This window comes from Pigmentiphaga aceris, from assembly GCF_008119665.1.
Taxonomy (GTDB): domain Bacteria; phylum Pseudomonadota; class Gammaproteobacteria; order Burkholderiales; family Burkholderiaceae_B; genus Pigmentiphaga; species Pigmentiphaga aceris.
The window spans coordinates 4717842-5179214 of record NZ_CP043046.1; the positions used below are offsets into that span (position 1 = coordinate 4717842).

Genomic DNA, 461373 nt, shown 5'->3' on the forward strand with positions numbered 1-461373 from the left:
CGGCGTGATCTGCCGCGTGATCTGTCATCGACTGGCTCATGAGCGTTGCGCCATGCGGGGATCGAGCACGTCACGCAACACGTCGCCCAGAATGTTCACGCTCAGCAGCGTCAGGCCCAGCACGATGCCCGGGTAGCCGATCAGGCCGGGCTTGAGCTGAAAGTACATGCGCCCCTCGGCCATCATGTTGCCCCATGAGGGAATGGCGGGCGGCAAGCCGGCACCCAGAAAACTCAGCGTAGACTCGATCAGAATGGCGGCAGCAAAGATATGCGTGCCCTGCACGATCAGCGGTGCAATGGTGTTGGGCACCATGTGACGAAACAACAATCTCGGGGTGCGGGTGCCCAACGAAATAGCGGCTTCCACGTAAGACTCGCTGCGTACCGACAGGATCACGCCGCGCACCAGCCGCACCACACGCGGCACTTCGGGCACGGTGATCGCCACCAGCACGGTGAACAGCGTGCCGCCGCTCAAGGCCACCAGGGCGATGGCCAGCAAGATGCTGGGAATCGACATGATGCCGTCCATGATCCGCATGATGATGCCGTCGGCCGACCGGAAATATCCGGCGATGACGCCGATCACCATGCCCAGCGCCAGGCTGGCCAGGCATGCGCCCAGGCCCACCAACAAGGACACCCGGGCACCGTACAAGACCCGTGACCAGGTATCGCGCCCGAAGGCATCAGTGCCCAGCCAGTGCTCGGCCGACATGCTGCGCAGCCGCGAGGCCGGATCGATGGCGGTGGGATCGGTGGTGCCCAGCCACGGGGCGAAGATTGCCATCAGGACCACCACGCACAACACGACAAAGGCGATGGCAACCGGAACACTAGCCAAGGCCTGCTTCAGCGTTGCCGCCAATGCGCTCAGGCGGCTCGCCTCGGCAGGACTGCCCGGCCCGGCGTCGGTCGGCGCGTGTGGATCGATGGCGGACACGAAATTCTCAGTAGCGAATGCGCGGATCGAAAACGGAATACAGCACGTCGACCGTCAGGTTGATGAAAATGTAGATCAGGGAGAACAGCAGAATCAGGCCCTGAATCACCGGATAGTCACGCGCCAGCACCGCCTCGACCACCAGCCGACCCAGACCAGGCAGATTGAAGACGGTTTCCGTGACGACCACCCCGCTGATCAGCGAGGCCACCCCGATGCCGATCACGGTCAGGATGGGCACGGCCGCATTGCGTAGTGCATGCTTCATCAAGACCACGCCTTCATGCGCACCCTTGGCGCGTGCGGTGCGAATGAAATCTTCGTTCATCACCTCGATGACGCTGCTGCGCGTGATCCGGGCGATCAGGGCCACGTACACCGCGCTCAGCGCCATGATCGGCAGCCACAGCCGCTGGGCAAACGGCCAGAACCCGGCGCTCAAGGGTCGATAGCCCTGCACCGGGAACCAGCCCAGCTGAATCGCCAGCAGGTAGATCAGCAGATAGGCAATGACAAACGTCGGTACCGAGAAGCCGAAGACCGAGAACACCATGATGCTGCGATCAAGCAACCTGCCCTGCTTCCAGGCAGCGATGACACCCAGCGGGATGGCGATGATCACCGTCAGCACCATGGTGCCGATACCCAGCGCAAGCGACGGGCCGACCCGGTCTGCAATCATGTCCAGCACGGGCGTGCCGGACAGCAAGGACGTGCCCAGGTCACCGCGCAGCAGCTGACCGACCCAGTGCGTGAACTGCTGATGAATCGGCAGATCCAGGCCCATGCTGGTTCGAATCAGCGCAAGCTTTTCGTTGGTGGCATCGTCGCCTGCGATGATGGCCGCCGGGTCACCCGGCGTCAGGCGCAGGATCGCAAACACCACCACCGCAACCATGGCCATGACCGGCAGCGTGGCGAGCAAACGCCGCGCAATGTAGGCCAACATGCCTTATTGGCCCTTCTTGATGTTCCAGAACACGGTCACCGGGGAATCCAGCACCCCGGTCAGCTTGGTGCTATAGGCAGCAGGAATGACGAACTGGCCAAGCGGGCCGACCACGCCTTCATCGATCGCCAGCTTCTGGATCTTGGCCGTGATTTCCTTGCGCTCGGACACCTCGGTAGCCTTGGTGAATTGCAGGCGCAGTGCCTCGATTTCCGGCACGTCAGGCCACCCGGCCCAGGACTTCTTGCCCGCCGACGCAATGGTCGAGTTGCCCACCGGGTCGCCGCTGGTGGCCAGGTTGCTGTAGGTGGAGAAGATGCTCCAGCCGCCTTCCGATACCGGTTTCTGGCTGGAACGAAGCGTCACCACGGTCTGCCAATCCATGGCCTTCAGGTCCACCTTGAATCCGGCCTTGCGCAACGCGTCTGCGATGACCACGGGCTGGGCGGCGGAAATGGCAATGTCGGTCGGATGCAGGATGACGACCGGCGTGCCGTCGTAACCCGACTCCTTCAACAAGGCCTTGGCTTTTTCGATGTTGCCCGGAACCACGATGTCTGCACCGTAGTTGTTGGCGTAGGGGTTGCCGCAGCCGAAGACTGCCGCGCAGGTCTTGTAATACTTGGCGTCGCCAACCAGCGCTTGCAGTACCCGTTCCTGGCTGACCGCGTACAGGGCTGCCTGCCGTACCTTCTTGTTGTCGAATGGCGCTTGCAGATGGTTGAAGCGGTAGTAGGTCCAGCTGCCCAGACGATCCAGCGTATCGACCTTGACCTTGTTGTTGGCCTGAACCAGCGGCAACAGGTCGAACGGCACCTGCTCCATGTAATCCACTTCACCATTGGTCAAGGCATTCACGGCCGTCATCTGGTCCGGCATGCTGACCCACTGCACCTTGTCGACGTTCACCACCTTGCCACCGGCCGTCCAGCTGGAAGGTTCGCTACGCGGCACGTAGTCGCGGTTCTTCTCATAGACCACATTCAGGCCGGGCTTGAACTCAGAGGCCACGAACTTGAACGGCCCAGAGCCGATGAACTCTTTGACCGACTCCGATGACGGCGTTTCGGCAATGCGCTTGGGCATCATGAATGCGGGGCTGGAACTGAGTTTCGACAGCCCTTCCATCAGCAGGCCGGTGGGTTCGGTCAGCACCACCTGGAACGACTTGGCGTCGATGGCCTTGATCTCGGACACCATCGGCATCAACAACTGGCCTGCGGCATCGTTCTTTGCCCAGCGCTTAATGGACGCAACGCAGTCTTCGGCTTCCACCGGCGCGCCGTCGTGCCATTTCAGGCCGTCGCGCAAGGTGAAGACGTAGGTTTTCTTGTCGGCCGACACATCCCATTTACCCACCATCTGCGGCTGGATCTTGTAATTGGCATCCGTGCCGAACAAGGTGTCATAAATCATGTAGCCATGATTTCGGGTAATAAAGGCGGTGCTCAGGATCGGGTCCAGCACCCGCAACCCCGATTGCATCACGGCGGTGATCGTCTGTGCCCCGGCCCCCGCCCCCCATGCAAGCGCCCCGATGGCAAACGCAGCACGTAGCGACGTTACGGAAATTGCACGAAGAGTTTTTGACGTGGACGACATCACGGGGACTTCCTGGTAAGAAGTAGGTGAACGGGAGGGCGATATCCGGGTTCTGGTAGCACTCGGACAGGCAGGGGCCGGCCCCTGGGGGCCAGGACGCAGCTGCCGATTATGCCCACCGCCGACTCATCCGGCCACACCTGAATCACGGGCGAAAAAAAACCCATGCACGAAAGGCATGGGTTTTTCAGATCCAGTCCCGGACAAGACATGTCCGGGGCGCGATGCTGCTGGATTTACTTCTCGTCAGGACCTTTCAATTGCGGCAAACCCGCACCGCTGCCCATCGACAACAAACCGCTCTTGAAATAAACGATGAGTTTTTCGCGGGTATCGACGATGTCGAGGTTGCGCATGGTCAGCTGACCGATACGGTCGGCCGGCGAGAAGGTCGATTCGCCCTTCTCCATGGTCAGGCGCTCGGGCTTGTAGGTCAGGTTTTCCGACACGGTATTCAGAATCGAATAGTCGTTGCCGCGACGCAGTTCCAGGGTGACTTCACCGGTGATGGCACGTGCCACCCAGCGCTGGGCGGTTTCGCGCAGCATCAGGGCTTGCGGGTCGAACCAGCGGCCTTGATACAGCAGACGACCCAGCAGGCGACCGTTGTCACGGTACTGCATGATGGTGTCTTCGTTGTGGATACCGGTAACCAGACGCTCGTAAGCGATGAACAGCAGCGCCAGGCCCGGGGCCTCGTAGATGCCGCGGCTCTTGGCTTCGATGATGCGGTTTTCGATCTGGTCGCTCATGCCCAGACCATGACGGCCGCCAATGCGATTGGCTTCCAGCATCAATTCGACCAGGTCGGGGTATTCCACGCCGTTCAGTGCAACCGGCACGCCTTGTTCGAAGCGAACCGTGACTTCTTCACGCTTGACCTCGACCTCGTCGCGCCAGAACGCCACACCCATGATGGGCTGCACGATCTTGATGCCGCTGTTCAGGAACTCCAGGTCTTTGGCTTCATGGGTGGCACCCAGCATGTTCGAATCGGTCGAATATGCCTTTTCCGAGCTCATCTTGTAGGCGAAACCGGCGGCGCTCATGTAAGCCGACATTTCGGCGCGACCGCCAAGCTCGTCGATGAACAGCTGGTCAAGCCAGGGCTTATAGATCTTCAGTTCGGGGTTGGCCAACAGACCGTAGCGGTAGAAGCGCTCGATGTCGTTGCCCTTGTAGGTGCTGCCATCGCCCCAGATATTGACGTCGTCTTCCTTCATCGCTGCGACCAGCATGGTGCCGGTGACGGCACGGCCCAGCGGCGTGGTGTTGAAGTACGTCAGACCACCGGTCGAGATATGGAAGGCACCGGCCTGCAACGCGGCGATACCTTCGGCCGCGAGTTGCTGGCGGCAGTCGACCAGGCGTGCGTTTTCTGCGCCATAGGCCATGGCCTTGCGCGGAATTTCTTCGTAATCGGGCTCATCCGGCTGGCCGAGGTTGGCCGTGTACGCGTAAGGCACCGCTCCCTTCTCGCGCATCCAGTGGAGTGCGGCACTGGTATCCAGGCCGCCGGAAAAGGCTATGCCGACTTTTTGGCCGGCGGGAAGGTGCTGAAGGATCGTTGCCATTTTTCGTCATCACATCGGGGACCGGGAATGCTACTCCACACGCGCGCCTCACGCCAACGGCATGGGGGCGGATTGCGCCGGATTTGGTCCGATTCGGCCATGAATTGGTCCCGAATGCCGATTCATGTCGCGCTTGACCAACCTTTGCGGGCAGTTTTGCGACGCTTGGCCTACGCCGCAACCGCGGTTCGGGCCGTGGAAACGACGTGAGGAATCACATCGCCTGGCTCAACCAGCAGGCTGTCGGTGCTCAGACTTTCCATTCCCAAGCTCTCAGTCCTCAAGTTCTCAGTCCTCAAGCTTTCAGTCCTATACGCCACCGCCTCGCCCAGCACCACCACCGCCGGGCTGGCCAGCCCCTCGCGTGCAATTGTGGCCGCCATGTCACGCAGACAGGTAACCGTGCTTCGCTGATCGGGGCAACTTACGCGCTGCACCACGGCTACCGGCAGATCGGCAGAAAAACCGGCTTGCACCAGCTCATCGCTCAGCCGGGCAGGGTCACCCATGCCCATGTAACAGACCACCGTCAGACCGCTGGTCGCCAGCGCGCGCCAGTCCGGGCGGCTGCCGTCCATGGTGTGGGCAGTCACCAGGGCCACACCGCGCGCCACGCCGCGATGGGTCAAGGGCAGGCCAAGCGCCGGGCCGACGGCAAGACCCGCCGTCAGACCGCCTACCGCTTCGACCGCAATGCCACGCTCGGCAAGCCAGGCCATTTCCTCGCCACCCCGCCCGAAAACGAACGGGTCACCACCTTTTACCCGGGCCACGGTGTGACCCTGCCGTGCGTAGCGTGTCATCAGTCGCAGGATGAAATCCTGTGGGGTGGACCGGCAACCGCCGCGCTTGCCCACATGTACGAAACGCGTGCCTGGAGTGGCAAGTTCAAGAATGCCGGGGCCGACCAAGTCGTCGACCAACCAGATGTCACAGGAGCGCAGCACTCGCTCAGCCTTCCGGGTAAGCAGTTCCGGGTCGCCCGGGCCAGCCCCGATGAGCCAGACCTTGCCGGCTTGACAGGACACGGCAGCGGAAAGGGGTGAGTTCATGATCAGAGCTCCACGCGTAAAACAAAACAGATAGATGGGTGAGTCGTTGAATCAGGACAGCGCCCGATGACACGGGATAGCTGTCCGCCCTGCCGTTCTTGCGACGACTTGGGGCGTGCTGCAGAAAACGGTTACGGCATGGTGGGGCTGTCCACGGTGTCGGGGCTGACCACCTTCACGCCAATGTCGAAACTGGTGGCGTATTGCTCGGCGTTGCGCGCATCCCAACGGCCGCCATCGAACAGGTTGGCGGCACGGTCCGGTGAGTCCGGCACGCAGGCACCGGCCATGGCAGCGGCTTGCAGGTACAGATCGGTACGGTGCACCTCGCGCACCACGTCGCGATATGCCAGCGGCCGGCGCAGCAAACCCCAGCGCGTGAACTGCGTCAGGAACCACATGCCATCGGATTCGTAGGGATAGGTCACCCGCCCTTCGTTGAAGAAGCGCAACGGGTGGGTTTCCTGCCAGGTGTGACCCAGGCCGTCCTGACCGCGCCCCAGCAAGGTGGCTTCGAGCACGCCGGCCGGCTGACCGATGATGTCAGGTTGCGCCAGTCGGCGAGCCACTGCGGCTTGCTGGCCAGCTTCGTCCAGATAACGCGCAGTGTCGATCAAGGCCGCGATCAGTGCGCGGGCGGTGTTCGGGTAACGGTTGGCCCAATCTGCCGAGCAGGCCAGCACTTTCTCGGGGTGATCCGGCCACATGGATTGCGTGGTGGTAGCACTGAACCCCACACCCGCCTCGATAGCCAGCGATTGCCATGGTTCACCCACGCAGAATCCGTGCACCAGACCGTCTTGCAAGGCACCGACCGTGCGCGGCGGCGGCACCACCACACGATCCACATCGCGCGTGGGGTCGATACCGTGGGCGGCCAGCCAATACGCCAGCCACATGGCATGGGTGCCGGTGGCGAAGGTGTGCGCAAGCGTCAGGCTTTCGCCCCCACGTACCGCACGCGCCAGGCCCCAGCCGTCACGCACGCCACGTTCTGACAAGCTGCGAGCCAGTGTGATGCCCTGGCCGTTGTGATTCAAGCCCATCAGGATCGAGGTGGGCGTGGCTTCGCCGCCAATGCCCAGGTGCGTGCCGTAAACCATGGAATACAAGGCGTGGGACGCGTCGAGCGAACCGCTTGCCAGGCCATCGCGCACCATGGCCCACGAGGCCTGCTTCTGCGGCTCGATGCGGATGCCGTATTTGCGGTCGAAGCCCAGTTCGTGTGCCATGGCTACGATGGCGCAGTCGAGCAAAGGGATAAAGCCTACGCGGACGACTTCTTTTTCGGGGCGATCGGTGCCGGTCAGGAAACCGCCGGTAGATGCGAATGCCGCTGTGTCCATCGATAGCGACGGAGCAGCAACAGGGGGGACCGCGGGGGTGAAAGCGGGAGCAACATCAGCAACACCCGATGGGGCAACCGTCGGCACAACAAGCGCATCGACCACGGGCGCTGCCACGACCGTCGGCGCAACAGACTCAGATGCCACCGCTGGCGTCGATACCGCCCCGACGGCCACCGCAACCGGCTTCGCTTCGCGGACAGCACCGGCCGGATTGCTGTGACGGCGGTGCAGGAAATCGACCACCGCCGCCCGGCAGGCCAGGTAGGTCGGATCATTGGCCAGATCGACACGGTCACGCGGGCGCGGCAGGTCTACCTGCTGAATCTGGCCGATGGTGGCGGCAGGCCCATTGCTCAACATCACGATGCGATCGGACAGCAGCACCGCTTCGTCGACATCGTGGGTCACCATGATGGTGGTGCTGCGCGTCTGTGCCACGATCTTCAGCAGCTCATCCTGCAAGTGGGCACGAGTCAGGGCATCCAGCGCACCGAAAGGCTCGTCCATCAATAGCACTTTGGGCTCGATGGCCAGCGCCCGGGCAATACCGACGCGCTGTTTCATGCCGCCGGATATCTCACGCGGCAGCTTGTTCGCGGCATGTGACAGGCCGACCAGGTCCAACGCGGCCTGCACGCGCTCGTCCAGCCTTGCGCGGCTTTCCGTCTTGCCGAACACGCGCTCTACGGCCAGGTGCACGTTCTGCGCGCAGCTCAGCCAGGGGAGCAGGGAATGGTTCTGGAATACGACGGCGCGATCCGGCCCCGGACCAGCGATTTCGCGGCCATCGCAGATCAGCACGCCCGTCGTCGGGCGGGTCAGTCCAGCCACCAGATTGAGCAGCGTGGATTTGCCGCAACCGGAGTGGCCGATCAGGGTAATGAACTCCCCTTTTTCAACGGTCAGGTCAATGTCGCGCAACGCGACGAAGGGGCCTTTGCGGGTCTGGAAAGTCTGTCCGACGCTTTCGATCTGTACGAATCTTTTCATGGCTTCATTCCTCGGCGTAGGTGAATTTCTTGGCCAGTTGCATCAGGGCCAGTTCAAGCATCAATCCCACGATGCCGATCAGGAAAATTGCGATGATGATGTGTTCGATCTTGGCGTTGTTCCACTCGTCCCACAGCCAGAAACCGATACCCGTGCCGCCGGTCAACATTTCAGCTGCGACGATCACCAGCCATGCGGTGCCGATGGACAGGCGCACGCCGGTCAGCACGTGCGGCAGCACGGCGGGCAGCAAGACTTTGGTCAACACCTTCCACTCGGACAGATCCAGCACCCGCGCCACGTTCATGTAGTCCTGCGGCACGCGTTGCACGCCTGCGGCGGTGTTGATGATCATGGGCCAGATCGAGCAGATGAAGATCGCCCAGATCGCAGCCGGGTTGGCCGCCTTGAACAACAGCAGCCCGATCGGCAGCCAGGCCAGCGGCGATACCGGCCGCAGCAGGCTGATGATCGGTGACACCATGGTGTTGATCGGCTTGAAGCGGCCAATCACAAAACCAGCCGGGATACCGATCAGCGCGGCCAGGCCAAAGCCCAGCGCGACGCGTTGCAAGGACGCCAGCAGATTCCAGCCAATGCCCTTGTCGTTCGGGCCGTTGTCATAGAAAGGGTTGGCGAACAATTCCCGTGCCGCCGCCCAGGTCACACCGGGCGTCGGAATCGACGGAATGAGGTTGGCAATGACCTGCCAGACCACCACGAACAGCACAAAACCAATCAATGCACCGCCGGCCGCACGCAGCAGCGGTTCGCTGCGTTCACGCCAGCGCGCGTTGCGCTCGCTGAACCCGGCTGAGGAAGGAACTGCTGCCACGGGAATCTCCAAGAAGGAATCGAATCAGTACAAAAAAATCGGTGCAGACAAATCAGGACAGAAAAATCAGGACAAACTCAGACCTTGATCTTGAATCCGTCGGCATAGGCCTTCGGATTGCTGCCGTCCCACACCGTGCCGTCGATCAGTTTCGAGGTACGCGATTCGCTTTGCGGCAAGGCCGTCTTGGCCGCGGCCGCAGCTTCCTTGTAGAGCTCGATGCGGTTGATCTGCTTGGCCACCGCCAGATAATCGGGGTGATCTTTCAGCAGACCCCAGCGCTTGTGCTGGGTCAGGAACCACATGCCGTCTGACAGATACGGGAAGTTGGCCGAGCCATCACCGTGGAAACGCATGGGGTGCGCGTCATCCCAGGTCTTGCCCAGGCCATCGGAATAACGGCCAAGCATGCGATCGAGAATCGAATCGGTGGCGGTGTTCACGTAGGACTTGGCCGCCACCGTTTCTGCGGTCTGGCGGCGGTTCGACACCGATGCGTCGATCCATTTGCCGGCTTCCAGAATCGCGGCGGTCACGGCACGTGCGGTGTTCGGGTTCTTGGCGACGAAATCGCTCGTGGTGCCCAGCACTTTCTCCGGGTGATCGGTCCAGATGTCCTGGGTCGTGACGCCGGTAAACCCGATCTTGTCGGCAATAGCGCGTGCGCCCCACGGCTCGCCCACGCAGTAGCCGTCCATGTTGCCGACCTTCATGTTCGCCACCATCTGCGGGGGCGGCACGGTGATGACCTTCACGTCTTGCATCGGGTTGATGCCGTAGGTGGCCAGCCAGTAGTACAGCCACATGGCGTGGGTGCCGGTCGGGAAGGTCTGCGCGAAAGTGAATTCGCGCTTGTCGGACTTGATCAGTTTGGCCAGGCCCGCGCCATCGCGCACGCCGGCTTCCAGCAGCTTGTTCGAGAGCGTGATGGCCTGGCCGTTCTGGTTCAGGTTCATCAGCACGGCCATGTCTTTCTTCGGGCCGCCAATGCCAAGCTGTACACCGTAGATCAGGCCATAGAGCACATGGGCCAGATCAAGCTCACCATTGATCAGCTTGTCGCGCACGCCCGGCCACGATGCTTCTTTGGTCGGCACGATGGTCACGCCGTATTTCTTATCGATGCCAAGCACCGAGGCCATCACCACCGACGCACAGTCGGTCAGCGGAATGAAGCCGATTTTCACTTCCTTCTTTTCTGGCGCATCTGAACCTGCGGCCCATGCGCCTGCGCGCACCAAGGGGTCGACTAGGTTGAACAATGCAGCACCTGCCAGCACCTTGGCTGAACCAGTCAGCAGGTTGCGACGTGCGGGGTCGGAAGCCTGCTGGGCAGCAACGGGCTCTACGACAGACGGGGACAGCAGGGGCGCGACATCCACAGGCTTCATTGCATTGGCTCCAGTCAAAAAAAAACGCTCCGCCAAGCCCGGGGGATCACCCCGGGATTGTGCGGAACGTCGTTGTTCCTGGCCGCGTTGTGCGGCGAATGACAGCCGCCGTTGGCCGTCATTCACCTCAATGCAAATCCCATGCCATTTTTTCTGCTGGCTACTCGCCGCGAAAAATTCCTTTTGAAATCAACGGGGTGGCGATCACGCATCCAGCGAGCTGACTCACACCGACCTTTCTGAACCCCCATCAGACGACGAGCTTCGACGCGACCGACTGGTGCATCGCACCATGAGCGTGCGCGGGCATGGCACACGAGCGGTGCCAAGCTCGCCACAACCGGAGATGCGCGAAAGAAACATGCGGCGATCAGGCTCCCCTTCACGCCGTGTCTGCGAATACCATACGGGCTTGGAGGGGCTAGAAACCCGGCGGATCGCCTGCGTCCAAATACTGAAATACTGCGGTGCGGCGCAATCCTCGAACGGCGGTCGTCTGGGAGAAAACGAATGCTTAAAGTCATGTTGATCAACGACGGTGAAGGACGTGTGGTGTCCTTGCGCCGTGTGCTCGCCGAAGCGGGTGTGCAAATCGTCGCGGAAGTCGAGCCGTCCAAGGGGCTGGCCGACGTGATCCGTCAGGTCGCGCCCGACCTGGTGTTGATCGATACTGATGCCCCAGGCCGGGACACGCTTGAAGACGTCTGTGTGGCCAGCGAGCACAGCGCTCGCCCGGTAGTGATGTTCACCGGCGAGAGCACGCGTGAGACGATTCGCGCAGCCCTGAATGCCGGTGTGGCCGCCTATGTCGTGGGCGAAGTGCCGGCGTCGCGCATTCAATCCTTGCTGGAAGTGGCGATGGAACGCTTTGCGGTCGAACGTGAACGCCGCGAGGAATTGTCGGAAACCCGCCGCCGTCTGGCCGACCGCCAGTGGATCGACCGCGCCAAGGGCATTCTGGCGAAAATGCGCAACATCTCGGAAGACGAGGCCTACAAGATGCTGCGCGAACGCGCCATGCAAAGCCAGCGTCGCCTGGGGGATGTCGCCAAGGAAATGGTCGAGCTGACCGACTGGATGAAGCCGTAAGCAAGTTTTTCGCGAGTGCCCTGGCAGCGTGAATGCGCGGCATATCGTGCGAGCATGTCGATATGGACATTCCCACTCAGACCCTTCCCGCTTTTTCCGGCTGGTTGTATGCAGGCGATGACGTCCCCGCTGCCTGTCTGCACTTGCAGGACGAACTTGGCCTCGATGTGAACATGCTGTTGTGGTGCCTGTATGCAGGCGTGCGCGGCACGGCGCTTACGTCGGAAATGATTGCCACTGCAGATGCCGCCTGTGCGCCGTGGCGCGCTCACGTGGTGCATCCGCTGCGAGAAGTGCGGCGCTGGTTGAAAACTGCTGGCCCGCAGGCCCAGGCGCTTCGCAAGCAGATTTTGGCGCAGGAAATCGACAGTGAATGGCATCAGCAAGGCTTGATCGAAGCGGCGGTAAGCCTGGATCGCCAACCGGCCAGTTCCTGGATCGGTGCCTCCAACCTGGCGGCCTACATGCGCTGGGCGCAGGTGACGCCGACGGTCGAAGCCACCCAGGCCGTGCGCACTTTGCTGGCGTCAGCCTATCCGGCGGTGTCGGTCAGCGCTTGATCGGACGGCTGCCCGGGCTGCGCATGCGCCGGAAGATCAGGGCCGAGAACGCCGTCACCACACCCAGCAGCACAAACGCCCCGCTGAAGCCGTGTGCGGTTGAACCAAGATTGCTGCCAAGCACGTTGACCAGGCTTGCGCCAATGGTCACGCCCAAGCCGGTGGCCAACATCTGCGCCATCGAGAACAGGCTGTTGCCACTGCCCGCGTCGGCCGGGTCCAGGCCCCGCAAGGTGGCGCTGTTCATCACCGCGAACTGCATGGAATTCGATGCGCCGAATATGGTGATGGTTGCGATCTGCAGCCACAGCGGCACACCTGGCTCGATCAGGCCGAACGCCGCAATCGACAAACCGACCACTACGGTGTTGACGCTCAGGAAGCTGTGGTACCCGAAGCGTTTGATCAGCCCGCTGATCATGCGACGACCGATCATGCCGCCTGCGGCAGCCGGCACCAGCATCAAACCGGAGTTCAGCGGCGTGAAGCCCAGCTGAAGCTGCAGCAGCAAGGGCAGCATGAAGGGCACGGCGTTTGAACCGATACGACAGACCAGGTTGCCGATCAGGCCGACGCCGAAATTCCGGTCCCGGAACAGGCCCAGACGGAACAAGGGGTTGTCTCGCCTGCGGGCGTGCAGAACATAGGCCAATGCAGCCGCCAGGCTGACCGCCGACAGCCCCATGGCCCAATCGTCGTGATGCTCACCGGCCGGCACATCCAGCGCCAGCGAGAACGCCACCATGCAGGCACCGACCAACAGGAATCCAACAGCATCGAAAGACGGCGCGGCCTGATCCAGCTTGCCCTCGGGCATGAAGCGTCGCACCGCCCACAAACCACCTAGCGCGATGGGCACGTTGATCAGGAAGATCCACGGCCACGATGCGGATTGGGCAAGCAATCCACCCAGGGGCGGGCCAAGCAACGGCCCTATTTGCCCGGCAATCGTGACGGTTGCCAGCGCGGCAATGTATTGCTCGGGCGCCACGCTGCGCAACAAGGCCAGCCGCCCGATAGGCAAGAGCATTGCGCCCCCGATGCCTTGCAGCACCCGTGCAGCCACCAGCTGCGGCAAGGTCTGCGCGGCAGCACAACACAGCGAGCCGAGCGCAAACAACAAGATCGCCGCGAAGTAGATCTGACGCGTGCCGAAGCGGTCTGCCAGCCAGCCAGACGCCGGGATCAGCATCGCCATGGTCAGGGTGTAGGCCACCACTACCGGCTGCATCTGCAAGGGGCTTTCGCCCAATGCAGCCGCAATCGCCGGCAGCGCCGTGTTGACGATGGTGGTGTCCAGCCCCTGCATGAAGAAGCCGGCACCGATCAGAAACAGGAAGGCGGTAGACGGCATCCCCTGGGCGGGGGTGCCGTTGGGTGGCGCAGCACTCATTGCGTGGTCGCGCTTACGCGGTGCCGCCGACCGTCAAGCCTTCCATGCGCAGCGTGGGCTGACCAACGCCCACCGGCACGCTTTGACCATCCTTGCCGCAAGTACCCACACCGGAATCCAGGCGCAGGTCGTTGCCGATCATCGTGATGCGTGACATCGATTCCGGGCCGCTGCCGATCAGCGTGGCACCCTTGACCGGGTAGGTGATCTTGCCGTCTTCGATCATGTAGGCCTCGGACGCCGAGAACACGTACTTGCCGTTGGTGATGTCGACCTGACCACCGCCGAAGTTCACCGCGTACAGACCACGCTTGACCGACTTGATGATTTCTTCCGGGTCCTTGTCGCCTGCACGCATGTAGGTGTTGGTCATGCGCGGCATGGGCAGATGCGCGTAGGACTCGCGTCGGCCGTTGCCGGTCACGCTGGTCTTCATCAGGCGCGCATTCAGCGAGTCCTGCATGTAGCCCTTCAACACGCCGTCTTCGATCAGCGTGGTGCACTGGGTAGCGTTGCCCTCGTCGTCCACATTGAGCGAACCACGACGATTCGGGATCGTGCCGTCATCGACAATGGTCACGCCCTTGGACGCCACCTGTTCACCCACACGGTCCGAGAACACGCTGGAGCCCTTGCGGTTGAAGTCGCCTTCCAGACCGTGGCCCACGGCTTCGTGCAGCAAGATGCCGGGCCAGCCGGAACCCAGCACCACGGTCATTTCACCGGCCGGCGCAGGACGCGCTTCCAGGTTGACCAGGGCTTCGTGCACGGCGTTTTCGACGTAAGCCTTCAGGATCTCGTCGGTAAAGTACTCAAAACCGGTGCGCCCGCCGCCACCTGCATGGCCCATTTCGCGGCGGCCGTTGTGTTCGGCGATCACTGTCAGGGACAGGCGCACCAGCGGTCGCACGTCGGCCGCCATGCGGCCGTCGCTGCCCACCACCATGATGACGTCGTATTCGGCACCAATGCCGGCCATGACCTGCGCCACGCGCGGGTCTTTGGCGCGCGCCATGCGTTCGATGCGCTCAAGCAGCGCCACCTTTTGCGGTGCTTCCAGGGATGCAACCGGGTCCAGGTCACGGTAGAGCGAACGGGCACCCGACTGGGCGAAGTTGCTGGCGACCTTGATCTTGCCTGCACCGCGCTTGGCAATGCTGCGCACCGCACGCGCCGACGACAGCAATGCGTCACGCGACAGCATGTCGGAATACGCAAATGCCGTCTTCTCGCCGCTGAGCGCACGCACGCCCACGCCTTGCTCGATAGAGAAGCTGCCGGTTTTGACGATGCCTTCTTCCAGGCTCCAGCCTTCGCTGCGGGTGTACTGGAAGTACAGGTCGGCGTAGTCCACCTTGTGGGTGAAGATTTCGCCCAGCGCACGGTTCAGGTCGGTCTCGGTCAAGCCCCAGGGATCGAGCAACAAGGACTTCGCAGTGGCCAGAGCCTGGATATTGGGTTCTACAACTAACATATGTGTGTCTCGGCTATCAGGTCAGGACGCGGTGGCGCAGCGCGGGCAAAGCGCCGCGCACGTCGAGAAGTCGGTCGGGATCGACGATGCCGCCGACCACGCCAGGTCCCTCGGGCAGGACGTCAAGCACCTCGCCCCAGGGATCGATGAACAGGGAATGGCCCCAGGTGCTGCGCCCGTTCGGGTGCTTGCCGCCCTGAGCAGCCGCCAGTACGTAACACTGGTTTTCAATGGCGCGGGCCCGCAACAGGGTCTCCCAATGCGCCTTGCCAGTGGTGTAGGTGAAGGCGGATGGCACCAAAATCAAGCTGACTTCGCCCAAACCGCGATACAGCTCGGGGAAACGCAGGTCGTAGCAGATCGACAGACCGACCCGGCCAGCGGGAGTATCGAAGCCGACCGTCTGCTTGCCGGCGCGGATGCTGCGCCCTTCGTCGTAGGACTCGGTGCCGCGCTGGTAATTGAACAGGTGAATCTTGTCGTAGCGGGCCACCCGGGCCCCGTCCGGCCCATAGACCAGCGAGGTATTGAATACCCGCCCCGGCGACAAGGTGGCAATCGGCAGCGTGCCGCCCGCCAGCCAGATGCCGTGACGGCGCGCGGTGTCGGACAGGAATTGCTGAATCGGGCCTTCGCCCACGTATTCGGCAATCGTCAGCTTGTCACTGTCGGCATGGCCCATCAGGCAGAAATATTCCGGCAGCGACACCAGCTTGGCCCCCTGGGCGGCCGCACGGGCAATCAGCTCGGCAGCGGCGGCCAGATTCTCGTCGACGCTGGGCGTCGATACCATCTGAACGGCGGCTACCTGGAACGACAAAGGAGAAACAGTCGGTGCATTCATGGGCTTATTGTCGCGCAGATCAGGGTTGGGGTATTGGCCTCATGGCACCACGGGGGCCGGGCCTGGCTCTTTTTTCACACGGTCGACCTGCGGATCGCTCCAGCCACCCTTGACCGCGTATTCAAACGTGAAGGCCTTGTTCAAGGGGTCGCGCAACACCCATTGCGCCAGGAACGTACCCAGGCCGATGGCCGGATTGACGGCCAGCGCGTAAAGAATGGATGCGGTTCCCGCGTTGACCTCGGGCACCACCACCACACGCAAATCCTGGGTTTCGCGGTCCAGATCCACGCGCCCGCCCATCACCACGGTAGCCGCCACGCCCCGCATCTTGAAGTCTTCTGTGCGCAAGATGCCCTTTTCGATCGTGGCACCGGCAATGATGCTGTCGTAGGCAAAGCCATCGCTGAAGACATCGCGGAAATCCAGCGTGATGCGACGCGGCAGCGCCTGCAAGGACATCACCCCCAGCAGCTTGGCAATACCCGGCTCGGCCTTGAGGAATTGCCCTTTTTCCAGCGCCAGCGACAGCTTGCCGTCCAGGCTCGGGATATCCAGCGAATACGGCCGCCCTGCCCAAGACACCCGACCGTTCAGCGTCCCGCTGCCGCCTTGCATGGTGCCCTTGAGCTTCAGCCGGTCCAGGAATTTGCCTGCGTCATGCAAGGACAAGGCGGCGTCGAGTTCCATGCGACGACGACCCGACCCTTGCACAGTCGGATCGACCCGCCAGATGCCCGTCCCGGCCAGATCGGCGTCCGGGTTGCTCAGACGCAGCTTGCTCATGTGCCATTCACGGCCCTGCGCGTGGCTGGATGCCGTGACCTCCAGCGCGCCCAGATCGCGTCCATACAACACGAATTGCGCGGCACGCAGATCAACATCGGGCATGTCAGCGACGGAATCCTGGTCGAATACCGATTCGGACGCCACCGACGGATCGTCTTCGACCACGAATCTAGCCAAGCGCGCCGTCACACGGTCAGCGCTGCCGCCCTGGCCAACCTGCCATGTGATGTCCCCGGCCATCTTGTCGGCCTCGATCTGCGCCTGCCAGACAAACGGCTTGGCAGCATCACAGGCCACCTTCAGGTCGACTTGTTTCAGACGTCGGCTGCTGTAATGCAATTCGGGCGTCTGCATCGATAAGGAAACACGGTCGAACGCCACGCCCTCGCCGCTTCCCAGGCACTGGCCTGGCGCGCTGCCGCTGCCGCTGCCAGGTTTTGCGGGCAGATCGTTGGCCAGGGCGCTGGCAGATGGCGGGGTGAACTCACCCAGCAGCCCCTGCCAGATCGGCTGATCCACCTTGGCCAGCGCAACCTGCATGGCCAACCCACGTGCCGGCAAGGTCAGTGCAGCACTGCTGGCGGGGCCATCGTGCAGCGACAAGGCTGCGCGCTGAACCTGCATGGACTTGCCCTTGGGCCGCCGCTCGGCCAGACCGTAAAAAACCTGGCCCAGCTTGATACCCAGTTGCTCGCGAGCAGCCGCGTCGGTGCCGCGCCGCTGCCAATCCACCCGCAAGGGCAATGGTGCGGTGGCCGCCTTGCCCAAGGGCGCGGGCAAATCGATGGCCATGCCGTTCAGGGTCGAATCGACCGCCACATCCACATCACCGGTCTGCGTGAACGACACGGTGCCCTGATAACGGCTGTCGCCATTCAGGCGACGCAAGATGGGCAAGCTGCCCCAGCGGGAAATCCCCGTGCTGTTCACGGTGCCATCAATGCGCAACAAGCTGCGGCCGCCAGTTGCGGTGTCGCCCGTGATCACAACCGGTCCACCCAGGAAGGTGGCATCCACACGAGGCATGGCAATGCCGTCGTTGTTGAAAGTCATTCGCCCAGTCACCCGTTCCAGGGTCGGCAAGGGTGAAAACAGGAAGACATCGTTTCCGCTGAATTCCACGCCGCCATCAACCTGCGTGGCGTCCAGGTCAGACAGTGGCAGTGTCAGTGCGAGCGGCAGGCGCACGTCACCGCTGATGCGTGACTCATCGAGAAAACCGCCAATCATCTGACGCAACGGCGACTGCGCCACGAAGCGCAGCAGGGCCGCCGCCGGTGCCGCTGGCGTGGCCTCGAGCTTCAGCTTGGCGTGATCGTCCATGTTGTCGATGCTGGCTATGGTGCGGCCAAGCTGCACGCCGCCAGTTACCCCGTCGACACGCGCGCTGCCGCGTTCGGCCACCAAACGCATGCCGCTGCGCTCGAACACCAGGTTGCCATTGATCCCGTCGATTCGCGGCCAGGGCGATGTGCCGCCGCCTGACGGGGCTGCGTAATCAAGCGTGACCTCGCTGATCCTGCCCGCCACCTTGAACTCGCCCGTATCGGGCTTGCGGAAAGGGAAATCCCGCAGATCGCCGCGCACCCTGAACTGGGTTTCCTGCAGACGGCCCACCACCAGCGAGCGGCGCAGCCAATTACGCACGTCGGCATTGACTTCCAAGGGTATGAAGCGATGCACATCACGGGCATCGCCGTATTCCAGCACGCCCGTCAGATCAAGCAGTCCGCTCGGACTCTTGCCACCTTCCTGCCAGGCACCTGCCCCGCGCGCGGCCAGGCGGGCATGTACAAGATGCACCTTGTCGAATTCCACCCGCAGCGGAGCGTTGGCCGGCCAAAGCACCTTCACGCTGCCCTTCAGGGATTCCAACGGCACGATGGGGTCGGCAAACACACCCGGGAAATTCAGGACGGGCTGGCGCGCATCGATCTGCAGATCGAGCCGGCGCGCCGCCAGCGAAAAGCTGCCCGACAGGCGCTCCACGCCGGGGCGTTGCGGCTCGGCGGCCAGCTTGCCCGTAGGCACCGGCGCGCCGGCCAATGCCAGATTGTCGATCCGGCCTGACCCCGACACGCCGTCAGGCGTTGGCGTCCAGCCTGCCCAATTGAGGGCAAAGGCGTCGATCCCGCCTTTGGGATCAAGCTGTGCCAGCTGGGTTTGCCATGCCGGCTCCAACGGGAAACGACGCGCCAAGGCAGACACCGTGCCCAGATCGATACGCGCAATGCGCACCTCGCCAGAGGCGGGCGTGGCTTCCTGCGCCTTGATGCGCTTGAGGCTGAGTTCACCGGGCGCAAGCGCCAGGCCGTCACGCAGACGCACTGACAGGTTCTGCAGCGAATAGCGTTCGTCGTAATCGCTGCGAGATGCCTGCAAGCGAGCACTTGCTTGCTGCACATCCAGGCGCGGCAAATCCTTGCGCAGGCCGACATCCAGGTTTTCCACGCCCAGATCGGCCGTCAGATCGGTGATCCGGCCACGTTCCATGCCAAGCCAGGCCGTCAGCCCGGCACGTCCGGCCTTCACGTCTGCAGGCACACTGATCCACGGCCGCCAGGCAGCCAGGTCCACCTGCGAAACGGCCAGATAGGCTTCACCGCGCCATTCACGCACATTGGCCGCGCTGCGGGTAAACCATGCATGGGTGAAATCAGCACGCAGATCCAGCGGCGACGCAAGATTGGCTGGCGGTGTGGCACGTACGGCCAGACGGTGATGATGGCCCTGGTTGCGCAGCACCGCGTGCAGTCCATCGATGGCCAAGGGCGGCGCGCCGCGTTGGGCGTCGGTCCAGCGCAGGCTGGCCTGACGGATCACGATTTCGTCTTGCGCCACCAGCCAGCGCACCAGCGCCGGCTCGCTTCCATCGCTTGGCTGGCCATCATCGAGTGGCAAGCCTGCAATCCAGAACGCACCTTGTGCATCGCGTTCAATATCGAGCGTGGGCCCGGTCAGGACCAACTGGCGCAGTCGAGGGGACAGGGTAAACACGCTGCGCCAGGACACGGTGGCCGATACATCCTGCAGGCGCAGCGCAACCTGACCGTCAGGCCCCTGAATGCGCAGGTCCGTCAGCGCCAGTTCGGGATTCAAGCCACGCCAGTCGGCTGCAACGCTGCCGATGCTGACCGGAGCCTTCACCGCGCGCGACACCATGCGTTCGATTGCCGGACGATAGTCGTCGATGCCCGGCAATACCAGGTAGCGCACGGCCAGAATGCCAAGCGCACACACCAGGTAGAGAGACAGCAAAGCGAGGCCAAGCCAGCGCATGAGGCGGCGAAGTGTGGAATCGATACGCACGAGGAATCAAAAGCGTCGACACCGGGAAGGCGACAACAAAATCAGAATAAGAAGCAGCAAAACCGGCGCACCTGGGCAGCGACCGCTACAAAGATGCCAGTCTACCCAGATATGATGGCCCAATCCCGATTTACGCTGGCATTCGGTCTCTGGACGCGAACCCCAGCGACAATCGGTAACGCGGCTTTCATCGCGTTTGCCTTGCCGGGCGCTTTTATTACCGTAATGGCCGATTGGTCTGATCTGCCATGACGGAGCAACGCCTTGTCCGTGCCGACTGGCACATGTGCTGTTTTTCACTCGCGAGTCCTGTCGATGTCCGAGTCTTCCCTACTCGCCCCTGCGCTGGCCTGGTCTGGCCACCTTCGCCGTCGGCTTCAGAATTCACCCGGTTTTGCCGACTGGCTGGCCACGGCGGCACCGCAGCCACTTGACGAGGTACGTCTGGCCCAATGGTTGTGCGAACTGCGTGCAGAACGTATTGCAGTGGCCAGTGACGAGCCGGGGCGAGCCATGCCCAGCGCCGATTGCCGGTCGGTATTGCGCCGCCTGCGCGACCGGGTGTTCTGCGTGGCAATGGTGCGCGACTTGGCAGGCCTGGCCCCCTTAGAGGAAATCGTCGGTGCCATGACCCAGCTGGCAGAGATCGCAGTGGCGGAGTCGTATCGCAGCATCGCAGCCGAACTGACCGAGGTGCACGGCGTTCCGCGCGAAGCGGTCAGTGGCGCTCCCCAGGAAATGCTGATCGTCGGCATGGGCAAGCTCGGCGGCCAGGAACTGAATGTGTCGTCGGACATCGATCTGGTGATGCTGTATGGCGATGAAGGCGACACCGACGGACCACGCCCCATCTCTAACCACGAGTTCTATGGCCGGCTGACCCGCCGCATGATGCCGGTGATCTCCGAAATCGACGCCGACGGCCATGTTTTCCGCACCGACCTGCGTCTGCGCCCGGATGGCGATTCCGGCCCGCTGGCGTGGAGCCTGGACGCATTCGAGAACTACCTGGTCAGTCAGGGCCGGGAATGGGAGCGTTATGCCTGGCTGAAAGGGCGGCAGCTGCCGGCGCGCGCCTTTGCAGGCAGCACACCTGACGCGCAAGAAGCACAACTGGAAGGCCTGCGTCGCCCCTTTGTCTACCGGAAATACTTCGACTTCGATGCACTGGCCGCGCTGCGCTCGCTGCGCGAACGAATTCGCCAGGACTGGAATCGCCGTGCCAGCGCCCGCAGCGGCATCGAATCCGAGGACAACGTCAAACTTGGTGAAGGCGGCATCCGCGAGATCGAGTTCGTGGTGCAGTTGTCGCAACTGGTGCGCGGGGGCCGGCTGCAAGCCTTGCAGACGCGTGGTCTGTTGAGTGCACTGCACGCGGAACGCGATGCCGGCCTGATCTCGCCGGCCGATGCGGAAAGGCTGGAAAAGGCCTACCGCTTCCTGCGCCGGGTCGAGCACACCTTGCAATACCGGGAAGACCAGCAGACGCACCTGATGCCGTCCGACCCGGAACAGCGCGCAGCGTTGGCCCAGGTGCTGGGTTTTGCCGACACAGCGGCATTCGAAGCCGTGCTGGCGGAACACCGTAGCTTCGTCGAAGCAACCTTCCGCAACGTGTTCCGCATGACGGGCATGGAAACGCCTGCCGACGATGCCGCGCCCGACACCGTGGCCGAAGACCCCGATGCCGCGCTGGCCGATCGGATTGCCAATCGCTTCGGCAATGATGCGCCCGCCTTGCAGTCCCGGCTTGAGGCCATGGCACGCAGCTCGCGCATTCGCAGCCTGCCGGAAACCAGCCAGCGCAGGCTCAGCGCCCTGCTGCCCGCCGCTGTGGATGCGGCCGCTGCTACCCAGGCACCGGCTGCCGCCCTGGCGCGCCTGTTCGATCTGATCGAGACCATTGCCCAGCGCAGCGCCTATCTGGCCTTGCTGGCCGAATACCCGGAGACCCTGGCGCGCGTGGCCCGCATCGTGGCCGCAAGCGATTGGGCGGCGCAGTACCTGATGCGCCACCCGCTGTTGCTTGACGAACTGCTGGACTGGCGGACCTTGCTGGCCGCACCGGACTTCACTGTGTTTGCCAACGAGTTGGCGGCGGAACTGGATGCCAGCGTGATTGCCGGCAACCCGCCCACACCCGATGTCGAAAGCCAGATGAACGTAATGCGTGACGCGCAACGTCAACTGAGCTTCCACTTGCTGGCGCAAGACCTGGAAGGCAGGCTTAGCGTCGAGCACCTGGGCGACCACCTGTCGATGTTGGCCGATGTGCTGCTGAACGAAACCCTGCGCCGGGTGTGGCCGCACATCAAGGGAGCCGATCCAAGCGTTCCGCCTCGGATAGCCGCCATTGCCTACGGCAAGCTCGGCGGCAAGGAGCTGGGTTATGCCTCGGACCTGGACCTGGTCTTTGTCTACGACGACCCGCGTGACGATGCGCTGGAAATCTACTCGCGCCTGGTGCGCCGCGTCATGTCATGGATGGGATCGATGACTTCGTCGGGTCGTCTGTATGAAGTCGACCTGCGCCTGCGCCCGGATGGGGATGCCGGCTTGCCGGTGATTTCCACCGAGGCGCTGGAGCGTTATCAGCGCGAAAAAGCCTGGCCCTGGGAACATCAGGCCATTACTCGTGCGCGCTTTGCGGCGGGTAATGCCGAGGTGGGCGCACGCTTCGAGCAGATCCGCTGCGATGTGCTGTTGATGCCGCGCGACGCACAAGCCTTGGCCACCGAGGTGCGTGCCATGCGTGAAAAAATCCACGCCGGCCATCCGAATACCAGTGGCCAGTTCGACCTGAAGCACGATGCGGGCGGCATGGTCGATGTCGAATTCGTGACGCAATACCTGGTGCTGCTGCACGCCCGCGAACATCCGTCATTGCTGAAAAATCTGGGCAACATCGGCCTGCTGCGTCTAGCTGAACAGGCGGGGTTGATCCCGACCGGCATGGCCGAAGCGGCAGGTGATGCTTACCGCAGCCTGCGACGCGAACAACATGCACTGCGGCTGCAGGGCATCGACAAAGCCAGACTGCCCGCCGACAGACTTGTCGCCGAGCGCAATACTGTTATTGCTTTATGGGAGGCCGTGTTGGGTGCACGCGGGCGTAGTCACGCATGAGTGAGTCAGCATTGATCAAAACGGCGACAGAGCTCGCCATGATGCGCGTGGCCGGCAAGCTTGCGGCCGAGGTATTGGGCATGATCGCACCCTATGTGCAGCCCGGCGTCACGACCGAAGAACTGGACCGACGCTGCCACGAGTACATTGTCGAGGTGCAGAAAGCGACGCCTGCGAACATCGGGTATCGCGGGTTTCCCAAGACCATCTGTATTTCGGTCAACGATGTCATCTGTCATGGCATTCCATCGGCGCGGGTGCTGGCCGATGGCGACATCGTCAATATCGACGTGGCGGTCATCCACAACGGTTGGTACGGCGACACCAGCCGCATGTACCTGGTTGGCCAGCCGGCACCGATTGCGCGCCGCCTGGTACGTACCGCCTACGAGGCCATGTGCGCCGGTATTCTGGAAGTGCGCCCGGGTGCCACGCTTGGCGATATCGGCAACGCGATTGAAAGCGTGGCGCAACGAGATGGCTTCAGCGTGGTGCAGGAGTATTTCGGCCACGGCATCGGCAAGCGATATCACGAAAGCCCGAAGGTATTGAACTACGGCGAGCGTGGCGAGGGGATGGTGCTGGAACCCGGCATGGTGTTCACGGTCGAGCCGATGATCAACGCCGGCAAGCGGCACACCCGGCAGTTGGCTGATGGCTGGACCGTGGTCACGCGCGACCGGTCGTTGTCAGCGCAGTGGGAACACATGGTGGCAGTGACCGACACGGGCTTTGAAGTGCTGACGCCGTGGCCGGACCGATCGGTGGACTATGCGCCGATCGTGTAATCAGCAAGAGGGGGCACCCGCTGCCCCGCCCTAGCCCACGAGCCAGCGTGTGCCCCACAAGACCATCATGCCGACCACCATGGTCAGTGTGATGCTGCGGCTGATCAGAAACACCGGAATCGCCGACAGACCTGCCAGCAGGCGCAGGTCCAGTTGCGGCCCGTCAACCGTCCACGGTGCCATCTCGGGCACCACGATTGCCGCCAGCGCCGCCACCGGCGCGTACTTGAGCGCGCGTCGCACGGACGGCGACAAGGGGATGTGATCCCCGAACAGCAGGTAGCCGCAACGCGTGATGAAGGTATTCAAGGCCATTGCGGCAATCACCAGCACCGCGTACCAGAAATCAAGCTGCGCGCTCATGGACGGCCCTCTTGCTGCTTCAGACGTTCGATGCGCACATCGGCCCAATACCCCGCCACGATGCCGGCGATGACGGCCAGCAGCAGCCCCACCCGCAAGGGCAGCGGCTGCGTCAGCCAGGATACGAAAGACGCCACCACCACCGCCAGCAAAGCCGGGCGGGCGGCACACATGGGCACCAGCATGGCGATCAGGGCCAGCACGGCAGCAAACTCCACCGACCAGCTTGACGGAATGGCACTGCCCAACAAAACGCCAACAACCGTGGACGTCTGCCACATCAGCCAACAGATGACCCCGCTACCCACGAAATACCACGTCTGCGAGCGCAAGGCCGGGCCGTTGAGGTGATTGTGATCGGCCATGAATTTGATGAAGCTTGCGTCAGTATTGACGAAGCCCAGGAAGATGCGCCGACCCGGCGAATAATGGCGGAAGAACGGATGCAGCACGGCACCGAAGATCACGAAGCGCAGATTGACGATGAAGACCGCGCCAAATATCAGCCAGATGGGTGCGCCTGCGGCAATCAATGGCAAGGCAGTCAACTGCGCCGACCCCGCGAACACCAGCATCGACATGGCCAGCGACAGCCACAACCCCAGCCCGACCTTGGCCATCGCAACCCCAGCCACCACGCCCCAGGCACCCAGGGACACCAGCATGGGCGCAATGCCACGCACGCCTTGCCAGAACGCGGTGCGCCTGACTTCGTTGGGTGACATCCCACAGGCCGCCACCGGGGCCACGGCAGATGTCGCAGACAAGTCCGGTGATGCGCTTGCGCACCTGTCCTCGGCCGACCGCACCGCTCCCTCCCCACTTGTCCCGCTCACGAGCCTAGTCTCCCTCGCCACGTCTGTTGTTCACCATACCGCCGTTGCGAGTGGCACCGCGCAGTTGGGTGCAGGATTGTACCGAGGCACGGCACCCGCCTTGTCGTATCCGCACAAACCCGAGCACGCGTCGGGCTGATCCAAGCCATCAAAACTTGTTATTGGACACGTCATTAAGCGCTCGGTAAGGTGACTTCACAACACCTACAAGTACGTCCAGGAGATCACCCATGCTGCCCACCCTGCGCCACGCAGCGCTTGCCGCTGCACGTCGACATACTGTGCTTGCCGCTGCACTCGCCTCGCTTTGCGCGCCGGCCTTCGCCGGCACCGTCACGGTCATCACCTCCTTCCCCAAGGAACTGACCCAGGCCTACAAGACGGCTTTCGAGAAGAAGCACCCCGACATCAAGCTGGAAATTCTCAACAAGAACACCGTCGCCGGCATCGCCTACGTGCGCGAAACCGCCATCGGCCAACGCCCTGAAGTGTTCTGGGCCAGCGCACCCGATGCGTTTGAGGTGCTGGGCCGCGACAAGCTGCTGGCAGCCGCCCCCGAGGTCGACAATCCGGCGATTCCGGCAAAGATCGGCAACTATCCGATCAACGATCCCAAGGGCTTCTACAAGGGTCAGGCGCTGGCGGGCTACGGCATCATGTACAACACCCGCTACCTGAAAGCCAACAAACTGACCGCGCCCAAGGAGTGGAAAGACCTGCTCGGGCACGAGTGGTTCGGCCACATCGGCACCACCTCGCCCTCGCGCTCGGGCACCATGCACCTGACGGTCGAAACCATTCTGCAAGGCGAAGGCTGGGATGCCGGCTGGAACACCTTGCTGCGCATGTCGGCCAACGCGGCATCTGTCACTGAGCGCTCGTTCGGCGTGCCTGACGGCGTCAACAACGGCCAGTTCGGGGCCGGGCCGGTGATCGACTTCTTCGGACTGGCAGGTCGTTATTCCGGCTTCCCGGTGGACTTCGTCTACCCCACCGTAACCTCGATTGTCCCGGCCAATATTGCCGTGATCGATGGCAGCAAGAACCCCAGCGAAGGAAAGAAATTCGTCGCCTTCACGCTCAGCGACGAAGGCCAGCAACTGCTGCTCGACCCGAAGATCTCGCGTCTGCCGGTGCTGCCTTACGCCAAGCTCGCGGGCAAGGTGCCACAGGGCTACCCCGACCCGGAAGCGATCGCCAAACGCAGCAAGGTTCAGTTCGACCCGAATCTGTCGGAAGCACGTTATTACGTGGTGCAGTCGATGTTCGACCAGACCATCACCTTCCGCCTGAAGGAACTGCAAGGCGCAGCACGCGCCATCTTCGAGGCCGAAAAGAAGCTGGCCGGCAAGGCATCGCCGCAAGCCGCCGAGCTGTTGAAAGAAGCCCGTGGCCTGGCATTCACGCCCTTGGTTGGCAGTGATCTGGCCAAAGACCCGCGCTTCCTGGAACTGTTTGCCAAATCCAAGAAGGACGCTGCGGTGAACAAGGAAATCACCGGACTGGAAGGCAGCTGGAACACCAAGGCCAAGGCCAACTACGAGCGTGCGGTCACCCTCGCGCAGCAGGCGGCAGCCTTGGCACGCTGAACCTCAGCGACCGTTAGGCAGTTGCACGTTCGGGCGTTGAGTCCGAGCGGGGCAACTGCCGCGGCGATGGCCTCTGATTTACCGGTCTACCCGCGCGGCATCTGACAGAGATACCCGACGGTCCCCAACTGATGCCTGGTTCCTGACTTTTTGTCCGGCACCCGGCGTCAGTCTCTGATCGCCCTGCGTTTGCCGACAAGCCAGATTCCTCGCCACCTTTTTTCTTTTGCAGCGAGCGCGCCGCATGATGTCCCGTTTCCCTCTGGGCCCCAGTTTGGCAGCACTGCTGGTGCTGGCCTTCCTCGGTCTCTTCCTGATATTCCCGGTCGGCACCGTATTCCACAGTGCCTTCGTCAATAGCGACGGCAGCTTCACGCTGGGCCACTTCTCGGCCTTCTTCGACCAGCCACTGATGAAGGAATCCTTCATCAACAGCTTGTACGTCGCGGTCATGTCATCGGTGTTTGCGGCGATCATCGCGGTGCCGCTGGCCTACTTCACGGTGCGCTTCGAGTTTCGCGGTGCGCTGCTGATCCAGACGCTGGGCGTGCTGCCGCTGATCATGCCGCCCTTCGTAGGCGCGGTTGCCCTGCAGCTGATCTTTGGTCGCTCAGGCAGCGTGAATCTGCTGCTCGACGAATGGTTCGGCGTGTCGATCCCGATCATGGATGGCCTGAACGGCGTGATCTTTGTCGAGTCGCTGCACTACTTCCCGTTCATCCTGATGAACCTGACGGTGGCGCTGCGCAACATCGACGGAGCCATGGAAGAAGCCGCGATGAATCTCGGCACACGTGGCTGGCGTTTGTTTTCGCGTGTGATCTTCCCCCTGGCACTGCCCGGCTTCGTGGCCGGTACCTCGCTGGTGTTCGTGAAGGTCTTCGACGATCTGGGTACACCGCTGGTGCTGGGCACCACCAACATGTTGGCACCCCAGGCCTATCTGCGCATCACGCAGGTGGGGCTGGAAGACCCGATGGGCTATGTGATCAGCGTGATCATGATCGCGTTCTCGATTCTGGCGCTGTACATGTCGGCGCGCATGTTGAAGAACCGGGATTACTCGACCACACAAAAAGGTGGCACCGCCATTCAGCGCCGACGCCTGCGGCCTGTCGAGAGCATGCTTGCCTATGGCTGGATAGTGCTGGTGCTGCTGCTGACCCTGTCACCGCACATTGGTGTGCTGCTGCTGTCGTTTGCCAAGGTGTGGAGTTTTGCACCGCTGCCCGACGCCTACACGCTGGCCCACTACGAGACCGTGTTCGCAGATTCCAGCAACATGATCGGCAACACCTTGCTGTACTGCGGCCTGGCAGCAGGTATTGACGTGGTGCTGGGCACCGCCATCGCCTACCTGATCCTGCGCACCCGCCTGCCGGCCCGCCAATGGCTGGACTGGGCAGCATCGGCTGCACTGGCGATCCCGGGCATCGTGCTGGCCATCGGTTTCCTGCGCACCTTCAAGGGCGTGGAGATTCCGTTCACAGACACGCTGGTCACCTCGTCGTGGATCATCATCGTGATTGCCTATGCGGTGCGCCGCCTGCCCTATGCCCTGCGGGCCTGCATGGCTGCCTTGCAGCAGTTGAACGTATCGCTGGAAGAAGCCGCTGAAAGCCTGGGCGCAGGAAAGCTCAGCACCATCCGGCGCATCGTCATCCCGCTGATGGCGGGCGGCATTCTGGCGGGCTTTGTCACCAGCTTCATTACCGCAGCGGTGGAACTGTCGGCCACCATCATGCTGGTGTCGCGCGAAAGCCAGGCACCCATGAGCTACGGCATCTATCTATATATGCAAAGCGTGGCTGGGCGTGGCCCGGGCGCGGCACTCGGCGTGCTTGCCGTGATCGCTGTTGCCGCCGGCACCTATGCCTCTCATTTGCTGGTCGAACGTACTGCGGCGCGGCTGCGCGCCACCCGCGCACAGGAACATGAATCGTGAAGCAACCCAACATCAAGAAAGTCGGCGTCGAGTGCCGCAACATCCGTCTGTCTTACGGCAACACCGAGGTGTTGAAGGACATCAATATCTCGATTGCGCCGGGTGAGTTCTTTGCGTTGCTGGGCCCGTCGGGGTCCGGCAAATCCACCCTGCTGCGACTGATCGCAGGCTTCAACCAGCACCAGCATGGCCAATTGCTGGTCGATGGCCGCGACATCAGCGGCGTGCCGCCCTGGGATCGCAACATCGGCATGGTGTTCCAGAACTACGCGCTGTGGCCCCACATGACGGTCTGGGACAACGTGGCCTTCGGTCTGGTCGAACGCAAGGTGCCCAAGGCCGAGCTGCGCGAACGTGTACAGGCGGCACTTGAGCTGGTCGGTCTGGCCGACTATGCCAAGCGTCGTCCGAACCACCTGTCGGGGGGGCAGCAACAACGCGTGGCACTGGCGCGCACCATCGTGATCGAGCCGCAGGTATTGCTGCTGGATGAGCCGCTGTCCAATCTGGACAAGAAGCTGCGGGTGCAGATGCGGCGTGAACTGCTGGCGCTGCAACGCAGACTGGGCATCACCACCATCTTCGTCACCCATGACCAGGAAGAAGCCATGACCACCGCCGACCGCATGGCGGTGTTGAATCACGGCGTGGTGCAGCAGCTCGGCAGCCCGGCCAACCTGTTCGATTTCCCCAGCAACCGTTTTGTGGCGGACTTCGTGGGCACCATGAACGTGCTGGAAGGCAATGTCCGCGAACGCAACGGCGGCGACATCGTGCTGGGGGTGGACGGCGTGGGCGATCTGCGCCTGCCGGTCGATAACGAGACCTTGCCCACCGGCAGATGCGCTGCCAGTTTCCGGCCCCATACCGTGGTGGTCGAAGCGGCAGGTGCAGTCGGGGATGCGCGTTACACCTGGCTGCCGGGCGAAATACTGGCCAGCGAATTCCTGGGCGAATTCACGCGTTATCAGATCCGCATCGGCACGCAGCAACTGACCGCCGATCAGACACACTACGCGGGATTGTCGAAATTCCCGCCCGGTGCATCGGTGGCGGTGGGTATCGATCCCTCGCAGGTGAGGCTGCTGGCGGCATGAGCGGCACACGCGCGCGGTCCACCCCGTGGCCGCGCCCGGCCGGCAGGGCTTTCGCAGCCTGCTCGTCCGTGGGACAGTGCTGCTGATGGAGCTTTATCAGATTCGCGCTTTTGTGATGGTTGCCCGCCTGGGCAACCTGACGCGCGCTGCCGAAGCGCTGTCGGTCACTCAGCCCGCCGTCACGGCCCAGATCAAATCACTGGAACAGTTGCTGGGCGTGGCCTTGTTCGAACGTCAGGGCGGGCGGCTGGTGCTGGCCAAGGCCGGCGAAATCCTGCTGCCCAGCGCCGATGCCTTGTTGGCGGCCGGTGCAGAACTGCGCGCCCAGGCCCTGAAGCTGCAGGGCGAGATCTGCGGTCACCTGGACTTCGGCATTCCCAGCGAGCACCCCGATTTCCTTCGGGTGGGCGAATTGGTGGCTGCGATGGCACGCACGCTACCTCGTGTCGATCTGCACACCCGCACCCTGCCCGCTGTCGCACTGGCCGAACAAGTGCGTACCGGGCAATTGGCGGCCGCGCTGACGATCAGCGCCAATCCGCCCCTGGACGTGCAGTGGATCGACCTGCGCAGCGTGCGTTTCCGGGTTGCCATCCCCAATGCGCTGGCTGCGTCGGCGGCCGGTGCCGGTTGGCGCGAGCTGGCCACCCTGCCCTGGATCGACACCACCGACAGTGCACACCCCCATGTCTTGCTGCGCGATTTGTTCGAACGCCACGGTCTGAGCCCGCAGGTAATCGTTCGCAGCGACGACGTGGCGGCGCTCGATGCGCTGGTCCGGGCAGGCGTCGGTTGCGCCTTGCTGCGTGAAGAAGTGGCGCTGCGCGGTGCGGAACGGGGCGATTTCCTGGTCTGGGGCCACGCCCGGACGGATGCCCGGCTGGGTCTGATTACCGCGTCGGAACGGGCTGGCGACCCGATGGTGGTGGGTCTGAGTTCCGTATTACGCACAGTCTGGGGACTGGCCTAGGCGCGAACCGGCAATGGATTGCTACAATCATGGGCTAATCGGCGTAGATCCCAAGGAGTCCTGCCATGAGCAGCGCTGTCGAACAAGGCCCGGTCGTTGAAGTAGACGGCCACGATCTGCCAGTCTCGTGCCCGGGGCCGCAAACCCCGTTGTGGAGCCTTCACCCCAAGGTTTTCCTCGACATGAGCACCGGCCAGGCAAAGTGCCCGTACTGTGGAACCGACTACCGGCTCAAACCCGGTAGCAAAGTCCACGCGCATTGATCGGGCGGCCCGGCCGCTCGTTTCGATGGACAGGGGGACCTGGTCACCCTGTCTGGTTCTCACCACCCCGGCTTGCCGGGGTTTTGGTTTTATATCGACGTGCACCATAACGACTACATCCTGACCCTGTCCTGCCCGGACACCACCGGCATCGTGTTCAACGTGTCCGGCTTCCTGTTCGAGCGCGGCTGCAACATCCTCGACTCGCAGCAATTCGGCGACGACGATACGGGCCTGTTTTTCCTGCGCATTCACTTCGACCTGCCGGCAGGCACGTCCGAAGCCGACATCAGCGCCCAATTCACGCCGCTGGCCGAGAAGTTCTCGATGCAATGGCAGATCCGCGATGCCCGCAAAAAGGCGCGCGTCCTGCTGATGGTCAGCAGCCACGGTCACTGCCTGAACGACCTGCTGTTCCGCGCCAAGTCAGGCCAGTTGCCGATCGAAATCCCGGCGGTGGTGTCCAACCACCCTGACTTCGCGCTGCTGACGGCGTCCTACGGCATTCCGTTCTATCACCTGCCGGTCACCGCAGGCGACAAGGCCCAACAGGAACGCCAGGTGTTGCAGATCGTCGAACGCGAACGCGTCGACCTGGTGGTGCTCGCCCGCTACATGCAGATTCTGTCGGGCGACATGTGCAAGGCCTTGTCGGGCCGCGCGATCAACATCCACCACAGCTTCCTGCCCAGCTTCAAGGGCGCGCGTCCGTACTACCAGGCGCACGAACGTGGCGTGAAACTGATCGGTGCCACGGCGCACTACGTGACCGCCGACCTGGACGAAGGTCCGATCATCGAACAGGACATCGCGCGGGTCGACCACGCCATGTCGCCCGAGATGATCACGCAGGTTGGTCGCGACGTGGAATCGCAAGTGCTTGCCCGTGCAGTTCGCTGGCACGTCGAGCACCGCATTCTGTTGAACTCCCACAAAACCATTGTCTTCCGCTGATCCCATGCCCAAGCCCGCTCCCAGCGCCAACTACGCCACGCCCGATGAGGCGGAACACGCCTTCTACGAGGCTTTGGAACATGCCGACCTGGCGCTGCTGATGAGCGTGTGGGCGGAAGATGAAGAAATCGCGTGCATCCACCCGGGCGGCAGCCGCCTGGTGGGTCACGACGCCGTCAAGCAGGCCTGGGCCGAGATTCTCGGCAACGGCCCGGTGTCGATCCGCCCCACCCGCCGCCATGCGCTGCAAAGCCTGATGGGCGCGGTACACACCCTGGTCGAACAAGTGGTGGTGGAAACACGCGAAGGAACCCAAGTGGTGAACTGCTACACCACCAACGTGTTCCACAAGGGCGCGACTGGCTGGCACATGGTGTTGCATCACGCATCACAGGCACCCGACGACATCGATGCCGACGAGCACGACGTCCCGGACATGCTGCATTGATGCCGGGTCATGCTCGCCCGTTTAGATCTTAGCGACTGCCCTACCCCGGTCTGGTTGCCCGAAGGGCACAGCCAGACCGTCTTCGCCGCGCTGTACGCCCGTCGCCCGCAGCTGGGCTTCCTGCGCGAGCGGCTCGATACGCCCGACGGCGATTTCATCGACCTCGACTGGACCGGTCCCGGCCTGACGCCCAACAGCGCGTCAGTAGTGACCGGTGCACCGCTGCCGGTGATCCGTCCACGCACCGAACCTGGCCAGCGCGCACTGGTGCTGTTCCATGGCCTGGAAGGCAGCAGCGCCAGCCACTACGTGCTGTCGGTATCCCAATACTTCCGTGCCCGTGGCTGGACAGTGGTGGTGCCGCATTTTCGTGGCTGCTCGGGCGAGCCGAACCGGCTGCCCCGCGCCTACCATTCCGGCGACAGCCAGGAAATCTCGTTTGTGCTCGACACGCTGCGCGCCCGCCTGCCGCAGGCAACCTGGCACGCAGCCGGTGTTTCGCTTGGCGGCAACGCCTTGCTCAAGCACCTGGGCGAAGCCGGCAGCGCAGCCAACTGGCTGCATGCTGCGGCCGCCATCTCGGCCCCGCTGGACCTGAACGCAGGCGGCATGGCCCTGGGCAAAGGCATCAACCACGCGATCTACACCCGGATGTTCCTGCGCTCGCTGAAGTCCAAGGTATTGGCCAAGGCCAAGGACTACCCCGGCTACTTCGATGTGGCGCGCATTGCCCATGCGCACGACCTGTACGAATTCGACGATGCCTACACCGCGCCCGTCCACGGCTTCAAAGACGTGCGCGACTACTGGACACGCGCATCGTCCAAGCCCTTCCTGCGCAGCGTGACTGTGCCCACCTTGGTACTGAACGCGCGCAACGACCCGTTCCTGCCCCCCGACCACCTGCCGCTTCGCCACGAAGCCTCGGCCCAGGTTTTGCTGCATCAGCCGAACAATGGTGGACACGCCGGGTTCAGCAGCGGGCGTTTCCCCTCGCAACTTGGCTGGCTGCCGCAACGCCTGGCGCGCTTTTTCGACGCAGGCGTCTAGTCAGCACGAGCCCCACAGGAGCAAACCCCATGGATGAAGACGTTCTCGCCGCCATGAAGCGCTGGCCCGATGTGCCCTCGGTCTGCGGCTGGCTATCGCTGGACCCACGCGGCAACTGGCGCCTGCACCCCCAAGGCGATGCCGCCGCCGGCGGCCTGGGTGAACCCATCACCAACCCCCGCATCCTCGACTTCTTCGCACGCAACTACGCGTTCGAAGAAGACGGCCGCTGGTACGTACAAAACGGCCCCCAACGCGTCTACGTCCGCATCGACGTCGCCCCGTTGGTGCTACGCACCGGCGACGACTCCATCACGCTGTTCGCACACACAGGTCAACCGGTAGGTCGCGTGGATAGCTGGTGGCTCGACGACACCGGCCGACTCCTGGCCAGCACAGACCTGGGCCCCGGCGTGGTGATCGACCGAGACTTGAGCAAAGTACTGGATGGCCTGCAAGACGAAAAAGGCGAAGCCGCCGCCAGGCCACTGGCCGATGGCGAGACACCCGCGCAACTCAAGTACGAACCGCTGCCACAAAGCCTGGCTCCCTTCCACGAAGTATCGTCAGAAGAACTACCCGCACGCCTGGGATTCGTTGCCGTTCCCTGATCCACCTTTTCCCGCAAGGGAGAATGGCGTGGAGCGCACACAGCCGCTGGCCGAACCGGCTAACGGTTGATCGGCTAACGGCTAACGGCTAATCGGCAGCATCGTTTACTCGGTTGGATCGATGCTTCGGGCACCATCGAAACATAGCCATCCCGAAACGCGGACCCGCCCGCGCGTTGATGAGTGGCCGCTCGAATCCACCAGCGCCCCATCCATTCTCCGCAAGCCGTTTACGTGCGGCCACCCGCTTCGGTGTCACCCCACCACCAAGCAGACACGCAACCTCATTGAGTGTCGCTGCCGTAAAAGGCAGCTAAAGAACCCACCGAATCGAGAGCCGGAAAAACCGCTTCGTGGCGACCTGGCCAGCCCATCCCCAAGGCCAGCCGCACCGCGATCAAGAATGGTGGCCAGCGAACGCCGAGAACCATATACAGCCCCTGGCAGCCAGAAGAATACAGACGCCCAAAGGCGGGATTTGCTTTTAACCAAGCCGCTCTGAAGGCGTGGGTGGTGGGGCCGTGGCGGCTGCCCTTCTGGACAAGGTGGAGGGCGGAGACCCGACGCCAAAGTCAAGCGGGGCAGACGCTGCGGCCCCACCACCCACGACTGGCAAAAGAACACCAAAAACCACCCGCAAGCAAAAACCCGCCAGCAACATCACATAAGAAACTAAGGCATATCAAGCCACCCGGAACATGCGAACGGTGTCATCGACCTCATCCGCCACGCTACGCAACCGCACCACATTCGCAGCCGTAGACGCCGACGCCTCCTGATTCTGCCCCGTCATCCGCGCCACCGCATCCACATGACGCGCAATCGCCTCGTTATCCGCCGTGTGCGCCCGCAACGCCAACCCAATCTCCCCGATCACCACCGCAGTGCGCTCCGCCCCATGCCGCATCTGCTCCATGAAACTGCCCGCCTGCTCAGTGTGCATCCGGCCAGCACGCACCTCATTCGACACACGCTCCATCTGCGACACCGCATCCGCAGTCTCCTTCGCAATGCGCTCCACCGTATCGCCAATACGCTGACTGGAACTCGCCGTCTGCTCCGCCAGACTGCGCACCTGATCCGCCACCACCGCAAAGCCCCGCCCACCCTCACCCGCCCGCGCAGCCTCGATCGCCGCATTCAAAGCCAGCAAATTGGTACGTGACGCAATATCCGAGATCAGACGCGCAATCTCGCGGATCGACACCCCGTGACGATTCAGCGTGGCGATGTGCTCGGCAGCCTGCTCAACGTGGCCAACCACCACATCCATCTGCACACCCGTCTGCAAAATGATCTGGTTGCCATCGACCGCCAGCGCGCTGGCCGACTCCGACATCCGCACCGCCTCTGATGCAGCCGTGCTGACCTCTTCCATACGCACGGCCATCTGCTGAACCGATGCCGCCATTGATGTCGCGGACTCGCTTTGCTGCACGGAACTGTGGGCCACGTTGTCAGCCGCAACCGACACGTCGTCCGTCGTGGCCTTCATATCGTCTGCAAGCCGATGCACCGCCGCCAAGGAATCGCGCATACGTGCCAGCAGCGAGTTCAGCGCAGTCGCCATCGAACTGATCTCATCACGACCACGTACCGGCGCAACCACCGTGAAATCCAGACGCGACGCGATGTCGGTGACCACGTGCTGCAAGGTGGCAATCGGTCGCACGATCGACCGGGACACCAGCCATCCGCCCAACACCAACGCCAGCGTGGCACAGATGCCGATGGCCGCCATGATCTTCATGATCAGCGCCGAATGTTCGCTGACATCGCCGCCTGCGGTACGCGCAGCGTCAACGTTGAACTTGGTCAACGCCTGCGTCGCCGCGCGCAGGGTTTCGTAGAAACTGTCCTGCGCCGAGTAGTACAAGTGATATCGCGCAAACAGGAAACGCTGGTCGCCCTCGGACTTCACATCCACCAGCTTGGTGATGGTTTCCGTCAGGGGTTCGTCCTGCTTGCGCCATGCCTCAAGCGCCTCGTCCACACTTGCCAGCAGCTTGGCGCCGGTTTCGCCGACCGGCACACTCTTCAAGGCGGTGCGCGCTTCATCAAGGTCTTTCCAATGCTGCGCTTTGGCAGCCAGGATGCGCGACCATTCGTTCTGCGATTCGATGGAGAAATCCTGCTCCCACTGCAAGACTTCAAGGGTACGGCGGGATATCTGTACTTGCGATTCCTGCATCACGGACACGGCCACCAAGGCAGGCAAACGGCGTTGCCCCAGACTGCTGGCCGTATCGGTCAGACGCTGCAGGCCAATCATTGCGCTGCCGGCTACCAGCAGCATTCCCATGACGCCTGCGGCACAAAGAACAAACAATTTCGAACGAATATTCATGAGCGAGTTTCGATCCCAAGCAAACACGCACGCTGCGCGACATGGCGTCGGTTTGTTCATCTTGGTTTGTTCAGATCAAAACCGACGCGGGGCGAAGTTTGGCTGGGCTCCATGACACGATCATGGCTGCTATGCGCCCCCTGACAGCTTTGACAGCACGGACAGCGCCCTGGTCCTATACTTTCCATCTACTCAGGACATGACATGCGATTCGAACATCTGATCCAGCTGAACGACCCCTTGGTGCCCTTGCTCGACGTGCTCAGCCGTGAGCAGGTCTGGCGTGGGCTGGTCTTGCGCGCACACGACCCCGTGTTTTTTGTGATGGGCTTGGAAAGCTGCACCATTCACAGTCACCTGGTGGACGGCCCGGTCGAGACCATTACCCGCACCCTTGATTTCGGCCCCTTCCAGGTCAATGACAGCGTCACCCTGACCCACGAGCAGGAAGTCGATGTGCAGGTGCCCGCCACCGACAAGTGGCCGCGCAGCCGCGCCATCGTGCGCATCGAAGAACCGGAACCCCAGGCACTGTTCCTGCGTTTCATCTACGAATGGGATGACCAGACCGAACAAGAAACCGCGCTTGACGAACAGACGCGGGAAATTCGTCAGCAAGCCTATGTGGCGTCTGATCTGGATACGGTGCAACGGATTCGGGAACTGTCGAACTCCAGTGGCAAGCTGCACTGAGATGGTTCGTTGATTGGCGCTTACGACTTGATGAATAGTCGCAGCGCCATCAATCGGTGAAAGCTGACAACAGCAAATAGAAAGGGCGGCCTCGGCCGCCCTTCTCATTTCGATGGAACAAGGTTCTGCGCGAGTTGCCGCGCAGGCACCTATGCCCCGACCTTACTTTTCCACAAACGCCCGTTCGATCACGTAGTGACCGGGCTGGCCCACGCCCGGCGACACCACAAAACCACGCTCGTCGAGCAGCGCAGCGGTGTCAGCCAACATGCTCGGGCTGCCACACAACATGGCGCGGTCGGTCTCCGGGTTCAGCGGGGGCAGGCCCACGTCGCTGCACAGCTTGCCGCTGACGATCAGGTCGGTCAGGCGGCCTTGATTGCGGAAGGGTTCACGCGTGACGGTGGGGTAATAGATCAGCTTGCCGCGCACGATGTCGCCGAAGTACTCATTGTTCGGCAGCTCGTTTTCGATGTAGTCGGCATAGGCCAGTTCATTGACCTGACGCACGCCATGCACCAGCACGACCTTCTCGAATTTCTCGTAGATGTCCGGGTCTTTGATGATGCTCATGAACGGAGCCAGGCCGGTGCCGGTGCCGAACAGGTACAGGTTCTTGCCGGGCAACAAGTCGTCGGCAATCAAGGTGCCCACGGGCTTGCGGCTGACCAGGATCGGATCGCCTTCCTTAAGATGTTGCAGACGCGAGGTCAGCGGGCCGTCCTGAACCTTGATGCTCAGGAACTCAAGATGTTCCTCGTAGTTCGAGCTGGCGATGCTGTACGCGCGCATCAGGGGCTTGCCGTTGACTTCCAGGCCGATCATCACGAAGTGCCCGTTGTGGAAACGCAGCGCCGGATCGCGGGTGGTCTTGAAGCTGAACAGCGTGTCGTTCCAGTGATGCACGTGCAGGACGCGCTCGGTGTTGAAGGCAGCCATAGGTGTCGAAGGAGTCCCCGAAATCGGGAGGCGGTAATGAGAAGAGCTTGCATTTTACCGCGTCACCGCCATCGAGTCCGAAGAAACCCTGCACACCAGTGGTTTTAAGCTTATGCCACCTGGGAGTGGTCGTCGTTTGCTGTTGCAAGCGTGTGCAATCCGAACTCGGCGCGTATGGCCTGGCTGTGTTCGCCGACGCGTGGCGCACCCCGGGTGCTCAGCGCCCGTTCGCCATCGATGCGCAAGGGACTGCGGGTGGTGCGCACCGGCGTGCCATCGCCGCGCGCCACTGTCTGCAACATGCCCAACATGGAAAACGCTTTTTCCTTCAGCAGCCGTGGCCAGTCCAGCACCTCGGCGCACCACACGTCTGCCGGACGCAAGCGTGCCAGCCAATAGGCGCTGTTCTGTGTGGCCAGTTCCAACGCGACCAGACGCTTGATCTCGTCACGACGGGTGAAGGCATCTTCGGCGGTGAACGTCTTCAAAATTGGCAACGGCAATACATCAGCCAGCTTGGGCAAGGGCATCATGGCCAGTGCCATGTACCCGTCTGCGGTCGGATAAATACCGTAAGGCGCTGCCAAATACGCATTGGCATTTCGAAATTCCGCACGCGCAGGCAGGCGCTCGCCATCATTCAGGTGGGTCGTCAGCAATTCGAATTGCAGGTCCACCAATACTTCCAGCAAGCTGGTCTGCACCAATGCCCCACGCCCCGTGATCCCACGCCGCACCAGCGCCGCCAGAATGCCCTCGGTCAACACATGGCCAGCCAGCATGTCACCGATCGACAGGCCAAGCGGCACCGGGCCGTCGCCGTCATGACCATTCAGCCAAGTCACCCCTGACAGCGACTGCGCCAGCAGATCTTGCCCAGGCATGTCCGACCACGGCCCGGTTTCCCCGTAACCCGAGATGCCTGCGTAGATCAGCCGAGGGTTGAGGGCGCGTGCATCCTCATAACTCAAACCCAATCGTTCGATCACACCAGGGCGGAAGTTCTGAATCAGTACATCGGCACGCGCTACCAGCTGTTTGAGGGCCTCCAAATCTGCGGGCTGCTTCAAGTCCAGCGCCAGGCTTTCCTTGTTGCGATTGATCGCGTGAAACAGGGTTGAGTCGCCACCCACATCGGTGTCGGTCAGATACAGCGTGCGGCAGATATCACCCGTGCCCGGTCGCTCGATCTTGATCACGCGCGCGCCCAGGTCGGCCAGACGCAAGGCTGACGAAGGGCCGGACAGGAACTGGGCAAGGTCGATGACCAGCAAACCGTCCAGCGGTGCGCCGTCGCCGGCCGAAGATAAGGAAGTATTCATGCAGGCATGACTCATTTGAACAAGATCGATTTAAAAAGCGTGTGGGCGGAACCGGTCAGTCCAGCCCCACACGACATTCTCGCAAGCAACTCAGGCAGACAGGCTCGCACGGAACAGGCGATTGATGTCGGCGATCAGCGTGGCGGCAGACTCGCCTTGTTGCAAGCCGGCCACCAGGCGTTCTGACGCCGCGTGCTGGAACGGCATGTAGCCGTCATGGCGCGGCCGTACCCATGCGCCTTCCAGCGTAGCGCGGGTTGCGCGATAGAAGTTGCCAGCCGCCGCATTGACCGCATCGTCTTCCCACGCTGCCGCATGGCCAGGCTGGCCCCCCGCATGCGCAAACGGCCCACGCTGCGCCTCGGCATCGGCCACCCAGCGGGCAAACGCCACGGCAGCATCGACATGCTTGCTGAAGGCCGACACGGCAATGCCCGTTCCACCCAACGCAGACCCGACCAGGCCGCGCCCATTCAGCATGGGCATGTCGGCAAATGCCAAACGCACCGGCCGGAAATTCTGCCACGCATAGTTCACGTAACCATAGATCAGGGGCACGCAGTCAATGCGGGAGTCAGGCTGCGCCATCTGTTCGAACACCGCGATCGGGTCTTGCGTATAGCAGATCGGATCGATGTCTTGCATCAGTTCACGCAGCAAGGCAATCGCCTGCGCACCAACGTCCGCATCGAACAGATCGGGCCCTTCGACCTTCCCCGGTTCACCCAGCTGAGCGGCGAGCGTGTACAGGCACATCAATGAATGCGGCGCACGCATCGGCAGCGCTACCCGCCCCTCGCGTGCCAGCGCACGCACGGTATCCCAGTCCGGCGCAGCCTGATCCAGACGATCCGGCCGCCAGGCCTGGACTTGCGTGGCGGCGTCGATCGGCAAGGCCCACTGCTTACCGCGCCAGTGGTAGCTCGGGAAAGACGCGCCGACGCTGCCCTGCGCGATGAAATCAAGCGCCCCCTCGAACGGCAGCAGACACGCCTCGCGCGTGACCTGTCCCACGTGTGGATGGTCGATCACGATCAAGTCGTAGCTGCGTGCCAAGTCCTCGACCGGAAAGGACTCGAAATCCTGCAAGGACCGACGGTCCCAGGTGATGTCGACGCCGTGTCGTGCCTGCCAGACGGCCGTGCAGGCCTGCAAGGGTTCGTACCCCCGGGGATGGTCCCAGGTCATGCCGCGAAGAACGATGGGTGTGCTCATAAATGCCGATGTTCGTGCACCGCCCGGGATGGGCGCTGCATTACCTCACTGGTAGTTATCCTAGGTGAATCATAAATTCATATATGAAATCATGATTCCCATACGAGCCATTGACTAGTCGGGTTTACCGCAAATAGCCCAGCAAGCCGCTCATTTATGAAAAGTGATTTTTTATATGAATCAACATAGTACTCAAGCATCACTGCCGCTTGCCGGGCTGCTGGTACTGGATTTCAGCCAGTTCCTGGCGGGGCCGTCGGCAGCACTGCGGCTGGCCGACCTGGGTGCGGAAGTCATCAAGATCGAACGGCCAGATGGCGGCGATCTGTGCCGCTCGCTGGTGGTAGCCGACCAACGGGTCGATCAGGACAGCGCCCTGTTTCACACCATCAATCGCGGCAAGAAGAGCTTTGCGGCCGACCTGAAACAGCCAGACGACCTGGCCCGCGTGAAGGCATTGGTTACGCAAGCCGACGTGATGATTCACAACTTCCGTCCTGGCGTCATGGACCGCATCGGCCTGGATGCCCAGACAGTCATGGCGCTCAATCCGCGCATCGTCTACGCGGCAGTCACGGGTTATGGCGAACACGGCCCCTGGCGCGACAAGCCGGGCCAGGACCTGCTGGTGCAGTCCTTGTCGGGTCTGGCCTGGTTAACCGGGAACGCAGGTGAACATGGCGGCGGCGCACCTGTGCCCACTGGTGTGTCGGTGATCGACGTGATTACCGGAGCGCACTTGGTGCAGGGCATTCTGGCGGCGCTGTTGCGACGCGGAGTAAGTGGCCAAGGTGGGCAGGTCGATGTCAGCCTGCTGGAATCGGCAATGGATCTGCAGTTCGAACCCTTCACCGCCTTCCTGAACAGCGACCGCACACAACCCGCCCGCAGCGTGGAAAACCACGCCAACGTGCACACCGCTGCGCCATACGGCATCTACCAGACCCGGGATGGCTTCATCGCCATCGCCATGACACCGATGGACCGCCTGGCAGAACTGATTGCCAGCCCGGCGCTTGCGGCGCAGGCTGGCGACGCCGGCACCTGGTTCAGCAACCGCGATGCACTCAAGCAGACCTTGCAAGCGCACTTGGTGCAGCAAGACAGCGCGCATTGGCTGGCCGCATTGGAGCCGGCCGGCGTCTGGTGCGCCGACGTGCTGACTTGGCCGCAACTAACGGAACATCCAGCCTTCACCGCGCTTGACATGACCCAGACCATACACAGCCCCGACGGCCAGGCGATGCAGACCACGCGCTGCCCGATTCGCCTGGATAGCCAACGCCTGACCAATTCGCGTGGCGCACCACGTCTGGGTGCAGACACCGAGACCATCGCCCAGACCTTCGGCCTTCCTCAGCTTCGGACCACCACATCATGATCCATGAACAGTTCTTCGAGGACTACGAACGCGGTGCACGCCGCACGTCCACCGGTCGCACCATCACCGAAGCCGACATCGTGATGCACGCCGGTCAGACCGGCGACTTCTTCCCGCACCACATGGACGCCGCCTGGTGCGCCACGCAGGATTTCGGCCAGCGCATTGCACACGGCACGCTGATCTTCAGCGTGGGCATCGGATTGACCGCCACCCAGATCAACCCACGTGCGATGTCCTACGGCTACGACCGCCTGCGCTTCATCAAGCCGGTGTTCATTGGCGACACGATCTATTCAACGGTGGAAATCACCGATCAGCGCGACCACCCGCGCAGAACCAGTCACGGCGTCGTGGTGGAAACCGTCACGGTCAGCAATCAACACGGCGACGCCGTACTGGTGTGCGAACACCTGCACCTGGTGGAGCGACGTACACCCCGCAGCGAATGAATTTTTCCGGCACCTTTTTACGGCACCGTTAGCCAACGGTGCCGGTTGACCTATAACGTGAAGCGGCATTGGCCGACGCGCTTCGCGACCCCTGGCGTTCGGCCGTCCCAGAGAAAATAATGACTACAACAAGCATTCACGGAGACTTACCGCCCGCCGCCCAGCGCGCGGTAAAAAAAGCCACGGCAAGACTTTTGCCGTTCCTGGCACTGATGTTGATCCTGGCCTTCCTGGACCGGGCCAACATCGGTTTCGCCAAGACGGTCTACCAGGCCGACACCGGCATCAGCGACGCCGCCTATGCATTCGGTGCCGGCATCTTCTTCATTGGCTACGCACTGTTCGAAGTCCCCAGCAATCTGGTCCTGCATCGGGTTGGCGCGCGCCTGTGGTTAAGTCGCATCATGATCTCGTGGGGTCTGGTGTCGGCCGCGATGATGTTCGCGCACACCCCCACCAGCCTGTACATCCTGCGTTTCCTGCTGGGTGTCTGCGAAGCCGGTTTCTACCCCGGCGTGCTGCTGTATCTGACCTACTGGTTCCCAGCCAAACAACGTGCCCGCGCCACCGGCCTGTTCTATCTGGGCGTGCCGCTGTCGCTGGTATTCGGCAGCCCCTTGTCCGGCTGGCTGCTGACTCACCACGGCATGTTCGGCCTGACCAACTGGCAATGGATGTTTGTGATCGAAGGACTGGCAGCCTCGGTGGTTGGCGTGATCGCGCTCTTCTATCTGATCGACAAACCGCGCGACGCAAAGTGGTTGGACGAAGAAGAACGGCAGGCGCTGACCGCTGTGCTGGAAGAGGAAGATCGCAGCAAACTGCGTGAAGTCAAACACTCGGCGCTTGGCGTGCTGAAAGATCCGCGTGTGCTGGCTTTCATCGGCATCTATTTCTTCCTGCAGATCGGCACCGCCCCGCTGACCTTCTACCTGCCCTCGCGACTGGCCGCATCGCTTGGCGGCAATGTTGACCTGGGCATCGGTCTGTTGCTGGCCATCCCGTGGGTGTGCTCGGCCATTGCCACCCGCGTCTTCACCGTCTACGCCGACAACCATGACAATCACCGCACCGTTGCGATGTGGATGGTCACCGCAGGCAGCCTGGCCCTTGCATCGATTGCCTGGTGGAGCAACCCGTGGATGATCGTGTTGGCAGCCTGCATTGCCGTGCCCGGCCTGACCGCGTCGCAACCTGTGTTCTGGAGCCTGCCGACGCGCTACCTGGGCGGCACCGGTGCCGCCAGCGGCATTGCCTTCATCGTGTCGATCGGCAACCTGGGCGCCTTCATCTCGCCGCAGGCCAAGGCCTATGCAGAATCCGTCACGCAAAGCGCCAACACGGGCTTCCTGGTGGTCGCCCTGATGTGCTTTGCTGCCGTGTTGCTGTTGCTCTGGCTACGTCCATCCAGCCCGTCTGCGTCCATTACAATCGGCGCTGCCCACAGGACCTGACCAAGAGCCCGCCATTGTCGACGACACGCCGCAGCGCCAGCGAAACCGATACCTCTTCTGACGTCGAGCGGCGTGCCAAATACGCCGTCCCCGCCGTGGACAAAGCGCTCGATGTTCTGGAGCTTTTGTCCGAGCAAGCCGTCCCCATGACCCAGGCGCAACTGGCCCGCGCCCTGGGTCGGGAACCCACGGAAATTTTCCGCTTGCTGGGAGTATTGGAAGCGCGCGGCTACTTGCGCCGTGAAAGCAACGGCGGTTACGCGCTGACGCTGAAACTATTCGAACTCAGCCGCACCCATTCCCCCCACGAACAACTGCTGCGCGCTGCTACCGCGCCCATGCGCGACATGGTGGACCGGGTGCGTGAATCCTGTCATTTGAGCGTGCTGCATCGGGATCAGGTGCTGGTGCTGGTTCAGGTGGACAGCCCGAAGCCGATTCGGCTGTCGGTCGAGGCTGGGTCGCTGCATTCGCCGGTGGATACCATTTCTGGTCAGTTGTTGTTGGCGTATTTGTCGGAGGCTGAGCGCGAAGATATGTTGTCGCGCCGGGCTGAATACCTGCGCATGACGGCTGCTGAGCGCAGTGCGTTTCTGGCCAAGCTGGACAAGGTGCGTGAGGACGGCTGGGCCTACGCGGAAGACTTACGTTATATCGGCGGTCGCGACCTGGGTGTTCCGGTCGGGTCGCCCAAGTCTCGCACGCGTGCGGCGTTGACGATTGCCACGCTGAAAAGCAAAGATGCGCCTGAAGATTTGTTCGAGCTGTTGCCGGCGCTGAAGCAGTGTGCAGATGAAGTGGCGCGGGTGGCGGGGTTGAATTAATTCTGATTGGTGGTAGATGTCTTTAGACCTCTGTAGTTCTATGTACGAGGCGGGTGGGCAACTAGCTGGTGTGGACGTTCGCAGAGTTTGAACGTTTCTGAGTAGTCAGGCGCGGGTATCGGGGGCGCGTCGCCTGCCCCGCTGGACCTACGCGTCGGGTCTCCCGCCCTCCACGTCGTCCAGAAGGGCAGCCGCCACGCCCCCGACACCCGCGCCTTCAAGGTCGTTTGGTTAAAAGCAGATCCCGCCTTTGGGTGATCCGATTTTTCTGGCTGTTCGGGTGCTGTACACGGCTCCCCCGTATTGGCGTCCGCAACGCTTAAGTTCCAAGCCGGCTGTAGCTGGGGACTTGGCTGGCCAGGTCGCCACGAAGCGACTCAGCGGCTCACGTTTCGGGCAGTTCTTTAGAAGCCTTTAAGGGCTGCGCCACTCAACGAAGTTGAGCGTCTGCTTGGTGGTGGGGTGACTTGGAAGCGGGTGGCCGCGCACCAGGTAATGCGACGAAAAGGCGGGGCGCTGAAAGTTGGCGCTTTGAAGGCCGTGCATTGAACGTTCGGGGCGATGACGAACTGCGCACCAGCCCTCCCTGCACAGTGGAGCGCGTCAGGCTACTGATGCCCTGGTGATGCTGCTATCGCCGCATGGCGGGCGCTTCGACCACGGCAGCAAAAGCGTCTGCACGAAATCAGCCGCCAGCGCCACGATCTTCGCTGCCGCTCTCCGCATGCCGTGGTGCGGCGGCCACCCGCTTCGGTGTCACCCCACCACCAAGCAGACGCGCAAATTTCCTTGCGTGGCGCTGCCGTAAAAGGCAACTGAAAGACGGGCGGAAACGCGAGCCGCTGACTCGCTTCGTGGCGACCTGGGCAGCCAGTCCCGAAGGCCAGCCGCGTAGTGGCTAAGAACGGTGGCCATCGAATACCGGGAACCGCATCCAGCACCAAGCAGCCAGAAGATTGCTGGCCATCCACAGGCGGGATTCGCTTTTAACCAAAGCCGTTTTGAAGGCGTGGGTGGTGGGGCCGGGTTGGCTGCCCTTCTGGACAAGGTGGAGGGCGGAGACCCGACGCCAAGGTCAAGCGGGGCAGACGAGCCGGCCCCACCACCCGCGACTGGCAAAAGACCACCACACCATCACAAAACAAAAACCCCCATCAACCACCGCCCTCTGACGCAGCGCAATATATGCAGCGTTATTGGCAGCCAAAGCCCACCATCGACTCAAGCGATTCAGCACTATCTCGACGGTTGATGGATACTGTGGCGTGATTCGAGACGAGCAGCGTTCGAAGCTGCCAACCAACAAGGATGGAAAATGAGCCAGACACCTTTGACCGGAAAGCTGAAACGACTCAATCGACGCCAACGCAAAAAGCTGCTGGTCGGCGAATTCCAGGAACTTGTTTTCGACGTCCAACTAAGCTTCAACCCACCACTGGATGAATCCGCATACGCCGACCTGCTCGACGGATTCATCGCCCTGACCGAATCACGCCACCTCGTCATCGGCGGCTTCGGTGGCAGCCTGCCACTGCTCGAAACCGACGGACTCGTATCCAAATGGGGACCAGGCTCCGCATCCGAAGCCGACCGACAAGCAGTCCAGGAATGGCTGGAAAAGCGGCCCGAAGTCAGCCAGGTACAACTTGGCGAACTGGTAGACGGCTGGTACGGCACCGACCAGGCCCGCTAAACCACCCAACCATGCACTGCACAACCAGCGCACGTGCCAACAGCTAGTCGCAAGTTGTAAACACGCCAGCCCCGCCTGTGGCCTTTTCGATATGATCCCGCGCTGATACTCGACCGGGACAATGCAAGCACATGGGACTGGCGTTTCAATCTCTCTCTTACTGGCAAGTCATGCTGTGGGGACTCGCCTTCTTCGGCGGTATCTACCTGGTGTTCGGCAGTCTTACGTGGCTGTTGACCACCAAACTGCTGCCAGCGCTCGGCATCGGTCACCCACTCGACCCACGCCCCCTGGCCCCTGGCCAACTCAAACGCGAACTTCAACAGTCTGCGCTGTCGATTCTGCTGTTCGGCACAGGCATGATTTTCCCGTGGGGACTGCTGCAACTGGGCTGGGCACAACTTACCCCCAACGCCAGCGGCATCCGCATTGCGCTGGAAATTTTTGCACTGGTCATCTGGAACGACATCCACTTCTGGATCAATCACCGACTGCTGCACACCAAGCTGCTGCGCAAGTTTCATCTGCCGCATCACCGGTCAGTCGTGACCACGCCGTTCTCCACTTACAGCTTTCATCCGATTGAAGCCGCGATGCTCGGCAACGTGATTCTGCTGCCGATGGTCGTGCACGATTTCAGCTTCTGGTCTCTGGCATCGGTGCCGATCTTCAGCCTGTTCTTCAATTGCATCGGTCACGCCAACTACGACTTTTTCCCGCGCGTGTCCTATGCGCACTGGTTTGCCGCCAGCCGACGCCATCACTTGCACCACGCCTGTTATCAAGGCAATTTCGGCTTCCAGTTCACGTTCATGGATCGCCTGTTCCGCACGCGTCTGGATGGCGACGCCGCCCACGATCAGATCGACGCATTTCAGCGGCGCAAAGCGCGCGGTGCGTCTGCGCCTTGATCGATCCCTTGCCTACCCCGTTGAGCAGCAAGCAGTCGCCTGGTCACCTGCCACGCCTTCGCCATTGGCGTGACTGGCAAAGCGTGGCCTATCTGGCGGCCTACCCAGCGCTGGTGGTCTGGATGTGGACGCACGGATTTTCCATCGTGCTGTATGGCCTGCTGCTGTTCCTGACGCTGGGCATTGGCGTGATCCACCACAACCATACACACCGCCGCATGTGGCACGGACGATGGGCCAATCGCATCACGGATTTCTGGATCACGCTGTTGCAGGGACATCCCACCTGCGTGTTCTATCCGTCGCACGTGAGCAATCATCATCGCTACAAACACGGGCCGCAGGATGTGGCGCGCACCTATCGGTTTGGTGGCGATACCAATCATCTGCTGGGTTATGTGCTGCACCCGCTGCAGGCGATTGTTGCGCTGTATCCGCTTATTTTCAGCTGGCTGGGCAGCTTGCGACGACACTGGCCAGGGGTCTGGCGCTATTGCATGGCGCAGTACGCCACGTGGATCACATTGTGGGCAGGCGTGTTGATCGCCGACCCGGTGAAGGGCCTGCTCTACTTCATCATTCCGCAGTTGCACGGACTGCATTGGTTGCTGGTCACCAACTATCTGCAACATGCGCACGCCGATGGGTCAGCGCACGGCCGATCCTCAAGTCCGCCAGGCCGGCTTAACTACGCACGCAATTTTGAAGGGCTGGTGAATCCGCTGTTGTTCAACATCGGCCTGCATACGGCTCATCATGAACACTCACGTGCACACTGGGCAACGCTGACCCAGCTGCATCGCACGCACTATCGTCATCGTGTAGACCCGATGTTGAACGAACCGGGTCTGCTGTCCTACATGGCACGTGTGTTTGTGCTGGGTACTTTCTGCCAGCGTTATCGCAGTCGATCATTGATGCCCGTACCAGTTCCCGCATCAACAAACACACCCCCGCCGACCACCCGCCCGACTGTTTTCTAGAAGCGAATTTTCATGCCAATCGCCTTTGACCGTGTGTACCTTCAGAGCGCCAGTTATTTCCTGCCGGGTGAACCCGTGGACAACGTGCGCATGGACGAATTCATTGCGCCGCTGAACCGCATTTCCTCGCGCATCAAGTCGCGCATCCTGGCCGAGAACGGCATCAAGCAGCGCTACTACGCCATCGACACCCAGGGCGATACGGTACTGACCAATGCGGCCATGGCATCCCAGGCGATTCGCGATTGCATGCAGCGCGCGCAGGTGGATATCGCCAGCGTGTCGTACCTGTCCAGCGGGTCCTCGGGTGGCGACACGCTGATGCCCGGCTTCGCCAACATGATTCAAGGCGAACTGGCTGCTCCACCGATGGAAACCTCGTCCATCCACGGAGTCTGCGCAGCCGGTGTGTCGGCCATTCAGGCTGCAGCACAGGGTATCGAGCTGGGTTCCCATCGACTGAGCCTGGCGGTGGCCGCAGAGATGCCTTCGCGGCTGTTCAAGCGATCGCGCTTCGCCGCGCGCGGTTACGACGCAGACTTCGACGCCCACTTCCTGCGCTGGATGTTGTCGGACGGTGCCGGTGCCGTGCTGCTGGGCGATGGCTCACATCAGGCGGCAAGCATTGCACCCGGCGTTCGCATCAAACTTAAGTTCATTCATCACCGCAGCTTCTCGGGCGACTACCCGGTGTGCATGCAGCTTGGCCTGACGGCAGATCGCCAGAAGGCGCATCTGGATTACCCGTCGTGGACCGATGCCGAAGCAGACGGGGCATTGTCCTTGCGTCAGGACATCCGCTTGCTGCCACACCTGTTCGACATCAGCATTCACGAATACGCCAAGCTGGTGCGCGACAAGTGGATCGACCCCACACGCGTGAATCACTTCCTGTGCCACTACTCATCCGAGAAATTCATCCCGGTGGTGGAAAACCTGATGGACCAGGCGGGCCTGTCGATTCCGCGCGAACGCTGGTTCAGCAACCTGGCATGGCGCGGCAACACCGGCGCAGCATCGATCATGATCATGCTGGCCGAATTCCTGCAAACCAAGACCGTGAAACCGGGCGAGCAGATCTTTTGCTACATCCCAGAATCGGGCCGCTTCACGACTGCCTACATGCTGTTTGAAGTCGAGGCCGATGACCAGCCGATGACCAACGGTACGAGCAGCCCGTCTGCCTATCGACCGACCGGCGGAACATCCATCACATCACCTGCCGGTGAAACCGGCCTGTCGCTCGACGCCGATGCCATCGCGCCACCGCACGATCCCGCCAAAGCCCCGGAAGGCATGGGCGAACTGCTGACCGAACTGGCGTCCATCTGGCACGACTACCGCTCACGTGTATGGCGCACGCCCTTGGTTCGCACGCTGCGCGAACGCCGCTTCACCCAGGACGATTACGTGACCTGGATGGCCAACTGGATTCCCCAGGTGCGAGAGGGCTCGAAGTGGATGCGTGAAGGCGCGGCATCCTTGTCCGAAGCCTATGCACCGCTGGCTGCCCTCATCAGCGAGCACGCAGGCGAAGAACAGAACGACTTCAAGATTCTGTTCAGCGACTATCAGAAGGCAGGCGGTACTGAAGACATCGACACGCTGCACCGCAACCCAGGCGGCGAAGCGCTGAACAGCTACCTGCACTCCCTGGCTGCCACCCGTGACCCGATTGGCCTGCTGGGCGCGATCTACGTGATCGAAGGCACCGGGCAACGCATCGTGCCAGCCCTGCTGCCGCTGTTGAAGGCCAGCGTACCGCTGCCCCCGGACGCATTCCGCTTCCTGGAATATCACGGCCATAATGACGAGCATCACCTGGAAGAATGGCTGGTGGCGGTCCGGCTGGCTCTGGATTGCGATCCCGATGGTTCAGCTGAACGCCGTATCGTAGACACCGCACGGCGGACTGCCGCGCTGTACCTGATGCAATTCCACTACGTCAAAGAGCATTGATCGCCATGCGCCCAACGCCAGATTTTCTTGAACGCGGTCACGACCCAGCCGACCCCAGCCCCTGGCTGGCGTCGTACCTGGATCGCAGCACGCCCTTGCCAGATGAAGTGAAGTCAGCCTGGCTCAAGGATTCAAGTTCGCGTTCTCGCCAGTACCTGCTACCGCTGTTCCGGCCGCTGGCGCGCGCATTCATCATCTTGATTCAGATCTTCAAAATGGTGCTGCCCAAGCGCTGGTCGCACTCGCGTCTGCTGCATCGCATCCTGGCGTGGGGCCTGAAACGCTTCGTGTCGCCAGAAGCGAACTGGCTGATCATGCGGCACTTCCATCTGGGTTCGCAGATCCTTGCCTTCATCGGCACGAACTCGCCCGCGCCGATCACCACCACGCCACTGAAGCCCTACAAAGTCGAGGACTATCGCGACGACCTGTTCGTCAAACACGACATCAACCTGTTCAACTTCGTGATCCGCTTGAACCAGGCTTTGCGTGACCAGAACCTGGATATGCACCCGCCTGAACGGCTTGATTTCTCGATGATCCACGAGCCAGACCTGCCCTTGGAAAGCATGCCCCAGGGCAAGTTGAATTTCCTGGACCTGCAAAGCGCCATCGAGCTTTTCACGCCCTTGTATCAGCTGCTGCTGACCGACAACGATTTCTGGCGGGCCGCCAATTCCCTGCAGTTGGACGAGACGATCGGCATCTATGCAGCGCAGCTGCTGTCGGCCCCGCATCACCTGATTCTGGTCAACAACAACCACCCGCTGGTGCCCTTGTCTACGCTGCGCGCCGGGCATCGGCTGGTGCTGCATGGGCTGTCATCAGAGATGCTGCACGCTTTGCTGACGCAGATGCGCGATGCGCAGCAAGGGGCACCGGAACCTGCGCCCCTGAGTTGAGCAGAACGACTGAGATCGCACGCGCCACGCAAGCGTCAGGTTGCCTTTCACGACAGAGACCTGACCTCACATCCCCATCATGGACGCGTGCCGACCTCTTCCACCCCAGCCGTCCACGACTTCACTTGATCGCTGAGCGTAAGCCCCAGGCCAGGACGCGTGGGCACCATCATTCGGCCGTCCTTGGTCTCCAGGCGTTCATTGAAGAGCGGCTCCAACCACTCGAAATGTTCCACCCAAGGCTCGCGTGAATGCGTTGCCGCCAAATGCACATGCAGTTCCATCGCAAAGTGCGGCGCGATCATCAGCCCGGCATGTTCCGCCAAGGTCGCCACCTTCAGATAAGGCGTCACGCCACCCACGCGCGGCCCATCGGGCATCAGGTAATCCGCCCCGCCCTGTCGGATGAAATCCCAGTGTTCGGCAACGCTGGTAAGCATCTCGCCGGTGGCAATCGGTGTGTCGAATTGCCGGGCCAGCGCCGCATGGCCCTCCGCGTCATAGCAGTCCAGCGGCTCTTCGATCCACACCAGGTTGAACGCTTCCATCACGCGGCACATGCGCTGCGCCGTCGGACGATTCCATTGCTGGTTGGCATCCACCATCAAGGGGAAGCTGTCACCCAAGTGCTTGCGCACCGTCGAGACACGCTCGATATCGATGCGCGAGTCCGGCTGGCCGACCTTCAATTTGATGCCACCAATACCCTTGCTGCGCGATACATCGGTGTTCTTCAGCAGTTGATCCAGCGGCGTATGCAGGAACCCGCCCGAGGTGTTGTAGCACTGCACGGAATCGCGCTGCGCGCCCAGCAGCTTGGCCAATGACAGCCCTGCCCGTTTTGCTTTCATGTCCCATAAGGCGACATCAAAGGCCCCGATTGCCTGCGTTGCCAACCCGCTTCGACCAACTGACGCGCCAGCCCACACCAGCTTGTCCCACAGCCGGGCAATGTCATTCGGATTCTCACCGATCAGGCTGGGTGCGATCTCCTTGGCATGCGCAAACTGACCCGGACCACCCGCCCGTTTTGAATAACTGAAACCCAGACCGGAATGACCATCCCGAGTCTCGATCTCGGCAAAGAGCATCGCAATCTCGGTCATGGGCTTTTGCCGCCCGGTCAGCACCTTGGCATCGCTGATCGGCGTGGCCAAGGGAAGGTAGACGGACGAAATGCGGATCCAGGCAATCCGATCATCGTTCGGGTTCGGAGACGACACGTCTGGAGCGTTCATGTTGAGCAATGCCTTGTACTGATAAAGGGCGCGTGTTGATAAATGCACGCGCTGATAAATGCGTGATGAGTGAAGCCAGGCCTCAGTCCACCGTGATGCCACCCACCTCGATGACTTTCTTCCAACGAGCTAATTCTTCGCTCTGGAACTTAGACGCGGCTTCTGGAGAATTACCCACCAGCTCGAAGCCTTGATCCACCAGCTGGGTCTTCAACTTCGGGTCGTCCAGCGCGGCAACAATCGATGCATGCAGCTTCGTCTTCACCGCAGCCGGCAGCCCTTTTGGTGCGGCGTAGGCCTGCCAGGAATAGACGTTCATATCCTTGATGCCAAGCTCATCAAGCGTGGGGACGTCAGGCAACAGGGGCGAACGTTTTTCGCTGGTGATCGCCAGTGGTTTCAGGTTGCCGCTCTTGATCTGCTGCACCGTGACATTAATGTTCTGGAACGACGCGTCAAGGTGGCCCGCCATCACATCGGTGATCACCAGCGCGCCGCCCTTGTACGGGGTGTGAATGCCGTTGGTTCCGGTCTTCTGCCAGAACAAGGCAGTCGTCAGATGATCGGAAGTACCGGCACCGGATGTGCCGAAGCTGACTGCCAACGGATTCTTTTTCAGGTGCGCGATCAAGTCGTGCACCGACGTGACCGGCAGCTTGGGATTGACGACAAGCACGTTCGGCGCACGCACGGCGATGGACAGCATGTCGAGATCCTTCGACGGGTCATACGCCAACTTCTTCTGCAAATGCGGGTTCACCGAGTACACGCCAATCGACGCCGCCAGGATCGTGTAGCCATCGGGCGCAGCGCTCTTCACAAACGTCGCGCCAATCGCGCCGGTGGCCCCCGGTTTGTTTTCGACGACAAGCTGCTGTCCCAACTTTTCGCTCATCTTCGGGCTGAGCGCCCGCGCAATCATGTCGCTTGAGCCGCCCGGCGCGAACGGCACGACAACGGTGATCGGTCTGACCGGGTAGGTCTCTTGGGCGAGCGCAGCCGCGCTCATACCGAACAAAAGGGTGGCGACAAATATTCTGGTTTTCATCATGTCTCCTTGTTCTTCGATTCCAGCGATCAGCCGGCAGGCCAATGCGAATTCTGGTGGCTGAAAGTCTACAAACGAGGCCAATGATTGCGCAATCATTTTTAATCTACAGGTATTCATTGATTTCCCGATATCGGGTCAATACGGATATGACATCGCTACCATTCGAGCTTTATGTGGCTGCCGCATCCGCTTTTTGGGCTCATGGTCGCCAGCTATACTCAAGATCAACGATCACGCCCCGACCATGAACACCCGCCGAGCAAAATCGACTGACGCCGCGCCAGCGCCACTCACCACCGTCCGAGCCACTGCGCGCATGGAAAGCGCAACGCTCAAAGATGTCGCACGCGTGGCAGGCGTATCGCCGATCACCGTGTCCCGCGCACTGAATCGACCTGAAATCGTTCATCCAGAAACGGTCGAGCTGGTGCAGAAAGCCGTCAAGCTCACGGGCTACATCCCCAACCAGCTGGCGGGTGCCTTGACCGGCGGGCGAACCCGTCTGGTCGCGGCGATCATTCCCCACATCTCGAATTCAATCTTCGTCGAGACCATCCAGGCGATGTCGGATCGGTTATGGCAAGACGGCTATCAGTTGCTGCTGGGCTTGTCCGGCTACCCGGCGTCACGCGAAGACGAGCTCATCACCGCCATCCTGAGCCGTCGTCCCGATGGCATTGTCCTGACCGGCATCGGTCATTCTCAGGAAACGCGTCGCAAAATTCTGTCGACGGGCATTCCGGTGGTCGAAATCTGGGACTTGACCCCCACCCCGCTGGACACGGTCATCGGTTTTTCTCACGTGAAAATCGGTGAAGCGATTGCCTTGAATCTGCTGAAGAAGGGGTATCGCAACTATGGGTTGCTGTGTGCGGATGACGAGCGTTCGCTGATACGTCTGCAAAGCGTTGCCGACACGCTGGCGGCGCAGGGGGTGTCGGAGATTCACCGGGAAGTTGGCAAGGCTCCGTCGACTTTCCAACTTGGGAGAGTGGGTCTGTCGAATCTGCTGGCATCTGGCGCAACGTTGGATGCGCTGGTGTGTGGGTCAGACGCGATTGCGCAAGGTGCGCTTGCCGAGGCGCAGTCGCGTGGTCTGACCATTCCCAAAGACTTGGCTGTCTTCGGCTTCGGTGATTTCGATTTTGCCGCGCATACGTTCCCGTCGCTTTCGACGGTTCGCATCGATAAGAAGGCGATTGGTACGCGAACGGCGGAGGCGTTCATTTCGCGGGCGGCGGGTGATGATTCTGCAGAGAAAGTGATCGATGTGGGATTTGAGTTGATTGAGCGGGAATCGATCTGAACGCTGCTGTTGAGACAGTCGCAGTACCGATGTGGACCTTGCTGTTGGGCCAGTCGTCTTGGCGATTCGAACTTCGTTGATCGGCCCGGCGCCGTGTAGCGATTTGAGCAATTCTGAGTAGCCAGTCGTGGGTGCCGGGGGCGCGTCGCCTGCCCCGCTGGACCTACGCGTCGGGTCTCCCGCCCTCCACGTCGTCCAGAAGGGCAGCCGCCACGCCCCCGACACCCACGCCTTCAGACCTGCTCGGGCTAAAAGCCAATCCCGCCTTTGGTAGGCAGCATTCTTCTGGCTGCCAAGTGCTGCAACCGGCTCTCGGCATTTTTCGGCCACCATCCTTAATCACCACGCGGTTGGCCTCGGGGACTGGCCGGCCAGGTCGCCACGAAGCGGTTTCTCCGGCTCACGATTCGGTGGGTTCTTCGGCGGCCTTTTACGGCAGTGCCACGCAAGAAAATTTGCGCTTCTGCTTAATGGTGGGGTGACACCGAAGCGGGTGGCCGCCGCATTACGGCATGCGGAGAGCGGTAGCGACGATCGTGGTGCCGGCGGCTGATTTGGAGCCGACGCTTGTGCTGCCTGTTGATCGAAACGCCCGCCATTCGGCGATAGCAGCACTACCAGGGCATGGGTAGCCTGACGCACTTAACTGTGTACGGAGGGCTGGCGGTCGGACACGCCTTGCACACAAAATTTCTGACTGCCCCACAGGTCCACGATCACAGTGCTGGTGACTGATTTGATACATGCGCTCAACAGACGTGTCAGGGCTTTCGGAAACGCCTAGCAGTATCAACGTTTAGCACCGCTAAAACCGTTTCTCACCACTCCGAATGTTCGTCATCGCCCCGAACGTTCGATGCACGGCCTTCAAAGCGCCAACCATCAGCGCCCCGCCTTTTCGTCGCATTACCTGATGCGCGGCCACCCGCTTCCAAGTCACCCCACGACCAAGCAGACGCTCGACATCTTTGAGTGGCGCTGCCCTTAAAGGCCCCTGAAGAACGACCTGAAACGTGAGCCGCTGAGTCGCTTCGTAGCGACCTGGCCAGCCAGTCCCTAGGGCCAGCCGCATGGTGCTCAAGAATGGTGGCCACCGAATGCCGAGCACCGCATCCAGCACCAAGCAGCAAGAAAATTGCAGATCGCCCAAAGGCGGGATCTGCTTTTAGCCAAACGACCTTGAAGGCGTGGGTGTCGGGGGCGCGGCGGCTGCCCTTCTGGACGACGTGGAGGGCGGGAGACCCGACGCGTAGGTCCAGCGGGGCAGACGATGCGCCCCCGACACCCGCGACTGGCTACAAAGCGACGAAAGCGATGTTCGAATTCACACCCGCGACCGCCCCACAGGCCACGTCTGCACTACCCCTTACCGAACCGGCAACGGACTATGAATCTTCACTTCCTTCAACGCAAAACTGCTCTGAATATTCGCCACCCCCGGAATCCGCGACAAATGATCAATCGTCAGCTTCTCCAGCGACGCCACGTCCGGCACCACCACCCGCAGTAAATAGTCCGCCTCACCGCTCATCAGGTAGCAATCCAAAACCTCCTCCCGTAACCCAATCGCGTGCTCAAAGCTTGCCAGAATTTCACGCGACTGCTTCTCCAACCGCACCCGGATGAACACATTCACATTGAGCCCCAGCGACGCCGGATTCACCAACGCCGTATAACGCGAAATCACCCCATCGCGCTCCAGCGCCTTCACCCGCGCCAGACACGGAGACGGAGACAGATTCACCAGCTCAGCCAGCTCCAGATTAGTCAGCTTCGCATTGCGCTGAAGATGAGAAAGAATGCGAGCGTCAATGCTGTCCAGCTTGCGGGTAGCCATGCGAAAAGTTCCTGTGATCGGCACCTAGGGCAATCCCGCCCTGAAAACGGGCACAAGACGCCATATTTTGGTGCACAGCAATTTATCGGCATATTTTATTGCCGAACAATATCAAAGCAGATTTTTATGCCGATAATTGACCACGGGTAAACCCTATTCGAAATTGTCTGCGGCACCCTCCTCGGTAGCATTCATGCTTCAGCGCCAGTGCATCAGCCACGCGCACCGATGAGCATCCGCACGTGAACGACATCAGCATGACCGGCAGCAAAGCGACTACCCGCGCAGCCACCAAAACCACCCCTGCCACCAAGCCCCTGAGCCTGGGCTTCATCGCACTGTGCGCAATGGCCATCTTCATCTGGGGTGGCAACTGGCCCGTCATGAAACTGGGTGCAGAAATCATTCCGCCGATCTGGTTTGCGGCAAGCCGTTTCGCCACAGCATGTGTGCTGAGCTTCGGCATGGCAGCCATGCTGGGCAAGCTGCGCGTGCCTGACCGCCGCGAATGGCCGGTGGTGATCGGCGTGGGCCTGCTGCAAATGGGCTTGTTCACAGCACTGGTGACGGCTGCCCTGCATTTCGTGATGCCGGGCCGCGCCTCGCTGATTGCCTATGCAACCGCCATCTGGGTGGTGCCCGGTGCGGCGCTGATTCTGAAGCAACGCATGACCACACGTCAGTGGGTGTCGACGGTCTGCGGTTATGCAGGCATTGCGATCGTGGTGCTGCCCGCCGTCTTGCACGCCGACCTGACTGCCTTGATCGGCTTCGGTCTGCTGGCCTGCGCGTCGCTGAGCTGGGCGATCAACATCATCCAGATCAAGATGACCCGTGGCGTATCTCTGGACCTGAGCTTGTTGCCCTGGCAAACGCTGGTGGCTGCCGTCCCCCTGCTGATTCTGGCCAGCGTGATTGACGGTGCGCCGCGCTTCCTGGCCAATCCGCAGACCTGGCCGATCATTGCCTACACCGGCCCGCTGGCAACGGCGCTTACCTTCCTGGTGGTCTTGCAGATGACCCAGCGCCTGGCCCCGGTGACCGTGTCGATCTGCATGCTGGGCGTACCGATTGTGGGCATCACTTTGTCGTCAATCTTCTTCCATGAATCCTTGTCACTGGACCTGGTCGCGGGCTTGTCGCTGATGTGTCTGGGCATGCTGGTGCCAGTGCTGCGCTGGCGCAAACGCAAGACCTTGCCGGTGGCGGTTGCAGCGTAAGGGCAGCGACACACCACGCGGGGTGGAATGGCCCGAGGCACACAGGTACCAACCAGATGCCAATCAGATGCCACCCGCCCGTGACCGATCCAAACAAAAAAAGCGCCTGGCATGATGCGATGCCAGGCGCTTTTTCCATGGGGCAGTCGTATAGTTTCTGCCGTTCCATCGATGCGCGATGGTCGGCAATCCCCCATCGACTCGCGCAACTTATCCCAGGAGATATCTTGAAGCTGTTTCTGAAATCCGGTGCGTGTTCGCTGTCCCCCCATATCGTGCTTGAAGAATCGGGGCTGCCCTACGAAACCGAAGCAGTCGATCTGAAAACCAAGGTCACGGCCAACGGCGCCAATTTCCTGGAAATCAATCCCAAGGGCTACGTGCCTGCCTTGTTGCTGGACGGCGGCCAGGTGCTGACCGAAGGCCCGGCCATCGTGCAATACATCGCCGACCAGGCTGCGGGCAAGCAGCTCGCACCGGCCAACGGCACCGTCGAGCGTTATCAAGTGCAGAGCTGGCTGACCTTCATCGGCACCGAACTGCACAAATCTTTCAGCGCCTTCTTCAACCCGGCTTCCGGCGACGATTGGAAGGGCATTGCCAAGGCCACGCTGGACCGCCGCCTGGCTTATGTGAATCAGCAGCTCGCGGGCAAGTCCTATCTGATGGGCGAAGCATTCAGCGTGGCTGACGCTTACCTGTTCACCGTCTTGCGCTGGTCGCCGGTGGCAAAGCTGGACTTGAACCAGTGGCCCGAAATCGTGGCCTTCCAGGCACGCGTGGCAGCACGTCCTGCCGTTCAGAAAGTGTTGGCGGCTGAAGGCCTGGCCTGATCGTCGACCGGCTTGGCAGGCTTCGCGCAAGCCTGCCAAGGCTGCGTGTCCGACCACCCATGCAGGGTGAGAACAAGATCAATCGACCTGCATGGATAATGGCGCGGACACGCCAGGAGCTTTCTTGAATTCGTTCCCGCCGGCACCATCCGCGAACCAGCGTTTTCCGTGGAAGATCATCGTGCGCGCCCTGCTCGGCTCGCTGCTTGCGATTGCGTTGGGCTACATGGTGTACACCTTCGCCTACGCATACCCGTATTGCACGGGCCCACACCTGAGCAACTGCGGCCTGGGCCCCGGGCTGGCGTTGTTTGCCTCGATGGTGTTTGCCGGCGCAGCCTTGGTGCTCAGCCTGCTGCTGGTGTACTTATGGCCCAAATCGCCGATGCCGCTTGCGTTGCAGCGAACATGCAAACTGCTTGCAGGTGTCAGCGCAATCTGTCTGATCAGCCATATCGTGCGGCTGAATCTTTGACCGCCTGCCATGGCTATTATTGACCTTGTTTGCGATGACTGATTTACATGACTGATTTACATGCCTGAAGATCGCGCCACACAGGGTGGTATCCGCCGATTCTTCGCCGCCAATACCTGGGTCGCCTACGGTGCCGCCTATCTGGTCGGCCTGTTCTACACCGCGGCAGGCGCAAGCAACCTGTTCACGGCGCTGTTCTACGGTTATGTCGATGGCAAGCTGGGCCCGCTCACCTTCGACAGCGATCCCGCCGATTTTGTGATCAAGGTAGCGATCAGCGGCTTGACCACCTTGGTGCTGGGCACGGTAGTTATCTTCGCCACGGTGGGCTGGCTGCATGTCTGGCGACAGAAGTGGCGCAGCCGCCAGCGCCCCGACGTTTGACCCGCGAGCACGATGTAAACCTTCAAAAACACGTGCATCCGCCCAGGATCCGCAGCTCCGATTGCTCGAAATAGCGCGTATGCTAGCTCCAGCCATGTGGCGTGCAACCGCAGTGCTTCGGAGAATTTCGATGGCCAAAGGTCAAGTACGTAGCAATCGCGAAGCAAAGAAGCCCAAGCAGGACAAGAAACCGGCCGCACCGGCTTCGCCGTTCAGCACCAGTTCCAGCCGGCCCACACCGGCTGATGCGAAAAAGAAATAGCCGACCGCAGCTTGGCCTGTCGGTATCCAGGCTGAGAGATCAACGATAAGCAGTCAATAGAACGTGGTTGAAGCAGAGCTGATGTTCACTCGTCAGGTCTTATCTTCTCTCGGCGTGGGTAACGCCTGCGCGCCGATCATCCAAGATTTTCCTCGCCTTTCTTCCACGCTTTTGCTTTTCCGAGCAAGCAGCGCGATGAAAGTCATTCCTTCAATGGATGGGTTAACTCGTGTCCGGCGTGGCGATTTTCTGCGGAACTCCTACTCACCTTCACACTCTACCGTCAAGGAGCACCACTACATTGGGCACGCAAAATGCTTGAGTACTGATCAGTAAGTAGCGGATATGCAACAGAGGAGATAATCATGGGAACTGCAATTGCCACCGAACTGGAAACCCGGGACGACATCGTTCATCACATCGACGCATGGCTTGAACAAACCGGCGCAGATCAACGTTGTTCGGGTGTGGTGTATGTGAAGCGCAGTGACGGCACGGGTTACTTCAAGGCTGCCTTGAGCCCTGTCACAGAGACCGAGCATCGCCAGGCCTGACGACTGGGATGCCCGATGTTTGACATGTTCGATATAAACATGTCCGACATAAAGACGCACTTGATGTGGCGTTGCGCCACGTGCGATTTGGCCAGGCAGAACTGCCCCGCCATGCAGGCCTAATCCCGGATGGGGTTTACACCTCCAGGGATCAAGCCTCCAGATTTGCAGTATCTACGGCATTACGACGCTGATACCTTGGTCAGTTTGATGGCGACCGGATCGGCGGTGAGGTAACCCACCGATGCGCCGAAGCGATCCTTGTAGTTTGCACGGATCAGCGGATCGAGCGTGGCCTTCACCTTGTCATGCAGCGGGCTTGCCCAGTCACCGGCGTGCTGGAAGTTGCTCATGATGTAGGTCCAGCCATTGATTTCGTCAACGGCGTGCAAGCCGGTAGATTCTGCACCTGCCGGTGTGGACAGAATGCGCGACAGGCTCTTGGTATCGACGTTATAGGCCCACAGGAAGTTATTCACGTGGTTGCCGCTGTCTTCCCCGATGAACAGCGTGCGCATTTTTTCCGAGAACTTCAGATTATCCGGGCTGGCAATCTTGTCGGCGTTGGCGGTATTGCCCAGCGCGTCGGCGGAGATGTCCTCGCCCATCAGCAGTGCCTTGGTCAAGACCGGCACCCATTCGCTGTTGATCGCAGCGCCAGCCGTGTCGCGTTGGCCGCCGTTCAGCGAGTGCGCCAGAATGCCACCCGCTTTCAATTGCTTTTCCACGGTGACGTTGGCGTCTGCACGCCAGGCCTTGCCGTTGCGAACCATCGAATCCTGAATGTTGGCCAGCGCCGAGTACGCCACCTTGTCCTTGGCGTTGACGGTCGTTCCTTCCATCTTGGTGAAGGCCATGCTGCCGCCAACCAGGTTGGCGTAGCGATGGGTTTCCAGGAAGGCGGCAGCCTTTTCCATGCCCGGTTTGATCTTGACCCAGTTGGCTTTGCCATCGGTGTAGACAAGCTTGTAGCTGTCATCGATCGGCGTGACCGGGGTCAGGGGCGTGGCGTCGGCATTGGCCGAAGTCTGCACCGCGAACACCACGTCCATGATGTCGGTGGGCTTCAGGGTGTTGGCCATTGCCTCGATTTCGGCGCTGGTGGCGCTGCCCAGCTTGATCCAGTTCAGCCCTGCACCATCGGCAGCCGGATCCAGCGAGAAGAAAGCCCCCACCTTGGCCACGTACAAGGAACCGGAAGACAGATCGTTTTCGCGGTCGGCGACGAACATGAACAGGCCGCCGTTGGTGTAGTCGTCACCCATCAGTGCGGTGCGGCGATCCGGCATGACCTGGATCAGCTCATGTGAAATACGGCCCATGCAGTAGTGCTTTTTCACCGTGCCGGTACCGTCCGGGTTGACCGTAACTTCGGGCAGGTGACCGTAGTGATAAGCACGTGCGGTGGTCTCGTTGCCAAACACGTTCTTGCTGTATGCCTTGAACATGCTGTCGGTCGAGGCCTTGAAGGCATCGGGTTCGTACTCTTCGCTGGACAGGTGGGTGCCCCAGGGCGACAGGCTGGCACCACAGGTGATCCACAGGCCGTGTGCCGAGGACATGTCCACGTTGTGATACTTCACCAGGGTGAGCTTGCCGGTGGTCTTGTCCTGGTCCAGCGTCAGCACGGCAATGGGCGACGGCAACTGGCCGTAGGTGGAATTGCCCGCCTGGTCACGCGTGGTGTATTCGAACTGCACCACGGCAAACACGGTGTTGCCCTTCACGCCGGTCACGGTGGCGTTGGCCACGGTCAACAGCGAGGAACCATCCGGCGAATCCGAGAAGAACTGGCGTTCCTTGCCCGAGACCGAGCGGTCGATGATCGGCTGATTGTTGATGTCGACGTAACCGCCGCTCAGAATCGTGCCGCCCTTGCCGTCCGGCACCATGTCGCCGGTCATGAAGAAGGTCTGGTGCGCCAGCTTGTAGCTTTGCTTGCTGTTGTCGCTGAAGGAAATCGTCAGCGTCGAGCCGACCGAAATCGTGGCCATTTCAGCGGGGTTGGCCAGGCTGGGCGCAGCCATGTTGCTAAACGATGCCGACACGAAGTTGGCGGGCACCACCGGCGGCGTGGGGGCGACGACCTCGTCGTTGCCCCCACCACAGGCGCTCAGCAAAGCGGCGGCAGCCGATGCGCTGCCAAGCGGCAGCAACGGAGCGCCGGCGAAGAACTGAAGCATCTGGCGACGGGTGGAATTCGGGGCGTGTGACATGAGCATCTCAGCGAGAGGGGAGAAAGTGCAACGCGGACGTGTGAACCGATTCACACGCCCGCGTTGCGGACCTCCGGGATGCTAGTCATGCCCTATGACACACCATTGACCAATTCCTGACACCAAGCTGTCACGCATCAGATTTCGCGCCGGCCAAGCAATCGATCAAGCGCCTACATCCAACACCTGAGGTTCCACCACATCTGCGTCCGGGTGGGCACGCTGTTGCGCAGGCTGCTGCGAGCGATGGATGTTGAGCGCCGCGTTGATGATGCCGATGTGGCTGAACGCCTGCGGGAAGTTGCCCAGCATGCGCTTGGCGTGCGGCTCGTATTGCTCGGCCAGCAGGCCGACATCGTTGCACAGCCCCAGCAAGCGTTCGAACAAGGCGCGCGCGTCGGCTTGCCGCCCCATCAGGCCGTAGGCATCGGCCAGCCAGAACGAGCACACCAGGAAGGTGCCCTCGCCGGGCGGCAGGCCATCCACGCCGTGCTGGGTTTCATACCGCAGCAGCAGACCATCGCGCATCAGGCGCTTTTCCATCATGTCGATGGTGCGCACCACGCGTGGATCGTCGGGCGGCAGGAAGCCGGTCAACGGAATCTGCAGCAGAGCGGCGTCCATCAGCGTCGACCCGTAAGACTGCACGAAGCAACCCATCTCTTCGTTGTAGCCCTGCGCGCATACCTCGGCATGAATCTCGTCGGCAATGCGGCGATAACGTGCAATCTTCTCGCGGCTGCCTTTATTGGTTTCCGTCAGGATGGCAGCACGGTCGAAGGCCACCCAGGCCATGACCTTGGAATGTGTGAAGTGCAAGGCCTGCCCACGGATCTCCCAGATGCCTTCATCGGGCTTGCGCCAGGCTTGCTCCAGGAAAGGCATGATGACTTCGGCGATGGCTGCGCTGCGTCGATGCGTGGGCAGACCACCGCGTCGCGCCTGTGCCATCGCGTCTGCCACTTCGCCGTAGATATCCAGCTGGAACTGGGTAGCAGCGGCATTACCGATGCGTACCGGTTTCGAGTTCTCGTAGCCCTTCAACCAGGGCAACTCGTACTCAGGCAGCCGTCGTTCACCGGCCAGGCCATACATGATCTGCATCTGTTCCGGGTTGCCTGCCACCGAGCGGGCAAGCCAGTTGCGCCATGCCTGGGCTTCTTCGAAGTACCCCAGGTTCATGAAGGCCAACAGTGTCATGGTGGCATCGCGCAGCCAGCAGTACCGGTAGTCCCAGTTGCGCTCGCCGCCCACGTGCTCGGGCAACGACGTCGTGGCGGCCGCCACGATGCCGCCGGTGGGCTGGTAGGTCAGCGCCTTCAAGGTGATCAACGAGCGTTTGACGGCAGGCGTCCATTCACCCACGTCAGGGCAACGATCCGAGAATTCCAGCCAGAAATACTCGGTCGTGGTCAGTGCGCCATACGGATCGATCGGTTCGGCAATCGGCTTGCTGGATGACTGGTGTGTCAGCGAAAACGCCAGGCGTTCGCCGGTCGTCACACTGAAACGGCTGGTGGTGTGATGGTCACGACCCTTGATCGGCGTGGGTGCGCGCAGCACCAGCATGTCGGGGCCGGCCACCGCTGTCAGGGTGTGTGGATCGACCCGTTCGACCCAGGGCACACTGCGGCCATAGTCGAAGCGAACCACCAGGTCCATGTCGAAGACCACCCCGCCGTCAACGCCTTCGACAATACGCACGATGCAGCTGCGGTCGCCCTGCGGCATGAAGTCGATCAGCTTGGCCGTGCCGGTCTCGGTGGTGAATGTGGTCTCCAGCACCATCGTGCCGTCGCGATAGGCGCGGCTGGACGACAGCACTTTGCCATGCGGCGAAATCTTCCAGCGGCCATTGTCGACTTCACCCAGCAGCGATGCAAAACACGCGGGCGAATCGAAACGCGGGAAACACAGCCAGTCGATCGAACCTTCGTTCGACACCAGTGCCGCCGTGCGGCAATTGCCCAAGAGGGCATAGTTCTCAATCGGTTGGGTCAATTTTTCCTCCTGCAACGGCCTCATCGAGGAACCAGATCAGTTGTCCATCCGACCACACCAAGCCTGCCGGGACCGATGGATCGCCCGCACGTGCGCGTGCAAGCGGCTCCTGTTTTGACGCACCTTCCACCATGAACACCACGGACGCAGCGCTGGCCAGCACCGGCAGTGTCAGCGTGATGCGCGGCTCCGGTTTTTCACCGATCACCGCCACCACCCAGTCATCGCGCTCGGACAGCGCAAGCGACCCGGGGAAGAGTGACGCCGTGTGCCCGTCTCCGCCCATGCCCAGCAGGTTCACGTTGAACAAGGGGGCTGTCGGATTGATGCGTTCACCCTGATAGAAATCGCGCAAGGTGCGGGCGTAATCACGTGCCGCTTCTTCCGGGCTGCCGTGGGTGGGCACCGGGTGCACATTGCCGGGCGGAATCGGCACGTGGTCGATCATCGCCCGCCTGGCCATCAGGTAATTGCTGTCGGGATGGTCATGCGGCACGAAACGCTCATCGCCCCAGAACAGGTGCACGCGCGACCAGTCGATACGTGCTGCGCGGGCCGGTTCGGCCAGCCGTTCGAACAAGGGCCGGGGCGTGCTGCCGCCCGACAAGGCGATGGAAAACGGGCCGGTGCTGCGCGCAATCTCATCGACCAGCCATTCGGCGACATGGGTTGCCAAAGTCTCGCGATCGGGCAGCACGGACGTGACAGCGGCGGAAGCAGCACTCATGGTCGATTCTCCTTATGCGAATTTGCGCCAGACGCGCCCGTCGCGTGCCAGCAGTTCATCGGCGGTACGCGGACCGTCTGCGCCCGCGGCGTACAAGTCGACAGATGCCGCATCGTCCTGCCAGGCATCCAGGAATGGCTGCACGGCACGCCACCCGTTTTCCACGTTGTCAGCCCGCTGGAACAGGGTCTGATCGCCTGTCAGACAGTCGTAGATCAGCGTCTCGTACCCGGTCGACGGCTGCATCGGGAAGAAGTCGGCGTAGGCAAAACCCATCTCCACGTTCTCGATTTCCAGCGTCGGTCCCGGACGCTTGGCCTGGAAGTCCAGCCACATGCCCTCATTGGGCTGAATCTGGATGATCAGATAGTTGGGCGTGAGTTTGGATATTTTGGTTCCGCGAAACTGCGAGAACGGAGCCGGCTTGAAGCAGATGGCGATCTCGGTATCGCGCGCACGCAGGCGCTTGCCGGTACGCAGATAGAACGGCACGCCTGACCACCGCCAGTTGTCGACCATGATCTTCAGGGCAACATAGGTTTCGGTATTGCTGTCGGGGGCCACGCGCGATTCCGCGCGATATGCCGGCACCTGAGCCTCGCCCACCCGCCCTGCCGCGTACTGGCCACGCACCGAGTTGGACAAGGCTTCGCGTCGTGTCTGCGGACGAATTGCGCCGATCACCTTGGCTTTCTCTGATCGCACCGCGTCGGCACCAAAGGCCGCAGGCGGTTCCATGGCGACCATGGCCAGCAACTGGAACAGGTGATTCGGCACCATGTCGCGCAGCGCACCGATCTGCTCGTAGAAACCGCCGCGCTGCTCCACACCCACCGTTTCAGCGGCAGTGATCTGCACGTGATCGATGTAGTGGTTGTTCCAGATCGCCTCGAAAATGCCATTGGCAAATCGGCTGACCAGGATGTTCTGCACCGTCTCTTTGCCGAGGTAGTGATCCATGCGGTAGATCTGCGACTCGCTCATCACACGCAGCAGTCGCGCGTTGAGTTCCTGCGCCGATGCCAGATCGGACCCGAAGGGCTTTTCGATCACCACGCGACGATAGGTGTCCTTGCTTTCCTTCAACAGACCTGACTTGCCCAGGCGGTCTGCCACCTCACCAAAGAAGCGCGGTGACGTCGCCAGATAGAACACCGCATTGCGTGTGCCATTGCGCGCCAGGCGTTCGCCCAGGGCGGTGTAGGTGGCATCGTCAACGAAGTCGCCCTGCACATACGAAATGTTCTTCGACACCTTGCTCCACAAGGCTTCATCCAGCGGCTGACCGCCTGTCGCCTCATTGTGCTGCGGCAAGGTACGGATGAAATCCGCCAGCCGCGTGGCAAAGCCCTCGTCGGTGTTCGGGTTGTGGTCGACGCCGACGATATGCAGACCTTCATCGATCAGGCCATCGCGGTGCAGGTGATACAGCGCAGGCAGCAGCAGGCGCTTGACCAGATCACCATTGGCACCGAACAGGAACAAGGTGGCCGGCGGAGCCTTGGCCGGTTTGGCGGCCTTCTTGCCACGTGGCGTGCGTCCAGCAGGAACAGAAGAACTCATTGGCGATCCTTTGCGCAGGCAGACCCGTCTGCTGCGTCGTGATTCGAGGGGCTATCGATTCGAGGGACTATCGTCGGTGCTGCGCGTAGCGGCCGGGCCGTTCCACAAGGCCGCGCCACCTGCCAGACCAGCATCATTGGAACCGATCCGCACGTTTTTCGGCAGCGTAAGCGTCACACGTTTGGCGTTGCCGCCGCCCAGATAGATGTGATCGGCATTGAGCAAGACTTTCACACAATGCAGCGCGCGTTCAAGGTGTTGGTTCCACTGCGCGACGCCGATGCGCTTCAGCGCTTCGGCACCCAGGCACTCTTCGTAGGTCGCATCGCCGTAAAACGGGTGGTGGCCAAGTTCCATGTGCGGCATCAGTTCCCCGTCCAGGAAAAGTGCGCTGCCCAGGCCGGTGCCCAGCGTCAGTACGAACTCCAGGCCCTGCCCGCTGATCAGCGCAAAACCTTGCATGTCGGCGTCGTTGACCAGGCGCACAGGGTGCCCGAAGCGCGCTGCGATCTTGTCGGCAAGCGGGTAATCGAGCCACTCAGCTCCGCCAATGTTCACGGCAGTCTGCACGCGCGCATTGCGGATCACGCCAGGAAAGCCGACCGCAATGCGGTCATAGGCTGGCAGTGACTTCGCCAGCGCAGCCAGCTCGTCAAGCATCTGCTCAGGCTGGCAAGGCCGCGGCGTGGGCGTGCGCATGCGTTCGCTGATGAGCTGACCGTGATCGTCGATGACCGCCACTTTCAGCGCCGTACCGCCGATGTCGATTGCCAGAATGCCTGGTTTCACGTTTGCCTCCAGCCAATGAGTCGAAAGGCAATGGTACGGGTTTGCCTGCCGTCCGTCAGCGCAGCACCTGCCAGCTCGACCGTAAATGTCAGTAAGCGCTACCAAGCCTTGCCCGGACGGTGGAAATGTTGCCTCTCGTTATCTCGGTAGCGAAGCGATCACGTAAAGTACCCTCGCTTCCGCGTACCTGTGGTTCCCCCCTGTGGTTCCTGGTACCTGCGCCACCCATGCCAACGGCATGGTCACTGCGTTCAAAGGACTCATATGAACAATTTTGCTTCCCCGACCGTCGTCGAGGAAAAGCTTGGCGAACTCGACTGCCTGCGCGTTCGCACCCCTTTCAGCGAGGCGCTGATTGCCCGCCAGGGTGGCCACCTGATGCGCTTCCAGCATCACGGGCAACAGCCGCTGGTCTGGCTCAGCGACACCACCGCACTCGAACACGGCCAGGCCATCCGGGGCGGTGTGCCGGTCTGCTGGCCCTGGTTCGGCGATCTGACGCGCAGCCCTGAATCGGTACGCAATACCTACGTAGGCACGGAGCCGCCGTTCCACGGCATGGTGCGCACCCTTGACTGGCAGATGCAAGACCCGGTGATTGAAAACAATGAAGTGCAGCTGACGTTTCAGCTGCTGCTTCCGCAAGGTCTGCCGAACTGGCCACATCCGTCGGAACTGCGTCTGCGGCTGACCATTGGCCAGCATCTGGACATGAACCTGCAGACGCGCAACCTGGGCACCACGCAGCTTGCGCTGACCCAGGCGCTGCACACCTACTTCGCGGTGAGCGACAGCCGTGAGGTCAGCCTGCGCGGCTTTGATGGCTGCACCTATCTGGACGCCATGGATAACTGGCGTGAGAAGCACCAGGATGGGGACATCCGCTTCACGGAAGAGACCGACCGCATCTATCTGGGTGTCGGCCCGACGCTGAGCATTGACGATCCGGGCTGGGAACGCCGCATCCACCTGCATACGCGCCAGTCGCGCTCGGCGATTGTGTGGAACCCATGGATAAACAAAGCTCAACGCATGCCGAACTTCCCCGACGATGCCTGGCAACGCATGCTGTGCATCGAAACCGCCCGCATGGGCGAGGCAGACGTGCTGCTGATCCCCCCTGGCGCAGCACACGACATGGGCGTGGAAATTCGGGTGGAAAACAACTGAGCAAGGCGTAATGGCTATCAATGTCTCGCCCCAGACACAACGGACATTTGACGAGCGGGGGGCATAGGGTGAGGATGTACCGGACGAGTACTACTTGTCATGAAGAAGCAACCTATGTCCGCTACGCATGTACTGGTAAGTCTGTTCGGTGAGATTGCCCTGCTGCTGTGGGGCGTACAAACCGTGCGCCAAGGGGTGCTTGGTTCTTTCGGCTCAGACCTGCGCGAGCGCCTGGCGCGCGGGCTGAATCACCCATTACAGGCGATCGCAGCTGGTCTGGGCGTGACGGCCGTGCTGCAGTCGAGCACGGCCACCGCGTTCATGGTGACCTCGCTCGCCGCCGATGGCGTGATTGCCTTGGCACCCGCGCTGGCGGTCATGCTTGGGGCCAATATCGGCACGGCATTGGTGGTGCAGCTCTTGTCGTTCGACGTTAGCTGGCTGTTTGCCTTGCTGATCGGTGCGGGGTTCGTCACCACCCGCCGCAGCCGCAGCGCACGTGGGCGAGATATCGGACGCATTCTGGTCGGCATCGGCCTGACCTTGCTGTCGCTGCGCCTGCTTGACCAGACAGTCCAGCCCATTTCGGCAGAGCCGGTGATGCGCGACCTGCTGCTGGCCATCACGGCCGACCCGCTGTTGAACATCATGCTGGCCGCCTTGTTCACCTGGCTTGCGCATTCCAGCATCGTCACCACGCTGCTGGTGTCGGCCCTGGCCGGAGTCGGCGCGATCAGCATGCCTGCTGCGCTGGCCATGGTGCTGGGTGCCAATCTGGGCAGTGCGCTCAATCCCATCCTGCAAGGCGACCGCAGCAACCTGGCAACACTGCGGCTGCCGCTTGGCAATGTCATGACGCGCCTGGTCGGGCTGGTCGTGGCCATGCCCTTGATTCCGCTGACGGTAGGTCTGGCCAATGACGCGGGCCTGTCGGCAACCACTGCGGTGGTGGCCTACCACCTGGCTTTCAACACCATCGTGGCCTTGGCCTTCCTGCCGCTGCTGCCGCGCATGGCGGCATGGCTGACCCGACGCCTGCCCGCAGCGGAACAGCCCACCGAGGCTGGCTGCCCCCGCTACCTCGATGAATCCAGCATGCACAGTCCGGCAGTTGCGCTGGCCAATGCATCACGCGAAGCCCTGCGCATGGCCGATGTGGTCGACACCATGCTGCGCGGCACCTTCGAAGTCTTGCGGACCGACGACCGCGACAAGGTCAACATGATCACCGCCATGGACGATCAGCTCGATCGCCTGCACGCGGCCGTGACCTACTACGCATCGGCCGTGGGTGCGGCCCAGGAACTGGATCAGGTCGATACCCGACGCGTGTCGGAAATCCTGGTGTTCGCAGTCAACCTGGAACACATCGGCGACGTGATCGAAAAAAGCCTGATGGCACTCGCCAGCAAGCGCATCGATCTGCGCATCAAATTCCCGGCTGCGGTCTTGAGCGAAATCGACGAGATTCAGCAACTGCTGACCCGTGATCTGCAACTGGCCATCACTACTTTCATCTCGGCCGACGAGCGCTCGGCGCGTGACCTGATTCACGACAAAGACAGAATGCGTGCACTGGAACGTTCAGCTGCCGCACGTCAGTTCGACCTGATCCGAAAGGGCGACCGTCTGAGCGTGCAAGCCGGTGCCTTGGTGCTGGATGTGTTCCGCGATCTGAAGCGTATCGAGTCGCACCTGGCTGCCACTACCTACGCGGTGCTGGAAGCCGTGGGGGGATTGCAGGAAAGCCGGCTGATGAAATGACACCGGCAGGATCTGCATCCTGCCGGTTGGGTCATCATCGATCAGGTCAATCCTGAACCGACTGACGGGCGTGACTTGGTTCCAGCATCAGGGCCGCTTCAGGCCGGCGCAAACTCCACGTTGCCACCCACGGCGATGACCAGCGCCGTCGTATCACTGGTACTCCAATTGGCAGTGTTGAGCACCGCAGCCTTGAACGCGGTCATGTCAGCCGCGTCGCGCGAACCGGTGTACAACGCATTGTCCATCGCAAAGGTCTGAATGGTGATGCCAGCAGGCGTATCGCCCGCCGCCGCACCACCGGCATTGATGGCACCCAGATAGGTGCTTGCACTGATCGCACCGGCATTGCCTGCGCTCAGGCCGGCAATGCTGCCCTGGAACGCATAGATCGTTTCACCCGAAGCACTCAGGCCACCACCCTTGCCGACAGCACTTCCGTGCGAAACGATCGGATTGTTCGCTCCCGACTGGTCCGGCTGGATCGTGATCAGCGTTCCGGCTGCATAGGCTTGATTGGCCGTCCATATATAAGCACTTTCACCGCTGGCGGGCATGCCGTTCAGCGTCGAATAGTCCCGATCCGTGAAACCGATCTGCGTCCCCGCTTCGATGGCCTTGGTCACCGTGAACACAAAGGCGTCAGGCGAATCGGTGCCCATCGCCAGGAAGATCACCTCGCCGGCAGCCAACTTCGTTGGTCCCTTCACGTCCACCGAGGTGAACCCGACATTGAGTTGGTTGGCCGTGACGGCCGCGGGCGTGCCCGTTGTCCAGTTCGCACTGTTATGGATTGCGCTGAGCAACTGCGAAGGCGTGCCGGTGAGGGTGCCGGTGTAATGGGCATTGGAGCCGATGATGTTGACGCCGTTGGTACCCAGGGTCACGCCAGCCGGAATCGCAGAGATATCGAAATCAGGGCCAGTACCGCCATTGCTCAATCCACCACTCGTCGGGCCAATGCCAATTGCGGCCAAGTACGTGCCAGGCGAGGCGACCGTGCCAGTGATGGCAAATACCTGTTCGCCCGAACCACCCAGGCCACCGCCGCCTCCTGTCAGGGTTCCCGTGCTGGCGGTGCCCGACCCACTCGGTTGGATGGTGACGATGGTACCGGCGGTGAGCGCAGAGTTTGCCGTCCACAGCAGATCCGATTCGCCGCTCTTGAACGCGGTACCGTCCCACCCCTTGTCGGTGAACCGGATCGACGTGCCGGTGTCGATGTCCTTCAGCAATACGAACGCGTAGGCGTCGGTGCCAGCGGTGTTGATGCCAACGAAAGCAATATCGCCTGCGGCCAGGGATGTCCCCACCAGCGGTGCCGTCGTGAAATCGATCGCCTGCGCCGGGGTCAGGCCGGCGAACGCATTGTTCGATGCATCCAGCACCGTGTTGCTGGCGATCTCCAGCGAATACGCGGTGTTGGCGGCCGAGACAAACGTCGACACATCCACCGTTACCTTGTTGTACTCGTAGGTAATGCGGGAATCGTTGGCGGCGATGGTCGCAAGCGTGGTGCTGCCGGACTTCAATACGTAGCTGCCCGTGCCGGCATGCACCGGCTCGTTGAATACCAGTTCGATCTTGGACCCGGTGGCAATCGTCAACGCATTGTCCGCCGGCGTACTGCGCACCAGCAGCGGGCCGGTGGTGTCGGCCGCTGCCGCGCCACCCAGCTGGATCCAGTTGCCCATGAACTTCTGCTGGGCGTTCGCGAGGTCCTTGGACACTTGCGTTTCGCCCGGCCAGATCGTGTCGCCGTTGTCCTGCAGCAGCTGGATCCAGCTGCCTGCCGCCAGACTGTCCGGCACGGTCACGATGGACTCGAAGGACCCACCGGTGGCGGACAGGATCGCGTCCAGGTTCACCGCGTTCTGCACCAGGTTGGTCGCCTGACCACCCGACACCGAGCCATCCCAGGTGTACAGGCGGAAGTCGTCGGCGACGTCGGCGCTGGCCGTGCCCGAGGGGCCGGCGATGATCACGTACTGGCCGGCTGCGTTTTTCTCGATGCTGCGGATGCCGCGGCCGCCCAGATCCAGTTCGATAGCAGCGCCGAAAGCAGGCGCGACGGCGTTGCTGCCGGCCAGCACAGCGTCGATGTTGCTGATCTGCACGATCAGCGCTTTCTGCGTCGCGCTGCCGGTCACCGGTGCGCGGAAGCCGATCCACAGGCTGCTGTCGTCGGGCGAGACAGTCAGGCCTTCTATGCCCAGGCCACCGGTACGTTCCGGGCTACCCGTCGTCGCGCCGACGGTGATACCGAAGTAATTCGCGCCCTTGCCGTGCACGTTGTTGCTGTCCCAGGTCTTCAGCGCGGTTTCGAGCGAGGTGTACTTGCCGTCGAAGGTCAGCGCGGTGTCCGCACCGGCATCGGTCAGCGTGGCCGACGTGATCCATTCGCGGCTATCTGCTTCGTTGCCGCTCTTGCTGTTGCCATGCGAGCCGATGAAGTACAGCTTGTTGCCGATGCGCGTCGAGCCTTCCAGGTCGGCTTCGCCGCCGAGGTTCAGGAAGCTGTCGTACGAGATTTCCTTCACCGCCGCGCCGCCGTCGCGCGAGTACACGCGCAGCACGCTGGCTTCGTCGTCGCCGACCAGCATGAAGTTGTTTGCCAGTGCGATCGCCGTCGAGGCGTCCGAGCTACCACCCGTGGTGCCTGCGTTGGGCGTGAAGAACGTAGATGCCGGTGGGACGGGCGCAGGCGTGGGAGCAGGGGCAGGTGCAACTACACCGCCAGCATCCACTACCTGCTTGGCTCCCGTCACGCTGTCGGCGTTTGACGTGACCTGATCGATCACCGTTTTGGCCAATGCAACGTTGCTGCCCGACGTGGATGCAGCGAAGTACTTGCCGGCTTCAGCTTTGTTGGCGAGTGTCTTCTGGTCGTCGTTCGTCGCCGTACCAGAAGTCAGCGCGTCCAATATCTGCTGGGTGACGGCAGCACGTGCTGCCGCATCGCCACCTGCAGCGTCCAGTGCCGATGCCCAGAAGGCCATGCCGGCAGCATCAGGCGCGCGGCCCAGCACAGACTGATAGAAGGTCTGCAGGAACGCCTGCGACGTAGCAGCAGACCCATACAAGGCCGTGCCTTCGGCGCTGCCCAGCATGCTGGCAATGATGTTGCTCATCGGCACGCCGTTATTGAGCTGCGCAGTCCACCAGGCCAGGCCCGCGGTGTCGGGTGCACGATCCAGCAAGGCTGCATACAGTTCGGCTACCTGGGTGGCGGTGCCTTGGTCGGCCTGCGTGCGTGCCGCCTGCAGCGATGCCGGGGTGGCATTGACAGCATCCAGGACACGGCCGGCAAGGCTCATGTTGTTGCCCGCCACGCTCTGTGCGAAATACACACCGGCATCGGCCTTGTTTGCCAAGGTGTCGCGGTCGGCCAGGGCCTGCGCGTACTCGGCATCCGTCATGGTTGCCGGCTTGGTGGTTGGGGCCGGCGTGGCCAGGGTTTGTATTAGCGCAGACGCCAAGGACGCACGCGCGGCACCGATATCACCGCCTTGCGACAGTGTTTGCGTGGCGGCAGCCAATTCTGCAGCAGTGGGTGCACGCCCCAGTGCCGAGGTGTAGAGACTGCTGATGAACGCTGCGTTGCCGCCTGGCACGGTTGCCACGCCCTCGGGGCTGGCGAGCAAAGACGCGGCGATATCGGCCATGGACATAGAGTCGGCAGCTCTGCTCCAGAATTGCAGACCGGAACTGTCTGGCGCGCGGCCGAACAGGGTAACGTAAAGGCTGGAAATCTTGGCTTGTGCCGAGCTTAGATCGAGAATGGCCACGCTGCGCTCCTGATAGCAGAGCGCAGAAGCATGCGTTGTTGTGATGACAGGGAAATAACAAGCGGCTGAATGCCGGCCTGCTTGCCTCTGGGTGTTGGAAATACGTGACAGCCGCCTTGCGAGTCATGGACAAGGCTGCATTGCCCCGCTGCGCTAACATCGGCACCCATCTTCCCTTTTCCGGACTTTTCCATGACCGACCGCAAACTGGTGTTCGCCGGTGCGATAAACATGTTCATCGCCGTCGGTGCCGGCGCTTTCGGTTCACATGGTTTGAAGCAGATGCTGACCCCGGAGATGCTGACGATCTGGCACACCGGTGTGACCTACCAGATGGCACACGCACTGGGATTGCTGCTGATCGGCCTGTTGCTGCGCAACGGCTACGCACCCATGCTGAAGATCGCCGGGTGGTTGATGCTGGCAGGCATCGTGTTGTTCAGCGGCAGTCTGTATGTGCTGGCATTCACCGGCGTCAAGGTGCTGGGTGCCGTCACACCGATCGGCGGACTGGGCTTTCTGGCCGCCTGGGCGATGCTTGCGATTGCCGCCTTGAAGCGTTGATTGCACTGCATCTGACGTGGCCGGGGGCCACGTCAGATGCGGTGTTCAGAACACACTGATCAGCGCAATGCTGATCAGTTCGCCACCAGCACTGCGAACGGCAAACCAAAGACGGCATCGGCCACACGCACCCGACCATCCAGCGGTGCAATGCTGCCGGAAGCCGTAACCGACTCGAAGCGTCGGCCTTCCAAGGCATCGGGAAGGATGACGCAGGTATCTGCCCAATCCAGCGTGGACGCAACACCCGAACTATCCAGGCGATCTGCCATGTACAGCGGCACCACCACCAACATGCTTGCCTGCGCATCGACCCGTGCAAATGCCAATGCATGGTGCTTGGCCGCCCCGATGATCTCCAGCGGCACATAGTCACCCGACGCAAACAACGCAGGCAGGCGACGACGCAGACCCAGGATGCGGCTGATCGTGTGATGCTTGACCCGACCGCTTGGCCAGTCCGCCCACAATTCGTCCACCTCGGCCGGCATCGATTCCGCAGCGCGTCGCGCCGTGAAATCCACCGGGCGACGATTGTCCGGGTCCATCAGGCTCAAGTCCCACCAGTCGGTACCCTGGTAGATGTCGGGCACGCCAGGCACGGTCAGCTTCAATACGGTCTGCACCAGGCTGTTGACTGCCCCGGCTGTCGCAATCGACTCCACATAAGTCAGGATGTCCGCCAAGGCATCCGCGCCCTGTACCGGATCGAACAGGCGAGTCAGGAAGCGCGCGCCAGCAGCTTCGTAGTCGCTGTCCGGGTCGAACCAGGTTGAACGTTGCTTGGCTTCGCGCAGGGCTTTCTGCTGCCATGCGATCAGGCGTTCCGCAAACGCTTGCAAGGCGGGGCCGTCGTCCAGCCTGAGCGACAAGGGCCAGCTGGCCACGATGGTCTGATACAGCAGATAAGCGTCCGGGGCATCAAGCGCCACCTCCCCGTGCTTGGCAGCCGCTGCTGCGTCACGTGCCAACCAACGTTCAATCGTTTGCGCCCACTGCGCAGGTTGATTGCTTAATACAGCCAGCCTTGCCCGGGCATCTTCGCCACGTTTGTGATCATGCGTTGCGGTGGCAAGCATGGCGTTTGGCGTGGTGGCCAGCCGCTCGGCATTGCACTGGTGGAAATCCGCCACCGACAAAGAGAACTGTCCCGGGTCGGCACCAACTTCATTACGCGACAGCAGCCGGCCATAACGGAAGAAGGCCGTATCTTCGACCGACTTGGCGGCAAGCGGCGAAGTCAGTTGCTGGAATCGACGCGCTACATACAAGCGTTGCTCACATTCCGGCGGCGGGAAGTCTTGCGGGGCGTCGCCACCCAACCAGCCATCCAATACCTTCAACAACTCGATATCGGTGCCACGCAGATTCGCGCGAGCGGCGTCGGCCGCACGATCGAACACCGCCTGATCGGTCTCGGACCGGCCATCCAGATCGACGTAGGTGCGATACACCGGAACGTGCAACAGCAGCTCACTCAGCACACGGCGAATCGCCACCAGACTCCAGTCACGCGATTCCGGGTGCATGCGTGCAATCGATTGCAGCACACGCGCTACGGCCTCGACCTCGCCTGCAAAGTGCTGGGCGATCAACAGCCTGCGCGCATTGATCACATGCTCATCAAAACGCAGCGTGCTGCCGCTGACTCGCTGCCACAACGCGGTCAGCCGAGCCTCGCCACTGGGGTCGTGCAGCAAGGCACCCACCTGGTCCATGAACTCGTAACCGGTGGTGCCGTCAACACCCCAACGCGGGTCCAGCGTTTCGTCGGCAGCCAGGATCTTTTCCACCAGGATCACTGGTGCATCCTGGGCCAGTCGGCCGGGCCGCTGCGATTGCAGGGCTTCCAGTCGCGCACGCAGCTTGCGTGAATAGGCCAAGGGGTCCGACAGACCATCGATGTGGTCGATGCGCACACCATCGATCCAGCCCTCGGCATACAGACGGAACACCAGTTCGTGTACTGCCTCGAACACCTCTTCCTGCTCGACGCGCAGACCCGCCAGATCGGTGATCTCGAAGAAGCGCCGCCAGTTGATTGTCTCGGGGGCAGTGCGCCACCAGGCCAATCGGTAATGCTGTTTGTCGAGCAGGCTGTCCAGGTGTTGCCGACCGGCAACCTGCAAGGGATCGTGCGCGGCCAACGCATCATTGATCGCCTGCTTGCCGGCGGGCGTCTGGGCAGCAAGCTTCAGGACTTCACGCGCCTGCTCGCGCTGGGCGGCGGTCACGTCCTCGCCGGCCAGATCATCGAAGAAGGCGGCCATGGCCAAGGTCGCTTCGTCCAGCAGGGGGACACCGGCACGCAGGATCGTCCCGAAGCTGCCTGGCGTAAGCGGATACCGGGTCTCATGATAGGCAAGATAGAACTGGCCGGTGTCGGCATCGAAGCGCAGATGCAGCGTGCCGCTGTCCAACACCTTGCCAAGCTGTTCACCCAGGAAAGGAGCAAGCACCTTGCCGTGCAACCAGGGATCGTCTGCTTGCCAATCAACGTCGAAATAGCTGGCATAAGGACTGTGCGGCCCCCACTCCAGCATGCTTTGCCACCAGGCTGTTTCCGGGCCGCTGGCCATGTGATTCGGCACGATGTCCAGAATCAGCCCCATGCCTGCTTCGCGCAGGCTGGTGACCAGGCGATGCAATGCCGGCTCGCCGCCCAGCTCGGGGCTGATCAGGCTGTAGTCGATGGTGTCATAGCCGTGCGTCGACCCCTTTCGCGCGCGGGTCAAGGGCGATGCGTAGAAGTGGCTGACGCCCAGCCGCGCGTAGTAGTCGACCAGCGGGACGGCGGCATCGATCGGAAAATCGGCGTGAAACTGGAACCGCGCCGTTGCGCGCAACAAACTCATAGTGAAGTCCGATGATGCAGGATAGGGGCCAGGCGCTGTACCACCTGCGGATCGGCAAACAATTGCTCGACCGGGGTATTCAGACGCTGACGCCAGTTGGGATGAGTATCAATAGTGGCCGGCAGATTGGGTTGTTCAATCACCCCCAGCAGGTCTTCGACAGGCAGGATGAGCAAGGGTGCAGGTGTCTTTGCCAGCAGATCGAACGCAGCCGCAATCGGCGCGTCGTCGGGCAAAGCACTGCCAGCGTATTCATGCGCAAGTGCCCGCCACAAGGCCTGCTTGTCCTGTTCACGCTCGGCACGTTGGGTGGACTCGTCAATATCGCCCAGCATGTCGAGCTTCACCCGCCAATCGATGTCGCGACCTGCCCACCAGCCGGTGATGGTCGGCAGGTCATGCGTGGTGGTCATCGCAACGTTGTTTGCGGTCCAGTGTTCCGGTGCACGGAAGCTGCCATCTGCGCCGCGCTCGAACCACAGCACACTCATGCCCAGCATGCCGGCGCGCGCGATGCGTTCGTCAAACCCTTCCGGGACCGTGCCAAGGTTTTCGCCGATCACCACAGCGTCATGCCGCCAGGCTTCGAGCGAGATCAGGTTCATCATGTCATCGAACGGGAAGGCCAGGTAAACCCCCTCGGTCGGTGACGCACCTTCCGGCACCAGCCACAGACGCTGCAGTCCCAGCGCATGATCGATGCGCACGCCGCCCGCGTGTACCAGCGTGGCACGCAGCATTTCAATGAAAGCCGCAAAGCCGTTCTGACGCATGGCACGCGGCGAAAACGCCGTCAGTCCCCAGCCCTGCCCTGCCCGGTTGAACAGGTCAGGCGGTGCCCCCGGCGACAGGCGATCCAGAATATCGGCCTGACGGCTCCAGGCATGACTGCCCGACGGATCGGTACCCACCGCCAAATCGGCAATCAGCCCGATCGACATGCCGGCTGCGCGCGCTTCACGTTGCGCGTTGGCCAATCCACGATCAGCCAGCCACTGCAGGAACAGCTGAAAGCGCACTTCGTCGGCATGCTGACGGGCCAGGCGCGCCACCGATTCCGAGCGTGGATCACGCAAGGGAAGCGGCCAGCTGTGCCATCCCTCGCCTTCCACCCCGCCCCCCTCGGGCAGCGACTGCAACACCTCAAAGCGAGCATGGCGCTCCAGGGCCTCACCACCGCGTTCGCGGAAGCGTTGGAAGTCCTGTACGTCACCAACCGCTGCGTTTGCCGGGAAACGATCGAACAGATATCGCAAGATCGCGCGCCGAAGCTTGGCCACGCCAACCCAGTCGATCAAAGGCAAGGATTCCAGATGCGCAAGATCGTCTTCCAGCCCAAGCTCGGCAACAGCTTGCGCGTACTTCTCTTCACCGAACACCGCCGCCGGATCGATGAAGAGCACATTGATGAACAAGCGGCTGGACGGCGCGTAGGGGCTGAAACGTTTGGGGTGCGCACCGAATGCCGCATGTACCGGGCTGATGGCCAAACCGCAGGCCCCCTGCGCACCGGCAACACGTGCCAGCTGCGCCAAGGCAGAGAAGTCGCCAATCCCAGCGCCGTCAGCGCGTCGCAGGCTGTACAACTGGGCAGCCAGTGCCCAGTTACGGCCTTTGCCAGAGGCAGGATCAGCAGCAGGAATCGAGGGACTGCGCACAGGCGTAATCGCCAGCGTGACATCCTTGTTGTCGATCTCCAGGCGGTGATAGCCCGGCTGCGACAGCGCGGGCAGACGCGTACGCTCGTCGTCAACGCGCTCGGCTTCTCCGGTCAGTTCCGTGCCGTCTTCAAGCTCGATCCGGTAGCCGATACGGGGCGTCGACAAGGCCAAGGGCAGCTCGACAGGCATGCCGACCTTGCCAGTCACCAAAGGCGGCAGGGTCTTTTTTTCATGCGCCAGTTTTTCCAGGCTTTCGGCAGCCTGCTCTGGCGTATCGCCAGGCAAGCCCAGGGCCGACAAGACGGTGCGCAAGGTATCGTCCGACACCGTCTGCTGCCGGCCCGATGCGTCGGTCCAGTTCACCGACAGGCCGGCGGCTTCGGCCAGCGTTTTCAGCGTGTCATTGCTTTCAGCGAAATCAGTCATGGGCATCTCCGCCAGCATCGATGGACGACTTGGCGTTTGCCTGTCCGAGCGCTGCGCCTTCTGTGCCGGCAGACATCAACCAGACCACTGCGCTGCCGGCAGGCACACTGCCCCCCTGTACGGCAGACGCTGCACCGGGCAGGCTCTCGTGCAACAGCTTGGCATCCAAGGCAGGCAGATCAGCCGTTACCGCATGATCCTCGCCCAGGTTCAAATAAATGCGCAGGTGACTGCCATCGCCCAATTTCCACTGCGCCATGACGGATGACTCACCCAGCACCAGACTACGTTCGGCGCGTGCACCGGGAAGACGCGGCACGATCTCCTGCGCACGCAGCGCAAGCAGTTCGCGGGTGAGCGCAAGCCACGCCTGATTGTCGGCAGACTTCTCTGCTGCAAACGGGTTGGAATGCGTGAACGTCGATGCAGCGTTTGGATCAGGAATTTTCTCGCGCCGCACCGGGTCGGAAAACGCGGCGAAGTGGGCAAACTCACTGCGACGGCCTTCGCGCACGGCATCGGCCAGCTCGTCGTGGTGATCGGTGAAGAACAGGAACGGCGTGGTCGCGCCAAATTCTTCGCCCATGAACAGCATGGGAATCTGCGGCCCCAGCAACAGCAAGGTATACGCAGCACGCAGCGCATCAGGCGGCGCAAGCGTCGTCAGCCGCTCGCCCAAGGCACGGTTGCCGGTCTGGTCATGATTCTGCAAGAACAGCACAAATGCAGTGGGCGGCAAATAGCCGCTGGGCTCACCACGCGGTGCGCCTTTCTTGTGTACGGAAGGCTCGCCCTGGTAGACAAACCCTTCTTTCAGGAAACGCGCCAGCCGCTCGGCAGGACGATCGATATAGTCTTCGTAATAGCCTTCGGTCTCGCCCGTCAGCATGCGATGCAGGATGTTGTGCCCGTCATCGTTCCACTGGGCAGTGAAGTCCGCAGCCAAGTGGCGAGCACCGTTGGTTTCGTTTTCCAGCACCAGGTGGATATGTCGCGACGGACCGACGGATTCACGCAGAAAGGCGGCCATCTCATCGAGCCATTGCGGGTCGGCAATCGCGTGCACGGCGTCGAAGCGCAGGCCGTCGAAACGGAAGTCCTGCAACCAGTACAAGGCGTTTTCTGCGAAGAACGCGCGTACCTCGGGCCGACGAAAATCGATGGAGGGTCCCCACGGGGTCTTCACGTCTTCACGGAAGAAATCCTTGGCGTAGGCCGACAGATAATTCCCATCGGGGCCGAAGTGGTTGTAGACCACATCCAGGAACACCATCAGGCCCAGACCATGCGCAGTATCGATCAGTGCGCGCAGTTCGTCGGGCGTACCGTAGGCGGCATCCGGGGCATACGGCAAGACGCCGTCGTAACCCCAGTTTCGTTTGCCCGGAAAATCTGCCACCGGCATCAGCTCAATCGCAGTGATGCCCAACGCAGCCAATTCCGGCAACCTTGCAGCAGCTGCTGCAAAGCCGCCCATCACCCCCACGTGCAATTCATACAGCACCGTTTCGTGCCAGGGACGACCACGCCAGTCAGCGTGCTGCCATGCATAGGCGGTGGGATCGACCACCACACTGGGGTCGTGCACATCGCCAGCCTGCGCACGTGACGCCGGGTCTGGCACCAGCAGTTCCGGTGACACACGGTACCGGTAACGCGCACCCGCACCGCACGCCATCACTGCTTCGAACCAGCCCTGCCCCACTGCCTGCATGACAACGGGTGCCATGCCCTCGACTTCTACCGAGGCAGTGGTCAAGGACGGTGCCCAGAAACGAAATCTTGTCTGATCGTGCGCAAGCAAGCTGGCACCGAATTCGGCACCCGCTGCCACAGTAGACACCGCTGACATGCTTACTCCGTCGGCGGCGAATCAGCCGGCTGGTTGTCGGGTTGATCGTTGGTCTGGTCGTTCGGTTGGTCGTGTGCCTGGTCGTGCTTTTGTTCCGCGTTGGCGTCCTTCGATTCATCCGGCGCGTCCTCGAAAGGCGCATCCAAGGGCAAGCCACTCAGCAAGACCACCGAGCGCCCCTGCACCGAAACGGGTCCATCCACCGACACGTAGATATCGGCATCAGGCTCCGCCGTATCGACCACCAACTTCCATTGCAGTTGCGGATCGGGCATCTTGAAATCAACCGCGTCCGCGCCACCATTGATCAACAACATGGTGACGTCCAGACCACCGCGCTCGTCGCGGGTGGTGCGGCGCAGGGCCAAGGTGCGGTTCTCGGGGTCGTGCCAGGCACCATCGTGATTCCACTCGCCATTGGCATTGAACCAACCCACGGCGATCAAGCCGTCATAGACTTCCTGATCGCCGATCACGAAGGTGGCACTGCGCAGGCTGGGGTGATTGCGCCGTACCTGCACCAGCTTGGCCACGAAGCTGGTCAGCTCGCGGCCTTCCGGCGAACGGGCAGTGTCCCAATCCAGGTGGGAGATTTCGTTGTCCTGGCAGTAGGCGTTGTTGTTGCCGCCTTGCGTATTGCCGAATTCATCACCGGCCAGCAGCATTGGCGTGCCGTGCGAGAACAGCATGGTTGCCAGCAAAGCACGTTTGACGCGGCCACGCGTCTCATTGATGCCTGCGTCGTCCGTCGGGCCTTCAGCCCCCCAGTTGTTGCTGAGGTTCTCGCTATGGCCGTCGCGGCCCTCTTCGCCGTTGGCTTCGTTGTGCTTTTCGTTGTAGCTGACCAAGTCATGCAGCGTGAAGCCGTCGTGCGAGGTCAGGAAATTCAGACTTGCCCACGGGCGGCGATGGCGGTGATTGAACAAGTCACCGCTGCCAAGCAGACGCGCCCCCAGATCAGGCAACTGACCCGGCTCGCCGCGCCAGAAGCGACGCACGCCGTCACGGAACTTGTCGTTCCACTCGGCAAACCCTGGCGGGTGATTACCCACCTGGTAACCGCCAGGGCCCACGTCCCAAGGCTCGGAAATCAGCTTCAGGCGTGACAGCAGCGGGTCTTGGCGCACGGCATCGAAGAAGCCCGAACCGGGGTCGAAGCCATTGGGCTCACGACCCAGGGTCACGCCCAGATCGAAGCGGAAGCCGTCTACCTGGTAGGCAGTCGCCCAATAGCGCAGCGAATCCATCACCATCTGAATGACACGTGGGTGCGACATGTTCACGGTGTTGCCGCAACCGGTTTCATCGATGTAGTAGCGCTTATCGTCCGGCATCAAGCGGTAGTAGCTGGCGTTGTCCAGGCCACGCCATGACAGCGTCGGGCCAAGATGATTGCCTTCGCAGGTGTGGTTGTAGACCACATCCAGAATGACCTCGATACCGGCCGCGTGCAGGCGGCGGATGGCCACGCGCATTTCGTCCAGACCACCGCTCGACATATAGGCGGGTTCCGGTGCGAAGTACGACAGCGTGCTGTAGCCCCAGTAGTTGCGCAGTCCGCGTTCGATCAGGAACTGGTCCTGCGAGAACGCATGTACCGGCAGCAGCTCAATGGCAGTCACGCCCAGCTTCTGAATATGTTCGATGAAGTAAGGGTCGGCCAGGCCAGCGAAGGTGCCACGCTGGTTGCCACGAATGTCGGAACGCCCCGCCGATACGCCACGCACGTGGGCTTCGTAGATCACCGTTTCAGCCCAGGGCGTTTCCGGTGAACGGCTGCTGCCCCAGTTGAAAACATCGTCCGCCACCACGGACTTGGGCATTGCCGGTGCGCTGTCGCGACGGTCAAAACTCAGGTCGCCGCGACCGTGGCCCATGCGATAACCGAACAAGGCATCGGTCCAGCGAATCTGGCCAAGCATCTTCTTGCCGTAGGGATCGAGCAGCAGCTTGTTCGGATTGAAGCGATGACCATTGCGCGGATCGTACGGACCATGCGCACGGAAGCCGTAGACCAGCCCGGCGTGTGCATCGGGCAGATAACCGTGCCAGACCTCGTCCGTGCATTCGGGCAATTGCAGCCGCTTCAATTCCTTGCGACCGGTGGGGTCGAAAATACACAGATCCATGCGGGTGGCGTTGGCCGAGAACACCGCAAAATTGACACCCAGGCCGTCGGACGTAGCGCCGAGCGGATAGGGGCGGCCTGCCAGCAGGCGGTCGGGATAGGAGGCTGACATGGGTGTTTATCCTTCGGGCTGCAAGAGCAAGGTAGCAAGGGGGGGAAGGGTCAGTGACAGCGAGAAAGGATGACCGTGGGCAGGAATTTCTTCCGCCTGACGTGCCCCGGCATTACCGACATCGCTGCCTCCGTATGAAGCGGAATCGGTATTGAGCACCTCGCGCCAGCGGCCGCCGTGCGGCACGCCGATGCGATAGTTTTCGCGCACGACAGGGGTGAAGCTGCTGACCGCCAGCACGTCACCCGAAGCGTCGCGGCGCAGGAATGCAAACACGCTGTTGTTGGCGTCATCGCCAATCAACCATGCAAAGCCTTCGTGTACGTCGTCGCGCGTGTGCAGCGCGGGAATCTGTCGATACGTGCGGTTCAAGTCGCGCACCAGGCGTTGCACGCCTGCGTGCAAGGGGTCTTCCAAGCTGCCCCAGGCAATTTCGGCATCGTGATTCCACTCTGCCACCTGGGCCAGCTCACCGCCCATGAACATCAGCTTGCGGCCCGGGTGCGCCCACATGAAGCCGTAGTAAGCACGCAGGTTGGCAAACTTCTGCCAGCGATCGCCGGGCATCTTGCCGATCAGCGATCCCTTGCCATGCACCACTTCGTCGTGCGACAGGGGCAACACGAAGTGTTCGGTATGCGCGTAGACCATGCCGAAGGTCATGCTGTGATGATGGTGGCGGCGATAGATCGGATTCAGTTCGACATAGTGCAAGGTGTCGTGCATCCAGCCCATGTTCCACTTGTAGTGGAAGCCCAGGCCACCCTGCTCTACTGGTGCCGTGACGCCTGGCCAGGCCGTCGATTCTTCGGCAATGGTGACTGCGCCCGGCACACGCTCGCGCACCGTGGTGTTCAGTTCACGCAGGAAGGCGATGGTCTCGTAGTTCTCGCGGCCACCATGAATGTTCGGAATCCATTCGCCTGCCTTGCGGCTGTAATCGCGATACAGCATCGAGGCCACGGCATCCACGCGCAGCCCGTCGATGTGATAACGCTCCAACCAGGTGAGCGCACTGGCGATCATGAAATTACGTACCTCGTTGCGACCGAGGTTGTAGATCATGGTGTTCCAGTCTGGATGGAAACCTTCGCGCGGGTCTTGGTATTCGTACAGCGCGGTGCCGTCGAATTGCACCAGGCCGTGTGCGTCGTTCGGGAAGTGGGCAGGTACCCAATCCAGAATCACACCGATGTCTGCCTGATGGCATTGATCGACAAAGCGCGCAAACGCTTCCGGCGATCCGAAACGCGAGCTGGGCGCAAACATGCCCAGCGGTTGATACCCCCATGACCCCCCGAAGGGGTGTTCCATCACAGGCATCAATTCGATGTGCGTATAGCCCATCTCGACCGCGTAGGGAATCAGCCTGTCGGTCAGGGTGTCCCAGGTGCAGTCACCGGGCTTGGTGTCGCGCAGCCACGACCCTGCTTGCACCTCGTAGATGGACATCGGCGCGTCGTATTGCTGGCGCGGCCCACGGCCCGCCATCCAGGCCGCGTCGTTCCACACGAAGTCTTCCGCAGCGGACACCACCGAGGCAGTTGCGGGCGACACCTCGGCCTGATGCGCCACCGGGTCAGCCTTGGTACGCACCTGGCCGTCCGATCCCAGAATTTCAAACTTGTAGGCAGACCCTGCACGCACGCCTGGAATGAACAATTCCCAGACGCCCGCGCCGAAGTGCACCCGCATCGGGTGACGGCGGCCGTCCCAGCTGTTGAAATCGCCCACTACCGATACGCGACGGGCATTGGGTGCCCATACGGCGAAGCGCACGCCGGCCACGCCATCGACGTCGACCAGGTGCGCGCCAAGCATGCGATCCAGTTCAGGGTGGCGTCCCTCGGACAAGGCTTGCAAGCCGTCGGCAGGCAACTGCACGCCAAAGGCGTAGGGGTCATGCGTGTCTTGAATGCCGCCAGGCCATTGGATACGCAGGCGGTAGGCCGTGGCTTGGCCAGCGTTCAAGTCAGTGTTCAGCAGCGCGGCAAACATGCCGTCACGTACGGACGGAAGCTCGATGTCGCTGCCGTTGTGAGTGATCAGGGTGACGGATTCGGCACCCGGCAGGAAGGCACGTGCCTCCGTGCCACCCGGCGTGCGATGCACGCCGAGTACGGCAAAAGGATCGTGGTGTTGGGCGCGCGCAAGCAGGTCGATGTCGCGAGCCAGCGCGTCGGCCAGCACGTAATCCGTCTCAGACGTCGCGGTCATCGTTGTTTCTCAGTGGCATGGTGTTCGGGGTGTAGCAATCGGGAGGCCAGCTCATGCAGACCTCGCACGGGGATACCGATCCAGGTGGGTCGATTGGCTGCTTCGTAGACGATTTCATAGGCTGCCTTCTCAACCAAGGCAAGATCCAGCGCGGCACCTTCGGTCTGCGTGTTCAACCACGGATGCTCGGCGCTGCGTGCGCTTGCAAAATACGCATCCAGGAAGGCACGGGACGCGCTGTCACGGAAGCGGCCCAGCAGATCGAGACGACGCTGGCGCACGGTCTGCGCCGCAGGGACCGCCGATGCGCTGGCCGGGTCAGCCTGCACCTTGGCCGGGTCCTCGGGCTTGTCCAGCGATGCCACGGCGTAATCGAAGGAACGCAGCAAACCGGCCACATCGCGCATCGGGCTGCTCTTTTTGCGGCGTGCCTCGACTGGCCTGGCAGGCTCGCCCTCGAAGTCGATCAAGTAGGCGTCGCTCTGTGCGACCAGCACCTGACCAAGATGGAAGTCGCCGTGGATACGGATCTGCTTGTCACCCACGCCGAAGTCGGCAAGGCGACCAATCACGTCGAACAAGTCTTCGCGCTTGGTGATCAGGTCTTCAGCCAATTGACGCACGGCCGGGTCCGCCCATTCGCGGGGCTGGGCCAATGCATCCAAGGCCTTCACCAGCATGTCGCGCACTTCTTCGGCACGTGTCTTCACGGCCGATGCATCCAGCGTCTGCGGTGCAAATGCCTCGTCGTCCGACGGCGCAGCCAGCACGGCGTGCAGCTCGGCAACTCGGGTACCGATTGCGGCAGCCAATGCGCCGTACCCAGCAAGTTCTTCTTCGTAGCTATCAACGGTTTCACCCGTCAAGGCCGCGTTGTCCAAGGTGCCGTTCAGATAATTCAGGGTCCATTCCCAGGCATTGCCCTGGTTGGGAATATTGGCTTGCAAAATGGCCAGCGTGTAGGGCGTTCCGCCTTCACCGATGCGCACCAGCTCACCCACCAGCGCACCAATGTTGCGGTAGCCGCGTGCGGTCAGATAACGCGTCATCTCGGCTTCCGGGTGGATGCCCGGCACGATGCGGCGCACCACCTTCAGCATGAGCTTCGCGTCGACGATCAGCGAGCTGTTGGACTGCTCGGCCGACAACCAATTGATAACCGGTTGCTCAGAGAAAACGATGTCGTCCAGGCCGGGTTCGGTGCGGAACACCAGTTCAGCGGTCGTCCCCAGTTTCAACACACTGCGCTTGCGCCAATGCTCGATCATGGCCAGCGCAAAGGCAGGTGTGGCGAACGCGTCGGTCATCTTGCCGACCTGCGGACCACGACGCACACCGGCCAGCGCAAGCTGCTGTTCAAGCGGGGACATGTTGTCGTCCCACACCAGCTTGACCGGCAGTGCATAACGCTCGGGTTGCCCTTCGACAACCGCTTCGATCTCGGCGAAATACAGGTCGCCGCGATTGCCCGCAAGCGGTGCGGCGTGCACCACGCGGGCGGAATCCAGATGCCGATCCTTCGACGCAAACCAGCGACGACGCGCCAGGTAAGCAGGCAAGACTTCCAGTTCGAGCGACTTGCGCGAACCTTCCATCAATTGATAGCCCTCGCGGTCACGCAGCACCAGGGTCGCGAACTCGGGCATCTGTTCCGAGGTCTGGGTATGCCAGGACGGCGGTGCGGCCTCCGAACTCAGCTCGAACCAATAGAAGCCGTAAGGCGGCAAGGTCAGCAGGTAGGTCAGTTCGCCAATCGGCGGGAACGGCGTTCCACCCAGCAGCTCAACGGGTACCCGACCTTGGTAGGTGGACAAGTCCAGTTCGACTGCCTGTGGGGCATTCGACAGATTGACCACACACAGGATCGTGTCGCCTTCGTACTCGCGCACATACGCCAGAATCTTGCGGTTGCCTGGGTACAGGAAGTTCAGCGAACCCCGACCGAAAGCCTGATGCTGGCGACGCTTGGCCAGCATGCGGCGCATCCAGTTCAACAGCGAATGCGGGTCGCGGTGCTGCGCTTCCACGTTCACCGCCTGGAAGCCGTATTGCGGGCTTTGCAGCGCGGGCAGCACCAGGTTTTCCGGGTCGGCACGCGAGAAACCGCCATTGCGGTCAGGCGACCATTGCATCGGTGTGCGCACGCCATCGCGGTCACCCAGGTGAATGTTGTCACCCATGCCGATTTCATCGCCGTAATAGATCACCGGCGTACCAGGCATCGACAGCAACAGGCTGTTCATCAATTCGATGCGGCGGCGATCACGTTCCAGCAGCGGTGCCAAGCGGCGACGAATGCCCAGGTTGATCCGCGCACGTCGGTCGGCAGCGTAGAAATTCCACAGGTAATCACGCTCCGCGCTGGTCACCATCTCAAGCGTCAGCTCGTCATGGTTGCGCAGGAAAATTGCCCATTGGCAGTCGCCCGGAATGTCGGGCGTCTGCCGCATGATGTCGGTAATCGGGAAACGGTCTTCACGCGCGATGGCCATATACATACGCGGCATCAGCGGGAAGTGGAAGGACATATGGCATTCGTCGCCCTGCCCGAAATACTCCTGTGCGTCTTCGGGCCACTGATTGGCTTCTGCCAGCAGCAGCCGGTTCTTGTAGGACGCATCCAGATTCGCGCGAATCTGCTTCAGGATGTTGTGCGTCTCGGGCAGGTTCTCGTTGTTGGTGCCCTCGCGCTCGATCAGGTAAGGCACGGCGTCCAGACGCAGGCCATCGACCCCGAGGTCGAGCCAGAAACGCATGACCCCAAGCACTTCTTTCAGCACCTGCGGATTGTCGAAGTTCAGGTCGGGCTGATGCGAATAGAAGCGATGCCAGAAGTAGGCATTGGCGACCGGGTCCCAGGTCCAGTTGGACTTTTCGGTATCCAGGAAAATAACCCGTGTGCCCGAATAGGCCTGGTCATTGTCGGACCACACATAGAAGTCGCGCTCGGGCGATCCGGGCGGCGCATTGCGCGCGCGCTGGAACCACGGATGCTGATCAGAGGTGTGGTTGATCACCAGTTCGGTCACCACGCGAATGCCACGCGTGTGCGCTTCCGCAATCAGGCGACGCAGGTCTGCAATAGTGCCGTAATCGTCGTGCACACCACGGTACTCGGCAATGTCGTACCCATCATCACGACGCGGCGACGGATAGAACGGCAGCAGCCAGATGGTGTCGACACCCAGTTCCGCGATGTAGTCCAACTTGGAAATCAGGCCGGGGAAGTCACCGATGCCATCATTGTTGGAATCGAAGAATGACTTCAGGTGCAACTGATAAATGACGGCGTCTTTGTACCAGGTCGGATCGTCCTGGTTCGACGTATTGACTTGCGGAGCGCTGTTTTCCATGGGTGTCTGTTCTTCCGCTTGTATGCGGCGGTGCGCCGCTTTATATATCGCTTGGTATGCCTTTCATCGGTCGGTGCATGGGCTCATGTTTGAGCCCATGCAGAAGCCTGCTCAAGGTCCTACCGAAATGCGCCAGATTGCATACGGCTGGCTCGGGTCCAGGTAAATGCCCCGATGCCATTCAGTCCAGGTTTCGCGCTGGCCGGTCAACAGGTTTTCCACCTGCAAGGCAGCATCGTTGGGCAGCCCGAAGTCGCCACGTGCCAGCTCGACGCGCGTCCACTGCGGCGCATGCGGATTCATGTTCACAGCCACCAGCACCACGTTGTCGCGCTCGGGCGTGGACTTGGAATAGACGAGCATCTGGTCGTTGTCACCGTTGTGGAAACGCAGTCCCAAGTGGGTATGCAAGGCCGGGTTCGCACGTCTAATGAGGTTCAGGCGGGTGATGTCGGCAACGATGTTGCCCGGGCGCTGGTAGTCCCACACCCGGATCTCGTACTTCTCCGAATCCAGGTACTCCTCTTTGCCCGGCACGGGTGCCGCATCGCACAGCTCGAAGCCGTTGTATACCCCCCATAGACCGGACAAGGTAGCCGCCAACGCGGCACGAATCTGGAACCCGGCACGTCCTGATCGTTGCAGGAAGCGTGGGTTGATATCGGGTGTGTTGACGAAGAAATGCGGGCGGAAGAAATCGGCCACAGGTGCCTGATTCAGCTCTTCCAGGTACTCACGCATTTCGCCTGCAAATTCGCGCCAGGTGAAGTAGGTGTACGACTGCGAGAACCCCACCTTGGCCAGGCGATACATCATCTTGGGTTTGGTGAACGCTTCCGACAGGAAGAGCGTATCGGGATACTGCGCCTGCACCTCGGCGATCATCCATTCCCAGAATGCCAGGGGTTTGGTGTGCGGGTTGTCGACACGGAACGTACGAACACCCTCGCGCGCCCAGTGCAGCACCACATCACGCAAGGCTTGCCACAGACCACCTGCCGGGCCTTGCGAGGCATCTGCTGCCTGATGGCTGCCGGGCGGATAGAACTCGACGTTGACGATGTCTTCGTATTTCTTCGGCGGGTTCTCTGCGTACTTGATCGTGCCATCGGCCCGCCATGCAAACCACTCCGGGTGATCGCGCAGCCACGGGTGGTCGGGAGAACACTGAATGGCGAAATCGAGTGCGATTTCCAGACCATGCTCACGGGCTGCTTTCAACAAGCGCCGGAAGTCCTGCACGGTGCCCAGTTCCGGATGCAGCGCATCGTGGCCACCTGCCTCCGAGCCAATGGCATACGGGCTGCCCGGATCGTCCGGCCCGGCAGTCAGGCTGTTGTTGCGCCCCTTGCGATGCTGTCGGCCGATCGGGTGGATGGGCGGAAAGTACAGCACATCAAAGCCCATGTCGCGCACCATCGGCAGACGGGCAATCACGTCGTCGAAGGTACCGTGGCGATTGACGTCGCCGCTTTGCGAACGAGGGAACAATTCATACCAGCTGGAGAAACCGGCGGCTTCACGTTCCACCAGCAAAGGCAGTGCAGGTGCGTGCACCAGCTGGAATTCGCGCAATTCCAAAGGCAGCATGGCGTCGGCCAGCGCATCGGAAAGCAGAATCTCCAGTTCGGCCGGATCAAGCGGCGCGATCGGCTTCTTGCGGCCCGTCTTGCCTGCTGCCGGCGGTGTCGGGGCGTGAGTGGCCTTCGGGTCGATATTCAAAGAATCCGCCAGCGCAGCCAGTTCGCTGTGTTCGCGATCACCCACGGCAGCCAGCGTCTCGGCAATCAGCACCTTGCCTTCACGCGCTTCCACCGACACGTCGATGCCAGCCTTGACCTTCTTGGCCATTTCGTCGCGCCAGGTGGCGAAGCGATCACGCCAGGCGACTACCGTGAATTCGTGACGCCCCAGACGTTCGGGCGAGAAGCTGCCGGCCCAGCGGTCATTGTTGACCAGGCTCATGCGTACTTCCGTCCATTCGACCGTATCGACGGGCCGCCACCACAGCGCCACACCGATCTTCTCGTGGCCATCGGTGAAGACATCGGCCTCGACCCGAACCGGGCGCGCAACCGTGCGTTTGACCGGATACGCGCCGTTATCCACCGAAGGCGATACGGCTTCGATCACCATGCGTGGACGTGCCAGCGCAGTTGCCAGGCGCTTGCGCTGCGCGGCCGGTGCCAGCTGTCTTGCCGCCAGACGTACCGCAGGCAGATTGCGTGCCGACACGTGCACCACTTCTGCGCCTTGCAGCGTAGTGGGCGCATTGGTGACGTCAATGTGGCTGTAGTCATCGGGCAAGCGCGACTGCACGGTCTGCCAGGACAAGGGCACAGCTTGTCTGTCGTTCGGATTGAAGACGGTCAAGGTGGCAGTACGTGCTGGCGAACGCGCGTCTTCCTGCGCAGGCCGCACTGGCGCGCGCAACAAGGCACCGACGGCAGCATCCGGTCCGGTCAGCTGACGCGGCGGTGCAAGCGGCACGTCCACACCCGCCAGACTCTGGTTTGCCGCAATGATCTCAGACGCCAGCTCGTCGGCGGAATCTGCATCGCCTTCGAAGCCGGCGGGCACCAATATGCCATCGCCGATTGCCACAGCCGTCCACAACACACGGCACGCATCTTCACGCGTAGCGGGCTGGCCCGGCCGCACTCGCAGCGGGTCTTCCACTGGCGCGATTACTGCACCCACGGCAGACAATCTGGCATGTTCTTCCAGCATCCAGGGCGCGCGAAAATCCCACCACGGCAAGGACGCGTAGACCGCATCAAAGCCGGCCGTTTTCAAGCCGTGCACGCCCTCGGCACTGATACCAGGCGTCCAGGCAGTTGCCTTGATCGAAGGATGGCGGGCACGAACAGGGTCAAGAATCGACGCCCATGCCTGCGCAGGCAGGCGCTGGGCACCAAGGAAACGCCATCCGGCAATGCCTGCATCGCCCCAGGCAGTCAGGCGCGCCGACCATGTCTCGGCAAATCCGCTCGGAAGCTGTCCACCCTCAAGCAGCAGTTCGGCCACATGTCGCGCACCAAAACCCTGACGCGGGTCAAGCGCATCACGATCGGGGTCGAGCACACGGCGATACCAATGCAAATGCTCATGATGCGCATCGCTATCTGCACCAACCTGATCGAGCACCACGTCGAACCAGATGGACAAGCCACGCGCTGCCGCTGCCGCCACGAGTAAAGGAATGGCGGCATCAAGCGATGCGTCACCCAATGCGGTGCTGGCGCGTTGCCAATTCTCGGGAAGGGAGTTGTCGCCCGTATGGGCAGCCAATGTGCCGAACAGGACGGTATCGAAGCCAAGTGCTTTGGCCCGATCAAGCGTCGACAACCAGGAGGCATGCGGCGCAAGGCCTTGCTCCTGATTGTTCCAAGCTTCAAGCGTGCGGGGATCTACGTAATAAATACGCGGGCGGAACGCCTCTCTATCAGTCATGGAAAACCTTTTTGGATCGGCGTTCAGCCAGGAAATGAATACGCTCAAAGGGCTGCCGCGGTAATGCCTCCGATATCGCGGGTGACGCCCTTGCGAGCGGTCGAATCCTTGCGCGCCACAGCCTTGGGCTTGCCCGGTGCAACGGTACGGTTGACGACAGTTTTGGGCAGCGTTACTTCGGCGTCGGGCGTTGCCACGCCAAGGGCAGGCGTCGGAACCGCAACTTGTTTGACTGCTTCGGCCACGGCCACCAGGGGTTGAGTTTCAAATGCCGAGGCCGGCAACAGACTGCGATAGATATCGATGTATTGGCCAGCCGGCAGGTCCCAGCTGTAGTCGGCGGTCATGCCATTGCGCTGGATGGCGCGCCACAGTTCGGGGCGCTTGAACATGTCCATGGCACGCTGGATGGCGTTGAACATGGCGTCCACGCTGTCGCCGTCGAACAGCACACCCGAGGCCTCGGACATTGCGTCGGCACCGGCTTGCGTGCCCGGGTCCAGAATGGTGTCGGCCATGCCACCTACGCGCGAGGCAACCGGCACCGTGCCATAACGCATGGAGTAAATCGGGGTCAGGCCAAAGGGCTCGAAGCGGCTGCCGTGCAGCAGCATGTCGGCACCGGCGTGCAGCAGGTGACCGCTGCGTTCGTCGTAGCCGATGCTGACCGCGCAACGGCCGGGATAACGCTGTGCCATCTCGGTCAGCGATGCTTCGATCTGGCGATCACCGCAGCCCAGCACCACCACTTGCAGGCGAGGATTGGCATCGAGCGCCAACGGGATTGCAGCGGCTGCGACATCGGCCATCTTCTGAGTCGTCAGACGGCTGCCCATCGCCAGTACAGGTGCCCAGGGATCGGCGATCAGGCCGTAGGTCTCTTGCAGTTCACGCTTGCATGTAGTTTTGCCGCGCATGTCGGCGTGGCTGAAATGATCGGGCAGGAAGTTGTCCAGCGCCGGGTCCCAGATGTCGATGTCCACACCATTGGGCACTGCCGAGAAATCGCTGCCGCGAGATTTCAGCAGGCCTTCCAGGCCGCAGCCGAATTCCGGCGTCAGTACTTCGCGCGCGTAGGTATGGCTGACCGTCGTCACACGGTCGGCGTAACGGATGCCCGCCTTCAGGAAGTTGATCTTGCCCCAGAATTCCACGCCGTCCGAGCTGCAGCAATCTTGCGGCAGGCCGATTGCGTCGGCCAGCTCCATCGGGAACAGACCTTGGAACGCCAGGTTGTGAATGGTCACGACGCTCTTGACCTGGTCTGCACCTTCGGCGCGCATCAGCAGCGGCACCAGGCCTGCGTGCCAATCCTGGGCATGCACGATATGCGGAACGTCGACGCTGGTTTTGCCAGCGGCGATGCGTGCGGCTGCGTGCGCCAATGCGGCGAAACGAATCGCGTTGTCGTCGTACTCGCGGCCTTCTTCATCCAGGTAGAGACTACCGTCGCGGTGATACAGCGAGTCGTTACGCAACAGCAGAACAGGCAAATCGCAGGCAGTGGTCGTCGCGGACACCAGGGTAGCTTCGCCACCCGGCAGGTCTGAAAAATGCTCAACGGTCTGCGCGCCCGTCACACCGCGCAGGGCGCTGCGGTAGGCGGGCAGCAACACCGTCACATCGACGTTGGCTTCACGAAGCGCGAGTGCCATGCCGCTTACTGCGTCGGCGAGGCCCCCGGTCTTGGCTAGGGGAAGGGCTTCGGAAGCGACAATCAGAACCTTGGTCCGCAAGATTTTTCTCCAGTCCGGGGACGCAAGCGCGTCGACCTGTGCGTCGTAATTGGTTGAGTCACCACGCCTCCTCTTTTGCCAGAAGATGTGCCGCTGCGAAAGCAGAAGTCAGAATTCACCGCATCGGTAAGTTCTGCATCTCGATTCCGGCATCAGTCGATGGGTGTCGCCGACACGGAGCGGAGTGGTGTATTTCAGATATGTCTGCTCTAGCCATTACCGTGCCTGAGAACAGGGCTTGGCTGACACAAATGCTATGGATGAGCTGTAAAGCGAAGCGTGGCGAGACTTTGGAGAAAGTGAATCAAGCAGTAACGCGTGCGCATACGCGCCAATCTGGTGCCTGGACGCGTGCGGCATGTCGCTTGCTCGTGCAAGGTTTACCGCGTTGCAGCACAGTCGGGTGCAGCGCTGCCGAGGAGTTCGCATGGATCTGGTTATTGCACGTCCAGAGGGTCTGTACTGCCCACCAGGAAATTTCTACATTGATCCGTGGCGTCCGGTCGACCGTGCATTGATTACTCATGCACATGGCGATCATGCCCGTTATGGACATGCTCACTATCTGGCTGCTGCACCGGGCGCGGGCATTCTGCGTGCACGTTTGGGCGACATCAATCTGCAAACGCTTGCTTACGGCGAATCCCTGGAACATCACGGCGTACGCGTCAGTTTTCACCCGGCAGGCCATGTTTTGGGATCGGCCCAGATTCGCCTGGAATACAGAGGGGAAGTCTGGGTAGCGTCCGGCGACTACAAACTGGAACCAGATGGCACGTGTGCGCCATTCGAGCCCGTGCGTTGTGACACGTTCATTACCGAATCCACCTTTGGCCTGCCGATATATCGCTGGCGTCCGCAGCGGGAGATATTCGCGGACATCAATGCCTGGTGGATGACCAACGCAGAGGCCGGCCGGGCGAGCGTGGTGTATTGCTACTCGTTCGGCAAAGCGCAACGCATTTTGAGCGGCCTCGATCCAAGCATCGGCCCGATTCTGACGCACGGTGCGGTCGAGCCCTTGAATGAGGCTTATCGTGAAATGGGCGTCGCCCTGCCCGCGACCACCGCCGGCACCAACGCCACACGTGAAGAAATTCCACGGTCACTGGTATTGGCACCGCCCTCTACGCGAGGATCGACCTGGATGCGCCGGTTCGGAGATCATGCCGATGCATTTGCCAGCGGCTGGATGCAGTTGCGCGGCGCGAGACGCCGACGCGGCGTGGATCGAGGCTTCATCCTGTCAGACCATGCCGACTGGCCAGATTTGCAGACGGCCATCGACGCCACCGGCGCTTCCCGTGTTTTTGTCACGCACGGGCAGATTGGCGTCATGGTGCGTTGGCTGCGCGAACAAGGCCTGGACGCTCAGGGGTTCCAGACCGAGTACGGCGACGACGAGATAGACCAGGTTGCCCCAAGCACTGCGGAGGCAACTGCATGAAGGCATTTTCCGCCCTATTCGCCCAGCTGGATGGCACAACCTCCAGCAATGCGAAGCTGGAAGCGATGCGCGTCTACTTCAGCCAGGCCCCTGCTGCGGACGCGGCGTGGGCGGTTTACCTGTTGGCAGGCGGCAAGCCACGCCAGTTGGTCCCCACTCGCCTGCTGCGCGAAATCGCCGCGCAGGCGGCCGGCATCCCGACATGGTTGTTCGAAGAAAGCTACGACTCGGTTGGCGACTTGGCTGAAACCATTTCAGTGCTGTTGCCAGATGCCGATGGCGATACAGACGAAGGACTGGCCGTCTGGATCGAACAAAAGCTGTTGCCTTTGCGGGGTCAGCCGCCAGAGCTGTTGCCATCGATGCTGGAAGTGCTGTGGCGTCAGCTGGACCTGCGTGGGCGCTTTCTGTGCTTCAAGATCATTACCGGTAGTTTACGAGTGGGGGTGTCTCGGTTATTGGTGACCCGCGCACTTGCCAGCGTGGCAGACCTGGACCCCAAGCAGGTTGCCCAGCGCATGATCGGCTACACCGACTTGAAGGCCACCCCCGATGCGGCGGCGTTCGCCGCACTGATTGCCCCGGAAAGCGAAGCCGCCAATGACCCCGCCCGCAGCGGCCATCCGTACCCGTTTTTCCTGGCACACCCGCTGCAAGTGGCGACCGACACCTTGCAAGGACTGTTGGGCCCCCCTGCGGACTGGGTGGTCGAATGGAAGTGGGACGGCATTCGCGCCCAGCTGGTGCGACGCGGAGACGATGCCTGGGTCTGGTCGCGAGGTGAAGAGCTGGTCACCGAACGCTTCCCCGAACTGGCCGACATGGGGCGAACCTTGCCGACAGGCACGGTGCTTGACGGTGAAATCCTGGTGATGCGTGATGGTCAGATCCAGCCCTTCTCACAATTGCAACGACGCCTGGGCCGCAAGGTCTTGAGCAATCGCATTCTGCAAGAGTTCCCGGTTGTACTGCGCGCCTACGACTTGCTTGAATGGCAGGGAGAAGATTGGCGCACCCGTCCACTTGCAGAACGGCGGGAACAACTGGAACACGTGGTCGCCGATGCTGCCCACCCGGCGCTTGCGCTGTCGCCGACCTTGCAGGCCGAGACCTGGGAAGGGCTGGATGAACAACGTGCGCAATCGCGGGCGCTTGGGGTGGAAGGCATGATGCTGAAGGCCCGGCAGGCTCCATATGGCGTGGGCCGGACCAAAGACGTCGGTACCTGGTGGAAGTGGAAGGTAGACCCTTTCACGGTGGATGCCGTGCTGATCTACGCCCAGCCAGGCCACGGGCGACGCGCAAGCCTTTATACCGATTACACCTTTGCGTTGTGGGATGCCCCGCCGGGCAGCCCTGAACGCAAGCTGGTGCCATTCGCCAAGGCGTATTCGGGCCTGACCGATGCCGAGATCAAAAAGGTGGATTCGCATCTGCGAAAAACTGTGGTCGAGAAATTCGGGCCGGTGATCAGCGTCAAACCGCTGCTGGTGTTCGAACTGGGTTTCGAAGGCATTGATCGCAGCACCCGACACAAAAGCGGCATTGCAGTTCGTTTTCCGCGCATGCTGCGCTGGCGTCAGGACAAGCCCGTGGATGAAGCAGACACCTTGGAATCGCTGGCGGCGCTGCTGCCGGAAGCAGTTGCGGGATAATGCAGTGTTCCGGGGCGCAGCGCCGCCCCGGCATCTTGTGCAGCACTGGCGCGCGACTGCGCGTTGCCCAGCTGCACATCTTCCACTGCGACGCCGCCCTTCTTGCATGAATCGCCAATATTCTCCCCACCACGCTACCTGGCTGAACCGCCCTCCTCCCATCGCCACACCAATGCAGGCGCGTTGGCTGACGGCACCCGGTGCGCTGACTGCACGACTGCGCAAGCTGGGCCCGGTCACGGTTCGCGTTGCGCTGGAGGCCAGCGAAGGGGCCACGCCCGATGAAGCAGAAGCGCTGGGTGTGCATGCGCATGCGCCTGTGTGGGTACGTGAAGTGGTATTGCTGGTCAGCGGTCACCCCTGCGTAGCTGCCCGCAGCGTCACCCCCCTGGCGGACTCGCATTCCGTCTGGCAGGCCATTCGCCGGTTGCGCAGCCGGCCGCTGGCTGACCTGCTGTATCACGACCGCACGATTCAACGCTCATCGTTTGCAAGCGCTATTTTGCAGCGAGCGATTCCGCTGCATGACGTGGCACAACTTGCATGGTCAGCATCGCCGGCAGTCAATAACTGCAGACCACGTTTTCTTGCTCGTCGTTCGGTATTCGTCCGGGCTGGCCGGCCACTGCTGGTGGCCGAAGCCTTCATGCCCGATTTCTGGCTTCGGGAAGCGCCCACCACGGCGCGCCCCCTGCCCGCACTACCGCAAGCCGCCTGACTTACTGGAGCTCGTCTATGTCCGTTACGCCCGCCGCACTTCGATCCGTCGCAACCACACCCACTACCCGCAAAGACACTACCGGCACGTCATTGAGCGCCGGCAGTCGGATGGTGAACCTTGCACTGCAAGGCGGCGGGTCTCATGGTGCGTTCACCTGGGGCGTGCTGGACCGCATTCTGGAAGATGGCCGACTGGGCTTCGAAGCCATCTCGGGGACCAGTGCCGGATCGATGAACGCCGTGGTCATGGCCTACGGCATGCAGCAAGGCGGCAGAGACGGCGCACGCCAGGCCCTGGACGGCTTCTGGCGCGACGTGGCGGGTCACTCGGGCATGTTCGGGTCGACCCAACCCACGGCCATGGGCAATCTGTTCTGGGGCTGGGCCCCGGGTGCCGCCCCCATCTTTGACTGGATGAAGATGATGACGGGTGCGTTCTCGCCCTATCAGCTCAACCCCTTCGGCTTTAACCCGCTGCGCGAGATTCTGAATCGTCATGTGGATTTCGAGGCTTTGCAACAGGCACCCACCCGCCTTTATCTGACGGCCACCAATGTGCGTACCGGCAAGCCCAAGGTGTTTCGCGGCACGGATGTGACCGCCGATGCGGTCATGGCGTCTGCCTGCCTGCCCACCTTGTTCAAAGCGGTGCAGATCGGCGGCGAGTTCTACTGGGATGGCGGCTACGCGGGCAACCCCAGCCTGTACCCCTTCTTCTACGACAGCAGTTGCCACGATGTGCTGGTGTTGCACATCAATCCCTTGGAGCGGGATCAGTTGCCGATCCTGTCGGGCGAGATCGAAAATCGCCTGAACGAGATCACGTTCAACTCGGCCCTGCTGTCCGAGATGCGGGCAATTGCATTTGTTCAGAAACTGCTTGATGAAGGCTGGATCAAAGACGAATTCCGCGATCAGTTGAAGTACATCCGTCTGCATTCGCTGCAAGCCGACGACTGGTTATCGGATTTGTCGGTCGCTTCGAAGACAATCAGTGACTGGGGATTCCTGACCATGTTGCGCGATCGCGGACGCAGCGCCGGCAGTGCCTGGCTGAAGGAAAACCTGAGCAGCGTGGGCAAGCGCACCTCGACCGATATTCGCGGCCGTTATCTCAAGCATTGAGCGCACCAGCGTTTGAATCCCTGGCGGCGTGCGGTTAGCGAGCTGTAAGCAAACAGGAATAACATCGATCGCGATACGCCCACTGCGTTGAACTTCAAGCCTGTTCAAACGGAGACGTCCCGGTATGTTATTTACCCGCACCCTCTCGCATCAGATTGAAAACTGGGCAGCTGATAATCGGAAGCGACATACGTTGCCGCTACGTATCAAGCTCTGGGACGGCAGTACCCACGACCTGGGGAATTTCGACAGCCCTGCTGTGACGCTCACGGTTCGTGAACCCGCTGCCCTGCCTTACCTGATGGCCGCCAATCTGGACAGTTTGAGCGACGCCTACGTCAAACAGAAGATCGACCTGGATGGCAGTCTGGACGACATCATTTCCGTGGGTTATGCACTTGCTGGCAGCACCACCGAACAAAGCGCCCTGGCGCGTGTGGTGCGCCATTTCAAACATGGCAAAGACGAAGATCGGGCTGCCATTCAATATCACTATGACGTGTCGAATGCGTTCTACCAATTATGGTTGGATTCACGCATGGTGTATTCATGCGCCTACTTCGAGCATGGCGATGAAGACCTGGACACCGCACAACTGAAGAAGATCGACCACATCCTGCGAAAAATCCAATTGCAGCCCGGGCAACGCCTGCTGGATATTGGTTGCGGGTGGGGAGCGCTGGTAATTCGGGCAGCGCAGACATTCGGTGCTCGTTGTGTGGGCGTGACCTTGTCCAGACAGCAATTCGAATTGGCCACGGAACGGGTAGCGGCGGCAGGACTGTCCGACCAGATCGAGATCCGCTTGCAGGACTATCGCGACGTCACCGGCACCTTCGACCGGATCACTAGCGTAGGCATGTTCGAACACGTGGGTCGCAAGAACCTGCCGGATTACTTTTCTCGTATCAATCAGCTGCTGGCCGACGATGGCTTGGCACTGAATCACGGCATTACATCGACCGACCCGGACAGCGGAGACACGGCATTGGGTGCCAGCGAATTCATCGACCGTTATGTGTTTCCGCATGGCGAGCTGCCACACATTGCGCTGGTGCTGGACAGCATGCAGCGTGGCGGCCTGGAAGCGCTGGATGTGGAAAGCCTGCGCCGTCACTATGCGCGCACGCTGCAGTTGTGGGCATCGCGCTATGAAGCGCACTCCGCGCAGATTCGCGCCTTGGTCGATGAGCAGACTTACAGGATCTGGCGGCTGTATCTGGCTGGGTGCGCCTTCGCGTTCGAGCGCGACGACATCTCGCTGTTTCAGGTGGTGTGTCGAAAAGCGGGACGTTCCGCGCAGACCCTGGCTTGGTCGCGGCGTTATATGTATGCGTGACCAGGGCCTGAGGCGTGAAGCGCCTTAGCCGCGTGACAACCAGTCGCGCGCCGCACTGCCCGCCCAGCGTCCGCTGGCCATGCAGGCGGTCAGCAGATAACCACCGGTAGGCGCTTCCCAATCCAGCATTTCGCCTGCGCAGAACACGCCAGGGCAGGCAGTCAGGGCGGCACCATTGGTCATCGCGTCGAAGCGCACGCCGCCTGCACTGCTGATCGCTTCATCGATGGGTCTGGCGGCCAACAGGCGCAGCGGCAGTCGCTTGATCAGGCCAGCGGTGAACACCGGATCGAGCAACTGCGCGGCGGTTGCCACCTCGCGAAGCAAGCCGGCTTTGACACCATCAATGCCCGCACGGCTGCGCAGATGATTGGCCATCGACCGGGTACCGCGCGGCCAGGACAGGTCTTCCACCAAGCGTTCAAGTGAACGTCCGGGAGCCAAGTCCAGATGGATCGTGACGTGGCCGTCTTGCGCGATGGCATCACGCAGCTTGGCAGACAAGGCATAGATCACCGAGCCTTCGATTCCGTGCTCGCTGATGGTGGCCTCGCCCAGTTGACGAGCCGAGCCGTCGGCGAGTTCGACCACTACGGATTGCAGCGGCGCACCCGCATGACGTTCACGGAAATGCGGTGTCCAGGCAATGTCGAAACCGCAGTTGCTGGGGGCCAGCTGGGCCACATCAACGCCGCGCTCGCGCAACCAGGGTACCCAGGCACCATCGGAACCCAGGCGCGCCCAACTGCCGCCGCCAAGTGCGAGCACCACGGCATCGGCTTGCACCAATTTTTCGCCCTCGGCCGTCGCAAAACGCAAGCTTTGCGCTGTCCAGCCCAGCCAGCGATGGCGCATGTGAAAACGCACACCCTGCCCCCGCAGTCGCGCCAGCCAGGCGCGCAGCAAAGGCGCAGCCTTCATGTCGCGTGGGAAAACGCGGTCAGAACTACCAACGAAGGTTTCGATGCCCAGCCCTTGCGCCCAAGCCCGCAGATCGTCTGGCCCGAATGCATCCAGCATGGGGGCCAAGGCGGCCACTTGCGCACCATAACGCGCATCGAAGCCTGGACGAGGCTCGGCGTGCGTCAGATTCATGCCGCCTTTACCGGCCAACAGGAATTTTCTGCCCACAGAAGGCATGGCGTCGAACAGGTCTACGCTGAGTCCGGCATCGGCCAGCGTTTCGGCTGCCATCAGGCCGGCAGGACCACCACCGATCACGGCGACACGAACGCTTGCGGGGGAACTCATTGAAACTCCGGAATAACAGGTGGTGGCAACACGCCACGCCGGCCGTGATTGTCGCCGAATTCGGCGTGCGGCTTTGTGCATGCCAAGTCCGACCCATAAACAAAAAAGGCGGATATCGCTTTTGCGACATCCGCCCTTGGCGCATCTTTTCAGATGCTGGTCTTGCTGTGCGGCAAGTCGGCTGATGCCGACTCGCGCGCATCATGCTTGCTGACGTACCTACTTACTTGCTGGCGTACAGGTAGATCTCGACACGACGGTTTTCGGCGCGGCCGGCAACCGTGTTGTTGTCGGCGATCGGATCATTCTGGCCACGGCCTTCGGTCGTGATGCGATTGGATGCAACACCCAGACGCGAGATGTTGTTGGCCACGGCACCGGCACGATTCAGCGACAGGGTCTGGTTCGATGCGGCTTGACCAGTGCTGTCAGTGTGGCCGACGACCTTGGCGCGCAGTTCCGGGTTGGCGGCCAGATTGCGGGCCACGCTTTCCATGACCGGGCGCAGTTCGGGCTTGACGACATAGCTGCCCGTGTCGAACGACACCGTGCTGGGGATGTTGACCTTCAGCGAACCGTCGGACTGCTCGGCAACGCCGACGCCCAGGTCACGTGCGCCAGAGTTTTCGACGTCACCGCGGATGCGGCTCCAGTTGTAGCCGACGACGCCGCCAGCGACGGCACCAAGGCCGGCACCGACTGCAGCGCCACGACCGCCACCGAACAAAGCGCCCAGGCCGGCACCGGCAACGGCACCTGCGCCCGTACCGGCAGCAGTGTTGGTCTGTTGCGGCGTTGCGCAACCGGCAATGAGCGCGCCCGTGGCGAGAACGATGGCGAGCTTGGAAAGGGTGCGTGCTTGCATGGATGACTCCTGATTATGGGTGGCTCACGGTAGAGCAGTGTCACCGTTGAGCCATCGTAACCGTCGCCTCCGTCACGGGAGGCAACACTTTGTATGGGAACCCTTCAGCAGTATCCGTGCCTTAGGCACCCTGCCGTCGAGTCAGCGCGGCCTACGCCGCCTGACCCAACCCAACCATAATTACTTGCTTTGCAGCGCTTGCGTCAACAGGCTGTCGACCAATTCGTTCAAGCTTACGCCACGTTCGACCGCGGTTTCGCGCAGGGTATTGGCCAGCGTCTGCGGCAGTTTCACTGCGAACGGCACCAGACCCAGCGCCTGATCGCGCTTGCGCTGTTCACGGCGGTCTTGCTCGGACAGCAGCTGTGCACCCGCGCCGAAACGTGCAGGCGTGCTGGCCTGCTTCAGCTGGCCCGTGAGCTTCAGGGCCTTGTTCTTTTCCAGATCGGTTTTTTTCATGACGGGGGCGCGTCAGACATTCGCGCTAAACATTGACAGGCCGCTACTGTAACGCGTGGCGGCTTGCCGCATTGATGCTTATCGCAGGGTCAGTGACAAGGCGGTCGTCATCAAGGCCAAGCCCACGCTGGGCACCGCCGCCCGCAGCCCAAGCCGGGGGACATAGGCCAACAGCAATGCCAGGGTCAGCGCGGCCAGGGTCAAGCCGCCCAGCCAGTACAGACTGCCGAACGCCCAGCCGGCACCGGCAACATTCATGGCCAAGGACAGTACCAGCGCAAGGCTGCCCACCATCTGCATGGTGCGTCGCAAACTTGGCGACGGTGATTCTCCACGTCCGAAGGCGTCTGCGTAGTGACGGTCCATGGCCAATGCCAAGGCGGCGAACCCGGCATAGGCGAAAAAGATGCCGGCAACCGAGGCGCAAGATGAGTTCATGTTGCCTCCTGCGTCACAGACGCAATGGTAGGTTGAGGGGCAGCTTTGGGCGCGGTCTTTGATGCGGCTGTTGCTGCGGCCGCGGCCGCGGGACTGCCAGCCGGCTTGCGCACCACTGGCTTGTTGCCGCGACGATGCAGCACCCAGGCAATACTGGCCAGCCCGACGCCCAAGACCAGAACGGTCATATCGAAGCCTACCAAGGCCCAGCGTCCGGCCAGCGCGTTGGCAAACAGATTCGACGGCGAGGTCAGTGCGTTCAGCACCGGCAACGCCATCCACATGACGGCGGCCAGCGCCATCTGCCAGACCCACATGAGACGGGTCGGCCAGATCAGGCCGGCAAGCAGCGACACGCCCCAGCCGATGAAGAACATCATGATCTCGTTGGCGATGCGGTCAGGCATGGGCACCGGCAACAGGCGGTTGCCCCAGAAATACGCGGCAATCGCGATCGGAATACCGGCAATCGACCCGATGTTCAGACCATCCACCAGGCGCACGCCCCAGCCGACACGCCCGCCGGCAGCCAGTTTCTTGGCGTACTTCTGCCGCTCTTTGACCGCCCACAAGACCACGCCCGAGGCGACCATCACGCAACCGGCAAGCGCCGACAGGAAGAACAAGGCGCGCAGCAGGGGCTGTGCAAACGTGGCGGCGTGCAGGCCGTACATCACACCGCGTGTCTGGACCGCAGGCCGCGCGTCATCCCGCGTTTCCGACAGCAATGCACCACTTGCCGACGAGAAGGTCATGGTGTCGGATGAGGTCACCGAGATGCGGCCGCCATTGTCACGGGTCAGCATCAAGGTGCCGTTCGGGTCACCGGGCAAGGTAATGGTGATACGGCCAGGCGCGTCACCGTCCCACCGTCCGGCCGACTGCGCCAGCATGGGTGCCAGATCAGCGAACGGAACACCGCTGCCGGTGCGCGTGGTATTCGCTGGCTGGCGCGACGGGAAGACCTCGGCAAAGAAAGCGTTGGTGTCGCCCTTGTACACAGCCTGCGTACCCCAGGGCATGTACAGGAACATCAGCGTGATCAGACCGGTATAGGTGATCATCAGGTGATACGGCAGCGCCAGCACCGCCGACGCGTTGTGCGCATCGAGCCAGGACCGCTGACCCTTCTTCGGGCGGAACGTAAAGAAGTCCTTGAAGATCCGCTTGTGGGTGATGATGCCGCTGATGATCGCCACCAGCATGAACATAGCGCAAAAGCCCACGATCCAGCGTCCCCACAACACGGGGATGTGATGCAGATCGAAGTGGAAGCGGTACAGGAAATCGCCGCCCCGGGTTTCACGCGCAGGTGCCGTCAATGCGCCGGTGGCAGGGTCAAGCGTGGCCGTCTGGCGGCGTCTGCGGGGATTCGGGGTTTCGCCTGCGGGCGTCGGATCGGTCCAGCTCAGGCGCAAGCTTGCGTTGCGCGGGTCGGGCAAGGTCATGTCCCAGCGGACGGCTTGCGGGGCACGCTTGGACAAGTAGTCCAGTCCTTGCTGCACGGCGATGGTGGGGGGAACTGCCTGCGTAGACAGGCTGTGCAGCTCGGGCTTCATCCACAGCGAGATTTCCTCGCGGTAGTACGCCGCCGTACCCGTGGCAAACACGGCAAACAAAATCCAGCCAACAAGCAAACCCGACCAGGTGTGCAACCACGCCATCGACTGGCGGAATCCTTCTTTCACGCAACGCCCCTGACCTGCTGTTCGCCTTGGCACATGCAGCTGGCCTTGGACGAATGATTTTGAGAATGGTTCGCATTGTATGCGTTTCCATCCTCGGTGCGGCGTGACGTGAACGGGTTGTTGCGCAGCGGGCACCACCATCAGGCACCCGCATGGACCTGGCGCGCGATCAGGCCGTGAAGGGCGACGAGGCAGTCATCGACGGGCGTTGTGAAAAGCGCTCGAACCATGCAGCGGTCTTCGGGTTGCCGTCGCGCCAGGGGCGGTCAGCGAAACGGAAGTCCAGGTAATGCAGGGCGCAGCCGATGGTGATGGTGCCAATGTCGATGCGGTCGCCAAACTCACCGGCAATGGTCTCGATGGCCGCCAGGCTGACATCGATCTTGGTCAGTTGGCCAGTCATCCACGCGTCCCACCGCAATTCCTCAGGGCGCATGAAGCCTTCGTAACGCGCAAGCAGTGCCGCATCCAGCAAGCCATCGCCAATGGCCTGCTCGCGCAGCGCGTTCCAGCGCGCCGGGCCAGCCGCCGGGAAGATGCGCTGCTTGCCATCGATGCTGTCGATGTACTCGCAGATCACACGCGAATCGAACAAGGCCAGGCCGTCGTCGGTCACCAGGGTCGGGACCTTGCCGGTCGGGTTGTGGACAACGATAGTCTGGTCGGCCTTGATCGGGCTGGCCGCGCTGGGCAGCTTTTCAATGCGATCGGCCAAGCCGAGTTCACTCGCCACCACCATCACTTTGCGAACATATGGCGAGGCGGGCGAAAAGAACAGCTTCATGACAACTCCTGGGGGCGATGGAAGCAGAAAAGCCTAGATTCTTTATTGCATGTAAACAATCTGCGGCTATCCCTTGACCTTGAAAACGTCGGTATATATCTCTTGCAAAACAGTCGCGACATAAAAAAACCGCGACAAAGTTTGCTGTCGCGGTTTTATGTATACATACCGTGCAAGCAGGTGATGCAACATCACTTGCTTGCACAGGTCGATCAGGGAGCCGGGTTCGGCTGACGGACGTGAATCTCGTCGATGCGTGCCAGCGTCTCGTTGCTGAGTTCGACATCGACCGAGGCGATGTTCTCTTTCAGTTGTTCCATCGTCGTCGCACCGATCAGCGTGCTGGTGGTGAACGGACGCTGGTTCACGAAGGCCAAGGCCAGTTGCGTCGGCGTCAGGCCCAATTGACGGGCCAGCTGGGCGTAATCACGTGCAGCCCATTGCGACTGCTCGTTGCTGTAACGAGCAAAGCGCGTGTAGCGGGCCAGGCGCGATCCTTCGGGTCGTGCACCGTTCAGGTACTTGCCCGACAACACCCCGAAGGCCAGCGGCGAATAGGCCAGCAGGCCAACGCTGTCGCGATGGCTGAACTCGGACATGCCGATCTCGAAGGTCCGGTTCAACAGGCTGTAGGGGTTCTGCACGCTGACGATGCGCGGCAAGCCAAGGGTATCGGCCGCCTTCAGGTATTGCGCCAGCCCCCACGGGGTTTCGTTGGACACACCAACGTGGCGCACCTTGCCCGCCTTGACGAAGTCAGCCAGCACCGACAGCGTTTCCTCGATCGGCACCACCGATGAATCCTCCACCCAGGGATAGGACAAGCGACCGAAGATATTCACGGTGCGGTCCGGCCAGTGCATCTGGTACAGGTCAACGTAATCGGTCTTCAGGCGCGCGAGGCTTGCGTCCAGCGCAGCGGTCAGGTTCTTGCGATCGAGCCAGGTGTCGCCGTCGCGGATGTGGCGCGGCTGATGCGGCATGCGCGCCGGGCCGGCGGCCTTGGTGGCCAGCACGATGTCCTGGCGGCGGCCGGTCTTGGCCAGCCAGGTACCGATGTATTCCTCGGTACGACCTTGGGTGGATGCCTGCGGGGGCACCGGGTACATCTCGGCGGTGTCGATCAGGTTGACGCCTTGAGACAGCGCGTAGTCGATCTGTTCGTGGGCTTCCTGCTCGGAATTCTGTTCACCCCAGGTCATCGTGCCCAGGCCAATCAGGCTTACGTCGATATCGGTACGGCCAAGCTTGCGGGTTTTCATCGGGAATCGCACTCCGGTTAAAGAATATCGCGCAGCGCCACGGCGATGCGCAGCCCTGCATGGTAAGCCCGCACGCTGCACTTGTGTCGCAGCACGGCATTCACAGAAGGGGTATCACCGGGCATGCGGCTTGCGACTTCATGCCTACCGTGGAAACCAGTGCGCCGATTTGGCCGGAAAGGGTCCACCCACCAGGAGCAGATATTCATGAGCGACAACGTCTACAAAATCATCGAACTGACGGGCGAATCCACCCAATCCGTCGAACATGCCGTGACGACCGCTGTGGAACGTGCAGCACGTACGCTTGACCACATTCGCTGGTTCGAAGTGATCGAGACACGCGGCAGCGTTCAGGATGGCAAGGTTGCGTCGTGGCAAGTCACGCTGAAGCTTGGCGTGCACTTGGATGATCGCAAGGGCTGAACCCCCAGGGCTTAACGCTCAGCTTGCTGTGTCGGGTTGATGACCCAGGCAGCGAGTGTGGAAAAGGCGGACTGACGGTCCGCCTCAGACTGCTGACAAAGCCTCCCGTAAAACGGAGGCTTTGTTCATAATTGGGTGATGTTAAGAGCACCGATCCCCCACCAGCACGAGCTGGAGATGGTGACGCTGGAGTCGTTGGTTCCGGCCGATCACCTGTTGCGCAAGATCGCGGCAGCGGTCGATTTTGAGTTCATCCGAGAGAAGGTTGCGCACCTGTACAGCATGAACAACGGCCGTCCGGCGCTGGATCCGGTGGTGATGTTCAAGCTGCTGTTCATTGGCTACCTGTTTGGGGTGCGCAGTGAACGGCAGTTGATGCGCGAGGTGCAGGTGAACGTGGCGTATCGGTGGTTCATCGGTTTCCGGCTGACCGACAAGGTGCCCGATGCATCGACGTTCTCGCAGAACCGCAGGCGACGCTATACGGACACCTCGGTGTACCAGGAGATTTTTGACGAGATCGTGCGTCAGGCGATCGGGCGGGGGATGGTGGATGGCCGGGTGCTGTACACGGACAGCACTCACTTGAAGGCCAACGCCAGCAAGAAGAAATTCGACGTGGTGACGGTCGCACAAACACCCTCGGCATACTTGGCTGAGCTGGATGCGGCGGTCGATGCGGATCGGGCGCTACATGGCAAGCGGCCGCTCAAGCGTGACAGCGGCGACGATGATGCGGGCGGCAGCGCTGCCCAGACCAAGGACGTCAAGATCAGTCGTACAGATCCGGACAGCGGGTTCATGGTGCGTGACGACAAGCCGGTGGGGTTCTTCTACCTGGACCATCGCACGGTCGATGCGAAGTTCGCGATCATCACCGACACACACGTGACGTCAGGCTCGGTGCACGACAGCCAACCTTACTTGGCGAGGCTGGATCGGCAGCGCGAGCGCTTCGGCTTCGGTGTGCGCAAGGTAGGCCTGGACGCGGGGTACTACACGCCGATGATCTGCCACGGGCTGCATGCGCGCGATATCCAAGGAGTAATGGGCTACCGCACGCCGAACCACAAGCCTGGGCTGTTCTACAAACGACAGTACACGTTCAACCGCTACCGCAACGAATATGTCTGCCCGGCTGGGCAGCGGCTGCCGTACAGCACCACCAATCGGGCGGGCTACCGCGAATACAAGTCAGACCCGACGCAATGCCAGCAGTGCGAGGTACGCAGCCAGTGCACCAACAGCCAGAGCGCGATCAAGGTGGTCGTGCGCCACGTGTGGGAACGCGACAAGGAACTGGTTGACGCACGCCGCCACACGGACTGGGGTAAGAAGATATACGCCCGTCGCAAGGAAACTGTGGAGCGCAGCTTCGCCGATGCCAAGCAACTGCATGGGCACCGCTACGCGCGCATGCGCGGGCTGCGCAAGGTCGCCGAGCAATGCTTGCTGGCGGCGGCGGCGCAGAACATCAAGAAGATCGCCCTGGTGCTTGCGCGCCTTTTATTGCGCCTGCAGTGGTCGATATCGGCCCCTGTTGCGCCCTGGTGGCGCGCCCTGACCGCCCGTGCCGACGGATGGCTCGATAGCTGGCTGTCTGCACAACCCGCCGCGCTCGCTGCTTGATCCCCAAAAAACAAAACCCCACGTCCGAAAACGGGGGGTTGGTCAGCAGTCTGAGGCGGACTGACGGTCCGCCTTTTTGCATTTTCATACGCATGTTGAACATGGCTGGCATCACTTTGACCGAATTGTCTGCCCCAGCAATATCCACATGAAAACTGCGTCTTAGTACTTGAATTCATGAGCATTTTCTCTTGATGCCACACGGCACGTGCACACCATTCCCTTACTCACCCCGGGGGCTGCGGCCAGTTCAACACCTCACTCGTGCTACGTTTCCTGCTTTTGGACCTGGACCCGCCGTGAGCGACACCTCGCACCCGAAGACCACCTCAGCCCCCAGCTGGCAACTGGACCGCATCGTCGATGAACTGCGCAGTGCCCGCGCCCGTTGGCGTGGTGAGAATGGCCGCAATCGCGACTTCGATGCCCGCGACCTGCCTGCGCGTGAAGCGGTGCGTGATGTCATGGAAGCGCTCTGTGGGGTCTTGTTCCCGATGCGTCTGGGTCCGGTGGACCTGCGGGCGGAAAGCGAAGATTTCTATATCGGCCACACGCTCGACCTGACGCTCAATACCTTGCTTGCACAAGCCCGGCTGGAATTGGGACATACGGCGCGCCGTGAAGGTGCCGATGACCATGAGATCGAAGCGCGCGCGGTAGCGATCATTCAGGAGTTCGCCCTGGCCTTGCCAGGTCTGCGCGCACTGCTGGATACCGACGTGCTGGCGGCCTATCGTGGCGACCCGGCCGCGCACAGTGTGGACGAGGTGCTGCTGTGCTATCCGGGCGTGCTGGCCATCATCCACCACCGCATGGCACACCAGTTGTACGGCACCGGCCTGCCGCTGCTGGCGCGCATCATTGCGGAACTGGCGCATTCGGTGACTGGCATCGACATCCACCCCGGCGCGACCATCGGCAACAGCTTCTTCATCGACCACGGTACGGGCGTGGTGATCGGCGAGACGGCCATCATTGGTGACAACGTGCGCATCTACCAGGCAGTTACGCTGGGTGCCAAACGCTTCCCCACCGATGCTACCGGCGGTCTGCAAAAAGGACATCCGCGCCATCCGATTCTGGAAGACGATGTGGTCATCTATGCAGGCGCAACGATTCTGGGTCGTGTGACCATTGGCAAGGGCTCGACCATTGGCGGCAATGTGTGGCTGACACGCAGTGTGCCGCCACACAGCAACGTGACGCAGGCCAATCTGCTGAACGAAGTCGGTGGCAAAGATGGGCTGTAAGCGCTAAGCGCGTGTGTCCAGCCAAGTGCTGGGCACGCAGCCTGCGGGACGGTGCACACTTATCTTGTGCACGAGTTTTTTGATGATGCAGGCAAACGAGGCGGTCGCCAGCCAATCCGAACAAGCGCTTGAACAACTTGTGGAAGCCATCGACCAGTTGGGCAGACGCCAACAGCGGGTGTCGTTAGGCGACATGCAGCAAGAAATCGGCGAGCGCAGTTTTGGGCCGTTTCTGTTCCTGCCTGCGATCGTGGAACTGAGCCCCGCAGGCGGCATCCCCGGCGTGCCCACCTTGCTTGGCATCATCGTGTCGATTTTTGCCGTGCAGATGCTGCTGGGCCGCAGAAGCTTCTGGATGCCAGCGTTTCTGTCGCGACGCACGCTCGATGGCGACAAGCTGCATGCCGCATTGAGAAAGGTGAAACCCGTGGTCCGCTACATGGATCGTGTGGTGCGCCCCCGATGGCAGTGGCTGACCCGCAAGCCTTTCATTCAACTGGTTGCGCTGAGCAGCATTGCGGCGGCAGCGTCTGTGCCTCCGTTGGAAGTGCTGCCCTTTGCCAGCAGCCTGCCCTTTTCCGCGATTGCCTTGCTGGGGCTGGGCGTGATCACCCGTGATGGCGTACTGACCGTGGCTGGCATGGTAGCCGCAGTGAGCGCCCTGGTGCTGGTTGCGTGGGTGTTGCTGGGATGATGTTGCTGGGATGATATTGCTGGTCCGCCCCCCCCCTTCGCTCACGCCTTCTTCTTGATCCGTGGCGTGGCAGCGTCCAGCGACTGCAGCCGCACCACCATGTCGCTGATGAAACGCTCGATGACCTCTGGCAGCAACCTGCCCGCCATTACCTGCACCTGCAGGCTGCGCGATTGCATCTCCAGATTGTCGATGGGTTTGGCAACCAGGCCGTCGTGCCGCAAGCGCGCAGCCACCGACACATAACCCGCCAGCAAAATGGCATCGCTGTCACGCACAAACGCGTACAAGGCCCCGCCGTGGCTGCTGGTGTAGACCGGCTCGATCAGTACGCCTGCCATGTTGCAGGCCATGTCGAGGAGCATGCGTGTGGTGGTCGCCTGCGATGTCACGGCCAGCGGATGCACCCGCAAGTCATCAAGCGTGATCTGCTTGCGGCGCGCCAGCGGGTGGCTGGCCGACATCACGGCAAATAGCGGCGAGCGCTGAGCATGGCGCACCACCACGCCCTTGCCCGGTTGCAGGTTGAATGCAATGGCCAGATCGACATCACCATTGGTGACCAGGCGACCGATCTCGGCACTGACACCAACCATCACGTGAAAACGCGTGGCGGGATGGCGCTTGCGAAACGCGGCAATTGCCGAGGGCAATACGTCTTCCGCCAAGCCCTGCGAACAGGCGATACGGATTTCGTTGCCAAGTGAGCTGTGCAGGCTGGCAATCGAATTCAGCACCGCGTCAGATTCCAGCGCCATGCGACGTGCATGGGCCAGCAGCAAGCGGCCGGCATCAGTCAGCACCATGCCGCGTGGTGCCCGCTCGAACAGCGGGGTTCCCACCTGCTCTTCCAGCTTGGCGATCTGGCGACTGATCGCCGAAATCGCCACATGCAAGGTGGCAGATGCCGCGCTCAGGCTGCCTGAGCGGGCAACCTCCATGAAGTAGCGCAATGCGCCTTCGTTCATTGATGCACTTCCTTTTTCGCAGCTTGACTGGCCTTATCAACAGTCCGTCGCTGCATTGACTATTGCGTTGCCGAATCAGCAAAGCTTCTGACATTTATTCTAATTGTCGAGAAATATAGCGAACTCTAGAATCTTGGGTTATTTCGCGTCTGCAGCCTTGCACCGTTCGGTCTTGGTTCATTCGCATCGCACCGCCCCTTCTGGAGACAGCATGTCCGCTTCACCCAGCGCAACGCTCCGCCCGTTCGCGCTCGCCTATTCCGATATCAGCACTGAACGCGTCGGCAACACCGACACTGAAGGGGTATGGCATTTCGACTCGGGCAAGCCCGGCCGCAAGGTACTGCTTACCGCATTGATCCACGGCAACGAAATCTGTGGTGCCTGGGCGCTCAAACATTTGCTGGCGGCCGGCATTCGCCCACGCACCGGTTCGCTGACGCTGGCCTTCTGCAACCTGGCCGCTTTTGACCGCTTCGACGCCAACGACAACCTGTCTTCGCGCTTTGTCGAAGAAGACATGAACCGTGTGTGGAGCGAAGACAAACTGGCCAGTGGCAGCACCATCGAACGCCGCCGCGCCGCGCAACTGGTGCCGTGGGTCAAGCAAGCCGACTGGCTGCTGGACTTCCACTCGATGAGCGCCTCTGACGACCCGCTGCAATTGAGCGGCCTGCAACAGCGCAACATCGACCTGGCGCTGGAGCTGGGCAACCCGACCTACACGATTTCGGACGCCGGCCACGCAGCAGGCGTGCGCATGCGCGACTACGGCCGCTTCGGCGAAGCCGGTGACAACGGCACCCGCTCGCTGCTGATCGAGTGCGGTTTCCACGGCGCGATCGAAGCCGAAAGCGTTGCCCTCGACAACATGGCGCGCTTCCTGGTGGCCTCGGGCATCGTCGAACGTGACGACTTGCCAGCCAACTGGTTCGCCCCCAGCGCGGCACGCCCACAGGCGCTGCTGGTCACCGAAGCAGTCACCGCGACCAGCACCGACTTCCGCTTCTCGCAAGAATGGCAAGGCATGGAAGAACTGCCCGAAGCCGGTACTGTGATTGCGTATTCCAACGGCGAACCGGTGGTCACGCCCTACGATCGTTGCGTCTTGATCATGCCCTCGGGCCAGGCAGCGCAGCCCGGTCTGACCATGGTTCGTCTGGCGCGTCCGCTGAACTGATCGGACATTGACCAGCCTACGAGGCTGGTCAATCCAACATCCTCAACCACCTAACAGCAGGCATCCAGCAATTGCCAGATGCTTCACCCAATTTTCGGCGCTCACCTGACCGCGCCACCAAAGGACTACTCATGTTTAGCGACACCAGCGCTGCTGCGCTCGCCGCCGGCATCAAACGCTGGATCGAATGCGAATCGCCGTCCAACGATATCGCCACCCTGAACACCATGGCTGCCATGATGGCCAGCGACGCCAAGGCAGCCGGTCTGCAGGCAAGCAGCCACCACATCGGCAATGAAACCGGACCGATGCTGCACATCAGCAATCGTGCCGACGGCGACACCCGCGAAGGCGTGCTGATCCTTGCCCACCACGACACCGTGCACCCGGTCGGCACCCTGCTGAAGAACCCCGCGCGCATCGAAGACGATCGCCTGTACGGCCCGGGCAGCTACGACATGAAGGGCGGCATCTACCTGGCAATGGCCGCCATGGCGGCATTGGCCAAGCCCGGCTCGACACCGTTGCCGATCGACCTGGTCATCGTGCCTGACGAAGAAACCGGCAGCCACGCCTCGCGCGAGCACATCGAGTCCTACGCCAGGCGCGCCGTCTACACGCTGGTCTGCGAACCCGCCCGCGCCAACACCGGCGCGTGTGTGCTGGCACGCAAGGGCACCGGCATGCTGCGTCTGGCCGTCAAGGGACGCCCTTCGCACGCAGGCGTGCAACACGACAAGGGCCGTAGCGCGATCCGCGAAATGGCGCACCAGATTCTGGCGCTGGAAGCCATGACCGACTACGAGCGCGGCGTGACGGTCAGCGTCGGCACCATCAAGGGCGGCACCGTGACCAACACCGTGCCGGAACACTGCTCGATCGTCGTGGACTTCCGGGTACCTACCCCGGAACTCGGCGATGAAATCGTCAGCCGCATGCGCGCCCTGAAGCCGGTCGGCCCGGATGTCGAACTGATCATCGACGCAGAATTGAACCGCCCGCCGATGGTTGCCAGCGACGCGTCCAAGGCACTGCTGGCGCGCGCGCAGAACGTGGCGCAAGCGGCGGGCTTCAAGCTGGAAGCGGCACCGATGACCGGCGGCGGCAGCGATGCCAACTTCACCGCGGCGCTGGGCATCCCTACGCTGGACGGCTTGGGCCCGGACGGTGACGGCGCACACACGCTGAAGGAGTTCATCCAGATTTCCACGCTGCCCAAGCGCCTGGCGTTCTGGACTCAGCTGCTGCGCGAATTGAACTGATTGGCTTTATAGGCACTTGCGGGCGTCGTGATTTATGCGACGCCCGCTTGCTCAACGCTTGACAAGCATTGACCTTATGCACGAACTTGGCGCACAATCGTCGATTGACATCGCATCTCAACGCGATTTGCTTGGAAATTCAAGAAGAGCAAAAAGCAGAGCAACTTTTGGTTGCTGCATTTTTGCTCAAGACGGATCTCACACCGTCTGCTTCGGCAACGAATTTCCAGCATGCAAGCCCGGCAGCGCGCCCGACAATAAAACTCAAAGCGCCCGAGGCATGTCGTCAACACAACCGGCATTTATCTGGTTTCAGGCTTCCAAGTATCGAGGATCAAACACCCGGGGTTGAACCCAGGCAGATTTGAACCTGTTACGGCGCAACGCGCCGCGGTCATGACCGAATCCCACCGCTAGTTCAGCGCACCGCTTGCGGTCCGCCCAAATGCCTTCCTCAGCCGTGTGTCTGTTCGCAATCAGGTCTGTACCTGTGCACTGGCTCGGCACATTCGCGACGTCCGTCCATCACGCGTTATCGCACTCGTACGGCACGCTCGCGCAATACCGGAAGTACTGCAATGAAAAATCTCTACCCGAACGATCTCGTTCAACGCCCGACGGGCATCAACCTTGACCACGACAGCATCCATGTGGGTGACGTGGTTTATCTTCAACCCAAAGACGGCGGCCCTGCCATTCGCAGCACCGTCATTTTCGACACGCCGCTGTTTGGCTGCACGACCTACACGAGCGACGCCTTGGTCCGTCCAGCACGTGGTGAACGCGCTGCGCAGCCCGTACGTTTCCGCTTCCGCATGCAGGATGTTCACAAAGTTCAACCGGCACGCGGTTGAGGTTTCAACCTGAAGTTTCAACATAGAGCTTCTAGCTTGCTGTCTGCGCCGTTCACCGGACGCTGACACCTGAACGCCCGCACGACGCAACAGCTTGCGTCATACGGGCGTTTTGCGTTGTGACGCCGGCTTGCGCGCCTTGAGCTTCTTCACCAACCGCAGCGTTTCACGGTCGTAGGCCATGTCGGTCCAGCGCAGCACCGCATCGGGTGTCAGCCATGCATCCAGCCTTTCCGGCTGATGGCGGGCAAGATGGAACAAGGCCGCGCGTACGTAGAAAGGCTTGGTATTGGCGTAGTCATCAACACTGCCCAAGGCCTTGTCGGGCAACCAGCCTTTGTCGATGACTGTCTGCAGCACCGGGTCGTCTTCAGGATGATCGATCAACAGATACAACAAAGCCGACCCACCGGCCAGCGAGTAGTGCTCCAGCCCAGCCAGAAACCAATCCACCTTGGGTCGATTGTTCGAGTACAGATGCAGACCATAGGCCCGCATCGCGGCGACCAGCCCGGCGCGGTAGCGGGCATGTTGGTGACCGAAGGCCGCAAGCAGCGCATGGTCTTCCAAGGCCAGGCGGTCCTTGAACACCAGTGCCATGATCTGCGGCAGATCCGGCAGCGCAAAGTGCACCGCTGCAGCTTGTCGCATGACTTCGTCATCGAAGGTCGCCAGCATGGCGAACACTTTGTCGGCCCTGTCCGTAGGCAAGCTGGCTACCTGCGCGAGCAACGTCTCCCGGTATCCTGCCTTGACCAGGCACCATGCCAGGCTGATGGCATCGCCATGACCGTCCGCACCGGCGAACCCGGGAATAGCCAACGCCCAGCGATTGGCCGATGTGCCTTGGTTCCAGGTGTATGGCACCGGCGGTGGCGCATGTTCGGCGATCAGTGAGACGGCCTGCGCCATATCCAGGTTGCCTGGTGCGCGGGCAAGCGCGTGCACAAAAGCATGGATATGCGGCGCACCATCAAGCTTGGCATCGCGCGTGACATTACGTGGAAACAGCTTTGCAAGCGGAATCGCATTCGCGTCGAATTTCGCCCGCGCTACCTGCCAGTCTGACGCAGCGAAAGCATCGCGGTCCGCCATTTCCAGCCCGCCATCTGAAGCACGATTGAACAGACGACGAAACCGCACCACCTCGCCACCGGGCTGAATCATCACCCGAGAAACTGCACAGCGTTTTGGCTTCTTGCCCGTCCAGGTGCCATCTTTCACCACGCACAGTGGGTTGCAGTCAGCGTCGTCATCCAACATGGGACCAGGAAGTTCCTCTTCCACGAAGCGCTGGTATGCCGGCGTCTGCGCCAAGTCGCCCAGCCACTCGTTCTGACGCATGTCCTGGGTCCAGACCATGCGTTGCGCCGAGGCCAGCCGAAAACGCCATGGCAGGTGGTAACCGCGACGAACCAGTATGCGTGCGCTTTCCAGCGCGCGTTCGTATTGACCCAGCACGGCCAGCACGCAGATGGCGTTGAATTCAAAGTGGCTGGTATCGATGGCGGGGTTGCTCAGGTACCAGTCCAGTTCCTGATCGATCAGGGGCATGGCGCGCTTGGGCACTTCAGCCAACAACGCGCTTTCCACCAGGCCCGCATGGCAGGTCTGAACATCCATCAAGCGATGATCTGGCTGACCGAGTGCCAATGCCTGTTCGTACCGAGTCAGCAGCCAAGGCCAGTCGATGTGGAAGGGACTGCCAGACGTATTTACATGGGTATGGCGACCATCGCCGTGACGCTTATCAACAAAGCCCGCAACCGCCATGAATGCAGGGTGTGCAATCAGCGCTGCGACTTGCGGGTCTGCATATGAACCATCATCGACCTGCCCACGCATTTCACGACGACAACTGTTCAACAGATCAATTGCGCGGCCTTGACTCTGCATCGCCAAAGCCGCATCGATCAAGGGTGCAAACAGAAAACGAAATGGCCCGAGCACGCGCCAGTTTCCTTCTCCGCGACGGTGTGCCGGTGCCAGTGCATCGCTCAAGCCGTCCAGCAGCGGTGCGACCAATTCAGGATAGCCAGCGCGCAGCTGCGCGGCAGTGGTCAGCAGCGCAGCAAGACCAATGACTGCGTGCGGTTTCTCTGGTGATTCAAGCACGTCCAGATCGATGCCTCGCTTGCCCAACGCAAGCAATGCGGCATCAATATCTGCCGCATCAAGACACTGTTGAAGGTTCGCTGCGAGCGTGGTGATGCGGGACAAGCGACCTCCTGGCTGGCGGGCATCGTGAACCGGTCTATCGACTATTTGGCGGAAGACTTCTTCTGCTGCCCGCCGCCATCGGCGCGCGTATTGTCTGCGGGCGGTTCATCCGATATCTGCAGCGCGCCGCCTGACGAGAGCGTGCTTGCAATCTGCTGGGCAGATGCCCGGGTAAAGCCCGTGACACCCGGCGACAGCTGCAGTGAGCCTCCGGTCAGGGGGCTGTGCAAGGTGGCCGAGGTCAGCAACACACCATCGACGTACAAGTGCATCATCTGGCCGACACGATTGCGTGTGAATGCTGCCAGCGCTCGCTGGCCTTCCGGGTCGAGCGTAACGTTGACGACCTCGGGTTGATTGTCTTCAGGCTTGGGCACCACCGCACTCTGCACCCGCAAGCTCACTGTCTCCGCATGGGCGGACACCGCACATACGGCCAAGGCCACACCAGCTGCCAGCTTTGAAATCTGCGTGATCTGCATGACACTCCTTGTTTTCATATCCATCAACCGCCGACGACCCGCACGAAGGTAAACACGGGTTGCCACGTCCAGCCGGCGGACTGAACGATGTGCGCCAATCGTTCGCTGTTCGGACCACTTGGCATGGTGCGCCACCATGACTTGAGCAAGCGGCTGCCCGATGCGGTACGGCCGCCGGTCCGTGTTCCACCCGACACCGCGCGCACCACATGCTGCGTCGCGTCCAGCCGCATTTTCAGCCGTTCCACAACGCCTTGCGCGGCGTACTCGAAGATCAATTCGCCACCGGCTTCTGCATGCGTCGTCACATCAGCAAAATCGAGCGCAAGCAGACGCTCGCGCAATGCGGATTCCGTGACAGGTGCTTGAGTGGACCGCGCAGGTTTGCGTGCAACCCAGGCCAGTAATCGGCTGAAGACAAGGATCAGCACCAGCGCGTACGTAAGGATGCCCGCGACGACCCAGGCCAGATGCTGGTCGAAAACGCGATACAGACCTGCGCCTTCCTTATTCGCTGCCATGAACGGGATGGCGGCAACCGCCGCGTCAAGCCTGGCTTCATCTGGGGCGGTTGCCCACACGACATAATCATTCACAGCCACGATCAGGCCGTGCTCGCTCTTCGTGCGATAGCGAGACAGATTGCCAGTGCTGCTGGAAGACACCGTGGGAATACGTGCCAGTTGTCTGTCGACCGCATCACCCGCAGTCCGTGCATCGGAAAACCTGTCGACCTTCGCGCGCGCGCCACCCGGAAGTTCCTGCCAAGTCTGCCAACTCGGCGGTGGATCGGCAGTCAGGTGGTACGGCGGCGGAGACATTGTGGTTGCAAGCAGCATCACGCCTGCAGGCAAGAAAATCGCAGCGAACAAGGCCATGAACGCGAACAGCATCTTGGCGTCGATCTGGGAATGTCGCATGGTTCGTCAAGACCATCTGCGCCATCAATACCGCCAACTCGACCCATATGCATGTCAAGCCTGATGCGCGATGATTCCTTCCTTCTGCCAGTGGAGAGTCCGCAATCTACTATGACCAACTCGTCGCAGAACATGGCTGAAAAAAACTGTAGCACTCAGCTACACCCTGCCTGACGTACGATCGGAGCGACACCAAACACCCCGTGGAACCCATGCATCGACGCGCCAGACCTGGATTGCTGATCGCAGCAAGTGTGTTGCTGGGCTTGACGCTCAGTAACGTAGCATCGGCCTCATCTGATTCAACGACGCTTGCTGATTTTGTGGCCAGACAGGGGTGTGCCATCGGCCCGAACACCAGACAACAAGCCATTGCAGCGGGTCACGACGCGAACGCGGTCGATGCCCTGATCGCCGCTGCACGCGACAACCAGCAAACGGTGAAGTCCGGGGATTGGCTGGTCTTGGCACCAGCGAGCTGCCAGATCAAACCGCCGGTAGTGACAAGTGCCATCAAACTTTCCGATCCCGAGGTACGGGTATCCGTGTCATCACCTACCGTGCCTCAGGCAGAAGGTGAGCTGGGTTGCTTCCTGGATACGTCCCGGCTGCATGCAGAACTTCGGCGCACACGAGGGTGGAGCGAAGACCGATTGATGCAGGAGTACTTGCGCCTCTTGGGATCGTCGCTGGTGTCGGGTGACCTGGCGTTTTATTCAAGCAATCCGTTGCACACGCCCACCGCGTTCCAGCTTACGCGCGGTGAGTGCGCACCAGTGCCACATATGGCCGACATCGAACGCAGCCACGCGAACCTGATCAAGTGGTTCGACCCGTTGATTCGTACCAATGCGCCGAACGTGGCCTGCACCAGAGGTGCCACGCTGATTACACCGGAGCTTCATGACATTGCACGCAAGCTGTCAGAGGGCAGCATCAGCAATGCGTGGGTTGGCATGGAGATCAAATTGATTGCGCTGGGCGCGGGCTGGTACGAGGGCGTGACTGCTACCAATCCTGGTACGCCACGCCCACCGCTGTGTCATGTCGACCCAGCCAAAGCCAATCTGCAAGACAAACCCTACAAGCCGCGCTGAACCCCGACGGGCGCGCGAAGCGCTGTCCCGTTGCGTTCTCGAAAGCAAATGCGACAAGCACGAAACCTGAGCGATTGAGCCCCTATCATCGCCCGCTGACGATCCGGTCCAGGAGACCTCACATGGCCTTTTTACCCTTCCCCTTGTCAACCCGCACCTTTGCCGCGCTGGCCGTTCTCACGGTCCCGGCGATGGCAGCGGCCCCTGTCGGCGGCGGTGGCAACAGCACGGCTCCCGTGACCACCAACCGGATCGAATCGCTGACCTTGTCATCAGGCGGCGTGGCGGAAATCCATCGCCGCGCACAGGTCGACGGCAAAGGCATCGTCCGCATCGATGTGCCTTTGGCCCAGGTCGATGACATTCTGAAGAGCCTGGTGATTCGCGACGCCGGTGGTCAGGTTGGCGGGCTGATATTGGATGGGCTGTCTCCGGTTGAAGAGACTTTCGGCCGACTGCCTTTCAGGCCTGAAGACATGGGGTCGCTGCCCGCGCTGGCGGCTGCGCTGCAAGGCGTGAAAATCCGCGTGTCCTCGGGTGGGCGAACCATTGAAGGCATGAGCCTGGGCGTCAGCAACCAGGCAGTCACCGAAGGCCCGATCACCCGCAATGAACAATGGGTGTCGGTGATGACCGACACGGGCCAGGCGCAGACGCTGCGCATGGGTGCCGACGCCACGCTGGACATTCTTGATGCGGCCATGCGCGACAAGTTGCAGCAGGCAGCCGAGGTCAGCGGACGCGGGCGAACCGACACCGTTCGCTCGATTGCCATCGAACTCAGCGGCAAGGGCGAACGCGCGGTGGATATCGATTATGTGGTGGCCGCGCCGGTGTGGAAAACCGCTTACCGCCTGATGACCACCGACCAGAACACGGCACGCCTGCAAGCCTGGGCCGTGCTGGAAAATGCCAGCGGCGAGGACTGGAACGGGGTGACGGTAACGCTGTCATCTGGTGCGCCCGTGATGTTCTCGCAGGCCTTGTTGGAACGTCACTGGAACACACGTCAACAGCTTGCCGTGTCGGCATCGACAGCCACACCGGGCCGTCTGGACAACACTGCGCAAACAGATGCCGTGCGAGCCGAAATGGCAGAGTCGGCACCGGCCAAACGCGCCAGCTCGGCGCGTGCTTTCGCGGCACCGCCCCCACCGCCGGCACCTGCACCGATGATGGCAAGCGCGCCGATTTCGGCACCGGCTGGGGACACCATCAGCCAGGAAGGCCAGACCAGCGCCAGCTATCGACTGCCCACGCCCGTGACCTTGCAGGCAGGTCGCACACTGTCGATACCGTTCATCGATGCCGAATTGCCGTCTGAACGCCTGTCGGTCTTCCAGCCCGAACGCCGCTCGGTGCATCCGATTGCTGCCGTGCTGATGAAGAACAATACAAAAAGCAGCCTACCCCCGGGCATCTTGACCGTCTACCACGCACAAGACGGCCATGTGGGTGATGCCCAGATGCCCGCACTGCCCGCAGGCGAAGAGCGCATGGCAAGCTTCGCGGAAGATCGCAAGGTCACGGTGACGACTGAGTCCAAACCGCAGGAACAGATCACCCAGGTGGTGCTGGCCGATGGCGTGCTGCGCGCCACCCGCCTGACCCGCCTTGCCACGACTTACGCCATCAAGGGTGCCGCCGATGCGCCGCGCACGGTGCTGGTCGAACACCAGCGCCGCAATGGCTGGACCTTCACGTCAGACGCATTGACCGGTGCCACGCCCAGTCATCATCGCTTGCGCACAACGGTGGCAGCGGGCGGCACCGCCAAGATCGAAGCGGTTGCCGAGCGCAGTGATGTTCAGCAGATGACCCTGCTAGATGCCGATGCCAACGCCCTCTTCCGTTGGTCTGGCAACGCGGCCGACCCGAAGACGGCAGCGCAATTGAAAGAGCTGGCCGAACGTCGGGCGCGTCTGACGCAGGCCGATGCGGAACTTGAAGCCCTTGGCACCGAACAAGAGGAAGCGGTGGCCAACCAGGGTCGTATCCGCGAAAACCTGTCTGCGGTCCCGGCCGACAGCAGCCTGGGTCAGCGTTACACCAAGGCATTGGGAGAGGAAGAGGATCGTATTGCCGAGATCGGCAAGCGTCGCCAGCAGGCATTGAGCAAGGTGCAGACGCTCAGGAAGGAATTGACTGCGGCGCTGACCAAGACTTGAGTCACACAAAGATTGTTATCCGGTCAGGTGGTCACCCACCTGCTGGGGTGACCACCTGACCCGTACGTAGAGCCAGAACTTAAAGCCAGAACGTCAAACCAGAACAGGCCAGCGCCCCACCAGCGCTGGCCTGTTTTCATTTCAGTTGGCGCCAGTCTCCCTGATCGCCCCTCCAGTTCACCGAGTGTCCCAGCGTGCGCAGCACGGTGGCGCGCAGGCTGCGCACCATGCCTTCCCATTCCTTGATGACGATGCCGTCGTTGGCGGGCTCGGGGCCCATGAACATGCCGTCCACGCCGCCGTTTGCCACGCAGGCTTCGGTCGCACGTGTCTCAAGTTCCGGCTCGTGGAACACCACCGGATTTTCCAGCAATGCAGACAAAGCCGCGACGATGCCGGTTGCGCCCCAGTTCGACACGTTAGACACCACCAGCCAGTCTGCAGCGGTGGCAGCACCCACGCCACCACGACCGGGAATACCGCAGTCCACGGCCTTCGGCGAGAACCTTGGCAGGTCTTCGGCAATCACGCCCATGCCCAGTTCATTGCCACCGTCACCAATGCCAAGCGTGAGTGTGCCGCGCGCTTTGGCCTGGCGGAACAGGTAATCCAGGTCGGCCACCATGCCGTCCAGCGGCCGACCGCCCAGACCGTGATACAGGCCGTTGACGTTGCAGCCCGGACGTTCAATGCTCAACAGCAGGCACGGGCGGGTCACATCCAGCAGCGCATCACAAATGGGGCGGCTGCCTCTGTCATCCTTGGGCACCGTCTTGATATAGACCGGTCGCAGGTAGTCGATGAAATCGGCCGCGCCCGAGGCAGGCAAGGGGCGCGGTGCCAGCCCTGCGCCACGGCAGGTGGCCATCATCATGGCTTCCCAGTCTTCGTCGACGACGATCACCGAGATCACGCCCAGTCCCAGGAACAAGGCACGCGCCAGCAACGCGGCACCCACCGGGCCGTCGGTCTCTGGCACACCGCCACCTTCGGGGAAGCCGGTGGCGATCAGCACCGGGGTGCCGGGATTGGCACGCGTGGTCTCGACCAGGCGTTCGGCTGCGCCCATGCAGCACGGTCCGGGCTGGCGCGTCTGCAAGGCGTCGTAGAGCTTGCCGATAAGCCCCACGCCCGTGTAGTCGAGCTTCATGAAGTCTTCGATATTGCGAGATACATTGAGGTATCGGGTGCTGTTTTTTTCAAGCATGGATGTGACCGATGTGTTGGATTGAACGAATTGGGTTGAAAGAGCTGAATGGAATGAGAGCGAAAACGCTCAGCCGCCCAGCACCTTGGCAAAGAAGTCGCCGTCCACATTGCCGCCGCTGAGAATCACCACCACGGTCTTGTCCTTGACGTCCAGCTTGCCTGCCAGCACAGCGGCCAATCCGACCGCCCCACCCGGCTCGACCGCCAGCTTCAAGTGCTTGAATGCGACGCGCATTGCGTCCCGAACTTCATCATCGGTAACGCTCAGGCTTCCTGCCAGCAAACGCTGATTGACGGGGAACGTGAGCTTGCCGGGCGTGACCACTTGCAAGGCATCGCAGATCGACTTGGCGTCGGGCGAATTGCGTTCCGGTTTGCCGCTGGCCAGCGAGCGCGCCAGTTCGTCGAACTCGGCAGGCTCCACGGCATAGACCGCCGTGGCAGGTGACTTCGCCCGCACCGCCGACGCCACCCCGCCCACCAAGCCACCGCCGCTGCATGCCGCCAGCACCACATCGGCGACGACATCCACGTCAGCCAGTGCTTCCACAATTTCCAAGCCCACGGTGGCTTGGCCAGTCATGATGTACAGGTCGTCGTAAGGCGGCACGGTGACTGCCCCGGACTGTCGTGAAATCTCGGCACCGATGGCTTCGCGGTCGTCCTTGTGGCGGTCGTACAAGATGACGGTGGCACCGTTGTCGCGGGCACCTTCCACCTTGGTTTTCGGGGCGTCGGCCGGCATGATGATCGTGGCTTTCACCCCCAGCAGCTTCGCCACGGCGGAAGTCGCCAGCGCGTGATTGCCCGACGAAAACGCCACGACGCCGGCCTGTTTCTGCTCCGGGCTCAGCTGCATCAAGCGATTGCATGCGCCACGGAATTTGAAGGACCCGGCAACCTGCAGGACTTCCGCCTTGAACAGAATGCGCCCGCCCGTCAGTTCATTGATGACCGCACTTTCCAGCAAGGGGGTAACGACGGCGTGTTCACGGATGCGCGCAGCAGCCGCTTCGATCTGGGTGATCGACGGTGCGCCGACCTCGGAGAAGAAAGCCGGTGCAAGCGGTGTATGGGTGTTTGACATGAGTGACTCCGTATATGACAGGGCGCAAAGACCCGGCACGCGCAGCCGGACTGCGCGTGCGTGAAAAGAAGAAAGACCTGAAAGGGGGGTGTTCAGCGCACGGCTAACTGCCCGCTGGCGCGAGGTAGGCGACCGCGTCGATCTCTACCTTCACCCCGTTGAGGCTGGCACCCACCGTGGTGCGTACCGGGCTGAGTGTTCCCATCTCTTGCGCGTAGGCCACGTTGAAGCGCGGCCAGTCGGCGATATCCGCCAGGAAGACCTGCATCTTCACCACGTGTGCCAAGGTGGCGTCGTGTGCGGCCAAAGCGGCGCGCAGCTTGTCGAACACAGCAGCCGTCTGTGCCTCGATGGTGGTGCCGATGACCTGGCGCTGCGCGTCGCGCGGCACCTGCCCGGCAGTGAAGACAAAATCACCGGCGCGGGTGCTGGCGGCATACGGCACGCTGACGGGCGGGGTGTCTTGCTTGACGTCTTGCGTGGTGTCTTCTTTCGAAGTTTGAATGGACATGGGAACACCTTTCACATCTCCACGCTGGGCAACCACAGCGCGATGGCGGGGAACACCATCAACACGATGATGGCGAGCATGTAGACGAACATGAATGGCAGCACGCCGGCGAACACATCGGTGATGGGCCCGGGCTGTCGCCGCATACCTTGCAGCACGTACAGCACCGTGCCATCAGGCGGACTGATCATCGCGATCTCGACCAGCATGGTGATCACCACACCGAACCAGATCGGGTCATAACCCAAGGCAGTGACCACCGGGAACAGCAGCGGGATGGTCGTAATCACCATCGACATGCCTTCCATGAAGGTACCCAGCGCCAGGTAGAAGCCAATGATCACCAGCATGATCACCCAGCCCGGGAACGGAAGGCCGGTGAGAAACTTCGCCAGCATCTGCGGAATGCCCAGCGACGACAGGATGTAGTTCAGGAAGTACGCGCCGAACAGGATCAACGCAATCATCGAGGTCGTGCGTGCCGTGGCCCGCATCGATTCGGCCAGCATCTTCCACTTCAGCTTGCCGTCCACCAGGGCCAGCACCAAGCTGCCTGCTACCCCAAGCGCTGCCGATTCGGTTGGCGTGGCCCACCCTGCGTAGATGGTGCCGAGCACCAGCGTGATCAGCAGCACCGTCGGCACCAGGTCCGACAGGCTAGCAATGCGGTGCTTCCAGGTAATGGCCTTGGCCACCGCGTCGCCATGCAGTTTCAGTCGGTAGCTGTAGTACAGAATGACAGCAGTGAACAGCAGCACCACCAGAATGCTGGGGCCGACTGCGGCCAGATACAGCGCACCAACCGAGGTCTCGGTAATCAGGCCGTAGACGATGAAGGTGATGCCGGGCGGAATCAGATTGCCCAGGGCACCGCCTGCCGCCAGCGACCCCAGCACCAGCTTGGGCGGATAGTGGCTTTTCTCGAAGTACGGCAACGCAACCGAACCCATGGTGGCGGCAGTGGCAACACTGGACCCGGCTACCGCCGAGAACACGCCGCAGGAAATGATGTTGGTGTGCAGCAGGCCACCCGGCAGACGGCCCATCCAGATATTGAGCGCCCGGTACAGCCGCTCGGACAGACCGGCGCGCAACATCACCTCGCCCATCAGCAGGAAGAGTGGCACCGACACCAGCACAAAGTTGGTGGACGGACTCCAGATCATCTCGCCGATGAAGTTCCAGAAAGGACGATCCGACAGGCCGAAGCCAGCCAGCAGCGACAGCACGGCAAGCGCTGCCCCGACATAGATGCCACCGGCGAAGAAGCCGACGAAGGCCACCAGCACGGTGGCCAAGGCCCACCAGGGCACGCCAGCCGACGCAACGGATGCCGCCTGACCCTGCATGCCGAACAGCGATGCGCCGCCGATGAGCAAGCCGATGGCGACGATGAAAACGATGGCGATCATCGGGAGGCTCCTGCTTGATTGGCGACCACGGGTTTTTGCATGCCTTGCTGCGCTTCGGCCACGGCTTCCAGCGTCTCGGCGGCTTCGTCGATGTAGGTGCGAGCCATCAGCATACGGTCCATGCCGTCGGCATCACCGGTAGCCAACTGCCGCAGCGCACGTGCGGCCAAGGCCACCACGACAAGCAGCAGCAACACCAGCCCCGCTGCCCACAAGCCTTGCGGAATCGCCAGTGGCGTGTGCAAGGCCGACAAGTCGGTGGAACCGAAGTCCCACGAATCCTTGGTCAGCGAGAACGCCCCCCAGGCGAAGAAACCCGAGGCCAGCATCAATGCCATCAAGGACGCCAGGTGCAGCCACACACGCAGCTTCAAGGGCATTTTCTGCACCAGTACATCGATGCGAACATGACCGCGTTCGAACAGCGTGCCTGCCAGTCCCCAGCTCATGCCGATGGCCATGAGGTAACCCGTGATCTCGGTGGTGGCCTCGGTCGAGAAGCCCAGCAGGCGACGCGCGCCGATGTCGAAGCAGATCAGGAAGGTGATAGCCAGGTAGCACCAACCAGCGATGGTCATCGCGCGGGCACTTATCCATTCAAGTACGCGAAACATCACTTGGCCGCGTACTTGATGCCGGTGATCGGTGCGACCACCTCGTTGTAGACCGTTGCGCAACGCACGCCGCAACGCTTGATCCAGCCGGGCAGTACGTCGCTTGCAACCACCTTGTGCACTGCAGCGGCCACGTCGGCAGCGGGTTTGCTCTCGGTCATCGGTCGTTTGACCAGGGCGTGCAGCTTGCAATCAGCGGCGCGGCCGACGTTGCAGGCGATGCCGTCTTCCGTCGCTTCGGCACCCAGCTTCCACTGCGCGTCCTGAATCTCGGCAAAAGTCTTTTCAAGCAGACCGCGTGTGGAAGCATCGAGCTTGTTCCACCAGGCCAGATTCACGTAGTAACCCGCCACCGACCATGAAAGCGATTGGGTGTAGAGGCTGGTCGTTACCTCGGGCCACTTCACGCTGTTGCCCGAGCCCGAACCCGTCAGACCGCAATCCACGGTGCCGCGTTCCAGCGCGGTGTAGACCTCGCCGAACGCCAATGACACGGGCTGTGCGCCAATCGCTTTGAAGAAGTCGCTGGCCGACGGGCCGAAGACGCGCACCTTCATGCCTTTCAAGTCAGCCAGGGTGGATACCGGTTTGCGGCAGAACAGCATCTGACCCGAGTACGGGTAGGTGGCCACCATCTTGATGCCAAGGCGTTCCAGTTCTTTGTTGGCAACGGGCATCAGCGCATCGGCTACCTTGCGGGCCTGCGCGATATCCAGGTTCATGCCGGTCAGATCAAACGCATCAAGCATCGGCAAGTCGCCAGACACCGTGGTAAGGGCGGCAGCCGCAATATCCACTTGGCCAGACCGCACCAGACGCAGCACTTCAGGCCCGTTCACATTGCGCTCCGGCCAAGACGACAACACCACATCGACACGTCCGCTGGTCGCTTTGTTTACCCCGTCACGCAGCAAGGGTTGGTCGACCTTGGTGTATTGCGGAACATTAGGGGAAACCTGTGTAATGGCCTGGATCTGCAGCTTCGGGCCGCTTGCCGCAGCCTGGGCGTGTGCGCTGTGGGCCAACAACGACGAGGTCAGCGCGAACGCGCTGACAAGCAATGTAGTGACGTGATTCATGGTGTCTCCAGAGTTTTTTTGTCCGACTTGGCATGCTCGTCAACGCACGTCAGCCAGTTAAGCCACTCTAGAAATAATGAAATAACTCGTCTATCGAAGATTAGTCAGTCAAGCTGTTCAAGATAATTGAACAGCCTGCGCACCAAGGAATGGCTGCCATGCCCCGCCATCGGCCCTGCCGCACCAATTTGGAGTCACCCGGATGAACACACGTTTTGTGGAAACCTTTGTCATCCTGGCCAGGGTGGGCAATGTGCGCCGTGTCGCAGAACAGCTGCACGCCACGCCCGGCACCATTTCCATGCGCGTGAATGCGCTTGAAAAAGAGCTGGGTGTCACCCTGTTCGACTGGGACCACAAAAAGCTGCAGCTGACTGCCGAAGGCGCACGCCTGCTTCGTGACGCTGAAGCGCTGGTCGAAGCCACGCGCGCACTGGAGCGCACTGCACAATCCAGCACCGCAGCCGTCGGGCGCATCCGCATCGGGCTGATCGAAACGGCCGTGCACACGTGCCTGCCCGATCTGATGAAGTCGGTCGCCCAGCATCTGCCCGAGGTACAGCTGGAATTGAAGGTCGATCTGACCAGTCACCTGGCCGAGCAACTGATGCAACGCAAGCTTGACCTGATCCTGCGGGTGGGCGGCGAAAACCAGAACCCTTATGTTGTCAGCGAAGACCTGATGGAGCTTCCCATGCACTGGATCGCGCGCCGTGGTCTGGTGAGGGCCCGCGATCCATTGCAGGCGTTGCAGAAACAATTGTTGATGCTGATGAGCGGCACCCTTCCCTTCGAGGCATCGGCCGCGCTGGTGCAGCAGTTGGCCGCGCAACAAGGCATGGTGTCGAGCGACCTGCGCATCACGGGTTCGCCGTCGCTGGCGGCCATGGTGTCGATGGTGCGTGAAGGGGTGGGCGTGGCGATCATGCCGGGCATTGTGGTGAAAGATGGCCTGGAGCGCGGGGAACTGGTGCAACTGGCGCTGCCCATTCCCGAGCCGTTCAGGATATCGGTCTGCTATCCGAGAAACGTGGTGCCGTCGGTGAGCAAGGTGGTTGAGGAAGTGAGGAAGGCCACCCGTATCTACTGCCGTCGCCTGGGCGAACAATGGGTGCGATCGACGGGGTGAACACGGAGGCGATGCCTGCGGTGGATTGGCTTCGCCCGACATCGCAAGTAAAGTGCATGAATACCGCCTGTGTAGAAACACCTTCAATACGAACCGTTCACCCTTACAGACCGTCTTATGGAAAACCAGACCCAGCAATCAGACAGCGTGCAGCGCGTTGCACAACTGCTCAAGGACATGAATCACGACCGCGACATCGTGATGCTCCCCAGCACGGGCCGAACCTCTGCCGAAGCCGCCGACAGCCTGGGCTGCCAGGTTGCCGAGATTGCGAAGTCCATTGTGTTCCGGCGCTTGTCCGACGATGCAGCGGTGATGGTGATCGCCAGCGGTGCCAACCGCATCGACGAACAGAAGGTGTCTGCCATCGTGGGCGACATTGGCAAGGCGAATGCAAAGTTCGTGCGTGACCGCATCGGTTATGCCATTGGCGGTGTGTGCCCGATCGGACACGCCACCAAGTCGGTGATCTTGCTGGATCAGGACTTGTTTGCGTTCGAGACGGTGTGGGCAGCAGCAGGCCATCCGCATGCGGTGTTTCCCATGACGCCTGCACAGCTGAAAACGATGACGGATGCGCCCGTGGTGGACATTGCGGCAAGCTGGACAGCACCCTGAACCAGCCCCTTGAACATCCCCCGCGCGCAATAAAAAACGCCAATGAGAAATTCGTTGGCGTTTTTCATTTCCGCTACCTGCTTGAAGCTCACACCTTGAAGCTCACACCTTGAAGCGCGCCACCTGCAATTCCAGCGAATTGGCCAGCTCCTTGATCGAGCTGGCATTGCGCGACACCTGATCGACGGCATCGCTGTTGGTCTGCGCCATCTGGGCAATCGTTTCCACGCTGCGTGCCACATCCTGGCTGGCTGCCGACTGTTGCTGCAAAGCCGCCGAGATCTGATCGACCGCCGACACGATGCGATTCGAGCCTTCACCGATCAGCTCGATCACGTCGCCTGCGGACTGGGCAAGCGTCAGGCCGCTGTTGGCTTGCTCCAGGCCGACTGCCATCTGCTGCACAACACGCTGTGTGCTGCCCTGCACCTTGCCGATCATCTGTCCGATCTCGTGAGTAGCAGACGCCGTGCGTTGCGCAAGCTGGCGCACTTCGTCAGCCACCACCGCAAAGCCCGGGCCGTGTTCGCCGGCGCGCGCCGCTTCAATCGCGGCGTTCAATGCCAGCAGGTTGGTCTGGTCGGCAATCGACTTGATCACGTTCACGATGGTGCTGATCTCGCCGATGGAACGGCCCAGCTCATTGGCGTCGGCGGCCGAACTCTGTACCGTGCTGGCGATTTCTTCCACGCTGACCAAGGTGCGTTTGAGCACATTTCCACCCTCGACCGACTGCTTGCCGGAATCGGTGGAAATGCCGTGGGCTTCCGTCGCGTTGCTTGCCACGTGAGAAATGCTGACCGTCAATTCTTCCACTGCTGCCGCCATGGACCCGGCGGACTGCGATTGGTCACGGGCTGCCACCGCCAACTGGCTGGACGCTGCAGCAACCGAGCTTGAGGTTTCCAGCAACTGTTGGGCACCGCTTTTGATGCCCAGAATCATCTGGTGAAGCTGCGTCTGCATGTCGCTCAGTGCCGTCAGCAATGACCCGATTTCATCTTGCTTGCCGGCGTCGATGGTGCCGTCCAGACGCCCGGCAGCGATTGCACTGGCGACCTGAATTGCCTGCGTCAAACGCCGCTTGATCGATGCCGACAGCGCGATGGCAACGGTAATGCCGATGAGTGCCGCAAGCGCACCCCCGATCAACAGGGTTTTCAAGGCCGTCGACTGCTGGTCGATGAACGCCTGTTGGCGATCAGCCAGCAACTTGTCCTCGTCGGCCTGCGCCTCGTTCAGAATCTGGCGCATCCGGTCCATCTTGGCCTTGCCACGCGCTTCTGCCACGCGGGCGGTCATCACCCCTTCTGAAGGATTGGTACGACGCAGCGCAATCATGCCGTCGACATCGGCCGTAATCCAGTCGGTGTAGAACTTTCTGAGTTCCTCCAGCCGCTGTTGTTGACGGGGATTGTCGGAGGTGAGCCGTTTGAGTTCAGCCAGATTCTGGTCGAAACTCTGCTTGCCACTGACGGTAGGATCCAGAAAATCGTCTCTGCCCGCCAACAGGAAGCCGCGCATGCCGGTTTCAATGTTGATCAGGCTCAGCTTGGCGTCCTGCATCAGATCCATCACCTTGTAGGTATGGATATTCCACTTCGAGCTTTCTTCAGTCGCGCTGAAACTTCTCCAGGTCACAGCGACCAGCAAGGCAATAATTAAAATGACTATTCCGAAACCCGCAGAGAGTTTCTGGGTAATGGTGATCCGTCCGAGCATGATGAATCTCTTGGGCTAAATGGGTTGAGGTGAGCTCTGAACGGCTGGCTGGTGAGGTTACAAATGCCTCATTCGCCGAGATGATATGAGGAATTACTAATTGGTAATTCCCAACACCGAAAAGTAAAAACAAGTAGATACATTAATTACCCGGGTAGCGATTCCTGGGTAAATACCAGCGAATCGGTGTCGCACATTGACGTCAGTGATGCTGATCGGAAAAGCGATCGATGACTTGTATTGATGCGTTTATTCATGACGCCACACCAACAAAAAAGCCGCTGACGAGCAGATCGTCAGCGGCTTTTTCATGTCTTGCGAATACCGAGGGCTATTTTCTTCAGCGCTTCATCCTGCCAGTCAATGTGCAGCGCTTGCACCAGGCCAGAACCGCACTGCCAGGGCACCCAACGAAGAAGCCGTCGCCAGGGCCACCACGGCAACCCAGCCCCAGTGCGCCAGGAACATGCTGCCCAATGCAGCGCCGATTGCCATGCCGGTGAACACCCCCACGAACAGCACGGCATTCAAGCGGCTGCGTGCCTCCGGTTCGATGCCGTAGACAATCGTCTGATGCGCCACCGTTGACGCCTGCACGCCCAGATCGAAGCCAAGCGCGCTGAGCACGATCAACACCAGCTGGGCATTCGGCGACAACATCGGCAGGAAGGCCATGGCCGCAAACGAGACGGCTGCCAAGCCTGCTGCCAGACGCGTCACCAGTTCAGGGCCTTTGCTGTCTGCAATGCGACCTGCCAGGGGTGCTGCCAGCGCACCGGCTGCACCGGCCAGACCGAAGGCACCGGCAGCGGCGCTGCCCAGATGGAATTCGCTATGCAGCATCACGGCAAGCGTGGACCAGAATGCGCTGAAACCGACCGACAACAGACCTTGTGCCAGTGCTGCGCGGCGCAGTGCAGCGTGCTTGCGAAACAGCGATCCCAGCGAACCCATCAACGCGCCGTACGACAGCTTGGTCGTGGGTTTGAAGCTGGGCAGACCGCGCCATGCCGCCACACCAATCAAGGCAATGCTGGCCGAGGCAATGAAGAACATGGCGCGCCAGCCCAGGTGTTCCGCCACAAACCCGCTGATGACCCGCGACAACAAGATACCCAGCAGCAGACCGGTCATGACCGTCCCCACGACCTTGCCGCGATGCGCGACCGGTGCCAGCGTGGCCGCAGCCGGGATGATGTCTTGCGCCAGCGTAGCTGACAGGCCGATCACGAGGCTTGCCACCAGCAGCAGACCGATGCCCGATGACGCTGCGCCGGCTGCCAGCGCCAGTGTCAATACAGCTGCCTTGGCCAGAATGATGCGACGACGATCAAAGCGGTCACCCAAGGGAGCCAGCAGCAAAATGCCAAATGCGTAGCCTAGCTGGGTGAGCATCGGCACTGCGCCAATCGCCTGGTTGGACGCGCCAATCTCGGCACCCAACACGCCCAGCATCGGTTGTGCGTAGTACAGCGAGGCAACGGCCAGCCCGGCACCTGACGCAAGCAACAGGATCAAAGAAGCCGACAAGCCGCTCTCGGCAGGCGTGTTTGCAGGTGCGGCGGCAGCATCTTTTCTCAGGCCAAGCGGCGTGTTGCTGTCATGTGTATGTTGAATGGCGGTCACGGTGTTTTCCCTGAGTGTTCAGCGTATGACCGGAGTCTGATCCCTCAATCACCCACTGGGTAGACCGACAATACGCACAACTGTTATACGCTTGGCGTATGACCGAAGCTGCCAACCTGTCTCAGTCAGGCTTCACGCCTGCATCCACCGACCGCATTGAACTGATGCAGACCTTCGTACGCATCGTGGAAGCGGGCAGCCTGTCGGCGGCGGCGGCGCAAATGGGCACCTCGCAGCCCACCGTCAGCCGTCGCCTGCAACTGCTTGAGCGCTCTTTGGGCGTGCGTTTGCTGCAACGTTCCACCCACGCCATGAAGCTCAGTGAAGAAGGTGAGCGCTGTTTTGAGCGCGCCAAGGACTTGCTGGCCGACTGGGCGGCTTTCGATGCGGAGCTGCGCGGGGTTTCTGAAGCACCGCAAGGTGCCATGCGCATCGTGGTGCCGCACGCGTTTGGTCAGCAACAGCTGGTTGGGCCGCTGGCCACGTACATGGCGCGATATCCGAAAGTGAAAGTCGAATGGCTGCTGCACGACAAGGCACCCGACTTCATCGCAGACGGCGTGGACTGCGCGATCCACGTCGGACAGGTCGAAGACCCGTCAGTCGTCGCGATCAAGCTGGCCGAAGTTCCCCGCATCGTGGTGGCTGCGCCCTCGCTGCTGGCTGGCATGGATGCACCGCGCCATGCCAGTGATCTGGAAAAACTCCCCTGGCTGGCCCTGCAATTGTTCTACCGGCGAGAGGTCAGCCTGACCCACGCCAGCACCGGCGAAACCTGCCGCTTTGCGTTGCAGCCCCGCATGAGCACCGACAGCCTGTACGCGCTGCGTAGCGCCGCGCTGCTGGGCATCGGTGCGTGTGTGGCATCGGCATGGCTGCTGACCGAGGATTTGGCGCAAGGCAAGCTGGTGCAGCTGCTGCCCGAATGGCAGGCCTCTCCCCTGCCGGTGTACTTGGTCTATCCCTACGCGCGTTTTTATCCGGCCAAACTGCGCAGGTTCATCGACACGATGCGAGAAGCCATGCCTGGCGCAGTTGGCGGTGCGTAGCAGTTGGCGTGCGGGTAAATGAATTTGAATGGAACACGTGTCAGTTGCGCACAGGCGGTGCGCTGCTGATATGCACCACCACCATCCCGACAAGAATCAGACCCACGCCAAAGATGCGCCCAAGATTGACGGGTTTTGCGACCAAGCCCATCAAGCCGAAGTGGTCGATCAACAAAGATGCCAGCACTTGCCCGGCCACCACGCAGACGATGAAACTTCCTGCGCCCATGCTGGGGGTGAGGATCAAGGCGGCCGTCACATAGATGACGCCCGCCACGCCGCCCACCCACAACCACCACGGCCCCTGCAACGCACTGCCGACATTGGGCGCTGGTGCCCGCATCAGCACCAGCATTGGCAACACGATGACCACACTGACGGTGAGCGAGGTCAAGGTTGCCCATAGGGGATGCCCGAACGCCCGCCCCAGGGCCGCATTGCTGGCGGCTTGAAATGGCACGACGGCACCCGCCAACAAGGCGACCGTCAAGGGAAGCAGACCAGACAGGGATACGGGCCAGGACATGGGGCAAGCTCCGAAAGCAGCGTGGATATGACGTCGAGGTGAAGACCTCGAACAAGAAAATCGCATCGTCCACCATTCATTCAAAGAATGGAAATTCTTGGTTCATATATTTATTATTCGCCATATGGATGAACTACGCCGCCTTGATCTGAATCTGCTGCTGACGCTGCATACCCTGCTGACGGAAAAGCACGTGACGCGCGCTGCATTGCAGCTGCACAAAAGCCAGCCCGCCGTCAGCCACGCACTGGCACAACTGCGCGAGAGATTCGACGACCCGCTGCTTGTGCGGCGTGGTGGCGGCCTGAGCCTGACGCCACGTGCACAAGCCCTGATGCAGCCGCTGGCCGAAGCGCTTGGGCATTTGAATGCGCTCTTGCGCACGCCAGTCTTTGAGCCGTCGCAGGTGCAGCGCCGTTTTCGCCTGGCATTGTCGGACTACGCTGCGCGCCTGGTATTGCCGCCCTTGATCAGACGTCTTCGCACGCATGCGCCTGGCCTCGATCTATCAGTCAGCCAGGCCAGCCGCGACGCCATGCTTGCCCAGCTTGCCGATGGTGAAATCGACTTGGCCCTGGGCGTATTTCCCACGCTTGCACAGAACATTCAGGCAGAACTTCTTTTCGAAGAGAGCTTCGTCTGTATCGCCGACAAAAACGCCTTGCCTGCTCGCGGCGGCCTCTCCCTGGATACCTGGCTGGCCCGCCCCCACGTATTGGTTTCCATGCGGCCCGACGACGGCAACGAAATCGATCAGGCCCTGGATGCGTTGGGCTTGCACCGACGTATTGCCTTGGCCTTGCCGCATTGGAGCGCGGCGCTTGAGGTGGTGGCAGGCACCGACCTGATTCTGACGATTGCGCGCCGCAGTTTGCCGAATGCGCGCCACTTGCCGGGCCTGCGTCAGTTTGCAGCGCCCTTGACGCTACCCCGCTTTGCTTTCCAGCAGGCTTGGCATGTCAGGCGCGATGGTGATGCAGCCCACGCCTGGCTCAGACGCGAAATATGGCAGTGCAGTCAGGCAACCCACCCGGGCAAGCCTTGAATACGTGCACATGCTTGCGATTCGTACAAAGGGTGCCCGAAAACGGCCTGAACTTTCATAAACCACTGAAAATAAATTCACACCTGATAAATATTATTTTCCCGATTAATAAACATCTGTATTTTTATATTTCACGGATATTCAAAACGACTCCCTGAACACCCTCAAAGCCCTTCAAGGACGAGGTTTTCAATAAAAAAGACACTTCCGACTATTTCCTTCTAGGCTTCGCGTTTTGTCTTAAAATAAGCGCCTATTTTTTCAGCAACCGGCCCATGCCCCACCCTCTCCCACAGCCAACGAGTTCCGACGATGCAAGCTGGCTGTCGGGCGGTGGCGAAATGGCCGCCTTGATCAGAACGATCGACTGGTCGCAGACGCCGCTTGGCCCGCTGCACAGCTGGCCGCAAAGCCTGCGTACCTCTGTCAGCCTGTGCCTGTCGTCGACCTTCCCGATTCTGGTGGCCTGGGGCCCCGAATACATCCAGATCTACAACGAGGCTTATCGCCCGATCTGCGGTGGCAAGCACCCGGCATCGATGGGTGAACCCTTCAAGGTGTGTTGGGCCACGGCGCTGCCGGTGGTCGGCGATAAATTTGATCGCGCCCAGCAAGGCGAAGGCACGTACATCAAGGACCAGCGCATGTTCCTTGATCGCGACGGGTACCTGGAAGAAGCCTTCATGACCTTCTCGTTCTCGCCCATTCGTGACGAGTCCGGCGAGGTCGGTGGCATCTTCCACCCCATCACGGAAACCACCGCGATGGTGCTGAACGCACGTCGCACCCAAAGCCTGCGCGACTTGGGTGCCAGCATCGACGGGGCACGCACTGTTGAAGATATCGGCCGCCAACTGTCCGTGCCGAACGAGGAACGTGCACTCGACGTGCCCTTTCTGCTGTTCTACCAATTCGATGCCGAGCACGGCTCGCTGCACTTGCGCGGCAGCAATGGCATCGATGCGGGCAGTTCGCTGGCACCGGTCACCACCGCGCTCGACGACACATGCTGGCCCTTTGCCAGCGCGGCCGCCAATCGTGACATGCAGCGCGTGGATCAGTTGGCAAACCGCTTCAATGGCATTGCCTGCGGCCCCTACGAGGAACTGCCCGAATCCGCGCTGGTCCTGCCGCTGGCATTACCTGGCCAGCAACAACCCTTCGGATTCGCGGTGGCGGGCGTCAGTGCTCGCCGGGCGCTTGATACCGAATATTTGAATTTCTATGCATTGCTGAATGCGGCGCTCAACACCGCCATCGGCAACGTGACTGCGTATGAACAGGAACAGCAGCGCGCCGAAGAGCTGGCCCGAATCGACCGCGCCAAGACCGCGTTCTTCTCGAACGTGTCACACGAATTCCGCACGCCACTGACCTTGATCCTGGGACCGCTTGACGATGCCCTGGCATCCGACGGCCTGGCCCCCGCGCAACGCCGTCACATCGAAACCACACACCGCAATGCGCTGCGCCTGCTGAAGCTGGTGAATTCGCTGTTGGACTTCTCCCGCATCGAAGCGGGCCGTGTGCAAGCCACCTACGTGGCGGTAGACCTGGCGACCCTGACCACCAACATTGCCAGCGTGTTCGAATCGGCAATGGAAAAAGGAGGTCTGCGCTATACGCTCGACATGCAGCCGCTGACCCAGCCCGCCTACGTGGACCGGGACATGTGGGAAAAGATTGTGCTGAACCTGGTGTCAAATGCGTTCAAGTTCACCTTGCAAGGCGGCGTGACCGTCAGCCTGCGGGAATACCAAGGCATGGCGCGCCTGTCGGTGCAAGACACAGGAAGCGGCATTCCAGAACAGGAGCTGCCACGCGTCTTCGAGCGCTTCCATCGCATCGAAGGGGCATCCGGCCGCAGCATGGAAGGCAGCGGCATTGGTCTGGCCTTGATCCAGGAACTGGTGCGCCTGCATGGCGGTGCGATATCTGCACAAAGCACGTTGGGTGAAGGCACGGAATTCATCGTGGATATCCCGCTCGGTCACGTTCATTTGCCGACCGACCAGATTGCCCCCGCCGACGAAGAATCACCCCGCATGAGCGCCGCCTTTGTCGAAGAAGCAATGCGCTGGCTGCCCGACACCAACACCGGCGAGATCGCGCCAATACCGCAGGAAACCAGCTCACCGCTGCAACCCGAAGCTGCCCGTCCGCGCATCTTGATCGCCGATGACAACAGCGACATGCGCGCGTATCTGAAATCGCTGCTGGACCCGTATGCCGACGTGACGATATGCAGCGACGGAGAAGCCGCCTTTGCGCAGTTGCAAGCCGATCCGCCAGACCTGCTGCTGAGCGACGTGATGATGCCCAAGCTCGATGGCTTCGGGCTGATTGCCCGCATTCGTGCCGACCAGGCCCTGCATCAGTTGCCGATCATGCTCTTGTCGGCGCGGGCTGGCGAAGAAGCCAAAGTCGAAGGACTGCAGGCGGGTGCCGACGACTATCTGGTCAAGCCCTTTTCCACCAACGAACTGCTGGCACGGGTGCGCCGGCAAGTGGTGCTGGCAAGACAACGGCAACAACAACAGCGCGACGCAAAAAGTCGTAATGACTACGTGCGTTCATTGCTGGATGCCTCGCCCGCCATCGTCTGGACAACCGACGCCACCGGACATTGCACCTACCTGAGCAAGCGCTGGTACGACGTGACAGGCGGCACGCCAGAACGTGACCTGGGAATGGGCTGGCTGCAAAGCCTGCACCCGGAAGACCTGCAACGCGCGACAGAGGTTTTCCTGGCGGCGAACGCGTCACGATCCTCGTTCTCGATGGATTACCGGCTGCGTGGCAGCAGCGGGGAGTACCGCTGGTGTGTAGACGCGGGCATGCCACTTTCCAACGAAGCGGGCGAACACGCAGGGTTTGTCGGCACGGTGGTCGACATTCACGACCGCATCCTGCTCCAGGAAGACCAGCAACGCCTGGCCCAGGAACTGACGGAAAAGAACCGCCTGCAAAGCGAATTCCTGTTCACGCTGGCCCACGAACTGCGCAACCCGCTGGCCCCCATCCGGCTTGGTTTGGATGCGATGGATGCAACGCCCGACGCTACTACCGGACGCGACATCCAGAAGGTCATGCGCCGCCAGGTCGACCACGTGGTGCACCTGGTCGACGACCTGCTGGACCTGGCCCGGCTGACGCAAGGCAAGCTCACGCTGCAACATGCAGACGTGCCCTTGGCAGACGTGATGAACGAAGCCATCGACATGAGCATGCCGCTGATCAACGCAGCCCAGCATCAACTGACCGTGCATCTGCCAGACCCACCGATCGTGCTGCATATCGACCGCCATCGCATTGCTCAGGTGCTGTCCAATCTGCTGAACAACGCGGCGAAATACACCCCCACCAACGGACGCATCACGCTGGAGGCGTATCGCCAGCAAGACGGCCTGGCGATCACGGTAACGGATACAGGCATCGGCATCGACGCCGACCTGCTTCCCCAGGTTTTCGACCTGTACACCCAGGCCCCCGCAGGCGAAGGCATGGCGCAAGGCGGGCTGGGCGTGGGCTTGAATCTGGTGCAACGATTGGTGCAACTGCACGAAGGCCGGGTGTCAGCCGAAAGCAGCGGTGCCGGACAAGGCAGCTGCTTCACCGTGTGGCTGCCGCTGTCACAACACGAAGACGCTATTGCTGCGTCACTTCCGCTGGAAGACGATATTCAGGCCGTACACGCCAGCACGCCCACACGCGCGCTGAAAATCCTGGTGGTGGACGACAACATCGATGCGGCGGAAATCCTCGCCACGCTGCTGGAATATAGCGGCCACGAAGTGACCACGGTGCACAACGTGGCAAGCGCACTGGCCAGTGCCACTGCAGACCCACCACAAGTGATCTTCCTGGATATCGGCCTGCCCGACATGAGTGGTTATGAAGCAGCACCCATGCTTCGCAATCTGCAGGGCATGGCAGACAGCACGCTGATCGCACTGACGGGATGGGGGTCTGAATCGGACAAGGCCCGCGCGGTCGTGGCGGGTTTTGATCACCACATGACCAAGCCGGTTGAATTCACGGCAGTCGAGGCATTGTTGGACGGGATTGCTGCGCAGCTGCGGTGACTGAACCTCACGTGAAGATTGCAGGCCGCAAATGAAAAAGGACTCAGGCTTTCACCTGAGTCCTTCAAATTTTGGTGGGCCCCCCGAGAGTCGAACTCGGCACCAACGGATTATGAGTCCGCTGCTCTAACCAGGCATGAGCTAGAGGCCCGCGCCACCGGCATGCGGTGAAGACCGCAGTGCACTGCTGGACAGCCGGCGATTATCGCACAAGCGGGGGCGGCAATGACGGCCGGTGTGGTGCGAACTGGCCATCAGGCGAGTCCATCGCAACCGCCATGACTGCCGCACCGTCTTCGCGTGGCAACCCTGCCCCCCTATTACCCACCACCAATAAAAAACGGCGCGCCCCCTTTCAGGAACGCGCCGCTTTTGTTCGCTGGGTCAGGCTACGCGCCCGACCCGGCTACTTGTCTGGATCACTGACCTTCCAGGAAACTCTTCAGCTTGTCAGCCCGGCTGGGGTGACGCAGCTTGCGCAGTGCTTTAGCTTCTATTTGTCGAATGCGCTCGCGGGTGACGTCGAACTGCTTGCCGACTTCTTCCAGCGTCTGGTCGGTGCTCATTTCGATACCGAAGCGCATGCGCAGCACCTTGGCTTCGCGCGGGGTGAGCGAGTCCAGGACTTCCTTGACCACGTCGCGCATCGAACCGTGCAGGGCAGCGTCCGACGGTGCGAGCGTGGTGGTATCTTCGATGAAGTCGCCCAGATGCGAATCGTCGTCGTCGCCGATGGGAGTTTCCATCGAGATCGGCTCTTTCGCGATCTTCAAGATCTTGCGGATCTTGTCTTCGGGCATGTCCATCTTCTGCGCCAGGGTTGCGGGATCGGGCTCTGCACCGGTTTCCTGCAGGATCTGACGGCTGATCCGGTTCATCTTGTTGATCGTTTCGATCATGTGCACCGGAATACGGATGGTGCGGGCCTGATCGGCGATCGAACGGGTGATGGCCTGACGGATCCACCACGTGGCGTAGGTCGAGAACTTGTAGCCGCGGCGGTATTCGAACTTGTCCACGGCCTTCATCAAGCCGATGTTGCCTTCCTGGATCAGATCCAGGAATTGCAGACCACGGTTGGTGTACTTCTTGGCGATCGAGATCACCAGACGCAGATTGGCCTCGGTCATTTCGCGCTTGGCCTTGCGGGCTTTCGCCTCGCCGGTGGCCATTTGCTTGTTGACTTCCTTCAGGTCCTTCAGCGGCAGCACGACGCGCGATTGCAGATCGATCAGCTTTTGCTGCAGTTCCTGGATGGCCGGCACTTGGCGCGACAGCGTTTCCGAGTAATCGTGGCCGCCGTTGACTTCGCCCAGCACCCACTCAAGGTTGGTCTCGTTGCCCGGGAACACCTTGATGAAGTGCAGACGCGGCATGCCGGCGCGATCCACGCTGGTGTGCAGCACGGCGCGCTCAAGCTTGCGGACTTCTTCGACTTGCGCACGCAGGGTGTCAGCCAGCTTCTCGACCATCTTGGCCGTGAAGCGGATGCCCATCATTTCTTCCAGCACGGCTTCTTGTGCTTGCGTGTACTCGGCCGACTTGTAGCCGTCGTTTTCGTACGCGCCGCGCATTTTTTCGAACCACTTGCTGACCGAGGCGAACTTCTCCAGCGACTTCACGCGGAGTTCCTCGACCTGCTTGCTGCTCATGCCGCCGGCCGGTGCTTCGTCGCCGTCGTCGTCTTCGTCGTCGTCCGAGTCGCTGCTGGCGCTGGCACCCGCACCTGCGTAGTCTTCGCCACCCGAATCGAGCAGGCCGTCGACCACTTCGTCGATCTGGGCTTCACCCGAGCGCACGCGCTCGGCGTGGGCCAGGATTTCGTTGATGGTGGTGGGACAAGCCGAGATGGCCATGACCATGTGCTTCAGGCCGTCTTCGATCCGCTTGGCGATTTCGATTTCGCCTTCGCGGGTCAGCAGTTCCACGGTTCCCATTTCACGCATGTACATGCGGACCGGGTCGGTGGTGCGACCGAAGTCGGAATCCACGGTGGACAGTGCGGCTTCGGCCTCTTCCTCGGCGTCGTCATCCGACGATGCGACCGGGGTGTTGCCGCTCATCAGCAGCGTTTCAGCGTCGGGGGCCTGGTCGTAGACCGAGATACCCATGTCGTTGAAGGTGCTGATGATGCCGTCGATGGCTTCAGCGTCGACCAGATCGTCAGGCAGGTGGTCGTTGATTTCGCCGTAGGTCAGGTAGCCACGGTCCTTGCCCAGCTTGATCAGGATCTTCAGGCTGTTGCGACGGGCTTCGTATTCTTCTGCCGAAATCGGGCCGCGTGCGATCAAGTCCTTGGCGTCGGCCTTGCCGCGCTTGCCGCGGGCCTTCGGGATCTTGATTTCGGGCATCGGCTCGTTGTCACCATCACCCGAATCGTCGAACTCGCCACGCGCGCTTTCCTGCGCTGCCTTGGCTTCCTTGGACGGGCGGCCCGGACGGCGACCGACCGGCTTGGCGGCGATCAGCGCGTCGAGCTTTTTCTCGGCGGTCTTCTTTTCAGCGGCGGTCAGGGCCTTGGCCGGTGCAACGGCTGCGGTCTTGGTGGCGCTGGCCTTGGTGACCGTCTTGGGTGCCGGCTTGGCAGCCACAACGACCTTGGGCTTGACGATGGGCTTGATCGGCTCTTCGTCGCCACCGGGTTCGGGCGCGTCAATCGAACGGCGTGCCAGGATGGTCTTGGTCTGCGCCCGTGCGCCAACACTCTTGACCGTCACCTGGACGGTCTTGGGTGCGCCGGGAACCGCCGCTCCTTCAATGGAAGGATCGACCGATGCTTTATCCTCGACCACGCTGGCAGTCTTGGATTTGTTCACAGTCAGCGTTTTGCCAGTCGTCTTCACCATGGTCAATCAACCACTCCTAATATCCGTTCGCCTATGTGCGCGCCGCACCTGCTGCATGCGCGTCTCTGGGCATTCCGCGTACATGCCGCGCCGTTCCTGCCTACTTGCACTGCGTAGACCGCACTGCGTAGGCATCACTCGCGATATGTAACAGCGAGTCACGCATACGTGCCAGTCGTATTTAGCCTTACCAGCCTATGCGCCCTGCTGGCCCATATTTCATGGGCCTTTGCCTTGGACCGTTTTCACACCCCTTATACTAGGGCTGTGCCGGACATCTCATGACAAGCATTCATGCGATCGACCATGCATACGTAGGAGCCGAGGCTGCGGTTGCACCGCCAGGAGAGAATGCTTTGCATTTCTCGTATGCCTTGCCGGCCCGTCGTCGATAACCGTCGGGATGCTTGCCTTGAAACGTGCTTTCCAAGGGCTTGTCCTGCTGATTCTGTAGTGCTGATCGGTCTTGCTAATTCCGGTCTTGCTAATTCCGGTCTTGCTAATTCCGGTCTTGCTAATTCCGGTCTTGCTGAATTCCGGTCTTGCTGAATTCCGGTCTTGCTGAATTCCGGTCTTGCTGAATTCCGGTCTTGCTGAATTCCGGTCTTGCCGAATTCTGTAAAGCAATGCCAAATACACGCGGAGCTTTGTAGCTGACAGCGTGCACGGGGTCTTATCGCGTCTTTCCCATCGGGCTTCTGGTCTATCAGTCGTCGCGGCTCAGTTCTTGCTGCCCTCTGACCGACTCACAACCATCTTTTTCCAAATACCGTCTTTTCTCGTACAAATTTTCTCGCCCTGCGCACCAATCGCGCGACCGAGAAAACTTTTCATTGTACCACTTTGTCAAGCGGCGACTCCAGCTAATTGACCAAGTGTGCTCAATTACCAGGCAGTGGCATACGCAAGCGGGTCACACGTTCGTTCAACTCGAAGTAACGTGCCTTGTCGTCTACGCCACTCAAGCCGCGCGCGATCAGCATTTCCTTCTGCGCCTCGATCCAGCCCAATTCGATGACACGCAGTGCATCGCGCAGTTCTCCTTGGGGATCAGGCAGCTCTTCTCCAAACATGGTGGCAACCATCTCATTCTCAAGGTCTTGACCCAAAGCCGTGCCACGTGCCGCTTCGATCAGGCCCGCCGCATGCGAGGCACCGGTCTCACGCATGAGTGCCAACAATTCGCGCACTTGGTCAAAACCGTCTGCTTCCTGCAACACCGTTTCGGCAGCCTCGTCGATCTCTTCGATCAATGCCGGATGGCCAAGCAACAGGTGCAGCAAACGAACCGGCAAAGAGGCCACCACGCGACGACCGCGCGGCTCGGACGCCTGGCGTGCAACATTTGCACGTCCCTGCTCACCGCCTGAGCGGCCGGCAGGCTCCCAGGAGTCATCGTCCGGGATCATGAAATCGTGGTCGTCCGGCCCGTAATCCGACGGGGGGCCGCCCTGGTAGCCGTCTTGCTGCCCGCCTTGCTGTGCGCTTGCCCTGCCCTCCTGACGACCGCCCGCCCCACGTGCAGCCGGGGCTGTACTGCCATTTCCCCAGGCCGCTGCCGCCTGCTGCACCAAGGGCCCACTGGGCACGTCTTGCAATTGCAGCAACTGACCCAGCTCTTCCGGCGTCAGCCTTGTCAGCGTCGCCAGTTCCCGCTGGATCTGCAGGCGGATTGCACCGGCCGGCATGGCTTGCAGCAACGGCTTTGCATCGTGCACACAACGCGCGCGCCCCTCTGCTTCGTCCATGCGATGACGCTCAGCCAACTCGCCAAGCATGAATTGAGACAAGGCCGTGGCGTCGCGCAATGCAGCCCGGAAACCTTCCAGGCCGAATTCCCGAATAAACGAGTCTGGATCGTGGTCATCCGGCAGGAACAGGAAGCGCAAGGACACATCATCGCGCAACAAGGGCAGGCAGGCTTCCAGCGCCCGCCAAGCGGCCTTGCGACCAGCCTTGTCACCGTCGAAAGCAAACACCACGTTGTCGCTGGCGCGCAGCAATTTCTGGATGTGTACGGGCGTGGTCGCCGTGCCCAGCGTGGCTACCGCGTGCTCGACGCCCATCTGGGCGAGCGCGACCACGTCCATGTAGCCTTCGACCACCACCACCTGTCCGGCCGAGCGGATAGCCTGCTTGGCCTCCCACAAACCGTAGAGCTCAGTACCCTTCGAGAAAATCGGCGTCTCGGGGGAATTCAGGTACTTGGGTTCGCCCTTGCCGACAATTCGCCCACCGAAACCGATCAAGTGACCACGACCATTGCGGATCGGGAACATGATCCGTTCGCGAAAGCGGTCATATCGACGGCCGTCTTCCGACAGGATCACCAGGCCAGCTTCGACCAGCAATGGGTCGTCGTAGGTGGGAAACACCTGCGACAGCCCTTGCCTGTCGCCACTGGCCCAGCCCATGCCGAAACGCGCCGCCACTTCGCCAGACAGACCGCGCCCTTTCAAATAGGACACGGCAGCCGTTGCGGTACGCAGTTGCTGGCGATACAGCGTGTTGGCCGTTTCCAGCGCCTGGCTGTGCCGTGAAATTTCAGCTTCGCGCTTGGCGCGTGCTTCACGTTGCTTGGGGCTACGGTCTTCTTCGGGCACGCGCATGCCGGCAGAATCTGCCAGCGAGCGCACCGCTTCGGGGAAGCTTTGGCCTGCATGGTCCATCAGGAACCGGATGGCGGTTCCGTGCGCGCCGCAACCGAAGCAGTGATAGAACTGCTTGGTCGGGCTGACCGTGAACGACGGGGATTTCTCGTTGTGGAAGGGGCACAGGCCAAGCAGATTGGCCCCGCCCTTGCGCAACTGCACGTAGCGGCCCACCACGTCGACCACGTCGACGCGAGCCAGCAAGTCCTGGATGAAACTGTCCGGAATCACGCGTGCAAAAACCGTCCAGACATGCCGCTGACGCCGCGAACTTCGATGCAGCAAGTGCCTGAGCACGTCGCGCGCACGGCGTTTACCAGCATGGCAGGCAAACGCACACTGAAGATCGGGCCAGCGGTCACGTCAAGCATCACGCCAGGCGGGCCTTGACCAGACGCGACACCTCGGTCATGTCGGCACGACCGGCCAGCTTGGCCTTGGCAATCGCCATGATCTTGCCCATGGCCGGTGCGCCAGAAACGCCCGACGCAGCAACTTCGTCAGCAGCGGCAGCAAGGATTGCCTCGATTTCTTCGGCGCTGGCTGCTTGTGGCAGGAATTCCTGCAGCACGACGATTTCAGCGCGTTCCTGGTCAGCGGTCTCAGTACGACCAGCCTGGTCATAGGCGGTGATCGATTCGCGACGCTGCTTGATCTGCTTCTCAACGATGGCGGTGATCTCGGCATCGGTGAGTTCACGGCGGTCGTCGACTTCGCGCTGCTTGACGGCGGCCGACAACAGACGCAGGGTGCCCAGGCGCTCGACAGCCTTGGCCCGCATGGCGTTCTTGATTTCGTCGGACAAGCGGGTTTTCAAGGTGCTCATGATGATTCCGCGGACGTGCCGCTGATGAAAGGCGCGTCAGATGGCGAATTCAACGCAGGAATTCGACAAAACACTGAGACGCCAGGAAAAGAAAAATACCAAAAACGAGAAAAGACCAAAAGCCGCCAGGCGATGCCGTGGCGGCTTTGGATTGCACTCAAAGGCAAATTGCGCGGCGTATGCCTGCGCAATCGCTTTAGTACATGCGCTTCGGCAGTTGTTGGCTGCGGATACGCTTGTAATGACGCTTCACGGCGGCAGCTTGCTTGCGCTTGCGCTCTGCGGTGGGCTTTTCATAGAACTCGCGCGAGCGCAATTCGGTCAAGAGGCCGGTCTTTTCAATGGTGCGCTTGAAACGACGCAGGGCGACTTCGAAGGGCTCGTTTTCTTTGACGCGAATCGTGGGCATGAATGCTTGGACCTGGGGGTATGAAGTGGTTTTGGATCGCTAGGTAAAAAAGCTCGCGGCCGACTCGAATCGATCAAGTAGAACCTGTCTGGGAGGTGCGTCTGGATGGTTGTCCAGAACACCACTCCGAGGACTCTGCCCAAAGACACAGTCAACAGCCGCCAAAGTAAGGCTTCTTCGTCACGACCAACCCAGCTTTACGCACTTATGCACTTGTTTTGTGTGCACCTGCGAAAAGTCCTAGATTTTACGTGGCCCCTTTAGCTTTTTTAGAGCGGAATCCAAAGAGTATAGCGTAGCGGCCAAACGCAAGCAAAGACCCGTTCGTCTCGAATGCTACACTTCGCGGCTACTTAAGCAGAATCCCCATGATCGTTCTTGGCTTCGAAAGCTCCTGTGATGAAACCGGCGTCGCGCTTGTCAGCGACACCGACGGACTGCTGTCCCACACCTTGTATTCCCAGGTTGCCATGCACCAGGAATACGGCGGTGTAGTGCCGGAACTGGCTTCGCGCGATCATGTTCGTCGCATTCTGCCACTGACCAACCAGGCATTGGCCGACGCCGGCCTGACCTTGGCCAATGTCGATGCCGTGGCGTATACCGCCGGCCCCGGCCTGGCGGGTGCGCTGCTGGTGGGAGCAAGCGTGGCCCAGTCCATCGCCTGGGCCAAGGGCTTGCCCGCCATCCCCATTCACCACCTGGAAGGCCACCTGCTTTCGCCCCTGTTGGCAGACCCGCGACCGGAATTTCCGTTCGTGGCACTGCTGGTATCAGGCGGCCATACCCAATTGATGCGGGTCGATGGCGTCGGACGCTACACCTTGCTGGGCGAAACCTTGGACGACGCCGCAGGCGAAGCCTTCGACAAGACAGCAAAGCTGCTTGGCCTGGGTTACCCGGGCGGACCGGCGCTGTCCAAACTGGCCGAGCAAGGCGATGCAAGTCGTTTTGATCTGCCGCGCCCCAAACTGCATAGCCCCGATCTGGATTTCAGCTTCAGTGGACTGAAGACAGCCGTGATGGTGCGCGCCAAGGGCTTGGGTCTGGTGAAAGTGGGCGAAGACGATCAGATGGACCCGCAAACCCGCGCCGACCTGGCTGCAGCAACCGAGGCAGCGATTGTCGATGTGCTGGTGGGCAAGGCAACCCTTGCACTGAAACAAACCGGCTTGAAGAACCTGGTGATTGCAGGCGGTGTGGGTGCCAACCGGCTGTTGCGCGAACGACTGGCAGTGCAACTGCGCAGATTTGGGGGTCGCGCCTACTTTCCGCCACTGGCGCTGTGCACCGACAACGGTGCCATGATCGCGTTCGCGGCTGCCATGCGTGTGAAGGCAGGCCTGGCTGAACTGAACACCGAGCGTCGCGCCTTCACGGTGCATCCGCGCTGGGATCTGGAAGACGTCTGCCAGGCAGACTGAATGCCATCAGGCCCCGCCGCAAGTGCGGGGCGGCATCTTCCGATACGCAAACAGCCTGCTACTTGCACTTCCCCTTCCGACAATACTTTCTTTGACGCGCCGCGCGTCAGCGCATCGCTTGATGCCCTGACCTCGCGTTGACGATCAGCGCTTCTTCGATCCGATCCGCGATTCCTTGCCAGCCATCAGCTTGGCGATATTGCTGCGATGACGATAGATCAGCAGCAGGCACATCACGACCAGCGCCACACCGATGCGGGCATCAGCCTGCCAGAGCACCCCGTGGCCAAACATGTAATACACGGGGGCCAGCACGGCCGCAGACAGGGCCGCCAGCGAGGAATAACGGAAGATCACCGCAACTGCCAACCAGCTGAGCAAGGTCGCCAGTCCCAGCAAAGGCTCGACGGCGAGCAAGATACCGGCTGCGGTCGCCACACCTTTGCCGCCCTGGAAGCGGGTGTACAGCGGATACAGGTGACCCAGAAACACGGCCAGCACGACGGCAGCCACGCCGGCTTCGGTCACGCCGTAGGTCAATCCGACCGTCTGTGCCAGCCACACGGCCAGCCAGCCCTTGAACCCGTCGCCCAGCAGCGTCAGTGCAGCCGCCAGCTTGTTGCCGGTCCGCAGCACGTTGGTCGCACCCGGATTGCCCGAGCCATAGGTGCGCGGGTCTTGCAAGCGCATGGCCTTGCTGACCACCACGGCAAAAGAGATGGAGCCCAGCAGATAAGCCAGTACCGCAGCAAACAGATTGATCATCAAAGCATTCCTGGCAAACACGTGCCAATCGGGAGAATGCGTCGGATTTTACCGGCAAGCTACGGGTGGCGCGGCAGATTCGGCGGCTTATTCACATATCGAAATTCTCACGGGAATTCCCACACCGGACACAGCCGCCGCCCATCCACCGCCAACGCGGCAAAACCCTTAACTGCTAAAGCCCTTAGCTGCTGATACGCGCCTGCCCCCAGCTTGCATAGACCGAAGGCTGCACTGAACGGTGCGGCAGCAAGGATGCAAAACGTTCGATGGCGATCAGCAGACGTTCGTCGATTTCAGCCGTCACGCTGAGCACATTGTGTTCGTCGCGATGAATGTCTTTTTCGGTCGCGTAGACCGCACCCAAGATGTGATGCGCCTTGAGCGCCGTCAGCACGGGCTGCAGCGCATAGTCCACGGCCAGCATGTGCGCGGCACTGCCGCCGGTGGCCAGTGGCAGCACCACGTGCCGGGCCAGCGCGCGCTCGGGCAAGACATCGAGCAAGGCTTTCAGGCCACCGCTGTAGGCGGCCTTGTAGACGGGCGTGGCCACCAGCAGACCATCGGCGTTGGCAACGGCCTTCTGGAACGCGCGGATAGCGGGGTCGTCGAAACGGCCGAACAGCAGCGCTTCGGCGTCAAAATCGGTCAGGGAAAAAGCTTGGACCTGAATGCCACGCGCTTCGAGCAGCGCGGCCGAGCGATTCAACAAGCCTTGGGAACGGGAAGTCGGGCTGGGACTGCCGGACAAACTTACTACGTGAGCCATCTGCATCCTCGACACGCCGGCACGGACTGCGCCGGTCTGGACGGAAACGCGGCAACAGCACCCATGCAAACCCGCTCACACGTGGCAGTGCAGCCAAGCCCTGGCCGCAGTCTCCAAAGGGAATTAGACCGCAGCCGCCCGCCAGAACTTAAGGCTTTATCGGCATGAACTTATCGACATGAACTTATGCGGACGCAGGGTCGATGGGGCTGTCGTGCACTCAGCGGCCATGTCTGCTGCATCACGCACTTGCCGCATCACATATCGATGCAGCAGGCCCACACCTTCGGTATCCAGCGATCAATCTTCAAGCGCAACCGTGACCGGCACCGCCTTCAACAAGGTGCGCAATATCGCCGGGTCGATGCCGATCAGGAATCCGCGTCGCCCCCCATTGAGCAGAATGCGCGGCAGGGCCAGGATGCCCGCTTCGACGTAGACCGGCATGGCCTTGCGCGTGGCAAACGGCGACGTGCCACCGACCTGATAACCGGAGTGCCGTTGGGCTACCTCGGGCTGGCACGGTGCGACTTTTTTCACGCCGATCTGGCGCGCCAGATTCTTGGTCGAAACCTCACGATCGCCGTGCATCAGGATGATCAGCGGCTTGGCAGATTCATCTTCCATCACCAGGGTCTTGATCACGTGATGAAGGTCTTCGCCCAACTGGCGCGACGATTCTGCCGCGCCACCATGATCGACGTAATCGTAAGGATGCTCGGTGAACGCGACCTTCTGCTTGCGCAGGAACTGGGTCGCAGGCGTTTCGGAAATATGGCGGGCTTTGCTCATCGGTCTGAACGTATGTGCACAAAAGGTCGGAAGGTAATGCGGCCGCAACGCTCAGCCGCGCGGATGGTGCTCGGCATGCAAGGTCTTCAAGCGTTCGCGGGCAACATGGGTGTAGATCTGGGTAGTGGATATGTCGGCGTGGCCAAGCAGCAGCTGCACCACCCGCAAGTCCGCACCGTGATTCAGCAGATGGGTGGCAAAGGCATGCCTGAGCACGTGAGGTGACAGCGGCGCATTCACCCCTGCGCGCACGGCATACTTTTTCACGATCAGCCAGAACCCCTGGCGTGTCATGCCCTCGCCACGCGCGGTGACAAAAAGCGTATCGCAATGACGACGCCCCAGGATGGCAGGGCGGGCCTGGCTCAGATATCGCGTGAGCCAATGCGCAGCCTGCCCCCCCAGCGGAACCAGTCGATCCTTGGCCCCCTTGCCGAGCGTCACGCGCACCACGCCCTCGTTCAAGCTCAGGTCACCGACACCCAGGTCGACCAGCTCCGAGACGCGCAGGCCGGTGGCATACAAGGTTTCGAGCATGGCGCGATCGCGCAGCCCGACCGGCAGGTTGACGTCGGGCGCTTCGAGCAGGGTTTCGACCTGCTTTTCGGACAGGGTCTTGGGCAGACGCTGGGCCTGCTTGGCCGGCAGCGCATTCATGCACGGGTCGGCTTGAATCAGCTGGTTGCGATGCATCCAGCGATAGAAGCGCCGCAGCGTCGCCAGCCGGCGATTGGCGGTGCTGGCCTTGCTGTCGACGTGGGTCGCGCTCATCCAGCCAGACACGTGCGTGTCAACGACGGCCGTCAAGGCAAGGCCACCGTTTTCCTGCAGCCAGTCATCAAAAGCCTGCAGGTCGCGGCGGTAGGCGGCCAGCGTGTTGGCGGCCAGGCCATCTTCAAGCCAGATAGCGTCGATGAAACGGTCGATGTCGGGATTCGGCGGACGTGCGACGGCCTGTGTGACGGTCTGTCTATTCATAGACTGTCTATCGATGGTACTCATCCCGATGTCGTCGCCCCTGCTGTGTGATCCAAGGCGCTCATCTTAGAGCCTGCGCCTGACGATTGCCGAGCCAGCAGGTGCGTGGACAGTCAAGTCCACCCCGGCAATGCGGGAAAACACCCTGTCGCGCGTCCAGCTCGGATATAGTGCCGCTCTCCCCCGCGCCTGCGCGCTCAGCGGCCGCCCCCACGGCCTGGCAGCATGAACACCGCCCTTCTTGTACTACCCGACTTTCTGTTGATTGCCCTCGGCTGGCTGATGCGTCGCCGCCTGGGATTTTCCGGGGAGTTTTTTGCCGGCTCGGAACGCGCCGTCTATTACCTGCTGTTTCCGGCGCTGCTGTTTCGCTCTACGGTCAACGCGCAGTTCGAACTGGTCAGCGCGGCGGGCCTGATCTGGGCGGGGCTGGCGCTGCTGGGTGCGGGTGCGCTCATGTCCTGGCTGGCATTGCCCCTGTTCAAGCCCAAACCGCTAAGCTTCGCCTCGTGTGTGCAATGTGGCTTCCGCTTCAATTCCTATGTCGCCCTGGCGCTGGCCGGGCGGCTGTTCGGTGATGCAGGCGTATCGACGATTGCGCTCTTGATCGCGTTCTGTGTGCCTGCTGCCAATATGCTGGCGGTCTATGCGCTGGCGAAGCATTCTGGCGCGAGCCTGTGGCGGCAGTTGCTGCGCAACCCGCTGCTGGTTGCCACCGTGGTGGGTCTGGTCTGCAACTTCGCGGGCATCCGCCCCCCTGATGTTGCTGATGCGGTGCTGGGTCGTCTGGGCAATGCGGCGATTGCCTTCGGGCTGATCTGCGTGGGCGGCAGCCTGGTGTGGCGTGGTGCAGGTGAAGCGCGTGGCATGACGACGTACCTGGTGGCGGTCAAGCTGATCCTGACCCCGCTGGTTGCCATTCCGATTGGTTATGCCTTTGGTCTGCCGCTACTCGAACACCGCATTCTGGTGCTGTTCGCCGCGCTGCCAACGGCATCCAGCGCCTATGTGCTGGCTACCCGGATGGGCGGCAACGGACCAATGGTGGCCATGCTGATTTCAGTAGGCACTGTGCTGTCGGCCGTGACCATTCCGTTGTGGATGCTGTGGGCGGGCTGAGCGGCTGATTGTGCGGCTAGCAGTACGACTGAATAAAAGCCGACTGGATGATGTGCCACGCGAACGGGTAAACAGCGGGCTACACAGCAGGCTGAACCTTGGTCTCATGCTGAGCCAGTGCCCACGCAACATGCTCACGCACCAGTTCGCTGTCATGCCCGGCACGACTCAGCAAAGCCTTGCGTACCTCGGCCGACGACTTGGCATTGCCCAGCCCCACCGCCAGATTGCGCAACCAGCGCTCGTGGCCGATGCGCCGAATCGCGCTGCCTGCGGTGCGCGTTTCGAATTCAGTCTGCGTCCATGCAAACAGATCGACCATGCGTGATGCGTCCAGCTGCTGACGCGGCGCGAAGTCGGGCTCGTCACCGGCCTGCGCAAACTTGTTCCAGGGACAGGCGGTCTGGCAGTCATCGCAGCCATAGATGCGGGTGCCGATCAGCGGGCGCAGCGGCTCGGGAATACTGCCCGCCAACTCAATCGTCAGATAAGACACGCACCGCCTGGCGTCCAGCACATACGGCGCAACGATTGCCTGTGTCGGACAGGCAACGATGCAACGCCGGCAGCCACCACAGTGCGGCTCTGCTGGCGGGTCGGGCGGCAAGACCAGGTCCGTCAGGATCTCACCAAGGAAAAACCAGCTGCCCTCGCGCGACAGCAGCAAGGTGTGTTTGCCTCGCCATCCCAAGCCTGCCTTGCGCGCCAGCTCCACTTCCATGATCGGGGCCGAGTCGGTGAACACGCGGTAGCCGAACGGACCAATGCTGGCGACCACACGGTCGGCCAGCTTTTGCAGGCGTTGGCGCAAGACCTTGTGGTAATCGCGGCCCAGCGCGTAGTTGGCCACCACCGCGCGCTCGCCGCTTGCCAAGCCTTCCTGCTGGTGACGCGTGATCTCGGGGCCGCTGGCAGGTGCGTACTGCATGCGCACCATGATGGCGGATCGGGCGTGCGGCACCATCTGCGACGGGTCTTGCCGCAAGGCCATGTTGCGTTCCAGGTATTCCATGTCGCCGTGCATGCCCTGCGCCAGCCACTGCTTCATGCGTTCGCCCGCGTCGTGCAGGTCCAGATCGGCAAAACCGACGGCACCGAACCCCAGTTCCTCACCCCAGCGCCGAATGTCGGCAACCAACTGCGTCGTCTGGGCAGGCGAGAGACTTGGCGTGGGGACGCAGGATTCAACAGACGAAGACGCGTAAGCATCCGCGCCGCTGCGTGAAGCAGCGGCCGACACCGGGATCGGAAGGGAAACGACTTGAACAGACATGGCGCTGGCAAAAAACATCTACGCCAGAACGGCGGGACAGGCATCAACGATAACGCAGCCCGGTTGTTGTCGCGTTTGACCCACCAAGGTGGCAAGCGCGCAAAGATGTCATGAAGCGGCCCGATCCTGACGTTCGTCTGACATAGACACGCTTACAATCGCGCCCGGCTCGCGTTTTCCTTCCGTTGCACTGGCCCGGCAACACCGCACCAAGACGACCCACAGGCACCCATGTCCAGCATGTCCACACCCACCGACAACAAGATCCCGCGCACCGTCTGGATACTGGGTTTTGTCAGTCTGCTGATGGACGTGTCGTCCGAGATGATCCAGACCCTGCTGCCGCTTTACCTGGTGTCAGGGCTGGGCATGTCCGCGCTGGTGGTGGGTCTGATCGAAGGCGTCTCGGTTGCGGTGGCGATGACCACCAAGATGATGGCTGGGGTGCTGTCGGACCGGATCGGCAACCGCAAACACCTGGTCGTGCTGGGCTACGGCCTGGGTGCCTTGTCCAAGCCCTTCTTCCCGCTGGCCGATTCGGCCATGACGATCATGGGGGCAAAATTTCTGGACCGGGTGGGTAAAGGCATCCGGGGCGCGCCGCGCGATGCGCTGATCGCAGACGTCACACCGCCACATATGCGCGGTCGCAGCTTCGGGCTGCGCAAATCGCTGGATACCGTAGGTGGCTTTGTCGGCCCACTGGTCGCCATCGGCTTGATGCTGGCCACCCACAATCACTTTCAGACCGTGTTCTGGGTGGCAACCATTCCCGCTTTCCTGGCGGTTGCACTGTTGGTCGTTGGTATCAAGGAGCCAGAAACGCCACCCGCCGCGCGCAGCAAAAAGGCCGGGTTGCGCTGGCGTGACGCCTTGCAGCTGGACGCTGCGGTGTGGGTTGCAATCGCCATCTCTGTACTTGTCAGCCTGGCGCGTTTCAGCGAAGCCTTCCTGTTGCTGCGGGCTGAACAATCCGGCTTCACGCTCGCCTGGGTGCCGCTGGTGCTGGTGTTCATGCACCTGATCTATGGCGGCCTGGCCTACCCCGTAGGCATTCTTGCAGACCGCTTTGGCAGATTGGGCCTGCTGGTGATCAGCCTGGTCTTGCTCGTCGCCGCCAATATCGTGATGGCACAAGCCACTGATGTTGTCACCCTGTTGATCGGCGTGGCCTTGTGGGGCGGACACATGGGCTTCTCACAGGGGATTCTGGCCACCCTGATTGCCGACACCGCCCCCGCCACCTCGCGCGGCACGGCCTTCGGCGTACTGAGCCTGGCAACCGGTGTCTCGGTGCTGCTTGGCAATCTGCTTGCCGGTGCACTGTGGGAATGGCAGGGTCCGGCCAGCACTTTCTACGCAAGTGCAGTCCTGAGCGTGCTCGCAATGGGTGTGTTGATGGGCCTGATGTACTGGCGAAAGCGTCGCAGCTTGGCGTGAATACAACGTCCAGGCCTGGATAAGTCCTGGTCTGGACGCAATTCCGTAACCAAGCGCAAGCCGTTTATCCGTCAGCGTCCGGCTCGCTTTCTACAATAGGGTCTTCCCTTTCTTCCGGCGTAACCAGCCATTGCGCCCGTGAAATGAGCACTTACTCTCTCGAACTCGCTGACGAAACCTCAACTGAAGCATTGGCGCAAGCCTTTGCACCGCTGGTTCAAGCCGGCGGACGCATTCACCTGCATGGCGAGCTTGGCGCAGGCAAAACCAGCTTCGTTCGTGCGTTATTGCGGGCTTGCGGGGTTACCGGGCGCATCAAGAGCCCGACCTTCACCCTGGTTGAACCTTATAAAGTTTCGAACTTATACTGCTATCACTTTGATTTTTATCGCTTTACCGATCCTCGCGAGTGGTTGGACGCCGGATTCCGGGATGCGCTGCGCGACGATGCCCTGGTGCTGATCGAATGGGCAGAGCGAGCGGCAGGGGTGCTTCCTCCCCCAGACCTGGATCTCACCCTTGCCTACGCCGGGTCGGGGCGTCTCGCCACACTGCAGGCAAGTACGGCTAAAGGGCACGCATGGCTACACGCAATTTCCCCACCGTCGACCCCGTCGCTGGATCCCACGGCGAAGCCCTGAGCACCGGCGCAACCCAGCGCCATACCGCAGCAAACCCGACGCGACGGCGCATGCTCACTGCCAGTGCCGCCAGCCTGCTCGTTCCCCTGATTCCCAGCAAGGCCTCGGCCGCGACCATCATGGCCGTGCGCATGTGGCCGGCTGCCGAGTACACCCGGGTCACCCTGGAACTCGACGCCCAGTTGAAGGCTGAACATTTCCTGCTGACCGACCCGCATCGCCTGGTGGTCGATATCGAGGGACTGGAGATCAGCCCTACCCTGCGCGAACTGGTGTCCAAGGTGCAGGCTGACGATCCCTTTGTGGCGTCTTTGCGAATTGCGCAGAACCGCCCCCACGTTGTTCGCCTGGTGATGGACCTGAAGCAAGGCGCACGCCCCCAGGTATTCACACTGAAGCCGGTTGGTGAGTACCAACATCGGCTGGTGCTCGATCTGTATCCGCTGGTCGAGCAAGACCCCCTGCTGGCCTTGCTGAACGACCGTCAGTCCGACCCGATGTCGCAAGTGCTGGACAACATTGCACGTGGCCCGTCAGTGGCCGCGCCGCCGCCAGTCCCGCCCGCCATCGCTGATGCCGCCCCGCCGCCAGCCGTGCCGACGCCGCGCGCAGCGGTGCCGGGCCGTCCAGTGATGCCGCCGCGCCCCGATGTCACACGCATGATCACCATTGCGCTCGATCCGGGCCACGGTGGCGAAGACCCGGGTGCCAGCGGTGCCGCCGGCACGCACGAAAAGAACGTAGTGCTGAGCATTGCGCGCCGCCTGAAAGCGCGGATCGACGCCCAGCCCAACATGCGCGCCATGCTGACGCGGGACGACGATTACTTCGTGCCGCTGAATGTGCGCGTGCAGAAAGCACGCCGGGTGCAGGCGGATCTGTTCGTGTCGGTACATGCCGATGCGTGGGTCAAGCCCTCGGCCAATGGGTCGTCGGTGTTCGCACTGTCTGAAGGCGGTGCAACCAGTACGGCAGCGCGCTGGCTGGCAGCCAAGGAAAACGCTGCCGATTTGATCGGTGGGGTCAACCTGGGTTCACAGGACCAGCAGATCGCCAAGGTTTTGCTGGACCTGTCGACCACGGCACAGATCAACGATTCGCTGAAGCTTGGCCGGGCGGTGCTGGAAGAAATCGGTGGCATCAACCGTCTGCACAAGCCCCAGGTTGAGCAAGCGGGCTTTGCGGTGCTGAAAGCACCAGATATTCCGTCGATCCTGGTTGAAACCGCGTTCATCAGCAACCCTGACGAAGAGCGTCGCTTGAACGATGCGGCCTATCAGAACCGCATGGCCGACGCGATCATGCAGGGTATCTCCCGGTATTTCGCACGCAACCCGCCGTTATCGCGCAACCGTCTGACTTGATCTTGCCCAGCCGCGGGCTGGGCAGATTCAGTTAACCCGGTGCAGTGACGTCACGCTGATGCACAGCGGTCAGCCGCCGCATGACCATTTCGATCGGGCCTTGCTTCAGCTTGAGACTCCAGGCCCAGGCGGCAAGCGTCGCCAGTGTCAAAAAAGCGCAAGCGGCAAGCATGGCATCGGTCAAGCTGCGACTGCCATCCAGTGCGCCAGTTGCCTCCATGATCCCCATTCCGATAACGATGTGAGCCAGATAAAGGCTCAGGGTCATGCGCCCGGCAGGCAGCAGAAAGTGCCACCTGCCGCTGGGCCAAGCGCTTGCCACGCGCAAGCAGAGGCCAATGGTGAAACTGGCTGACCCCATGCCCATGAGCAGGTAAAACGGCCCTGGTGGCAAAGGTGCGGTGCCCAGCAGCCAAGCCAGCCCACTGGGCTGATACCAGCGTGCCAACATGCTTGCCAGCGCTGCCATCAACAGCCCGACAACAAGCAATATCCATTGCGTACCGGCACGCTGCAAAGGCAGACGCGCCAACAACATGCCGAACAGAAACAGCGCAAGCCACGGCAACACAGGGTGAAAGCCATTGAACAACAGGTTGCGCATGAAGCCAGTTGGTGTCCAAAGGTCGGTATACAGCAGTGCCGTCCAGTTCCAGCCTTGGTTGTAATCGAGATATAGCAGCGCCAACCATGACGTCAATGCCACGGCAGACATGGCGGCGAGCAATACGGCCAGCCTGGCATGCAGCAGCGGCACTGCCAGCAGAAAGTACACAGCGTAGTAGTGGATGATGTCTGCGCTGAATATCAGCAGATTGAGCATTCCCACACCAAGCAAGAACAAGGCACGGCGTAGCATCCATATACGTGCCAATACAGGCACTTGTGCGCGTGTTGCCAGCGACACCCCCAAGCCAGCCAAGACTACAAACGTGGCGGATGCCTTGCCTTCGAGAAACCCGAACAGGCCTTCCAACCAGAGTGGGCCTTTGGTAGCGGGCTGCATTGCCAGTCGGAAGTTGACCAACACCATACCCGCCAAGGCCAGGTAACGGGCCAGATCCAGGCCGTCGAGCCTTGCTGTAGAGCTTGTCATGCGCCGAGCATCCCGCGCAAAAGCCCAGGATGGATGATTTCCATGGTCTGGTCGTTGGCAATGGCAGCGGTAGTGACAACAGTACTGGCAGCAGTACTGGCCGGTGTCATCAACGTCTGCCGCAAGGCATCGCTTTCAACAATATCGAGCAGCGCCTGGCTTACCAGCTGAGCTGGCGCAGCCGGCTTGAAGTTACCTTGTTGAGTGCCGCGCTCCACGGCATTCACCAGCGTGTCGACCAATTGCTGGCGATTGTGCGCAAATGCCGGCACAAGCTCGGGATTGCGTGCGATTTCGGCTAGACATTCGGCGCTCAGTACCGCCCAGTCATGCTGGCGGCAGAGCCTCCAATAAGCCGTGAGAAACAGCTGCACGTCACTCATCGATGGGGCAAAGACGCGTTCAAGCGAATGCAGCAATGGGGCCAGTTCGGCCTGCTCTTGATTCGCAACCTCGGCAATCAGTGCCTGCTTGCTGGGAAAGTAGTTGTACAGATTGCCCAGGCTGACCGAGGCAGCCAGCGCAATGTCACGCATGCTCGTCGCGTGAAAGCCTTTGTCTATGAAGCAGACGATGGCAGCCTGAATAATGAGCGCACGACGATCAAGAGAACCACGATCGGTCTGGCGATTGCTTTGATTCAGCTTGCTTTGACTCATGTCGACACCACAATGAACGAACGTTCGTTCATTGTGGTGGTTAAAAACCATGTTGGTCAAGCTGCAATGACGAAATAAAAAACGCCGCCTTGGCTATGCCAAAGGCGGCGTTTTCGTTCAACCTGCCTGTAATGCGCACGCAATTACAGACAAAAAGCGAATATGACCTACAAAGTGACAACATCCTTGCGTCGGAAGCGACGCAGGCCTTTCCAGACTCCCACGACCACCAGCGGCAGCACTGCACTGGCAATGCCCAGCAGCACGATCGTGTTCAGATGCTCGCGGACAAAGGGAAGATTGCCGAAGAAGTAGCCACCCAGCACCAGCGACATCACCCAGGTGACCGCGCCAACGATGTTGAACATCTGGAAGCGCGCAAAGGGCATGGCTGCGACACCGGCAACAAAGGGTGCAAAAGTACGAACCAGCGGAATGAATCGCGCCAGGATCACCGTCTTCCCGCCGTGCTTTTCATAGAACGCATGGGTACGCGCCAAGGCGTTGCGGTCCAGGAAGCGCAAGTTCATTGAGTACACGCGCACGCCAATAGACCGGCCAATCACGTAATTGAGCGTATTTCCGAGGATCGCGGCGGCAATCAGCAGCACGATCAGCACACCCGGATGCATGTGGCCGCTGGCAGAAAACGCGCCTGCAATGAACAGGAGCGAGTCACCTGGCAGAAATGGCAGCACGACAAGGCCGGTTTCACCGAAGATGATGAGAAACAGCACCACGTAGACCCACGTACCGTATTCTGCGATCCAGACGCCAAGCGTCTTGTCGATGTGGATCAGCATGTCGAGCAATTCAAGCATGAGTCGTCGTCTGTAACGAAATAAGTCGGAGGTGGGTGTCCCACTATAGCCCAGGGACCGCCACCCTATAATTACGACATGTCCGACCGCCGCTCGATCGCCCCCCTTCCAGACCTGCTTGTCAGCCAGATCGCCGCAGGCGAGGTGATCGAACGCCCGGCATCGGTGCTGAAAGAGCTGATAGAAAACGCGATCGACGCCGGAGCGCGTGCCATTGACGTTCGGCTCGACGGTGGGGGAATTCGTCGTATTGCCGTCACAGATGACGGCAGCGGCATTCCCGCCGACGAACTTCCGTTGGCTGTTGCCCGTCATGCTACTAGTAAAGTGCGTTCCTTACAGGAACTTGAATCGGTCGCATCAATGGGTTTTCGCGGCGAAGCGCTTGCTTCTGTCGCATCGGTCGCCCGATTGACCCTGATTTCGCGCACGCCAGACGCCCAGCATGCATGGCAGTGGCAGGCGGGCGAAGTCAGCCCAGCCGCAGGCCCGGTTGGTACGACTGTCGATGTGCGTGAACTGTTCGACACCGTGCCGGCGCGGCGCAAATTCCTGAAGTCCGATGCCACCGAGTTCGGGCACTGCGTGACCGCATTCGAGCGCATTGCGCTGGCCAACCCGCAGGTGGCGTTCAGGCTGTATCACCACGATCGCCTGCATCAGCAACGTTTGCCCACTGACCCGGTCAACCGTGTGTACGACGTGTTGGGCAGTGATTTCGCGCAGGCCGGCCTGCCTTTGCGCCATGCCGCAGGCCCGATCCAGCTGCACGGTGTGGTGTCGCGACCGACCGCGTCACGTGCGCGTGCCGACCGCCAATACCTGTATGTAAATGGTCGCTTCGTGCGAGATCGCACGGTGGGCCACGCCTTGCGTGCGGCGTATGCCGATGTGCTGCATGGTGATCGCCAGCCTGCGTATGTGTTGTTCCTGGACATCGACCCGGCAGCGGTCGATGTGAACGTGCACCCGGCAAAACACGAAGTGCGCTTCCGTGACAGCGGTGCAGTGCACCGGTTTGTGTCGCAGACGATTCTGCAGGTTCTGGCTCATGGGGCCGGGATCGACGGCACGGCCGACGCCGCGCAAGACGCTGCCCCGGTACCGGTGTCGCCTTCCACCTTCCAGCCCGCCACCCAGATGCCCTTCCGGCTGCATGAAGCCGCGCGGCTGTCGGATTACGCCAATGCGCTGATGCCCGGAGTCGGACAGGTGCCGGCCGACCTGGACAACGCAGTATCGCCACGCGCGTATTCAGCCGGTGATACGTCGCGGGCTCCGTATGGCGGGCAGCCGGCTGCAGGCATAAGCGCTGACGGTCCTGCCTGGACCCGCATCCCCCCGCCCGCGTCACCCGCGGGCGGCCCGGTGATGGCCGCCACCTGGTCGCGTTTTGCCGCGCGCCCGGCTGCTACCACCATGCCCACCGATGTCGAACATCCGCTGGGGCAGGCCATTGCCCAGGTGCACGGCATCTATGTGCTGGCGCAGAACGCGCATGGACTGGTGCTGGTGGACATGCATGCGGCCCACGAACGAATCATCTATGAACAGCTGAAGCAGGCGCTGGACGGCCGCGACATTGCGCGCCAGACCCTGCTGGTACCCGTGGTATTTCGCACCACCGAATCCGACGTCGCCGCCATCGAGGAACATCAGGAAGCGCTCGACGCGCTGGGCTTTGAGCTGCGACCGGCAGGTCCGGCATCAATCACGGTGCGCGCCATCCCGGCAGCCCTGGCCCAGGCGGATATCGAAACCCTGGCGCGAGACGTCGTGCGCGATATTGCCGAGGTTGGCGCATCCAGGCTGCTGACCGAACAACGCAACGAGCGGCTGGCCACCATTGCGTGTCATGGTTCGGTGCGCGCCAATCGCCGCCTGAACATCGATGAAATGAACGGTCTGCTGCGCCAGATGGAAGTGACCGAGCGCGCCGACCAGTGCAACCACGGACGACCGACCTGGGTGCAACTCAGCGTCGCCGACCTCGACAAGCTTTTTCTGCGCGGCCAATGAGCACTCTTGAATCTCCCCCGGTGGTCTGCCTGATGGGGCCGACCGCCTCGGGCAAAAGCGCCGCCTGTCTTGCCATCGCCGCCCGTTGGCCGATCGAAATCATCAACGTCGATTCCGCGACGATCTACCGGGGCATGGACATCGGCACCGCCAAGCCCAGCCCGGCCGAACAGGCGCAGGTGCCGCAGCATCTGCTGGATATTCTCGATCCGGCCGACAGTTACTCTGCGGGCCAATTCCGCGTGGACACCCTGGCGCTGATCGATGAGATCCGGGCGCGCGGGCGCATTCCGCTGCTGGCGGGCGGCACCATGATGTACTTCAAGACGCTGCGCGATGGCCTGGATGACCTGCCCCAAGGCGACCCAGCGGTGCGAGCCGCCATCGACGCCCGCGCAGCCGAGCATGGCTGGCCGTCGGTGCACGCGGAACTTGCGCTGGTCGACCCGCCCACCGCCGCACGTCTGTCGCCCAACGACAGTCAGCGCATACAGCGCGCGCTGGAGATCTACACGATTGCCGGCCAGCCCATGTCTGCGCTGATCGGGGTGAAGGCCAAGCCGACCGAACACCGCTACGTGAATCTTTGCCTGGAACCGTCTGAACGCAGTGGGCTGCACAAGCGCATTGCGCAGCGCTTCGATGCCATGTTGGCAGCGGGGCTGATCGACGAAGTGCGTGCCTTGTACCGCCGTGGCGATCTGCATGAAGACATGGCGTCGATCCGCTGTGTGGGATACCGCCAGGCCTGGGCATATATCGAAGGTCGGATCGATCTGAAGACCATGCGGGAACAAGGCCTGGCTGCCACGCGCCAGCTTGGCAAACGTCAGGTGACATGGCTGCGTGCGCTGGACGAACGCGTGACCATCGACTGTCTGGCCAGTGATGCGCAAGCGCAGATCGTGGATGCATTTGCTCGCGCGCAGCAGATTTGACGCCATCCGCCCGGATATCCGGGGCGCGCAGTTTCACTTCTTCTTTGCCTATCTTTCATGAACATCTCTGTCCTGCAGGCCGACTACCTCGATCCGATCCACGCCCGTGCCATCGAGTTCCTGCTGGGTGCTTACGCCCAGGACCCGATGGGCGGCGGTGAAGCCTTGCCTGCGGCCGTGCTGGGCAGGCTGGTGGGTGAACTGTCCAAGCGCCCGCACGCGTTCAGCGTATTGGCCTTTGTCGATGACCAGCCTGCGGGACTGGTGAATTGCTTTGAAGGTTTTTCGACTTTTGCGTGTCGTCCGCTGGTGAATGTGCACGATGTCGTGGTGTTGGACAGCTACCGGGGCCTTGGCCTGAGCCAGCGCCTGCTGGACTGCGTGGAAACCATGGCGGTCGCACGCGGTTGCTGCAAGCTGACCTTGGAAGTGCTGGAAGGCAACCGGACCGCACAGAACGCGTATGAAAAATTCGGCTTTGCGCCCTACAGCCTGGACCCGGCAGCTGGTCGCGCATTGTTCTGGCACAAGAAGCTTTGAGGCGAGCATCAGTGCACGAACCCGCCCTTGATGAAGCGGATGGGTTCGGCATCCATGCTGGCAATCAGTCTGCCCAGGCCATCGCCTGCGGTGGCCTGCCCAACCGGTTTTCCGGTATCGACGCGACACAGTAGATCAGCATCCGACCACCCTTGTTTGCCCGGCTCGCCCCGCGCGCGCAGCCAGCCATCCCGGTCGCTCAGTAGCTGTGTGCCGCCGAATGCATCGGCATCCACGCCCGACAAGGTCGCCAGCGCATCCCACGCGGCAGTGGACCGCGCGATGCAGTCGGGAATGCCGGGACCGGCGGGTAACGCGGTCTGGTCCTGATCGCGCATCAACCAGACGGTGTTCAGTCGTGGGTCTTCGAGCAAGGCGGCGGGCGCTTGGACAAGCCTGCCAGCGCCACCGTGGCTTGCTTCTTTGCCGTCCACCGCCACCACACGCACTCGCTGATGCTGCCATGCAGATACCTGTTCCTCGGGTTGCCGTCCACAGCGCAATACAAAGTTAGGCAGACGCACCGGGTTGCTCCAGCGCCCGCTGATTCGCAGGTTCTCACCCGCGCCCTGCGCCTTCATAAAGTCGATCACCGCCCATGCATCGGTATCGGACAACACCTGCCTGAAACCCGGCATGCTTGGCAAGCCATGACGATCCTGCACACCATGCAACACCCGCCAGAACACATCGCCGTCAGCCCGCCGCCACAACAAGGGCCCGGCCAGATTCGGGGGTGATACTGGTTGCGCATCAGCAAGCGGACCATCCCCCAACCCACGCGCGCCGTGACAGGCAATGCAGTGTTGCGCAAACAGGCTGCGACCGCGCTGAATGCTGTCTGCATCGAAGCCGGTTGGTGACTGATGAAAGCTGGTGGGGTTGGCCTGCACCCAGACGATGTGCGCGGGTGGCCACGGGGCAGCAAGCAGTGCCAGGACCGCCGTGGCCAAAAAAAAAAATGCCGCGCTGAATCGACGCCGCCACAGCAACCAGGCAGCGGCCGCGCCCACCCCCAGCGCCACCAAGGCGATCACCAGGGAAGTCGCCAGCAGCCGTGCCTGCGCGCGGTCGATCAGCAAGATATCGCCGGACAGCCGATACGCCCACGGCCACGCAGCCTGACCGTGGCTGGTGGCTACCAAATCAAGCTTGTCCAAGGTGTGCAACACGCCGGCCTGCGCCTGCTGCATGCCACGCAACAGGATGTCGACCCATGCAACGTCGGGAACAGCAGCCACGCGTCAGCTCAGCACATCGACAGTCAGAAACTTGGCAAATTTGGCGGGATCGGTGGTCTTCTTCAGCACACCAACGCCCTTCAAATCGCGTGCATAGAACTCGATTTCATCGCGCAATGCGGTGCCCACGGGGTGATGCCGATAGGTCAGGTCAGCCAAGATGGCGCGCAGGTCTTCCACCGGCACCTTGGGCACATAGTTGGCCGCAATACGCGCGGCTTCATTGGGATTGTCGGCAGTGAATTCCGAGGCCTGGATCAGCGCGCGCACCACACTCGCCACTTCGGTCTTGCGATCGCGAACCAGGTCTGCGCGAGCAGTGATGATGCAGCACAGCCGGTTCGCATAGTCGCCCGTCTGGATATTGGCAATTTCCTTGAACACGCCCGGGTTGCGTTTTTCGATCAGGAACAGGTTGGGATTGCTGTCGGAAATAACCTGGATCTCGCCCTTTTTGACGGCCAGATCAAGCACATCGCCGGGATAGGCGCGCCATTCGACATCTTTGTCCGGGTCCACACCGCGACGGGCCAGGTAGGTCGAGAAAAACTGGCGACCGGGGCCGGACACACTGCTGACGCCAATGGTCTTGCCCCGCACCGCTTCGATGGTCTCGATGCCGGACTCCTTGGTGGCCAACACCCGCAGGCAGCCGCCGTGGGCACTGCCGACAATACGCACATCGAAGCCAGATTCCAGCGGTTTCAGCCAGGCATGGGTCAGACCCACCGCCATGTCGGCCTTGCCGGTGGCCAGTGATTCCAGCACCTGATCCACCGACCCGGCAAAGCTGATCACATCGACATCCACCTGGTTCTGCTCGAACAGGCCGCGGTCGCGGGCAATCACTACCGGGGCCAGGCACAGCCCGGTGCCACTCCAGGAGAACACGACTTTCTTGCCGGTCGGTGCTCCCCAGGACACCCGCGTGCCCAGCAAGCCGGCGCTAGCCGCCAGGCCCAACGCACCCGCGCCTCGCAGCACGCTGCGACGAGCGATGCGTGACGGACCTGCGACAGAGATTTTTGGATCGAATATGGGCATGGCGGCTTCCGGAAAAGGAGATCGGACGATGAAGCCGTGGGTGCGAAAAAATATGCGAGAAGCTCGTGTAGAAACACGCACGACAACAACGCAAAACAACGCACACACGGCATGCCTGCGGGCTGCACTGCGCATCGCAGAAGCCCCAAGCCATCGACCTTACCGAAGCCTTGTCGCAAACCAAACCGACGAAATTTGCTTTTCTTATGGTGCTTTTCTTATGGCGTTTTTCTTATGCAGAGATGCTTATGCCGCACGCAGAGAACAGACGAAAAAAAGCCATGCAAGGTTCTGCATGGCTTGATTCGCAGCCGGCCCGAAGGCCGCTGCATTTGATCAACCGTGTGTGATCAACCGCGTTTGACTACATACGTGTGATCAAACACGTTCGATCAACTATCCGAAACGCTTAGACCACCACGGTCTGCGGCGTGCCCGGAGCCTGTTCGATGATCTCGCCCAGGCGGCTGACGGTTTCGCCCGATGCGCGCAGCGTGGCGATCACGGCGTCGGCCTCCGAAGCTGCAACCACCACCACCATGCCAATGCCGCAGTTGAAGACGCGGTGCATTTCTTCGTCGGCCACGCCACCTTCCTTCTGCATCCAGGTGAACAGCTGCGGCATGGTCCATGCATCGCGGTGCAGGCGTGCCGCCAGGCCCGGACGCAGAATGCGCGGCACGTTGTCCAGCAGGCCACCACCGGTGATGTGGGCCATGCCCTTGATGCCGTGTTGCTTGATGGCAGCCAGCATGGGCTTCACGTAGATGCGGGTCGGTGCCATCACCACGTCGCGCAACGGCTGGCCGTGGAAGTCGTCATCGGGCTTGGCACCCGTGCGTTCCAGAATCTTGCGCACCAGCGAGTAACCGTTGGAATGTGCGCCGCTGGAGGCCAGGCCCAGGACCACGTCACCGGGAATGATCTTGCTGCCGTCGATGATTTCCGACTTTTCGACTGCGCCCACCGCGAAGCCGGCCAGGTCGTATTCGCCGTCCGGGTACATGCCCGGCATTTCAGCGGTTTCACCGCCGATCAGTGCGCAACCGGCTTGCTCGCAACCGGTGGCGATGCCGCCGACCACGGTGGCAGCGGTGTCGACCGACAGACGGCCGCAGGCGAAGTAGTCCAGGAAGAACAGCGGCTCGGCACCCTGCACCAGGATGTCGTTGACGCTCATGGCGACCAGGTCGATACCGACCGTGTCGTGTTTGTCCCAGGTGAAGGCCAGGCGCAGCTTGGTGCCCACGCCGTCGGTGCCGGACACCAGGACCGGCTCACGGAACTTCTTGGACACTTCGAACAGCGCACCGAAGCCGCCGATGCCGCCCAGCACGCCTTCGCGCATGGTGCGTTTGGCAAGCGGCTTGATCCGCTCGACCAGTGCGTCGCCGGCGTCGATATCGACACCTGCGTCACGGTAAGTAAGGGGAGCGGAGCCAGGCTGATGTGCGGACATGGAAGGAACCAAAAGGGTAAAGCGAAACAGGAAGCCCCTGCGCGTGGTGCGACCACGTACTGGCTGGCGTGCCAGCCGACCTGCTTGCCACAGACTTGTCGGGGTGTGCCCGACAGGACGTATCAGCAGTACGTGGTATTAAAAACACGGCAAACGCGGGGTGAAAGCTATAATTTTATGATGATTGTTCCTTCGATGCCGCAAATTCGGATAAAGGCCCGGCTGACTGCCCATGTCCCGGGGCAGCGCACGCACGCGCATAGCCCGATGCACCGCCTGTCAGGCCCTGCTGACTCGGCCCTCGGCTCCGCCCAGGCGGAGCAGTGCAGGTGCGGATGTCCATGAAGCAGCTCCTGCTCGACGTCGTTCCCGGCCCGGCCCCTACGCTGGGCAATTTCGTCGTCGGCACCAATGACGAAGCATTTGCCGCTTTACAACACCTTGAGCGTGGCCGCGCCATCTACCTGTGGGGACCAGCCGGCTGTGGCCGCACCCATCTGCTGAAAGCGGCGACCGCCACGCCCGGCACGCTGTACCTGCATCCCGGCACCTCGCTCAATCATTTCGAAACCGCCATCAGCGGCATCGCCTCGCGGGTTGCGGTAGACGACCTGCACCGCATGGACGCCGACCGCCAGGCCGCCGTTTTCGCGCTGTACAACCAGTGGCGCGAATCCGCTGCCACCGAACACGCCATCTCGCTTGTGGTGGCCGGTGACCGCCCGCCCGCCAGCATGGCCTTGCGCGAAGACTTGCGTACCCGCCTGGGTTGGGACTTGGTATTCCGGCTGGAACTGTTGTCAGATGACGACAAATTGGCAGCGCTCGATACCCACGCCAGCAATCGCGGCCTGCAATTGGTGCCCGACATGCTGCTGTGGATGCTGAATCACTACGACCGCGACATGGGCCGACTGATCCTGCTGATCGACGCGCTCGACCGTTACTCGCTCGCCACCAAGCGCCCGATCACCACCGCGCTGCTGCGCACCGTGGTGGCACAACTTCCTCCCCCTCCGTCCTCCGGGTCGGCGAATCACACATGAGCGCTTTCCCGTTCGACGCACGGCGCATCGCGCTGTTCGACCTCGACCATACGCTGCTGCCCTTGGACAGCGACTACCAGTGGGCCGAGTTCCTGGCCGACACCGGCCGCGCCGGTGACCGCGAAGCGGCGCTGGCCCGCAATGTCGAACTGATGCATCGCTACAACGCTGGCAACCTGACCGCCGACGAATCGGCCGCCTTCATGCTGGGACTGCTGGCACGCAGCGCCCCGGCCGATCTGGCTGTGTGGCACGAAGACTACATGCGCGACGTGATCCGGCCGGCAATCCGCCCGGAAGCGCGGCAACTGGTGGACCGCCACCTGGCCGATGGTGATCTGGTTGCCATCGTCACCGCCACCAACACCTTCGTGACCGCCCCGATCGCACGCGCGTTCGGCGTGCAATACCTGCTTGGCACCGATGCCGAGTACCTCAATGGCCGCTACACCGGCCGCATCCACGGTACGCCGTGTTTCCGCGAAGGCAAGGTGACCCGCGTCACCGCCTGGCTTGCCAGCCAGGGCCGCAGTCTTGCGGACTACGAGCAGTCCTGGTTCTACAGCGATTCGATGAACGACGTTCCCCTGCTCGAAGCCGTGACCCACCCGGTTGCCACCAATCCTTCTCCTGCGCTGCGCGCCCTGTCTCAGGCTCGCGGCTGGGCGGTCACGGACCTGTTCGAATGATCAAAAAGCTCATCTCCCGGATTTTCAAGCCGCTTGGCGCACGCCCTGTTCTCAGCGTGAAGAAGCGCCAGCCGCTGCGCGTGCCGGTCAGCGAACACGGCATCGACCGTCGTCGTGTGTCACGCCACGCCATCAAGGTGTGCGACGTGTTGCAGGAAAACGGCTATGAAGCCTATATCGTGGGCGGTGCCGTTCGCGACCTGATCGCCAACGCCGAACCCAAAGACTTCGACGTGGCCACCAACGCCACGCCCGAACAGATCCAGCCGCTGTTCCGCCGTGCCCGCATCATCGGCCGCCGTTTCCAGCTGGTGCATGTGGTGTTCGGTCAGGAAGTCATCGAGACGTCCACCTTCCGCGCGGCCAGTTCCGACGACCAGACCAAGGACGAACACGGCCGCATTCTGCGTGACAACGTATTCGGCAACCTGCAGGAAGACGCTGCACGCCGCGACTTCACACTGAACGCGCTGTATTACGACCCGGCCACAGAGACCGTGATCGACTATCACGATGGCGTGGCCGACTTGAAGCAGCGCCTGGTGCGCATCATCGGCGACCCGGTGCAGCGCTACCGCGAAGACCCGGTACGCATGCTGCGCGCCGTGCGTTTCGCCGCCAAGCTCGACTTCAAGATCGACGCTGCCACTGGCGCGCCCATCAAGAGTCTGGCGAATCTGATCGAGAACGTGCCGGCCTCGCGCCTGTTCGACGAGATGCTGAAGCTGCTGACCTGCGGCCACGCCATGGACTGTGTGCGCCAGCTGCGCGCCCAAGGCCTGCATCACGGCCTGCTGCCCATGCTGGACGTGGTGCTGGAACAGCCCGACGGCGAACGCTTCGTGGAACTCGCGCTGGAACGCACTGACGCCCGCGTGCGCGTCGGCAAGACCATCAGCCCCAGCTTCCTGTTCGCCGCGCTGCTGTGGCAGCAGGTGCATACGCGCTGGGAGCAATACCAGAAGAAGGGCGAACATTCGCTGCCCGCGCTGGGCCTGGCGGTGGATTCGGTGCTGGACGACCAGACCGAGAAGCTCGCCATTCAGCGCCGCTTCGTGTCCGACATGCGTGAGATCTGGTTCATGCAGCCGCGTTTCGACCGCCGCGTGGGCAAGGCTGCCTGGCGCATGATCGAACAACCCCGTTTCCGCGCCGCCTGCGACTTCATGCAACTGCGTGCCGCCGCCGGTCAGGTCGACAGCGTGCTTGCACAGTGGTGGATGGACCTGGCGGACGCCAACGACACCGAACGCGCAGAAATGCTGGAAGACGTGGCACGTCAACCGCGTCCCGCAGCACCTGCCACCGGACCGGACGGTGCCCCCCGCAAGCGCCGCCGCAGCAACGCACGCCGTCGCGCACCGGCCAGCGACAACGTCACGCCGGACGCATGAACATCACGGCAGGCGAACCTGCGGGTTCACCTGCCGTGACCGTGCCTCCCACATCCAGACTACCGACATGACTGAGACCACCACCGCCCATCACGCTGCTCGCACTGCATGGGTGGGACTGGGTGCCAACCTTGGCGATGCAAGCGCCACGCTGCGGCAAGCATTGTCTGAATTGGCAGCAGCACCCGGCATTGCCGATGTCGTGCCCTCGCCCTTCTACCGCAGCGCGCCCGTCGATGCGCAAGGCCCGGTGTTCGTCAATGCCGTGACCAGGCTGCGCACCACGCTTGAACCGATTGCATTGCTCGATGTACTGCAATACATCGAGCAAAAACATGGGCGCGACCGTCCGTATCGCAATGCACCGCGCACGCTCGACCTGGACCTGCTGCTGGTCGAAGGCGTCAGCATGGACAGCCCGCGCCTGAGCTTGCCGCATCCGCGCCTGCATCAGCGTGCATTCGTGCTGCGCCCCTTGCAGGATCTGGACCCCGATCTGGTCTTGGAACAAGGCAGCTTCGAACACCTGCTTGCAGCCTGCGCCGACCAGGCGATCGAACGCAGTTAAGGTCCTTTCGGCCTACGCCGCAGACACGGCACCCAGCGGGATCGTCATCCCCACCTTCACGCGGTCCATGGCGATCGAGCTGCGAAACTTCCGAACATTGTTGTTCTGGAAAAACAGGCGCTTGGTCAGCGCCTCGTAGGCCGCCATCGACGGCACGATCACCACCAGCATGAAGTCCGCTTGCCCTGTGATGTAGTAGCACTGCTGCACTTCGGGTGTGGCGGCAAACTCGCGTTTGGCGGCGTCGATCAGGTCGGCGGTTTCGCTGATTATTTCCACTTCCACCAACACCGTGATCGACTGGCCAAGCAGGTTTGGGTCTACCAGCGCCACATTGGCACGGATCACCCCGCTTTCTTCCATGCGCTTGATGCGGCGCTGCACCGCGGGGGCAGACAGGTTAACGGCTTCGCCGATGGCACGCTGCCATGTGGTGTTGTCACGCTGAAGGATGTCGAGAATCGCCAGGTCAAAACGGTCCAGCGTGGGGTCTGAAGAAAACTTGCTCAACACGGCTCCTTGACGAAACAACGCTGCGTGCGAGCATCGCAAACGCAGTCAATTCCTCATGATGGACGCACTATATTTTCGTGTCGATACCACGAGGTCTGCCATGTTCGTTTCCAACACCCATCCGTCCTACCTTCAACCGCTGGATCGCATCGATGCAGCCACCTTGGGTGCCGACGCACATGCAAAGGTTGCGCGGTTCCTGGCGCAGCGCGATGCCAATGCCGTCACGCCTTTGCACGCCCTGCCCGCGCTGGCGAGCGAGCTGGGTGTAGGAAGCATCCACATCAAGGACGAAGGCTTCCGGCTTGGCCTGGGCAGCTTCAAGGCCTTGGGCGGGGCTTACGCCGTCATGTGTCTGGTACTGGAAGAAGCCAGCAAGCGCTTGCAGCGCACGCTGGACGTGGCCGACCTGCAATCTCCCGAGGTGCGTGCGATTGCGGCCACCATGACCGTCACCTGCGCCACCGATGGCAACCACGGCAGATCGGTTGCACAGGGCGCGCAGTTGGTGGGTGCACGCGCTGCCATTCTGGTTCACGCCGGCGTAAGCGAAGGACGCGTGGCCGCGATTGCGCGTTTCGGGGCCGACATGATCTGTGTCCCTGGCAATTACGACGATTCGGTGCGAGAGGCCGCCCGGCTGGCGTCCGAGCGTGGGTGGATCGTGGTGTCGGACACCTCGTGGCCGGGTTACGAGCGCATTCCCGGCCTGGTGATGCAGGGCTACACCGCGATGGTGGGTGAAGCCTTGCAGCAACTGCCTGCGGCCCCCACGCATGTGTTCGTGCAGGCGGGCGTGGGCGGTGTCGCGGCAGCCGTGGCAGGCCACCTGGCGTTGGTCATGGGCGAGCGCCGGCCGCGTTTTGTGGTGGTTGAACCGGCACGGGCAGCATGCGTCCATGCCACGGCCCAGGCCGGACACCTGGTGCGGGTTGCGCATGGTGAACCAACGGTGATGGCAATGCTGGAATGTTATGAACCCTCGCCGATTGCGTGGCGTGTACTGTCGCGCGTGGCCGAGGGTTTCATGACGGTGGACGAAGCAGACGCCATTGCCGTCATGAACCGATTGGCCCGCCCTGCCGGCGATGACCCAACCATCGTCGCCGGAGAAAGCGGCGGTGTGGGACTGGCGGGTTTGATCCGCGCCGTGGCCTCGCCCGATGCAAAGGAACAGCTTGGTTTGGACGCGACATCTCGCGTGCTGGTCATCAACACCGAAGGCGCGACCGACCCTGCACGCTACACAGAGCTGGTTGGTTTGCGGCCCGATCAGGTTCTGGCGGCCGCCTGAGCGGCAAACTTTCAAGCCAACCACCCACACCGTTACGGACTGATTTGTGAAAGACACTTTTGCCACGCGCGATGCGGTAATTGCACGCGCGACTGATATTTTCGACACCGGCGGCTTGCTTGCAACGCTCAGGCGTCGTGTTGCCATTCGCTCGGAAAGCCAGGAGCCAGCACAGGCCGCGCAGTCACTGGCCTATCTGCAAGACGAGATTGCACCCGCGCTTGCCCGGCTAGGCTTCACCACCCGGTTGCTTGCCAACCCGGTTGCTGCCCACGCCCCCTTGTTGTTCGCTGAACGGCATGAAGACCCTACGCTGCCTACCGTGCTGACCTATGCGCATGGTGACGTGGTGCGTGGCTACGAAGGCCAGTGGGCCGACGGCCGATCACCCTGGGAGGTGACGGTTGATGGCGATCGTTGGTACGGACGTGGTACCGCCGACAACAAGGGCCAGCACACCATCAATCTGGCCGCCCTGGAAGCCGTGATTGCGGCGCGCGGCGGCAAGCTTGGCTTCAACCTGAAGATCATTGTGGAAACCGGCGAAGAGATCGATTCACCGGGATTAAAGGCGGTGTGCGAAGCGGCGAAAGACACCTTTGCCGCAGACCTGTTTCTGGCATCGGACGGGCCGCGTGTATCCGCTGATCGGCCCACCGTGTTTCTGGGCTCGCGGGGTGAATTGAATCTGGAACTGCGGGTGGATCTTCGCTCGGGCGCGCACCACTCGGGCAACTGGGGCGGCGTATTGGCCAACCCGGTGGTCATCCTGTCTCACGCGATTGCCAGCCTGCTGGACGCACGTGGCCGCATTGCTGTGGAAGGGCTGCGACCGCCAGCGATTCCTGACGCCGTGCGCCTTGCGCTGGCAGATATCGAACTCGGCCAGGACGCCTCGTCACCGGCCATCGACCCTGACTGGGGTGAGCCGGGGTTAAGCCCTGCCGAGCGTGTGGTGGCCTGGAACGCCTTTGAAGTATTGGCGATCAAGGCGGCTGACGTGGATGCCCCCATCGGCGCGATTCCCCCGGTGGCCAGAGCAATCTGCCAGTGGCGCTTTGTGGTCGGCAGCGACTGGACCCGGGTCAGGCAGAACCTGGAGGCGCATCTGTCGCAGCATGGCTTTTCCGATGTTCAGGTGATCGTGCACGAGGCAGTGGAAGCCACTCGTCTGGACCCGGAAAATCCTTGGGTGGAATGGGCGTTGAGGTCGATTCAACGCACGACCGGGAAGAAACCTGCCCTGCTGCCGAACCTGGGCGGAACGCTGCCCAACGCGATTTTTGCCAATGTGCTGAAGCTGCCGACGGTGTGGGTGCCGCACGCCTACCCTGCGTGCTCTCAGCACGCCCCCAACGAACACCTGCTTGCCTCGGGGGCGCGGGAATCCTTGGCGCTGATGGCAGAGCTGTGGTGGGATCTGGGAGACATCCACACCACTTCTGATCAAGGTGCGGCAGGCACCACACGCAACAACCGTGCGCCGCGGCCTGCAGTCAGCAGCCACAAGGCACCATCGGGTGCCTGACGCATGTCGCGGATGCGCGCGTCCAGGTCGGCAAACAACACTTCCTGACTGACCGCGCCGTCCGCACCGATGCGCACTCGCTGCACCCGCTTGCCTGCCAGCATGGGCACCAGGAAATCACCCCGCCATGCCGGGAACATGGTGCCGGTGTAGTGCATCAGGCCGGCAGGTGCAATCGATGGCGTCCAGTTCACCACGGGCGGCTCCATGCCGGGCAACCCCGTGAATGGCGACACGCGTGCCCAGGTGTAGTCCACGCCCTGCGTGACCAGGGGCCAGCCGTAGTTGGCCCCTGACTTCAGGCGATTGAGTTCGTCACCGCCGCGCGCGCCATGCTCGGATATCCACGCCACCCCATCGACCACCGTGATGCCCTGCGCATTGCGATGCCCCAGGGTGTAGATCTCGGGCGTAGTGCCGGCCTTGCCAACGAATGGATTGTCGGGTGGAGCCTTGCCGTCACGGGTCAGGCGCAAGGTCTTGCCCAGATGGTTGGCGGGATTCTGTGCCTGTTCACGCTGGATGAAGGCGTCGCCTATCGTCAGCAACAAGGTTTCGTCGGACAGGAAGGCCAGGCGTCCGCCCGCGTTCGACCGAGTGCGTTTGAGCGGCAAGGCTTCGAACAGGGTACGCACGTCCTCAACCCGATTGCCGGTCAATCGTGCGCGGATCACACGGATGTTGTTGGCGGCGTCGGTGCCGTAGGCGTGGCTCAGATAGATGAAGCCGTTTTCGTTGAAGCGTGGATCGACCGCGATATCCATCGGACCGTCGTGCTTGTCCAGATAAAGCCCGCTGGGCAACCCGGCTACCGGGGTGGGTTGCAGGGCACCATCGACCACCAGACGCAGCCGCCCCGGGCTTTCGCTGACCAGTGCCCGCCCGTCAGGCAGGAAGGCAATCGACCAGGGGCGATCCAGTCCTTCGGCAATGGTTTCGACGCGGTAGCTTGTCGATGGCGCGGCAGTGGCAGCAGTCGCAGACATGCTCCCCGCCACACATAGCAGACTGCACAAGAGCGTCAGCATTTTCATGATGCCACTCCGTTGCCGAGGCGGCGCGTGGCGAACGCAAAGACTGCCCCGCCCACCGCCATGGCCAATGCCATCGACAACATGCCAAGGCTGCCTCGCGTGGCGGCAATCAGGGTGGGCATGGGTGCCAGTGCGTCGACAGCGGCAATGGCGGCATAAAACCCAAGGCCGCCCGCCAGGCTGCACCACAGATACCGGTGACCGTGACGGCGTGCAATCCAGGTGGCAACCGGCAGCGCGAGCAGCAAGATGCACAACGCGATGGGTGCCATGGTGCGCGAAAATCCCAGCAAGTCCTGGCCGGTGGTGCGCAGGCGCAAGGCTACCGGCACGTCCACGCCCATTGCGGTGATCTGTGCCAGATTGAACTGCGTCTGCACGACAGTGGCCAGCACCGTGGCGACGGCCGCAGCGGCCAGGAAGGCACCCACGATGGGCGGGCGGAACACGGATTTCAAGGGCATCGGGCAAGGGTCTCCGGCGTGGGGATGCGGGGCTTCAGGAGTCGGGCTTGGACTTTCGGCTTAATGCGTTGGACTTCAGGGGTCGGGGTCGGCTTCAAACACACCAGTGTGGGCGAGGTGCCCTACGATAGACAAATCGCCTTACTGCGAGTTTCCCATGCACCGTCGCGAACTACTTCGCCTGGCCGCTGCGGCAGCCACTGCCACCTCGCTGCCGCGCTGGAGCTGGTCGGCCACACTGACGCAGCGCGCGCTGTTTCCATTGGGTGTCGCAAGCGGCTCACCTGCACCAGACGGCGTGGTGCTGTGGACCCGATTGCTGGATGGCCCCGTGCCCGGCACGGTGCCCGCCGATACGCCACGTGTCTCGTTGCCCGACTCAGTAACCGTGCGCTGGGAAGTTGCTGAAGACGAAAATTTCCGCCGCATCGTTCGCCAAGGCGAAGCCAACGCGTTGGCCGCACTGGGACACGCCGTGCACGTCGACGTCACGGGATTGAAGCCGGACAGCTGGTACTGCTATCGCTTCATGCATGGCGACGCCGTCACCCCGACGGCGCGTACGCGCACGGCCCCTGCCCCCGATGCCATGCCGGAGAAAATCCGCTTTGCATTTGCGTCCTGTCAGCGCTGGGAACATGGGCACTATGCAGCGTATCGCCACATGCAGCATGAAGACCTGGACCTGGTCTTGTTTCTGGGCGACTACATCTACGAATACGCCATGCCCAAGACGCAGCCCGGCCAAGCCCTGGCACGCACGCATAGCTTGGCCGCCGCGAAAACGCTTGACGACTACCGCGATCGATACGCGCTATACCGTACCGACGAACACTTGCAGGCTGCGCACTGTGCCTGTCCGTGGATCGTCACCTGGGACGACCACGAGGTGCAAGACGACTACGCGGGCTTGAGCGGCGTGGGCGACGCGCAAGCATTTCTGGCTCGCCGCAATGCGGCCTACCAAGCCTTCTATGAAAACATGCCGCTGCGGGCATCGGTGCTGCGTCATGGCTTGCAGGGCTTAGGTACCCCTGATGCCGTGCAGGTACATGCGCGCCATGACTGGGGCAGATTGCTGCGTTTTCATGTGCTGGACACCCGGCAATACCGCAATCCGCAGGCTTGCCGCACGCCAGGAGAAAAGCCCCAAGGCGCGGTGTCGCCAGCGCAGTGCCCGGCATTGATCGACCCCGCACGGTCAATGCTGGGCACCGAGCAGGAAGACTGGTTGATGCAAGGCTTGGCGCAGGACGCAGGCACCGACACACGCTGGAGCGTACTGGCGCAACAGACTATTTTTTCCCAGCGCAATTACCGACTGGCACCGGAAGAAAGTTATAGCGGCGACACCTGGGACGGCTACCCCGCCAGCCGCCAGCGCCTGCTCAACGCGATCAGCAGCACCCGCCCGCGCAACACAGTCTTCGTGGGCGGGGACATTCACCAGAACTATGTGTGCCGTGTGCTGGCCGACTTCGCTGCGCCACAGTCCCCGGTGATTGCCAGCGAGTTCTGCGGCACGTCTATCTCGTCACGCAGCAATGCGACCCAGCACCGCACGCAGAAAATCATCGATGACAATCCGCATGTATTGTTCGCCAGACCTGACAAGCGCGGTTATGCGATCGTCGACGTGACACCTAAACAATGGACCACCACGCTTCGTGTCGTGGACGACGTGATGCGTGCCGATAGCGGCGTGTCGACGCTGGCGCGTTTTGTCGTGAACGATGGTGTGCCCGGCCCACGCGCGGTGTGACGTCAGGTCAGTTCAGCTCAGGTCAGCGCGTCGGCGAAAAGCGGACGCCACAATGCCAGCTTCTGCTCAAAATTCAGACTTGCCGCAGCCGGTGAGGACGATGGCAGCTTGAACACTTGGTAGCCGTGTTCGGCCAGGTGCTGTCCATGTTTCCACGACAGCGCACCGTTAAAACCGATGCGTGCCAGTCGCGGGGAAGTGTCCCGGAGATAGGCCGCCAACGGATTGACCTGCGCATCCATAATGGCCGCATCCAGGCTGCCTTCACGGCGGCATTCGGCCACGACATCCCACAGCCCGACACCATGCGCGGCAGCGGCACGCAGGCGTTCTGCATAGGGCAGCGTGGCCAGTTGCGCGTCGTCCAGACATGCACCCAGCAAGCGCCAGAACTGGTTGCGCGGGTGGGCGTAATACTGCGCCTGCACCAGCGAGGCCACGCCAGGGAAACTGCCAAGCAGCAGGATGCGCGTGCTGGCGTCGAGAAGGGGAGGAAGTCCTTGAAGCATGAGGACAATGTTAACGGTGCGCAGCGCGGTATCGGCATGACGGTGCAGACAGCACTGCCCCGAGCGAAACCCGTTCGATCAAACCTGTTCATACCCCCACGTTCAACGCACCGCACCAGCCCGCATCATTGCCGCGGCCCGTTCGCCAATCATGATCGTCGGCGAATTGGTATTGCCCGAGGTAATGGTTGGCATCACCGATGCATCTGCAATGCGCAAGCCTTGCAAGCCATGCACGCGCAACTGCGAATCGACCACGGCCCCGTCGTCAGCATTGCGTCCCATCGAACATGTGCCCGCCGGATGGAAGATGGTGGTGGCAATACGCCCGGCTGCAATCGCCAGTTCGTCGTCTGTGCGCACATCCGGTCCGGGCAACCATTCCTGCGGTTTGTAGGGACGCAGTGCAGGTGCGTCCACGATGCGCCGAACCAGCTTCAGTGAGTCGACCGCCACTTGCCGGTCCTCGGCCGTCGCCAAGTAGTTCGGCGCGATCTCGGGTGCAGCATCTGCATCCGCGCTTTGGATGTGCACACTGCCACGCGAGCTCGGACGCAGGTTACACACGCTGGCGGTGAACGCATCGAAGGTATGCAGCGGTTCGCCGAACGCGCCCAGCGACAGCGGCTGCACGTGGAATTCCACATTGGCGCGCGCCTGGCCCGGATCGGATCGCGCGAACATGCCCAGTTGCGACGGTGCCATGCTCATCGGCCCGCTGCGTTTAAGCAGGTATTCCAGCGCCACACCCGCCTTGCCGCGCCAGGTAGACACCAGGCGATTCAAGGTCAGCGCCCCTTCGATCTTGACGACGGCGCGCAGCTGCAAATGGTCTTGCAGGTTTTCACCGACGCCAGGCAAGGCGTGATGCGGCGTGATGCCCGCTTCGCGCAGGCGCGCGGGTTCACCGATGCCTGACAGTTCCAGCAGCTTGGGCGTGTTGACGGCCCCTGCGGACAGCACGACTTCACGCGTGGCGCGCAGGTCGCGGCTGACACCGCCGTGACGCACCCGCACGCCCACGCAGCGTTTGCCTTCGAACAGCAACGTCTCGGCATGTGCGCCTGTCAGCACCTGCAAATTTCGTCGCTTGCGTGCAGGACGCAGAAATGCCTTGGCGGTATTCCAGCGCCAGCCGCTTTTCTGGTTGACCTCGAAATACGCACTGCCAAAGTTGTCACCACGATTGAAGTCTTCCGTGAACGGAATGCCCTCTTGTGCTGCTGCCTGCCTGAACACATCCAGGATGTCCCAGCGCAGGCGCTGTGCTTCTACCCGCCATTCACCACCCGTCCCGTGGTGCAGGTCACCGCCACGGTAATGATCTTCACTTTGCTTGAAGACAGGCAGCACATGGTCCCAGGACCAGTCTGCATCGCCTGTTATCGCCGCCCAGCCGTCATAGTCTTCGCGCTGTCCGCGCATGTAGATCATGCCGTTGATCGACGAGCACCCGCCCAGCACACGACCGCGTGGATAACCAATCGACCGTCCATCCAGGCCCGGCTCGGCGCGTGTTCGATAACGCCAGTCGGTACGCGGGTTGCCGATGCAATACAGGTAGCCCACCGGAATGTGAATCCAGTGATAGTTGTCTTTGCCACCGGCTTCCAGCAGAAGCACGCGCACCGACGGATCTTGCGACAGGCGATTGGCCACCACACACCCTGCCGAGCCTGCGCCGATGACGATGTAGTCGTAGCTGTCCATGTTCCCTGCCCCCGATGCGAAGGCCCACACTCTCGCGCCACGGACAAGCGCCGTCCAATGAGTTGTAGAAAACCGCAATATAAAAACGGCTAATAATGTGAGTTACTGCGGTTCGCGCCGTGATCGAGCCGTATCGGTCGCGCGTCTTCTTCGGGTTATCTCCATGGACATCAAGCACCTGCGCACCTTTGTCGAGGTGGCCCGCCAACGCAACCTGACGCGTGCCGCCGAGACCTTGCACCTGACCCAGCCTGCGATCAGTCTGCAGCTCAAGCATCTGCAGGCCAGCACCGGCCTGGCCCTGTTCACACGCACGGTGCGCGGCCTGGTGCTCACCGCAGATGGGCGTGCCATGCTGACAGCAGCCGAACGAGTATTGGGTGCCTTCGATGACTTCGACGCGCTGGGCGATTCCTTGCAGAACACTGTGCGCGGCAGCCTGCGCATCGGCACCGTGCTGAACCCGGAATTCCTGCGGCTGGGCACCTGCTTGCGACAGTTGCTGGAACGGTACCCGCACTTGCAGACCTCGCTGCGCCACGGCATGTCGGGGTGGGTAGCAGCACAGGTGCAGCGCGGCGAACTGGACATGGGTTTCTTCCTGGGACCGTTGCCCGCAACGACGACAGGCAGGCGCAAGGTGGGGGGCGGCAGTGCCGATCTGGACAGTGCTGAAGCTGGCAGCGTGAAAGGCACCGATCTGCTGCACACAGACCCGGCACAAGGCAGTACCCCTTCCCGCAAGCAGGCATTGCATCTGCAAGCGCTCGCCCCGTTTACCTACTACGTGATTGCTCCGCAGGATTGGAGTGCGCGCATCGAAGGTCAAGGCTGGGCGCAGATCGCCGCCCTGCCCTGGATCGGCACGCCACCCGACTCGGCCCACCACCGGCTGTTGTCAAAGAAATTTGCAGCACTTGGCGTGACTCCACGCGTGGTGGCCGAGGTCGATCAGGAAGCCTCGATGCTCGACTTGGTGCGTGCCGGCGTGGGCTTGTCACTGGCACGCGATTCCATCGCTTTGCGCGAGTCTCAGACCGCTGGCCTGCAGATCGTCAAGGGCTTGTCGATCCGCACGGAACTGGCGTTGATCTGCCTGGAAAGCCGTCGGACCGATCCGGTGATTCAAGCGGCGTTTTCGGTGATTGGGCAGGCGTTTCGCTAGCGTTGAAAGCCGGCGAAAAGCCAGACACGAAAAAGGTCTCTGGACGAAAAACGGCCCGCTGAAAACGGGCCGATTTCATTCGGCGAAGGTCGATTGAATGCACTGCTTCCATCAATGCATGTCAATCAGTCCACATCAACTCAGTGCGCAAACGCCAGGAACGTCTCGTCCAGCAGATCGATGTATCGCTGCTTCGTCGCCGCGTCCGCAAAACTGCCTTCGAAGGCGTTGCGTGACAACTGGTATGCAGCATCTGAATCCAACCCAGTGGCCGCAAAGGTCTGCAGGAAGTTGTCGTTCATGTAGCCGCCAAAATACGCCGGGTCGTCCGAGTTGATCGTGACGGCCAAGCCTGCGGCCAGCAAGGCCCCGATATTGTGGTCCGCCAAGTTGGGGAACACACAGAGCTTCTGGTTCGACAAAGGGCATACCGTCAACGGAATGCGCTCGCGCGCCAGGCGGTCCATCAAGGCGGGGTCGTGAATGGCCTGCACGCCGTGATCGATGCGCTCGGCGTGCAAGACATCCAGCGCAGCATGAATGTAGGCAGGCGGTCCTTCTTCACCCGCGTGCGCCACGACATGCAAACCCAGTTCGCGGCATTGTGCGAAGACCCGTGCGAATTTCTCGGGCGGATGCCCCAGTTCGCTGGAATCCAGACCCACACCGATGATGCGGTCCAGATACGGCTTGGCTGCTTCCAGCGTGGCGAAGGCGTCTTCTTCGCTCAGGTGCCGCAGGAAGCACAGGATCAGCGATGCATCGATGCCGAAGTCCTTCTTGGCATCGACACAGGCGCGATGCAGGCCGTCGATCACCACCTGCATGGCGACGCCACGTGCGGTGTGGGTCTGCGGGTCGAAGAATATCTCGGCACACACGACCTTGTCGGCAGCCGCGCGGCGGAAGTACGCCTGCGCCATGTCGTAGAAATCCTGCTCGCGCAGCAGCACACTCGCGCCTGCGTAGTAGATGTCCAGGAAGCTCTGCAGATTGGTGAACGCGTAGGCGCGTCGCAGGCTGTCCACGTCCGGGTACGGCAGTGCCACCCCATTGCGCGCAGCCAGCGCAAAGATCAACTCAGGCTCAAGCGAACCCTCGATATGGATGTGCAGCTCGGCCTTGGGCATGCTGCGCAGCAATTCGGGAAGTCGCTCGGCGGCGATACGGGGAACGACGGGTCGGGAGTCGGCAGGTCGGGGGTCAGTCATGGCAATCCTCGGAAGCGCGACAGGTGAGGGTCGGGTGTGCGGTTCAGATACGCAGTTCAAATGTGAAGTCTGAAAGCGAGCAGCCTGAGCATGCCGTGCAGACATGCAGCGACAAGATGCAATGGCAACATGAAATTCAGCGAACCACTTCAAGCAGAGCGTCGAACGGCAGCATGAGCTGCCGTTCGACAACGCCACTCAGAAGTGCAGCACCTTCTTTTTAGCACTGGTCATGAAGATATTGCCGCTGAGCGCGCGCGCCCAGGCTTGCGCTGGCAAGTCGTAGCGTGCGGTCACGGCATCGGCACGCGCCTCGAACGCGACCGAATCGATTTCCAGCGGCGGGCCGGTGAACCCCAGCACCACGCGGTTTCCTTCGTCGAGTTCGGGCAAGACCATCACCCGGCCACGGAAGGCTTCCTGCATACGCAGGAAATTGCGCTTGAAACTTTCGTGCTCACCGAACAGGTTCACGGTGATCATGCCGGCTTCGTCATCGCCACCCACCACACGCCGACACGCCTGGTAGAACGCCAGCGAATCACGCACCGGGCCACGTGCCTCGGCGTCGTACAAGTCCACCATCAGCACCCGGCAACTGCCTTCGTTCTCGGGGCGCTCGACCCACAGGCCAGCGTCCTCGTGTTCGATGGAGAAGCGCGGGCCTTCAGGCGGCAGCTTGAAGTACGCGCGACACGCCGCAGTGACGCGCGGGTTCCACTCGACGGCCCGCACCTGGCTGCGCGTATAACGCAGGCAGTAACGCGCAAGTGCACCGGCACCCAGTCCGAGCGTACCGATGGCCAGCGGCGTGCGCGGCGGGTCCAGGAACAGGAGCCACGCCATCATCTGCTGCGTGTAGTCAAAGATCAGCTTTGGCGGATCATTGATCTGCATGCCGCCCTGCACCCACGGGGTACCGAAGTGCAGGTAACGAACGCCGTCCAGTTCCGAGAACGTCGGCTCGTCGGCCTCAGACGGCCCGGAGGCCACCTGAGTCGATTTGCTAGTGCGGCGGGTCAAGCCGATGCCTGCGGCGCGATGCCGGCCAGCAGCAGGTTGTTCACACGGCGCACGAAGGCGGTCGGGTCTTCCAGCGACGCGCCTTCAGCCAGCAGGGCCTGGTCAAGAATGACCTCTGCCCAGTCGGCGAACACCGCGTCGCCCACGTCCTGCACCCGTGCCACCAAGGCGTGCTGCGGGTTGATTTCCAGAATCGGACGCGATGCCGGCGCTTCCTGACCAGCGGCCTTCAGCATGCGCAGCAGGTGCGGGCTGAGTTCGTTGTCATCGACCACCACGCAAGCAGGCGAATCCACCAGGCGGAAGGTGACACGAACGTCCTTCACGCGCTCGCCCAGCGCCGTCTTCAGGCGTTCGACCAGCGGCTTGAAGTTCTCGGACACTTCTTCCTGCTGCTTCTTTTCTTCTTCGTCGGCCAGTGCGCCCAGGTCCAGGCCACCCTTGGCGATCGAGACCAGCGTGCGGCCATCGAAATCGCGCAGGAAGGACAGCATCCATTCGTCGACACGGTCGGTCAACAGCAGCACTTCGATGCCCTTCTGGCGGAAGATCTCCAGGTGCGGGCTGTGGCTGGCAGCGGTGTAGCCGTCGGCCGTCACGTAGTAAATCTTGTCCTGGCCTTCCTTCATGCGGCTGACATAGTCAGCAATCGACACGCTTTGGGTTTCGTTGCCGGTGTGGGTAGACGCAAAGCGCAACAGCTTGGACACACGCTCCAGGTTGGCGGCGTCTTCGCCCGTGCCTTCCTTCAGCACCTGGCCGAAGGCTTCCCAGAACACCGCGTAATCTTCCGGCTTGTTCTCGGCCAAGTCTTCCAGCATCGACAGCACGCGCTTGGTCGAGCCTTCGCGAATGGCTTTGACATCACGGCTTTCCTGCAGCAGTTCACGCGACACGTTCAGCGGCAAGTCGGCCGAATCGATCACGCCGCGCACGAAGCGCAGGTAGCCCGGCAGCAGTTGTTCAGCGTCTTCCATGATGAAGACACGCTTCACGTACAGCTTCACGCCGTGCTTGGCGTTGCGATCCCACATATCGAAGGGAGCGCGCTTGGGCACGTACAGCAGCTGGGTGTACTCGCTGCGACCTTCCACACGGTTGTGGGTCCAGGCAAGCGGCTCGTCGAAATCGTGCGCGACGTGCTTGTAGAACTCCTTGTACTGCTCTTCCGTGACTTCCGACTTCGAGCGTGCCCACAAGGCGCTGGCCTGGTTGACGGTCTCGTCTTCGTCGGTCGTGACCTGCTTGCTCTGCTCGGCGTCCCATTCCTCTTTTTTCATCAGGATGGGCAGCGAAATGTGGTCAGAATAACGACGCAGGATTTCGCGGATGCGGCGGCTGGTCAGGTATTCGTCTTCCTCGGCGCGCAGATGCAGCACCACGTCGGTACCGCGCGTGGCCTTTTCAGCGGCTGCGATGGTGAACTCACCTTCGCCAGCCGATTCCCACAGAATGGCTTCCGACGGCGCGGTGCCAGCACGACGGCTGAGCACCGACACGCGGTCGGCCACGATGAAGGAGGAATAGAAGCCAACGCCGAACTGACCGATCAGTTGGGCATCTTTCTGCTTGTCGCCAGTCAGCTGGCTGAAGAATTCCTTGGTTCCCGAACGGGCGATGGTACCGAGGTTGGCAATTGCCTCCTCGCGCGTCATGCCGATGCCGTTATCGGAAATCGTCAGCGTGCGCGCCGCTTCGTCGATCGAAATACGGATCGCCAGGTCGCTGCTGCCTTCGAACAGCTCGGGCCGGTCGATGGCCTCGAAACGCAGCTTGTCGCTGGCGTCTGAAGCATTGGACACCAGCTCGCGCAGGAAGATTTCCTTGTTGCTGTACAAGGAATGGATCATCAGGTGAAGCAGTTGCTTCACTTCGGTCTGAAAACCAAGGGTCTCGGAAGTCGGGGTCGATTGCGTCATGGATTTTCCCTACAGGGAGCATGATTGGAACCCGGCGCAGTTTGGGCCGCTTCGGCTGATTTCAAGCCCTGTTCTGGGACTTTGCCAGATCGCCAGCAACGACATTCTCGGAAGTCAGTATTAGCATGAATAAAAAACCAACCACCGTTGTGCCGTCAGTTGGCTCCGATTTGACTGAAACCTGGCAGCGAATGGCCGACGATCCGTCTCCAGAAAACGCAGGCAGCACGAGCATGCTTCAGGCAGGCGCCAAGCGCCGCGATAAAGCTGGAGACAAACAACGCGCGCTGCGTGACTTCCTGCACGCCCTGCCCGCCAGCACCCTGGCCGACAAACTGCTGGACTTGGCCGATAGAGATCGCGACATCGATCGCGACTTGCACCAGTGGCAAACGCTCCACACCGCCCGCGACACCCCCAAGGCATTGAAATCTGTCATCACCACCTTGATGGCATCCAAGCGCGGGTTCATCGACAGACGGGAAACCAGGGAGTACGTACGTAGTGCACAGGCCGTCTTACCGCTTCTGCAACAGGCCAGGGAATTGAGCCCGGAGGAAGGCGCAACGCTGAGCTTGCATGCGCTGCGTCGAATCTGGCGTGTACTTGAACAGGCGGATGATTCCCACGGCGGCATGGGTGGTCTGTGCATGGCAATCGGCGAACAATGGCTGTTGGCGATACAGGCCATCAGTACTCAACCAGCAGGCTTCGGAGACAAGCTGGTTCAGATTCAACTGGACGATCCCATCGGCATGCTGGATGTCAGCGACGTGTTGGCAAGCATGGGACCGGCGGCCTGCGAACGTTATCGACTCGCCTTGGCGGAACGCCGACACCAAGCCAAACATGCCGTGGCCGCCGCCAAGGCCGAGTGGGCAGCAGCACAGCGTGGTCACATAGCAGAGCACTTTGTCGTGGAGCACGGCGCTGGCGAAAGCGAAATGACGTTATGGCGACTGGAGCGACTGTACCTGTCTCACCTGGAGACAATCGGCGACATCGACGGAGCTTTGACCGTGCTGCGCGAAGACATGTCCAATGCCGAGGCACACAATCGCGTTCTGGATTTTCTTCAAAAGCACGGACGTCAGGGAGAAATGCTGGTGCTGGCGGAACAAGGCACCAGCGCATTTCCTGGCGATCACCGACTGCAGTCTCATCTGATGCGCTGCTATGAACGCGATGGCCGCACCAGCGAAGCGCTGGCTTTGCGACGAAAGCAATTTGAATCTGCGCCTGACCTGTACCGCTACGAAAGTGTGCTGAAAGCGGGGGAGGCAGACGGCCAAGATTTGGTGAGCTTGCGACAGGCGCTGCATGATTTTCTTGCTGCCGCAGAAACTACACCCCGCAAGCAACGCTTGAACCGGGAAGGCTCGGCCGCGCGGGATGTTTCCATACGCGTGAATATTTTGCGCTCGGAAGCACGCTGGCTTGACGCCTTGGCGCTGACGCAGGCACCTGCTTTCTGCGAGAACCTTGTCCGACTGGAACTAGCCAGAGAACTGCCGCCAGACTTCCACGTCCAGGCACTGGAACTCATGATCTCGGTTTTTCATAGTCTGATGCAGCCGGCTGCTGGCCAATATCGCCACGAACTTGCCTTGGTCGACGAGATTCTGAAACGGATGACGGCCGATCAGGGCGCGGCATGGCTGGCTGAGATACGCATCGAGTACAAAGTGAAACGCAACTTCATACGGGATCTGCCGGCGTCTGGAAACTGACTGCTTAGGTATCGGCAGAGAACACGATCGCTCAAGCAAGCAGCGATCAACCGCGCTGCCAACAACCTGCCTCGCTCAAACCCCGGCCGCGCCGCCCGCCCAGCCCGGCGGGGCCAGTTGCATGATCTCGCGCGCCACGTTTGATAGCGGCACTACGCGCTCGACGCCGCCGCGACGGATGGCTTCTTTCGGCATGCCGAACACCACGCAGCTGTCTTCGTCCTGCGCCAGCGTGCGGGCACCGGCGGTGCGCATCTCCAGCAGGCCGGCGGCACCGTCGTCGCCCATGCCCGTCATGATGATGCCAAGCGCATTCTGGCCGGCCGAGCGCGCTACCGACCGGAACAACACGTCGACCGAGGGCCGGTGGCGGTTGACCAGCGGGCCGTCGACCACCGACACCACGTACTGGGCACCGCTGCGGCGCAGGGTCATGTGTTTACCGCCGGGGGCAATCAGCGCCCTGCCCGGCAGTACGCGATCGTTGTCCACGGCTTCGCGCACCTCGATCTCGCACAATCCGTCCAGCCGGGAGGCAAAGGCGGCGGTGAAGCGCTCGGGCATGTGCTGCACGATCACCAAACCCGGCGATACGCGTGGCAGAGAGGTCAGCACCAATTCCAGGGCCTGCGTGCCGCCTGTAGAGGTGCCCAGCGCAACCACACGTTCAGTAGTGCGGATGGTTGCCGGGCCGCTGGCTGCCGGCAGGATGGCGTCAGCAGTGAGTTTGGGTGTCGGGGTCAGCGGCAGTTCACGGCGCACGGTCTTGCTGACCCGGGCACGTGCGGCAGAACGCACCGTAGAGATCATTTCCTGGGCGGATTCGCTCAGGAATTGCTTGAGCCCCAGCTTGGGCTTGGTGACGATGGCCACCGCACCTGCGGCTAGCGCATCGAGCGTGGTCTTGGCACCGCGCTCGGTCAGGGTCGAGCAGATGACGACCGGCGTCGGCCGTTCGTTCATGACTTTCTTCAGGAACGTAATGCCGTCCATTTTCGGCATTTCGACGTCCAGCACGATCACGTCCGGCCAGCGCAGTTTCATGCGTTCGATGGCCAGCAGCGGATCGGCCACGGCAGCGATGACTTCAAAGCCGGGTGCCTCCTTGAACATCGCCACCAGCACCTGACGCACCACTGCCGAGTCGTCGACGATCAGGACGGAAATCGGCGTCATTGACGCTTCCTGGCCTCGGGTGCCGCGTCGCCCGTGGGCGTGACCTGCCGCACCCAGACGTCACCGTCTTTGATGTCGAACAGCACCTGCCGGTGCCCGGCACCGAACAGGTGCTCGGCGCGCACCTGAATGCCACGCGCCGCCAGCATGTTGCGCGCTGCCTCGCCGTTGTTGCGACCGATGTGGAATTCGCGCGAGGTCGGCAGCCCGCAGAACATGTCCGCACCACCGAACACCTTGGCCACGCACTGCCGTGGGTCTACGCCCTGGGCGACCAAGCCGGACCACATCAATTCCAGCGCGTCGTCACCATAACGGCCATCGAGCGTGGCCGACGCGCGTGCACGCCGGGCCAGCAGGAAGTGCGACATGGCCCCGATCTGCCGGGCAGGATGCCACAAGGTAATGGACACGCACGAACCCAGCAGCGTGCGAACACGAAAATCTGCACCGCCGACGAAAAACTCGCCCGGTTGCAGGAACACATCGATGGCCGACCCCGGCTTGAGCAGCGGGGTGACATTGGAAGGAAATTTTTGCATCAACGTAGATGTCAGGGCTCGCCGTCGACCCCTGTTGATGACAGTTCGGTCACAGCGACTTTCGTATATTGGGAATTACGGCTTGCGGTAGGTTGCAGGCGCGATCTGGCGTACCGCGGTGCTGATCTCGTGCAGGCTTTCGGAATGACCGATGCAGAAATAACCACCAGGGCGAAGCAGCGACAATACTCGCTCAACTACCTTGCGTTTGGTTGCCTGATCGAAGTAGATCATGACATTACGCAAAAAGATCACATCGAAGCTGCCAAGTTCGGGCAGTGTGGTATTTAAGTTCGCATGACGGAAGCTGATGCGGTCGCGCAGTTCACGTGATACGAGCACGGTTCCCTCTTGTTCCCCGATGCCTTTCAGGCAGAAACGGCGCAGATAATCGGCCGGTACATGCATGGTCCGCTGGCGCACGAAGTGCCCGGTCTTGGCCTGTGCCACCACCCGGGTGCTGATATCCGTGCCCACCACTTCCCAGGGGCGGTTGCCCCGGCTGTCGGCCAGCACCATGGCCATGCTGTAGGCCTCTTCCCCGGTCGAGCTGGCGGCGCTCCACACGCGGAACGGTCGACCGCCACGTGCAAGGTCATCCGCTTCAGCGGCAACCTTGCGCAGCAGGTCGAAATGCTTGGGTTCGCGGAAAAAGTAGGTTTCGTTGGTCGTCAGCAGATCGATGGCGGTCTGGACCTCGGTCTTGTCCTTGCCATCGCGCAGCAGCGCGAAGTAGGCACCGTAATTGTCCAGATTGCGCGCGCTCAGTCGGCGCGCAAGGCGGCCGGTGACCAGCGCTTTCTTGGCCGGTGACAAGTTGATGCCAGCGGCTTCGTAGATGAAGCGCTGGAAGTCCTGGAATTCACGATCGGTGATCATCATCATGTCAGGGCCGGGTCGACGGCACACCAGCAAGCGTCGCCGTGTCGTCGGGTTGGCCTGCGGTAGAGAAGTTATAGGGAAGAGACGACGGTGCCCGACGCTCTTGGCGCAAGCTGCACAAGCGTTCGCGATGTGCATGCAACCAGGTTGGCAGGTCTTCGGCGGGCATGGGTCGCGCGATCAGATAACCCTGGCCCACGCAACAGTCGAAGGACTGCAGCAGCAACCAGTCTTCGATGGTTTCGATGCCTTCGGCCACCGTGGTCAAACCCAACTGGCGCGCCATGTCCAAGGCCGACTGCAACAGCACCCGCGAGCGTTTGCGCTGATGTGCACCGTGCACAAAAGAGCGATCGATCTTCAGTTCGGTGAACGGGATGCGTGCCAGCTGCAGCATCGACGAAAAACCCGTGCCGTAATCATCGATCGACAGGCCGAAACCTTTCAGCCGCAAGCGCGCCAGCACGCCCAGCGACACACTCAGATGCGAGGCCACCGAGCTTTCGGTGATCTCGAACACGATCTGCGCGGGGGCCACGCCGTATCGCTGAACCATCTCGACAATCACCGGCACCAGGTCGGCGTCATCAAGCAAAGATGGCGACAGATTGATCGACACTGACCAGCGCAGGCCACGTGCGTTCCAACCGGCCAAGCGAGCCAGCACCTGCGGAATCACGCTCAACGTCAACGGGCGGATCAGGCCGTTGGCCTCGGCCATTGGAATGAACTGATTCGGCGGGATCATGCCGTATTGCGGGTGTGTCCAGCGAGCCAGCGCTTCCAGCCCCCGGATGATGCCGGTGCGGATATCCACTTTGGGCTGATAGTGGACGATGATGTCGCCGCTATCGATGGCCCGCCCCAGATCGACCGGGCTTACCGTGGGCAGGGCGGGCTCGGCACGAGGCACCACGGGGTAGGTCAGCGCCTCGCCGTACTCGCGCAGGGCGCGTTCCAGCCCGCCGATCTGCAAAGGCTTGCGCAGCGCACCCAGCACGTGGAAATCCATGCTGCGGGTCATGGTGGCAATCGAATCGATCAGGGCTTGCTCACGCCCCGACACGATGATCACCGGCAGACTGAACCCTTGTACGTGCAGGTTATGGACCAGTTCAACGCCGTCCATGTCCGGCATTTCCAGGTCCAGAATCATCACGCTTGGGGTCAGCACCAGCATGGACAACAGCTCAAGCGCTTCGATGCCGTTGCCCGCTTCGTAGACCAGGTCGATCCCGGCGCGTCGGCACAGCGCGGCGGTGTGGCTGCGCTGCAGGGCCGAATCGTCGACGATCAGCACCGAATCAGGCTTGGGCGCGACACGATTCAGCATCTTGTCTGCCCCTTCCGACATGCCCGCACGCGTCGGCCCGATACGGGCCTGGACGCGGTGGTGAAACGGTGGGTGGACGCGATGATTGACATGCCAGTAGTAAGAAGTAGGATTTGAGTCCGTCAGAACCGGGTGAAGCGACTTTCGTCGACAGAATGATCCAGACTGACAGACGTGAGCTGCGGCTTGCGGGACTCACGCGTATCGCGTTGATCCCGTTTTACCGCCGTGCTGCGGCGCGAGATTATCGCAGCCGATTGTCCCGAAATCGTGAAGAACGACATGCTTTCTTGCAGACGTTCGGCCTGACCGCTCATCTCTTCGGCCGTGGCTGCCAGTTCTTCCGAGCTGGAGGCGTTCTGTTGGGTGGTCTGGCTCAGTTGCGTGACGGCAGAATTGATCTGGCCCACGCCCGACGATTGCTCTTCCGACGCGGCAGAAATTTCCTGCACCAAGTCAGACGTCTTGCGGATGCTGGGCACCATTTCGTCCAGCAGCTTGCCGGCGCGTTCGGCCAGGTCCACGCTGGATGAAGCCACTTCACCGATTTCCTGCGCCGCCACCTGGCTACGTTCAGCCAGCTTGCGTACTTCGGCTGCCACCACCGCAAAGCCCTTGCCGTGTTCGCCTGCGCGGGCTGCTTCAATTGCTGCATTCAATGCCAGCAGATTGGTCTGGTAAGCGATGTCATCAATGATCGAGATCTTCTTGGCGATCTGCTTCATGGCAGCCACCGTGGCCTTCACCGCTTCACCGCCTTCAGCGGCTTCGCTCGACGCCTTCGACGCCATGCCATCCGTAACCCTGGCGTTCTCAGTATTCTGCGCAATCGATGACGTCATCTGTTCCAGCGACACACTGGTTTCTTCCACACCGGCGGCTTGTTCGCTGGCGGCCTGCGACAGCGATTGGGCGGTTGCACTGACCTGCTCGGAAGCACCTGCCAGAGCATGCGCACCAGCGTTGACCTCTGCCACGACCGACGACAGCTTCTCGGCGGTGCTGTTGACGTAGCCCTTCATTTCATCGAAGGAGCCTTGATAGGCCTTGTCGATCCGTTTGGTCAGATCGCCTTCCGACATGGCCGCCATGACGCGCACCACATCGTTCAGGCTGTTGCCGATGGTAATGACCAGCTGGTTCAGTCCCTCGCCCATTTCTTTCTGGAAGCCTTGCATGCCGGCCAGATCGACACGCGAACTGAATTCACCCTGGTTGGCGGCCAGCACCAGGCTGCGCTGGCCAACGATCAGGCGGTCGAGCTTTTCGGCCGTGCTGTTCACATAGCCTTTCATCTCGTCGAACGCGCCTTCATAGGTCTTGTCGATGCGCTTGTCCAGATCGCCGGCTGACATGGCACCCATGACCCGCACCACGTCGTTCAGGCTTGCGCCAACGGTCGTGACCAGCTGATTCAGCCCCTCACCCATTTCCTTCTGGAAGCCCTGCAGGCCCGCCAACTCGACACGTGAGTCGAAATTGCCACGATTGGCTGCAGACACCAGCGCGCGTTGGCCGCTGATCACCTGATTCAGACGCGACACCATTTCCTTGACTGCCGCCAGCATGCTGGTGGTATCGCCCTGGGCGGTGATGACTTCGGTGCTCAGGTCGCCGTTGGCCACGCGACGCAGTTGTTCAGCGGCGTAATCAGGCTCGCCACCCAACTGACGCAAGATGCTGCGCGTGACCAGGAACGCGGCGGCAATCGCCACCAATGCGGCGGCGATACCCATGCCGATCATCAAGCTTCGCGCGAACTGATAACTGCTTTCTGCTTCAGCGACACTCTCGCGATTCTGTGTGGCTTCGTGTTCCACCAGTGCATCGATCTGACCGCGCAACACCACGCCCTGGGGGGTGTACTCCTCACGCAATACCACTGTGCCTTGATCGTTCAGGTTCTTCAACGCGAGATCAGAGACGCGATCAAGCACAGTGAAGAGCTTGCGACTGCCGTCACGGACTTGCGCCAGCATGTCGCGTTCAACAGCGCTCGTGGTCGGATCGGCCGCGAAGATGGCGCTCATGTCCTCGATCGATTTTTCGAAATTGCGGCGCAACACCAATCCCGCTTCGACTTCTCGCTGAATCACCAGTGGGTCGGTATTCAGCAGCTGGGATCGAACATTTCCCCCGAAGGCGTAATACGTCGACTTCATGTTCTGGCTATGCTGGATCAACACGTTGTTGACCCCGGTGATATAGCGCAAGCCGCTTTGCAAGTCCTGCATGCGCAGCACAGCCAACACAATGACAGCAGCAAAAATCAACAAGACGATGCCAAAGGCTGTCGCCAGACGCGTGCCGACTTTCATGTTCGTGAACATACTGGGGGTCCCACTTTTTTTTAAGCACCGCAACGGCGGAAAAACATTAACTATCTAAGATTGGTCATTGCTGACCATGGTTCGGAAAACGGGAAGAAGCGACGACGTGCTCGCCAGACTTGCGTCGCTGCGAATAGGTCACAGACAGCATTCAAAAACGTGCGAAGTTCGCCTCGTCAACATGCGAGTCACCCACCAATGACATCTCACGGCGGCGTGCAACCGGGGTGGGTGCCGCACGCAACGGTGCGCGACGGGAGGCTGCCACGACAGGCGCAGCCGGTGATGCAACCGTGAAGAACGACATGGTCTGCTGCAGGCGCTCGGCTTGGCCGCTCATCTCTTCGGCAGTGGCTGCCAGCTCTTCCGAGCTGGATGCGTTTTGCTGGGTGGTCTGGCTCAGTTGCGTGACAGCGGAATTGATCTGCACCACGCCCGAAGACTGCTCTTCCGAAGCAGCAGAAATCTCCTGCACCAGGTCGGAAGTTTTACGGATGCTGGGCACGATTTCATCGAGCAGCTTGCCCGCGCGTTCAGCCAGATCCACGCTGGAAGACGCCACTTCACCGATTTCCTGTGCAGCGATCTGGCTGCGTTCGGCCAGCTTGCGCACTTCCGCTGCCACCACCGCAAAGCCCTTGCCGTGTTCGCCGGCGCGGGCTGCTTCAATCGCCGCGTTCAAGGCCAGCAGATTGGTCTGATAAGCGATGTCATCGATGATGGTGATCTTCTTGGCGATCTGCTTCATCGCCGACACGGTTGCCTTGACAGCCTCACCGCCTTCAGTCGCCTCGTTGGAAGCCTTGGACGCCATGCCATCGGTCACGCGGGCGTTCTCGGTGTTCTGGGCAATCGATGAGGTCATCTGTTCCAGCGATGCGCTGGTCTCTTCCACGCCAGCCGCTTGTTCGCTGGCGGCTTGCGACATGGATTGTGCGGTTGCACTGACTTCATCGGATGCACCGGCCAATGCCTGCGCACCGGCGTTGACCTCTGCCACGACCGACGACAGCTTTTCAGCAGTGCTGTTGATGTAGCCCTTCATTTCGTCAAAGGAGCCTTCATAACGCTTGTCGATCCGCTGGGTCAGGTCACCCTCGGACATGGCTGCCATGACGCGCCCCACGTCGGTCAGGCTGTCACTCACCGTGGTGGTCAGCTGGTTCAGGCCCTGCCCCATGTCTTTCTGGAAGCCTTGAAGCCCGTTCAGATCAACTTGTTTGGTGAAGTCACCCTGGTTTGCAGCTTCGACAACAACACGCTGACCATCGATCACCTGTTTCAGTCGGGCAACCATGTTCTTGACTGCCACCAGCATGCTGCTGGTGTCGTTGGGCTTGATCTGGATGTCGACATTCAAGTCGCCGTTGGCCACGCGATCAAGCACCGCCGCCGCGTAGTCAGGCTCACCACCCAGTTGACGCAGCATGCTGCGCGTCACCATCAGACCGGCCACAATCGCAATCAAGAATGCCGCCACACCCGTGCCGATCAGCAAGGCGCGGGCGAAATGGAAGCTCTCCGTCGCTTCGGCTACGGCCAGCTTGTTGTCGTTTTCTTCGTACTTCAGAAACTCTTCAAGCTTGTCTTGCAAGGCGGTGTTGGGTTGATTGAATTCGTCGCGCAGAATGTCGATCGCCTGCGCTTGCTGGCCCGCTTTCTGTGCGGCAGCAACGCGTGCACCAGCTGCGCTGAGCTTGGTCGCCTCGGCGCGCATCTGCTCAACCATTCGACGCTCGGTGTCAGTAGAAGTCGGATCGTCCGACAGGATCTTGGCGAGCGCGTCGATCGACGTGTCGACAACGCCCTTGCGTTGATTCAGTCGGGCCTGTGCGGCGTCCAACTCAGCACTGTCTGCCGACAGCAGCAGACGCCGCGTACTCGCCGAGATGCCCGTCGTTGCCGAAATGGCCCGCTGTGCGTGCGAAACCATCACATTGTTGACTTCATTGATGTAGGTGATCCGGTCTTGCTGTGCCTGCAGACGCAGCACAGACACCACCACGATGACGAGTAGCAAGACCAGCACGGTTGCAAACGCAATCGCCAGACGGGTCCCTACTTTCATGCCTTTGAACATATGTATTCCAATCGCCATCACCGCGTAACGCGGTCTACCAAAACATTAAGAAAAAAGTGCCGGCCGTGACCGGCACTTGTCAAACCGCTTGAACGGATTTAGAAACGGGCAAACAAGGATTCATCGACAGCGTCATCGATCTGGGCCGTCTGACGACGGGCCACCACGACCGGCTTGACGGCACGGAGGTTGCGGGAGGATTCGCCACGCAAGGCCGGCTTGCGCAACTCGGCCACGGTATTGAGTCGGAAGAAGGCCATGGTTTCCTGTAGACGTTCGGCCTGACCGCTCATCTCTTCGGCCGTGGCTGCCAGTTCTTCCGAGCTGGAGGCGTTCTGCTGCGTGGTCTGGCTTAGTTGCGTGACGGCGGAATTGATCTGGCCCACGCCCGACGATTGCTCTTCCGACGCGGCAGAAATTTCCTGCACCAGGTCAGACGTTTTACGGATGCTAGGCACCATTTCGTCCAGCAGCTTGCCAGCGCGTTCAGCCAGGTCCACGCTGGACGACGCCACTTCACCGATTTCCTGCGCGGCCACCTGGCTGCGCTCGGCCAGCTTGCGTACTTCCGCTGCCACCACCGCAAAGCCCTTGCCGTGTTCGCCTGCGCGCGCTGCTTCAATTGCTGCATTCAGCGCCAACAAGTTGGTCTGATAAGCGATGTCATCAATGATCGAGATCTTCTTCGCGATCTGCTTCATGGCCGCCACCGTGGCCTTCACGGCTTCACCGCCTTCGGCCGCTTCGCTCGACGCCTTGGACGCCATGCCATCGGTAACCTTGGCGTTCTCGGTATTCTGCGCAATCGATGCCGTCATCTGCTCCAGCGATGCGCTGGTTTCTTCCACACCGGCGGCTTGTTCGCTGGCGGCTTGCGACAAGGATTGCGCCGTTGCGCTGACTTCTTCCGATGCGCCGGACAGTGCTTGCGCACCGGCGTTGACCTCGGTGACGACCTGCGAAAGCTTGGCCACGGTATCGTTCACGTAGGTCTTCATCTCGCCGAACGAGCCTTCGTACGACTGGGTGATGTTCTTGGTCAGATCGCCATCGGCCATGGCACCCATGACACGCACCACATCATTGATGCTGTTGCCGGTGGTGGACACCAGGCTGTTCAGCCCCTCGCCCATTTCCTTCTGGAAACCTTGCAGGCCATTCAGGTCGACACGGTCCTGGAAGTTGCCGGCGTTTGCGGCTGCCACCACGCGACGCTGTCCATCGATCACCTGACCAAGCTTGGCCACAGTGTTGTTGACGTAGTCGCGCATTTCACCAAACGAACCCTGGTAAGGCTTGTCGATGGTCTGCGTCAGGTCACCACGCGCCATTGCGCCCACCGAGCGCACCACATCGTTGATGCTTTCGCCGGCAGAAGTCACCATCTGCCGTGTCGTGTACAGCAGGCTGCTGGTATCGCCAGGACGCACCGCCACATCGACCGTGAAGTCGCCCACCGCCACGCGCCGCATCACGTCTGCCGCGTAGGACGGCTCGCCGCCCAGCACCTTGGCAAAGTTGCGCGTGATCAGGAAACCCAGTGCGCATGCGATCAATACCGCACAGATCGCCAGACCGATCAGCCAGGCACGGGTCTGGTCGTACAGCACGTCGCCAGACTGCCGGGCGTTTTCGATCAGCTCTTCCTGGAAGCGCACCATCGCCGCAGCGGCAGCGCGCTGGGCAAGCTGGCTGGGCAGGAAGTCCGAGTTCATGTACTCGATGGCCTGAACCTTGTCCGTGCGCGAGATTTCAAGCAGCCGCTGATAACGCGAGCCCGTCGCGGCGCGGGTGTCTTCCATCTGCTTGAACAACTCCCTGCCGCGAGGAAGCGTCAGCAAGGCAGAAAGCTGTTTCATCAGCTCGCCATTGCGTGCACGGTTTTCCATCAGCCGTGCCCAGATTTCATTGGCGTCGGTCTGGTTTGTAGCAAGCAGGAACTGGCCGACGAAGCGCCCGTTGTCGATCGTGCCCTTGTCGATGTTGTTGGCGAGCACCAACCTGGGATAGATCACATTGGCGATGGCAACCGTCGTTTCGTTGACCGCAGCCAGACGAAACACGGCAAGCACGGCAACGACCAGCAGCAGCAGGATGACCACGCCGAAACTGGACGCAAGCCGGGTTGAGACCTTCATGTTCGCGAACATAACTTCCTTGTTAACCGATGCACTGGCAATCGGTCTTAATCAGTGACGTGGTCGACCCGGACAACGGGAGGGAAAAATCAGAAACGTGCAAACTCGGATTCATCGATATCGTTGCTGGCGTATGCTGGCTGACGACGCTCGATGGATGGTGCAAGGGGTTTTGCCAGACTGTTCGAACGGTTACTTGCCTTGCCGCTGGCCCTGCGGGAGATCATTGGAGCCCCTGCCAACTTGAAGAACGCCATGGTCTCTTGCAGACGTTCGGCCTGACCGCTCATCTCTTCGGCCGTGGCCGCCAGTTCTTCCGAGCTGGACGCGTTTTGCTGCGTGGTCTGGCTCAGTTGCGTGACGGCGGAATTGATCTGCGCAACGCCTGACGACTGCTCTTCCGAGGCAGCAGAAATTTCCTGCACCAGGTCAGACGTCTTGCGGATGCTGGGCACCATTTCGTCCAGCAGCTTGCCGGCGCGTTCGGCCAGGTCCACGCTGGAAGATGCCACTTCACCGATTTCCTGCGCAGCTACCTGGCTGCGCTCAGCCAGCTTGCGCACTTCCGCTGCCACCACCGCAAAGCCCTTGCCGTGTTCGCCGGCGCGGGCTGCTTCGATGGCAGCATTCAGTGCCAGCAAGTTGGTCTGATAAGCGATGTCATCGATGATCGAAATTTTCTTTGCGATCTGCTTCATCGCAGCCACCGTGGCCTTCACGGCTTCGCCGCCTTCGGCTGCTTCGCTAGACGCCTTGGATGCCATGCCGTCAGTGACTTTCGCGTTTTCGGTGTTCTGCGCAATCGACGCCGTCATCTGTTCCAGCGATGCACTGGTTTCTTCCACACCGGCAGCTTGTTCACTTGCTGCGTGGGAAAGCGATTGCGCGGTTGCGCTGACTTCTTCCGACGCGCCCGCCAACGAGTGCGCACCGGCGTTGACTTCAGCCACAACCGTGGACAGCTTCTCTGCCGTGCTGTTCACGTAGCCCTTCATTTCATCGAAGGAGCCTTGATAGGCCTTGTCGATCCGTTTGGTCAGATCGCCTTCCGACATGGCGGCCATGACGCGCACCACATCGTTCAGGCTTGCGCCCACGGTGGTGACCAACTGATTCAGGCCCTCGCCCATTTCTTTCTGGAAGCCTTGCATGCCGGTCAGTTCGACACGCGAACTGAAGTCACCCTGGTTGGCAGCCAGCACCAGACTGCGCTGGCCAACGATCAGGCGGTCGAGCTTTTCGGCCGTGCTGTTCACATAGCCCTTCATCTCATCGAACGCACCTTCGTAGGTCTTCTCGATACGCTTGTCCAGATCACCCGCCGACATGGCACCCATCACCCGCACCACGTCACTCAGGCTTGCGCCGACCGTGGTGGCCAATTGGTTCAAGCCCTCGCCCATTTCCTTCTGGAAGCCTTGCAGGCCATTCAGATCGACCCGGTCCTGGAAGTTGCCGGCGTTTGCTGCTGCCACCACGCGACGCTGTCCGTCGATGACCTGATTCAGCTTGGACACGGTGTTGTTGACGTAGTCGCGCATCTCACCAAAAGAACCCTGGTAAGGCTTGTCGATGGTCTGCGTCAGGTCACCGCGCGCCATTGCTCCTACCGAGCGCACCACATCGTTGATGCTTTCGCCGGCCGAGGTCACCATCTGTCGTGTCGTGTACAGCAAACTGCTGGTATCACCAGGACGCACCGCGACATCGACCGTGAAGTCGCCCACTGCCACACGTTTCATCACGTCTGCGGCGTAAGCTGGCTCACCGCCCAGCACGCGCGAGAAGTAACGCACCAACAAGAAAGCGAGTGCGATGGCGATGAGAATGGCTGCGGCCGACAAACTGGCAATCAAGTTACGCGTCGAGGTATAGACCTGGTGAATATTGTCTCGACCTGCATCCATCTGTGCAGCCTGGAAGTTGGTGAAATCGCGCAAGGCGGCGATATACGCCAGATTGGCGGGAACAACCTCGGCATACAGATAATCACGCGCCTGCGTCTTGTCAACGGCATTGGCTGTGTACACCTTGTCGTAGGCAACACCCAGGGCCTCTCGCCGAAGGTGGATGACCTTCAGCAGCTCTCGGCCCCGATCTTTGTTCACCATGGTTTCGAGAACGTTCAGGCGCTCGATATTGCGCGCGCGGTTTTCGTTCAAGATTTTCCAGACGGCATCGGCCTCGACCTTGTCACGCGCCAGAACCAAGTTGCGAATACTGCGGCTGTCCTCAGCCAATGACTCGGCGATTTCGTTGCCCAGCTTCACGCGTGGATAGACCTCACCCGTGATGATGCTCGCCGCCTCGTTGACATCGGAGAGCCGGACCATGCTGAGGCCTCCGATGAGCAGCAGCAATATGACCACCACGCCAAAGCTCAATGCCTGTCGGGTTGCCACTTTCATATTCGCAAACATGATTTCCTTTTTTGCCAGCCTGCGCTGGTCACTCTTATATTTTTACGAACTGAACTACTGACGAAACTACGAACGATCGCAAGTTAAAAGCGGGCGAACTGCGATTCGTCCACATCATCAGCCGCATAGCCGACCTGACGACGCGGTGCTGCTGTTGAGATCACAGGTTGCTTGGCAACACGCGCAGGACGCGGCACCTCACGCACAGCCGTTCTGCGCGGCTCGGTGGCACCGGCCAGCTTGAAGAAGGACATGGTTTCCTGCAGGCGTTCGGCCTGACCGCTCATCTCTTCGGCCGTGGCCGCCAGCTCTTCCGAGCTGGATGCGTTCTGCTGCGTGGTCTGGCTCAGCTGACCCACTGCGGCGTTGATCTGTGCAACGCCCGCCGACTGCTCTTCCGAGGCTGCCGAAATTTCCTGCACCAAGTCGGACGTCTTGCGGATGCTGGGCACCATTTCGTCCAGCAGCTTGCCCGCGCGTTCAGCCAGGTCCACGCTGGACGACGCCACTTCACCGATTTCCTGTGCAGCGATCTGGCTGCGTTCGGCCAGCTTGCGCACTTCCGCTGCCACCACCGCAAAGCCCTTGCCGTGTTCGCCGGCGCGGGCTGCTTCAATGGCGGCATTCAGTGCCAACAAGTTGGTCTGATAAGCAATGTCGTCGATGATCGAAATCTTTTTCGCGATCTGCTTCATGGCCGAAACCGTGGAGCGCACGGCCTCGCCACCTTCGGAAGCTTCGCTGGCTGCCTTGGCTGCCATGCCATCGGTGACCTTGGCGTTCTCCGTGTTCTGCGCAATAGACGCCGTCATCTGTTCCAGCGATGCGCTGGTTTCTTCCACACCCGCAGCTTGTTCGCTGGCGGCTTGCGACAAGGATTGTGCGGTTGCGCTGACTTCTTCCGATGCCCCTGCCAGCGAATGTGCACCGGCATTGACTTCGGACACCACCGTCGACAGGCGGCCGACCATGTTCTGCATTGCGCCCAGCAATTGCGCGGTTTCGTCTTTGCCGCTGACCTGAATCTGCATGCTCAGATCCCCCTGGGCCAGACTGTCGGCGACTTCTGCGGCACGACGCAGGGGACGCGAAATGCTGCGACTGATCAGCAAGCCAAGGCCCACACCGACAAGAAGCGCGGCGGCAATGATCGCAATCATCGTGGTGCGGCTGTTCTGGTAGATGCTTTCGGTCTGCTCGCTGGCAGCCTTTGCGTTCACGCGCTTGAGCTCTTCAAGTTCGCCCAGCGCGGCGTCCATGACGTTGGCGTGCTGACGCACCGCATCGAGCAGACGCACCAGTTCGGGCGGACGCGATGCCAGGGGCTCGGCAGCCGCCATGGCCAAGGCGTTGGTCATGTCGCGTTGGTAATCGTCCCAGGTGTTGTCGATCTGGGTGAACAGCGCGCGGGCACGATCGGTGACGAAGCGGGTACGCGCCTGGTCGAAGTTCTCGCGGGCGGCGGTCGAGGAACGCTTGATCGACGCCTGATGACGATCACGCTCTTCCTGGGTAGTGGCCAGCAGGAAGTTGGCGCGCGCGCGGCCGATCTCGACCACGTTCATGTTGGCTTCCTTGATATAGGAAACCCCCAGCAATTCCCGGTTGTACATCTGTGCAGCGAGATCGTTCATCTCGCGCGTGTTCATCAAACCGACCACACCGACGACAGCGCTCAGGGATGCAACGACGACAAAGGCAATAACAAGACGAGTACCGATCTTGAAGTTCGATAGCATGACAAGCGCTCCTAGGGGGTTGCCGTCTTTAGACGGTCGCGTCCGCGCTGGCATCGACCAGGGCGGCTAATTCATCGATCGAGAAGACCTGGTCGACGTCGAGCAAGATGACGAATTTCTCGTCGACCTTGCCGATGCCGCGAATGAAATCAGAACGAATGCGTGCACCGAAAGCCGGGGCAGACGCGATGGCGTCGTCCGCGATTTCCAGCACTTCATTGACTGCATCGACCAGCACGCCCACTACCTGGCGGCCATGTGCGGTGCTGAGTTCAACGATGACGATGCAGGTGCGTTTGCCGACCTGGCTGGCCGAGCGGCCAAAGCGTGCCTGCAAGTCCAGCACCGGGACGACTGCACCGCGCAGGTTGAGCACGCCGCGCACACACTCGGGCATCAACGGAACCGTGGTCAGGTTGCGGAATTCGATGATTTCCTTGATCGACAGAATGTCGATGGCGAAAACTTCGTCGCCCAGCAGGAAGGTCAGGAACTGTGCCGGCTCAGCGGCGACGGCCACGGGGGCCAACTGGCGTGAGGCGTTGGTGTTCATGAGGCGATGAGTTCCTAAATATGCGGAATGAGAGGCGGCGCATCAGGCCGTCAACGGATGGCGGGCGCGGTCGGCGGTGGCCTGGGCAGCAGCCCGTTCCATCAGCACGGGCACGTCGAGAATCAGTACGACTTCACCGCTGCCGCTGATGCTCGATCCGCTGATGCCGCGGATCTGGCTGAACAGGCGGCCAAGCGGTTTGATCACCGTCTGGAATTCACCCAGCAAGGTGTCCACGACCAGACCGACCTTGCGGCCGGCATGACGTACCACCACGATGTTCTCCCGCCCTTCAGGCGAACCACCCAGCGAGAACAAGTCGCGCACGCGCATGAAGGGCAGGACTTCGCCGCGCAGGTTGGTGTAGTCGTGGCCGGGTTCGGCCGAGAACTCCACGCACTCGTCGATCATGTCCAGCGGCACCACGAACACCGATTTGCCTACGGTGACCTGGAAGCCGTTGATGATTGCCAGCGTCAGGGGCAGACGCACGGTGACCGTGGTGCCCTGACCGGGTTCGCTGGCCACCGACACCGAGCCACGCAGTTCGGCGATGTTGCGCTTGACCACATCCATGCCCACACCACGGCCGGACAGGTTGGTGACGGCAGCAGCGGTGGAGAACCCCGGCTCGAAGATCAGTGCATAGATTTCGCCGTCGCTCAGATGGCGACCCGGCTCGACCAGACCACGCTCGACAGCTTTTTCCAGAATGCGGTCGCGCTGCAGACCGCCGCCGTCGTCGCCGACTTCGATCACGATTGCGCCGGAATCATGGAAGGCGTTCAGGCGGACCGTGCCACGTGCCGGTTTGCCGCGCGCAGCGCGCAGTTCGGCGGACTCGATGCCGTGGTCCATGGCGTTGCGAACCAGGTGCGTCAGCGGATCGGCAATGCGTTCCACCACGGTCTTGTCCAGCTCGGCATCTTCGCCGCTGACTTTCAGTTCGATGTCTTTACCCAGTTCGCGGGCCACATCGTGCACCACGCGCTGGAATCGGCTGAAGGTGCCGCCGATCTTCACCATGCGCAGTTGCAAGGTGCTGTCGCGCACGGCCTCGACCAAACCAGCCAGCGCGGAATGGGTTTCCTGCAACTCGGAGTCGTTGACGCGGCGTGCCGCCAGCTGCGCGCCGGAAGCCATGATGATCAACTCGCCGACCAGATCGATCAGGTGATCGAGCTTGTCTGCATCGATACGGATCGACGGGCTTTCCCGGCTCTTGGTTTCCTGCCCTTTGTTTTCCTGACCCTTGGTTTCCTGGCTCTTGGATTCGCGTGCCGACTGCAGCACCGCGTTCAACGCAGCATCGATCTGCGTATCGGCGGGCAACGCGTCAACCGGCGCGGACACGTCCACAGCTACTGCATCCGCCGAATCCCCCAGCAATGCAGCGTTCAGTACCTCTGCATCGACCGCGCCGCACAGGCTCAGCGCCTCGACCAATCGCGCCTGCGTTTCGGGCAGACGCTCCACCAAGGCAACGTAGTCGTTCAAGCCACGTTTGGGCGGCAACAGATGCAATACGCAGTCGTCTTGCACGAACTCGAACACGCTCTCGATCGTGGCGCGATCGGCCTCGGTGCGGAACACGATCTCGAAGCCCAGATAGCATTGCTCCGGGTCCATCTGGTCGGCCTCGGGCAAGGCGTCAGCCAGCGGCACGATGGCGGTTATCGTGCCCAGCGTACCCAGATAGCGAATGAAGGACAGCGGGTCCATGCCGTTGCGCAGCACTTCCGTGCCGAAACGCAAGGAGATGTGCCAGGTGCCGTCATCGATCAGATCGGCATTCGCGTCAGCGTCAATGTTCGAATCGACAGCCGTGACCACAGCTTGCGCAGCCGGTGCGGCCTCGGCAACCAGATAGGTCTGCAGTTGCGCCAGCAGCGGCTCGCCTTGGGCAGTCAGTTCAGGATCGGGGTCGGTGCGACCGGCTGCGATCAGGGCAACCATTGCGCCGATGTGATCGCCGCAGGCCAGCAACAGCGCAACCAGCGAATCGTCGATGGCCAGATTGCCTGCGCGCACATCGTCGAGCACGCTTTCCACGACGTGGGTGAAGCTGACAAGATGGTCCAGACCAAACAGGCCCGCAGATCCTTTGACGGTGTGCGCGGCGCGGAAAATGGCATTGACCCGTTCGCTGCTGTCGTCGGCGTCACGGCCCAGCGACAGCAGGGCGGCTTCCATGTCTTCCAGCAGTTCGCGGCTTTCGACAATGAAGGTCTGAAGAGCGTCGTCGAGGTTCATGCCGTGGCTCCAATCGGGTCGAGTTGCTCGCCGAACCCCAGCATGGCCAGGCCCTCACGCACGGCCGCGCTGTGGCCGATCAGGCGCAGCGGCTTTTCCTGGCGTGCGGCCTCACGACGGGCCAACAGCAGCAGCTGAATGCCCGAGGTGTCGATCTCTTCGACCAAGCGAAGGTCGATGTCCAGCGCCTGTGCGTCAGCAATTGCCGCCAGCACGGTGTCCTTGAGCTCTGCGGCCCGATAAATCGTCATCTCGCCCTCGATGGGCAAGGATGCACACGTGTCCACTATGGCTCTCCGTACATGAATGCTGTCGTCCAGGCGAGGGAACGCCTGAGATGGGTGCGCTTACAGACCTGCCAGCGCCACGCGCCGGTATTTCCCGATCAGGGAAGGACGAGCTTTTCCACAGCGGCCAGCAGTTGAGCGGGCTGGAAAGGCTTGACGATCCATGCCTTGGCACCCGCTTGCTGGCCTTCCCGCTTCTTTTCTTCCTGGCTTTCCGTGGTCAGCATCACGACTGGCGTGAACTTGTAGGCCGGCAGTTGCTTGACTGCCTTGACGAAGCTGATGCCGTCCATGTTGGGCATGTTCACGTCGCTGATGATCAGGTGAACGCGCTGACCCGTCAGCTTGCTGAGCCCGACTGCGCCATCGCTGCCCTCGATCACGTCGTAACCGGCGCCGCGCAAGGTGATGCCGACGACCTGTCGAACCGATGCCGAGTCATCGACGATCAAGATAGTTTTTGCCATGTCCGTTCCAAAAAAATACTTGCGGCATCCCACCCGCGCCACCAGTCTGGCTATAGCCAGACTTGGCGACTTGAGCTGCTGCAGGCAGCAGCCCGGGCGACGATGCACGCATCGCTGTCATCAATCAGAAAAAGGTGATCTCGCCCGCCGACGAGCTTTCTGTCTTGCGCCCTGCGTGAACGTTGCGCTCTTGCTCTGTGGCATAGCTGCTGCTCAACGCATCGAGCTCGTGTGCCGGGTCCATGGTGCTGACGGCAGCACCGGCAGCAGGGGCAAACACGGTTGCCGGCGCGCGCTTCACGCTATCGCGCACGTGGCAGAGAATCTGGCTGGTGCGGTCCTGGAATTGCAGCGAGACGATGGCTGCGGACACGGATTCGTTCACGCCGTGGGCCTCGCGTGCCAGCGTGGCACCCGATTCGGCAATGCGTTGGGTCAGACCGGAATATTCGTCGAGCACGCTCGCCACGCGTTGCTCGGCGGCAGCGGCAGCGGATTCGCTGGCGCGCACGGAATCACGGACGGCTTCGACGGCCTCGGAAATGGACGCGATGGTTTCGGCAGAGGTGGCGGCCATGCGCACGCCCAGCTCGCCCGATGCTTGCGACAGACGCTGCATTTCGGCGGCCACGACAGAGAAGCCACTGCCGCTGTTGCCCGCACGTGCCGCTTCGATCGCGGCGTTCAGCGACAACAACGTGGCGCTCTTGGCCACGGCCTGCACCGAATCGGCACCTTCCCGCAGTTGTTCGATGCGCGCGGCAAGCGCTTCCACGCGATCACGCATTACCCGCTCGCGGCTGCATGACTCGCGCAATTCGGCAATCAGGCCAGCCAGTTCTGCGCGGCCATGCTCTTCGACTGCGGCCACCGCATCACCCTGCATGCTGTCGTCGGCGACCCGAATGGATTGTTCCAGGCTGCTGACGATGATGGCGAAGCGATTGGTGAGTTCGTTGATCGAGGTTTCGGTCTCGACGCGCGCGACTTCAATCAGGTCGCCCCAGACTTCGCCCAGTTGCCGGCTGGCCCCTTCGGCAGCCAGCGAGAGCTGCTCGGCGTTTTCCTGCGCAGCCAGGTTGGCGCTGGCCTGGACCTCGCGCGCGTGCGCGAGCCAAGCGTGCGCGCGTGTGCGCCACATGAGCGCCCCCGCGAGCATCAACAGACCGCCAGACGCCGCCAAGCCACCGCTTAGCCAAGGCGATAGCGTGCCCCGCCCACCAAGAAAGAGAAAGACAAGGACCGCAATAGCACCAGCGCCGATGGCGACGTCGGGAAGCGGAGACTTGCGAACCGGAAGGGCAAGAGGTGGATGATTCATCGGGCTCGTTACAAAAGTGACGGTACGTAACGTCTGTCTCTGTATAACGGCCAGTTTAAGAACTTCTTAAGGGAAAAAGGCGCTTTTCTTAAAGGCTTTAAACCTAGATTTGGCGCGGTTTTCCAGCGCTTTTCGAGGCTTTGAAACAGGAAAATTATGGTTTTCCTGAAATTTGTTTTGATAAATCTGAATTTCAGTCAATCGAAAGCTTGCAACAAGGATTCGATCACACGAAGTGCAGAAATGTTACCGGCTGTCGCAGCAGAAAACCTCATTCGCGTAGATGGCATTTGCCCGGGTGAAAATAAACTTCCCGGTGCCAGCACGACACCCTGCTCTGCCGCGAGACGCGCCATGCGTTCGGTGTCACGGCCGCAATCGCCCCAGACAAACATGCCGGCCGGTGGGAGTTGGGGGACTTTCACGCCCAGTTTCAACAAGACCTTGAGCGTGCGATCTCGTTCCATATCGACGCGCGCCCTGACCCGTACCAGGTGCCGTCGGTAATGACCTTCGGCCAAAATACGGTGAACTGTACGCTCGCCCAACTCGCTGGTGGGCAAAGCTGTCAGAATTTTCAGGTCAGTCAGCGCCTGCACCACAGCCGGTGCCGCAGCGATATAGCCTACGCGCAGGCTTGCAGCCAGCGTTTTGCTGAATCCACCGACGTGAATCACCCGGTTCAACTGATCGAGCGCAGCCAGGCGAATCGGCTGACCCGGGTGAAGTTCTCCGTAGGTATCGTCTTCCACCACGATGAAGTCGTGCTGCTCGGCAATGCGCAATATTCCATACGCACCACCGGCAGACAGGCTGTAGCCCGTTGGGTTGTGAACCGCGGCATTGATCAGGAAAAACTTGGGTTTGTGCAGGGCAGCCAGACGCGCCAGGGCGTCCAGATCCGGGCCATCCGGCCCGCGTGGTACGCCGATCGGCCGAGCGCCGAAGGCAGTCAGACGACCGAAGATCAGGGGCCAGGCGGGGTCTTCCACCAGTACGGTGTCACCAGCTTGCAATAGGTGGCGCGCAATCAGGTCGAACGCATGGGTGACGCCACTGGTTGTCAGCATGTGATCGGGATGCGCAGGAATGCCGTCTGCCTGCAGGCGCGCCGCCAACTGCTGGCGCAGCGGTGCGTAGCCCTGTGCCGTCCCATAACCCAGCAAGCTGTCCCGCACAGTGCGGCCCACCGCGCGTACGCTGGCAGCGACCATCTCGGCATCCAGCCAGTCGGGCGGCATCAGCCCGCCGCCGGCGTGTTCGGCGGCCGAGGTGTCGCGAAACATATTGCGCAGCAGCCATCGGATGTCGATGTTGCCTTCCGCAGCCAACACCGGATGACGAGGGACCGGTGCCAACGGCGCAGCGGGTTTGGTGGCCACAAAAAACCCGGCACCGCGCCGGGACTCGGCATGCCCATCGGCCACCAGCCTGTCATACGCCTCGACCACCGTGAATCGGCTGACCCCCATTTCGCTGGCGAGTTGCCGTATCGACGGCAGCCGGCTGCCCGGGCGCATGGCGTCGCGCTCGATGCGATGCGTCATCTGCCGTGTCAGTTGTTCGACCAGGGTTTGATCCACATCACGGCTGGGAATGGCAGACAAACTTGAAGAAAGCGCGGGGGTGGCGTCGGGTGTCATGGGAATTTGACCAGGCCAGTGTCTGAATTGATCGTTAAAGTGTACCGGTACTGTACTGCCATTTGCAGATAAAGTGAGCTGCCAGTTCTTCTTGGAATGTTCCACCATGCGCGCCGCCCCTGCGCTTCCTGCTCTGCCCTCATCCCCGCCAACGGGAATACCGTCCTGGACTGCCTACGCATACGGGTTTATTGGCGTGTTGGTGTTCTCGATGACCTTGCCGATGTCTCGCATTGCTGTCGCCGAACTCGACCCCTTGCTGGTCGGACTCGGCCGTGCGCTGATTGCCGCCATTCCTGCTGCATTGCTGTTGTGGATTACGGGCAGCCGACGCCCGACCCGCAACGAATGGTCTGGTCTTGCGCTGGCCATGCTGGGCATTGTGGTGGGCTGGCCGCTGATGTCCACCCTTGCCATGCGCAGCGTGCCGTCCTCGCACGGCGCAATCATCAATGGCTTGCTGCCCTTGTCTACTGCGATGTTTGCCGCGTGGCGCAGCGGCGAACGGCCATCCATCGGGTTCTGGGCATGTGCATTGGTCGGTGCGGCCTTGGTGGTGGGTTTTGCGTTGCAAGCCGGACATGGCGCATTGCAGACCGGTGACCTGTGGCTGCTGTTGTCAGTCGTGGCGGGCGGCATGGGCTATGCAGAAGGCGCACGGGTTGCGCGCACGCTGGGCGGGTGGCGCACCATCTGCTGGGCACTGGTGGCAAGCGCGCCGCTGTTGATCGTACCTGTGGGGGCAATGGCCGTGCAGGTGCCAAGCCTGCCCTCAGTACCAGCCATGCTGGCAGTCGCCTACCTGTCCTTCGGTTCTATGTTCCTGGGCTTTTTTGCCTGGTATCACGGGCTGGCGCTGGGCGGCATTGCCCGGGTCGGACAGGTGCAATTGCTGCAGCCGTTTCTTACCGTGTTGGTTGCCGCGCTGCTGATTGGTGAATCCGTCGATACGGGTACTTATCTATGTGCGATTGCAGTCATTGCGGTGATTGCCGTGGGTCGCCGCTGTGCGGTCGGAGGTAAAAAATGATGCCCGTTTCCATCACGCCATCTGACGGCTTGTCGTTGAGCATGATTGCGTCGCTTGCCCTGTTTGCACTAGTCAGCTCCATCACCCCTGGCCCCAACAACCTGATGCTTGCCTCGTCGGGTTTGAATTTTGGTGTGCGTCGCACGATGCCGCATATCTTCGGTATTTCGCTTGGCGTGTCGGCCATGCTGATTCTGGTTGGCCTGGGATTGAGCACGGTGTTCCAGACCTGGCCGGTGCTGTATACGGTGCTGAAGTATGTGGGCGGTGCCTACCTGCTGTACCTGGCGTGGTGCATTGGCACGGCCGGCCCGGTGGGCCCGGGGGAAAGTCGCGGCAAGCCTTTCACGTTCCTGCAGGCGGCTGCGTTTCAGTGGATCAACCCCAAGGCCTGGATCATGTCGATCGGCATCATTGCGACCTATACGCCGCAAAACGGGTTCTACGTGAACCTGATGGTGGCGGCCGTGGTGTGTACCTTGGTCAACCTGCCCAGCATCACCTTGTGGGCGGCATTTGGCAGCGCCTTGTCCCGGGTGCTGCGGGCATCGGCTGCGGTGCGGGCGTTCAACGTGTCGATGGCATTGTTGTTGGTGGCGTCGCTGTATCCGCTGGCGCAAGATTTGTTGGTGTCGTTGAAGTAAGCGCAGCAGGCACGACAGACGTAAAAAAAACCGGTGCCGCTTGCGCGACACCGGTTTTTTACTTGGCGGCTAGCTGTTAGCCCGCGCCTTACAACACCGGCGACAACACCGGCTGCTTCGGACGCACATCCAGCTGCTTACCCTTGCGAGCACGCTTGCCCAGATAGACATCCAGCGCCGCACCGTACAGCACATCGTCGGTCTGCTTGTTGCGGTAGATGCCCGATGCCCGCAGACCGGCATCACCGATCGGCACCACCTGCGACAACGAGTCCTTCGGATCCAGATCGATCAGCATGGTGCCGCGTCCGCCGGCACTCAGAATCTTGACCTCTTCCAGCCCGAACAACAGGAAGCGTCCCTTGGCGGTCAGCAAGGCCAGGCGGGTGGCACCTTGCCAGACCGGTACCGGGCGTTGCGGTTGATCGCCTTCTTCCAGCGTCAGGAACTGCTTGCCTGCACGCTGACGGGTGACCATGTCGCCCAGCTTGGTGATGAAACCCAGGCCGCTGCCACTGGTCAGCAGCCAGCGCGAATCGGCGTTGCCCGCGATCATGTGCAGCACGCGCGCGCCGGCTTCGAGTTCGATCATGGTGGTGACGGGCGTGCCGTCACCGCGTGCAGACGGCAAGCTGGACACCGGCACTGAGTACACCCGGCCGTTGCTGGCCAGTGCGATCAGTGAATCGGTGGTGCGGCACTCGAAGGCACCGTACAAGCCATCGCTTGCCTTGAAGGTGAACAGCGATGCGTCGTGGCCGTGGCCTTGGCGTGCACGTAGCCAGCCTTTTTCCGACACGATCACGGTGACGGGTTCGTCGATGACCTTGGCTTCGATGCTGGCGCGTTCGGCAGTTTCGATCAGAGTGCGACGGTCGTCACCATAGGTCTTGGCGTCGGCCTCGATCTCTTTGATGATAGCCTTCTTCAGCGAGCCCGGGTTGGCCAGCAGCTCACCCAGCTTGGCGTGCTCGATGCGCAGGTCGGCCAGTTCCTGTTCGATCTTGAAGCCTTCCAGACGCGCCAGCTGACGCAGGCGCATTTCCAGAATGTCTTCGGCCTGACGCTCAGTCAGGTTGAAGGCTTCCATCAGCGCGGCCTTCGGCTCGTCCGACTCGCGGATGGTACGGATCACCGCATCCACGTTCAGGTAGACGACCATCCGGCCTTCCAGCACATGCATGCGGTCGGCGACCTTGCCCATGCGGTAGGCAGTGCGACGCGTGACGGTGTTGGTACGGAAGGCCAGCCATTCGGTCAGCACTTCACGCAGCGACTTCTGACGCGGACGGCCATCCAGGCCAACCATCACCAGATTGATCGGTGCGCTCGATTCCATCGAGGTGTGCGCAAGCAGCGTGTTGACGAATTCCTCGCGGTCGATACGCGAGCTTTTCGGTTCGAACACCAGACGCACGGCGGCATCTTTGCCGGATTCGTCGCGCACGGTATCCAGCAGGCTGAGCAGGTGCGCCTTGATCTGCTGCTGCTCGGCGCTGAGCGCCTTCTTGCCAGCCTTGATCTTCGGGTTGCTGAGTTCTTCGACTTCTTCCAGCACACGCTGGCCGGTTGCACCCGGCGGCAGTTCGGTAATCACCAATTGCCACTGGCCGCGCGCCATTTCTTCGAACTTCCAGCGCGCACGCACCTTCAGCGAACCACGGCCGCTGCGGTAGATGTTCGCGATGTCTTCCGCAGGCGTGATGATCTGTCCGCCACCCGGATAGTCGGGGCCGGGCAGCAAGGCAAACAGCGCCTCGTCGAGCATGTCGGGTTTCTTCAGCAACGCCACCGCTGCCTGCGCGACTTCACGCAGGTTGTGCGACGGGATTTCCGTTGCCATGCCGACTGCGATGCCGGATGCGCCGTTCAGCAAAACCATCGGCAGGCGCGCGGGCAAGAGCTTGGGCTCTTCCTGCGACCCGTCGTAGTTGGGCATGAAGTCGACCGTGCCCTGGCCCAACTCGTCCAGCAGCAGGCGCGAAATCGGCGTCAGGCGCGCTTCGGTGTAGCGCATGGCTGCCGCACCGTCGCCGTCGCGCGAACCGAAGTTGCCCTGGCCGTCGATCAGCGGGTAACGCAGCGAGAAGGACTGCGCCATGCGCACCAGCGCATCGTAGGCAGCCTGGTCGCCGTGCGGGTGATACTTGCCCAGCACGTCACCCACCACACGCGCCGACTTCACCGGCTTGGCGTTGGCACCCAGGCCCATCGCATCCATGGCGAACAGGATACGGCGCTGCACGGGTTTCTGGCCGTCGCTGACATCAGGCAGGGCGCGGCCCTTCACTACTGAGACGGCGTAGTCCAGGTACGCCTGTTCGGCATAACGCGCGAGCGTGATCGTCGCGCCGTCGTCCTCGGGGGTCGGGTCCGGGGTTGCGTCGAACAACCCGTCTTGGAAATCGCTCATTTAAATATCCACCTCGGCAAGATCGCCCTTCTCTTCCAGCCAGGCGCGTCGCTGCGACGCCTCGCCCTTGCCCATCAACATGTCGAACATTTCGGTCGTCTGCAGGCCACCGACCTCGCCGATACGCACCGGCAACAGGCGTCGCGTGTCGGGGTTCATGGTGGTTTCCCACAGTTGTTCCGGGTTCATCTCACCCAGGCCCTTGAATCGGCCGATGCTCCACGCGGTTTCGCGCACGCCTTCCTTGCGCAGCTTGTCGGTGGCGGCTTCCAGTTCACCGTCGTCCAGGCAATAGATCTTGCGCGCCGGGCGCTTGCCCTGTGCCGGCACGTCCAACCGGTACAGCGGCGGACGCGCCACGAACAGGTGACCGGACTCGATCACTTTGGGGAAGTGCTTGTAGAACAGGGTCAGCAGCAAGACCTGAATGTGCGAACCGTCCACGTCGGCGTCGGACAGGATGCAGATGCGGCCGTAGCGCAAATTGCTCAGGTCCGGCGTGTCATGCATGCTGTGCGGATCGACACCGATGGCCACGGAAATATCGTGGATTTCGTTGTTCGCAAACAAGCGATCACGATCCACTTCCCAGGAATTCAGCACCTTGCCGCGCAAGGGCAGAATGGCCTGGAATTCTTTGTCGCGGCCCATCTTGGCCGACCCACCTGCGGAGTCGCCCTCGACCAGGAAGACTTCGGTGCGTGAGACATCATTGCTTTCGCAATCGGTCAGCTTGCCCGGCAACACGGCCACGCCAGAGCTCTTTTTCTTTTCCACCTTCTGCGTGGCACGCACCCGTGCCTGCGCCTGGCGGATGGCAAGCTCAGCCAGCTTCTTGCCATATTCCACATGGGAATTCAGCCAGAGTTCCAAGGCCGGACGGGCGAAGTTGCCGACCAGACGCACGGCGTCGCGGCTGTTCAGACGTTCCTTGATCTGCCCCTGGAATTGCGGGTCCAGCACCTTGGCCGACAGCACGAAGCTGGCGCGGGCGAACACGTCTTCCGGCAACAGCTTCACGCCCTTGGGCAGCAGGTTGTGCAGTTCGACAAAGCCCTTCACCGCACCGAACAAGCCGTCACGCAAACCAGCTTCGTGCGTGCCGCCGGCGGATGTCGGAATCAGGTTCACGTAGGACTCGCGCACCACGTTGCCTTCTTCGGTCCAGGCAACTACCCAATGTGCGCCTTCGCCTACTGCGAAGGTCTCGTGATCTTTTTGCGCGTACTGCTCGCCCTCGAACATGGGGATGACGAGTTCGGCACCGCCCAGGGCTTCACCCAGGTAACCGCGCAGGCCATGTTCGTAGAGCCAGGTTTGCGTGGTGAAGGTGCTTGCACCGCCGCGTTCGCCAGCTTTTTCGACGCGCAGCGTGACTTTCACGCCGGGCAGCAGCACCGCCTTGCTGCGCAACAGGCGTGACAGCTCGTTCATCGGCAGCGCCGCGCTGTCGAAATACTTGGGGTCCGGCCAGCAGCGCACACGCGTGCCGGATTTGCGACGGGTTTCCGACACCGGCGCAATCGGCTCGATCACGTCGCCATCGGCAAACACCAGACGATGCGCGCCGCCATCACGCCAGACCGTGACTTCCAGGCGGGTGGACAGCGCGTTGGTGACGGATACGCCCACGCCATGCAGGCCACCGGAAAACGCATACGCGCCGCCGTCGGCCTTGTCGAACTTGCCGCCTGCGTGCAGGCGGGTGAAAACCAGTTCCACGACCGGCGCACCCTCTTCAGGGTGCATGCCGACGGGAATGCCCCGGCCCTCGTCCTCGACGGTGACGCTGGCGTCACCGTGGACGGTGACCTGGATGTGCTTGCCGTTGCCCGCCAGCGCCTCATCGGCCGCGTTATCGACGACTTCCTGGATGATGTGCAGCGGGTTTTCGGTGCGGGTATACATGCCCGGGCGCTGCTTGACGGGCTCAAGCCCTTTCAGCACCCGGATAGACGATTCGGTGTAACGCGTAGCCATGACACTCCGGCAGCGATGGAAAACAAGCCGCCATTCTACGGACTACCGGGCGCTTACCCCAGGCCGCAGAGCGCCATCAGCGTTTCCCATTGCAAGATCAGCATGGGATGCTGGTAGGCAGCGAAGCCCGCGCCCAGCACCGCAAGCAGCAGAAAGTAGCCCGCCAGCCGCCAGGGACGCGAAAAAAGCGGCGTATCGGGCGAAGAATCGGCGGGCTTGGGCATGATGGAATCAGCGAGAAAAGAAGCCGGAAATCAAGCGGGCTGCGCAAGCGGGCGCTCACGCACCGGCAGGCACAGCGCAGCGGCAGCAAAAGCCAGGCCCAGGCCAAGCAGCCACACTACCGTGTAACTGCCGGTGGCCACGTACAGCTTGCCGCCCATCCACACGCCCACGAAGCTGCCTACCTGGTGCCCCAGGAACACCACGCCCGACAAGGTGGCGGCGTAACGCATGCCGTAAATCTGCCCGACCAGGCCAATGGTAAGCGGTACCGTACCCAGCCAGACCAGCCCCATGACAGCAGCGAACCCGTACAGCACCATGGGGGTAAGTGGCAGCAGCAACAGCACGCCAATTGCCACGCCCCGCATCGCGTACAAGCCAGCCAGCAGCAGGCGCTTGCTGTAACGGCCACCCATCTTGCCCGCCCACAGCGAGCCGAACACGTTGAACAGGCCGATCAGCGCCAGGGCCGTGGCACCCTGACTGGGGTTCAGGCCTTGATCGACCACATAGGACGGCAGGTGCAGAGTAATGAACGCCGTGTGGAAGCCGCAGACTGCATAGCTCCAGAACAGGAAATGGTACGAAGGATGACGTACCGCCTGACGGATCGCGCCCCACATGGACAGGCCAGCCGTGCCTTCATTGGCAGGCTTGCCAGTCAGCTGGGTAGCCATCGGCAATACCAGCGCCACCATCATCGACAAGGTGAACAAGGCACCCGACCACTGCAAGGCGTCGATCAGGAACTGCCCGGTGGGCACGATCAGGAACTGGCCCAGCGAGCCACCCGCGCTGACGATGCCCAGCGCGGTACTGCGTTGTGACAGGGGAACAGCACGCGCAATCACCGGCAGAATGACCGGGAAGGTGGTGCCCGCCTGACCCAGCCCGACCAGCACGCCTGCGCTGAGATAGAGCTGGACTTCGCTGCCGGCAAAGCGCATCAGTACCAAGCCCAGCGCGTACAACAAGGCTGCACCGGCAATCGTGCGCCCTGCGCCGACGCGATCGGCCAGCATGCCAGCCCCGATCGCGCCAATGCCCCAGGTCAGGTTCTGAATGGCAAAGGCCATTGAAAATACGTCACGGCCCCAGCCGTTTTCCAGCCCGATGGGCTGCATGAACAGCCCGAAGGTGGCGCGCACCCCCATGGCCAGCAGCACGGCCAGCGCCCCGATCACGATCATGCGGGTGGCCGGCGTGCGGCTGGTCGGAGGACTGGCCGGGGGGGCAGAAACGGGGGGAACGACACCAGACATGGGGGAAGCCTTGGGGATTCGGGGAATGTGAAACACGGGGATACTCAGAATCGTACTCCCCGCCGGGCGTCACGGGCCGCGCCCGGTGTTAGAATCGCCACGCGTCGACACGGCGTTTTCCCCAACGCCGTTGCCGTCTCCCCATAGTTCAATGGATAGAACGAGTGCCTCCTAAGCGCTAGATACAGGTTCGATTCCTGTTGGGGGGACCAGACGCACCTGGGTACATTTGCATGCAGCCTGGGCCAGATGCATTAGGTAGGATGCGGCTCCGACTCTTCCGTACGGAGTGCCGATGTCCTTACCCCAAACTCCCCAAGAGCCCCGCCAGGAACACAGTGGCTGGTCCAAGGCGATTCTCGCGCTGGGCGCGTGGGCGGTCGCACCGTGGATCGCGCGTGTAATCACGGTGATTGCGCTATGCGCTGTGGCTATCGTCGCCATTATCTATGGCCGCGGACACTGATTTTGTTCCGGGGCGCTGATGCGCCTGCATGGAAATCAGTCAAAAAAAGGTGCCTCGGCACCTTTTTTCATTACAGCGCCGGTCGCGTCTGGTTTACCCAGCGCTGCACCGATGGGCGCTGCCACTGGTGCGCCGCGTAGGCGGCAAGCCGTGCCGGCACCTGGTCCCCGTGCAACGCCAGGCGGTTGAGCATCACCGCCAGGTCGACATCGGCAAGCGACCATTCGCCGCAGACGTATTCGGCACCGTCGGGCAACAAGGCCTCGGCGGCGGCAAACAGCTTGTCGGCGGCGCGCTGGGCGTCAACGGACAGCGGCTGTCCTTTCTGACCGTAGAACACGACCAGCGTGGATCGCTCTTGCCGGATCGGCACCAGATCGCTGCGCAGCCATGCCTGGATCTGGCGTGCCTTGGCGCGGGCCTTGATCTCCTGCGGATACAGCCGAGCAGCCGGGAACAGTTCGTTCAGATATTCGGTGATGGCCGAGGATTCAGCCAGGGAAAAGTCCCCGTGAATCAAGGTCGGCACGCGTCGGGTCAGTGACACGTTGGCATACGCCGGCGCGTGGTTCATACCTGCACCCAGGTCCACCGTTTCGATATCGAACGGCAACTTGGCCTCGTGCAAGGCCACAAAAACCGACATGGCGTACGGGCTGGTGAACTGTGAATCTACGTAAAGGCGGGCGTCGGACATCGGAGCGATCTCTTGTCTGAATCGAGCATGGGTGGGTCGATGAGCTTACTAAACAATCGATCACCCGCGCCGCTTGCCCCTTATCGGAACAGCCAGATCAGCAAGGACACCAGACCAAGCCCCATCGGCAGCATGATGCCGAACAGGGACAGCCAGCCGAACACCATCCAGCCCGACGCGCCATCTACTTTGCGGGCGGCGCGTTCCATGAAGTAGACAGGGATCAGGCAGAGCGCGGCCGCGATGGCCCAGACAGTCCAGATTTTTCCGATCACGGCAGTGCCCTTTTGCAGAAATGCCCACGGCCAGAGAACTCAGGCGCAGGCGGCGACCGAATCATAGCGGCGAACCCGGCCGCATCGATGCCACAATAGCAATTCATTTTCCTTGCGCATCCGTGCCGCCCGCCATGTCCACCAGCCCGTACTGGAGCGCGCTTACCGCGTCGCTCACGCCCTATGTTCCCGGAGAGCAGCCCCGCATTGACGGTTTGGTCAAGCTCAACACCAACGAAAACCCGTTCCCGCCCTCCCCCAAGGTGCATGAGGCGATCGCGGCAGCCGTTGGTGGATTGGCGCGTTACCCGGACCCCAACAGCACGGATTTCTGCCAGGCAGTGGCTGACTACGTCGGCCTGCCGCTGGATCATGTGTTTGCGGGCAATGGGTCGGACGAAGTGCTGGCGGTGGTATTCCAGGCCTTGCTCAAGCACGAGCAGCCCACGTTGATGCCGGATATCACTTACAGCTTCTACCCGGTCTACTGCCGCCTGTTCGACATCGCCTACCGGGCTTTGCCGCTCAAAGACGATTTCTCGATCGACCTGAATGACTACCTGGTGCCCAACGGCGGCGTGATCTTCGCCAACCCGAACGCACCGACTGGCTGCCCCCTGCCGCTGGCCGACATCGAGGCCTTCCTCCAGAAGCAGACCGATTCAGTCGTGGTGGTGGATGAAGCCTATGTGGACTTCGGTGGTGAGTCGGCATCCAGCCTGGTCAGCCGTTACCCGAACCTGCTGGTGATTCAGACGCTGTCGAAGTCGCGTTCGCTGGCAGGCCTGCGTGTGGGCTTCGCCTTGGGCCAACCGCCCCTGATCGATGCCTTGCAACGTGTGAAGAACAGCTTCAATTCCTACCCGGTGGATCACTTGGCGATTGCCGGGGCGACTGCAGCTATCCACGATGTGGACTATTTCGAACAGACTCGCCAAGCCATCATCGCCACGCGCACGCGGTTGGATGACGCCTTGAAAGCACGTGGTTTCGAGGTACTGCCCTCGGCCACCAACTTCATTTTCGCGCGTCACCCCAAGCACGATGGCAAGGCGCTGGCCGCCGGCCTGCGCGCGGAAAAGGTGCTGGTACGCCGCTTCGATGCACCGCGCATCGATCAGTTCCTGCGCATATCGATTGGCTCGGAAGCCGACACCGATATCTTGTTGCAGGCGCTCGACAAGGTCATGGCAGCCTGAGTTTCACGCAATAACCTGCGAGTGAGCCAGCAGTTATCATTGGCCGATGTTTGGTCTTCCCTGGCTCTCTCCCATCGCGCTCGCCACCGGGTGCCTGCTTGTCGCAGCTGTCGGCGGCGGGCTGGTCTGGCGTCGGCATTATCTGGCCGCGTCACGCCTGCTGATCTACGTGCTGGGCGGCGCGATGTTCGTGGTGTTCGGCCACGACCCTGGCCTGATGTCGCAGCTGGCACTGCCCTTTGTTGCGCTGTTGGTCAGCGCGACGGTGTTGTTGCGGCTGCATGAATCGATCGTCCTGACGATCGGAACGCTGGCCGCTACTTTCCTGATTGGTGTGTGGCGCATCAACGTAGTGGATGCGGTCGATGCAACCTACCCGCTCAGTGACACGGTCCCGTACAACCCGTCTCCTTACGTTGCGCCGCTGGAGTGGCTGTCGTTTGCGTTGACGGCAGCACTGGCGGTCTCGGCGCTTTGTCTGCTGCGCCAGTCCACCAACGACGCCCACAAGCGCGCGATGGCCGCGCATGCAACGCGTCGCCAGGCCGAGGCGCGTGCCCGCCGCGCTGGCGTGGAATTGCGCCAACTGACCGACCGATTGCCCCTGCCCGTCTGTTTGCTGGACCCTAACGGCAAGGTGCTGCACGCCAACCAGGCTTGCCTGACATTGCTTGGCCGATGCGCGGCCGATATTGACGAAGACACCGACGTATTCACCTTGTGGCCGCGAGGCAGTGCCGAATCGGTTGCATCCCACCACATCAAGGCCAGCCGTGGTCGTACCAGTACCTATGTGCTGCCGTTCACCACGCCTGAAGGGGTGCAGTACGAGTTCGAAGCCTGGACCTCGCCCGCGCGCCGGGTAGGTGCGCAGCGCCACGAAACCATGACCATGCTGGTGGACCAGACGGGCCGTCGTCTGGCCGAGCGTGCGCTGGGTGAACACGAGGCGATGTACCGGGCGGTGGTCGAATATGCGCCCCTGGGTATTCTTACGCAGGAAGCGGGGGTGCTCAGTTACGCCAACCCCGCGGCACTGCTGCAACTGGGCGCACAAGATGCGGCTGGTCTGTACGGGCGTCCATTCTGCGATTTCATCGTGCCCGAACAGCGTCACGACGCACATGAACGGGTGAAACCACTGGAATCCGCAAGCGGTTTCATCGAGTTCAGCCCTTTCCGCCTGGAAACCCTGGACGGCGCAATCCGCAATGTCGAACTGGCGGCGGTCAGCATCCCGCGCAACGGGCGCATGTTGACGCAGTTGTTCTGTGTGGACGTGACGGAACGCGAACGTGCCCAGGACATCGTGCGCAAGCTCAATGAAACGCTGGAACTGCGTGTTGCCGAACGCACCAGTGAGCTGGAGGCGTTCACCTCATCGGTGTCACACGACTTGCGCGCACCGATACGTCAGGTGATTTCCGCCACCGACATTTTGCTGCGACGCCTGAGCGGCCAGAGCGACTACGATCCGTTGCCCATGCTGGGCGCGCTAGGTGCCACGGCCAAGCGCATGAGCCAGACCATTGAAGCCTTGCTGGAATTGTCGAGGCTGGGCCGGGCGGGCATTGCCGCCACCACCTTCCCGCTGGAACCGCTGATTCACGAAGTGATTGCCGATGTCTCGGACGCCCGTCGCGAGGTCGAGGTCGACTGGACCTTGGGCGCGTTGCCGCACGTGTATGGCGACCCGCAGTTGATCCGCATGGTGCTGGTCAATCTGATCGACAATGCGGTGAAATTCAGCCGTTATCGTCACCCGGCGCGCGTGAAGATCTGGGCTGATGCCAATGACGAGATGATCACGGTATCGGTACGAGACAACGGGGCGGGATTCGACATGCAGAAGGTCGACAAGCTGTTCGACATGTTCAGCCGCCTGCACTCAAGCACTCAGTTCGAGGGTACTGGTGTGGGGCTTGCGCACTGCCGTCGCATTGTGGAACGGCATGGTGGGCGCATGACCGCGGACGGCCGGCCCGAGGGGGGCGCGACCTTCCGCTTTTCGCTGCCGCGCGAGAAGGCGGCAGCCGCCGCGTCAGCGTACTTGCACGCTTAGGCGGGTCAGCGAGGCAACGCCGACTTCGATCAGATCACCCGGCTTGACCGCGCCCACACCTTCGGGCGTGCCGGTGAAGATCAGGTCGCCAGGTTGCAGCGTGAACAGACCCGACAGGTGTTCGATGACCTCGGCCACGCTCCAGATCAGCTTGGACAGATCGCTCTTCTGGCGGGTTTCGCCATTGACGGTCAGCCAGACATCACCTTGCGTGATTTCGCCGGTATCGACGATCGGGTGCAGTGCAGCGATCGGTGCCGACTGTTCGAATGCCTTGCCCACTTCCCAGGGACGTCCTTGCTTCTTCTGCTCGTTCTGCAGATCGCGGCGCGTCATGTCCAGTCCCACGCCATAACCCCAGATGTGACGCAGCGCGTCAGCAGCCGGGATGTCCTTGCCGCCCAGGCCGATCGCAACGACCAGCTCGGCTTCGAAGTGCAGGTTCTGCGTCTTCGACGGATAGTCCATCGTCACGGTCTCGCCGGGGGCACCGGTGATGATCGCGTCGGCGGGCTTGCCGAAGAAGAAGGGCAACTCACGCCCGGTGAAACCCATTTCCTGCGCATGTTCGACGTAGTTGCGGCCGACGCAATAAATGCGACGGACCGGGAACTGGGACTCGCTGCCGACGACCGGAATGGCGACGATTGGCGCGGGCTCGAAAACATAAGACATGAGACGAACTCCTGGAGACGGAATACCTGGCACACCGGGGTGCGGTGCCGCGCCCCGGTGACGGGTTTACTTGGCGGCTTCGAAGGCCTTCAGACCCGCAACGATCTCGGCGTGGGCGGCTTCCGGGCCTTCCCAGCCCTTGACCTTGACCCACTTGCCCTTCTCCAAGTCTTTGTAGTGCTCGAAGAAGTGCTGAATCTGCATCAGGTATTCCTGCGGCAGATCGTCGGGCTTGTTCCAGTGGTTGTAGATCGGGATCAGCTTGGGCACCGGCACGGCGAGCAGCTTGGCGTCGCCGCCAGCTTCGTCGTCCATCTGCAGCACGCCGATTGCGCGGCAGCGGATGACCGCGCCGACCGACACCGGGTAAGGCGTGATCACCAGCACGTCGACAGCGTCGCCGTCGTCGGCAACGGTGTGCGGGATGTAGCCGTAGTTACACGGGTAGCGCATGGCCGTCATCATGAAACGGTCGACGAACAGGGCACCGGTGTCCTTGTCGACTTCGTATTTGATCGGATCCGAATCTTTCGGGATCTCGATGATGACGTTGAATTCTTCCGGCAACTTGGTTCCGGGACCGACGCGATCAAGATTCATGGCGACCTGATAAACAGTGAATGAGTACGACGCCGTCACATCGTGCCAGTTGCAAAGCCGTTTGAAGAAGGCTTTGCGTCGAACACGCGCTGCGACGCCGAAAAATTGGAAACGCGAAGATTATACGGCGCACCCAGGCTTGGTTTTCCTGCCTGCTGGCTTGAACGGCGCACCACCACGATGTGCGGTGCGCCACCCCTTGGTTCCAGCTGGGTTTACAAGCCGGCCGCGCGATCCGGGCCAGCGAGGTCAAGTGGTTCGACAACCACGTCGGTCAAGGACGGCGCAGCGTCGAGTGTGGGCAGATCGACCAGGGATTCGGTGGCACGCTGCCAATGGCGGCGTGCATCGTCAGGACGGCCAATACGGTCGAACAAGGCCGCCAGCAAGGCATGGGTACGGGGATCGGAACGACTGGCGAGACTGCGTTCCAGGTAGCGCTGCGCAGCCCCCCACAGCTTGCCGTTCAGGCACAGTGCACCCAGCGTCTGCAGCAGATCGGCATCGGTGGGCGATTGCTGCAACCAGGTCTCGGCTTTTTCCAGACGCGGCTTGACCTCGGCGGGCACCGTGCGGGCATAGGCCTGCCACAGTTCACGGGTGGGGTTGGCCTGGATGGCGGCTTCCAGAATGGCACGCGCCCGCACCGGATCACCGCCTTCTTCAAAGGACGCGGCAGCAGCCAGCGCCACTTCAGGCACGATCCGTTCATCGTCTTTCAGATCTTTCCACAAGTCGCGGCGGACCACGTCATCGGACGTGGAACGCAGACGCTCGGTTGCGGCGGCGGCGATCATGCGGTGGCTGGCGGCTGCGTGCAGCGCGTTGCGTTTGGCCAGCGTGCGAGCCAGCTTCAACACTTCAGCCCAATTGCCCAGTTCGCGGTGTGCCCGCAAAGCCAGACGCAACGAGTGCACGTGGCGCTGACCGCCTTCGTGCAGGGGTTCAAGCAAGGCAAGTGCTTCTGCCGGCCGTTGCTGTTCAAGCAGCAATTCGGCTTCCACGATGGACACCGCAGACATCAGTGCCGGATCACCTTCAGCCACGCCACGCACGCGCACCAGCAAGGCGTCGCGGCGCGCGAATTCCTGCATGGCATGGGTCGCCTGGGCCGATGACAACAGCGCCAGCACCTGGCGAACCGGAGTCTTGCTTTGGTCGGCAACCTGCGCCATGTCCCGCTCGGAGCGGGCAAAGCGCCCTTGCAGCAGATGAATCCAGCCCTGTTCCAGGATGGTTTGCTGTTGAGCCTGCACACGCTGTTCACGCCAGGCACGCACACGGGTCGGCAGGCCGGTGGTCCACGCCAGTGCACGCAGCAGCACGTAGGTAGCGGCAAACAGCACGACCAGGAAAAGCACGGCAAGTGTCAGCGACACTTCCACGCGGTACGGCGGCACCAGCAGCGCGACGTTGCCCGAGTAATCGCGCACGGCGATTGCCAGGCCGACCGCGGCCACTACCAGAATGAAGGTCCAGAACCAGGCGCGCATGACTTACCTCGCCGGTTCGGCTGGGGCGTTGCGCGGCAATACGGCGCGCGCCGCTTTCAAACTGTCGCCAATGTCGGGGGCCTGAACGTTCAGATCCACGGCCGACACCTGTTTGAGCAACGCCTGGGCACGCACCGTTTGACGGGCTTCCGGGTCGAAATAACGGTTGAAGCCTTCCAGCACCGCAGCCAGATCGGCGCGCCACGGGCCGTCCTGGCGAGCCAGCAAGGCCATGCGGGCGCTGGTCAGACGCAGCTTCAGGTTTTCGCGCAGCAGGGCTGCCTGTTCAGGGGACACCAGCAACACACCGGGTTGATCGATGCGCTGGATACGAATCAGTTGGTTAGTGTCGCGCAGCAGCGCGTCGCGCCACGGTACGGTCCACGCCACGGTGCGTTGCCACCAACTGGCATCGGCAGGGGCAGCCGGGGCAGCTGCATCAGTCTCGGTTGCCGGTGCATTGCTTGCAGCGGCGCGGCGCGGTTCAACCGAGGCCAGCATCGGCAGGCCGTCAACCGACGCAATCAATTGGTCCAGCTTGCTTGCGGTACCGGTGACGTCCAGCGACGGCAATGCAGCAAGTCGTTGCATATCGCGGGCAATTGTCCGACGGACGGCAGCAAATTGCGGGCGATCGGCACGTGCAAGCCGCGCATCGGCCACTTCCAGGGCAGCGATGGCGCTCTGAATGTTGCCTGCCAGTTGCAGTTGTTGGGCGGCCATCGACAAGGCTTGTTCCACCTCGATCATGGCCCACTCGTCTTCACCACGCGACAGTTGCTGATAAAGCTGTTCAAGCGCAGCCTGCTGGCTTTGCGATTCGACCAGGCGCGCGTCGAGTGCGGCGAGCTTGTCAGCGGCGTCCTGGGCCACGGACAGCGATTGACGGGCGCGGTTCTGCGCTTCGCGTGTCTGGGTGTCCAGCTTGACGTAACGGCTGGCGGATTCGCGACCCACGGCATCGATGAGCTGCTGCTGACGCCATAAGGCGGCACCCAGCGCAATGATCACGATGACGGAGAACACCAGCGCGGCAAACAACCAACGGCTGGATGAGCGTGCGGCGCGAGGCGGACGGCTCGCGCCACCGGGGGCGGCGGGCGATGCCGAGCCTGGCTCGACGATGTCTTTTTCGGAGGCAATCATGCCAATGATTCTATCGCGGCAACCACGGCATCATCGCCCGCTGGGCAGGTTTGCAACACTATCGCTGCGTCCGTCGGTCCGTGCTCGGCGGAAATGGCTTGCCACACGGCGGTCACATGCGCGGCGATCCGGGGATGTGTCACAACGAAGCGCCCCTGCAACCACCAGTCTGTCAGACCGTGCTCACGGGTGCGCGTCAGCAAGGCATCGACGCCTTCGACACTGGTCAGCAACCAGACGGCAGGTGCCTGACGCGCAGCCAGGCCTTGCAGCATTGCACAGGCATGCGGTGCCCAAGGCGCAGGGTCGCGCCGGTACGCGGTGTGGATGCAGACCTCGACCCCGGCGGCGCGCAAACGGCCAGCCAGCCAATCTCGTCCCTGTGTGCCACGCACGATCAGCACCTTTCGCAAGGGGTGCTGGCGTGCCTGCAAAGCATCCCATAAGGCCTCGGAATCGAATTGGGCCGCACACGCGGGCGGCGTGACCAATTCAGACGCCACCCCAAAAGCGGGATGCGCGCGTACCGCCGCTGCGCTACCGGGGCCGACGGTTGCAGCCGCCACATGAGCAGGCCAGACGGCGTCGGGCGCTTCGCGCAAACGTCGATCCAGGAAGAACCGGGCGGCATTGCCGCTGACGAACACCACCAGGTCAACGTCGCTCAACGAAGGCAGTGGTTCCTCGAACGATGCCGTCAGCGTCAATGCAGGCAGGCTGAGCACCTCACGGCCCGTTGCGCGCAGTCGCTCGGCCAAGGCTTCGTTCTGACCAGCCGGCCGGCACAGGATGACCGCCTGGGCGTGCGCCATGTGACCGCTCAGTGCTCGATCGCCAGCGCGGCGAGAATCTCGGCGGCACCGTCGCGCAGCAGTTCATCGGCCAAGCGCAGACCCAGCGCTTCGGCGTCGGCGACTGCAGCACGGCCTTCGCGGCGGATCACCGTGCGGCCGTCCGGGCTGGCCACCAGGGCGCGCAACCAGATCAGGCCATCGGCACCGACTTCCGCATATGCGGCCAAGGGTACCTGGCAAGAGCCGCCCAGCTTGCGCGACACGGCACGTTCTGCGGTTGACGTGGCAGTGGTTGCCGCATCGGCCAGCGGTGCCAGCCAGGCTTCGACATCGGAACGGCCTGCCTTGACTTCGATACCGAGCGCGCCCTGCCCTGCTGCCGGCAGGCTGTCTTCAGGCGACAGCAGACCACGGATGCGGGCACCCAGGCCAAGCCGTTCAAGACCGGCGGCAGCAAGAATGATGGCCGCGTATTCGCCACGGTCGAGCTTGCCCAGACGGGTGTCCAGATTGCCGCGCAGCGGGCGCACCTCGATGTGCGGGAAACGTTCGCGGATCTGCGATTCGCGTCGCAGGCTGGACGTGCCCAGGATGGCACCGGGGGGCAGATCGGCGATCGAAGCATAGGTACTGGACACGAAGGCATCGCGCGCATCGGCGCGTGCCATCACGACCGGCATGGCAAAGGCATCGCCCAGATTGACCGGCACATCCTTGAGCGAATGTACCGCCAAGTCGGCCCGGCCATCGAGCAGCGCGTTTTCGAGTTCCTTGACGAACAGTCCCTTGCCGCCGACCTTGGACAAGGTACGGTCCAGTATCTGGTCCCCCCGTGTGGTCATGCCAAGGATTTCTACATTGCAACGCGGATACAGGGATTGCAGGCGCGCTTGCACGTGCTCGGCCTGCCACATGGCAAGCCGGCTCTCGCGTGAGGCGATGACAAGACGTTCGGGGTCGGGATGAATGACGTGGGACACGGCGAGACGCAGGCAAGGAAAGAGACGGCAGTTTAGCCGCTCTGCCCGGCCAAGCCCCTTGACCCAGCGCATGTGGGCCGGTGGCGGGCACTGACAGCGTGCAATCCAGCCGCTAAGCTGGACGTTTTCCGCGCCGCAGCGCGGCGGCCACCATCCCTTTGAAGCAGGTATTGATGACGACCGACCTCAGCAGCCTTCCCGATTCCGATCATGCATTGCGCGAAGACATCCGCCTTCTGGGCCGGATTCTTGGCGATGTGATTCGCGCCAACGAAGGCGACGACGTTTTCAACACGATTGAAACCGTGCGCCGCACGGCGGTGCGCTTTCGTCGCAACGGCAACAGCGTCGATGGCCGTGCGCTGGAAAAGCTGCTGAACCAGCTGTCACGCGACAACACCAATTCAGTGGTGCGCGCTTTCAGCTACTTCCTGCATCTGGCCAATATTGCCGAGGACCGCGAGCAGAACCGACGACGCCGCGCCCATGCATTGGCAGGCGGTGACGCGCCGCGCGGCAGCCTGGAAAGCGCCGTGACGGAACTGCGCGGCCGGGGTGTGACGCCTGCGCGTATCCGCAAGTGGCTGGGCCAGGCCAGCGTGGTGCCGGTGCTGACCGCGCACCCGACCGAGGTGCAACGCAAGAGCACGCTGGACGTGCACCGCGACATTGCCCGCGTCTTGCAGGACCGCGACGCACCGCACACGGCGGACGAGACGCAGGAACAGCTGCTGTCCTTGCTGGGGCGCATCTCTACCCTGTGGCAGACCCGCATGCTGCGATATTCGCGGTTGACGGTGGCCGACGAGATCAAGAATGCGGTGTCCTATTACCGCAGCACCTTCCTGACCGTGATTCCGCGTGTTTATGCGCATCTGTCGCGGTTGATCAACCGCGATCCGGCCTCGCCCTTCGCCGCGCCTGCGGCCGCGCTGCCGACCTTCCTGCGCATGGGCAGCTGGATCGGTGGCGACCGGGACGGCAACCCGAACGTAGGTGCCGATACGCTGCGCCTGGCCTTGCTGCGTCAGGCTGCGACGGTGTTCGAGCATTACCTGGAAGAGACCCACGCGCTGGGTGCCGAACTGTCGATGACCACCTTGTTGACACAGCCGTCACCGGAATTGGCGGCGCTGGCCGCGAATTCGCCCGACGTGTCGGAACATCGTCGCGACGAGCCGTATCGTCGTGCGCTGGTGGGCGTCTATGCGCGGTTGGGGGCCACCGCCAAAGCACTGGTGGGCAACGTGACGCTGCGACGCACGCCACCCGATGCCGCACCCTACGAATCGCCTGACGCCTTTGCGGCCGACCTGGCAGTGATTGCCGAATCGCTGGTCAGCCACAACAACGCCCCGGTGCTGCGCCTGCGTCTGAATGCCTTGCAGCAGGCCGTGACTGTCTTCGGTTTCCACTTGGCCACGGTGGACCTGCGACAGAGTTCTGACGTTCACGAACGCACCCTGGTCGAATTGTTTTCTCAGGCTGGTGTGGTGGAAGACTATGCCGCGCTGGATGAAGATGCCCGGATTGCCTTGCTGTGCGCCGAGTTGCGCGAGCGTCGCCCGCTGGTGTCACCGTGGATTCAATACAGCGAAGGCACGACCCACGAGCTGGACATCTTCCGCGAAGCCGCGCGCAGCCGGCAGCGCTACGGCAAGGAAGCGGTTCGCCAATACATCATTTCGCACACCGAATCGGTCAGTGACCTGCTTGAGGTGCTGGTCTTGCAGAAGGAAACCGGCTTGGTCGCGGCGGGTGTTGCACCGCAGCCTGAAGACGGGCTGATGGTGGTGCCGCTGTTCGAAACGATTGAAGACTTGCGCAATGGCCCGCGCATCATGGCGCAGTGGATGGACCTGCCCGAGGTGAAGGCGCGCATCAAGCTGTCGCAGGCGCAATCGCAGGAAGTCATGCTGGGTTATTCGGACAGCAACAAGGACGGCGGTTTCCTGACTTCGAACTGGGAGCTGTATCAGGCCGAGCGTGCGCTGGTGGAAGCCTTCCGTACCCGTCATATCCGACTGCGCCTGTTCCATGGGCGCGGCGGCACCGTGGGGCGTGGGGGCGGCTCCAGTTTCGACGCCATTCTGGCGCAGCCGCCGGGCACCGTGGACGGCCAGATTCGTCTGACCGAGCAAGGCGAGGTCATCCAGAGCAAATACAAGGACGCCGAGATCGGCCAATGGCACTTGGAACTGTTGGTGGCAGCCACCCTGGAAGCCAGCCTGGTCAACGCGGATGAAGCGGCCACGGCCGAAGACGCGAACATGGAGCGCTACGCCGACACCATGAAGCTGCTGTCGGACAAGGCCTTCAGCGCCTACCGTGGCCTGGTTTACGACACGCCGGGCTTTGCCGAGTACTTCTTTGCGTCCACGCCGATTTCCGAGATTGCCGGCCTGAACATCGGTTCCCGCCCTGCTGCCCGCAAGTCCACCGGCCGTATTGAGGACCTGCGCGCAATTCCCTGGGGCTTCTCGTGGAGCCAGTGCCGCCTGCTGCTGCCGGGCTGGTTCGGCGTGGGATCGGCGATCGAGTCCTATCTGGCCAAGGGCGCAGGCAAGGGAGCGAACACCAGCGCAGCCGCGCGGGCCGAGCGCGTTGCCCACCTGCGAGACATGGCGCGTGACTGGCCGTTCTTCCGTACCTTGCTGTCGAATATGGAGATGGTGCTGGCCAAGAGCGACCTGGCCATTGCGTCACGGTATGCCGAACTGGTGCCGGATCGCGCCCTGCGCACACGCATCTTCAAACGCATTCGCGAAGAATTCGATCTGACGCTCAGCGCCTTGAAGCTGATTACCGAGCAAGACGAATTGCTGGATGGCAATCCGGACCTGGCCCGCTCGATTCGTGATCGCGTGGCCTATATCGATCCGCTCAATCACTTGCAGATCGAGCTGATTCGCCGTCACCGGGATGCTGCTGCCAAGGCCAGCGGCAAACGCAAGCCACCCGAGGCGGATGAACGACTGCAGCGCGGGATTCACCTGAGCATCAACGGCATTGCGGCGGGGTTGCGCAACAGCGGATAAGTGGCAGGTGCAACGTTTGGGAGCCTGATCGCACAGGTTTGCATCGGCCAGACGGGTGCTTTCAAGACAGGCACTCGTCCACGCTGCCTCTTTTGTGCTCGCTGATTACAAGTCATTGATATGTAAGGAATTTCTCAAACGCCCCACATACTGCCCCCAGCGTTATCCACAGCAGCTGGGGATAACCCGAATATCTGTACGGACGGGCAAACCGTGCTGCGGCTGTGGAAAACTGCAAGTTCCTTGTCCTGCTGAACAGCGCACAAAAAGCAAACGGCCCCGCAGGCTTTCGCCGCGGGGCCGTTTTTTCTACTGCGCCAGGATCAGCGGAACTGCGTCAGCAAGACCGCCGCCACGATGCCGACAATGGCAAGCAGACTCATGACTTGCATCAAGGTCAGACCTGCCTGACGGCGTGGGGATCGATTCAACATAAGCAGACTCCTTCCTGGTGAACCAGCTTCAACCCTTGGCCAGGGCTTCGGCGCGCACCTTGCGGCGTGCGAGCACGCTACCCAGCACCACCACGAACACCGCGCCGAACACGGCAGCCGAGTAGTGGATGATGCTCAGGGTTTGCGGCGTCCAGTCAGGCTTATACAGGTTCTGCACGATGACCGGATCGGTCACCAGCATGCCGCCTGCAATCCAGCCCAGCAAACCACCACCCAGCGTGATCACGATCGGGAAGCGATCGATCAGCTTGAGCACGATCGCGCTGCCCCAGATGATGATCGGGATGCTGACCACCAGGCCGAAGATCACCAGACCAAGCTGGTGCTCCGGGTCGGCGTTCTGTGCTGCACCGGCGATCGCGATGACGTTGTCCAGGCTCATCACGAAGTCGGCGATGATGATGGTCTTGACGGCGGCCCACAGGTTGGCGCTGCCTTCAATGTTGTCATGCGAATCGTTTTCCGGAATCAGCAGCTTGACGCCGATCCACAGCAGCAGGACTGCGCCCACCAGCTTCAGGAACGGAATCTGCAGCATGGTCACTGCAAACGAAATCAACACCACGCGCAAGATGATGGCGCCTGCGGTTCCCCACAGAATGCCCTTCACGCGCGTGTCTTTGGGCAGGTTGCGGCAAGCCAGGGCAATCACCACGGCATTGTCACCACCCAGCAAAATATCGATCAGAATGATCTGGAACACCGCGCCCCAGTGCATCCCTTCCAAGTATTCAAGCATCCGGTCCTCCTGGACTTCGAATTAAAAACCGCCGACCCGCTGTCTTGCGACGGCGGGCCGGCGGTATGGCACCGCCCCAACAGGCACGGTGGAGCAACGTAGCACGCTGCCCGAACGCCGGGAATTGGTGCTCCCCCCGCGGAAAGCACCAAACCCGGGTTATTACATGACGGACTTCAGCAACTTGGCCAGTTCCGACGGGTTCTTGGTCGTGCGGATACCGCACGCTTCGAGCACGTCGAGCTTGGCTTGTGCGGTGTCATCACCACCAGCGATCAGCGCGCCGGCGTGGCCCATGCGCTTGCCTGCCGGTGCGGTAACGCCCGCGATGAAGCCAACCACCGGCTTCTTCATGTTGTCCTTGGCCCAACGTGCCGCGTCAACTTCGTCCGGGCCGCCGATTTCGCCGATCATGATGACGGCGTCGGTTTCCGGGTCATTGTTGAACAGTTCCAGCACGTCTTTGTGCTTCAGACCGTTGATCGGATCGCCACCGATACCGACGGCGCTCGACTGGCCCAGGCCCAGTTCCGTGACTTGTGCCACGGCTTCATAGGTCAGGGTGCCCGAGCGGCTGACGATGCCGATGCGGCCCTTGCGGTGGATGTGACCGGGCATGATGCCGATCTTGATTTCGTCCGGCGTGATCAGGCCCGGGCAGTTCGGTCCCAGCAGCAGGGTCTTCGAACCGGCAGCGGCCATCTTGGCCTTCAGTTCGGCCATGTCACGGACCGGGATGCCTTCGGTAATGCAGATCACCAGTTCCAGTTCGGCCTGGACGGCTTCCCAGATGGCGGCGGCAGCACCTGCCGGCGGCACGTAGATCACCGACACGGTGGCACCGGTTTCGACAGCGGCGTCTTTGACGCTGGCGAAAATCGGGATGCCTTCGAAATCTTCGCCGGCCTTCTTGGGGTTCACGCCAGCAACGAACGCAGCCTTGCCGTTCGCGTAATCACGGCAGCCGCGGGTGTGGTACTGGCCCGTCTTGCCGGTGATGCCTTGGGTGATGACTTTGGTATCTTTGTTGATCAGAATCGACATGTAGCGAATTCCCGGTATCTATTACTTGGCGGCAGCTGCGGCAGCGGCAACGACCTTGGTGGCCGCTTCGGCCATGCTGTCGGCGCTGATGATCGGCAGGCCCGATTTGGCCAGCAGCTCTTTGCCCAACGCTTCGTTGGTGCCCTTCATGCGGACCACCAGCGGCACCTTCAGGTCAACGGCGCGGCAAGCGGTGATCACGCCTTCGGCGATGACGTCGCAGCGCATGATGCCGCCGAAGATGTTCACCAGGATCGCCTTGACGTCCGGGTTCTTCAACATGATCTTGAAGGCTTCCGTGACCTTCTCGGCGGTTGCACCGCCGCCCACGTCCAGGAAGTTGGCCGGCTCGCCGCCGAACAGCTTGATGGTGTCCATGGTGGCCATGGCCAGGCCTGCGCCGTTGACCAGGCAGCCGATGTTGCCTTCCAGCTGGATGTAGGCCAGGTCGAACTTGCTGGCTTCGATTTCAGCCGGATCTTCTTCGGCCAGGTCGCGGTAAGCAACGATGTCCGGGTGACGGAACAGCGCGTTCGGATCGAAGTTGAACTTGGCGTCCAGGGCGATGATGTCGCCGCTGCCGGTCAGGATCAGGGGATTGATTTCGGCCAGCGAAGCGTCGGTCTCTTGGTAGACCTGATACAGCTTCTTCAGTTGGTCGACGGCTTGCGGCACCGAAGCTTCCGGCACGCCAATACCGCGGATCAGGGTGGCTGCATCTTCGTCGGTCAGGCCGACGACCGGGTCAACGAAGACCTTCAGAAGCTTTTCCGGCGTGTTGTGCGCCACTTCTTCGATGTCCATGCCGCCTTCGCTCGACGCCATCACGCCGATCTTTTGCGTGGCGCGGTCGGTGACGATACCGATATACAGTTCTTTCTTGATGTCCGCGCCTTCTTCGATCAGCAGACGGCCAACTTTCTGGCCTTCCGGACCGGTCTGGTGCGTGATCAGTTGCATGCCAAGGATTTCATTGGCAAGCGTGCGCACTTCTTCGATCGAGCGGGCCAGCTTGACGCCGCCGCCCTTGCCACGGCCACCGGCGTGGATCTGGGCCTTGACGACCCATACCGGGCCGCCAAGCTTTTCGGCTGCTTCAACGGCCTCATCGACCGAGAATGCGGGGAAGCCGCGCGGAACGGTAACGCCAAACTTCTTGAGAAGCTCTTTGCCCTGGTACTCGTGGATTTTCATGCGGAGCCTTCGCTGTCAGGGGAATGCGGTGAAAAAGCCGCTACGATCGGCCAGATGTCCGGCAGACCCCGCCGCATTGCGCCAGGCAGGCGAAACACGTCGGGACGTAACGACAAACGGGGATGCCGGGGATGCACTAGGCGAACCGGCGACTGAGAAGAAAACGGGATTTTTTGCAAGGATGCCGGGCTGCTTCGACACGACCGGTTCCTGCCGCCAGATCGACACGCGCACGCCAGGGGCCAGCGCAGGGCGGCCATTGGAAAGCGGAGCAGACAGGAAGGTCGAGGAGCGGACCATGAAGAAAAATCTTGAGCCTGAAAGAAACGCGGCGCGAAGGCCGGTCCATATGCCAAGGAAGTCAGTACACCGGTAAACGTGATACACGTTGACACAGAACGACCTAGTAAAAACCCTGAAAACATCTTGGTGCAGTGCCGCAACAGTTTCAGGGTGAATCAGGTCGATCAGTGACATCCGTACGCTTGCGAGCGGGTGCCATGCACCGCTTGGACAGGTGTCCGGCGCAAGAAAAAGCCACTGATCAAGCTGCGACCAACGTCTTCGTATTCCTGTCCGGGCCTTGTCTGTGCCTTATAAGCCTCGGGTTGGAGTGTTATCCGAGTCTTATATATGACACTGCGGGCCGACGACCTTCTCGCATGGGCGAAAAATCCCGAAGAGTATAACGCACCGCCCGCATTGCTACCTGGTTACCCCTAGGCCAAGACTGCCATGCAGGCGTCATCTTGACGTGCTGACACGCGTCAGTTTTCGTCCTCGCCACCGCCCAGAACCCGCCGGATGACATCTTGCGAAAACCCTCGCGCGGCAAGAAACCGGGCCTGCTTGGCCCAGGTTTCGCGATCGGGAGGCACGGCACCGAAGCGCTTGCTCCAGACCGTCTGGGCACGCACGAATTCCGACGCCTGGAGTTCAGGTTTGACGGCCGCAATCTCGGCCTGGTCGATCCCGTGCTGACGCAGCTCCTGGATGATGCGTGAGGTTCCCTGGCGGGAAGCACGCCGGTGCACCACGCTTTGCACGAAGCGCGAAGTGGACATCCACCCTTCCCGCGTGAGCGCATCCAGCACCGCTTCGATTTCATCGCGATCATCGGACCATCGCCCCAGCTTGCGGGCGAGCTCGAAGCGGCTGTGTTCACGGCGCGACAGGTAATCGGCCGCACGCATTTTCAGCGACGGACCATCGGGGCGCGTGGGTTTTTTAAGGACAGGCTGCTGGCTTGAGCGGGTGAAGCCATCGATCACGACGGGTTCAGGCTGTGGCAAACCGCGTTTGCGTGCCTTTTGCTCGCTGGAACGACTGAAGCCGCCATTGTCGGCGGCCTGAGACGATTGCTTGCGAGCACTGGAGCCGAAACTGCCGCTGGATTTTCTTTCCGATGGGGCATCGGAGTCCCGACGGGACGCCTGGCTGGATGTTCCGAACGATGTTCCAGCGGACTTTCCGAATGAAGCCCCAGCCCCCCCTACAGGCGACGCTCCACCAGACCCCTGATTGGACGTTCGGGCAAAAGCTCGCGCAGGTGTCTGCGTTCGCCCAGCTGTCTGACCAGATTCCTGACCGGAAGTCCGGCCAAGAATCTGTTCGAACGGCTCGTCGTCGTCCTCATCCTCGTAAATGCGACGACCGGGCGCGGACGGCCAACCCGGACGGGCAGGCCGTTCGCCGCTCACTCTGCCGTGCCTTCGGCAGCGACGGCCTTGCCGGCAGCGCGCGCTGCCACACCGAGCTGTTCACGCACACGGTTTTCGATCTCGTAGGCCATGGCGGTGCGATCCTTCAGGAATTCGCGCGCATTGTCCTTGCCTTGTCCGATGCGTTCGCCGTTGTAACTGAACCAGGCACCCGACTTTTCAACGATGCCGGCTGTCACGCCCAGGTCGATGATTTCGCCTTCGCGCGAGATGCCCGCGCCGTACATGATGTCGAATTCGGCACTCTTGAACGGCGGCGAGACCTTGTTCTTGACGACCTTGACGCGGGTTTCGTTACCCACGACCTCATCGCCCTTCTTGATCGAACCGGTACGACGGATGTCCAGGCGAACCGATGCGTAGAACTTCAGTGCGTTGCCGCCCGTGGTGGTTTCGGGGTTGCCGAACATCACGCCGATCTTCATCCGGATCTGGTTGATGAAGATGACCATGCAGTTGGTACGCTTGATGGTGGCGGTCAGCTTGCGCAGAGCCTGGCTCATCAGACGGGCTTGCAGGCCCGGCAGCGAGTCACCCATTTCGCCTTCGATTTCAGCCTTCGGTGTGAGCGCGGCAACCGAGTCGATCACGATCAGGTCGACCGAGCCCGAGCGCACCAGCGCGTCGGTGATTTCAAGCGCCTGCTCACCCGTGTCCGGCTGCGAGATCAGCAGGTCGGTCAGGTTCACGCCCAGCTTCGATGCATACGACACGTCGAGTGCGTGCTCGGCGTCGATGAAGGCGCAGGTACCGCCGAGCTTCTGCATTTCGGCGATGACTTGCAGCGTGAGCGTGGTCTTGCCCGAGGATTCCGGGCCGTAGATTTCGATCACACGGCCGCGCGGCAGGCCGCCGACGCCCAGTGCGATGTCCAGGCCCAGCGAGCCGGTGGACACGACCTGGATGTCATGTTCGACTTCGTTGTCGCCGTAGCGCATGACCGAACCCTTGCCGAACTGCTTCTCGATCTGGGCGAGCGCGGCGGCAAGCGCCTTGGATTTCTCTGCCGTGGCCGCGGCTGCAGCGGCGGCAGCTGCCTTGGAGGCCTTGGTGTCTTCCATGTATCGTCCTTTGAGATGTCGGGCTGTTCAGCCCAAGGGTTCAGTCTGGATTTCGGTCAAGCCGTACGGTGTGCTTGCGGATGACCAGGCCAACTACCTGGTTCTGCCAACAAGACATCTGCGTCGGGCCCGAATTATGTCATCGGCCACCACTGTATAAAAAAACAGTGTGGATAGCAAGGTCCTGGTGGGATCTGCACCACAAGGAACCGGTCTACCCCAGGTACGGCCCGTATAGCCAGTCTCAAGTCCCCCTCGTACAATTCGTACCATGCGCATACTTATCGCCGAAGATGACAGCATTCTTGCCGACGGACTGTCGCGTTCGTTGCGTCAGAACGGCTATGCGGTTGACGCCGTCCATGACGGGGCGTCTGCCGATGCGGCACTCGCTGCCCAGCCCTTTGACCTGCTGATACTGGATATCGGCCTGCCCAAACTCAGTGGGCTGGAAGTGTTGCGGCGCATGCGCGCTCGCAATTCGCACATGCCAGTACTGATATTGACGGCGGCCGACAGCATCGAGCAACGGGTCAAAGGCCTGGACCTGGGTGCCGACGATTACATGGCGAAACCTTTTGCCCTGTCCGAACTGGAAGCCCGCGTGCGCGCGCTGACCCGACGGGGCGCAGGCGGCGGTCCTGCCGTATTGCGACACGGTCGTCTGTCTTTCGATCAGGTCGGCCGGGTCGTCACCGTGGATGAACAGGCGGTGGAACTATCGGCGCGCGAAGTCAGCCTGCTGGAAATCCTGTTGCAGCGCAGTGGCCGCATGGTCAGCAAGAAACAATTGGTCGATCACTTATGCGAATGGGGCGAGGAAGTCAGCACCAATGCCATTGAGGTTTATGTACATCGCCTGCGCAAGAAGCTGGAGCCCGGCGTGAAAATCGCCACTGTGCGTGGACTGGGTTATTGCCTGGAACGCGATACCACCCAGGCCAGCGCATAAAAAGCGGGTCGTGCGCCCGCTTTAGGCACCCCAGCCTTTTGACCAAGGCCTGGCCCCGCCTCCGTTCTGCCGTTTTCGCTCTCCCCAGCCCCGCCTTATACCGCTGCGCGCCCTTTCCGCCCAACCTAGTCTGCTGAACCTTGCCTGTTGAACTCCTCCCGCTGATTTTGCCCCCCGCGCCACCGCACGGGTCCAACCCGCACGGGCCTACCCACTTGGGCGGGGAACTCAATCAGGAGGCGCTCGCCGCGTTGCGGCAAGGCTCGGTCGGCCCGACCTTCGAGCCGCCGCAGCGCTCGCTGTTCGGCGAAATCCTGGATTGGATGCTGGCACCGCTGTTCCTGCTGTGGCCCATGAGCGTGGCGATCACCTATGTGGTGGCGCAAGCCATTGCCAACGCGCCGTATGACCGTGGCCTGGCCAACAACGTGCTGGTTCTGGCGCAGCAGGTGCGCCAGGTCGATGGTCGCGCCAGCCTGCGCTTGCCCCTGCCCGCCACCGACATGCTGCGTGCCGACGCCACCGACAGCGTGTTCTATCTGGTACTGGGCAGTCGGGGTGAACACCTTGGCGGGGATCGCGAACTGCCCTTGCCGCCTGAGCTTGAACCGCCATTGCCAGGCGTGATCCAGTATCGCGACGATGTGCTGCGCGGTTTTGGTATCCGCATCGCCTATACCTGGGTGGACTTGCGCGGTACGGATGGCGCACAACCCGCCTTGGTCCAAGTGGCCGAAACCCTGGAAAAACGCGCCCAGCTTGCCAACGAGATCATCAAGGGCGTGATCATCCCGCAGTTCATCGTGCTGCCGGTGGCGGTGCTGCTGGTGTGGTTCGGGCTGTCACGCGGCATTGCCCCGCTCAATGCCTTGCAGGCGCGATTGCGCGCGCGCCGCCCGGACGACCTGTCGCCGATCAACGAGCGCGAAGCCCCCCAGGAAATCGCCCCGCTGGTTGCCGCCATGAACGATCTGCTGGCGCGCCAGGCGGCCAACGTCCAGGCACAGCGCCGGTTTGTGGCCGACGCTGCGCACCAGATGAAAACCCCGCTGGCGGGTTTGCGCACCCAGGCCGAACTGGCGCTGCGCAATGCCAGCCCCGAAGACATGCAAGCCAGCCTGCGCCAACTGATCACCAGTTCGGAACGCACCACCCGCTTGGTGAACCAGCTGCTGGCCTTGGCCCGCGCAGAAGATCCCGGCCGCAGCCGCGCTGGTTTCGTTGATGTCGATATGCAAGGCATTGCGCGCGATCAGACGCTCAACTGGGTGGCCGAAGCCATGAACCGGCAGATCGATCTGGGCCTGGAAAGTGACGAGACACCCTTGCAGGTCGAAGGCAATCCCCTGCTGCTGGCAGAACTGCTGAACAACCTGATCGACAACGCGCTGCGCTACACCCCCGCCGGCGGGACGGTCACGGTTCGTCTATATGGGGAAGGCGATCAGGTCGTCCTGGAAGTCGACGACTCAGGCCCTGGCATCCCCGAAAGCGAACGGCTGCGGGTGTTCGACCGCTTCTACCGGATTCTGGGCACGACAGCCGACGGCAGCGGCCTGGGCCTGGCCATCGTGCGCGAAATCGCCCTGCGACACGGCGGAAGCGTGACGATTGCGGGAAACTCCCAAGAACCGCAGTCGAACCAGCCGGGAACCCGCATGATCACTCGCTTTCCGCGCTTTTTGCCCTCGGCCTGAAACGGCCTGACAGCCGCGTTCAGCATTTCGTAAGCACATCGTCAGTATCGAGTCAGACACCCTTCCTACTCTGTCTTCAGTCTGGCCCTGCCGGGTCGGGAAGGCTCCGCAATTCCAACACTATCAAGCGGAATCGAATCCAGGGAGATGGATGTCATGAGCACAATCAGCGCCCGTGCGGACGCAAGCGGTCAGCCGCGTCCGATGACCAAGGAAGAGCGAAAAGTGATTTTCGCTTCGTCATTAGGCACGGTTTTCGAGTGGTACGACTTTTATCTATACGGTTCGCTCGCGGCGATCATTGCACGCCATTTCTTCTCGGGCGTGAATGAAACTGCAGCATTCATCTTTGCCTTGATGGCCTTCGCGGCCGGTTTTGCCGTTCGACCCTTCGGTGCACTGGTATTCGGTCGCCTGGGTGACCTGGTTGGCCGCAAGCACACCTTCCTGATCACCATCTTGCTGATGGGCGTGTCCACCTTCCTGGTGGGTATCTTGCCGGCTTACGCCTCGATTGGTATCACTGCCCCGATCATTCTGATCGTGCTGCGGCTGGTCCAGGGCCTGGCGCTCGGTGGCGAGTACGGTGGCGCAGCAACCTACGTTGCCGAGCACGCGCCGCACGGCAAGCGCGGTTTCTACACCAGCTGGATCCAGACTACCGCCACGCTTGGACTGTTCCTGTCCCTGCTGGTGATCCTGGGCGTTCGCACCTGGCTGGGTGAAGATGCCTTCATCGCCTGGGGATGGCGCATTCCGTTCCTGGTGTCGATCGTGCTGCTTGGCATTTCCGTCTGGATCCGCCTGCAACTGAGCGAATCGCCTGCCTTCAAGCGCATGAAGGAAGAAGGCACGGTCTCGAAGGCACCGCTGAAGGAATCCTTCGGTCAGTGGGGCAATCTGAAGCTGGTGCTGCTGGCACTGTTCGGCCTGACCGCTGGTCAAGCCGTGGTCTGGTACACGGGACAGTTCTACGCGCTGTTCTTCCTGACCCAGACACTGAAGGTAGAGGCGACCACCGCCAATATCTACATTGCCATCGCGCTGCTGCTGGGTACGCCGTTCTTTGTGGTGTTCGGGATTCTGTCTGACAAGATCGGTCGCAAACCGATCATTCTGGCGGGCTGCCTGCTGGCCATCCTGACCTACTTCCCGGTGTTCAAGGCGATTACGCACTACGCCAATCCGGCACTGGAAACCGCCCAGGCCAATGCGCCGGTAGTGGTGGTGGCCGACCCGAAGACCTGCTCATTCCAGTTCAACCCGGTCGGCACCGCGCAGTTCGTCACGTCTTGCGACCTTGCCAAATCCTTCCTGGCAGCCAATTCGGTCAACTACGACAACCAGGCGGCTGCGCCGGGAAGCGTGGCGCAGATCAAGATTGGCGACAAGGTCATCACGTCCTTTGAAGGTCGTGGCCTGTCGGCAGACGAGCTGAAGACACGCACGGCAGACCTGCGCAAGAACCTGACCGATGGCATTCGCGCCGCAGGCTACCCGGCCAAGGCAGACCCGGCGAAGATCAATCCCGTGGTCACGGTTGCTTTGCTGACCTACCTGGTCTTGCTGGTAACGATGGTGTACGGGCCGATTGCGGCGATGCTGGTGGAAATGTTCCCGACGCGTATCCGCTACACCTCAATGAGTCTGCCGTATCACATTGGTAACGGTTGGTTCGGCGGGTTCCTGCCCACGACCTCGTTTGCCATCGTCGCGGCCACCGGCAATATCTATAGTGGCCTGTGGTATCCGATCGTGATCGCTGCCATGACCTTGGTGATCGGCACGCTCTTCGTACGAGAAACCAAGAACAATCGCATCGAAGACTGATCTTTCTTGCGCCAGACCGTCCGTCGGCAAGCCCGGCGGACATTGAACGGCCCCCGACGGCCCCCGCTTGGGGGCCGTTTTTTTACACTTGTTTAGATACATTCATGGATGTATATTTCAACTCCTGCCATGGCAGCAATATTGACGCCGCCTTTGCCGCACTGCACCATTCAATACCTACACTGGCTCAGTCATCCTTCAGCAAGAAAGGGTGGCGTATCGTCATTGGCCATTACCGATTCCGTTTATTTTCCCGAGGCGTTTGATGCTCGTTCCCCGACACACTCTGCGACTGACCACGGCAGCCTGCCTGGTTGCTCTGACCACTTTGGCCGCATGCGGCAAAAAGGCGGAGCAAGCGCCTGCTGCCCCGCCAGCCCCCGTGAAAGTGGGCGTGGTCACGCTGCAACCCCAGCAATACGCCTTGAACAACGAACTGCCTGGCCGGACTTCCGCCTTTGTGGTGGCAGAAGTGCGCCCGCAGGTAGGCGGCGTGATTCAAAAGCGCCTGTTCACTGAAGGCACGGACGTCAAGGCCGGCCAACAGCTCTATCAGATCAATCCCGAGGTCTATCAAGCTTCGCTGGAAAGCGCGCGTGCGTCGCTGGCCCGGGCGGAAGCCAATGTGGCCGCCACCTCGTCGCGCGCCAAGCGCTACCAGGAACTGGTGGCAATCAACGCCATCAGCAAGCAGGAATTTGACGACACCAGCGCCACGCTGAAGCAGAACCAGGCCGATGTAGCCTCGGCGCGTGCAGCGGTGGAATCGGCACGCATCAATGTGGCCTACACCCGCGTGACCGCACCGATCTCCGGTCGCATCGGCATGTCGACGGTGACCCAGGGTGCGCTGGTCACGGCGAACCAGACCAACGCGTTGACGACTATCCATCAACTTGATCCCATCTACGTTGATCTTTCTCAATCAAGCACGCAATTGTTGAAGCTGAGACGTGATCTGGCTACTGGCAAGCTGCAAAGTGCCGGCCAGGACAAAGCGCGGGTGAAGCTGGTGCTGGAAGACGGCACCGTCTACGGCCAGGAAGGCGAGCTGCAATTCGCCAGCGTCGTGGTCGACCCGACCACCTCGGGCGTGACGCTGCGTGCCGTGTTCCCGAATCCGAAGCAGGAATTGCTGCCGGGCATGTTCGTGCGCGCCCGCCTGACCGAAGCGGTCGATGACAACGCCCTGCTGGTACCGCAGCAAGGCGTCACGCGTGACCAGAAGGGTCGTCCGACAGCACTCGTCGTCAACGCCGAGAACAAGGTCGAAATTCGCCAGCTCGAAGCCGGCCAGGCTGTTGGTGACAAGTGGGTGATCCAGTCTGGCCTGAAGGCTGGCGACCGCGTGATCGTCGAAGGCGTGCAACGCGTGAAGGCGGGTGCCACGGTTGAAGCGGTTCCTGCCGCGATTGCCGCCCCGGCTGCTGGTACGCCAGCGCCTGCGGCCGCCCCGGCCACGCCGGCTCCCGCGCCGACGAAATAAGGAATCGCGTTCATGGCAAAATTTTTCATCGATCGGCCCATCTTTGCGTGGGTGATCGCCATCGTCATCATGCTCGCGGGCGTGCTGGCGATCACCACCCTGCCGGTATCCCAATACCCGCAGATCGCGCCGCCCAAGGTCCAGATCAACGCCACCTACCCGGGTGCGTCGGCCAAGACCCTGGAAGACACGGTCACCCAGGTGATCGAGCAACGCATGAACGGTATCGACGGCCTGCGCTACATGGCCTCGACCAGCGATTCGTCGGGTACGGTACAGATCACGCTGACTTTCGAAGCGGGCACCAACCCTGACATCGCCCAGGTGCAGGTGCAGAACAAACTGCAACTTGCTACCGCCTTGCTGCCGCAGGAAGTGCAGCAACAAGGTATCCGGGTGTCCAAGGCCAGCGCGGGCTTCCTGATGGTGGCCGCCTTCGTGTCGACCAATGGCACGCAAGGTCGTGACGACCTGTCCGACTACGTGGCCGCCAACGTGCAGGACCCGATCAGCCGGGTGCCGGGCGTGGGTGACATCACCCTGTTCGGTTCGCAGTACGCCATGCGGATCTGGCTCGATCCGACAAAGCTCAACAGCTACAAGCTGACCACGGGTGACGTGCGCACTGCGCTTACCTCGCAGAACGCGCAGATCTCGGTCGGTCAATTGGGCGGCGCGCCGGCAGTGCCGGGCACGCAATTGAACGCGTCGATCAACGCCCAGAGCCGTCTGCAGACCGTCGAGCAATTCGGCAACGTGATCATGCGTGTGAATCAGGACGGCTCGCAGGTTCGCCTGCGTGACGTCGCGCGCATTGAACTCGGTGCAGAAAACTACGGCTTCGACAGCAAGTTCAACGGCCAGCCCGCAGCCGGTTTTGCCATCAACCTGGCAACCGGTGCCAACGCGCTGAACACGGCGTCGGCAGTGAAGGCACGCTTGAAGGAATTGAGCGAATTCTTCCCAACCGGGATGGAAATCCGTTATCCGTATGACACCACGCCCTTCGTGAAGATTTCCATCGAAGGCGTGATCCAGACACTGGCCGAAGCAATTCTGCTGGTGTTCCTGGTGATGTACCTGTTCCTGCAGAACTTCCGCGCCACATTGATCCCGACGATTGCGGTGCCCGTGGTGCTATTGGGTACCTTCGGGGTGCTGGCGGCGGCCGGGTTCTCCATCAATACCCTGACCATGTTCGGCATGGTGCTGGCCATCGGGCTATTGGTGGACGATGCCATCGTGGTGGTGGAAAACGTCGAGCGGGTGATGGCGGAAGAAGGCTTGTCGCCAACCGAAGCTACGCGTAAATCGATGGGCCAGATTACCGGCGCACTGGTGGGTATTGCGCTGGTGCTGTCTGCAGTGTTCGTGCCGATGGCCTTCTTCGGTGGCTCGGTGGGCGCGATCTATCGCCAGTTCTCGATCACGATCGTGTCGTCGATGGCACTGTCGGTGGTGGTGGCACTGACGCTTACGCCTGCGCTGTGCGCAACCATGCTCAAGCCGATTCCGAAGGGCCATCACGGTGCCAAAAAGGGCTTCTTCGGCTGGTTCAACCGCAATTTCGACCGCGCCACAGCCAAGTACGAAGCCTCGGTCGCGCACATTCTGCGTCGTGGCATCCCTTACCTGGTGATGTATCTGGTGCTGGTCGGTGGCATGGTGTTCCTGTTCACCAAGCTGCCCAGTTCCTTCCTGCCTGATGAAGATCAGGGGATTCTGTTCACGCAGATTCAGCTGCCGGCCAATGCGTCGATGGAACGCACGCAAGGCGTGGTGTCGCAGGTAGAAAAGCACTATATGGAGAACGAGAAAGACAACGTCAACTCGATCTTCACGGTAACCGGCTTCAGCTTCGCCGGCCGTGGCCAGAACATGGCGATCGGCTTCGTGAGCCTGAAAGACTGGAGCCAGCGCAAGACGCCCGAGTCCAAGGCAGGCGGTATCGTCGGCCGGGCAATGGGTGCGTTCTCGCAGATTCGCGACGCCTCGGTGTTCGCCTTCCCGCCGCCAGCCATTATTGAACTGGGTAACGCCACCGGCTTCGACTTCATGCTGCAAGACCGTGCCGGTCTGGGTCACGAAGCACTGATGCAGGCGCGTGGTCAGTTGCTGGGCTTGGCGGCACAGCAGCCGGGCGTGCTGAGTCAGGTGCGTCCGAACGGCATGGACGACACACCGCAGTACCAGGTTGACGTCGATTTCGAGAAATCCAGCGCGCTGGGCATCGCGGTCAGCGACATCAACGCCACCTTGTCGACGGCATGGGGCGGCGCGTACATCAATGACTTCATCGACAAGGGTCGCGTGAAGAAGGTGTACCTGATGGCAGACGCGAAGTTCCGCATGCTGCCAAGCGATCTGGACCGCTGGTACGTGCGCAACAACCAGAACGAGATGGTGCCGTTCTCGGCATTCGCCACCGGACGCTGGGTCACGGGTTCGCCCAAGCTTGAGCGTTACAACGGCGTGTCGTCGATCCAGATCCAGGGCTCACCTGCTCCGGGCGCAAGCTCCGGGCAGGCACTGAACGCGATGGAAGCCTTGATGAAAGAACTGCCGCCGGGCTTCGGCTTCGAGTGGACGGGTCTGTCCTACGAGGAACGTCTGTCGGGTTCGCAGGCACCGCTGCTCTACGGTATTTCGCTGCTGGTGGTGTTCCTGTGCCTGGCCGCACTGTATGAAAGCTGGTCGATTCCGTTCTCGGTGATGCTGGTGGTGCCGCTGGGGGTCTTCGGGGCCCTGGTGGCTGCGACCGGACGCGGGCTGTCCAATGACGTGTACTTCCAGGTGGGGCTGTTGACGACCATCGGTCTGTCAGCGAAGAACGCGATTCTGATCGTGGAATTTGCCAAAGACCTGTACGAAGACGGCAAGGGCCTGACGGAAGCCACGCTGGAAGCCGTCCGCATGCGTCTGCGTCCGATTCTGATGACCTCGCTTGCGTTCATTCTGGGCGTGTTGCCGCTGGCCATCAGTACCGGCGCGGGCTCGGGCAGCCAGAACGCCATCGGTACCGGCGTGATGGGCGGGATGATTGCCGCAACGGTATTGGCCATCTTCTTCGTGCCGCTGTTCTTCGTGGTGATTCTGCGCACCTTTACCAAGGCCAAAGATCGGCCGAACCATGATGCCCCGCTCGCCGCAGGCACCAAGGATGTCTAAGATGATCAAACCGTTTGCGCCCCTGGTGCTGGTGCTGGCCTTGAGCGCGTGCTCGCTGGCACCGCGCTACGAACGACCGGAAGCGCCGGTCGGCTCCACCTGGCCCACCGGACCGGCTTACAACTCCGCCGCAACCAACGGTGCCACCCCTTCCGTGCCAGTGGCCGAAATCGGCTGGCGTGAGTTTTTTGCCGACCCGTATCTGCAAAGCCTGATCGAGTCGGCACTTGCCAACAACCGTGACCTGCGTGTCGCTGCCTTGAATATCGAGCGTGCCCGCGCGCTGTATCAGATCCAGTCGGCGGCCCGCCTGCCGACCATCAACGCCACCGGTGACGGTGTGCGCCAGCGCACGCCGGGTGCGCTCAGCACCACGGGTCAAGCGCGGGTGTCGCAGCAAGTTGCTGTCGGCCTGGGCTTCAGTGCCTTCGAACTGGATTTCTTCGGTCGCGTCGCCAATCTGCGTGAACAGGCGCTGGAAGAATTCCTGGCTACCGAGGATGCCCGTCGCAGCAGCCAGATCAGCCTGGTGGCAGAAGTTGCCAATGCCTACCTGACCTTGCTGGCAGATCGCCAACGCCTGCGCCTGGCCCAAGACACCTTGGCCAGCCAGCGTGAGTCCTTCAAGCTCACGCAAAGCCGGTTCGAATACGGCGTGGCCAACGACCTGGAAGTGAATCAGGCACGCACCTCGGTGGAAACCGCACGTGCCGATGCCGCTCGCTTCACGGCCCAGATCGCGCAGGACGAAAACGCCCTGCGCCTGTTGGTGGGCAATGCCTTGCCGGCCGAGCCGACGCCTACCCAGACGCTGCGTGACGCACGTCTGCTGGCCGACCTGCCTGCCGGGTTGCCGTCCGATCTGCTGCAGTATCGCCCCGACATTCAGCAGGCCGAACACCTGCTGCGTGGTGCCAACGCCAATATCGGCGCGGCCCGTGCACGCTTCTTCCCGAGCATTTCGCTGACCTCCAGCGTGGGCCTGGCCAGCACGGCGCTGTCGGGCTTGTTCGAAGGTGGTTCGCGTACCTGGTCGTTCGCCCCGCAGATCACCCTGCCGATCTTCGACGGTGGCGCGATTCAGGCGAATTACGACGGCGCGGTCATTGGCCGTGACATCTATGTCGCGCAGTACGAGCAGACCATTCAGTCGGCGTTCCGTGAAGTCTCGGACGCCTTGGCGGTTCGCGGCACCATTGGCGAGCAACTGGACGCCCAGCAGGCCTTGACCGATGCCGCGCAACGGACCTACACCTTGTCCGAGGCACGTTATCGCGGTGGCATCGACAGCTACCTGACGTCGCTGGATTCGCAACGCGCGCTGTACTCGGCACAGCAGGGCTTCATCACGACGCAATTGTCGGCGCTGACCAGCCAGGTGACCTTGTACAAGGCATTGGGCGGTGGTTTGACCGAGCGTCGTGACACGCCGGCAGCCGCTGCAACCGGCGCAGCAGCAACGCCTGTCCGCTGAAATGTAGCGGGATGGGGATTGTTCAGGTCGGTGTCAGAGCTTGCGGCCTACACTTAAAGCTCAGACGAGGGTTGGGTATGTGGTGGTCGCGATGCGGCCGGTATATGCCGAAACCTCTCCTTTGACACCGATTACGCGCTCCCCCCGCGAGCAGTTTTGAGCGTGTAGTTGTGTGACCCTATATCGGCCCGGCTATGCCGGGCCGTTTTTTTATCTGCTTTTTGATATTTTCGCGGTTCACCTGCTTGCACAACCGTAAAAATCTGCTATAGTTTCTGTCTCGGCGCATTAGCTCAGTTGGTTAGAGCGACGGAATCATAATCCGCAGGTCCGGGGTTCGAGTCCCTGATGCGCCACCAATATTAAAGACACTGCCCTGATCCGCTTTGCGGACCAGGGCTTTGTTTTTTCCAGGCTGGGCATTCCACAGCTGTTGGAAAATTCAGCAGATCGATGAGCACGATCACTGAAGAAGGCAGTCAAGACCTTCATACCCGCACCATCCGCAAACCTGGGCAACACTCGGGCTTGCGCAAGCATCATGGCAACTACCTACGTGGTTTTACCAGCCCGTCGCGCCAGGTTGTCTGATCGCCTGACTTCCGGTCGCCACACCTCCGACCGTCGCGCCTTTGACCGCTGCATTTTCAGCCACCGCATTTCAGCCACCGAATTTTCAGCCACTGCACGTCCGATCGCACATGCCTGACGGCATATATATAAGAGCCGCCAATATCAGAAATTTGGCCGGACAGTCTGTACAACAGCAAGACACTGACAAGACATTTCACAAAAAAACATCGACGGCGAAAAACTGGCTTTCCGAGCAGCGCCGATAGCGATACAAGCAAGACAGTCGCATGGCGCGCGTTGGTGCATGTAGCCACGGTGTTGCCTCTGCCGTGTTTGCTGACTGTGTTTTCAAGTGCATGTCTTCACGTTCTTGCTGTCAAGCTAGCCCCTGTTCAGACAACAGGTATCACCGTTTTTCCCGGTGCCAACCCGTGCTCAATTTTTTGGCATGTTGCTTCGCATACTGGGCATAGCCGGGAGCGGTTTCAGGCCCCTCTCTGGCGTATATCCCGCACACCGCCTGGAATCCTTTCGCACGCGCCTGCTCGCATGCGGGTGGCTGCTCGCGCTGCTGAGCGTGCTGGCCTCCATGCCCAGTTGGGCGCAGCAGACCAACACAGGAATCAAGACTGATTCCACCCAGCCCGCCGACAATCGCCATGCCCTGGCAACGCTGCTGCTTTCAACGGCCGTCGATGGGTCCATCGATGCCGCGCGCCATACGGAATACCTGGAAGACCGCACCGGTTCCATGACGCTTGCCGATGTGCGTGGCACCGCGCCGTCGGCCTGGCGCTTGCCCGCGAGCAGCCAGGGGGACATCAATTTCGGCTACAGCCTCAGCACTTACTGGCTGCGTTTCACCGTGCAACCTGGCGCACCGGACGCCCGGTGGCGATTGGAAATCTCGTACCCTACGCTGGACTCCGTCACGGTGTACGCACCCATGAGCGACGGCAAACAGTACTTTGCGACGGGTGACCGCCTGCCCTATGCGCAGCGACCGATCGATCATCGCCATTTTGTCTTCCCGCTGAACCTGCCCACCGATACGCCTACCACCATATATGTGCGGGTCGCGTCGCAAGGCTCGCTGACCGTTCCGCTGCTGCTGTGGCAAGACGAGATATTCGCCGCGCACTCGCGCACCAGCTATGCCGTGCTGTTTCTGTACTACGGCATCTTGCTTGCGCTGGGCCTCTACAACCTGCTGCTGTTTTTCCCGCTGCGCGACCCGGTGTACCTGGCCTACGTTGCCTTTGCGGCGTGCATGGCAGTGGGTCAGGCGTCCTTGAACGGGCTTGCCAACCAATATCTGTGGCCCGACTGGCCCGCCTGGGGTGATGCGGCGTTTGCATCGGGCACCGCGGCAACCGGGGCCTTCGGTGCCATCTTCACGCGCATGTTTCTGGCCACCAGAAAGCACACGCCCCTGATGGATCGCATGCTGATCTTGATCACCGTCGCGTTCGTCGTCTGCGCACTGATGCCTTTGGTGTCCTATCGGGCGGCTGCCATCACCACCTCGGCCAGCGGGTCGGCGTTCTCCGTCTTTGCCGTGGTCGCCGCGTGCGTATGCTGGCGGCGCGGCAGGGCCGGAGCCAAGTGGTTCCTGCTGGCGTTTTTGATGCTGCTGAGCGGGGTGGTGCTGCTGTCCTTGCGCAACTTCGGCCTGATTCCCAGCAACATCGTCACGGCCCAGGGCATGCAGATCGGCTCGGCGATAGAAATGCTGCTGCTGTCCTTTGCACTGGCCGATCGCATCACGGTGGCCAATGTGGAAAAAAAGGTGGCGCAGCGCGAAGCCTTGCAGGCCAAGGAAGACCTGGTCTTGTCGATGCGGGTGTCCGAACGCGTGCTGGAACAGCGCGTGACCGAGCGTACCCGGGCGCTGGGCGTTGCCAACAAGGCACTGGAACGCGCCCGCGCCGAGCTTGCCCACCAGGCCTATTACGACGCCCTGACCCAGTTGCCTAACCGCCTGGTATTGCAGGAACGACTGAGCGCCGCCCTGGTGCGAGCCGCCCAGCGCGGTTCCGGTTTTGCGTTGCTCTGGCTGGACCTGGACGGCTTCAAGGCCATCAACGATCAACACGGCCACGCGGTTGGTGACCAGATGCTGCGCGAGCTTGCGCCGCGCATGCTCGATGCCGTGCGGGCATCCGACCTGGTGGTACGTTTCGGCGGCGACGAATTCGTCGTCATTCTGGAAAATGTGCGCAGCCTGGACGTTGCGGGCCGGGTTGCCGAACTGCTGATTTCACGCATCGGCTTGCCGGTCGAACTGGTTGGCTTGGACTTGGCCGTCGAGGTCAGCATTGGTGTGGCGATCTATCCCGACCACGGCAGCGACGCACGCACGATTCTCGAAAATGCGGATCAGGCCATGTACGCGGCCAAGCGTGCAGGCGGCTCATCCTGGTGCCCGGCCGACCCTGCACTGGCAGCCTCGGCCCCCGCACGCCCGAATAAGCTCGACATCGACGACAGCCCCGAGCCCTCGGCGCACTGACAGGTGCAACAGGGCTTTTCCGTATAATCGACCCTCGATTCGCTTCCCCCTGCCCCCGGGCTAATCCCCGTTCCGGCACCGCCATGCTTGACATCAGCACCGATACCCCCACCAGCACGCCCTCCGCTGACGCTGCGCCGTCGCGCAAACTGTACATCCGTACCTTCGGCTGTCAGATGAACGAGTACGACTCGGACAAGATGGCCGACGTGCTCAACGCCGACCAGCCGATCGAACTCACCGACAACCCCGAAGATGCCGACGTCATCTTGTTCAACACCTGTTCGGTGCGGGAAAAGGCCGAAGACAAAATGTTCTCGGACCTTGGCCGCGTCAAACATCTGAAACGCAAGAATCCGAACCTGGTGATCGGCATCGGCGGCTGTGTCGCCAGCCAGGAAGGCGCGGCCATCGTGTCGCGCGCGCCCTATGTGGATGTGGTGTTCGGCCCGCAGACCCTGCACCGCCTGCCGGCCATGATCGCCAAGCGCCGCGACTCCGGCCGCGCGCAAGTGGACATCAGCTTTCCCGAAGTCGAGAAATTCGATCACCTGCCGCCCGCCCGCATCGAAGGCGTGACCGCATTCGTGTCGATCATGGAAGGCTGTAGCAAGTACTGCAGCTTCTGTGTGGTGCCGTACACGCGCGGCGAAGAAGTGTCGCGCCCGTTCGACGACGTGCTGGTCGAAATCGCCGATCTGGCCGATCAGGGCGTGCGCGAAGTTACCTTGCTGGGCCAGAACGTCAATGCGTATCGCGGCCCGATGGGTGATTCAGGCGAGATCGCCGACTTTGCCATGCTGCTGGATTACGTGCATGAAATTCCCGGCATCGAACGCATTCGTTATACGACCTCGCACCCGAAGGAAATGACGGCACGCCTGATCGAAGCGCATGGGCGGCTTGAAAAACTGGTGCCTTTCCTGCACTTGCCGGTGCAAGCCGGCAGCGACCGCGTGCTGATGGCCATGAAGCGTGGCTACACCTCGCTGGAATTCAAGTCCATCGTGCGCCGCCTGCGCGCAGCGCGCCCCGACATCACGTTCTCGTCGGACTTCATCGTGGGCTTCCCGGGCGAGACCGAAGCCGAATACGAAAAGACCATCAAGCTGATTGAAGATGTCGGCTTCGATACCGCGTTCTCGTTCGTGTATTCGCGCCGTCCGGGCACGCCTGCTGCTGACCTGGTGGACGACACGCCGGAAATCGTCAAGTTGCAGCGCCTGCGTCGGCTGCAATTGCTGATCAATGAACAAGCCGCCGCGATTGGCGAAGCCATGGTCGGCACGACCCAGCGTGTGCTGGTGGAAGGGCCTTCACGCAAAGACCCGAATGAAATGATGGGTCGCACCGGCAACAACCGGATCGTGAACTTCCCCGCTCCGTCACGCCTTATCGGTCAGATGGTCGATGTCTATATAGACACCGCGCTGACCAATACTTTGCGTGGTCAGGTTGCCACCCGCGAAGGCGTGCTTGCCGCGCCTTACGTTCCGACGCACACCAGCCAGCACGGAGATACCCCTCACGTATGAGCACTTCACGCCGCACGGCACCTACGGTCATCACCCTGGAAGAGGACAACGCCGTCCTGTCCAATCTTTGCGGTCCGCTGGACGAGAACCTTCGCCAGATCGCAGCCGCCTACAACGTTGTCTTGTCGCGCCGTGGTGCGCGTATCAGCCTGGACGGTGAACGGGCAGACGAGGCGGCAGCAGCCGTCGGCTTCCTGCATCAGCGCGCAGGCGTGCAACCGCTGTCGATCGATGATGTGCAATTGGGCCTGGTTGAACTCGGCGCAGCCCAGGGCGAAGTACGCGCCCTGCCCGCCGTGCCGGGCGAAGGCGGCTTCGAGGAAATCGTGCTGCGCACCCGGCGCAACGGCCTGCATGGCCGCACGCCGCGTCAGCGCGAATACCTGCGCAACATCCTGTCGCACGACATCACTTTTGGCTTGGGACCTGCCGGTACCGGCAAGACCTACCTGGCGGTGGCCTGCGCGGTGGACGCGTTGGAGCGGGAAACCGTCAAGCGACTGGTGCTGACGCGCCCGGCGGTGGAAGCAGGCGAACGCCTGGGTTTCCTGCCCGGTGACCTGTCGCAGAAGGTCGACCCGTATCTGCGCCCCCTGTACGACGCGCTGTACGACCTGCTGGGTTTCGAGCGGGTTCAACGCCTGTTCGAGAAGCAGACCATCGAGATCGCGCCGCTTGCCTACATGCGCGGGCGCACGCTGAATCACTCCTTCATCATCCTGGACGAAGCGCAGAACACCACGCCCGAACAGATGAAGATGTTCCTGACCCGTATCGGTTTTGGCAGCCGTGCCGTCATCACCGGCGACCCGTCCCAGGTCGATCTGCCGCGCAATCAGCGCAGCGGTCTGGTGGATGCGACCCGTGTGCTGGAATCCGTGCAGGGTTTGGCATTCACCCAGTTCACCAGCGCCGATGTGGTTCGCCACCCGCTGGTCGGACGTATTGTCGAAGCCTACGAAAAATATGGCGACACGAGCCACTAAGACCACGAGCAAGACTGCGGCGAAAGCTGAGACCGACGCCGCAGCAGTCAAGACCGCGACCAAAACCACCGTGAAATCCACCACCAAGTCAGCCTCGGCTGGCAAATCTGCCGTGAAAACGCGCAAGACCACGCCCGCTGCACCGCCCGAACCCGCTGAGACCGTACTGAGCCTGTCGGTTCAGTACAACGTTGCGGAGCAAGTTCGCCTGCCGCGCTGGCGGCTGCGTCGCTGGGTGGCGCAGGCGCTGGCCGCGCTCGAAGGGCCGGCGGGTGCAAGTTTCACGCTGCGCCTTGTTGGTGCAGCCGAGGGGCGTCGCCTGAACCGCGATTTCCGCGAACGCGACTATGCCACCAACGTACTCACCTTCGAGTACGGGGCAGACCCGGCCGGGACAGTCCACGGTGACATTGTCATCTGTGTCCCCGTTTTGGTGCGTGAAGCCAAAGAGCAGAAAAAGCCCTTCCTGAATCACGCCGCCCATCTGGTGATCCACGCCACGTTACATGCCCTGGGCTACGATCATCTGGACCCAGAACAAGAGGCCGAGATGGAAGCCCTGGAAATCGAGATCCTCGCGCGCATGGCAATACCCGACCCGTATCAGGTATCCTGAGCCCTCCTTTACTCAGTCCCCCCGGACGATGTCAGAATCCTCCCCGAGTCCGTCGCACGCCCCGCGCGTGCAAAAATCTTCGCCCAAGAGTTTTTTCGAGCGCTTGTCCGCGCTCATCCACCGCGAGCCTGAAGATCGCGAAGACCTGAAGGCCGTGCTGGAAGGCGCTTATGGTCGCGATCTGCTGGATGCCGAAGCCCTGTCGATGATCGAAGGGGTGCTCGCGGTGTCCGAGCTGGCAGCCGGTGACATCATGATCCCGCGCTCGCGCATGGACATGCTGGAAGTGTCCCGCTCGCTCGACGAGTTGCTGCCTGGCGTGATCGCCACCGCGCACTCGCGTTTCCCGGTCTACGACGAAAGCCGCGACAACGTGGTTGGCATTTTGCTGGCCAAGGACTTGCTGCGCTGCGTGGTCGACCGCGACCTGGAATTGCGCACGCTGCTGCGCCCAGCCGTATTCATCCCCGAATCCAAGCGTCTGAATGTGCTGTTGCGCGAATTCCGCAGCAACCGCAACCACATCGCCATCGTGGTGGACGAGCACGGCGGCACCGCCGGCCTGATCACCATCGAAGACGTGCTGGAACAGATCGTCGGTGAGATCGAGGACGAGTACGACAATCCGAATCTGGAACAGCCCATCCTGCCCGACGGCAAAGACCGCTGGCGCGTGATGGCCACGGCTGGCATTCGCCGTTTCAACGAAGCGTTCGGCACCGAATTGTCCGACGACGACTATGAAACCGTGGGTGGCTGGCTGGCTGGCGACCTGGGGCGGATTCCGCGCCGGGGCGACCGTGTCGAGCTGGAACGGGTGCGCATCGAAGTCATTCGTGCCGATGCACGCCGTGCCTTGTGGCTGCGTGTCACACAGTTGGCCGAGGCCAACGACACGCGCAGTGTTCAGTGATGGCAGTGTTCACGGCAGGCTTAGTGCGGTGAGTCTTTCACGTTGACTGCCCGACTGCGCGCGTATCGCCCTGCCCTGCTGGCGGTGCTGGCAGGGGTCGCCCATGCGCTGAGCTTCGCGCCTGGGCCGGTTCCGGGCCTCTTGCTGCCTGTGCTTCAGTTGCTGGCTTTTGCCGGTTTTGCCGTGCTGGTCTGGCGCGCCACGTCGGTACGCCGTGCTGCACTGGTGGGCGGGCTGTTCGGCATGGGCAACTTCCTGGCCGGCATTTCCTGGCTTTACATAAGCCTGCACGACTTCGGCATGATGGCCGCGCCGCTGGCGGCAGGCGGCGTGTTCCTGCTGTCGGTCTATCTGTCGCTTTATCCGGCGCTGGCGGCTGCGCTTGCACGCTGGTTAAGCGGTGCGTCTGACACAGCAAGGCCCTTGCTTGCCGCATTGGCGCTCGGGCTGGCATGGGCGGCAGGCGAATGGCTGCGCGCCACTGTGTTCACCGGTTTCCCCTGGCTGAACATTGCTTACGCCCACGTCGATGGGCCGCTGCATGGCTGGGCACCGGTAGCCGGTGCCTACGGCGTGGCCTTTGCGGCCGCCTGGGCCGGTGCGTTGCTGGGTGCGGCCTGGGTCTGGCGGGCATCCGTATTGAAGGCGGGCCTGACACTGTTGGCCGTGTTGGCGCTGGGTTGGGGCTTGAGTCTGCCCGCCTGGGTCACGCCCATTGGCGAACCTTTGCCAGTGCGACTGGTGCAAGGCAATGCGCCCTTGTCCGAGAAGTTCGACCCGAGCAAAACCTGGGACTTGATGGACCGGCATCTGGGCCTGACGCTTTCTCCGCCTGCAGACAAGGTGCCGGCACCTGCTTTGGTAGTGCTGCCGGAAACCACCATTTCGGTATTCCAGAATCAGCTAAGCGTCGCGGCATGGCGCGAGTGGACCGATGCCGCCGCCGTTGCCAAGGCAACCCTGGCGCTGGGCGTGGCCATTCACGACCCGGGCGGCCCTGGCCAACGCGACCGATACTACAACAGCGTGGTTGGCGTGCGTCCCGATACGCCGCCCGAAACGCTGATGTCTGGCCGACCGGCGCAGCGTTACGACAAGCGCCACCTGGTGCCCTTCGGTGAATTCATTCCCTTCGGCTTCCGCTGGTTTGTCGATGCCATGGTCATGCCGCTGGGCGACTTTGACCGGGGCGGCATCCGCCAGGCACCGTTTGCCGTGCGCGACCAGCATGTGGCCATGAACATCTGCTACGAAGACGTGTTCGGTGAAGAATTGCTGCCGGCCCTGCACCCTGGTGCCGACGGCAGCCCGGGCGCAACCATGTTCGCCAACGTCAGCAACCTGGCGTGGTTTGGTGATTCCTTCGCGCTGGCCCAGCATCTGCAGATGTCGCGCATGCGTGTCCGCGAAACCGGACGGCCGATGCTGCGTTCAACCAATACCGGCATGACGGCGGCAATCGGCCACGACGGCCAGGTGATCGACGCACTGAAGCCGTTCACCATCGGCCGGCTCGATATTCTGGTTCAGGGCACCACCGGCCTGACCCCGTATGCACGCACCGGCAACCTGCCCATCCTGCTGCTGATCTTTGCCGGACTGGCCGGGCTTGCCACCCTTCGATTGCGCGCGCGGCGCGCTGATCACACGCGTCACGCCGCAGGCGGGTAAAATCCACGCTTTTGCTGTCCGGCCGCGACTTGTGTCGCGACAATCGGACGGCTGGCCGGATAGCCCGCCTGTCCCGGCGCACACCTTCACGATAGCGACGATGCTCACCTTCCAACAAATCATTCTCCGTCTTCAGGAATACTGGGCCCAGCAGGGCTGCGCGCTGCTGCAGCCCATCGACATGGAAGTGGGCGCAGGAACCTCGCACACCGCGACCTTCCTGCGGGCGCTCGGACCCGAGCCCTGGCGCGCGGCCTACGTGCAGCCCTCGCGTCGCCCCAATGACGGCCGTTACGGTGAAAATCCCAACCGCCTGCAGCACTACTACCAATATCAGGTGGTGTTGAAGCCCGCACCGTCCGACATTCTCGACCTGTACATCGGCTCGCTGAAGGCGCTGGGCATCGACCCGGCAGAACACGACATTCGCTTTGTCGAAGACGACTGGGAAAATCCCACGCTGGGTGCCTGGGGCCTGGGCTGGGAAGTGTGGCTGAACGGCATGGAAGTGACGCAGTTCACCTACTTCCAGCAGGTCGGCGGCATCGACTGCAAGCCCACCACCGGCGAGATCACCTACGGTATCGAACGTCTGGCCATGTATCTGCAAGGCGTGGAAAGCGTCTACGACCTGGTCTGGACCGAAGGCGCGGGCGGCCGTCGCATCACCTACGGCGACGTCTACCATCAGAACGAAGTCGAGCAATCGACCTACAACTTCGAGCACTCGGACGCCGACACGCTGTTCCGCCACTTCACCGACTATGAGACGCGCGCCAAGGCGCTGCTTGAAGTGCCGCTGGCGCTGCCCGCGTATGAACAGGTGCTCAAGGCTGCACACACCTTCAACCTGCTGGATGCGCGCGGCGCGATCAGCGTGACCGAGCGCGCCGCCTATATCGGCCGTATCCGAAACCTGTCGCGAGCGGTGGCGCAAGCCTATTACGACTCGCGCGAACGTCTGGGATTCCCCATGCTCGACCGCAAGGAGTCTGCATAAATGACGCAGACCGTTCACCCCCTGCTGATTGAACTGTTCACCGAAGAGCTGCCGCCGAAAGTGCTGCGCCAGCTGGGCCAGGCGTTTGCCGACAGCATTGCTGCCGGCCTTGCACAACGCGGCCTGATCGGCGAAGACAATACCGTGACTGCGTTTGCGTCACCCCGTCGCCTGGGCGTTCGCCTGAGCGCGGTGCGCGACCAGGCACCGGATGCGCCTTTCATCGAAAAGCTGATGCCGGTCAGCGTCGGCCTGACGGCCGATGGCCAGGCCGCGCCGTCCTTGCTGAAGAAGCTGGCGGCCAAGGGCCTCGAACACGTCACCGTTGCCGAGCTTGCCCGCGAAGGCGAAGGCAAGGCCGAACAGCTGGTGTATCGCGGCATTGCTGCCGGTGCCAACCTGCAAACCGGCCTGCAAGCCGCGCTGGACACCGCGCTGACCAGCCTGCCGATCCCGAAGGTCATGGGTTACCAGTTGGACGACGGTGAAACCACCGTTCGTTTCGTGCGCCCGGCGCATGGCCTGGTTGCCTTGTTCGGTGACACGGTGGTGCCGGTTGGCGCGCTGGGCCTGACGGCTGGCCGCACGACCTTCGGCCATCGTTTCCAGGGCGGCGGCGAACTCAGCATTGCTGACGCCGGTGCGTACGAAACCACCTTGTCCGGCCAGGGCAATGTGATTGCCGGTTTCGACGAACGTCGCGCCATCATCGAAGGCCAGCTGCGTTCGAAGGCAGCTGAACTGAGTGCCTCGTTGGGCGACGAAGCCGATGTCGGCCCGCTGCTGGACGAAGTCACGGCACTGGTCGAACGACCCACCGTTTACGTCGGCCAGTTCGACGAAGAATTCCTGTCGGTACCGCAGGAATGCCTGATTCTGACCATGCGTCTGAATCAGAAGTATTTCCCGCTGTTCGACGCCGATGGCAAGAAGCTCACGCACCGCTTCCTGATCGTCAGCAACATGCACCTGGAAGACCCGACGAACATCGTCGAAGGCAATCAGCGCGTGGTGCGTCCGCGTCTGGCCGATGCGCGCTTCTTCTTCGAAACCGACAAGAAGCAGCCGCTGGCCAACCGTGTGGACCAGCTGACCAACATCGTTTATCACAACAAGCTGGGCACCCAGCGCGAGCGTGTCGAACGCCTGCGCCTGCTGTCCCGTTGGGTGGCGGAACAGATCGGCAGCAACCCCGACCACGCCGACCGCGCAGCCCTGCTGGCCAAGGCCGATCTGGTCACCGGCATGGTCGGTGAATTCCCCGAACTGCAAGGCGTGATGGGCGCGTACTACGCGGCCGGCAACGACGAACCCGCCGATGTGGTGGCCGCCATTCACGGCCAGTACCGCATTCGCCTGGACGAGCCGGTTACCGCCGAGAACGCCACGGCTACCGCATTGTTCCTGGCCGAACGCGCCGACACCCTGGTGGGCATCTGGGCCATCGGCCTGCAGCCCACTGGTGACAAAGACCCGTTCGGCCTGCGCCGCGCCGCACTCGGCACCATCAGCGCCTTTGAACAACTGGCGGCCGGTGGTCGTCTGGGCGAAGGCAGCGGCCTGAGCTTGGCCACGCTGTTCGCCAAGGCTGGCGAGGTGTTGAACGCTGCACGTGGTGAGGTCGTCAACGCCGAACACCTGCAAGCCGTCGAACAGTTCGTGCTGGATCGTTATCGCAACCAGCTGGCCAACAGCTACGAGCGCAATGCGGTCGAAGCCGTGCTGGCCGTGTCGCCGCCGCTGGCGCAAGTGATCGAACGCGTCCGCGCCGTGATCGCCTTCAGCGCGCTGCCCGAAGCCGCCAGCCTGGCTGCGGCCAACAAGCGTATCGGCAACATCCTGAAAAAGGCGGAGGACGAAGACAAGGGCGCTACGCTAGATCCCCTTGGGCTTGGTGATAGCGCTGCGAGCGAACTCGCCACGATGATGAAATTCGTTCAAACAGACGCAGAGCTTCTATACGAGGAAAGAAAGTTCACTGAGGCTTTGGAAAAGTTGGCTGTCCTCAAAGAATCGGTCGACAATTTCTTTGCCCACGTGATGGTGATGGCCGACGACCTGGAAGTCCGACGCAATCGCCTGGCACTGCTGGCAGCACTGCACCGCACCATGAACCGCGTCGCCGACTTGTCTCGCCTTGCCTGATTACGCGCATCTACCCCGCCCGATGAAATTCCTCATCCTCGACCGCGACGGTGTCATCAACCAGGACAGCCCGGACTTCGTGAAGAAGCCGGACGAATGGATTGCGCTGCCCGGCGCGCTGGAAGCCATTGCCCGACTCAATCGGGCAGGCTGGCGGGTGGTGGTGGCGACGAACCAATCGGGCCTGGGGCGCTGCCTGTTCGACACCTCTGCGCTGAACGCGATTCACACCAAGTTCCGCGCAGAGCTGACACGGGCCGGTGGCAACGTGGAAGGCATTTTCATCTGCCCCCACGCCCCCGATGAGCAATGCGATTGCCGCAAGCCCTTGCCCGGCATGTTCCTGGATATCGGCCGACGTTTCGACATCGACCTGACCCAAGTGCATGCCGTAGGCGACTCGGCGCGTGACCTGATCGCGGCACGCGCTGCGGGCTGCAAGACCTGGCTGGTGCTGACCGGCAACGGCGCAAAAACCCTGGCTGCGGGCGATCTGCCCGAGGGCACCCGGGTATGCGCCGACCTGTCGGCCGTGGCCGACGAATTGATACCCCCTTCCAACAAGGCACAGCAGGGATGATCTGGATACGCTCGACGCTGTACGCGATTTTCATGGGGGTCACCGTGGCGGTGTTCGCCATTCTCTGCGTACTGGCTGCCCCCCTGCCGCTCAAGTGGCGCTACCAACTGACGGTCGCCTGGCCTCGCCTGGCCGTCTATGGCGCACGTGTCATTGCCGGCATCCGCTGGGAAGTGAAGGGCTGGGAAAACCTGCCCGACGCACCTGCCGTGATTCTGCCCAAGCACCAATCGGCCTGGGAAACCATGTTCCTGGCCGCGTTCCTGCCGCGCGAAATCTGCTTTGTCTACAAGCGTGAATTGCACTGGGTGCCTTTCTTCGGCTGGGGCCTGGCGCTGCTGCGCATGATCCCGATCGACCGTTCACGCGGCACCGATGCATTCGAGCAGACGGTGGAAAAGGGCAAGGAACAGCTGGCGCAAGGCCGCTGGATGATCATGTTCCCTGAAGGCACCCGTACTCCTGTCGGCAAGGCCGGCAAGTACAAGAGCGGCGGCGCGCGTTTTGCGATTCGCACCGGTGCGATGGCCGTGCCGATTGCGCACAACGCCGGTGAACGCTGGCCGCGCCAGTCCTTCCTGAAAAAGCCCGGCCTGATCACCGTGTCCATCGGCCCGCCGATCGACCCGACCGGCATGGCACCCGAGGTGCTCAATCGCCAGATCCAGGACTGGATCGAAGGCGAAATGCGGGTGATCAGCCCCAAGGTCTATCGCAATGTCGACCGCAATGTCGACCGTAATGCCGACGGTAACGGCGACAGTAAAGCAGACAGTGCTGCAGCCACCACTGCCGACAAATCGGCCCAGCATGGCGACACGCCCAGCGCCTGAGCTTGCGCGACCGCGGCCCGCCGACCGGCAATCAGCTGGGTCGGTGCCGCAACTCGAATTCAGTTTTGGCGAGGGTGATCTTGCCACGCAACAGGCGTCGGACGCCGGCGGTTCCCTGACATCACTCGTGGTGACAACAGGTGTTGCGCTGGACGTGAGCAACGCCGCTGACCTGTTTGCGGCACCCAGCACACCCGTGCTGCCGCCGCTTGCCACCGAACGCACCCCGGCGTTCGCCGGATTTGCCACAGCAGGAAATCCCGCTGGCAGACCCGGCAGCATCCCCCCGATCCGCCCCGCCCTGCCGATACCCGGCTGGGTGCCCGGGCGCGTCGCCGGCCCGCTGCCCAAAAGCATTCAACCCCGACTGCCCAAGGTCGACGCCGCTGGTGGCCAGATCGACGTGCCACCCACCTTGTCGCCGGGCGCACGCTGGCGCGTGGTCAGGGTCGGCACCGAGATGATCGGGTTTGTCTTGCTGCGATCCAAACGCCGCAGCATCGGATTCATGATCGGGGACGAAGGTCTGCGCGTAACCGCGCCGCGCTGGGTCACATTGGGCGACATCGACGCCGCCGTTACTGAGAAATCCGCGTGGATTCTGTCCAAGCTGCAAGTCTGGCGCGAACGCCGCGACAAGATTGCGCTGGGCGGCACCCGCTGGGAAGACGGCGGCGAATTCCCCTACCTGGGCAAACGCCTGGTGCTGCGCCTGTCCATGCAGCACGGCACGGTGCTGGACGGCAACCCGGATGCCCCGGAAGACGGTGCAACCCTGTGGCTGGGCCTGCCCGCCGACGCATCCAGCATCCGCGTGCGCGACACCGTGCAAGTGTGGCTGCAAGGCCAGGCGCGCCGGCTGATCGGTACACGACTCAACGCTTTCCTTGCGCGCACCGGCCTGAAAATTGCCAAGTGGCGATTGTCATCGGCCAGTTCACGCTGGGGCTCGTGCACCAGCACCGGCAACATCATGCTCAGCTGGCGCTTGATGCACTTCGGTGTCGACGTGATCGACTACGTGATCGCCCACGAACTGGCGCACCTGCGCGAAATGAACCACAGTCCGAAATTCTGGGCCCAGGTCAGCCTGCTGCTGCCTGGGTTCGAGCCGGCGCGCGATGTGCTGCGCCAACACGATCCGGCCTCGCTGCCCAAGTTCAAATAGGCGTGCTTGCAACGCGGTTGGCCGTATTCATCTGGCGTCATGCATTCAAGGTCAGCGCGCTGACCCCACCCACATACGCGTTTTCTTCAACGCATTTTCCGAGGTAATCCAATGCGACTTCTCCACACCATGCTGCGCGTGGGCGACCTGAAAAAATCCCTGGCCTTCTACACTGAAGTACTCGGCATGCGCCTGCTGCGCCAGAAGGACTACGAATCGGGCCGCTTCACGCTGGCCTTCGTCGGCTACGAAGACGAATCCACCGGTGCAGTAATCGAACTGACCCACAACTGGGACACCACCAGCTACGACCTGGGCGAAGGCTACGGCCACATCGCCCTGGAAGTCGACGACGCGTATGCCGCCTGTGACAAGGTGCGCGCGCAAGGCGGCAAGGTCGTACGCGAAGCCGGCCCGATGAAACACGGCACCACCGTGATCGCCTTCATCGAAGACCCGGACGGCTACAAGATCGAGTTCATCCAGAAGAAGTCTGGCGGCGACGGCCCGCAATCGGCCTGATCGGGGGAAAGGGGCATCGACGCGCAGTGCGTGGTGGTGTCTATCTCTCGATCACCAAAATAATCGTCCTGATCCGCCAAGGAAGAATCACCTGCCCTGGCGGCAACATCAAACGCTCGATAGGGCCAGAAGATCACCGGGCACACTGGCGCCGGTTGCCAACCAACGCCGCTCAGCGTCCGACCACAGCGCGTAACCGCCTCACACCAGACGGCGAGCGTGTCGCGCAAAAAAAGCCTGCCAGTCTGTTAAGGTCTTCCCCTGTTTGCCGAGCCGGCCGGACGAACGACCGCCTGCCTGATGGCGGTCTTCGAAGGCTGCAGCGCGCCTCGCGCCAAGCGGCGCAGGCACCGAATCGGACACGCTCTTCCCACCTTGAGCAATGCGCAGGCACCCACGTGTCGCGTACAACCCGGGTGGTCGTCAACGCTCACGTCGCGCGGGTTGTACTGCATGTTGAATTACCTCTGGCTGGGTTTTTTCCTGGTGTCCGCCCTGGCTGCTGCGGGGCGCTGGCTGATCGGCGGCGACCCGATGGTGTTCTCCGAACTGGTCCAGAGCCTGTTCACCATGGCCAAGCTGTCGGTCGAACTGATGGTGCTGCTGTTCGGCACCATGACCTTGTGGCTGGGCTTTCTGCGCATTGCCGAAAAGGCCGGCATGATCGACCTGCTGGCCCGCCTGCTCGGCCCCCTGTTCCGCCGCCTGATGCCGGAAGTGCCCGCCGGCCACCCCGCCATCGGCCTGATCACCCTGAACTTCGCCGCCAACGGCCTGGGCCTGGACAACGCCGCCACGCCCATCGGCCTGCGCGCCATGCGCGAACTGGAAACCCTGAACCCGCGCCCCGGCACCGCCACCAACGCACAGATCCTGTTCCTGGTGTTGAACGCGTCGTCGCTAACGCTGCTGCCCATCACCATCTTCATGTTCCGCGCCCAACAAGGCGCAGCCGACCCCACCCTGGTCTTCCTGCCCATCCTGCTGGCCACCAGCGCATCCACCCTGGTCGGCCTGCTGAGCGTCGCCTTCATGCAGCGGCTGCGCCTGTGGGACCCATTGGTCTTGCTGTGGCTGGGCGGCACCGCCCTGGTGTTGGGAGTGGGCATGGCCACCCTGGCCGGACTGTCGGCAGCCGCCATCGCCAGCGTGTCTTCATTGATGGGCAACCTGACCTTGTTCGGCTTGATCCTGACCTTCCTGATCGTAGGCGCCTGGCGCAAAATCCCGGTCTACGACAGCTTCGTAGAAGGCGCACGCGAAGGCTTCAACATCGCGCGCGACCTGCTGCCCTACTTGGTGGCAATGCTGTGCGCCGTAGGCGTACTGCGTGCATCTGGCGCACTCGACATGCTGCTGGACGCCATCCGCTGGCTGGTTGCTGCCGTCGGTCTGGACGGCCGTTTCGTCGACGCATTGCCAACAGCATTGGTAAAGCCATTCTCCGGCAGCGCAGCCCGCGCGCTGATGATCGAAACCATGCAGAACTTCGGCGTCGACAGCTTCCCCGCCCTGGTATCAGCAACCGTCCAAGGCAGCACCGAAACCACCTTCTACGTCCTCGCCGTCTACTTCGGAGCCGTCGGCATTCAGCGCGCACGCCATGCCGTCGGCTGCGCATTGCTGGCCGACTTCGCAGGCGTAGCAGCCTCAATCGCCGTCTGCTACTGGTTCTTCGGCTAAATGGCTAAGGGCTAAGGACTAACGCCCAACGCGAATCCCAGCCCCTCTCCGCAAGCCGCTTACGTGCGGCCACCCGCTTCGGTGCCACCCCACCCCCAAGCAGACAAGCAACTGCGTTGAGTGGCACTGCCGTAAAAGGCCGCTGATATACGGCACGAAACGTGAGCCGCTGAGCCGCTTCGTAGCGACCTGGCCAGCCAATCCCCGAGGCCAACCGCGTGGCGAGTAAAGGATGGCGGCCAACGAATGCCGAGAACCGCGTCCAGCACCAAGCAGCCAGAAAAACAAACGCCGCCCAAAGGCGGCATACGTTTTTAACCAAGAAATCTTGAAGGCGTGGGTGGTGGGGCCGTGGCGGCTGCCCTTCTGGACAAGGTGGAGGGCGGAGACCCGACGCCAAGGTCAAGCGGGGCAGACGCTACGGCCCCACCACCCGCGACTGACTAAAGAACGCCAACACAACTACAAAACCAAACTCAATCGTCCGAAGCATCCGAGTCAGCAACCGGCTCCATGATCGTCCCGCTCCCCACTCGCCCCGCCGCATACAACGCATCCGCCAGCCCAATGAACTGCGCCACGCTCAAAGCCTCAGCCCGCGATGTATCCGCAATGCCCAAGGCTTCCCACGGCACATCCGGTGCCCAATCCGCCAACACCCGCCGCAGCATCTTCCGGCGCTGCCCGAAGGCCCGCGCCACCACCTGCTCGAACGCCAGCTCACTCTTCGGCTTCAACCGCTCCGCACCCAGCGGAATCATGCGCACAATCGCCGACACCACACGCGGCGGCGGATCGAAACACTCCGGCGGCACATCGAACAGCTTTTCAATGTCATACCGCGCCTGCAACATCACCGACAGACGACCGTAATCACTGTCGCCGGGCTGCGCCACCATGCGATCGATCACCTCACGCTGCAACATGAAATGCTGGTCATAGACCAGATCGGCCACCGCACGCAGATGGAACAGCAGGGGGCTGGAAATGTTGTACGGCAGATTGCCGACAATGCGCTGACGCGGACCGAACTCGGTGAAATCCACCTGCAGCACATCGGCCTCGGTAATGCTCAGACGCTCCGGGGTATGCTGCCTGCGCAGACGTGCAGCCAAGTCGCGGTCGATCTCGATCACCCGCAGATGATCGAGTTTTTCCAGCAAGGGAAGGGTCAGCGCCGACAGGCCGGGACCGATTTCGATCACCAGATCGGTGCGACGCGGATTGACCGCGCGGACAATGCCGTCGGTGATGCTTTGATCGACCAGGAAATGCTGGCCGAAGCGCTTGCGCGCCTGATGTTTCATGACTGACTCGACAAAGACGGGTCGACCATCGCGACCGCCGTGGAAATGGCTTGCAGCAGGCTGCCGACATCGGCACGGCCGGTGCCGGCCAGGTCCAACGCGGTGCCATGGTCAACCGACGTGCGGACGTAGGGCAGCCCAAGCGTGATATTGACGCCCAGGCCAAAGCTTGCGTGCTTCAGCACGGGCAGCCCCTGGTCGTGGTACATCGCCAGCACCGCATCGTACGGAGCCACAATGGACGGTACGAACAAAGTGTCGGCGGGGAAAGGTCCGTGCAAGGCGATGCCTTCAGCGCGCAATGCGGCCAGCGCCGGCTCGATCACCTCGATCTCTTCACGCCCAAGATAACCGCCCTCACCTGCATGCGGGTTCAGCCCGCACACGGCAATCGACGGGCGGGCAATGCCGAAACGCTTGCGCAGGTCGGCATCCAGAATGTGAATGATCTCGGCCAGCAATGGACCGGTGATGGCATCGGGCACGGCGCGCAGCGGCAAATGGGTGGTGACCAGTGCGACCCGCAGGCCGCCGCCCACCAGCATCATCACCACACGCGGCACGCCGGCACGTTCTTGCAGATATTCGGTATGGCCCGAGAAGCTCAGGCCAGCCTGGTTGATGATGCCCTTGTGCACCGGTGCGGTGACGATGGCGTCTGCCGCACCAGCGTCGACCAGCGCAATCGCGCGGTCCAGCGTTTCGATCACATAGTCGCTGTTGGCAAGCACCAATTGTCCGGCCGGTGCCGGCATCCGCAAGGACACCGGTTCCACATCGACACCCGCCAGACCGGCGAATTCGCCGCCACGACTGCGCAGCAATTCTGCATCGCCGATCAGGCTGAGCCGCAGATCGGTGCCCGCAGGCACGCGCATGCCGTCAGGTGCCGCAACCCGCCCTGCCCGCCAATCCGCAAACCACCGGGCAGCCGCCACGGCAAGTTCGGGACCGACGCCAGCCGGTTCGCCGGTCGTCAGCACCAGACGCATGTCGTTCAACCGCCAGCCGGCGGATCCAGACGGATCTCGACGTAGGCACGGTCGCGCAGTTGGCGTGCCCAATCCTCGTAGGTCTGGTCGATCTTGCGATCACGCAGGGCCTGGCGAGTGGTCACACGTTGGCGCTCGGCCGAGACGTCCTGGGTGCGACGCTCTTCGACCTGGATCAAGTGCCAGCCGAAGGGCGACTGCACGGGTTCGCTGATCTGGCCAAGCTGCAGGCCATCCATGACACGTTCGAATTCCGGCACGGTTTCGCCCGGCGACAACCAGCCCAGCTCGCCGCCTTGCGGAGCGCTGCCGTCATTGGAGTACTGACGTGCCATGTCGGCAAAGCTCACACCGTTGACCAGACGCTGACGAATATCGGACAGGCGCTGACGTACTTGGTCGTTGTTCAGCACCTCAGTAGTACGGATCAGAATGTGACGAGCACGGGTCTGTTGAACCGGCATCGGAGCCACGTCGGGCACACCCGAGCTGCCCTTGCGGTCCACCAGCTTCAGAATGTGGAAGCCGTTGCCGCTCTGGATCACCTCACTGACCTGGCCGGCGTTCAAACGGGCCACGGCATCGGTGAACAGTTGCGGCCAGCGGTCCGACGGGCGCGTGCCCAGGTCGCCACCACGCAGGGCTTCTTCACCGTCAGACGATGCGGCAGCCAAACGGGCAAAGTCAGTCGGACCGGCAGCTTGGTTGCGCAGGCCCTCGGCCTTTGCACGCAGGGCGGCAATACGGTCAGGCGACGAGCCTTCCGGCACACGCACCAGAATCTGCGCAAGCGCCAGTTGCGATACGCCGCCACCCGCCTGCCCGGCCTGATCCTGCAAGGCGGCATCGACTTCGGCTTCGCTGACTTGCACCTGGCTGTCGACCGCACGCTCACGCGCGCGCACCATCACGATCTCGCGACGCAGGTCTTCACGGTAATCCGCGAACGGCACGCCGTCGCGTTCCAGCTGATCGCGCATCTGGTTGACGGTTACGCGATTCTGTTCGGCAATACGGCCCACGGCACGATCAAGCTGCGCGTCATCGATACGGATACCCATGTCGGCGGCTTCCTGCAACTGCGTGCGCTCGACAATCATGCGCTCCAGCACTTGGCGCTGCAGCACGTTTTCCGGCGGCAGGGCAATGTTCTGGCGGCTCAGCGTGATGCGGGCGGCTTGAAGGCGCTTGTCCAGTTCACGTCGGGTGATTGCGTCACGATTGACGATGGCCACAATCTCGTCGGCAAGCTGCGGACCGCGTGACGAGCTGCTCGACGCAGCAGCAGGTGCCGCCGGCAGGCGGGTGAATGGCTGGGGTGCCTGAGGCTGCTGGGTAGGCGGCTGCACCATCACCGGCGAACCGGAACCCAGGGACGGGCGCGACGGCCCGCCAGCACCACCACCATCCTGGCCGGGCATGCGCAGTCCTTGTGCCATCGCGGGGATGGCAGCGGACGACATCAGGGTCACCAGCAGCGCCGACACGGCGGGACGGGTCAATCGGGTCAAACTAGTCGATCGCATTACTCGTACCTTTCAAACACTGAGCCAGCAGGCGCCGACGGATTGATGGTCTGATAACCGGGAATACCACGTCGCAAAGCCTGGAACGGACTCGATCCGATTCGCGACAGGCCGGTAAGTTCCAATTGCACGAAGAGCGCAGTGGTCGCTTCGTCCTTCGCCACGGCATAGCGCTGGCCTACGACACGCAGGGCCCAGCAGCAATCGCTCTTGTATTCCAGACCGGCCAGCATCTCGATGATGCGGTTGTCTTCGAAGGAATAATCCACGCGACCCACACCGAACCATTGACGCGACAAGGGCCACTGGAAGGCCACATCGACCTGTTCCTGGGCCAGACGGCTGGCGGCCTGACGTTGCTGTCGTACCGAGACGGCAACGGTGCTCAGGCGTGCAGGCTGCCAGCGTGTTGTGACCGTCGTGCGGGCCAATCGGTCGATCTGCGTATTGTATTGCACCGTCGCTTCGGCACTCAGGCTCTGGGTCAGTGCACCGTAGACCGAGAACAGGAAGTCGGAACGCCCGTCGGTACGTGCTTCCTGACCCGGGAAGGACACGCGCTGGTCAGAGAAGTACACGCGCTGCGCGCCCATGACCCGAGCACGCTCCACACCGGTCTTGGGGTCCAGCCAGCGGCTGGTCAGGGCGGCGGTCAGCTGATTGGCGTCAGCGATCCGGTCCCAGCCCGAGAACAGGTTTTCGGAAAACACCTGGGCAAAGTTGAAGTCGGCCAAATCGGTGTCGAACAGCGGCAGGCGGTCCTGATTGCGATACGGCACGCGCAGGTAGTACAAGCGCGGTTCCAGCGTTTGCGTGACCGGTGCTTTGAACACCGTGGTGTCACGCTCGAACACCAGGCCGCTGTCCACCGACATGATCGGCACGACGCGGGACTGGCTGAACGACTGATTGCCATTGAACGAATCGACCTGGTATTGCGTCAGGTGAACGCCGACCTTCGGGATGATGAAGCCGCCCGGGCGAACCATTGGATACGAGATGGTCGGATAGGCGTAGGCACGGCTGCCATCGGCAGTGGTGGAATGCGTGAAGCGCGAAACGTCGCTTTCCATCCGCAGGTCCAGGCCACCCCAGTCGTAACGGGCACCTTCCAGATGCAACTGGCGGCGATCGTAGGGCGGCGAAATCGGTGCCTTCGGGTCCTGAAGGGTCTGATAGCTCAGAGTGCGGGCATAACCCGACCAGTATTCGCTGCCCCAGGTCAGCATCGCCGACTGCTCAAGCGTGACGGCAGATGCCTGCCCCAGCGAGGTGGTCGTGAAATCGCGGAAGTACTGGTCGTCGGAAGCCTTGGCGTAGTTCCAGTTCAAGCCGAAACCGTTACCCAGATTCTGCGTGTGCCGGCTGGCGAAGAAGTAGCGGTCCGACCCGTAACGGCTGTCACCGGGCAGGTATTCGCCATGCAGTTCGCCGTTGTACGAAGGCTCCAGATAGCGGAAGTCGCCCGCCAGCTGCACACCACGCTTGCTCATGGTGTGCGTCGTCAACGTGGCGTCACGGTTGGGCGCAATGTTGAAGTAGTACGGCACCGTCGCTTCGATACCGTTCTTGCTGTTGATGCCGAAGCTCGGCACCAGGAAGCCGGATTTGCGCTCGTCATTGATCGGGAACGACATGATCGGCGACGCCAGGATCGGCACGTCCTTGAAATAGATCACGCCGTTGTAACCAATGCCCTCGCCTTTTTCGTAGTCGAGGTCGACTCGCTTGGCGCGCAGTTCCCAGGCCGGTACCGCGCAATCGCAACCGGTATAGATGGTGTCTTCCAGCCGGACACGGCGGTTGCTGCGGAACTGCATCTTGCGTGCGGTACCGCTTGCGCCATTGGTGCCCAGATAGAACTTGGGCTGGTCGAAGACGCCTTCGCCGGTGGACAGATTGAGCTTCAGGCTCGGGCCGGTGACCAGATTGCCGTCACGCAGCAGACGCACGCGGCCAGTGGCCTCGATCTCGTCTTCCACTTGGCGGTAATCGATCAGATCGCCTTTGAGCACGGTGCCACCACGACGCCATTCACCATTGCCGCGCAGGCGAGTGCTGGAGTCGGTGTCACCGTCGATCTGATCGGCTTCCAGGAATGTGCGCTGCTGATCAGCAGACGCGGGCGGTGCGGTCACCAGGCCGGGGGCCAGTTTCAGACCAGGGACCAACAATTCGCCGTCGGCGGCGGCCGACGGCTTGGTCTGCGCGTTGGCGGCAGGAACCAGACACATCGCGGCGAGCAGGCTGAGCCAGCGTATCGATTGCACGGGGGGAATCTACCGAACAGTCGCGGACAGGCCGCGGTGGAAGAAAATGGGCGAAGCGCCGGCGCGAAAAAAACGCCAGCGCTCGGTATTATAGGTGCCATGTCAGCTCCCAACACTTCCGCATCTGCGCAGCCCGCTGCGCCTCATTCCGGCACCAGCGCCGGTACCCCCGATCTTCGCCTCGATGCCCTGGGAAAATGGCTTGCCAGCCTGCCCCCGACGCACGGTCTGAAGCCCGAAACCTTGCGTCCGGCATCCAGCGATGCCAGCTTCCGGCGCTATTTCCGCATCGACGCGGCCGCCGGCACCCGGGTAATCATGGATGCGCCCCCCGGCAAGGAAGACTGCAAGCCGTTCATCCACGTGGCGGGTCTGCTGCGCGATGCCGGCCTGTCGGTGCCCGAGATTCTGGAACAGGATCTGGCGCAGGGTTTTTTGCTGCTGTCTGACCTCGGCGCGCAGAATTTCTACTCGCGCCTGCACGAATCGCCCCCCGACAGCGAAATTCAGCAGATGTACGTCGGCGCGCTCGACGCGCTGGTGCGCATGCAGCAAAGCGCCATCACGGGCCTGGCGCACTACGACCACGCCAGCCTGGCGGCCGAATTGACGCTGTTCCCGGACTGGTACCTGGATCGCCACCACGGCAAACCGCTGGATGCCAAACAGCGCGCCGACCTGGACAAGATCTTCGGCCTGCTGATCGAGAACAACCTGGCCCAGCCCGTGGTGCTGGTGCATCGCGACTTCCATTCGCCGAACCTGATGGTGCCGCCCGTCGGCAGCACCGCCCCCGGTGTACTGGACTTCCAGGATGCCGTGGCCGGCCCGATCACCTACGACCTGGCCTCGCTGGTGACGGACGCCCGTTTTACCTGGTACGAGCCCCAGCAGATCGACTGGGCCATCCGTTATTGGGAGATGGCGCGCCGCGCCGGCCTGCCCGTGCCGGCAGACTTCGCAGATTTCCATCGCGACTACGAATGGATGGGCTTGCAGCGCAACCTGCGCATTCTGGGCGTGTTCGCCCGCCTGAATCACCGCGACGGCAAGGCGGTCTACCTGACCCACATGCCCCGTGTGAACGCCTATGTGCGTCAGGTGGCAGGCCGTTACGGCGTGTTCAAGCCGCTGCTGCGCATTCTGGACAGTCTGGAAGACGTCCAGGAAGGTTATTCGTTCTGATGCGCGCCATGATCCTGGCGGCGGGGCGCGGCGAACGCATGCGCCCCCTGACCGACCACAGCCCGAAGCCTTTGTTGGCAGTGGGCGGCAAACCCTTGATCGTCTGGCACCTGGAACGACTGGCCGCCGCCGGCTTCCATGACGTGGTCATCAATCACGCCTGGCTGGGCCAGATGATCGAAGACGCGCTGGGCGATGGCACGCGCTGGGGTCTGCGTATCCGTTATTCGCCCGAAACCGTGGCGCTGGAAACGGCAGGCGGCATTGCCCAGGCCTTGCCCCTGCTGACGGATGGTGACGCGTCGGATGACGCCCCGTTTCTGGTCGTCAATGGTGATGTGTGGTCGGACTGGGCACCGAGTCAGGCGCAAGCGGCCGCGACGCGCATTGCTGATGCGAGTGCCAAGGCCTGGTTGCTGCTGGTCGATAACCCGGTCCACAACCCGGCCGGGGATTTCCGTTTGTCGGCAGACGGCGTCGTGTCCGATGGCAAGCAGCCGACGAACGGGGTCAGGGCAGGCGAAAGCGCCAATGACGGCATGGGCATCGGCCCCGGGCGCGACAGCACCAGGACCCACACCACCACCACTACTACCACCACCGACACCTCAAGCCGTGCGATTGAACCGCCGTCTCCGGTCCTAACCTTCTCCGGCACCGCCGTCTATCACCCCGCCCTGTTTCGCGACCTGCCCGCCGGACAGCCCGCTGCCCTTGCCCCCTTGCTACGCGCCGCCATGCTGCACGGTGCCGTGCTCGGCAGCCACCACGACGGTGCCTGGGTCGACGTTGGCACGCCTGCCCGGCTGGCCGAGCTGGACGCACAGCTGCGTCGCCCCTCCGATCCACGCTTTGAACGGACTTCCGCATGAGCATTCCCGCCGACGACATTTCCCCCTTCGTGAATCGCCGCCAGCGGCTGTTGGACACCATGCGCGCGCAAGGCGGCGGTGTGGCCGTGTTGCCGACCGCGCCGGAAGTCATGCGCAACCGCGACGCCGACTTTCCGTACCGCCATGACAGCGACTTCTATTATTTAAGCGGCTTTGCCGAGCCCGAAGCCTGGGTGGTGCTGATCGCCGGGGCAGAAAATCGCAGCATCCTGTTTTGCCGTGACAAGAACCTGGAACGTGAAATCTGGGACGGCTACCGCTTCGGCCCCGCCGCTGCCGCCGAGCGTTTCCAATTCGACGAAGCCTGGCCAATCGAACAACTGGACGAACGCCTGCCCAAGCTCTTGGCCAACCAACCCGCACTGTACGCGCCGCTTGCCAGCGACCTGGCAGTGGACGGCAAATTGCGTGATTGGCTGGGCGCAGCACGGCGCAACAGCCGTGGCGGCGACACCGCCCCGCAGCGCTTGTACGACCTGCGTGCATTGCTGGCGGAAATGCGGGTGATCAAAGACGCGAGCGAACTCGCAATCATGCGTCGCGCGGCCAAGGTATCTGCCGACGCGCACCTGCGCGCCATGCGCACCACCCGGCCTGGTCAGCGCGAGTACCAGGTGGAAGCCGAATTGCTGCACGAATTCCGCTCGCAGGGTTCGCAGTTCCCGGCCTACGGTTCGATCGTTGCCACCGGTGCCAACGCCTGCGTGCTGCACTACCGCGCGGGCGACGCTGAAATCCGCGATGGCGACCTGGTGTTGATCGATGCCGGATGTGAAATCGACGGCTACGCAGGCGACATCACCCGCACCTTCCCGGCCAACGGCCGCTTCACCGGCCCGCAGCGCGCGCTGTACGACTTGACGGTAGCCGCCAACAACGCGGCCGCCGCTGTCACCCGTGCAGGCGCACGCTGGAACGAAGGCCACGACGCCGCAGTCCGCATCCTGGCGCAAGGCATGATCGACGAGAAACTGCTGTCGGGCTCGCTCGATGGCGTGATCGAATCGAACGCGTATGCGCGTTTCTATATGCACCGCACCGGCCACTGGCTGGGCATGGACGTGCACGACGTTGGTGACTACCGCGACCCCACGCCCGGCGCAGATGGCGTTCGCCCCTGGCGCACGCTGGAAGCCGGCATGGTGTTGACCATCGAACCGGGCATCTATGTGCGCCCGGGAGACGACGTGCCGGAACACTTCTGGAACATCGGCATCCGTACGGAAGACGACGCCATCGTGACCGACACCGGCTGCGAACTCATCACCCGCGACGTGCCCATCGACGCCGATGCAATCGAAGCCCTGATGCGCCGCTGATCATGGACACCGACATTACCGTCCTGGGCGCAGGCCCCGTCGGCAGCACGCTGGCCCTGCTGCTGGCACGCCACGCGCCCGATCCGAGTCGAATCGTAGTGTGCCGTGCGGATCCGAAGCCTGTTGGGGGAAGTGCTGGTGCGGGTGCTGCCGGTCATGCTGCCGGCGCTGTCGGCGGCACGGCATCAGTCACAGCCACGCCCTCCGGCTCATCATCTGGCTCGTCACTCGGCTCCCAACCAGGCTCCCAATCCGACAAGCCTACTTCCGACCTGCGGGTACTGGCGCTCAACCACGGCAGTCGTGTCTTGCTCGAAGACCTGGGCGTGTGGCCGCAGGGCGGTTCCGAGATCCACGACATTCACGTGTCGCAACGCGGCCGGCTGGGCCGCACACGGATCACCCGGGAAGAATTCGACGTACCGGCGCTCGGCACCGTGGTGGGCTACGAAAGCCTGCGCCGGGCGCTCGATGCGGCGGTCGATGCCAGCGGCGTGACGATTCAGCGCAGTCCTGCGTCTGATGCAGCACACATCCGGCGGCAGTTCGACACCGGGGTGGACCTGGCCCAGGGCAATCTGCGCTGGACAAGTGCCGTGGCGGTGCAGGCAGAAGGCGGCACCTTCGACGACACGCAGGCCGCTCGCCGTGCCGTGCAACATCTGCGCCGTGGCTACGACCAGCATGCCGTGATCGCCACCGTGCGTGCGCAACGCCCGCGCCCGCACGTGGCCTGGGAACGCTTCACGCGCGAAGGTCCGCTTGCGCTGCTGCCCTACCCCAGCGAAGGCCAGGCTGATCCGGCACGCCTGTCCCTGGTCTGGTGCTGCACACCCGAACGCGCCGATACGCTCATGGCCGCCGACGATGAACAATTCGCCAATGCCTTGTCCGACACCTTCGGCGACCGCCTTGGCCGTCTGAGCCCCATCGGCCCGCGTGGCCGTTTCCCGCTGGGCGTCAGCCTGCGCCGCGAGGTGGTCGATGGCCGCAGCGTGGCCATCGGCAACGCCGCGCAGACCTTGCACCCCGTGGCAGGCCAGGGACTGAACCTGGGCCTGCGTGATGCGGCCAGACTTGCCCAAGCGCTGACCCCCTGGTTGCGCGCCCCAGGTGACGCCCCCGGCCCGCAACTGGCGGCGTTTGCGCGCGCTCGAACCGCCGACCGTTGGCTGACGACCGGGCTGACGGACTTGCTGCCACGTGTCTTCGCCACCGGGTTCGCCCCGCTTGAGCACGCCTGTGGATTGGCCTTGCTGGGCCTGGACACCATCCAGGCGCTGCGCGCACCGCTGGCACGTCAGCTGATGCAGGGAAGGCGCGCCTAGCAGGAGCGTTGGCAGGATTTGGGGGCTGATCGACGGGCAGCGGCCCATAAAAGACCCCACTCATATCACCGTTCTACGCGCAAGCAGGTGCCGATCAAAAGGCCAGTCAGGGAGCAATCAGCCAATCCCCCCGAGATTGACCCCTGCAAAAAACCCACAAAAAGCCTGCTCCCAGACCGGTTTGAGCGGGTATTTCAGGGCCGCCGGTCAACTCCATTTCGACGGTCCAGCAGGACGGCGCTACAATCCGCCTTCGCTTTTTCTTCCCAGACCCTTGCGAACGACCGCCGCAGCGCCGTCGGACGCCGGGTTTCTATTCCTTTTCGTTTCATGCGCATCGGTCCCCATTCCCTGCCGAACAACGTGTTTGTCGCTCCCATGGCCGGGGTGACGGACCGTCCGTATCGACAGCTGTGCAAACGGCTGGGGGCGGGTCATGCGGTGTCCGAAATGGCAGCCAGCAATCCCAAGCTGTGGGATAGCGTGAAGACCTCACGCCGCATCGACCATGCAGGCGAGATCGAACCGATTGCGGTGCAGATCGCGGGCGGCGACCCGGCCATGATGGCCGAGGCCGCGCGTTTCAACGTGGAACGCGGTGCCCGCATCATCGACATCAACATGGGCTGCCCGGTCAAGAAGGTGTGCAACGTGCTGGCCGGTTCGGCACTGCTGCGCGACGAAGACCTGGTTGCCCGCATCATCGACGCCGTGGTCAACGCGTGCGCACCGCTGGGCGTCCCGGTCACCTTGAAGACCCGCACCGGCTGGTGCCGTGACAGCCGCAATGCCATGCGCGTGGCAACCCGTGCCGAATCGCTGGGTATTGCAGCTCTGGCCTTGCACGGTCGTACCCGCCAGGACCTGTACACCGGCCAGGCAGAGTACGACACCATTCGCGCAGTGAAGGCCGAACTGAAGATTCCGGTCATCGCCAATGGCGATATCTGCACACCCGAGCAGGCACGCGACGTGCTTCAGTACACCGGTGCCGATGCCGTCATGATCGGCCGCGCAGCACAGGGCCGCCCGTGGATCTTCCGCGAAGTCGACCATTTCCTGCGCACCGGCGAGAAACTGGCACCACCCGATCACAAAGAAATGCGCGAGCTTCTGCTCGAGCATCTGGAAGACCACTACCGCTTTTATGGCGAATACACCGGTGTCCGCACGGCCCGCAAGCATATCGGCTGGTACTTGGCCGACCTGCCTGGCGGACCGGCATTCTGCGCCGGCATGAATCAGATCGAAAACACGCGTGAGCAATGGCAGGCTGTCGCCGACTGGTTCGACCAGTCCGACGAGCCCCGCGCATTGGCCGCCTGAGCCCACGTCCAAGGATTGAAGAATGAAAGAACCCACGCTCGAAGAGTGTGTGCGCCGCAACCTCGACCGCTACTTCAAGGATGTCGACGGGGAAACCGTCAGCGGCATCTGGGATATGGTGTTGTCCGCTGTAGAGCGGCCAATGCTTGAAGTCGTGCTTTCGCACGCAGAAGGCAATCAGTCGCGTGCTGCGGACATGCTCGGCATCAATCGCAACACCTTGCGCAAGAAGCTCGACCAGTACCAGCTGAAAGTGTGACCCCATCGCCGGCCCAGTGCCGCACGCCTGCCCGCTCTCCGGCCCATCTGGCCTGTTTTTGGCCTGCACCAACGCCTAATTTCTCATGAAAATCGAACGCGCTCTCCTCTCCGTTTCCGACAAGACTGGCATCGTCGACTTCGCACGCGCGCTGAACGCGCGTGGCATCGCGCTGCTGTCGACCGGCGGCACCGCCAAGCTTCTGGCAGAAGCCGGCCTGCCGGTGCAGGAAGTCTCCGACTACACCGGCTTCCCGGAAATGATGGACGGACGCGTCAAGACGCTGCACCCGAAAATCCACGGTGGTCTGTTGGCACGTCGTGACGCCCAGGCCCACCTGGACGCCATTGCCAACCACGGCATCGGTCGCATCGACCTGCTGGTGGTGAACCTCTACCCCTTCCGCGAAACCGTTGCCAAGCCCGACTGCAAGTTCGAAGACGCAGTGGAAAACATCGACATCGGCGGCCCGGCCATGTTGCGTGCAGCGGCCAAGAACCACGGCACCGAAGCAGGCGGCGTCACGGTCGTAATCGACCCGATCGACTACGAACGCGTGCTGGGTGAGATCGACGGCCAGCAAGGCCAGACCTCGTTCGCACTGCGCCTTGACCTGGCAAAGAAGGTCTTCGCACACACCGCTGCCTACGATGGCGCGATTGCGAACTACCTGACCAGCCTGGCCGAAGTGCCGGCGCAGGAAGCCGTGCCCAAGCGTGACACCTACCCGGAAATCCTGACCGTGCAGGTCAAGCGCAACCAGGCGCTGCGCTACGGTGAGAACCCCCACCAGTCGGCCGCGTTCTACGCCGAGCAGGGTGCACAGCAGGGTCTGCTGTCTGGCTATCGCCAGCTGCAAGGCAAGGAACTGTCGTACAACAACATCGCCGACGCCGATGCAGCCTGGGAATGCGTGCGCACCTTCCAGTTGCCGGCTTGCGTGATCGTCAAGCACGCCAATCCTTGCGGCGTGGCCGTTGCGGCCAACCCGCTCGAGGCCTACACCAAGGCCTTCCAGACCGACCCGACCTCGGCGTTCGGCGGCATCATTGCCTTCAATCAGCCGGTTGATGCAGCAACCGCCGAAGCCGTCAGCAAGCAGTTCGTGGAAGTGCTGCTGGCCCCGGCCTTCGACGATGGCGCGTGTGCCATCTTCGCTGCCAAGCAAAACGTTCGCCTGCTGGAAGTGCCGCTGGGCGAAGGCCAGAACGGCTTCGACATCAAGCGCGTGGGCGGTGGCTGGCTGGTTCAGCAACCTGACGTCTTCAACGTGCAAAGCGACGAGTTCCGCATCGTCACCAAGGTGGCCCCGACGGTCGCGCAACTGGATGACCTGCGCTTCGCCTGGAAGGTCGCCATGTTCGTGAAGTCCAATGCCATCGTCTTCGTGAAGGGCGGCATGACCTACGGCGTGGGCGCAGGCCAGATGAGCCGCATCGACTCGGCGCGCATCGCGTCCATCAAGGCTGAAAACGCCAATCTGTCGCTGGCCGGTACGGCTGTTGCGTCCGATGCATTCTTCCCCTTCCGCGACGGCCTGGATGTCGTGGCCGATGCGGGGGCAACCTGCGTCATCCAGCCGGGTGGCAGCATGCGCGACGCAGAAGTGATCGCTGCCGCAGACGAGCGCGGCATTGCGATGGTGCTGACCGGCACCCGCCACTTCCGCCACTAAGCCAACGCATGCGCATTCTTGGCATCGACCCCGGCCTGCGACGTACCGGGTTCGGTGTCATCGATTACGACGGTACCCGCCTGCGTTATGTCGCAAGCGGTACCGTGGTGGTGCCTGCCGGGGGTGAACTGTCGGGCCGCTTGAAAGTCATTCTGGACAGCATCCGCGAGATCATTCGCCAGCACAGCCCCGATGCATCGGCGATAGAAAAAGTCTTCGTCAACGCCAACCCGGCGTCGACCCTGCTGCTGGGTCAGGCACGCGGTGCCGCCTTGTGCGCCTTGGCCGATCTGGACCTGAGCGTGCAGGAATACACCGCGCTGCAGATCAAGAAGTCAGTGGTCGGCACCGGTCGTGCGGCAAAAGAGCAGGTGCAGATGATGGTGCAGCACCTGCTGGCGCTCAATGGCGCACCGGCACCCGATGCCGCCGATGCGCTGGCCTGCGCCATCTGTCATGCGCACTCCAGCGTATTGGCCACGCGCCTGCAACAGGCGGGCAGCCAGACTGCGACAGGCTTCGGTCTGCGCGGCACCAGCATGCGACGCGGGCGCTTGATCGGGTTGCCTTGATCTGGCTGTCTTGATCGGCTGCTTCTCCACCGGCTGCTTCTCCACCGGCTGCATCTCGTTGCGCAAACGTTGACCCATGCGGCCACATACGTGGCCGTATTCACTTAAGCTCTGGTTCTCTCCAGGCTCAGGCTCTCAGGCCACGGTCTGTGAACCTCCTCATTCAGCTTTCACGCAGGCCACCATGATCGGACGTATTTCCGGCACGCTCATCGAAAAATTCCCGCCGGCCGTCCTGGTCGATGTGGGCGGCGTCGGCTACGACGTCGATGTGCCGATGAGCACCTTCTACGCCCTGCCCGACACTGGCGCAAAAGTCACGCTGCTGACCCACCTGGCGATCCGCGAAGACGCGCATGTGCTGTACGGCTTCCTGACCGCTGCCGAGCGTGAAGCCTTCCGCCAGCTGATCAAGATCAGCGGCGTCGGCGCGCGAATCGCGTTGGCAGTCTTGTCGGGCATGACGGTGGCAGAACTGGCCCAGGCCATCACCTTGCAGGAAGCCGGCCGCCTGACCCGCATTCCGGGCATCGGCAAGAAAACCGCCGAACGGTTGCTGCTGGAACTGAAGGGCAAGCTCGGTGCCGATATCGGTGCGCATGCCGCGCCGGTGGTCGACGGCCAGACCGACATCCTGAACGCCTTGCTGGCGCTGGGCTATTCCGACAAGGAAGCCCTGGCCGCACTGAAAACCCTGCCGGCTGGCGTCAGCGTGTCAGACGGCATCCGCCAGGCACTGAAGTCCTTGGCGCGCTAACGCGCTCAAGTCAGCACGGCTTTTTATGGTGCAATCGGGGCATGGCGACACGCCACGCCCCACCCCGTCCGACGGAGCATTTTTTTCGATGGCGATCCAGTCCGACCAGCTTTCTTCCCGCGATCCGTCTTCGCGTGACCCGATAGATACTCGGGTCATCTCGCCCCGCCCCAGCTCGCCCAACGAAGAGGCGATCGAACGCGCGCTGCGCCCCAAGGCCCTGGACGAATACGTCGGCCAGAAACGCATCCGCGAACAGCTTGAAATCTTCATCACCGCCGCCCGTCAGCGTGAAGAATCGCTCGACCACGTGTTGCTCTTCGGCCCGCCGGGTCTGGGCAAGACCACACTGGCGCACATCGTGGCGCGGGAAATGGGTGTGCAATTGCGTCAGACCTCCGGTCCGGTGCTGGAACGCCCGGGTGACTTGGCTGCCTTGCTGACCAACCTGGAACGCAACGACGTCCTGTTCATCGACGAAATCCACCGTCTGTCGCCTGTGGTCGAAGAAATTCTGTACCCGGCGCTGGAAGATTTCCAGATCGACATTCTGATCGGTGACGGCCCGGCCGCGCGCAGTGTGAAGCTCGATCTTCAGCCGTTCACGCTGGTGGGTGCCACCACGCGCGCCGGCATGCTGACCAATCCCCTGCGGGATCGCTTCGGCATCGTCGCGCGTCTGGAGTTCTACACCCCGGACGAACTCGCGCGCATCGTCACCCGCAGCGCGGGCCTGTTGAACACGCCGATTACCGAAGACGGTGCCACGGAAATCGCCCATCGCTCACGCGGCACGCCGCGTATCGCCAACCGGCTGCTGCGCCGGGTGCGCGACTACGCCGAGGTCAAGGCCAATGGGGTCGTGGACAAGCAAGTGGCTGCCGCCGCACTGACCATGCTGGACGTCGATCCGCAGGGTCTGGACGTGATGGATCGCAAACTATTGGAAGCAATCGTGCACAAGTTCGATGGAGGTCCGGTGGGGGTCGACAGCCTGGCGGCCGCCATTGGCGAGGAACGCGACACGATCGAAGATGTGATCGAACCTTTCCTGATCCAGCACGGATATCTGCAACGCACGCCGCGCGGGCGCATTGCCACGCTGGGCGCTTATCGCCATCTGGGGCTGACGCCGCCGTCGGCTGCGGGTGGGGCAGAACTGTTCTGAGCGCCGGGGCGCGGGGTGGTTCCCGCGTCCTGAAAACGCCTGGCTTGGTCATCCAAGCAACTCAGACACGCTTCGTGTGAACGGTGTTTTACGGCCCACAATGCATTGAGCCCGTGCTGGGCATCCCCCAGTTCACGGGCTCAACTGTGCAACGCACAGTGCAGGACTCAAGTTATCACGCCATCCATGACACACCAATGACAGTGTGGCGATAAGCAAATGGACAACGTGTCGAGAATAAAGCGGAAGCGCCAACGCGAACTCACACGACGCCACCCACGCACCCGAAGCCGCGCAAGCTCACAATCGACGCTTCCTTCAGGTCAGACGAGGCTGGCGCATCAAAGTTCCGAGCCGGGTGACCGATCAGCCGGCGAAGATGCATTCCAAGCCGTCCAAACCCCTCGAAAACGGCGCTGTTGCGCGACTTTGGTGTTTACAGGCGGTTTCATCTGCCCACCCGTCGGAGTTCGCCTCCAGATGCGCACAGCCACCCTGCCTTGGTTACACTCACCACCTCGCGGCCAAGCTCGACGGGCAGTCACCTCGACCTCCCGATCATCCGCTTTCTCATGACAGGCAATGCAAGCAGTTTCGGCCCCCACTCCTTCCGGCTTTACCTTCCCCGTTCGCGTCTACTATGAAGACACCGATGCAGGCGGGGTGGTGTACTACGCCAACTATCTGAAATTTTTCGAGCGCGCACGAACCGAGTGGTTGCGCGCGCTCGGCGTCGATCAATCGCTGCTGGCCGAACGTACCGGCGCGATCTTCGTCGTACGCGGCCTGGAAGTCAGTTATCGCCGTCCTGCACGCCTGGACGACATGTTGGTAGTCCATGCCCGCATCGAACGCCTGGGCAAGGCTTCCATCGATTTCATCCAGACCTGCGAGCGCGACGGTGAACTAATGGCCAGCGGCCGAGTCCAGGTCGGATGCGTCGATCGCACCGGACTGCGCCCGACCGCCATGCCCGCCGATGTTCGAACTGCCCTGGCGCCGCTGGTAATCGCCCCTTCCGGAATCTGAACCAAGGACTTTGCATGAACGTTTCTCAGGACATGTCGATCCTGTCGCTGGTGTCGCAAGCCAGCATCCCAGTACAGATCGTGATGGTGTTGCTGCTGGTCGTATCACTGACCTCGTGGACCTACATCTTCAGCAAGCACATTGCCATCTCACGCGCCAAGAAGGACACCACGCGCTTCGAAACCGATTTCTGGTCCGGCGGCGACCTGAACATGCTGTATCAGGCCGCCGCCAGCCGCCGTGCCGAAAACGGCGCACTTGCCCGCATCTTCGAAGCCGGCATGGCTGAATTCAGCAAGGGTCGCCAGAACCGGGTTGCCGAAGGCAACCTGCTCGACGGCGCGCGTCGTGCCATGCGCGCGGCCTACCAGCGTGAAATGGATGCGCTCGAAGCCAACCTGAACTTCCTGGCATCGACCGGCTCGGTCAGCCCCTACGTCGGTCTGTTCGGCACCGTCTGGGGCATCATGCAGGCCTTCCGTGGTCTGGCCAACGTGCAGCAAGCCACGCTCGCCAGCGTGGCTCCCGGCATTGCCGAGGCACTGGTCGCGACCGCCATCGGCCTGTTCGCCGCCATTCCGGCCGTGATCGCCTACAACCGCTACTCGCATGACATCGACCGTCTGTCGATTCGCTTCGACAGCTTCATCGACGAGTTCCTGAACATTCTCCAAAGGCAGGTGCGCTAATGCCGTCAGCCCGCTCCGGCAATCGTGGCGGCCGTGGCGGCCGCCGCGCCATGAACGAAATCAACGTCGTGCCGTATATCGACGTGATGCTGGTGTTGCTGGTCATCTTCATGGTGACCGCACCCATGGTGTCCCCGCTGGTCATAGACCTGCCGTCCGTGGGCCGCGCGTCCGTGGTGCCGGTCAAGCCGCTGGAAGTGGTGCTGGGTGCCGACGGCACCGTGTCGCTGCGCGACCTGGAAAAAGGCGAAAGCCAGCCGCGTCCGATTCCGCGCAACGACCTCGCCCGCGTCGCCCGCGAGCGTCAGGCTGCCAAACCCGACCAGCCCGTCGTCATTGCCGCCGATCGCAAGCTGCAATACGAAGCCGTGCTGAAAGTCATGGATGACCTGCAACGCCAGGGCGTCACCCGCGTGGGCCTCTTGGTCCGGCAACAGAGCCAGTAAGCAATGGCTCCAGTCGATCGCACACCGCGACGCCCATACACGCCGCCGACGAAAGGCGTAAACGGCCTGGCGCTCGTGCTTGCCATTGGCATGCACGTGCTGCTGGCCGTTGCGCTGTTCTTTGGCGTGTCGTGGACGACGCGCAACCCGGGCCCGGTACAAGCCGAACTGTGGACTGCGCTGCCGGAACCCGACCAGCCGCGCCCGCGCCCCGTTCCCCAACCCGTTCCTCCGCCAGAACCTGCGCCCCCTCCGCCGCCGCCGCGTCCTGCGCCCCCTCCGCCGCCGCCCACACCGACCCCGGAAGTGGCCAAGCCCGATATCGCCATCGAGCAGGAAAAGCAGCGCAAGGAAACCGAGCGACGTGAAGCCGCTGCTGCCGCCGAACGCGAAAAGCAGCAACAACGCGCCGAACAGGAAAAAGCAGCCGCCGAAAAACGCGAGGCCGACAAGCGCCTGGCGGACAAGGCCGCCGCCGACAAGGCCGCTGCCGAGAAAGCGGCAGCCGAAAAAACGGCTGCTGAAAAAGCTGCCGCCGATAAGCTGGCTGCGCAGAAAGCGGCTGCCGACAAGGCTGCCGCTGAAAAGCTCGCAGCTGAAAAAGCGGCAGCTGAAAAGCTGGCTGCCGAGAAGAAAGCCGCAGCTGACAAGGCTGCTGCACAGAAGGCAGCTGCCGAGAAAGCCGCTGCTGACAAAGCTGCCGCCGAACGGGACCAGAAATTGCGGGAGGCCTTCCGCAGCGACGGTGCCAAGGCAGCCGGTCTGGAAGGTGGACGCGCTGGTGGCACTGCTGCCCGCAACCAGGCAGGTGGAGGTGGCGGCGATGGTGGCTACGGCGACCTGGTCCGTGCCTGCGTCAAACCCAACGTGATCTATTCCGCAGCCGATGGCGGTTCCGGCGGGGCCAATCCGACCGTGACTTACAACGTGCAGCTCATGCCTACCGGCGAGCAGGCCGGCCCGCCGAGGCTGGTACGCTCCTCAGGCAATGCCGGATTCGACCGTGCGGTCGAAAACGGTATCCGTCGTTGCGATCCTTTCCCGCGTCCGAAAACGGGATCTTTCGCAACCAACATCGAAGTTCAATATCGGATGTTCGACTGATGACTACGACACTCACCGCCAACACTCCCACCCGGTCCGCCGGTTCGAGCCAAGCGCGCGGCCTGGCGGGCCATCTGCGTGCTTTCGCTGTCGCAGCAATCGCCGCTACCGCGCTTGGCGCGGGCGCAGCCCACGCGCAATTGCGTGTGGAAATTTCAGGCGCAGGTGCCTCCCAGTACCCCATCGCCGTTGCTGACTTTGCCTCGGCAGATCCGCAAGGCGCGGAAATTGCCAACATCATCCGTACGGATCTGAACGGCAGCGGCTTGTTCAAGATCATCGACGCCTCGGGTTCGCAATTGTCGGAATCCTCGGCAATCGGTTTCGCCGCTTGGAAGACGCGCGGCGCTGATGCCCTGGCAGTCGGCAGCGCCAATCGCCTGGCCGATGGCCGCATCGACGTGCGTTACCGCCTGGCCGACACCGTCCAGCAATCGCAACTCGACGGCGTGGCAATTACTTCCGCGCCCAGCGAAACCCGCCATACCGCGCACCAGATCGCTGACCGTATCTACGAAAAGCTGACGGGTGTACGTGGCGTATTTGCCACCCGTATTGCCTACGTGCTGAAACGCGGTGACCTGTTCGAGCTGCAGATTGCCGATGCAGACGGCCAGAACGCCCAGACCGCCCTGCGCTCGCGCGAGCCGATCATCTCGCCCTCGTGGTCGCCGGACGGCGGCAAGCTTGCTTACGTAAGCTTCGAATCGCGCAAGCCGGTGGTCTACGTGCACACGCTGTCCAACGGCCAACGCGTGCCGGTTGCCAACTTCAAGGGCAACAACAGCGCGCCGGCCTGGTCGCCGGACGGCAGCACGCTGGCTGTGGTGCTGACGCGTGATGGTCTGTCGCAGATCTATCTGATGAACGCCGACGGTTCGAATCTGCGTCGCCTGACCCAGTCGACTGGCATCGATACCGAGCCGGTTTTCACCCCGGACGGCAAATCTCTGTTGTTTACAAGCGACCGAGGCGGCAGTCCGCAGATTTATCGACTCGATATTTCTAGTGCGCAGGCACAGCGCGTAAGCTTCAAAGGGAACTACAATATTACGCCGCGTATTTCTCCCGATGGAAATACGCTGGCTTATGTGACTCGTCGCGATGGAGGCTATCAGATTGCCGTGCTCGACCTTGCTACTGGCAACGAACTTCTGTTGACCAATGGCGGTCGCGAGCAGTCGCCGACATTCGCGCCAAATGGAAAGTCCGTGCTGTATGCCACCTCGTCGGGTGGTCGTGCAGTCTTGGCGGCCGTGTCCACTGATGGACGCGTCAAGCAGACCTTGTCCGTGATGAGCGGTGAAGTCCGCGAGCCGACTTGGGGTCCTTTCCTGCCGAACTGACCGTCCGACACCGGTTACAGAAACATACCCAATCACGCGAACCATGAATCGACATGCGGCAAGATTTTGCTGTGGCTCGATTCATGCTGGACCTTGAAAGTTTTGACCACCTGTAATTTCCCATCCACCGCCTCTTAAGCTCACTCAGGAGCCCGAGAATGTTCCAACGTATCCTCCGCACGCTCACCATCGCCGGCCTCGCCGCCGTCCTCGCCGCTTGCGGCAGCAACGTCAAGCTTGACGACGCCAACACCACCGCTCCGGTTGAAAACCGTTCGGGCGCAAACGCCTCTGGCGCAAACGGCCGTGCCGTTGCACCGGTTGACGCAAGCCGTAACGGCCTGGACCCGCTGAACGACCCGCGCGGCGTGCTGGCACAACGCTCGGTGTACTTCGACTTCGACAGCTATGTTGTGTCGAACCAGTACAAGGCCCTGGTTGAAAACCACGCACGTTTCCTGGTCCAGAACCCGAGCCGTCGTATCTCGGTCGAAGGCCACACCGATGATCGTGGCGGCAGCGAATACAACCTGGCCCTGGGTCAGCGTCGTTCGGAAGCCGTGCGTCGCGCACTGGTCCTGCTGGGCGTTCGTGACGACCAGATCGAAGCTGTGAGCTTCGGTAAGGAAAAGCCCAAGGCTGCCGGCTCGGATGAAGCTTCGTTCGCCGAAAACCGTCGCGCCGACATCGTCTACCGTTAAGGAAACCTGCCATGCTTCGTGCTTCCCGTTCATTGCGCCTTGCAGCTGTCCTGACCTTGACGGGCGCAAGCCTGTTCAGCGGACCTGCGCACGCACTGTTCTCTGACGATGAAGCCCGTCAGGCCGTCATCGATCTGAGGCGGGAAGCGCGCGAGCGTGCAGACCAACAGACGCAGCAGATTACTGAGGCCACTTCGCGTTCACAACGCGCGCAACTCGAACTGGCTGGCCAGATCGAAGCCTTGCGTCAGGAAGTGGCCCGGTTGCGTGGTCAGCTTGAATTGGCAACCAAGGAAGTGGCCGATACACAACGGCGTCAGAAGGATTTGTATCTGGACATCGATACACGTCTGAAGAAACTGGAGCCGCAAGCCGCTACCATCGACGGCCAACAGGCCTTCGTGGACCCCAATGAAAAGCGCGTCTACGACGCCGCCATCGACCTGTTCCGCAACGGCGCTTACGCCGATGCGGTGCCGGCCCTGTCAGGGTTCCTGCGTCAGTATCCGCAAAGTGCTTTTGCACCGGTAGCGCAGTTCTACATCGGTAGCAGCCAGTACGCGCTGAAGGACTACAAGGCAGCAATCGCACAGCAGCAAGCCCTGGTTCGCCAGTGGCCGCAAAACGTGCGTGCGCCCGATGCCTTGCTGGTCATGGCCGCAAGCCAGGTCGAACTCAATGACAAAAAGTCCGCGCGTGCCACGCTCGAACGCATCGTCAATGAGTACGGTCAGGCTCCGGCAGCACAAACTGCACGCGAACGACTCGAATTGTTGCGTTAAGACCTGCTTTTGACTTGACGGGTGCCATATAAACCCGGCATAATCTTTTGCTGTTCTCGGGGGTCGTTAGCTCAGTCGGTAGAGCACCGGACTTTTAATCCGATGGTCGCGCGTTCGAGTCGCGCACGACCCACCAGTTGATTTACTCAGAGCCAGGCGCAAGCCAAGTTTTGATAAAGAAATGTAGAACAGCAAGGCAGTACCAAAAAGCGCAGTACAAAAGCGCAGTACGCAAGACAAACATCAAGCCCTCGTCACTACGAGGGCTTTTTGTTTTGGTGCATGGTTTATGGGCGCGGGCTTCAACGTGAACCTGTTTGATGCGGGCTGTGTGCATGGCGCTCCGCTCTGTCTACATTTTCGCTCTGCCCCTCGCTAGCCCTCCCGTCCATTGCTGACACGCCATCGCAAGTTTTCATACGCGAGTTGCTCAGCATGCTCTCCGCCATTTAGCGTGAAGCTTTGCCACCCAGTTCTTGTGCAAAGCAAGGCTGGTCTAGAATGCCGTTCATGGTCACGCCGCATTCCGTGCCGCTTCCACTCGGCAATATCGCTTCCACCTCGCGCCCGGGCAATCGCCCTGCCGTGCGACGGGCCGTGTCCTGGCACGTTGCCCTGGTCGTGGCCATGCTGGGATTCGTGTTGCGTGCCTTGGTGCCCGTGGGCTTCATGCCCGACGCGCAGGCAATGCAGGTCGGCCATATTGAACTGACGCTGTGCTCGCCCAATGCGCCAGGGGCCAGAGCCATCAGCATCCTGCTTGCGCCTGATGCAGCCGATGCAAGCTTGCCCAGTGGATGGTCTGCAGCCCTGCCCGGCGCAGACAGCACCAGCCCGTATCCGCTGACAGACAAGGCCCTCGGCCATCCGTCCGATTCGCATGCCGACGCCACCGACTGCCCCTTCGCCTTGATGGCGGCTCAGGGGGTAATAGGCTCGGCGGAAATCGGCTTTGTTCAGACTGCAGCCGTTCACATCCCCCACGTTTCGCTTGTCCAGGGCGCCGTCCTGGCCCTGCCTGTTCTTGGCCCTCCCCTCGGGTCCCGCGCGCCCCCTGCCATCGCCTGACAGCCTCGCCACATGTTGCTCACGTCTGGTAGCTGATGCCGGCCGTTGAAGTTCCAGCAGATAAAAGCCAGCAAGTGCAGATCCGGTACTTATCGCGTTGATATGTACATGGTCCGGCATATGCCAGCGCTGCGATCCTTCACCTTCAGGTACACGCAATCGAAAGCGATGCTGCACCCTTATGCCGACACGCCACCGCTGCCCACGCAGCCCGGCCCGGCACCTGACAGTCATTCGGATGGCTACGCCCAACGTGTTCCTCGCGTCGGGTGCCAGCACATCTGCCAGCCAGTTCTACGAGACGACGATGAAAAAGATGATGACGCCGGATATTGCCCCCGGTTCGATCGCCAGCCTGAATGCTGATTCGAGCGCCAACCCTGCGCGACGCCGGGTGCTGCTGTCGCTGGCAGCCGCTGCCGCACTGCCCTTGGCCGCCTGCGGTCGCGACGGGCAGTTGAAGAACGTCCACGGCATTGATCTTACCGATGCCAAATGGTCGGCCGATTTCAGCCTGAAAGATCCGGACGGCAAGACCCGCAGCATTGCCGATTTCAAAGACAAGCTCGTCATGCTGTTCTTCGGCTTCACGCAATGCCCGGACGTCTGCCCGACGACCCTGGCCCGCGCGGCGCAGGTCAAGGCAGGTCTGGGGGCCGATGGCAGCAAGCTGCAGGTGCTGTTCATCACGGTGGACCCGGAACGCGACACGCCCGATGTGCTGCGCGCCTACACCACTGCCTTCGATCCGGGCTTCCTGGGCTTGTACGGCGACGCCAAGCAGACCGTGGACACCGCCAAGGCCTTCAAGGTGTTCTTCCAAAAGGTGCCCACCGGCAGTTCCTACACCATGGAACACACTGCCCTGACCTACGTATTCGACACACGTGGCCAACTGCGGCTTGCCTTGCGACATGAACAGACGGCAGCCGAATGCCTGTCGGATATCCGCCAGCTGGTGTAAGCCACCTGTGCATGACCACGCTGTCGCCGGCCAACCCGCCCGCACAGCATCCTGACCAAGATTCGAAGAGACCTGCGATGACAAAAACAACCTTGACCAGCCACGCACTGAAACTGCTTTGCCTGGCTGCCCTGTCCCTGGTGGTGTCCGCCGCTCGCGCCGATGTGCGCGTGGAAGACCCCTGGGTGCGTGCCACCGTGCCCGGGCAGTCTGCCTCGGGCGCATTCATGCGCCTGACCTCGTCGGCACCGGCCAAGCTGGTGTCCGCCAGTGCAAAAATTGCCGACTCGGTTGAAGTGCACGAGATGAGCATGACCGACAACGTCATGCGCATGAAGCAGATTCCTGCACTCGACCTGCCTGCCGGCAAGACGGTTGAACTGGCACCGGGCGGGTATCACATCATGTTCTTCAAGCTGCATTCGCAATTGAAGGATGGCGACACGGTACCCATGACCCTGGTATTTGAAGACGCCCAAGGCAAGCGCAGCTCGGTGGATGTGCAGGCACCCGTGCGACCGCTGACGGCGGCGATGCCGGCCGGACACGGCGCACATGCAGGGCACGGCGCGCACAAATAAAACGCGGCAAGACTAGTTCGGTAACAGGTGCGCCAAGCCTATCAGGGCACGAACGCAACACGCGGTGCCCTGATCAAACGACAGCCCACTGACCGCGCCAACGTTCGCCGTACTGGCTCATCAAACAAGCCATCTCGCAGCACGACATTCATCGCCTCGTCGTGATGAAAAACGCCCTGAAAGTCGGACACCAATCCCGACTCCAGGGCGTTTTTTCGTGCTCGATAAAACCAGGTTTTCGCTGATTTCAGGAGCGTTCACTAGCTGCGTTTGATCAGCCGCTTGAACCACTGCTCCACGTCGTCCACATAGGTGAACACCGAGGGCACCACCAGCAGACTCAGCACTGTCGACGTGATCAGCCCGCCGATCACCGCGATCGCCATCGGTGAACGGAAGCTGGGGTCAGCCGCGCCCCAACCCACCGCAATCGGCAACATGCCGGCACCCATCGCCAGCGTGGTCATGATGATGGGTCGTGCCCGCTTGTGGCAGGCATCGATCAAGGCGTCGAAGCGGCTCATGCCGTGGTCACGGCGCGCCACGATTGCGTATTCCACCAGCAGGATCGAGTTCTTGGTTGCAATGCCCATCAGCATGATCAACCCGATCAAGGACGGCATCGAGAAGCTCTTGTTGGCGATCAGCAGACCGACAAACGCGCCGCCCAGCGCCAGGGGCAAGGCCGCCAGAATGGTCAGCGGGTGCAGCACATCCTTGAACAGCAACACCAGCACGATGTAGATGCACAGCACGCCCGTCAGCATGGCCAGGCCGAAGCTCTCGAACAACTCGCCCATCACTTCGGCGTCCCCGATCTCGACCACATGCACACCGGCCGGCAACTGCTTGACCGAGGGCAGCTGCTGCACGGCACGGGCCACATCGCCCAGCGGCATCCCGGACAGTTCGATCTCGAAGTTGATGTTGCGCGACCGGTCGTAACGATCGATGATCGCCGGCCCGCTGGCCATCTCAAGCGTTGCCACCTGGTTCAGCATGACGGGGCCACGGGTGCCCGGCACCATCAGCCGTTCGATTGCGCCCATGTCCTGACGGGCACGGTCGTCCAGACGCACCACAATCGGCACCTGACGCTGTGACAGGTTCAGCTTGGGCAAGGACACATCGTAATCACCCAGCGTGGCAATCCGCAGCGTTTCGCCGATCGAGGCGCTGGTCACGCCCAGGTCGGCTGCGCGCGCAAAGTTCGGTCGCACGGCAATCTCAGGGCGCACCAGGCTTGCGGTGGACGTGATGGTACCCAGACCGGGAATGGTGCGCAGGTCGCGTTCCACGGCACGGGCAGCGGTGATCAGCGCCTGGGGATCTTCGCCCGTCAGCGCCAGAATGTACTTCTCGCCAGATCCACCCAGCCCGACCTTGCTGCGAATACCGGGCAAGGACACCAACGCCTGTCGGATGTTGTTCTCAATGCCCTGCTTGCGCGGTCGCTCGGCCCGAGGTGCCAGCATGATGGTAAGCGTGGCCCTGCGGGTCTCGCCTTGTGCCGACGATGCCATCGGATCAGAGCCAGCCTTGCCTGCGCCGATGGTGGTGTACACGTGCCGCACATGCTCCACCGCGGCAATCCGGGTACGCGCCTGCTCGGCTACCACCAGGGTCTGCGACAAGGTGGTGCCTGGTGGCAGCTCCAGATAGACCTGGGTCTGCGAGTTGTCGTCAGGCGGCAGGAAGCCGGTTGGCAACAACGGGATCATCGCAATCGAGCCGAAGAAGAAGATGGTCGCCGCAATCATCGTCACCAGACGATGCTTCAGGCACCACGCACTGATCTTCAGGTAGCGGTCCATCCAGAACGGATCGCGGTGGCCGCCTACCAGCGGCTTCATGATGTAGGCCGCCATCATCGGGGTCAGCACCCGCGCCACCACCAGCGACGCAAACACCGCCAGAGACGCCGTCCAGCCGAATTGCTTGAAGAACTTGCCGGCCACACCGCTCATGAAGGCAGTCGGCAGGAACACGGCAATCAGCGTGAAGGTGGTGGCCACCACCGCCAGCCCGATCTCGTCGGCAGCTTCCATCGCCGCCTCGTAAGGTGACTTGCCCATGCGCAAGTGCCGCACGATGTTCTCGACCTCGACGATGGCATCGTCGACCAGAATGCCGATCACCAGCGACAAGGCCAGCAGCGTAATGATATTGATCGAAAAGCCCAGCACGTACATGCCGATGAAGGCCGGGATCACCGACAAGGGCAAGGCTACTGCCGACACAAAGGTTGCGCGCCAGTCCCGCAGGAACAGCCACACCACGATCACCGCCAGAATGCCGCCTTCGTACAGCAGGTGCATCGATGCGTCGTACTCGTCCTGCACCGGGGTAACGAAGTTGAAGGCTTCGTTGATCTGCAAGTCGGGGCGTTGTTCGCGCAGCGTGGCAAGCGCTTCCTGAATGCCCGCCCCCACCGACACTTCGCTTTCACCCCGGCTGCGCGATACCTCGAAGCCGACCACCGGTTTGCCGTCGTACAAGGCTGCCGAGCGTTGTTCCGCGATGGTGTCGGTCACCGTGGCGATCTCGCCCAGACGAACGCGACGACCATCGTTCAAGGCCAGTTCCAGCTGCGCCAGTTCGTCGGCCGATTGCACGGTGGCCAGCGTGCGAACAGGCTGTTCACCACCGCCGATATCGGTTCGACCGCCTGAGCTTTCGTTCTGTACCTGACGCAGCCGGCGCGATACCTCCGCCGCCGTCGCGCCCAGCGCCTGCATGCGGGCCGGGTCGAGCGCCACGCGCACTTCACGGGTGACCCCACCCACCCGCGTCACACCACCTACGCCCGGCACCGCCAGCAAGCGGCGCGACACGTCGTTGTCCACGAACCAGGACAAGGCTTCCGGGTCCATCCGCGACGAGGCGATGGTGAACGCCAGAACAGGCTGCGCCGCCATGTCGAGCTTGTTGACGATGGGGTCGCGCACGTCGCCGGGCAGGTCGGCACGCACGCGCGACACGGCCGAGCGCACATCGTCCACCGCTTCCTGCACGGGCTTTTCCAGGCGGAACTCGACCGTCAGCGTGACCGCACCGTCTTGCACCTTGGTGTAGATGTGCTTCAGGCCCTGCACGGTCGCGATCGAATTCTCGATCTTGCGGGCAACCTCGGTTTCCAGCTGAGCCGGTGCGGCCCCCGGCAAGGCAACCGTCACCAATACGGTGGGCAGGTCGATGTCGGGGAAGTTCTGCACCTTCATCGCGCTGAAGGAAAACGCGCCTGCGAAGGTCAGCAGGACAAACAGCATCAAGGCCGGAATGGGGTTGCGGATCGACCAGGACGAGACATTCATGGCTTGGCGACCGGTAAGGCAGGCGTGGTGGTGGAGATCGGGGCCGGTGCAGCAGCAGGCGAAGCACTGCCAGCCGCACCGGACGCAGCCGCGTCATCGGTAATGCGCACCAGATCACCATCCGTCAGGAAGGCGGCCCCGCGCACCACCACGTGCGCATCGGCAGGCAAGCCCTCGACAATCTCCACTTGGTCGCCCAGGCGGCGTCCGGTGCGCACCTTGGCCTGCACCACATGGCCGGTGTCGCCCGTGCGGTCGCGCAGATGGAACACATAGCTGAACCCATCGCGCAGCAACACCGACTGCTGCGGCACCGTGACCGCAGCAGAGGTGCCCAACACGAATTCTCCATGCGCGAACATGCCAGCCTTGACCGGCATTGTGCTGTCGGCCGATACCGGCAAATCGACGTAGACCAGCGCATTGCGGGTCTGCGGATCGACCGTCGGCGCGATCATGCGCACCGTGCCTTCCAGGCTGGCACCGCTGGGCGCAGTCACCTGCACTTTGGTCCCTGCTCCCAGCCGACCCAGCTCAGTTGAGATCACTTCGGCACGCCATTCCAGGCGTCCCTTGCGGATCATGCGGAACAGTTCGGTACCCACGCCCACCACCGAGCCAACCGTTGCCGTGCGCGAAGAGATCACGCCGTCATCAGGTGCCAGCACACGGGTCTGCACCAGGCGCAGTTGCTGTGCATCCAGCGTGGCCTTGGCGGACTCAACCCGCGCACGCGCCGTATCTGCCGTGGTCTGGTACTGATTGATCTGCTGCACGCTCAGTGCACCGGTGCGTTGCAGGCTTTGCGCACGCGTGGCATTGGCTGCGGCGTCCGATGCATTGGCGTTGGCTTCCGCCACGGCGGCACGCGCCTGGGCAACCTCGGCCATGACGGTTTCGCTGGCGAACACCGCCAGCACCTGGCCGGCCTTCACGGTATCACCCACGTTGACCCGCACTTCCTTCAGGCGCAGGCCGTTGGCTTCGGACCCAAGCACGGCTTCCTGCCACGCCACGATGTTGCCGTTCGCCCCCAGGGTGATCGGCAACTGCACACGCTGCGGCAGCACGGTGGCCACCGTCAGCGAGGGATTGCCGGCCGGGGCCGCGGGCGTCGCAGCAGGCGGCGTGGGGCCGGGGGGTGAAGAAGGCAGGAACTTCATGCCGACAAACACCGCGGCTGCGACAGCCGCCAGGATCAGCAGCACGGATACGGGTTTCAGCTTCATTGGGATGACTTGCCTGCTTGAGTGGGGAGTGTGGGGCGGGTCCATCCGCCGCCCATGGCGCGATACAGCGAAATCCACGCAGAGATGCGTTCGCGCTGCAGCGTCACCACGTTCATCTGTGCGGCCAGCGCGGTGCGGCGCACGTCTTCCATTTCGATCAGGCTGCCCAGCCCGCCGCGATAACTGGCCTCGGCCGCGACGAACGCCGCGCGATAGCCGTCGGCCGCCGCCTGCGCATCGGCGCTGCGGTCAATTGATGACTGCAAGGCCACCAGTGCCTGTTCGACTTCCCGTACCGCGTCGCGCACCTTGACGCGATACAGGGCTACCGCTTCTTCGTAACGCGCACGCGCCGCTGCCGCATCGGCTGCTCGACGCCCGCCATCGAACAAGGGCACATTCAGTTCAAGCGGACCAATCGACCAGGTGGCCGAGGTGGTGTTCACACCCTGAGTCCGCACCAGGCCACTGCCGATCGAGCCAGTCAGCCGCAGGCTGGGATAACGTGCCGCTTCTGCAGTGCCGACATCGGCGCTGGCGGCTGCCACGTCCCGCTCCAGGGCGTAGATATCGGGCCGCTGAGCCAGCAACTGCGCGGGCACCTCAGGCACGGCAAACGGCGTCACGATGCGGGTCGGGGCCTGCATCAACTTTTCGCGCAGCATGGGTTCGGGCAAGTCGGTCAAACCAACCAGCGTCTTCACTTCTGTATCGCACTGGGCACGCTGCTGGGTCAGCCGGCCCGAGGCTTCGGCAGCGCTTGCGCGGGCCAGCTCGGCGTTGGCAGGAGACTGAAACCCTGCGTCGGCGCTCAGCGTCGTCAGGCGCGAGGTTTCGCTGCGAGATCCGGCATCGTCACGCATCACGGCCAGCGTGTCGCCGCAGCTGCGCAAGGTGAAATAGCGGTCGGCGGTTTCCGCCGCCACCGACACCCGTGCATCGTGCCACTGTGCCTGTGCGCCTTCGAAGCGCGCCTGCGCGGCGTCGCGCGCCGCGCGATTGCCGCCGAACAGATCGGTTTCCCACGACGCCTGGATGGTGCCCTGCGCAATGGTGGCAACGCCAAGCGTCTGCTGGCTGAAACCACGACTGGCGTTGGCCGCGCCATCCACGCTGGGACCAAGCGCCGCGCCGGCACTCACGCGCGTGGCACGGGCCTGTTCGATGCGCGAGCGCGCCTGCGCCAAGGTCCCGCTGGCGCTTTCCGCCGCCACAATCAGTTCCACCAGCAGCGGGTCTTGCAGACTGCCCCACCACTGACCCAGCTGATCAAGCGAGCCATCATGCGGCACCGGCGCGTACCACCCTGCAGGCGGGGTAACGGGTGCTTCGGTGGGCGGCATCGAGGGCGCGGCACACGCCGTCAGCAACAGCGCCAGGCAAGCGGTGACGGGCAATCGGGGCGACAGGCAGTCACCAAATGCAAACGACGAGAGGCGGAGGATCATCGCGGGATTAAAACATGGCGGCCAAGTCGGGATGGGCTATCGTTACCAACGCCGTTACTGCCGCCCTGCAGGCAGCGCACGCGTGGTTACGGATAGTCGGAATCGAAGCAGAAAAGCATTACATATGTGCCCGCGATGACTTCGTTTCCTTCCCCATCGATGCGTTGACTACGCGCCAGTCGAGCGCCGTGCGCATGCCGCCCCCGCGCACTGCCCACTGCTCACCGCGCACCACCAGGAGATATCTGCATGTCATCCCGCACCCTGTACGAACTTGCCGGCGCTGACCCTACGCGCCTGTTCAGCCCGTTTTGCTGGCGCACCCGTCTGGCACTGGCCCACAAGGGCCTGGATGTCCAGACCATGCCCTGGCGCATGAGCGACAAGGAAGCCATTGCGTTCTCCGGCCAGGGCAAGGTGCCGGTGCTGGTGGACGGCAACCATGTCGTGTCGGACTCATGGCAGATCGCGCTGTACCTGGAAAAGACCTACCCGGACGCGCCATCCCTGTTCGGGGGCGAAGGCGGCATGCCTGCGGTGCGTTTCATCAATGCCTGGGCCGACGGCATACTGATGGCCGACATGAGCCGGCTGGTGGCCGTGGACATACCGGGCCACATGACTGCGGAAGACGCCGCGTACTTCCGCAGCACCCGGGAAGCGCGTTTCGGCGCACCGCTGGAAACCGTCTGCGCCAACCGCGAACAAGACGTCGAACGTTTCCGTCAGAACCTGCTGCCGATCCGCCTGGCATTGCGCGCTGCGCCCTTCCTGGGCGGCGACACCCCGCACTACGCCGATTACAGCGTGTTCGGTCCTTTCCAGTGGGCGCGCTGCATCAGCGATTTCCCGCTGTTGAAGGCGGACGACCCGGTTGCCGACTGGGCCGAGCGCATGCTGGCCGCCTTCGATGGACTGGCAGCCAAGGTACCGGGGTATAAGATCGCGGCATGACGCTTCTCGACACCGCAATGAACAAGGCATCGGACGACACGGCATCGGACGACACCTCACCGAATGCCATTGCCGATCTCGCCACGGGCACCACATTGATTTCACGCAGCATCGACAGCCTGGTCGAACAGGGTTGGGCACAGCAAGACGATTTCCTGCCTGCCCCCCTGAGCGCGGCGCTGGCCGCCGAATGCCTTGCCTTGACCGAACGCGGCCAATTGAAATTTGCCGGTGTCGGACGCGGTGCCGCACAGCAGTTGCGCCCCGACATTCGGGGTGACCGCATTCAGTGGTTGAAGCACGGTCAATCACCGGCCTGCGATGAATATCTGGCCTTGATGGACAGCCTGCGCACCGCACTCAACCAAAGCCTGTATCTGGGGCTGGAAGAATACGAAAGCCACTTCGCCTACTACCCTACCGGCGCGTTCTACCAAAAACATCTGGACCGCTTCCGTGACGACGACCGCCGCACCGTATCGGTAGTGATCTATTTGAACGCCGACTGGCAAGCCGCTGACGGTGGCGCGCTGCGCTTGCATCCGCAAGACAAGCCTACTGAGGACATCTTGCCGCTGGCTGGCCGCATGGCCATGTTCATGTCTGCCGACCTGCTGCACGAAGTGCTGCCTGCCACCCGCGATCGCATGTCGATTGCGGGCTGGTTCCGCCGGCGTGCGAATTAAGCGGTACTGCGGTCTGCCGCCACAGCGACGGCAGACCGGCAAGCCCCAGGCAGGTGGATCTGAACGACCCACCTGCCATGCTGCTGACGCAGCTTAGAACGACGCGCGCAGGCCCAAGGTGATACGACGCGGTTCACCGTAGATCAGGCCACCGTAGAAGCCCGATTGACGGTAGTAGGTCTTGTCGAACAGGTTGCTGATGTTCAGCGTAGCCACCAGATTGTCATTGATCTGATAACGCGCCATCGCGTTGAACAACAGGTAGCCGCTTACATCCGTCGGCGACGCATCGAAGCGTCCACCACCCAGCGGGCGACCCGGGAAGGGCACGCTCACTGTATGGCTTTGCACCGATGCGCCACCGCCCACGGTCAGGCGATTCAGCGCGCCCGACAAGCGATACGTGGTCTGCAGGCGCAGCAGGTGGCGCGGGTCTGCACGTTCCTGGCTGCTGCGGTTGTCAACGCTCAGGTTGGTGTAGGCCGCGTAGACATTCCAATCGGGCGCAATCCGGCCTGACAGTTCAAGCTCGAAGCCCTTGCTGCGCACGCCAGAGCCATTGGCCAGGTAGGCTTGTGCGCCGTCCGGCGTGGTGTTGGCACCGTCGGTCTGCGCCACGTTGTTCTGCACGCCGGTGAACCACGCCAGCGAGCCATTGAGCGCGCCATTCAGCAGCTCACCTTTCACACCCGTCTCGTAGCTGGCACCGGTGATCGGCTTCAGGAAGTTGCCCTGCACATCCTTGGCGGTCTGCGGATTGAAGACGTCGGTGTAGCTTGCGTAGACCGAATAGCTGTCGTTCAGGTCGTAGACCAGGCCGGCGTAAGGCGTGACCACGTCATGCTTGCTGGTGTCGCCACGCGACCGAGCATTGGCCAGCGAATACGTGTCGGTGTAGGTCTTGTAGCTGCTTACCCGCGACCCGAGAATCAGCTTCAGCGGATCGGCCAGGTTGAAACGACCGGCCAGGAACGCACCGTAGTTATCCGTCGTGGTGATGGTGCGCGCGTTGTTGCGATAGGTGTTGTAGCCCGCGTAGCTGCCGTCCCAGGTCTGCCAGTTGGCAATCGGCAGGCCCAGCCGGTACTGGCAGCTGCGTCCGGCCTGGAACGAGGTCACGCCACCAATATTGCAGTTGCCGTTTACGCCCGAGAACGTGTAGCTGGTGTCTTCGATGCGGTAGCCGTTGGCACCGACCATCAGTTCATGCTCGCGTCCCAGCAGTTCGAACGGGCCGGATGCCGACAGCGAGAAGTTGTTGCGCTCGGCTTCGGACTCGGCATGGATAGCGTTCAATACGGCGCCCGTGCCGTTCTGGTTCCAGAACCCGCCCCAGCGGCCGCTTTCGGTATTGGCCTTGGCCACACCGAAGTTGTTGATGGCCTCGCTGTTGGTATGCGAGAACGATGCGCTGGCTTTCCAGCGGTTGTCGAAGCGGTGATCCAGTGATGCGAACCAGGTGGTGGCCTCCCGCTGGGTGTAGCTCCAGTTGGCAGCCGGATTGGTGCTGCGCGAAAAATTGGTGCGGGTGCCATCGGCAAACCACAGCGGCACGTTGGCGCCCCACGAGGTACCCGTGTTGCGGTTCTTCTCGTATTGCAGACCGAAGCCCAGGGTGGTGCGTGAAGACAGATCGGCCTCGAAGCTGGCCAGTGCACCGGTATTGCGTTGCTGCTCGCGGTCGCGGAAGGTGTCAGAGTCTTCCCCGCTCAGCACCAGGCGCGCACGCACGCTGCCGTCGGCGGTAATGGGCTGGTTCAGATCGGCATCCAGGCGCTTGCTGTTCCAGCTGCCCAGGCGCAGACCGACGCTGCCCGCCTGCAACTTGCCAGGACGCTTGCGCACCAGGTTGACGGTGGCCGACGGGTCACCCAGTCCGCCCAGCAAGCCGTTGGCACCCCGCACGACTTCGATGCTGTCGTACAGATCCATGTTGATGCCGGCGCTCTGGCCGCTGAAGTCCGCCGTGCCCGCAATCGACAACCCATCCACCTTGTAGTTGGTGATGTCGAAACCGCGCGCGCGATAGCTGGTGCGGCCGCCCACATCGGTCTGTACCGACGTGACGCCTGCCGTGGTGGCCAGGGCCTGGTCTGCGGTCTGGATGTTCTGGTCGTCCAGTTGCTGACGTGTGATGACCGTGACGGATTGGGGCGTTTCGCGAATCGACAGGTCCAGGCCAGTGGCGCTGCGCATGCTGTCGGTGGTGTAACTGCCGGTGTGCTCGGTGACGCCGGCACGCTCGGCAAGCACTTCCACCTGCGGTAAAACAGCGGCACTGTTCTGTGCCAAGGCAGGCGCGCCGACAAAGGCAGCGCACGCCGCCATGCCGAGTGCCCAAGGGCGCAATCCCTGATGACCAGGGGCTACCGCGTCAACAATGCGGGAACCCGTCTCCGTCGAATAACTCACTGAACCGCTCCGTATGGCATCTAAAATGATAACAATTACTATTTGCAACAGCAATTCTAGAAAAATCCATATTTCACGGGGGTAATGCATTGCAGTTCAGAAGTATTCAAACCCTGCTCAAACGTATTGGTTTGTATTGGGTGTGCAGGCCGGTCACCCCGGTTTTTACGCCGCGCCGTTCCCCTGCGGGGTCGATGTGATGCAGCTGGAACGCATTCTTGTCGTGGACGACGACCCCGACATTCGTGAGTTGCTGTCGGACTACCTGTCGCAAGCGCATTACGACGTGGCCACGGCAGGCAACGGCATCGAGATGACCCGCGTCCTGGCCGAGCGAGACACCGACCTGGTGATCCTTGACTTGATGCTGCCCGGTGACGACGGCTTTTCCCTGTGCCGACAGTTGAGCGAACAATCGTCTGCGGCAGTGATCATGCTCAGCGCCCGTGATACGCAGGTAGACCGCATCGTCGGCCTGGAGCTGGGTGCTGATGACTACATCACCAAACCCTTCGATCCTCGCGAATTGCTGGCGCGCGTGAAAGCGGTGCTGCGACGTGCCTCGGGCGCGCGCGCAAAGAACGCGGGTGCAAGCGGGCACAGTGCAAAATCCGGCAACGGAACACCCGAATACATCACGTTCGCAGGCTGGGAACTGGACATGCGCGCACGCCAGATGCGCTCCCCGGTGGGCCTGGTGATCAGCCTGCCCAGCTCCGATTTCCACGTGTTGCGCTGCCTGCTTGCCCAGCCCAATCAGGCCCTGAGCCGCGACTATCTGATGACCGAGGCATTCAGCCGCGAACGACTGCCGATGGACCGTGCCATCGACGTCTGCGTCAGCCGGCTGCGCCAGCATCTGGATGCGGACAATGACCGAGCCCCCTTGATCCGCACCGTTCGCAACGAGGGCTACATGCTGTATATCGACAGCGTTGTTCGGCGATGACGCAGCAGTTGCCTGAAAGCGCAACGACAGCGACAAGCACCCAGTCTGAAAACGCCCCTCCCGACCAGACAGCGTCCGACACACCAAGCTGGCACGCCCGCCTGATGCGCCGTCTCTGGCCGCAGACGCTGCGCGGCCAGTTGGTGCTGATTCTGGTTGGCGGCATGCTGGCCGCACAAGCCCTCACCGGCACCATCTGGTATGACGTGCGGCGTGGTCAGCTTCAGGAGGTCCCGATTCGTCTGGTCGGTGCCCGGGTGGTGGACCTGCTCGCACTGCTGGATGCCGAACGTGGCGACCTGACCCGCATCGCAGCGCTGCGGCGACCGGGCTTCGACTTCTGGCTGGTGCCGGCCCCACAGAGCGAAGACCTGATTCCCGATGCCGGCAAGATCAACGCCGCCAGACTGCTGTCGGGCATCGTCAACACCGGGCTGGGCAGACAAGTAGATATGCGACTGCTCAGCTTGCACTTGCGCGATCAGCAAGACGACGAAGCCGGCCTGTCGTCGATGTTCGATGGCGAGTCGCCCAAAAGCCATTTCCTGCTCGACGTCGCCCTGCCCGACGGCCGTTGGCTGCGCGTGCAGGCAAGCGAAGATCCTGGCTGGAAGACCAGCCAGCCTCTGGCCTTGCTGCTCGACTACCTGGGTCGAATCTACGTCTTGCGCATTCTGGGTTTGGTGGTGATTGCACTGGTGGCCGTGCGCCTGGTGACGCGCCCGCTCGACCGACTGGCCCAGGCAGCCGAGGCCTTGGGGCGCGACATTCAGCGGCCGCCGCTGGTGGTGCAAGGGCCGCTGGAAGTGCGCCGCGCCGCGCAGGCCTTCAACGCCATGCAGCAACGACTGGTCAGCAACCTGGCAGAACGGACGCGCTTTCTGGCCGCCGTGTCACATGACCTGCGCTCGCCCATCACACGACTCAGGCTACGGACCGAAATGCTGGCCGAGGCCGGCCTGCGTGACAAGTTCCGCCGCGACCTGGAGCACATGGAAGCAATGGTGTCGGCCACGCTGGGCTTCGTCCAGAACGAAGCTGCGACTGAGCACATGCAATCAGTGGACATCGACGCGTTGCTCGCCAGCCTGCAAAGCGACATGCAGGACATGGGTCATATCGTTGAGGTACACGGACGCGCCAACGGCCCCTTGCCAGCATATCCGCGCACCTTGAAGCGATGCCTGCAGAACCTGTTGGACAACGCGATCCGCTACGGCGGGTCAGCCAGCATGCAGGTGGAAGACACGCCCGAGCAGGTGTGCGTGATCGTCAGCGACCGGGGGCCAGGCTTGCCCGAGGCCATGCTGCAACAAGTCTTCGAGCCCTTCTTTCGGCTGGAAGCCTCACGCAATGCCGACACCGGTGGCTACGGTCTGGGCCTGAGCATTGCGCAGACGGTTGCGCGGGCGCATGGCGGCGACTTGGTGCTGCGCAACCGTCCGGGCGGCGGGCTTGATGCCGTCCTGCGCCTGCCAAGACCGGCAGGCACAGCGGCGGCGATCTGAGGCAGCACGGGGGCGGTGGATCGATCACTGCCCCCTTGCGCTCAGGTCGCTTCAGGCGTGGGGGACGGTGCCGCGTCGCTGGGGGCTGGCACGTCCGGCAACACCGACGGCGGCGCAGGCTCCACCGGTTCGGGGGCAGGATCGATGTCCGTCAGGTCTTCCGGCGGTTCGATACCCGGCACACCATTTCGGATCAAGGCCGAGAAGTCAGGATCACGATCGGCAGCACGCGCCCGCTCGGTGATGCGCCCACGTGCCGTCAGTTCTTCCAGCGGCACGCTGTCGATCAAGCCACCCACCTCGTACACATACGAAGGCAGATACCCCGACAGCACCAGGCGGTAATCCAGGGGTAGACCGTAGATGATGCGCTGCACCATGTGATAGACGATGGTCGTGCAGTTGGCCGTCAGGGTGTTGTAGAACTGCGGTGTGCGCGCCAGCGCGTTGGCCTCGTCGATGTAGGCCAGGAAAAGCGAGCGCATGGCATCCGGCTGCATGTCGATGCGGTACAGGTAGTCGTCCTCGCCCCGTGCGTTGGTCCGCACCCGCACGATGTCGCGCTCACTGGCAGCGATCACGCTGGTTTCGAATTTCTTGAAGAAGCCGCCAATCGCCGAGAAGGATTCGTTGCGCTCCTTGCGAATCTCGACCGAGAACACAAGCTGTTCGCCGTCCTCGAAACCGAAGGACACCAGCGTGTGCGCAATGGCTGGTCCCATCCAGTAGGACAGGATCATATCCACCGATTGCAGACGATCCAGGTCGTAGCTGCGTGTTTCCCAGCGTGGCGTGTAGTGGTTCTCGCTGCGCCAGTCGAAGTCCCGCACGTGGCTCAAGGTGACGATATTGCCCTGCACCGTACCGGTCGTGGTCTGGGCCACGTCATCGGCCCAATCGCGATCGTTGGACGGCTGCAAGGTATTCCACCACACCAGCAACGCCGCGAAAGCCAGCGTCACCAGCACCAAGCCACCCCAGCGACGTTTGCGCCAGCCGCGTATCAACACCAAACTGGTCAACACGGCCCACAAGGCGGCGACTGCAGCACGAATGGCCAAGGCATCGACCGGCACCTGATACCACAGCGCCAGCACGCCCCAAGCCACGGCAAGCCAAGCCAGCAAAGAACACAACACAAGCGGAATCGACAGGCGCGGCAGCCGTGTCGTCGGCAAAGCGGAAGGCATGAAAACGGGCTCCAGCGTCGCAGGAAAGGAAAACACGCCAGCCATGGTAGCCGCTACCAAGGCGTTAGCGCGCAATCGCAAATCAATCCGATGCCGTTTGTTCAGCGATCCGTGTCGGGATTCGTGCTGCAATCCGTTCTGTCATGCGTGCTTCCGTTTGCAGTGGCAAGACCCACTCAAGCCCCACTCATCTGCCATGAGCCTTCTTGGTCCGCTCCGCCCGGATCACCCCGAAGGCAGCGTTCCCGCCACCTCGTAGATCTCACCGCTGACCAGATTGCTGTCCGGCGACGCCAGCAAGACATACAGCGCGGCGATCTCTGTCGGGTGATTGCCATCGCGTTGCAGCGGGCTCCACATCGGGTCTGAGCGCACCAGGTTCACCCGGATGTTGCGCGTGCCGGCATGGCGCACCAGCGCACGTGTGAACGCCACGATGGCAGCCTGCGTAGACGCATCGTCGTGGTGCAGTTCGGCATCGGGGTGACAGGCACGGATGTCTGCGGTATTAAGGATGACCGCCCCACGCTGCATCACCGGCACCGCATTGCGACACAGCCAGAACATGGCATAAAGGTGTTCACGAAAGGGGATGTCATCCAGGCGGTCCCGTGCTTCGACAGGCACCTCGCCGGCACAGGCCGCATTGGCCAGAATGTCGATGCCGCCCAATGCGTCGCAGGCGCGATGGACCAGCTCAATGCAGAAGGCATGATCCCGCAGGTCGCCGGGAATGGCCACCACACGACCGCCTTCCGATCGGATCAGCGCCAGCACATCCTGTGCATACGCTTCATTTTCCGGCAGGTAATGCACGGCAATGTCAGCGCCCTCTCGTGCAAAGGCAATCGCAACCGCCCGCCCGACACCCGCATCTGCTCCGATCACCAACGCCCGTCGACCCGCCAGTCGTGCAGCGCCGCGATAACTCGTCTCGCCGTGATCCTGGTGCGACCCACCGCGGGCAGGTCCACGCCCCGTGGCGTGCGCCAACGGTGAAGAGGCGGTGGACCCTGACGAATGTTGCATTGTGCAGGGTGCGCAGGCGGCAGAAATGGGCATAGGCGCTCCTCGATATCCGGATGTCTTTGCTGACCTCCTGGATATCGTACGGTTGAATGAGGCAGATTCACAAAAAAAGGTGTAGACAAAACGTATAAACACGACACCGCAAGCCGCGTTCCAGCACCATCTGGCTGTCTTCGTCTGTTGCCCGCCACGCCGAATCAGCCGCGTAACACGCTGCAATCTGCTCGCCCCGGTTCAGGCAGCGCGCACTTATCTATACTTCTGTTGCATATGCCCAGCCTGCCCGGCGCGGCCCCGCCCTGGCAACGACATCGCCCCCGATGCTTGCCGGTTGCCCATCTTCACCACAAAGCCCACGTCCCCCATGTCTTCCCTGCCCGTCGATGTCCGGCTGTCCCGCCGCCTTGCTTCCGTACGTCCCTCTGCTACCGGCGCAATCACCGATACCGCACGTCGCATGAAGGCTGAAGGCAAGCCGGTGATCAGCCTGAGCGCAGGCGAGCTTGATTTCGACACGCCTGCGCACATTCAGCAGGCCGCCATCGACGGCATCCAGAACGGGCAAACGCGCTATACGAATGTCGGCGGCACCCAGCAACTGAAGGCGGCGATCGCCAGAAAGTTCCAGCGCGACAACGATCTGCACTATGCAGACGCGGAGATCATCGCGTCGACCGGAGCCAAGCAGATCCTGTTCAATGCGCTGCTGGCAACCATCGACGCAGGCGACGAAGCCATCATGGTGGCCCCGTACTGGGTGTCGTATTCCGAGATGGTGCGCATCGCCGACGGTGAGCCGATCGTGATCACCCCCGACGCCACAAGCGGTTTCAAGCTCACGCCCGATCTGCTTGCGCAAGCCATCACGCCCAATACGCGGTGGCTGATCCTGAATTCACCATGCAACCCGTCTGGATCGCTTTACAGCGCCGACGAGCTGCGCGCGCTGGCGGCGGTGCTGCGCCATCACCCGCGTGTGCTGGTGATGGCAGACGACATCTATGAAGAAATCGTGTTCGACGGCGAGTTTGCTAGCTTCGCGCAGGCCGCCCCCGACATGAAAGACCGCACCCTGACCATCAATGGCGTGTCCAAGGCTTACGCCATGACCGGCTGGCGTTTGGGTTACGCGGGTGGGCCGCGCTGGCTGATCGGCGCGCTGGAATTGCTGCAATCGCAAAGCACCAGCAACCCCAGCTCGGTGACTCAGGTTGCTGCCGCCGCCGCGCTGGACGGTCCGCAGGAGTTCCTGGACACCTGGCGTGCCCGCCTGCGGGTTCGCCGCGACCTGGCACTGGGCATTCTGGCCGACGCAGCCCCGCTGCTGACATTGCAGACGCCCGCCGCCGCGTTCTATCTGTATGCCGACTGCAGTGCCACCCTGGGCATGAAAACACCGCAAGGGGCGGTCATTTCAAGCGATATCGATCTGGCAACGTATCTGCTGGAACACGGTGGTGTGGCGGTTGTGCCCGGAACCGCGTTTGGCCTCGCCCCATACATCCGTCTGGCCTATGCTTTGTCTGACACCGATCTGAAAGCGGCCTGCGAACAGATCGTTGCCGCGTGCAAGCGCCTCGTCCCCACCTGAAACGTCCAGACAGCACGTTCAACCCGGATGTTCAGCATCGGCGTGTCAGGCACTGTCACGCCACGGCCTACCCACAGATCAAGCAAGTACCGACAATCACCAAACGACAAGCCATGGCCACCGCAACCCTAGTTCCCCACCTGACCTGGCGTATCGAGCCAGTCGGCGATCGCTGCCTGATCATCCGGCTGGGCGATCGGGTGGATATCGATGTCAGCCAGACCGTGCATGCCGTTGCCGCCCAACTGATGCACAAGGCCCTGCCTGGCGTGATCGATGTCGTCCCGGCCTTCACCACGGTGGCGGTGCACTACCGCGCGGCTGCCCGGCCGGTCACCAGTGGGTCGGGCCATGTATCGGGCCATGTATCGGGCCATATATCGGGGCATGCATCTGGCCATGCATCGGCCTACATCTCGCCCTACAAGCAACTGAAGCGCGACATCGACGCCTTGCTGTCAGCCGGTGTGCCCGCGCTGCCGCCATCGACGCGGGTCGTCGACATTCCCGCCTGTTATGGCGGCGAATTCGGCCCGGACCTGGAAGACGTGGCCACTCAATGCGGGCTGTCGGCAGACGAAGTCATCCGCCGCCACAGCCAGTCCCCGCTGATTCTGTACACCTTCTTCTTCGCCCCAGGCAACCCGTTCGCCGGCCCGGTCGACCCCAGCCTGCAGGTGCCGCGTCGACGCACGCCACGCACACGCGTACCCGCCGGGTCGGTTGCGATTGCCAACGGTATCTCGTCCATTTACCAGAACGACTCGCCCGGTGGCTGGAACATCATCGCGCGTACGCCCTGGAACCTGTTCGACGCGCGCCAGAACCCGCCCACCCGTCTGCAACTGGGTGACCAGTTGCGCTTCGTGCCGATTTCGCGCGAACGCTTCGCCGAGCTGCTGGAGGCACGGTCATGACCCATTTGATGCAAGTAGACCAGCCCGGCATGTTCTCGTTGGTGCAAGACCTGGGACGCTACGGCTGGCAGCGTTTCGGCGTGCCCGCCAACGGTGCCATGGACGAGCGCGCGCATCGCATCGCCAACGCCTTGGTCGGCAATGACGACGACGCGGCTACCCTGGAATGCACGCTTACCGGCCCCACCCTGCGCTTCACGCGCAACACTTTGATCGCCCTCAGTGGCGCAGACATGGCGGTCACTGCCGACGGCAAGCGGGTTCCCTTGAACCGTGCCGTGATGCTGCGACGAGGTGCGGTTCTGGCCTTCAGTGAATGCCGCCAGGGCACACGCACATATCTGGCGGTGCGCGGTGGCATCGATACCGAATTGGTCATGGGCAGCCGCAGCACCTTCGTGCGCGGAGCCTATGGTGGCGTCGAAGGCCGTGCTTTGAAACGCGGCGACCGGGTACCGCTTGTCACGCCGCAGGAAGACCCGCTGCCGCTGGAACGCATGCTTGTGCAAAGCGGCCTGCCCTTTGTCGAAGCAGGTGTGGTCGAGCTGCCCGCGAGCGCGTCGGAACCTGCACCGCTGCGTTTCATGCGCGGCCCGCAATGGCGCAAATTTTCGATGGCCGCAAGACGGGCCTTCACGCGGGAAGCCTTTGTGATCTCGACCCAATCGGATCGCATGGGCTATCGACTGGACGGCCCGGAACTGGACCTGAAACAGCCGCTTGAAATGATCTCGGAAGCGTGTGAATTCGGCACGGTTCAAGTCCCGCCCAGCGGCAGCCCGATCGTGTTGATGGCCGACCGGCAAAGCGCGGGTGGGTATCCGAAGATTGCGTATGTCATCAGCACCGATCTGCCCCTGCTGGCGCAGGCCAGGCCGGGTGATAGTCTGCACTTCACGCCCGTCACGCTGCGTCAGGCAGAACTTGCCCACGCTCAGGCAGAACAGGCATTTGCACGCTTTCGACAACAGGCGGCCGACGCCGCGCTGAGTCGTCCGCTGACGCCTGCACCGGCCGCCACACAAGCCGTGGATGACGCAAGCTTCGCCGCGCTGCCCGAATAACGCTGGCGTGCAACACCTGTCACCGGTGCCGCGTGAATCGCGCACCGGTTTTTTTCAAGGCGCAGGAAGCTATCTCACGCAGGCCACATCGATTTTCCAATCAGGGCGCAGGTGCAGGCGCAGGAGTTCTGGGCCGCACCGGCGCAGCAGGTTTGGCGGGCGGCTTCGGCGGCGGCTTGGGTGCTTCGGGGTAGAAGCGCTGCGCCACTGCCTTTTGGTCAAACAAGGTAGTCAGCAGCCCACCGTTTTCGATCCGTGATGTGACCGCCAGGCCGCAACGCGACACATTGCCCGGCTTGTAGCCAAAGCGTCGCAGATCCAGCGCCTTCTGCATGGCCTGGCGGAACGCCTGGTCGGTGCGCAAAATGCCCCGGACCCGGTCCAGATTTTCCGTTTTCAGCTGCGCGTCGCCAAAGCCCTGGCACCCCCCTGCCCGGCCCCAGGTCCACCCGCCTCCGCCGCTCAAAGTCTGCCCAGGCGGGCCATACTTGGCGATCAGGCGAGTGCGTACCGATTCCGTGGTGAAGCCGTTTTCCAAGGCAACCCAGCGCCGCACTGCGCTTACCGTGTCGCTGGTGGTCGGGTCGAAATACACCAGCACGATTTCGCGCGTGTCCTCGGACATGTAGACCTTGAGCGCGTCGTAGGCCACCGGCTGAGGGCCAACATCGCGCCCATTCTCACGGCGGAAAATCGTGCCCACCGACATATGCGCCTGCAAGATGGTGTCGACCTCGGCGGCTGGCATGCCCAGGGCTACACCAACGATGTCGAAGGTAGGTGCGGTAGGCGTCGTGGGTGGAACCACCACGGGGGCCTGCGCCAAGGGGAAGTCACTGGCCTGGTAGCTGGCAACAATGCGGCTGTCGGGATCGGTGATGGTCACGTGCACCAGACGCGCGGTCAGCACGCGTTTCGACGGCCCCTGCACGCCACCGTCCACGGTGAACACCACGTTGGCCGACATGCCCTTGCCTTCGTTGCGCTTGGCCGCTTCCAGTACGGCTTCCGCCGCACTTTTTGGCAGGACAATGCCTTCGCTCGTGACACGACGATCCAGCGCGATCAACGTAGCGGCCGGAACTCCACCAGGCTGGTGGCGGATGGCTTCGATGACATCGAGAAAGGCGTCGTCCTTGGCATCGGTGCGCTGGTTGTCAGCCACGGAATAGATGGCCATCTTGCTGGCCTGCTCGGGCAAGCCCGTCACGGTGTTGGGGGCCGGCGCAGTCAGCAAGCTGAACACCTTGGGGCCGCCAACCAGCACCAGCTTGCCCGATGCCGCGTCGTACTGAAAAGGCGGCAAGGCGTGGCTGGCCACCAGCGTGCGTGGCGCGGCGGCAGCGCGTTTCAGCACCTCTTCCTTCAGAAAAGGGGCCAGCGCCTCGGCCACCTGGGGACCACGATTCTTGACCTGATCCGCCGCGAACACCATGCGTTCCTGACGCGACGCGTCTGGGCGGGCAGCGTAGTGAGCCTGGGCCACCGCCAACTCGCTGCGGGTCACGGTCAGCCAGGTCTGTTCAGAAAGCAGGTTCGGAAAAAAGTGCAGGGAACTGAGCAGCACCGACCGATAGGTCAAGGGCGCAAGGCCGTCACCCTGCAACCATGCGGGCGACGCGCCGAACACGGAAAAAGCGGAAGACATCAACAGCAAACACAAAATACCCGACGCGCGCATGGCTCAATTCTCTTGGTCGAGCGACAACGGGACAATGCCAGTTCCAGTCTACGCACTCGAAAAAAGTCGAACACGCCTGTCGTCGCTGACAGGCAGCATACCCAATTGCACGCAACCCCCATGCGAGAACCCGCAGCCAAGCATTTAATTTATCTTTCCCCTCCTGTAACAGGCCTGCCTTGGAAGCACGATCCAGTGGCCGGAAATGGCGGCAAACCTGGGCCACCAAGCTGCGGTGTTAAGCTTTTCCCCCTTCATGACCAGACTTCGCGTGCCGGCACCTACCGCCGTACGCGGTTGCACCTTGACCGGCCCGCTTACTCCCTTACCGCCTCGCCCTACCCGCATTCAGCGAACCAGCGCCTTCTGCAAACACTGGATTCTTCGTCTGGTCGCACTCGCCCAGCGTTATCCAGGCGTACTGGCGCTGTTCGGTTTTGTCTCCGGCCTGATCAGCTTCTTCACGGTTGACCGCCACGAAGGCTTTGCACGCGTGATCGCCGTGGTCATGCTGGTCAGCTGGCTGTGGCTGGTGGTGGAAAAGTCCGTCAATCGACGGGTGGCCGACCGCTTCGGGGTGGCCTTGCCCACGCCGGTGCTGCGTTACGTCACGCAGATGATCCACCAGGAAAGCCTGTTCTTCGTGCTGCCGTTTCTGTATGCGGCAACCACCTGGAACAGCGGTCAGGCGATCTTCACCGGTCTGCTGGGTGCCGCCGCAATCGTTGCCCTGGTCGACCCGCTGTATTACCGCTGGCTGGCGCGACACCACTGGGTGTTTCTGACGTATCACACGCTGACGCTGTTCGCGGTGCTGCTGACTGCGCCACCCTTGCTGTTCAACCTGCGTACCGGCGAAAGCTATCAGCTGGCGCTTGGTGTGGCCGTGGTGCTGGCCTTCCCGACCCTCGCCGGTCTGGTCACCTTGCAGACCTGGTGGCGGCGCCTGGCCGTGATCGGATTGATGGCGGTACTTGCCACCGGCGGCTGGTTTGCCCGCGCCTGGGTGCCGCCTGCCACGCTGCGTCTGAGCGAAGCTGCGTTGTCCTTGCAGCTGAATACGCGCAATCCCACGGCAGAAAAAAGGCTGAAGGAGGTGTCGGTCAGCCAGTTGCGCAGCAGCGGCCTGTACGCCTTCACGGCAGTCGCCGCGCCGCTGGGGCTGAAGGAACACATCTACCATGTGTGGCTTCATAACGGTCGCGAGGTAGACCGTATTCCGATCGACATTCGCGGCGGACGCAAGGAAGGCTATCGGGCCTGGACCCACAAGCGAAACTTCCCGCCGAATCCGGCCGGACGCTGGGAAGTGCGCGTGATCACCGACGCCGGTCAGATGATCGGTGTGATGCGCTTCGATGCGCTGGCGGGGACTGAGCCTTGATGCGTTGACGCCCCACGACAGCAGTCATGAGGCGTCACTGAAACACCATCAAAGCAATCAGGCCCGGATCACGTTTCCCGTATCCCGACCCGGCGAATCTCAGTCGTGCGGAGCCGGCTTGCGCAGGCTAGACAGGGTAATCGCAAAGATGATCAATGCTGCGCCAAGCAACATGCGCAACGTAGGTTCCTGCGCAAACAACCACCAGGCAGCCGCAATCGCATACACGGGTTCCAGGCTGATCACCAGGCCCGCTGCCCGCGCTGTCAGTACGCTCAGCGCAGACACGAACAAGTAGTGCGACAAGCCCGTGCACAGAATGCCAAGCAAGGCCATCCAGACCCAGTCGACTGCCCGCATGTCCCCGAACGAGGACAACGCGAACGGAACAACCAGCACCAACACCAGCAGGTTCTGCCAGAACGCGACTTGAACGGCATCGATACCCGCAGCAGCCCGTCGATTGATCAAGGCCAGCACGGCAAAAGTTGCCCCGGACAACAAGGCCCAGGCAAGCCCGATGGTGCCGGTATCAGACCAGTCGAACGCGGGCACCACCAGCACCAGACCAATCGTGACCAGGCCAAGCAACAGCAGTTCGCTTGCGCGCACGCGCTCGCGGAACACCACGATCTCGAACAAGGTAATGAAGGCTGGGAAGCTGGCAAAGCCAAGCGTGGCGATGGCAATGCCACCGACTTTCACTGCGTGGAAGAAGGTGGCCCAGTGCACCGCCAGCATGACACCGGCTGCCAGCAGCGCACGAGCATTGCCGGCATTCAGGCCACGTGTCAGCGACCTGCCGGTGAAGCCCGCAAAACCGGCCAGCGCCAGCAACGCAAACCCTGCGCGACCTGCCGTCACGGCGGCGGCCGTCGCCTGAATCAACTCACCGAACACCCCCGTCAACCCAAACAGGACGGCGGAAACATGGATGGCGACCAGCGCCCGATTGCGGTTCATGCGGCCTTTGCTACGACGCGCGGCCCTGGAAGAAAGTCCTGACTTCGCTTGCAACGCTGAGCGAGGTCAGCAGCGAGGTCTTCGGGTTGTCCGGCGCGGGATTGTTTTCGAAGCGGAATTCTGCCACGCCGGCCGAGCTCTCGATGTACAACTCATGGGTATTTGCGCTGACCGCCGGATCGACCACCACGCTGACCTGCGTGCGTGTCATGCCGATGCCGTTGAGCGCCACGGTTGCGGCAACATTCAGGTTCTTGGGATAACGCCGTGCCGCGCCGTCTGCACTGCCATCGAACAGTACGTGTTCTTCTTCCAAGGTATCGGGATCGATATTGAGGGCCAGCAGTTCGTCATGCCAGGCGCTCGGCGGCTTGCGCGACACGTATCGCACGCCCACCTCATCCAGATGCGCCACCGCGCGCAGGTAATCAAGCCCGCCCACCGCACCGGATGGCAAGCGTAACCACGTCTTGCCCCGCGCCGCAGCCTCGTGCAGGGAATCGGCAATCGTCGTATCGGCCAGTACCCCGACCGAACAGACCAGGGTAGGCAGTCCTGCTGCCAACAAGCCGGGCACGATCGCGGCAACCGCAGCATGACCGGCACACTCGACCACCAGATCGGTTTCGAACGCCAGTGCCTCGGTCACCGACGTAACCCGGGTAACCGGACGCCCGGCGTCGACACGCGGTGAGCCATTGCCTCTGGCCCAGACTGCCCAACGGTAGCCCCCTTCTTCCTGGTCAAGCTGCGCAATCAGCGACTTGCCGATTGCGCCGTAACCGATCACCAACACATTGCGCATGCTTGTCTCACCACCTTTGTACCGATGACACCAAGCATACTGAAGGGCAAGCGCGCGCAGGCATTGCGCGCGGCTTACTTGCTCACTTACAACATACGTAGTTGCTCGACCTCGAATTCCAGCTTGCCGTTGAATTCCTTGTCGAGTTCACCGGTGATTTCCACTTCGCGTTTGTCATCGAAGGCCTGGCCCACCGGGAAACGCTTGGCCGAGATTTCGACGCTGATGCGGCCCGTGCCGTCGTCGAAGGTGTAGTTCTTGCCACCGTCGTGCGACACGATGCGACCCTTCAGCGTCGCGTGCTGATCATCCTGCCCCTGGTCCACCAGTTGTTTGACACTCATGACCGGCACCGAGCTGGGGCCCTGGTACTGCGCCATCGCGCCAGTACTGGCAGAGACGAACAAAGCAAGCAGCGCGGCACGAGCGGTTTGGCGATTGATCAGGTTCATGGTTGCTTCCTCTTTGAGTTATCAAGATGCGGTCCTGGAGCAAAGATCGTTCTTGCCGATCTCTGCGTGTGGACATCATGTAGAGGATTTGAACAAGCGAAGATGAAGCAAACCTGAAGTCGGTGGGGGTATGCAGAAATCTCTGTAAAAAACTTCTGCGAACACTCAACGCACCGGCAAATCCACGCGCACCGACAGGCCTCGCCCATCCAGCCCGTCATCAAAAGACAGCTCGCCGCCATGCAGCACCACAATGCGTGCGACGATCGACAGCCCCAGGCCGCTTCCGGTTTCACCCGATCCAAGCACCCGGAAGAAGCGCTGCGTCAATCGCACCCGATCTTCCTTTGATACGCCCGGGCCATTGTCACGGACGGCGATACGCAGCCTGTGTGCGCGCGTCTCCACCTCGATACGCACCCGCCCACCTGTCGCTCCATAGCGCACAGCGTTGTCCACCAGATTGCGCAAGGCGCTGGCAAGCAAGGGCCGATTCGCACGAATCGTGAGCGCGTTCGATGTAGTGGGCAGCGCCACATTCAACATCATCGTCTTGGCCTGCGCCGCAGGTGTGCAAACTTGCACGACCTCATCCATCAAGCTTTGCAGATCCACGTCCTGCTTATCCAGCGTCTGCGGCTGTTGTGGGTCCAGACGCGCCAGCGCCAACAGGTTTTCCACCAACGACGTGCTGCGATCCACGTCGTCGCGCAGTACCTGCAAGGCAGTCTTCATGCTGTCAGGTGCCGCATCCCCCACAGGGTTTCCCGCAGCGTCGACAGGCCCTCGATACATGCGCTGCATCAACTGAATTTTCATGCGTAAAGCGGCAAGCGGCGTGCGCAACTCATGCGCCGCATCGGCCGTGAACCGGCGCTCTGCGTGCATGGCTTCAGCCAAGCGGCCAAACACAGCGTTCAAGGACAAAATGATGGACTGCAGTTCACGCGCCTGGCCGGCATCAGGCACGGCACTCAGGTCATCCGGCGACTTGGTCTTGATGTGTTGCGCAATGCGTTCCAGCGGCTGTAACAGGCTGCGGATCGCAAACCAATTCAACAGTCCCAGCAACAGCAGCAAGCCCAAGGCGGGCCACACCAGGTTCTCGGCCATCTCGGACAACAACTCGCTGCGGTCATCCCAGCGCTGGCCGATCTGCACCGCAAAACCTCGGTCCTCACTCTGGCGCACGTACACCCGCCACAGCTTGCCGTCGGCCCAGACGTTGTGAAAATCCTCGTCCTCATCGGGTTTGGCAACAAAGGGCAGCCGTGGCGCACGGTCCGCACGGCGCAGCATGGCACCTTCGTTCGAGATCAGCTGATAAGCCAGGCGCACCCGATGCCGCGACGGGTCCACCGCCGTGTCATCGTCCGCCAGCCGGCCATCACGCTGCAGCGAATCCCCCAACTGAATGGCAAGCCTCGCGCCCTCTTCCAACGCATCGTCGAACACGTCGCTGGTTTCATGCCAGGCCACACTGACCACCACCGCCAGACTGACCAGCCAGCACACGACGCTTGACCCAAGTGTGGTCAACAGCAAGCGACGGCGCAGGGAATAGGAGGCAGGTGACGCGGAGCCTGTCGGCGCGGAGGGCGTCGGGTCAGTGCTTGTAGATGCGGTGTGCGTGGACGCGGCTGTTGTGGTGCCAGCACGCATCGACGCAGCGTGGGTCGACGCCGAATCCCCGCCCACGCCGCCTTTCAGCCTTCTGCGTGACACGCGGTCACGCCACCACGCCAGGCCCGGTATGCGAACGCGGCGCATCGTTCAGGCACCCAGGCTGTAACCCTGCCGCCGCGCCGTGGTGATCGTGTCGCCACCCAGCTTCTTGCGCAGGTTGTAGATGTGTACTTCGATGGTGTTGCTCTCTACTTCTTCGCCCCATCCATACAAGGCTTCTTCCAACTGCTCGCGCGACACGATGCGCCCCTTGTTCAGCAGCAGGGCATGCAGCACGGCGAACTCACGCGCGGTCAACACCACCGGCGCATCGTTCAGCGTCACGGTCTTGCCGGCCGGATCAAGCGCAATGCCGCCGTGACGCAGCCAGGACACCGACTGCCCAGCGCCCCGCCGCAGTGCAGCCCGAATGCGCGCCGACAACTCCTCCAGGTCGAAGGGTTTGACCAGGTAATCATCGGCCCCCAGATCCAGACCCTGCACGCGGTCGGCCAGCGTGTCCCGCGCGGTGATCATCAGCACGGGTGTGGTCGCCTCGCGCGCACGCAGACTGGCAAGCAGTGTGTCGCCATCCAGCCCGGGCAGGCCGCGATCTAGCAACACGCACTGATAGGTCTGCGTGCGCAAGGCCGTGTCGGCCAAGTCACCACGGCGCACCCAGTCGACGGCATAACCGTCGAGCTTCAGCCAGGATTCAATGGTCGCGCCCAAAGAGGCGTCGTCTTCAACTAGAAGGATTCGCATCAGGCGAGGATATCAGCCGAGCATGAAGCGAATCTGAGGACCACGCGGTAGACCGCAAGAGGGTAATAAATTTCGGGCAAAACGAGATTGGCACGGCTGGGCCCCTACATTGGCCGCGCCGCCATTCGTGGCACTATCAAAGACCAAGATGCAGGCGGCAATCGACCGATCACGAACACATTACGCAGAAAATCTGATGACGACTGGAACAGAGAGATTCGCGGGCTGGCATGAAAACAAGCGTCTCGCTGTGTTGGCGGACTTCTATGAAGCTGCAAGCGCAGCGCCAGAGAGCGTGTCTGATGCGGAATTCATCCAACACATCACGGCAGCCTTCTGGCCGACGAACTGCTGGGCCTTTGTCGAGCAGGCGTTTGCGATCATTGCCCCGGGTTGCTCAATGCGACCTCACCTCGCGCGAGAACTCATCGCGCATCCCATCGAGGCGATGGTGGCCGGCGGACTCGAAGATGAGCGCCAAGTGATTGCGCAGGGAACGGCACTCGCGAACCACGCAGCACCTTACGTTGCGCCGTCATTGGACGGCCGGCAGTGGCTGCTGACGAAATGGCCTCAGCTGGAAGCCGTGGCTATCGAGGTGTTTCGCGAAAAGTATGCGGAGGCGACGAACTGAACGAGGCCGATGGTTCAGCCTGGATAAATCGACAGGCTGTATGCGACAACTGGATATTGGACACTGTCTAATATTCAGTCCAATAACGCAGAAACGAAAAAGCCCCCACTTTCGTGGAGGCTTCTCGTGAATTCTGGTGGGTTGTGACAGGCTCGAACTGTCGACCTACGGATTAAGAGTCCGCTGCTCTACCAACTGAGCTAACAACCCTTCGTCTTGCTTAGCGCTTGTTTCAGACTTGCGCTGTGTCCTAGATCTTTCTTTTTTCTTCGCCGCGTTTGTTTTGCATCGCCGAGACCAAGACTATACACAGTCTAAAAAATCCGTGCAAGTCGAATGGAAAATAATTTGATGAAAGCAGGCGAACAAGCTCCATCCGCCGCCCCCACTTATCAGAAGCCCGCTGACAAAAGACTGAGCACACCTTGAATTCAGGCCATCCCTGACGCCATCACTTGTAAGCATCAACGACCAACCTGCCGGCGCATCTGCCTGAGACTCCCCTTGGCAGAGCCACAGAAACATTACCCAAGCACGCGTTTTCCCACGCTGCAGCGCAGCATCTTCAAAGTAACGTCACGTTACCCCTGCCCGTCCACCGCCGAGCAGTCCGACTGGCATAGTCGCCCTTCCCCTGCGACATCGCCCTGGCGTTGCCGCTCCGACGACTCAGTGTTTGGACAGCCATGCCCAATTCCTCTTCGTCCGCGACGGCCGCGGTGTCCTCACCTTCCACAGGCGCGTCACACGCTGCGTCTGGCTCGTCATCCCAGACTTCCTCGCCTACTCCCCTGCTTTCTGTTCTGGATGTCATGGCCCTGATCGTCGGCATCGTGATCGGTGCAGGCATCTTCAGTGCACCAGCCATGGTGGCGGGCGCATCCGGCAGCGTCGAAGTCATGATGTTCGCCTGGGTCGTCGGCGGCCTGATCTCGCTGGCCGGTGCACTTTGTTATGCGGAACTGGCAACCACCTATCCGAATGCAGGCGGTGACTATCACTACCTGCGCATGGCGTTTGGCGAGAAAGTGTCTTTCCTGTTTGCCTGGGCTCGCCTGACGGTGATCCCCACCGGCTCGATAGCCTTGCTGGGTTATGTGTTCGGCGACTACTCAAGCCAGATCTACAGCTTCGGTCCAGGCTCTGCCGCCATCTACGCCACTTTGATGATCGTGGTGCTGACGGCCTTGAACATCATTGGCCTGCGGTCCGGCAAACGTGTGCAGAACCTGCTTACGCTGATCGAGGTTGGCGGCGTGCTGTTCATCATCGGTGCCGGCCTGTTGTTGACGCCGGCAACGGCCCCCGTGTCCGCCGTGGTAACACAAGCCGGCAGCGCGCCGCAGTGGGGATTGGTGCTGGTGTTCGTGATGCTGACCTATGGCGGCTGGAACGAGGCGGCCTATGTGTCGGCGGAAACCATCGGGGCCAAGCGCAACCTGCCGCGTGCCTTGTTCTGGAGCCTGGCGCTGATCACCACCGTTTATCTGCTGGTCAACATCGCCTATGTGAAGGTGTTGGGCCTGGCGGGCATGGCAGGTTCACAAGCCGTTGCCGCCGACGTGTTGCGCGCCGTGATGGGCCCGGCAGGCGCGCAGATCATCAGCGCACTGATTGCGGTGTCGGCGATCACCTCGGCCAACGCCACCATCCTCACCGCCGCGCGCACGACCTACGCATTCGGACGTGACGAACCCATGTTCGCGTTCCTGGGCCGCTGGAATGCGCGCCATCATGCGCCTACCAATGCTTTGCTGGTTCAGGGCGTGATTGCGCTGGCGCTGGTGTGCCTGGGCGCACTGACGCGCAGCGGTTTCAAGACCATGGTCGAGTACACCGCGCCGGTGTTCTGGCTGTTCTTCCTGCTGACCGGCATCTCGCTGTTTGTACTGCGCCGTCGCAATGCCGGCAAAGAACGCCCCTTCAGCGTGCCGCTGTATCCGCTGACGCCTTTGCTGTTCTGCGCCACCAGCGCATGGCTCCTGTATTCCAGCGTGCAGTACACCGGCATCGGTGCACTGGTCGGCATTGCGGTGCTGGCTGTCGGTGCCCTGCTGTTGTTCTGGCGTCGCCAAGTTTCCACCCCCGCACCGTAAGCCTTTCAATCGACCGCAGGAGCAGAGCGTGAGTCAATTCGTGAAGAAGATGCTTCCCTGGAAAACGGCCGTGCTGGGTCTGGGGCTGATGGCGTGCAGCGCAGCCTACGCCCAGCAATCCAGCCGCACGCCAGATGTGATCTATGTGCCGACGCCGCAACCCGTGGTCGACGCCATGCTGAAGGTTGCCAAGGTCGGCCCCAATGATGTGCTGTACGACCTGGGGTCGGGCGATGGGCGTATTCCGGTCACTGCCGCGCAGCGCTTCGGAATCCGTGCCGTCGGTATCGACATCGATCCGAAACGGATCGAAGAAGCCAATGCCAATGCGCAGCAAGCGGGCGTCACCGACAAGGTGAAATTCATTCAGGGCGATCTCTTCCAGCAGGATCTGTCGGAAGCCACGGTGGTCAGCCTGTACCTGCTGTCTACCTTGAACATGAAGCTGCGACCGACGCTGCTGAACCTGAAACCTGGCACCCGTATCGTGTCACACGCCTTCGCGATGGGCGACTGGGTGCCCGACCAGACGCTTGATGTCGGCGGGCGCATGGTCTATTTCTGGACCGTGCCCGAGAAGAAACCAGGCAGCTAACCCCAGCCCAACGGCCGAGCCAGCTCGGCCGTTTTCCTGTGCGCACGGCCAGGAATCTATAAGAGGCGTCCCCTGTACGCCACGTCTGTCGGGCCGCAAACAGACGGAAAGTTGGCAGAAACCCAGGTTCTTCTACAATACCGGTCCTCTTCCCCCACTCCGACTACAACCGGCGGCAGATGACGGCGGCGCACACCCATGTCTGGGATGCCGCGTCCCGGCACGCCAAGGACTCCAGATGACCAAGAAGAACGCCTACTCCCGCGACGAACTGCTGGCCTGCGGCCGCGGCGAAATGTTCGGGGAAGGCAATGCCCAACTGCCGCTGCCGAACATGTTGATGATGGACCGCATCACCCACATCTCGGATACCGGCGGCAAGTACGGCAAGGGCGAAGTGATCGCCGAACTCGATATCCATCCCGACCTGTGGTTCTTCGGCTGCCACTTCCAGGGCGATCCGGTGATGCCGGGCTGCCTGGGCCTCGACGCCATGTGGCAACTGGTTGGCTTCTATCTGGGCTGGCAAGGCAATCCGGGCCGTGGCCGTGCGCTGGGTTCCAGCGAAGTGAAGTTCACCGGCCAGGTGCTGCCGACCGCCAAGCTGGTGACCTATCACATCGACATCAAGCGCACGATCAACCGTTCGCTGGTGCTGGGCATCGGCGACGGCCGCATGATGGTCGACGGCCGTGAGATCTACACCGCCGAAGGCCTGCGCGTGGGTCTGTTCACCTCGACCGACAGCTTCTGATCGCTTGATCGGCAGGATCGCATCGCCGCCAGGCGGTGCGCCTTGCAGCCGGTCGCCCGACCGGCTGCATGCTCCGTCGCCAGACGCGGCTTGTCCTGCACCCTGTTCTGCATACCACCGGTGAAGCATCACCGCGTGCGGCCGATATCGTCAGCCTACTGTTCGGCCCGTGGGCCAATCCTCCCCAGCATGGCAAGATGTGACGCGTAACGTGCTTGTGACGTGCTCGCAGCACATCCACGTCTGAGGTTTTTGCAGCACGTTTTTCAGCACGTTCGGCAAGACATCAAGCAAGACACTCACTCAGCACGTGCCGCCTTCCGTTCCCGCGCCCTATTCACCACAGGCCCGCCATGCATGCTCCGGATTCTCCGCCACACCATCGGCTTGCTGCCCTGATCGGCGCGACCCCGCGTGAACTGCTGCCGGCCATTGCTGGCTTCGTGCTGTTCTTCTGCCTGTTCTGCGGCTACTTCATGCTGCGCCCCATCCGCGAAGCCATGGGCATCGCGGGCGGTGTCGACAAGCTGCAATGGCTGTTTACCGCCACCTTTGTGGTCACGCTGCTGGTGGTGCCACTGCACGGCTGGCTGAGCGCGCACGTTCCGCGCAGGCGCTTCATCGACTGGGCCTACGGCTTTTTTGTGGTGAACCTGCTGGCGTTCGCGCTGGTGTTTGGCCTGGCGGGCGAATCGGTCTGGGCGGCGCGCATCTTCTACGTCTGGCTGTCGGTCTACAACCTGTTCGTGATGTCGGTGGCGTGGAGCCTGATGGCCGATGTCTTCGACCGTGAACAGGCCGAACGCCTGTTCGCCTTCATGGCGGCCGGTGCCAGCGTGGGCGGCCTGGTTGGCCCCGCCATCGGCGCGCTGCTGATCACGGTAGTCGGCCAACACGGCCTGCTGTTGCTTGCGGCGGTGTTGCTGGCAGCCGCCGTGGCGATCAAACACTACCTGATGGCCTGGCGCGAAGTGGGTGGTGCGGGCCGGCCAAACGCCCCGCGCCCATCGGAAGCCACCAGTCGCCCGATTGCCGGCAATCCCTTCGAAGGGGCCAAGCAGGTATTTTCATCCCCCTATCTATTGGGGGTCAGCGTATTCGTGATCCTGCTGGCCACCGTCAGCACCTTCCTGTATTTCGAGCAGGCACGTCTGGTGGCCGGCGTCTTCCCCGACCGCGCCGCGCAGATCCGGGTCTTCAGCCTGATCGACATCGCCGTGCAAAGCCTGTCGCTGATCGCCCAGGTGTTCATCACCGGCCGCGTGGCCCGCAAGCTGGGCGTGCGGGCCTTGCTGATGGGCGTACCGCTGATGATGGCCGTAGGTTTTGGTCTGCTGGCGCTGCTGCCGGGCTTCGCGGTGCTGGCGGGCGTGATGATCGTCCGCCGTGTCGGGGAATACGCATTCGTGCGGCCGGGCCGGGAAATGTTGTTTGCGCCCATGCCGCCCGTGCGCAAATACCAGGCAAAACAGTTCATCGACACCGTGGTCTACCGGGGTGGCGATGCGATCAGCGGCTGGGCCAAGACCGGCCTGGACGCGCTTGGCCAGGGTCCGGTACTGGTGGCGGTGATTGGCGTCGGATGCGCACTTGCGTGGGCGATCAGCGGTCATCTGTTGGGCCGCGCCCACGACACAGGCGGCACGGCGGGCGAACTGCGGTAAGGTGTCGCCCATGTCTACCAATCCTGTAATTTCCTGGACCGAAGCCGAAGTTCTGCACGAAGCGCGCTGGCGCTCGGAGAACGGCAGTCCCCCCCCGAAGCGCGTGGTGATCGGCAACGATCAGACCAGCGCCGACGACGCATATCGCTGGGCCTGCGAGGGCACCGCCATCCTCTGGCGCGGCGATTATCAGAACGCCCGTCAGCTGTTGACGGCCATGTCGCGACGTGTCGAGCGCAAGCCGAGCAAGGCGAAAAAGCCGCTGCCCACGCCCATCGAAGCCTTCAACCAACACCGTCAGGCACAGGCGCAACGCGCCCGCACGCTGGGCATGTTGCTGTTGCCGGTCGATGCCGACCATCAGCTGAATCTGCGCCGTGCCCCTGACATCCGCCAGGCCTGCATCGAAGCCTACGGCAAGGATGACAAGCCTTATGTGGTGTCGCTGCGCGAAATCCTGGGCCTGATCGGCGCGCATGAATGGCGCAAGAAAGGCGTGGTGATTCCGGCCATCGGCAACCGCGTGCATCCCCACTACGGCGTGTTCTCGCCGGTGCGTGGCGAATACCTGGAACTGGTCGGTGACCCGGAACTGCCCCTGCCGTCCACGGCACTGGCCTGGGATATCGGCACCGGTACCGGCGTGATCGCTGCCTTGCTGGCGCGTCGTGGCGTGAAAAAAGTGGTCGCCACCGACATCGACCCGCGTGCGATTGCCTGCGCCCGTGACAACGTGGCCCGCCTGGGTGTGGCCGACAGCGTCACCGTCGAACAGACCGACATGTTCCCGGAAGGCAAAGCCCCGCTGATCGTCTGCAACCCGCCCTGGCTGCCCGCACGTCCCAGCTCGCCCATTGAAGGCGCGATCTACGACCCGGAAAGCCGCATGTTGCTGGCCTACCTGAACGGTCTGGCGTCGCACCTGACGCAAGGCGGCGAAGGCTGGCTGATCCTGTCCGATCTGGCCGAGCACCTGGGCCTGCGCACCCGTGCGTTCCTGATCAACGCCATTGAAGAAGCGGGCCTGTACATCAAGGCCTACATGCAAATGGCACCGGAACACCCGAAGGCCAACGATCCGACCGATCCCTTGCATTCGGCGCGTGTCGCGGAAGTCACGACCCTGTATCGGCTGCGCGTGCGTTAAGCCTCGGGCTTGTGCGATTGCTACATCGATAGGCGTGCTCCTTTTGGGGCGCGCCTATTTTTTTTGCAGGTTGGACTTGCTGGAGCCGGCTCGCTGGTTTTGGCCAAGTCAGGTGCTTATGCCGTAAAAGTACTGGCTTTGCGTGGCCGGAATAATTTCTAATTGTCGAGTTACGCGCGCGGGCGCGTGTGCCTGTCCACAGGTGCAAGGCCGCGCGACTTTTCCTCAGGAAGCCCAATGACGACGTCTGCCAATTCCCGCCAGTCCGAACACCCGATTTCCCCGATTTTCCTGGAGCGCTGGTCGCCGCGCGCCTTCACCGGTGAAAACATCCCGGAAGCCGAACTGCTGACCATCCTCGACGCCGCACGCTGGGCACCGTCGTCTTACAACTTCCAGCCGTGGCGCTTCCTGTATGCGCGCCGTGGCACGCCGAACTTTGAGCGTTATCTGGCGATCCTGAACGAGTTCAATCGCGGCTGGGGTCATACCGCGTCGGCCATCCTGATCATCGCGTCGAAGAAGACTTCGCAGGCACCGGGCGCGGCGCAAGCCACCCCCAACCTCACGCACAGCCTGGACACCGGCGCTGCCTGGGGCTACCTGGCCCTGCAAGCCAGCCTGTCGGGCTGGCACGCACACGGCCTGGGCGGCTTCGACCGCGATCTGGCGCGCAGCGAACTGAACATCCCGGACGACTACACCGTTGAAGCCGCAGCCGTGATTGGCCGCCTGGGCGACAAGTCGCTGCTGCCGGAAGGCCTGCAAGGCGGCGAGACGCCTAGCCCGCGTCGCCCGCTGGCGCAGGTCGCGTTCGAAGGCAACTTCGTCGGCGAATAAGAAGTAGTCGGCGAGGGTCGGTTCAGGCCTTGGCAGCCAAGCTCGGCAAAGCAGTCATCGACAGATCGTGGATCGACACGCAGTCAATCCTCGATTCATCCAACAAGCTGCACTCGCCGAGATCGAACTGACGACAAAACGCCTGGCGCGCCGCAATGCGGAGCCCAGGCGTTTTTTTTGGCCGGCGTCTGTGTGCCAACCAAAACCTCAATGCGCCGTCGTCCCCAGAAACTGCTGCAACTCCGGCGTCTTGGGATTGGCAAAAATCTCTTCCGGCGGTCCGATCTCGTGCACCAGTCCCTGATGCATGAACACCACCCGGTCGCACACTTCACGCGCAAAGCGCATCTCGTGGGTGACCATGATCAGCGTCATGCCGGCTGCGGCCAATGAACGCACCACCGCCAGCACCTCGTTGACCAGCTCAGGGTCCAGCGCCGAGGTGATTTCATCGCACAGCAACGCAATCGGTTCCATCGCCAGCGCACGGGCAATGGCAACCCGCTGCTGCTGGCCGCCCGACAACTGATCCGGCCACGCATCGAATTTGTGGCCCAGGCCCACGCGTTCCAGCATCTCGCGCGCAAGCTTCTCGGCGTCGGCTTTAGAAGTGCCCTTCACCACCGTGGGCGACAGCATCACGTTGCGGCCAGCGGTCAGATGCGGGAACAGATTAAACTGCTGGAAGATCATGCCGACCTTCAATCGCAGCAAGCGCAGCCGCATCTCGTCATCAGCCACCTGGGCATCGGCCACCATGATGGCACCACCGTCCAGTTGCTCCAGTCCGTTGATGCAGCGAAGCAGCGTGCTCTTGCCCGACCCGCTCTTGCCGATCAGTGCAATCACCTCGCCGGGTTCGATACGCAGCGTGATGCCCTTGAGCACTTCGTTGTCGCCGAACCGCTTGCGTACATCTTCAAGCGCGATGAGGGGCATTGAGTTTCCTTTCCAGCCGCAGGCTCAACCGCGACAGCGGCCAGCACAGGGCGAAGTAAATAAGGGCGGCGATGCCGTAGACCACAAACGGGTTGAAGGTCGCATTAGTAATGATCGTGGCGGCCTTGGACAGCTCGGTGAAACCGATGATCGAGGTCACTGCCGTGCCCTTCACGATCTGCACCGCAAAGCCCACGGTCGGTGCCACCGCAATGCGTGCAGCCTGTGGCAAGACCACATGACGCATCTGCTGCACATAGCCCATGGCCAGACTGGCCGACGATTCCCACTGACCGCGTGGAATGGCTTCCACGCAACCGCGCCAGATCTCGGACAGAAAGGCCGCAGACCACAAGGTCAGCGTGGCACCGGCTGCCAGCCAGGCAGGCACTTCGACACCGACCAAGGACAGCCCGAAGAACGCCAGGAACAACTGCATCAGCAAGGGCGTTCCCTGGAACAACTCGATATAGACCCAGGCGGCACGCCGCAGGCCGGCCAGCCGCGAGGTCCGGGCCATCAACACCAGCAGTCCCAGCACCCCGCCACCGACAAACGCCACCAGCGACAACACCACTGTCCACCGTGCCGTCAGCAGCAGTGCGCTGACGATGTCCCACAAGCTGAAGCTCATCATCGTGCGGGCCTCCCGAACCAGTGACGACCCAACATGCGCAGCAATTGACGCAGGATCAGCGCCAAGGCCAGGTAGGTCAGCGTCGCCACGATGTAGCTTTCAAAGGCGCGGAAATTACGCGACTGGATATAGGCCGCCGCGAAGCTCACGTCTTCAACCGAGATCTGCGAGCACACTGCCGACCCCAGCATCACGATCACGATCTGCGAAGACAAGGCCGGCCAGATACGCGCCAGCGCAGGTTTCAGAATCACATGACGGAACACCTGGATGCGGCTCATGGCCAGACTGGCCCCTGCTTCGAATTGGCCGCGATGCGTGGCCACGATGCCCGCCCGGATGATCTCGCAACTGTAGGCACCCAGGTTCAGTGCCATCGCCAGGCAAGCCGCCTGCATCTCGGTCAGCGACATGCCCAGCGCGGGCAGGCCGAAGAAGATGAAGAACAGCTGGATCAGGAACGGCGTGTTCCGAATCAACTCGACGTAGGCCGTGACCGGCACGCGCAAGGCGCGCGGCCCCTGGGTGCGTGCCCAGGCGCACGCGATACCGACCGCGATGCCCGCCAGCGCACCAAAGACGATCAGTTCGGTCGTGACCACAATGCCTTTCAGCAGCACGGGCGTGTAATCGAAGACCGCCCCGAAATCGAATTTGTATGCCATCAGGCGTCGCTCGACAGGTGAAGATCAGAGATCGGCCGGCAGGCCCATGCCCAGCCACTTCTGCGAGATCGCAGACAACGAGCCGTCTTTCTTCGCGGTAGCCAGGATGTCGTTGACCTTGGCCATCAGCGCCGGTTCGTTCTTGTTCAAGCCGATGAAGCACGGCGAATTCTTGATCAGGAACTTGGTCTCCGGCTTCTTCGGCGGGTTACGCGCGAGGATAGCGGCGGCGATCACGTTGCCGGTGGCGATCAGTTCGGTCTGGCCCGACAGGAAGGCGCTGATGGTGCCGTTGTTGTCTTCGTAGCGCTTGATCGACGCGGTGGTCGGGGCAATCTTGCTCAGCTCAATGTCTTCGACCGAGCCACGGGTCACGCCCACGCTCTTGCCCGCGATGTCCTCGATCTTGGTAGCCTTGACGCTGGCCGGGCCGAACACGCCGTTGAAGAACGGTGCGTAGGCGTCGCTGAAGTCGATGACTTTCTCGCGCTCGGCATTCTTGCCCATGCTGGAGATGACCAGATCAACCTTGTTGGTCTGCAGGAAAGGCACGCGATTGGCGCTGCCCACCGGCACCAGTTCGACTTTCACGCCCAGCTTGCTGGCGATCAGGTTGGCGACGTCGATGTCATAACCCACTGGCTTCAGATCCGGGCCGGCCGAACCGAAAGGCGGGAAATCCTGCGGCACGGCGATTTTGATGACGCCAGCTTTGGTCAGGTCTGCCAGCGCATCGGCGTGGGCCGGGCTGATCGCGACGGCGGCAAACAAGGCGGCAAACTTCAACAGGTTTCTGCGTTTCATAAGACTCTCCGGCGCGCGGCGGCCGCATGGTTAAGAATTGAACACCGATTTGGTATACAAAACTCTTTATGCAAAGCCTGTGCCAGACACGCCTGATCGGCGGCAGATACGCTTGCTTACTGGGAATGCGTCGCGCTTGCGGGCTAGCCCGGGTCAAGCCGCCAGTGGTGAACTAGCCAAGATGGGGATCAAGACGCCTTCAAACGGTGCGCCAGTGCACCACTGCCGCGCATGGCCGAGCAGCCAGCGCGCGAACCCGATCAGGTAAGCAGCGCTGCGACCAAGTCGCCGTCAGACCCCGACGTGTCCTCGGAAAAATCGAGAGCACGTTCGACATGTTCCAAGTGCTCGATCATCAATTGACACGCCGTTTCCACATCGCCGCGCTTGGCGGCCTTCAGGAAAGCGTGGTGCTCGCCGGATGACTCTTCGGCATCCAGGGTGGACTGATACAGCGTGGTGATCACCGCACTGCGCGCGTACAGCTCACGCAGCATCTCAGTCAGCACCCCGTTGCCAACCACGTCTGCCAACAGCACGTGGAAGTCCACCAGCAGCCGGTTGCGCAGCTGCACATCCTGGCCCACCACGGCTTCCCGTTCCTGCTTCAAGTGGGCCTCGATGCGGCGATAGTCCGCAGGCTTTGCGCACGCCACAAACTCACGCGCCAAGGCCGTTTCCAGAATGCGACGCACCGCAAATACCTCACGTGCCTCGGCAGCGCTGGGCTTGCTGACAAACGCGCCCTTGTCAGGCACCGTGCGGATCAACTTGTCTTTGGACAACATCAGCAAGGCCGCACGGATCTTGGTGCGGCTGACGCCATAGGCGCGCGCAAGCGCTTCTTCGCGCAGACGCGTGCCGGGCGGCAGGCGGTGGGCGACGATGGCGGCAGCAATGTCGTGCGCGATCTGCTCGGCGCTGGGATCGGCGGGGACAGGCTTCGAGGTGGCGGGATTCTTGCTCATGGTGCCGCATAGTCTACCGAAATCTACGCACATTTATTGCATACAAAAATTACATGCATTAAAGTTGTTTCAGCGCTGCACAGCGTTACGGTGTTGTGCCAGCCCATTTCCTGCCGTCTTTGCCGCCCACCTGGCGCGCGCCTTTTTGCCCGGATTTTTCATGCCCTCGCCCGTCAGTCTCGATTCGCTCATCACCGACTTCATCGACCGTGAACATCCCGCGCAGATCGCATTTCTGCAGGAACTGGTACGTGTGCCTTCCGACAACCCGGACGGCGATTGCGCACCTCATGCGGCGCGCGCAGAAGCACTGCTGAAGGAACTGGGCTTGCCGGTCGATGCGTATCCGGTACCGCAGGAACTGGTGCAGCAACACGGCATGCGTTCGGCCACCAACCTGATCGTGCGTCACCAGTTCGGCGAAGGCGGCCCGGTGATCGCGCTGAACGCCCACGGTGACGTCGTGCCGCCCGGACGCGGCTGGACCTTCGATCCCTATGGCGGCGAAGTGGTCAACGATCCGCAGCATGGCCCGACCATGTATGGCCGTGGCGTGGCCGTATCCAAATCCGACTTTGCCACCTATACCTGGGCATTACGTGCTTTGCAGAACGCGGCCGATCAAGGCTTGGCGCTGAATGGCACCATCGAACTGCACCTGACGTATGACGAAGAAACCGGTGGCGAGATCGGCCCGAAATGGCTGTTGGACGAAGGTCTGAGCAACCCCGACTACGCCATCTCTGCCGGTTTTTCTTACGGCATCACCGTGGCCCACAACGGCTGCCTGCACGCCGAAGTCACCGTGCACGGCAAACAGGCCCACGCCGCCATGCCGCATACCGGTGTAGATGCCCTGGAAGCCGCCACCCACATCCTGCGCGCGCTGTATGACTACCGTGGCGAACTGGCGCAACGCAAATCCGCAGTCACCGGCATCGACTGCCCGGGCTTGAACGTTGGTCTGATCAACGGCGGCATCAACACCAACGTCGTGCCCGACCAGGTGAGCTTCCGCGTAGACCGCCGGATGATCCCCGAAGAAATGGGCTCGGACGCCGAAGGTGATCTGCGCCGCGTGATCGAAGCAGCTGCTGCTACTCGTCCGGGAATTACCGTCGACGTGCGCCGCATCATGCAAGCCGAACCGCTGGTCGAACTGCCGGGGGCTCACCGCCTGATCGAGCCTTTGCGCAAGCGCGCCAGCAGCGTGTTTGCCACCGATATTGCGGCGCATGGTGTGCCGCTCTACACCGACGCTCGTCACTACACGGCACGCGGCATTCCGACCGTGCTGTACGGTGCTGGCCCACGCACCCTGATCGAAGCTCGCGGCCACAACAGCGACGAAAACCTGCGCCTGGAAGACTTGCGCAAGGCCACCCACGTCGTGGCCCTGACCTTGGCCGATCTGCTGGTTGCCAAGCCGGCTGCGCAAGTCTGAGCGACGCCATGACAACTACACAGAACCCTGTTTCGTGGAGCGAGGACGACTCCGCCTGGTGCGGCCTGCAAGTCATGGCCTGGGCCGATGACCTGGCGCGTCACACCGACCACCCCGAGCACCTCAGCTGCACCTACCTGACCCCTGCGCATCAGGCGGCTGCACAGACCTTGATGCAGTGGATGCGCGAGGCGGGATTCGACACCGTTCGCCAGGATGCGATTGGCAATCTGATTGCGCGTTATCGGGCGGCTGATGCTGGCAGCGTAGGTGGTGCGAGCAGCACAGACAACACGAACACCAGCAACCCCTGCATCGTCGTCGGCAGCCATTACGACACCGTCCACAACGGCGGACGCTACGACGGCCGCCTGGGCATCCTGCTGCCGCTGGCCATCGTCAAACGCTTGCACGCACGTGGCGAACGTCTGCCGGTCGACCTGGAACTCGTGGCCTTTTCCGAAGAAGAAGGGGTGCGTTACGGCGGCACCTTCCTGGGCTCGTCGGCCTATGCAGGCATCTTCGATCCGCGGCAACTGGACCGCGAAGACGCCAACGGCATCCCCATGCGTGCAGCCATTGCTGCAGCAGGCTTGGAAGTCGAGCAGATCGCACAAGCCGCTGCCGATATCGCAAGCATGCAGCACTACTTCGAAGTCCACATCGAACAAGGCCCGGTACTGCTGGATCGAGGCCTGCCAGTCGGTGTGGTCAGCGCCATCGCCGGCAGCATCCGCCGCCGCATCACCCTCACCGGCCGCGCCAGCCATTCAGGCACCACGCCGATGGACATGCGCCTGGACGCCGCCTGCGCCGCTGCCGAAATCGTGTTGCTGGTGGAACAACGCTGCGCCAACATCCCAGGCCTGGTCGGCACCGTGGGGCAACTCACTGTCCCGAACGGATCGGTGAACGTCATCCCCGGCCGCTGCGTCTTCTCGCTGGACGTACGCGCCGACAACGACGCCACACGCGATGCAGCGCTGGCCGACATCGACACAGGCATTGCCGAGATCCTGACGCGCCGGGGCATCACCGCCCAACAGGAAGAATTGATGCGCGTCCCCGCCGTGCCGTGCTCGCCCACACAGCGCGCCATGTGGCTGGATGCCATCGCCGCCACCGGCATCCCCGCTGTCGAGCTTCCTTCCGGAGCCGGTCACGACGCGATGATGATGGCCAATGTCGTGCCCGTGAGCATGCTGTTCGTGCGCTGTGGCAACGGCGGTATCAGCCACAATCCGCGCGAAATCGTCGACGTCGCAGACGTGACGATTGCAGCATCGGTAACCATGGAATTTCTGGCCAGATTGACTGCAGATTGATCGTGCTTCCCATCACGAATTAGGCCAGGATGCGGCCAACTCGATAGCAATTATCGAATGGCGACCCAAGGTCCTTGCCCCTCCCCCAACAGCATTCCAACGCTGAAACAACAAAGGGCGACCCGCTGTAAAAGCCGAGTCGCCCTTTAAACCACCGGAGTCGAGAACCCGCCTCGACCCCGCTTCACTACACCTGTCAAGCCTTCGCCGGGAACACCCAGACCTGCTCGGCCGGCAGCTCAAGACGGTAACGTCCAGGCGCACGATTGACCTGTCCATAGGCCCGCAAGGCCAGACCTTGCGCCGGATCACCACCTTCGGTGCGGAACAGATATTCCCAACGGTCGCCCAGATACATGCTGGTCAACAAGGGCAGTTCCAGACCATTGCTGATCTCACCTTCGGTCAGACGAACCTGCTCGACCCGGACCACGGCAATCGCGTTGCTGCCGACTGAAATCCCGTCGCCCGCACGGCCACGCACAGACCAGCCCTGCCCTTCCACACGCGCCCAGCCGCCTTCGATCGACGTCACCTTGCCAGACAGACGATTGTTGCTGCCCATGAACTCGGCGCAGAAGAGCGTGGCCGGGCTGCCGTACATTTCCTGCGGCGTGCCCTGCTGTTCGATCTTGCCGTTGTTCAGCAACAGGATGCGATCGGAAATGGCCATGGCCTCGCCCTGATCGTGCGTCACCATCAGGGCCGACAGGCCCAGACGGATGATCAGTTCACGCAGGAAGGCGCGCGCTTCTTCACGCAGCTTGGCATCCAGGTTGGACAGCGGTTCGTCCAGCAACAGTACCGGCGGGTTGTAGACCAGCGCACGGCCGATGGCCACGCGCTGCTGCTGACCACCCGACAACTGGAACGGATGACGCTCGCCCAGGTGACCCAGGCCCAGCTGCTGCAACATCGACTGCACACGCTCGCGGATCTCGGCGGTGGGTACCTTGCGCAACTTCAGTGGGTACGCCACGTTGTCGAACACCGTCTTGTGCGGCCACAACGCGTAGGACTGAAACACCAGGCCCAGGTTGCGCTCTTCGGCCAGCACCTCAGTACCGGCTGCACCGTCGAACACGGTGCGGTCACCGATGCGGATACGTCCCTGGCGAGCCGCTTCCAGCCCGGCCACGGCGCGCAACAAGGTGGTCTTGCCGCTGCCTGAAGGGCCGAGCAAGGAAACAACCTCGCCGCGCTTCAGCTGCATCGACACGCCTTTCAGGACAGACACATCACCGTAGCTCAGGTGCAGGTCATCGACGGTAAGTTCAATCATGAAGCTTCACTCCGAAACGCAGTGCCAGCCCCAGGCCAAGCACGACGAATGCGATATTGATGAAAGACAGGGCAGCAACGATGTCGATCGCGCCCGAGGCCCACAAGGACACCAGCATGGACCCGATGGTCTCGGTGCCGGGCGACAGCAGGTAGACGCCCGTTGAGTACTCACGCTCGAAAATCAGGAACATCAGCAGCAGTGCACCGACCAGGCCATGACGCGCCAGCGGCACGGTCACGTGACGGGTGACCTGACCACGATGGGCACCTGCGGTACGCGCAGCTTCTTCCAGCTCGGGACCGACCTGCAGCAACGTTGACGAGATGATGCGCAAGCCATACGCCATCCACACCACGGTGTAAGCAAGCCACACGCTGAATATGGTGGAACGGATGCTGCGTAGTGCGTCAACGAAGTGTTCCTGCAACCATGCGGAATACGGCAGCACCGACAACCAGCCGTCTTCCAGCGAGTTTTCCAGCAGCATCGGCACGAACAGGAATACCCACAGGAATGCCAGACCGGCAAGCAGGCCGGGCACGGCACGCGGCACCAGCACGCTGTAGTCCAGGAAGCGGGTAATGCCGTCTGGCTTGCGATGCATGGCCAGGCCAATGAAGGTGTAGCAGACCACCGCCAGCGCACCGCCGACCACACCGATGGCGACCGAGTTCATGATGGCGCGCAGCAGGTTGGGCTGCGAGAACACCGTGCGGAAGGCTTCCACCGACAACACATCGAACAGCGACACACCCATGCCCCAGTTGGACACGAAGGCACGCAGCAACACACCCAGCAAGGGCACCACGATGGTGACTGCCAGCCACAGGCCGACCACGGCACCAGCCACCCAGCGCCACTTGCCCAGCGGCAGCGGACGCGAACGCGAGGCCTTGCCCTTGACGGTGACGAAGCGGTTGGCCGTGCGCATCAGACGACGCTGCAATGCCACCAGCGGAATCGTCATCGCGATCAGCACGACAGCAACTGCGGCCATCAGGTGATACGACGGAATGCCCAGTTTGTTGGTCAGCTTGTACAGGTAGGTGGCCAACACCAGATTGCCTTCCGGGTCACCCAGAACCAGCACCAGACCGAAGACTTCCAGGCCCAGGAAGAACAGCAGCACGGTGGCGTACAGCATGGCCGGACGCACCATCGGCAGGCTGACTGCGGTCATCACTTGCAGGGGTGAGGCACCCGCCACACGTGCGGCTTCTTCTACGTCTGAACCCATGCTTCGCAGCGCGGACGAGATGTAAAGATACGCGTGTGGCACGTGCGTCAGCCCCGCGATGATCACGATGCTGGGCAGGGAATAGATGTTCCAGGGAACGAAGCCCAACAGACTTTGTGCCCACGACGAGAAGAAGCCGACCGGGCCGGCTGCCACCACATAGCCGAAGCCAAGCACCATCGGCGACACGAACACCGGTACCAGAATCAGCGGTTCGATCCAGGTGCGTCCCGGCAGGTCGGTACGACTCATCAGGAAGGCCAGAATGCCTCCCAACGGGATCGAGAGCGCAGCCAGACCGAAGGCAACCAGGAAACCGGTCTTCAGTGCCTTGTAGAAATCGGGATCATCGAAGATGAAGCGGAACGCGTCCAGGCTGAACGACTTTGACGGCGCAAAGAACGGGGCCGACAAAAAGCTCTGGAAAACGATCAGCGACAGGGGGGCGTAGATCGCGATCACCGTGAGCAATACGACCACGCCGCGCGGCAGTGAGCGCCATCTCATTCTTAGTGAATGCATGGAAAGACGTCCATTTTTGAAAACCGCCCGGAGGCGAGGAATGACGGACTGATGCGACGCATCGGCCCGGCTTGCCAACTTGCTTTGATATCTTGCTTGCTTGTCGTGCTGTGCGACGTGCTTGCGACGTGCCTGGCGATCTGCTGATCACCAACTTTTTTCTGGTGCGATTGCGGGCTGTCTGCCGCGCAATCGCACCCTTACTGCCTACCGCTTACTTGCCGGCAGCCGTGCGCCATTCCTTGATGAAATCAAGACGCGGCTTTTGTTCCAGGTATTCCAGCAGCGATTCGTTGACCGGAATCGGCTTGAGCGCAGCGCCCAGCTTCTTGGTCATGCCGTCCACGTCGTTGTCACCCGGAATGTCATCGCGGATCGAACCCAGGTCAGACTGGTTCGCCATGATGTCCTGACCCTTCTGCGACAGCAGGTAGTCCAGCCACAGACGTGCGGCGTTCTTGTTGCGCGACTTCTTGCTGATGAAGGACACGCGCGACAGCACCAGGGTGTAGTCGGTGGGGTATGCCACACCAATCGACGGGTCGGTCTTGGCGCGGGTTTCGGCATACGAACCCAGGATGTTGTAGCCCAGCAGGTTTTCACCCGAGGACACACGTTCCATCATGGTGCCGGTGGACGACTGCACCACCAGGCCAGCCTTGCCGGCTGCGGTCACGAACTCGGTGAAGCCCTTGTCGTTGCGCTTGTCCTGCACCGTCAGCATGAAGCCCACGGCCGACTTCTCGATGTCGTAGCTGGTGACCTTGCCCTTGTACTTGTCGGTCTGCGTGGTCAGCAGCTTGGCGAACGCGGCGTGGGTAGTGGGCACGTCGGCAGCGGGCACCAGACGCTTGTTGTAGATGAAGACAGCCGGCTCGTAGGTCGTGCCGTAAGCGCTGTCCTTCCAGTTGGCCCAGGCCGGCAGCTTGGCCGATTCAGGCGACTTGTAGACCAGTGCATAGTCAACGGCCAGCTTCAGGGCCGAGTCCATCGAGGAACTCCAGACCACGTCGCCGCTGTTGCCACCGGCTGCCTGCTCGCTGATGTAGCGGTTGTACAGCTCGGTGCTGTTCATGTCGTTATATTCGACCTTGATATCCGGGTACATCGCCTCGAAGCCCTTGACGATGGGGCCGGCTGCCTTGGTATCGGTGGTCGAATAAATGGTGAGCTTGCCCTCTTTCTTCGCGGCGTCAATCACCTTCTGGTAATCGGCGGGATAGCCCGCAGGAACTTGTGCAAAAGCAGCGCTGGCGAACAGCGACAGGGCGGTGGCACAAGCGGCGGCCAGGCGAGTAGGGGTGCAGACAGTCATGGCGATCTCCAGTGGGGATTCCTTGTGTGTCGATGCCCCGAAAGTGGGTGCTCGTCACACGTTGAAGCCATCTTAGGAATGCAAGCTGTCAGCGTCCTGTCACCGCGCCCGTTTCGCTGGATAACCCTGAGACGCTTCTGGCGAATCGGTCACCAAACGCCGCCAGTTCTTCACAAAACGTGCGTGTCGCTGCTGATCCAGCCCCACCAGCAAGGCCGACCCGAACACGATCGGCTGCACGATGCCGTGCGGTCCGGCCATCAACGATTCCGAGGTCCAACGCCCGCTCGTTCCGGGCACAATCGACCCCAGCGCAGCCGGGCCAGCCATGGTTTCCTGTCCGGCTGGCGACAGCAACCAATCGACAAACGCACGCCCCATCTCGGGCGTGGGTGCGGTTCGCAGGATCAGCGCCGAGCGCGACAGCACCGCCACGTAATCCTGCGGCATCGCCACCGCAATCGGTCGGCCAGCGGCTTCGCGCGCCAGCGCATACGAGCCCAGCACGTTGTAGGCAAGGTCAAGCTCGCCCGACTCGATCTCGTCAAGAATTGCGGCCGCGGTCGAGTGCAGATGCACGTGGGCGCGACCCAAGGCATTGGCCAAGCCCCAGAAGTTCGAGGACACCACGGCGTCCTGGCTCGCCAGCAGGTAGGCCAAGCCGCTCGTCGCAATGTCGTAGCTGCCCACCCGGTTGTCCAGCACAGGCAACTGGGTTTCCAGCAGGTTCAGCAGCGCCTGACGCGAATGCGGCACCGTGTCTGGCGTGAAGCGCTTGGGGTTGTAGACGATCACAATCGGTTCGAAGGTGAAGCCGAACACTTCCGTGCGCCAACGTGCCCACGCCGGGACGCCCTCGGCATGCCGTGACACATGCGGCAAGGCATAACCGTCATTGGCCAGGCGCACCTGCAAATCGATTGACGAGCTGACCAAGACATCGACTGACGGCAGCTTGCCGGCAATCACCTCGCGGTACAGCTCGAAGCCGTTGAGTTCGCGATACACCACGGTCACGTCGGGCCAGCTACGCTGGAACTGGCGCGCGATTTCCGTGAACACCACCGTGTCGGTGGGACCTGCGACCGACACGGTGCGATCGAGCAGGTTCTTTTGCGGTGCCGGGTAGATCGTCACGTGGCCGGCTGCGGTCGGCCCGGTCACAGAAGACAGTTCGGACGACAAGGCCCCGGGGCCGCGCGCGGCAAGTCCGGCAGGTACTGTGGCCAGGGTGCCGTCTGCGGTGGTGGGCACTGCTGGTGCCCCAGGGGTTGCAGGTTTTGCCTGTGTATTGGTTGATGCATTAGTTGATGTATTGGTCGATGTATTGGCCTGCGCCTGCACCACCTGCGGCAGCGTCGTCCACACCATGATCGCCAGCGCCAACGCAGCAAACACACCCGTTTTTGCACGCCCGGCGGCAGCCGGTGCAGCCAACGGCAACATCACACTCACCACCAGCCCGCCACCGGCCCGCGCGCGCAAGGACAGGCTGCCGCCATGCGCGTCCACCACGTTTCGCACAATCGCCAGGCCCAAGCCCGACCCAGGCAGGCCCTGCGCGCTGCGACCGCGCTGGAAGCGCTCCAGCACCGTGTCTTTCTCGTCTTCCTGGATGCCCGGGCCACGGTCGGACACGCTCAACAGCACACGTCCGCCCGGCAGCGCTTGCGCCTCGATATCGACCTCACCATCGGGCGCGTACTGCAAGGCGTTGTCCACCAGATTGCGCAGCATTTCGCGCAAGGCCACCTTGTCGCCCCGGATGCGGGCGCGTCGAACCTGCGGCGCAATCGCAATGCGCAAACGCCGCTTGCCGTCCATGCCGATGCGACGACGTGTGTCATTGATGATCTCCGACACCCCAACCGCATCACGGGTCTGTGCGTCCAGCCGGTGTGTGATGGTGGCGTCCATCAACAACTGGTTGATCAGCAGGCTGACATGCGAGGCATTGGCCAACACCCGCCCGGCACGCTCGCGCAGACGCACCGGATCGGTTTCTTCCGTCATCACTTCCGCTTGCGCGCGCAAGGATGCAAGCGGCGTGCGCACCTGGTGCGCAGCATCGGCAACCAGGTTCTGCAACACGGCCATCACCGCACGCAGGCGGCCCATGAAGCTGTCGAGTGCCTCGGTCAATTGCAGGACTTCGCGCGGCACGGGGGCTTTCAATGGTGCCAGGTCTCCCGGTGCCCGGCTGCGTAGTTCCTGTTCAATCAAGGACAGGGGCGCGAAGGCACGTTGAATGCCGAACCACAGCAGGCCAAGCGCTACCACCACGATGGCCAGCAGTGGCAAAGCGCTGCGCTGGAATATCTCGGCCGCCAGTTGGCGACGTGCGCCGCGCGTCTCGGCCACCCGGATCGTCACCCAGCCGATGGACGGACCCGTGGACAACAGACGACCCACGGTGGCGATGCGAACCTCATCCCCGCGATAACGCATATTGGCGAACACAGGCACGGAGGAGTTGGCAGGGGCAAGCGTGGCCTCCAGGTCGCCATATCCGGTCACCAGCCCGCCCGAGGCATCACGCACGCTGTAGAACACGCGTTCGCTGTCACTCAGCATGCCAAGCGCGGCAATCGGCAGTTCCAGAGCAACACCGTCATCTTCGGTCTGCACGGCCCCTGCGATCGTCAGCGCCGACGCGGCAAGCAAGCGGTCAAAGGCCCGATCCGCGGCCTGGGTGGCATAACTTTCCAGGAATATTAGCAAGGCCAGCCCGCCGCCCACCAGCAGTGAAATCGCCAGTGAAAAGACCCGACCCCGAATCGACAAGGACTCGGCACGACGAAAAGCGGGTAGCGGGTTTTGCTCAGAGCGTTTCATGCGATCGCGCCTGATAGCCCACGCCACGCACCGTCACGATATCGATGGAACAGTCACCAAGTTTCTTGCGCAGGCGCGACACCAGCAACTCAAGCGCGTTGGTGGACACGTCTTCAACCTGGAACATCTGTGTCATCAGGCGCTCCTTGGCGACCGTCTGACCAATGTGCGCCAGCAACACTTCCAGCAGGCCGAATTCGCGGCGTCCCAGATCAAGCAGCACTCCATCGACCGTGGCCGTGCGTCCGGCCAGATCGATGGCCAGGTTGCCGTATTGCACCGCACTGCTGCTTTGTCCGGCTGGCCGGCGCATCAGTGCACGCAAGCGGGCTTCCAGTTCACGCAGGTCGAAGGGTTTGACCAGGTAATCGTCGGCTCCCAGGTCGAGCATATCGACCTTGTCTTCGATTTCCGCCCGCGCCGTCACCACCAGGACCGGGGTGTCCTGGCCCGATGCCCGCAGCGATCGCAGCACCGCAAAGCCGTCTTTGCCTGGCAGCATGATGTCGAGCACGATGGCATCCCAGGTGCCGTGCCGACTCCAGGAAATGGCCGCGTCGCCGTCGCGCACCCACTCGACCGAATGGCCCGCCAGACGCAGTTTGCTCTCGACCGCATCGCCCAGATCAGCGTTGTCCTCTACCAACAATATGCGCACGCCAAGGTCCCCGGGGATGTGTTTCGCCGCATTCTAATCCGCGCCTCGGCCCTTCGGTGCGTGGTCATGCGCGAGCGCATGGGATACATTGTGAAGTCGCCTCATCCTCTCCAGCGGCCCCCAACACCCGGCCGCGACGCCCCCTCCCATGTCTCGCTACCTGCCCGATCGCTTTACCGTTGCCATCATTCTCACGGTCATTCTGGCCAGCTTCCTGCCAGCATCCGGCAAGGGCGCGCAGATATTCGAAGTCATCACGAACGTCGCCGTCGGCGTACTGTTCTTCATGCACGGTGCCAAGCTGTCGCGCGAAGCGATCATTGCAGGGGTCACGCATTGGCGGCTGCACCTGGTGGTGTTCCTGTCCACCTTCGTTCTGTTCCCGGTGCTGGGCTTGACGCTCAAGCCCGTGCTGTCGTGGCTGATGACCCCGGAACTGTATGTGGGCATCCTGTTCCTGTGCGCGCTGCCCTCGACCGTACAGTCGTCAATTGCACTGACGGCAGTGGCGCGTGGCAACGTACCGGCCGCCGTCTGCAGTGCCTCGTTCTCCAGCCTGATCGGGATTTTCCTGACACCGGTGCTGGTCGGCATCTTTGTGGTGCCGCATGGTGGGCATATTTCCTTCGAGGCCGTCACCAAGATCTTCGTGCAGTTGCTGCTGCCCTTCATCGTGGGCCACCTGATGCGTCCGCTGATCGGCAAATTCATCGACAAGCACAAGGCAACGCTCAAATACGTGGACCAAAGCTCCATCCTGCTGGTGGTCTACACCGCCTTCAGCGCGGCTGTCATCGAAGGCCTGTGGCAGAACACGCCCGCCAGCACCCTGATCGGCGTGATCGTCGCCACCTCCATCCTGCTTGCCATTGCCCTGTTCATCACCTGGCAGACCGGCAAGCGCCTGGGCTTCTCGAAGGCGGACCAGATCACCATCCTGTTCTGCGGCTCCAAAAAGAGCCTGGCCACCGGAGCCCCGATGGCCAAGGTGCTGTTTGCCAGCTCGGCCGTTGGGGCCATCGTGCTGCCGGTGATGATCTTTCACCAGGTCCAGCTGATGTTGTGCGCCATGATCGCGCAACACTACGCGCGCCGGCCGGAAGAAGACGCCAAGAAAATCATTGATGCCGCCGCCCAACCTTGACGTAGCGCGCGGCTTCCCTTCTTCGCTTGCACCATGACTGACAGCGCGCAAGCCATCACGCGTTCAGTTTTCAGCCTCGGGGCGTGAGTCCAGCCCCACCGCCTTCCCGGAGTCTTGCCATGAATCTGTCGGACATCACCCGCGTCATCGCCAATCGCTACGATGACGACATCATTCCTCGCCTGGTGGACTACGTGAAGGTGCCAGCCAAGTCGCCCGCCTTCGACGCCAGTTGGGATGCGCACGGCCATCTGGGCCAGGTGATCACCACCGCCCTGGAATGGGCACGCGCGCAGGCAATCGAAGGCCTGACGGTCGAGATCGTCAACATCGAAGGCAAGACGCCCTGTCTGTTCTTTGACGTACCCGCCACCCACGGCCTGGGCAACGACCGCACGGTGCTGTTCTACGGCCACCTGGACAAACAACCCGAGATGACCGGCTGGGCCGAAGGCTTTGGCCCCTGGACGCCGCGCATCGAGGACAACAAGCTCTATGGTCGCGGTAGCGCCGACGACGGCTACGCGCTGTATGCCGCGCTGGCCGCCATTTCGGCCATCGACGGCCAAGGCACGGCGCGCCCGCGCTGCGTTGGCCTGATCGAAACCTGTGAAGAAAGCGGCAGCTTCGACCTGCCCGCGTACCTGGACCTGCTGGCACCGCGCCTGGGCGACGTGGCCCTGGTGGCCGGGCTGGATTCGGGCTGCGGCAACTACGAACAGCTGTGGGTGACGACCTCGTTGCGCGGCTTGATCGGCGGCACACTGAACGTCGAAATCCTGACCGAAGGCGTGCACTCCGGCAACGCCAGCGGACTGGTGCCCTCGTCCTTCCGCATTGCCCGCCAGTTGCTCAACCGCATCGACGACCCGGAATCCGGTCGCGTGCTGCTGCCCGAACTGCATGCCGACATTCCCGCAGAACGCCTGCAACAAGCCAACGTGGTCGGTGCCATTCTGGGCGATCAGGTGTGGAAACAATTCCCGTGGGTCGGCTGCTCGCACGGCCCCGAAGGCGAAGGCCATGCCTTCAGCCAACCCACCACCACCGACCCGGTCGAAGGCATTCTGGCCCGCACCTGGCGGCCGGCATTGTCAGTCACTGGCGCATCCGGTTTCCCCAGCATCGACTCGGCCGGCAATGTACTGCGCCCCAAGACCTCGCTGAAACTGAGCCTGCGCATTCCCCCCACCGTCGACGGCGAAAAGGCATCGTGGGCGCTGAAAAAAGTGCTGGAAACCCAGGCACCGTACAACGCAAAAGTCACCTTTGATGCCGATTGGGCCGCCACTGGCTGGAATGCACCCGAGACCGCCAACTGGCTGAAACGCGCAGCCGACCAATCATCGAACCAGGTGTTCGGCAAGGACGCAGCCTGGATGGGTGAAGGCGGCACGATTCCCTTCATGAACATGCTGGGCGAGAAATTCCCCGACGCACAGTTCCTGATCACCGGTGTGCTCGGGCCGAAATCGAACGCCCACGGCCCGAATGAGTTCCTGCACTTGCCGTATGTGAAGAAACTGACGGCGGCAGTTGCGGGGATTGTGGCGCAGGTGCGCTGAGTATCTGAATTGTCCGGCATCGGCTCTGCAAAGGGCCACGCGACCAGCCCAGACAGCCGCACGACCAGCCGGCAGCGCCTGCAGTAAGCCGCACAAAAGGAAATGCCTCTTGGCTTTCACCAAGAGGCATTTTTTACCAGCGAACGATCGGCTCATTCCCCGGCATTCGCCCAACGACGCCGTCCTCAGCGCCCCCACAAGCGCCCCCTTGAGGGCAGCGTCGTCGACTGCTGGCGAAACTTGCGGGTGGACCTGCCGACAGCAGACCCACCAACACGGCCTCGACTGGCGAGGCCGTAAAAATCAGAACGTGGCGAGGGACACGTCGGTCGCTTTCACCAGGGCAACCACTTCCTTGCCCGGAACCAAGCCCAGTTCCTTCACGGAACGGGTGGTGATCACCGAGGTGACGATGCCGCTGGGTGTTTCCACATCGACTTCGGAGACCACCGGGCCTTCGATGACTTCCTTGATCCTGCCGCGGAACTGGTTGCGTACGTTGATGGCTGTGATGGTCATGCTGAATCCCTGGTAACGAGTACGGATAGTGGCGGCTTCTGAGCCGAAAAACAAAGTTAGTTATTTCATAAGCAAGTATGAATTAGTTTATTGCCCGCATGAGGCGCATCGGCGGGCAAGCTGACTCAATCTTCTGCTTTGCCGATGCCAAGGGCCTCTTCCACCGCCAAGGCAATGGTTTTCACGACCTCGACCCGCGCAAAGCGCTTGTCGTCTGACGCGATCAGTGCCCACGGGGCGGCATCGGTGTCGGTCTGGGCAAACATGTCGTTGGCGGCGCGCCTGTACGCGGTCCATTTGCGCCGGTTGCGCCAGTCATCCGACGTAATCTTGTAGCGTTTGAACGGCACCGACTCACGTTCACGGAAACGCACCAGTTGCTCTTCTTTGGTGATCGCCAGCCAGCACTTCACCACGATGGTGCCGTGTTCGACCAGTTGCGCCTCAAAATCACGAATCTCGTCGTAGGCGCGTTTCCATTCGGCCGGCTTGGCAAAGCCTTCCACCCGTTCGACCAGCACACGTCCATACCAGGACCGATCGAAGATCGCGATGCGGCCGGTGGTCGGCACGTCACGCCAGAAACGCCACAGGTAGGGCCGAGCCAGTGCTTCGGCGCTGGGGGCGGCGATTGCCATGATCCGCATCTGTCGCACGTCCAGCGCATGCGTCAGACGACGGATTGCGCCGCCCTTGCCCGCCGCGTCACTGCCCTCGAAGACCAGCGCCAGAGAGCGCGAGGCAAACGCCGGGTTGTGAACGGCGCGTGCCAGGCGACCCTGCCAATGCGCCAGCGCTGCCTCGTACTCCGCTTTGTCCAACTGCCTGTCGTAGTCCACCCCGTCGAAGCGATCTGGCGATGGGTCCAGCTTGGGTGTCGCACCCGTCGGTGGCAGATGCTTGCGTCGCAGCGCGTCGCGCACGGCGACGGCGGTCGCGTAGGTGCGCATCGACGTATCGGCGCTGGGGATGATGGTCCAGCGCGCATAGGGAAAGTCAGTAGCCTTGACCACCGTGTCGGCGGCAGCACGCAGACGCTTGAATTTCTTGGCGACTTCGCGATCGGCATCCGATACGCGCCAGGCGGTGTCGGGGTGTGCTTCCAGTTCCTCGCAGCGCTGGCGCTGGGCATCGCGTGACAAGTGATACCAGAGCTTAACTAGCTGTACGCCCTCGCTGGCCAGCATGGCCTCGAAGCGGGCAATGTCCTCAGCCAGACTGGCCAGGCGTTTGGCGTTGGGTTTCTTGCGCGCGGCTTCCTTGAAGAAGTCCGTATACCAAGACCCGAACACGATACCCAGGCTGCCACGTGCAGGCAGTTCCGCCCAATAACGCCACATCGGTGGATGCCGCAGTTCATCTTCGGTCGGCGGCCCGAAGGCAAGCGTGCGAATGCCACGCGGGTCCATCCATTCGCTCAGCAGGTTGATGGCAGAGCCTTTGCCCGCGCCATCGATACCGGCCACGACCACCAGCACGGCGCGTTCGGCACGGTCACGCAGCAGTTCTTGTTGCGACAGCAGCGCGTTGCGCAGCTCCGGTTCCAGGCGCGCCAGCTCGGCGCGCGGCATCACAGGGTCCAACTCGGCATCGGCAAACACGGGGTTCTCCAGGCTGCGTTCAGGGTGTCGGCGTAGCATAGGCGATCGAGCAGACAAGAACGCAGTCCTTCTGCTCCGCCATCTGTTACGCTAATGAGTAGCATTCTCAAAAAATGACGAACCCGATCTGGAATCCGATCTCATGAATACGCGCCGCGAAAAAGATACGTTTGGTCCCATCGATGTCCCCAGCGATAACCTGTGGGGCGCTCAGACCCAGCGTTCCCTGCAATTCTTCGCTATCTCCAGCGAAAAAATGCCGCCGCAACTGATTGATGCATTGGTGCGCGTGAAGCGTGCTGCTGCCACGGTCAACGCCGAACTTGGCCTGCTCGACAAGGAACTGGCACGCGGCATTCGCGAAGCCGCTGATGAAGTGGTGGCCGGCAAGTGGCCCAATGAATTCCCGCTGAGCGTCTGGCAGACTGGCTCGGGCACCCAGACCAACATGAACGCCAACGAAGTGCTGGCCAACCGCGCTTCCGAGCTGCTGGGTGGCGAGCGCGGCGAGGGCCGCAAGGTTCACCCCAACGACCACGTGAATCGCGGCCAGTCGTCCAACGACGTGTTCCCGACTGCCATGCATGTCGCAGCCGCAGTGCAAGTCAACGCGCACCTGTTGCCGGCACTGGCCAAACTGCGCGCCACGCTGGCCGCCAAGGCTGCCGAGTACGCCGACATCGTGAAGATCGGCCGCACTCACCTGCAAGACGCCACGCCGCTGACGCTGGGCCAGGAAATCTCCGGCTACGAAGCACAACTGGCACTTGCCGAATCGCAGATCGTTGCATCGCTGACGGGCGTGTATCAACTTGCGCTGGGCGGCACCGCAGTTGGCACCGGCCTGAACACCCACCCGGAATTCGCCGTGCGCGTGGCCGACGAACTGGCCCGCGACACCGGCCTGCCCTTCGTCACTGCGCCGAACAAGTTCCAGGCACTGGCTGGCCACGAAGGCCTGCTGTTCGCCCACGGCGCGCTGAAGACACTGGCTGCCAGCCTGATCAAGATCGCCAACGACATCCGCTGGCTGTCGAGCGGTCCGCGTTCGGGCCTGGGCGAAATCAGCATCCCCGAAAACGAACCCGGCAGCTCGATCATGCCGGGCAAGGTCAACCCGACGCAATCTGAGGCCCTGACCATGTTGGGTGCTCAGGTCTTCGGCAACGATGTTGCCCTGAACTTCGGTGGCGCAAGCGGCAACTTCGAACTGAACGTGTTCAAGCCGCTGGTGATCCACAACTTCCTGCAATCCGTGCGCCTGCTGGCTGACGGCATCAACAGCTTCGACCAGCACTGCGTGGCCGGTCTGCAACCGAACCGCGAACGTATCGCCGACCTGGTGTCGCGCTCGCTGATGCTGGTGACGGCACTGAACCCGCACATCGGTTACGACAAGGCCGCACAGATCGCCAAGAAGGCCCACAAGGAAGGCCTGTCGCTGAAGGAGTCCGCGCTTGCGCTGGGCCACCTGACCAGCGAACAGTTCGATCAGTGGGTCGTGCCGGGCGACATGATCAGCCCCGACAAGGTCTGATCGGCGCAAGCTGAAGTGGCATGACAAAAACGGCACTCGAGGGTGCCGTTTTTGATTGTGGAGAAGCGGGATAAGTCACGCCTTGCCACCTGTGGAAAAGTCCTGATGGTTCAGGACTTTCCAAGAACAGATTTCTGACTCAGAAACCGATCAGGCACCTGCAGTGCCCATGCCATAACGCGCTTGCAGATACGAGAACAGCGCACGCAAGCCTTGCGCTTCGCCGCCGCGCGGACGACCCGGCCGCGCAGCATCGTTCCAGGCGAACACGTCGATGTGCACCCAGGCAGCACCCGCCGGCGCGAAGCGTTCCAGATACAAGGCCGCGGTGATCGCGCCTGCATGACCACCGGTTGCGGCGTTGGTCATATCGGCAAAACTGGAATCCAGCATGCGGCGATACGGACGCCACAACGGCATGCGCCACAGCGGGTCGGAGGTCTCGTCAGCATGCTGCAACAGACCGGCGGCCGTGGCGTCGTCGTTCGAGAACAGCGCGGGCAACTCCGGTCCCAACGCAATGCGCGCGGCACCGGTCAGGGTTGCCATATCGATCACCAGTTCAGGCTTGTCGGCAGCAGCGTGCGTCAAGGCATCACCCAGAATCAGGCGACCTTCCGCATCGGTGTTGTGAATTTCCACCGACAGTCCGGCAGAGGTGCGCACGATGTCGCCCGGACGCATGGCGTCGCCGGAAATCGCGTTTTCCACAGCGGGCACCAACAGGCACAGGCGAACAGGCAACTTGGCCTGCATGACCAGGCGGGCCAGCGCGAGGGCGTGTGCCGCGCCGCCCATGTCCTTCTTCATCCAGCGCATGCCCTCGGGGCCTTTGATGTCCACGCCGCCGTTGTCGAAGCACACGCCTTTGCCGATCAAGGTCAGGCGCGGGGCATTCACATCGCCCCAGCGCAATTCGATGAGGCGCGGTGCGCGCGATGCGGCGCGACCCACGGTATGGATCATGTTGAAGCCAGCCGCGAGCAGCTCTTCACCTACCCATTCACGCACCACCGCATCGTGCTGGCTGCCCAGTGCACGCACGGCATCGGCCAATTCAGCAGGACCCATCTCGTTGGGCGGCATGTTCACCAGATCACGCACCTGGGAAATGGCAGCGACCAGGGATTCGACCCCGGCCTGCACATCGGCGTCGACCAGCAATTGTGCAGTTGGGCGCGGCGCCGACTTGAAGCGGTCAAAACGATAATGCGCCAGCGCCCAACCCAATGCCGCACTGCGCACGTCGGCAATCTCGCCACCCGCAACCAGGCGGTACTGACCGGCTGGCAGGCTTTCCGCCAGTGCTGCCAAGGTCCATACCGGGTCTGTCGGGTCAACGATTGCCACCACTGCACCCAGGCCGCCATCTGCTGCCGGCAGCAGCATGTGTCCGCTGGGACGGGCCGCAAAACCGCTGCTCGACAACCATGCGGCCTGAACGGCGGGCAGCTGCGATTGCAGCGCCACCAGGCCCGCAGGCGTGGTCGTGTGGATATCGAGGGTAGTCGGCGTGGCGGCTGAGATGAAGGGACTGGCGGAAATCGGGCTGGTGGGGGACATGAGGGGGAGATCCGAAAGCGCGCCGGACCAAGCCGGCGCGAAAACTGGGACAACAAAATATGTTGAAGCCGCTAGTTTGTCAGAAGCGGCGGTGCCTTGCCCGACGCCACCTCGTGCAAGGACGAACGGCACCGCCCGCAAGCCTGCGCATCGTTCAGCGCTGATTCAGCTCCGCCCCAGCGTGGGCTGGCAACGTGCGGAAAGCCAGTGCAGACGACATGGTCAACACGGCGATCACCACGTAGCCCAATATCAGGTCATGACGCGAGAGCGTTTCTGCACCACGCCATGCCATGCTCAGATTGAGCGACAAGGCCGCAATTCCCACCCCCAGGCTGATCGCCAGTTGCTGGGCAACCGACGCCAAGCCCGATGCCTGGCTCATGCGCTCGGGGGTGACATCCGCATAGGTCAACGTGTTGACCCCGGTGAGTTGCAAGGACCGCAAAAAACCCGCGATCAACAGCACCACCATGATGATCCAGTGCGCGCTCGATGCGCCGAAGAAGGCAATGGCCAACACCCCCAGCCCGCTCAACACGGCGTTGACCATCAATGTTCGGCGAAAACCGAACAGGCGGATGATCGGTGCCGCCGTGAACTTCATCAACAGCGCACCTGCTGCCCCGGTGAAGCTCAGCAGACCTGCTTCGAGCGGCGTCATGCCGAACACCACTTGCAGCTGCATGGTCAGCAGGAAGGGCGTCGCCCCGATAGCCAGTCGCGACAGGTTTCCGCCCAGCGTCGATGCTGAAAACGTGTGGATGCGGAACAGGCTCAGATCAAGAATGGGGAAGGCGGTTCGTCGTGCATGCAGCAAGTACAGACCGCCCGACAACAGGCCCACGCCGATCAATGCCAACACGCCATACCAAGGCATCAGACCATGCCCGATGACGTCGAAACTCAAGACCAAGGTAGCAAGGCTCACCCCTGACAGCACCAGGCCCAGAACATCGAGCGGTCTTGGCTCGGGGCGTGACACTTCCGGCAGGTAACGCAACACCAGCACGATGCCGGCAATGCCAATCGGCAAGTTGATCAGAAACACCCAATGCCACGAGGCATAGGTAACCAGGAACCCACCAAAGGGCGGACCAAGCACAGGGCCGACCAGCGCAGGCACCGTCAGGAAAGACATGGCGCTCATCAACTGCGCCTTGGGCACGGAACGCAGCAACACGATGCGGCCCACCGGGACCATCAATGCGCCCGCAAACCCTTGCAGCACCCGGGCGGCAACCAGTTGCCAGAGTTCTTGCGAGATCCCGCATAACAAGGAGCTGAACGAGAACAGGCCAATGGCCCATACGAAGACTCGGCGCGCACCCACGCGATCCGCTACCCAACCACTGAGCGGCACGAACACCGCCACCGCAAGCAGATAGGCTGTGATGGCAACGTTAAGTCGTACCGGCGCGACACCTAGGCTTGCCGCCATGGCAGGCAATGCGGTTGCGATAATGGTCGCATCCAGCATCTGCATGAACAGCGCACAGCCGATAATGAAGGGGATCAGACGTGGCCCGCGGCCAGAAGACGGGGCACTCACAGAAAAGTCCTTGTTGGAAATATCGCCGAGGGCATATGGCACCAGTGGCATTAATGCTGCTTTAGTCTTACGCTAGTTGCCACGCAAGAAACCGCTGACCACAGGTCGCTGTAGATTCTGCCCATCATATCGAGGTTAATGTGAAAAAAATGCTGCCGGCAGTCATGCTTGCCATCATGTCCGCTGTTGCTATTCCTGCCCTCGCACAAACCGCGCCTGCGTCCGCCATCGACAACAGCGCCTGGAGCCTGCAACTCGGTCACTATGACGACATCAGCCGCTTCACCTTGAACTACGAAACCGCCCCCGTCTGGCAGACCCGTTTTTCCAACGGTACCCGCATCACCTTGTCGGGTGAATTCGGTGGTTCCTACTGGCACACTTCGCGTGCCGGCCGCAGCTCACTGTTCCAACTGAGCGCCATCCCGCTGTTCCGCTACTGGGCGACCGACCGCTTCTATATTGAAGCGGGTATCGGTGCCACGGTGTTCGACAAACACGACATCGGTGGCAAGGAAATCTCGACCAACTTCCACTTTGGCGATCACCTTGGCGCGGGTTACCGCATTACCAACGACATCATGATCGGCTACCGTTATTCGCACTTCTCGAATGCCGGCATCAAGCGTCCGAATCCGGGCCTCGATATGCATCAAATTGTGTTGAACAAGCGTTTCTGAATAAGGTCTGAAAATATTCAGAATCAGCACGCGATTTGCTGAATATTTTCTGAATATCATTCGTCGGTATCTCGACTGACCCATACGGTCAGCACCGGGATACCGATGATTGCCATCGTCGCCGGTTTTGCAGGCGAGTTCCGAATGGCGTCTCAGCGATTTCCCGGACTGCCGCCCAGGCAAGTCGCCGGGTACAGTGTTCCCCCACATGCAGGCCCGCCACCCTTTGCGCCGGGCCGCGCCAAAGGGACGCCCAATGAGTACATTAGAATTCCGCACCGTACCCTCGGTACTGGTCGAAGCGGGTGTTACCGCACGTCTGGGGCAAGTGCTGCGCGAACGTTTTCCGCTGCAACGCCTGTGTCTGGTCACCGACCGCTTTCTGCATCGCAGCGGCCTGCTGGATGCAGCCCTGGTCAGCCTGCGCGCCAACGGCTGGACCGTACAGGTCATCGACGATGTGGTCGCCGATCCGCCGGATCACGTGGTGCTGGCTGCCGTCGAACAGGCACGCACGGCCGACACCGAAATCGTGGTCGGTCTGGGTGGTGGTTCTTCGATGGACGTCGCCAAACTGCTGGCCGTGTTGATCGGGTCCGATCAACCTTTGTCCGAGATGTACGGCATTGGCAATGTGCGCGGTACCCGCCTGCCGCTGGTGCAGATTCCCACAACGGCGGGTACAGGGTCGGAAGTCACGCCGATTTCCATCGTGACCACGGGCGAGACCACCAAGGCCGGTGTGGTTGCCCCGCAGTTGTACGCCGACCTGGCCATTCTCGATGCAGACCTGACCGTCGGCCTGCCGCCGAAGATCACGGCCGCCACCGGCATCGACGCCATGGTGCACGCAATCGAGGCCTACACCAGCAAACACAAGAAAAACCCCTTGTCCGACATGCTGGCCCTGAAGGCCTTGTCACTGCTGTCGAACAACATCCTGACAGCCTGCCGCGACGGCGACAACCGCCCCGCGCGCGAGGCCATGTTGCTGGGTGCCATGCTTGCGGGCCAAGCGTTTGCCAACGCGCCCGTGGCAGCGGTGCACGCGCTGGCCTACCCGATTGGCGGCATCTTCCATGTGCCCCACGGCTTGTCGAACTCGCTGGTGTTGTCACACGTGCTGCGCTTCAACGCGCCTGCTGCGGCAGGACTGTATGGCGAACTTGCCCAGATTCTTGTCCCGGGTGCGTCCGGCAGCGATGAAGCGCGTACCCAGGCCTTGATCGGCTATGTCGAACAGTTGGCGGTAGACACAGGCATCGAGCGCACCTTGCGTGAGGTCGGCGTGGCGCAGACGGATCTGCCCCGTCTGGCGCAAGACGCCATGAAACAAACCCGTCTGCTTGGCAACAACCCGCGCGAGGTCACTGAAGCGGATGCATTGAGCATCTACCAGGCAGCGTGGTGATAAAACTGAATTTAAGTTGAATATCCAGTTGAATGGAAGATTTGGTGGCACGCACATCAAGTATCGCTCCAGCGCCACAGCCGTCAGCGTTGATCACTGGTGGCAGCGCGACCTGCTTCGACCAACGCGTCGAGGACGACGCCAAGATGTTGAGCATGCCCTCGTCGTGGCGCTACGATGCCATGACACGCTACGATGTGACTCGTAATCTCAGCGTGTCCGGCGACACCCGGCAGTAAAGAAGCCCTTTGCGGCTTCTGCGCGGGCGCCCCTTCGGGGGCGTTTTCATTTGCCGTGGCATCTTAGCTTCGACCGGCTGCGTCCTCGCCGCGCAGGCCGTCAACCTATCAAAGGCCAACACCGTGCTGCTGAAAATTCCGGGTCTGCTTACCAACGAACAGGTACATCGTTGCCGAGAAGCCCTGGCACGCGCCAGCTGGGTCGATGGGCGCACCACCGCGGGGCATGGCGCGGCCAGCGTCAAACAGAATCTGCAATTGGCGCTCAGCGACCCGATCGGCATCGAGGTCGGCAACCTGATCCTCGACGTGCTTGGCCGCTCACCGCTGTTCATGTCGGCGGCGCTGCCCTTGAAGGTCATGCCGCCGATGTTCAACCGCTATGAAGGTGGTGGCACCTACGGCAACCACGTCGACAACGCGATCCGTATGCTGCGCGGCACCGACCACCGGGTGCGCACCGACATTTCCACCACGGTCTTCCTGACCGACCCGGCCGACTACGACGGCGGTGAACTGGTCATCGAAGACACCTATGGTTCCCAGACCATCAAGCTGGCCGCAGGCGACATGGTGATGTATCCCGGCACCAGTGTGCACCGCGTCACGCCCGTGACACGCGGCTCGCGGATCTCGGCATTTTTCTGGACACAAAGCCTGATACGCGAAGACGCGCAACGGGCGCTGCTGTACGAACTGGACAACTCCATTCAGCAACTGGCTGTCGATGTCCCGGGGCACCTTGAGATCACCCGCCTGACGGGCGTGTATCACAACCTGGTTCGTCGCTGGTCGATCACGTGAACACTGCACCGCTTGCCCCGCTGACCCAGATTCCACCGCAAATCGCTGCGATTGCCGACTACGAAAGCTACGCCCGCGAGCGCATGACCGACAGCGCCTGGGCCTACCTGAGCGGTGGTGCCGCCGATGAACTCACGCTGCGTGAAAACCGCGATGCGTTCGATCGTCTGCGTCTGCAGAACCGGGTGTTGGCTGACCTGAAAGGCGGCGGCACCAAGCTGAACCTGTTCGGCTTGCAGCTGGATTACCCAATCGTGCTGGCCCCCGTTGCCTATCACCGGCTTGCCCACCCGCAGGGCGAACTGGCCAGCGTGCTGGGCGCATCGGCAATCAAGGTGCCTATGGTGGTCAGCACCCAGGCCAGCATCGGGTTGGAGGACATCGCCCAGGCTGCGCAGACACCGCTGTGGTTCCAGCTGTATCTGCAGGCCGAGCGCAGCCATACCCTGAGCCTGGTGCGCCGTGCCGAAGCTGCGGGATATCGGGCGATTGTGCTGACGTTGGACGCGCCAGTGAACGGTGTGCGCAACCGGGAACAGCGTGCATCCTTCCAATTGCCGCCGGGCATCGACGCCCCCAACCTGCGCGATATTCCGTCGCCATCCTTGCCGCCAGCACGCGCAGGTGAAAGCGCCTTGTTCGGCAAAGGTGTGCTGGACACAGCCCCCACCTGGGACGACCTGGCATGGCTGCGCGCATCTACACGACTGCCCTTGATCGTCAAAGGCATCACCTCACCGCTCGATGCACTGCAAGCCATCGAGCATGGTGCAGATGGCATCGTGGTGTCCAACCATGGCGGTCGTGTGCTGGATGGGCAACCCGCGACCATCGATGCATTGCCAGCCGTCACGGCAGCGGTGGCAGGACGGGTGCCTTTGCTGCTGGATGGCGGCATTCGGCGCGGCACCGACATTCTGAAGGCGCTGGCGTTGGGTGCCACCGCCGTACTGATCGGACGGCCCTATGTCTACGGATTGGCTGCGGCAGGTCCGGTGGGTGTGGTGCATGTAGTGCACATGCTGCGTACTGAACTGGAAATCGCGATGGCGCTGACCGGATGCAAGACGCTGGCGGACATTACGCCGTCGGTGTTGTGGCAACGCGGCTAAATCAACACCCCATCAGCAGAAATCGATCAGCAGCACAGGCAGCGCAGACGAAGCCTGCCGCCACCACCGCCCAGGAAACCGCCACCGGGGTAGTCTTCATCGGATACGGGGGCAGACGAAAACAGCCCGATGCGATTGCCCTCGCAATCCTCGATTTCCGCCACGCAGCCGTACTCGCCCACGGCGGTTTCCTCGCGCCGCACCGCCCCGCCCTGCTGCGCCGCCCGAAACAATGTCAGCGGAATATCCGCGACATTCATGTAGATCCGCGCACCTGCCTGCCCCGGCACATAACGATCCCCCTGCACCAAAGCACCGCTGATCCCAGGTGACCCGTCAGCGTGCGGCAGCAATGCCATGTCCTTGCCCGGAATGCGCACGCGCTCGCACGTCTGCCCGAAAACCGTCGCGTAAAAATCCATGGCGCGCGCCATGTCCAAGACGGGGATTTCAAAGTAGGAAACGGGGTTCATTGCTTGGTGCATCGGGTAAACAAGTCATACCTTAGCTGGAATGACGATGGTCGGAATAAGGATATGCGTTAGAAGTTAAGGCAAATATTGTCTTTCCCCAGCACCTTTCCTGCCACGTAGATTCTGCCCTTTTGCGCCGACCATGACTCATGAGCACCCGACGCGAGCTGCGGCTCAATACCTTCCAGATGAGCACGCCCACCCATAACTGGGCAGGCATGTGGCGACATCCCGACGACCGGGGCACCGAGTACAACCAGCTTGATTACTGGACATCGATGGCGCAGCTGGCCGAACGTGGCCTGCTCGATGCGATCTTCATCGCCGACGTTTTTGGCGTCTACGACGTGTATGGCGGCTCGGCCGATGCGGCACTGCGCAGCGGTGCCCAAGCCCCCTGCCTGGACCCAAGCATTGCTATTTCAGCCATGGCACACGCCACCCGGCATGTCGGCTTTGGCGTGACCGCCAACCTGACCTACGAACACCCGTTCCAGTTCGCCCGACGCTATTCCACCCTGGACCACTTCACGCGCGGCCGCGTTGGCTGGAACATCGTCACGGGGTACCTGAAAAGCGGCGCGAGCGGCATGGGACTGAACGACATCCGCAGCCACGACATTCGCTACGATGCCGCCGACGATTTCATGCAAGCCGTCTACAAGTTATGGGAAGCCAGCTGGGAAGACGGTGCGGTCGTGCGCGATCGCGCCAGCGGCATTTTCACGCATCCCGACAAAGTGCATGTGATCAAACACGACGGCCCGTACTACCAGGTCAATGCACGCCATCTTTCCGAACCATCGCCCCAGCGCACGCCCGTGCTGTATCAGGCCGGCACCTCGCAACGCGGCATTGCGTTCGCGGCACAACATGCAGAATGCGTGTTCATCAACGGCACCAGCAAAGGCTCGGTGGCACGCTCGGTAAAGACGCTGCGCGAACAAGCGGTCCGATACGGACGCAAGCCAGACGACATTGCCGCATTCCTGGGCTGCAACGTGGTGGTGGCCGCGTCACGCGGCGAGGCTCAAGACCTGCTGGAAGATTACCGCCGCTACCTTGACGTACAAGGACAGCTGTCGCTGGTCGCGGGGTGGACGGGCATCGACTTTGCCGACATTGCCTTGGACGACGCGGTGCAATTCGTCAAAAGCAATGCTGTGCAATCGACTGTCGAACACCTGACGATCAATGCGCCTCGCCCGTTCACCGTGCGCGAAGTTGCCGACTTCGGGGTGCCTGGCGCACGTGCGCCATTCATTCTCGGCACGCCTTCGGAAGTCGCTGACGAACTGATCTCGTGGGTGGATGAAACCGGCATCGACGGTTTCAATCTGGTGCGCATCGTGTCACCGGGTTCACTGCAGCGCTTTGTCGACATGGTGGTGCCCGAACTGCAATCGCGCGGAGCCTTCAAGACGCAATATCGGGAAGGCACGCTGCGCGAAAAGCTGTTCGGAGACGGCCCCTTGCTGAACGCTCGGCATCCGGGTGGGGCACTGCGGGGGAGCTTGCGCGGCTGAGGCAACGCGCACGGACGCCTGTCACGCAGGCGTCCACAACCCCCGCTTGCGCAAGATGGCTCCCGCCCCCTCGGCAAACCAATACGCCTCTTCGATATGCGGTTGGCCCGACAAGATGAAGTGGGTCAAGCCCAGCGCGTGGTACTCGGCGATGCGCTCGGCAACCTGCGCATGGCTGCCGACCAGCGCAGTGCCTGCGCCCCCACGCACCAGTCCATAACCCGCCCACAGGTTCGGCGAGATTTCCAGGTTGCGCGCGCTGCGGCCAACGGCATCAGCGCCGAGCTTGCTGACCAAGGCGGTCATGCGCTGCTGGCCCACGGATTCGGTCCGCGAAAACAGCGCCAGCGCTTCGCGCACCCGCTCGGGTGACACCGCAGACTGCAAACGTTCCGCTTGTTCCCAGGCCTGCGCTTCCGTATCGCGGCTGATGACGTGCAGTCGAATGCCGTATTCCAGACTGCGACCATGCTGTCGCGCCAAGCCCTGCACACGCTCAAAACGTTCGCCAATCTGTCTCGGCGTCTCACCCCATGCCAGGTAGGTGTCGGCGTATTGCGCGGCCACTTGCTCGGCAGCCGGGCTTGCCCCACCGAAGAACACCGGCGGCGGTGCGTAGGGGGAAGCAAGCAGGTTTGCACCCTCGATTTGATAATGCTCACCTTGGAAGTCCACCGCCTTGCCTGACCCCGCACGCTCGCCCAATTGGCGGAACACCTGCAGAAATTCACCCGTGCGCGCGTATCGCTGCGCGTGGTCGGCATGGTCACCGAAGCGACGCTGCTCCACCGGATCGCCACCCGTCACGATGTTGATCAGCAGACGGCCTTCCGTCAGCCGCTGAAAGCTTGCGGCCTGATGAGCAGCCAGCGTTGGCGAAATGAAGCCAGGACGAAACGCCACCAGGAACTTCAGGCGGCGCGCGTGTTGCGACAACGCGGCCGTCGTGATCCATGCGTCTTCGCACCACGTGCCGGTGGGGGTCAGCGCAGCCTCGAACCCTAGCGTCTCTGCCGTGCCGGCTACCTGTTTCAGATAGTCCAACGTAGCTGGACGAAACGCCCCTGCCACGCCATCGATGCGATGCGAGTCATCACCGGAACCGACGATGTCGCGGCTGTCGCCATTGGTTGGCAGATACCAGTGCAGATGAATGCTCATGCCTGGACTCCCGCAACGCCGGGGGCGTGCTTGCTCGTGCTTGACTGATTTACACCGGGCTGATGTACACCGGACTGATTTACGCCGGGCTCATTCACCCCCTGCGTTTTCGCACCCACCGCCCAATAGAACGATGGCGCAGTGCCGTTGATTTCGTTGTCACCCACCAGTCTGGCTTTGTAGATGGTCGGGTTGTGCGACGTGAGCGTGCGTGCGTTGCGCCAGTGCCGGTCAAGCCGAATGTCTTCCAGCAGGGACGAGGCCCCACCCACATCGAAAAGCTTGCTTGCCGCGCCCACGACTACGTCGGCCAGCGCAATCTGCGCTTGTGCCGTTTCCAGTTCGACCCGCTGCAACAACGCGTCGTCGGCGCGACCATCACGTATGCGTGCGCGGTCAGCGTCACCCAGGCTGCGCGCCACTGCACGCACCAGCGCCGTTGCGGTGAACGAGGCCGACGACAACTGGCCGACCACCTGCTGCACCAGCGGATCGGTGGCAGCCGAGTCACCCGCGCCATGGCTGAAGGTTCGCTTGCGCGCCCGCACATAGGCGCTTGCATCACGCAAGATCGCGCGTGCAATGCCAGCCAGCGTGGCCAGATGCGTCAGCTGAAAAACTGCCGTCATCGGCGTGGCCGTATTGCGCGCGTAAGAGAACACTTGATCTGCCGGCACATGCACATCGGTGAAACGCGTCGTTCCCGATGCACTGGCCCGCTGCCCGAAACCGAACCAGTCATCCACCAGTTCCACGCCCGGCGCATTCGCCGCCACAATCGCAAAGCTCTGGTGATTCGGCGGCATCGGTTGGTCGCGCTTGGCGGCGACCTGAATCCAGTCTGCGTACAAGGAACCGGTGCTGTAGAACTTCTCACCGTTCAAGCGCCAGCCATCGTCGGTCTGGCTCAAGGTGGTTGACAGTTCACCCGGCGTGTTCTCGCCACGCTCTGTCGTGGCGTTGCCAAAGATGGCCCCCTCGGCAATCAGGCGAAGCCAGCGCGGGCGATGCTCGGCGGCGATTTCGACATTCAATCGTTCCACAAAACCGAAGTGTGAACGCAGAGCCTGGGGCAGATTGGAGTCAGCTTCACCAAGCTCGATGAACAGCTCGAACAAGTCTTCGATGGATGCACCAAAGCCGCCAAGTTCCACCGGTACACGCAACGCGCCGAAGCGGGCTTCGCGCAACCAGGCGATGGGTTCATACGCCAGCACACGCTCGTTGTCGCGTTGGGCTGCGCCCTGTGCAATGCGGTCGAAGACCGGTCGGAAACGCGCAGCCAGCGCGTGGTAATCGGTGGGGTCGATTGAATCAGCGTGTTCGGTTGACATGGGCCAGGTCAAATGTCGAACACGACATGGTAGAGAGCAGCCGGCCTCGGACCAACGATCATTTATGCATGACTAAATTCGGGCGCACGTGCAAAAGCATTCGTGGAATGCCGATGCAAAAAACCTGGCATTGCAATTCCAAGCCTTGCTTGAACAAGAAAAAATAGAGATCCAGCGGATCGAGCCGCCGACCTGATATCGCCTGCGTGCCATCGACATCGCTTGAGATGATCGGGCAGGATCAAACGGTACTGACCGACTATCTTGGATCAGCCTGGCTGGACATTCAAAGCATCCTGCTCCGCCCCGGATGTGCGGATGGTCTGCCGTATCTGCCGCGCATCGCGCGCAGGCCGTACGCCGAAATGTCGCAGATATTCGCGGCTGAAGATTGCCCCGGGCACCATTGCCACCGACGTTGGCGGCGGCGCAGTGCGCGACAACAACGACGTGAATGCGTATGTGGCACAAGACATTGCACTGGGACGCGTGGGCCAGCCAGACGACATCGGTGCTGCGGTCGCCGCGATTCTTTCCGATGACATGGCCTGGGCCAACGGCACGACCTTCGATATTTCCGGCGGACAGCTGCTGTAAGACGATCGAAAGGCAGCATCAGCGTGATGTTTTTCCTAACAACATTGTGCCGAGGTTCTAGGTATCGTTAGCCGGCACGGGGGTCATGCCGTCTTCGACATGGCACCCAGGATGCCCTTCCCTTCTGCCGCCCACGACATCTCGCCCATGCAACTTCGCCACACCCTTCCCGCGCTTTTGATCTCTCTTGCATGGGCTGCGTCGCCCACCGTGGCACAGGCTGCGGGCATGAACTGCGCACGTGCAGCAACCGCGACGGAAAAGGCAATCTGTGCCGATCCTGAACTGCTTGAACGTGACGCCCGTCTGGCCGATACGTATTCGCGCATGCTTGCCGCAGACGCGTCAAAATCTGCCGCGGTGCGCGATGCCCAACGCGCCTGGCTGCAGGTGCGCAATCGCTGCGGCGCGAACGCAAGCTGCCTGCGCAATGCCTACGACGAGCGCACGGCGACATTGATCGACCAGCATCGGCTTGCTGCGGCCTACCAGCCCGACGACACCGATCTTCAGGCTGCCGAGGAACTGAAGACCGCGATTGCCGAGCAGCTGAAAAAGAACCCGGAGTTTCCGCTGGAAAATGCCCTGAATGCGTTCCGCATTCCGGATGCCGACATGACGGCATTTGCCAACGAGCCCGTGCCGAACAGCGACGATCCGGCAGAATTTCCGCGCAAGCGACCCAAGGGCGTCAACGAAGATGAATGGCGTGCACTGAAGGCCACCGACCTGGTGAGCGAAAGTGAGAACGGCAGTTCGCGTTATGCACTGATCGACCTGGATGGCGATGGCAAACGCGACCTGATCATCGACGACTACATCGGCGGCACGGGGCTGTTCAACTACATCAGCACCCGTCGCAGAGACGGTGGCAAATTCGTTGACGGCACCTCGGTCTATTCATTGAACGGACGCGGTGCCAACCAGGACGGCACCTGGGTGCGACTGCAAGGACGCGTCTACGCAGCCTATCGCGTGGGCTACTACGGAGAAGACACGCTGTACCTGATGCGCGCATTGAAACCCGCAGGCAAGGTACCGGCCGTGACCGTGCACTACCGCTACAACCTGCAGGTTCCGAAGGTGCAGGTAAGCGATGACGGCAAGACACGCACGACGCTGGACGACAAGCTGCACAGCGCTTTGACGAAGGCCTTGCCCAAGGTCACGGTGGCCCAGGACCGTCAGCCGTCCATGCCAAAACGCGAGCCCATCTGCCCGATCCCGGCCAACACCAGCGAGGACGACCGCGACGCTTATTACGGGGCCGGCCCTGGGCACTACACCATCGAGATCGTCGCGGACTTCCCTGTGCAGAAAGATGGTGTCTGCCACATTGGTCGTCTGATCGATTGGTTCGGCGGCTACGACAACAAGGAAGGGCTGGCTGCGATGTATTCGGTCTCACGTCCAGGCGCGGCGGAAAACGATAGCAAGACCTACAACGTGACAGGAAAACGCACGGCCACCGATGTCTCCACGTCACTGAAAGCGGTAGAAGGCAACAACGGTATCTGAAGACCGTGCTGAAGCAGGGTCGGGTGTCCAAGGGGCTGGCGTCCAGGGGCAAGGCAGCATAAAGCGCAATGCAGTTGCCTTCGCTATCCTGGATTTCTGCAACGCAGGCGATGTTGCCCACTGCAGTTTCCGGGTACAGCACCGCGCCGCCAGCAGCAACGGCACGCGCGAGCACCGCCTGAATATCCGTCACTGTGAAGTACACCCGCGCGCCAGCAGTGCCAGGCATATAGCTGTCGCCTTTGGCGAGCGCGCCGCTGATTCCGCTTGCGCCTTCGGCATTCGGAAACAAGGCCATGTCGTTGCCATCGATGTTCATCCGTTCGAACGTATGACCAAACACGGCCGTGTAGAAATCAACGGCGCGATCCAGGTCAGACACGGGGATTTCAAAGTAGGAAACGGGATTCATCGAGACCATCGACAATGGAAGAAACGGGCTGGCAAGACACGCTGTATTTTGCCATTGCCCCGCACGGGCCAGCATTGCTTCCCAGCATCCTAAGGATAGTCAACCCAGGCAGCACCCGTCGCAGAATGCGACGGCCGAACGATCACGCCACGGGAATCGGATTCTCGACCAACATCTGGTTGAACTGATTCACCAGCGCATGTTCGTTTTCACCCGGATTGGCACGCATGGGCAACACCGCATCGACCACGACTTCGGTGGTGGCCGACACAAGCTTGTCCATGGTCTGAGCAATGAACTGGTCCAGCGGCATGGCACGCGAATCACCGCTCTTGTGCACCAAGTCGGTGTCTACCCAGGGCGGTGCAATTTCAAGCACCCGCACACTGGTGTCACGCAGCGCGAAGCGTTGCGACAAGGTGTACGAATGGATCGCGGCCTTGGTTGCCGAGTACAACGCGGTAGCAGCCAGCGGCACGAAGGCCAGCACCGAGCTGTTGTTGATGAGGGTGGCCTGCGGCTGACGCTTCAGGTGTTCGATGAACGCGGCACTGACGCGCACCGGTCCCAGCAGATTGGTATTGACCAGCTTGATCGCCTGCTTGTCGTCGAGCGCACCTGCGGCATCGTCGAAGGGCATGATGCCCGCGTTATTGATGACCACGTTCAGCCCTGGGTACTTGGCAATCAGCGCGTCGGCCGCACCACGGATGCTGGCAGCGTCGCTGATGTCCAGCACGATGCTGTCCATGCCGGGATTGGCACTTGCCACCTCGTCCAGCAAGGCCTTGCGGCGGCCCGCGATGATGACCTGGTTGCCCAGGCGATGAAAAGCTTCTGCCAGGCCGCGGCCGATGCCGGACGCGCCGCCGGTGATGAGAATCGTGTTGTTGGTGAGTTGCATGATGTGCGTCCTGAATGTGGATGAGCGGAAGGTCAGTGAGCGGAAGGTCAGACAGCGGCGCGGTAGCGCGGGGCCGGGACGTCGCGAGAAAGATTCGGAGCCATGGCCAGACGAGCGGCCTCGAAGGCATCCCACTGCTCGCCCTGGTGCAGCGACGGGATCGTCACGACCTCACCTTGGTCGAAGCCGGCCAGCGCCGCATCGACCAGGTCGGTGGCACGCATCACGATCTCGGTCGGCAGGTTTTCAACCGGCAGGCCGCCGGTGGCCCAGAAGTCGGTGGCGGTGGCACCGGGCAACACGGCTTGCACACGAACGCCCTTGCTGCCCAGTTCGTGATGCAGCGACTGGCTGAAGGCCAGCATGAAGGCCTTGCTGCCGCCATACACGCCGTTCAGCGTTTCCGGCGAGATGCTGACGATCGACGAGATGTTGATGATCGCGCCATGTCCACGTGCCACGAGGGCGGGTGCGGCGGCATACACCAGGCGCATTGGGGCCGTGACATTCAGGTCAACCATTCGGCCCATGGCAGCCACGTCGCTTTGCAGCAGCGGGGTGTGGATGCCCACGCCGGCGTTGTTCACCAACAAGGTGATGCTGGCGTCTTGCTGCAACTTCTGTTCGACCAGAGCCAGGCCATCGGCGGCCAGCAGGTCGGCAGCCAGCACCTCGACCGAGCGGCCGGTCCGGTTGCTGATATCGCGGGCCAGCGCGTTGAGTTTCTCGCGATCACGGGCCACCAGGATCAGGTCGTAGCCGCGAGCGGCCAGGCGGTCTGCATAAACGGCACCGATGCCCGACGATGCGCCAGTGATCAGTGCGGTACCCAAAGTGCTGTGTGTCATGTCTGCTGCTCCGTTGCGAATGTGTTTGTTGTGTTGTGCTGCGATGGAGTGAATCTTGAAGCAACGCGACAATGTCTCAAATGACGTTTATAGTCATGTTTTAAGACATACCCATACAAGGCCCGCTATGCACCGCATCGGCTACGTGCTCGCAGATGGTTTTCAAGTCATGGCGCTGGGCTCACAAGCCGTTTTCGAGTTCGCCAACCTGGTGGTGGGCGAGCCCTGGTACGGCGTGCAGAACTACTCGGCAAACGGTGGCGAGGTTCGCTCCTCGTTGGGCCTGACAGTTGGCACACGGCAGCTCACGTCGCGCAGCAGCGCCGACACCTGGTTGGTAGGCGGAGTGCTGGACCCCGTCAACGTGCTGCCCAGCAAAGCAGTGGTGGACTTTGTGCGACGTGTGGCATCCAAGGCTCGCCGCGTGGGCGGGCTGTGCACAGGCGGCTTCGTACTGGCGGCGGCCGGCCTGCTCGACGGCCGTCGTGCCACCACCCACTGGTCCTACGCCGACGCCATGCAGCGACGCCATCCGGACATCCAGGTGGAGTCCGATCGCATCTTCATCACCGACGGCGCGGTATGGACCTCGGCGGGCATGACGGCAGGGCTGGACCTGGCACTGGGCATGGTCGAGAAAGATCTGGGGGCAGAGGTTGCCCGCTCGGTGGCACACCGACTGGTGATGAATCAACGTCGGGCAGGCGGCCAGTCTCAACACTCGGAAATGCTCAAGCTCGCGCCCAAGTCGGACCGCATCCAGCAGGCGCTGGACTACGCCCGACAACATCTGGCCGAGGATCTGAGCGTCGAACAACTGGCCGAACGGGTGCACCTGAGCCCGCGCCAGTTCAGCCGTGTGTTCACGGCTGAAACCGGTCAATCGCCGGCGAAGGCGATCGAGGCGCTACGCCTGGAAGCCGCGCGCAACATGATCGAACAAAGCCGGCATTCGCTTGAAACGATCGCCCAGGAAACCGGTTTTCGTGACCGCCGTCATCTGCGCGAGGCTTTCATTCGTGGTTTTGGCCGCGCGCCACAACTGATGCGTCGTGACGCGCGGCCAAGTGCCTGATGTCGTCACCGACATAGTTAGCCTGAACGTGATCACGCTGCGGAGGTGGCCGAGCCCGATCTTTGCCTGAAGCGGGTGTATGCGTGATTCTGTTCGCCCACACACCCGCTCAGACAACACCCGCTTTTATTGGCTTGGCCCTGTCATGGACCGAAGCGTCGCATTGCCGCCCACGGCACCCGGCACTGGTCTGCGAGGGCCGTAACTGCGCACTTGTGCACCCAGTTCGAACGCTCCGATGTCGGGAGCCTTGCCGACAAAACCGTCGTTGATGGTCGGCAACACCACGCCCGCATCCACCAGGCTGGAATTCGCCGCCGGCCGGAAGTCGTAATCTTCCGGCAGATACAGATGCTGGATGTCGGCACCAACCGGGGCCGACACATGCACCAGATCGGCATAGCTAGCGGCAACGCTGTGCCGCTCCTGGCCAGTGGCAGCACGCAATGCGTCCAGCGTCTTGAAGCGTCGTGCGGTCAGCGGGGTGACCCAGTCCATGCCGATCTCGAAGGGCGGCGTGTTCCACTCGAAGGCGTGCGGTGCCGAGGCATTCACGCCAAAGGCGTTGTGGTCGGAATTGGAGTAGTTGGTATAGCTGCTGACACGCATCAGCGGCGTAGTGGCACTGGCACCCAAGATCAGGTTGTTGGCGATGAACTGGTTCGGCGCATTCATTTCCACTTCGCCGACGAAGGTGTTCTGGTAGAGCAGCACGTTGGCGGCGGTCCTTACTTTCATCACGCCTTCGCTGGTGGTGTTGTAGACCAGGTTGCGGAAGAAATACACCGGGCCGCCAATCAGTGGCGTGGCGCTCAGTGCGCCGCTGATGCTGTTGAAGCAGCGGTTGTCGAACACCCGGATATTGTGCGCGCCACCATCGGCCTCGATGCAGTTGTCACCCATGTTGAAGATGTCGTTGCCGTAGAAATCGATCGACACCGGCACGCGGTCGCGCTTCTCCAGACCCTTGTCATCGACGTCGGGATCGCCGTAGGTTGCCACGTCGATGGCGTCATGCCAGTTGGCCACATAGTTGTGCGCCACCACGTGCCCTTGGCCATACAGTTTCACGCCGTATTCCGAGCCCTCGGGGCCACCTAGCTTTTCTGGGAAGCCAGGCAGATTCGACCAGTCTTTGCCACGCCAGCCCATCATCTTTGCCGGGTCATGACGCCCGACGATGCTGTTGTCGGCGATGTAGAAATCCTTGGACCCCGACCATTCGGCCTGCACACCGCGCCCGATGTCGTACAGGCGTGAGTGCTTCAAGGTGAAGCCGCTGGCCCCGGCAATGTTCTTGTAGCCCAGCAGGAACACCAGGTTGGCATTGCGGAAAGTGATGCCCTCGAAGTAGTTGTAGTTCGCGGCCATCAGGTTGAAGAAGGTCTGCGCGCCGTTGCCGTCGAAGATCACCTCGCCATCGCCTGCCCCCTTGATGACGATGGGCTTTTCCGCTGTGCCACTGGCGGTCAGGTAATAGGTGCCGTCGAACAGCGTGCTCAGCGCGTTGTAGCCGGGGTGCGGCAAGCCGTTCAGGTAACGCACGCGGTCGGACTGGTAGACACCGGCATGGACCAGGATGGTGTCGCCCGGCTGCACGCGAGCCGGGTAGGTGCCCTGGAAGTCCGAGCTGGCGGCCCCGTGGTAATAGGCCTCCATCAGTCCCGTGAAGGCAGGTTCCTGCTTCTCACCGGTCCAGCCGATGGGATACACGTGATAGACCTTGCCACCAGCCGCAGGCATAGGCTCGGGCCGTGTACGCACGTTCACTGTCTGTATGCGCGCGCCATCTACCCCTTCGGGGTCCGACAGGGTCAGGCGCACTTGGTAGGCCGTATCAGGTTCAAGATCAAGCACGCTGCCGGCGAACATGTTCGGGCTGGTGTAGTTGTTCGGATCGGGATGGAAATCGGCCTTGGGCGGAATCAGGTTGCCGATCTTCTCGCCTTGCAGGCGGACCAGGGGCAGCGCTTTGCGCCAAGCATCGCTGCCGGCCTTGCGATAGTCCACCGCCACCGAGGCATTGCGATTGGCGTCGCCCTTGATGCGCCACTCCAAGCCGATCGACTTCAGTGTGGGCGGTTCAACCCACAGGTCCTGACCCGACACGCGATCGACAGCAGCGCCGCCCGATGCCTTCACGGGCTTGGCAATCGCCCCGTGACTGATTGCCAGCGTGCCCAAGACCCCCGCCATGCAAGCCAGTTTCCATCCGCTCGTTTTCATATTTATCCGTAGATTCCAATAATGAGGCTAACGCTTGCATCGATAAGACGCTGATTTCAGGCAGTTATCACCTTCCATACAAACAGCTGAACAATATCGAAGCGCACAGTGCTTTATTCAAACCCTGCTGGATAAACAGCACAAGCCTCGATCGGCGATCTATCTCTTTTGGGCGGGTATCTGCCTACTTGATTATTGGAAAATTCAGGAAGCAGTCAACTGAGCCATATATAGTTTTCCCTAACACGTATATCTCGCGCAAAAACTGAGCAGGATCAAATCGTTCGCATTAAAAATGCAGCGATATTTTCCTCGCCCTTTATCGCCTGCGCTTTGCTCCGCTGAGGATCGGCCTGTCTTGCCGACGGATGCGATCAGTTGTCATTCCCTTCTGCATTTGATCCCCAGCGCCGCGCACCATTTCCACCCATTTACTGGTTGCCTGTCCATGTGGAAGTCCAAACGGAAGATTCTCGAATATTCCTGTCTGTTGTTTGCGGTATTGCTAAGCCCGTTGGCCAATGCGGCATCGCCAGCACAACCGTCACCCGACGACCAGCAGCGGATATTGAGCGGAAAGTACATTTCCACCGCTGCGGACTGCGTGGCCTGTCATACCGCCAAGGGTGGTGCACCCTACGCCGGGGGATATCCGATTGAATCCCCGATGGGCGTGATCTGGTCGACCAACATTACCCCGTCGAAGCAATACGGTATTGGCAGCTATACCAAAGAAGAGTTTGCGCGCGCTGTACGGGAAGGCGTGGCCAAGGACGGCCACCATCTGTATCCGGCCATGCCATATACCTCTTATGGCCAGATGACCGATCAGGACATCAGCGCGTTATACGACTATTTCATGACGCAGGTAAAACCTGTGGATGTCGCACCGACCCAGCAGACGAAACTGCCGTTCCCGTTCAGCGTTCGCACGTCGATGGCCGGTTGGAATGCCATTTACAGCAATGCCAAACCGTTTGTGTCCAATCCACAGGATTCGGAACTGATCAATCGCGGTAATTATCTGGTGAATGCATTGGCCCACTGCGCCGAATGCCATACACCACGTACCTTATTGATGGGTGAAGACAAGTCGAATCCGTTTGCAGGTGCGGCACTCGGTGCCTGGTTCGCGCCAAACATCAGTTCGCACAAGGCTGCCGGTATCGGCGGCTGGGCCGACGCAGAGCTGTACGCCTATTTGCGCACCGGCCACGTGGCCGGCAAGGCGCAGGCCGCCGGCCCAATGGCCGAAGCGGTGGAACACAGCCTGCAATACCTGACCGACGGCGACTTGAACGCCATCGTGGCCTACCTGAAGCAGACCAAACCGCTGGCGGTTGGCGACCAGCAGGCGCGCTACACCTTTGGCCAGGCGGCGTCTACCGAGACTGCCATGCGCGGTAATGCGGTGCTCAACGTCGATCCGGGCTGGAAGGTGTATTCGGCCACCTGCGCGGCTTGCCATGGCACCAAGGGCGAGGGCACGAAGTCCTACCCGTCCCTGTTCAACAACACCACCACGGGTGCGTTCACGCCCGACAACCTGATCGCCACCATTCTGTATGGCGTGCATCGCAAGATCGACGGCAAGGACGACATCGAGATGCCCGGCTTTGGCCCGCAGGCGTCCTACACCGAACGCCTGAGCGATCAGCAGATCGCCGACGTGAGCAACTATGTATTGACCAGCTTCGGTAACCCGCAGCAGAAGGTCACGCCCAAACAGATTGAAGTGGCCCGCCAAGGCGGCCCGGAATCGCCTCTGGTGGCTGCAGCCCGGATCGGTGTACCCGCAGCAGTGATCGTCCTGGTGCTGATCGTGCTCGCTATCTTGGTGTCCCGTCGCCGACGCTCGAACAACAAGGCAATGTGATGAATCATCTTGAACAAGACATGCCGGTCGACCCGGTGCAAGACCCGCAGCGTCGCCTGCTGGTCAAAGGCAGCATCACCTGGGGCGTCGTGGCTGCATTTGCGCCGATGCCCGTCATGCAGGCCATCGCAGCCGCGCCGGCAACTTCCGCCGATGTACCCGCAGCAGTAGCGGCGTTCCAGAAGGCATCGAGCTTCCTGACGTCGAAGTCAGTGAACGCCACGATGGCAACACGGGCCTACGAAGCGTTGAAAAAGCGCATGCCCGATATCGACAAGACGGTCGCGTCGATCAACACCCTGGTGGCAGACAAGCAACTTGCCCACATGGACGCCTACCTGGGTTTGCAAGACGTGGACAAAGGCCTGGACAAGCAGGCCAAAGACATCGTCCGTGCGATGTACCTGGGTGTGGTGGGTGACGACGAAAAAGCCGAGCTGTTCGCCTACGAAGAGGCGTTCATGTACGACCCCACGCGTGACGTGCTGGTGGTGCCGACCTACGGACGTGGCCCGGACAGCTGGGGTCCCAAGCCGGTTGAGTCAATTGTGATGGTTGAAAAGTAATGGCATACGACACAGACGTACTGGTAATTGGTTCCGGCGTGATGGGTGCGCTGATTGCAGCGCGCATGGCCAAGGCGGGCAAGTCCGTCACGATTCTTGAAGCCGGCCCGCGTGTGACCCGCGCCGAGATCGTCGAGGTCTTCCGCAACGCCCCGGTCAAGCTGTCGCTGACCAACATCAAGCTGCAAGGCGCGGGCTCGCCCTTCCCCAACCCGCCGCACATTCCGTCGACCTACGGCGACTATCTGCAGCAGACCGGCCCCGTGTCCTACCCCACCAAATACCTGCGGGTAGTTGGCGGTACCACCTGGCACTTCGGCTCGGCCCTGTGGCGCATGATCCCGAACGACTTCAAGATCGCCACCTTGTACGGTCACGGCCGCGACTGGCCCATGACTTATGAGGAACTGGAACCCTACTACTGCGAAGCCGAAGAAGAACTGGGCGTATCCGGCATGGACGGCCAGGACGAAAGCGGTCATGGTGGCGAGGCATCGCCGCCGCGCTCCAAGCCCTTCCCCATGAAAGGCTTGCCGATCCCTTACTTCCAGCAGCGCTTGGCCGAACAGTTGCTGGTCGGTGGCTACAACCCGATCTACGAACCCAACGGTCGTGCGACTGCGGCGTACAAGGATCGCCCGCTGTGCTCGGGCAACAACAACTGCAACCCGGTCTGTCCCAGCGGTGCCAAGTACGACGGCACCCGCCACGTGGATGAAGCAGAACGTCATGGCGCACGCGTGTTCGACAACGCCGTGGTCTACAAGATCGAGGCCGACGACCAGGGCAAGATCACCGCCGTGCGCTACAAGTCGCCGGACGGCACCGACCACCGCATGACCGCCCGCTATTTCGTGCTGGCGGCCTACGGCATCGAAAGCCCGAAACTGCTGTTGATGTCGACCTCGGAGAAGTATCCGAACGGCATCGCCAACTCGTCGGACCAGGTCGGCCGCAACCTGATGGGCCACACCGGCATCGCCATGAATGTGATGGCATCCGAGAACCTGTGGCCCGGCCAGGGACCGACCGAACTGCTGGTCTACATGAACTACCGCGACGGCGAGTTCCGCAAGGACATCCCCAGCTACAAGACCAAGCTGCGCAACACCGTGGCCAGCTCGGGCATCGCTGCCGGTCTGATGGACAAGGGCATCTACGGCTCGAAGCTCGATGCGGAAATTCGTCGGCAGGCCGCACGTTCACTGAATTTCGCGGTGGACTTCGAGACCGATCCGCTGCCGCAGAATCGCGTCACGCCCAGCAAGACCAAGAAAGATGCGCTGGGCATTCCGTTGCCGGAAATCTACTACAGCGTGAACGACTACTGGAAGGCCGGCCGTGACTTTGCGGTCAAGGACCTGACCAAGATGGCGAGCCTGATCAACGGTCAGATCCAGAAGATGGACACCAACCCGCAGGATCGCCAGCACATCATGGGCACGACCATCATGGGTGCCGATCCGAAGACCTCGGTGGTGGACAAGGACGGCCGTGCGCACGACCATCCGAACCTGTTCATGGTGGGCACCAACATCATGCCGGCCATGGGCTGTGTGAACCCGACGCTGACGGGCGCTGCGGTCACCTTGCGTACCGCAGCGGTGATGCTCAAGGAAGTCTGAGCGTCACCAGATGTTGAGAGAACGCCCCCGGTTCGGAAGATTCCGCACCGGGGGCGTTTTTCATCTGACGCCGCAGTTCAGCGAGACTGCACTCGCAGACGCGCACCCGGGCGAAGCTGGAACGCCGGGACCGTGCGCCCGGTAAGCCGTACACCATTCGTATCCCAGATCATCATCTGCACCGGGAAGGATTCGTTGCGGGTCATGTTGTCGATGACCGCGACCAGCTGGGTGGCGGCACCATCGATGTACGGATTCCACGCATAGACCCCGTACTGCCCGTACCAGACAACCGGCGCATCGGCAGTGAGCTGCGGAGACTGGCACAGCACGATGCCACGCTGCGCCAGCACACGCAGCGCACCCACGGGAACGCCACGCAGCATCGGCATGCTCACGTCCTTGCTGTAGTCGGGGCATACGCTGGCGCTATAGGCGTCGGCATTCTCACGTACTTCCAGATCGGATTGCGCCATCGCGGGCACAGCCGCGCCAAGCGCCATCACGCAGGCCGCAGTGCCCAGTAAAAAGCGGTGTTTCATCGTTCGTTCTCCTGTGCTTGGAATGCGTTCTGCATATCTGTCCTGCTCATCCGCGCTGCCCAGCCATTGCAGGGCGCGTCGTCATTGCTTGTCTGCCTTCTTGCGGCCTTCTGTACCTTCCTTGCCTTTCATTCCATCCGGCATCAACGCACGTCGAATTTCCGGCTCGGCAAACTCAGCGTAATCCACCGGCAATTTGCCTGCTTTGTCGCGAATGGTCCGGTCTGCCCCACGCGCCACCAGCAGGTCGACATCAGCCGGGAACACGGCCCGGTCTGCCGCCAGATGCAAGGGCGTGCGTCCCTGGTCATCCAGCACGTTGATGGGAATGCCCAAGCCCAGCAGTCGGTCCATGAAAGCCACTTCCTCGGGGAAGATGGTTCGGGGTGGCGACTGCGACATCCGGTGGTGCAGCAAGGTCATGCCACCCGGGGCTTTTTCCAGCGGGTCCAATCCTTTCGACATCATCAGATCGAACGGTTCTATACGGCTGCAGAAGAACAGCGAATTCAAGCCGTCGGCGCTGCGAATCAGCGGGTCGGCCCCGACTTCCAACAAGGCCAGTACCGTTTCCATCGAGGTGTAACCTGCCGTCAACAACGCCCCTTGCAGGGGGGTGTAACCGTACTCACCCGCTTCTCGGCCCCGCGATACCGCCAGCATATTCACGTCTGCGCCATGCGCTGCGAACAAACGGATCAACTCGGCAGAACGCGCATAGTGCAGCACCGTATAGCCGGCACTGTCCTGCGCATGGATGTCCGCCCCGTAGCGCAGCAGATACTCTGCGGCAACCATGTCGGCGCGCATCAGAATGGTCGTGCTGTTGTCCCAGCGCGCATCGGGCTCGGCACCTGCCTTCAACAAGGCGTCCAGCATGCCCTCGTAGGTGGCGGGGCTGGCGTAACGATCCGTCAGATGCTTGATTTCGGATGCGCGCATTTCTTCGCGCATCTGGATCATGTCCGCGCTGGAAAGCACTTTGGATTGAGAACGGGCATCTGATCTCTCCTGCTCGGCACGGATGCGCTGCTCAAGCTCGGCCTTGCTCGGGGCCACGCTGCGGTAACGCTGCTCGACCAACAAGTGCAGCGGCCAGTGTCGCTGCGCCTTCCAGCCGTTGACGCGCGAGCCTTTCTCGATCAGCCATCGCACGGTTTCCAAGGAGCCCAGCTGCACCGCATCGTCCATGGGCAGGCGACGGGTGTTGATGGTGGCACCCTTGTTCACCAGCAGCTGGATCATCGGCAGGTTGTCGTGCCGGACAGCGTAGTTCAGGGCGGTGCAGAATTCCTCATCCCAGGTCTGGTTCTCGAAGAACCAGTCGGTGTCGTTGACCACGTCCAGTCGTGGACCAGCAGCAATCGCACGTTCAACGCCAGGCAAGTCATCAGCACGTGCGGCGTGCAGCAAGTCGCGCTCGGCCTGCGTCTCAGCCACGATGCTGGGCGGTGGTTCATCGGGGCCCACGTCGGCCGGGTCTCTTTCCAGCCATGCCCGCCAACGTTTTCCGCCTTCGCTGTCTGCGCGCAGATAGTAGGTGTCGCCGTCCGCACGCCCGAACGGCATCCATGATGCCCACTCGGTGCCACCCATGCCCAGGCGCGACATCTCGGTCACGAAGGTGAACAGATCCGGGGCGATCTCCATGCCGTGCAGCATGTCCAGCTCGTGACTGAAATAACGAACCGGCTGCGGGCCGTCTTCCTTGGACACATCGATGGTGACCATGTCACCGTTGACCAGGCTGTAGAACGGAAACTGCTGATCCCACTTTGCCGGCCGCCCCGCAAGACTGGCGAGGTCTTCTCGCTGTAAGGAGCCCACCCATCCCCGGAAGCCCGGCACCGCCTGGCTGCGAATGTGGTCAATGTCCCAGACCGCGTTGTAGTTCGCGCTGCCGGTGGGCAACTCAAGTTGCTCCAACGGATGCTGCACCGACGGGATGCTCCAGCCAAAGGTCACGCAGGAAGACCGTTCCAGCAGTGCGCGCAACTGCGGTGGCAAAGGCTTGCCCATTGCCGCCTGCAAGCTCAGCAATTCGCCGCCCGATGCAGGCGGGGCAATGGAGAGCGGGGTCAGTCGCCAACCGCCTTTTTTGGCAATGCCTTCCATCCAGCGCAAGTTGGCTTTCAGTTCATCCCATTGGGCGTCGGTCATACGAGGTGTACTCCTTGAACATGCGGACAGGCCGCCGGTCAGCACCAAACCGGCAGCCAACTGAAGCAACACACGACGCTGACTGTTTGCAATGGTCATCAAGGTCATTTTGCGTGCCTCGCAGTTGCGCGAATCAGCTGCTTTCCAGTCCGCAATACACATTGGAAAAATCACCACGCGCCAAGTCGCTCTTGTGGATCACAAAGAAAATTTCACCGGCATCCCAGAAGCAAAAACCCGGCTTGCGATCGGACGACACGCGCAGCAACACCATGAAGTCCTCGGCCTTACCTTTCAACGCATTCGCAGCCTCGATCTGCGGCGTGTCGTGTTGCATGAACACATAGGAATTCACGCCATGCGTGGGCTCGACTGGTGATGCTTTTTCAAGGTTGTGGGTCAGGCCTTCGGTCAGTTCGTACTCTTCTTCCAGCGGGTCCAGCACGCCGCCTGCCAGTGCAAAAGACTCGGTTGAATAGAACGACGGAACACTCACCCAAGGGGCTGCCGCCACGCGGAAAGGTGGATAGATGCCGTCATCGGCATCGATGAAATCTTCGTCGATGGACAGCTCGCTTGCCGAACGCAAGGAGTTATCGCCATCGACGTGAATGACATGCGCCTGGATGCTTTCCTGCCCGGAAATGAAGAAGTACAAAGTGCCCGATCGGGGCAGGTATGCCTGGTGCGCAGCCAGGTCGGCGCAGTTCAACTGGGCGATGAACTGGAAGCCTTTGGTCTCGCCCTGGTAATTGGCGAAGGTTGGATAGTCGACGTTGGCAGGCAAGTCGGGCAAGCCACCGAAACGCGTGTTGCCGGTATCGCTGTAGTCGTCGGGTTCGGTGGTTTCCAGTGCGATGGTGCGCAGCGCCAGATCGCGGATCGCCTCGCGGTAAGGCTCCCAAGCCTCATCGGCCAGCACCGCATCAAGCTGCGCGAGCAAGGCCGGATCATGACGAGCCAGGAAGACATCGTTGTCGAACGGTATCGTCCCTTGGCCGTCTGCACCCGGGTAGCGGTAATCCAGCAGGGTCTGCTTCTTCTCCAGTTCCAGCGCCAGGTCTTCAATGTTTGCCAGACCCGCCGGCAGAGACACCAAAGGGTTGCGTTTGATGTTCAGGTATTTCAGCGCGGGCAGCTCCGCAAGTACCTCGGGCAGTGTGGCAAGCTGGTTGTCATCGACCGACAGGCTTCTCAGGCTTGGCGTGATGTGCGCCGGCAAATGCGCCAGGTGATTGTGCGACAGCACGCAGTATTCAAGCTCGGGCAAGGCCAGCACTGCTTCCGGGATCGACGTGATCTGACTCAATGTCAGATATAGCTTCTGCAACCCGCGCAGCTCAGCCAGCGCAGCAGGAATCTGCTTGACGCCGGTGATGCTGGTGAACGCCAAGTACTTCAGGTTCTGCAGGCGCGCAATGTCGTCAGGAATTTCCTGCAGGGCTTGGGGCGAGCCGACCTCGGCCTGGCAGGCAATGCTCAGGGATTCAAGCGCGGTGTACTGGAAAAGCGCCTGGGGCAATTCGGCCATGCCCAGCTTGGTCACTTGCAGATGCCGTGGCAAATCAACCGGCGCGCTGTACAGCTCGTCCAGCGTTCTGAAGCAGTATTGCGTCCAATCAAAGGTGTCCAGCGGCAGGCGTTTGGCAAACTGCACCACATGGCGCTCAGTCGGCTCGCTGCCCTGGAAGTAACCGGAAAATCCGACCCAGCCATCTTCCAGCACCAGTTCCCCATACAGGTTCAAGCTGTACTGAAAACCGCCCTTCCAGAGGTAGGCAAGATAGGTAGGATCGCGGTCGTTCTCAAAGGTGAATCGCCCTGTCGGTATCCCTGCGTGGTAAATCCCTTTGACCGAGAATCGCAGGTAGATCTGGCCGTCTTCGTAGTCGTTCAAAATCTGCGGGGCAGCATCGGGGGCGTCAATGCGCGCTTTCAGATCGATGGAAAGTTCGCTGCCGGTGTCAAAGCCAGCAGGGATGGTGTATTCGGTCTCGGGCAGATAGGTAAAAGCATGCCCGCCCACCACCAGGTATTCCTTGCCGTCCGCAGGTACGACGAATGGTGCTGCGGGGCTGGGTTCAGGTTCCGGTGCGGGCTTCTGCTTGCGCTGGCCCGACATGAGTGTCTTCAGCCCCTGCTGCTGCTCAGCCAAGGCAGCGGCCACATCGCCAAAACCCCGGAAACTGCGCAAGACCTGCTCGAACACCGGGAAATATTCATCTTCCTGGCCGACCAGACAATCACCGGTCAACTCATAGTGATAGCCCTCGTCGGCCTCGACCATCGCAAAGTAGAAGGCGTATCCGGTTTCTGCCTCGACGGTGACCACATGGGCAACACGATCGTCCACTGAAAAGCTATACGCTTCGGTCAGCTCAGACGGGCCGCGCCGGTCAAGACACCATGTGCGAAAACGCTCGCCCAGATCGGCACCGCGCTTTTTCTTCAACAGAGAATTGTTGGCAACACCGACGGTCAAGGTAACCATATCGTCGTTCAGCGCATGCTGGGCGCGCACCGACTGCAAAATGGGCCGCACGGACTCGAAGATGTCTGGAATGTCGATGGAGAACGTGTCGGTCTTGACCTTATTCATGGTGCGCTGCCCTCGCCGGAATTAGTACCCCGGCGATATCAACACATCCTTTGCGCGCATACCGTAACCATTGCTTGCGGCGGGCACGCAGCCCGCGCCTGCCGCCGCATCTCTCACGACCCAAGCTTGCTCCACCACGGCGAGAAGCTTTGTGTTTCATCTCCAACCCGAACTGGAGCGCCGATGCCCGGTGTCAGCAGACGATAAGGTCTGCCATTGGCCGCCGCCGTAATCCGTTTGAATGGTTCGTCCCAATCGTGGGCAGCGATACTGAAGCGGCCGATGTGGGCAGGCAGCAAAGCCTTGGTGCGCAAGTCTTCCGCTGCCTGGGCCGCTTGCTCCGGGAACATGTGGATATTGGCCCAGCGCCTGTCGTACTGCCCACTGTCCAAGGCCACCAGATCGAAGCCACCAAAGCGCTCACCAATCTCGCGGAAGTGCGGGCCGTAGCCGCTGTCACCACTGAAGAACAGCTTGCGCTGCGGGGATTCCAGCGCAAACGCGACCCACAGCGTCTTGTGCCGGGTCAGCATGCGGCCAGAGTAATGACGGGCAGGCAGCACATGAACGCGAAGTGAGTCGGCTTCACCTACGGAGCTGTTCCAATCGCGTTCGAGCACACGATCCAGCGGATACCCCCACTGCTCGAAATATTGCCCCATGCCAAGGCCGGTCACGACCTGCCCCACCTTGGGCAGCAAGGCCTTGATGCTCGGGTAGTCCAGGTGATCCCAGTGGTCGTGCGTGATCAGCAGGTAGTCGACGGCTGGCATATCGTCGGCGGTGTATGGCGTGGAGCCGGCGAATGCATCGTTGGCCCACGCAATCGGTGCCGCGCTGATGCTGAACACCGGATCGATCAGAATTTTCTTGCCGCCCAACTGCACGTAGTAAGACGAGTGGCCCAGCCACACCACCACGTCGTCCTGCAACGCCAGCGCTTTCAGGTCGACACGGGTGGCGGGCAAGGGTACCGGTGGCTTCAGGTTCGGGTTGCGGTCGACCAGCATCGACCACAGGTTTGCCGCGAAACCACGGCTTTCCTGCGTGCGCATCGGCGTATCGCTCAGGTTCTGGAAAATCCCGTCCCGATAATTGGGCGAGCGCTCGATGGCTTGCAAGCGTGCCCCAGACGGCAAGCTGCCGAATTTGGGATGCTGCAGATAGGCAAAGCCACCGACGACAAGCGCTGCGGCCAGACCCAGGATCGACAGGCCCGCGCGGCGCAGTCGTTTATTCATGCTGATTCATTCAAGCTGTCCATAGACGATCTTCAGGCAGCGATCGTAGAAGGAAAGCGCGTTCAGCATAAGGTCAGAAAAGTGCATGCAATGATGAGCGGCACTCATCAATTGCCATGCAAGCTGCGATTCAACCCCACACGTTCACAGCCATCCTTTGCGCCGGAAGCGGTAATACAGATAGCCGCAGACACTGGCCATCAGCAGCAAGGCCACCGGGTACCCATAACGCCATTTCAGCTCGGGCATGGTGTCGAAGTTCATGCCCCAGATGCCAGCGAACGCCGTGCACACTGCAAAAATGGCGGCCCACGACGCCAGGCGCTTGGTGACTTCACTTTCCTCGATGGTGACCATCGACAGGTTCACCTGCATGGCACTGCCGATCGTGTCGCGCATGCCATCGATGGAGGCATTGATGCGATCCAAGTGGTCGACCACGTCGCGGAAGTATTCCTGCGAACCGACACAGACGTCCGGCACACGCCCGCCGTTCAGCTTGGAAGCAGCTTCCAGCAGCGGCGCAACCGCATGCTTGAGCACCAGCGCGCGACGCTTCAGGTTGTACAGACGCTTGATCATCGTGCCGGCCGAACCGGCTTGCTCGAATATCTGCTGCTCGATGGCATCAAGCTCGTCTTCCAAGGCGTCGATGACCGGGAAATAACGATCGACCACCGCGTCCATCAGCGCGTACAGCACAAAGCCGGAACCATTGCTGAGCAGGTGCGGTTCACGCTCGCAGCGTTCACGCACGCCCAGGAATCCCTGGCTGCTGCGGTTACGCACGGACAGCACATAGCTGCGTCCGACGAACACATCGACTTCACCTACGTTGAGATCACCACTGCCGTCTTTCATGACTTCAACCAGCTGCATGACCACGAACAGCGAATCGCCATAGCGCTCGATCTTGGGACGCTGATGGCCGTGGTGTGCGTCTTCCACCGCCAGTTCATGCAGGTCGAACTCTTCCTTCATGTGGTCGAGTTCTTCCGGTGTCGCGTCGCTCAGCGCCACCCAGACGAAACAACCCGGTCGCGCAATGTAGTCGCTGATTTCGTCGGTGGAAATGTCGGCGAGTTTCTGGCCGTTTTCGTAGGCAACGCAGTTGATCAGCATGACACGGTCCGCTTTGACGCTTTAAGAATGGCTGCGATACTGCCACGCTTCAGCGCAGGGTGACCAGGGGTGCAGATGTCGGATTAACCCCACATGGTCAACGCCGAAACCACAGCATCGACAGCGCACATGCCGCCACCAGCAGCAGTACCGCTGCCGCCGAAAACAGCGCACTGACCTCGGTTTCCCGGCGCTCCAGCGCGAAGCGGGCGGTAAGTTGACGGTATACCTGGCTCAGATCGGCGGCCGATCCGGCCTGGAAATATTCGCCGCCAGTAATCGTGGCAACTCCGCGCAACGCGGGTTCGTCCAACTGCATGTAATACCCCATGCCGGATTCATCCCCCGCCCCGCTCTGGGCTGAGCCGAATCCAACGGTGTAGACGCGTACGCCTCGCTGAGCGGCCATGCGTGCCGCATCTGCGGGATCGGGGCCAGCAGTGCGACGACCATCGCTCAACAGAATGATTGCGCCGTGACGATAAGAGCCAGGCTGTACCGGCTGGCGCTCCTGTTCCCGTTTGCGTATGGCGTCAGCCGCCTCGCGCTGGTCGAGCGAGGTGGCTGGGCGGCCGGCACGCGGCGAGACGCTGCCGAACAGGATCGCTTCCAGGTCGATGCCATCGTCGGGAAACAACACCGCCAGGGATTGAATCAGTCCGCTTCCAGTCGCCGTGCCGCGCTGAAGCTCGAAACGGTCGAGTGCGTCGAGCATGTCCTGTCGACTGTCGGTCGGACTTTGCACCACGGCCGTCGTGCCGGCAAACGACACGATGCCCAGTCGCACGCTGGACGGCAGGCCCACGATCAGGTCGCGCGCGGCCGCTTGTGCGGCCACGATGCGCGACGGCGGCACGTCGGTTGCCATCATGCTGCGTGAGGTGTCCATGGCCAGCACCAGGGTCAGCGTATCGGCAGGCAAGGTAACGGTGGCGCTGGGGCGGGCGCAGGCCAGCAAGGCGGCAGCAAGCGCAAGCAGGAACAGGGCTGGGGGGATGTGACGCCTGAACCGCTGGCCGGGGCCGAGGGCGGCTCGGGGAAGCGCCAGGCTGGCGTAAAGCAGGGCGGCTTTCTTGCGCCGGGAGATCAGATACAGGTACGCAGCTGCCAGCAGTGGGAGTGCAAGCAACAACCAAAGCATGTGCGGCCACAGAAACTGCATGCCCTGCTCCTTGGCGCGTGGGTAAGACGATGGTACTTTAATTCCACGGCTGGACGAGACCTCGGTGGCGACAATGAAACGAGTGACGATCTACGGATGTGTCTCGGCAGCAGTCGTGCTGGTCTTCGCCGCAGGCATGACCAGCGCGTGGCTGATGCAGCCTACGCTTCGGCCGCTCACGCAGAAGGACATCGACAACGCGGTCCTGAACACGCTACAGACCAAAAGCCTGCCTTCGCGCACCGCCAGAGCGGCCGAGGCGGTACGCGAATCCGTGGTCGAGATCCGTAGTTTTCCATTGTTGGCAAAGTCCGAGGACGCGGACACGCCTGAAACCGAAGGCAAGGGCGATCAGACGCCGGTACCGCCCGGCGCAACGCCTGCGGTTCCGCCTGTCTCTCCGCCCGATGTTCCCCCTGGTGGTGCCCCTGCCGCACCACCCACTACAACACCCGCTACACCACCCACCACGCCCCCGACCAATCCCGCCGACTCCACCCCGGCATCCCCTGCCCCGCGCGACGGCATCGCCGCTGGCAGCCCGTCCGATCGAAAGGACCCGGCTGATGTCAGGGACCCGACCGACAAGACCAAACCCGACGCAGCGGACAAATCGGAAAATGCCCCGGAAGCAAAGCGTGAGGCAAGCAATATCGGATCGGGCGTGGTGGTGACCGAGACGGGTGTCATCATCACCAATTTTCACGTGATCGCTGGCGCTCGCCGTTTGCAAGTCCGCTTCCATGATGGCCACGTATCGGAAGCCAAGGTGTTGCAGGTCATTCCGCAGAAAGATCTGGCCATCATTCAAGCCACGTCGCTTCCCGACGATTTGCCCGCCGCCACGCTAGGCTCCAGCCGCGACCTCGCGCCCGGCAGCGAAGTGGTCGCGGTGGGCTTCCCCTTCGGCATCGGACCGTCGGTATCTGCCGGCGTGGTGTCCGGGCTGGACCGTGAATTCGTGTCGCCCGACAGCAATGAAAACCTCGACAGGCTCATCCAGTTCGACGCCGCCGCGAACCCAGGCAATTCGGGTGGACCGCTGGTGAACATGAACGGCGAGGTGGTGGGCATCGTCACCGCCATCCTCAATCCCAATAAAAGCGGCACCTTCGTGGGCATTGGCTTTGCCACCACCATCGAGAGCGCCGGCAGTTCCCTCGGATCTTCCCCTTTCTGACCCCGGAGGCGTATGAACGATCTTGCCAGGGGCGCGATGGACAGCGCCAATTTGATGGAACGCCTGCTGTATGAGGTGAAACGGGTGGTGGTCGGGCAGGACCACTTTCTTGAACGGGTGTTGGTGGCCATGCTTGCCGGTGGCCACTTGTTGGTGGAGGGGGTGCCGGGCCTGGCCAAGACACTGACGGTGAACACCCTGGCCAAGACCATGAGCGGATCGTTCAAGCGTATTCAGTTCACGCCGGACTTACTGCCCGCGGACTTGGTCGGCACGCGCATGTACAACCAGGGTACGGGTGAATTTTCTACCGTGCGCGGGCCGGTGTTTGCCAATTTGCTGCTGGCCGACGAAATCAACCGTGCCCCTGCCAAGGTGCAAAGCGCCTTGCTCGAAGTGATGCAGGAACGGCAGGTGACCATTGCGGGCGAAACCCACAAGGTGCCTACACCCTTCCTGGTGATGGCCACACAGAATCCCATCGAGACCGAAGGCACCTACCCCTTGCCCGAGGCGCAGGTCGATCGCTTCATGATGAAGGTGATCGTGGGCTACCCGAGCGAAGACGAAGAAGTTGTCATCGTCAATCGTGTCACCGGGCCGCGCATCAATGTGGGTGCAATCGCCACCCCGGAACTCTTGGCGGAACTGCAGGAGCAATGCCGCAAGGTGTACGTCGATCCGGGCCTGATCCAATACGCGGTACGTGTGGTGGCTGCCACCCGCAAGCCTGGCAGCTACGGCTTGCCCGACCTGGATCGCTACGTGACCTTCGGTGCCAGCCCGCGAGCCACCATCGGCCTGATCGAAGGCGGACGTGCACTGGCCTTCCTGCGCGGCAGACATTACGCCTTACCCGAAGACGTGATCGATCTGGTGCCCGATGTACTGCGCCACCGGCTGGCGCTGTCGTATGAAGCCATGTCAGACGGCGTGACCGCCGACCAGCTGATTGCCCGCATTCTGAAAACCCTGCCACCACCAGAACGCCCCCTGGAGTCCCATGTTCGGGCGGCTGCTGTCTAAGCGTCGGCGCACTGCTGACGCCTTGCCGGTCGCAGCAGCGGCGGGCAGTATGCCAACGACCGGCCCGTTTGCGGGCGGCGCATTGGCAAGCGTCAACGCCAGCCATGCCGAGGCCTTGCTGCGCCGTCTGGAATGGACCGTCGTGCGGCGATTGGACGGCTTGCTGCAAGGAGACTATCGCACCCTGTTCCGGGGCTTCGGGCTGGACCTGGCCGACCTGCGCGAATACCAGCCGGGCGACGACGTGCGGCACATCGACTGGAACGTCACGGCTCGGCTTCAGACGCCTTACGTGCGCGAATTCCAGGAAGACCGCGAAGTGTCTGCGTGGTTCTTGCTGGACCTGAGTGGCTCGATCGATTTCGGCTCGGGCACAGTGACCAAACGCGCCTTGCTGTGGGACTTCACCACCGTCATGGCGCAACTGCTGACGCGCTACGGCAACCGGGTGGGTGCGGTGCTGTACGGGGGTGATGACAAGGTAAGCGCATCGGTAGTGCCGGCGCGCTCGGGGCGTCGGCATTTGCTGCATCTGATCACCCGCATGCACGGCACCCCGGCGGTGTCACCCAGCGACACCAACCTGCGCGACTTGCTTGAACGCGCGCGTGCCGTCGCGAAACGGCGATCGGTGGTGTTCGTGGTGTCTGACTTCATCAGTGCGCCGGGCTGGGAAGCCTCGCTGGGCATGCTGGCCCGTCGCCATGATGTGGTTGCCGTGCGGCTGACCGATCCGCTGGAACACACCTTGCCCGATCTGGGCCTGGTGGTCTTGCAGGACGCAGAGACCGGCGAGCAGATGTTTGTGGACACCCATGATCCGGCGTTTCGCGAACGCTTTACTGCCGCCGCCAAAACACGCGAGACCGACTTGGCACGCGTCTTTGCACAAACCGGTGTGGCCTGTCTGAACCTGTCGACCGATACGCGCCTGGACCTTGCGTTGTTGAACTTTGCACACCGTCGTCGCCAGCAAGGGAGCGGGAAACCAGGAGTCGAACAACAAGCAGTCGGCCAACAAGGAGCTAGCCAACACAAGACCAAGCCTGATCCCGCAGCCAACGCACACATCACATCTGCGGGCCAGCGCACCAGCCATAAAACCGGAACCGCCAAAGGGACAGCATGAACGACGCGCTGAACCGACTGCCCGCCTTCAGCTTCGTGTGGCCCACGATGCTGTGGCTGCTTGTGTTCGTCGTGCTGCTGGGCACTTCTTACGTGTGGCTGGACAGACGCAGGCAGCGCGTCAGGGCGCACCACCCTGCGCTCAAGACCGTGGGCCTGGGCATCAAACCCGGTGCACCGTGGCGGCGTCATGTGGCACCCGCGCTGTTCCTGTTAGCGCTGACCACGTTGATCGTCGCCATCGCCCGTCCGCAGGCTGTGTTGATGCTGCCGTCCCGCATCGAAACGGTGGTGCTGGCGCTGGACCTGTCGGGCAGCATGCGTGCAGAAGACGTGGCACCCAGCCGCCTGCGTGCCGCGCAACAGGCAGCGAAGGTCTTGCTGGATGCGCAGCCCGCAGGTGTGAGTGTCGGCGTGGTGGCACTGGCCGGCACCGCAGCGGTGGCACAGGCCCCCAGCCGCAAGAAAGACGATGTCATGAAAGCCATCGACCGCCTGCAACCCCAGGGCGGCACCGCCTTGGGCAATGGGCTGTTGATTGCGATCACCACCTTGCTGCCAAAGCTGAGTGCCGACGCAGCAAAACTGATGAACGAAGACAACGCGCCGAAAAAGCTCGCCGCACCCGCCAGTCCTGCCACGCCAGTTCCAGGCGCTGCCCCGCCACTCGGCAGCGAAACGCCGGTTGCACCAGGCGACTACAAAGCAGGTGCCGTCGTGCTGTTCTCAGACGGTGAAAGCAACGCCGGCCCCGAGGCCATGAAGGCGGCGCAACTGGCTGCGTCCAACGGCGTGCGTATCTACACCGTGGGTGTGGGCACGACGGAAGGTGTGGTGTTGAAAGTGGACGGTATGTCGGCCCGCGTGAAGCTGGACGAGAAAATATTGAAAGCGGTTGCCGACACCACCGGTGCCGAATATTTCCGTCTTGAAGACGCAGCCGAATTGAAGAAGGTCTACCAGGCGCTGAACGCCAGACTGGCATTCGACAAGCGCGACCAGGTGGAGATCACTGCGCTCTTTGCTGCGTTGGGTGCGTTGCTGGCGGTGTGCGCGGGGATGTTGTCGATGCTGTGGTTCGGGCGTGTGATGTAGAACGCAGGGCAAAGCCAGGTACAGCGATTAACCCAGCAGAAAACATCAACCGGCACTGCTGTCAGGCAGAGCCGGCTGCGTTCATTCTGGCAAGCTTGCAATGGCGTAAATCAGACTATGCCGCGTTCTTCATACTACTGAGCCTGGTGGCGCATTTGAGTAGTGATCTGCCCGCCTCCGAACACGGCTGGCACACCCGGTCATTAGGGCACTCACCACCGGCCAAGACGCTTGAGCGAACTTCGATTTCACGTGCAGACGCGATTCGGCAGATTCGTCGCGCTAATCGATTGAAATTCAATAAATAATGTTTGGTGCCAGCACTTCGCCAGACAGAAAACGTCGATGCGACAAGTGCTTCAATTCCTCGGAGAGCCGGCCGGTGTGAATGAGCTGGGCAAGCATTACCCCTGCGCCCGTTGAACTGCTGAACCCATGCCCGCTGAACCCGGTACAAAGATATAACCCAGGCACCCCTTCGCAGGGCGACACCACGGGTATGCCATCTGGCGTGTTGTCGATGGCCCCGCCCCAGGCGATGTCCAGCTTGTCAGGACCCAGCTCAGGGAAAATCTTTTCGGCTTCTTCGTAAGCTGAACGCACTAAGGACATGTCTGGCACAGGGTCAAGAATTCGATTATTGACGAATGGAGAGCGCCCCAGATGGAGATACGAGATTTCCATCCACAGCTGTCGCAGGAATTCCTTGCCCAGCCGAATATTTAGATTTTTTCGCCGGCTTGCGATCAGCCCTTTGAAACGCATGCCATAACGAAGGCTGTTGGGGATGATATGCGCCGTGCCACGGCCACTTTTGGCCAGGATATAACCCCCGTCCGATCTCTCACGCACCGCGAACTCCGGTGCTTTCAGCGCGCCGCGAAATGGCAGCGTGGTGTCATCGCGCGTTCTGGACGCAGATGAATGTATGTTCAACGTAGGCAGAACAATTTTCTGTTTCAGGCAGAAAAGCGATGACCATGCCCCGCCTGCCAACACCACACATTCTGCACGCACCAACCCATTCTCTGTTTCAATCCCTGCCAGGCGGCCTGCCTCGAAATACAGGTCATTGACAGCACAGTTCTGAAGGATGGAAACACCTTGCGTTGCTGCATATTGCGCCAGCAGCGGAATCGCACATGACGGGTCTGCGTAGCCATCATTCAAGGTTCGCACACCGCCAATCCAGGGCTCTCCCGTGCCTGCATAGCGCTGATTTGCCTGTTCTTTCGATAACATTTCGCACGCCACACCGGAGCGCTGAGCAAAGTCGAACCACGTTTTCCAACCTGCCAACTCGGATTCGCTTCGGGTGACAAACGTGATTCCCGGAGCCCTGAATCCGACGTCTGCGCCAATTTCCGAAGATAACTGGGACCACCGTTGCACACTGAGTTTAGCCATGCTCAGTTCACGAACGTCCCGGCCCAAGGTTCGGCACCACCCCCAGTTTCTGCTGCTTTGCTCGGCGGCAATACGGCCCTTTTCGAATACCCCTACCCTTTTTCCTAGCTTGGCCAACTCGTATGCCGTTGCGACACCTGCCGCACCACCACCGATTACTGCAACGTCTACCCGGGAAGGCAATGTGGCATCAGTATCGATTTTCAATAATGGTTGTTTCATTTTCGGATTGGCAATATTTCGCTTAACGACGAACACGCCTATCGAGACGCTCACGAAGCAAGGACGCAGCAATCCCCGCTGCCGGCAAAAGAATGCCGGCAGGAGGAAATCTCGACAAACTGAATGCGATTAAAGCGAGGACGCCTTAATCGATGTGACTGCCCGGCCGACCTTGCTCCGGCCCAATATCAACTCACTTTGGCCTGCAATTGCGCATATTGCTTGCGCAGCGTGTCGAAGATGGTCTTGACCACATCGCCAGAGTCCGGCACGGTGCCGTTCTTTTCCATCACATCCAATTCATTGAAGATCTTGTGCTTCAGGAAATGACGCCAGTTAGGCGGCACCGACGCCAGCACCGAAGTCAGTGTCTGGTAGCGCTCGGTGGTCCAAGTACGCTCGAAAGCATCTCGCCCGGGACCATAGTCGAAATGCGGAACCTTGTCGGGCACGGATGCGGAGGCCTGTGCGCGAAGCGCACGAGTACGCTCCACGTCGATCTTGCCATCGACGATTACGACCTGATATGCATCCTCGGCTTGCGCGACTGACACATAGCCGCACTGGACGTCGCGCAACACGCTTTCAGGCTCACGCTCGAATGCATGCCCGTAACCGCCTCCACCACAACCCTCCAGGCGCACCACATCGCCCGGCTGGCAGTTGATCAGATCGCTCACGCCCAGGTCTTCTTCACCCGCCGTTCCCGGATTGCGCGTGAACCGGGACACAGCACCCGCCTTGCCGCCGAGCACGCCCCACGACCCGAATCGGGACTTGTCACGATTGCGGGCAGTCACGATGGAATTCGGTGCCGACACCTTGAACTCCATCACTGTGCCCAACCCGCCGCGGAACTTCCCCGCGCCTGCACTGCCGGGCACCAGGCCATAGCGCGTGATCTGGATGGGAACTTCGGCCTCATTGATCTCGACCGGAGTATTGCGAAGGAAAGCCACGATCGCGCCCGACGCCTCGGAGCCATCGCCATCGGCTGCACCACCCGCACCGCCGCCGACAGGCCCGAGCGCAGCGATGAAGCTGTGCCCGTCCGACGACGTGGTGCGCACGTTGACGATGCTCATCCCGCCCGCTGGCGACGCGGGCATCAGTTCCGGCACAGCACGAGAGAACGCACCGATGGTGGCGTACTGAACTACCTTGCAGGTCAGGCTTCGCATCCCTACCGCAGCCGGGGCCGTCGGGTTCACCACCGTGCCCTCAGGCAAAACACAGCGTGCCACGCGCAGCATGCCCGCATTGAGCAGGAGGTCGGGATTCAGCGTGTAGAGCACATAGTTAAGCCCCACCAGCGCAAGCACATGGCGCTCTTTGCCGCCCGTCGGCATATTCAGCGATGAGTTCAGCTGTGGATCGCTGCCGGTGAAGTCGAACTCAAGCTCGCTGCCGCGCACCCGGAGCGTCAGCATCACGCGCAGCGGCTTCCCGTTGGCCGAGTCTTCATCAGCGTATTCAGCGAACGGATAGTCCCCATCGGGAATTTCCGACACCATCGTCCGCGCCTGCTCCTCGGAGTAATTCAGCAGCGCTTGAATACCCTCGCTGAAAGCATCAGGACCGAAGCGTTCGATGATTTCCAGTATGCGGCGCTCACCGGTCATCAACATTGCAATCTGTGCGTTCAAATCACCACGATTCTGTTCCGGTGCCCGCACGTTGATTTCCATCAGACGGACCAGTTCTTCATTCAGCACGCCACCACGCATGATCTTGGTCGGCGGGAAACGAATGCCCTCTTGCTGAATTTCGGTCAGGGTCCGCGACAGCGATGCGGGCACCGCTCCGCCCATGTCGGTATTGTGGATGTGTCCACCCACAAAGCACATCAGCTTGCCCTGATGGAAGACCGGCTTCCACATCATGATGTCAGGCGTGTGCGTGGCGACATAGCCGCTGTAAGCATCATTGGTCATGCCGATGTCGCCCGGCTCGAAAGGTCCGGTCATCTCGATCACCGAACCAAAATCCAGACCGGGATACCAGGTTGCCCCCAGCGTTTTCGGCGATGCAAACGTCAGCCCTTCGGGCGTCATCAGCGTGCACGAGAAATCTTCCGTTTCCTTGACGAATGCCGAATGGGCGGTTCGGATCAAGGTGTAGGCCATGCTCTCGGCGGCTGCCACGCAATAATTGGCGAAGATCTGCAGGGTAGATTTATCGAAACTCATTACTTACGCTCCAACGCGGTCTGCGGCCGTGATTTCCAGATTGCCGTAGGCATCCACCAGCACTTTGTAGTCAGGAAGCACGGTCGTCGTGCAGTCGTCCTGAGCAATGATTGCCGGCCCCTCGAAAGCGTGTCCGGCCAGAAGGTCAACACGTCGATACAGCGGCACCGAACGCAAGGCACCATCAAGCCAAACCTGCACATTGGCCGACGGGATCGATGCGCTGGTGGCGCGCTCGATCTCGCGCAGACGGGGCTTCGGCGTTTTCGAGGTAATGACCAGACGCAAGGCGACCACTTGCAGCGGTGCCGTGTCATCGCTGTGACCGTACAGGCGTTTGTGTTCGATATGGAATGCCTCGCTGATGGCGGCCATGTTTCCATCCCGCAGCCATTCAGGCACCAGCGGCGTATCGATCTCGAAGGACTGCCCGCGATAACGCATGTCAGCCGATACATGAATGGCTGCCTGGTCGGGATCACCGCCCTCCGCCGACAACCACGCACGCGCCTGGACTTCCAGACGGTGCATTTCCTCTTGCAGCGATCGGATGGTGTCCGACGTGAGGTCGTAGTAAGTCGTCTTGACGAAGTCGTTCTTCAGATCCGCGATCAGACCACCAAGCGCAGACAACACGCCGGGCGTGGTCGGCACGAGCAACTGATTGACGTTGAGCGCGCGGGCCAGGTAACACGCCATCATCGGACCTGCGCCGCCGAAGGGCATCAAGGTGAATTCGCGGGGGTCCACGCCGAAACGCGAAATGATGCGACTGACGCCGGCATACATGCTGGATACGGACACTTCCACAATGGCTTCTGCCGTCGCCAGCACGTCTCGGCCCAAGCGGGCTGCCAGCGGCGCGATCGCGTCACGTGCAGCTTGAACGTCGACCTTCACCGCGTTGTAGCCAAGCTCGGCGCTGCCAATGACACCCATGACGGCAAATGCATCGGTAATCGTTGGCTGCGTACCCCCACGGCCATAGCAGACCGGGCCAGGATTGGAACCGGCGCTTTCCGGTCCGACCTTCAACACGCCGAAGCGATCCACCCAAGCGATCGAACCGCCACCGTCGCCGACCGACGATACCGACACGGACGGAATATGAATCTGGAAGTCGCCGATGTATTCGCCTGTTGCATACTGGGGCTCGCCGTCGATGATCAATGCCATGTCGGCGGTGGTGCCGCCGATGTCCAGGCTCATGCAACGCTTGATCCCGCACTGCTGAGAGACATATGCCGCGCCAATCACGCCGGATGCCGTCCCTGAGAGAATCATCTGCACGCAATTGTTCTTGCCATACTCGGCGCTCATGACACCGCCGTTGGACTTGGTGACCTTCAGATCGACTCCAACGCCAGCCTGCTTCAATGCGGCCTGCAGGCTTGTCAGGTAATGCGAGACACGTGGCTGCACATAACCACCGATGACTGCGGTGAGCGTGCGTTCGTACTCGCGGATGATCGGCCACACTTCGTGCGAGCAGGAAACGAACATGCCAGGAATCGCAGACTCGATCAGCGCCTTCACCTGCTGCTCATGCGCCGGATTGCGGTATGAATGAAGCAGCGATACCACCACACCTTCGCACCCTGCGGCACGCAAGGTCTCGGCTGCAGCAAGCACACTGGCTTCGTCCACCGGCGTATCGACGGTGCCGTCGGCTGCCATGCGTTCGACCACGCCCACCACGCGATCCCGCGTGATCAGTGGCGCAGGGCGCTTGGATTTCAGGTGATACATCTCGGGGATTTTTAGACGCGCGATATCCAGCACATCCTCGAAATGGCGGGTCGTGATCAGGCCGAGTTTCAGCCCCTTGCGCTGCACCACCGCATTGACCCCGACGGTGGTGCCATGGGTAAAGTAAGAAACATCCTTCGGCTCGATGCCGTAGCGCTGAGTCAGCTCGGACATACCGGCAAGCACTTCGCTGCCCGGATTATCGGGTCGCGAAAAAACTTTGAGTGTACGAATCGTCCGTGTCGACTCATCCAGCACCGCAAAGTCGGCGAAGGATCCGCCGATGTCTACCCCGATTCTCAAGCCCATCGTTGCCTGCCTTATTGCGAGAGTTTGTTTGATTGGACCTAGTGTAGAAACACCCTTCCCATATGACAAATTCCTATCGGCTTACACACCATACACTTTTGATATATGAGAACCGCGCGGTGAACAGTCATATTAAAAGTGCATCGCGTGCCTAGAAATGCGTATTGGAGTGCATCGATGAACGCTCATAGACTGCTCTGAGGCCCGTAATGGCCACACTCCAATCGCATCGAAAAAAAGGGGAACACCATGCAGACCAGCAGACGAGGCTTTCTTTCTATATGCACGACGGCCAGTGCGCTGGCCCATCTTCCCTCGCTTTCATGGGCCCAGGAGACTCCAAAGAAGGGCGGGCACGTCAAGATTGCAGTGCAGAACAGTTCAGTGTCGGACACGCTCGATCCCGCCAAGGGCGCGCACTCCGCAGACTGGACCAAACAGTTTTGTCTATTCAATGCCCTGACCGAATTCAATGCGTCGATGGTCCCCGACTTGGCACTGGCCGAACGGCTTGAAAGCAGTGACGGCTCCAAGTGGCTGATCACGCTGAAAAAAGGCATTCATTTTCACGATGGCTCGGAGCTCACGTCGGCCGACGTGGTGTATTCCCTGGCACGTCACAAGGAGCCGGCCACGGCCTCCAAAGCCATCGCGATTGCAAATGGCTTTGCCGATATCAAGGCCTTGAGCAAATACGAAGTCTCCCTGACGCTGTCCAAACCTGATTTTGATTTGCCGTCGGTATTGGGCAGCAGCTATTTCCTCATCGTCAAAGAGGGTGTAACGGACTTCAGCAAGCCTGTCGGTACGGGTCCCTACGTGCTCGAAACGTTTGTAGCGGGCAACAAGTTTTCCGCAAAGCGAAACCCGAACTATTGGAAAAATGGACTCCCGCACCTCGATTCAGTCGAGATATTTGGTGTGACCGACAGCGCAGCGCGCGTCAATGCCGTGCTCGCCGGCGACGTGGATATTTGTGCGTTGGTGGAAACGCGTTACGCCAAGCAGGTTGAATCCAGCAACAATGTCAGCCTGGTCGTGAATAAACTGCCGCTTTATACCGACCTGATCCTGAGGCAGGATCATGCTGTTGCAGGCAATAAGGATTTTGTTGCGGCCGTGCGATACATGCAGGATCGCAAACGCATGCTGGACAGCGTGATGCAGGGTTACGGTGCCATCGCAAACGATCACCCCGTTGCTCCCTGGGATCCCTATTTCCTGGAAGGCTTGCCGCAGCGTCCGTTCGATCTGGACAAAGCGAAATTCCATGTTCAGAAAAGCGGATTGGCAGGTTCGAGCATGGACATCATTTGCCAGCCCGGAATTGCCGCATCCGTCGAAGGTGCACAGTTCCTGCAGGGCTTCGGTGCCAAGGTCGGGTTCAACTTCAAAGTTCGACAGGTTCCCGTCGATGGTTATTGGTCAACTTACTGGACCAAGTATCCAATGACTTACGGTTCGATTTCAAACCGACCCAATGTCGGCATGATTTTCGACCTGTTCTACCGATCGACGTCGAGCACCAACGAAGCGCAATGGAAAGAGCCAAAACTCGACCAGCTGCTGGACTCGGCTCGCGCCGAAGGCGACTTCAACAAGCGTAAAGCCATTTACGGCGACATGCAGACTCTGGTGCATGAAAATTCCGGCACCATCATCCCGGTATTCACGGCGATCCTGGACGGGGTATCAAAGAAAATTCGCGGCTATGTACCGAACCCGTCGGGTATGAACATGGGCTATCGCGTTGCGGAAGCAATCTGGCGCGCTTGACACTCGTAGGGCTGAATAAAAACCCGCGAAATTATTCGCGGGTTTTTTTATGCGTTGGAGACCTGATCACGCTTTGCCCGCATTCGCTGACTGGCCTCTTCCAGCCAACCCTGTCGAAGCTCTGGGACAGAGTCGATCAACAGTTCGGTGTAGGCATGACGGGGCTGGCCGGTCAGCGCGCCGCGAGGGCACTCGTCGACCTTGCGACCCTGGTACAGCACGGTGATTTCATCACACATGGTTCTTACCGTGGAAATGTCATGACTGATGAAGATGTAGGACATCTGCAATTCATGACGCAATTCGACAAGCAGATCCAGAATGGCTGCGCCAACGACGGTATCGAGTGCGGACGTGACCTCATCGCAGATAATCAACTCCGGTTCGGCCGCCAATGCCCTGGCAAGATTGACGCGTTGCTTTTGCCCGCCTGACAGTTCTGCAGGACGCCGGTTAATCATCGCCACCGGCAGCTTGACCATGTCCAGCATGCGAGCGACTTGCACCTTGATCTGGCCAGGCGCACAGCGCTCGAACAGCTTGAGCGGGCGCGCCAGAATCTCGCCCACGCTGTGGGACGGGTTCAATACCTTGTCGGCATTCTGAAACACCAACTGAATACGCCGATGCAGATCTCTGTCGCGGTCAGCGGACTTCCCCTGCAACGGCTTGCCGTCAAACGAGATCTGTCCCTTGGCTGGTGACAGAAGGCCGGCGACGACGTAGGCCAGCGTGGACTTTCCGCTGCCTGACTCGCCGATCACGCCCATGGTGGTGCCTCGCCGAACTGTCAGATCGATCTCGTCAAGGATCTTGAGTGCTGGCATACCCGACGCATCACGCTTTCCATACCCTGCGGTCATGCCCGTGATCTGAAGAAGCGGCGCTTGCGCGGCAGCCTGCACGGCATCGTCGTCCGACAGCCGAGGGATCGGCATGGCTGCTGCCATCAGACTGCGGGTGTAGGGATGTGCAGGCTGATCAATGATCTTGAGCACATCTGCCTGTTCTTGAATTTCCCCGCCTTTCAACACCAGTACCTTGTCGGCGACCTGGGACACAACAGCAAGGTCATGGGACACGTAGACCGCGCTGATGCCCAGTCCTTTGATGGCATGTTTGAACGCGTTCAGAACCTCGATCTGTGTGGTCACGTCCAATGCGGTGGTGGGCTCATCGAAGACGACCAGTTGTGGATCGGACATGAGCGCCATGGCAGCCATCAGCCTTTGAAGCTGCCCGCCCGACACCTGGTGGGGATAGCGCTCCCCGATTGTTTGCGGCGAAGGCAATGCCAGTGATTGGAACAATTGCACGGCCTTTTCACACGCTGCCTTGCGATCCATGAGGCCATGTACACACACGCCTTCGACCACTTGATCCAGGATCTTCAACGAGGGGTTGAACGACGCCGATGCACTTTGCGCGACATAGGCAACATACGAGCCTCGAAACTTGTAAAGCGCTCGGCGTTTGGCAGTGGTCACGTCGGTGTCGCCCACACGAATACGACCGGCTGCGATCCGACAACCAGGTTTTGTGTAGCCAAGCAGCGTCAGCGCAATCGTCGTCTTGCCCGACCCCGATTCTCCGATCAGGGCGAGCACTTCTCCTTTGTTGATCGAGAAGCCGACGTCCTTCACGATAGTGGTCTCTTTGCCGTCGGCACCGGCGGCGACCACCTGCAGACCAAGGACTTCAACCAATGGCGGAACAGTCATTCTTAGCTCCCTGCGCCCAGACGCTTGCGCGCCTGCAGACTATCGATGAATAAATTCGCACCGATTGTCAGGGTGGCGATGGCAATGGCGGGCATCAGCACCGCAGGTGCTCCGGTCGAGAGGCCCGACAGATTCTCTCGCACAAGCGATCCCCAGTCGGCATCCGGCGGCTGCACACCCAGGCCGAGAAAGCTCAAGCTGCTCAACATCAATACGTTGTAGACAAACCGCAGGCCGAAGTCAGCCATCATCGGATGGATCATGTTCGGCAAGATGTCCTTGCAGGCGATATAGAGTCTGCTTTCGCTGTTCAGGCGAGACACCATGACGTATTCCATTGCATTCAGGCCAAGTGCTTGCGACCGAGCGATCCGGTAGGCACCTGGCATGTAGGTGACTGCAGCGGTCAATACCAGCACAGGCAGCGAAGACCCATAGATGGCGACCATCAACAAGGCCAGAATCTTGCTCGGCAGGATCAGCAGTGAATCCATCAACCTGCTGAGTGCCTCGTCGAACCATCCGCCGATCACGGTAGATATCAAGGCCAGCAAGGTACCGCAGGTGCTTGCAAGCAGGGTGGCCACCAATGCCAGACCAATGGAAAAGCGCGCGCCAAGCAGCACACGGCTCAGCAGATCGCGGCCGAGGTAATCGGTGCCCATCGGATAGGCCAGCGTCAACGGACCGAATATCGGACCGTCGGTGAAATCAGTGGCGCCATAGGGGGCAATCCACGGGCCGAATATGGCAATCAATATCCAGAAGATCGATATGCACAAGCCCACCCGCCCGGAAATCGACAGGGACAGGAAGAAGCGTCCGCCCAGGCTTGGTATACGCAGAATGTTCGTCATGGTCAGCGCAGCCTAGGATTGAAAATGATCGTCACGATGTCTGCGATCAGCAGCAGCAACAGGTAGCACGCGCTGAAGAACAACACACAAAACTGCACGACGGGCAGATCCCGGTTGCTTACGGCATCGACCAGGGTACTTGCGAGTCCGGGGTACGAAAAAATCGTTTCCACGATGATGACGCCACCCAGCAGGTAAGACAGGCTGAGCGCCATGGCATTGACGATCGGGCCAATGGCATTGGGCAGGGCGTGCCGCAACACCACTCGCGTCGGCTTCAAGCCTTTGATCACGGTCATCTCGACATATGCCGCGTCAAGCTGGTTGATGAGCGCTGCGCGCGTCATGCGCGCCATCTGGGCGACCACCACGCAACACAGAACCAGCACAGGCAGACCGTAAGCCTTGAAGAAGCCTGCAACCGTCGACAGGTCCGCACCGAGCGACAGCGCAGACATCCAGCGGAGCTTCACGGCGAACAGCAATACGGCCAGGGTGGCGACCAGGAATTCCGGCACAGCGACCACAGACATGGTGCCGATTCCGATGACACGGTCCAGACGCGAACCTCGGTACATGGCCGAGACGATGCCCAGGAAGAGCGCGATCGGCACCGAGGTTGCCGTGGCCGCTGCTGCCAGCATCAACGAGTTCGGGATGCGCGGTGCCACAATATCGCTGACAGGCAGGCCACCGGCATACGAGATGCCGAAGTTGCCGGTCACGAAGTTGCCGAGCCAGGTGAAGAAACGCAGCAGCGCCGGCTGATCCAACCCGAGCTGCGCGCGCAGTGCTGCCACCGTCTCTGCCGTGGCGGCCTGGCCGAGCGCCATTTGTGCCGCGTCTCCGGGCAGCAGGCTGGACATGAAAAACACCAACGCGCATACGATGAACAAGGTAATCAGCCCGATTCCGATGCGACGAAGGATCAGACGCAAGATCAGGCCGTTCATATGGACCTGCTGTGTGTCGTAACCATTATTGTCTCCTGATGGTCGACGCTTTTTATATTGCTCTTGGTCGAGACCGCACGCCGCTCAATAAAAGGCATCTTTGAAGCGGAAATACAGTCCCGCCAGCGGCAAGAACCAGCTGCGGCCCGCGTAGCCGGGCACAGCAGGCCAGCTGTCACGCGCCCACGGATTCATCCGATTCACCCCCCTCACGACATCGGCCATCAGGTCGCCCAGAAACACCGACATCTGCGTGCCGTGTCCACTGTAGGCAAGAGCGTAATACAGCCCCTCGTGTTGGCCGGCACCGGGCAAGCGATCTGCGGTCGCCTCGACCAGCCCGCCCCAGCAATAGTCGATCTGCACATTGCGCATGGCAGGCAAAAGCTGACCCAGACTTTCCTTCAAGACTTTCCCGCTCTTCATGTCTGAGGCTGGATTGCTTCGTGCGAATCGTGCGCGCCCGCCCCACACCAGCCTGTGGTCCTGGGTCGTGCGGAAATAGTTGCCGAAGTTCAGGCTGGTGACGTAATTGCGACGTTGCGGCAGAACATGGTCAAGCAGTTCTGGAATAGGCTCGGTGACGATGACAAAGCTGCCCACCGGCACGATGCGACGTTGCCACCAGTCGAAAGGGCCATGATCGGACCGCCCGGTCGCAAGCAGCACACGATCTGCTTCGATCTCGCCACGTGCAGTGGTAACGCGATGGCGATCTCCGCCAAGTCGGTTCAGTGCGGTGACTGCGGTGTGCTCGTAAATGCGTGCGCCGTGTCTGGCTGCCGACATTGCCAGGCCAGTGCCAAATTTGCCCATGTGCATCTGGGCGGCGCGTGAATCCAGCATGCCGCCGTGAAACGCATCCGAATCCAGCTCGCGACGAACGTCCGACGCCGACAGCAATTGAACCGGTGAACCCAGGTGCTGACGCATGGCGTCATGGTTGCGAACCAGGCCAGGAAAATGCTTGGCCTTGCTGGCGAGCTTCAACTTGCCACAGCGGACGAAATCACAGTTGATCTGTTCTTCGGCGACGATCTGCGCAACGAACTCGACAGCATCGTCATAGGCCTGCGTATAACGCTTGGCAGTCTCAAGCCCGTATTTGGCAATCAGATCCGCGAACCCTTGAGACGTGCCAGGACTGCAATGCCCGCCATTGCGCCCCGACGCCTCACCGATGATGCGGTCCGCTTCCAGCACGACGACGTCCACACCGGCCTTTGCCAGCGAGCGCGCCGCCGACAGGCCCGTGAAGCCCGCACCGATCACTACCACATCGGCGCGCTTGGGCAACTCGCCTTTGGCACCGTCGGTGAATCCCGGTACGGTATCCAGCCAATAAGGTGCCAGTTTCATAACCCAACGACCGCGGCCAAGCCGCTGGTGTCCTTGACTTCGGTGTACTGATAGAAGGGGTTGGCAGGTTCGTGCCCGCGATTGACCCACACCTTGTTCTTGATTCCCAGGTCATAGGCCGACATCAGGTCGTAACGCAGGCTGGAAGACACATGCAGAATGTCTTCAGGACCGCAGCCCAGGGAATCCAGCATGAATTCGAATGCCCGATAGCGTGGCTTGTAGACCTGGGCCTGCTGGGCGGTGAACACCTTGAAGAACGGCGCGCCCAACTTCTCTACGTTATGGCCGATCTGTTCGTCAGCCGCGTTGGAGAAGATCACGAGCGGGAATTCCTTGGCGATCGCCGACAACCCGGCAGGTACGTCTGCATGGGGTCCCCAGGTGGGCACCGCACGGTAGATGGCCATGCCGTCGGATTCGATGTAATCCACGCCCCACTTCCGGCAGGTACGTTCAACCGCATTGCAGACCACTTCGTGAAACGGTTTCCAGGCACCAAGCACCTCGTCCAGGCGATAACCTCGAAAACTCTCGATAAAGCCAGGCATGTCGCCATCGCTTACCTTGCCCTGATATTGACGGCGGGCTGCGCCAGCCATATCAAAGTTGGTCAGCGTGCCGTAGCAGTCGAAAGTGATGTACTTCGGTTTGAAGATCGCCATGGAATTGCCTTGGAAATAGTAGTCGGGTAGATGGCCATGCGGCCTGGATGCTTGATGCTAGAAATCGACCAGAACGCTTTTGTATCGGAGGTTGGCTTCGAAGGCCTGACGGCCCAGATCCTTGCCCAGGCCAGACCCCTTGAACCCGCCTGTCGGCAAGATGAAGTCCCATGTCCGGCCAAAGCGGTTGATCCACACGGTGCCTGCCTGAATGCGTCGCGTCGCGCGCAAAGCCCGACCGATATCCTGCGTATGCACACCCGCAGCCAAGCCATATGTCGGGTGGTCCGCCAGCAGAAGCCCCTCTTCTTCTTCATCAAATGTCTGCACGGTGAGCACCGGGCCGAAAATCTCTTCGCGCACCGCTTCCATGCCGCCGTTCACGTCGGCAAGCAAAGTCGGTCGGTAGAAATAGCCCCCCACATCGGTCTGGAAGAAATCTCCCCCACACAGGGCAGTCGCACCTTGCTCCACTGACAAGCGGACGCTTGCGTGCACCTTGTTCGCTTGCCGCTCGTTGATCAGCGGAGCGAAATTCGTTGCCTCGCGCCACGTGGCACCCGGCTTGAAGTGGGACACCTGCGCCACGATTTCATTGACGAGCCGCTCGGCGATGCCACGCTGCACGATCAGACGGGTGCCTGACACACAAGCCTGACCCGCGTTCGAGGTAAAGCCTTTGACGATGCGGCTGGCGACTGCAGCGATGTCGCCGGCGTCGTCATAGACCAGCTGCGGACTTTTGCCGCCCAGTTCCAGCGTGACAGGCTTGGTGCCGTGGCGCGCCGACTCGCTCATGATGGCGGCACCGGTCATGGTCGATCCGGTGAACGATATTTTTCGGATGAGTGGATGCCGTACCAGGGCTGCCCCAGCTTCGCTACCACGGCCTTGAACAATATTGAACAGGCCTGGAGGCAGTCCCGCTTCCACCGCGAGTTCAGCAAAGCGTATGACCGAGAACGGCGTCAGCTCAGACGGTTTGAGCACGATGGCATTGCCGGCGGCCAGTGCGGGACCGCACTTCCACGAAGCCATGGAGAGCGGAAAATTCCACGGCGCGATGGCACCAACCACGCCGTAAGGCTCCGACAGCACCAGCCCTAGACTATCGCTTTTGGTAGGCACCGCATCGCCACCGAACTTGTCTGCGCATTCTGCGAAGAAGCGGATGCACTCGGATGTGAACGGCAGGTCGAAGCCATGCGCGTCCTTGACAGGTCGGGTCGATCCAAGTGCTTCGAGCTGCGCCAATTCACCGACGTGAGCGTCAAGCAGATCTGCCCAGCGATGCAGCACGCGTGCTCGATCACGCGGCGAGCAAGTCCCCCACCCGCTTGTCTTCCAGGCCTCATGCGCGTTGGTCACGGCATGGTCCACCACGGCGTCCGTGCCGTCTGGGATACCGCCCATGATCTGGCCGTCGGACGGCCGCAGCACATCGATCATTGCCCCACCACCGATCACACGGCCACCGATGAAATGCCCCGTGGAAAATCTAATGTTTTCGGGCTCGAAATTCATCGCTTCCATCTCCTGTCAGGGGGTCTTGACGATGCTGGTAGTGGCTCCACAGGGCGGCTCACAGGTGCCAGATCAGCTAATGCGAGAAATTCTAAGGAAGTCTTAGCCATATGACTAATTCCCATGTACTTTGACGGTATGCATTTTTGATATGAGCAAATTGATGCTGAACTTCCGCCAAGTAGAGGCTTTCCGTGCTGTCATGCTGTCGCTTTCGATGACGCAGGCCGCCAAGGAATTACACACCTCGCAGCCAAACATCAGCCGCGTCATTGGTTCGCTGGAACGGCGCATTGGCTTCAAGCTCTTCGAGCGGCATGCAGGAAAACTGGTGCCCACGCTTGAGGGACAAGTGTTCTTTCGTGACGTAGAGCAGACCTTCGCCGGACTGCGCGGCCTTGAAGACACCGCGAATGTCATTCGCAAGCGCGGAGCAGGCCGCCTACGGGTGGCATCGGTCCCTTCCATGGCGATTGTGCTCGCGCCTGAAGCGATCAGTCGATTTGCGCAGGCTTATCCTGACGTCGATGTCACGCTGCAGGTGACCGATTCCGTGACGGTTTGCCAATGGGTGACTACGGGGTATGCAGACGTCGGCATTGCATCGGAAATATTCAACAGCACGAGCATCGAGCATGAAATCGTGCAAAAAAATATTGGCGTTTGCATCACGCATCCAAGCCATCGACTTGCCACCATTGACCGAGCGGTTATACCAGCCGACCTGGCAGGAGAAAAATTTCTGTCTTTGCGGTCCAGCGATGTCATGCGAAAAAAAATCGATGCTGCGTGCCTGGTAGATGGCATGGAAAAACGCATCTTGGCTTACGAATCGCACTTCTCGGCCGCCATCTGCCACATGGTCTCTTGCGGCATGGGTGTCAGCGTGGCAAACCCTCTCATCGCGCGCAACTACGCCGGACGAATTGCGGTGATGCCCTTCGCACCGAGCATCGAATTTCAGACTTACTTGGTATATCCGTTGAACAGCCCGTTGAATATGCTGGCCAGGGCATTTGCAGATGCAGTGCGCGCACACATTGCAGAACCAGGCTCATATTAAAAACGCATGGAGGTGCGATAAAAGCTTATTTGACTGCATCGCCAGCCAAACTTAGTCTTTCGTTGTGCAGCGCGGGCAGCAATGGGCTGCGCTACGCACCTCGCCAAATTCCCGATTCTCGATCTGCAGATTCAAGATGCTGCAGCGACCCTGCTCGCCTCGAACCAGATACGCGATTTCCTCAACGATCAGACGCCAAGAGATTACATGCCCGTTACCGTGCTATCCCAGACATCGACTGTTGCCTTGCCAGAGGATGGGCCGCTGCTCGCATCGCTTACCGATCCGGCAAGCCGGACGGGAACGCTGCATATTCCTCTGGAAGGCGCTGGCGATAATCGAACTGGTGTATGGGAATGCACGCCGGGCCGCTTCGCCCGCCAGCTGAAAAACGCCGAGCTGATGCATATTGTGGCAGGTTCTTGCACGTTTACCCCCGAGGGCGGTGAGCCGCATGCAATCAGTGCAGGCGATACCTTGTTTTTCCCGGCTCATACACGTGGCATGTGGGAAATACATCAAACGCTGCGCAAAGTCTTTGTGGTGTTTGCGGATATTCCTGAGCAGTGATTCGGAAAATCTCGCTGCGGAAATGTCTGCAGCCTGAAAGCCAGCGAATACAACGCACCAACACCACACCCCACGCATCAGCATTCACGAGGTATTACCGCCATGTCAGGCATCAACCAGTCGCATATTGACGCTCGCAGCACCCATGTTCCCCACGGCGTGGTTACCGCCCACCCGATTTTTGTCGATAAAGCGCAAGGCTCCCTTGTCTGGGACATGGAAGGTCGGCGCTATATCGACTTCGTGGGCGGCATCGGTGTGCTGAACGTCGGCCATAATCACCCCAAGGTGGTTCAGGCGGTGACGAATCAGCTTGGCCGCGTTTCTCATGCAGCATTTCAGGTTGCAGGGTATGACGTGTATGTCAATCTGGCCGCCAAACTGAACAAGATGATCGGCGGCGACGACCCGTTCAAGACCTTGCTGGTCACCACAGGTGCCGAAGCTGTCGAAAACGCCGTCAAGATTGCGCGTGCATATCGGAAAGTTCCGGGCATCATCGCTTTCCGGGGCGGTTTTCATGGCCGTACCCTGCTTGGTTCATCGCTCACGGGTTTCAGCGCGCCGTACAAACAGAACTTCGGCCCGTTCGCGAGCGAGGTCTATCACACGTCCTACCCGGACAGCTACCGGGGAATCTCCAGCGACGATGCGATTCGCGCGCTGAACGACCTCTTCGCTACACAGATTCTGCCCGAGCGGGTTGCTGCCATCATCATCGAACCAATTCAAGGCGATGGTGGATTCCTGCCGGCCGGCCGCGAATTCCTGCAAGCATTGCGCGCTTTGGCTACCCAACACGGCATTTTGCTGATCGCCGACGAAATCCAGGCGGGCTTCGGCCGCACCGGAGAGATGTTTGGCTTTCAGCATGCTGGTATCAAGCCTGATCTCGTTACCGTGGCAAAAAGCTTGGCGGGCGGACTTCCGCTCGCAGGCGTGGTCGGTCGCACAGAGGTCATGGATGCGCCCGCCCCCGGCGGTCTGGGCGGCACCTACTCGGGCAATCCGCTGGCTTGCGCGGCAGCCTTGGCAGTGCTGGAAATCTTCGAAGAAGAAGACCTGCTTGCGCAAGGGCGAGCCCTCGGCAAGCTGCTTGGCGCAGGCTTGCACAAGTTGGCCGAATGCTTCCCCGAGATTGGAACCGTGCGCGGCGAAGGTGCCATGCTCGCGTTGGAATTCGTCAGCGAAGGCGACCCTTTCAAGCCCGATGCTGCGTTCGCACAGGCAGTCATCGATGAATGTCGCGCCGAGGGCCTGTTGGTCATCAAGTGCGGTCTTCACCGCAACACGGTGCGTTTGCTGGCACCGCTCAACACATCAGCGGAGATTGCACACGAAGCACTGAGCATTCTGCACGGCGCAATCACTCGCGCACAGCGGCGTTGACAGTCAAACGCATCAACGACTGGCGACTATCCGTGTGATGTTGAACGGCCACATTTTTTCATGAGGCCCATGTCTCAATACCCCTGTGCCGGATCAATCACATGATCCGGTGACTCACCTGCCGACACGCGCAGAATATTGACGGCGATCTGCTCTGCAGACGACGCAGGCAATGCCACCGACGCCAAATGTGGGGTGATGAGCACGTTCGGCAAACGCCACAGCGGGTCATCAGCAGGCAAGGGCTCAGGCGTGAACGCATCCAGCGTGGCGGAACCGATATGGCCAGACGTCAGTAGTTCGGTCAGGGCCTGCTGATCGACCAATTCACCTCGGGCCACATTGATGAATGCAGCGCCCGGGCGCATCTTCATGAGCCGCGTGCGATCCAGAATCTGTCTGGTCTGTGGCGTGAGTGGCAGCATCACTACCAGAATGTCAGCCTGGCCGATTGCCGCATCCAGCGTGTCCATGCCTGACACACTGTGCACCCCATCGATCTGCTTGGGCTTGCGCGACCACCCCGTCACCTTGAAACCCTGGCGCTGTACTTCGAATGCAGCCTTGGCACCTAACTGCCCCAAGCCCAGCACCGTGACAGATACGTCCTCGGGCGAACGCGGGTGCCTGTACGCCCACGTCGCTTCGCGCTGGGATTGTTCGAAATGCGGAATATCGCGTGCATGTCGCAGCACGGCGAACAGCACGTACCCCGCCATCATGCGTGCCATCTGCGGATCGGTCAGCCGTGTGATGGGAATCCCTGCCGGCAGGTCGGTGCGATGCAGCAAGGAATCGACACCTGCGCCCAGGTTGATGATCAGGCGCAGATTTTTCATCGCATCGAAGAAACCCACAGGCGGTTTCCAGACCAGCGCGTAATGAACATCTTCGGGCCGTTCGACGGCGCTGGAATGCACCACGTTCAGGTGTGGCAACTGCGCCTGAAGCGCACGTTTCCACGTATCAAAGTCATCGAACTTGCTGTAGAAAACCAGCGTGCCGGAAGGAAGGCGATCAGCGTCGGTCATTGGTCTTTGGCTCAAGATTGCTTGCGTATCAGGCGTGCAATGGCATCGATGGCAAGTTCATAACCATCACCACCCAGACCGGCAATCACGCCGTCGGCCACCTTCGAGATATACGAGTGATGGCGGAAGGGCTCACGCTTCCAGATATTGCTCATGTGCGCTTCGATGATCTTGCCCGGGAAAGACATCAGCGCATCCAGAATCGGGATCGAACTGTAGGTCAGACCGGCTGCATTGATGATGATGCCGTCGGCCACGCCCCGCCCTTCCTGAATCCAGTCGATCAGTTGCCCTTCCCAGTTCGATTGCAGAAAGCGCAGGTTCACGTTCAGCGATACGGCTTTCTTTTCGCAGCGTGACTGCAATACCGGAAAGCTGTCGGTACCGTAGTTTTTGTTGGCATCCAGGCCATATAGATTGGCGTTGGGGCCGTTCAAAAACCAGACCGTGATAGTGGCAGGAGACGTCGAGGTGTCGCTCATGTTCAACCTTCGTGGGGGCGAGTGGCCCGCATCGCGGGCAGGTCTTGAAAGGCCGCGTTCCAGCGGGTAGCAGCGGGGTGGCCGGCACGCCAGTTGAGTTCAGGAAAACGGAAGTCCAGGTAACCGAGCGCGCAGCCGATGGTGATCTCGCCAATGGTCGGGCGGTCTGCCGACAGCTCGGATGCCATGCTGTCGATGGCGTCCAGACTGGCCCCCACCTTGGTCAGCAGCGCCTCACGCCATGTCGGCCACTGAAACTCGGCAGGCCGCGCGGTCAGCTCGTAACGCGCAAGCAACGCGGCGTCGAGCAACCCGTCACCAAGCGCCTGTTGGGCAAGCGCCGTCCATCGCGCATCGCCATCGGCAGGAAATAACTGAAGCTCACTTTTCAGGCTGGCCAGGTATTCACAGATCACACGACTGTCGTAAAGCGCTTTGCCGCTTTCCAGGATCAGCGTGGGCACCTTGGCCAGCGGGTTGTGGGCCGCAATGCGTGTGTCGCGCCGGATGGGATGCGCGGCACTGTCCAGCAATTCGATGTTGTCGCGCTGTCCGGTCAGATGGGCGCAGACCATGACCTTGCGCACGTAGGGCGAGGTCGGAGCAAACAGGAGTTTCATCATGACTAGGGCACCAGAACAAGTTTTCCGAACACGCTGCCGCTCTCCAGCATCTCGTGTGATGCCTTGGCATCAGCAAGCGGGAAGGTCGCATGGATGCGCGGACCGACCCGACCGCTTTTCACCAGCGGCAGCACATGGCGGGCGATGCTTTTTGCCATGCGGGTTTTTTCAAAATGACTTTGCGGACGCATGGTCGATGAATGCAGGCTTATCTGGCGCTGCATCAAGGTCAGCAATTCGACGTTCACAGCCGAGCCTTGCATGAAGGACAGGCTGACATGGCGACCACCAAATGCCATGGCTTGCAGATTGCGGCGCACGTAATCCCCGCCCACCACGTCCAGCACGACATCCACGCCCCGGCCTTCCGTGTGGTCCAGGCAGGCTTGCGTGAAGTCGGTAGTGGGCCAGCAGATCGCCAGTTCCGCACCCGACGCCTGCAAGGCTGGAAACCGCGACTCGTTGGCATCGGTCACGATCACCGTGGCACCCGCCGCGTGCGCCATGCGCGTCGCCAAGGTGCCAATGCCACCGCCCGCACCGTGAATCAGCACGGTTTCGCCCATAGCCAGACGACCGAGTTCGAACAGGTTGTGCCAGACCGTGAAGAGCCCCTCCGGCAAGGCAGCTGCCTCGGTGTCGGACAGGTTGGCAGGAACGTCAAAAGAATGGTCAACGGCGGCCACACACCAGGGGGCATATCCACCGCCCGGCACCAGGCTCATCAGACGACGACCCAGCAATTGGCGGTCTACGCCCGGGCCACATTTCACGACCTCACCGCACACTTCCAGACCCAACACGTCGGTGACACCAGCGGCAGGTTTTGCGATGCCCTGGCGTTGCATGATGTCGGGGCGATTGACGCCTGCTGCCAGCACACGCAGCAGCACTTCGCCAGCACCGGGCTCGGGCACGGGGCGCTCGGCCATTATCAATACGCTGGCGTCACCCGGTTCGCGCGCGATGATGGCGTTCATGGAAGCGGGAACGGAATTCATGGGGCCTGACGCGGCAAGAGCATGGGACATGGAATGCACAAACTCACTTCTGCGGATTGAAAACGCTGATGCCGTCTTCGGGCAACGCCAGCCCGACGACCGACCCTACCGGCCACTGCTGCATCGCGCCCAAGCCGGCGCTGCGAACCGTGACGACCTGACGTGCCGTCATCGGGATGTCCACATCCACAAAGGTGTTGATGTGGTCGCCCTGGAAAACGTGATTGACCACGGTGCCGCTCAGTACCGATCCGGGATGCAGGTTTTCGAACCTGATGTGTTCCGGGCGCACGTAGATGTCCAGGCGCTCGCCGGAATGCGAGCCGCCGACTAGGCGGGCACGCGGCAGGCTGATCAAGGCCGAACCAAGTCGCAGCTGAATATCGGAGCCGCTCTGGCCGTGATAGTGGCTGGGCAAGATGTTCACATCGCCCAGGAACGAGGCAACGAACGGGTCTTGCGGGTTCTGGTACAGATCGGCGGGCGATGCAATCTGGCGAATGGCACCGGCCGACATCACTGCGATGCGGTCCGACATGGCCAGCGCTTCACCCTGATCGTGCGTCACGAATACGGTGGTCAGACCCAGCCGACGCTGGATCTCGCGGATCTCGACCTGCATGGACCCGCGCAGGCTCTTGTCCAGCGCAGAGAACGGTTCGTCTAGCAGCAGGACCTTGGGCTGAATCACTAGCGCACGCGCCAGCGCCACCCGTTGCTGCTGACCACCTGACAGTTCGCGCGGCTTGCGATGACCCAGGCCATCGAGCTTCACCATTTCCATGGCCTGCTTCACCCGCTGCGCCAACTCGTCCTTCGGTACACCGCGCATGCGCAGTCCGTAGCCGATGTTGCGCTCGACATCCATGTGCGGGAACAAGGCGTAGTTCTGGAACACGATGCCGATCTGGCGTTTGTGCGGTGGCTCGCTGGTAACGGGTTCACCGTCGATGAACACCTCCCCGTTGTCGGCCTCCGCGAACCCAGCGATCAGGTTCAGCAGCGTCGTCTTGCCGCAGCCCGATGGCCCCAGCAAGGTAAGGAATTCACCGCGTTTGATCTTCAGCGAAAGCTCATGCAGAACGGTCTGGTCACGGTACTTCTTGACCACGCGTTCGAGGCTGACGGCGGTGTCGGACGCGGGTGCGCGGCGTGCTTGCACTGCGGTATTTGAATTGACTGCGCTCATGATGGCATCACGGTGATTTGAAGGGGCTTGCCGGACGCCAAGGCGCTTATGCGCTATCCACTCAGGACAGCGAGACCGGTCTGGTACTGAGGCACAAGATAAGACAAACCGTCGGAATTACGTATTTGCCGAAATTGATGCCGCCCCTCGGAAAAAACGAAATGGCCACTTTGCTTTTTCCTAAGCCCTGAGTTCGAAAAACATCATTCTCAAACGACGCCAGCTTCACCAGAATTCTGCCGTCGGTGATCGATGTCTCCAGGGTGCCTGTGATGCGCCGCCTGACCGGCTACCAGCCTGTGTCGGCGAGACAGATCAAGGGCGATCAATTTTAGGAATTCAAATGTCAGTGGAAAAAATCAACACCTTGGTTGTGGGCGCTGGCCAGGCGGGTATCGCGATGAGCGAGCATCTTTCCCTCATGGGGGTGCCGCACATCGTGCTGGAGCGCAGCCGCATTGCGGAACGCTGGCGCTCGGAACGCTGGGATTCCCTGGTCGCCAACGGACCGGCCTGGCACGATCGCTTTCCGACGCTGAAATTCGACGGTGTCGGGCAAGACGTGTTCCCGCCGAAAGAGCGCATGGCCCAGTATTTCGAGGACTATGCCGCGATGCTGAAAGCGCCCATCCGCACGGGTGTCGAGGTCAAGCATGTGGAACGTCACGTGGGACGGCCGGGCTTCAAGGTCACGACCTCCGCCGGCATCATCGATGCAACCCACGTGGTTGCCGCAACCGGCCCGTTCCAGGCACCGACCTACCCCAAGATCGTGCCCGAGACCGACGGCATTCAGCAGCTGCATTCGGTGAATTACAAGAATCCCGGACAACTGAAAGAAGGCGCGGTGTTGGTGGTGGGCGCAGGCGCATCGGGCTCGCAGATTGCAGAAGAATTGCGCAAGGCAGGCAAGACGGTCTACCTGTCGGTGGGCGAACACTACCGTCCGCCGCGTGCCTATCGCGGCCGTGACTATTGCTGGTGGCTGGGTGCGCTTGGCCTGTGGGATGAGGTCAAGATCAAGCCGAAGAAGAAGCACGTGGCCTTCGCCGTCAGTGGGTATGACGGCGGCAAGACCGTGGACTTCCGACGGCTGGCGCACGCAGGCATCACCCTGGTCGGCCTGACCAAGTCCTACCAGAATGGCGTGATCGAATTCGAGAAAGGCTTGGCTGAAAATGTGGCCGAAGGCGACCGTGCATACTTCGACGTGTTGCGTGATGCCGATGCGTACATCGAAGAGAATGGCCTGCCCTTCCCGCTTGAACCTGAAGCCTGGGAACTGCTGCCTGACCCCGACTGCCTGAGCAATCCGATTCTGGAACTGAACCTGGCTGACGCAGGCATCACCACGATTCTCTGGGCCACCGGTTTCACCTTCGATTACGGCTGGCTGCAGGTCGATGCCTTCGACGAAAAGGGCGAACCCTTCCACAAACGTGGCATCGCTTCCGAGAGCGGCATCTACTTCCTTGGCTTGCCGAACCTGGTGAACCGCGCGTCGTCCTTCATCTACGGCGTCTGGCACGATGCGAAATACATCGCCGACCACATCGTCATGCAAGACGCCTACATGGCCTACGAGAAAGAGTGATCGTCCCAGTGCCCCATCAAACGATGGGGCACGATCACGATGACAGCATGCGCGGGTCGTAGAAACTTGCTGCGCTCATTCCGGGGATGTATTGATCCGAGATATAGGCACGGCAACGTTCCATGAACACGCTGGTCAAGCGCGAGGCTTTCATCGACTTGTAGGTGGCCAGCCCCAGCAACATGGGGCGATTGCTGCCCGCCAGACGAACCCGCACCAATCGCTTGCCATCCAGCGACATGTTGGACTTCGGGCGCACGTTGAAAATGGCGTAGCCAAAGCCGTTGGCCACCATGGATCGCACCACTTCTTCAGAGCGTGATCGCGCCACGATATTGGGCGTGACACCCGCTTGCGAAAACAGCGAGGTGAAGTAGTCGCGGCTCATGGGCAAGTCCAGCAGCACGAAGGGCTGCGGTGCCAGTTCTTCCAGCGTGACAGCGCTTTGTTCTGCAAGCGGATGCAGTTCGCTTACCAGCACATAGGGCGGCAAGGTTGCCAGCCGCTCGAAGTGAATGTCGTCACCGAGGTGCAAGTCGTAGGTGATCGCCAGGTCGATTTCCAGCGCGTGCAACTTGCTCATCAGGACTTCCTGATCGCCTTCGAGCATCTGCACATCCACCTTCTCGAATGCACGCGCAAATCCGAAGATGACTTCGGGTGCGATCATCGCGGTCAGGGACTGGAAACTTCCTACTCGCAATGCGCCTTGAATCGCATTGCTTGAATCGGACGCGATGTCATACAGGCGAGACGAGGTCTCCAGCACTTCTTCGCACTGACGCAAGACCAATGTGCCGGTTGCGGTCAGCCCCAAGCCTTTTGATGGATGACGCACGAACAGCTGCACGCCCAGCTCGATCTCGATGTGGGCAATCGCGGCGGAAATGGAAGGGGAAGAAATGTGGATCTGGGCCGAGGCCGCAGCAATGCTGCCGTGCTTCGCCGTTGCGACGAAGTACTCCATCTGGCGCAAGGAAATTCGGTTGAGCATAGAAAAGCGGACCTGAAGCACAAGACGTGGCGGTCCAGTATAGCGACGATGCGCACGAGGACTACGAGCGCAACGCAACGCGCCGGCCAGCAGCCGGCACAGGCATCAACCAGCGGGATCAGAGATTTCCGGGAACGCCGAAGCTTGGTGCCGCCCGGGGGTCGAGTGCACGTGTGATGTAGGCATGCATTTGCGGTTCGTACACCTTCCAGGTGGCGTACAAGGCCTGCACCGGGTCGTGTTCCACCCAGTCCAGGCGCAGGTCTACAACAGGCCAGTTCTGCTCACCATAGACCAGCAAGCCTGCCGAATGCACCGGCCCTTCTTCGCCCCCTGCGGCTTGGCCGGCCAGCATGGCCTGCATCAAGCGTTCGGCAAGCGAGCCTTCTGCCGTCTCGAAGGCCGACAACATGGCCTGGGGCACATCATGCGTGCGCAGCATGTTGCCGGCACAAGCGGCATGCGTGCCCACCACGCTTGCCAAAGTACCCAGCGCCTTGGCACCGGTGAAGACGGCTGGCGGGTTGTGTGCATCGATGACCATCAGTTGACGGTAGTCGATGAACGGCCGCTTCTGCAGTTCAACCAAGGCTTGGGCGGGCGTCATGCCACTGGCCAATAGATCGAGGGCAAGCGGTCCCAGGTCGGGGTCGGTGATGTTCTGGCTGGCGGCAGCACCAACGCCCAGGCGACCACGAACGCAGCGCGCCGCGACCGCAGGCGAGGACGAAGCCACCGCTGCGCCGAACTGGCCTGTGATCGGGCAACGCGCAATGATCGAAAAGGTCATGTTGGAAACGCTTGAAAACGTGAAAGAGATCAGTCGGGAATGACGGCAGTGGCGTCGATTTCCACCAGCCATTCCGGTCGCGCCAAGGCCGACACCACCAGGCCGGTCGACACCGGGAACACGCCTTTCAGCCACTTGCCCACAACCAGGTAGACCGCTTCGCGATAACGCGGGTCGATGATGTAGATCGTCACCTTGCAGATGTCTTCCAGTTCACCACCGGCTTCTTTCAGCAGCATGGCGATGTTGGCCATGGCCTGCTCGGTCTGCCCGGTCACGTCGCCGATGCACACGCTTTCCGAGGTGTCGAGATTCTGGCCGATCTGTCCGCGCAGGAACACCGTGCGCCCACGGGCCACCACGGCCTGGCAAAGGTCGTTGTCGAGCTTTTGTTCCGGGTAGGTCTTTTTCGTATTGAAGGTACGGATGCGGGTGTGTTTCATGGCCGGTCGAACAAAGGGGACGTTGAAGACATCGATGCCTGCGGCAGCGACGAGAGAGACGATGTGCGCCGACACATCATCTGATGGCCCGCCCCCAGGGGCCATTTGTATTTTCCGGGTGACCGTTTAGGAATTTCCGACACAGGCGATTGCCTGCCGGCACGGGTTCGTACCCGGGCAAAACCGCGGTCTGGCGTACCCATCGGGAAATGCGAAGCACCCCTAAGTAAAAGGCGACTTGGCCGAAGCGCGGGCGTTTTACATCATCCATTCAGTGATCGACGGCGATGTGTCCCGGCTGCGGCCCACATGCCTGGATCACGTTCCTGATCCACGCTATTCGCCCAGATTTCCGACCCACGTTCTCGACGCACATCCGTCCCGGCAGACCGTCCCCTTTCCGATTGAGGCCAGTAAATGATTCGCAAACTTCTTACTCTGTGCGTCCTCTCCACCGCGCTTGGTGCCACCACCACTGCCTGGGCGCAAGACGCCCTGGTCGTCAGCACCTGGGGCGGCAGCTTCCGCGACCTCATCGACGAGAACATCGGCAAGGAATTCACGCGCCAGACCGGCGTCCCGGTGAAGTACGTTACCGGCGGCACCATTGACCGTCTGAACAAGGCCAAGCTTGCGTCCACGCCGGAAAGCGACGTTACCTTCACCACGTCGCACGTGGGTTGGCTGTACGTCAGCGGCAACCTGTTCGAAACGCTGGACACCAGCAAGATCCCGAACTACAGCCACCTGGTCGAGCGCGCCAAGATCAGCCCGTATCACATCGGCAGCTGGGCCTACGTGTATTCGATTGGCTACCGCCCCGACCAACTGCCGGCCGGTGTGAAATTCGACAGCTGGAACGACCTGTGGAACCCGGCGCTGAAGACCAAGATCGCCTCGCCCGACTTCGATCCCAGCCACTTGATCGCAGTAAGCGCCATGCTGTCGGGCGGTGACGCCGCGACCTGGGAAAAGGGCCAGGAAAAGCTGAAGGCGCTCAAGCCCAACTTCAAGGCTTTCTACACCAACGACGCGAACTCGCAGCAACTGATCGCCACGGGCGAGACGCCCGTACAGGTCATCCTGTCGATGAACGCGTATCACATGGCCAGCCAAGGCGTACCCGTCAAGGTCGCCATGCCCAAAGAAGGCGCAGTGCTGGGGGTGGACAGCATGGGCATCATGAAGGGTTCGACCAAGACCGACCTGGCCTACAAGTTCATGAACATCGCGCTGTCGCCTGAAGTGCAGTCGAAGATCGTGGCCTCGAAGAAAGCCAGCCCGGTCATCGACAACGCCACCGTATCGGCTGAAGACGCCAAGCTGCCTGGCGTGTTCACCACCAAGGAACAGTGGGATACCCAGACCATCGTCGTGGACAACAAGCTGCGCGCAGAAAAAACCGCCGAATGGCGCAAGTGGTTCACCGAAAACATCATGAACTGAGCACGGTGACAAGGCAGCAGTCACTGCTGTCACACGCACTGAGAGGGAGGATTTTTGCGGGGTCTTGCCGCGACATCCTCCCTTGCTGATTGAGCATCTGAAATAAGGGTTCGCCATGCGTTCCGATCTACGGGCCTGGCTGGTTTCCCCAGCCGCATTCATCGCGCTGGGCATCACCGTGTCACTACTGGCGGTGTTGCAGTTCAGCTTCCGAACCTTCATCCCCGGTTCGCTGGATGTCGGTGGGCTGACCCTTGCCAACTTCACCGGCATGGGCAAGTCGATTTATTTCGACGCATTCTCGAACACCTTGCTGTTGAGCATCGAGACAACGGTCTTCTCCTTGCTGGTCGCCTACCCGCTGGCCTATGCCCTGGTGCGCGTACAAAGCCGGGCGTTGAAGTCCTTCATTCTGGTGGTGTCGATCACGCCACTGTTCCTGGGCGAAATCGTTCGTACCTACTCGTGGATCGCAGTGCTGGGCAGCAATGGCTTCATCAACGGCACGCTGCGCGCGCTTGGCCTGATCGATGGACCACTGACCTTGATGTTCACCCACGTGGGCGTGCTGGTGGCGCTGGTGCACGTGACGATTCCGGTGGTGGTGCTGATGCTGGCCACGGCCATCTCGCACATCAACCGGGACTTCGAAAAAGCGGCGCAAAGCCTGGGCGCAGGCCCCATCAAAGTCTTCGTGACCGTTACCCTGCCCTTGTCGATGCCCGGCATTCTGGCCAGCATCACCACCTCGTTTGCGTGGACCTTCAGTGCGTTTGCCACGCCGCAGATGATTGGCGGTGGCCGCGTGCCGACCGTGTCGACGCTGGTGTATCAACTGGGCTTTTCTTCCATGAATTTCCCCCTGGCTGCCAGCTTGAGCGTGATGGGCCTGCTGCTGACCGCAAGCGCTTTGTATGCCCTGGGATTCTTCACCAAGCGCCTGAAAGCGATCGGAGGACACTGACATGAAAATCCAGAGTTCGCTTCCCCTGTCCATGCGCATCGCCGGCCCGATGCTGATTGCCGTGCTGCTGGCCTTCGTGCTGCTGCCCGTGGTGGTGGTCACGATCGCCTCGTTCAATGCCAAGGCCATCATTTCCTTCCCGCCAGAATCGTATTCACTGAACTGGTTTGCTCGCGTGTTCACCTACCCGGATTTCCGGGAGGGCTTTCGCGCAAGCATGATCATCACCGGCTGGTCTTCATTCCTGGCGCTGGTGATCGGCACGGGTCTGGCCATCGCAGTGAAGTCGCTGGAATTCAAAGGCAAGCAGACCCTGCTGGCGATTTTGCATTCACCCTTGGTCGTGCCGCATTTCACGCTGGGCCTGGGCTTGCTGATTCTGGTGTCGCAGACCTCGGTGCAGCGTCACTACGGCATCGTGATCCTGTGCCACATCATGCTGGTGCTGCCCTTCGTGCTGCGTAGCGTGTATGTGTCGATGGAAAATCTGGACGCCCGACTGGAACAGGCCGCCGCCAGCCTGGGGGCGTCGCCCGTGAAGGTGCTGTTCACCGTCACGATTCCGCTGCTGGCCCCCGGCCTGTTCGGCGGCTGGCTGTTCGCCGCGATCATGTCCTTCAGCGAATTCACCGCATCCCTGTTCGTGACGACGCAGGCCACACAAACGCTGCCGGTCGCCATGTACAACTACGTGCGTGAATATGCCGACCCGACCCTGGCGGCATTGTCGGTGGTGTACATCGTGGTGACGGCCACGGTGCTGGCCTTTGCGAATTACTTCCTGGGTCTGGGGAAGATTCTTAATATCGAAGACAATCACTGACATCCAAGGGGCAGCCACCGTGATCCACGCGACGGGATCACGGTGAGTCTCTGATTTTTCTGCCCCAAGATTGATCTGGATGTATTGGTCCAGCCATGTTGCCACGTTATCGTCTGAGCAACGGAGGGCAACAATGATCGATTTTCTTATCGTCCTGGGCGCACTGCTTTTTCTGATGTTTGCCGCCTATCGCGGCTACAGCGTGATTCTGTGCGCACCCATCGCCGCCATGGGTGCGGTACTGCTGACCGAGCCGGCTGCACTGGCACCGGCTTTCTCCAGTCTGTTCATGGAGCGCATGGTCGGATTCGCCAAGCTGTATTTGCCGGTGTTCCTGCTGGGGGCAGTGTTCGGCAAGCTGATCGAATTGTCTGGGTTCTCGCATGCCATCGTGCAGTCCGTGATGCGCCTGATCGGTGCGCAACGGGCCATCATGGCAATCATCCTGGTCTGCGCACTGCTTACCTACGGTGGCGTGTCCTTGTTCGTGGTGGTGTTCGCGGTCTATCCCTTTGCCGCTGAAATGTTCCGGCAAAGTGGCATCCCCAAGCGACTGCTGCCCGGCACCATTGCGCTGGGTGCCTTCACCTTCACGATGACGGCCATACCCGGCACGCCGCAGATCCAGAACATCATTCCCACGTCCTTTTTCGGCACGACCACCTGGGCTGCGCCCTGGCTGGGGCTGTCCGGCGCGGTACTGACGCTGGTGCTGGGGGTCTCTTATCTGGAATGGCGACGACGCAGTGCGGCCGCCGCCGGTGAGGGCTACGGCACCGACCTGCGCAACGAACCCGCTGCACCGCCCGAACACGCCACGCACCATCCGCTGATTGCCCTGCTTCCTCTGGTGGTCGTGGGCGTTGCCAATCTGCTGCTGACGCGGCTGATTCCCACTTGGTACGCACCGACCTACGCGCTTGATCTGCCCGGGCTGGCGCAACCGCTCAACACCGAGATCGATCAATACATCGCCATCTGGGCGGTCATGGGTGGCCTGCTGTTGGGCAGTTTGTCGATTGTCATTCTGGCCTTCCGGCCCGTAGTGAAAAACCTGGCCGAAGGCACCAAAAGCGCAGTGGCGGGTGCCTTGCTGGCTGCCATGAATACGGCAGCAGAATATGGCTTCGGCGGCGTGATTGCGGCCCTGCCCGGCTTCCTGCTGGTAGCCAAGACCTTGGGCAGCATTGCCGACCCCCTGGTGGGCGAAGCCGTTGCCGTCACGGCACTGGCCGGCATTACCGGATCCGCGTCGGGCGGGATGAGCATTGCACTGGCAGCAATGTCGGACACCTTCATCAGCAGTGCCCGCGCCGCCGACATTCTCATGGACGTCTTGCACCGGGTCGCCGCCATGGCGAGCGGCGGGATGGACACCTTGCCCCATAACGGCGCGGTGATCACCTTGCTTGCGGTTACCGGCCTGACCCACCGGCAATCCTATGGCGATATCTTCGCCATCACGATGATTTCGACCTTGAGTGTCTTCTTCGTGATTGCGCTGTATTACCTGACCGGACTGGTTTAACGAACCAGCTTTGCCTTCAACTTTGCGTTGATTTCAGGCAGGAGTCGAGGTTCAAGCCTGCCCGATCAAGGCTTGGCGGTACCGATCCTGGACTTCAGGTTGGTGTACATATCTTCCAGCGACTTGCTGATGATCCCCGACCATACCGATTCGGTCACGACCATGGCGGTTTCCCGGATCTGACCGTTCACCGTCAAGCCTTGCTGCAAAGGTCCGATCGGCCCGGTAAGCACTACTTCGTAGTTGGACGACACGCCCAGCACGAAGCCCATTTCCAGCCATGCCCAGAGCTTGTTGACGCGCACCGTGACAGGCGTGGCGCGTGCGTAGTCTGCATCGGTCGGTGCAACCACACGGAAGCCGTTTTCACGGAATGCGCGAGCCACGACGGTTTGCGTCAGGGACGCAATCGTCTGACCTTCCGGCACCAGAATATCGCCAAGTGCCATGCCGTAGCCGTTGCGTTTGCGGGCAATGGCGCGCGAGCGGATTGCTTCATCGGACAGGTTGTCGTCCATCAATGAGGGCGTGGACGGCGAGCCCGGTTTGATCTGGAATATGCGAGCGTCTTCGACTTTCTCGATGCGCACGGGCACGCCTTGCGCGGGGTTGACGGCGGCGTCGAACTTCGGGGCAATCACATCGCGCCCCGTTGCGCAGCCAGCCAGCGCAGCAACGGCAAGACAAATACCCATGACACGCACGCTTATCAACGCGGAAATATTATTCATGAAACGTTTTTACCTATGGATGATGGTATTGGGCTGACGGCGCGGCCCCGCGGCCTCGACGGCCGGGACAACTTACCATCAAAGAATATTGCTAGGGAAAATCACTGACGCAACGGTCACAAGACCTGTGGACAGATCGCCACTACAATCCTCGCCGACACCAGCCGGCAGAAAACCCCTGGCGTTGCAACCCAAAAAATACCTTGAGTCCGTATATACCGACTTGATGTAAAACATCGGCAGACTTCAATTCGAGGCTGAAGCTGCAACAGGAGCAGAGAAATTTCCGCATATGCAGGCGCTGGCCCGTGCGCACTCCATCCAGAGTTTGACCTGGCGATCAGGCCACATCAGGTGGTGGCTACGCGATGAACATTCCGCGCGAGGAGTTTCTTACTGCAATACGTCCCCTGTCGCTGAGCCTGCAACTGCTTGCCTGCTTTCTACTGGTTGTCGCGTGTGCAGTTGCCTCCCCCGACTACCATTACGACAAAACGGTGTTGGCTAGCTTTGCCGCCGTGCTGGGCATCACCATCCCGCTTGGTTTCACACGCAAACTGCTGGTGCCGGTTTCCATACTCAACACATGGATAATTGCCGGCTGCTTCATGTTTTTCATCACCGAAAGTCCGAACCAGGATTTCTGGGCATTTTCCATGGCAGTCACCTTTGCCATCGTGACGGCCCCGCTTTATGAGAAAACACGCGACTACCTGATGGCGGGTTGCGGTGCAGGCGTCATTCTTGGGGAAGGCAAGGTACCCATGCCCCCCATTCCGGGGGACACCAACTGGGTCATTGTGATGACCGTTGCCGTGGTGTTTCTTGGTTGTGTGCTGAACATTTTCTTCAGCCGCCTGCATATCAGGAACATTCAGCTTCGCCACGAATTGCAAGACCTCGCGTATCGCGATGCGCTGACCGGTCTGCCCAATCGACGAAAACTTATTTTGGATATTGCGACGGCATCAACGTCCCGCGACATGAAGGACTGCTGCTTCATGATGATCGACGTGGACGGCTTCAAGCAGATCAACGACCAGTTTGGCCACGATCAGGGTGACGTGGTGCTGGAACAGGTCGCCGCCATGCTGTCGCAACTGCTGTATGCCGATAATGTCGGCCGAATGGGTGGAGAAGAATTCGGTGTGCTGACCCGATACGGAGGTGAGACCAGGGCGGCCTATCTTGCGCAGCTGATTCTGGATCAGGCGCGTGAGATACGCGTGGGTGACCGCCCGGTCACGGTAAGCATCGGCATTGCGTCGGCAGACGCAACGTTTGCCGACATGATGCGCAATGCCGACAACGCGCTGTATCAGGCAAAGCGATCCGGCAAGGATCGCTTTGTCATGCGTCGCAAGACTGACAACGCCGTGATGCCGGAGCCGGCTGAATCGACGGCGTGAAGGTCGACCGCTGAAGTCGAATCAGAAGCGAGCCAGCACTTTCACCGAGACATTCATCGGTTGGGCATACTGCACTTCCTGACCGGTCATGGAGTAATACTCGCGATCGAACAGGTTACTGACGTTGACCTGCGCGGATACAGCCTGATTGAAGTCGTACTTGGCCATCAGGTCGACAACCGTTACCGAGCCTTGATCGAAGCGCGCGGGTGTGCCGGCGTTCGAATAGTTGCGGTAGGTGCCTTTCTGCCAACGCACGCCGCCGCCCACCGTCAGCTTGTTCCACGCGCCAGGCAGACGATATGTGGTGTACAGCTTGGCCGTCTGCTCGGGAATATGTGGGTTGAAGGTATTACCCAGTCGGTCTTCGCTGCGCGACACCGACAAGCCCACGCCGGCCTGCCACCCCGCAGCAAGCTCGCCGCCCAGGTCAAGTTCGATACCCCGGGTCGCGATCCCTGACACGGCGCGGTAGGCACGCTCGGTCGATCCACGCACAAAACCGCCGTCGATGATCTCGGCGGTATTGTCTTGCAGCGTTCGGTACAGCGACAGCGCACCCAGCAGACGCCCGTCCAGGAATTCAGCCTTCGCGCCTACCTCGTAACCCTTGCCCACCTTCGGGTCCAGATAGACCCCCTCTACCGTGCGGACGTTCTGCGGGTTGAACAACTCGGCGTAGCTGGCATACACCGTGTAGGTCTCGTTCAGGTCGTACGTAATCCCAGCATACGGCGTGAGTTCCTGGAAGTGGCGGCGGTCACCGCGCCAGTCGTTGAAGCGACCGCCCGCGATCACGTGCATGGCGTCGGACAAGGAAAAGCGTGCGCTGGCAAATGCGTCGGCGGTCTTGACGTTCAGGCGACGGTCGTACCTGCTGTTGAGTCGCCATGCGCTCGGGTAGGCGTAACTGCCATCCCATTCGTAGATGCTGCCGATTGGCTCTGCCGCGACACCGCCGTAGTAGTCTCTCTGCGTCCATTTGCGCGACGCCGACATGCCGACATTCAGTTCGTGGGTACGGCCGAACAGGGAGAACGGGCCATTCGCCGAAGCGTTCCAATATAGCTCGCTTGCCCGGTTGCGCTCTTGGTCGAGCAGAGGAGCCAGACCCAGGCCGGTCTGCTGGTTCAGGCCACGATTGAGGAGATACAGCGTTTCGGCGTCCCAGCTTCTGCGTTGCAGTTGCAAGGTGGTTTCGCCACGCCAGCCATTGTCGAACTTGTGTTCAACCCGGCCAAATGCGTTCAGGCTTTCATTTTCCCAATAGGCCCATTCCGGGGCGGAAGACATGCCGCGACGCATCGGAACCGGTGCGCCATTGGTGAAGCGCGAGGGGAATGAGCCGAATGTCACCCCCTTGATTCGATTTGATCCGGAATCGACCCCAAGCGTGACCGTGGTTCGGTCGGTCAGGTCGGCCTCGATCGTGCCGTAGTACAGCTGGCGGGTGCGATGGTGTCGGTCCATGAACGAATCTTCGTCCAGGTAATCGGCTACAAAACGTGCCCTGACACTGCCTTCCTTGTTCAAGGGTGTCGAGATGTCGAAGCTGGGGTTGACGCTGTCCCAGCGACCGAGGGTAAGGCTAGCCGTGCCGGTCACCACGCGGCTGGTGGCGCGTTTGCGGACAAAGCTGAGCACGCCTGCCGGATCACCGAAGCTTGACACCATCCCGGTCGGGCCGCGGATGATTTCGACCCGGTCATACATGGCCAATGAGGTGAGGTGGTCGGCAAGATTGTTGTTGCCCGCGTAGGAAACACCATCGACGACATAGTTCTGCAGGGCGAAGCCACGTGAGTACGGCAGCGAGCGATCGCTGTCACCTTGGTACAAGCTGACCCCGGTGGTATTGGCGAGCGCATCTTCCGGCGTGCGCAGCCCCTGGTCTTCAATCCGCTGACGCGAAATCACGGTGACGGATTGCGGCGTGTCGCGCAGCGACAGGTCCATGCCCATGGCCGATCGTGTGGTTTTTGCAAGGGTGTACGACCCAGTGCCCTGAGATACCGCACGACTGTGAGTGACATCGGCACTGACGGTCACGGCGGGCAGCGCGCTTACTGCAGGCGCACCCTGCACAACGGGCGGGGCCGCACGCAGGGAATAGGCACCGTCGGCCTGCTGTACGGCCTGCAGACCGGTTCCGGCCAGCAGTGCGTTGAAAGCGGCACTGACCCCGTGTGTGCCCCGCAGCCCCTGGCTGGTTTTGCCTTGCGTGAGTTCACCAGGCGCGGTCAGGAAGATGCCGGTTTCTTCTGCAAAGCGGTTCAGAGCGGAAGTGAGCGGCCCCGCGGGAATGTTGTACTGGCGAGCCTGATTGGAAGCTGGATTTGAAGCCTGGCCCGAGGCTGCTGCCATGCCCTGCGCCTGGGAATCCGTTGTCCACACGGCCGCGCCGAGTGTCAGGCCGGCCATGGCGAATTGCAGCGCGAGAATCATCGGTCGCTTGGCGAATTCGGGAGGACGTGACGACGTCAAATCCGTGGACAAGACGGCAGGCACGGTATCGGCGCCAGGGCGGACAACGGGGCGGGCACCAGGATGGGCACGACGGAAAGACATAGGATGGAATCTCTCAGGCGAAGATATGAACGAAGAGAGAAAGACCATCGCGTGCGTCGAACCGACTGCTGATTGTTCTTCTCTCATCCGGTTAATCGGATGAGATTGAAAAACCCGAACTGGATGGATGAAAAAAATCTGCGGCGCTGACAAAGCGGCCGTGGATCAAGCCCGCACGCCGCGTCAACGCGCCACGACCGTGGTCCACCAGGGCAGCGTTCGCTGCACACGAATCGGCAGGTTGCGGCTCAGCATGGACAGCGCGCGGTCCAGGTCATCGGCGGGATAGACACCCATGACCTTCAGGTCGGCAATCTCGGGGGCGACCCCAATGTGGCCGTGTTGGTAACGACTCAGTTCTTCGATCAAAGTCTTCAGCGACAGGTTGTCGGCCAGCACCACACCACGACTCCAGGCTTCACGCGCGCGATCGGCAGCGCCGTCGAGGGCGGCAGTATCGGCATCGAAACGCGCTTGCTGCCCAGCTTCCACACGCAGATTGATACCCGCCGAATTGCGAATGGCGACGGTTCCTTCAAACACGTTCAACAGCGTGTGGCCATCGTTCAGGCGCACCGCAAAACGGGTGCCAAGCGCCTGCATGCGACCGAAGCGGGTATCGACATAGAACGGGCGTTGTGCGGGGTCGCGGGCAGTGTCGATCAGGATCTCACCTGCCAGCAGGCGCAGCCTGCGCATGCCGTCCTGATAGTCCACATTCACCGCGCTGTCGGTGTTCAGCCAGACCCGTGAGCCATCGGCCAATTGCAGATCGCGCCGCTCGCCGGTGCCTGTGCGCAGGTCGGCTCCCCAGGCAAGCACCACCTCAGAAAAAGCCGTGTGACGCCATGCCAACCAGCCCAGCATGCCCGCGCCAGACATGGCACCTGCTGCGCCCAACACGCGGCGTCGCGACCATGCCCCTTTGCGTGCCACCCGGGTACCCGCCACGGCGGCTTCGCGGCCCCCTGCGCGCAGTGGTTCGAAGCGATTGCTGACCGACTCGATATGCGTCCAGGCCTTGGCGTGTTCTGGCCTTTGATTCAGCCAGCGTCGCCATGCCTGGTGGTCATGTTCGGTTGCGCCCGCGCCGCGAAACAGTGCATACCATTCGGCGGCTTTTTCCAGGCTGGCGAAATCGGCCTTGGTTTCAACATTCCTATCGGAGGCGACCACGTGCTCATCCATGCGCAGCGACGTGTCTACATGCTCGGACCGCATGCCTGTCTAGCCCTGCAGGCCAGCGTCGATCAATCCGCATTGCAGCATGGCTTGCGCAATGTATTTCTGCACCATGCGCTCGGATACCGACAAGGCTTCAGCGATCTCGCGATACGCCATGCCATCGACCTGCGCCATTACAAATGCAGTGGCCGCTTTCTGCGACAGGCGGCTGAGCATGTCGCCGATTTCAAGCAAAGTTTCGATGACGATCGCGCGGTGTTCGGGTGACGGCGCGTAAGACTCAGGGTGGGTGGCCAAGGTCTGCAACCAGGCTTGCTCCACTTCGCGGCGACGCCACAGATCGATGCAAAGCCCGTTGGCGGCTGTGCGCAAATACACCCGCGCCTCGACAAAGCTGCTGAAGCCACGTGACGCCGGTTTGGTCAGCAGGCGTACGAACGCGTCTTGCGCAAGGTCTGCGGCATCGGCCGCACTGCCCAGACGGCGACGCAACCATGCCTGCAACCAACTGTGGTGATCGCCGTAGAGCACCGCTACGCTTGGCGTGACGCCGTATTCCTTTGCCATCATCGTGTATCACCCCGCCGCCGGACAGGGCTCACGCCAATCCTTAAAGCTAATGGAAACCATTCTTGTTTACACCAAAGTGTAAGCCATCAATTCTGGTTTCCACATGGAGCAGTCACGACGCGTGCATGTGGCGCAACGTTTCAGGCCGTGGCCCGGCGGGCACGGGTTGCCCACCAACACAGCAGCGACCCGGCAGTCACCATCAAGGCACCGTAGAAAAAGCCAGCACCAGGCCGCACACCCAGCCACAGGCTGGCAAGCAGTGCCGACAGTACCGGCGTGAAGTACGAGGCCGTTGCCAGCAAGGTGAAGTTGCCGTGCTGCATGCCGTGGTTCCAGCATGAATAGGCGGCAGAGGTCAGCGCACCCAGCAGCAGCACCTGCCCGATACCGCCCAGGTTGATCGGCAACGCTGGCTCGGCGCTGATTGCGTACTGGATCCACAAGAGCAAAGACGTTGCCAGCAGGAACAGCGGGACTGCGTTTTTCCCTTTTCCGAAGCGGCGGGTGACGACCGAATAGGCGGCCCATAGAAACGCGGCCCCCAGTGCCAACCCGTAGGCCAGCGGATTGCCCAGCACGTTCTGCCACATCACGCTCACCGACCAGTCGCCCTGCCCTTTCATGACCCAGACGATGCCGGCAAAACACAGGCCAAGCGCGGGCAGCAGGAGCCATGAACCACGATGCTGTCGGCTTACTACTGCCAGCACGATCGTCAGGCTGGGCCACAGGTAATTGATCATGCCCAGTTCCATGGCCTGCCCACGGTCGTGCGCGTAACCCAGCGACAGCGCAAGGCAAACCTCGTAGGCAACGAACAGCAAGCCACCGCCCCACAGGTAGGCACGCGGCAGATCACGCCAGCGCGGCAGCCCCAAGGCCAGGGTGGCGAACAATGCACTGACGCTGAAGACCAGCGCTGCGCCACCCACCGCGCCGAATATCTCTGCAATGCTGCGCAGCAACCCCACGGTTGCGCCCCACATCAGCACCGAACTCATGCCGATAAGCGTTGCGCCTGTGGGACCAAATGCCTTGCTGTCTTGCGCCTGCGACACGTCGTCTCCGCCTTGAATCTGCCCATCGAGGTCTGCGCATGGCAGCCCGCTCAGGAAAGCAGGCGATGTTACTCCGATGAAAATTCCTGGCCCACGAATGATCGCGCTGATCGCTGCACCGCAGCGACCCGCAATGGTCTTGCCTGCTTACTTCGCGCCCGACAAGGTCGCCAAGTGGCGATCCAAGGCCTGGTTCGCACGACGTGCATGATCGGCATCGACACGCTCGGCCAGCACCTGGCCCAGCTGACGCAACTGCGCGGCGGTCAGCCCCACATTCATGCTGATACGCATGTGCGCCTGCAGCTGTGAGTCCGCGCCGGGCAGCGCCGACAACATGCCCAGCGTGGCCAGTTCGCGGCTTTGCCAATCAAGGTTGTCACGCTCGAAAATGTCGCCGAACAAGTGAGTCTTCAGGTACTCGTCGGCAGCCGGTGCGAAGTCGAACAGCGCGCCCTTGACCGGTCCACCCGAGAGCTTGGTCTGGTTGGCGGTGCCGGCAGCCAGCAATGCATCCCCCTTGGGAATGGGACGGCTGGGCAAGGCACCCGGTGCGTCTTGAATGCCGCGTTGCTTGCGGGCATCCACCACTTTCATCAACTCGCCCAGGGCATTCAAGCTGCGCGGGAATCCGGCGTAGGCGTACAGCTGCACCAGAATCTCTTTGCCGTCGTTGATGGTCAAGCCAGCGTCCAGGCCTTGTTCAAGCGCCTTGTTCAGTCTGACCATGTCGCCCGCTGCACCGGCCGCAGCAATCGGCACAATGGCCTGCTGGCGTGCGTTCAGCACCTCGGACGGATTCGATGTGCTGCCGCTTGCAGCATTGCTGCTTGCCTTGTTCGTTGCAGCCCCGGTCGCAGCATGGCTCAACGGCGATGCGAGCATCAAGGCCAGGGTCGACGCCACGGTCAGCACGCCCATCCGCGCGGACTGTTCAACGCGCTTAGTGCGCATGGTATTGCTCATCGCTGACCTTCTCCATCCAGTTGACGTTCTTGCCATCCAAGGTGCCGGTGACGGCCAGGTGGGTCATGGCGGTTTTTGGTGCTGCACCGTGCCAGTGCTTCACGCCAGGCGGACACCAGACCACATCACCCGCGCGGATTTCCTGGATTGGCTTGCCCCACTCCTGGGTCAGACCGACCCCGGAGATCACCACCAGCCGTTGTCCGGCAGGATGGGTGTGCCAGGCAGATCGCGCACCCGGCTCAAAGGTGACCAGGCCCCCCGATGCATTGATGTTCTTGTCGGCAGGCCAGACGGGATCGATACGTGCACGACCAGTGAAGAAATCGGCGGGACCGGCAACCGATGCCTGAGCACCAGCGCGTGTGATCTGCTGTGCACCTGCGCCAGCCTGGGGGTCGGCAGCGGCGGCAAGCGACGCATGCAGCGCCGCAGCGCACAGGGCAACTTTCAAAATTGTGTTCATGAACAAATCCTTGCTGGAAGCCAGAATCGCAGGGGAAAAGCGGCAGAGACCGCCGCCTTCCGTGCGCCAGTGGCCACTTTAAGGTTGCCGTAATTGTCTGAGAAGACCGTAAAATCGGGACACTCTAGTGAGATAAATTCACCAATAAACACGAAGCACAGCAAAAGAGCCTCTGGTGGCAAAAGAAAATCTCAGTGATCTGCAAGCGTTCGTGGCGGTAGCCAAGGAACGCAGTTTCACGCGTGCGGCGGCTCAGCTTGGCTTGTCGCGCTCGGCACTCAGCCATGCCATGTCTGCGCTGGAAGCGCGCCTTGGCGTGCGTCTGCTGACACGCACCACACGCAGCGTATCGACGACTGAGGCAGGAGCACGCTTGCTCGATACGCTGTCACCCAGACTGAACGAAATCGAGCAGGAATTGGCGTCGCTGAGTTCGCTTCGCGACAAGCCTGCGGGCACGGTGCGCATCACCGCGCACGATCACGCGATATCCACCGTGCTGTGGCCCCGGCTGCTGCCCTTGCTGCGCCAGTATCCTGACATCCAGATTGAATTCGGGGTGGACTATGCGTTCACCGACATCGCCGCGCATCGTTTCGATGCCGGCGTTCGCGTGGGTGATCGTGTGGCCAAGGACATGGTGGCGGTGCGGCTTGCACCGGGCCTGCGCATGGCGTGTGCCGGGTCACCCGAGTACATGGCGGACCGCAGCGTGCCCACCACGCCCCACGATCTGACCAACCATCGTTGCATCAATCTTCGGCTGCCCACGCACGGTGGTCTGTATGCCTGGGATTTCGAAAAAGACGGGCAGTCGCTCAACGTGCGAGTAGCCGGGCAGACGGTGTTCAACAACACGTTCCTGATGCTGCAGGCTGCATTGGATGGCATGGGCCTGGCCTATGTTCCCTATGACCTGATGCAGCCCCATATCGAGGCTGGTCGCTTGATTCCCGTGCTGGAAGACTGGTGGCCCGAGTTCCCCGGCTATCACCTGTATTACGCGAACCGTCGTCAGATGCCACCGGCATTGGCCTTGGTGATCGAGGCCTTGCGCGACCGTGAGGATTGATGATCTGGGTTTCTGAAACGAACGTCGCCATCAAGTGACACTCAAGATCTGCGCAGCGCGTCGATGATGACCTGAAACGCGGGTGTAACCTGCCGGCTCATGGGGTAGTACAGGTGATAACCGGGTACCGAGCCGCACCAGTCTTGCAGCACACAGACCAGCTTGCCGGACTTGATCGCGTCGGACACCTGAGACTCGAAGAGATAGGCCACGCCAAAACCGTCGATGGCCGCGTCGGCAATCAGCTCGGGACGATTGAACGCAAGTTGGCCCGTGACCCGCACCTTGACCTGACGTCCGTCTCTGGCAAACGACCAAGGCGGATATCCGCCCAATGAAGGCAACTTCCGGTTGAGGCAGTCGTGCGCGGAAAGGTCCGCCGGCACGGTGGGCGTGCCTCGCCTGGCGAAGTAGGCGGGCGCACCCACGACGACCTTTTGTTGTGGCGGGCCGATGGACACCGCGATCATGTCCTTGTCGACATTTGCGCCAAGTCGTACCCCCGCGTTGTAGCCCTCTGCCACGATGTCGACAAAGCGATTATCGACATCAATTTCAACAGCCAGATTCGGATGGGCTGGCAAGATGCGCTTGAGCGCAGGCCAGATCAGTGTCTCAGTGGCGTGATCGGCGGTGGTGATGCGGATCGTGCCTGACACCTTGTTCACGTCATCGGTCAGCGACACCAGTTGTTCCTTGATGCCTGCAAGCGCGGGGGCAAGCGTTGCCAGCAGCTTGTGCCCGGCTTCTGTCGGTGCCACGCTGCGTGTGGTCCGGGTCAGCAGCTTGACACCAAGACGCGCTTCCAGCCGCCGGATCTTGTGGCTCAGCGCAGATTGCGACGTACCCAGCTTGCCAGCCGCGCGCGTGAAGCTGCGTGCATCTGCCACCGCCACAAATGCGGCCAATGCGCCTAACTCGTCCTGCATAAAGGCTCCCGCGATTCGCAGCTATTGATGATGCTTCATCATAAGTTCAAGTACGCCTGGACCCTTTTTTAATCGTTCAGCCTCTTTTAAGGTGCTTGGTCTTTCATACTTTTTGCGGGGTGTTCCCATGAACCAACCGACAAGACATGGCCTTGCAAAGACTGCTGTTCTGGTGATGTTGGCGACCGCAATCGCGGGGTGTGCGGCAACGAATGCGGCCCCGCGTCACAGCGACGCACGCAATCCCGCCACCGACGCATTCGCGTTGATCCCCGAAGCACCTTCTTCGGTATTCATCGACGCCACGGCACCCAATGTTCCGATCGCGCCAAGCCTGCACGCAACCGACGCGGTGTTCCTGGACGTGGACCACGACGGTGACCTGGATGTGGTGGTGTCCGTTGAATACGGCGTCAACCGGCTGTACCTGAATGACGGCACGGGCAAGCTGACTTACGTGCCTGACGCCTTCGGCACCCGCATGCACGACAGCGAGCATGTGCGGGCGGCCGACTTCAATCGCGACGGCAACATGGACGTGGTATTCGTGGCCGAGTCGGACGAAGTCCACCAGCTGTATCTGGGTGATGGCAAAGGTGGCTTCATCGATGCAAGCGATCGTCTGCCCGCATCCAGCCAAGGCAACGGGCTGGCCGTGGGTGACGTGAACGGCGATGGCCTGCCCGACATCTTCATCGGCAGCACGGGTGAAACCGGACATTCCCCGACCGCACCGATTTTGCCCGCGCGCAATCTGCTTTTCCTGAACGATCCGGCACGACCCGGTCACTTCATAAACGCCACAAATACGCACCTGCCACACAGCAACGATCAGACGGAAGGTGTGGCGCTGGCAGACATGAACGGTGACGGCCATCTGGATGTGGTGCTGGCCAGCCCGGCACATCCCAATCGCCTGTTGATCAATGACGGGACAGGCCGATTCACGGATGAGTCTGCCCGACTGGACTTGCGTGTTCCGATGGAAACGCGCGATGTGCAAGTGGCGGACGTGAACGGTGATGGTCACCCTGACATCGTGTTCTTCAACATCACCAGCAACAACTTCGGCTGGGACAAAGATCCGCAGACCCGTCTGCTGATCAATGACGGACGTGGACACTTCCGTGACGAGACCCAGGCGCGGCTACCTGCGCACACGTTCTCAAGCTGGGCGGGAACCGTGGTCGACTTCAATGGTGACGGCGCACCCGATCTGTTGGTTGGCGCGATTCAGGTGCCGGGCTTTGTGCCGCAGCAGCTTCGGGCGTGGCAGAACGATGGCAAGGGCAACTTCCGCGACGTGACCGCATCCGTGGTGCCGGGCATCACGGTAGGCCGCAGCTGGAGCATGGGCAAGGGCGACCTGGACGGCGACGGCAAGGACGACGTGTTCATCGGCGGATGGGGCACGCAGGCCAGGCTGCTGCTGAGCGATATCCGGGCGCACCGGAAATCGCTTCCGCCCTTGCCTGCGTTGAAACCGCAGCGTTGAAACTGCAGCATTGAAAGTGCAGGGTTGAAACCAAGGCACTGAAGGCAGGGCCGACTGACCCGGGTCAATCAGCCCTGCGCAGGCGCTCTGAGACGTGCACCATTGCCGATCAGCAGCGCCGACAGCACCAGCAAGCCGGCACCGCCTGCCAAGGGCGCAGCAACGGTGATCTGATCCAGCAGTTGGCCACCGAAGGCTCCACCGAACATGATTGCCAGCTGGATCGAGGCGACCATCAATCCGCCCCCGCTTTCAGGTTCGTCCTGAATCTCGCGCGCGAGCCAGGTTGACCAGCAGACCGGGATCGCCGCGTTCAAGGCACCCCAGCTGAACATCATCACCGCCGCACCCCAGAAAACGTGACCCAGTTCCATCAGGCCCAGCGTGACGGCGGCCAGGGCCAGCGGAAGCCAGCGCAGCAGGGAATACAGATGATTCCGATGCAGCATGGTGCTGGCGAAATGGGTGCCAACAAAACCAGCCAGGCCCAAGGACAGCAACAACACCGACAGCATGTCGGCATTCACGCCGGTTTCGCTTTCCAGGAAGGGACGGAAATAGGTGAAGGCAGAGAATGCGCCGGCGAACGTCAGCATGACTGCCGCCATGCCGATGGCAACATTTCGGCGCTTCAGCAGACCGAACAGGCGGCTCATTGGAATGGTGGCGCGTGGCGGCATGGAAGGCAGACTTTTCGCCTGCCAGATCAGGTTGATCAACACCAGCGGAACCAGTCCGCCGAATACCACACGCCAACCCAGCACACCGCCCAGATAGGCCCCGACGGGTGCCGCAAATGCCGTGGCAATCGCATTGCCCATGAAGATCATGCCCAAGGCCTTGGGCACCTGATCTTCAGGCACCAGGCGCAGCACGGTGGCCGTGGACAACGACCAGAAACCGCCCACCGCCACACCAAGGAACGCACGCGCGACCATCAGCATCGTGAAGTTCGGTGCCAGCGCAATCAGTACCAGCGACACCAGCAACAGCACCGTCATGCTCATCAACACATGACGTCGATCGAAGCGCCCCGAGATCGGGGCGATGAACAAGCTGGCCAACACGGCGAACAGACCGGAAATCGAGATCGCCTGACCCGCCATGCCTTGCGTGGCATGCAGGTCATTGGCAATCGGCGTCAGCAGGCTGACCGGCATGAACTCGGAGGCGATCAGCATCGCCACACAGAACGCCATCGAGGCAACGGCGCTTCCGACTCCGGCCTTGGCCGAAGTCGGGGCTACAGGGGAACGCTTCATCATGATTACTCTGGAAAACAGACGCAGGAACACAGACGCAGACGCACGCCGCCTCGTCATGGCGAAGCGAAGCGTGATCGACAGCAGAAGGGGAAAAACGACGCTAACCGGGCAGAGGAACGCGAGGGATACTCATCGCGGATACCGGCAGCAGAGGGGTGTCATGATAGCGGCGACGACCCATTCGTATACGCCCACAATCCGAATGGGGGCATGCAGCATATTGATGAATGGCGTGGTGAACCGGGCGTTGTTTTCGGTATTTGAATCGCGCGGTCGTAACCGGCAATCAACTCTTCTTGTATTCGAGTGCGTCGATCAGCACACGCATTGCGCGCGAGGCTCCGCGCTGGCGCGAATAGAAAAGATGCAGGCCGGGAAACTTGCGCCACCAGGGTTTGAGCACCGGCAACAATGCGCCCGACGCCAGATGCGGCTGCACCAGATCTTCCGGCACATAGGCCAGGCCGTTGCCCGACAACGCAGCGTTCAATATCTGATAGATGCCGTTGAACACCAGGCGTCCTTCCACCCGCACACTCATCTCCCGCTGGCCTTTTTTCAGCTCCCAGGAATACAGGTTTCCGCGTGTGGGCAGGCGCAGGTTGATGCAGTCGTGGTTGACCAGATCTTGCGGTTGGGTGGGCATCGGGTGGGACGCAAAATAGGCCGGTGCGCCCACGATGGCGGCACGCATGTCCGGGCCGATGCGAACCGCGGAAATATCCTTGGCCAGTTCGTCACCCAGACGCACCCCAAAGTCGTAGCGGCCCTGCACGATGTCGACCAGCGCATAGTCTGCGCTCATCTCCACCTTGATCTGCGGGTACTCCGCCAAGATGCCGGAGATCTTTGGCCACAACACCGTGTCGATGGCATGGTCAGTTGCCGTGATGCGGATGGTGCCCGCTGCCACGTCCCTGAGTTCAGCGATCGAACGCAGTTCTGCCTCAATGCTTTTCAGGCGCGGGGCGGCAACGTCCAGCAGGCGCTCGCCTGCTTCGGTCACTGACACACTGCGCGTGGTGCGCGTCAACAGCCGCACACCAAGCCGCGCTTCCATTTCCCGGATGGTATGGCTGAGCATGGATTGCGACATGCCAAGCTGGGCCGCAGCCCGCGTGAAGCTGCGCTCGCGCGCCACGGCAATCAGGGCAAGCAGCTCGCTGTAGTGTTCTCGTGGCATTTATCAAATTTGCCCATGGATTTGCCGCAAATTGTATCTGCGCCATCAGAGATTCATGCGGGCAATCGCGAGCATCTGTTACGCCTTCATCGAGCAGACGAGATGGCAGTCAGCATGCGCTTAGTCGCAGCCTGAACAGTCCACCAGACAAATCAGGCAGCTCAACGGCTTCGCCAACGAGATTGATGAATGTGGCTCATAAGAGCATTCATTCAAACATGACCTCACGCGCGCGCTTTGATCGGTAAATTGCGTAGCTTGCCGTTCTCTTGTGTGACGTGCACTTCTGCTTGAAGAAGCCGCACTGTCACGCCCTCAGGTGCTCCAGACAGGAAAAAAATATGCCACATGATTTCAATGGCGATCCACCAAGCGAGCTGAGTGCTGACGAAGTCGCGCTGCTCGCCGACATGCCGGAACTCGCTGGCGTCGGCCAATCGCGACGCAGCTTCATGATCACGTCTGCAGCGGGTGGTATCGGGCTGTTTGCCGCGAACCTGCTGGCCCAGGAATCGGCGCTGGCGCAAATGCCGCTTGCGGCCGATGCGGTCACTGCCCCGATCAAGGCGCAGAACGTGGTGAAGATCGCGCTGCAGATCAATGGCACGCCACAGACGCTTGAACTGGATTCTCGTGCCGTGCTGCTGGATGCGCTGCGTGAACGCTTGGGCCTGACCGGCTCGAAGAAAGGCTGTGACCAGGGCCAGTGTGGTGCCTGTACGGTGCTGGTGGATGGCAAGCGTGTGCTGTCCTGTCTGACACTGGCTGCGACGCTGGAAGGCCGCGAGGTCACCACCATCGAAGGGCTGGCGCAGGGTGAACAACTGCATGCGGTCCAGGCTGCGTTCATCAAGCACGACGCCTTCCAATGCGGTTACTGCACGCCAGGCCAGATCTGTTCTGCCGTGGGCCTGCTGGGCGAAGCCCGCAATGGTCACGTAAGCCACGTGACGGCAGACGTGGGCAAGACCTCGACCCGTCTGAGCGATGACGAAATCCGTGAACGCATGAGCGGCAACATTTGCCGTTGCGGTGCCTACCCCGGCATCGTGGCCGCCGTGCAGGAAGTGCACTCTGGCCGTCAAACCGCCCAGGCATGGGAATTCGCCACCGAGACGCAGCTTGCGGCTGTCAGAAAGGAGGACGGCCATGAAACCGTTTGAGTACGTACGCGCGACCGACGTCGCTTCCGGTGCCGCAGCAGTCGCCACGGTGTCGCAGGCCAAGTTCCTGGCAGGCGGAACCAATCTGGTCGACTTGATGAAAGAGGAAATCGAGCGGCCGGTTCGTGTGGTCGACATCACGCAACTGCCGTTGCGACAGATTCAGCGCACGCGCTCGGGTCTGTCGGTAGGCGCGTTGGCGACCAACACCGAGACCGCCAACCATCCGTTGATCCGCGAGAATTATCCGCTGCTGACGCAGGCCATTGTTGCCGGCGCATCGGGTCAGCTGCGCAACATGGCCACCAATGGTGGCAACCTGATGCAGCGCACCCGCTGCAATTATTTCTACGACCTGGCCACGCCCTGCAACAAGCGCGAGGCAGGCAGTGGCTGCGGAGCGCGCGAAGGGTTGAATCGCATTCACGCGATCATGGGCTGGAGCGAATCCTGTGTGGCGACCTACCCGGGTGACATGGCCAACGCGCTGGTGGCGCTCGATGCCAATGTGCGTGTGCGCACCACCGACGGGCGCGAGCGTCTGATTCCCGCAGCGGAATTCCATCGTCTGCCTGGCGATGCCCCGCAACGCGACAACACCCTTGACCATGGCGAGCTGATTCTTGCCATCGAGCTTCCTGTCGGTGCATCCGAATTCGCCCGCAATTCGCATTATCTGAAAGTGCGTGACCGCGCGTCTTACGCCTTTGCGATGGTGTCGGTTGCGGCCGCCTTGCAACTGGATGGCGACACCATCAAGCAGGCACGTATCGTGCTCGGCAGCGTGGCGCACAAACCCTGGCGCAGCACAGAGGCCGAAGCCGCCTTGGTCGGCAAACGGATCAGCGATGACACGTTCCGCCAAGCAGCCCAGGCAGCGCTGAAAGATGCCCGTCCGTTGGCACACAACACCTACAAGGTGGAACTGGGCCAACGATCCATTGTCCGTGCGCTGCAGCGTGCTGCGCGGCTGGCTTGAGGAGTCGCCATGACACGTTATCTCGGTAAAGAAACCACCCGCGTAGACGGCATCGCCAAGGTCACCGGCAAGGCCAAGTACACGGCCGAGTTTCAGGTGCCGCATGTGGCCTATGGCTTCATCGTGCTGAGCACGATTGCCAAGGGCCGCATCACCACTATCGACACACGCGAAGCCGAACAGGCAGCAGGTGTTGTGCGCGTCATCACGCACCTGAACGCCGGCAAGCTGGGCAAGGCACCCGCAGCAGACGCGCCCGCGCAATGGGCCTGGCCGCTGCAATCGGACCGGGTGTTTTTCAACGGTCAGCCGATTGCACTGGTCATAGCCGAAACCTACGAGCAGGCACGACACGCCTCGCGTCTGGTGAAGGTTGCCTATCAGGCTGAAGCCCACAGCACCGACTTGCAGACCGTGCTGGCGCAGGCCAAGCCGGACGCCAAGCCCGTTCCGGCACGCGGCAATCCGGTGGCCGCAATGCAGCAGGCAGCGGTCAAGGTAAACAGCGAATATCACATCCCGATCGAGCATCACAATCCGATCGAACCGCACGCCGCCATTGCCTTCTGGGAAGGCGAGCAACTGACGATCTTCGACAAGACGCAGAACGTGTACGGCGTGCAGCAACACCTGTCGGAAGGACTTGGGGTACCGGCGGAGAACATCCGTGTGGTGTCGCCTTTCGTGGGCGGTGCGTTTGGTTCTTCGCTCAAGCCCAACTACTACCCGTCGTTGACGGCCATGGCCGCACGCGAACTCAAGCGCCCGGTGAAAGTTGTGTTCACCCGTGCCCAGATGTTCACCGGCCACGGCTATCGGCCACACACCATCCAGAAGGTGGCGCTGGGTGCCGATGCACAGGGCAAGTTGCAGTCGATCATTCACGAGGCCTTCCACAACACCTCGTCCTTCGAGCCGTTCTCGGACGCCACCACCAGCTTCCTTCGGCAGGTGTATGCGTGCCCGAACCTGGATGCCCCCCTGAAGATCGCGGCAACCGATTTGCCCACGCCGACATGGATGCGCGCCCCGGGTGCGGTCAGTGGCATGTTCGCGCTGGAAAGCGCGATGGACGAGCTGTCGTATGCATTGAAGATCGATCCGCTGGACCTGCGCCTGATCAACTACGCCGAAGTCGACCCGGAAAGCGGCAAGCCGTTTTCCAGCAAGGCACTGCGTGAGTGCTATCGCATGGGCGCAGAGAAATTCGGCTGGCGACAGCGCAACCCCGAACCGCGTTCGATGCGCGACGGCAAGTTGCTGGTGGGCTGGGGCATGGCAACCAGTGTCTGGGGTGCGTTCCAGCAATCCGCCAGCGCACGCATCACTTATCACGCAGACGGCACGGCCAACGTGGCCAGCGCCACCAGCGACATCGGACCAGGCACTTATACGGTCATGACGATGATCGCCGCCGAATTCCTGGGCTTGCATCTGGACCAGGTGAAGTTCGAACTGGGTGACACCCGGCAACCGCGCGCCCCGGCGCAAGGTGGGTCGTGGACGACATCCAGTGTGGGCTCGGCTGTGCAAGGCGCGGCACTGACAATCACGGCACGACTGCTGGACATGGCAAACAAGGATGCCGGTTCACCGCTGCAAGGCGTGGCGGCAGCGGATGTCGAGATGCTTGATGGCCGTCTGCGTGTGAAGAACGATTCGTCGCGGTCCATCGATATTGCCGAGTTGATGAAACGCACCGGCACCACCGAGATCACCGAGACCTTCGATTCCAAGCCATCGCCCGAACGCGCGAAGTTTGCATCGCTGGCCCACGGTGCGCAGTTCGTGGAAGTGAAGGTAGACCCGGACCTGGGTACGATCAAGGTGACCCGCGTGCTTGAGATCACCGCCTGCGGCAAGATCCTGAATCCGCTGGCATCGCACAGCCAGGAGATCGGCGGCGTGGTCTGGGGCATCGGCATGGCACTCGAAGAAGCCACCGAGGTGGACCATCGCTACGGCCGCATGATGACCGCCAGCTTGCAGCACTACCACGTGCCGGTGAATGCCGACATCCATTCGATCGAGACGATTTTTGTCGAGGAAGATGACACGGTGGTCAATCCGCTGGGGGTCAAAGGCATGGGTGAACTTGGCATGGTCGGCATTCCGGCGGCGATTGCCAACGCGGTGTTCCACGCGACAGGAAAACGTGTTCGTGACCTGCCGATCACGCCGGAGAAGCTGCTGTAAACGTGGTCTGAAAGTTGCTTTGAGAAAGTTGCTTTGAATTGCTTTGAAACTGCCCACGGAAGCTCGTGATGGCAAAGCCGCCCGGATGGGGAATGCACCTTGCAGATGCATCAACACTCGGGCGGCAACGAATACAGGTGGCGTTGTGCCGCACAACGCCTGCAAGGGTTTTTTGGTAAGAACAAGGCAAGGACAGGGATATGGACAACATCGATGTCATGGTGCTGCGAGCAGCGCGCGACTGGCGTGCGGCGGGCCAGCGCGTACTGCTGGCTACTGTGGTCAGAACATGGGGCTCCTCCCCTCGCCCGATCGGGGCCATGATGGCCTTGCGCGAAGACGGCCGCGCCGTCGGCAGCGTGTCGGGCGGCTGCATTGAAGACGATCTGATCTATCGCTACACCCGCGCGCATGGTGACCAGCTCCAGCCAACAGGTGCGACCGAGGTGGTGCGCTATGGCATCAACGCAGACGAGGCGCACCGCTTCGGCCTGCCCTGTGGCGGCACGCTGGAACTGGTGCTGGAATTTGCGCCATCGCATGAAGATCTGCACACGCTGGTCAGCAGACTGGAAGCGGGTGAACTGGTGCGGCGCACGCTGAATCTGGCGGATGGCAACGTGTTGCTCGAACGCCCGGACGCGCACACGGCGCTTCGCTTTGAAGATGGATACCTGGTCAACACCCTGGGCCCCGAATACCGCATGCTGCTGATTGGCGCAGGCGCGCTGGCCGAGTATGTATCGACCATGGCGCAATTCAATGGTTTTTCCGTCACGGTCTGCGATCCGCGTGTCGAATACATGGACGCCTGGGCCGTGCCCGGTGTGCACAAAGACACCCAGATGCCGGACGACGCGGTGGTGTCCTTCCGGCCGGATCAGCGCAGCTGCATCGTGGCCCTGACCCACGACCCAAAGCTGGACGACCTGGCGCTCTTGGAAGCCCTGCACAGCGAGGCGTTCTACGTCGGTGCAATCGGCTCACGGCGCAACAACCAGGGACGACGCGAGCGCTTGATGATCCACTTCGGTGAGACGGAAGCGTCGCTTGCAAAGCTGCGTGGGCCGATCGGCATCTACATCGGCAGCAAGACACCTGCCGAGATCGCAGTCAGTGTGATGGCGGAAATCCTGGCAGTGAAAAACGGCGTTCAGCTACCCGGCGAAATGTCGGTGGCGCAGGCCAAGGAACGCCACGAGGCACCTGCTTTGTAAGGCCGCATACATTCGCAGAAGCCGACTAGTCCTCGTGGCGCAGCGCGGCAATCAGCAAGGCCATTGCCCCCGACGGTTGCCGTCGGCTGGGGTAATACAGATGGTGTCCGGACCAATACGGACACCAGTCTTCAAGCACGGAAACCAGATGCCCCGCCTTCACGTAAGGCTGCGCCAGATCTTCTGGCACATAAGCCAGCCCCAGGCCTGCCACGGCCGCATCACGACAGTCGTAAATGCTGTTGTAGATAAGTTGACCATCGACGCGCACATTCACCAGACGATCGCCCTTTCCGAACTCCCATACCCACACGCCACCATAGGTCGGCAGCCGCAGGTTGATGCAGTTATGCAGCATCAAATCTTCAGGCTTTTTGGGAATCGGACGATTGGCAAAGTAGTGCTTGGTGGCGACGGCAGAAAAACGAACGTCAGGGCTGATGCGCACCGCGATCATGTCCTGGGCCACGGCTTCGCCAAGCCGCACGCCCGCATCGAACTGTTCGGCAGCAATATCGGTGAACGCACTGTTGGCGGACAGCTCCACCTTGATGCCGGGATACATCGGCAGAAATTTCTTCAGCTTGGGCGCAAGCGCGGTGCGGATTGCATAACCCGATGCAGTGATTCTGATCGTGCCCGTCGGACTGTCACGCAGTTCCGACAAGGCGGCGAGTTCAGCATCGATTTCCTCGAACTGCGGAGCCACCGTCAACAGCAGACGTTCACCTGCTTCGGTAGGCAGCACCCGGCGCGAATTGCGCGCCAGCAGGCGGACACCCACCGTTTTTTCCAAGCCGCTGACGGCATGGCTGACAGCAGTCTGCGACAGGCCCAGCCGCGCGCCGGCACGCGTAAAGCTGCCCTCACGCGCCACGGCAAAAAATGCCTTCAATCCGCCGAAAGAATTGCGAAGTAAATCGTCTTGCATAGAAGCCCGCATTGCCGGAGTAACTGACGAGATTGGACATCAGGCGGCATCAAACATTTCATCGCCAGCGCAAAAAACTTATCGCCCGATCCGCTGATTTTCTTGCCTGATCCGATGAATCAGGAAATTTTTACCGGAAGTATCCGGTCTGCTGAATACAGTGAAACACACCCTACCGATCACCATGACACGCAAGCACCTGACTTTCACCCGCAAAACACCGGCCATCTTGATACACGCGGCGTCTTCAGCCCAAGCTCATACACAGGCGCTGACACAATGACGCGCAACAAGCTCCGCAGGTTTCTGATTGCCATCCTTGTTGTGGTCGCCCTCGTTGTATTGGGTGGCCTGGCCTACTTGCAGCACCCCTTGTTCGGAAAACTGCCCAGCGGCGAACGGCTTGCACAGATCGCAAAGTCGCCCAACCAGGCCAACGGCACCTTCCGCAACCAGATCGACACCCCCATGCTGACCACCGATGAAAGCCAGGTGTCGATGTGGATGGGCACCATTTTCGGTGCCAACAACAACGCGCGTCCCTCAGCCGACATTCCCGCCACCAAGACCGACCTCAAGGCACTGGATGTATCGCAAGACCTGATCGTCTGGCTGGGCCATTCGTCCTACTTCGTGCAACTGGACGGCCAACGCATCCTGATCGATCCGGTGTTCAGCGTCAACGCAGCGCCCGTGCCGCGCGCGAACGTGGCGTTCGACGGCACCAGCATCTACACGGCAGACGACATGCCGGCGATCGACGCCCTGCTGATCAGCCACGACCACTACGATCACCTGGACTACCCGTCGATTCGGGCGCTTCAATCCAAAGTGAAAAAAGTCGTGGTCGGACTGGGCATCGGTGCCGACTTCGAAGCCTGGGGCTACGACATGCAGACCGTGCACGAAGCCGATTGGTATGACACGGTGCCAGTGGGACCAACCCTGCAGATCAATGTCACCCCGGCCCGCCATTTTTCCGGCCGGACCTTCACCCGCGACCGCACCTTGTGGGCAGGCTTTGCGCTGGTGTCATCGCAGCGCCGAATCTTCTTCAGCGGTGACTCGGGTTACGGCCCCCACTTCGCCGACATCGGCCAGCGCTTCGGCCCCTTCGACTGGGTGGCCGTGGACATGGGCCAGTACGACCCGCGCTGGGCGAATGTGCACATGAATCCCGAGCAGGCGTCGCAGGCAGCGAAGGATTTGCGTGCGCGGGTGCTGGCCCCTGCGCACGTGGGCCGCTTCTCGCTGGCACCGCATGATTGGGATGATCCGCTGAAGCGCATCAGCGCGGCGGGTGGTGGTGATCGTGGGTATGAGCTGTGGACGCCGCAGATCGGTCAGACGATGTATCTGGATGGACGAGCGCAGAGGTTCAAGGCGTGGTGGGAGGGAGTTGGGGGGTAGCAGCGACCCAACTCATCAAACCAACTCATACGTCTGATCAGCCAAACGCCGCACGATGACACGGTCAGTAGTTGGAATGTGAGGAAGAGCCTCCCTGGTTGCTTCAAGGTGGCCCCACAACTCATCGTGACGAACGCACGTGAATTCATACGTAGGATCGCACGCGATATCAAAGTGAGGGCGGGGATCGTTTATGTAGAAAGAGATAGCGTAAAAGATCAGCGGATGCTTTGGGTTTACCGCGTTGTCCCAACACCGCCAAAAATCGGGATGCTTTGCTCGAAACCAGCGTTCTGCATGTGCGATGGCATTTTTCGAGTCATCCCACGCCAGTTGAGCTGGTGCCTGAGCAGCCTGAAGGTAAGGTCGTGGGTCCGACCCTTTGGGGTGCTGCACATAGATCAGCTGGGTTCCAAATTGGAATTCGCATTGGGATGTTGAGGCATCAACATCCCAATGACCGATCATGGGAGCAATCTGGAAATCGATGATCACGGATATTTTCGGGTCGACATAAACGGCCAGCTAGCGAAGATGACTCGCGTCGTGCTGGAACAAGTTCCAACAATCATATGCTCCTTGTTCATGCTGAACAGCCATCGATCAGTGAACAATAATTGCTCCCTTGAGAACACAAAACTATAATTAATGCTCTCAAGGGAGTGCTAATTTTGGAGCTGCCGACCCCGCTACCCGTGGAACGTGCGATCCGCAAGCTTGGGAGCGACATCTCTCTGGCTCGCAGGCGACGTCACATTTCTCAGGCCTCGCTTGCCGAGCGTATGGGCGCGTCGCTGTCCACCGTACGCCGGATGGAGAAAGGCGATATCAAGGTACCTATCCATTTCTTCGCCCGAGCTTTGCACGTATTCGGCGAGATTCGGGCACTTGAGCACCTGCTGGACACACCGAACGACGAGATCGGGCTGACACTGATGGACGAGCGTTTGCCCAAACGCGTGCGCGGCAAATCCGGTGGATCTTCTGGAGCAATGTGATGGCAGTCGCCACGCCTGTCCGACAACAAATTCAGGTGTCCATCGGCAAGGCTGGCTCGCCGCTCGGCGCCCTAGTATACGTACGGCAAGGCCAGCGCCAACACTGCGCCTTCGCCTACGACGAAACTTGGCTGTCCAACCCTGCAAGCTTCAACGTATCGGCTGACCTGCAACTGATGCCTGGTCATCAGCCACACAAAGCTGCGTCGCCTCATGACTCCGTATTTCATGGTGCGTTAGCCGATACCACGCCCGATGCCTGGGGCCGCCGCGTCATCGCCCGCGACCACGCCAAGCGCCGACGCACTGACCAGAAACCTCAGCCTCTGACCGAGTTGGACTATCTGCTCGCGGTCGATGACTTCAGCCGTATTGGTGCGTTACGCCTACGAGATCCTGAAGGCATATGGCACAGAACGGTGCCAGAAGGACACCGTTCTACCCCACCGTTGATTGAGCTTGCCCACATATATCAAGCCAGCCAGGCAGTCGAGCGCGGACAAGAAACTGCCGAGGACTTGCGGTATCTGCAAGGCAAAGGCACATCGCTGGGTGGCATGCGTCCCAAATGCACGATCGTGGACGAAGATGGCTGGCTTGCGATCGGCAAGTTTCCCAGCGTGAACGATACGCGCAGCGTCACGCGTGGCGAGGTGTTGGCGCTGAAGCTAGCGCAACTGGCGGGCATTGATGCGGCACCTGCGCGCATCGTCTCATTGGCGGATGTATCGGTAGCCGTCATCCGACGATTTGATCGGGATGGCAATGACGGTCGTATTCCCTATCAGTCAGCAGCATCGCTCTTGCAGGCGTCTCGCGAGGAGGACCGCAGCTACACGGAAATTGCAGATGCCATTCGCTCCCATGGCCACGCCCCAACACGGGATTTGCGACAACTCTGGCGTCGCCTGGTCTTCAACCTGTTGATTACCAATGTGGACGATCACCTGCAAAACCATGGGTTTCTGCATGTGGAACATGGATTGTGGCGACTTGCGCCTGCGTTCGACATCAATCCGTTCCCGGACAAGGAACGGGAGTCAAAAACGTGGCTGTCCGAGGAAGACGGGCCAATCACAGACGTGCACATGTTGCTGGCTCGGGCACCCTACTTTGGGCTGGATAAGCAGCAAGCGCTTATCACCCTGGCCGAGGTCCATGCGTCAGTAGCAAGCTGGCGAAGGATCGCTCGTGGTCCTGAGGTTGGACTGCGCGCAGAGGAACTGGATGACTTTGCGGCAGCATTCGAACATGAACAGATCGATATAGCTGCCATGCTGCTCAGATAAGGCGTCAGCCGAGAATCTGAGAGGAGATGGAGCGGGTGATGGGAATCGAACCCACGCTATCTGCTTGGGAAGCAGAAGTTCTACCATTGAACTACACCCGCATCGGCAGAATTCTAGCATCGCCACAGGCGCAAAAACACCGCGTTCTGGCCCTTGGATCAACCCCTGTCAGCCATCTGGCTCCGCATGGAATAAACTGGGAGACCGGCGGCTTCTGTCGCCAGGCTGCAATCGGCCAGCCTTACAGACCCGACCCCTCGAATCGATTCCATGAGCTCCGTGACTACAGATACTCCCCTCGCCTTCCGGCAGACGCCGTCTTCCAAGGCTCGAATCCTGGCCGAACGCGATGCGATTCTGGCCAATCCGGGCTTTGGCAAGCATTTCACCGACCACATGGTCTCGATTGACTGGACCGTGGAAGCCGGTTGGCACGACGCGCAGGTGACGCCGTATGGCCCCCTGCTGCTCGACCCGGCTGCGTCTGTCCTGCATTACGGCCAGGAAATTTTTGAAGGCATGAAGGCGTATCGCCATGCTGATGGCTCGATCTGGACCTTCCGTCCGGAAGCCAATGGCGCGCGTCTGCAGCGTTCGGCCAAGCGCCTGGCGCTGCCGGAATTGCCGATCGATCTGTTTGTGGAATCGGTTCGCCAATTGGTGAAGATTGATGCCAACTGGGTGCCGTCGGCTCCTGAGACCAGCTTGTATCTGCGTCCGTTCATGATCGCCAATGAAACCTTCCTGGGCGTGCGCTCTGCACAGAAGGCGGCTTATTACGTGATCGCCAGCCCGGCGGGTCCGTATTTCGCCAAGGGCGTGGCGCCGGTTGCCATCTGGGTGTCCAGCGACTACGCGCGTGCGGCCAAGGGCGGTACGGGGGCGGCTAAGTGTGGCGGCAATTACGCTGCATCGTTGCTGCCGCAGATGGAAGCATCGGAACATGGTTGCGCACAGGTGCTGTTCTGCGATCCGCAGGAAGGCAAGTATCTGGAAGAGCTGGGCGGCATGAATGTGTTCCTGGTGATGAAGGACGGTACGCTGGTGACGCCTGAACTGTCGGGCAGCATTCTGGAAGGCGTGACGCGTTCCAGCATTCTGCAATTGGCCCGCGACCGTGGCATGAAGGTTGAAGAACGCAAGGTGACGCTGGATGAATGGCGTCGTGGCTTCGAGACCGGTGACGTGGCCGAGGCGTTTGCCTGCGGCACCGCAGCGGTGGTGACGCCGATCGGCGCGTTGAAGGCCAAGGACTTCGAAGTGGGTGACATCTCGGCCCCGGCTGGCAAGGTGACCATGTCGCTGCGCCAGGAACTGACCGACATTCAGTATGGCCGTCTGCCGGATACGCACGGCTGGATGACCCGTCTGGTCTAAGCCGCTTGGCTTAAGTCAGACAAGCAGCGCAGGTCTGGGCGATCCCAGGACCTGCGCTGCGAAAGAGCGCCACAACACGCACCGCGACAGTTATCGCGGGCGTTGCCAGAACAGGTACCCTCACCCGCCGGGTTTTGTAGACAAGCGGGTGACGACTCGCCGCCTCCTGTGATTTCCATCGACCCAAACCGCCTGTCGGCATGGCTGTCCGGCTGGTTCGGGTCGTCTGAACAGGATTGTTTGCGTGCCGTCACGGCACGTCCGGCCAACTCGCTTAAAATCGCGCCCATGAAGATCATGCTGAATGGGGAATCACGCACGTTCGAGGGCCCCACCTCGGTGGCAGATTTGCTGATTGCGCTGGGCTACGCGGGTAAACGCGTCGCCGTCGAGCGCAACGGGCAGATCGTGCCGCGCAGTGCACACGAACATTCCCTGCTTGCCGACGACGATCAGATCGAGATCGTGGTGGCCGTCGGGGGAGGCTGACAATGACTTTGCCCACCCCTAATTCCCTGGACACGCCAGACGTGTCCGATTCCCAGACTGCGCAGCCCAGCGACGCACCGCTTTCCAACCATCCGTCGCATCCGATGGCTGGCTCGCACATTCGCAGCTTTATACATCGCCGCAGCCACATCACGCTGGGCCAGCAGGAAGCGCTGGACAAGCTGTTGAGCAAATGGGCCCTGCCCTACGAAAACCGTCTGATAGATCCGGCTGCCGTCTTCGGACGCGAAGCCCCGCTGGTGCTGGAAATCGGTTTCGGCATGGGCGAGACGACCGAGAAGATCGCCATTGCTCGCTCGGAAGAAAACTTCCTGGGCGTGGAGGTGTTCAACGCCGGTGTTGGCGCGATGCTGAAACGCATCGAGACGTCTTCGCTGCCGAACGTGCGCATCATTCAGCACGACGCGGTGGAAGTGGTGCGCGACATGATTGCGCCCAATTCGCTGGCCGGCGTGCATGTGTATTTCCCGGACCCGTGGCAGAAGAAGCGCCATCACAAGCGTCGTCTGATTCAGCCGGCGTTTGTGGCGCTGCTGGCGTCGCGTATTGCCCCGGGCGGCTATTTGCATTGCGCAACCGACTGGGAAGATTACGGCGTGCAGATGCTGGAAGTGCTCAGCGGTGAACCCAGCCTGGAGAACACGGCCGACGGTTACGCGCCGCGCCCGGAATGGCGTCCGCAGACCAAGTTCGAGACACGCGGCATGCGTCTTGGACATGGCGTGTGGGACTTGTTCTTCAAGCGTCGCGCTGTCTGAAGTTTGCTCAGAGGCGTCATGACAAAGCCGGTCTGAGCGGCTTTGCTCTGCACTCATGAAAATGCCCGCCTTGCCCGATATCGATCGGTGCAAGGCGGGCATTTTTACTTGCGTTGGCGGAACAAAAACCTAGGCAAGATTCAGGTTCAAAGCTCGCCCACGCAGCGCAAGATATCTTCGCCATAGGCTTCCAGCTTGCGCGCCCCCACGCCGGTGATGCCTTCCAGATCTTCCAGCGATTCAGGATGCACCAGGGCGATTTCGCGCAGGGTTGCATCGTGGAAAATCACATAGGCCGGCACGCCATGTTCCTTGGCGATGCTGGCGCGCCAGCTGCGCAAGGCGGCGAACACCGGTTCGGCCGCAGGCGGCAGTACGATGGCGGGTGCCTTGGTGCGGGTGCTGGTGCTCGATCCACGACCGCGTGCAGGTTTGGGTGGCTCGCGGCGCAGCATCAAGGTGTGCTCGCCTTTCAACACGGCCCGGCTGGCTTCCGTCAGCCCCAGGGTGCCGAAGGATTCGTGATCGACCGACAGCAGACCTTGCGCAATCAGCTGGCGCAAGACACTGCGCCATTCGTTGTCCGACAGGTCTGCACCGATGCCAAACACGCTGAGTTCATCGTGACGATTTTGTCCTATCTTCTCGGTTTTTTTTCCCCGCAGCAGGTCGATCAGGTGCGCAGTCCCAAAGCGCTGGCCGCGTTCCTTCCACATGCGGTAAACCGCAGACAAAGCCTTTTGCGCAGCGATGGTGCCGTCCCAGGCTTGCGGCGGTTCCAGGCAGGTGTCGCAGTTGCCGCAGGCCGTTGATACCTGACCGAAGTAGTTCAGCAAGCGGGTGCGTCGGCACGATACGGTTTCGCACAGGCCCAGCATGGCGTCGAGCATGGCGGCGCTGCGGCGCTTGTAGGCGTCGTCACCGGTGGACTCGTCGATCATGCGGCGTTGTTGCACCACGTCTTGCAGGCCGTAGGCCATCCAGGCCTGCGCGGGCAAACCGTCGCGACCGGCACGGCCGGTTTCCTGGTAATAGCCTTCGACTGACTTGGGCATGTCCAGGTGGGCGACAAAACGCACATCGGGTTTGTCGATGCCCATGCCGAACGCGATGGTGGCGACCATGACGACGCCGTCTTCGCGCAGAAAGCGCGCCTGGTTGGCGGCACGGCGCTGCGCGTCCATGCCCGCGTGGTAGGCCATCGCGTCGATGCCTTGCTGGCACAGGAATTCAGCCGTTTCTTCGACCTTGTTGCGCGACATGCAGTAGATGACGCCTGCGTCGCCCGCATGTTCGTTCTTCACGAAATCGAGCAGTTGCCGACGCGGATCGTTCTTTTCGACGATGCGGTAACGGATGTTCGGGCGGTCGAAGCTCGACACAAACACCTGCGCGTCATGAAGCCCCAAACGCTCGATGATTTCGATGCGGGTGGCCTCGGTGGCGGTTGCCGTCAGTGCAATGCGCGGTACATCTGGCCAGCGTTCGCCCAACAGCGACAGGCCCAGATATTCCGGGCGGAAGTCATGCCCCCACTGCGATACACAGTGCGCTTCATCAATCGCGAACAGGGAAATGTTGCCGCGCGCCAGCAAAGACAGGCAGCGATCGGTCAGCAACCGCTCGGGCGCGACGTACAGCATGTCGAGCTGGCCGGACACGAACGCGTGTTCGACTTCCCGAACGGTGGCCATGTCCTGCGTGGAATTCAGATACGCCGCGCGCACGCCAAGCTCGGTCAGGGCATCGACCTGATCCTGCATCAAGGCGATCAGCGGCGACACGACGACGCCGGTGCCGGCACGAACCAAAGCAGGAATCTGGAAGCACAACGACTTGCCGCCCCCGGTAGGCATCAACACCAGTGCATCACCGCCAGCAACCACCTGGTTGACGACATCGGCCTGGTGGCCCCGGAAATGGTCATAGCCGAAAACGCGCTGGAGCACGTCCTGCGCGGTCGGTTCGGAAGAGATAGGCATAGAGGAATTGTATGCCGCGTCGGTGCGGCCTCAATCGAGGGGGCGACAGGAATGTCCAAGCCGTCTGCAACCAGCCGAACAGCGGGCGTGACAAAGGACCGAATCGGCCCTGGCACCACACAGGTTCAGTCGTTGCGCGTCAGTCGTTGAGCGCGATACCGCGCTGGTTGAGCTTGTCGCGCAGCGCACTGCGCGCGCGCGACAGACGGCTGCGGATAGTGCCGATGGGCACCATCAACAATGCGGCCGCTTCTTCATAAGACAAGTCGTCGACGCCCACCATGAGCAGGATGTCGCGCATGTTCTCGGGAAGTTCGTTCAGCGAGTCGGACAAGGCTTGCATGGTCTGACGCTGTTCGATCTGCTCGCAAGGAGCCAGAATCGGCGCGGAGTGGTCGTCAAGCGCATCAGTGCCGACGAATTCGTAACGGCGTTCCGGTGCCCGTGACAAGTGATTGCGCACCAGATTGAGCGCAATGCCGTAGAGCCAGGTAGACAGCTGGGATTCGCCGCGAAACGCCTGATAAGAGCGGGCAGCTTCAACGAAGGCCTGCTGAGCCAGGTCGTCGGCTTCCGAGGTATTGCCGATGTGCTTGATGATGAAACGACGCAAGCGCGTGGAATGCTCTCGGACCAGATCACGCAGCAGGAATTCTTCGCTGGCGTTCCAAGCACCGCAGGCACCGGACTCTAGCGTCGGTGCCACGCCTTGCTCGGACGTTGCGTTGAGTTCCTGGGAATTTGCCATGTAGATGCTCTAACCGGACCGCGTATTTTTACAGATAAATGCTTCTCTTTGCACTATCTGTAACGATTTTCCCACGTCAGGGGAAAATAGCCGAAACGGCGCTGTATCAGGCCAAACGGCTATTCAGGATCTCGCTCAACCAAGACTGGGCGACGGACGGCGGTACGGGAGAGTTTCCAGACGTTGCAGCCTCATCGAAACGACGCTGCATGGCATCGTCGATGGTCTGGCGTTGGGCAGCGTCAAGTGAGCCGGATATACCAAGCGCGGACGCCGTGCGTTCGAACTCGGCACCGGAGGCTTTGGCCGAAAACGCGAGCTGGGTGACAAAGTCGACACCACCCAGAGCTTGGCCTGCTTCGCGCGCCATGTCGACGGCGAGCGTAACGGTTCGGGACGACAAGGGCTTGCCGGGCGCACTGACCAAGTCGAGTTCACGCGCGACGGCTGTGCCGACACCCGTGCCGAAGGTGCGCGCCAAGGTATCGACGAACATCGATGCGGTATCGACGTTCGGCGCGATCCACGCCACGCTGCGACCATTGGGCAAGCTGCCGGTGGCCATCACTTGCAAGCGTTCGCCGGCGATATCGGCGTAGACCTCGCGTCCACCTGCAGCCGCCTGGGTAAAGGCGTCAAGGGAAACGAATCCGGACGAAGAAGAGATTGGCGAGATAGTCATACGAGCAGTCTGGGCCGATGATTCAAAGCGTATATCGGTTAAGTAACCGCGGCCGGTTCATGGTTCCAAAGTATTTTATTGTTTAAGAAGATAAGTTGTCATGATTAAGACCCGTTTAACGGCAGGCGCTAATTTATCCGGGCCTTGATCAACCATATGAATGATGCGCGTCGGCAGTGCCTACTGGCCCTCGTAAATCTGCGCATCCCAACGCGCCGACGACGACGCACTGCTGCGCGTAGACGACGATGTGGATGCGCCGCGCGGTGAACGCGGCTCGATACGAATCACCTGACCGCGCGAGGTAGCATCTGGTGCCTGCACCGGTGCCAGCGGCTGCAAGGGCGGCGTGCCCGGCAAGACCGGCGCTGTCGGCAACACAGCCGGGGCCGCAGGCAGCACACGCACTTCCGAACGATTCAGTTGTTCGCGGTCCAGATACTGGCCCACCGTCGGCGCAACCGGGGCACCGGCGGGTGCCACTTCCGAGGTGACGCCCGCCACCACCGGTTCACCATTGATCGCGATCACGCGCGGCCGGATCATGAACAGGCGTTCGCGTCGCTGGATCGTCTTGGATTTCGACGAGAACAGCACACCGAAGCCGGGGATATCACCCAGCACCGGCACCTTGTCGACCTGCTCGGAATCCTGCGAGCTGTTGTAGCCGCCGATCAGCAAGGTCTGGTCGTTGCCGACCACAGCCAAGGTGCTGATGGTGCTGCGACGAACCGTGGGCAGACCGTCGATCTGACGTTCTTCCTGGATGCTGCCGTCTTCGATGTCGACGGTCAGTTCGACCTGACCGGCATTTTTGCCATCGATGAAGCGCGGCGTAACCCGCAGCGACGTGCCGACTGTCACCGGCGTGACCGTAGCCACCCGTTCACCCAGCGTCTGGATGTAGAACGTGTCCGACAGATCGATCAGTGCGCCCAGGTTGTCGGCCGTCAGGATAGACGGCTGCGACAGGATGTTGGCGCGACCGTCGGTCTGCAGCGCACGAATGCGCGCCGCCAACCGATTGCTCAGGCTCAGGCCGATGGTGCCGGGGGTAAGCGTGGTGGCCGCGCTGTCGATCGGCAGCACGCCGCCGCTGGTGCCCAGCGCCAGGTTGCCGTACCCCAGCACCGAGTTGCCCGAGCGGGCGCCCCAGGTTACGCCCAGTTCGCTGACCACTTCCGAGTTCACGTCAACGATCATCGCCTCGATCTCGATCAAGGTGCTCGGGCGGTCGAGCTGTTCGATCAGGGTGCGATAGATTGGTATGCGGTCCGGGATGTCCTGCACGATGATCGCGTTCAGGCGTGCATCGGCCTGGATGGTGGGTTCGCGCATGCGAACGGACCCACGCGTCGTGCCGGTTGCACGCGGTGCTGCTTCGCTGCCTGCGGCGGGCACGCCGCTGACTGGCGAGGTGCTGGCGACGCTGTTGGCTCCGCCGCCACCCGCCCCTGCGCCACCGCCGCCGACCAGGTCCGTGAACACGGGCGGACGCTCGCGCAACGGCGCGGCAATCGACGACAAGGTTTCGTTGTTGTTGCTGCCACTGCCGCTGATCAGATTGCGCAGCACGGTTGCCAGGCCGGGCGTGACGACCTGCGAATTGCGATAGGCGATGCTGCGGTCATTGACCGATGCATGCTTCAGGCGAAATACCGCCACTTGCTGGCCGCCACCGCCCGTGGGCATGGCGGCAATGGTGCGGTCGATCAGGTCCAGATAGGCAGGGGGACCGGACACCAGCGCCACGCCCTGCTCGGGCAATTCACCCCAGCCGAAACGCGGATCGAGCACACCGAGCTGTTCCAGCGCCTGACGCATGCTGGTGATCGAGCCACCCATGGCACTGACCGAGCGCGTGGCGGTTTCCGCCGCGCCGCTGACATACAAGGTGCCTGCGTACACGAACCAGTTGAAGCCGTAGACACCGCCCAGGCGGTTCATGAATTCGGTCGGGTTGGCCGCATTGAAGCGACCGTTGACCACGCCGGACACCGACGAACCCACCTGCAAGGACAGGCTGAAGCTGCCCGCCACTTCTTGCAGCACGGTGCGCAACGGGGCGTTGGTTGCGTAATAGCTGTAGGGTGCATCGGGCCAGGACGGTACGGCCTGCGCCGTACCCAGCAGGCCCAGGCTCAACAGCCCGGCCAGCATCATCCGCTTCACTGCATATTTCTTGGTCATCAAGATTTCCGCCGTACCGCACTCGTCCAGAACGACAGTGCATTGAGAAATTCCGCGAGGGCTTCATCGACCTCGATATCGTGGCTGTCGGGTCGCACGGACTGCTGCAACCACAGCCCTTCTTCCTTGGGGTCGATCGAGCAGGTCGACGCATATTTGCTGGCCATGCCGCCCGCCATGCGGCCGATGTGCAGCATGAAGTCGTCGCGCGCGATGCCGACAGGCGGCAGCGCACACAGCCGGGCCGTGATGGCAAGCCAACCGGCGTCGGCACGTTGCAGATGGACGCGCCAGCGATCGTCGACCACCAGCGTTGCGCGGCCGTCGGCGCGCAGGGTTTCCGGTGGCAGGCCATGTCGGGCGACATAGCCGTGGATCAGGGGATGCACGTTGGCATTCATGGGTTCGGGTCCTCGGCCGCGAGCTTGCGCACCAGGCGCAACACTTCGGCAACGGGTTCGATGAGTTCGCTGGGAATGTAGTGATCGATCTGCGCTTGCGACATGAGTGCACGCGCAAGCGGAATGTTCTGCATGACTGGAATGCCTTCCTCGCGCGCGGCTCGCACCATCTCAGAAGCCAGCGTGCCTTCCCCCTTGGCCAGCACCATGGGCAGCGGGGTCTTCTCTGCGTCGTACAAAATCGCAATGGCCAGGTGGGTGGGGTTGGTCACCACCACCGAGGCCTTGCGTGTCTTGGTGACCGCGCCGTGCATGACCATCTCCTGATGCAGATGTTTGCGCTGGTGCTTGATGTGCGGGTCGCCTTCGGATTCCTTGAATTCCTGCTTGATATCCTCTTTGCTCATCATCAGGCCCTTCTTGTATTGCATGCGTTGCCAGGCGAAATCGGCGAGCGACAAGATGGCATAGGCCACCGCAATATTGATGACCAGCGTGCGCATCATGCTGCCAATGGCAGCGCCCATGCCGGACAACCCCGAATGCGGCACCACCATCAGTTCGGGCAAGGCATCGCGCACCACCAGCGTGACCAGCACCGACAGGAACACAATCTTCAGGATCGATTTCAGGAACTCGACCAGGCTCTTCTTGGAAAACATGTTCTTCAGGTTGTCCATCACGTTCAGCTTCTTGCCCGAGGGCTTGAGCTTGTCGAACGCGAGCACGATGCCCACCTGAAGAAATTCCGATCCCATGCCGACCATCAGCACGATCAATACAAAGGGCAATACCAGCGCGATGGCTTCCCGCAGCACCGCGTCCAGCGCGGTTTTCAGTGCGGCGTTGAACTCCATCCCGACCAGGTCGGCGGGCACCAGAATGAGCTTGCCCAGCGATTCAACAATGCCACTGGCATTGCCCAGCATGTAGCCGAACAAGGCCAACACCAGCAGCGTCTGCGTGAAGTCCTTGCTGTGCGCGACGTCGCCCTTCTTGCGCGCGTCGCGCAGCTTTTTCTGACTTGGCTGTTCGGTTTTTTCGCCGCTCATGGCGACCGCCACTGCGCATCGAGCATGGGCACGATGCCGCGGATGTCACCGATCATCTCGCCCACGTATTCAAACAAGGTGCTCATGTAGAGCACCAGCACCAGCAAGGCCAATCCGCTCTTGATCGGCATGGCCAGGAAAAACACCTGCAACTGGGGCGCGAAGCGGCTCACCAGCGCCAGCCCGATTTCGGACAGGAACATGGCGATGATGGCAGGCGCACCGAGCAGCAGGACCATACGCATGAAGCGGCTCAATTGCTCCAGGAACACCGGTACGCTTTCCGCGCGCAGGGTCGGTGCCCAGGAAAACAGATCCCAGAGGCGGTAGCTGTCGTAGATCAAGGTCAGCATCAACGCAAACCCGCCGCCCACCAGGAAAAACACCATGAACGCCTGGTTGAACAGGATGCCCATGGGGGAAGAATCATTGCCGGTCGCCGGGTTGATGGTGGCTCCCAGACTGGCGCCCCGCTGGTTGTCGATCACGAACCCGACCGCCTCGAAGATCCAGAATGGAATAGCCACCAGAAAACCCAGCACCACGCCGATGAAGACCTCTTTGCAGATGATCAACACCAGTTCGATCGTGCTGACGCTCATCACGGCGTACTGCGGCTGCAGCATGGGCACCAGCACCAGGCCCATCGATGCAGCCACCGCATAACGCAACATGCCCGGCAGGATCTGCCGGTTGAAGATCGGCAGCATCACGAACATGGCGAGGATGCGCGGCTGCGTGAGCGCCAGCGTGCCGAGAAACTGCTTCAGCTCGACATAGGTAACGCCCGAGATCATTTGGTTCCGGCCACGGTCAGTGGATCTTGTAAAGCACGTCGAACACCGAGACCGTGAAGTTGTACAGCTCGCCAGACAGCCAGCGTGCGGTCAGCAAAATGGTGGCAAACACCGCAATCAGCTTGATCGCGAAGGACAGCGTCTGCTCCTGGATCTGCGTGAGCGCCTGGAACAGCGAAAACAGCACGCCCACGATGGACGCCACTGCAATCGGTGGCAGCGACAGCCAGAGCACCAGGTAAAGCGCCTGGGTCATGTAGGAAACGATGTCGACGGTACCCATGGCGCGCTCAGGAGTAAGACAGGACCAGGCCCTGAATCAGACGTGTCCAGCCATCGACCATCACGAACAGGAAGAGCTTCAGCGGCATGGAAATCGTGACCGGCGACACCATCATCATGCCCATGGCGAGCAGGATGTTGGAGACGATCAGGTCGATCACCACGAAGGGCAAATACAGCAGGAAGCCGATCTGGAACGCGGCCGTGAGTTCCGACAACACGAAGGCCGGAATCAGCACGATCAGGTCGTCGGCCTTCAGATTGCGCGAGCGTTCTTCGCCCCACAGACCGCGAGCGGTGCGCAGGAAGAATTCGCGCTGCTCGAAGCGGCTGTTCTTCATCATGAAGCCGCGAATCGGTTCGGCCCCAGTCGTGATGGCGTCGACAATATTGTCCAGGCGGGTATTGCCGGTGGTGCTGTTCGGGACGACAGGGGCGCGGGCCATGCCGGTGGCACCGCCGCCGGCGCTGGGCGCGGCAGGCGTGGACACGGCGGTGGCCGCACGCAGGTTGTCGTTGATCTGCATGACCACCGGTCCCATGACGTAGGCCGACAGAATCACCGCCAGTCCGTACAAGGCCATGTTCGGCGGTACTTGCTGCACGCCCAGCGCATTGCGCACCAGTGTCAGCACGATGGCGATCTTCAGGAAAGAGGTCGTCATCACCGCGGCGAGCGGCACCAGCGCCAACAGCGCCAGCACAAACGCCAGGCTGATGGGATCGAAATCGGTCATGCCTGCGCCTTGCCGATCGTGCGGATGGTGACGCCGATACGCCCGTCGATCTCGACGAGTTCACCCGTGCCGATCAGCGCACCATTGGCGCGAATGTGCACCGCCCCTTCAGCCAGCGGCCGGTCGAGGGCAAAGACCTCGCCGGGTTGCAGCTTGCGCAGGTCGGCAAGCGAAATGTGGCGGTCGCCCAGGTCGAATTCCAGACGAACGGGAATGGCGTCGAGATCCAGCGGCACCGATTCATCGGTCGAGGTGGATGAGGGAGTCTGGGTCATCAGCGCGGTCCAGCCTTTGGTTACGAGGTATGCAGAATCTTGTTGGCGCACGCGAATGCCCTGGCCGCCAGCAGTGGCCAGCCAGAGTTCCTGGTCGGGCGAAACGAAATAGTGGTCGAGCATCACCACGTCGCGCGGATGCAGCGAACGCAGGTCGGCGTTGGACAGGCGGGTTTCGCCAAGTTTCACGCGCACGGCAACGGGCAATGAATCGAGGTCGAGTTCATTGACGATGGGGTCGGCACGCTTGACCAGACCCGCCAGCAGCATCAGGCCCAGCGCATCGGTGGACAGCACGCCCACCAGGATTTCGCCGGTGGCTTCGCTGCGTGCGGTCAAGGTCCAGGTGTGCGCCTGCAGCGCGGCTTGCTTGCCGTGGAAGGCTTCCACGATGCGGGCCGGGCCAGCGGTGGACAACCCGCCCAAGGCAGCCGTGGCATCGTTCAACAAGGTTTCCAGCGCAGCGGCCTGGAACGCTGACGGCAGGTCGGACAGGTCCAGGCCCTCGAAACGCGAGGCCAGCCAGGCTTGCGCCGCGCGAGCGGGAAGCGCCAGCACAAAACGCGCGCCAGCCCATTCGAATACCGCTGTCTGATTGGCATTGGCCAATACAGCAGCAGTCACATCGGGAGCCAGGCCCAGATGCCAGGCCGCGGGCCGGCCGTCAGCCCCTTCGGACAACGGCACGACCAGACGCATGGCTGCTCCATGACGTGCGATCAGGGAACCGGCCTGTGCCTGATGGGCGGTATAGCGAGGAAGCGCGAGCGGAGCCGGGGGCGAGGTCATAGGCGGTACAAATAAAAAGTGGCGAAACGGGGAGCGCTACAGGTGGCGGGGTGATGCTGGCAAGGCCAGGCATCAGTCGTCACGGAGAGGCATCGGCACCGGCTTCAACCAGGCAGGGATCATCGGGGTCGTCGGTTTGCACCTGCACCAGCGTGGCGCGCGACAAGGACTGTGCAAGCTCCTTGGCAAGCGCCGGTGCGCAGGCGGCCAGACGTTCGCGCGAAGACTCGTCGGAACAGGTGAAGGCCGCTACCAGACGCCCTTCGTTTTCGAAAACGGCCACCGACACGCCGGGAAACACGTCGTCTTTCAGTTCGACCCGCACTTCGCGCCGGCCGTCCTGGTCATTGATCATCAATTGTTCGGCAGACTGCGACAGCACATCGGCCAAGCCCGACGGAACAGCAGCCTGACCCGATGCGTCGGTGCGTGCAGTGCCGAACAAAGCAAACGGAGCGGGCGGAGCGAGCAATGCTTCATTGGCCTTCGGCTTTGCGGCGGCAGATGCAGCGTCGTGCTCGGCTGACATGGCGTCTTCGAACGCCTTGCGGTCGGTATCCGACGGCGGGGTGTCCGACTTCAGCGATGTGCCCGCCTGCTCGAAAGTCTGCGGCGCAAAGCGCTGGGTAAATCCGTTGTCGAGGTCGATACGTCGATCAATGCTCATTCGAGGTCTACCTCCGCGTGATCTTCCCAGTCTTCACGATCACGGCGCACCGACGCCGCTTCTTCCATTTCCTGGTCTTCCTTGTACTCCTGCTCGCGCAACTGCTCGTCCAGATGGATCTGCGCCAGTTCGACGAACTTTTCGGTCATGCGCGTCGCCAGCCGATGCGATTCGCGCGCACCTGCCAGGGCCTTCAAGGTGAGTTCGACGTGTTCATCGGCGCGTTCCACATCTTGTTCACGCGCTTGTTCCGTGTGGCGCAGCGTGGCCACCCCCTGCATGACGTCTTCGATGTCACGCAGCTTGACCACGCGGCTGCACAGGTCGGCGTACATGCCGAGTTCACGTTCCACGGCTTCGATGCGGAAACGCTCCAGCGTTTCCTGCGCCGCCACACGGGCAAGTTCGGCCTGCTGATGACTGGTGCGTTCACGCGCGACGCGCAGCTCTGCCTGCCCCTCGCGGAAGCGCTTGATCGACAGCAGCTCCTTGAACATGCTCATCGTTTGCCTGCGAGTTCCTGCATGCGTTTGACGGCTTCCGGCAGCGTCGAATGTTCGTCGGTGCGCTGGCGCAGGAAGCTGCGAATGGCTTCGTGCTTGTCGATGGCTTCGTCAGTGGTGGCGTCACCGCCGCGCTTGTATTCCCCGATTTTCACCAGCAGCTCGACTTCCTGGTACTTGGCCATCAGTTCACGCAGGCGACCGGCAGCGGCCTTGTGTTCGGGCGAAATGACGGCGTTCTGCACCCGGCTGGCTGACGCCAGCACGTCGATGGCAGGATAGTGATTGGCCGCGCCGAGCTTGCGCGACAGCACGATGTGGCCGTCGAGAATCGATCGGGTTTCGTCGGCGATCGGCTCGCTCATGTCGTCGCCTTCCACCAGCACGGTGTAGAGCGCGGTGATCGAGCCGTGTTCGTTCATACCGGCGCGTTCCATCAGCTTGGGCAGCGTGGCGAACACCGACGGCGGATAACCGCGTCGAGTCGGTGGCTCACCAGCGGCCAAGCCGATTTCGCGTTGCGCCCGGGCGAAACGGGTAACCGAGTCCATCAGGAACAGCACCCGTTTGCCTTGGTCGCGGAAGTACTCGGCAATCGCCGTAGCGACATAGGCGGCCTTCGAGCGCTCCATCGAAGACTTGTCGCTGGTGGCGCAGACGATCACGCTTTTGCGACGGCCTTCCGGGCCGAGTTCGTGTTCCAGGAATTCGCGCACTTCACGACCGCGTTCGCCGATCAGGGCGACCACCGTCACGTCAACGTCTGCGCCCTTCACCAGCATGCCCATCAGCGTGGACTTGCCGCCGCCGGCCGCAGCGAAAATGCCCATCCGCTGGCCTTCGCCGCAGGTAAGCAAGCCGTCGAGGGCACGCACGCCCAATTCCAGCGGCTGGTTGATGATGCGGCGTTTGAGCGGATCGGGTGCGTCGGCAAACACCGGGTAGAACTTGTTGGCTTCGATAGGCCCAAGTTCGGCTTCATCCAGCGGACGACCCAGGCCGTCCAGCACACGGCCCAGCAGACCGTTGCCGACTGGCACCATGTGGGCACGGCCGGTGGGGATCACTTCCGTGGCGGACGAGATGCCGAACATGTCGCCGATGGGGGTGATCAGCGCGGCGTCTTTGACGAAGCCGACCACCTCGCCTTTCATCTCGAAGCTTTCGCCGGGATTGCGCAAGATGCAGAGTTCGCCCACCTTCACCGAGGGCACAACGGCCTTGATGATGGTGCCGATCACCTGCACCACACGGCCGCGAATACGCAGCGTGGGCGAGTCTTGCAGCGCCAGCTCCATCATCTCGGTGATGTAGCTGAACTGCCTGATACTGGGAGGGTGCTTGGTCACGGCCTCAGACCCGGGAGCCGAGCATGCGTTCGAACGCATTGCGCACGGCGGCTATCTGCGCTTCCAGGCTGGCTTCGACCAGCCCGATCTCGGATTCGAGAATGCACGAACCGGGTTCCAGACGACCGTCGGCCAGAATGTCCAGATAACCCACGCCGGGGTAAGCCGCCAGCAGGTCGTTGACACGCGCGCGCACCGTTTCCACTTCGTCGGGGTGCAGGCGCAAGGTCATCTGCTTCTGGTTGCGCACCACGGCCAGCGCGTTGCGCACCACGATCAAGGTCTTTTCACGGTCATCAAAACCGTCGACCACCTTGCGCATTGCCATCATCACCAGGTCGATCATCTCGTTTTCGACATTGGTGAAGTAATCGACCGTACGCCCCACGGTTTCGATCATTTTTTCGGCCTGGTCCATCAAGGCGCTTTCACGACCGTCGGCGTAGCCACGTTCCTGCTCCGCCACGAACGCGGCCTGCGAGCCGGCCACGATGGCATCAGCCTGAATACGTGCCTGGGCGAGCAAGGTTTCTGCATCGACCACGCTGGCGTACGCGTCGGCGCGCAGAATGCGCACCGTGGGGTCGATCTGGGCGGCCAGGCGGCGCGGATCGGTGGGGCTGCGGTACTGAAGAAAGGCCATGTCGGGAATCAAAAACCAGCTAAAGCGCGAGGGGCAAGACGCATGGCCAGCGCCAGCGCATCGGCGGCAGCAAGCGGAGCATCCAGCACCGGAGAATCGGGCAGCTTGAGTTCGGCGCGCACACTGAGCGCCGGCCCGGCGGGCCGCAACGCGGCAAGCAGGACACCACGCCCCAGCACATCGATGGATTCGAGCGTGCGCGAAATATCCCAGCGGCGACTGTCAGGCAGACCCGGATGAATCGACGAGGCATCGACGCGGGCAAGCTGCAACAGATCGGGCGACAGGGTGTCGTTGATGGCGCGGATTTCCTGGCCTGCGATGGTGGCGCGAAGACGCGGTGCACACAACACCGTGCCAATGCGCTGTGCCAACAGGCACAAGTCGGGCGACGACAGCAACGCCAGACTCAATTCCGGGCGCGGCACGGCGGCCACCGGGCGGTCAGTCAGATCGTGCTCGCGCAAGATGTCTTGCGACCAGTGCCGATGCCAGGCGTCCAGCGCTGCCGGCACGCCTTGCAGACGTGACAACGCAGCCTGCACCGCCGCCGCGACGCGGCTCGGATGCAGGCTGCGACTGGGCAGCTGATTGAAGATCAGCAACGCCTGGACGGGCGCATTCATGCAGCGGCCGTCCGCGTGCGCAGACTGCGATAACGCCAACCCAGACCCGCGATGGCAAACAGCAGTACCAGCACCGCCGCCGCCAATCCGTAGACCAGTGCAGGCGGCATGGTCCCGGCATCCATTGCCGGCAACACACCGCGCGATGCCGCCGATGCAGGCTGTGCAGACACCAGCGCAATCGACACCCGATCTTCGGTCAGACCGGGAATCGCGTGGGTGACAAGCTTGCGGATCTGCGGTTGCAAGGCATCCAGGCTGTAACCCGCCTGATGCTTGATGAACACCGCTGCCGTGGAAGGCGTGGTAATTTCACCGACGCCGCCGCGTTCCGGCAACACCACGTGCACCCGGGCAGCAAGCACCCCGTCCATCTGCGACAAGGTGTTGGTCAGCTCCTGGGACAAGGCATAGACATAACGCGCACGTTCTTCCAGCGGCGAAGACACCAGACCTTCCTTGCGGAATATCTGGCCCATGCCGTCGAAACGTTCGCGTGGCAGGCCGCGCGCGCGCAGAACATCCAGCGCACGCGCCACCTGCGTGGAATCGACATTGACCGCCACACCGGCCTTGGTCGTGGTTTTGCGGGCGTCCATGCCCGCGTCGAGCAGTGCCGACAGCACTTCATTGGCTTCGGCCTCGGTACTGGCCGACAGCAGGTCTACCCGGGCACCGCAGGCGGCCAGCAAGACCAGGCTGCCGAACAGCGCCACACGCGCGACACGGCGGACATCCGCACATGCCGACAGGATCTTCGACAGGCCAACGATGCCCGCCAGACTTGATACAGCGCGCAAGACAGCACCTTTCATATTGATCACGACATCTTCACCATGGCGTCGATGTTCTGCGTCGTGCGAGAGACGGCCTTGCCCACCAGTTCGTATTGCACAGATACCTGCACCAGCTCGCTTTGCAGGCGCAGCATGTCTGCGATGTTCGGCTGCGTAACCGTCTTGTCCAGGCCCACCGCAATGTTCTGCCACTTCTGGGAGAAGTCAGAAGCCGTGGTGCGCAGGCCCGACAGAATCTGATTGCCCAAGGTGGGCGACCCGGCGTCCGTCAGCGGCGTGACCGGTGCCTGCACGATGGTTGCCGACGTCGGCAACGGACCCGTGATGGTGCTCATGTCGGGCGCATTCATGATGGCGTTGAAACGCTCGGTGGCAAGCGTGGTCGGCGCAACTGCCGGTGTGGCGGCGGTGCCTGACAGACCGGGGGCGAGTTGTGCGAGGGCGACGGCTGCGATGTCCATGCAGGCTCCGTTATGTTCTGTTACGAGCGTGATTCATTCTACTTGCCCTCTTGCGCCAGACCCAGCAATCCCCGCGCAAGAACGCCAGCATCGCCATCCTTGGCGGCAAGCGTATCCAGCACGCGACGGCTTTCGCTGATTCGACCGGCAAGCTGCAAGGCAAAGCCACGCCAGGCGTCGAGCGTGGCGCGTTCTTCGGGGTCTGAGGTCTGCGCTTTTTCAAGCAGCACCACCGCATCGGCGGCGCGGCCGGCATTCATCCACGCCACGGCCAGACCTACCGACGGATAGGCGCGGCCCGGACGCAGACGCGCCAAGCCGTTGAAGATGCGTTCTGCACGCGACACGTCACCAGACGCTGCCGCCAGGAAGCCGATTTCAGTCAGCAACTTGGCGTCGTCCGGCAATAGCAGCACCGCCGCCTGATCGGAATCAGGCGGCGGTGCTGCTGAGAACGACGGGAAATCGACCATGCCGATCAGGCGGCTCCCCGTGACAGCAATTCGAGCAGCGAGCGGGCACGAGTCTGCAGATCCGGGTCGTCTTCAGTGGCCTCGACAAGCTGGCTGAGCGAGATGCGCGCCTGACCCAGTTCGTTCTGGCCAATCTGACATTCGGCAATGTGCAGCGCAGCTTCCAGCGAATCCGGGAACAGCACCAGCACCAGCGAATACATATTGATGGCTTCGTCGAAACGACCCACCTTGCGCAGGCTGAGCGCCAGACCCGTCAGGTAATGCTTGCGGGTGGGGCCGTACTGCGCCAGGAAGGTGAAAATCGGCAGTGCCTGGGCGTACTGCTGCTGCACCACATGCGCGTATGCCAGCGAATAAATGACTTCCAGCTGCTCGGAGGTCAGGCGCTTGCTCGAAGGCAAGGCATCCAGGCCGTCATACAGTTTCTGGCCATACTCGCTGCGAAGATTCGCGGCAGCTTGGGACATCGATGACTCCTTAATGGCGGTGGCGGTGTTCATACCGCCATCCGCTTGCCCATATTGGCGGTGATCTGCGACATGCTGTCAGCAGAGTCGTTGATCATTTTCGAGACAGCGGCCAGGCCGTCTTCGATCTGCTGAATGATTTTCTTGATTTCTTCACGGCCGTCTTCCTGCGCCGCCTGCAGCTTGACCATCTCGGCCGCCAGTTCGGCCTTGCCAGCGAGCGCGCCCTGAGCGGCTTTTTCGTCCCCCGCCTTGAGCATGGTGACCGTGCCCGCGCCGACCCCTGCGGCACCCTGCACGAACTGGGCGCTTGCGCCTGCAATCTTCGACGCAGTACTTGCCGCACTGGCACCACCGGACGCCACTACCGTCACGACACCGATGGTGATGGCGGCTGCCATGCCCACCGCCATTGCCACGTAACCGGTAACCGCGTCATCTGCGCCAGCCAGCTGACAAATGCCCGTTGCCATGGAGGCGGCAAGGCCAGGTTCAGCCAGCACCAAGCCAGTCGCGCAACCGATGGCACCTGCAACCAAGGTACCGATCTTGCCGGCCATTTCCTTGTCTACGCCGCAGGCTTCCAGGAACTTGGCAGTCATCTGGGTCAAGGCCCCGGCAATGCTGATCCCCGGCCCGCCGACCTCTTTGGATATCTGATCGGCCAGGGCGAGCGTCGTGCCGACCAGTGCCATCATGGCAAGCGCCATCAGGGGCGTGGCCGCACCACCACTCAGGACGGATAGCGCCCCCGAGGCCACGACAGCCACCACGGCGGCGATCACCGCAACGATTTTGGAGATCCAGCCGAAGATGCCACCGGCCTTGGACTTGGCGGCTGCCTCTTCACATTTCTTGACCCACTCTTCGATCTTCTTGAGTTGGCCCTCAGTATTTTTTTCCGCCTTGATCCGCGCGGTTTCGACGCCACCCTTGGCAGCTTCGAGCTGTGCGTCCTGCGACTTGGAGCGAATGCTGCGCAGCAGCGCCACCATGTCGTCCGACGAAATGCTGGTGGAAGGCTGGGGGATTGCCGGGGCACCCCGCTTATCACTCACCTCGTCGCCGCCCGGTGCCGACTTGGTCAGCATCATCTTGGCAGCGGCGTCGGCGAGTTCGCCCAGCAGCGCAGTATTGGCCAGCTTGCCGGCAATGCCGGCCGTCAAGCCAGGATTGGTCGCCAGAGAAGGATCGGGGAGCCCCGTAGTGGCGAAACTGGCTGGGTTGGGAGTAGAAGAGATGGCACTCATGGTCGTTCCTGGAGGATGGCCGCAGGGCCGATCAGATATTGCGGGCCATGCCGCGACTGGTTTCGATGCGCGATTGCTCGATGGAACCGAGTTTGTCGCGGACATCGCGGATCACATCCATCATTTGCTGCATCAGGTCATTGGCCTGCTGCACGCCCGACTCGTGGACCTTGGCATCAGCTTCATAGCGTGCCTTGCTGGCATCGTGATCGGCTGCCTTCAAGTCTTGCGAGGCTTTCGCCATGGTGCCGATGCCGGTGAGTACGCCGGCGGCACCACTGTATTTACCCGAGATCGCGGTGGCACCGGCCTGGTCGCCGCCGGCCGCAACCTTGCCGGCCTTGACGCCGCCCGCCATGTTCAACAACCCGCCACCGATCTGCATTCCCCCCTCGATCATCGCGCCCACGTAACGGTCGTAGGCCGCGTCCTTGATCTCCTGGGCAGCGTTCTTCAGCGAGTTCACCTGCGCCTGCATTTCACTGCCGCGCACTTCACGCGCCGAATTCCGCTGCTCTTGCGCCATTTTCTGGAACAAGGCCATTACCGCGTACATGTCGGTCATCACTTCTTTCTCACCTATACCCGCGAGCGTGCTGTCCAGGTTGACCGATTGATAGGGCGGCGTATCGGAGGCCGGCGGCGGCACTTCGCTCTGGAAGCCGGTGGTGAATGTCGCCATCTTGATGCGCTCCGCCTCACCCAGCACGATGGCGGGAGGGGGCGTAACGCTGCCCTTCTGGACAATCGGCTGAGACGTATCACCGGGCGGCGTATAGACAGGACCTGTCTGACTGGGATTGATCGGCATGGACATGAGAGGCTCTTCGCAACGGCGATGACGGCACCTGGCCGAGCATCGAAATTAGGGGGCGTTATTGCAGTTTGGTCTTGATCGAGGCCAACAAGGCTTCGGCACGTGCCTTCACGACCGGATGATCATCACCGGCCAGATTCAACACCAGCTCCAGCGAATCGATGGCTTCGGGCAGACGCTCCAGGACAATCAGGCACTCGGCGCAATGAAATGGCGGCACCGGATCATCCAGGCTGATCAGTGTTGCCATCATGTAATGTTGCAGTGCATCGGCGTAGCGTCCGAGCATCTGGCAAGTGCTGGCCAGTGCCACGAGGTAGCGGGGTTCCAGGTGATCCCAGATCACCAGCATCGAAAACGCTTTGAACGCTTCGCTGTAGCGGCCTTGCTGATGGAAGCCATACCCCAGCTGGTACATGGCTTCGCGCTCATCTTCCGTGATGTCCAACGCCGGACCAATCGTTCCGCCCGCCAGCAGCGCGGTCTTCAGACCTTCGATTATTTCTTCGTCTTTTGTTGAAACTTCCTGGCTTTGCTGACTCACGATTGGGCTCCCGACGGCAAGATGAAAAAATTCAGACCATGAAACGGGGTTTCTTCCCCGTGCTGGCGCGTACAGGCGTGGCAAAGCTCGAACGGGCCGCTTCTTCTGCAACTTCGCGCTCGACAGCTTCCATATCGGCGTCGAACTGCGCCTTCGCCTCGGCGATTTCCTTGTCCCCGGTGTTCTGAGCGACGACTGCGCGCACTTTTTCCGGGTCGAGGCCTTGGCTGCGATAGAAGGCGTCGGTCTCGGCGAGTTGCTCTTTGACGCGGGCAACGAGGGCTTCTGATTCGCGGAGGATTTCTTGCGGGTCTTTCTTCGACATGACTGATCCTGACTAGGGGGGTGTGGGGTTGCGCGCCGATCAGCGCATGTTGCCGATGATGGACGAACGGCTTTCCTGCATCTTCTTGACGAAATTCGTCATCACGTCGAAGGCTTCATTGCGCTTGTTCGACATGCTTTGCAAGCGGAGCATATCCATCTGCTGCGTGTTGCCCAACGCGTCGATCTGGCCCTTGACCTTGGTGATGGCCGTTTCGATGTCGCTGCGCTTGGTGTCCTTGGTGATCGAGACATCCGTGATACCAGCATCTTTGAACGCGGTCTTGACCGCAGCGATCTCGGCGTCCGTGGCGCTCGAAGGCTTGTCAGCGGCGTTCGTACCTGCACGGTTCAATACGGTATTCATGGCATTGAGTGCCGTGTTCAGCTTGGACGACAGTTCGTTGCGGTTCTGCACTTCCTGGATCTGGGTCTGCAGTTGGGAGTCGAGCAGCTTGGTGCGCTCGCTCTGCACCATCATCAGCGCGGTTTCGAGGTCCAGAGACTGGAGATTCTGCAGATTGATGGCGCCTGCGCCATTAGTTGCGTTTACCGACATGTTGCGAACTCCTGAATTGGCCATTGCGGCCGCGATGTTGGGATGAGGGGCGGATCGTTGTCATGTCCGCGCCATTGAAGGGTAAGTGTCAAACCAGGGCTGGCGGTTCCATCGGAAAGATGTAACAGTGGCGGCCAGCCATCAACGCATGTTGCCGATGATCGAAGAGCGGCTTTCCTGCATCTTTTTCACGAAATTCGTCATCACGTCAAAGGCTTCGTTGCGCTTGTTCGACAGGCTTTGCAGGCGAAGCATGTCCATCTGCTGTGTGTTGCCCAGTGCGTCGATCATGCCCTTCACTTTTGTCACTGCGGCTTCCAGCTGGCTGCGCGGCGTGGACGGCGCGCTCATGATCGCGGGATTGTTCCTGACGATCTGGGTGGCAGACGTTGGCTTGCCATCAGCACCGATGACGTGGCGAACACCGGCTCCCGCCGTGAAGCCGAGGTCCGTGATGCCCGCCGCCGCAATGGCGTCGTTCAGCGGAACCTCGGCATTGCCTGCTCTTTCCGAGGGCCAGGCTGAAGCAACATCGTTCGGTCCCGTTCCGCTGATCTGCCCGATCGACGCATTCAGCGCGTTCACCACATTGTTCAGCTTGGAGACCATTTCGTTGCGGTTCTGCACTTCCTGGATCTGGGTCTGCAACTGGCTGTCGAGCAGCTTGGTGCGCTCGCTTTGCACCATCATCAGCGCCGTTTCCAGGTCCATGGACTGCAGATTCTGCAGATTGATGCCTGCTGCGCCGCCAAGACTATCGATGCTCATTTTCTTTGCTCCTGTCAGGCTAAGACCTGTACTGACTGTAGGTTTGCGCGATTGTTGATGGCGATTGTTGATGGCAATCGCCGCCATTGCAGGGTGAGTGACAAAACCATGGCGTAGGTTCCGTCTGCTTGAAACCCGCGCGGCTGCGGGCGTTCTCAGCGCATATTGCCGATGATGGACGAGCGGCTTTCCTGCATCTTTTTCACGAAATTCGTCATCACGTCGAAGGCTTCATTGCGCTTGTTCGACATGCTTTGCAAGCGGAGCATGTCCATCTGCTGCGTGTTGCCCAACGCATCGATCTGGCCCTTGACCTTGGTGATGGCGGCGTCGATCTGGCCCTTGGTCGTACCGCCGTTCATGATGTTTCCACCCGAGGTGATCTCGCTGCCGCGCAGATGGTTGGTACCACTGACGGTAGCGACCGGCTGCTTGGTACCGTCCGCATTGAGGACAGAACGCTGGCCGTTGCCAGTGAAACCAAGATCTGTGATACCCGCGTCGCGCATCGCATCATTGAGCGGAACTTCGATGTCCTTGACAGCGTTCGCGTCCCAGCCGCTGGCCGTCGACTTGGCGTCTGTCCCGCACTTGGCCGCATAGGCATTCAGCCCATTCAATACGGTATTGAGCTTGGCAACCAGCGCGTTACGGTTCTGCACTTCCTGGATCTGGGTCTGCAACTGGCTGTCGAGCAGCTTGGTGCGCTCACTCTGCACCATCATCAGCGCCGTTTCCAGGTCCATGGACTGCAGATTCTGCAGATTGATGCCTGCTGCGCCGCCGAGACTGTCGATGCTCATTTTCTTTGCTCCTGTCAGGCCAAGACCTGTACTGACTATAGGTTTGCGCGATTGTCGATGGCGATTGTTGATGGCAATCGCCGCCATTGCAGGGTGAGTGACAAACCACCGTAGCCGGTTCCCTGCTCGAAATGTAACAAGCGCAGAGAAAACCCGTTACGTCGTCTGCGTGTGCGAAGTTGCGAGATCAAATGGAACTTTTGCCACTTGCTTGTTACTACCACTGGCAAGCCGGATTTCCCGACCCAGATCCACTCCCCTACGCCCATGAATCGCATAGACGCCGGTACTAACATTGCCTCCTACGCTCAGACCTCGATGCAGGCCGGGGCGGGCCAGACCATGGGTCAACAGGCCGGTCTGGCGCTGGGCGAAGCCGTGGTGCACGTAGAGGGTGAGTTCTCGCTGGCAGATTCGGCCGAAGAACTGAGCCTGCATATGGCGGAAAAGACCGAGGAAAAGACCCACGCCGAACGCACGGTGAAGTCCGACCGGCCCTTGCAGGTGCTGGATGCGGCCGAAATCGAAGACCTGCTGGACGAAACGCACGACGCCGACGCCCAGGCCAAGCTCAGCGAACTGACCAAGCACCTGCTGGAAGGCAAGGGAAACCCGCGCGAACAGGCGGGCAAGGCGTTCGAGGACATCTCCCAGCAATACCTGGCCTTGCAGTACGCCTTGCAGAAAGGCGAGCAGGAAGGCGCATCGGTAGACGTGCTGGAAGGCCTTCGCGACGCCATTGCCGACATGGAGATGGAAAGCGGCCCGGAAATTCGCGCCGGGATCAATTCGCTGCGCACCGCAGGGGCCTTTGGGGCCGACGCCGCGGGCGTGGCGGATTTCCAGCGTACCTACCGCGACGTGGTGCTGGGCGAGAACTCGCTGTCCAAGACGCTGAATCTGGCTATTGAACGATTTGGCGAAAAAGACGTGGGACGTGGCGTCAAGCAGTTGATCCAGGCGCTGGGCGCGGATCTGGCCGCAACCAAACCGTCGACCGACAGCGCACGCCTGCAATCGCTGATTCAGGATCTATATCAATTAGAGGTTGCCGTCACCGTGCTGGATGGCTGCGCCGAGCTGTCGGCCACGCATCAGGCGCGTGGCGGGGCACCGCTGGACAGCACCAAATTGATGCGCGACCTGGTCTCGGTCACCGGCGAACGCTGGGTATCGGCCTCGCGCTTCACTGGCATTGCCGATTCGCAGAACGTGCGCGAGCTGGATGCGCGCATTCCTTTCCTGACTGGCGTCAAGCACATGATGCGTGACCTGCCGGTCCAGATTTACCCCGACACCGACACGCGCCAGTCCATTCTTGGCGCATCCCAGGAAGCGCTCGATCTTGCGATCGACCAGGAAGAAGAACAATGAGTATCGAACAGACGCTGAACGCCTACGGCGAACAGATCGGCATTTCCGGATTGCGTTTCGATGTGCGCGGCGCAGCCACGCTCAAGACCAGTTCAGGTCGTTTGCTGGCGGTGGAACAAGGCAGCGATGAAGTCCTGATCTATGTGACGCAGCCACTTGGCTACGATGCAAGCGCAACCTTGCAGCAGGCCTTCAAACACGCGCATTTCTCTCGCCACGGCGAAGTGCCGGTGCAGATTGCCACGCGCGACGAGCGTGGCGAACGCAGCCTGATCAGCCTGATTCGCATCCCCGAGCGGGATTTCACCGTCCTGCGTCTTCAGCAGACCGTCGATTACCTGACGCGCTGGCTTGTCGCGCTGCAAGACGCCTGACCCCGGAGCGCGCCATGTCTACGATCGGCAACAACTCACTGCATTTCGACCGCGGCATCGACAGTATCTCGTATGCCTTGAAGGAAACCGCGCCACAATCTCTTCCGGAACGCCAGCAGGGGCTGATGCCCCCGGGCGAGGGGGTGAAGGCGCAGCTGTCGCAGTTGCTCGACAAACCCAATCTGTCGGCTTTTCTGGCCGATGCGCTGCGCCCGCCGGCAAGCAATCCTGAATTGCTGACGCCTACGACCTTCGCGGCCACCTTGAACGAAGCCTTGGCCACCTTGACCGAAGCGGCTGCCGGCGGCAGCGAAGACGCCAAGGTGCTGAATCGGGCGGTTCGGCAATTGAAAGACGAAACCGGCCTGCGGGACCTGGTGTCGATGTACCGCAACGCGCTTTA

At 61.6% G+C, this 461373-nt stretch carries 386 protein-coding genes, 6 tRNA genes and 3 pseudogenes (2 of these 395 running past the window's edge); 178 read left to right on the plus strand and 217 right to left on the minus strand.

Features of this window, described 5'->3' with window-relative positions:
- The 10 genes and pseudogenes from FXN63_RS20440 to FXN63_RS20485 form a co-directional block, all read right to left on the minus strand.
- Positions 1–40, minus strand: the start of a protein-coding gene (locus tag FXN63_RS20440; protein WP_246164914.1) for an ABC transporter ATP-binding protein. It extends 1670 nt beyond the left edge of the window; the window shows 40 of its 1710 coding nt (coding positions 1–40); its start codon is at positions 38–40; its stop codon lies beyond the left edge, outside the window.
- A complete protein-coding gene (locus tag FXN63_RS20445; RefSeq protein WP_246165248.1) occupies positions 37–858 on the minus strand; it encodes an ABC transporter permease in 822 nt (273 codons plus the stop codon). The genes FXN63_RS20440 and FXN63_RS20445 overlap by 4 nt, the downstream gene beginning before the upstream one ends.
- A 94-nt stretch (positions 859–952) precedes the next feature.
- A complete protein-coding gene (locus FXN63_RS20450; protein ID WP_148816992.1) occupies positions 953–1894 on the minus strand; it encodes an ABC transporter permease in 942 nt (313 codons plus the stop codon).
- Positions 1895–1897: 3 nt separating this feature from the next.
- Positions 1898–3496, minus strand: a complete 1599-nt coding sequence (locus tag FXN63_RS20455; protein WP_148816993.1) for an ABC transporter substrate-binding protein — start codon at positions 3494–3496, stop codon at positions 1898–1900.
- Positions 3497–3732: 236 nt separating this feature from the next.
- On the minus strand, positions 3733–5070 hold the full coding sequence (argG, locus tag FXN63_RS20460) for an argininosuccinate synthase (RefSeq protein ID WP_148816994.1): 1338 nt from the start codon (positions 5068–5070) through the stop codon (positions 3733–3735).
- A 170-nt stretch (positions 5071–5240) separates the two neighbouring features.
- Positions 5241–6122: a uroporphyrinogen-III C-methyltransferase gene (gene cobA / locus FXN63_RS20465; RefSeq protein WP_148816995.1), complete on the minus strand. Its 882-nt coding sequence runs from the start codon at positions 6120–6122 to the stop codon at positions 5241–5243.
- A 131-nt stretch (positions 6123–6253) separates the two neighbouring features.
- Complete coding sequence (locus tag FXN63_RS20470) at positions 6254–7468, minus strand: CmpA/NrtA family ABC transporter substrate-binding protein (protein ID WP_148819627.1); 1215 nt, start codon at positions 7466–7468, stop codon at positions 6254–6256.
- 207 nt (positions 7469–7675) lie between these two features.
- Positions 7676–8461 (minus strand): annotated as a pseudogene (locus FXN63_RS20475) (ABC transporter ATP-binding protein); the annotation flags it as partial.
- Between the two features lie 4 nt (positions 8462–8465).
- Complete coding sequence (gene ntrB, locus FXN63_RS20480; RefSeq protein ID WP_148816996.1) at positions 8466–9296, minus strand: nitrate ABC transporter permease; 831 nt, start codon at positions 9294–9296, stop codon at positions 8466–8468.
- A 77-nt stretch (positions 9297–9373) separates the two neighbouring features.
- Positions 9374–10687, minus strand: a complete 1314-nt coding sequence (locus tag FXN63_RS20485) for a CmpA/NrtA family ABC transporter substrate-binding protein (RefSeq protein WP_148816998.1) — start codon at positions 10685–10687, stop codon at positions 9374–9376.
- Between the two features lie 510 nt (positions 10688–11197).
- On the opposite strand from FXN63_RS20485, the gene FXN63_RS20490 reads away from it, so the two are divergent.
- Together FXN63_RS20490 and FXN63_RS20495 are read left to right on the plus strand one after the other, a co-directional pair.
- Positions 11198–11776: an ANTAR domain-containing response regulator gene (locus tag FXN63_RS20490; RefSeq protein ID WP_148817000.1), complete on the plus strand. Its 579-nt coding sequence runs from the start codon at positions 11198–11200 to the stop codon at positions 11774–11776.
- Positions 11777–11838: 62 nt separating this feature from the next.
- Entirely contained in the window at positions 11839–12336 is a 498-nt protein-coding gene (locus FXN63_RS20495; protein WP_187394963.1) for a TIGR02444 family protein, read from the plus strand.
- Here FXN63_RS20495 and FXN63_RS20500 read toward each other — a convergent pair.
- The 4 genes from FXN63_RS20500 to FXN63_RS20515 are packed head-to-tail and all read right to left on the minus strand — an operon-like array spanning position 12326 to position 20145.
- A complete protein-coding gene (locus FXN63_RS20500) occupies positions 12326–13729 on the minus strand; it encodes a DHA2 family efflux MFS transporter permease subunit (protein WP_148817004.1) in 1404 nt (467 codons plus the stop codon). The two genes, FXN63_RS20495 and FXN63_RS20500, sit on opposite strands and share 11 nt — an antisense overlap.
- 13 nt (positions 13730–13742) lie before the next feature.
- The gene (tldD, locus tag FXN63_RS20505; RefSeq protein WP_148817006.1) at positions 13743–15203 is read right to left on the minus strand and encodes a metalloprotease TldD; all 1461 of its coding nucleotides are present in this window, start codon (positions 15201–15203) and stop codon (positions 13743–13745) included.
- 16 nt (positions 15204–15219) lie between these two features.
- On the minus strand, positions 15220–16047 hold the full coding sequence (locus FXN63_RS20510) for a carbon-nitrogen hydrolase family protein (protein ID WP_148817008.1): 828 nt from the start codon (positions 16045–16047) through the stop codon (positions 15220–15222).
- A 39-nt stretch (positions 16048–16086) separates the two neighbouring features.
- Entirely contained in the window at positions 16087–20145 is a 4059-nt protein-coding gene (locus FXN63_RS20515; protein WP_148817010.1) for a YhdP family protein, read from the minus strand.
- Between the two features lie 315 nt (positions 20146–20460).
- Between FXN63_RS20515 and glnE the strand changes: the two genes are divergently transcribed.
- Positions 20461–23271, plus strand: coding sequence for a bifunctional [glutamate--ammonia ligase]-adenylyl-L-tyrosine phosphorylase/[glutamate--ammonia-ligase] adenylyltransferase (gene glnE, locus FXN63_RS20520; protein ID WP_148817011.1), 2811 nt, complete (start codon positions 20461–20463; stop codon positions 23269–23271).
- Positions 23268–24059 carry a type I methionyl aminopeptidase gene (gene map, locus FXN63_RS20525; protein ID WP_148817013.1) on the plus strand — a complete coding sequence of 264 codons (792 nt, stop codon included), beginning with the start codon at positions 23268–23270 and terminating at the stop codon, positions 24057–24059. Before glnE ends, map begins: the two co-directional genes overlap by 4 nt.
- A 30-nt stretch (positions 24060–24089) precedes the next feature.
- On the opposite strand, the gene FXN63_RS20530 is transcribed toward map, so the two are convergent.
- On the minus strand, positions 24090–24422 hold the full coding sequence (locus FXN63_RS20530) for an AzlD domain-containing protein (RefSeq protein ID WP_148817015.1): 333 nt from the start codon (positions 24420–24422) through the stop codon (positions 24090–24092).
- The gene (locus FXN63_RS20535) at positions 24419–25147 is read right to left on the minus strand and encodes an AzlC family ABC transporter permease (RefSeq protein WP_246164915.1); all 729 of its coding nucleotides are present in this window, start codon (positions 25145–25147) and stop codon (positions 24419–24421) included. The genes FXN63_RS20530 and FXN63_RS20535 overlap by 4 nt, the downstream gene beginning before the upstream one ends.
- 341 nt (positions 25148–25488) lie before the next feature.
- On the opposite strand from FXN63_RS20535, the gene FXN63_RS20540 reads away from it, so the two are divergent.
- The 9 genes from FXN63_RS20540 (at position 25489) to FXN63_RS20580 (ending at position 34185) form a co-directional block, all read left to right on the plus strand.
- The gene (locus FXN63_RS20540; RefSeq protein ID WP_148817017.1) at positions 25489–26847 is read left to right on the plus strand and encodes an ABC transporter substrate-binding protein; all 1359 of its coding nucleotides are present in this window, start codon (positions 25489–25491) and stop codon (positions 26845–26847) included.
- Positions 26848–27091: 244 nt separating this feature from the next.
- On the plus strand, positions 27092–28792 hold the full coding sequence (locus FXN63_RS20545) for an ABC transporter permease (RefSeq protein ID WP_148817019.1): 1701 nt from the start codon (positions 27092–27094) through the stop codon (positions 28790–28792).
- 11 nt (positions 28793–28803) lie between these two features.
- The gene (locus FXN63_RS20550) at positions 28804–29889 is read left to right on the plus strand and encodes an ABC transporter ATP-binding protein (RefSeq protein WP_148819632.1); all 1086 of its coding nucleotides are present in this window, start codon (positions 28804–28806) and stop codon (positions 29887–29889) included.
- Between the two features lie 85 nt (positions 29890–29974).
- On the plus strand, positions 29975–30859 hold the full coding sequence (locus tag FXN63_RS20555) for a LysR family transcriptional regulator (RefSeq protein WP_148819634.1): 885 nt from the start codon (positions 29975–29977) through the stop codon (positions 30857–30859).
- Between the two features lie 65 nt (positions 30860–30924).
- The gene (locus FXN63_RS20560; RefSeq protein ID WP_148817021.1) at positions 30925–31122 is read left to right on the plus strand and encodes a zinc-finger domain-containing protein; all 198 of its coding nucleotides are present in this window, start codon (positions 30925–30927) and stop codon (positions 31120–31122) included.
- Between the two features lie 99 nt (positions 31123–31221).
- The gene (gene purU / locus FXN63_RS20565; RefSeq protein WP_148817023.1) at positions 31222–32076 is read left to right on the plus strand and encodes a formyltetrahydrofolate deformylase; all 855 of its coding nucleotides are present in this window, start codon (positions 31222–31224) and stop codon (positions 32074–32076) included.
- 4 nt (positions 32077–32080) lie between these two features.
- Positions 32081–32524: a YybH family protein gene (locus FXN63_RS20570; RefSeq protein ID WP_148817025.1), complete on the plus strand. Its 444-nt coding sequence runs from the start codon at positions 32081–32083 to the stop codon at positions 32522–32524.
- 9 nt (positions 32525–32533) lie between these two features.
- A complete protein-coding gene (locus FXN63_RS20575; RefSeq protein WP_148817027.1) occupies positions 32534–33574 on the plus strand; it encodes a YheT family hydrolase in 1041 nt (346 codons plus the stop codon).
- A gap of 29 nt (positions 33575–33603) precedes the next feature.
- Positions 33604–34185 (plus strand): DUF2946 family protein, encoded by a 582-nt coding sequence (locus FXN63_RS20580; RefSeq protein WP_148817029.1) that lies wholly within the window; start codon positions 33604–33606, stop codon positions 34183–34185.
- A gap of 682 nt (positions 34186–34867) precedes the next feature.
- Here FXN63_RS20580 and FXN63_RS20585 read toward each other — a convergent pair.
- Entirely contained in the window at positions 34868–36532 is a 1665-nt protein-coding gene (locus FXN63_RS20585; protein ID WP_187394964.1) for a methyl-accepting chemotaxis protein, read from the minus strand.
- Positions 36533–36736: 204 nt separating this feature from the next.
- Between FXN63_RS20585 and FXN63_RS20590 the strand changes: the two genes are divergently transcribed.
- Positions 36737–37225, plus strand: coding sequence for an AtaL-like protein (locus FXN63_RS20590; RefSeq protein WP_148817032.1), 489 nt, complete (start codon positions 36737–36739; stop codon positions 37223–37225).
- Positions 37226–37387: 162 nt separating this feature from the next.
- Here FXN63_RS20590 and FXN63_RS20595 read toward each other — a convergent pair whose 3' ends face one another.
- The 3 genes from FXN63_RS20595 to FXN63_RS20605 form a co-directional block, all read right to left on the minus strand.
- Positions 37388–38164: a ferredoxin--NADP reductase gene (locus FXN63_RS20595; protein WP_148817035.1), complete on the minus strand. Its 777-nt coding sequence runs from the start codon at positions 38162–38164 to the stop codon at positions 37388–37390.
- Between the two features lie 110 nt (positions 38165–38274).
- Entirely contained in the window at positions 38275–39486 is a 1212-nt protein-coding gene (locus FXN63_RS20600; protein ID WP_148817038.1) for a CaiB/BaiF CoA transferase family protein, read from the minus strand.
- A gap of 90 nt (positions 39487–39576) precedes the next feature.
- Positions 39577–40701 (minus strand): extracellular solute-binding protein, encoded by a 1125-nt coding sequence (locus tag FXN63_RS20605; protein ID WP_148817040.1) that lies wholly within the window; start codon positions 40699–40701, stop codon positions 39577–39579.
- Positions 40702–40876: 175 nt separating this feature from the next.
- Between FXN63_RS20605 and FXN63_RS20610 the strand changes: the two genes are divergently transcribed.
- From FXN63_RS20610 to FXN63_RS20650, 9 genes are all read left to right on the plus strand, one after another.
- Positions 40877–42082, plus strand: coding sequence for a CaiB/BaiF CoA transferase family protein (locus FXN63_RS20610; RefSeq protein WP_148817042.1), 1206 nt, complete (start codon positions 40877–40879; stop codon positions 42080–42082).
- A complete protein-coding gene (locus FXN63_RS20615; RefSeq protein ID WP_148817044.1) occupies positions 42079–42534 on the plus strand; it encodes a MaoC family dehydratase in 456 nt (151 codons plus the stop codon). Before FXN63_RS20610 ends, FXN63_RS20615 begins: the two co-directional genes overlap by 4 nt.
- Before the next feature lie 119 nt (positions 42535–42653).
- Positions 42654–43988 carry an MFS transporter gene (locus tag FXN63_RS20620; protein ID WP_148817045.1) on the plus strand — a complete coding sequence of 445 codons (1335 nt, stop codon included), beginning with the start codon at positions 42654–42656 and terminating at the stop codon, positions 43986–43988.
- Between the two features lie 14 nt (positions 43989–44002).
- On the plus strand, positions 44003–44812 hold the full coding sequence (locus FXN63_RS20625) for an IclR family transcriptional regulator (protein ID WP_187394965.1): 810 nt from the start codon (positions 44003–44005) through the stop codon (positions 44810–44812).
- A gap of 1315 nt (positions 44813–46127) precedes the next feature.
- Entirely contained in the window at positions 46128–46505 is a 378-nt protein-coding gene (locus FXN63_RS20630) for a YggL family protein (protein ID WP_148817049.1), read from the plus strand.
- Positions 46506–46636: 131 nt separating this feature from the next.
- Positions 46637–47416, plus strand: a complete 780-nt coding sequence (locus FXN63_RS20635) for a sterol desaturase family protein (protein ID WP_148817051.1) — start codon at positions 46637–46639, stop codon at positions 47414–47416.
- Complete coding sequence (locus tag FXN63_RS20640) at positions 47413–48399, plus strand: fatty acid desaturase (protein ID WP_246164916.1); 987 nt, start codon at positions 47413–47415, stop codon at positions 48397–48399. The genes FXN63_RS20635 and FXN63_RS20640 overlap by 4 nt, the downstream gene beginning before the upstream one ends.
- 12 nt (positions 48400–48411) lie before the next feature.
- Entirely contained in the window at positions 48412–50358 is a 1947-nt protein-coding gene (locus FXN63_RS20645) for an iron-containing redox enzyme family protein (protein ID WP_148817053.1), read from the plus strand.
- A 5-nt stretch (positions 50359–50363) separates the two neighbouring features.
- Positions 50364–51260: a DUF6999 family protein gene (locus tag FXN63_RS20650; protein WP_148817055.1), complete on the plus strand. Its 897-nt coding sequence runs from the start codon at positions 50364–50366 to the stop codon at positions 51258–51260.
- A 77-nt stretch (positions 51261–51337) separates the two neighbouring features.
- On the opposite strand, the gene FXN63_RS20655 is transcribed toward FXN63_RS20650, so the two are convergent.
- On the minus strand, positions 51338–52498 hold the full coding sequence (locus FXN63_RS20655) for an L-talarate/galactarate dehydratase (protein WP_148817057.1): 1161 nt from the start codon (positions 52496–52498) through the stop codon (positions 51338–51340).
- Between the two features lie 82 nt (positions 52499–52580).
- Complete coding sequence (locus tag FXN63_RS20660) at positions 52581–53549, minus strand: Bug family tripartite tricarboxylate transporter substrate binding protein (protein WP_342791195.1); 969 nt, start codon at positions 53547–53549, stop codon at positions 52581–52583.
- A 244-nt stretch (positions 53550–53793) separates the two neighbouring features.
- On the opposite strand from FXN63_RS20660, the gene FXN63_RS20665 reads away from it, so the two are divergent.
- Positions 53794–54855 carry a LacI family DNA-binding transcriptional regulator gene (locus FXN63_RS20665; protein WP_246164917.1) on the plus strand — a complete coding sequence of 354 codons (1062 nt, stop codon included), beginning with the start codon at positions 53794–53796 and terminating at the stop codon, positions 54853–54855.
- A gap of 1366 nt (positions 54856–56221) precedes the next feature.
- Here FXN63_RS20665 and FXN63_RS20670 read toward each other — a convergent pair.
- On the minus strand, positions 56222–56692 hold the full coding sequence (locus FXN63_RS20670) for an Lrp/AsnC family transcriptional regulator (protein ID WP_148817059.1): 471 nt from the start codon (positions 56690–56692) through the stop codon (positions 56222–56224).
- A 257-nt stretch (positions 56693–56949) separates the two neighbouring features.
- Here FXN63_RS20670 and FXN63_RS20675 point away from each other — a divergent pair, with 257 nt between their 5' ends.
- The 5 genes from FXN63_RS20675 to FXN63_RS20695 all read left to right on the plus strand — a co-directional run bounded on the left by FXN63_RS20675 (position 56950) and on the right by FXN63_RS20695 (position 60420).
- A complete protein-coding gene (locus FXN63_RS20675; protein WP_148819642.1) occupies positions 56950–57912 on the plus strand; it encodes a DMT family transporter in 963 nt (320 codons plus the stop codon).
- Between the two features lie 227 nt (positions 57913–58139).
- The gene (gene gstA / locus FXN63_RS20680) at positions 58140–58745 is read left to right on the plus strand and encodes a glutathione transferase GstA (protein WP_148817061.1); all 606 of its coding nucleotides are present in this window, start codon (positions 58140–58142) and stop codon (positions 58743–58745) included.
- A 124-nt stretch (positions 58746–58869) separates the two neighbouring features.
- A complete protein-coding gene (locus tag FXN63_RS20685) occupies positions 58870–59220 on the plus strand; it encodes a hypothetical protein (RefSeq protein ID WP_148817063.1) in 351 nt (116 codons plus the stop codon).
- A gap of 60 nt (positions 59221–59280) precedes the next feature.
- Positions 59281–59604, plus strand: a complete 324-nt coding sequence (locus FXN63_RS20690; protein WP_148817065.1) for a hypothetical protein — start codon at positions 59281–59283, stop codon at positions 59602–59604.
- A gap of 627 nt (positions 59605–60231) precedes the next feature.
- The gene (locus FXN63_RS20695; protein ID WP_148817066.1) at positions 60232–60420 is read left to right on the plus strand and encodes a hypothetical protein; all 189 of its coding nucleotides are present in this window, start codon (positions 60232–60234) and stop codon (positions 60418–60420) included.
- A gap of 182 nt (positions 60421–60602) precedes the next feature.
- On the opposite strand, the gene FXN63_RS20700 is transcribed toward FXN63_RS20695, so the two are convergent.
- From FXN63_RS20700 to FXN63_RS20720, 5 genes are all read right to left on the minus strand, one after another.
- A complete protein-coding gene (locus tag FXN63_RS20700; protein ID WP_148817068.1) occupies positions 60603–62636 on the minus strand; it encodes a PhoX family protein in 2034 nt (677 codons plus the stop codon).
- Positions 62637–62801: 165 nt separating this feature from the next.
- On the minus strand, positions 62802–64661 hold the full coding sequence (locus FXN63_RS20705; RefSeq protein ID WP_425468629.1) for a glycoside hydrolase family 15 protein: 1860 nt from the start codon (positions 64659–64661) through the stop codon (positions 62802–62804).
- Positions 64621–65364: a 6-phosphogluconolactonase gene (gene pgl / locus FXN63_RS20710; RefSeq protein ID WP_148817072.1), complete on the minus strand. Its 744-nt coding sequence runs from the start codon at positions 65362–65364 to the stop codon at positions 64621–64623. Before pgl ends, FXN63_RS20705 begins: the two co-directional genes overlap by 41 nt.
- A gap of 12 nt (positions 65365–65376) precedes the next feature.
- The gene (gene zwf / locus FXN63_RS20715) at positions 65377–66927 is read right to left on the minus strand and encodes a glucose-6-phosphate dehydrogenase (protein ID WP_148817074.1); all 1551 of its coding nucleotides are present in this window, start codon (positions 66925–66927) and stop codon (positions 65377–65379) included.
- Positions 66928–66978: 51 nt separating this feature from the next.
- Complete coding sequence (locus tag FXN63_RS20720; protein ID WP_246164918.1) at positions 66979–67716, minus strand: ROK family protein; 738 nt, start codon at positions 67714–67716, stop codon at positions 66979–66981.
- A gap of 264 nt (positions 67717–67980) precedes the next feature.
- Here FXN63_RS20720 and FXN63_RS20725 point away from each other — a divergent pair, with 264 nt between their 5' ends.
- Both FXN63_RS20725 and FXN63_RS20730 read left to right on the plus strand, forming a co-directional pair.
- On the plus strand, positions 67981–68886 hold the full coding sequence (locus FXN63_RS20725) for a D-hexose-6-phosphate mutarotase (RefSeq protein ID WP_148817076.1): 906 nt from the start codon (positions 67981–67983) through the stop codon (positions 68884–68886).
- Between the two features lie 114 nt (positions 68887–69000).
- Positions 69001–70650 (plus strand): Na/Pi cotransporter family protein, encoded by a 1650-nt coding sequence (locus tag FXN63_RS20730; RefSeq protein ID WP_187394966.1) that lies wholly within the window; start codon positions 69001–69003, stop codon positions 70648–70650.
- Positions 70651–70748: 98 nt separating this feature from the next.
- Here FXN63_RS20730 and FXN63_RS20735 read toward each other — a convergent pair whose 3' ends face one another.
- Complete coding sequence (locus FXN63_RS20735; RefSeq protein WP_148817080.1) at positions 70749–74438, minus strand: DUF3616 domain-containing protein; 3690 nt, start codon at positions 74436–74438, stop codon at positions 70749–70751.
- A 192-nt stretch (positions 74439–74630) separates the two neighbouring features.
- On the opposite strand from FXN63_RS20735, the gene FXN63_RS20740 reads away from it, so the two are divergent.
- On the plus strand, positions 74631–75002 hold the full coding sequence (locus tag FXN63_RS20740; protein ID WP_148817082.1) for a DUF423 domain-containing protein: 372 nt from the start codon (positions 74631–74633) through the stop codon (positions 75000–75002).
- A gap of 74 nt (positions 75003–75076) precedes the next feature.
- Here the strand turns inward: FXN63_RS20740 and treY are convergent, their stop codons facing one another.
- The 8 genes from treY to glgA form a co-directional block, all read right to left on the minus strand.
- Complete coding sequence (gene treY, locus FXN63_RS20745; protein WP_148817084.1) at positions 75077–77857, minus strand: malto-oligosyltrehalose synthase; 2781 nt, start codon at positions 77855–77857, stop codon at positions 75077–75079.
- Positions 77854–79944, minus strand: coding sequence for a 4-alpha-glucanotransferase (gene malQ, locus FXN63_RS20750; RefSeq protein ID WP_187394967.1), 2091 nt, complete (start codon positions 79942–79944; stop codon positions 77854–77856). The genes treY and malQ overlap by 4 nt, the downstream gene beginning before the upstream one ends.
- A complete protein-coding gene (gene treZ, locus FXN63_RS20755) occupies positions 79937–81796 on the minus strand; it encodes a malto-oligosyltrehalose trehalohydrolase (protein WP_148817089.1) in 1860 nt (619 codons plus the stop codon). The genes malQ and treZ overlap by 8 nt, the downstream gene beginning before the upstream one ends.
- Before the next feature lie 2 nt (positions 81797–81798).
- Complete coding sequence (gene glgX, locus FXN63_RS20760) at positions 81799–84036, minus strand: glycogen debranching protein GlgX (protein WP_148817091.1); 2238 nt, start codon at positions 84034–84036, stop codon at positions 81799–81801.
- Positions 84037–84042: 6 nt separating this feature from the next.
- Positions 84043–86253 carry a 1,4-alpha-glucan branching protein GlgB gene (gene glgB, locus FXN63_RS20765; protein ID WP_148817093.1) on the minus strand — a complete coding sequence of 737 codons (2211 nt, stop codon included), beginning with the start codon at positions 86251–86253 and terminating at the stop codon, positions 84043–84045.
- Entirely contained in the window at positions 86250–89606 is a 3357-nt protein-coding gene (treS, locus tag FXN63_RS20770) for a maltose alpha-D-glucosyltransferase (RefSeq protein ID WP_148817095.1), read from the minus strand. Before treS ends, glgB begins: the two co-directional genes overlap by 4 nt.
- Positions 89607–89717: 111 nt before the next feature.
- A complete protein-coding gene (locus tag FXN63_RS20775; RefSeq protein WP_148817097.1) occupies positions 89718–93059 on the minus strand; it encodes a maltotransferase domain-containing protein in 3342 nt (1113 codons plus the stop codon).
- Between the two features lie 44 nt (positions 93060–93103).
- Positions 93104–94795 carry a glycogen synthase GlgA gene (gene glgA, locus FXN63_RS20780; protein ID WP_187394968.1) on the minus strand — a complete coding sequence of 564 codons (1692 nt, stop codon included), beginning with the start codon at positions 94793–94795 and terminating at the stop codon, positions 93104–93106.
- Between the two features lie 427 nt (positions 94796–95222).
- Between glgA and FXN63_RS20785 the strand changes: the two genes are divergently transcribed.
- From FXN63_RS20785 to FXN63_RS20805, 5 genes are all read left to right on the plus strand, one after another.
- On the plus strand, positions 95223–96242 hold the full coding sequence (locus FXN63_RS20785; RefSeq protein WP_148817101.1) for a ligase-associated DNA damage response exonuclease: 1020 nt from the start codon (positions 95223–95225) through the stop codon (positions 96240–96242).
- A complete protein-coding gene (locus FXN63_RS20790; protein WP_148817103.1) occupies positions 96239–97897 on the plus strand; it encodes an ATP-dependent DNA ligase in 1659 nt (552 codons plus the stop codon). Before FXN63_RS20785 ends, FXN63_RS20790 begins: the two co-directional genes overlap by 4 nt.
- A 106-nt stretch (positions 97898–98003) precedes the next feature.
- Entirely contained in the window at positions 98004–98615 is a 612-nt protein-coding gene (locus FXN63_RS20795) for a chorismate--pyruvate lyase family protein (protein WP_148817104.1), read from the plus strand.
- Between the two features lie 17 nt (positions 98616–98632).
- A complete protein-coding gene (locus tag FXN63_RS20800; protein WP_148817106.1) occupies positions 98633–99742 on the plus strand; it encodes a patatin-like phospholipase family protein in 1110 nt (369 codons plus the stop codon).
- 124 nt (positions 99743–99866) lie between these two features.
- On the plus strand, positions 99867–101081 hold the full coding sequence (locus FXN63_RS20805; RefSeq protein WP_148817108.1) for an SAM-dependent methyltransferase: 1215 nt from the start codon (positions 99867–99869) through the stop codon (positions 101079–101081).
- A gap of 24 nt (positions 101082–101105) precedes the next feature.
- On the opposite strand, the gene FXN63_RS20810 is transcribed toward FXN63_RS20805, so the two are convergent.
- From FXN63_RS20810 to FXN63_RS20840, 7 genes are all read right to left on the minus strand, one after another.
- Positions 101106–102332 (minus strand): TIGR03862 family flavoprotein, encoded by a 1227-nt coding sequence (locus FXN63_RS20810; protein WP_148817110.1) that lies wholly within the window; start codon positions 102330–102332, stop codon positions 101106–101108.
- 223 nt (positions 102333–102555) lie between these two features.
- Positions 102556–103197 carry a YiaD family glycine zipper/OmpA-like lipoprotein gene (locus FXN63_RS20815; protein ID WP_148817112.1) on the minus strand — a complete coding sequence of 214 codons (642 nt, stop codon included), beginning with the start codon at positions 103195–103197 and terminating at the stop codon, positions 102556–102558.
- Between the two features lie 180 nt (positions 103198–103377).
- Positions 103378–103656, minus strand: a complete 279-nt coding sequence (locus tag FXN63_RS20820; RefSeq protein WP_148817114.1) for a hypothetical protein — start codon at positions 103654–103656, stop codon at positions 103378–103380.
- A 78-nt stretch (positions 103657–103734) separates the two neighbouring features.
- Positions 103735–104094, minus strand: a complete 360-nt coding sequence (locus tag FXN63_RS20825) for a DUF3325 domain-containing protein (protein WP_148817115.1) — start codon at positions 104092–104094, stop codon at positions 103735–103737.
- Positions 104091–105782 (minus strand): PepSY-associated TM helix domain-containing protein, encoded by a 1692-nt coding sequence (locus FXN63_RS20830; protein ID WP_187394969.1) that lies wholly within the window; start codon positions 105780–105782, stop codon positions 104091–104093. The genes FXN63_RS20825 and FXN63_RS20830 overlap by 4 nt, the downstream gene beginning before the upstream one ends.
- 169 nt (positions 105783–105951) lie before the next feature.
- Entirely contained in the window at positions 105952–106566 is a 615-nt protein-coding gene (locus FXN63_RS20835) for a glutathione S-transferase (RefSeq protein WP_148817119.1), read from the minus strand.
- Positions 106567–106778: 212 nt separating this feature from the next.
- Positions 106779–107828 carry an NADP(H)-dependent aldo-keto reductase gene (locus FXN63_RS20840; protein ID WP_148817121.1) on the minus strand — a complete coding sequence of 350 codons (1050 nt, stop codon included), beginning with the start codon at positions 107826–107828 and terminating at the stop codon, positions 106779–106781.
- A 207-nt stretch (positions 107829–108035) separates the two neighbouring features.
- On the opposite strand from FXN63_RS20840, the gene FXN63_RS20845 reads away from it, so the two are divergent.
- The 4 genes from FXN63_RS20845 (at position 108036) to FXN63_RS20860 (ending at position 111827) form a co-directional block, all read left to right on the plus strand.
- The gene (locus FXN63_RS20845) at positions 108036–108254 is read left to right on the plus strand and encodes a dodecin (protein ID WP_148817123.1); all 219 of its coding nucleotides are present in this window, start codon (positions 108036–108038) and stop codon (positions 108252–108254) included.
- 138 nt (positions 108255–108392) lie between these two features.
- On the plus strand, positions 108393–109883 hold the full coding sequence (locus FXN63_RS20850) for an IS1182 family transposase (RefSeq protein WP_246164912.1): 1491 nt from the start codon (positions 108393–108395) through the stop codon (positions 109881–109883).
- Between the two features lie 299 nt (positions 109884–110182).
- Positions 110183–111133: a serine O-acetyltransferase EpsC gene (epsC, locus tag FXN63_RS20855; RefSeq protein ID WP_246164919.1), complete on the plus strand. Its 951-nt coding sequence runs from the start codon at positions 110183–110185 to the stop codon at positions 111131–111133.
- A gap of 82 nt (positions 111134–111215) precedes the next feature.
- Entirely contained in the window at positions 111216–111827 is a 612-nt protein-coding gene (locus tag FXN63_RS20860) for an exopolysaccharide biosynthesis protein (protein ID WP_148817127.1), read from the plus strand.
- A gap of 41 nt (positions 111828–111868) precedes the next feature.
- Here the strand turns inward: FXN63_RS20860 and FXN63_RS20865 are convergent, their stop codons facing one another.
- Positions 111869–112795 carry a LysR family transcriptional regulator gene (locus FXN63_RS20865; RefSeq protein WP_148817129.1) on the minus strand — a complete coding sequence of 309 codons (927 nt, stop codon included), beginning with the start codon at positions 112793–112795 and terminating at the stop codon, positions 111869–111871.
- A 211-nt stretch (positions 112796–113006) separates the two neighbouring features.
- Between FXN63_RS20865 and FXN63_RS20870 the strand changes: the two genes are divergently transcribed.
- The 4 genes from FXN63_RS20870 (at position 113007) to FXN63_RS20885 (ending at position 116091) form a co-directional block, all read left to right on the plus strand.
- Complete coding sequence (locus FXN63_RS20870; protein ID WP_148817131.1) at positions 113007–113975, plus strand: M14 family metallopeptidase; 969 nt, start codon at positions 113007–113009, stop codon at positions 113973–113975.
- A 131-nt stretch (positions 113976–114106) separates the two neighbouring features.
- Positions 114107–115237 carry a M20 family metallopeptidase gene (locus FXN63_RS20875; protein WP_148817133.1) on the plus strand — a complete coding sequence of 377 codons (1131 nt, stop codon included), beginning with the start codon at positions 114107–114109 and terminating at the stop codon, positions 115235–115237.
- A gap of 131 nt (positions 115238–115368) precedes the next feature.
- Positions 115369–115605 carry a hypothetical protein gene (locus FXN63_RS20880; RefSeq protein WP_148817135.1) on the plus strand — a complete coding sequence of 79 codons (237 nt, stop codon included), beginning with the start codon at positions 115369–115371 and terminating at the stop codon, positions 115603–115605.
- 210 nt (positions 115606–115815) lie between these two features.
- Positions 115816–116091, plus strand: a complete 276-nt coding sequence (locus tag FXN63_RS20885) for a hypothetical protein (RefSeq protein ID WP_148817137.1) — start codon at positions 115816–115818, stop codon at positions 116089–116091.
- Positions 116092–116190: 99 nt separating this feature from the next.
- Here the strand turns inward: FXN63_RS20885 and FXN63_RS20890 are convergent, their stop codons facing one another.
- The 4 genes from FXN63_RS20890 to FXN63_RS27300 form a co-directional block, all read right to left on the minus strand.
- Complete coding sequence (locus FXN63_RS20890) at positions 116191–118311, minus strand: hypothetical protein (RefSeq protein WP_148817139.1); 2121 nt, start codon at positions 118309–118311, stop codon at positions 116191–116193.
- A 41-nt stretch (positions 118312–118352) separates the two neighbouring features.
- Complete coding sequence (locus tag FXN63_RS20895; RefSeq protein ID WP_187394970.1) at positions 118353–118793, minus strand: SecDF P1 head subdomain-containing protein; 441 nt, start codon at positions 118791–118793, stop codon at positions 118353–118355.
- 23 nt (positions 118794–118816) lie between these two features.
- On the minus strand, positions 118817–119713 hold the full coding sequence (locus FXN63_RS20900) for a hypothetical protein (protein ID WP_148817141.1): 897 nt from the start codon (positions 119711–119713) through the stop codon (positions 118817–118819).
- Positions 119714–120095: 382 nt separating this feature from the next.
- Positions 120096–120227: a hypothetical protein gene (locus FXN63_RS27300; RefSeq protein ID WP_281290825.1), complete on the minus strand. Its 132-nt coding sequence runs from the start codon at positions 120225–120227 to the stop codon at positions 120096–120098.
- A 31-nt stretch (positions 120228–120258) separates the two neighbouring features.
- On the opposite strand from FXN63_RS27300, the gene FXN63_RS20905 reads away from it, so the two are divergent.
- Positions 120259–120810 carry a hypothetical protein gene (locus FXN63_RS20905; protein WP_148817143.1) on the plus strand — a complete coding sequence of 184 codons (552 nt, stop codon included), beginning with the start codon at positions 120259–120261 and terminating at the stop codon, positions 120808–120810.
- A gap of 122 nt (positions 120811–120932) precedes the next feature.
- Complete coding sequence (locus tag FXN63_RS20910) at positions 120933–122978, plus strand: DUF4139 domain-containing protein (RefSeq protein ID WP_148817145.1); 2046 nt, start codon at positions 120933–120935, stop codon at positions 122976–122978.
- 136 nt (positions 122979–123114) lie between these two features.
- Here the strand turns inward: FXN63_RS20910 and FXN63_RS20915 are convergent, their stop codons facing one another.
- From FXN63_RS20915 to FXN63_RS20940, 6 genes are all read right to left on the minus strand, one after another.
- Positions 123115–124185, minus strand: coding sequence for a glutamate cyclase domain-containing protein (locus tag FXN63_RS20915; RefSeq protein WP_148817148.1), 1071 nt, complete (start codon positions 124183–124185; stop codon positions 123115–123117).
- Between the two features lie 69 nt (positions 124186–124254).
- Positions 124255–125274 (minus strand): threonine ammonia-lyase, encoded by a 1020-nt coding sequence (locus tag FXN63_RS20920; protein ID WP_148817150.1) that lies wholly within the window; start codon positions 125272–125274, stop codon positions 124255–124257.
- Positions 125275–125377: 103 nt separating this feature from the next.
- Positions 125378–125785, minus strand: a complete 408-nt coding sequence (locus FXN63_RS20925; RefSeq protein WP_148817152.1) for a RidA family protein — start codon at positions 125783–125785, stop codon at positions 125378–125380.
- Between the two features lie 11 nt (positions 125786–125796).
- Positions 125797–127197, minus strand: a complete 1401-nt coding sequence (locus tag FXN63_RS20930) for a TRAP transporter large permease (RefSeq protein WP_148817154.1) — start codon at positions 127195–127197, stop codon at positions 125797–125799.
- On the minus strand, positions 127194–127775 hold the full coding sequence (locus tag FXN63_RS20935) for a TRAP transporter small permease subunit (protein ID WP_187394971.1): 582 nt from the start codon (positions 127773–127775) through the stop codon (positions 127194–127196). The genes FXN63_RS20930 and FXN63_RS20935 overlap by 4 nt, the downstream gene beginning before the upstream one ends.
- Before the next feature lie 35 nt (positions 127776–127810).
- Positions 127811–128890 carry a TRAP transporter substrate-binding protein gene (locus FXN63_RS20940; protein WP_148817158.1) on the minus strand — a complete coding sequence of 360 codons (1080 nt, stop codon included), beginning with the start codon at positions 128888–128890 and terminating at the stop codon, positions 127811–127813.
- A 202-nt stretch (positions 128891–129092) separates the two neighbouring features.
- Here FXN63_RS20940 and FXN63_RS20945 point away from each other — a divergent pair, with 202 nt between their 5' ends.
- Both FXN63_RS20945 and FXN63_RS20950 read left to right on the plus strand, forming a co-directional pair.
- Positions 129093–130019, plus strand: coding sequence for a LysR family transcriptional regulator (locus FXN63_RS20945; RefSeq protein WP_148817160.1), 927 nt, complete (start codon positions 129093–129095; stop codon positions 130017–130019).
- A gap of 117 nt (positions 130020–130136) precedes the next feature.
- Positions 130137–130637: a YbaK/EbsC family protein gene (locus tag FXN63_RS20950; protein WP_148817162.1), complete on the plus strand. Its 501-nt coding sequence runs from the start codon at positions 130137–130139 to the stop codon at positions 130635–130637.
- Positions 130638–130739: 102 nt separating this feature from the next.
- On the opposite strand, the gene FXN63_RS20955 is transcribed toward FXN63_RS20950, so the two are convergent.
- The gene (locus FXN63_RS20955) at positions 130740–132359 is read right to left on the minus strand and encodes a methyl-accepting chemotaxis protein (RefSeq protein WP_148817163.1); all 1620 of its coding nucleotides are present in this window, start codon (positions 132357–132359) and stop codon (positions 130740–130742) included.
- Positions 132360–132719: 360 nt separating this feature from the next.
- Positions 132720–133985, minus strand: a complete 1266-nt coding sequence (locus tag FXN63_RS20960) for an MFS transporter (RefSeq protein WP_148817165.1) — start codon at positions 133983–133985, stop codon at positions 132720–132722.
- Positions 133986–134083: 98 nt separating this feature from the next.
- Here FXN63_RS20960 and FXN63_RS20965 point away from each other — a divergent pair, with 98 nt between their 5' ends.
- The gene (locus FXN63_RS20965) at positions 134084–135034 is read left to right on the plus strand and encodes a LysR family transcriptional regulator (protein ID WP_148817167.1); all 951 of its coding nucleotides are present in this window, start codon (positions 134084–134086) and stop codon (positions 135032–135034) included.
- A gap of 40 nt (positions 135035–135074) precedes the next feature.
- Here the strand turns inward: FXN63_RS20965 and FXN63_RS20970 are convergent, their stop codons facing one another.
- Positions 135075–135560: a DMT family transporter gene (locus FXN63_RS20970; protein WP_148817169.1), complete on the minus strand. Its 486-nt coding sequence runs from the start codon at positions 135558–135560 to the stop codon at positions 135075–135077.
- A 124-nt stretch (positions 135561–135684) separates the two neighbouring features.
- Between FXN63_RS20970 and FXN63_RS20975 the strand changes: the two genes are divergently transcribed.
- A complete protein-coding gene (locus tag FXN63_RS20975; RefSeq protein ID WP_148817171.1) occupies positions 135685–136605 on the plus strand; it encodes a LysR family transcriptional regulator in 921 nt (306 codons plus the stop codon).
- Between the two features lie 275 nt (positions 136606–136880).
- Positions 136881–140690 carry an ATP-binding protein gene (locus tag FXN63_RS20980; protein WP_148817173.1) on the plus strand — a complete coding sequence of 1270 codons (3810 nt, stop codon included), beginning with the start codon at positions 136881–136883 and terminating at the stop codon, positions 140688–140690.
- 72 nt (positions 140691–140762) lie between these two features.
- Here FXN63_RS20980 and FXN63_RS20985 read toward each other — a convergent pair.
- From FXN63_RS20985 to rpsU, 5 genes are all read right to left on the minus strand, one after another.
- Positions 140763–140841, minus strand: a tRNA-Ile gene (locus FXN63_RS20985).
- A gap of 268 nt (positions 140842–141109) precedes the next feature.
- A complete protein-coding gene (gene rpoD, locus FXN63_RS20990; RefSeq protein ID WP_246164920.1) occupies positions 141110–143536 on the minus strand; it encodes an RNA polymerase sigma factor RpoD in 2427 nt (808 codons plus the stop codon).
- An 881-nt stretch (positions 143537–144417) separates the two neighbouring features.
- Complete coding sequence (dnaG, locus tag FXN63_RS20995; RefSeq protein WP_148817175.1) at positions 144418–146418, minus strand: DNA primase; 2001 nt, start codon at positions 146416–146418, stop codon at positions 144418–144420.
- Between the two features lie 139 nt (positions 146419–146557).
- The gene (locus FXN63_RS21000) at positions 146558–147019 is read right to left on the minus strand and encodes a GatB/YqeY domain-containing protein (RefSeq protein ID WP_148817178.1); all 462 of its coding nucleotides are present in this window, start codon (positions 147017–147019) and stop codon (positions 146558–146560) included.
- A 190-nt stretch (positions 147020–147209) separates the two neighbouring features.
- A complete protein-coding gene (gene rpsU / locus FXN63_RS21005) occupies positions 147210–147422 on the minus strand; it encodes a 30S ribosomal protein S21 (RefSeq protein WP_148817179.1) in 213 nt (70 codons plus the stop codon).
- A gap of 368 nt (positions 147423–147790) precedes the next feature.
- Between rpsU and tsaD the strand changes: the two genes are divergently transcribed.
- Entirely contained in the window at positions 147791–148846 is a 1056-nt protein-coding gene (gene tsaD, locus FXN63_RS21010) for a tRNA (adenosine(37)-N6)-threonylcarbamoyltransferase complex transferase subunit TsaD (RefSeq protein ID WP_148817181.1), read from the plus strand.
- 144 nt (positions 148847–148990) lie between these two features.
- Here the strand turns inward: tsaD and plsY are convergent, their stop codons facing one another.
- The 4 genes from plsY to xerD form a co-directional block, all read right to left on the minus strand.
- On the minus strand, positions 148991–149611 hold the full coding sequence (gene plsY / locus FXN63_RS21015; RefSeq protein WP_148817183.1) for a glycerol-3-phosphate 1-O-acyltransferase PlsY: 621 nt from the start codon (positions 149609–149611) through the stop codon (positions 148991–148993).
- Between the two features lie 184 nt (positions 149612–149795).
- On the minus strand, positions 149796–150380 hold the full coding sequence (ssuE, locus tag FXN63_RS21020) for an NADPH-dependent FMN reductase (RefSeq protein WP_148817185.1): 585 nt from the start codon (positions 150378–150380) through the stop codon (positions 149796–149798).
- 300 nt (positions 150381–150680) lie between these two features.
- Positions 150681–151172 carry an aminoacyl-tRNA deacylase gene (locus FXN63_RS21025; protein WP_148817187.1) on the minus strand — a complete coding sequence of 164 codons (492 nt, stop codon included), beginning with the start codon at positions 151170–151172 and terminating at the stop codon, positions 150681–150683.
- Between the two features lie 51 nt (positions 151173–151223).
- Positions 151224–152150 carry a site-specific tyrosine recombinase XerD gene (gene xerD / locus FXN63_RS21030; protein WP_148817189.1) on the minus strand — a complete coding sequence of 309 codons (927 nt, stop codon included), beginning with the start codon at positions 152148–152150 and terminating at the stop codon, positions 151224–151226.
- A gap of 225 nt (positions 152151–152375) precedes the next feature.
- On the opposite strand from xerD, the gene FXN63_RS21035 reads away from it, so the two are divergent.
- Positions 152376–153269 (plus strand): AEC family transporter, encoded by an 894-nt coding sequence (locus FXN63_RS21035; RefSeq protein WP_148817191.1) that lies wholly within the window; start codon positions 152376–152378, stop codon positions 153267–153269.
- Between the two features lie 79 nt (positions 153270–153348).
- On the opposite strand, the gene queG is transcribed toward FXN63_RS21035, so the two are convergent.
- Positions 153349–154542, minus strand: a complete 1194-nt coding sequence (gene queG / locus FXN63_RS21040; RefSeq protein ID WP_148817193.1) for a tRNA epoxyqueuosine(34) reductase QueG — start codon at positions 154540–154542, stop codon at positions 153349–153351.
- Between the two features lie 231 nt (positions 154543–154773).
- Here queG and FXN63_RS21045 point away from each other — a divergent pair, with 231 nt between their 5' ends.
- From FXN63_RS21045 to FXN63_RS21055, 3 genes are all read left to right on the plus strand, one after another.
- Entirely contained in the window at positions 154774–155982 is a 1209-nt protein-coding gene (locus tag FXN63_RS21045) for an MFS transporter (RefSeq protein WP_222863951.1), read from the plus strand.
- A gap of 143 nt (positions 155983–156125) precedes the next feature.
- Entirely contained in the window at positions 156126–156623 is a 498-nt protein-coding gene (gene tsaE / locus FXN63_RS21050; RefSeq protein WP_148817198.1) for a tRNA (adenosine(37)-N6)-threonylcarbamoyltransferase complex ATPase subunit type 1 TsaE, read from the plus strand.
- Between the two features lie 50 nt (positions 156624–156673).
- On the plus strand, positions 156674–157987 hold the full coding sequence (locus FXN63_RS21055; protein WP_246165256.1) for an N-acetylmuramoyl-L-alanine amidase: 1314 nt from the start codon (positions 156674–156676) through the stop codon (positions 157985–157987).
- 31 nt (positions 157988–158018) lie between these two features.
- On the opposite strand, the gene FXN63_RS21060 is transcribed toward FXN63_RS21055, so the two are convergent.
- From FXN63_RS21060 to FXN63_RS21070, 3 genes are all read right to left on the minus strand, one after another.
- The gene (locus FXN63_RS21060) at positions 158019–159083 is read right to left on the minus strand and encodes a DUF418 domain-containing protein (protein WP_148817204.1); all 1065 of its coding nucleotides are present in this window, start codon (positions 159081–159083) and stop codon (positions 158019–158021) included.
- Positions 159080–159793 (minus strand): TetR/AcrR family transcriptional regulator, encoded by a 714-nt coding sequence (locus FXN63_RS21065; protein ID WP_246165258.1) that lies wholly within the window; start codon positions 159791–159793, stop codon positions 159080–159082. Before FXN63_RS21065 ends, FXN63_RS21060 begins: the two co-directional genes overlap by 4 nt.
- A gap of 116 nt (positions 159794–159909) precedes the next feature.
- Entirely contained in the window at positions 159910–160563 is a 654-nt protein-coding gene (locus tag FXN63_RS21070; RefSeq protein WP_148817207.1) for a VTT domain-containing protein, read from the minus strand.
- Positions 160564–160641: 78 nt separating this feature from the next.
- Here FXN63_RS21070 and mutL point away from each other — a divergent pair, with 78 nt between their 5' ends.
- The 3 genes from mutL to FXN63_RS21085 are packed head-to-tail and all read left to right on the plus strand — an operon-like array spanning position 160642 to position 164060.
- Complete coding sequence (gene mutL, locus FXN63_RS21075; protein WP_148817209.1) at positions 160642–162582, plus strand: DNA mismatch repair endonuclease MutL; 1941 nt, start codon at positions 160642–160644, stop codon at positions 162580–162582.
- Complete coding sequence (miaA, locus tag FXN63_RS21080; protein WP_148817212.1) at positions 162579–163520, plus strand: tRNA (adenosine(37)-N6)-dimethylallyltransferase MiaA; 942 nt, start codon at positions 162579–162581, stop codon at positions 163518–163520. Before mutL ends, miaA begins: the two co-directional genes overlap by 4 nt.
- Positions 163521–163577: 57 nt before the next feature.
- Positions 163578–164060: a GNAT family N-acetyltransferase gene (locus FXN63_RS21085; RefSeq protein ID WP_148817215.1), complete on the plus strand. Its 483-nt coding sequence runs from the start codon at positions 163578–163580 to the stop codon at positions 164058–164060.
- An 8-nt stretch (positions 164061–164068) separates the two neighbouring features.
- On the opposite strand, the gene FXN63_RS21090 is transcribed toward FXN63_RS21085, so the two are convergent.
- The 3 genes from FXN63_RS21090 to purM all read right to left on the minus strand — a co-directional run bounded on the left by FXN63_RS21090 (position 164069) and on the right by purM (position 167804).
- Positions 164069–165301 (minus strand): c-type cytochrome, encoded by a 1233-nt coding sequence (locus FXN63_RS21090; protein ID WP_246164921.1) that lies wholly within the window; start codon positions 165299–165301, stop codon positions 164069–164071.
- Between the two features lie 3 nt (positions 165302–165304).
- A complete protein-coding gene (locus FXN63_RS21095; RefSeq protein WP_148817217.1) occupies positions 165305–166345 on the minus strand; it encodes an ABC transporter substrate-binding protein in 1041 nt (346 codons plus the stop codon).
- A 409-nt stretch (positions 166346–166754) separates the two neighbouring features.
- Entirely contained in the window at positions 166755–167804 is a 1050-nt protein-coding gene (gene purM / locus FXN63_RS21100; protein WP_148817220.1) for a phosphoribosylformylglycinamidine cyclo-ligase, read from the minus strand.
- A 341-nt stretch (positions 167805–168145) separates the two neighbouring features.
- Here purM and hda point away from each other — a divergent pair, with 341 nt between their 5' ends.
- From hda to FXN63_RS21120, 4 genes are all read left to right on the plus strand, one after another.
- On the plus strand, positions 168146–168850 hold the full coding sequence (gene hda / locus FXN63_RS21105) for a DnaA regulatory inactivator Hda (protein WP_148817223.1): 705 nt from the start codon (positions 168146–168148) through the stop codon (positions 168848–168850).
- Entirely contained in the window at positions 168847–169539 is a 693-nt protein-coding gene (locus FXN63_RS21110) for an HAD family hydrolase (RefSeq protein WP_148817226.1), read from the plus strand. The genes hda and FXN63_RS21110 overlap by 4 nt, the downstream gene beginning before the upstream one ends.
- Entirely contained in the window at positions 169536–170933 is a 1398-nt protein-coding gene (gene pcnB, locus FXN63_RS21115) for a polynucleotide adenylyltransferase PcnB (RefSeq protein WP_148817229.1), read from the plus strand. The genes FXN63_RS21110 and pcnB overlap by 4 nt, the downstream gene beginning before the upstream one ends.
- 67 nt (positions 170934–171000) lie before the next feature.
- Positions 171001–171501 carry a 2-amino-4-hydroxy-6-hydroxymethyldihydropteridine diphosphokinase gene (locus FXN63_RS21120; RefSeq protein ID WP_148817232.1) on the plus strand — a complete coding sequence of 167 codons (501 nt, stop codon included), beginning with the start codon at positions 171001–171003 and terminating at the stop codon, positions 171499–171501.
- 12 nt (positions 171502–171513) lie between these two features.
- Here FXN63_RS21120 and FXN63_RS21125 read toward each other — a convergent pair whose 3' ends face one another.
- Positions 171514–172011, minus strand: a complete 498-nt coding sequence (locus tag FXN63_RS21125; protein ID WP_425468630.1) for an Lrp/AsnC family transcriptional regulator — start codon at positions 172009–172011, stop codon at positions 171514–171516.
- A 103-nt stretch (positions 172012–172114) separates the two neighbouring features.
- Between FXN63_RS21125 and FXN63_RS21130 the strand changes: the two genes are divergently transcribed.
- The gene (locus tag FXN63_RS21130) at positions 172115–173308 is read left to right on the plus strand and encodes a diaminopropionate ammonia-lyase (RefSeq protein WP_148817237.1); all 1194 of its coding nucleotides are present in this window, start codon (positions 172115–172117) and stop codon (positions 173306–173308) included.
- A 46-nt stretch (positions 173309–173354) separates the two neighbouring features.
- Complete coding sequence (locus tag FXN63_RS21135; protein ID WP_148817240.1) at positions 173355–174836, plus strand: M20 family metallopeptidase; 1482 nt, start codon at positions 173355–173357, stop codon at positions 174834–174836.
- Here the strand turns inward: FXN63_RS21135 and FXN63_RS21140 are convergent.
- Together FXN63_RS21140 and FXN63_RS21145 are read right to left on the minus strand one after the other, a co-directional pair.
- On the minus strand, positions 174755–175822 hold the full coding sequence (locus tag FXN63_RS21140) for a PQQ-dependent sugar dehydrogenase (RefSeq protein ID WP_148817243.1): 1068 nt from the start codon (positions 175820–175822) through the stop codon (positions 174755–174757). The genes FXN63_RS21135 and FXN63_RS21140 overlap by 82 nt on opposite strands.
- A 44-nt stretch (positions 175823–175866) precedes the next feature.
- Positions 175867–176334, minus strand: coding sequence for a hypothetical protein (locus tag FXN63_RS21145; protein ID WP_148817245.1), 468 nt, complete (start codon positions 176332–176334; stop codon positions 175867–175869).
- A 157-nt stretch (positions 176335–176491) separates the two neighbouring features.
- On the opposite strand from FXN63_RS21145, the gene FXN63_RS21150 reads away from it, so the two are divergent.
- On the plus strand, positions 176492–178096 hold the full coding sequence (locus tag FXN63_RS21150) for an alkaline phosphatase D family protein (RefSeq protein ID WP_148817247.1): 1605 nt from the start codon (positions 176492–176494) through the stop codon (positions 178094–178096).
- A gap of 17 nt (positions 178097–178113) precedes the next feature.
- On the opposite strand, the gene FXN63_RS21155 is transcribed toward FXN63_RS21150, so the two are convergent.
- Positions 178114–178605, minus strand: coding sequence for a DNA-deoxyinosine glycosylase (locus FXN63_RS21155; RefSeq protein WP_148817250.1), 492 nt, complete (start codon positions 178603–178605; stop codon positions 178114–178116).
- A 102-nt stretch (positions 178606–178707) separates the two neighbouring features.
- Positions 178708–180315, minus strand: coding sequence for a GMC family oxidoreductase (locus FXN63_RS21160; RefSeq protein WP_148817253.1), 1608 nt, complete (start codon positions 180313–180315; stop codon positions 178708–178710).
- Between the two features lie 163 nt (positions 180316–180478).
- Here FXN63_RS21160 and FXN63_RS21165 point away from each other — a divergent pair, with 163 nt between their 5' ends.
- Complete coding sequence (locus FXN63_RS21165) at positions 180479–181480, plus strand: LysR family transcriptional regulator (RefSeq protein ID WP_148817256.1); 1002 nt, start codon at positions 180479–180481, stop codon at positions 181478–181480.
- 140 nt (positions 181481–181620) lie between these two features.
- Here FXN63_RS21165 and FXN63_RS21170 read toward each other — a convergent pair whose 3' ends face one another.
- From FXN63_RS21170 to htpG, 3 genes are all read right to left on the minus strand, one after another.
- Positions 181621–182691: an adenosine deaminase gene (locus tag FXN63_RS21170; protein WP_148817259.1), complete on the minus strand. Its 1071-nt coding sequence runs from the start codon at positions 182689–182691 to the stop codon at positions 181621–181623.
- Positions 182692–182889: 198 nt separating this feature from the next.
- Entirely contained in the window at positions 182890–183714 is an 825-nt protein-coding gene (locus FXN63_RS21175) for a class I SAM-dependent methyltransferase (protein WP_246164922.1), read from the minus strand.
- Positions 183711–185633 carry a molecular chaperone HtpG gene (gene htpG / locus FXN63_RS21180; RefSeq protein ID WP_148817262.1) on the minus strand — a complete coding sequence of 641 codons (1923 nt, stop codon included), beginning with the start codon at positions 185631–185633 and terminating at the stop codon, positions 183711–183713. Before htpG ends, FXN63_RS21175 begins: the two co-directional genes overlap by 4 nt.
- 233 nt (positions 185634–185866) lie before the next feature.
- On the opposite strand from htpG, the gene FXN63_RS21185 reads away from it, so the two are divergent.
- A complete protein-coding gene (locus tag FXN63_RS21185) occupies positions 185867–187363 on the plus strand; it encodes a hypothetical protein (protein WP_148817265.1) in 1497 nt (498 codons plus the stop codon).
- A gap of 75 nt (positions 187364–187438) precedes the next feature.
- Here FXN63_RS21185 and FXN63_RS21190 read toward each other — a convergent pair whose 3' ends face one another.
- The 16 genes and pseudogenes from FXN63_RS21190 to FXN63_RS21260 all read right to left on the minus strand — a co-directional run bounded on the left by FXN63_RS21190 (position 187439) and on the right by FXN63_RS21260 (position 208527).
- Positions 187439–188539: a protein-glutamate methylesterase/protein-glutamine glutaminase gene (locus FXN63_RS21190; protein WP_148817267.1), complete on the minus strand. Its 1101-nt coding sequence runs from the start codon at positions 188537–188539 to the stop codon at positions 187439–187441.
- The gene (locus FXN63_RS21195; RefSeq protein WP_187394972.1) at positions 188536–189081 is read right to left on the minus strand and encodes a chemotaxis protein CheD; all 546 of its coding nucleotides are present in this window, start codon (positions 189079–189081) and stop codon (positions 188536–188538) included. Before FXN63_RS21195 ends, FXN63_RS21190 begins: the two co-directional genes overlap by 4 nt.
- Positions 189082–189156: 75 nt before the next feature.
- Entirely contained in the window at positions 189157–189966 is an 810-nt protein-coding gene (locus FXN63_RS21200) for a CheR family methyltransferase (RefSeq protein ID WP_148817270.1), read from the minus strand.
- A 1-nt stretch (position 189967) separates the two neighbouring features.
- On the minus strand, positions 189968–191317 hold the full coding sequence (locus tag FXN63_RS21205) for an EAL domain-containing response regulator (protein WP_246164923.1): 1350 nt from the start codon (positions 191315–191317) through the stop codon (positions 189968–189970).
- Positions 191318–191418: 101 nt separating this feature from the next.
- A complete protein-coding gene (locus tag FXN63_RS21210) occupies positions 191419–193626 on the minus strand; it encodes a HAMP domain-containing methyl-accepting chemotaxis protein (protein WP_148817273.1) in 2208 nt (735 codons plus the stop codon).
- A 151-nt stretch (positions 193627–193777) separates the two neighbouring features.
- Positions 193778–195694, minus strand: coding sequence for a methyl-accepting chemotaxis protein (locus tag FXN63_RS21215; RefSeq protein WP_246164924.1), 1917 nt, complete (start codon positions 195692–195694; stop codon positions 193778–193780).
- A 110-nt stretch (positions 195695–195804) separates the two neighbouring features.
- Entirely contained in the window at positions 195805–197844 is a 2040-nt protein-coding gene (locus tag FXN63_RS21220; protein WP_222863952.1) for a methyl-accepting chemotaxis protein, read from the minus strand.
- A gap of 89 nt (positions 197845–197933) precedes the next feature.
- A complete protein-coding gene (locus FXN63_RS27130; protein ID WP_425468744.1) occupies positions 197934–199385 on the minus strand; it encodes a methyl-accepting chemotaxis protein in 1452 nt (483 codons plus the stop codon).
- Positions 199359–200264: pseudogene (locus FXN63_RS27135) on the minus strand (MCP four helix bundle domain-containing protein); the annotation flags it as partial. The gene FXN63_RS27130 and the pseudogene FXN63_RS27135, both read right to left, overlap by 27 nt.
- Before the next feature lie 83 nt (positions 200265–200347).
- Positions 200348–202003 (minus strand): methyl-accepting chemotaxis protein, encoded by a 1656-nt coding sequence (locus FXN63_RS21230; protein WP_148817281.1) that lies wholly within the window; start codon positions 202001–202003, stop codon positions 200348–200350.
- 28 nt (positions 202004–202031) lie between these two features.
- On the minus strand, positions 202032–202556 hold the full coding sequence (locus tag FXN63_RS21235; protein WP_148817284.1) for a chemotaxis protein CheW: 525 nt from the start codon (positions 202554–202556) through the stop codon (positions 202032–202034).
- A gap of 42 nt (positions 202557–202598) precedes the next feature.
- Positions 202599–204809, minus strand: coding sequence for a chemotaxis protein CheA (locus FXN63_RS21240; RefSeq protein ID WP_148817287.1), 2211 nt, complete (start codon positions 204807–204809; stop codon positions 202599–202601).
- On the minus strand, positions 204806–205096 hold the full coding sequence (locus FXN63_RS21245) for an STAS domain-containing protein (RefSeq protein WP_246164925.1): 291 nt from the start codon (positions 205094–205096) through the stop codon (positions 204806–204808). The genes FXN63_RS21240 and FXN63_RS21245 overlap by 4 nt, the downstream gene beginning before the upstream one ends.
- Before the next feature lie 98 nt (positions 205097–205194).
- Positions 205195–205563: a response regulator gene (locus tag FXN63_RS21250; RefSeq protein WP_148817290.1), complete on the minus strand. Its 369-nt coding sequence runs from the start codon at positions 205561–205563 to the stop codon at positions 205195–205197.
- A gap of 124 nt (positions 205564–205687) precedes the next feature.
- A complete protein-coding gene (locus FXN63_RS21255) occupies positions 205688–206704 on the minus strand; it encodes a methyl-accepting chemotaxis protein (protein WP_187394973.1) in 1017 nt (338 codons plus the stop codon).
- 377 nt (positions 206705–207081) lie between these two features.
- Positions 207082–208527: an aminotransferase-like domain-containing protein gene (locus tag FXN63_RS21260; protein ID WP_148817295.1), complete on the minus strand. Its 1446-nt coding sequence runs from the start codon at positions 208525–208527 to the stop codon at positions 207082–207084.
- 106 nt (positions 208528–208633) lie between these two features.
- Here FXN63_RS21260 and FXN63_RS21265 point away from each other — a divergent pair, with 106 nt between their 5' ends.
- Together FXN63_RS21265 and FXN63_RS21270 are read left to right on the plus strand one after the other, a co-directional pair.
- Positions 208634–209557 carry a DMT family transporter gene (locus tag FXN63_RS21265; RefSeq protein WP_148817299.1) on the plus strand — a complete coding sequence of 308 codons (924 nt, stop codon included), beginning with the start codon at positions 208634–208636 and terminating at the stop codon, positions 209555–209557.
- Positions 209554–210201 (plus strand): LysE family translocator, encoded by a 648-nt coding sequence (locus FXN63_RS21270; protein WP_148817302.1) that lies wholly within the window; start codon positions 209554–209556, stop codon positions 210199–210201. The genes FXN63_RS21265 and FXN63_RS21270 overlap by 4 nt, the downstream gene beginning before the upstream one ends.
- A gap of 88 nt (positions 210202–210289) precedes the next feature.
- Here the strand turns inward: FXN63_RS21270 and parC are convergent, their stop codons facing one another.
- From parC to FXN63_RS21285, 4 genes are read right to left on the minus strand one after another with little or no spacing between them, the layout of a single operon-like run.
- The gene (gene parC, locus FXN63_RS21275; protein ID WP_148817305.1) at positions 210290–212614 is read right to left on the minus strand and encodes a DNA topoisomerase IV subunit A; all 2325 of its coding nucleotides are present in this window, start codon (positions 212612–212614) and stop codon (positions 210290–210292) included.
- The gene (locus tag FXN63_RS21280) at positions 212615–214594 is read right to left on the minus strand and encodes a DNA topoisomerase IV subunit B (protein WP_148817308.1); all 1980 of its coding nucleotides are present in this window, start codon (positions 214592–214594) and stop codon (positions 212615–212617) included. It lies immediately after the preceding gene.
- Positions 214595–214647: 53 nt separating this feature from the next.
- Complete coding sequence (locus FXN63_RS26785) at positions 214648–214818, minus strand: hypothetical protein (RefSeq protein WP_187394974.1); 171 nt, start codon at positions 214816–214818, stop codon at positions 214648–214650.
- Positions 214819–214848: 30 nt separating this feature from the next.
- Positions 214849–216081, minus strand: a complete 1233-nt coding sequence (locus FXN63_RS21285) for an MFS transporter (RefSeq protein WP_148817311.1) — start codon at positions 216079–216081, stop codon at positions 214849–214851.
- Positions 216082–216218: 137 nt separating this feature from the next.
- On the opposite strand from FXN63_RS21285, the gene FXN63_RS21290 reads away from it, so the two are divergent.
- Both FXN63_RS21290 and FXN63_RS26790 read left to right on the plus strand, forming a co-directional pair.
- Positions 216219–216293: transfer RNA gene (locus FXN63_RS21290), tRNA-Arg, on the plus strand.
- An 83-nt stretch (positions 216294–216376) separates the two neighbouring features.
- A complete protein-coding gene (locus FXN63_RS26790) occupies positions 216377–216547 on the plus strand; it encodes a hypothetical protein (RefSeq protein WP_187394975.1) in 171 nt (56 codons plus the stop codon).
- Between the two features lie 70 nt (positions 216548–216617).
- Here FXN63_RS26790 and yfcF read toward each other — a convergent pair whose 3' ends face one another.
- Positions 216618–217244: a glutathione transferase gene (yfcF, locus tag FXN63_RS21295; protein WP_148817314.1), complete on the minus strand. Its 627-nt coding sequence runs from the start codon at positions 217242–217244 to the stop codon at positions 216618–216620.
- Between the two features lie 80 nt (positions 217245–217324).
- Positions 217325–217519 carry a hypothetical protein gene (locus tag FXN63_RS21300; RefSeq protein ID WP_148817317.1) on the minus strand — a complete coding sequence of 65 codons (195 nt, stop codon included), beginning with the start codon at positions 217517–217519 and terminating at the stop codon, positions 217325–217327.
- A gap of 134 nt (positions 217520–217653) precedes the next feature.
- Between FXN63_RS21300 and hisC the strand changes: the two genes are divergently transcribed.
- Together hisC and FXN63_RS21310 are read left to right on the plus strand one after the other, a co-directional pair.
- On the plus strand, positions 217654–218718 hold the full coding sequence (gene hisC, locus FXN63_RS21305) for a histidinol-phosphate transaminase (RefSeq protein ID WP_148817320.1): 1065 nt from the start codon (positions 217654–217656) through the stop codon (positions 218716–218718).
- 46 nt (positions 218719–218764) lie between these two features.
- Complete coding sequence (locus FXN63_RS21310) at positions 218765–220780, plus strand: ATP-binding protein (RefSeq protein WP_148817323.1); 2016 nt, start codon at positions 218765–218767, stop codon at positions 220778–220780.
- Here the strand turns inward: FXN63_RS21310 and FXN63_RS21315 are convergent.
- From FXN63_RS21315 to hemC, 6 genes are all read right to left on the minus strand, one after another.
- The gene (locus tag FXN63_RS21315; RefSeq protein ID WP_148817326.1) at positions 220760–221455 is read right to left on the minus strand and encodes a fumarylacetoacetate hydrolase family protein; all 696 of its coding nucleotides are present in this window, start codon (positions 221453–221455) and stop codon (positions 220760–220762) included. The genes FXN63_RS21310 and FXN63_RS21315 overlap by 21 nt on opposite strands.
- A 66-nt stretch (positions 221456–221521) precedes the next feature.
- Positions 221522–222055, minus strand: a complete 534-nt coding sequence (gene ppa / locus FXN63_RS21320; RefSeq protein WP_148817328.1) for an inorganic diphosphatase — start codon at positions 222053–222055, stop codon at positions 221522–221524.
- 215 nt (positions 222056–222270) lie between these two features.
- Entirely contained in the window at positions 222271–223548 is a 1278-nt protein-coding gene (locus tag FXN63_RS21325) for a heme biosynthesis HemY N-terminal domain-containing protein (RefSeq protein WP_148817330.1), read from the minus strand.
- A 3-nt stretch (positions 223549–223551) separates the two neighbouring features.
- Positions 223552–224694 carry a uroporphyrinogen-III C-methyltransferase gene (locus FXN63_RS21330; RefSeq protein ID WP_148817334.1) on the minus strand — a complete coding sequence of 381 codons (1143 nt, stop codon included), beginning with the start codon at positions 224692–224694 and terminating at the stop codon, positions 223552–223554.
- Positions 224691–225506, minus strand: a complete 816-nt coding sequence (locus FXN63_RS21335; RefSeq protein ID WP_148817336.1) for a uroporphyrinogen-III synthase — start codon at positions 225504–225506, stop codon at positions 224691–224693. The genes FXN63_RS21330 and FXN63_RS21335 overlap by 4 nt, the downstream gene beginning before the upstream one ends.
- Before the next feature lie 8 nt (positions 225507–225514).
- Positions 225515–226468 carry a hydroxymethylbilane synthase gene (gene hemC, locus FXN63_RS21340; RefSeq protein ID WP_281290828.1) on the minus strand — a complete coding sequence of 318 codons (954 nt, stop codon included), beginning with the start codon at positions 226466–226468 and terminating at the stop codon, positions 225515–225517.
- Between the two features lie 173 nt (positions 226469–226641).
- Between hemC and ppc the strand changes: the two genes are divergently transcribed.
- Positions 226642–229506: a phosphoenolpyruvate carboxylase gene (gene ppc, locus FXN63_RS21345; protein WP_148817341.1), complete on the plus strand. Its 2865-nt coding sequence runs from the start codon at positions 226642–226644 to the stop codon at positions 229504–229506.
- 462 nt (positions 229507–229968) lie between these two features.
- On the opposite strand, the gene FXN63_RS21350 is transcribed toward ppc, so the two are convergent.
- The 6 genes from FXN63_RS21350 to recA all read right to left on the minus strand — a co-directional run bounded on the left by FXN63_RS21350 (position 229969) and on the right by recA (position 235720).
- Positions 229969–230700: a TerC family protein gene (locus tag FXN63_RS21350; protein ID WP_148817344.1), complete on the minus strand. Its 732-nt coding sequence runs from the start codon at positions 230698–230700 to the stop codon at positions 229969–229971.
- A gap of 162 nt (positions 230701–230862) precedes the next feature.
- Positions 230863–231744 (minus strand): succinate--CoA ligase subunit alpha, encoded by an 882-nt coding sequence (gene sucD, locus FXN63_RS21355; RefSeq protein ID WP_148817347.1) that lies wholly within the window; start codon positions 231742–231744, stop codon positions 230863–230865.
- Positions 231745–231765: 21 nt separating this feature from the next.
- Positions 231766–232938, minus strand: a complete 1173-nt coding sequence (gene sucC, locus FXN63_RS21360) for an ADP-forming succinate--CoA ligase subunit beta (RefSeq protein WP_148817350.1) — start codon at positions 232936–232938, stop codon at positions 231766–231768.
- A 15-nt stretch (positions 232939–232953) separates the two neighbouring features.
- Positions 232954–233415, minus strand: coding sequence for a hypothetical protein (locus FXN63_RS21365; RefSeq protein ID WP_148817353.1), 462 nt, complete (start codon positions 233413–233415; stop codon positions 232954–232956).
- 290 nt (positions 233416–233705) lie between these two features.
- Entirely contained in the window at positions 233706–234230 is a 525-nt protein-coding gene (gene recX, locus FXN63_RS21370) for a recombination regulator RecX (RefSeq protein ID WP_246164926.1), read from the minus strand.
- A gap of 404 nt (positions 234231–234634) precedes the next feature.
- Entirely contained in the window at positions 234635–235720 is a 1086-nt protein-coding gene (gene recA, locus FXN63_RS21375) for a recombinase RecA (protein ID WP_148817355.1), read from the minus strand.
- 271 nt (positions 235721–235991) lie between these two features.
- Between recA and FXN63_RS21380 the strand changes: the two genes are divergently transcribed.
- The 21 genes from FXN63_RS21380 (at position 235992) to FXN63_RS21475 (ending at position 263064) form a co-directional block, all read left to right on the plus strand.
- A complete protein-coding gene (locus tag FXN63_RS21380) occupies positions 235992–236672 on the plus strand; it encodes a response regulator transcription factor (protein ID WP_148817358.1) in 681 nt (226 codons plus the stop codon).
- A 323-nt stretch (positions 236673–236995) separates the two neighbouring features.
- On the plus strand, positions 236996–238369 hold the full coding sequence (locus FXN63_RS21385) for a sensor histidine kinase (RefSeq protein WP_148819663.1): 1374 nt from the start codon (positions 236996–236998) through the stop codon (positions 238367–238369).
- A 156-nt stretch (positions 238370–238525) separates the two neighbouring features.
- Complete coding sequence (locus FXN63_RS21390) at positions 238526–240199, plus strand: MFS transporter (protein ID WP_148817361.1); 1674 nt, start codon at positions 238526–238528, stop codon at positions 240197–240199.
- Between the two features lie 265 nt (positions 240200–240464).
- A complete protein-coding gene (locus tag FXN63_RS21395) occupies positions 240465–241685 on the plus strand; it encodes an efflux RND transporter periplasmic adaptor subunit (RefSeq protein ID WP_148817364.1) in 1221 nt (406 codons plus the stop codon).
- A gap of 12 nt (positions 241686–241697) precedes the next feature.
- On the plus strand, positions 241698–244853 hold the full coding sequence (locus FXN63_RS21400) for an efflux RND transporter permease subunit (protein WP_148817367.1): 3156 nt from the start codon (positions 241698–241700) through the stop codon (positions 244851–244853).
- Between the two features lies 1 nt (position 244854).
- Entirely contained in the window at positions 244855–246327 is a 1473-nt protein-coding gene (gene adeC / locus FXN63_RS21405) for an AdeC/AdeK/OprM family multidrug efflux complex outer membrane factor (protein WP_148817370.1), read from the plus strand.
- A gap of 282 nt (positions 246328–246609) precedes the next feature.
- Positions 246610–246686, plus strand: a tRNA-Met gene (locus tag FXN63_RS21410).
- 94 nt (positions 246687–246780) lie between these two features.
- Positions 246781–246918, plus strand: a complete 138-nt coding sequence (locus FXN63_RS26795) for a hypothetical protein (RefSeq protein ID WP_187394976.1) — start codon at positions 246781–246783, stop codon at positions 246916–246918.
- A 559-nt stretch (positions 246919–247477) separates the two neighbouring features.
- Positions 247478–249412 carry a diguanylate cyclase gene (locus FXN63_RS21415; RefSeq protein WP_187394977.1) on the plus strand — a complete coding sequence of 645 codons (1935 nt, stop codon included), beginning with the start codon at positions 247478–247480 and terminating at the stop codon, positions 249410–249412.
- Between the two features lie 83 nt (positions 249413–249495).
- Positions 249496–250947 (plus strand): tRNA (N6-isopentenyl adenosine(37)-C2)-methylthiotransferase MiaB, encoded by a 1452-nt coding sequence (miaB, locus tag FXN63_RS21420; protein WP_148817375.1) that lies wholly within the window; start codon positions 249496–249498, stop codon positions 250945–250947.
- Positions 250944–251933, plus strand: coding sequence for a PhoH family protein (locus FXN63_RS21425; RefSeq protein ID WP_148817377.1), 990 nt, complete (start codon positions 250944–250946; stop codon positions 251931–251933). Before miaB ends, FXN63_RS21425 begins: the two co-directional genes overlap by 4 nt.
- A 112-nt stretch (positions 251934–252045) precedes the next feature.
- Entirely contained in the window at positions 252046–252549 is a 504-nt protein-coding gene (ybeY, locus tag FXN63_RS21430; RefSeq protein WP_246165264.1) for an rRNA maturation RNase YbeY, read from the plus strand.
- A 28-nt stretch (positions 252550–252577) separates the two neighbouring features.
- Positions 252578–253462, plus strand: a complete 885-nt coding sequence (locus FXN63_RS21435) for a CorC family transporter (protein ID WP_148817380.1) — start codon at positions 252578–252580, stop codon at positions 253460–253462.
- 42 nt (positions 253463–253504) lie between these two features.
- The gene (gene lnt / locus FXN63_RS21440) at positions 253505–255133 is read left to right on the plus strand and encodes an apolipoprotein N-acyltransferase (RefSeq protein ID WP_148817382.1); all 1629 of its coding nucleotides are present in this window, start codon (positions 253505–253507) and stop codon (positions 255131–255133) included.
- A 100-nt stretch (positions 255134–255233) separates the two neighbouring features.
- Positions 255234–256133, plus strand: a complete 900-nt coding sequence (glyQ, locus tag FXN63_RS21445; RefSeq protein WP_148817384.1) for a glycine--tRNA ligase subunit alpha — start codon at positions 255234–255236, stop codon at positions 256131–256133.
- On the plus strand, positions 256134–258278 hold the full coding sequence (gene glyS / locus FXN63_RS21450; RefSeq protein WP_148817386.1) for a glycine--tRNA ligase subunit beta: 2145 nt from the start codon (positions 256134–256136) through the stop codon (positions 258276–258278). It abuts the gene before it with no gap.
- A 22-nt stretch (positions 258279–258300) separates the two neighbouring features.
- Positions 258301–258858 carry a D-glycero-beta-D-manno-heptose 1,7-bisphosphate 7-phosphatase gene (gene gmhB, locus FXN63_RS21455; RefSeq protein ID WP_148817388.1) on the plus strand — a complete coding sequence of 186 codons (558 nt, stop codon included), beginning with the start codon at positions 258301–258303 and terminating at the stop codon, positions 258856–258858.
- Positions 258855–259691: a lysophospholipid acyltransferase family protein gene (locus tag FXN63_RS21460; protein ID WP_148817390.1), complete on the plus strand. Its 837-nt coding sequence runs from the start codon at positions 258855–258857 to the stop codon at positions 259689–259691. The genes gmhB and FXN63_RS21460 overlap by 4 nt, the downstream gene beginning before the upstream one ends.
- 43 nt (positions 259692–259734) lie before the next feature.
- Positions 259735–260859, plus strand: coding sequence for a M48 family metallopeptidase (locus FXN63_RS27140; RefSeq protein ID WP_246164927.1), 1125 nt, complete (start codon positions 259735–259737; stop codon positions 260857–260859).
- A 111-nt stretch (positions 260860–260970) separates the two neighbouring features.
- Positions 260971–261381 carry a lactoylglutathione lyase gene (gene gloA, locus FXN63_RS21470; RefSeq protein ID WP_148817392.1) on the plus strand — a complete coding sequence of 137 codons (411 nt, stop codon included), beginning with the start codon at positions 260971–260973 and terminating at the stop codon, positions 261379–261381.
- Between the two features lie 453 nt (positions 261382–261834).
- Positions 261835–263064 (plus strand): nucleoside recognition domain-containing protein, encoded by a 1230-nt coding sequence (locus FXN63_RS21475; RefSeq protein WP_148817394.1) that lies wholly within the window; start codon positions 261835–261837, stop codon positions 263062–263064.
- A gap of 476 nt (positions 263065–263540) precedes the next feature.
- On the opposite strand, the gene rsmA is transcribed toward FXN63_RS21475, so the two are convergent.
- Genes rsmA through FXN63_RS21495 form a run of 4 tightly spaced genes read right to left on the minus strand, consistent with a single transcriptional unit; the run spans position 263541 to position 269159 of the window.
- Positions 263541–264371, minus strand: coding sequence for a 16S rRNA (adenine(1518)-N(6)/adenine(1519)-N(6))-dimethyltransferase RsmA (rsmA, locus tag FXN63_RS21480; RefSeq protein ID WP_148817396.1), 831 nt, complete (start codon positions 264369–264371; stop codon positions 263541–263543).
- Positions 264368–265363: a 4-hydroxythreonine-4-phosphate dehydrogenase PdxA gene (pdxA, locus tag FXN63_RS21485; protein ID WP_148817398.1), complete on the minus strand. Its 996-nt coding sequence runs from the start codon at positions 265361–265363 to the stop codon at positions 264368–264370. The genes rsmA and pdxA overlap by 4 nt, the downstream gene beginning before the upstream one ends.
- A gap of 5 nt (positions 265364–265368) precedes the next feature.
- Positions 265369–266889 (minus strand): peptidylprolyl isomerase, encoded by a 1521-nt coding sequence (locus tag FXN63_RS21490; protein ID WP_148817400.1) that lies wholly within the window; start codon positions 266887–266889, stop codon positions 265369–265371.
- Entirely contained in the window at positions 266889–269159 is a 2271-nt protein-coding gene (locus tag FXN63_RS21495) for an LPS-assembly protein LptD (RefSeq protein WP_148817402.1), read from the minus strand. The genes FXN63_RS21490 and FXN63_RS21495 overlap by 1 nt, the downstream gene beginning before the upstream one ends.
- Before the next feature lie 99 nt (positions 269160–269258).
- Between FXN63_RS21495 and FXN63_RS21500 the strand changes: the two genes are divergently transcribed.
- The 21 genes from FXN63_RS21500 to FXN63_RS21605 all read left to right on the plus strand — a co-directional run bounded on the left by FXN63_RS21500 (position 269259) and on the right by FXN63_RS21605 (position 288351).
- On the plus strand, positions 269259–270344 hold the full coding sequence (locus FXN63_RS21500; RefSeq protein ID WP_148817404.1) for an aminoglycoside phosphotransferase family protein: 1086 nt from the start codon (positions 269259–269261) through the stop codon (positions 270342–270344).
- Positions 270344–271216 (plus strand): nucleotidyltransferase family protein, encoded by an 873-nt coding sequence (locus tag FXN63_RS27145; protein WP_246164928.1) that lies wholly within the window; start codon positions 270344–270346, stop codon positions 271214–271216. Before FXN63_RS21500 ends, FXN63_RS27145 begins: the two co-directional genes overlap by 1 nt.
- Complete coding sequence (locus FXN63_RS21515) at positions 271213–272556, plus strand: aminopeptidase P N-terminal domain-containing protein (protein WP_148817406.1); 1344 nt, start codon at positions 271213–271215, stop codon at positions 272554–272556. The genes FXN63_RS27145 and FXN63_RS21515 overlap by 4 nt, the downstream gene beginning before the upstream one ends.
- A gap of 2 nt (positions 272557–272558) precedes the next feature.
- A complete protein-coding gene (locus FXN63_RS21520) occupies positions 272559–273884 on the plus strand; it encodes an FAD-dependent monooxygenase (RefSeq protein WP_148817408.1) in 1326 nt (441 codons plus the stop codon).
- Positions 273885–274214: 330 nt separating this feature from the next.
- On the plus strand, positions 274215–275210 hold the full coding sequence (gene dusB / locus FXN63_RS21525) for a tRNA dihydrouridine synthase DusB (RefSeq protein WP_148817410.1): 996 nt from the start codon (positions 274215–274217) through the stop codon (positions 275208–275210).
- A 22-nt stretch (positions 275211–275232) separates the two neighbouring features.
- On the plus strand, positions 275233–275469 hold the full coding sequence (locus FXN63_RS21530) for a helix-turn-helix domain-containing protein (RefSeq protein WP_148817412.1): 237 nt from the start codon (positions 275233–275235) through the stop codon (positions 275467–275469).
- A gap of 85 nt (positions 275470–275554) precedes the next feature.
- Entirely contained in the window at positions 275555–277144 is a 1590-nt protein-coding gene (gene purH / locus FXN63_RS21535; protein ID WP_148817414.1) for a bifunctional phosphoribosylaminoimidazolecarboxamide formyltransferase/IMP cyclohydrolase, read from the plus strand.
- Positions 277145–277152: 8 nt separating this feature from the next.
- Positions 277153–277716 (plus strand): crossover junction endodeoxyribonuclease RuvC, encoded by a 564-nt coding sequence (gene ruvC / locus FXN63_RS21540; protein WP_148817416.1) that lies wholly within the window; start codon positions 277153–277155, stop codon positions 277714–277716.
- A 184-nt stretch (positions 277717–277900) separates the two neighbouring features.
- Positions 277901–278473, plus strand: coding sequence for a Holliday junction branch migration protein RuvA (ruvA, locus tag FXN63_RS21545; protein WP_148817418.1), 573 nt, complete (start codon positions 277901–277903; stop codon positions 278471–278473).
- An 88-nt stretch (positions 278474–278561) separates the two neighbouring features.
- Positions 278562–279641 carry a Holliday junction branch migration DNA helicase RuvB gene (gene ruvB / locus FXN63_RS21550; protein WP_148817420.1) on the plus strand — a complete coding sequence of 360 codons (1080 nt, stop codon included), beginning with the start codon at positions 278562–278564 and terminating at the stop codon, positions 279639–279641.
- Positions 279642–280223: 582 nt separating this feature from the next.
- Positions 280224–280670 carry a tol-pal system-associated acyl-CoA thioesterase gene (ybgC, locus tag FXN63_RS21555; protein WP_148817422.1) on the plus strand — a complete coding sequence of 149 codons (447 nt, stop codon included), beginning with the start codon at positions 280224–280226 and terminating at the stop codon, positions 280668–280670.
- Positions 280671–280684: 14 nt separating this feature from the next.
- Entirely contained in the window at positions 280685–281359 is a 675-nt protein-coding gene (tolQ, locus tag FXN63_RS21560) for a protein TolQ (protein ID WP_148817424.1), read from the plus strand.
- Positions 281359–281805: an ExbD/TolR family protein gene (locus tag FXN63_RS21565; RefSeq protein WP_148817426.1), complete on the plus strand. Its 447-nt coding sequence runs from the start codon at positions 281359–281361 to the stop codon at positions 281803–281805. The genes tolQ and FXN63_RS21565 overlap by 1 nt, the downstream gene beginning before the upstream one ends.
- A 3-nt stretch (positions 281806–281808) precedes the next feature.
- Positions 281809–282909 (plus strand): cell envelope integrity protein TolA, encoded by a 1101-nt coding sequence (gene tolA, locus FXN63_RS21570; protein ID WP_148817428.1) that lies wholly within the window; start codon positions 281809–281811, stop codon positions 282907–282909.
- Positions 282909–284255: a Tol-Pal system beta propeller repeat protein TolB gene (gene tolB, locus FXN63_RS21575; protein ID WP_148817430.1), complete on the plus strand. Its 1347-nt coding sequence runs from the start codon at positions 282909–282911 to the stop codon at positions 284253–284255. Before tolA ends, tolB begins: the two co-directional genes overlap by 1 nt.
- A gap of 158 nt (positions 284256–284413) precedes the next feature.
- Positions 284414–284956: a peptidoglycan-associated lipoprotein Pal gene (gene pal, locus FXN63_RS21580; RefSeq protein WP_148817432.1), complete on the plus strand. Its 543-nt coding sequence runs from the start codon at positions 284414–284416 to the stop codon at positions 284954–284956.
- 11 nt (positions 284957–284967) lie between these two features.
- On the plus strand, positions 284968–285738 hold the full coding sequence (gene ybgF / locus FXN63_RS21585) for a tol-pal system protein YbgF (RefSeq protein ID WP_148817434.1): 771 nt from the start codon (positions 284968–284970) through the stop codon (positions 285736–285738).
- 60 nt (positions 285739–285798) lie between these two features.
- Positions 285799–285874: transfer RNA gene (locus FXN63_RS21590), tRNA-Lys, on the plus strand.
- A gap of 374 nt (positions 285875–286248) precedes the next feature.
- Positions 286249–286806: a hypothetical protein gene (locus FXN63_RS21595; protein ID WP_148817436.1), complete on the plus strand. Its 558-nt coding sequence runs from the start codon at positions 286249–286251 to the stop codon at positions 286804–286806.
- 316 nt (positions 286807–287122) lie between these two features.
- Positions 287123–287770, plus strand: a complete 648-nt coding sequence (locus tag FXN63_RS21600) for an SCO family protein (RefSeq protein WP_425468745.1) — start codon at positions 287123–287125, stop codon at positions 287768–287770.
- A gap of 77 nt (positions 287771–287847) precedes the next feature.
- Positions 287848–288351 carry a copper chaperone PCu(A)C gene (locus tag FXN63_RS21605; protein WP_148817437.1) on the plus strand — a complete coding sequence of 168 codons (504 nt, stop codon included), beginning with the start codon at positions 287848–287850 and terminating at the stop codon, positions 288349–288351.
- Between the two features lie 260 nt (positions 288352–288611).
- Here FXN63_RS21605 and FXN63_RS21610 read toward each other — a convergent pair whose 3' ends face one another.
- Genes FXN63_RS21610 through FXN63_RS21620 form a run of 3 tightly spaced genes read right to left on the minus strand, consistent with a single transcriptional unit; the run spans position 288612 to position 294342 of the window.
- Positions 288612–291665 carry an efflux RND transporter permease subunit gene (locus FXN63_RS21610; protein ID WP_148817439.1) on the minus strand — a complete coding sequence of 1018 codons (3054 nt, stop codon included), beginning with the start codon at positions 291663–291665 and terminating at the stop codon, positions 288612–288614.
- Positions 291662–292894: an efflux RND transporter periplasmic adaptor subunit gene (locus tag FXN63_RS21615; RefSeq protein WP_148817441.1), complete on the minus strand. Its 1233-nt coding sequence runs from the start codon at positions 292892–292894 to the stop codon at positions 291662–291664. The genes FXN63_RS21610 and FXN63_RS21615 overlap by 4 nt, the downstream gene beginning before the upstream one ends.
- Complete coding sequence (locus FXN63_RS21620; protein ID WP_148817443.1) at positions 292891–294342, minus strand: efflux transporter outer membrane subunit; 1452 nt, start codon at positions 294340–294342, stop codon at positions 292891–292893. Before FXN63_RS21620 ends, FXN63_RS21615 begins: the two co-directional genes overlap by 4 nt.
- Before the next feature lie 249 nt (positions 294343–294591).
- Between FXN63_RS21620 and FXN63_RS21625 the strand changes: the two genes are divergently transcribed.
- Positions 294592–295296 carry a glutathione S-transferase family protein gene (locus FXN63_RS21625; RefSeq protein WP_148817445.1) on the plus strand — a complete coding sequence of 235 codons (705 nt, stop codon included), beginning with the start codon at positions 294592–294594 and terminating at the stop codon, positions 295294–295296.
- Positions 295293–295982, plus strand: coding sequence for a 2OG-Fe(II) oxygenase (locus FXN63_RS21630; RefSeq protein WP_246164930.1), 690 nt, complete (start codon positions 295293–295295; stop codon positions 295980–295982). Before FXN63_RS21625 ends, FXN63_RS21630 begins: the two co-directional genes overlap by 4 nt.
- A gap of 93 nt (positions 295983–296075) precedes the next feature.
- On the opposite strand, the gene FXN63_RS21635 is transcribed toward FXN63_RS21630, so the two are convergent.
- Entirely contained in the window at positions 296076–298394 is a 2319-nt protein-coding gene (locus FXN63_RS21635) for a TonB-dependent siderophore receptor (RefSeq protein ID WP_222863953.1), read from the minus strand.
- A 199-nt stretch (positions 298395–298593) separates the two neighbouring features.
- Here FXN63_RS21635 and FXN63_RS21640 point away from each other — a divergent pair, with 199 nt between their 5' ends.
- Together FXN63_RS21640 and FXN63_RS21645 are read left to right on the plus strand one after the other, a co-directional pair.
- Positions 298594–299343 carry a response regulator gene (locus FXN63_RS21640; RefSeq protein WP_222863954.1) on the plus strand — a complete coding sequence of 250 codons (750 nt, stop codon included), beginning with the start codon at positions 298594–298596 and terminating at the stop codon, positions 299341–299343.
- A gap of 104 nt (positions 299344–299447) precedes the next feature.
- Complete coding sequence (locus FXN63_RS21645) at positions 299448–300851, plus strand: ATP-binding protein (protein ID WP_148817449.1); 1404 nt, start codon at positions 299448–299450, stop codon at positions 300849–300851.
- 41 nt (positions 300852–300892) lie between these two features.
- Here the strand turns inward: FXN63_RS21645 and FXN63_RS21650 are convergent, their stop codons facing one another.
- Complete coding sequence (locus FXN63_RS21650) at positions 300893–302041, minus strand: Lnb N-terminal periplasmic domain-containing protein (RefSeq protein WP_148817451.1); 1149 nt, start codon at positions 302039–302041, stop codon at positions 300893–300895.
- A gap of 225 nt (positions 302042–302266) precedes the next feature.
- Positions 302267–303070, minus strand: a complete 804-nt coding sequence (locus tag FXN63_RS21655) for an SDR family oxidoreductase (RefSeq protein ID WP_187394978.1) — start codon at positions 303068–303070, stop codon at positions 302267–302269.
- A gap of 364 nt (positions 303071–303434) precedes the next feature.
- Here FXN63_RS21655 and FXN63_RS21660 point away from each other — a divergent pair, with 364 nt between their 5' ends.
- The 3 genes from FXN63_RS21660 (at position 303435) to FXN63_RS21670 (ending at position 306642) form a co-directional block, all read left to right on the plus strand.
- Entirely contained in the window at positions 303435–304661 is a 1227-nt protein-coding gene (locus FXN63_RS21660) for a pyridoxal phosphate-dependent aminotransferase (RefSeq protein WP_148817455.1), read from the plus strand.
- 113 nt (positions 304662–304774) lie between these two features.
- A complete protein-coding gene (locus FXN63_RS21665) occupies positions 304775–305578 on the plus strand; it encodes a 5-oxoprolinase subunit B family protein (RefSeq protein WP_148817457.1) in 804 nt (267 codons plus the stop codon).
- Positions 305575–306642, plus strand: coding sequence for a 5-oxoprolinase subunit C family protein (locus FXN63_RS21670; protein ID WP_148817459.1), 1068 nt, complete (start codon positions 305575–305577; stop codon positions 306640–306642). The genes FXN63_RS21665 and FXN63_RS21670 overlap by 4 nt, the downstream gene beginning before the upstream one ends.
- Positions 306643–306742: 100 nt before the next feature.
- On the opposite strand, the gene FXN63_RS21675 is transcribed toward FXN63_RS21670, so the two are convergent.
- Positions 306743–308290 (minus strand): hypothetical protein, encoded by a 1548-nt coding sequence (locus FXN63_RS21675; RefSeq protein WP_148817461.1) that lies wholly within the window; start codon positions 308288–308290, stop codon positions 306743–306745.
- 289 nt (positions 308291–308579) lie between these two features.
- On the opposite strand from FXN63_RS21675, the gene FXN63_RS21680 reads away from it, so the two are divergent.
- Positions 308580–309707, plus strand: coding sequence for a DUF5924 family protein (locus FXN63_RS21680; protein ID WP_148817463.1), 1128 nt, complete (start codon positions 308580–308582; stop codon positions 309705–309707).
- Positions 309708–309806: 99 nt separating this feature from the next.
- On the opposite strand, the gene FXN63_RS21685 is transcribed toward FXN63_RS21680, so the two are convergent.
- The 5 genes from FXN63_RS21685 to FXN63_RS21705 all read right to left on the minus strand — a co-directional run bounded on the left by FXN63_RS21685 (position 309807) and on the right by FXN63_RS21705 (position 314357).
- Positions 309807–310670, minus strand: coding sequence for a DMT family transporter (locus FXN63_RS21685; protein ID WP_148817465.1), 864 nt, complete (start codon positions 310668–310670; stop codon positions 309807–309809).
- 10 nt (positions 310671–310680) lie between these two features.
- On the minus strand, positions 310681–311475 hold the full coding sequence (locus FXN63_RS21690; protein ID WP_148817467.1) for an aspartate dehydrogenase: 795 nt from the start codon (positions 311473–311475) through the stop codon (positions 310681–310683).
- 86 nt (positions 311476–311561) lie between these two features.
- Entirely contained in the window at positions 311562–311927 is a 366-nt protein-coding gene (locus FXN63_RS21695) for a YgiW/YdeI family stress tolerance OB fold protein (RefSeq protein WP_148817470.1), read from the minus strand.
- 165 nt (positions 311928–312092) lie between these two features.
- On the minus strand, positions 312093–313697 hold the full coding sequence (locus tag FXN63_RS21700) for a sensor histidine kinase (RefSeq protein ID WP_246164931.1): 1605 nt from the start codon (positions 313695–313697) through the stop codon (positions 312093–312095).
- 3 nt (positions 313698–313700) lie between these two features.
- Entirely contained in the window at positions 313701–314357 is a 657-nt protein-coding gene (locus FXN63_RS21705; protein ID WP_148817472.1) for a response regulator transcription factor, read from the minus strand.
- A gap of 127 nt (positions 314358–314484) precedes the next feature.
- On the opposite strand from FXN63_RS21705, the gene FXN63_RS21710 reads away from it, so the two are divergent.
- On the plus strand, positions 314485–314991 hold the full coding sequence (locus FXN63_RS21710; RefSeq protein WP_148817474.1) for a hypothetical protein: 507 nt from the start codon (positions 314485–314487) through the stop codon (positions 314989–314991).
- 134 nt (positions 314992–315125) lie between these two features.
- On the opposite strand, the gene FXN63_RS21715 is transcribed toward FXN63_RS21710, so the two are convergent.
- A tRNA-Lys gene (locus FXN63_RS21715) sits at positions 315126–315201 on the minus strand.
- A 476-nt stretch (positions 315202–315677) separates the two neighbouring features.
- Between FXN63_RS21715 and FXN63_RS21720 the strand changes: the two genes are divergently transcribed.
- The 6 genes from FXN63_RS21720 to FXN63_RS21745 all read left to right on the plus strand — a co-directional run bounded on the left by FXN63_RS21720 (position 315678) and on the right by FXN63_RS21745 (position 322087).
- On the plus strand, positions 315678–317087 hold the full coding sequence (locus FXN63_RS21720) for an APC family permease (protein ID WP_148817476.1): 1410 nt from the start codon (positions 315678–315680) through the stop codon (positions 317085–317087).
- Between the two features lie 28 nt (positions 317088–317115).
- On the plus strand, positions 317116–317682 hold the full coding sequence (locus FXN63_RS21725) for an SAM-dependent methyltransferase (protein ID WP_246164932.1): 567 nt from the start codon (positions 317116–317118) through the stop codon (positions 317680–317682).
- Positions 317683–317920: 238 nt separating this feature from the next.
- Positions 317921–318436 (plus strand): 3-hydroxyacyl-[acyl-carrier-protein] dehydratase FabA, encoded by a 516-nt coding sequence (fabA, locus tag FXN63_RS21730; protein WP_148817478.1) that lies wholly within the window; start codon positions 317921–317923, stop codon positions 318434–318436.
- A gap of 353 nt (positions 318437–318789) precedes the next feature.
- Positions 318790–320100 carry an NTP/NDP exchange transporter gene (locus FXN63_RS21735; RefSeq protein ID WP_148817480.1) on the plus strand — a complete coding sequence of 437 codons (1311 nt, stop codon included), beginning with the start codon at positions 318790–318792 and terminating at the stop codon, positions 320098–320100.
- A 10-nt stretch (positions 320101–320110) separates the two neighbouring features.
- On the plus strand, positions 320111–321247 hold the full coding sequence (locus FXN63_RS21740) for a 50S ribosomal protein L11 methyltransferase (RefSeq protein WP_148817482.1): 1137 nt from the start codon (positions 320111–320113) through the stop codon (positions 321245–321247).
- A gap of 237 nt (positions 321248–321484) precedes the next feature.
- Positions 321485–322087 (plus strand): nitroreductase family protein, encoded by a 603-nt coding sequence (locus FXN63_RS21745; protein ID WP_148817484.1) that lies wholly within the window; start codon positions 321485–321487, stop codon positions 322085–322087.
- 207 nt (positions 322088–322294) lie between these two features.
- On the opposite strand, the gene FXN63_RS21750 is transcribed toward FXN63_RS21745, so the two are convergent.
- The 5 genes from FXN63_RS21750 to FXN63_RS21770 form a co-directional block, all read right to left on the minus strand.
- The gene (locus FXN63_RS21750) at positions 322295–323026 is read right to left on the minus strand and encodes an amino acid ABC transporter ATP-binding protein (RefSeq protein WP_148817486.1); all 732 of its coding nucleotides are present in this window, start codon (positions 323024–323026) and stop codon (positions 322295–322297) included.
- Positions 323007–323663 carry an amino acid ABC transporter permease gene (locus FXN63_RS21755; protein ID WP_148817488.1) on the minus strand — a complete coding sequence of 219 codons (657 nt, stop codon included), beginning with the start codon at positions 323661–323663 and terminating at the stop codon, positions 323007–323009. Before FXN63_RS21755 ends, FXN63_RS21750 begins: the two co-directional genes overlap by 20 nt.
- Positions 323660–324328 (minus strand): amino acid ABC transporter permease, encoded by a 669-nt coding sequence (locus tag FXN63_RS21760; RefSeq protein WP_148817490.1) that lies wholly within the window; start codon positions 324326–324328, stop codon positions 323660–323662. Before FXN63_RS21760 ends, FXN63_RS21755 begins: the two co-directional genes overlap by 4 nt.
- Before the next feature lie 24 nt (positions 324329–324352).
- Complete coding sequence (locus FXN63_RS21765) at positions 324353–325132, minus strand: transporter substrate-binding domain-containing protein (protein ID WP_148817492.1); 780 nt, start codon at positions 325130–325132, stop codon at positions 324353–324355.
- A 260-nt stretch (positions 325133–325392) separates the two neighbouring features.
- Entirely contained in the window at positions 325393–326100 is a 708-nt protein-coding gene (locus tag FXN63_RS21770) for a GntR family transcriptional regulator (RefSeq protein ID WP_148817494.1), read from the minus strand.
- 160 nt (positions 326101–326260) lie between these two features.
- On the opposite strand from FXN63_RS21770, the gene FXN63_RS21775 reads away from it, so the two are divergent.
- Positions 326261–327544: a M20/M25/M40 family metallo-hydrolase gene (locus FXN63_RS21775; protein WP_148817495.1), complete on the plus strand. Its 1284-nt coding sequence runs from the start codon at positions 326261–326263 to the stop codon at positions 327542–327544.
- Between the two features lie 8 nt (positions 327545–327552).
- On the plus strand, positions 327553–328869 hold the full coding sequence (locus FXN63_RS21780; protein WP_148817497.1) for a hydantoinase/carbamoylase family amidase: 1317 nt from the start codon (positions 327553–327555) through the stop codon (positions 328867–328869).
- Between the two features lie 196 nt (positions 328870–329065).
- Here FXN63_RS21780 and FXN63_RS21785 read toward each other — a convergent pair whose 3' ends face one another.
- From FXN63_RS21785 to FXN63_RS21805, 5 genes are all read right to left on the minus strand, one after another.
- A complete protein-coding gene (locus FXN63_RS21785) occupies positions 329066–330151 on the minus strand; it encodes an ABC transporter ATP-binding protein (RefSeq protein ID WP_148817499.1) in 1086 nt (361 codons plus the stop codon).
- Positions 330144–331913 (minus strand): ABC transporter permease, encoded by a 1770-nt coding sequence (locus FXN63_RS21790; protein WP_148817501.1) that lies wholly within the window; start codon positions 331911–331913, stop codon positions 330144–330146. The genes FXN63_RS21785 and FXN63_RS21790 overlap by 8 nt, the downstream gene beginning before the upstream one ends.
- A 214-nt stretch (positions 331914–332127) precedes the next feature.
- Positions 332128–333228: an ABC transporter substrate-binding protein gene (locus FXN63_RS21795; RefSeq protein WP_148817503.1), complete on the minus strand. Its 1101-nt coding sequence runs from the start codon at positions 333226–333228 to the stop codon at positions 332128–332130.
- Between the two features lie 99 nt (positions 333229–333327).
- The gene (locus tag FXN63_RS27150; protein WP_246164933.1) at positions 333328–336063 is read right to left on the minus strand and encodes a sensor histidine kinase; all 2736 of its coding nucleotides are present in this window, start codon (positions 336061–336063) and stop codon (positions 333328–333330) included.
- Positions 336050–336721, minus strand: a complete 672-nt coding sequence (locus FXN63_RS21805; protein ID WP_148817505.1) for a response regulator transcription factor — start codon at positions 336719–336721, stop codon at positions 336050–336052. The genes FXN63_RS27150 and FXN63_RS21805 overlap by 14 nt, the downstream gene beginning before the upstream one ends.
- A 148-nt stretch (positions 336722–336869) precedes the next feature.
- On the opposite strand from FXN63_RS21805, the gene FXN63_RS21810 reads away from it, so the two are divergent.
- On the plus strand, positions 336870–337865 hold the full coding sequence (locus tag FXN63_RS21810; protein ID WP_148817507.1) for a bile acid:sodium symporter family protein: 996 nt from the start codon (positions 336870–336872) through the stop codon (positions 337863–337865).
- 119 nt (positions 337866–337984) lie between these two features.
- Positions 337985–339430 carry a M20/M25/M40 family metallo-hydrolase gene (locus tag FXN63_RS21815; RefSeq protein ID WP_148817508.1) on the plus strand — a complete coding sequence of 482 codons (1446 nt, stop codon included), beginning with the start codon at positions 337985–337987 and terminating at the stop codon, positions 339428–339430.
- A gap of 303 nt (positions 339431–339733) precedes the next feature.
- Here FXN63_RS21815 and FXN63_RS21820 read toward each other — a convergent pair whose 3' ends face one another.
- Positions 339734–339949 (minus strand): TOBE domain-containing protein, encoded by a 216-nt coding sequence (locus FXN63_RS21820; RefSeq protein ID WP_148817511.1) that lies wholly within the window; start codon positions 339947–339949, stop codon positions 339734–339736.
- A gap of 125 nt (positions 339950–340074) precedes the next feature.
- Complete coding sequence (gene pap / locus FXN63_RS21825; protein ID WP_148817513.1) at positions 340075–341589, minus strand: polyphosphate:AMP phosphotransferase; 1515 nt, start codon at positions 341587–341589, stop codon at positions 340075–340077.
- A 103-nt stretch (positions 341590–341692) separates the two neighbouring features.
- Between pap and fumC the strand changes: the two genes are divergently transcribed.
- Positions 341693–343087 carry a class II fumarate hydratase gene (gene fumC / locus FXN63_RS21830; RefSeq protein WP_148817514.1) on the plus strand — a complete coding sequence of 465 codons (1395 nt, stop codon included), beginning with the start codon at positions 341693–341695 and terminating at the stop codon, positions 343085–343087.
- Positions 343088–343237: 150 nt separating this feature from the next.
- On the opposite strand, the gene FXN63_RS21835 is transcribed toward fumC, so the two are convergent.
- Together FXN63_RS21835 and FXN63_RS21840 are read right to left on the minus strand one after the other, a co-directional pair.
- Entirely contained in the window at positions 343238–344650 is a 1413-nt protein-coding gene (locus tag FXN63_RS21835; protein ID WP_148817516.1) for a leucyl aminopeptidase family protein, read from the minus strand.
- Between the two features lie 154 nt (positions 344651–344804).
- A complete protein-coding gene (locus FXN63_RS21840; protein ID WP_148817518.1) occupies positions 344805–346253 on the minus strand; it encodes a DHA2 family efflux MFS transporter permease subunit in 1449 nt (482 codons plus the stop codon).
- Between the two features lie 125 nt (positions 346254–346378).
- Between FXN63_RS21840 and FXN63_RS21845 the strand changes: the two genes are divergently transcribed.
- The 4 genes from FXN63_RS21845 to FXN63_RS21860 all read left to right on the plus strand — a co-directional run bounded on the left by FXN63_RS21845 (position 346379) and on the right by FXN63_RS21860 (position 350448).
- Positions 346379–346882, plus strand: coding sequence for an acyloxyacyl hydrolase (locus tag FXN63_RS21845; protein ID WP_187394979.1), 504 nt, complete (start codon positions 346379–346381; stop codon positions 346880–346882).
- 256 nt (positions 346883–347138) lie between these two features.
- Positions 347139–348293, plus strand: a complete 1155-nt coding sequence (locus tag FXN63_RS21850) for an iron-containing alcohol dehydrogenase (protein ID WP_148817522.1) — start codon at positions 347139–347141, stop codon at positions 348291–348293.
- Between the two features lie 362 nt (positions 348294–348655).
- On the plus strand, positions 348656–349336 hold the full coding sequence (locus FXN63_RS21855; protein ID WP_148817523.1) for a Fe2+-dependent dioxygenase: 681 nt from the start codon (positions 348656–348658) through the stop codon (positions 349334–349336).
- A complete protein-coding gene (locus tag FXN63_RS21860) occupies positions 349333–350448 on the plus strand; it encodes an alpha-hydroxy acid oxidase (protein ID WP_246164934.1) in 1116 nt (371 codons plus the stop codon). Before FXN63_RS21855 ends, FXN63_RS21860 begins: the two co-directional genes overlap by 4 nt.
- A 26-nt stretch (positions 350449–350474) precedes the next feature.
- Here FXN63_RS21860 and FXN63_RS21865 read toward each other — a convergent pair whose 3' ends face one another.
- Entirely contained in the window at positions 350475–350921 is a 447-nt protein-coding gene (locus tag FXN63_RS21865) for a VOC family protein (RefSeq protein WP_222863956.1), read from the minus strand.
- 149 nt (positions 350922–351070) lie between these two features.
- Here FXN63_RS21865 and FXN63_RS21870 point away from each other — a divergent pair, with 149 nt between their 5' ends.
- A complete protein-coding gene (locus FXN63_RS21870) occupies positions 351071–352447 on the plus strand; it encodes an LLM class flavin-dependent oxidoreductase (RefSeq protein WP_148817525.1) in 1377 nt (458 codons plus the stop codon).
- Positions 352448–352468: 21 nt separating this feature from the next.
- Here FXN63_RS21870 and FXN63_RS21875 read toward each other — a convergent pair whose 3' ends face one another.
- Entirely contained in the window at positions 352469–353608 is a 1140-nt protein-coding gene (locus tag FXN63_RS21875) for an LLM class flavin-dependent oxidoreductase (protein ID WP_148817527.1), read from the minus strand.
- The gene (locus FXN63_RS21880; RefSeq protein ID WP_148817529.1) at positions 353605–354942 is read right to left on the minus strand and encodes an acyl-CoA dehydrogenase family protein; all 1338 of its coding nucleotides are present in this window, start codon (positions 354940–354942) and stop codon (positions 353605–353607) included. The genes FXN63_RS21875 and FXN63_RS21880 overlap by 4 nt, the downstream gene beginning before the upstream one ends.
- Before the next feature lie 318 nt (positions 354943–355260).
- Here FXN63_RS21880 and FXN63_RS21885 point away from each other — a divergent pair, with 318 nt between their 5' ends.
- Positions 355261–355539 carry an SDR family oxidoreductase gene (locus FXN63_RS21885; RefSeq protein ID WP_342791198.1) on the plus strand — a complete coding sequence of 93 codons (279 nt, stop codon included), beginning with the start codon at positions 355261–355263 and terminating at the stop codon, positions 355537–355539.
- Positions 355540–355650: 111 nt separating this feature from the next.
- Complete coding sequence (locus FXN63_RS27155) at positions 355651–357057, plus strand: lysozyme inhibitor LprI family protein (protein WP_246164935.1); 1407 nt, start codon at positions 355651–355653, stop codon at positions 357055–357057.
- Positions 357058–357136: 79 nt separating this feature from the next.
- Here the strand turns inward: FXN63_RS27155 and FXN63_RS27160 are convergent.
- From FXN63_RS27160 to FXN63_RS21905, 3 genes and pseudogenes are all read right to left on the minus strand, one after another.
- Positions 357137–357544, minus strand: a pseudogene (locus tag FXN63_RS27160) (VOC family protein); the annotation flags it as partial.
- A gap of 67 nt (positions 357545–357611) precedes the next feature.
- Positions 357612–358373 (minus strand): SDR family oxidoreductase, encoded by a 762-nt coding sequence (locus FXN63_RS21900; RefSeq protein WP_148817532.1) that lies wholly within the window; start codon positions 358371–358373, stop codon positions 357612–357614.
- A gap of 47 nt (positions 358374–358420) precedes the next feature.
- Positions 358421–359221, minus strand: a complete 801-nt coding sequence (locus tag FXN63_RS21905; protein ID WP_148817534.1) for an SDR family NAD(P)-dependent oxidoreductase — start codon at positions 359219–359221, stop codon at positions 358421–358423.
- A 127-nt stretch (positions 359222–359348) separates the two neighbouring features.
- On the opposite strand from FXN63_RS21905, the gene FXN63_RS21910 reads away from it, so the two are divergent.
- Positions 359349–360296: a GlxA family transcriptional regulator gene (locus FXN63_RS21910; protein ID WP_148817536.1), complete on the plus strand. Its 948-nt coding sequence runs from the start codon at positions 359349–359351 to the stop codon at positions 360294–360296.
- Between the two features lie 126 nt (positions 360297–360422).
- Here FXN63_RS21910 and FXN63_RS21915 read toward each other — a convergent pair whose 3' ends face one another.
- Positions 360423–362492, minus strand: a complete 2070-nt coding sequence (locus FXN63_RS21915) for a polysaccharide lyase domain-containing protein (protein WP_148817538.1) — start codon at positions 362490–362492, stop codon at positions 360423–360425.
- A 478-nt stretch (positions 362493–362970) separates the two neighbouring features.
- On the opposite strand from FXN63_RS21915, the gene FXN63_RS21920 reads away from it, so the two are divergent.
- The 3 genes from FXN63_RS21920 to FXN63_RS21930 are packed head-to-tail and all read left to right on the plus strand — an operon-like array spanning position 362971 to position 366589.
- Positions 362971–364398, plus strand: a complete 1428-nt coding sequence (locus FXN63_RS21920) for a cytochrome c (RefSeq protein WP_148817540.1) — start codon at positions 362971–362973, stop codon at positions 364396–364398.
- Entirely contained in the window at positions 364398–364964 is a 567-nt protein-coding gene (locus FXN63_RS21925) for a sugar dehydrogenase complex small subunit (RefSeq protein ID WP_148817542.1), read from the plus strand. The genes FXN63_RS21920 and FXN63_RS21925 overlap by 1 nt, the downstream gene beginning before the upstream one ends.
- On the plus strand, positions 364964–366589 hold the full coding sequence (locus FXN63_RS21930) for a GMC family oxidoreductase (protein ID WP_148817544.1): 1626 nt from the start codon (positions 364964–364966) through the stop codon (positions 366587–366589). Before FXN63_RS21925 ends, FXN63_RS21930 begins: the two co-directional genes overlap by 1 nt.
- A 77-nt stretch (positions 366590–366666) precedes the next feature.
- Here the strand turns inward: FXN63_RS21930 and FXN63_RS21935 are convergent, their stop codons facing one another.
- From FXN63_RS21935 to FXN63_RS21960, 6 genes are all read right to left on the minus strand, one after another.
- Positions 366667–367131 (minus strand): hypothetical protein, encoded by a 465-nt coding sequence (locus tag FXN63_RS21935; RefSeq protein WP_148817546.1) that lies wholly within the window; start codon positions 367129–367131, stop codon positions 366667–366669.
- A gap of 81 nt (positions 367132–367212) precedes the next feature.
- Positions 367213–369291 carry an ankyrin repeat domain-containing protein gene (locus tag FXN63_RS21940; RefSeq protein ID WP_187394980.1) on the minus strand — a complete coding sequence of 693 codons (2079 nt, stop codon included), beginning with the start codon at positions 369289–369291 and terminating at the stop codon, positions 367213–367215.
- Between the two features lie 133 nt (positions 369292–369424).
- The gene (locus FXN63_RS21945; RefSeq protein ID WP_148817550.1) at positions 369425–371890 is read right to left on the minus strand and encodes a YwqG family protein; all 2466 of its coding nucleotides are present in this window, start codon (positions 371888–371890) and stop codon (positions 369425–369427) included.
- A gap of 113 nt (positions 371891–372003) precedes the next feature.
- The gene (locus FXN63_RS21950; RefSeq protein ID WP_148817552.1) at positions 372004–373131 is read right to left on the minus strand and encodes an MBL fold metallo-hydrolase; all 1128 of its coding nucleotides are present in this window, start codon (positions 373129–373131) and stop codon (positions 372004–372006) included.
- Between the two features lie 144 nt (positions 373132–373275).
- A complete protein-coding gene (gene corA / locus FXN63_RS21955; protein WP_148817554.1) occupies positions 373276–374253 on the minus strand; it encodes a magnesium/cobalt transporter CorA in 978 nt (325 codons plus the stop codon).
- A 97-nt stretch (positions 374254–374350) separates the two neighbouring features.
- Positions 374351–375415 carry a VWA domain-containing protein gene (locus FXN63_RS21960; protein WP_148817556.1) on the minus strand — a complete coding sequence of 355 codons (1065 nt, stop codon included), beginning with the start codon at positions 375413–375415 and terminating at the stop codon, positions 374351–374353.
- A gap of 136 nt (positions 375416–375551) precedes the next feature.
- On the opposite strand from FXN63_RS21960, the gene FXN63_RS21965 reads away from it, so the two are divergent.
- Genes FXN63_RS21965 through FXN63_RS21980 form a run of 4 tightly spaced genes read left to right on the plus strand, consistent with a single transcriptional unit; the run spans position 375552 to position 379844 of the window.
- The gene (locus tag FXN63_RS21965; protein WP_425468746.1) at positions 375552–376595 is read left to right on the plus strand and encodes a S1C family serine protease; all 1044 of its coding nucleotides are present in this window, start codon (positions 375552–375554) and stop codon (positions 376593–376595) included.
- Positions 376596–376607: 12 nt separating this feature from the next.
- Positions 376608–377621, plus strand: coding sequence for an AAA family ATPase (locus FXN63_RS21970; RefSeq protein ID WP_148817560.1), 1014 nt, complete (start codon positions 376608–376610; stop codon positions 377619–377621).
- Positions 377599–378750, plus strand: coding sequence for a DUF58 domain-containing protein (locus tag FXN63_RS21975; RefSeq protein ID WP_148817562.1), 1152 nt, complete (start codon positions 377599–377601; stop codon positions 378748–378750). Before FXN63_RS21970 ends, FXN63_RS21975 begins: the two co-directional genes overlap by 23 nt.
- A complete protein-coding gene (locus FXN63_RS21980; RefSeq protein WP_148817563.1) occupies positions 378747–379844 on the plus strand; it encodes a VWA domain-containing protein in 1098 nt (365 codons plus the stop codon). The genes FXN63_RS21975 and FXN63_RS21980 overlap by 4 nt, the downstream gene beginning before the upstream one ends.
- 297 nt (positions 379845–380141) lie before the next feature.
- Here the strand turns inward: FXN63_RS21980 and FXN63_RS21985 are convergent, their stop codons facing one another.
- From FXN63_RS21985 to FXN63_RS21995, 3 genes are all read right to left on the minus strand, one after another.
- Positions 380142–381473 (minus strand): NAD(P)/FAD-dependent oxidoreductase, encoded by a 1332-nt coding sequence (locus FXN63_RS21985; RefSeq protein WP_148819678.1) that lies wholly within the window; start codon positions 381471–381473, stop codon positions 380142–380144.
- A gap of 188 nt (positions 381474–381661) precedes the next feature.
- Positions 381662–383662: a hydantoinase B/oxoprolinase family protein gene (locus FXN63_RS21990; RefSeq protein ID WP_148817565.1), complete on the minus strand. Its 2001-nt coding sequence runs from the start codon at positions 383660–383662 to the stop codon at positions 381662–381664.
- A gap of 3 nt (positions 383663–383665) precedes the next feature.
- Entirely contained in the window at positions 383666–385720 is a 2055-nt protein-coding gene (locus FXN63_RS21995) for a hydantoinase/oxoprolinase family protein (RefSeq protein ID WP_148817567.1), read from the minus strand.
- 249 nt (positions 385721–385969) lie between these two features.
- On the opposite strand from FXN63_RS21995, the gene FXN63_RS22000 reads away from it, so the two are divergent.
- A complete protein-coding gene (locus FXN63_RS22000) occupies positions 385970–387496 on the plus strand; it encodes an ABC transporter substrate-binding protein (protein WP_148817569.1) in 1527 nt (508 codons plus the stop codon).
- Positions 387497–387543: 47 nt separating this feature from the next.
- Here the strand turns inward: FXN63_RS22000 and FXN63_RS22005 are convergent, their stop codons facing one another.
- The 6 genes from FXN63_RS22005 to FXN63_RS22030 all read right to left on the minus strand — a co-directional run bounded on the left by FXN63_RS22005 (position 387544) and on the right by FXN63_RS22030 (position 394575).
- Positions 387544–389217 (minus strand): ABC transporter ATP-binding protein, encoded by a 1674-nt coding sequence (locus FXN63_RS22005; protein ID WP_148817571.1) that lies wholly within the window; start codon positions 389215–389217, stop codon positions 387544–387546.
- A 2-nt stretch (positions 389218–389219) separates the two neighbouring features.
- Positions 389220–390074, minus strand: coding sequence for an ABC transporter permease (locus FXN63_RS22010; protein WP_148817573.1), 855 nt, complete (start codon positions 390072–390074; stop codon positions 389220–389222).
- 2 nt (positions 390075–390076) lie between these two features.
- Positions 390077–391027, minus strand: a complete 951-nt coding sequence (locus FXN63_RS22015; RefSeq protein WP_148817575.1) for an ABC transporter permease — start codon at positions 391025–391027, stop codon at positions 390077–390079.
- An 84-nt stretch (positions 391028–391111) separates the two neighbouring features.
- Positions 391112–392386, minus strand: coding sequence for an NAD(P)/FAD-dependent oxidoreductase (locus FXN63_RS22020; protein ID WP_148817577.1), 1275 nt, complete (start codon positions 392384–392386; stop codon positions 391112–391114).
- Positions 392383–393051, minus strand: a complete 669-nt coding sequence (locus FXN63_RS22025; protein ID WP_148817579.1) for a haloacid dehalogenase type II — start codon at positions 393049–393051, stop codon at positions 392383–392385. The genes FXN63_RS22020 and FXN63_RS22025 overlap by 4 nt, the downstream gene beginning before the upstream one ends.
- Positions 393052–393108: 57 nt before the next feature.
- On the minus strand, positions 393109–394575 hold the full coding sequence (locus FXN63_RS22030; protein WP_342791199.1) for an aldehyde dehydrogenase family protein: 1467 nt from the start codon (positions 394573–394575) through the stop codon (positions 393109–393111).
- A gap of 163 nt (positions 394576–394738) precedes the next feature.
- Here FXN63_RS22030 and FXN63_RS22035 point away from each other — a divergent pair, with 163 nt between their 5' ends.
- The 3 genes from FXN63_RS22035 (at position 394739) to FXN63_RS22045 (ending at position 397597) form a co-directional block, all read left to right on the plus strand.
- The gene (locus FXN63_RS22035) at positions 394739–395638 is read left to right on the plus strand and encodes a LysR substrate-binding domain-containing protein (RefSeq protein WP_148819680.1); all 900 of its coding nucleotides are present in this window, start codon (positions 394739–394741) and stop codon (positions 395636–395638) included.
- 207 nt (positions 395639–395845) lie between these two features.
- A complete protein-coding gene (locus FXN63_RS22040) occupies positions 395846–396208 on the plus strand; it encodes a cupin domain-containing protein (RefSeq protein ID WP_148819682.1) in 363 nt (120 codons plus the stop codon).
- A gap of 102 nt (positions 396209–396310) precedes the next feature.
- Positions 396311–397597 (plus strand): aspartate aminotransferase family protein, encoded by a 1287-nt coding sequence (locus FXN63_RS22045; RefSeq protein WP_148817582.1) that lies wholly within the window; start codon positions 396311–396313, stop codon positions 397595–397597.
- A 74-nt stretch (positions 397598–397671) separates the two neighbouring features.
- Here FXN63_RS22045 and FXN63_RS22050 read toward each other — a convergent pair whose 3' ends face one another.
- From FXN63_RS22050 to FXN63_RS22070, 5 genes are read right to left on the minus strand one after another with little or no spacing between them, the layout of a single operon-like run.
- Complete coding sequence (locus tag FXN63_RS22050) at positions 397672–398628, minus strand: 2-hydroxyacid dehydrogenase (protein ID WP_148817584.1); 957 nt, start codon at positions 398626–398628, stop codon at positions 397672–397674.
- Between the two features lie 11 nt (positions 398629–398639).
- Entirely contained in the window at positions 398640–399110 is a 471-nt protein-coding gene (locus tag FXN63_RS22055) for a type II 3-dehydroquinate dehydratase (protein ID WP_148817586.1), read from the minus strand.
- A 2-nt stretch (positions 399111–399112) separates the two neighbouring features.
- Positions 399113–399730, minus strand: a complete 618-nt coding sequence (locus FXN63_RS22060) for a glutathione S-transferase (protein ID WP_222864107.1) — start codon at positions 399728–399730, stop codon at positions 399113–399115.
- 5 nt (positions 399731–399735) lie between these two features.
- Entirely contained in the window at positions 399736–400734 is a 999-nt protein-coding gene (locus tag FXN63_RS22065) for an NAD(P)H-quinone oxidoreductase (protein WP_246164937.1), read from the minus strand.
- Positions 400735–400777: 43 nt separating this feature from the next.
- A complete protein-coding gene (locus tag FXN63_RS22070) occupies positions 400778–401923 on the minus strand; it encodes an ABC transporter ATP-binding protein (RefSeq protein WP_148817590.1) in 1146 nt (381 codons plus the stop codon).
- 343 nt (positions 401924–402266) lie between these two features.
- Between FXN63_RS22070 and FXN63_RS22075 the strand changes: the two genes are divergently transcribed.
- Entirely contained in the window at positions 402267–403517 is a 1251-nt protein-coding gene (locus FXN63_RS22075; protein WP_148817592.1) for a flavin-containing monooxygenase, read from the plus strand.
- Between the two features lie 34 nt (positions 403518–403551).
- Here FXN63_RS22075 and FXN63_RS22080 read toward each other — a convergent pair whose 3' ends face one another.
- From FXN63_RS22080 to FXN63_RS22090, 3 genes are all read right to left on the minus strand, one after another.
- Positions 403552–404511 (minus strand): LysR substrate-binding domain-containing protein, encoded by a 960-nt coding sequence (locus tag FXN63_RS22080; protein WP_148817594.1) that lies wholly within the window; start codon positions 404509–404511, stop codon positions 403552–403554.
- A gap of 118 nt (positions 404512–404629) precedes the next feature.
- A complete protein-coding gene (locus FXN63_RS22085) occupies positions 404630–405301 on the minus strand; it encodes a DUF1028 domain-containing protein (RefSeq protein ID WP_148817596.1) in 672 nt (223 codons plus the stop codon).
- Positions 405302–405330: 29 nt separating this feature from the next.
- The gene (locus tag FXN63_RS22090; RefSeq protein WP_148817598.1) at positions 405331–405744 is read right to left on the minus strand and encodes a RidA family protein; all 414 of its coding nucleotides are present in this window, start codon (positions 405742–405744) and stop codon (positions 405331–405333) included.
- Positions 405745–406161: 417 nt separating this feature from the next.
- On the opposite strand from FXN63_RS22090, the gene FXN63_RS22095 reads away from it, so the two are divergent.
- The 4 genes from FXN63_RS22095 (at position 406162) to FXN63_RS22110 (ending at position 410505) form a co-directional block, all read left to right on the plus strand.
- Positions 406162–407190, plus strand: coding sequence for an ABC transporter substrate-binding protein (locus tag FXN63_RS22095; RefSeq protein ID WP_148817600.1), 1029 nt, complete (start codon positions 406162–406164; stop codon positions 407188–407190).
- Positions 407191–407305: 115 nt separating this feature from the next.
- Positions 407306–408154 (plus strand): ABC transporter permease, encoded by an 849-nt coding sequence (locus FXN63_RS22100; protein WP_148817602.1) that lies wholly within the window; start codon positions 407306–407308, stop codon positions 408152–408154.
- 1 nt (position 408155) lies between these two features.
- A complete protein-coding gene (locus FXN63_RS22105; RefSeq protein ID WP_148817604.1) occupies positions 408156–408977 on the plus strand; it encodes an ABC transporter permease in 822 nt (273 codons plus the stop codon).
- A gap of 136 nt (positions 408978–409113) precedes the next feature.
- Complete coding sequence (locus tag FXN63_RS22110; protein ID WP_187395254.1) at positions 409114–410505, plus strand: GntP family permease; 1392 nt, start codon at positions 409114–409116, stop codon at positions 410503–410505.
- Positions 410506–410570: 65 nt separating this feature from the next.
- Here the strand turns inward: FXN63_RS22110 and FXN63_RS22115 are convergent, their stop codons facing one another.
- Positions 410571–411236, minus strand: a complete 666-nt coding sequence (locus tag FXN63_RS22115) for a YajG family lipoprotein (RefSeq protein WP_148817607.1) — start codon at positions 411234–411236, stop codon at positions 410571–410573.
- Between the two features lie 484 nt (positions 411237–411720).
- Complete coding sequence (locus FXN63_RS26810; RefSeq protein WP_187394981.1) at positions 411721–411894, minus strand: hypothetical protein; 174 nt, start codon at positions 411892–411894, stop codon at positions 411721–411723.
- Between FXN63_RS26810 and FXN63_RS22120 the strand changes: the two genes are divergently transcribed.
- Positions 411893–412645, plus strand: coding sequence for a GGDEF domain-containing protein (locus FXN63_RS22120; protein WP_187394982.1), 753 nt, complete (start codon positions 411893–411895; stop codon positions 412643–412645). The two genes, FXN63_RS26810 and FXN63_RS22120, sit on opposite strands and share 2 nt — an antisense overlap.
- 21 nt (positions 412646–412666) lie before the next feature.
- Here FXN63_RS22120 and FXN63_RS22125 read toward each other — a convergent pair whose 3' ends face one another.
- The 6 genes from FXN63_RS22125 to FXN63_RS22150 all read right to left on the minus strand — a co-directional run bounded on the left by FXN63_RS22125 (position 412667) and on the right by FXN63_RS22150 (position 419461).
- Positions 412667–415090, minus strand: a complete 2424-nt coding sequence (locus FXN63_RS22125; RefSeq protein WP_187394983.1) for a TonB-dependent siderophore receptor — start codon at positions 415088–415090, stop codon at positions 412667–412669.
- 306 nt (positions 415091–415396) lie between these two features.
- The gene (locus FXN63_RS22130; protein WP_246164938.1) at positions 415397–416389 is read right to left on the minus strand and encodes a FecR domain-containing protein; all 993 of its coding nucleotides are present in this window, start codon (positions 416387–416389) and stop codon (positions 415397–415399) included.
- A gap of 51 nt (positions 416390–416440) precedes the next feature.
- On the minus strand, positions 416441–416968 hold the full coding sequence (locus FXN63_RS22135; RefSeq protein ID WP_148817613.1) for a sigma-70 family RNA polymerase sigma factor: 528 nt from the start codon (positions 416966–416968) through the stop codon (positions 416441–416443).
- A gap of 140 nt (positions 416969–417108) precedes the next feature.
- Complete coding sequence (gene yddG, locus FXN63_RS22140; protein ID WP_281290831.1) at positions 417109–418029, minus strand: aromatic amino acid DMT transporter YddG; 921 nt, start codon at positions 418027–418029, stop codon at positions 417109–417111.
- Between the two features lie 147 nt (positions 418030–418176).
- The gene (locus FXN63_RS22145; protein ID WP_246164939.1) at positions 418177–418995 is read right to left on the minus strand and encodes a carboxymuconolactone decarboxylase family protein; all 819 of its coding nucleotides are present in this window, start codon (positions 418993–418995) and stop codon (positions 418177–418179) included.
- Positions 418973–419461, minus strand: coding sequence for a (R)-mandelonitrile lyase (locus FXN63_RS22150; protein WP_148817615.1), 489 nt, complete (start codon positions 419459–419461; stop codon positions 418973–418975). The genes FXN63_RS22145 and FXN63_RS22150 overlap by 23 nt, the downstream gene beginning before the upstream one ends.
- Positions 419462–419636: 175 nt before the next feature.
- On the opposite strand from FXN63_RS22150, the gene FXN63_RS22155 reads away from it, so the two are divergent.
- Entirely contained in the window at positions 419637–420533 is an 897-nt protein-coding gene (locus FXN63_RS22155; RefSeq protein WP_148817624.1) for a LysR family transcriptional regulator, read from the plus strand.
- 41 nt (positions 420534–420574) lie between these two features.
- Here FXN63_RS22155 and FXN63_RS22160 read toward each other — a convergent pair whose 3' ends face one another.
- Complete coding sequence (locus FXN63_RS22160) at positions 420575–421462, minus strand: LysR family transcriptional regulator (protein WP_148817626.1); 888 nt, start codon at positions 421460–421462, stop codon at positions 420575–420577.
- A gap of 127 nt (positions 421463–421589) precedes the next feature.
- Here FXN63_RS22160 and FXN63_RS22165 point away from each other — a divergent pair, with 127 nt between their 5' ends.
- Entirely contained in the window at positions 421590–422957 is a 1368-nt protein-coding gene (locus FXN63_RS22165) for an FG-GAP repeat domain-containing protein (RefSeq protein ID WP_246164940.1), read from the plus strand.
- Positions 422958–423025: 68 nt separating this feature from the next.
- On the opposite strand, the gene FXN63_RS22170 is transcribed toward FXN63_RS22165, so the two are convergent.
- Entirely contained in the window at positions 423026–424222 is a 1197-nt protein-coding gene (locus FXN63_RS22170; protein ID WP_342791201.1) for an MFS transporter, read from the minus strand.
- A gap of 286 nt (positions 424223–424508) precedes the next feature.
- Complete coding sequence (locus tag FXN63_RS22175; RefSeq protein ID WP_148817628.1) at positions 424509–425405, minus strand: LysR family transcriptional regulator; 897 nt, start codon at positions 425403–425405, stop codon at positions 424509–424511.
- A 410-nt stretch (positions 425406–425815) separates the two neighbouring features.
- Between FXN63_RS22175 and FXN63_RS22180 the strand changes: the two genes are divergently transcribed.
- The 4 genes from FXN63_RS22180 to FXN63_RS22195 all read left to right on the plus strand — a co-directional run bounded on the left by FXN63_RS22180 (position 425816) and on the right by FXN63_RS22195 (position 430960).
- Positions 425816–426568 (plus strand): 2Fe-2S iron-sulfur cluster-binding protein, encoded by a 753-nt coding sequence (locus FXN63_RS22180; RefSeq protein ID WP_222864109.1) that lies wholly within the window; start codon positions 425816–425818, stop codon positions 426566–426568.
- Positions 426555–427547 (plus strand): FAD binding domain-containing protein, encoded by a 993-nt coding sequence (locus tag FXN63_RS22185; protein WP_148817631.1) that lies wholly within the window; start codon positions 426555–426557, stop codon positions 427545–427547. The genes FXN63_RS22180 and FXN63_RS22185 overlap by 14 nt, the downstream gene beginning before the upstream one ends.
- Positions 427548–427556: 9 nt before the next feature.
- Positions 427557–429743, plus strand: coding sequence for a xanthine dehydrogenase family protein molybdopterin-binding subunit (locus FXN63_RS22190; RefSeq protein WP_148817633.1), 2187 nt, complete (start codon positions 427557–427559; stop codon positions 429741–429743).
- Between the two features lie 200 nt (positions 429744–429943).
- Positions 429944–430960, plus strand: a complete 1017-nt coding sequence (locus FXN63_RS22195; RefSeq protein WP_148817635.1) for an XdhC family protein — start codon at positions 429944–429946, stop codon at positions 430958–430960.
- Between the two features lie 25 nt (positions 430961–430985).
- Here the strand turns inward: FXN63_RS22195 and FXN63_RS22200 are convergent, their stop codons facing one another.
- Entirely contained in the window at positions 430986–431891 is a 906-nt protein-coding gene (locus FXN63_RS22200; RefSeq protein ID WP_148817637.1) for a LysR family transcriptional regulator, read from the minus strand.
- A 324-nt stretch (positions 431892–432215) separates the two neighbouring features.
- On the opposite strand from FXN63_RS22200, the gene FXN63_RS22205 reads away from it, so the two are divergent.
- On the plus strand, positions 432216–433301 hold the full coding sequence (locus tag FXN63_RS22205; RefSeq protein ID WP_246164941.1) for an MBL fold metallo-hydrolase: 1086 nt from the start codon (positions 432216–432218) through the stop codon (positions 433299–433301).
- 15 nt (positions 433302–433316) lie between these two features.
- Here FXN63_RS22205 and FXN63_RS22210 read toward each other — a convergent pair whose 3' ends face one another.
- A complete protein-coding gene (locus tag FXN63_RS22210) occupies positions 433317–433796 on the minus strand; it encodes a hypothetical protein (RefSeq protein WP_148817641.1) in 480 nt (159 codons plus the stop codon).
- A gap of 176 nt (positions 433797–433972) precedes the next feature.
- Here FXN63_RS22210 and FXN63_RS22215 point away from each other — a divergent pair, with 176 nt between their 5' ends.
- Both FXN63_RS22215 and FXN63_RS22220 read left to right on the plus strand, forming a co-directional pair.
- Positions 433973–434299, plus strand: a complete 327-nt coding sequence (locus tag FXN63_RS22215; protein WP_425468631.1) for a helix-turn-helix domain-containing protein — start codon at positions 433973–433975, stop codon at positions 434297–434299.
- Positions 434299–435588 carry a type II toxin-antitoxin system HipA family toxin gene (locus FXN63_RS22220; protein ID WP_187394984.1) on the plus strand — a complete coding sequence of 430 codons (1290 nt, stop codon included), beginning with the start codon at positions 434299–434301 and terminating at the stop codon, positions 435586–435588. The genes FXN63_RS22215 and FXN63_RS22220 overlap by 1 nt, the downstream gene beginning before the upstream one ends.
- 27 nt (positions 435589–435615) lie before the next feature.
- Here the strand turns inward: FXN63_RS22220 and FXN63_RS22225 are convergent.
- Positions 435616–435689 (minus strand) — tRNA-Gly (locus FXN63_RS22225).
- 169 nt (positions 435690–435858) lie between these two features.
- Here FXN63_RS22225 and FXN63_RS22230 point away from each other — a divergent pair.
- From FXN63_RS22230 to trmB, 3 genes are all read left to right on the plus strand, one after another.
- The gene (locus tag FXN63_RS22230) at positions 435859–436965 is read left to right on the plus strand and encodes a branched-chain amino acid aminotransferase (protein WP_148817645.1); all 1107 of its coding nucleotides are present in this window, start codon (positions 435859–435861) and stop codon (positions 436963–436965) included.
- 288 nt (positions 436966–437253) lie between these two features.
- Positions 437254–437454 (plus strand): sulfur carrier protein ThiS, encoded by a 201-nt coding sequence (gene thiS / locus FXN63_RS22235; RefSeq protein ID WP_148819699.1) that lies wholly within the window; start codon positions 437254–437256, stop codon positions 437452–437454.
- A 2-nt stretch (positions 437455–437456) separates the two neighbouring features.
- Entirely contained in the window at positions 437457–438233 is a 777-nt protein-coding gene (gene trmB, locus FXN63_RS22240) for a tRNA (guanosine(46)-N7)-methyltransferase TrmB (protein WP_148817647.1), read from the plus strand.
- A 146-nt stretch (positions 438234–438379) separates the two neighbouring features.
- Here trmB and recQ read toward each other — a convergent pair whose 3' ends face one another.
- From recQ to FXN63_RS26830, 26 genes are all read right to left on the minus strand, one after another.
- Entirely contained in the window at positions 438380–440215 is a 1836-nt protein-coding gene (gene recQ, locus FXN63_RS22245; protein WP_148817649.1) for a DNA helicase RecQ, read from the minus strand.
- A 139-nt stretch (positions 440216–440354) separates the two neighbouring features.
- Complete coding sequence (locus tag FXN63_RS22250; RefSeq protein WP_148817651.1) at positions 440355–440963, minus strand: RNA polymerase sigma factor; 609 nt, start codon at positions 440961–440963, stop codon at positions 440355–440357.
- Positions 440964–441069: 106 nt separating this feature from the next.
- Complete coding sequence (locus tag FXN63_RS22255; protein ID WP_148817653.1) at positions 441070–441645, minus strand: BspR family type III secretion system anti-sigma factor; 576 nt, start codon at positions 441643–441645, stop codon at positions 441070–441072.
- A gap of 180 nt (positions 441646–441825) precedes the next feature.
- Entirely contained in the window at positions 441826–443835 is a 2010-nt protein-coding gene (gene sctC, locus FXN63_RS22260; RefSeq protein WP_281290832.1) for a type III secretion system outer membrane ring subunit SctC, read from the minus strand.
- A complete protein-coding gene (locus tag FXN63_RS22265) occupies positions 443835–444236 on the minus strand; it encodes a CesT family type III secretion system chaperone (protein ID WP_148817655.1) in 402 nt (133 codons plus the stop codon). Before FXN63_RS22265 ends, sctC begins: the two co-directional genes overlap by 1 nt.
- Positions 444233–445288: a type III secretion system export apparatus subunit SctU gene (sctU, locus tag FXN63_RS22270; protein ID WP_187394985.1), complete on the minus strand. Its 1056-nt coding sequence runs from the start codon at positions 445286–445288 to the stop codon at positions 444233–444235. Before sctU ends, FXN63_RS22265 begins: the two co-directional genes overlap by 4 nt.
- Complete coding sequence (sctT, locus tag FXN63_RS22275; protein WP_148817659.1) at positions 445285–446085, minus strand: type III secretion system export apparatus subunit SctT; 801 nt, start codon at positions 446083–446085, stop codon at positions 445285–445287. Before sctT ends, sctU begins: the two co-directional genes overlap by 4 nt.
- A gap of 16 nt (positions 446086–446101) precedes the next feature.
- Positions 446102–446368: a type III secretion system export apparatus subunit SctS gene (gene sctS / locus FXN63_RS22280; protein WP_148817661.1), complete on the minus strand. Its 267-nt coding sequence runs from the start codon at positions 446366–446368 to the stop codon at positions 446102–446104.
- A gap of 7 nt (positions 446369–446375) precedes the next feature.
- Positions 446376–447104 (minus strand): EscR/YscR/HrcR family type III secretion system export apparatus protein, encoded by a 729-nt coding sequence (locus tag FXN63_RS22285; RefSeq protein WP_148817663.1) that lies wholly within the window; start codon positions 447102–447104, stop codon positions 446376–446378.
- Positions 447101–448168: a type III secretion system cytoplasmic ring protein SctQ gene (sctQ, locus tag FXN63_RS22290; protein ID WP_148817665.1), complete on the minus strand. Its 1068-nt coding sequence runs from the start codon at positions 448166–448168 to the stop codon at positions 447101–447103. Before sctQ ends, FXN63_RS22285 begins: the two co-directional genes overlap by 4 nt.
- 79 nt (positions 448169–448247) lie before the next feature.
- Positions 448248–448835 (minus strand): hypothetical protein, encoded by a 588-nt coding sequence (locus FXN63_RS22295; RefSeq protein WP_148817667.1) that lies wholly within the window; start codon positions 448833–448835, stop codon positions 448248–448250.
- Positions 448832–449338: a type III secretion system stalk subunit SctO gene (sctO, locus tag FXN63_RS22300; protein ID WP_148817669.1), complete on the minus strand. Its 507-nt coding sequence runs from the start codon at positions 449336–449338 to the stop codon at positions 448832–448834. The genes FXN63_RS22295 and sctO overlap by 4 nt, the downstream gene beginning before the upstream one ends.
- The gene (gene sctN / locus FXN63_RS22305; protein ID WP_148819703.1) at positions 449335–450666 is read right to left on the minus strand and encodes a type III secretion system ATPase SctN; all 1332 of its coding nucleotides are present in this window, start codon (positions 450664–450666) and stop codon (positions 449335–449337) included. The genes sctO and sctN overlap by 4 nt, the downstream gene beginning before the upstream one ends.
- 25 nt (positions 450667–450691) lie before the next feature.
- Positions 450692–451330 carry an HrpE/YscL family type III secretion apparatus protein gene (locus FXN63_RS22310; protein ID WP_148817671.1) on the minus strand — a complete coding sequence of 213 codons (639 nt, stop codon included), beginning with the start codon at positions 451328–451330 and terminating at the stop codon, positions 450692–450694.
- 8 nt (positions 451331–451338) lie between these two features.
- Positions 451339–451956 carry a SctK family type III secretion system sorting platform protein gene (locus tag FXN63_RS22315; RefSeq protein ID WP_148817673.1) on the minus strand — a complete coding sequence of 206 codons (618 nt, stop codon included), beginning with the start codon at positions 451954–451956 and terminating at the stop codon, positions 451339–451341.
- Positions 451953–452711 (minus strand): type III secretion system inner membrane ring lipoprotein SctJ, encoded by a 759-nt coding sequence (gene sctJ / locus FXN63_RS22320; protein WP_281290883.1) that lies wholly within the window; start codon positions 452709–452711, stop codon positions 451953–451955. Before sctJ ends, FXN63_RS22315 begins: the two co-directional genes overlap by 4 nt.
- Positions 452712–452776: 65 nt before the next feature.
- Entirely contained in the window at positions 452777–453214 is a 438-nt protein-coding gene (gene sctI, locus FXN63_RS22325) for a type III secretion system inner rod subunit SctI (protein WP_148817675.1), read from the minus strand.
- A gap of 38 nt (positions 453215–453252) precedes the next feature.
- A complete protein-coding gene (locus FXN63_RS22330; protein ID WP_222863957.1) occupies positions 453253–453687 on the minus strand; it encodes a tetratricopeptide repeat protein in 435 nt (144 codons plus the stop codon).
- A 5-nt stretch (positions 453688–453692) separates the two neighbouring features.
- Positions 453693–454157: a tetratricopeptide repeat protein gene (locus tag FXN63_RS22335; RefSeq protein WP_148817677.1), complete on the minus strand. Its 465-nt coding sequence runs from the start codon at positions 454155–454157 to the stop codon at positions 453693–453695.
- A gap of 29 nt (positions 454158–454186) precedes the next feature.
- Complete coding sequence (gene sctE, locus FXN63_RS22340) at positions 454187–455407, minus strand: type III secretion system translocon subunit SseC family protein (RefSeq protein ID WP_148817679.1); 1221 nt, start codon at positions 455405–455407, stop codon at positions 454187–454189.
- A gap of 31 nt (positions 455408–455438) precedes the next feature.
- Positions 455439–456224 (minus strand): type III secretion system translocon subunit SctB, encoded by a 786-nt coding sequence (gene sctB, locus FXN63_RS22345; protein ID WP_148817681.1) that lies wholly within the window; start codon positions 456222–456224, stop codon positions 455439–455441.
- Between the two features lie 58 nt (positions 456225–456282).
- Complete coding sequence (locus tag FXN63_RS26815; protein WP_187394986.1) at positions 456283–456768, minus strand: SycD/LcrH family type III secretion system chaperone; 486 nt, start codon at positions 456766–456768, stop codon at positions 456283–456285.
- A 31-nt stretch (positions 456769–456799) separates the two neighbouring features.
- The gene (gene btc22, locus FXN63_RS26820) at positions 456800–457093 is read right to left on the minus strand and encodes a Btc22 family type III secretion system chaperone (RefSeq protein WP_187394987.1); all 294 of its coding nucleotides are present in this window, start codon (positions 457091–457093) and stop codon (positions 456800–456802) included.
- A gap of 39 nt (positions 457094–457132) precedes the next feature.
- Positions 457133–457651 (minus strand): hypothetical protein, encoded by a 519-nt coding sequence (locus FXN63_RS26825; protein ID WP_187394988.1) that lies wholly within the window; start codon positions 457649–457651, stop codon positions 457133–457135.
- 141 nt (positions 457652–457792) lie between these two features.
- Complete coding sequence (locus FXN63_RS22360; protein ID WP_148817686.1) at positions 457793–458419, minus strand: hypothetical protein; 627 nt, start codon at positions 458417–458419, stop codon at positions 457793–457795.
- A gap of 155 nt (positions 458420–458574) precedes the next feature.
- On the minus strand, positions 458575–459309 hold the full coding sequence (locus FXN63_RS26830) for a hypothetical protein (RefSeq protein WP_187395263.1): 735 nt from the start codon (positions 459307–459309) through the stop codon (positions 458575–458577).
- A gap of 120 nt (positions 459310–459429) precedes the next feature.
- On the opposite strand from FXN63_RS26830, the gene sctW reads away from it, so the two are divergent.
- The 3 genes in view from sctW to sctX are tightly spaced (at most 14 nt apart) and all read left to right on the plus strand, a layout consistent with a single transcriptional unit that may run on beyond the window.
- Positions 459430–460596, plus strand: a complete 1167-nt coding sequence (gene sctW / locus FXN63_RS22370; RefSeq protein ID WP_246164942.1) for a type III secretion system gatekeeper subunit SctW — start codon at positions 459430–459432, stop codon at positions 460594–460596.
- Complete coding sequence (locus FXN63_RS22375) at positions 460593–460970, plus strand: type III secretion system chaperone family protein (RefSeq protein ID WP_148817687.1); 378 nt, start codon at positions 460593–460595, stop codon at positions 460968–460970. Before sctW ends, FXN63_RS22375 begins: the two co-directional genes overlap by 4 nt.
- Positions 460971–460984: 14 nt before the next feature.
- On the plus strand, positions 460985–461373 hold the 5' portion of the coding sequence (gene sctX / locus FXN63_RS22380) for a type III secretion apparatus assembly protein SctX (protein ID WP_148817689.1). It continues 10 nt past the right edge of the window; 389 of the gene's 399 nt are visible here — the first part of the coding sequence; it begins with the start codon at positions 460985–460987; its stop codon lies off the right edge, out of view.

What these genes read in the sequence shown, in the direction of transcription:
- FXN63_RS20450 (WP_148816992.1), bottom strand. Translation starts at nt 1,894, where the DNA reads ATGTTGGCCTACATTGCGCGGCGTTTGCTCGCCACGCTGCCGGTCATG.
- FXN63_RS20455 (WP_148816993.1), bottom strand. Translation starts at nt 3,496, where the DNA reads ATGTCGTCCACGTCAAAAACTCTTCGTGCAATTTCCGTAACGTCGCTA.
- argG (WP_148816994.1), bottom strand. Translation starts at nt 5,070, where the DNA reads ATGGCAACGATCCTTCAGCACCTTCCCGCCGGCCAAAAAGTCGGCATA.
- cobA (WP_148816995.1), bottom strand. Translation starts at nt 6,122, where the DNA reads ATGAACTCACCCCTTTCCGCTGCCGTGTCCTGTCAAGCCGGCAAGGTC.
- FXN63_RS20470 (WP_148819627.1), bottom strand. Translation starts at nt 7,468, where the DNA reads ATGGACACAGCGGCATTCGCATCTACCGGCGGTTTCCTGACCGGCACC.
- FXN63_RS20485 (WP_148816998.1), bottom strand. Translation starts at nt 10,687, where the DNA reads ATGAAGCCTGTGGATGTCGCGCCCCTGCTGTCCCCGTCTGTCGTAGAG.
- FXN63_RS20490 (WP_148817000.1), top strand. Translation starts at nt 11,198, where the DNA reads ATGCTTAAAGTCATGTTGATCAACGACGGTGAAGGACGTGTGGTGTCC.
- FXN63_RS20495 (WP_187394963.1), top strand. Translation starts at nt 11,839, where the DNA reads ATGGACATTCCCACTCAGACCCTTCCCGCTTTTTCCGGCTGGTTGTAT.
- FXN63_RS20500 (WP_148817004.1), bottom strand. Translation starts at nt 13,729, where the DNA reads ATGAGTGCTGCGCCACCCAACGGCACCCCCGCCCAGGGGATGCCGTCT.
- tldD (WP_148817006.1), bottom strand. Translation starts at nt 15,203, where the DNA reads ATGTTAGTTGTAGAACCCAATATCCAGGCTCTGGCCACTGCGAAGTCC.
- FXN63_RS20510 (WP_148817008.1), bottom strand. Translation starts at nt 16,047, where the DNA reads ATGAATGCACCGACTGTTTCTCCTTTGTCGTTCCAGGTAGCCGCCGTT.
- glnE (WP_148817011.1), top strand. Translation starts at nt 20,461, where the DNA reads ATGTCCGAGTCTTCCCTACTCGCCCCTGCGCTGGCCTGGTCTGGCCAC.
- map (WP_148817013.1), top strand. Translation starts at nt 23,268, where the DNA reads ATGAGTGAGTCAGCATTGATCAAAACGGCGACAGAGCTCGCCATGATG.
- FXN63_RS20530 (WP_148817015.1), bottom strand. Translation starts at nt 24,422, where the DNA reads ATGAGCGCGCAGCTTGATTTCTGGTACGCGGTGCTGGTGATTGCCGCA.
- FXN63_RS20535 (WP_246164915.1), bottom strand. Translation starts at nt 25,147, where the DNA reads ATGTCACCCAACGAAGTCAGGCGCACCGCGTTCTGGCAAGGCGTGCGT.
- FXN63_RS20540 (WP_148817017.1), top strand. Translation starts at nt 25,489, where the DNA reads ATGCTGCCCACCCTGCGCCACGCAGCGCTTGCCGCTGCACGTCGACAT.
- FXN63_RS20545 (WP_148817019.1), top strand. Translation starts at nt 27,092, where the DNA reads ATGATGTCCCGTTTCCCTCTGGGCCCCAGTTTGGCAGCACTGCTGGTG.
- FXN63_RS20555 (WP_148819634.1), top strand. Translation starts at nt 29,975, where the DNA reads ATGGAGCTTTATCAGATTCGCGCTTTTGTGATGGTTGCCCGCCTGGGC.
- FXN63_RS20560 (WP_148817021.1), top strand. Translation starts at nt 30,925, where the DNA reads ATGAGCAGCGCTGTCGAACAAGGCCCGGTCGTTGAAGTAGACGGCCAC.
- FXN63_RS20570 (WP_148817025.1), top strand. Translation starts at nt 32,081, where the DNA reads ATGCCCAAGCCCGCTCCCAGCGCCAACTACGCCACGCCCGATGAGGCG.
- FXN63_RS20575 (WP_148817027.1), top strand. Translation starts at nt 32,534, where the DNA reads ATGCTCGCCCGTTTAGATCTTAGCGACTGCCCTACCCCGGTCTGGTTG.
- FXN63_RS20580 (WP_148817029.1), top strand. Translation starts at nt 33,604, where the DNA reads ATGGATGAAGACGTTCTCGCCGCCATGAAGCGCTGGCCCGATGTGCCC.
- FXN63_RS20585 (WP_187394964.1), bottom strand. Translation starts at nt 36,532, where the DNA reads ATGAATATTCGTTCGAAATTGTTTGTTCTTTGTGCCGCAGGCGTCATG.
- FXN63_RS20590 (WP_148817032.1), top strand. Translation starts at nt 36,737, where the DNA reads ATGCGATTCGAACATCTGATCCAGCTGAACGACCCCTTGGTGCCCTTG.
- FXN63_RS20595 (WP_148817035.1), bottom strand. Translation starts at nt 38,164, where the DNA reads ATGGCTGCCTTCAACACCGAGCGCGTCCTGCACGTGCATCACTGGAAC.
- FXN63_RS20600 (WP_148817038.1), bottom strand. Translation starts at nt 39,486, where the DNA reads ATGAATACTTCCTTATCTTCGGCCGGCGACGGCGCACCGCTGGACGGT.
- FXN63_RS20605 (WP_148817040.1), bottom strand. Translation starts at nt 40,701, where the DNA reads ATGAGCACACCCATCGTTCTTCGCGGCATGACCTGGGACCATCCCCGG.
- FXN63_RS20610 (WP_148817042.1), top strand. Translation starts at nt 40,877, where the DNA reads ATGAATCAACATAGTACTCAAGCATCACTGCCGCTTGCCGGGCTGCTG.
- FXN63_RS20615 (WP_148817044.1), top strand. Translation starts at nt 42,079, where the DNA reads ATGATCCATGAACAGTTCTTCGAGGACTACGAACGCGGTGCACGCCGC.
- FXN63_RS20620 (WP_148817045.1), top strand. Translation starts at nt 42,654, where the DNA reads ATGACTACAACAAGCATTCACGGAGACTTACCGCCCGCCGCCCAGCGC.
- FXN63_RS20630 (WP_148817049.1), top strand. Translation starts at nt 46,128, where the DNA reads ATGAGCCAGACACCTTTGACCGGAAAGCTGAAACGACTCAATCGACGC.
- FXN63_RS20635 (WP_148817051.1), top strand. Translation starts at nt 46,637, where the DNA reads ATGGGACTGGCGTTTCAATCTCTCTCTTACTGGCAAGTCATGCTGTGG.
- FXN63_RS20645 (WP_148817053.1), top strand. Translation starts at nt 48,412, where the DNA reads ATGCCAATCGCCTTTGACCGTGTGTACCTTCAGAGCGCCAGTTATTTC.
- FXN63_RS20650 (WP_148817055.1), top strand. Translation starts at nt 50,364, where the DNA reads ATGCGCCCAACGCCAGATTTTCTTGAACGCGGTCACGACCCAGCCGAC.
- FXN63_RS20655 (WP_148817057.1), bottom strand. Translation starts at nt 52,498, where the DNA reads ATGAACGCTCCAGACGTGTCGTCTCCGAACCCGAACGATGATCGGATT.
- FXN63_RS20660 (WP_342791195.1), bottom strand. Translation starts at nt 53,549, where the DNA reads ATGATGAAAACCAGAATATTTGTCGCCACCCTTTTGTTCGGTATGAGC.
- FXN63_RS20665 (WP_246164917.1), top strand. Translation starts at nt 53,794, where the DNA reads ATGAACACCCGCCGAGCAAAATCGACTGACGCCGCGCCAGCGCCACTC.
- FXN63_RS20670 (WP_148817059.1), bottom strand. Translation starts at nt 56,692, where the DNA reads ATGGCTACCCGCAAGCTGGACAGCATTGACGCTCGCATTCTTTCTCAT.
- FXN63_RS20675 (WP_148819642.1), top strand. Translation starts at nt 56,950, where the DNA reads ATGACCGGCAGCAAAGCGACTACCCGCGCAGCCACCAAAACCACCCCT.
- FXN63_RS20690 (WP_148817065.1), top strand. Translation starts at nt 59,281, where the DNA reads ATGCCTGAAGATCGCGCCACACAGGGTGGTATCCGCCGATTCTTCGCC.
- FXN63_RS20695 (WP_148817066.1), top strand. Translation starts at nt 60,232, where the DNA reads ATGGGAACTGCAATTGCCACCGAACTGGAAACCCGGGACGACATCGTT.
- FXN63_RS20700 (WP_148817068.1), bottom strand. Translation starts at nt 62,636, where the DNA reads ATGTCACACGCCCCGAATTCCACCCGTCGCCAGATGCTTCAGTTCTTC.
- FXN63_RS20705 (WP_425468629.1), bottom strand. Translation starts at nt 64,661, where the DNA reads ATGAGGCCGTTGCAGGAGGAAAAATTGACCCAACCGATTGAGAACTAT.
- pgl (WP_148817072.1), bottom strand. Translation starts at nt 65,364, where the DNA reads ATGAGTGCTGCTTCCGCCGCTGTCACGTCCGTGCTGCCCGATCGCGAG.
- zwf (WP_148817074.1), bottom strand. Translation starts at nt 66,927, where the DNA reads ATGAGTTCTTCTGTTCCTGCTGGACGCACGCCACGTGGCAAGAAGGCC.
- FXN63_RS20725 (WP_148817076.1), top strand. Translation starts at nt 67,981, where the DNA reads ATGAACAATTTTGCTTCCCCGACCGTCGTCGAGGAAAAGCTTGGCGAA.
- FXN63_RS20730 (WP_187394966.1), top strand. Translation starts at nt 69,001, where the DNA reads ATGTCCGCTACGCATGTACTGGTAAGTCTGTTCGGTGAGATTGCCCTG.
- FXN63_RS20740 (WP_148817082.1), top strand. Translation starts at nt 74,631, where the DNA reads ATGACCGACCGCAAACTGGTGTTCGCCGGTGCGATAAACATGTTCATC.
- treY (WP_148817084.1), bottom strand. Translation starts at nt 77,857, where the DNA reads ATGAGTTTGTTGCGCGCAACGGCGCGGTTCCAGTTTCACGCCGATTTT.
- malQ (WP_187394967.1), bottom strand. Translation starts at nt 79,944, where the DNA reads ATGACTGATTTCGCTGAAAGCAATGACACGCTGAAAACGCTGGCCGAA.
- treZ (WP_148817089.1), bottom strand. Translation starts at nt 81,796, where the DNA reads ATGTCAGCGGTGTCTACTGTGGCAGCGGGTGCCGAATTCGGTGCCAGC.
- glgX (WP_148817091.1), bottom strand. Translation starts at nt 84,036, where the DNA reads ATGTCAGCCTCCTATCCCGACCGCCTGCTGGCAGGCCGCCCCTATCCG.
- glgB (WP_148817093.1), bottom strand. Translation starts at nt 86,253, where the DNA reads ATGACCGCGACGTCTGAGACGGATTACGTGCTGGCCGACGCGCTGGCT.
- treS (WP_148817095.1), bottom strand. Translation starts at nt 89,606, where the DNA reads ATGGAAAACAGCGCTCCGCAAGTCAATACGTCGAACCAGGACGATCCG.
- FXN63_RS20775 (WP_148817097.1), bottom strand. Translation starts at nt 93,059, where the DNA reads ATGACTGATAGAGAGGCGTTCCGCCCGCGTATTTATTACGTAGATCCC.
- FXN63_RS20785 (WP_148817101.1), top strand. Translation starts at nt 95,223, where the DNA reads ATGGATCTGGTTATTGCACGTCCAGAGGGTCTGTACTGCCCACCAGGA.
- FXN63_RS20790 (WP_148817103.1), top strand. Translation starts at nt 96,239, where the DNA reads ATGAAGGCATTTTCCGCCCTATTCGCCCAGCTGGATGGCACAACCTCC.
- FXN63_RS20795 (WP_148817104.1), top strand. Translation starts at nt 98,004, where the DNA reads ATGAATCGCCAATATTCTCCCCACCACGCTACCTGGCTGAACCGCCCT.
- FXN63_RS20800 (WP_148817106.1), top strand. Translation starts at nt 98,633, where the DNA reads ATGTCCGTTACGCCCGCCGCACTTCGATCCGTCGCAACCACACCCACT.
- FXN63_RS20805 (WP_148817108.1), top strand. Translation starts at nt 99,867, where the DNA reads ATGTTATTTACCCGCACCCTCTCGCATCAGATTGAAAACTGGGCAGCT.
- FXN63_RS20810 (WP_148817110.1), bottom strand. Translation starts at nt 102,332, where the DNA reads ATGAGTTCCCCCGCAAGCGTTCGTGTCGCCGTGATCGGTGGTGGTCCT.
- FXN63_RS20815 (WP_148817112.1), bottom strand. Translation starts at nt 103,197, where the DNA reads ATGCAAGCACGCACCCTTTCCAAGCTCGCCATCGTTCTCGCCACGGGC.
- FXN63_RS20820 (WP_148817114.1), bottom strand. Translation starts at nt 103,656, where the DNA reads ATGAAAAAAACCGATCTGGAAAAGAACAAGGCCCTGAAGCTCACGGGC.
- FXN63_RS20825 (WP_148817115.1), bottom strand. Translation starts at nt 104,094, where the DNA reads ATGAACTCATCTTGCGCCTCGGTTGCCGGCATCTTTTTCGCCTATGCC.
- FXN63_RS20835 (WP_148817119.1), bottom strand. Translation starts at nt 106,566, where the DNA reads ATGAAGCTGTTCTTTTCGCCCGCCTCGCCATATGTTCGCAAAGTGATG.
- FXN63_RS20840 (WP_148817121.1), bottom strand. Translation starts at nt 107,828, where the DNA reads ATGAAAACCCGCAAGCTTGGCCGTACCGATATCGACGTAAGCCTGATT.
- FXN63_RS20845 (WP_148817123.1), top strand. Translation starts at nt 108,036, where the DNA reads ATGAGCGACAACGTCTACAAAATCATCGAACTGACGGGCGAATCCACC.
- FXN63_RS20850 (WP_246164912.1), top strand. Translation starts at nt 108,393, where the DNA reads ATGTTAAGAGCACCGATCCCCCACCAGCACGAGCTGGAGATGGTGACG.
- FXN63_RS20860 (WP_148817127.1), top strand. Translation starts at nt 111,216, where the DNA reads ATGATGCAGGCAAACGAGGCGGTCGCCAGCCAATCCGAACAAGCGCTT.
- FXN63_RS20865 (WP_148817129.1), bottom strand. Translation starts at nt 112,795, where the DNA reads ATGAACGAAGGCGCATTGCGCTACTTCATGGAGGTTGCCCGCTCAGGC.
- FXN63_RS20870 (WP_148817131.1), top strand. Translation starts at nt 113,007, where the DNA reads ATGTCCGCTTCACCCAGCGCAACGCTCCGCCCGTTCGCGCTCGCCTAT.
- FXN63_RS20875 (WP_148817133.1), top strand. Translation starts at nt 114,107, where the DNA reads ATGTTTAGCGACACCAGCGCTGCTGCGCTCGCCGCCGGCATCAAACGC.
- FXN63_RS20885 (WP_148817137.1), top strand. Translation starts at nt 115,816, where the DNA reads ATGAAAAATCTCTACCCGAACGATCTCGTTCAACGCCCGACGGGCATC.
- FXN63_RS20895 (WP_187394970.1), bottom strand. Translation starts at nt 118,793, where the DNA reads ATGCAGATCACGCAGATTTCAAAGCTGGCAGCTGGTGTGGCCTTGGCC.
- FXN63_RS20900 (WP_148817141.1), bottom strand. Translation starts at nt 119,713, where the DNA reads ATGCGACATTCCCAGATCGACGCCAAGATGCTGTTCGCGTTCATGGCC.
- FXN63_RS27300 (WP_281290825.1), bottom strand. Translation starts at nt 120,227, where the DNA reads ATGGCACTTGTCACTACCGGCGGTTTGATCTGGCAGCTCGCTGGTGCC.
- FXN63_RS20910 (WP_148817145.1), top strand. Translation starts at nt 120,933, where the DNA reads ATGGCCTTTTTACCCTTCCCCTTGTCAACCCGCACCTTTGCCGCGCTG.
- FXN63_RS20915 (WP_148817148.1), bottom strand. Translation starts at nt 124,185, where the DNA reads ATGCTTGAAAAAAACAGCACCCGATACCTCAATGTATCTCGCAATATC.
- FXN63_RS20920 (WP_148817150.1), bottom strand. Translation starts at nt 125,274, where the DNA reads ATGTCAAACACCCATACACCGCTTGCACCGGCTTTCTTCTCCGAGGTC.
- FXN63_RS20925 (WP_148817152.1), bottom strand. Translation starts at nt 125,785, where the DNA reads ATGTCCATTCAAACTTCGAAAGAAGACACCACGCAAGACGTCAAGCAA.
- FXN63_RS20930 (WP_148817154.1), bottom strand. Translation starts at nt 127,197, where the DNA reads ATGATCGCCATCGTTTTCATCGTCGCCATCGGCTTGCTCATCGGCGGC.
- FXN63_RS20935 (WP_187394971.1), bottom strand. Translation starts at nt 127,775, where the DNA reads ATGACCATCGCTGGTTGGTGCTACCTGGCTATCACCTTCCTGATCTGC.
- FXN63_RS20940 (WP_148817158.1), bottom strand. Translation starts at nt 128,890, where the DNA reads ATGAATCACGTCACTACATTGCTTGTCAGCGCGTTCGCGCTGACCTCG.
- FXN63_RS20945 (WP_148817160.1), top strand. Translation starts at nt 129,093, where the DNA reads ATGAACACACGTTTTGTGGAAACCTTTGTCATCCTGGCCAGGGTGGGC.
- FXN63_RS20950 (WP_148817162.1), top strand. Translation starts at nt 130,137, where the DNA reads ATGGAAAACCAGACCCAGCAATCAGACAGCGTGCAGCGCGTTGCACAA.
- FXN63_RS20955 (WP_148817163.1), bottom strand. Translation starts at nt 132,359, where the DNA reads ATGCTCGGACGGATCACCATTACCCAGAAACTCTCTGCGGGTTTCGGA.
- FXN63_RS20965 (WP_148817167.1), top strand. Translation starts at nt 134,084, where the DNA reads ATGACCGAAGCTGCCAACCTGTCTCAGTCAGGCTTCACGCCTGCATCC.
- FXN63_RS20970 (WP_148817169.1), bottom strand. Translation starts at nt 135,560, where the DNA reads ATGTCCTGGCCCGTATCCCTGTCTGGTCTGCTTCCCTTGACGGTCGCC.
- FXN63_RS20975 (WP_148817171.1), top strand. Translation starts at nt 135,685, where the DNA reads ATGGATGAACTACGCCGCCTTGATCTGAATCTGCTGCTGACGCTGCAT.
- FXN63_RS20980 (WP_148817173.1), top strand. Translation starts at nt 136,881, where the DNA reads ATGCCCCACCCTCTCCCACAGCCAACGAGTTCCGACGATGCAAGCTGG.
- rpoD (WP_246164920.1), bottom strand. Translation starts at nt 143,536, where the DNA reads ATGGTGAAGACGACTGGCAAAACGCTGACTGTGAACAAATCCAAGACT.
- rpsU (WP_148817179.1), bottom strand. Translation starts at nt 147,422, where the DNA reads ATGCCCACGATTCGCGTCAAAGAAAACGAGCCCTTCGAAGTCGCCCTG.
- tsaD (WP_148817181.1), top strand. Translation starts at nt 147,791, where the DNA reads ATGATCGTTCTTGGCTTCGAAAGCTCCTGTGATGAAACCGGCGTCGCG.
- plsY (WP_148817183.1), bottom strand. Translation starts at nt 149,611, where the DNA reads ATGATCAATCTGTTTGCTGCGGTACTGGCTTATCTGCTGGGCTCCATC.
- ssuE (WP_148817185.1), bottom strand. Translation starts at nt 150,380, where the DNA reads ATGGCTCACGTAGTAAGTTTGTCCGGCAGTCCCAGCCCGACTTCCCGT.
- FXN63_RS21025 (WP_148817187.1), bottom strand. Translation starts at nt 151,172, where the DNA reads ATGAGCAAAGCCCGCCATATTTCCGAAACGCCTGCGACCCAGTTCCTG.
- xerD (WP_148817189.1), bottom strand. Translation starts at nt 152,150, where the DNA reads ATGAATAGACAGACCGTCACACAGGCCGTCGCACGTCCGCCGAATCCC.
- FXN63_RS21035 (WP_148817191.1), top strand. Translation starts at nt 152,376, where the DNA reads ATGAACACCGCCCTTCTTGTACTACCCGACTTTCTGTTGATTGCCCTC.
- queG (WP_148817193.1), bottom strand. Translation starts at nt 154,542, where the DNA reads ATGTCTGTTCAAGTCGTTTCCCTTCCGATCCCGGTGTCGGCCGCTGCT.
- FXN63_RS21045 (WP_222863951.1), top strand. Translation starts at nt 154,774, where the DNA reads ATGTCCAGCATGTCCACACCCACCGACAACAAGATCCCGCGCACCGTC.
- tsaE (WP_148817198.1), top strand. Translation starts at nt 156,126, where the DNA reads ATGAGCACTTACTCTCTCGAACTCGCTGACGAAACCTCAACTGAAGCA.
- FXN63_RS21055 (WP_246165256.1), top strand. Translation starts at nt 156,674, where the DNA reads ATGCTCACTGCCAGTGCCGCCAGCCTGCTCGTTCCCCTGATTCCCAGC.
- FXN63_RS21060 (WP_148817204.1), bottom strand. Translation starts at nt 159,083, where the DNA reads ATGACAAGCTCTACAGCAAGGCTCGACGGCCTGGATCTGGCCCGTTAC.
- FXN63_RS21065 (WP_246165258.1), bottom strand. Translation starts at nt 159,793, where the DNA reads ATGGTTTTTAACCACCACAATGAACGAACGTTCGTTCATTGTGGTGTC.
- FXN63_RS21070 (WP_148817207.1), bottom strand. Translation starts at nt 160,563, where the DNA reads ATGCTTGAATTGCTCGACATGCTGATCCACATCGACAAGACGCTTGGC.
- mutL (WP_148817209.1), top strand. Translation starts at nt 160,642, where the DNA reads ATGTCCGACCGCCGCTCGATCGCCCCCCTTCCAGACCTGCTTGTCAGC.
- miaA (WP_148817212.1), top strand. Translation starts at nt 162,579, where the DNA reads ATGAGCACTCTTGAATCTCCCCCGGTGGTCTGCCTGATGGGGCCGACC.
- FXN63_RS21085 (WP_148817215.1), top strand. Translation starts at nt 163,578, where the DNA reads ATGAACATCTCTGTCCTGCAGGCCGACTACCTCGATCCGATCCACGCC.
- FXN63_RS21095 (WP_148817217.1), bottom strand. Translation starts at nt 166,345, where the DNA reads ATGCCCATATTCGATCCAAAAATCTCTGTCGCAGGTCCGTCACGCATC.
- purM (WP_148817220.1), bottom strand. Translation starts at nt 167,804, where the DNA reads ATGTCCGCACATCAGCCTGGCTCCGCTCCCCTTACTTACCGTGACGCA.
- hda (WP_148817223.1), top strand. Translation starts at nt 168,146, where the DNA reads ATGAAGCAGCTCCTGCTCGACGTCGTTCCCGGCCCGGCCCCTACGCTG.
- FXN63_RS21110 (WP_148817226.1), top strand. Translation starts at nt 168,847, where the DNA reads ATGAGCGCTTTCCCGTTCGACGCACGGCGCATCGCGCTGTTCGACCTC.
- pcnB (WP_148817229.1), top strand. Translation starts at nt 169,536, where the DNA reads ATGATCAAAAAGCTCATCTCCCGGATTTTCAAGCCGCTTGGCGCACGC.
- FXN63_RS21120 (WP_148817232.1), top strand. Translation starts at nt 171,001, where the DNA reads ATGACTGAGACCACCACCGCCCATCACGCTGCTCGCACTGCATGGGTG.
- FXN63_RS21130 (WP_148817237.1), top strand. Translation starts at nt 172,115, where the DNA reads ATGTTCGTTTCCAACACCCATCCGTCCTACCTTCAACCGCTGGATCGC.
- FXN63_RS21140 (WP_148817243.1), bottom strand. Translation starts at nt 175,822, where the DNA reads ATGTCTGCGACTGCTGCCACTGCCGCGCCATCGACAAGCTACCGCGTC.
- FXN63_RS21145 (WP_148817245.1), bottom strand. Translation starts at nt 176,334, where the DNA reads ATGCCCTTGAAATCCGTGTTCCGCCCGCCCATCGTGGGTGCCTTCCTG.
- FXN63_RS21150 (WP_148817247.1), top strand. Translation starts at nt 176,492, where the DNA reads ATGCACCGTCGCGAACTACTTCGCCTGGCCGCTGCGGCAGCCACTGCC.
- FXN63_RS21155 (WP_148817250.1), bottom strand. Translation starts at nt 178,605, where the DNA reads ATGCTTCAAGGACTTCCTCCCCTTCTCGACGCCAGCACGCGCATCCTG.
- FXN63_RS21160 (WP_148817253.1), bottom strand. Translation starts at nt 180,315, where the DNA reads ATGGACAGCTACGACTACATCGTCATCGGCGCAGGCTCGGCAGGGTGT.
- FXN63_RS21165 (WP_148817256.1), top strand. Translation starts at nt 180,479, where the DNA reads ATGGACATCAAGCACCTGCGCACCTTTGTCGAGGTGGCCCGCCAACGC.
- FXN63_RS21170 (WP_148817259.1), bottom strand. Translation starts at nt 182,691, where the DNA reads ATGACTGACCCCCGACCTGCCGACTCCCGACCCGTCGTTCCCCGTATC.
- htpG (WP_148817262.1), bottom strand. Translation starts at nt 185,633, where the DNA reads ATGACGCAATCGACCCCGACTTCCGAGACCCTTGGTTTTCAGACCGAA.
- FXN63_RS21185 (WP_148817265.1), top strand. Translation starts at nt 185,867, where the DNA reads ATGCTTCAGGCAGGCGCCAAGCGCCGCGATAAAGCTGGAGACAAACAA.
- FXN63_RS21190 (WP_148817267.1), bottom strand. Translation starts at nt 188,539, where the DNA reads ATGACGCCGATTTCCGTCCTGATCGTCGACGACTCGGCAGTGGTGCGT.
- FXN63_RS21195 (WP_187394972.1), bottom strand. Translation starts at nt 189,081, where the DNA reads ATGCAAAAATTTCCTTCCAATGTCACCCCGCTGCTCAAGCCGGGGTCG.
- FXN63_RS21200 (WP_148817270.1), bottom strand. Translation starts at nt 189,966, where the DNA reads ATGATGATGATCACCGATCGTGAATTCCAGGACTTCCAGCGCTTCATC.
- FXN63_RS21205 (WP_246164923.1), bottom strand. Translation starts at nt 191,317, where the DNA reads ATGTCGGAAGGGGCAGACAAGATGCTGAATCGTGTCGCGCCCAAGCCT.
- FXN63_RS21210 (WP_148817273.1), bottom strand. Translation starts at nt 193,626, where the DNA reads ATGTTCACGAACATGAAAGTCGGCACGCGTCTGGCGACAGCCTTTGGC.
- FXN63_RS21215 (WP_246164924.1), bottom strand. Translation starts at nt 195,694, where the DNA reads ATGAAAGTAGGGACCCGTCTGGCGATTGCGTTTGCAACCGTGCTGGTC.
- FXN63_RS21220 (WP_222863952.1), bottom strand. Translation starts at nt 197,844, where the DNA reads ATGAAGGTCTCAACCCGGCTTGCGTCCAGTTTCGGCGTGGTCATCCTG.
- FXN63_RS27130 (WP_425468744.1), bottom strand. Translation starts at nt 199,385, where the DNA reads ATGCGCGACTACGTCAACAACACCGTGTCCAAGCTGAATCAGGTCATC.
- FXN63_RS21230 (WP_148817281.1), bottom strand. Translation starts at nt 202,003, where the DNA reads ATGCTATCGAACTTCAAGATCGGTACTCGTCTTGTTATTGCCTTTGTC.
- FXN63_RS21235 (WP_148817284.1), bottom strand. Translation starts at nt 202,556, where the DNA reads ATGAACACCAACGCCTCACGCCAGTTGGCCCCCGTGGCCGTCGCCGCT.
- FXN63_RS21240 (WP_148817287.1), bottom strand. Translation starts at nt 204,809, where the DNA reads ATGAACCTCGACGACGCTCTTCAGACCTTCATTGTCGAAAGCCGCGAA.
- FXN63_RS21250 (WP_148817290.1), bottom strand. Translation starts at nt 205,563, where the DNA reads ATGGCAAAAACTATCTTGATCGTCGATGACTCGGCATCGGTTCGACAG.
- FXN63_RS21255 (WP_187394973.1), bottom strand. Translation starts at nt 206,704, where the DNA reads ATGTGGCGCACACGCGCGCACGCTTGGCTCGCGCACGCGCGCGAGGTC.
- FXN63_RS21260 (WP_148817295.1), bottom strand. Translation starts at nt 208,527, where the DNA reads ATGACACCCGACGCCACCCCCGCGCTTTCTTCAAGTTTGTCTGCCATT.
- FXN63_RS21265 (WP_148817299.1), top strand. Translation starts at nt 208,634, where the DNA reads ATGCGCGCCGCCCCTGCGCTTCCTGCTCTGCCCTCATCCCCGCCAACG.
- FXN63_RS21270 (WP_148817302.1), top strand. Translation starts at nt 209,554, where the DNA reads ATGATGCCCGTTTCCATCACGCCATCTGACGGCTTGTCGTTGAGCATG.
- parC (WP_148817305.1), bottom strand. Translation starts at nt 212,614, where the DNA reads ATGAGCGATTTCCAAGACGGGTTGTTCGACGCAACCCCGGACCCGACC.
- FXN63_RS21280 (WP_148817308.1), bottom strand. Translation starts at nt 214,594, where the DNA reads ATGGCTACGCGTTACACCGAATCGTCTATCCGGGTGCTGAAAGGGCTT.
- FXN63_RS26785 (WP_187394974.1), bottom strand. Translation starts at nt 214,818, where the DNA reads ATGCCCAAGCCCGCCGATTCTTCGCCCGATACGCCGCTTTTTTCGCGT.
- FXN63_RS21285 (WP_148817311.1), bottom strand. Translation starts at nt 216,081, where the DNA reads ATGTCTGGTGTCGTTCCCCCCGTTTCTGCCCCCCCGGCCAGTCCTCCG.
- FXN63_RS26790 (WP_187394975.1), top strand. Translation starts at nt 216,377, where the DNA reads ATGTCCTTACCCCAAACTCCCCAAGAGCCCCGCCAGGAACACAGTGGC.
- yfcF (WP_148817314.1), bottom strand. Translation starts at nt 217,244, where the DNA reads ATGTCCGACGCCCGCCTTTACGTAGATTCACAGTTCACCAGCCCGTAC.
- hisC (WP_148817320.1), top strand. Translation starts at nt 217,654, where the DNA reads ATGTCCACCAGCCCGTACTGGAGCGCGCTTACCGCGTCGCTCACGCCC.
- FXN63_RS21310 (WP_148817323.1), top strand. Translation starts at nt 218,765, where the DNA reads ATGTTTGGTCTTCCCTGGCTCTCTCCCATCGCGCTCGCCACCGGGTGC.
- FXN63_RS21315 (WP_148817326.1), bottom strand. Translation starts at nt 221,455, where the DNA reads ATGTCTTATGTTTTCGAGCCCGCGCCAATCGTCGCCATTCCGGTCGTC.
- ppa (WP_148817328.1), bottom strand. Translation starts at nt 222,055, where the DNA reads ATGAATCTTGATCGCGTCGGTCCCGGAACCAAGTTGCCGGAAGAATTC.
- FXN63_RS21325 (WP_148817330.1), bottom strand. Translation starts at nt 223,548, where the DNA reads ATGCGCGCCTGGTTCTGGACCTTCATTCTGGTAGTGGCCGCGGTCGGC.
- FXN63_RS21330 (WP_148817334.1), bottom strand. Translation starts at nt 224,694, where the DNA reads ATGATTGCCTCCGAAAAAGACATCGTCGAGCCAGGCTCGGCATCGCCC.
- FXN63_RS21335 (WP_148817336.1), bottom strand. Translation starts at nt 225,506, where the DNA reads ATGGCGCACGCCCAGGCGGTCATCCTGTGCCGGCCGGCTGGTCAGAAC.
- ppc (WP_148817341.1), top strand. Translation starts at nt 226,642, where the DNA reads ATGACGACCGACCTCAGCAGCCTTCCCGATTCCGATCATGCATTGCGC.
- FXN63_RS21350 (WP_148817344.1), bottom strand. Translation starts at nt 230,700, where the DNA reads ATGCTTGAATACTTGGAAGGGATGCACTGGGGCGCGGTGTTCCAGATC.
- sucD (WP_148817347.1), bottom strand. Translation starts at nt 231,744, where the DNA reads ATGTCGATTCTGATCAACAAAGATACCAAAGTCATCACCCAAGGCATC.
- sucC (WP_148817350.1), bottom strand. Translation starts at nt 232,938, where the DNA reads ATGAAAATCCACGAGTACCAGGGCAAAGAGCTTCTCAAGAAGTTTGGC.
- FXN63_RS21365 (WP_148817353.1), bottom strand. Translation starts at nt 233,415, where the DNA reads ATGTCACTGATCGACCTGATTCACCCTGAAACTGTTGCGGCACTGCAC.
- recA (WP_148817355.1), bottom strand. Translation starts at nt 235,720, where the DNA reads ATGGAAGACACCAAGGCCTCCAAGGCAGCTGCCGCCGCTGCAGCCGCG.
- FXN63_RS21380 (WP_148817358.1), top strand. Translation starts at nt 235,992, where the DNA reads ATGCGCATACTTATCGCCGAAGATGACAGCATTCTTGCCGACGGACTG.
- FXN63_RS21385 (WP_148819663.1), top strand. Translation starts at nt 236,996, where the DNA reads ATGCTGGCACCGCTGTTCCTGCTGTGGCCCATGAGCGTGGCGATCACC.
- FXN63_RS21390 (WP_148817361.1), top strand. Translation starts at nt 238,526, where the DNA reads ATGAGCACAATCAGCGCCCGTGCGGACGCAAGCGGTCAGCCGCGTCCG.
- FXN63_RS21395 (WP_148817364.1), top strand. Translation starts at nt 240,465, where the DNA reads ATGCTCGTTCCCCGACACACTCTGCGACTGACCACGGCAGCCTGCCTG.
- FXN63_RS21400 (WP_148817367.1), top strand. Translation starts at nt 241,698, where the DNA reads ATGGCAAAATTTTTCATCGATCGGCCCATCTTTGCGTGGGTGATCGCC.
- adeC (WP_148817370.1), top strand. Translation starts at nt 244,855, where the DNA reads ATGATCAAACCGTTTGCGCCCCTGGTGCTGGTGCTGGCCTTGAGCGCG.
- FXN63_RS26795 (WP_187394976.1), top strand. Translation starts at nt 246,781, where the DNA reads ATGAGCACGATCACTGAAGAAGGCAGTCAAGACCTTCATACCCGCACC.
- miaB (WP_148817375.1), top strand. Translation starts at nt 249,496, where the DNA reads ATGCTTGACATCAGCACCGATACCCCCACCAGCACGCCCTCCGCTGAC.
- FXN63_RS21425 (WP_148817377.1), top strand. Translation starts at nt 250,944, where the DNA reads ATGAGCACTTCACGCCGCACGGCACCTACGGTCATCACCCTGGAAGAG.
- FXN63_RS21435 (WP_148817380.1), top strand. Translation starts at nt 252,578, where the DNA reads ATGTCAGAATCCTCCCCGAGTCCGTCGCACGCCCCGCGCGTGCAAAAA.
- glyQ (WP_148817384.1), top strand. Translation starts at nt 255,234, where the DNA reads ATGCTCACCTTCCAACAAATCATTCTCCGTCTTCAGGAATACTGGGCC.
- glyS (WP_148817386.1), top strand. Translation starts at nt 256,134, where the DNA reads ATGACGCAGACCGTTCACCCCCTGCTGATTGAACTGTTCACCGAAGAG.
- gmhB (WP_148817388.1), top strand. Translation starts at nt 258,301, where the DNA reads ATGAAATTCCTCATCCTCGACCGCGACGGTGTCATCAACCAGGACAGC.
- FXN63_RS21460 (WP_148817390.1), top strand. Translation starts at nt 258,855, where the DNA reads ATGATCTGGATACGCTCGACGCTGTACGCGATTTTCATGGGGGTCACC.
- gloA (WP_148817392.1), top strand. Translation starts at nt 260,971, where the DNA reads ATGCGACTTCTCCACACCATGCTGCGCGTGGGCGACCTGAAAAAATCC.
- FXN63_RS21475 (WP_148817394.1), top strand. Translation starts at nt 261,835, where the DNA reads ATGTTGAATTACCTCTGGCTGGGTTTTTTCCTGGTGTCCGCCCTGGCT.
- rsmA (WP_148817396.1), bottom strand. Translation starts at nt 264,371, where the DNA reads ATGAAACATCAGGCGCGCAAGCGCTTCGGCCAGCATTTCCTGGTCGAT.
- pdxA (WP_148817398.1), bottom strand. Translation starts at nt 265,363, where the DNA reads ATGCGTCTGGTGCTGACGACCGGCGAACCGGCTGGCGTCGGTCCCGAA.
- FXN63_RS21490 (WP_148817400.1), bottom strand. Translation starts at nt 266,889, where the DNA reads ATGCGATCGACTAGTTTGACCCGATTGACCCGTCCCGCCGTGTCGGCG.
- FXN63_RS21500 (WP_148817404.1), top strand. Translation starts at nt 269,259, where the DNA reads ATGTCAGCTCCCAACACTTCCGCATCTGCGCAGCCCGCTGCGCCTCAT.
- FXN63_RS27145 (WP_246164928.1), top strand. Translation starts at nt 270,344, where the DNA reads ATGCGCGCCATGATCCTGGCGGCGGGGCGCGGCGAACGCATGCGCCCC.
- FXN63_RS21515 (WP_148817406.1), top strand. Translation starts at nt 271,213, where the DNA reads ATGAGCATTCCCGCCGACGACATTTCCCCCTTCGTGAATCGCCGCCAG.
- FXN63_RS21520 (WP_148817408.1), top strand. Translation starts at nt 272,559, where the DNA reads ATGGACACCGACATTACCGTCCTGGGCGCAGGCCCCGTCGGCAGCACG.
- dusB (WP_148817410.1), top strand. Translation starts at nt 274,215, where the DNA reads ATGCGCATCGGTCCCCATTCCCTGCCGAACAACGTGTTTGTCGCTCCC.
- FXN63_RS21530 (WP_148817412.1), top strand. Translation starts at nt 275,233, where the DNA reads ATGAAAGAACCCACGCTCGAAGAGTGTGTGCGCCGCAACCTCGACCGC.
- purH (WP_148817414.1), top strand. Translation starts at nt 275,555, where the DNA reads ATGAAAATCGAACGCGCTCTCCTCTCCGTTTCCGACAAGACTGGCATC.
- ruvC (WP_148817416.1), top strand. Translation starts at nt 277,153, where the DNA reads ATGCGCATTCTTGGCATCGACCCCGGCCTGCGACGTACCGGGTTCGGT.
- ruvA (WP_148817418.1), top strand. Translation starts at nt 277,901, where the DNA reads ATGATCGGACGTATTTCCGGCACGCTCATCGAAAAATTCCCGCCGGCC.
- ruvB (WP_148817420.1), top strand. Translation starts at nt 278,562, where the DNA reads ATGGCGATCCAGTCCGACCAGCTTTCTTCCCGCGATCCGTCTTCGCGT.
- ybgC (WP_148817422.1), top strand. Translation starts at nt 280,224, where the DNA reads ATGCAAGCAGTTTCGGCCCCCACTCCTTCCGGCTTTACCTTCCCCGTT.
- tolQ (WP_148817424.1), top strand. Translation starts at nt 280,685, where the DNA reads ATGAACGTTTCTCAGGACATGTCGATCCTGTCGCTGGTGTCGCAAGCC.
- FXN63_RS21565 (WP_148817426.1), top strand. Translation starts at nt 281,359, where the DNA reads ATGCCGTCAGCCCGCTCCGGCAATCGTGGCGGCCGTGGCGGCCGCCGC.
- tolA (WP_148817428.1), top strand. Translation starts at nt 281,809, where the DNA reads ATGGCTCCAGTCGATCGCACACCGCGACGCCCATACACGCCGCCGACG.
- tolB (WP_148817430.1), top strand. Translation starts at nt 282,909, where the DNA reads ATGACTACGACACTCACCGCCAACACTCCCACCCGGTCCGCCGGTTCG.
- pal (WP_148817432.1), top strand. Translation starts at nt 284,414, where the DNA reads ATGTTCCAACGTATCCTCCGCACGCTCACCATCGCCGGCCTCGCCGCC.
- ybgF (WP_148817434.1), top strand. Translation starts at nt 284,968, where the DNA reads ATGCTTCGTGCTTCCCGTTCATTGCGCCTTGCAGCTGTCCTGACCTTG.
- FXN63_RS21595 (WP_148817436.1), top strand. Translation starts at nt 286,249, where the DNA reads ATGGTCACGCCGCATTCCGTGCCGCTTCCACTCGGCAATATCGCTTCC.
- FXN63_RS21600 (WP_425468745.1), top strand. Translation starts at nt 287,123, where the DNA reads ATGATGACGCCGGATATTGCCCCCGGTTCGATCGCCAGCCTGAATGCT.
- FXN63_RS21605 (WP_148817437.1), top strand. Translation starts at nt 287,848, where the DNA reads ATGACAAAAACAACCTTGACCAGCCACGCACTGAAACTGCTTTGCCTG.
- FXN63_RS21610 (WP_148817439.1), bottom strand. Translation starts at nt 291,665, where the DNA reads ATGAATGTCTCGTCCTGGTCGATCCGCAACCCCATTCCGGCCTTGATG.
- FXN63_RS21615 (WP_148817441.1), bottom strand. Translation starts at nt 292,894, where the DNA reads ATGAAGCTGAAACCCGTATCCGTGCTGCTGATCCTGGCGGCTGTCGCA.
- FXN63_RS21620 (WP_148817443.1), bottom strand. Translation starts at nt 294,342, where the DNA reads ATGATCCTCCGCCTCTCGTCGTTTGCATTTGGTGACTGCCTGTCGCCC.
- FXN63_RS21625 (WP_148817445.1), top strand. Translation starts at nt 294,592, where the DNA reads ATGTCATCCCGCACCCTGTACGAACTTGCCGGCGCTGACCCTACGCGC.
- FXN63_RS21630 (WP_246164930.1), top strand. Translation starts at nt 295,293, where the DNA reads ATGACGCTTCTCGACACCGCAATGAACAAGGCATCGGACGACACGGCA.
- FXN63_RS21640 (WP_222863954.1), top strand. Translation starts at nt 298,594, where the DNA reads ATGCAGCTGGAACGCATTCTTGTCGTGGACGACGACCCCGACATTCGT.
- FXN63_RS21645 (WP_148817449.1), top strand. Translation starts at nt 299,448, where the DNA reads ATGCGCCGTCTCTGGCCGCAGACGCTGCGCGGCCAGTTGGTGCTGATT.
- FXN63_RS21650 (WP_148817451.1), bottom strand. Translation starts at nt 302,041, where the DNA reads ATGCCTTCCGCTTTGCCGACGACACGGCTGCCGCGCCTGTCGATTCCG.
- FXN63_RS21655 (WP_187394978.1), bottom strand. Translation starts at nt 303,070, where the DNA reads ATGCAACATTCGTCAGGGTCCACCGCCTCTTCACCGTTGGCGCACGCC.
- FXN63_RS21660 (WP_148817455.1), top strand. Translation starts at nt 303,435, where the DNA reads ATGTCTTCCCTGCCCGTCGATGTCCGGCTGTCCCGCCGCCTTGCTTCC.
- FXN63_RS21665 (WP_148817457.1), top strand. Translation starts at nt 304,775, where the DNA reads ATGGCCACCGCAACCCTAGTTCCCCACCTGACCTGGCGTATCGAGCCA.
- FXN63_RS21670 (WP_148817459.1), top strand. Translation starts at nt 305,575, where the DNA reads ATGACCCATTTGATGCAAGTAGACCAGCCCGGCATGTTCTCGTTGGTG.
- FXN63_RS21675 (WP_148817461.1), bottom strand. Translation starts at nt 308,290, where the DNA reads ATGTCTTCCGCTTTTTCCGTGTTCGGCGCGTCGCCCGCATGGTTGCAG.
- FXN63_RS21680 (WP_148817463.1), top strand. Translation starts at nt 308,580, where the DNA reads ATGACCAGACTTCGCGTGCCGGCACCTACCGCCGTACGCGGTTGCACC.
- FXN63_RS21685 (WP_148817465.1), bottom strand. Translation starts at nt 310,670, where the DNA reads ATGAACCGCAATCGGGCGCTGGTCGCCATCCATGTTTCCGCCGTCCTG.
- FXN63_RS21690 (WP_148817467.1), bottom strand. Translation starts at nt 311,475, where the DNA reads ATGCGCAATGTGTTGGTGATCGGTTACGGCGCAATCGGCAAGTCGCTG.
- FXN63_RS21695 (WP_148817470.1), bottom strand. Translation starts at nt 311,927, where the DNA reads ATGAACCTGATCAATCGCCAAACCGCTCGTGCCGCGCTGCTTGCTTTG.
- FXN63_RS21700 (WP_246164931.1), bottom strand. Translation starts at nt 313,697, where the DNA reads ATGCGCCGCGTTCGCATACCGGGCCTGGCGTGGTGGCGTGACCGCGTG.
- FXN63_RS21705 (WP_148817472.1), bottom strand. Translation starts at nt 314,357, where the DNA reads ATGCGAATCCTTCTAGTTGAAGACGACGCCTCTTTGGGCGCGACCATT.
- FXN63_RS21720 (WP_148817476.1), top strand. Translation starts at nt 315,678, where the DNA reads ATGCCCAATTCCTCTTCGTCCGCGACGGCCGCGGTGTCCTCACCTTCC.
- fabA (WP_148817478.1), top strand. Translation starts at nt 317,921, where the DNA reads ATGACCAAGAAGAACGCCTACTCCCGCGACGAACTGCTGGCCTGCGGC.
- FXN63_RS21735 (WP_148817480.1), top strand. Translation starts at nt 318,790, where the DNA reads ATGCATGCTCCGGATTCTCCGCCACACCATCGGCTTGCTGCCCTGATC.
- FXN63_RS21740 (WP_148817482.1), top strand. Translation starts at nt 320,111, where the DNA reads ATGTCTACCAATCCTGTAATTTCCTGGACCGAAGCCGAAGTTCTGCAC.
- FXN63_RS21745 (WP_148817484.1), top strand. Translation starts at nt 321,485, where the DNA reads ATGACGACGTCTGCCAATTCCCGCCAGTCCGAACACCCGATTTCCCCG.
- FXN63_RS21750 (WP_148817486.1), bottom strand. Translation starts at nt 323,026, where the DNA reads ATGCCCCTCATCGCGCTTGAAGATGTACGCAAGCGGTTCGGCGACAAC.
- FXN63_RS21755 (WP_148817488.1), bottom strand. Translation starts at nt 323,663, where the DNA reads ATGATGAGCTTCAGCTTGTGGGACATCGTCAGCGCACTGCTGCTGACG.
- FXN63_RS21760 (WP_148817490.1), bottom strand. Translation starts at nt 324,328, where the DNA reads ATGGCATACAAATTCGATTTCGGGGCGGTCTTCGATTACACGCCCGTG.
- FXN63_RS21765 (WP_148817492.1), bottom strand. Translation starts at nt 325,132, where the DNA reads ATGAAACGCAGAAACCTGTTGAAGTTTGCCGCCTTGTTTGCCGCCGTC.
- FXN63_RS21770 (WP_148817494.1), bottom strand. Translation starts at nt 326,100, where the DNA reads ATGAGCAAGAATCCCGCCACCTCGAAGCCTGTCCCCGCCGATCCCAGC.
- FXN63_RS21775 (WP_148817495.1), top strand. Translation starts at nt 326,261, where the DNA reads ATGCCCTCGCCCGTCAGTCTCGATTCGCTCATCACCGACTTCATCGAC.
- FXN63_RS21780 (WP_148817497.1), top strand. Translation starts at nt 327,553, where the DNA reads ATGACAACTACACAGAACCCTGTTTCGTGGAGCGAGGACGACTCCGCC.
- FXN63_RS21785 (WP_148817499.1), bottom strand. Translation starts at nt 330,151, where the DNA reads ATGATTGAACTTACCGTCGATGACCTGCACCTGAGCTACGGTGATGTG.
- FXN63_RS21790 (WP_148817501.1), bottom strand. Translation starts at nt 331,913, where the DNA reads ATGCATTCACTAAGAATGAGATGGCGCTCACTGCCGCGCGGCGTGGTC.
- FXN63_RS21795 (WP_148817503.1), bottom strand. Translation starts at nt 333,228, where the DNA reads ATGACTGTCTGCACCCCTACTCGCCTGGCCGCCGCTTGTGCCACCGCC.
- FXN63_RS27150 (WP_246164933.1), bottom strand. Translation starts at nt 336,063, where the DNA reads ATGAAACGCTCTGAGCAAAACCCGCTACCCGCTTTTCGTCGTGCCGAG.
- FXN63_RS21810 (WP_148817507.1), top strand. Translation starts at nt 336,870, where the DNA reads ATGTCTCGCTACCTGCCCGATCGCTTTACCGTTGCCATCATTCTCACG.
- FXN63_RS21815 (WP_148817508.1), top strand. Translation starts at nt 337,985, where the DNA reads ATGAATCTGTCGGACATCACCCGCGTCATCGCCAATCGCTACGATGAC.
- FXN63_RS21820 (WP_148817511.1), bottom strand. Translation starts at nt 339,949, where the DNA reads ATGACCATCACAGCCATCAACGTACGCAACCAGTTCCGCGGCAGGATC.
- pap (WP_148817513.1), bottom strand. Translation starts at nt 341,589, where the DNA reads ATGCTACGCCGACACCCTGAACGCAGCCTGGAGAACCCCGTGTTTGCC.
- fumC (WP_148817514.1), top strand. Translation starts at nt 341,693, where the DNA reads ATGAATACGCGCCGCGAAAAAGATACGTTTGGTCCCATCGATGTCCCC.
- FXN63_RS21835 (WP_148817516.1), bottom strand. Translation starts at nt 344,650, where the DNA reads ATGTCCCCCACCAGCCCGATTTCCGCCAGTCCCTTCATCTCAGCCGCC.
- FXN63_RS21840 (WP_148817518.1), bottom strand. Translation starts at nt 346,253, where the DNA reads ATGCCACTGGTGCCATATGCCCTCGGCGATATTTCCAACAAGGACTTT.
- FXN63_RS21845 (WP_187394979.1), top strand. Translation starts at nt 346,379, where the DNA reads ATGTCCGCTGTTGCTATTCCTGCCCTCGCACAAACCGCGCCTGCGTCC.
- FXN63_RS21850 (WP_148817522.1), top strand. Translation starts at nt 347,139, where the DNA reads ATGAGTACATTAGAATTCCGCACCGTACCCTCGGTACTGGTCGAAGCG.
- FXN63_RS21865 (WP_222863956.1), bottom strand. Translation starts at nt 350,921, where the DNA reads ATGAACCCCGTTTCCTACTTTGAAATCCCCGTCTTGGACATGGCGCGC.
- FXN63_RS21870 (WP_148817525.1), top strand. Translation starts at nt 351,071, where the DNA reads ATGAGCACCCGACGCGAGCTGCGGCTCAATACCTTCCAGATGAGCACG.
- FXN63_RS21875 (WP_148817527.1), bottom strand. Translation starts at nt 353,608, where the DNA reads ATGAGCATTCATCTGCACTGGTATCTGCCAACCAATGGCGACAGCCGC.
- FXN63_RS21880 (WP_148817529.1), bottom strand. Translation starts at nt 354,942, where the DNA reads ATGTCAACCGAACACGCTGATTCAATCGACCCCACCGATTACCACGCG.
- FXN63_RS21885 (WP_342791198.1), top strand. Translation starts at nt 355,261, where the DNA reads ATGGTCTGCCGTATCTGCCGCGCATCGCGCGCAGGCCGTACGCCGAAA.
- FXN63_RS27155 (WP_246164935.1), top strand. Translation starts at nt 355,651, where the DNA reads ATGCCCTTCCCTTCTGCCGCCCACGACATCTCGCCCATGCAACTTCGC.
- FXN63_RS21900 (WP_148817532.1), bottom strand. Translation starts at nt 358,373, where the DNA reads ATGCAACTCACCAACAACACGATTCTCATCACCGGCGGCGCGTCCGGC.
- FXN63_RS21905 (WP_148817534.1), bottom strand. Translation starts at nt 359,221, where the DNA reads ATGACACACAGCACTTTGGGTACCGCACTGATCACTGGCGCATCGTCG.
- FXN63_RS21910 (WP_148817536.1), top strand. Translation starts at nt 359,349, where the DNA reads ATGCACCGCATCGGCTACGTGCTCGCAGATGGTTTTCAAGTCATGGCG.
- FXN63_RS21915 (WP_148817538.1), bottom strand. Translation starts at nt 362,492, where the DNA reads ATGGCGGGGGTCTTGGGCACGCTGGCAATCAGTCACGGGGCGATTGCC.
- FXN63_RS21920 (WP_148817540.1), top strand. Translation starts at nt 362,971, where the DNA reads ATGTGGAAGTCCAAACGGAAGATTCTCGAATATTCCTGTCTGTTGTTT.
- FXN63_RS21925 (WP_148817542.1), top strand. Translation starts at nt 364,398, where the DNA reads ATGAATCATCTTGAACAAGACATGCCGGTCGACCCGGTGCAAGACCCG.
- FXN63_RS21930 (WP_148817544.1), top strand. Translation starts at nt 364,964, where the DNA reads ATGGCATACGACACAGACGTACTGGTAATTGGTTCCGGCGTGATGGGT.
- FXN63_RS21935 (WP_148817546.1), bottom strand. Translation starts at nt 367,131, where the DNA reads ATGAAACACCGCTTTTTACTGGGCACTGCGGCCTGCGTGATGGCGCTT.
- FXN63_RS21940 (WP_187394980.1), bottom strand. Translation starts at nt 369,291, where the DNA reads ATGACCGACGCCCAATGGGATGAACTGAAAGCCAACTTGCGCTGGATG.
- FXN63_RS21945 (WP_148817550.1), bottom strand. Translation starts at nt 371,890, where the DNA reads ATGAATAAGGTCAAGACCGACACGTTCTCCATCGACATTCCAGACATC.
- FXN63_RS21950 (WP_148817552.1), bottom strand. Translation starts at nt 373,131, where the DNA reads ATGAATAAACGACTGCGCCGCGCGGGCCTGTCGATCCTGGGTCTGGCC.
- corA (WP_148817554.1), bottom strand. Translation starts at nt 374,253, where the DNA reads ATGCTGATCAACTGCGTTGCCTACGAAAACGGCCAGAAACTCGCCGAC.
- FXN63_RS21960 (WP_148817556.1), bottom strand. Translation starts at nt 375,415, where the DNA reads ATGCAGTTTCTGTGGCCGCACATGCTTTGGTTGTTGCTTGCACTCCCA.
- FXN63_RS21965 (WP_425468746.1), top strand. Translation starts at nt 375,552, where the DNA reads ATGACCAGCGCGTGGCTGATGCAGCCTACGCTTCGGCCGCTCACGCAG.
- FXN63_RS21970 (WP_148817560.1), top strand. Translation starts at nt 376,608, where the DNA reads ATGAACGATCTTGCCAGGGGCGCGATGGACAGCGCCAATTTGATGGAA.
- FXN63_RS21975 (WP_148817562.1), top strand. Translation starts at nt 377,599, where the DNA reads ATGTTCGGGCGGCTGCTGTCTAAGCGTCGGCGCACTGCTGACGCCTTG.
- FXN63_RS21980 (WP_148817563.1), top strand. Translation starts at nt 378,747, where the DNA reads ATGAACGACGCGCTGAACCGACTGCCCGCCTTCAGCTTCGTGTGGCCC.
- FXN63_RS21985 (WP_148819678.1), bottom strand. Translation starts at nt 381,473, where the DNA reads ATGAAACAACCATTATTGAAAATCGATACTGATGCCACATTGCCTTCC.
- FXN63_RS21990 (WP_148817565.1), bottom strand. Translation starts at nt 383,662, where the DNA reads ATGAGTTTCGATAAATCTACCCTGCAGATCTTCGCCAATTATTGCGTG.
- FXN63_RS21995 (WP_148817567.1), bottom strand. Translation starts at nt 385,720, where the DNA reads ATGGGCTTGAGAATCGGGGTAGACATCGGCGGATCCTTCGCCGACTTT.
- FXN63_RS22000 (WP_148817569.1), top strand. Translation starts at nt 385,970, where the DNA reads ATGCAGACCAGCAGACGAGGCTTTCTTTCTATATGCACGACGGCCAGT.
- FXN63_RS22005 (WP_148817571.1), bottom strand. Translation starts at nt 389,217, where the DNA reads ATGACTGTTCCGCCATTGGTTGAAGTCCTTGGTCTGCAGGTGGTCGCC.
- FXN63_RS22010 (WP_148817573.1), bottom strand. Translation starts at nt 390,074, where the DNA reads ATGACGAACATTCTGCGTATACCAAGCCTGGGCGGACGCTTCTTCCTG.
- FXN63_RS22015 (WP_148817575.1), bottom strand. Translation starts at nt 391,027, where the DNA reads ATGAACGGCCTGATCTTGCGTCTGATCCTTCGTCGCATCGGAATCGGG.
- FXN63_RS22020 (WP_148817577.1), bottom strand. Translation starts at nt 392,386, where the DNA reads ATGAAACTGGCACCTTATTGGCTGGATACCGTACCGGGATTCACCGAC.
- FXN63_RS22025 (WP_148817579.1), bottom strand. Translation starts at nt 393,051, where the DNA reads ATGGCGATCTTCAAACCGAAGTACATCACTTTCGACTGCTACGGCACG.
- FXN63_RS22030 (WP_342791199.1), bottom strand. Translation starts at nt 394,575, where the DNA reads ATGAATTTCGAGCCCGAAAACATTAGATTTTCCACGGGGCATTTCATC.
- FXN63_RS22035 (WP_148819680.1), top strand. Translation starts at nt 394,739, where the DNA reads ATGCTGAACTTCCGCCAAGTAGAGGCTTTCCGTGCTGTCATGCTGTCG.
- FXN63_RS22040 (WP_148819682.1), top strand. Translation starts at nt 395,846, where the DNA reads ATGCCCGTTACCGTGCTATCCCAGACATCGACTGTTGCCTTGCCAGAG.
- FXN63_RS22045 (WP_148817582.1), top strand. Translation starts at nt 396,311, where the DNA reads ATGTCAGGCATCAACCAGTCGCATATTGACGCTCGCAGCACCCATGTT.
- FXN63_RS22050 (WP_148817584.1), bottom strand. Translation starts at nt 398,628, where the DNA reads ATGACCGACGCTGATCGCCTTCCTTCCGGCACGCTGGTTTTCTACAGC.
- FXN63_RS22055 (WP_148817586.1), bottom strand. Translation starts at nt 399,110, where the DNA reads ATGAGCGACACCTCGACGTCTCCTGCCACTATCACGGTCTGGTTTTTG.
- FXN63_RS22060 (WP_222864107.1), bottom strand. Translation starts at nt 399,730, where the DNA reads ATGAAACTCCTGTTTGCTCCGACCTCGCCCTACGTGCGCAAGGTCATG.
- FXN63_RS22065 (WP_246164937.1), bottom strand. Translation starts at nt 400,734, where the DNA reads ATGAATTCCGTTCCCGCTTCCATGAACGCCATCATCGCGCGCGAACCG.
- FXN63_RS22070 (WP_148817590.1), bottom strand. Translation starts at nt 401,923, where the DNA reads ATGAGCGCAGTCAATTCAAATACCGCAGTGCAAGCACGCCGCGCACCC.
- FXN63_RS22075 (WP_148817592.1), top strand. Translation starts at nt 402,267, where the DNA reads ATGTCAGTGGAAAAAATCAACACCTTGGTTGTGGGCGCTGGCCAGGCG.
- FXN63_RS22080 (WP_148817594.1), bottom strand. Translation starts at nt 404,511, where the DNA reads ATGCTCAACCGAATTTCCTTGCGCCAGATGGAGTACTTCGTCGCAACG.
- FXN63_RS22085 (WP_148817596.1), bottom strand. Translation starts at nt 405,301, where the DNA reads ATGACCTTTTCGATCATTGCGCGTTGCCCGATCACAGGCCAGTTCGGC.
- FXN63_RS22090 (WP_148817598.1), bottom strand. Translation starts at nt 405,744, where the DNA reads ATGAAACACACCCGCATCCGTACCTTCAATACGAAAAAGACCTACCCG.
- FXN63_RS22095 (WP_148817600.1), top strand. Translation starts at nt 406,162, where the DNA reads ATGATTCGCAAACTTCTTACTCTGTGCGTCCTCTCCACCGCGCTTGGT.
- FXN63_RS22100 (WP_148817602.1), top strand. Translation starts at nt 407,306, where the DNA reads ATGCGTTCCGATCTACGGGCCTGGCTGGTTTCCCCAGCCGCATTCATC.
- FXN63_RS22105 (WP_148817604.1), top strand. Translation starts at nt 408,156, where the DNA reads ATGAAAATCCAGAGTTCGCTTCCCCTGTCCATGCGCATCGCCGGCCCG.
- FXN63_RS22115 (WP_148817607.1), bottom strand. Translation starts at nt 411,236, where the DNA reads ATGAATAATATTTCCGCGTTGATAAGCGTGCGTGTCATGGGTATTTGT.
- FXN63_RS22120 (WP_187394982.1), top strand. Translation starts at nt 411,893, where the DNA reads ATGGCAGTCACCTTTGCCATCGTGACGGCCCCGCTTTATGAGAAAACA.
- FXN63_RS26810 (WP_187394981.1), bottom strand. Translation starts at nt 411,894, where the DNA reads ATGGAAAATGCCCAGAAATCCTGGTTCGGACTTTCGGTGATGAAAAAC.
- FXN63_RS22125 (WP_187394983.1), bottom strand. Translation starts at nt 415,090, where the DNA reads ATGATTCTCGCGCTGCAATTCGCCATGGCCGGCCTGACACTCGGCGCG.
- FXN63_RS22135 (WP_148817613.1), bottom strand. Translation starts at nt 416,968, where the DNA reads ATGATGGCAAAGGAATACGGCGTCACGCCAAGCGTAGCGGTGCTCTAC.
- FXN63_RS22145 (WP_246164939.1), bottom strand. Translation starts at nt 418,995, where the DNA reads ATGAGCAATACCATGCGCACTAAGCGCGTTGAACAGTCCGCGCGGATG.
- FXN63_RS22150 (WP_148817615.1), bottom strand. Translation starts at nt 419,461, where the DNA reads ATGAACACAATTTTGAAAGTTGCCCTGTGCGCTGCGGCGCTGCATGCG.
- FXN63_RS22160 (WP_148817626.1), bottom strand. Translation starts at nt 421,462, where the DNA reads ATGCAGGACGAGTTAGGCGCATTGGCCGCATTTGTGGCGGTGGCAGAT.
- FXN63_RS22165 (WP_246164940.1), top strand. Translation starts at nt 421,590, where the DNA reads ATGAACCAACCGACAAGACATGGCCTTGCAAAGACTGCTGTTCTGGTG.
- FXN63_RS22170 (WP_342791201.1), bottom strand. Translation starts at nt 424,222, where the DNA reads ATGATGAAGCGTTCCCCTGTAGCCCCGACTTCGGCCAAGGCCGGAGTC.
- FXN63_RS22175 (WP_148817628.1), bottom strand. Translation starts at nt 425,405, where the DNA reads ATGCCACGAGAACACTACAGCGAGCTGCTTGCCCTGATTGCCGTGGCG.
- FXN63_RS22180 (WP_222864109.1), top strand. Translation starts at nt 425,816, where the DNA reads ATGCCGGAACTCGCTGGCGTCGGCCAATCGCGACGCAGCTTCATGATC.
- FXN63_RS22185 (WP_148817631.1), top strand. Translation starts at nt 426,555, where the DNA reads ATGAAACCGTTTGAGTACGTACGCGCGACCGACGTCGCTTCCGGTGCC.
- FXN63_RS22190 (WP_148817633.1), top strand. Translation starts at nt 427,557, where the DNA reads ATGACACGTTATCTCGGTAAAGAAACCACCCGCGTAGACGGCATCGCC.
- FXN63_RS22195 (WP_148817635.1), top strand. Translation starts at nt 429,944, where the DNA reads ATGGACAACATCGATGTCATGGTGCTGCGAGCAGCGCGCGACTGGCGT.
- FXN63_RS22200 (WP_148817637.1), bottom strand. Translation starts at nt 431,891, where the DNA reads ATGCAAGACGATTTACTTCGCAATTCTTTCGGCGGATTGAAGGCATTT.
- FXN63_RS22220 (WP_187394984.1), top strand. Translation starts at nt 434,299, where the DNA reads ATGGCAGTCGCCACGCCTGTCCGACAACAAATTCAGGTGTCCATCGGC.
- FXN63_RS22230 (WP_148817645.1), top strand. Translation starts at nt 435,859, where the DNA reads ATGAGCTCCGTGACTACAGATACTCCCCTCGCCTTCCGGCAGACGCCG.
- thiS (WP_148819699.1), top strand. Translation starts at nt 437,254, where the DNA reads ATGAAGATCATGCTGAATGGGGAATCACGCACGTTCGAGGGCCCCACC.
- trmB (WP_148817647.1), top strand. Translation starts at nt 437,457, where the DNA reads ATGACTTTGCCCACCCCTAATTCCCTGGACACGCCAGACGTGTCCGAT.
- recQ (WP_148817649.1), bottom strand. Translation starts at nt 440,215, where the DNA reads ATGCCTATCTCTTCCGAACCGACCGCGCAGGACGTGCTCCAGCGCGTT.
- FXN63_RS22250 (WP_148817651.1), bottom strand. Translation starts at nt 440,963, where the DNA reads ATGGCAAATTCCCAGGAACTCAACGCAACGTCCGAGCAAGGCGTGGCA.
- FXN63_RS22255 (WP_148817653.1), bottom strand. Translation starts at nt 441,645, where the DNA reads ATGACTATCTCGCCAATCTCTTCTTCGTCCGGATTCGTTTCCCTTGAC.
- sctC (WP_281290832.1), bottom strand. Translation starts at nt 443,835, where the DNA reads ATGACCAAGAAATATGCAGTGAAGCGGATGATGCTGGCCGGGCTGTTG.
- FXN63_RS22265 (WP_148817655.1), bottom strand. Translation starts at nt 444,236, where the DNA reads ATGAATGCCAACGTGCATCCCCTGATCCACGGCTATGTCGCCCGACAT.
- sctU (WP_187394985.1), bottom strand. Translation starts at nt 445,288, where the DNA reads ATGAGCGGCGAAAAAACCGAACAGCCAAGTCAGAAAAAGCTGCGCGAC.
- sctT (WP_148817659.1), bottom strand. Translation starts at nt 446,085, where the DNA reads ATGATCTCGGGCGTTACCTATGTCGAGCTGAAGCAGTTTCTCGGCACG.
- sctS (WP_148817661.1), bottom strand. Translation starts at nt 446,368, where the DNA reads ATGGGTACCGTCGACATCGTTTCCTACATGACCCAGGCGCTTTACCTG.
- FXN63_RS22285 (WP_148817663.1), bottom strand. Translation starts at nt 447,104, where the DNA reads ATGACCGATTTCGATCCCATCAGCCTGGCGTTTGTGCTGGCGCTGTTG.
- sctQ (WP_148817665.1), bottom strand. Translation starts at nt 448,168, where the DNA reads ATGACCTCGCCCCCGGCTCCGCTCGCGCTTCCTCGCTATACCGCCCAT.
- FXN63_RS22295 (WP_148817667.1), bottom strand. Translation starts at nt 448,835, where the DNA reads ATGAGCATTGATCGACGTATCGACCTCGACAACGGATTTACCCAGCGC.
- sctO (WP_148817669.1), bottom strand. Translation starts at nt 449,338, where the DNA reads ATGAGCATGTTCAAGGAGCTGCTGTCGATCAAGCGCTTCCGCGAGGGG.
- FXN63_RS22310 (WP_148817671.1), bottom strand. Translation starts at nt 451,330, where the DNA reads ATGGCCTTTCTTCAGTACCGCAGCCCCACCGATCCGCGCCGCCTGGCC.
- FXN63_RS22315 (WP_148817673.1), bottom strand. Translation starts at nt 451,956, where the DNA reads ATGAATGCGCCCGTCCAGGCGTTGCTGATCTTCAATCAGCTGCCCAGT.
- sctI (WP_148817675.1), bottom strand. Translation starts at nt 453,214, where the DNA reads ATGGACATCGCAGCCGTCGCCCTCGCACAACTCGCCCCCGGTCTGTCA.
- FXN63_RS22330 (WP_222863957.1), bottom strand. Translation starts at nt 453,687, where the DNA reads ATGGTCGATTTCCCGTCGTTCTCAGCAGCACCGCCGCCTGATTCCGAT.
- FXN63_RS22335 (WP_148817677.1), bottom strand. Translation starts at nt 454,157, where the DNA reads ATGTCCCAAGCTGCCGCGAATCTTCGCAGCGAGTATGGCCAGAAACTG.
- sctE (WP_148817679.1), bottom strand. Translation starts at nt 455,407, where the DNA reads ATGAGTGCCATCTCTTCTACTCCCAACCCAGCCAGTTTCGCCACTACG.
- sctB (WP_148817681.1), bottom strand. Translation starts at nt 456,224, where the DNA reads ATGTCCATGCCGATCAATCCCAGTCAGACAGGTCCTGTCTATACGCCG.
- btc22 (WP_187394987.1), bottom strand. Translation starts at nt 457,093, where the DNA reads ATGTCGAAGAAAGACCCGCAAGAAATCCTCCGCGAATCAGAAGCCCTC.
- FXN63_RS26825 (WP_187394988.1), bottom strand. Translation starts at nt 457,651, where the DNA reads ATGTCGGTAAACGCAACTAATGGCGCAGGCGCCATCAATCTGCAGAAT.
- FXN63_RS22360 (WP_148817686.1), bottom strand. Translation starts at nt 458,419, where the DNA reads ATGAGCATCGATAGTCTTGGCGGCGCAGCAGGCATCAATCTGCAGAAT.
- FXN63_RS26830 (WP_187395263.1), bottom strand. Translation starts at nt 459,309, where the DNA reads ATGGCGGCGATTGCCATCAACAATCGCCATCGACAATCGCGCAAACCT.
- FXN63_RS22375 (WP_148817687.1), top strand. Translation starts at nt 460,593, where the DNA reads ATGAGTATCGAACAGACGCTGAACGCCTACGGCGAACAGATCGGCATT.